Origin of the sequence: Achromobacter pulmonis, assembly GCF_021733725.1 — a bacterium.
GTDB classification, from domain to species: Bacteria; Pseudomonadota; Gammaproteobacteria; order Burkholderiales; family Burkholderiaceae_B; genus Achromobacter; species Achromobacter pulmonis.
Map to the genome: position 1 here is coordinate 4182931 of NZ_JAIFOT010000001.1, position 456272 is coordinate 4639202.

General features: G+C 67.2%; 391 protein-coding genes, 14 pseudogenes and 1 riboswitch (2 of these 406 only partly in view). Of the genes and pseudogenes, 193 read left to right on the plus strand and 212 right to left on the minus strand.

Features of this window, described 5'->3' with window-relative positions:
- Positions 1–813, plus strand: partial view of a penicillin-binding protein activator LpoB gene (locus tag K2W61_RS19270; RefSeq protein ID WP_175131540.1) — the 3' portion only. It extends 3 nt beyond the left edge of the window; only the last 813 of its 816 coding nucleotides appear in the window; the start codon falls outside the window, past its left edge; the stop codon is at positions 811–813.
- A 12-nt stretch (positions 814–825) separates the two neighbouring features.
- Here K2W61_RS19270 and K2W61_RS19275 read toward each other — a convergent pair whose 3' ends face one another.
- Both K2W61_RS19275 and K2W61_RS19280 read right to left on the minus strand, forming a co-directional pair.
- Positions 826–1650 carry a YggS family pyridoxal phosphate-dependent enzyme gene (locus tag K2W61_RS19275; RefSeq protein WP_419761651.1) on the minus strand — a complete coding sequence of 275 codons (825 nt, stop codon included), beginning with the start codon at positions 1648–1650 and terminating at the stop codon, positions 826–828.
- A complete protein-coding gene (locus tag K2W61_RS19280; protein WP_236756346.1) occupies positions 1650–2903 on the minus strand; it encodes a benzoate/H(+) symporter BenE family transporter in 1254 nt (417 codons plus the stop codon). The genes K2W61_RS19275 and K2W61_RS19280 overlap by 1 nt, the downstream gene beginning before the upstream one ends.
- A 181-nt stretch (positions 2904–3084) precedes the next feature.
- Between K2W61_RS19280 and pdxR the strand changes: the two genes are divergently transcribed.
- Entirely contained in the window at positions 3085–4599 is a 1515-nt protein-coding gene (gene pdxR, locus K2W61_RS19285; RefSeq protein ID WP_175131537.1) for a MocR-like pyridoxine biosynthesis transcription factor PdxR, read from the plus strand.
- Between the two features lie 49 nt (positions 4600–4648).
- Here pdxR and K2W61_RS19290 read toward each other — a convergent pair whose 3' ends face one another.
- The 4 genes from K2W61_RS19290 to prfB all read right to left on the minus strand — a co-directional run bounded on the left by K2W61_RS19290 (position 4649) and on the right by prfB (position 8419).
- Positions 4649–4966, minus strand: coding sequence for a preprotein translocase subunit TatB (locus K2W61_RS19290; RefSeq protein ID WP_236756347.1), 318 nt, complete (start codon positions 4964–4966; stop codon positions 4649–4651).
- Positions 4967–4981: 15 nt separating this feature from the next.
- Positions 4982–6505: a lysine--tRNA ligase gene (gene lysS, locus K2W61_RS19295; protein ID WP_236756348.1), complete on the minus strand. Its 1524-nt coding sequence runs from the start codon at positions 6503–6505 to the stop codon at positions 4982–4984.
- An 11-nt stretch (positions 6506–6516) separates the two neighbouring features.
- Entirely contained in the window at positions 6517–7272 is a 756-nt protein-coding gene (locus tag K2W61_RS19300) for an SDR family oxidoreductase (RefSeq protein WP_175131534.1), read from the minus strand.
- A gap of 42 nt (positions 7273–7314) precedes the next feature.
- Positions 7315–8419 (minus strand): peptide chain release factor 2 gene (gene prfB, locus K2W61_RS19305; protein ID WP_175131533.1). Its coding sequence is split into 2 segments (ribosomal slippage): positions 7315–8337 and positions 8339–8419, totalling 1104 coding nucleotides; the frame shifts between segments, so codons are not numbered across the junction.
- A 295-nt stretch (positions 8420–8714) separates the two neighbouring features.
- On the opposite strand from prfB, the gene K2W61_RS19310 reads away from it, so the two are divergent.
- On the plus strand, positions 8715–10025 hold the full coding sequence (locus K2W61_RS19310; protein WP_175131532.1) for an MFS transporter: 1311 nt from the start codon (positions 8715–8717) through the stop codon (positions 10023–10025).
- Between the two features lie 136 nt (positions 10026–10161).
- Positions 10162–15927: an autotransporter outer membrane beta-barrel domain-containing protein gene (locus tag K2W61_RS19315; protein WP_175131531.1), complete on the plus strand. Its 5766-nt coding sequence runs from the start codon at positions 10162–10164 to the stop codon at positions 15925–15927.
- Positions 15928–15943: 16 nt separating this feature from the next.
- Here the strand turns inward: K2W61_RS19315 and recJ are convergent, their stop codons facing one another.
- Together recJ and K2W61_RS19325 are read right to left on the minus strand one after the other, a co-directional pair.
- The gene (recJ, locus tag K2W61_RS19320) at positions 15944–17644 is read right to left on the minus strand and encodes a single-stranded-DNA-specific exonuclease RecJ (RefSeq protein ID WP_175131530.1); all 1701 of its coding nucleotides are present in this window, start codon (positions 17642–17644) and stop codon (positions 15944–15946) included.
- Entirely contained in the window at positions 17626–18564 is a 939-nt protein-coding gene (locus K2W61_RS19325; RefSeq protein ID WP_236756349.1) for a hypothetical protein, read from the minus strand. Before K2W61_RS19325 ends, recJ begins: the two co-directional genes overlap by 19 nt.
- A gap of 191 nt (positions 18565–18755) precedes the next feature.
- Here K2W61_RS19325 and K2W61_RS19330 point away from each other — a divergent pair, with 191 nt between their 5' ends.
- Genes K2W61_RS19330 through K2W61_RS19340 form a run of 3 tightly spaced genes read left to right on the plus strand, consistent with a single transcriptional unit; the run spans position 18756 to position 21534 of the window.
- Positions 18756–19988, plus strand: a complete 1233-nt coding sequence (locus tag K2W61_RS19330) for a lipoprotein-releasing ABC transporter permease subunit (protein WP_236757035.1) — start codon at positions 18756–18758, stop codon at positions 19986–19988.
- Positions 19981–20670 (plus strand): ABC transporter ATP-binding protein, encoded by a 690-nt coding sequence (locus K2W61_RS19335; protein ID WP_175140654.1) that lies wholly within the window; start codon positions 19981–19983, stop codon positions 20668–20670. The genes K2W61_RS19330 and K2W61_RS19335 overlap by 8 nt, the downstream gene beginning before the upstream one ends.
- 48 nt (positions 20671–20718) lie before the next feature.
- Positions 20719–21534 (plus strand): TatD family hydrolase, encoded by an 816-nt coding sequence (locus tag K2W61_RS19340; protein ID WP_175140655.1) that lies wholly within the window; start codon positions 20719–20721, stop codon positions 21532–21534.
- A 32-nt stretch (positions 21535–21566) separates the two neighbouring features.
- On the opposite strand, the gene K2W61_RS19345 is transcribed toward K2W61_RS19340, so the two are convergent.
- Both K2W61_RS19345 and K2W61_RS19350 read right to left on the minus strand, forming a co-directional pair.
- Positions 21567–22961, minus strand: a complete 1395-nt coding sequence (locus K2W61_RS19345) for a sensor histidine kinase (RefSeq protein ID WP_236756350.1) — start codon at positions 22959–22961, stop codon at positions 21567–21569.
- Positions 22961–23674, minus strand: coding sequence for a response regulator transcription factor (locus K2W61_RS19350; protein ID WP_175131524.1), 714 nt, complete (start codon positions 23672–23674; stop codon positions 22961–22963). Before K2W61_RS19350 ends, K2W61_RS19345 begins: the two co-directional genes overlap by 1 nt.
- A gap of 204 nt (positions 23675–23878) precedes the next feature.
- Here K2W61_RS19350 and K2W61_RS19355 point away from each other — a divergent pair, with 204 nt between their 5' ends.
- The 6 genes from K2W61_RS19355 to K2W61_RS19380 all read left to right on the plus strand — a co-directional run bounded on the left by K2W61_RS19355 (position 23879) and on the right by K2W61_RS19380 (position 32010).
- Positions 23879–25900 (plus strand): ligand-gated channel protein, encoded by a 2022-nt coding sequence (locus K2W61_RS19355; RefSeq protein WP_236756351.1) that lies wholly within the window; start codon positions 23879–23881, stop codon positions 25898–25900.
- Between the two features lie 65 nt (positions 25901–25965).
- On the plus strand, positions 25966–26916 hold the full coding sequence (locus K2W61_RS19360) for a siderophore ABC transporter substrate-binding protein (RefSeq protein ID WP_236756352.1): 951 nt from the start codon (positions 25966–25968) through the stop codon (positions 26914–26916).
- 36 nt (positions 26917–26952) lie between these two features.
- Entirely contained in the window at positions 26953–27942 is a 990-nt protein-coding gene (locus K2W61_RS19365; protein ID WP_175131521.1) for an ABC transporter permease, read from the plus strand.
- Positions 27935–28918, plus strand: coding sequence for an iron chelate uptake ABC transporter family permease subunit (locus tag K2W61_RS19370; protein WP_175131520.1), 984 nt, complete (start codon positions 27935–27937; stop codon positions 28916–28918). The genes K2W61_RS19365 and K2W61_RS19370 overlap by 8 nt, the downstream gene beginning before the upstream one ends.
- A complete protein-coding gene (locus K2W61_RS19375) occupies positions 28915–29673 on the plus strand; it encodes an iron ABC transporter ATP-binding protein (protein ID WP_175140658.1) in 759 nt (252 codons plus the stop codon). The genes K2W61_RS19370 and K2W61_RS19375 overlap by 4 nt, the downstream gene beginning before the upstream one ends.
- Positions 29674–29904: 231 nt before the next feature.
- Complete coding sequence (locus K2W61_RS19380; RefSeq protein WP_236756353.1) at positions 29905–32010, plus strand: TonB-dependent receptor; 2106 nt, start codon at positions 29905–29907, stop codon at positions 32008–32010.
- A gap of 46 nt (positions 32011–32056) precedes the next feature.
- Here K2W61_RS19380 and thiM read toward each other — a convergent pair whose 3' ends face one another.
- Positions 32057–32881: a hydroxyethylthiazole kinase gene (thiM, locus tag K2W61_RS19385; RefSeq protein WP_175140660.1), complete on the minus strand. Its 825-nt coding sequence runs from the start codon at positions 32879–32881 to the stop codon at positions 32057–32059.
- Positions 32882–32954: 73 nt separating this feature from the next.
- A riboswitch (TPP riboswitch) is annotated at positions 32955–33089 on the minus strand.
- A gap of 107 nt (positions 33090–33196) precedes the next feature.
- Here thiM and K2W61_RS19390 point away from each other — a divergent pair.
- The gene (locus K2W61_RS19390; RefSeq protein WP_175140661.1) at positions 33197–33811 is read left to right on the plus strand and encodes an ABC transporter ATP-binding protein; all 615 of its coding nucleotides are present in this window, start codon (positions 33197–33199) and stop codon (positions 33809–33811) included.
- 15 nt (positions 33812–33826) lie between these two features.
- Here K2W61_RS19390 and K2W61_RS19395 read toward each other — a convergent pair whose 3' ends face one another.
- The gene (locus K2W61_RS19395; RefSeq protein ID WP_175140662.1) at positions 33827–34588 is read right to left on the minus strand and encodes an SDR family oxidoreductase; all 762 of its coding nucleotides are present in this window, start codon (positions 34586–34588) and stop codon (positions 33827–33829) included.
- Between the two features lie 257 nt (positions 34589–34845).
- Between K2W61_RS19395 and K2W61_RS19400 the strand changes: the two genes are divergently transcribed.
- A complete protein-coding gene (locus K2W61_RS19400) occupies positions 34846–35577 on the plus strand; it encodes an SDR family NAD(P)-dependent oxidoreductase (RefSeq protein WP_175140663.1) in 732 nt (243 codons plus the stop codon).
- 49 nt (positions 35578–35626) lie between these two features.
- Here K2W61_RS19400 and K2W61_RS19405 read toward each other — a convergent pair whose 3' ends face one another.
- From K2W61_RS19405 to K2W61_RS19430, 6 genes are all read right to left on the minus strand, one after another.
- Positions 35627–37528 carry a tetratricopeptide repeat protein gene (locus K2W61_RS19405; RefSeq protein ID WP_236756354.1) on the minus strand — a complete coding sequence of 634 codons (1902 nt, stop codon included), beginning with the start codon at positions 37526–37528 and terminating at the stop codon, positions 35627–35629.
- A gap of 219 nt (positions 37529–37747) precedes the next feature.
- The gene (locus tag K2W61_RS19410) at positions 37748–38134 is read right to left on the minus strand and encodes an Hsp20/alpha crystallin family protein (protein ID WP_063584965.1); all 387 of its coding nucleotides are present in this window, start codon (positions 38132–38134) and stop codon (positions 37748–37750) included.
- Between the two features lie 34 nt (positions 38135–38168).
- Positions 38169–38612 carry an Hsp20/alpha crystallin family protein gene (locus tag K2W61_RS19415; protein ID WP_175131512.1) on the minus strand — a complete coding sequence of 148 codons (444 nt, stop codon included), beginning with the start codon at positions 38610–38612 and terminating at the stop codon, positions 38169–38171.
- 271 nt (positions 38613–38883) lie between these two features.
- A complete protein-coding gene (gene groL / locus K2W61_RS19420) occupies positions 38884–40506 on the minus strand; it encodes a chaperonin GroEL (RefSeq protein WP_049073230.1) in 1623 nt (540 codons plus the stop codon).
- Between the two features lie 31 nt (positions 40507–40537).
- Positions 40538–40855, minus strand: coding sequence for a co-chaperone GroES (locus tag K2W61_RS19425; protein ID WP_175131511.1), 318 nt, complete (start codon positions 40853–40855; stop codon positions 40538–40540).
- Positions 40856–41013: 158 nt separating this feature from the next.
- Entirely contained in the window at positions 41014–41634 is a 621-nt protein-coding gene (locus tag K2W61_RS19430) for a diguanylate cyclase (RefSeq protein ID WP_236756355.1), read from the minus strand.
- Between the two features lie 2 nt (positions 41635–41636).
- On the opposite strand from K2W61_RS19430, the gene K2W61_RS19435 reads away from it, so the two are divergent.
- Together K2W61_RS19435 and K2W61_RS19440 are read left to right on the plus strand one after the other, a co-directional pair.
- Positions 41637–41849: a hypothetical protein gene (locus tag K2W61_RS19435; RefSeq protein WP_236756356.1), complete on the plus strand. Its 213-nt coding sequence runs from the start codon at positions 41637–41639 to the stop codon at positions 41847–41849.
- 448 nt (positions 41850–42297) lie between these two features.
- On the plus strand, positions 42298–43482 hold the full coding sequence (locus K2W61_RS19440) for a hypothetical protein (RefSeq protein WP_236756357.1): 1185 nt from the start codon (positions 42298–42300) through the stop codon (positions 43480–43482).
- A 303-nt stretch (positions 43483–43785) separates the two neighbouring features.
- On the opposite strand, the gene K2W61_RS19445 is transcribed toward K2W61_RS19440, so the two are convergent.
- Positions 43786–45333, minus strand: a complete 1548-nt coding sequence (locus tag K2W61_RS19445; RefSeq protein WP_236756358.1) for a flagellin N-terminal helical domain-containing protein — start codon at positions 45331–45333, stop codon at positions 43786–43788.
- A gap of 169 nt (positions 45334–45502) precedes the next feature.
- Positions 45503–46378 (minus strand): LysR substrate-binding domain-containing protein, encoded by an 876-nt coding sequence (locus K2W61_RS19450; RefSeq protein ID WP_236756359.1) that lies wholly within the window; start codon positions 46376–46378, stop codon positions 45503–45505.
- 105 nt (positions 46379–46483) lie between these two features.
- Here K2W61_RS19450 and trpB point away from each other — a divergent pair, with 105 nt between their 5' ends.
- The 3 genes from trpB (at position 46484) to K2W61_RS19465 (ending at position 51089) form a co-directional block, all read left to right on the plus strand.
- Positions 46484–47692, plus strand: a complete 1209-nt coding sequence (gene trpB, locus K2W61_RS19455) for a tryptophan synthase subunit beta (protein ID WP_175131507.1) — start codon at positions 46484–46486, stop codon at positions 47690–47692.
- On the plus strand, positions 47689–48480 hold the full coding sequence (gene trpA, locus K2W61_RS19460; protein ID WP_175140666.1) for a tryptophan synthase subunit alpha: 792 nt from the start codon (positions 47689–47691) through the stop codon (positions 48478–48480). The genes trpB and trpA overlap by 4 nt, the downstream gene beginning before the upstream one ends.
- Before the next feature lie 191 nt (positions 48481–48671).
- Positions 48672–51089: a DNA internalization-related competence protein ComEC/Rec2 gene (locus K2W61_RS19465; protein ID WP_419761652.1), complete on the plus strand. Its 2418-nt coding sequence runs from the start codon at positions 48672–48674 to the stop codon at positions 51087–51089.
- Between the two features lie 100 nt (positions 51090–51189).
- Here K2W61_RS19465 and K2W61_RS19470 read toward each other — a convergent pair whose 3' ends face one another.
- Both K2W61_RS19470 and K2W61_RS19475 read right to left on the minus strand, forming a co-directional pair.
- Positions 51190–52503 carry an ArgE/DapE family deacylase gene (locus tag K2W61_RS19470; protein ID WP_175140668.1) on the minus strand — a complete coding sequence of 438 codons (1314 nt, stop codon included), beginning with the start codon at positions 52501–52503 and terminating at the stop codon, positions 51190–51192.
- Positions 52504–52532: 29 nt separating this feature from the next.
- Positions 52533–53858 (minus strand): MFS transporter, encoded by a 1326-nt coding sequence (locus K2W61_RS19475; RefSeq protein WP_059271325.1) that lies wholly within the window; start codon positions 53856–53858, stop codon positions 52533–52535.
- A gap of 134 nt (positions 53859–53992) precedes the next feature.
- Here K2W61_RS19475 and K2W61_RS19480 point away from each other — a divergent pair, with 134 nt between their 5' ends.
- Positions 53993–54970, plus strand: coding sequence for a LysR family transcriptional regulator (locus tag K2W61_RS19480; protein ID WP_175131502.1), 978 nt, complete (start codon positions 53993–53995; stop codon positions 54968–54970).
- A gap of 24 nt (positions 54971–54994) precedes the next feature.
- Here K2W61_RS19480 and K2W61_RS19485 read toward each other — a convergent pair whose 3' ends face one another.
- Entirely contained in the window at positions 54995–55906 is a 912-nt protein-coding gene (locus K2W61_RS19485) for an energy transducer TonB (RefSeq protein WP_236756361.1), read from the minus strand.
- Positions 55907–56027: 121 nt separating this feature from the next.
- Positions 56028–56915 (minus strand): LysR family transcriptional regulator, encoded by an 888-nt coding sequence (locus K2W61_RS19490; protein WP_175131500.1) that lies wholly within the window; start codon positions 56913–56915, stop codon positions 56028–56030.
- A 133-nt stretch (positions 56916–57048) separates the two neighbouring features.
- Between K2W61_RS19490 and K2W61_RS19495 the strand changes: the two genes are divergently transcribed.
- Entirely contained in the window at positions 57049–58692 is a 1644-nt protein-coding gene (locus K2W61_RS19495) for a GMC family oxidoreductase (protein ID WP_236756362.1), read from the plus strand.
- A 154-nt stretch (positions 58693–58846) separates the two neighbouring features.
- On the opposite strand, the gene cfa is transcribed toward K2W61_RS19495, so the two are convergent.
- Positions 58847–60025, minus strand: coding sequence for a cyclopropane fatty acyl phospholipid synthase (cfa, locus tag K2W61_RS19500; protein WP_175131498.1), 1179 nt, complete (start codon positions 60023–60025; stop codon positions 58847–58849).
- Between the two features lie 373 nt (positions 60026–60398).
- Here cfa and K2W61_RS19505 point away from each other — a divergent pair, with 373 nt between their 5' ends.
- The 3 genes from K2W61_RS19505 to greB all read left to right on the plus strand — a co-directional run bounded on the left by K2W61_RS19505 (position 60399) and on the right by greB (position 62968).
- Positions 60399–61334: an alpha/beta fold hydrolase gene (locus K2W61_RS19505; protein WP_175140669.1), complete on the plus strand. Its 936-nt coding sequence runs from the start codon at positions 60399–60401 to the stop codon at positions 61332–61334.
- Between the two features lie 147 nt (positions 61335–61481).
- Positions 61482–62327 carry a 3',5'-nucleoside bisphosphate phosphatase gene (locus K2W61_RS19510; RefSeq protein ID WP_175131496.1) on the plus strand — a complete coding sequence of 282 codons (846 nt, stop codon included), beginning with the start codon at positions 61482–61484 and terminating at the stop codon, positions 62325–62327.
- 89 nt (positions 62328–62416) lie between these two features.
- Positions 62417–62968, plus strand: a complete 552-nt coding sequence (greB, locus tag K2W61_RS19515; protein WP_175131495.1) for a transcription elongation factor GreB — start codon at positions 62417–62419, stop codon at positions 62966–62968.
- A 227-nt stretch (positions 62969–63195) separates the two neighbouring features.
- Here greB and K2W61_RS19520 read toward each other — a convergent pair whose 3' ends face one another.
- From K2W61_RS19520 to K2W61_RS19530, 3 genes are all read right to left on the minus strand, one after another.
- Positions 63196–64227, minus strand: coding sequence for a DctP family TRAP transporter solute-binding subunit (locus K2W61_RS19520; protein WP_236756363.1), 1032 nt, complete (start codon positions 64225–64227; stop codon positions 63196–63198).
- 74 nt (positions 64228–64301) lie between these two features.
- Positions 64302–65600 (minus strand): TRAP transporter large permease, encoded by a 1299-nt coding sequence (locus K2W61_RS19525; protein ID WP_175131493.1) that lies wholly within the window; start codon positions 65598–65600, stop codon positions 64302–64304.
- Positions 65597–66148: a TRAP transporter small permease gene (locus K2W61_RS19530; protein WP_175140670.1), complete on the minus strand. Its 552-nt coding sequence runs from the start codon at positions 66146–66148 to the stop codon at positions 65597–65599. Before K2W61_RS19530 ends, K2W61_RS19525 begins: the two co-directional genes overlap by 4 nt.
- 364 nt (positions 66149–66512) lie before the next feature.
- Here K2W61_RS19530 and purL point away from each other — a divergent pair, with 364 nt between their 5' ends.
- The 3 genes from purL to K2W61_RS19545 all read left to right on the plus strand — a co-directional run bounded on the left by purL (position 66513) and on the right by K2W61_RS19545 (position 73842).
- The gene (gene purL / locus K2W61_RS19535; RefSeq protein ID WP_236756364.1) at positions 66513–70562 is read left to right on the plus strand and encodes a phosphoribosylformylglycinamidine synthase; all 4050 of its coding nucleotides are present in this window, start codon (positions 66513–66515) and stop codon (positions 70560–70562) included.
- Positions 70563–70799: 237 nt separating this feature from the next.
- A complete protein-coding gene (locus tag K2W61_RS19540; protein WP_175140672.1) occupies positions 70800–72425 on the plus strand; it encodes a methyl-accepting chemotaxis protein in 1626 nt (541 codons plus the stop codon).
- 157 nt (positions 72426–72582) lie between these two features.
- Complete coding sequence (locus K2W61_RS19545; protein ID WP_236756365.1) at positions 72583–73842, plus strand: hypothetical protein; 1260 nt, start codon at positions 72583–72585, stop codon at positions 73840–73842.
- 71 nt (positions 73843–73913) lie between these two features.
- Here the strand turns inward: K2W61_RS19545 and K2W61_RS19550 are convergent, their stop codons facing one another.
- The gene (locus tag K2W61_RS19550) at positions 73914–74900 is read right to left on the minus strand and encodes a Bug family tripartite tricarboxylate transporter substrate binding protein (protein ID WP_175131488.1); all 987 of its coding nucleotides are present in this window, start codon (positions 74898–74900) and stop codon (positions 73914–73916) included.
- An 18-nt stretch (positions 74901–74918) separates the two neighbouring features.
- A complete protein-coding gene (locus K2W61_RS19555) occupies positions 74919–75860 on the minus strand; it encodes an alpha/beta hydrolase (RefSeq protein WP_175140674.1) in 942 nt (313 codons plus the stop codon).
- A gap of 111 nt (positions 75861–75971) precedes the next feature.
- On the opposite strand from K2W61_RS19555, the gene K2W61_RS19560 reads away from it, so the two are divergent.
- Both K2W61_RS19560 and K2W61_RS19565 read left to right on the plus strand, forming a co-directional pair.
- Positions 75972–76889 carry a LysR family transcriptional regulator gene (locus tag K2W61_RS19560; RefSeq protein ID WP_175140675.1) on the plus strand — a complete coding sequence of 306 codons (918 nt, stop codon included), beginning with the start codon at positions 75972–75974 and terminating at the stop codon, positions 76887–76889.
- A 144-nt stretch (positions 76890–77033) separates the two neighbouring features.
- Positions 77034–78506 carry a M20 family metallopeptidase gene (locus K2W61_RS19565; RefSeq protein WP_175131485.1) on the plus strand — a complete coding sequence of 491 codons (1473 nt, stop codon included), beginning with the start codon at positions 77034–77036 and terminating at the stop codon, positions 78504–78506.
- A 106-nt stretch (positions 78507–78612) separates the two neighbouring features.
- Here K2W61_RS19565 and K2W61_RS19570 read toward each other — a convergent pair whose 3' ends face one another.
- Positions 78613–78999 (minus strand): hypothetical protein, encoded by a 387-nt coding sequence (locus K2W61_RS19570; protein ID WP_236756366.1) that lies wholly within the window; start codon positions 78997–78999, stop codon positions 78613–78615.
- 181 nt (positions 79000–79180) lie between these two features.
- Between K2W61_RS19570 and K2W61_RS19575 the strand changes: the two genes are divergently transcribed.
- The 3 genes from K2W61_RS19575 (at position 79181) to K2W61_RS19585 (ending at position 82235) form a co-directional block, all read left to right on the plus strand.
- The gene (locus K2W61_RS19575) at positions 79181–79738 is read left to right on the plus strand and encodes a DUF1415 domain-containing protein (protein ID WP_175131483.1); all 558 of its coding nucleotides are present in this window, start codon (positions 79181–79183) and stop codon (positions 79736–79738) included.
- A 202-nt stretch (positions 79739–79940) separates the two neighbouring features.
- Positions 79941–80927 (plus strand): Bug family tripartite tricarboxylate transporter substrate binding protein, encoded by a 987-nt coding sequence (locus K2W61_RS19580; protein WP_236756367.1) that lies wholly within the window; start codon positions 79941–79943, stop codon positions 80925–80927.
- Positions 80928–80936: 9 nt separating this feature from the next.
- Positions 80937–82235, plus strand: a complete 1299-nt coding sequence (locus K2W61_RS19585) for an alpha/beta fold hydrolase (RefSeq protein ID WP_236756368.1) — start codon at positions 80937–80939, stop codon at positions 82233–82235.
- 63 nt (positions 82236–82298) lie between these two features.
- On the opposite strand, the gene K2W61_RS19590 is transcribed toward K2W61_RS19585, so the two are convergent.
- From K2W61_RS19590 to K2W61_RS19600, 3 genes are read right to left on the minus strand one after another with little or no spacing between them, the layout of a single operon-like run.
- Positions 82299–83054, minus strand: a complete 756-nt coding sequence (locus tag K2W61_RS19590) for a SapC family protein (protein ID WP_236756369.1) — start codon at positions 83052–83054, stop codon at positions 82299–82301.
- Positions 83055–83064: 10 nt separating this feature from the next.
- Positions 83065–97737, minus strand: coding sequence for a filamentous hemagglutinin N-terminal domain-containing protein (locus K2W61_RS19595; RefSeq protein WP_236756370.1), 14673 nt, complete (start codon positions 97735–97737; stop codon positions 83065–83067).
- Between the two features lie 24 nt (positions 97738–97761).
- Positions 97762–99495: a ShlB/FhaC/HecB family hemolysin secretion/activation protein gene (locus K2W61_RS19600; RefSeq protein ID WP_236756371.1), complete on the minus strand. Its 1734-nt coding sequence runs from the start codon at positions 99493–99495 to the stop codon at positions 97762–97764.
- Between the two features lie 373 nt (positions 99496–99868).
- Here K2W61_RS19600 and K2W61_RS19605 point away from each other — a divergent pair, with 373 nt between their 5' ends.
- The gene (locus K2W61_RS19605; RefSeq protein WP_175140682.1) at positions 99869–100687 is read left to right on the plus strand and encodes a response regulator transcription factor; all 819 of its coding nucleotides are present in this window, start codon (positions 99869–99871) and stop codon (positions 100685–100687) included.
- Complete coding sequence (locus K2W61_RS19610) at positions 100680–103364, plus strand: hybrid sensor histidine kinase/response regulator (protein WP_236756372.1); 2685 nt, start codon at positions 100680–100682, stop codon at positions 103362–103364. Before K2W61_RS19605 ends, K2W61_RS19610 begins: the two co-directional genes overlap by 8 nt.
- Before the next feature lie 7 nt (positions 103365–103371).
- Here K2W61_RS19610 and K2W61_RS19615 read toward each other — a convergent pair whose 3' ends face one another.
- The gene (locus K2W61_RS19615; RefSeq protein ID WP_175131476.1) at positions 103372–104271 is read right to left on the minus strand and encodes a LysR family transcriptional regulator; all 900 of its coding nucleotides are present in this window, start codon (positions 104269–104271) and stop codon (positions 103372–103374) included.
- Positions 104272–104383: 112 nt separating this feature from the next.
- On the opposite strand from K2W61_RS19615, the gene K2W61_RS19620 reads away from it, so the two are divergent.
- On the plus strand, positions 104384–105916 hold the full coding sequence (locus K2W61_RS19620) for an MFS transporter (protein WP_236756373.1): 1533 nt from the start codon (positions 104384–104386) through the stop codon (positions 105914–105916).
- Between the two features lie 17 nt (positions 105917–105933).
- Here K2W61_RS19620 and K2W61_RS19625 read toward each other — a convergent pair whose 3' ends face one another.
- Entirely contained in the window at positions 105934–106602 is a 669-nt protein-coding gene (locus K2W61_RS19625; RefSeq protein ID WP_175131474.1) for an O-methyltransferase, read from the minus strand.
- 173 nt (positions 106603–106775) lie between these two features.
- Between K2W61_RS19625 and K2W61_RS19630 the strand changes: the two genes are divergently transcribed.
- Entirely contained in the window at positions 106776–107438 is a 663-nt protein-coding gene (locus K2W61_RS19630; RefSeq protein ID WP_175131473.1) for a TetR/AcrR family transcriptional regulator, read from the plus strand.
- Positions 107439–107537: 99 nt separating this feature from the next.
- Complete coding sequence (locus K2W61_RS19635; protein WP_175131472.1) at positions 107538–108281, plus strand: SDR family NAD(P)-dependent oxidoreductase; 744 nt, start codon at positions 107538–107540, stop codon at positions 108279–108281.
- A gap of 19 nt (positions 108282–108300) precedes the next feature.
- Here the strand turns inward: K2W61_RS19635 and K2W61_RS19640 are convergent, their stop codons facing one another.
- From K2W61_RS19640 to K2W61_RS19660, 5 genes are all read right to left on the minus strand, one after another.
- Positions 108301–109296: an Lnb N-terminal periplasmic domain-containing protein gene (locus K2W61_RS19640; RefSeq protein WP_236756374.1), complete on the minus strand. Its 996-nt coding sequence runs from the start codon at positions 109294–109296 to the stop codon at positions 108301–108303.
- A complete protein-coding gene (locus tag K2W61_RS19645; protein WP_175131470.1) occupies positions 109293–110672 on the minus strand; it encodes an HdeD family acid-resistance protein in 1380 nt (459 codons plus the stop codon). Before K2W61_RS19645 ends, K2W61_RS19640 begins: the two co-directional genes overlap by 4 nt.
- A 134-nt stretch (positions 110673–110806) precedes the next feature.
- Positions 110807–112258, minus strand: coding sequence for an NCS1 family nucleobase:cation symporter-1 (locus tag K2W61_RS19650; RefSeq protein WP_175131647.1), 1452 nt, complete (start codon positions 112256–112258; stop codon positions 110807–110809).
- A gap of 240 nt (positions 112259–112498) precedes the next feature.
- Positions 112499–113293 carry an alpha/beta fold hydrolase gene (locus K2W61_RS19655; RefSeq protein ID WP_175131469.1) on the minus strand — a complete coding sequence of 265 codons (795 nt, stop codon included), beginning with the start codon at positions 113291–113293 and terminating at the stop codon, positions 112499–112501.
- An 81-nt stretch (positions 113294–113374) separates the two neighbouring features.
- Entirely contained in the window at positions 113375–114676 is a 1302-nt protein-coding gene (locus K2W61_RS19660; protein WP_175131468.1) for a UDP-N-acetylglucosamine 1-carboxyvinyltransferase, read from the minus strand.
- 217 nt (positions 114677–114893) lie between these two features.
- On the opposite strand from K2W61_RS19660, the gene K2W61_RS19665 reads away from it, so the two are divergent.
- A complete protein-coding gene (locus K2W61_RS19665) occupies positions 114894–115289 on the plus strand; it encodes a DUF1801 domain-containing protein (protein ID WP_236756375.1) in 396 nt (131 codons plus the stop codon).
- A 31-nt stretch (positions 115290–115320) separates the two neighbouring features.
- Here the strand turns inward: K2W61_RS19665 and K2W61_RS19670 are convergent, their stop codons facing one another.
- Positions 115321–115791: a hypothetical protein gene (locus K2W61_RS19670; protein ID WP_175131466.1), complete on the minus strand. Its 471-nt coding sequence runs from the start codon at positions 115789–115791 to the stop codon at positions 115321–115323.
- Positions 115792–115852: 61 nt separating this feature from the next.
- Here K2W61_RS19670 and K2W61_RS19675 point away from each other — a divergent pair, with 61 nt between their 5' ends.
- Positions 115853–116650 carry a hypothetical protein gene (locus tag K2W61_RS19675; protein WP_236756376.1) on the plus strand — a complete coding sequence of 266 codons (798 nt, stop codon included), beginning with the start codon at positions 115853–115855 and terminating at the stop codon, positions 116648–116650.
- Positions 116651–116713: 63 nt separating this feature from the next.
- Here the strand turns inward: K2W61_RS19675 and K2W61_RS19680 are convergent, their stop codons facing one another.
- From K2W61_RS19680 to K2W61_RS19690, 3 genes are all read right to left on the minus strand, one after another.
- Positions 116714–117334, minus strand: a complete 621-nt coding sequence (locus K2W61_RS19680; RefSeq protein ID WP_175131464.1) for a hypothetical protein — start codon at positions 117332–117334, stop codon at positions 116714–116716.
- 170 nt (positions 117335–117504) lie between these two features.
- The gene (locus tag K2W61_RS19685; RefSeq protein WP_236756377.1) at positions 117505–117888 is read right to left on the minus strand and encodes an EF-hand domain-containing protein; all 384 of its coding nucleotides are present in this window, start codon (positions 117886–117888) and stop codon (positions 117505–117507) included.
- 108 nt (positions 117889–117996) lie between these two features.
- The gene (locus K2W61_RS19690) at positions 117997–118911 is read right to left on the minus strand and encodes a DNA/RNA non-specific endonuclease (RefSeq protein ID WP_175131463.1); all 915 of its coding nucleotides are present in this window, start codon (positions 118909–118911) and stop codon (positions 117997–117999) included.
- 286 nt (positions 118912–119197) lie between these two features.
- Here K2W61_RS19690 and K2W61_RS19695 point away from each other — a divergent pair, with 286 nt between their 5' ends.
- A complete protein-coding gene (locus K2W61_RS19695) occupies positions 119198–121363 on the plus strand; it encodes a TonB-dependent siderophore receptor (protein ID WP_236756378.1) in 2166 nt (721 codons plus the stop codon).
- 142 nt (positions 121364–121505) lie between these two features.
- On the plus strand, positions 121506–122681 hold the full coding sequence (locus K2W61_RS19700) for a GGDEF domain-containing protein (protein ID WP_236756379.1): 1176 nt from the start codon (positions 121506–121508) through the stop codon (positions 122679–122681).
- 97 nt (positions 122682–122778) lie between these two features.
- Here K2W61_RS19700 and K2W61_RS19705 read toward each other — a convergent pair whose 3' ends face one another.
- Positions 122779–123201, minus strand: coding sequence for a hypothetical protein (locus K2W61_RS19705; RefSeq protein ID WP_175139684.1), 423 nt, complete (start codon positions 123199–123201; stop codon positions 122779–122781).
- 250 nt (positions 123202–123451) lie between these two features.
- On the opposite strand from K2W61_RS19705, the gene K2W61_RS19710 reads away from it, so the two are divergent.
- The 3 genes from K2W61_RS19710 (at position 123452) to K2W61_RS19720 (ending at position 125747) form a co-directional block, all read left to right on the plus strand.
- On the plus strand, positions 123452–124597 hold the full coding sequence (locus K2W61_RS19710) for an alpha-hydroxy acid oxidase (RefSeq protein WP_175139685.1): 1146 nt from the start codon (positions 123452–123454) through the stop codon (positions 124595–124597).
- Positions 124598–124703: 106 nt separating this feature from the next.
- The gene (locus K2W61_RS19715; RefSeq protein ID WP_175131459.1) at positions 124704–125372 is read left to right on the plus strand and encodes a hypothetical protein; all 669 of its coding nucleotides are present in this window, start codon (positions 124704–124706) and stop codon (positions 125370–125372) included.
- A 159-nt stretch (positions 125373–125531) separates the two neighbouring features.
- On the plus strand, positions 125532–125747 hold the full coding sequence (locus K2W61_RS19720; RefSeq protein ID WP_175131458.1) for a hypothetical protein: 216 nt from the start codon (positions 125532–125534) through the stop codon (positions 125745–125747).
- Between the two features lie 1548 nt (positions 125748–127295).
- On the opposite strand, the pseudogene K2W61_RS19725 reads toward K2W61_RS19720, so the two are convergent.
- The 4 genes and pseudogenes from K2W61_RS19725 to K2W61_RS19740 form a co-directional block, all read right to left on the minus strand.
- Positions 127296–127546, minus strand: a pseudogene (locus tag K2W61_RS19725) (IS256 family transposase); the annotation flags it as partial.
- Between the two features lie 12 nt (positions 127547–127558).
- Positions 127559–128002, minus strand: a complete 444-nt coding sequence (locus K2W61_RS19730; RefSeq protein ID WP_236755518.1) for an integrase core domain-containing protein — start codon at positions 128000–128002, stop codon at positions 127559–127561.
- Entirely contained in the window at positions 127981–128286 is a 306-nt protein-coding gene (locus K2W61_RS19735) for a hypothetical protein (RefSeq protein WP_236756380.1), read from the minus strand. The genes K2W61_RS19730 and K2W61_RS19735 overlap by 22 nt, the downstream gene beginning before the upstream one ends.
- Before the next feature lie 103 nt (positions 128287–128389).
- Complete coding sequence (locus K2W61_RS19740) at positions 128390–128704, minus strand: DUF1153 domain-containing protein (protein WP_033535077.1); 315 nt, start codon at positions 128702–128704, stop codon at positions 128390–128392.
- Between the two features lie 289 nt (positions 128705–128993).
- Here K2W61_RS19740 and K2W61_RS19745 point away from each other — a divergent pair, with 289 nt between their 5' ends.
- The 4 genes and pseudogenes from K2W61_RS19745 to K2W61_RS19760 all read left to right on the plus strand — a co-directional run bounded on the left by K2W61_RS19745 (position 128994) and on the right by K2W61_RS19760 (position 131470).
- The gene (locus tag K2W61_RS19745) at positions 128994–129242 is read left to right on the plus strand and encodes a hypothetical protein (protein ID WP_175131456.1); all 249 of its coding nucleotides are present in this window, start codon (positions 128994–128996) and stop codon (positions 129240–129242) included.
- 101 nt (positions 129243–129343) lie between these two features.
- Positions 129344–130455: pseudogene (locus K2W61_RS19750) on the plus strand (IS3 family transposase).
- A 23-nt stretch (positions 130456–130478) separates the two neighbouring features.
- Complete coding sequence (locus tag K2W61_RS19755; RefSeq protein WP_175131455.1) at positions 130479–131189, plus strand: hypothetical protein; 711 nt, start codon at positions 130479–130481, stop codon at positions 131187–131189.
- Positions 131189–131470 (plus strand): hypothetical protein, encoded by a 282-nt coding sequence (locus tag K2W61_RS19760; RefSeq protein ID WP_175131454.1) that lies wholly within the window; start codon positions 131189–131191, stop codon positions 131468–131470. The genes K2W61_RS19755 and K2W61_RS19760 overlap by 1 nt, the downstream gene beginning before the upstream one ends.
- A 252-nt stretch (positions 131471–131722) precedes the next feature.
- On the opposite strand, the pseudogene K2W61_RS19765 reads toward K2W61_RS19760, so the two are convergent.
- Positions 131723–132208: pseudogene (locus K2W61_RS19765) on the minus strand (transposase); the annotation flags it as partial.
- A gap of 37 nt (positions 132209–132245) precedes the next feature.
- Here K2W61_RS19765 and K2W61_RS19770 point away from each other — a divergent pair.
- The 7 genes and pseudogenes from K2W61_RS19770 (at position 132246) to K2W61_RS19800 (ending at position 138998) form a co-directional block, all read left to right on the plus strand.
- Positions 132246–133363, plus strand: a pseudogene (locus K2W61_RS19770) (IS3 family transposase).
- Between the two features lie 58 nt (positions 133364–133421).
- Entirely contained in the window at positions 133422–134261 is an 840-nt protein-coding gene (locus K2W61_RS19775; protein ID WP_175131453.1) for a hypothetical protein, read from the plus strand.
- On the plus strand, positions 134258–134692 hold the full coding sequence (locus K2W61_RS19780; RefSeq protein WP_236756381.1) for a hypothetical protein: 435 nt from the start codon (positions 134258–134260) through the stop codon (positions 134690–134692). Before K2W61_RS19775 ends, K2W61_RS19780 begins: the two co-directional genes overlap by 4 nt.
- Before the next feature lie 213 nt (positions 134693–134905).
- Positions 134906–135550, plus strand: coding sequence for a hypothetical protein (locus tag K2W61_RS19785; protein ID WP_236756382.1), 645 nt, complete (start codon positions 134906–134908; stop codon positions 135548–135550).
- The gene (locus tag K2W61_RS19790; RefSeq protein WP_236756383.1) at positions 135493–137496 is read left to right on the plus strand and encodes a hypothetical protein; all 2004 of its coding nucleotides are present in this window, start codon (positions 135493–135495) and stop codon (positions 137494–137496) included. The genes K2W61_RS19785 and K2W61_RS19790 overlap by 58 nt, the downstream gene beginning before the upstream one ends.
- Entirely contained in the window at positions 137493–137717 is a 225-nt protein-coding gene (locus tag K2W61_RS19795; protein ID WP_236756384.1) for a hypothetical protein, read from the plus strand. Before K2W61_RS19790 ends, K2W61_RS19795 begins: the two co-directional genes overlap by 4 nt.
- Positions 137718–137877: 160 nt before the next feature.
- Positions 137878–138998, plus strand: a protein-coding gene (locus tag K2W61_RS19800) for an IS3 family transposase (RefSeq protein WP_236756385.1) whose coding sequence is annotated in 2 segments (ribosomal slippage) — positions 137878–138127 and positions 138127–138998 — 1122 coding nt in all. Because the reading frame shifts where the segments join, the coding sequence is not laid out codon by codon here.
- A gap of 55 nt (positions 138999–139053) precedes the next feature.
- Here K2W61_RS19800 and K2W61_RS19805 read toward each other — a convergent pair.
- From K2W61_RS19805 to K2W61_RS19820, 4 genes are all read right to left on the minus strand, one after another.
- Positions 139054–140277, minus strand: a complete 1224-nt coding sequence (locus tag K2W61_RS19805) for a PepSY-associated TM helix domain-containing protein (RefSeq protein WP_236756386.1) — start codon at positions 140275–140277, stop codon at positions 139054–139056.
- A gap of 7 nt (positions 140278–140284) precedes the next feature.
- Positions 140285–142675: a TonB-dependent siderophore receptor gene (locus tag K2W61_RS19810; RefSeq protein ID WP_236756387.1), complete on the minus strand. Its 2391-nt coding sequence runs from the start codon at positions 142673–142675 to the stop codon at positions 140285–140287.
- A gap of 99 nt (positions 142676–142774) precedes the next feature.
- Positions 142775–143707, minus strand: coding sequence for a DUF4880 domain-containing protein (locus tag K2W61_RS19815; protein ID WP_175139688.1), 933 nt, complete (start codon positions 143705–143707; stop codon positions 142775–142777).
- Positions 143700–144212 (minus strand): sigma-70 family RNA polymerase sigma factor, encoded by a 513-nt coding sequence (locus K2W61_RS19820; protein ID WP_175131446.1) that lies wholly within the window; start codon positions 144210–144212, stop codon positions 143700–143702. Before K2W61_RS19820 ends, K2W61_RS19815 begins: the two co-directional genes overlap by 8 nt.
- A gap of 267 nt (positions 144213–144479) precedes the next feature.
- Between K2W61_RS19820 and fhuE the strand changes: the two genes are divergently transcribed.
- Positions 144480–146675, plus strand: a complete 2196-nt coding sequence (gene fhuE / locus K2W61_RS19825) for a ferric-rhodotorulic acid/ferric-coprogen receptor FhuE (RefSeq protein ID WP_175131445.1) — start codon at positions 144480–144482, stop codon at positions 146673–146675.
- A gap of 72 nt (positions 146676–146747) precedes the next feature.
- Here fhuE and K2W61_RS19830 read toward each other — a convergent pair whose 3' ends face one another.
- Together K2W61_RS19830 and K2W61_RS19835 are read right to left on the minus strand one after the other, a co-directional pair.
- Positions 146748–147611: a prephenate dehydratase gene (locus K2W61_RS19830; protein ID WP_419761610.1), complete on the minus strand. Its 864-nt coding sequence runs from the start codon at positions 147609–147611 to the stop codon at positions 146748–146750.
- A 21-nt stretch (positions 147612–147632) separates the two neighbouring features.
- Positions 147633–148514 (minus strand): LysR family transcriptional regulator, encoded by an 882-nt coding sequence (locus tag K2W61_RS19835; RefSeq protein ID WP_175131443.1) that lies wholly within the window; start codon positions 148512–148514, stop codon positions 147633–147635.
- An 85-nt stretch (positions 148515–148599) separates the two neighbouring features.
- Between K2W61_RS19835 and K2W61_RS19840 the strand changes: the two genes are divergently transcribed.
- The 5 genes from K2W61_RS19840 to K2W61_RS19860 all read left to right on the plus strand — a co-directional run bounded on the left by K2W61_RS19840 (position 148600) and on the right by K2W61_RS19860 (position 153312).
- Complete coding sequence (locus tag K2W61_RS19840; RefSeq protein WP_175131442.1) at positions 148600–149445, plus strand: HpcH/HpaI aldolase/citrate lyase family protein; 846 nt, start codon at positions 148600–148602, stop codon at positions 149443–149445.
- A gap of 36 nt (positions 149446–149481) precedes the next feature.
- Positions 149482–150690 carry a CaiB/BaiF CoA transferase family protein gene (locus tag K2W61_RS19845; protein WP_175131441.1) on the plus strand — a complete coding sequence of 403 codons (1209 nt, stop codon included), beginning with the start codon at positions 149482–149484 and terminating at the stop codon, positions 150688–150690.
- 50 nt (positions 150691–150740) lie between these two features.
- Positions 150741–151739: a cyclase family protein gene (locus tag K2W61_RS19850; protein ID WP_175131440.1), complete on the plus strand. Its 999-nt coding sequence runs from the start codon at positions 150741–150743 to the stop codon at positions 151737–151739.
- 69 nt (positions 151740–151808) lie between these two features.
- Positions 151809–152795, plus strand: coding sequence for a Bug family tripartite tricarboxylate transporter substrate binding protein (locus K2W61_RS19855; RefSeq protein WP_175131439.1), 987 nt, complete (start codon positions 151809–151811; stop codon positions 152793–152795).
- Between the two features lie 64 nt (positions 152796–152859).
- Positions 152860–153312 carry a carboxymuconolactone decarboxylase family protein gene (locus K2W61_RS19860; RefSeq protein WP_236756388.1) on the plus strand — a complete coding sequence of 151 codons (453 nt, stop codon included), beginning with the start codon at positions 152860–152862 and terminating at the stop codon, positions 153310–153312.
- A gap of 63 nt (positions 153313–153375) precedes the next feature.
- On the opposite strand, the gene K2W61_RS19865 is transcribed toward K2W61_RS19860, so the two are convergent.
- On the minus strand, positions 153376–153966 hold the full coding sequence (locus K2W61_RS19865) for a hypothetical protein (protein ID WP_236756389.1): 591 nt from the start codon (positions 153964–153966) through the stop codon (positions 153376–153378).
- A 103-nt stretch (positions 153967–154069) separates the two neighbouring features.
- Positions 154070–154498, minus strand: coding sequence for a VOC family protein (locus K2W61_RS19870; protein WP_175131436.1), 429 nt, complete (start codon positions 154496–154498; stop codon positions 154070–154072).
- A gap of 245 nt (positions 154499–154743) precedes the next feature.
- Here K2W61_RS19870 and K2W61_RS19875 point away from each other — a divergent pair, with 245 nt between their 5' ends.
- From K2W61_RS19875 to K2W61_RS19895, 5 genes are all read left to right on the plus strand, one after another.
- Positions 154744–155397 carry a hypothetical protein gene (locus tag K2W61_RS19875; RefSeq protein ID WP_175131435.1) on the plus strand — a complete coding sequence of 218 codons (654 nt, stop codon included), beginning with the start codon at positions 154744–154746 and terminating at the stop codon, positions 155395–155397.
- A gap of 108 nt (positions 155398–155505) precedes the next feature.
- A complete protein-coding gene (locus K2W61_RS19880; RefSeq protein ID WP_236756390.1) occupies positions 155506–156219 on the plus strand; it encodes a hypothetical protein in 714 nt (237 codons plus the stop codon).
- A gap of 115 nt (positions 156220–156334) precedes the next feature.
- Positions 156335–158242 carry a B12-binding domain-containing radical SAM protein gene (locus tag K2W61_RS19885; protein WP_236756391.1) on the plus strand — a complete coding sequence of 636 codons (1908 nt, stop codon included), beginning with the start codon at positions 156335–156337 and terminating at the stop codon, positions 158240–158242.
- Between the two features lie 181 nt (positions 158243–158423).
- Positions 158424–159776 carry an NAD(P)/FAD-dependent oxidoreductase gene (locus tag K2W61_RS19890; protein WP_236756392.1) on the plus strand — a complete coding sequence of 451 codons (1353 nt, stop codon included), beginning with the start codon at positions 158424–158426 and terminating at the stop codon, positions 159774–159776.
- A gap of 12 nt (positions 159777–159788) precedes the next feature.
- The gene (locus K2W61_RS19895; protein ID WP_236756393.1) at positions 159789–160142 is read left to right on the plus strand and encodes a DUF5368 family protein; all 354 of its coding nucleotides are present in this window, start codon (positions 159789–159791) and stop codon (positions 160140–160142) included.
- Positions 160143–160271: 129 nt separating this feature from the next.
- Here the strand turns inward: K2W61_RS19895 and K2W61_RS19900 are convergent, their stop codons facing one another.
- Positions 160272–161270 carry a helix-turn-helix transcriptional regulator gene (locus K2W61_RS19900; protein ID WP_236756394.1) on the minus strand — a complete coding sequence of 333 codons (999 nt, stop codon included), beginning with the start codon at positions 161268–161270 and terminating at the stop codon, positions 160272–160274.
- 224 nt (positions 161271–161494) lie between these two features.
- On the opposite strand from K2W61_RS19900, the gene K2W61_RS19905 reads away from it, so the two are divergent.
- Positions 161495–163612: a TonB-dependent siderophore receptor gene (locus K2W61_RS19905; RefSeq protein WP_236756395.1), complete on the plus strand. Its 2118-nt coding sequence runs from the start codon at positions 161495–161497 to the stop codon at positions 163610–163612.
- 250 nt (positions 163613–163862) lie between these two features.
- Here the strand turns inward: K2W61_RS19905 and K2W61_RS19915 are convergent, their stop codons facing one another.
- The 4 genes from K2W61_RS19915 to K2W61_RS19930 all read right to left on the minus strand — a co-directional run bounded on the left by K2W61_RS19915 (position 163863) and on the right by K2W61_RS19930 (position 168760).
- Positions 163863–165335 carry an NAD-dependent succinate-semialdehyde dehydrogenase gene (locus K2W61_RS19915; RefSeq protein ID WP_236756396.1) on the minus strand — a complete coding sequence of 491 codons (1473 nt, stop codon included), beginning with the start codon at positions 165333–165335 and terminating at the stop codon, positions 163863–163865.
- A 76-nt stretch (positions 165336–165411) separates the two neighbouring features.
- The gene (hpaI, locus tag K2W61_RS19920) at positions 165412–166176 is read right to left on the minus strand and encodes a 4-hydroxy-2-oxoheptanedioate aldolase (protein ID WP_175139699.1); all 765 of its coding nucleotides are present in this window, start codon (positions 166174–166176) and stop codon (positions 165412–165414) included.
- A 58-nt stretch (positions 166177–166234) separates the two neighbouring features.
- On the minus strand, positions 166235–167755 hold the full coding sequence (locus K2W61_RS19925; protein ID WP_175139700.1) for a UxaA family hydrolase: 1521 nt from the start codon (positions 167753–167755) through the stop codon (positions 166235–166237).
- Between the two features lie 3 nt (positions 167756–167758).
- Complete coding sequence (locus K2W61_RS19930) at positions 167759–168760, minus strand: tripartite tricarboxylate transporter substrate binding protein (RefSeq protein ID WP_236756397.1); 1002 nt, start codon at positions 168758–168760, stop codon at positions 167759–167761.
- Between the two features lie 129 nt (positions 168761–168889).
- Between K2W61_RS19930 and K2W61_RS19935 the strand changes: the two genes are divergently transcribed.
- Positions 168890–169867 carry a LysR substrate-binding domain-containing protein gene (locus tag K2W61_RS19935; protein WP_236756398.1) on the plus strand — a complete coding sequence of 326 codons (978 nt, stop codon included), beginning with the start codon at positions 168890–168892 and terminating at the stop codon, positions 169865–169867.
- 144 nt (positions 169868–170011) lie between these two features.
- Complete coding sequence (locus K2W61_RS19940; protein WP_175131423.1) at positions 170012–170227, plus strand: hypothetical protein; 216 nt, start codon at positions 170012–170014, stop codon at positions 170225–170227.
- Between the two features lie 26 nt (positions 170228–170253).
- On the opposite strand, the gene K2W61_RS19945 is transcribed toward K2W61_RS19940, so the two are convergent.
- The 14 genes and pseudogenes from K2W61_RS19945 to K2W61_RS20010 all read right to left on the minus strand — a co-directional run bounded on the left by K2W61_RS19945 (position 170254) and on the right by K2W61_RS20010 (position 186298).
- Positions 170254–171111: a class I SAM-dependent methyltransferase gene (locus tag K2W61_RS19945; RefSeq protein ID WP_175131422.1), complete on the minus strand. Its 858-nt coding sequence runs from the start codon at positions 171109–171111 to the stop codon at positions 170254–170256.
- Positions 171112–171189: 78 nt separating this feature from the next.
- The gene (locus K2W61_RS19950) at positions 171190–172359 is read right to left on the minus strand and encodes a CMD domain protein (protein WP_236756399.1); all 1170 of its coding nucleotides are present in this window, start codon (positions 172357–172359) and stop codon (positions 171190–171192) included.
- Positions 172360–172383: 24 nt separating this feature from the next.
- On the minus strand, positions 172384–173691 hold the full coding sequence (locus K2W61_RS19955) for an acyl-CoA thioesterase/bile acid-CoA:amino acid N-acyltransferase family protein (protein ID WP_175131420.1): 1308 nt from the start codon (positions 173689–173691) through the stop codon (positions 172384–172386).
- Between the two features lie 9 nt (positions 173692–173700).
- Positions 173701–175272: pseudogene (locus K2W61_RS19960) on the minus strand (ABC transporter substrate-binding protein).
- 30 nt (positions 175273–175302) lie between these two features.
- A complete protein-coding gene (locus K2W61_RS19965; RefSeq protein WP_236756400.1) occupies positions 175303–176373 on the minus strand; it encodes an ABC transporter ATP-binding protein in 1071 nt (356 codons plus the stop codon).
- Positions 176370–177383 (minus strand): ABC transporter ATP-binding protein, encoded by a 1014-nt coding sequence (locus tag K2W61_RS19970; protein WP_175139705.1) that lies wholly within the window; start codon positions 177381–177383, stop codon positions 176370–176372. Before K2W61_RS19970 ends, K2W61_RS19965 begins: the two co-directional genes overlap by 4 nt.
- Entirely contained in the window at positions 177380–178324 is a 945-nt protein-coding gene (locus tag K2W61_RS19975) for an ABC transporter permease (RefSeq protein ID WP_419761611.1), read from the minus strand. The genes K2W61_RS19970 and K2W61_RS19975 overlap by 4 nt, the downstream gene beginning before the upstream one ends.
- Positions 178321–179295: an ABC transporter permease gene (locus K2W61_RS19980; RefSeq protein WP_236756401.1), complete on the minus strand. Its 975-nt coding sequence runs from the start codon at positions 179293–179295 to the stop codon at positions 178321–178323. The genes K2W61_RS19975 and K2W61_RS19980 overlap by 4 nt, the downstream gene beginning before the upstream one ends.
- Entirely contained in the window at positions 179292–180767 is a 1476-nt protein-coding gene (locus K2W61_RS19985; RefSeq protein WP_236756402.1) for a flavin-containing monooxygenase, read from the minus strand. Before K2W61_RS19985 ends, K2W61_RS19980 begins: the two co-directional genes overlap by 4 nt.
- Positions 180764–181738, minus strand: a complete 975-nt coding sequence (locus K2W61_RS19990) for a LysR family transcriptional regulator (protein WP_175131415.1) — start codon at positions 181736–181738, stop codon at positions 180764–180766. The genes K2W61_RS19985 and K2W61_RS19990 overlap by 4 nt, the downstream gene beginning before the upstream one ends.
- A 202-nt stretch (positions 181739–181940) precedes the next feature.
- Positions 181941–182267, minus strand: a complete 327-nt coding sequence (locus K2W61_RS19995; RefSeq protein ID WP_175131414.1) for a 7(1) septoil knot domain-containing protein — start codon at positions 182265–182267, stop codon at positions 181941–181943.
- A gap of 121 nt (positions 182268–182388) precedes the next feature.
- Positions 182389–183912, minus strand: a complete 1524-nt coding sequence (locus K2W61_RS20000) for an amidase (protein ID WP_175131413.1) — start codon at positions 183910–183912, stop codon at positions 182389–182391.
- A gap of 11 nt (positions 183913–183923) precedes the next feature.
- Entirely contained in the window at positions 183924–184910 is a 987-nt protein-coding gene (locus K2W61_RS20005; RefSeq protein ID WP_236756403.1) for a Bug family tripartite tricarboxylate transporter substrate binding protein, read from the minus strand.
- The gene (locus K2W61_RS20010; protein WP_236756404.1) at positions 184907–186298 is read right to left on the minus strand and encodes a D-serine ammonia-lyase; all 1392 of its coding nucleotides are present in this window, start codon (positions 186296–186298) and stop codon (positions 184907–184909) included. The genes K2W61_RS20005 and K2W61_RS20010 overlap by 4 nt, the downstream gene beginning before the upstream one ends.
- A 119-nt stretch (positions 186299–186417) precedes the next feature.
- Here K2W61_RS20010 and K2W61_RS20015 point away from each other — a divergent pair, with 119 nt between their 5' ends.
- A complete protein-coding gene (locus K2W61_RS20015; protein WP_175131410.1) occupies positions 186418–187341 on the plus strand; it encodes a LysR family transcriptional regulator in 924 nt (307 codons plus the stop codon).
- Between the two features lie 88 nt (positions 187342–187429).
- Positions 187430–187669, plus strand: coding sequence for a hypothetical protein (locus K2W61_RS20020; protein ID WP_175131409.1), 240 nt, complete (start codon positions 187430–187432; stop codon positions 187667–187669).
- A gap of 264 nt (positions 187670–187933) precedes the next feature.
- Here the strand turns inward: K2W61_RS20020 and K2W61_RS20025 are convergent, their stop codons facing one another.
- The 3 genes from K2W61_RS20025 to K2W61_RS20035 form a co-directional block, all read right to left on the minus strand.
- Entirely contained in the window at positions 187934–188098 is a 165-nt protein-coding gene (locus tag K2W61_RS20025; RefSeq protein WP_236756405.1) for a hypothetical protein, read from the minus strand.
- Positions 188099–188217: 119 nt separating this feature from the next.
- Positions 188218–188607, minus strand: coding sequence for a DCC1-like thiol-disulfide oxidoreductase family protein (locus tag K2W61_RS20030; protein ID WP_175131407.1), 390 nt, complete (start codon positions 188605–188607; stop codon positions 188218–188220).
- A 35-nt stretch (positions 188608–188642) separates the two neighbouring features.
- Positions 188643–189260 carry a DUF2239 family protein gene (locus K2W61_RS20035; protein ID WP_236756406.1) on the minus strand — a complete coding sequence of 206 codons (618 nt, stop codon included), beginning with the start codon at positions 189258–189260 and terminating at the stop codon, positions 188643–188645.
- A 208-nt stretch (positions 189261–189468) separates the two neighbouring features.
- Here K2W61_RS20035 and guaB point away from each other — a divergent pair, with 208 nt between their 5' ends.
- The 5 genes from guaB (at position 189469) to K2W61_RS20060 (ending at position 195070) form a co-directional block, all read left to right on the plus strand.
- On the plus strand, positions 189469–190929 hold the full coding sequence (guaB, locus tag K2W61_RS20040; RefSeq protein ID WP_175135329.1) for an IMP dehydrogenase: 1461 nt from the start codon (positions 189469–189471) through the stop codon (positions 190927–190929).
- Positions 190930–191049: 120 nt separating this feature from the next.
- Complete coding sequence (gene guaA / locus K2W61_RS20045) at positions 191050–192642, plus strand: glutamine-hydrolyzing GMP synthase (RefSeq protein WP_175135328.1); 1593 nt, start codon at positions 191050–191052, stop codon at positions 192640–192642.
- A 301-nt stretch (positions 192643–192943) separates the two neighbouring features.
- Positions 192944–194203 (plus strand): tyrosine-type recombinase/integrase, encoded by a 1260-nt coding sequence (locus K2W61_RS20050; protein ID WP_016448863.1) that lies wholly within the window; start codon positions 192944–192946, stop codon positions 194201–194203.
- A gap of 62 nt (positions 194204–194265) precedes the next feature.
- Positions 194266–194541 carry a hypothetical protein gene (locus K2W61_RS20055; protein ID WP_016448862.1) on the plus strand — a complete coding sequence of 92 codons (276 nt, stop codon included), beginning with the start codon at positions 194266–194268 and terminating at the stop codon, positions 194539–194541.
- A gap of 4 nt (positions 194542–194545) precedes the next feature.
- On the plus strand, positions 194546–195070 hold the full coding sequence (locus K2W61_RS20060; protein ID WP_016448861.1) for a helix-turn-helix transcriptional regulator: 525 nt from the start codon (positions 194546–194548) through the stop codon (positions 195068–195070).
- A 16-nt stretch (positions 195071–195086) separates the two neighbouring features.
- On the opposite strand, the gene K2W61_RS20065 is transcribed toward K2W61_RS20060, so the two are convergent.
- The 9 genes from K2W61_RS20065 to K2W61_RS20105 form a co-directional block, all read right to left on the minus strand.
- Positions 195087–195446 carry a helix-turn-helix transcriptional regulator gene (locus K2W61_RS20065; protein ID WP_016448860.1) on the minus strand — a complete coding sequence of 120 codons (360 nt, stop codon included), beginning with the start codon at positions 195444–195446 and terminating at the stop codon, positions 195087–195089.
- Between the two features lie 101 nt (positions 195447–195547).
- A complete protein-coding gene (locus K2W61_RS20070) occupies positions 195548–196816 on the minus strand; it encodes a hypothetical protein (protein WP_016448859.1) in 1269 nt (422 codons plus the stop codon).
- Between the two features lie 71 nt (positions 196817–196887).
- Entirely contained in the window at positions 196888–197637 is a 750-nt protein-coding gene (gene qatD / locus K2W61_RS20075) for a Qat anti-phage system TatD family nuclease QatD (RefSeq protein ID WP_016448858.1), read from the minus strand.
- A 13-nt stretch (positions 197638–197650) separates the two neighbouring features.
- A complete protein-coding gene (gene qatC / locus K2W61_RS20080; RefSeq protein WP_016448857.1) occupies positions 197651–199018 on the minus strand; it encodes a Qat anti-phage system QueC-like protein QatC in 1368 nt (455 codons plus the stop codon).
- Complete coding sequence (qatB, locus tag K2W61_RS27825; protein ID WP_306424821.1) at positions 199015–200010, minus strand: Qat anti-phage system associated protein QatB; 996 nt, start codon at positions 200008–200010, stop codon at positions 199015–199017. Before qatB ends, qatC begins: the two co-directional genes overlap by 4 nt.
- Positions 199899–201833 carry a Qat anti-phage system ATPase QatA gene (gene qatA / locus K2W61_RS20090; RefSeq protein WP_016448855.1) on the minus strand — a complete coding sequence of 645 codons (1935 nt, stop codon included), beginning with the start codon at positions 201831–201833 and terminating at the stop codon, positions 199899–199901. The genes qatB and qatA overlap by 112 nt, the downstream gene beginning before the upstream one ends.
- The gene (locus K2W61_RS20095) at positions 201830–204868 is read right to left on the minus strand and encodes a DEAD/DEAH box helicase (protein ID WP_054657731.1); all 3039 of its coding nucleotides are present in this window, start codon (positions 204866–204868) and stop codon (positions 201830–201832) included. Before K2W61_RS20095 ends, qatA begins: the two co-directional genes overlap by 4 nt.
- Before the next feature lie 9 nt (positions 204869–204877).
- Positions 204878–205774, minus strand: a complete 897-nt coding sequence (locus tag K2W61_RS20100) for a hypothetical protein (RefSeq protein WP_016448853.1) — start codon at positions 205772–205774, stop codon at positions 204878–204880.
- A complete protein-coding gene (locus K2W61_RS20105; protein WP_016448852.1) occupies positions 205774–206868 on the minus strand; it encodes a hypothetical protein in 1095 nt (364 codons plus the stop codon). Before K2W61_RS20105 ends, K2W61_RS20100 begins: the two co-directional genes overlap by 1 nt.
- Positions 206869–207306: 438 nt before the next feature.
- Here K2W61_RS20105 and radC point away from each other — a divergent pair, with 438 nt between their 5' ends.
- Positions 207307–207816, plus strand: a complete 510-nt coding sequence (radC, locus tag K2W61_RS20110) for a RadC family protein (RefSeq protein ID WP_016448851.1) — start codon at positions 207307–207309, stop codon at positions 207814–207816.
- A gap of 280 nt (positions 207817–208096) precedes the next feature.
- A pseudogene (locus K2W61_RS20115) lies at positions 208097–208446 on the plus strand (DUF2958 domain-containing protein).
- 46 nt (positions 208447–208492) lie between these two features.
- Here the strand turns inward: K2W61_RS20115 and map (K2W61_RS20120) are convergent.
- Positions 208493–209260: a type I methionyl aminopeptidase gene (gene map / locus K2W61_RS20120; protein WP_236756407.1), complete on the minus strand. Its 768-nt coding sequence runs from the start codon at positions 209258–209260 to the stop codon at positions 208493–208495.
- Complete coding sequence (locus K2W61_RS20125) at positions 209257–209469, minus strand: ParD-like family protein (RefSeq protein WP_016448848.1); 213 nt, start codon at positions 209467–209469, stop codon at positions 209257–209259. Before K2W61_RS20125 ends, map (K2W61_RS20120) begins: the two co-directional genes overlap by 4 nt.
- Positions 209470–210075: 606 nt before the next feature.
- Between K2W61_RS20125 and K2W61_RS20130 the strand changes: the two genes are divergently transcribed.
- From K2W61_RS20130 to K2W61_RS20150, 5 genes are all read left to right on the plus strand, one after another.
- Complete coding sequence (locus K2W61_RS20130) at positions 210076–210900, plus strand: DUF932 domain-containing protein (RefSeq protein WP_016448847.1); 825 nt, start codon at positions 210076–210078, stop codon at positions 210898–210900.
- 78 nt (positions 210901–210978) lie between these two features.
- The gene (locus K2W61_RS20135; RefSeq protein ID WP_057505644.1) at positions 210979–213027 is read left to right on the plus strand and encodes a ParB/RepB/Spo0J family partition protein; all 2049 of its coding nucleotides are present in this window, start codon (positions 210979–210981) and stop codon (positions 213025–213027) included.
- 61 nt (positions 213028–213088) lie between these two features.
- Positions 213089–213298, plus strand: a complete 210-nt coding sequence (locus K2W61_RS20140) for a hypothetical protein (protein ID WP_016448845.1) — start codon at positions 213089–213091, stop codon at positions 213296–213298.
- 318 nt (positions 213299–213616) lie between these two features.
- A complete protein-coding gene (locus K2W61_RS20145; protein ID WP_054660124.1) occupies positions 213617–214366 on the plus strand; it encodes a hypothetical protein in 750 nt (249 codons plus the stop codon).
- Positions 214367–215167: 801 nt separating this feature from the next.
- Positions 215168–215482 (plus strand): DUF736 domain-containing protein, encoded by a 315-nt coding sequence (locus K2W61_RS20150; RefSeq protein ID WP_003107092.1) that lies wholly within the window; start codon positions 215168–215170, stop codon positions 215480–215482.
- A 106-nt stretch (positions 215483–215588) separates the two neighbouring features.
- Here K2W61_RS20150 and K2W61_RS20155 read toward each other — a convergent pair whose 3' ends face one another.
- Genes K2W61_RS20155 through K2W61_RS20165 form a run of 3 tightly spaced genes read right to left on the minus strand, consistent with a single transcriptional unit; the run spans position 215589 to position 217321 of the window.
- The gene (locus tag K2W61_RS20155) at positions 215589–216437 is read right to left on the minus strand and encodes a macro domain-containing protein (protein ID WP_003296361.1); all 849 of its coding nucleotides are present in this window, start codon (positions 216435–216437) and stop codon (positions 215589–215591) included.
- Between the two features lie 21 nt (positions 216438–216458).
- Positions 216459–217022: a TIR domain-containing protein gene (locus K2W61_RS20160; protein WP_016448843.1), complete on the minus strand. Its 564-nt coding sequence runs from the start codon at positions 217020–217022 to the stop codon at positions 216459–216461.
- An 8-nt stretch (positions 217023–217030) separates the two neighbouring features.
- Positions 217031–217321 carry a helix-turn-helix domain-containing protein gene (locus tag K2W61_RS20165; protein WP_034399567.1) on the minus strand — a complete coding sequence of 97 codons (291 nt, stop codon included), beginning with the start codon at positions 217319–217321 and terminating at the stop codon, positions 217031–217033.
- A 238-nt stretch (positions 217322–217559) separates the two neighbouring features.
- On the opposite strand from K2W61_RS20165, the gene K2W61_RS20170 reads away from it, so the two are divergent.
- The 9 genes from K2W61_RS20170 (at position 217560) to K2W61_RS20210 (ending at position 224927) form a co-directional block, all read left to right on the plus strand.
- Positions 217560–217910, plus strand: a complete 351-nt coding sequence (locus K2W61_RS20170; protein WP_016448841.1) for a DUF2958 domain-containing protein — start codon at positions 217560–217562, stop codon at positions 217908–217910.
- A gap of 309 nt (positions 217911–218219) precedes the next feature.
- Positions 218220–218981, plus strand: a complete 762-nt coding sequence (locus tag K2W61_RS20175; RefSeq protein ID WP_003294092.1) for a DUF2285 domain-containing protein — start codon at positions 218220–218222, stop codon at positions 218979–218981.
- An 83-nt stretch (positions 218982–219064) separates the two neighbouring features.
- Complete coding sequence (locus K2W61_RS20180) at positions 219065–219346, plus strand: helix-turn-helix transcriptional regulator (protein WP_003294091.1); 282 nt, start codon at positions 219065–219067, stop codon at positions 219344–219346.
- A gap of 26 nt (positions 219347–219372) precedes the next feature.
- A complete protein-coding gene (locus K2W61_RS20185) occupies positions 219373–220230 on the plus strand; it encodes a replication initiator protein A (RefSeq protein ID WP_016448840.1) in 858 nt (285 codons plus the stop codon).
- Between the two features lie 253 nt (positions 220231–220483).
- Complete coding sequence (gene parA / locus K2W61_RS20190; RefSeq protein ID WP_016448839.1) at positions 220484–221122, plus strand: ParA family partition ATPase; 639 nt, start codon at positions 220484–220486, stop codon at positions 221120–221122.
- On the plus strand, positions 221119–221403 hold the full coding sequence (locus tag K2W61_RS20195) for a hypothetical protein (protein WP_016448838.1): 285 nt from the start codon (positions 221119–221121) through the stop codon (positions 221401–221403). The genes parA and K2W61_RS20195 overlap by 4 nt, the downstream gene beginning before the upstream one ends.
- Positions 221400–221933 carry a DUF2840 domain-containing protein gene (locus tag K2W61_RS20200; protein WP_016448837.1) on the plus strand — a complete coding sequence of 178 codons (534 nt, stop codon included), beginning with the start codon at positions 221400–221402 and terminating at the stop codon, positions 221931–221933. Before K2W61_RS20195 ends, K2W61_RS20200 begins: the two co-directional genes overlap by 4 nt.
- Positions 221930–222517 (plus strand): S26 family signal peptidase, encoded by a 588-nt coding sequence (locus tag K2W61_RS20205; protein ID WP_016448836.1) that lies wholly within the window; start codon positions 221930–221932, stop codon positions 222515–222517. Before K2W61_RS20200 ends, K2W61_RS20205 begins: the two co-directional genes overlap by 4 nt.
- Positions 222518–222953: 436 nt before the next feature.
- On the plus strand, positions 222954–224927 hold the full coding sequence (locus K2W61_RS20210) for a relaxase/mobilization nuclease domain-containing protein (protein ID WP_016448835.1): 1974 nt from the start codon (positions 222954–222956) through the stop codon (positions 224925–224927).
- Between the two features lie 37 nt (positions 224928–224964).
- Here K2W61_RS20210 and K2W61_RS20215 read toward each other — a convergent pair whose 3' ends face one another.
- The 12 genes from K2W61_RS20215 to K2W61_RS20270 form a co-directional block, all read right to left on the minus strand.
- Complete coding sequence (locus tag K2W61_RS20215; protein WP_016448834.1) at positions 224965–225438, minus strand: cytochrome c; 474 nt, start codon at positions 225436–225438, stop codon at positions 224965–224967.
- A 48-nt stretch (positions 225439–225486) separates the two neighbouring features.
- Positions 225487–226686 carry a lipid A deacylase LpxR family protein gene (locus K2W61_RS20220; protein WP_236756408.1) on the minus strand — a complete coding sequence of 400 codons (1200 nt, stop codon included), beginning with the start codon at positions 226684–226686 and terminating at the stop codon, positions 225487–225489.
- Entirely contained in the window at positions 226683–227549 is an 867-nt protein-coding gene (locus K2W61_RS20225; RefSeq protein WP_054659139.1) for an LOG family protein, read from the minus strand. The genes K2W61_RS20220 and K2W61_RS20225 overlap by 4 nt, the downstream gene beginning before the upstream one ends.
- Positions 227549–228958: an MBL fold metallo-hydrolase RNA specificity domain-containing protein gene (locus K2W61_RS20230; RefSeq protein ID WP_054659141.1), complete on the minus strand. Its 1410-nt coding sequence runs from the start codon at positions 228956–228958 to the stop codon at positions 227549–227551. Before K2W61_RS20230 ends, K2W61_RS20225 begins: the two co-directional genes overlap by 1 nt.
- Before the next feature lie 7 nt (positions 228959–228965).
- Positions 228966–229175 (minus strand): YgaP family membrane protein, encoded by a 210-nt coding sequence (locus K2W61_RS20235; protein ID WP_054659143.1) that lies wholly within the window; start codon positions 229173–229175, stop codon positions 228966–228968.
- 20 nt (positions 229176–229195) lie between these two features.
- Positions 229196–230734, minus strand: a complete 1539-nt coding sequence (locus K2W61_RS20240; protein ID WP_057506648.1) for an efflux transporter outer membrane subunit — start codon at positions 230732–230734, stop codon at positions 229196–229198.
- Positions 230731–231849 (minus strand): ABC transporter permease, encoded by a 1119-nt coding sequence (locus tag K2W61_RS20245; protein ID WP_054659622.1) that lies wholly within the window; start codon positions 231847–231849, stop codon positions 230731–230733. The genes K2W61_RS20240 and K2W61_RS20245 overlap by 4 nt, the downstream gene beginning before the upstream one ends.
- 4 nt (positions 231850–231853) lie before the next feature.
- Positions 231854–233023, minus strand: coding sequence for an ABC transporter permease (locus tag K2W61_RS20250; RefSeq protein ID WP_010792191.1), 1170 nt, complete (start codon positions 233021–233023; stop codon positions 231854–231856).
- Positions 233020–234792: an ATP-binding cassette domain-containing protein gene (locus K2W61_RS20255; protein ID WP_057506647.1), complete on the minus strand. Its 1773-nt coding sequence runs from the start codon at positions 234790–234792 to the stop codon at positions 233020–233022. The genes K2W61_RS20250 and K2W61_RS20255 overlap by 4 nt, the downstream gene beginning before the upstream one ends.
- A gap of 1 nt (position 234793) precedes the next feature.
- Entirely contained in the window at positions 234794–235834 is a 1041-nt protein-coding gene (hlyD, locus tag K2W61_RS20260) for a secretion protein HlyD (RefSeq protein ID WP_010792193.1), read from the minus strand.
- Positions 235835–235861: 27 nt separating this feature from the next.
- On the minus strand, positions 235862–236281 hold the full coding sequence (locus K2W61_RS20265) for a hypothetical protein (RefSeq protein WP_016448825.1): 420 nt from the start codon (positions 236279–236281) through the stop codon (positions 235862–235864).
- A gap of 67 nt (positions 236282–236348) precedes the next feature.
- Positions 236349–236957, minus strand: coding sequence for a TetR/AcrR family transcriptional regulator (locus K2W61_RS20270; protein ID WP_054659618.1), 609 nt, complete (start codon positions 236955–236957; stop codon positions 236349–236351).
- A gap of 212 nt (positions 236958–237169) precedes the next feature.
- Here K2W61_RS20270 and K2W61_RS20275 point away from each other — a divergent pair, with 212 nt between their 5' ends.
- Positions 237170–238114, plus strand: coding sequence for a LysR family transcriptional regulator (locus K2W61_RS20275; RefSeq protein WP_016448823.1), 945 nt, complete (start codon positions 237170–237172; stop codon positions 238112–238114).
- Positions 238111–238389 (plus strand): EexN family lipoprotein, encoded by a 279-nt coding sequence (locus tag K2W61_RS20280; RefSeq protein WP_016448822.1) that lies wholly within the window; start codon positions 238111–238113, stop codon positions 238387–238389. The genes K2W61_RS20275 and K2W61_RS20280 overlap by 4 nt, the downstream gene beginning before the upstream one ends.
- On the opposite strand, the gene K2W61_RS20285 is transcribed toward K2W61_RS20280, so the two are convergent.
- Positions 238356–238631 carry a hypothetical protein gene (locus tag K2W61_RS20285; protein ID WP_139286363.1) on the minus strand — a complete coding sequence of 92 codons (276 nt, stop codon included), beginning with the start codon at positions 238629–238631 and terminating at the stop codon, positions 238356–238358. The genes K2W61_RS20280 and K2W61_RS20285 overlap by 34 nt on opposite strands.
- Here K2W61_RS20285 and K2W61_RS20290 point away from each other — a divergent pair.
- The 19 genes and pseudogenes from K2W61_RS20290 to K2W61_RS20380 all read left to right on the plus strand — a co-directional run.
- Complete coding sequence (locus K2W61_RS20290; RefSeq protein WP_057506646.1) at positions 238626–240635, plus strand: conjugal transfer protein TraG; 2010 nt, start codon at positions 238626–238628, stop codon at positions 240633–240635. The genes K2W61_RS20285 and K2W61_RS20290 overlap by 6 nt on opposite strands.
- Positions 240632–241096, plus strand: a complete 465-nt coding sequence (locus K2W61_RS20295) for a ribbon-helix-helix protein, CopG family (RefSeq protein WP_016448820.1) — start codon at positions 240632–240634, stop codon at positions 241094–241096. Before K2W61_RS20290 ends, K2W61_RS20295 begins: the two co-directional genes overlap by 4 nt.
- Positions 241093–242157, plus strand: a complete 1065-nt coding sequence (gene trbB / locus K2W61_RS20300; RefSeq protein ID WP_016448819.1) for a P-type conjugative transfer ATPase TrbB — start codon at positions 241093–241095, stop codon at positions 242155–242157. Before K2W61_RS20295 ends, trbB begins: the two co-directional genes overlap by 4 nt.
- Positions 242154–242537 (plus strand): TrbC/VirB2 family type IV secretion system protein, encoded by a 384-nt coding sequence (locus tag K2W61_RS20305; protein WP_003291753.1) that lies wholly within the window; start codon positions 242154–242156, stop codon positions 242535–242537. The genes trbB and K2W61_RS20305 overlap by 4 nt, the downstream gene beginning before the upstream one ends.
- On the plus strand, positions 242534–242806 hold the full coding sequence (locus tag K2W61_RS20310) for a VirB3 family type IV secretion system protein (RefSeq protein WP_003291752.1): 273 nt from the start codon (positions 242534–242536) through the stop codon (positions 242804–242806). Before K2W61_RS20305 ends, K2W61_RS20310 begins: the two co-directional genes overlap by 4 nt.
- A gap of 15 nt (positions 242807–242821) precedes the next feature.
- Positions 242822–245275 (plus strand): conjugal transfer protein TrbE, encoded by a 2454-nt coding sequence (gene trbE / locus K2W61_RS20315; RefSeq protein WP_016448818.1) that lies wholly within the window; start codon positions 242822–242824, stop codon positions 245273–245275.
- Positions 245272–245997 (plus strand): P-type conjugative transfer protein TrbJ, encoded by a 726-nt coding sequence (gene trbJ / locus K2W61_RS20320; RefSeq protein ID WP_016448817.1) that lies wholly within the window; start codon positions 245272–245274, stop codon positions 245995–245997. Before trbE ends, trbJ begins: the two co-directional genes overlap by 4 nt.
- 12 nt (positions 245998–246009) lie before the next feature.
- Entirely contained in the window at positions 246010–246342 is a 333-nt protein-coding gene (locus K2W61_RS20325; RefSeq protein ID WP_057506645.1) for a hypothetical protein, read from the plus strand.
- On the plus strand, positions 246339–247718 hold the full coding sequence (gene trbL / locus K2W61_RS20330) for a P-type conjugative transfer protein TrbL (protein WP_016448815.1): 1380 nt from the start codon (positions 246339–246341) through the stop codon (positions 247716–247718). Before K2W61_RS20325 ends, trbL begins: the two co-directional genes overlap by 4 nt.
- 24 nt (positions 247719–247742) lie before the next feature.
- The gene (gene trbF, locus K2W61_RS20335) at positions 247743–248447 is read left to right on the plus strand and encodes a conjugal transfer protein TrbF (RefSeq protein ID WP_016448814.1); all 705 of its coding nucleotides are present in this window, start codon (positions 247743–247745) and stop codon (positions 248445–248447) included.
- Positions 248444–249436, plus strand: a complete 993-nt coding sequence (trbG, locus tag K2W61_RS20340; protein ID WP_005304503.1) for a P-type conjugative transfer protein TrbG — start codon at positions 248444–248446, stop codon at positions 249434–249436. The genes trbF and trbG overlap by 4 nt, the downstream gene beginning before the upstream one ends.
- A 2-nt stretch (positions 249437–249438) precedes the next feature.
- A complete protein-coding gene (locus K2W61_RS20345; RefSeq protein WP_016448813.1) occupies positions 249439–250713 on the plus strand; it encodes a TraB/TrbI/VirB10 family type IV secretion system protein in 1275 nt (424 codons plus the stop codon).
- Positions 250710–250958, plus strand: coding sequence for a DUF2274 domain-containing protein (locus K2W61_RS20350; protein WP_016448812.1), 249 nt, complete (start codon positions 250710–250712; stop codon positions 250956–250958). Before K2W61_RS20345 ends, K2W61_RS20350 begins: the two co-directional genes overlap by 4 nt.
- Before the next feature lie 23 nt (positions 250959–250981).
- Positions 250982–251739, plus strand: a pseudogene (locus K2W61_RS20355) (IS5 family transposase).
- A gap of 9 nt (positions 251740–251748) precedes the next feature.
- Positions 251749–253168, plus strand: a pseudogene (locus K2W61_RS20360) (ISCR element clade Ia family transposase); the annotation flags it as partial.
- A 413-nt stretch (positions 253169–253581) separates the two neighbouring features.
- The gene (locus K2W61_RS20365; RefSeq protein WP_054661035.1) at positions 253582–254190 is read left to right on the plus strand and encodes an ECF-type sigma factor; all 609 of its coding nucleotides are present in this window, start codon (positions 253582–253584) and stop codon (positions 254188–254190) included.
- A gap of 4 nt (positions 254191–254194) precedes the next feature.
- Positions 254195–254665: pseudogene (locus K2W61_RS20370) on the plus strand (transposase); the annotation flags it as partial.
- Between the two features lie 303 nt (positions 254666–254968).
- Positions 254969–255898 (plus strand): SDR family NAD(P)-dependent oxidoreductase, encoded by a 930-nt coding sequence (locus tag K2W61_RS20375; RefSeq protein WP_016448223.1) that lies wholly within the window; start codon positions 254969–254971, stop codon positions 255896–255898.
- 73 nt (positions 255899–255971) lie between these two features.
- Positions 255972–256505, plus strand: a pseudogene (locus tag K2W61_RS20380) (transposase); the annotation flags it as partial.
- 106 nt (positions 256506–256611) lie between these two features.
- On the opposite strand, the gene K2W61_RS20385 reads toward K2W61_RS20380, so the two are convergent.
- The 5 genes and pseudogenes from K2W61_RS20385 to K2W61_RS20405 form a co-directional block, all read right to left on the minus strand.
- Positions 256612–257124 carry a TetR/AcrR family transcriptional regulator gene (locus K2W61_RS20385; protein WP_016448221.1) on the minus strand — a complete coding sequence of 171 codons (513 nt, stop codon included), beginning with the start codon at positions 257122–257124 and terminating at the stop codon, positions 256612–256614.
- Positions 257125–257232: 108 nt separating this feature from the next.
- The gene (locus tag K2W61_RS20390) at positions 257233–258120 is read right to left on the minus strand and encodes a 3-hydroxyacyl-CoA dehydrogenase (protein WP_016448220.1); all 888 of its coding nucleotides are present in this window, start codon (positions 258118–258120) and stop codon (positions 257233–257235) included.
- Complete coding sequence (locus tag K2W61_RS20395; protein ID WP_016448219.1) at positions 258117–259898, minus strand: oleate hydratase; 1782 nt, start codon at positions 259896–259898, stop codon at positions 258117–258119. Before K2W61_RS20395 ends, K2W61_RS20390 begins: the two co-directional genes overlap by 4 nt.
- A gap of 226 nt (positions 259899–260124) precedes the next feature.
- A complete protein-coding gene (locus K2W61_RS20400; RefSeq protein ID WP_003296358.1) occupies positions 260125–260334 on the minus strand; it encodes a DNA gyrase C-terminal beta-propeller domain-containing protein in 210 nt (69 codons plus the stop codon).
- A gap of 365 nt (positions 260335–260699) precedes the next feature.
- Positions 260700–261457 (minus strand): annotated as a pseudogene (locus tag K2W61_RS20405) (IS5 family transposase).
- Positions 261458–261974: 517 nt separating this feature from the next.
- Here K2W61_RS20405 and K2W61_RS20410 point away from each other — a divergent pair.
- The 3 genes and pseudogenes from K2W61_RS20410 to K2W61_RS20420 form a co-directional block, all read left to right on the plus strand.
- The gene (locus tag K2W61_RS20410; protein ID WP_236756410.1) at positions 261975–262289 is read left to right on the plus strand and encodes a DUF1153 domain-containing protein; all 315 of its coding nucleotides are present in this window, start codon (positions 261975–261977) and stop codon (positions 262287–262289) included.
- Positions 262290–262377: 88 nt separating this feature from the next.
- Positions 262378–263121, plus strand: coding sequence for an IS3 family transposase (locus K2W61_RS20415; RefSeq protein WP_236756411.1), 744 nt, complete (start codon positions 262378–262380; stop codon positions 263119–263121).
- Positions 263122–263150: 29 nt separating this feature from the next.
- Positions 263151–263390: pseudogene (locus K2W61_RS20420) on the plus strand (integrase core domain-containing protein); the annotation flags it as partial.
- Positions 263391–263430: 40 nt separating this feature from the next.
- Here K2W61_RS20420 and K2W61_RS20425 read toward each other — a convergent pair.
- The 10 genes from K2W61_RS20425 to K2W61_RS20470 all read right to left on the minus strand — a co-directional run bounded on the left by K2W61_RS20425 (position 263431) and on the right by K2W61_RS20470 (position 283425).
- Positions 263431–266592 (minus strand): helicase C-terminal domain-containing protein, encoded by a 3162-nt coding sequence (locus K2W61_RS20425; protein ID WP_236756412.1) that lies wholly within the window; start codon positions 266590–266592, stop codon positions 263431–263433.
- A complete protein-coding gene (locus K2W61_RS20430) occupies positions 266582–268435 on the minus strand; it encodes a phospholipase D family protein (RefSeq protein WP_236756413.1) in 1854 nt (617 codons plus the stop codon). The genes K2W61_RS20425 and K2W61_RS20430 overlap by 11 nt, the downstream gene beginning before the upstream one ends.
- Positions 268425–269603, minus strand: a complete 1179-nt coding sequence (locus K2W61_RS20435) for a DUF6361 family protein (RefSeq protein ID WP_236756414.1) — start codon at positions 269601–269603, stop codon at positions 268425–268427. Before K2W61_RS20435 ends, K2W61_RS20430 begins: the two co-directional genes overlap by 11 nt.
- Before the next feature lie 4 nt (positions 269604–269607).
- Complete coding sequence (locus tag K2W61_RS20440; RefSeq protein WP_236756415.1) at positions 269608–272988, minus strand: UvrD-helicase domain-containing protein; 3381 nt, start codon at positions 272986–272988, stop codon at positions 269608–269610.
- Between the two features lie 17 nt (positions 272989–273005).
- On the minus strand, positions 273006–275690 hold the full coding sequence (locus tag K2W61_RS20445) for a PD-(D/E)XK nuclease family protein (RefSeq protein ID WP_236756416.1): 2685 nt from the start codon (positions 275688–275690) through the stop codon (positions 273006–273008).
- A gap of 143 nt (positions 275691–275833) precedes the next feature.
- On the minus strand, positions 275834–277021 hold the full coding sequence (locus K2W61_RS20450; RefSeq protein WP_236756417.1) for a Wadjet anti-phage system protein JetD domain-containing protein: 1188 nt from the start codon (positions 277019–277021) through the stop codon (positions 275834–275836).
- Entirely contained in the window at positions 277018–280461 is a 3444-nt protein-coding gene (locus tag K2W61_RS20455) for an SbcC/MukB-like Walker B domain-containing protein (protein WP_236756418.1), read from the minus strand. Before K2W61_RS20455 ends, K2W61_RS20450 begins: the two co-directional genes overlap by 4 nt.
- Complete coding sequence (locus K2W61_RS20460) at positions 280458–281120, minus strand: DUF4194 domain-containing protein (protein ID WP_236756419.1); 663 nt, start codon at positions 281118–281120, stop codon at positions 280458–280460. Before K2W61_RS20460 ends, K2W61_RS20455 begins: the two co-directional genes overlap by 4 nt.
- Positions 281117–282610, minus strand: a complete 1494-nt coding sequence (locus K2W61_RS20465; RefSeq protein ID WP_236756420.1) for a Wadjet anti-phage system protein JetA family protein — start codon at positions 282608–282610, stop codon at positions 281117–281119. The genes K2W61_RS20460 and K2W61_RS20465 overlap by 4 nt, the downstream gene beginning before the upstream one ends.
- Complete coding sequence (locus K2W61_RS20470; protein WP_050449711.1) at positions 282592–283425, minus strand: WYL domain-containing protein; 834 nt, start codon at positions 283423–283425, stop codon at positions 282592–282594. The genes K2W61_RS20465 and K2W61_RS20470 overlap by 19 nt, the downstream gene beginning before the upstream one ends.
- A 232-nt stretch (positions 283426–283657) precedes the next feature.
- Here K2W61_RS20470 and K2W61_RS20475 point away from each other — a divergent pair, with 232 nt between their 5' ends.
- Genes K2W61_RS20475 through K2W61_RS20490 form a run of 4 tightly spaced genes read left to right on the plus strand, consistent with a single transcriptional unit; the run spans position 283658 to position 285859 of the window.
- Positions 283658–284269, plus strand: coding sequence for a hypothetical protein (locus tag K2W61_RS20475; RefSeq protein WP_236756421.1), 612 nt, complete (start codon positions 283658–283660; stop codon positions 284267–284269).
- The gene (locus K2W61_RS20480) at positions 284262–285206 is read left to right on the plus strand and encodes a nucleotidyl transferase AbiEii/AbiGii toxin family protein (RefSeq protein ID WP_236756422.1); all 945 of its coding nucleotides are present in this window, start codon (positions 284262–284264) and stop codon (positions 285204–285206) included. The genes K2W61_RS20475 and K2W61_RS20480 overlap by 8 nt, the downstream gene beginning before the upstream one ends.
- A gap of 12 nt (positions 285207–285218) precedes the next feature.
- Positions 285219–285503: a hypothetical protein gene (locus K2W61_RS20485; protein WP_236756423.1), complete on the plus strand. Its 285-nt coding sequence runs from the start codon at positions 285219–285221 to the stop codon at positions 285501–285503.
- Between the two features lie 56 nt (positions 285504–285559).
- Complete coding sequence (locus K2W61_RS20490; RefSeq protein ID WP_236756424.1) at positions 285560–285859, plus strand: DUF2442 domain-containing protein; 300 nt, start codon at positions 285560–285562, stop codon at positions 285857–285859.
- Positions 285860–286715: 856 nt separating this feature from the next.
- On the opposite strand, the gene K2W61_RS20495 is transcribed toward K2W61_RS20490, so the two are convergent.
- Positions 286716–287345, minus strand: coding sequence for a hypothetical protein (locus K2W61_RS20495; RefSeq protein ID WP_236756425.1), 630 nt, complete (start codon positions 287343–287345; stop codon positions 286716–286718).
- Positions 287346–287631: 286 nt separating this feature from the next.
- Between K2W61_RS20495 and K2W61_RS20500 the strand changes: the two genes are divergently transcribed.
- The 3 genes from K2W61_RS20500 to K2W61_RS20510 are packed head-to-tail and all read left to right on the plus strand — an operon-like array spanning position 287632 to position 288763.
- Positions 287632–287946 carry a DUF1153 domain-containing protein gene (locus K2W61_RS20500; RefSeq protein WP_175139716.1) on the plus strand — a complete coding sequence of 105 codons (315 nt, stop codon included), beginning with the start codon at positions 287632–287634 and terminating at the stop codon, positions 287944–287946.
- Positions 287943–288341, plus strand: a complete 399-nt coding sequence (locus K2W61_RS20505; protein ID WP_236756426.1) for a hypothetical protein — start codon at positions 287943–287945, stop codon at positions 288339–288341. The genes K2W61_RS20500 and K2W61_RS20505 overlap by 4 nt, the downstream gene beginning before the upstream one ends.
- Positions 288299–288763, plus strand: a complete 465-nt coding sequence (locus K2W61_RS20510) for an integrase core domain-containing protein (protein ID WP_236756427.1) — start codon at positions 288299–288301, stop codon at positions 288761–288763. The genes K2W61_RS20505 and K2W61_RS20510 overlap by 43 nt, the downstream gene beginning before the upstream one ends.
- 21 nt (positions 288764–288784) lie before the next feature.
- Here the strand turns inward: K2W61_RS20510 and K2W61_RS20515 are convergent.
- The 6 genes and pseudogenes from K2W61_RS20515 to msuE form a co-directional block, all read right to left on the minus strand.
- Positions 288785–288943: pseudogene (locus K2W61_RS20515) on the minus strand (IS256 family transposase); the annotation flags it as partial.
- A 135-nt stretch (positions 288944–289078) separates the two neighbouring features.
- Entirely contained in the window at positions 289079–291202 is a 2124-nt protein-coding gene (locus K2W61_RS20520; protein WP_236756428.1) for a TonB-dependent receptor, read from the minus strand.
- A complete protein-coding gene (locus tag K2W61_RS20525) occupies positions 291199–292281 on the minus strand; it encodes an MFS transporter (RefSeq protein ID WP_236756429.1) in 1083 nt (360 codons plus the stop codon). Before K2W61_RS20525 ends, K2W61_RS20520 begins: the two co-directional genes overlap by 4 nt.
- A gap of 478 nt (positions 292282–292759) precedes the next feature.
- Entirely contained in the window at positions 292760–293788 is a 1029-nt protein-coding gene (locus K2W61_RS20530) for a methionine synthase (RefSeq protein ID WP_175135326.1), read from the minus strand.
- Between the two features lie 25 nt (positions 293789–293813).
- Positions 293814–294791, minus strand: coding sequence for a DUF1852 domain-containing protein (locus K2W61_RS20535; protein ID WP_175135325.1), 978 nt, complete (start codon positions 294789–294791; stop codon positions 293814–293816).
- Between the two features lie 151 nt (positions 294792–294942).
- Positions 294943–295530, minus strand: coding sequence for an FMN reductase (msuE, locus tag K2W61_RS20540; protein WP_175135324.1), 588 nt, complete (start codon positions 295528–295530; stop codon positions 294943–294945).
- Positions 295531–295655: 125 nt separating this feature from the next.
- Here msuE and K2W61_RS20545 point away from each other — a divergent pair, with 125 nt between their 5' ends.
- The gene (locus tag K2W61_RS20545) at positions 295656–296561 is read left to right on the plus strand and encodes a LysR family transcriptional regulator (RefSeq protein ID WP_175135323.1); all 906 of its coding nucleotides are present in this window, start codon (positions 295656–295658) and stop codon (positions 296559–296561) included.
- Positions 296562–296777: 216 nt separating this feature from the next.
- Entirely contained in the window at positions 296778–297917 is a 1140-nt protein-coding gene (locus K2W61_RS20550) for a hypothetical protein (protein WP_236756430.1), read from the plus strand.
- Here K2W61_RS20550 and K2W61_RS20555 read toward each other — a convergent pair.
- The 9 genes from K2W61_RS20555 to atpD are packed head-to-tail and all read right to left on the minus strand — an operon-like array spanning position 297886 to position 304505.
- Complete coding sequence (locus K2W61_RS20555; protein ID WP_175139718.1) at positions 297886–298842, minus strand: F0F1 ATP synthase subunit gamma; 957 nt, start codon at positions 298840–298842, stop codon at positions 297886–297888. The two genes, K2W61_RS20550 and K2W61_RS20555, sit on opposite strands and share 32 nt — an antisense overlap.
- Positions 298839–300380, minus strand: coding sequence for a F0F1 ATP synthase subunit alpha (locus K2W61_RS20560; protein WP_236756431.1), 1542 nt, complete (start codon positions 300378–300380; stop codon positions 298839–298841). The genes K2W61_RS20555 and K2W61_RS20560 overlap by 4 nt, the downstream gene beginning before the upstream one ends.
- A complete protein-coding gene (locus K2W61_RS20565; RefSeq protein WP_236756432.1) occupies positions 300361–301122 on the minus strand; it encodes a F0F1 ATP synthase subunit B family protein in 762 nt (253 codons plus the stop codon). The genes K2W61_RS20560 and K2W61_RS20565 overlap by 20 nt, the downstream gene beginning before the upstream one ends.
- Positions 301123–301365 (minus strand): F0F1 ATP synthase subunit C, encoded by a 243-nt coding sequence (locus K2W61_RS20570; RefSeq protein ID WP_175135318.1) that lies wholly within the window; start codon positions 301363–301365, stop codon positions 301123–301125.
- 9 nt (positions 301366–301374) lie between these two features.
- Entirely contained in the window at positions 301375–302046 is a 672-nt protein-coding gene (locus K2W61_RS20575; protein WP_236756433.1) for a F0F1 ATP synthase subunit A, read from the minus strand.
- Positions 302046–302333, minus strand: a complete 288-nt coding sequence (locus K2W61_RS20580) for an N-ATPase subunit AtpR (RefSeq protein WP_175139721.1) — start codon at positions 302331–302333, stop codon at positions 302046–302048. The genes K2W61_RS20575 and K2W61_RS20580 overlap by 1 nt, the downstream gene beginning before the upstream one ends.
- The gene (locus tag K2W61_RS20585) at positions 302330–302611 is read right to left on the minus strand and encodes an AtpZ/AtpI family protein (RefSeq protein ID WP_175139722.1); all 282 of its coding nucleotides are present in this window, start codon (positions 302609–302611) and stop codon (positions 302330–302332) included. The genes K2W61_RS20580 and K2W61_RS20585 overlap by 4 nt, the downstream gene beginning before the upstream one ends.
- The gene (locus tag K2W61_RS20590; protein ID WP_236756434.1) at positions 302608–303078 is read right to left on the minus strand and encodes a F0F1 ATP synthase subunit epsilon; all 471 of its coding nucleotides are present in this window, start codon (positions 303076–303078) and stop codon (positions 302608–302610) included. Before K2W61_RS20590 ends, K2W61_RS20585 begins: the two co-directional genes overlap by 4 nt.
- Positions 303075–304505 (minus strand): F0F1 ATP synthase subunit beta, encoded by a 1431-nt coding sequence (gene atpD / locus K2W61_RS20595; protein WP_175135332.1) that lies wholly within the window; start codon positions 304503–304505, stop codon positions 303075–303077. The genes K2W61_RS20590 and atpD overlap by 4 nt, the downstream gene beginning before the upstream one ends.
- Before the next feature lie 362 nt (positions 304506–304867).
- On the opposite strand from atpD, the gene K2W61_RS20600 reads away from it, so the two are divergent.
- The 5 genes from K2W61_RS20600 (at position 304868) to K2W61_RS20620 (ending at position 311534) form a co-directional block, all read left to right on the plus strand.
- On the plus strand, positions 304868–305455 hold the full coding sequence (locus K2W61_RS20600; RefSeq protein ID WP_175135314.1) for a hypothetical protein: 588 nt from the start codon (positions 304868–304870) through the stop codon (positions 305453–305455).
- Positions 305456–305470: 15 nt separating this feature from the next.
- Positions 305471–308131 carry a cation-translocating P-type ATPase gene (locus K2W61_RS20605; RefSeq protein ID WP_236756435.1) on the plus strand — a complete coding sequence of 887 codons (2661 nt, stop codon included), beginning with the start codon at positions 305471–305473 and terminating at the stop codon, positions 308129–308131.
- A gap of 38 nt (positions 308132–308169) precedes the next feature.
- On the plus strand, positions 308170–309750 hold the full coding sequence (locus tag K2W61_RS20610) for a bifunctional aminoglycoside phosphotransferase/ATP-binding protein (RefSeq protein WP_236756436.1): 1581 nt from the start codon (positions 308170–308172) through the stop codon (positions 309748–309750).
- A gap of 465 nt (positions 309751–310215) precedes the next feature.
- A complete protein-coding gene (locus K2W61_RS20615) occupies positions 310216–310977 on the plus strand; it encodes a DUF4198 domain-containing protein (RefSeq protein WP_175135311.1) in 762 nt (253 codons plus the stop codon).
- A gap of 146 nt (positions 310978–311123) precedes the next feature.
- Complete coding sequence (locus K2W61_RS20620) at positions 311124–311534, plus strand: MerR family transcriptional regulator (protein ID WP_175135310.1); 411 nt, start codon at positions 311124–311126, stop codon at positions 311532–311534.
- Between the two features lie 47 nt (positions 311535–311581).
- On the opposite strand, the gene K2W61_RS20625 is transcribed toward K2W61_RS20620, so the two are convergent.
- Both K2W61_RS20625 and K2W61_RS20630 read right to left on the minus strand, forming a co-directional pair.
- Positions 311582–312073 carry a GNAT family N-acetyltransferase gene (locus tag K2W61_RS20625; protein ID WP_175135309.1) on the minus strand — a complete coding sequence of 164 codons (492 nt, stop codon included), beginning with the start codon at positions 312071–312073 and terminating at the stop codon, positions 311582–311584.
- Positions 312074–312102: 29 nt separating this feature from the next.
- A complete protein-coding gene (locus K2W61_RS20630) occupies positions 312103–313014 on the minus strand; it encodes a LysR family transcriptional regulator (protein WP_175135308.1) in 912 nt (303 codons plus the stop codon).
- A 188-nt stretch (positions 313015–313202) separates the two neighbouring features.
- Between K2W61_RS20630 and K2W61_RS20635 the strand changes: the two genes are divergently transcribed.
- Entirely contained in the window at positions 313203–314654 is a 1452-nt protein-coding gene (locus K2W61_RS20635) for an MFS transporter (RefSeq protein WP_236756437.1), read from the plus strand.
- Between the two features lie 39 nt (positions 314655–314693).
- On the opposite strand, the gene K2W61_RS20640 is transcribed toward K2W61_RS20635, so the two are convergent.
- Entirely contained in the window at positions 314694–315254 is a 561-nt protein-coding gene (locus K2W61_RS20640; RefSeq protein WP_236756438.1) for a hypothetical protein, read from the minus strand.
- Positions 315255–315614: 360 nt separating this feature from the next.
- On the opposite strand from K2W61_RS20640, the gene K2W61_RS20645 reads away from it, so the two are divergent.
- Genes K2W61_RS20645 through K2W61_RS20655 form a run of 3 tightly spaced genes read left to right on the plus strand, consistent with a single transcriptional unit; the run spans position 315615 to position 319434 of the window.
- A complete protein-coding gene (locus K2W61_RS20645; protein WP_175135305.1) occupies positions 315615–316328 on the plus strand; it encodes a gluconate 2-dehydrogenase subunit 3 family protein in 714 nt (237 codons plus the stop codon).
- A gap of 3 nt (positions 316329–316331) precedes the next feature.
- A complete protein-coding gene (locus K2W61_RS20650; RefSeq protein WP_175135304.1) occupies positions 316332–318107 on the plus strand; it encodes a GMC family oxidoreductase in 1776 nt (591 codons plus the stop codon).
- Between the two features lie 10 nt (positions 318108–318117).
- Positions 318118–319434: a c-type cytochrome gene (locus tag K2W61_RS20655; protein ID WP_236756439.1), complete on the plus strand. Its 1317-nt coding sequence runs from the start codon at positions 318118–318120 to the stop codon at positions 319432–319434.
- 52 nt (positions 319435–319486) lie between these two features.
- Here the strand turns inward: K2W61_RS20655 and K2W61_RS20660 are convergent, their stop codons facing one another.
- The gene (locus tag K2W61_RS20660; RefSeq protein ID WP_175135302.1) at positions 319487–319729 is read right to left on the minus strand and encodes a hypothetical protein; all 243 of its coding nucleotides are present in this window, start codon (positions 319727–319729) and stop codon (positions 319487–319489) included.
- 91 nt (positions 319730–319820) lie between these two features.
- Positions 319821–320336 carry a GNAT family N-acetyltransferase gene (locus K2W61_RS20665; protein WP_236757051.1) on the minus strand — a complete coding sequence of 172 codons (516 nt, stop codon included), beginning with the start codon at positions 320334–320336 and terminating at the stop codon, positions 319821–319823.
- A 233-nt stretch (positions 320337–320569) separates the two neighbouring features.
- Between K2W61_RS20665 and K2W61_RS20670 the strand changes: the two genes are divergently transcribed.
- The 3 genes from K2W61_RS20670 (at position 320570) to K2W61_RS20680 (ending at position 325071) form a co-directional block, all read left to right on the plus strand.
- A complete protein-coding gene (locus tag K2W61_RS20670; RefSeq protein ID WP_175139731.1) occupies positions 320570–321079 on the plus strand; it encodes a P-loop nucleotide/nucleoside kinase family protein in 510 nt (169 codons plus the stop codon).
- Between the two features lie 69 nt (positions 321080–321148).
- The gene (locus K2W61_RS20675; protein ID WP_236756440.1) at positions 321149–322804 is read left to right on the plus strand and encodes a VRR-NUC domain-containing protein; all 1656 of its coding nucleotides are present in this window, start codon (positions 321149–321151) and stop codon (positions 322802–322804) included.
- Entirely contained in the window at positions 322801–325071 is a 2271-nt protein-coding gene (locus K2W61_RS20680) for an ATP-dependent DNA helicase (protein ID WP_236756441.1), read from the plus strand. The genes K2W61_RS20675 and K2W61_RS20680 overlap by 4 nt, the downstream gene beginning before the upstream one ends.
- Before the next feature lie 36 nt (positions 325072–325107).
- On the opposite strand, the gene K2W61_RS20685 is transcribed toward K2W61_RS20680, so the two are convergent.
- Both K2W61_RS20685 and K2W61_RS20690 read right to left on the minus strand, forming a co-directional pair.
- Positions 325108–325518, minus strand: coding sequence for a group III truncated hemoglobin (locus K2W61_RS20685; protein WP_175135298.1), 411 nt, complete (start codon positions 325516–325518; stop codon positions 325108–325110).
- Between the two features lie 126 nt (positions 325519–325644).
- Positions 325645–327174: an MFS transporter gene (locus K2W61_RS20690; RefSeq protein ID WP_236756442.1), complete on the minus strand. Its 1530-nt coding sequence runs from the start codon at positions 327172–327174 to the stop codon at positions 325645–325647.
- Between the two features lie 192 nt (positions 327175–327366).
- Here K2W61_RS20690 and K2W61_RS20695 point away from each other — a divergent pair, with 192 nt between their 5' ends.
- From K2W61_RS20695 to K2W61_RS20745, 11 genes are all read left to right on the plus strand, one after another.
- Positions 327367–328251 carry a LysR family transcriptional regulator gene (locus tag K2W61_RS20695; protein ID WP_175135296.1) on the plus strand — a complete coding sequence of 295 codons (885 nt, stop codon included), beginning with the start codon at positions 327367–327369 and terminating at the stop codon, positions 328249–328251.
- Between the two features lie 170 nt (positions 328252–328421).
- The gene (locus K2W61_RS20700) at positions 328422–329999 is read left to right on the plus strand and encodes an enterochelin esterase domain-containing protein (protein ID WP_236756443.1); all 1578 of its coding nucleotides are present in this window, start codon (positions 328422–328424) and stop codon (positions 329997–329999) included.
- A 77-nt stretch (positions 330000–330076) separates the two neighbouring features.
- Positions 330077–330589, plus strand: coding sequence for a PaaI family thioesterase (locus tag K2W61_RS20705; protein ID WP_175135294.1), 513 nt, complete (start codon positions 330077–330079; stop codon positions 330587–330589).
- 132 nt (positions 330590–330721) lie between these two features.
- Positions 330722–332206 carry an amidase gene (locus K2W61_RS20710; protein WP_236756444.1) on the plus strand — a complete coding sequence of 495 codons (1485 nt, stop codon included), beginning with the start codon at positions 330722–330724 and terminating at the stop codon, positions 332204–332206.
- 363 nt (positions 332207–332569) lie between these two features.
- On the plus strand, positions 332570–334189 hold the full coding sequence (locus K2W61_RS20715) for a methyl-accepting chemotaxis protein (RefSeq protein WP_175135292.1): 1620 nt from the start codon (positions 332570–332572) through the stop codon (positions 334187–334189).
- A gap of 6 nt (positions 334190–334195) precedes the next feature.
- The gene (locus K2W61_RS20720) at positions 334196–334732 is read left to right on the plus strand and encodes a chemotaxis protein CheW (protein ID WP_175139738.1); all 537 of its coding nucleotides are present in this window, start codon (positions 334196–334198) and stop codon (positions 334730–334732) included.
- Positions 334729–336072 carry a CheR family methyltransferase gene (locus tag K2W61_RS20725; protein WP_236756445.1) on the plus strand — a complete coding sequence of 448 codons (1344 nt, stop codon included), beginning with the start codon at positions 334729–334731 and terminating at the stop codon, positions 336070–336072. The genes K2W61_RS20720 and K2W61_RS20725 overlap by 4 nt, the downstream gene beginning before the upstream one ends.
- On the plus strand, positions 336065–336745 hold the full coding sequence (locus K2W61_RS20730; RefSeq protein WP_236756446.1) for a chemotaxis protein CheW: 681 nt from the start codon (positions 336065–336067) through the stop codon (positions 336743–336745). The genes K2W61_RS20725 and K2W61_RS20730 overlap by 8 nt, the downstream gene beginning before the upstream one ends.
- Entirely contained in the window at positions 336742–339003 is a 2262-nt protein-coding gene (locus K2W61_RS20735; RefSeq protein ID WP_175135832.1) for a hybrid sensor histidine kinase/response regulator, read from the plus strand. Before K2W61_RS20730 ends, K2W61_RS20735 begins: the two co-directional genes overlap by 4 nt.
- Positions 339000–340034, plus strand: a complete 1035-nt coding sequence (gene cheB / locus K2W61_RS20740; protein ID WP_175135833.1) for a chemotaxis response regulator protein-glutamate methylesterase — start codon at positions 339000–339002, stop codon at positions 340032–340034. Before K2W61_RS20735 ends, cheB begins: the two co-directional genes overlap by 4 nt.
- Before the next feature lie 19 nt (positions 340035–340053).
- Complete coding sequence (locus tag K2W61_RS20745) at positions 340054–341097, plus strand: response regulator (protein ID WP_236756447.1); 1044 nt, start codon at positions 340054–340056, stop codon at positions 341095–341097.
- 20 nt (positions 341098–341117) lie between these two features.
- Here the strand turns inward: K2W61_RS20745 and K2W61_RS20750 are convergent, their stop codons facing one another.
- The 5 genes from K2W61_RS20750 to K2W61_RS20770 form a co-directional block, all read right to left on the minus strand.
- On the minus strand, positions 341118–342773 hold the full coding sequence (locus K2W61_RS20750) for an ABC transporter permease (RefSeq protein WP_175135835.1): 1656 nt from the start codon (positions 342771–342773) through the stop codon (positions 341118–341120).
- A 41-nt stretch (positions 342774–342814) separates the two neighbouring features.
- On the minus strand, positions 342815–343786 hold the full coding sequence (locus K2W61_RS20755; protein ID WP_175135836.1) for an ABC transporter substrate-binding protein: 972 nt from the start codon (positions 343784–343786) through the stop codon (positions 342815–342817).
- A 1-nt stretch (position 343787) separates the two neighbouring features.
- Positions 343788–344501: an ABC transporter ATP-binding protein gene (locus K2W61_RS20760; protein ID WP_236756448.1), complete on the minus strand. Its 714-nt coding sequence runs from the start codon at positions 344499–344501 to the stop codon at positions 343788–343790.
- Positions 344498–345616: a porin gene (locus K2W61_RS20765; protein ID WP_175135838.1), complete on the minus strand. Its 1119-nt coding sequence runs from the start codon at positions 345614–345616 to the stop codon at positions 344498–344500. The genes K2W61_RS20760 and K2W61_RS20765 overlap by 4 nt, the downstream gene beginning before the upstream one ends.
- Before the next feature lie 140 nt (positions 345617–345756).
- Entirely contained in the window at positions 345757–346236 is a 480-nt protein-coding gene (locus tag K2W61_RS20770) for an Lrp/AsnC family transcriptional regulator (RefSeq protein WP_272909321.1), read from the minus strand.
- A gap of 178 nt (positions 346237–346414) precedes the next feature.
- Between K2W61_RS20770 and K2W61_RS20775 the strand changes: the two genes are divergently transcribed.
- On the plus strand, positions 346415–347701 hold the full coding sequence (locus K2W61_RS20775; protein ID WP_175135840.1) for a cystathionine gamma-synthase family protein: 1287 nt from the start codon (positions 346415–346417) through the stop codon (positions 347699–347701).
- Positions 347702–347728: 27 nt separating this feature from the next.
- Here K2W61_RS20775 and K2W61_RS20780 read toward each other — a convergent pair whose 3' ends face one another.
- Genes K2W61_RS20780 through K2W61_RS20795 form a run of 4 tightly spaced genes read right to left on the minus strand, consistent with a single transcriptional unit; the run spans position 347729 to position 352620 of the window.
- The gene (locus tag K2W61_RS20780) at positions 347729–350014 is read right to left on the minus strand and encodes a xanthine dehydrogenase family protein molybdopterin-binding subunit (protein WP_236756449.1); all 2286 of its coding nucleotides are present in this window, start codon (positions 350012–350014) and stop codon (positions 347729–347731) included.
- A 28-nt stretch (positions 350015–350042) separates the two neighbouring features.
- Complete coding sequence (locus K2W61_RS20785; protein WP_175135931.1) at positions 350043–350687, minus strand: isochorismatase family protein; 645 nt, start codon at positions 350685–350687, stop codon at positions 350043–350045.
- A complete protein-coding gene (locus K2W61_RS20790; RefSeq protein ID WP_175135932.1) occupies positions 350684–351757 on the minus strand; it encodes a 2,5-dihydroxypyridine 5,6-dioxygenase NicX family protein in 1074 nt (357 codons plus the stop codon). The genes K2W61_RS20785 and K2W61_RS20790 overlap by 4 nt, the downstream gene beginning before the upstream one ends.
- A gap of 29 nt (positions 351758–351786) precedes the next feature.
- Positions 351787–352620, minus strand: coding sequence for an alpha/beta fold hydrolase (locus tag K2W61_RS20795; RefSeq protein ID WP_175135933.1), 834 nt, complete (start codon positions 352618–352620; stop codon positions 351787–351789).
- A 315-nt stretch (positions 352621–352935) separates the two neighbouring features.
- Between K2W61_RS20795 and K2W61_RS20800 the strand changes: the two genes are divergently transcribed.
- The 5 genes and pseudogenes from K2W61_RS20800 (at position 352936) to K2W61_RS20820 (ending at position 359219) form a co-directional block, all read left to right on the plus strand.
- A complete protein-coding gene (locus tag K2W61_RS20800; RefSeq protein ID WP_175139745.1) occupies positions 352936–354090 on the plus strand; it encodes an FAD-dependent monooxygenase in 1155 nt (384 codons plus the stop codon).
- A 42-nt stretch (positions 354091–354132) separates the two neighbouring features.
- On the plus strand, positions 354133–354669 hold the full coding sequence (locus K2W61_RS20805; protein ID WP_419761612.1) for a (2Fe-2S)-binding protein: 537 nt from the start codon (positions 354133–354135) through the stop codon (positions 354667–354669).
- The gene (locus K2W61_RS20810; protein ID WP_236756450.1) at positions 354666–356504 is read left to right on the plus strand and encodes a hypothetical protein; all 1839 of its coding nucleotides are present in this window, start codon (positions 354666–354668) and stop codon (positions 356502–356504) included. Before K2W61_RS20805 ends, K2W61_RS20810 begins: the two co-directional genes overlap by 4 nt.
- A pseudogene (locus K2W61_RS20815) lies at positions 356441–357790 on the plus strand (c-type cytochrome); the annotation flags it as partial. The gene K2W61_RS20810 and the pseudogene K2W61_RS20815, both read left to right, overlap by 64 nt.
- Positions 357791–357902: 112 nt before the next feature.
- Positions 357903–359219, plus strand: coding sequence for an MFS transporter (locus tag K2W61_RS20820; protein WP_175135481.1), 1317 nt, complete (start codon positions 357903–357905; stop codon positions 359217–359219).
- 52 nt (positions 359220–359271) lie between these two features.
- Here the strand turns inward: K2W61_RS20820 and K2W61_RS20825 are convergent, their stop codons facing one another.
- Complete coding sequence (locus tag K2W61_RS20825) at positions 359272–359739, minus strand: MarR family winged helix-turn-helix transcriptional regulator (protein ID WP_175135482.1); 468 nt, start codon at positions 359737–359739, stop codon at positions 359272–359274.
- Positions 359740–359869: 130 nt separating this feature from the next.
- Positions 359870–361396 (minus strand): MFS transporter, encoded by a 1527-nt coding sequence (locus K2W61_RS20830; protein ID WP_236756451.1) that lies wholly within the window; start codon positions 361394–361396, stop codon positions 359870–359872.
- Between the two features lie 105 nt (positions 361397–361501).
- Between K2W61_RS20830 and K2W61_RS20835 the strand changes: the two genes are divergently transcribed.
- A complete protein-coding gene (locus tag K2W61_RS20835) occupies positions 361502–362377 on the plus strand; it encodes a LysR family transcriptional regulator (RefSeq protein WP_175135484.1) in 876 nt (291 codons plus the stop codon).
- Positions 362378–362429: 52 nt separating this feature from the next.
- Here K2W61_RS20835 and K2W61_RS20840 read toward each other — a convergent pair whose 3' ends face one another.
- The 8 genes from K2W61_RS20840 to K2W61_RS20875 form a co-directional block, all read right to left on the minus strand.
- Positions 362430–362876 (minus strand): universal stress protein, encoded by a 447-nt coding sequence (locus K2W61_RS20840; RefSeq protein ID WP_175135485.1) that lies wholly within the window; start codon positions 362874–362876, stop codon positions 362430–362432.
- 133 nt (positions 362877–363009) lie between these two features.
- Positions 363010–363696 carry a GntR family transcriptional regulator gene (locus tag K2W61_RS20845; protein ID WP_236756452.1) on the minus strand — a complete coding sequence of 229 codons (687 nt, stop codon included), beginning with the start codon at positions 363694–363696 and terminating at the stop codon, positions 363010–363012.
- Positions 363697–363882: 186 nt separating this feature from the next.
- Complete coding sequence (locus K2W61_RS20850) at positions 363883–364869, minus strand: tripartite tricarboxylate transporter substrate binding protein (protein WP_175135487.1); 987 nt, start codon at positions 364867–364869, stop codon at positions 363883–363885.
- Positions 364870–364919: 50 nt separating this feature from the next.
- Positions 364920–366851 (minus strand): acyl-CoA synthetase, encoded by a 1932-nt coding sequence (locus K2W61_RS20855; RefSeq protein ID WP_236756453.1) that lies wholly within the window; start codon positions 366849–366851, stop codon positions 364920–364922.
- A gap of 17 nt (positions 366852–366868) precedes the next feature.
- Complete coding sequence (locus tag K2W61_RS20860; protein ID WP_236756454.1) at positions 366869–368002, minus strand: acyl-CoA dehydrogenase family protein; 1134 nt, start codon at positions 368000–368002, stop codon at positions 366869–366871.
- A gap of 9 nt (positions 368003–368011) precedes the next feature.
- Complete coding sequence (locus K2W61_RS20865) at positions 368012–369208, minus strand: acyl-CoA dehydrogenase family protein (protein WP_236756455.1); 1197 nt, start codon at positions 369206–369208, stop codon at positions 368012–368014.
- Between the two features lie 11 nt (positions 369209–369219).
- Complete coding sequence (locus tag K2W61_RS20870; protein ID WP_175135491.1) at positions 369220–370401, minus strand: acetyl-CoA C-acyltransferase; 1182 nt, start codon at positions 370399–370401, stop codon at positions 369220–369222.
- A gap of 35 nt (positions 370402–370436) precedes the next feature.
- Positions 370437–372557, minus strand: coding sequence for a 3-hydroxyacyl-CoA dehydrogenase NAD-binding domain-containing protein (locus K2W61_RS20875; protein ID WP_236756456.1), 2121 nt, complete (start codon positions 372555–372557; stop codon positions 370437–370439).
- Between the two features lie 281 nt (positions 372558–372838).
- On the opposite strand from K2W61_RS20875, the gene K2W61_RS20880 reads away from it, so the two are divergent.
- Positions 372839–373765 carry a LysR family transcriptional regulator gene (locus tag K2W61_RS20880; RefSeq protein WP_175135493.1) on the plus strand — a complete coding sequence of 309 codons (927 nt, stop codon included), beginning with the start codon at positions 372839–372841 and terminating at the stop codon, positions 373763–373765.
- Between the two features lie 67 nt (positions 373766–373832).
- Here K2W61_RS20880 and K2W61_RS20885 read toward each other — a convergent pair whose 3' ends face one another.
- Together K2W61_RS20885 and eno are read right to left on the minus strand one after the other, a co-directional pair.
- A complete protein-coding gene (locus tag K2W61_RS20885; protein WP_236756457.1) occupies positions 373833–374279 on the minus strand; it encodes a DUF2000 family protein in 447 nt (148 codons plus the stop codon).
- Between the two features lie 84 nt (positions 374280–374363).
- Positions 374364–375644 (minus strand): phosphopyruvate hydratase, encoded by a 1281-nt coding sequence (gene eno, locus K2W61_RS20890; RefSeq protein ID WP_175139751.1) that lies wholly within the window; start codon positions 375642–375644, stop codon positions 374364–374366.
- A gap of 182 nt (positions 375645–375826) precedes the next feature.
- Between eno and K2W61_RS20895 the strand changes: the two genes are divergently transcribed.
- The 3 genes from K2W61_RS20895 to sodC all read left to right on the plus strand — a co-directional run bounded on the left by K2W61_RS20895 (position 375827) and on the right by sodC (position 378862).
- Positions 375827–376696, plus strand: coding sequence for a LysR substrate-binding domain-containing protein (locus K2W61_RS20895; protein ID WP_175135496.1), 870 nt, complete (start codon positions 375827–375829; stop codon positions 376694–376696).
- A gap of 149 nt (positions 376697–376845) precedes the next feature.
- Positions 376846–378090 (plus strand): DUF445 domain-containing protein, encoded by a 1245-nt coding sequence (locus tag K2W61_RS20900; RefSeq protein WP_175140095.1) that lies wholly within the window; start codon positions 376846–376848, stop codon positions 378088–378090.
- A gap of 244 nt (positions 378091–378334) precedes the next feature.
- Positions 378335–378862 (plus strand): superoxide dismutase family protein, encoded by a 528-nt coding sequence (gene sodC / locus K2W61_RS20905; RefSeq protein WP_175135497.1) that lies wholly within the window; start codon positions 378335–378337, stop codon positions 378860–378862.
- A 60-nt stretch (positions 378863–378922) separates the two neighbouring features.
- Here the strand turns inward: sodC and K2W61_RS20910 are convergent, their stop codons facing one another.
- The 4 genes from K2W61_RS20910 to K2W61_RS20925 form a co-directional block, all read right to left on the minus strand.
- Positions 378923–379564: a glutathione S-transferase family protein gene (locus K2W61_RS20910; protein WP_175135498.1), complete on the minus strand. Its 642-nt coding sequence runs from the start codon at positions 379562–379564 to the stop codon at positions 378923–378925.
- Positions 379565–379744: 180 nt separating this feature from the next.
- Positions 379745–380965, minus strand: a complete 1221-nt coding sequence (locus K2W61_RS20915) for an MFS transporter (RefSeq protein WP_236756458.1) — start codon at positions 380963–380965, stop codon at positions 379745–379747.
- Positions 380966–381063: 98 nt separating this feature from the next.
- Positions 381064–381855, minus strand: a complete 792-nt coding sequence (map, locus tag K2W61_RS20920; RefSeq protein ID WP_175139754.1) for a type I methionyl aminopeptidase — start codon at positions 381853–381855, stop codon at positions 381064–381066.
- Positions 381856–382101, minus strand: coding sequence for a ParD-like family protein (locus tag K2W61_RS20925; protein WP_175135501.1), 246 nt, complete (start codon positions 382099–382101; stop codon positions 381856–381858). It abuts the gene before it with no gap.
- A 228-nt stretch (positions 382102–382329) separates the two neighbouring features.
- Between K2W61_RS20925 and K2W61_RS20930 the strand changes: the two genes are divergently transcribed.
- Positions 382330–383670, plus strand: a complete 1341-nt coding sequence (locus K2W61_RS20930; protein WP_236756459.1) for a carotenoid oxygenase family protein — start codon at positions 382330–382332, stop codon at positions 383668–383670.
- A gap of 50 nt (positions 383671–383720) precedes the next feature.
- Here K2W61_RS20930 and K2W61_RS20935 read toward each other — a convergent pair whose 3' ends face one another.
- The 6 genes from K2W61_RS20935 to K2W61_RS20960 all read right to left on the minus strand — a co-directional run bounded on the left by K2W61_RS20935 (position 383721) and on the right by K2W61_RS20960 (position 391328).
- A complete protein-coding gene (locus K2W61_RS20935; protein WP_236757053.1) occupies positions 383721–384428 on the minus strand; it encodes a DUF2894 domain-containing protein in 708 nt (235 codons plus the stop codon).
- A 22-nt stretch (positions 384429–384450) separates the two neighbouring features.
- Positions 384451–385107: an OmpA family protein gene (locus tag K2W61_RS20940; protein WP_175135503.1), complete on the minus strand. Its 657-nt coding sequence runs from the start codon at positions 385105–385107 to the stop codon at positions 384451–384453.
- A complete protein-coding gene (locus K2W61_RS20945; RefSeq protein WP_236756460.1) occupies positions 385104–388403 on the minus strand; it encodes a DUF802 domain-containing protein in 3300 nt (1099 codons plus the stop codon). The genes K2W61_RS20940 and K2W61_RS20945 overlap by 4 nt, the downstream gene beginning before the upstream one ends.
- 10 nt (positions 388404–388413) lie before the next feature.
- Positions 388414–389298, minus strand: a complete 885-nt coding sequence (locus K2W61_RS20950; RefSeq protein ID WP_236757054.1) for a DUF3348 domain-containing protein — start codon at positions 389296–389298, stop codon at positions 388414–388416.
- 134 nt (positions 389299–389432) lie between these two features.
- Positions 389433–390074 carry a Vgb family protein gene (locus K2W61_RS20955; RefSeq protein WP_175135505.1) on the minus strand — a complete coding sequence of 214 codons (642 nt, stop codon included), beginning with the start codon at positions 390072–390074 and terminating at the stop codon, positions 389433–389435.
- A 36-nt stretch (positions 390075–390110) separates the two neighbouring features.
- Positions 390111–391328: a helix-turn-helix domain-containing protein gene (locus K2W61_RS20960; RefSeq protein WP_236756461.1), complete on the minus strand. Its 1218-nt coding sequence runs from the start codon at positions 391326–391328 to the stop codon at positions 390111–390113.
- A gap of 180 nt (positions 391329–391508) precedes the next feature.
- Between K2W61_RS20960 and K2W61_RS20965 the strand changes: the two genes are divergently transcribed.
- Complete coding sequence (locus K2W61_RS20965) at positions 391509–392735, plus strand: SMI1/KNR4 family protein (protein WP_236756462.1); 1227 nt, start codon at positions 391509–391511, stop codon at positions 392733–392735.
- Positions 392736–392753: 18 nt separating this feature from the next.
- Here K2W61_RS20965 and K2W61_RS20970 read toward each other — a convergent pair whose 3' ends face one another.
- Positions 392754–394184, minus strand: a complete 1431-nt coding sequence (locus K2W61_RS20970) for a CoA transferase (RefSeq protein WP_236756463.1) — start codon at positions 394182–394184, stop codon at positions 392754–392756.
- 123 nt (positions 394185–394307) lie between these two features.
- On the opposite strand from K2W61_RS20970, the gene K2W61_RS20975 reads away from it, so the two are divergent.
- Positions 394308–395519, plus strand: coding sequence for a citrate synthase family protein (locus tag K2W61_RS20975; RefSeq protein ID WP_175139760.1), 1212 nt, complete (start codon positions 394308–394310; stop codon positions 395517–395519).
- 34 nt (positions 395520–395553) lie between these two features.
- Here K2W61_RS20975 and K2W61_RS20980 read toward each other — a convergent pair whose 3' ends face one another.
- From K2W61_RS20980 to K2W61_RS21010, 7 genes are all read right to left on the minus strand, one after another.
- A complete protein-coding gene (locus K2W61_RS20980; protein ID WP_175135765.1) occupies positions 395554–396033 on the minus strand; it encodes a DUF6882 domain-containing protein in 480 nt (159 codons plus the stop codon).
- Positions 396034–396096: 63 nt separating this feature from the next.
- The gene (locus K2W61_RS20985; protein WP_236756464.1) at positions 396097–396873 is read right to left on the minus strand and encodes an aldolase/citrate lyase family protein; all 777 of its coding nucleotides are present in this window, start codon (positions 396871–396873) and stop codon (positions 396097–396099) included.
- An 11-nt stretch (positions 396874–396884) separates the two neighbouring features.
- Positions 396885–397667, minus strand: coding sequence for a 2-oxo-hept-4-ene-1,7-dioate hydratase (gene hpaH, locus K2W61_RS20990; protein ID WP_236756465.1), 783 nt, complete (start codon positions 397665–397667; stop codon positions 396885–396887).
- Positions 397668–397676: 9 nt separating this feature from the next.
- Positions 397677–398540 (minus strand): fumarylacetoacetate hydrolase family protein, encoded by an 864-nt coding sequence (locus tag K2W61_RS20995; RefSeq protein WP_175135762.1) that lies wholly within the window; start codon positions 398538–398540, stop codon positions 397677–397679.
- Positions 398537–399409 (minus strand): amidohydrolase family protein, encoded by an 873-nt coding sequence (locus K2W61_RS21000; RefSeq protein ID WP_236756466.1) that lies wholly within the window; start codon positions 399407–399409, stop codon positions 398537–398539. The genes K2W61_RS20995 and K2W61_RS21000 overlap by 4 nt, the downstream gene beginning before the upstream one ends.
- A gap of 9 nt (positions 399410–399418) precedes the next feature.
- The gene (locus K2W61_RS21005) at positions 399419–399799 is read right to left on the minus strand and encodes a RidA family protein (RefSeq protein ID WP_175135760.1); all 381 of its coding nucleotides are present in this window, start codon (positions 399797–399799) and stop codon (positions 399419–399421) included.
- 8 nt (positions 399800–399807) lie between these two features.
- On the minus strand, positions 399808–400773 hold the full coding sequence (locus K2W61_RS21010) for a Bug family tripartite tricarboxylate transporter substrate binding protein (protein ID WP_175135759.1): 966 nt from the start codon (positions 400771–400773) through the stop codon (positions 399808–399810).
- A gap of 229 nt (positions 400774–401002) precedes the next feature.
- On the opposite strand from K2W61_RS21010, the gene K2W61_RS21015 reads away from it, so the two are divergent.
- Both K2W61_RS21015 and K2W61_RS21020 read left to right on the plus strand, forming a co-directional pair.
- A complete protein-coding gene (locus K2W61_RS21015) occupies positions 401003–401635 on the plus strand; it encodes a flavin reductase family protein (protein ID WP_175139764.1) in 633 nt (210 codons plus the stop codon).
- Positions 401632–402438 (plus strand): IclR family transcriptional regulator, encoded by an 807-nt coding sequence (locus K2W61_RS21020; protein WP_175135757.1) that lies wholly within the window; start codon positions 401632–401634, stop codon positions 402436–402438. Before K2W61_RS21015 ends, K2W61_RS21020 begins: the two co-directional genes overlap by 4 nt.
- A gap of 9 nt (positions 402439–402447) precedes the next feature.
- Here the strand turns inward: K2W61_RS21020 and K2W61_RS21025 are convergent, their stop codons facing one another.
- Positions 402448–402942 (minus strand): GNAT family N-acetyltransferase, encoded by a 495-nt coding sequence (locus K2W61_RS21025; RefSeq protein WP_175135756.1) that lies wholly within the window; start codon positions 402940–402942, stop codon positions 402448–402450.
- An 11-nt stretch (positions 402943–402953) separates the two neighbouring features.
- On the minus strand, positions 402954–403763 hold the full coding sequence (locus tag K2W61_RS21030; RefSeq protein ID WP_236756467.1) for a nucleotidyltransferase domain-containing protein: 810 nt from the start codon (positions 403761–403763) through the stop codon (positions 402954–402956).
- Between the two features lie 114 nt (positions 403764–403877).
- On the opposite strand from K2W61_RS21030, the gene K2W61_RS21035 reads away from it, so the two are divergent.
- Entirely contained in the window at positions 403878–404411 is a 534-nt protein-coding gene (locus K2W61_RS21035) for a MarR family winged helix-turn-helix transcriptional regulator (protein WP_175135754.1), read from the plus strand.
- Positions 404408–405169 (plus strand): DNA alkylation repair protein, encoded by a 762-nt coding sequence (locus tag K2W61_RS21040; RefSeq protein WP_175139766.1) that lies wholly within the window; start codon positions 404408–404410, stop codon positions 405167–405169. The genes K2W61_RS21035 and K2W61_RS21040 overlap by 4 nt, the downstream gene beginning before the upstream one ends.
- Before the next feature lie 60 nt (positions 405170–405229).
- Here the strand turns inward: K2W61_RS21040 and gstA are convergent, their stop codons facing one another.
- A complete protein-coding gene (gene gstA / locus K2W61_RS21045; protein WP_175135752.1) occupies positions 405230–405835 on the minus strand; it encodes a glutathione transferase GstA in 606 nt (201 codons plus the stop codon).
- A gap of 131 nt (positions 405836–405966) precedes the next feature.
- Complete coding sequence (locus K2W61_RS21050) at positions 405967–407094, minus strand: retroviral-like aspartic protease family protein (RefSeq protein WP_175135751.1); 1128 nt, start codon at positions 407092–407094, stop codon at positions 405967–405969.
- 178 nt (positions 407095–407272) lie between these two features.
- Here K2W61_RS21050 and K2W61_RS21055 point away from each other — a divergent pair, with 178 nt between their 5' ends.
- The 3 genes from K2W61_RS21055 to K2W61_RS21065 all read left to right on the plus strand — a co-directional run bounded on the left by K2W61_RS21055 (position 407273) and on the right by K2W61_RS21065 (position 409571).
- Positions 407273–408148: a LysR family transcriptional regulator gene (locus tag K2W61_RS21055; RefSeq protein ID WP_236756468.1), complete on the plus strand. Its 876-nt coding sequence runs from the start codon at positions 407273–407275 to the stop codon at positions 408146–408148.
- An 80-nt stretch (positions 408149–408228) separates the two neighbouring features.
- Positions 408229–408657 (plus strand): GNAT family N-acetyltransferase, encoded by a 429-nt coding sequence (locus K2W61_RS21060; RefSeq protein WP_175139767.1) that lies wholly within the window; start codon positions 408229–408231, stop codon positions 408655–408657.
- A 95-nt stretch (positions 408658–408752) separates the two neighbouring features.
- Positions 408753–409571, plus strand: coding sequence for a DUF169 domain-containing protein (locus K2W61_RS21065; RefSeq protein ID WP_175139768.1), 819 nt, complete (start codon positions 408753–408755; stop codon positions 409569–409571).
- Positions 409572–409642: 71 nt separating this feature from the next.
- Here K2W61_RS21065 and K2W61_RS21070 read toward each other — a convergent pair whose 3' ends face one another.
- On the minus strand, positions 409643–410545 hold the full coding sequence (locus K2W61_RS21070; RefSeq protein WP_236756469.1) for a LysR family transcriptional regulator: 903 nt from the start codon (positions 410543–410545) through the stop codon (positions 409643–409645).
- 107 nt (positions 410546–410652) lie between these two features.
- Here K2W61_RS21070 and K2W61_RS21075 point away from each other — a divergent pair, with 107 nt between their 5' ends.
- Both K2W61_RS21075 and K2W61_RS21080 read left to right on the plus strand, forming a co-directional pair.
- Positions 410653–411861 (plus strand): MFS transporter, encoded by a 1209-nt coding sequence (locus K2W61_RS21075; protein ID WP_236756470.1) that lies wholly within the window; start codon positions 410653–410655, stop codon positions 411859–411861.
- Between the two features lie 70 nt (positions 411862–411931).
- Positions 411932–412600: an HAD family hydrolase gene (locus K2W61_RS21080; protein ID WP_175135926.1), complete on the plus strand. Its 669-nt coding sequence runs from the start codon at positions 411932–411934 to the stop codon at positions 412598–412600.
- Between the two features lie 93 nt (positions 412601–412693).
- On the opposite strand, the gene K2W61_RS21085 is transcribed toward K2W61_RS21080, so the two are convergent.
- From K2W61_RS21085 to K2W61_RS21125, 9 genes are all read right to left on the minus strand, one after another.
- Positions 412694–413647: a DMT family transporter gene (locus K2W61_RS21085; RefSeq protein WP_175135925.1), complete on the minus strand. Its 954-nt coding sequence runs from the start codon at positions 413645–413647 to the stop codon at positions 412694–412696.
- A gap of 98 nt (positions 413648–413745) precedes the next feature.
- Complete coding sequence (locus K2W61_RS21090; RefSeq protein WP_272909325.1) at positions 413746–414636, minus strand: AraC family transcriptional regulator; 891 nt, start codon at positions 414634–414636, stop codon at positions 413746–413748.
- Positions 414637–414694: 58 nt separating this feature from the next.
- On the minus strand, positions 414695–415987 hold the full coding sequence (locus K2W61_RS21095) for an RNA polymerase sigma factor (protein ID WP_175135924.1): 1293 nt from the start codon (positions 415985–415987) through the stop codon (positions 414695–414697).
- The gene (locus K2W61_RS21100; protein WP_236756471.1) at positions 415984–416391 is read right to left on the minus strand and encodes a VOC family protein; all 408 of its coding nucleotides are present in this window, start codon (positions 416389–416391) and stop codon (positions 415984–415986) included. The genes K2W61_RS21095 and K2W61_RS21100 overlap by 4 nt, the downstream gene beginning before the upstream one ends.
- 39 nt (positions 416392–416430) lie before the next feature.
- Positions 416431–416844, minus strand: coding sequence for a YciI family protein (locus K2W61_RS21105; RefSeq protein WP_175135922.1), 414 nt, complete (start codon positions 416842–416844; stop codon positions 416431–416433).
- Positions 416845–417014: 170 nt separating this feature from the next.
- The gene (locus K2W61_RS21110; RefSeq protein WP_175135921.1) at positions 417015–417368 is read right to left on the minus strand and encodes a YciI family protein; all 354 of its coding nucleotides are present in this window, start codon (positions 417366–417368) and stop codon (positions 417015–417017) included.
- Positions 417369–417496: 128 nt separating this feature from the next.
- Positions 417497–418522, minus strand: coding sequence for an OmpA family protein (locus tag K2W61_RS21115; RefSeq protein ID WP_236756472.1), 1026 nt, complete (start codon positions 418520–418522; stop codon positions 417497–417499).
- Positions 418519–419382, minus strand: a complete 864-nt coding sequence (locus K2W61_RS21120) for a motility protein A (protein WP_175135959.1) — start codon at positions 419380–419382, stop codon at positions 418519–418521. Before K2W61_RS21120 ends, K2W61_RS21115 begins: the two co-directional genes overlap by 4 nt.
- Before the next feature lie 171 nt (positions 419383–419553).
- Positions 419554–420126, minus strand: coding sequence for a GNAT family N-acetyltransferase (locus K2W61_RS21125; RefSeq protein WP_217483952.1), 573 nt, complete (start codon positions 420124–420126; stop codon positions 419554–419556).
- Positions 420127–420232: 106 nt separating this feature from the next.
- Here K2W61_RS21125 and K2W61_RS21130 point away from each other — a divergent pair, with 106 nt between their 5' ends.
- Complete coding sequence (locus K2W61_RS21130) at positions 420233–421777, plus strand: NYN domain-containing protein (protein WP_236756473.1); 1545 nt, start codon at positions 420233–420235, stop codon at positions 421775–421777.
- Between the two features lie 28 nt (positions 421778–421805).
- On the opposite strand, the gene K2W61_RS21135 is transcribed toward K2W61_RS21130, so the two are convergent.
- Positions 421806–422612, minus strand: a complete 807-nt coding sequence (locus K2W61_RS21135; RefSeq protein WP_175135878.1) for an AraC family transcriptional regulator — start codon at positions 422610–422612, stop codon at positions 421806–421808.
- Positions 422613–422719: 107 nt separating this feature from the next.
- On the opposite strand from K2W61_RS21135, the gene K2W61_RS21140 reads away from it, so the two are divergent.
- The 3 genes from K2W61_RS21140 to K2W61_RS21150 all read left to right on the plus strand — a co-directional run bounded on the left by K2W61_RS21140 (position 422720) and on the right by K2W61_RS21150 (position 423934).
- Complete coding sequence (locus K2W61_RS21140) at positions 422720–422971, plus strand: hypothetical protein (RefSeq protein WP_175135877.1); 252 nt, start codon at positions 422720–422722, stop codon at positions 422969–422971.
- 140 nt (positions 422972–423111) lie between these two features.
- Entirely contained in the window at positions 423112–423618 is a 507-nt protein-coding gene (locus K2W61_RS21145; RefSeq protein ID WP_236756474.1) for a 2-thiouracil desulfurase family protein, read from the plus strand.
- Positions 423608–423934, plus strand: a complete 327-nt coding sequence (locus K2W61_RS21150) for a hypothetical protein (RefSeq protein WP_236756475.1) — start codon at positions 423608–423610, stop codon at positions 423932–423934. Before K2W61_RS21145 ends, K2W61_RS21150 begins: the two co-directional genes overlap by 11 nt.
- 21 nt (positions 423935–423955) lie before the next feature.
- Here K2W61_RS21150 and K2W61_RS21155 read toward each other — a convergent pair whose 3' ends face one another.
- Positions 423956–424480: a hypothetical protein gene (locus tag K2W61_RS21155; protein WP_236756476.1), complete on the minus strand. Its 525-nt coding sequence runs from the start codon at positions 424478–424480 to the stop codon at positions 423956–423958.
- A 346-nt stretch (positions 424481–424826) separates the two neighbouring features.
- Between K2W61_RS21155 and K2W61_RS21160 the strand changes: the two genes are divergently transcribed.
- The 3 genes from K2W61_RS21160 (at position 424827) to K2W61_RS21170 (ending at position 427765) form a co-directional block, all read left to right on the plus strand.
- Positions 424827–425390: a TetR/AcrR family transcriptional regulator gene (locus K2W61_RS21160; RefSeq protein ID WP_236756477.1), complete on the plus strand. Its 564-nt coding sequence runs from the start codon at positions 424827–424829 to the stop codon at positions 425388–425390.
- Positions 425391–425508: 118 nt separating this feature from the next.
- Positions 425509–426567 carry a serine hydrolase domain-containing protein gene (locus tag K2W61_RS21165; RefSeq protein WP_175135872.1) on the plus strand — a complete coding sequence of 353 codons (1059 nt, stop codon included), beginning with the start codon at positions 425509–425511 and terminating at the stop codon, positions 426565–426567.
- Positions 426568–426754: 187 nt separating this feature from the next.
- Entirely contained in the window at positions 426755–427765 is a 1011-nt protein-coding gene (locus tag K2W61_RS21170; RefSeq protein ID WP_236756478.1) for an aldo/keto reductase, read from the plus strand.
- A gap of 49 nt (positions 427766–427814) precedes the next feature.
- Here the strand turns inward: K2W61_RS21170 and K2W61_RS21175 are convergent, their stop codons facing one another.
- Positions 427815–429149: an MFS transporter gene (locus K2W61_RS21175; RefSeq protein WP_236756479.1), complete on the minus strand. Its 1335-nt coding sequence runs from the start codon at positions 429147–429149 to the stop codon at positions 427815–427817.
- A 67-nt stretch (positions 429150–429216) separates the two neighbouring features.
- Positions 429217–430869 (minus strand): GMC family oxidoreductase, encoded by a 1653-nt coding sequence (locus K2W61_RS21180; RefSeq protein WP_236756480.1) that lies wholly within the window; start codon positions 430867–430869, stop codon positions 429217–429219.
- Positions 430870–431075: 206 nt separating this feature from the next.
- Here K2W61_RS21180 and K2W61_RS21185 point away from each other — a divergent pair, with 206 nt between their 5' ends.
- Complete coding sequence (locus K2W61_RS21185; RefSeq protein ID WP_175135868.1) at positions 431076–431918, plus strand: IclR family transcriptional regulator; 843 nt, start codon at positions 431076–431078, stop codon at positions 431916–431918.
- A 31-nt stretch (positions 431919–431949) separates the two neighbouring features.
- On the opposite strand, the gene K2W61_RS21190 is transcribed toward K2W61_RS21185, so the two are convergent.
- Genes K2W61_RS21190 through K2W61_RS21200 form a run of 3 tightly spaced genes read right to left on the minus strand, consistent with a single transcriptional unit; the run spans position 431950 to position 436322 of the window.
- Positions 431950–433242 (minus strand): MFS transporter, encoded by a 1293-nt coding sequence (locus K2W61_RS21190; RefSeq protein WP_236756481.1) that lies wholly within the window; start codon positions 433240–433242, stop codon positions 431950–431952.
- Positions 433239–434273: a class I SAM-dependent methyltransferase gene (locus tag K2W61_RS21195; protein ID WP_175139779.1), complete on the minus strand. Its 1035-nt coding sequence runs from the start codon at positions 434271–434273 to the stop codon at positions 433239–433241. Before K2W61_RS21195 ends, K2W61_RS21190 begins: the two co-directional genes overlap by 4 nt.
- 21 nt (positions 434274–434294) lie before the next feature.
- Entirely contained in the window at positions 434295–436322 is a 2028-nt protein-coding gene (locus K2W61_RS21200) for a TonB-dependent receptor (protein ID WP_236756482.1), read from the minus strand.
- 177 nt (positions 436323–436499) lie between these two features.
- On the opposite strand from K2W61_RS21200, the gene K2W61_RS21205 reads away from it, so the two are divergent.
- Positions 436500–437420 (plus strand): helix-turn-helix domain-containing protein, encoded by a 921-nt coding sequence (locus tag K2W61_RS21205; RefSeq protein ID WP_175135949.1) that lies wholly within the window; start codon positions 436500–436502, stop codon positions 437418–437420.
- A 108-nt stretch (positions 437421–437528) separates the two neighbouring features.
- Here K2W61_RS21205 and K2W61_RS21210 read toward each other — a convergent pair whose 3' ends face one another.
- The 3 genes from K2W61_RS21210 to K2W61_RS21220 form a co-directional block, all read right to left on the minus strand.
- The gene (locus K2W61_RS21210) at positions 437529–438719 is read right to left on the minus strand and encodes a low temperature requirement protein A (RefSeq protein WP_236756484.1); all 1191 of its coding nucleotides are present in this window, start codon (positions 438717–438719) and stop codon (positions 437529–437531) included.
- Between the two features lie 121 nt (positions 438720–438840).
- The gene (locus K2W61_RS21215; protein ID WP_175139781.1) at positions 438841–440286 is read right to left on the minus strand and encodes an MFS transporter; all 1446 of its coding nucleotides are present in this window, start codon (positions 440284–440286) and stop codon (positions 438841–438843) included.
- A gap of 39 nt (positions 440287–440325) precedes the next feature.
- Positions 440326–440754, minus strand: coding sequence for a VOC family protein (locus tag K2W61_RS21220; RefSeq protein ID WP_175135954.1), 429 nt, complete (start codon positions 440752–440754; stop codon positions 440326–440328).
- 261 nt (positions 440755–441015) lie between these two features.
- Between K2W61_RS21220 and K2W61_RS21225 the strand changes: the two genes are divergently transcribed.
- The 12 genes from K2W61_RS21225 (at position 441016) to K2W61_RS21280 (ending at position 453614) form a co-directional block, all read left to right on the plus strand.
- Positions 441016–441906 (plus strand): nitrilase family protein, encoded by an 891-nt coding sequence (locus K2W61_RS21225; protein ID WP_175135953.1) that lies wholly within the window; start codon positions 441016–441018, stop codon positions 441904–441906.
- Positions 441907–441945: 39 nt separating this feature from the next.
- Positions 441946–443112, plus strand: coding sequence for a substrate-binding protein (locus tag K2W61_RS21230; RefSeq protein WP_175135952.1), 1167 nt, complete (start codon positions 441946–441948; stop codon positions 443110–443112).
- A 55-nt stretch (positions 443113–443167) separates the two neighbouring features.
- Positions 443168–444001 carry a branched-chain amino acid ABC transporter permease gene (locus tag K2W61_RS21235; protein ID WP_175135951.1) on the plus strand — a complete coding sequence of 278 codons (834 nt, stop codon included), beginning with the start codon at positions 443168–443170 and terminating at the stop codon, positions 443999–444001.
- A complete protein-coding gene (locus K2W61_RS21240; RefSeq protein ID WP_236756485.1) occupies positions 443994–445871 on the plus strand; it encodes a branched-chain amino acid ABC transporter ATP-binding protein/permease in 1878 nt (625 codons plus the stop codon). The genes K2W61_RS21235 and K2W61_RS21240 overlap by 8 nt, the downstream gene beginning before the upstream one ends.
- On the plus strand, positions 445868–446581 hold the full coding sequence (locus K2W61_RS21245) for an ABC transporter ATP-binding protein (RefSeq protein ID WP_236756486.1): 714 nt from the start codon (positions 445868–445870) through the stop codon (positions 446579–446581). The genes K2W61_RS21240 and K2W61_RS21245 overlap by 4 nt, the downstream gene beginning before the upstream one ends.
- A gap of 45 nt (positions 446582–446626) precedes the next feature.
- On the plus strand, positions 446627–447787 hold the full coding sequence (locus tag K2W61_RS21250; protein WP_175135368.1) for a transporter substrate-binding domain-containing protein: 1161 nt from the start codon (positions 446627–446629) through the stop codon (positions 447785–447787).
- A gap of 269 nt (positions 447788–448056) precedes the next feature.
- Positions 448057–448710 carry an ANTAR domain-containing response regulator gene (locus tag K2W61_RS21255; protein ID WP_175135367.1) on the plus strand — a complete coding sequence of 218 codons (654 nt, stop codon included), beginning with the start codon at positions 448057–448059 and terminating at the stop codon, positions 448708–448710.
- Positions 448707–450200 carry a M81 family metallopeptidase gene (locus tag K2W61_RS21260; RefSeq protein WP_236756487.1) on the plus strand — a complete coding sequence of 498 codons (1494 nt, stop codon included), beginning with the start codon at positions 448707–448709 and terminating at the stop codon, positions 450198–450200. The genes K2W61_RS21255 and K2W61_RS21260 overlap by 4 nt, the downstream gene beginning before the upstream one ends.
- Before the next feature lie 245 nt (positions 450201–450445).
- On the plus strand, positions 450446–451624 hold the full coding sequence (locus tag K2W61_RS21265) for a hypothetical protein (protein WP_236756488.1): 1179 nt from the start codon (positions 450446–450448) through the stop codon (positions 451622–451624).
- Positions 451625–451693: 69 nt separating this feature from the next.
- Positions 451694–452101, plus strand: coding sequence for a carboxymuconolactone decarboxylase family protein (locus K2W61_RS21270; RefSeq protein ID WP_236756489.1), 408 nt, complete (start codon positions 451694–451696; stop codon positions 452099–452101).
- A gap of 9 nt (positions 452102–452110) precedes the next feature.
- A complete protein-coding gene (locus K2W61_RS21275; RefSeq protein ID WP_236756490.1) occupies positions 452111–452719 on the plus strand; it encodes an LON peptidase substrate-binding domain-containing protein in 609 nt (202 codons plus the stop codon).
- Between the two features lie 70 nt (positions 452720–452789).
- Positions 452790–453614 carry a ParB N-terminal domain-containing protein gene (locus K2W61_RS21280; RefSeq protein WP_006386271.1) on the plus strand — a complete coding sequence of 275 codons (825 nt, stop codon included), beginning with the start codon at positions 452790–452792 and terminating at the stop codon, positions 453612–453614.
- 243 nt (positions 453615–453857) lie between these two features.
- Here the strand turns inward: K2W61_RS21280 and K2W61_RS21285 are convergent, their stop codons facing one another.
- The 3 genes from K2W61_RS21285 to K2W61_RS21295 form a co-directional block, all read right to left on the minus strand.
- The gene (locus K2W61_RS21285) at positions 453858–454580 is read right to left on the minus strand and encodes a PA1136 family autoinducer-binding transcriptional regulator (protein WP_236756491.1); all 723 of its coding nucleotides are present in this window, start codon (positions 454578–454580) and stop codon (positions 453858–453860) included.
- Positions 454580–455431, minus strand: a complete 852-nt coding sequence (gene hchA / locus K2W61_RS21290; RefSeq protein ID WP_175139788.1) for a glyoxalase III HchA — start codon at positions 455429–455431, stop codon at positions 454580–454582. Before hchA ends, K2W61_RS21285 begins: the two co-directional genes overlap by 1 nt.
- Positions 455432–455658: 227 nt before the next feature.
- A protein-coding gene (locus K2W61_RS21295) for an imm11 family protein (protein ID WP_236756492.1) crosses the window boundary here: on the minus strand, positions 455659–456272 show its 3' portion. Its footprint extends 37 nt past the window's final position; the window shows 614 of its 651 coding nt (coding positions 38–651); its start codon lies beyond the right edge, outside the window — the gene reads right to left on this strand; its stop codon occupies positions 455659–455661.

Consider the following 456272-nt stretch of genomic DNA (forward strand, 5'->3'; position numbering starts at 1 on the left):
TTGAAAACCTACCGTTTGATTGCCGCGCTGTCCCTGTGCGCCGCGGCGCTTCCCGTGGCGCGCGCTGCCGAGCCCAAGATCGCGGTCACCGACCTTGCCTATGAAGAGCGCGTCAGCGAGTACTTTCGCGTCGTGTCCGCGTCGAGCAAACGCAGCGTCAACGCCAGCGGCAGCGTGCATGACGGCCCGCGTTCGTACTCCGAGCGCGGGCGCCTGAGCGCCCGCTCGGAGAGCCACTACTACGAGGAGGAGGGCACCTATTCGTATATCGAGTACGGCGAGTTGCGCAAGTACACCGCCGATCTCAAGGGTGCCATGCTCAAGGGGGGAGGCGTGCGGCTGGTGCAGGGCAAGGCCTATCAGGGCAAGCCGACCGAAAAGGTGTTCGACATCCTGGCGCGGATCAGGCAGGGGCAGTTCGCCGGCGCCGACTATGTGCTGTTCGGAACCGTCAGCGACATCCAGTTCAACCAGAACGCAATGTCGTTCGGCGGCTCGGCCACGTCGGCCACGCTGGGGCTGGATATCACCGTCGATTTCAGTCTTATCAACACCCGGACTCACGAAATCAAGGCGGCCTTTACGGCGCTGGGATCGGGGCAGGACGTGAAGGTGGTGTCGCGGCCCGGTGACCGGGCCACGTTCAGCCGGCCCAAGGTGATCGCCGAGGCGTCCAAGAGCCTGGCGGAAGCGGCCTATGGCGAGCTGATGAGCCAGTTCGGGCTGCCCGGCCGGCATTTGCAGGGTTCGGGCGCGGCGGGTGAATCCGCCGCGCCGCCGGTCTCGCGCAACGAGCCTGTCGTGACCTACTGAACGCCGGGCGGGCTACGCGGCGCCGGGCCAGTAATGACTGGCCGGCAGCGCCCGCGCGCCGAAGATGGCCTGGCCCACGCGCACGACGGTGGCGCCTTCCTCGATGGCGATCTCGAAGTCGCCGGACATACCCATCGACAGTTCGTCCAGGACGATGCCCGCCGGCGCCCGCTGGCGCAGGCAGTCGCGCAGGCCGCGCAGCAGCACGAAGCACTGGCGCACCCGCTCGGCCTCGCTGGAGAACAGCGCCAGCGTCATCAAGCCGCGCACCCGCAATGAGGAAAACGCCGGCAGCGCCTGGAGGAAAGCGGCTACGTCGTCCGGGGCCAGGCCATATTTGCTGGGTTCGCCGGAGGTGTTGACTTGCACATACACGTCCAGCGCCCGGCCTTCGGCCTGCAGGCGGCGGTCCAGCGCTTCGGCCAGGCGCAGGCTGTCGAGCGCCTGGAACTCGCTGGCGAATTGCACCATCAGCTTGGCCTTGTTGGTCTGCAGGTGGCCGATGACCGACCAGCGCAGATCGGCCAGGTCGGGGGTGCTCGCCCACTTGCGGTGCGCCTCCTGGATCTTGTTCTCGCCCAGCAGGCGGCAACCGGCGGCATGGGCCAGCCGGATACGCGATTCGTCCATGGTCTTGCTGACCGGCAGCAGCCGCACGCCGGCCGGATCGCGGCCGACGCGCCGGCAGGCGGCATCCATGCGCGCGTGGATGGCGGCCAGGTTGCGGCGAAAGTCCGCGACGCTCAGGGCCTGGGGGTAGCGGCCGTGCCGGTCGTGACGGGTCGGTGTATCGGGCGCGCAGGCCACCAAGGGGCCGGGATCGGGCTGGGATGCCATCATTTCACCATTTCCTTGCCGGCGGCGGGGCGCGGCAGGTCGGCGTAGCGCGACGGGCGCGGGCGTTGCGGCAGGCGGCCATTGAGCAGGGCGTGCGCGGCCAGGCCGATCACCAGGCCCCAGAAGGCGCCGCCGATGCCGAACAGCTTGATGTTGGCGGCCGCCGCCAGGAAGGTGATGAGCGCGGCTTCGCGCGTTTTGGGCTCGGCCAGGGCGCTGGCCAGACTGCCGCCGATGGTGCCCAGCAGGGCCAGGCCCGCCAGGGTGGTGATGAAGCTGGCGGGCAGGGCCATGAACACGGCGGCCAGGGTTACGCCGAACACGCCCACCAGGATGTAGAAAATGCCGGCGGCGATGCCCGCGACCCAGCGCTTGGCCGGATCGTCGTGCGCCTCCTTGCCGGTGCAGATAGCGGCCGTGATCGCCGCCACGTTGAACGCGTGCGAGCCGAACGGCGCCATCAGCAGCGAACCCAGGCCGGTGACCGTCACGATCGGATTGGCGCTGGTCCTGAAGCCGTCGTTGCGCAGCACCAGCATGCCGGGCATGTACTGGCCGGTGAGTGTGATCAGGAACAGGGGCAGGGCCACGCTGAGCAAGCTGTTGAGCGAGAAGGCCGGGGCGGTATAGACGGGGGCGGCAAAGGCCAGCGTCAGGCCCGACAGATCGATCCGGTCCTGCAACAGCAGCAAGGCCAGCCCCGACACCAGGATGCCGACCACGGCGTAGCGCGCGGTAAAACGCTTGAGCGTTACGTAGGCCAGGATCAGCCAGCCCGTCAGCAGCGGGTCCAGCGTCATGCCGCCGAAGGCGCCGATGCCGAACGGCAGCAGGATGCCGGCCAGCAGGCCGGCGGCCACGCCAGGTGGAATCAGGCGGATCGCCTTGTCGAAGCAGCCGGACAGGCCGAGCAGGACGAAGGCCGCCGCCGACAGCAGGTAGGCGCCAACAGCTTCAGGGTAGGGCGTGGTGGCGAGCGCCGTGACCAGAAAGGCCGCGGCGGGGGTGGACCAGGCGGTGATGATGGGCTCGCGGGCGGCCCAACTGAGCAGGATGCCGGTCACGCCCACGCCGATGGACACGGACCAGACCCATGAGGCGGTCAGCGCCGGGCTCAGGCCGGCGATCTTGGCGGCCTGGAATACCAGGACGAAGGTGCCGCCATAGTTGACGATGACCGAGATCAGGCCGGCGACGACGGGGTGCAGGAGATCGCGCGCTTGCAGTGTGTTGGGGGAGTGCGGAGAAGCCATGGGCGGAACGGATGGAGTCGGCGAAGGTTGGGGGAAGCGGTCTTTGTAGCGCCATATTGGACTGGCTAGACCGTATACTTTTCCTTCATGGACCAGACCACTTTTTTCGAGCTGTCCGCCAGGGCGCGGCTAGAATGGCGGAGTTCTAACCTATATAGCCTGCGCCATCGGGGCCGACCGCATGAGCAAGACATTCGCGCTGGAGACCTTGAAGATCCGCATGGCCGACGCCGACTTGCGCGCGCTCGACCTGCATCTGCGCATCCAGCGCGCGCTGGGCGCGCTGATCCTGGATGGCGGCCTGGCGGCGGGGGTGAAGCTGCCGGCGACCCGCGCGCTGGCGCAATCGCTGGGTGTGGCGCGCGACACGGTCGAGAACGCCTACGTGCAATTGCAGCGCGACGGTTTCATCGCGCGGCGCAAAGGCTCGGGTAGCTATGTGTCCGAGAGCATTGGCGCCGAGCTGCGTGGCGCGGCTCGGCGCCGGGGCCGCACGCCGGCGCGGCACGCGGCCGGCGTGCGGCCCGCGGCGGTGGCAGGCGGCCCCGGCCTGAGCCGGCGCGGACAGGCGATCCATGATAGCGGCGGCGTGGCCGACCAGCAGTCGATCCAGGCCTTTGCCACCGGCCTGCCCGAGACCCGTACCTTTCCGGTCGCGGTGTGGGAGCGGCTGCAGCGCCAGGTGCTCAAGGATCATCGCGGCCATGTCTTGCTGCACGGCGATCCGCAAGGCGCCGAGCCCTTGCGCAAGGCCATCGCCACCTACCTGAACCTGGAGCGCGGCGCCAAGGTGCGGGCCGACCAGATCGTGGTGCTGAGCAGCACGCGGCAGGCCCTGTTCCTGTGCGCGCAACTGCTGGGGGATGCCGGCAGGCCGATCCTGCTGGAGAACCCGGGCTATTTCGGCGCGCGCAAGGCATTCGAGTTCGCCGAAGCCCGCGTGGTGCCGATCGATGTCGATGCGCAGGGCATTCGCACCGATCTGCTGCGGGCCGATCGCAGCGGCGCCGCGTGCGTCTATGTGACGCCGTCGCATCAGTATCCGACCGGCGCCACGTTGTCGCTGGAGCGCCGGCTCGAACTGACGCGCTGGGCGGGCGAGGCGGGCAAGTGGATCATCGAGGACGACTACGACAGCGAGTTCCATTATGACGGCCTGCCGACCGCCTGCGTGCAGGGGCTGGACAAGCACGGCCGGACCCTCTATCTGGGCACTTTCAGCAAGACGCTCTATCCCGGTCTGCGCGTGGGCTACATGGCGTTGCCGGACGCGCTGGTGGCCGCCTTCAGCCGCGCGCGCAGCATCATCGACGGGCATACGCCGCAGATCCTGCAATTGACCCTGGCGCGGTTCATGGATGATGGCCACTACAACGCTCATGTGCGCGCCATGCGCAAATTGTATGGCGCGCGGCGCGAGGCGATGCTGGAGGCGGTGGGCCGGCACCTGGCCGGCGTGGCGCGCGCGCTGCGGCCGCAAGGCGGGTTGCAGGTGCCTTGCCTGCTGGAGCCGGGCTGGACAGAAGCGGACACCATCCGGCGGGCGGCGGCGGCCGGACTGGTGCTGCCGGGGCTGCAGCGCCTGTATGCCGGCACACCCGCATTGCAGGGCTGGCTGCTGGGCTACGCTTCGCTCAGCGCACACGAAATCGACCTGGCCGTGCGGCGCCTGGCGGCGGTCTTGCGCAGAAAGTAGGCGGCAGGGCGCGCGTGGCCGCGCGCAGCCATGGAGAGGGCGAAGCTCCCTAGCCCTTGCGCTTGAGGAAGGCGCCGACGCCGCAGGCGACGGCGAACGCCAGCAGGGCGCCGGCGATGGTCAGCAGGAAATCGGCTTCGCCGTGATAGCCGCCGCCGGTCACGCCGCCGGCGACGCTGCCCATCCACAGCACCGCCGTGACCAGCGCGCCGGTCACGGACAGGGCGGTGGCCAGGCACAGGGCGATGAACAGCGGCGCGCGGCGCGCGGGGGGCGCGCCGTAGCCGCCGCGGCCGCGGCGCGGTTGCATCACCATGTAGAACAGCGCGGCCACCACCGCGGCCAGCATCAGGATCTTGACGATCATGATGCCGCCTGCGGCTTAGTCTTCACGGCGCAGATGCGGGAAGAGGATGACGTCGCGGATGCTGGGGCTGTCGGTCAGCAGCATGACCAGGCGGTCGATGCCGATGCCGCAGCCGCCCGTCGGGGGCATGCCGTATTCCAGCGCGCGGATGTAGTCGGCGTCGTAATACATGGCTTCCTCGTCGCCGGCGTCCTTGGCCTCGACCTGCGAGCGGAAACGCTCGGCCTGGTCTTCAGGGTCGTTCAGCTCGGAGAAGCCGTTGGCGATCTCGCGGCCGGTCATGAACAGCTCGAAGCGCTCGGTGATGCCCGCGCGGGTATCGGAGGCGCGCGCCAGCGGCGACACTTCGACCGGGTAGTCGATGATGTAGGTGGGGTTCCACAGCTTGGCTTCGGCCGTTTCCTCGAACAGCGCCAGTTGCAGCGCGCCCAGGCCGGCGCGCGCCAGCACCGGGCCGTCGGCGTCGGCGCCCAGCTTCTTGAGCTCGGCGCGCACGAAGGCGGCATCGTCCAGTTGCGCCTGGGTGTAGCCGGGGGCGTACTTGAGGATGGCTTCGCAGATGGTCAGGCGGTCGAACGGCTTCCCCAGGTCCAGCTCGCGTTCCTGGTAGGTCAGCACGGCGCTGCCGGTGGCCGAGATGGCGGCCTGGCGGATCAGTTCCTCGGTGAAGTCCATCAGCCAGCGGTAGTCCGCATAGGCCGCGTAGAACTCCATCATGGTGAATTCCGGATTGTGGCGCGGGCTCACGCCTTCATTGCGGAAGTTGCGGTTGACTTCGAATACGCGTTCGAAGCCGCCGACGATGAGGCGCTTGAGGTAGAGCTCGGGCGCGATGCGCAGGAACATCTCCATGTCCAGCGCGTTGTGGTGCGTGACGAAGGGCTTGGCCGCCGCGCCGCCCGGGATCGGGTGCAGCATGGGGGTCTCGACTTCAAGGAAGCCGGCGTTCAGCATGAATTGGCGGATGCTGCCGACGGCCTTGCTGCGCGCCTCGAAAGTGCGGCGCGTGGCGTCGGTCATGATGAGATCGACGTAGCGCTGGCGGTAGCGCAGTTCCTGGTCGGCTACGCCGTGGAACTTGTCGGGCAGCGGACGCAGCGACTTGGACAGCAGGCGCGCGGTGGCGGCGTGCACCGACAGCTCGCCCTTGTTGGTCTTGAAGACCGACCCCTCGACCGCGATGATGTCGCCGATGTCCCATTGCTTGAACGCGGCGTAGCTGTCTTCGCCCAGCGTGCCGCGGTCCAGGTAGATCTGGATGCGGCCGGTGCTGTCCTGCAGGGTGGCGAAGCTGGCCTTGCCCATGACGCGCTTGAGCATCATGCGGCCGGCGACCTTGACGGTGACGGGCGCGGCGGCCAGGGCTTCCTGCGTCTGGTCGTCGTACTTGTCGTGCAGGGCCGCGGCGCGGGCGTCGGGGACGAAATCGTTGGGATACGCGACCCCGGTTTCGCGCAGTTTGGCCAGCTTGGCGCGCCGTTCGGCGATCAAGCGGTTTTCATCCTGGGCGGGTGCCGGAGCGGTCGTGTGGTCGGTCATGGTCGGGAGGATCAGTCGTAATTGCGGATGTCGTCGATTTCGGTGGTGCCGAAATCGTCGCGATCCAGGTAGGCGAGGATGCGGGCGGCCACATCGGCGGGGGCGGACAGCTTGCCACTGGCGTGGAAGTCCTGGAACTTGGCCAGCGCGGGGAAGCTCTTGGGGTCGCTGGCGCGGATGGCCACCTGCATGTCGGTGTCGACGATGCCGGGGGCCAGCGAGACGACGCGCGCGCCGCCTTCGCCCTGTTCCTGCTTGACCACGCGCGTATACATGTCGAGCGCGGCCTTGGTGGCGCAGTACACGCCCCAGCCCGCGTTGGGATTGCGGCCGGCGCCGGACGAGATGTTGAGCACGCGGCGATCGGCCTTGAGGTCTTCGACGGCGGCCAGGAAGCGCGCGGTCAGCAACATCACGGCCGAGACGTTCAGGTTGAAGGCGGCGGCGATGGCCGGGCCGTCGATCAGCGCGTCGGTGCCGGCCACGGGGTGCACGGTGCCGGCGTTGTTGATCAGCAGGTAGCGGCCGGCATCGCGCGGCAAGGTGTCGCAGATGCGGCGCGCGGCCGCTTCGGCCGCGGCCAGGTCAGAGAGGTCCACGGACAGCTGTTCCAACTGCACGTCCCGCGAGCGGGCGTAGGCCGCCAGTTCGGGGTCTTCGCGGCGCGCCAGGGTGATCAGGCGGGTGCCCGGCTTGGCCAGGCCGCGCGCCATGGCGGCGCCGATGCCGCGCGAAGCGCCGGTGAGAATTGCGATGGTGTCGGACATGCGTGAATCCTCTGGGGACGGTGGACGGAAGTATCGCGGAACTTAGACGCCTTGCTTGAGGCTGGCCTGGATGAAGGGATCCAGGTCGCCGTCCAGCACCTTCTGCGTGTTGGAGATTTCGACGTTGGTGCGCAGGTCCTTGATGCGGCTCTGGTCCAGCACGTACGAGCGGATCTGGTGGCCCCAGCCCACGTCGGTCTTGGAGTCTTCCAGCTTCTGCTGCTGGGCCATGCGGTTGCGCATTTCCAGTTCGTACAGCTTGGACTTGAGCATCTGCATCGCTTCGGCGCGGTTGCGGTGCTGTGAGCGGTCGTTCTGGCACTGCACCACGATGCCGGTCGGGATGTGCGTCAGGCGCACGGCCGAATCGGTCTTGTTGATGTGCTGGCCGCCCGCGCCGGAAGCGCGGTAGGTGTCCACGCGCAGATCGGCCGGGTTCACTTCGACTTCGAAGGAGTCGTCGACCTCGGGGTAGACGAACACGCTGGCGAACGAGGTGTGGCGGCCGCCGGACGAGTCGAACGGGCTCTTGCGCACCAGGCGGTGCACGCCGGTTTCGGTGCGCAGGTAGCCGAAGGCGTATTCGCCCTCGAGTTTGATGGTGGCGGACTTGATGCCGGCCACTTCGCCCTCGGATTCTTCCAGCACTTCGGCCTTGAAGCCCTTGCGCTCGGCGTACTTGAGGTACTGGCGCAGCAGCATCGAGGCCCAGTCCTGCGCTTCCGTGCCGCCCGCGCCCGCCTGGATGTCCAGGAAGCAGTTCAGCGGATCGGCCGGGTTGGAGAACATGCGGCGGAATTCCAGGCCTTCGAGTTTTTCCTGGAAGCCGTCGGCATCCTGTTCGATGGATTCGAGCGTGGCGTCATCGTCGTCGGCGGCGGCCAGTTCGAACAATTCGTTCGAGTCGGCCAGGCCCGTGCCGAGGGCGGTGAGCGTCTCGACCACGTCTTCGAGGGATTTCTTTTCACGGCCCAGGTCCTGGGCGTGCTTGGGGTCGTTCCAGACCGCCGGGTCTTCGAGCTCGGCGTTTACGACTTGCAGGCGTTCGGCTTTGGCATCGTAGTCAAAGATACCTCCGTAGAGCCTGTTCGCGCTCCGCGTAGTCGGCGAGGCGGGCTGCGAGCTGGTTCTGACGTTCGGCTTCCATGATGATTCCTGGTGACTTTTGTGCGAAACCGGGCATTTTACCGTGTAAGACGCCAGCCCGTGGGCCGCGCCCGTATACAGGGGGACGGATGAGGAAGAAAAGCCGTCCGGGCGTGCCTTTGCCCGATTCCGCCGCGCGGCGCTAAGGGTTTGCGCGCACAGCGCATAGTTGTTCAGTTTTTTGTCATCTCGGGGGTTCTAGCCTTGGTCAGCCGGCCCATATGCCCCCAGGGGGCGCGGGACCGGACCAGTTGCCGGCAAACAGCCGGCCTGTCCCGTTAGAGGAGGAGACGTTGATGGAACATACTATGGCCCCCGGGGTCTCGCCGGCGATCCCGGCGGCTGAGGAGGACCGGATCTACCGCAAAGTCGGATGGCGGTTGCTGCCGCTATTGGTGGTCTGCTATGTCGTGGCCTATCTGGACCGCGTCAACGTCGGCTTCGCCAAGCTGCAGATGCTGCAGGAACTCCAGTTCAGCGAGACGGTGTACGGGCTGGGCGCGGGCATCTTCTTCATCGGCTATTTCCTGTTCGAGATCCCCAGCAACATCATCCTGCACAAAGTCGGCGCGCGCATCTGGATCGCGCGCATCATGATCACCTGGGGCATCATCTCGTCATGCATGCTGTTCGTGTCCAGCGTGCACATGTTCTATTTCCTGCGCTTCCTGCTGGGCGCGGCCGAGGCCGGATTCTTCCCCGGCATCATCCTGTACCTGACCTACTGGTACCCGGCCGCCCGCCGTGGCCGCATCACCACGTTCTTCATGACCGCGGTGCCGATGTCGGGCCTGATCGGGGGTCCGATCTCCGGCTGGATCATGGGCACGTTCCATGGCGACCACGGCCTGTCGGGCTGGCAATGGCTGTTCCTGCTGGAGGGCATTCCGTCGGTGATCATCGGCGTGCTGGTGCTGCTGTATCTGGATGACCGCATCAACAAGGCCAAGTGGCTGAGCCCCAGCGAGAAGGCGCTGCTGATCCGCAACATCGCCGCCGAGGAACAGCACAAGGAAGACCCGCCGATCCGTGCCGCCCTGACGCGTCCGCGGGTGTGGGCGATGGCGCTGATCTATTTCTCGTTCGTGATGGGACTGTACGGCGTGGGGTTCTGGATGCCGACGCTGATCAAGAGCACCGGCGTGCAGAGTCCGCTGGCGATCGGCCTGCTGACGGCGGTGCCCAACCTGTTTGCGGTGATCGGCATGATCCTGATCGCGCGCAACTCCGACCGCAACCGCGAGCGCCGCTGGCACGTCGCGATTCCGGCGCTGTGCGGGGCGGTGGGGCTAATGTTCTCGGCCATCTGGAGCGGCAACACGGTCCTGGCGATCCTGGCGCTGACGGTGGCCAACATCGGCATCTGCACGGTGCTGCCGCTGTTCTGGAGCCTGCCGACCGCGCTGCTGGGCGGCACGGCCGCCGCCGCCGGCATCGCGCTGATCAACTCGGTGGGCAACCTGGCGGGCTTCGTCAGTCCTTATCTGGTGGGCTGGCTCAAGGACATGACCGGCACCACCAACGCCGGCCTGTACCTGCTGTCGGCGTGCCTGGTGGTCGGCGCGCTGGTGGCGCTGGCGCAACCGGCCAGGCTGGTCAACAAGTAGGCGCGACGGCCCCGCCCGGCGGGGGCCTCACGCGACACGGGCGCATCCTCGCGGATGCGCCCATTTTTTTGCGCCGAGCGTCATTTGGTCTTGCTTCGCGGCGACAACGAAACTTTCCGCCTGTTTTGTGCCGAAAATGCTGGGGCGTATTGCGATAGCGAATCATTCTCGTTATCGCATATTTCCCTGGCAGTTTTGCGGCTCGGGCTTGGTCATTCTGACCGCAGCGGCCGCGGAGTTCAAAACCATCATGACCCTTGCTTCCTCGCGCGCTGCTTTCCGCCGACCGAACCGGCCAACCCGGATGTCGGCCCGCCACACGCACTCCAAGCGTTTCATTCCCAGCAAAACCACCACGGCCTTCTACGTCGCCCTGGCGCTCTCCGGCCAGGCGGCGGGTGTGTATGCCGCAGAGGGGGGAGGGGAAACGCCCGTGAACCCCGCCGGCACCCAAAATATCACACTGACCAAGGACAACACGCCGTTTGTGGCGACGCAGCCCCCTGGGCTGAATGGCAAAAACGGCAGCGGCGCCGGGCTGCCCTATGCGTCCGCGACCGATGGCGAGACGGCGTATGTCTTCACCACGCAAGCAGGCTCATTGCGCGACAGCAACGTGGTGCAGGTGAATACTCCCCTGATCGGTGGCGCGGCGGGGACCACGGCCGTCAAGATTGGCGAAAATGGCGCCCGCGGCGCGGATGCCATTCATGGCGGCAATCTCCGAATTGTTATCGACGGCGGTTCGATCAGGGGCGGCGCCGGCAGCCATGGCATGAATGGGCGCGGCGCTGTCGAAGGAGGAGATTCGCCGATGAAGGGCGGCAATGGCGGCAATGGCGGTGCCGCTATTGTGGGCAGCGACCTGGACATTGTGTTTACCGATAAGCCCGCAGGATCGATTAGCGCTGGAACCCCCGGTTTTGGACGGCAAGGCCTTGGCGCGGCAGGAGGCGAGGCCCAAGAAAGCGGGGTCCATGGCCGTTATGGGGAGGCTCTTCACTTCACCGGTGGCAACAACCTGATCACGCTTGAGCGGGGATCGGTCATCAACGGCAGCGTGCTGCTGGATGCGCCTGCCGGCTCGGCCGGCAGCATGCTGCATATCTTGAATAATGCAGCAGATTGGGTTGATTTGAATGGAACGTACCAAACAGGTTACGCCAGCATCAACCAAGGGCCGCTGATCAGGAAGCTACCGGCCAGCTCGCTTCCCGCCGATGATTCGGCTGAAGTGATCAATCGCATGCGCATGTCACAACTCATCGTTGGCGAAGGCGCTACGCTGATGGTTTCGGGAAAGGGCTCAACCCGGATCGGCGACTTGGTCCTGAAGGATGGCAGCACCCTCTCCGTCATTGCCCGCAGTGCGCTTAGAGGCGACGGCACGATATCCAGCACTCCGGAAAGCTTCCGGCTTACCCTCAATAACAGCAAAGCCACTATCAGTAAAACCGGCACCACGTTCAACTTGGCCGGGATCACCGATGGCAGCGCGACCGATCAGTTCCTCTTTGTTACCCAGAATCAACTCAACCCGGAAGTCTTCATCGATGGCGATTTCGCCAAGACTGCCGTCGGCGGCATTGTCGTCACCGAGCAGGCGCCGGTGGACTACTTGACGTTCGCATCCGGCATTGCAATGGGCGGGGAACGGACCCAAGCGGAGGTCGATGCTGATAAATTCGGCCTCAACTTGTCTGTGATACCGGCCCACCCCATCGGTTACCAGGCGACCTACAAACTCAGTTGGCTCGAAGACCCCGCCAAGGCGCACGGCACCTTCACCATTGCGGATGGCGGCGACTTTACCTTGGGCGCGGTGCTGGCCGACGTGAGCGCGAACACCAACACCACCAGGCCTTGGGATGGCAAGAGCCTGACCAAGGCGGGTTCCGGCGTGTTGCAATTGACGGCGGCAAACCTGTATACCGGCCCCACCACGATCAACGCGGGGGTGCTGAAGGCCGGGGTGGCGGACGCGTTTGCACAAAGCAGCGCGCTGACGATTGCCGCGGATGCCGCATTGAACCTTGGCGGATTCTCCCAGGCCGTGCGCGAAGGCGGGGCCATCACCAACAACGGCGCCATCTTGTTCAACAGCATGAACGCCGGCAAGACGGGCACGAACTCGGCGAGCTTGACCGGCAACCTGACCAACGCCGGCACGCTCGATCTCGACAACGGCGACAATGCCGTGGGCAAAACACTGAAGATCATTGGCGATTGGGCCGGCAGCACCGGCAGCCTGATTAAATTGGCCGCCGTCCTAGGCAATGGCGACGACAGTGTCGCCGACAAAGTCGAAATCACGGGCGCTGCCACCGGTGCCACCAAAATCCAGGTGCGCAATATCAACGGCGGGGGGGCGACCGGCACCACAAGCGGTATCACCCTGATCACCGCTGGCGACGCTAGCGTAAATGGCGCCTTCGCCCTGAGCGCCGACACCCTCACCGCCAATGGCCTGGTCTATTCGCTCCTGAACAAGGCCGATTCGGCCCACCATAAAATCTGGTACTTGAGCAGCGCGAAGAATAATGATGAGGGCGCGACGGCGATCATTCCTCCTGCCGGTGGGCAGCAGGACAGTGACAAGGTCACCCCTCCCACAATCGCGGCAGGCACCACGCTGCCTTTCGATTTTTCAAGGGCGCTGACCGCCGACGAGAAGGCGAAATACGTCGTCAACGCCGAGGGCGACCTGATCTTTGCGCCGGACGTCACGCTTGACATGACGATGGCCGGCATCACCGAGGCGGAGAAAAGCGGCGTCGAGATCACAAGCGTCACCGGCGCCATCGAGGGCGATCTGCCCAACGTCACCGTCAACGGCGCGGCGCCGCCCGATTATCTGACGGCCAACGTTTCCAGATCGCAGGATGGCAAGACACTGCAAGCCGGGTACAAACTCAGCTGGAATGAAACGGCCGATAAATCGCATGGCACCTTCACCATTGCCAGCGGCGGCTTCGCGCTTGGCGCGGCGCTGGCCGACATGGGCGCGAACACCAGCGCCACCATGCCGTGGGATGGCAAGACCCTGACCAAGGACGGCGCGGGCACGCTGGTACTGACAGCCAGCAACACCTACACCGGCGACACGATCATCAAGCAGGGGGTGCTGAAAGCGGGGGCCGAAAATACGTTCGCCGCCAGCGCCAATCTGTCGATTGCCCAGGGCGCCATGCTCAACATGGGCGGTTATGCCCAAGCCGTGGGCGGCAACACTCACGGCGCCATCACCAACCGCGGCACCATCGTGTTCAACGACGTGGGCGAAGGCAAGAAAGGCGCCAGCCCGATGAGCTTGACCGGCAACGTCAGCAACGCCGGCACGCTCGAACTCGACACCGGCGACGCCACCGTTGGCAAAACCTTCCAAGTCCAAGGCGACTGGTTCGGCGATGTCGGCAGTTTGATTTCGCTGACCGCCGCACTGGCGGGCGACGACAGCAACACCGACAAGGTCGAGATCACGGGCGCGGCCACCGGCACCACCCGAGTCAAGGTCCGCAATGTCGGCGGCGCGGGGGGAGAAACCACCGCCGATGGCGGCATTACCCTCATCACCACGGGTAGCAGCCTGGCCAATGCCTTCGTGCTGGACAGCCCCGTCACCGCGGGCGGTTACGTCTACAAGCTCAGGCAAGGCAGAAAAGACGCAACCGGCAAGATCAACGAGGGGATTTGGGTTCTGAGCAGCCTGGCGGACACCCTCGTCTCGACGATTCCGCCCCAAAAACCGCTTTCCATCACGACAGGCGAGCCGTTTGGCGCCGATACCTTGAAGGACTACATCAATCAAGATGGCAACCTGAATATCGCCGCCGACGACCCCATCACGCTGACCGACGCCCATCCGCCAGCCACCAGCGAAGCGCTGGGCACGCCCAAGGTCATCCTGACCTTGCCAGCCACCGGGCCAGCCGGTAACGACACCAACAGCATCCATATCAACGGCAGGCCCAGAGTCACGGTCTTCGATGCGGGCGCGAGCGAGATCGATTACCTGACGCCCCGCCTCAGGGTTGCGGCGAGCGACGCCAAGAAACTGGAGCTCAGCTACCAGCTCCGTTGGAATGAGGACGATAAAACCCAGTCGGGTGGCAACTTCACCATCGCTGAAAACGGCACCTTCAAACTGGCGACAGCGCTGGCCGATGTGACGGGGGTTGATGCCGCTACCAATGCATTCAAGTGGGACGGCAAAACTCTGACCAAGAAAGGCGCGGGCACGCTGGAGTTGGCGGCCGCCAGCACCTATACCGGCGCCACCACCGTCGAGGCGGGCACGCTCAAAACCGCGATCGGCAACGCAATCGCCAATACCAGCAATGTGACCATCCGGCCGGGCGCCAGGCTCAATCTGGGGGCGACGAACCAGAACTTCGCCGGGATCGAGAACCAGGGCACCCTGATATTCAACGATGTTCAAGCCAACGGGACGCCGGTGTCCGCCCCGGTCACCCTCAAACTCGGCGCCGACGGCACCAGGGGCAAGTTCCTCAACAGCGGCACGCTCAGCCTCAAGAACTGCGACACTTGCGCCATCCAGACCTTTACCATCGACGGCGATTGGGAAGGCAAGGATGGCAGCGCGTTGACTCTGGGCGCGGTGCTGGGCGACGACAGCAGTCCTGCCGACCAGCTCATCATCCAAGGCATGGCCAGCGGCAAGACCTTGGTGACCGTCGAAAACGAAGGCGGCGCGGGCGGTCAAACCGTGGACGGCATCACCCTTATCACCGTCGCCGGTGGCGCCAGCGGCACCGATACCTTCGTGCTTGCCAACGACGTCACCGCAGGGGGGTATGTCTATTCGCTCAACAGCAAGGAAAACAGCGAGAAAAAGGCCAACGGTATTTGGTATCTGACCAGCGCCAAGCAAGCCTCACCGGGCTCCGACGACATCCGGAATCACAACGTCAGTCCCTTGTTCGGCGCCTATGCCAGCAACCTGCTTGCGGCGAACACGCTGTTCAACACCAGCTTGAGCGACCGCGAAAGCGGCGAGTCCGTGGACCCGGTCACCGGCGCGCGCGGCCGGGTCTGGGCCCGGGTCGCGGGGGGAACCACGCGCGGCATGATGTTCGACGGCGAAAACCGCTTCAGTGCCGACCGCAGCCTGCTGCAATTGGGCAGCTCGATCATCGCAGGCAGTGTGAACGGCCACGATGCGTGGCGCTTCGGTGTCATGGCGGGCCATGGTCAACAGCGCAGCAAAACCCGCAACGCCGCAACCGGCGACGCCCGTGGTCAAGTCGACGGCTATAGCGCCGGCGTGTATGGCACCTGGTACCAAGACGGCCAAAGCCATCGAGGCGCCTACGTCGATGGTTGGCTGCTTTACAACGACTTCGACAACAGCGCTCAGGGCACCGGCCTCAAGGAGAAGTACAAGGCCACCGGCGTGACCGCCTCGATCGAAGCCGGTTATGCCATTGACGTGGCGTCCTTCACCAATGGCGGCGGCCGCGAACACCGCTTGAGCGTGCGGCCGCAAGCGCAAATCGTGTATGGCGGCGTCAAAGCCAAGACCTTCGTGCAACAGGATGCGGGCCCGACCAGGGTCAAAGGCGAAGGCGATGGCAACATCCAAACCCGCCTTGGGGCGCGCCTGGCCATGGTCAGTAAACCGGCCGCCGCCGGCGCCAGCCTTGCCGGACAGATCGAGACCGCGCTCGAGCTGAACTGGCTGCACAACACCAACAAGTACGGGGTCACGATGGGCGCTAACCGCAACTGGATTCTCGGCGCGGATAACGTCGGTGAAGCCAAGGTCGCCGTCTCGGGCAACCTGAGCGACAACCTCGCGCTGTCAGCCAATGTCACCCATCAACAGGGCGACCACGGCTACCACGACACCCAAGGCGGCTTGAGCTTGAAGTATCGGTTTTAAGCCGGCGTGGGCCGCATCACCCGGCGTGTTCGATGACCAACTGGACCGACACCATGCCGTTCCACACATTCTGCTCCAGCCGGTAGGCTGCCTGGATGTGTTCGGGTAGCGACTGGTCATGGCCGAACCAGATGGCGTCGAACCGCTGGTGGCCGCGTTCCAGGGACAGCTTCAGGTGCTTTTCGCCGACCAGGCGCTGGTTGCGCACCACGAATTCGTCCAGGAACAGCGGCGCGGCAAAGCCCGCGCCCCATACCTGTTGCTGCAGCAGGCCGGCGACCTCGGCGTTGGCGTAGCCGGATTCGAGCGAACCGTCGGTTTCGATGACGGGTTCGAAGCTGTCGCGGCCCGTCAGTTCGCGCACGGCGGCATCGAAGGCGGGGGCGAAGGCCGGGAAATCGTCGCGGCCCAGCGTCAGCCCGGCCGCCATGGCGTGGCCGCCGAATTTGCGGATCAGGTTGGGATGGCGTTTGGACACCAGGTCCAGCACGTCGCGCAGGTGCACGTCGGGAATCGAGCGGCCCGAGCCGCGGATTTCGTCATCGCCGGCAGGCGCGAAGGCCAGGGTGGGACGCCAGAACTTTTCCTTCAGGCGCGAGGCCACCAGGCCGACCACGCCCTGGTGCCAGCCCGGGTCGAACACGCAGACCGTGGCGCCGGGCGCGGCATCCGGCGCTTCCATGGCGGCCATGGCCTGTTCCCGCATCTCGGCCTCGATGGTGCGGCGCTCGCGGTTGATGTTGTCCAGTTCGCGCGCCATTTCCAGCGCCTGGGCCTCATCGTCGGTAGTCAGGCAGGCGATGCCCAGGCTCATGTCGGCCAGGCGGCCGGCAGCATTGATGCGCGGGCCCAGCGCGAAGCCCAGGTCGAAGCCGTTGGCGGCGCGCGGCTCGCGGCCGGCCACGGCGAACAGGGCGCGCAGGCCGGGTTGCAGGCGGCCGCTACGCATGCGTTGCAGGCCTTGCGTGACCAGCAGGCGATTGTTGGCGTCCAGCTTGACCACGTCGGCCACGGTGCCCAGCGCCACCAGATCGGACAGCGCGTCCAGGCGCGGCCCGCCGTCCGGCGCATAGACGCCGCGGCGGCGCAGTTCGGCGCGCAGCGCCAGCATCATGTAGAAGATGACGCCGACGCCCGCCAGGTTCTTGGACGGGAAACCGCAGCCCGGCTGGTTCGGGTTGACGATGGCCAGGGCATCGGGCAGCGTGTCGCCCGGCAGGTGGTGGTCGGTGATGACCACGCCGATGCCGGCGGCGTTGGCCGCGGCCACGCCGTCGACGCTGGCGATGCCGTTGTCCACGGTGATGATGATGTCGGGCTTGCCGGCGCGATGGCGGCAGGCCAGTTCGACCACCGCCGGCGACAGGCCGTAGCCGGTTTCGAAGCGGTTCGGCACCAGGAAGTCGACGTTGGCGCCCATGGCCGACAGGGCGCGCAGGCCGACCGCGCAGGCGGTGGCGCCGTCGCAGTCGTAGTCGGCCACGATCAGCAGCTTCTTGCCGGCCTGGATGGCATCGGCCAGCACGCCGGCGGCGTGGGCGGAATGCGTCAGGCCGGCTGGCGGCAGCATCGCGGGCCAGGCCAGCTTGGTCTGGTCGGGATGGGTGACGCCGCGCGCGGCCCACAGGCGCGCCAGCAGCGGGTGGATGCCCGAGGCTTCCAGGGCATGGCAGGCGGCGAGGTCGGCGCGGCGGATGGTTAAGCGGGGTGAGACCACCAGGCGCTCCAGTTTTTCTTGGGCGCGGGCAGCAAGCCGAGCAGGCCCCCGCGCGGTTTCAGGGTGAGGGTGGCGCTGCGATCGTCGCCCAGCAGCAGCAGGTCGGCAGGCGCTTGCGGCAGGCCCTTGGGGCCGGCCAGCGGCTGCAGCCGCGCCTCGAGCCCGGGCAGGGCGTCGAGCCAGGCGGCCCAGTCGCCGGCGCGGTGCGGGGCATCCAGATCGGTGATGATCTGCGCCGGGCTGGCCGGCGCCACGGTCCAAGGGGTGCCGCCGCCATACAGCCACAGGGCATTGACGGGCGGCAGGCCGCGCGCGGCGCGGGCCTCGTTGACCGGATGCTCATGCCACGCCATCTGGATTTCGTTGAGCAGCCGGCGCCACGGGCGGGTTGCGGTGTCCTGGCGCCACCACTCGTTCAGGCGTTTGCCGGCCACCGCCAGGGGGCTGGCGGTCTGGGGCCGCATGTCGTCCGGCAGGCGCAGGCGCCAGCGGGTGGCCGACAGCGGCTCGACGGCGAAGCCGCTGTCGTCGAACAGCGGACGGGCAGTGTCCAGCAGCGCGGCCGTTTCGGCCTCGCGCAGGTCCATTTGGGCGGGATCGATCAGGGTGGCCTGATCGGTGCCCAGAGCCAGATGCACCAGTTCGGCCAGCCAGACGGGCGCGCCGTTGTGCTGGCCGCCGGCCAGCAAGGGGCCCAATCCGGCGCCGGGGAGCAGGCCGGGCTCCGGGGTGTAGCCGGCGCGGCGCAATTGCCAGGCTTCGAACGCGGTACAGCCCTGGGCGCGGATATCGTGGGCCTGGACCCGGGCGGCGCCGGCTTGCAGCCAGCGGTGCAGGGTAGGGGCGTGCCGGGGCAGCAGTTTGGCCAGTTCCGCGGCGACGGGAAGGGCGGGCAAGGCGCCCGGGATGACGATCAGCATGGCCGGGATTGTAGTCGCTGGCGGGGGGAGCCAACCAATGCGGGAACTAAGCCCGGCCCGGATTGCCATAGCTTGTCACGGCTTGTCTTTCCTTCCTGCATTCCGGGGACGGTGATGCGGCCGGTTAATGCCATAATGCGCTCGTGCTGAAAATACCCTACGAACTCTGGATCGGCGCCCGCTATGCCGGGTTGGCCCGGATCCGCCAGCGACGCGGCCGCCGCGATCGCTTCATCTCTTTCATCGCCGCCAGTTCCATGGCCGGCATCGCGCTGGGCGTTGCCGCCCTGATCGTGGTGCTGTCGGTCATGAACGGCTTCCAGAAAGAGGTCCGCGACCGGATGCTGTCGGTGCTGCCGCACATCGAGCTCTACATTCCCGGCGCCGCGCCCGAGCGCGTGCTGGCGCAGTGGCAGCAGTTCGCCGACGCCGCCAAGCGCAACCCCGAGGTCAAGGCCGGCGCGCCGTTCGTGGCGGCGCAGGGCATGCTGGTGCGCGGCCAGGCCTTGCGCGGGGTGCAGGTGCGCGGCATCGACCCGGTCACCGAGGGCAATGTCTCGGACCTGCCGCGGCAGATGGTGTCGGGCAAGCTGACCGACCTGAAGCCGGGCGGCTTTGGCGTGGTGCTGGGCAACGAGCTGGCCGACGGCATGGGCGTCAAGGTGGGCGACACGCTGCTGATGCTGGCGCCGCAGGGCTCCATCAGCCCGGCCGGTTTCGCGCCGCGCATGCGCCAGTTCACCGTGGTCGGCGTGTTCTCGTCGGGCCATTACGAATACGATTCCTCGCTGGCCTTCGTCGATAACGAAGATGCCGCCAAGGTGTTCCGCGACAGTGGCACCGCCGGCGTGCGTCTGCGCATCGCCGACATGCAGAAGGCGCCCGAGGTGGCGGCCGAGCTGCGCAAGGTGCTGCCGCCGTATGTCATGGCCAGCGACTGGTCGCGCAACAACCGCACCTGGTTCGCCGCCGTGCAGACCGAAAAGCGCATGATGTTCCTGATCCTGGCGCTGATCGTCGCCGTGGCCGCCTTCAACCTGCTGTCCTCGCTGGTGATGGCGGTCAAGGACAAGCAATCGGACATCGCCATCCTGCGCACGCTGGGCGCCGGGCCGGGCGAAGTGGCGCGCATCTTCCTGGTGCAGGGCGCGCTGATCGGCGTCATCGGCACGCTGCTGGGCGTGGCCGGCGGCATCCTCATCGCCTACAACGTCGATGTCATCGTGCCGTTCATCGAGCGCCTGCTGGGCGTGCATTTCCTGCCGCGCGAGATCTACTTCATCAGCGCGTTGCCGTCCGACCCGCAGGTGGGCGACATCGTGACCATCGGCGTGACTTCCCTGGTGCTGTCGCTGCTGGCGACCTTGTATCCCAGCTGGCGTGCTTCGCGCCTGCAACCCGCACAGGTGCTGCGCCATGACTGATACCCTGACGCCCGCACTGCAGGCCGACAACCTGGTCAAGATCTACGACGAGGGACCGACCCGCATCGAGGTGCTGAACAATGTCAGCCTGACGGTGGCGCGCGGCGAGATGGTCGCCATCGTCGGCGCGTCCGGCTCCGGCAAGAGCACGCTGCTGCACATCCTGGGCCTGCTGGACGTGCCCACCAGCGGTTCGGTCTCGGTCGACGGCCAATTGGCCGTGGGACTGTCCGAGGCGAAGAAAAGCCAGGTGCGCAACCGCAGCCTGGGCTTCGTCTACCAGTTCCACCACCTGTTGCCGGAATTCTCGGCGCTGGACAACGTGGCCATGCCGCTGATCGTGCGCCGCGAAAACCGCGACCAGGCTCGCGCGGCGGCGCGCGAGGTGCTGGGCCTGGTGGGCCTGGCGGCGCGCGAGGATCATTTCCCGGGCCAGTTGTCGGGCGGCGAACGCCAGCGCGTGGCGCTGGCGCGTGCGCTCGTGACGCGGCCGGTGTGCGTGCTGGCCGATGAACCCACCGGCAACCTCGACCGCCACACCGCCCACAACATGTTCGAGCTGCTGACCCGGGTCAACCGCGAGTCGGGCACGGCATTCGCCATCGTCACCCACGACCCGGAGCTGGCGGCACGCGCCGACCGCCAGTTGCTGATGGAAAGCGGCCGGCTGGTCTCGGGCTGAGGCCTGCCCCGCTGGCGGGCGCGATAATCGGGCAAGGAGGCCGCGCCCATGCTGATCGACACCCATTGCCACCTCGATGCCGCCGAGTTCGACGCCGACCGCGTCCAGGTGGCGGAACATGCGCTCGAGGCCGGCGTGCAGGCCATTGTCATTCCCGCGGTGGAACGCGCCAACTTCGCCGCGGTGCGCGACCTGGCCGCGCGGGTGGCCGGCGGCGCCTATGCCCTGGGCATCCACCCGCTCTATGTGTCGCGCGCCGACGATGCCGATCTGGACGCGCTGCGCGTGGCCGTGCGCGAGTCGCTGGGCGACCCGCGTTTCGTGGCCATCGGCGAGATCGGCCTGGATTTCTTCGTGCCCGAGATCGCCGCGGGCGAGCCGCGCGCGCGGCAAGAACGTTTCTATGCCGCGCAATTGGCGCTGGCCGCCGAGTTCGGCCTGCCGGTGTTGCTGCATGTGCGCAAATCGCAGGACATCCTGTTGAAGTACCTGCGGCGCCATGGCCGCATCGGCGGCATCGCGCATGCATTCAATGGCAGCGCGCAGCAGGCGCAGGCCTTTGTCGAGCAGGGTTTCGCGCTGGGTCTGGGCGGGGCCATGACCTACGAGCGGGCCTTGCAGATCCGCCGCCATGCCACCGACATCGACCTGCGCCATCTGGTGCTGGAGACCGACGCGCCGGACATTCCGCCGGCCTGGCTGCATCCGCCGCAGCGGCGCAACCGGCCGGGTGAACTGGCGCGTATCGCCCAGGCGCTGGCGGCGTTGCGCGGTATTTCCCCGGCGCAGGTGGCGCAGGCCACCACGGCCAATGCCTTGCGCGTATTGCCGCGGCTGGCGGCCGCCATCCTGGCTGACGAGTGAGGCGCGTGCCGGCTGTGGTGGACGGCGGGGCCTCAATCGGCCGCGCGCGGCAGTTCGATGCGTACGCTCAGGCCGTGGGGGGTGCCGTTACGCGCCGAGATTCGGCCGCGGTGCGCCGCCACCGCGGCGCGGGCGATACTCAGGCCCAGGCCGGCGCCGCCCGCGCGGGCACCGCTGGCCGAGGAGCCCTGGTAGAACGGTTCGAACAGGTACGCCAGCTCTTTTTCCGCCACGCCGGGCCCGTTGTCTTCGATCTCCAGGCAGGCCTCGTCGGCATCCGCCAGCAGACGTACCTGGATGGTGCCGCCCGCGGGCGCGAAGCGCAGGGCATTGCGCAGCACGTTTTCAATGGCACTGGCCAGGCCATCGCGGTCGGCGGCGACGCGTAGCGGCGCCGGGCGGTTCCAGTGGATCGCGATATGGCGTTCGCCTGCCTCGAAGCGCGCATCCTGCACCACGTCCTCAACCACGTCCGTCAGATCCAGCGCTTCGGTGGGATGGGGCAGCGCGCCCATGCGCGCCAGCCGCAGGGTGCTGCCGACCAGCGTGTCCAGCCGCTCGCATTCGCGTTCCATGCGGTCCAACTGCACATCCTGGCGTTCGTCCTTGCGGCGCGCCAGTTCGACGCCCAGGCGCAACCGCGCGAGCGGCGAACGCAGTTCGTGGGCAATGTTGCGCAGCAGTTGTTCGCGGGTGTCGACCAATGCCTGCAGGCGGCTGGCCATGGCGTCGAAATCGCGCGCCAGCAGGCCGAGCTCATCCTTGCGCAGTGATAGCGCGTCGGGCGTGCGGGTATCGAGCCGGCCGGCGGCCAGGGCGCGCGCGGCGCGGCGTAGCTGGTCCAGCGGCGCAGCCACCTGGCGCGTCAGGGCCCAGCAAAATGGCGCCGTGATCGCCAGGGCGAACAGCAGCAAGCCCAGCGCGACCGGCGTCAGGCCCAGGACCTCCCAGTGCGATGAGTCGAACGGCAGGAACAGCATCAGCAATTCGCTGTGATCCGGCAGTACCAGCCACTGCGGATCCCACCAGGACACGCGCAGCGCGGCCGGATCGGCGGGTAAGTCGATGGCGGCGACCTGGCCGGGGTCCGGCGCGGCGCGGAATGCGGCCAGCCAGTCGTTAAGCCGGGTTGGCAACTGGCGGCCGAGGATGTCGTGGTCGCGCGCGTCGACGATGTAGATCTTGAGCGCGGAATAGCGGGCGTCCATGGCTTGCAACCAGCGGCGCAGCCCGTTGGTGCCTTCGCTGCGCGCGATCTGGGCGGCATCGCGTGTCAGGTTGCCGGGGTTCAGGCCGTCGAGTGAATCGACGCGGTACCAGGCCACGGTCGCGGTCAGCATCATGCCGCAGACCAGGATGACGGCCATCGCGCCCCAGAAAGTCAGGAAGGCGCGCCAGAAGAGAGAGCGGATCGGCAGCCAGTGCATCAGGCCGTGCCGGCCAGGACATAGCCCAGACCGCGCAGGTTGCGGATGGCGGGGGCGTCGGCGGCGTGGTCGAGCCGCAGCTTCTTGCGCAGGCTGCTGATGTGGGTGTCGATACTGCGGTCGTAGCGGTCGGCGGCGCGGCCCAGCGCGTACAGGCTTATCTGTTCGCGCGCCACCACTTGGCCCGGGGCGCGCATCAGGATTTCGAGGACGCGTTGCTCGGCGCCAGTCAGCAGCACCTCTTGTGCGCCCAGCCGGGCGCGGCCGCTGGCGGCGTCCAGAGATAGCGCGCCCACGCTCAGCTCCTGCTGCGCCGGTTCGGGCTTTTCCTCGAAGCGGCGCAGTACTGCGCCGATGCGGGCCTTGAGTTCTCGCGGGCTGAAGGGTTTGGCCAGGTAGTCATCCGCGCCCAGTTCGAGCCCCAGCACCCGGTCGGTTTCGCCGCCATGGGCGGTGAACATGATGACGGGACGGCGCGAATGGCGGCGCAGGTGGCGCAGCAGGTCGAGGCCGTTGCCGTCGGGCAGCATCAGGTCGAGCAGGATCAGGTCGAAGCAACCCTGCATTGCCAACGGCAGACCCTGCGCGCTGTCGTGCGCCAGCGTCAACACAATGCGGCCGGGTTCGAGATACTCGCGCAGCATCTGTGCCAGATCGACGTCATCATCGATCAGCAGGATACGGCGCGTGGGCAAGGAGGGGGGAATCGACATGCGCTTGGGTGCTGTTGCCCCGGCAGCATAGCGGCTCGCCGGCGGCTGGAGTGTCAAGAAGTGCGAAGAAAGTAAAAGTTGCGGAAAGCGTGTTGCAGTCCTCGGAAGGCCTCAATTCTAATATGAGAATAGTTTTCATTAAAAATTGAAGCGGAAGCGGTTGTGCGTGGGGCGCGGTCGCTTCCGGGACGGGAGAGTCTGAACATGAGCAACAACGATCTGGCCGCGCGCCGCGCCTTCGGACCGCAGACCCGCCTGGCTGTCGCCCTGTGCGCCGCCGGCTTAGGCATGAGCCCGGCGGCCTGGGCGCAGGCGGCCGCGCCGGCCGATGCCAGGACGCTCGATACCGTGGTGGTGACGGCCAGCGGCTACGAGCAGCAGATCCAGGACGCGCCGGCCTCGATCAGCGTGATTACGCGCCAGGATCTCGAAAAGAAGTTCTACCGCGATGTCACCGACGCCCTGGTCGAAGTGCCGGGCGTGGTCGTCACCGGCGGTGGCGACCGCCAGGACATCAGCCTGCGCGGCATGGGGCCGAAGTACACGCTGATCCTGATCGATGGCAAGCGCCAGAATTCGCGCGAAACCCGCACCAACTCCGATTCCGGCGGCGTCGAAGGCGGCTGGACGCCGCCGATCTCGGCGATCGAGCGCATCGAGGTGGTGCGCGGGCCGATGTCGTCGTTGTATGGTTCCGACGCCATGGGCGGGGTGATCAACATCATCACCCGCAAGGTGCCCAACGAGTGGGGCGGCGAAATCCGCATGGACACTACCATCCAGGAAAGCAGCAAGTCCGGTGACATCTACCAGGGCAACTTCTACCTGGCGGGTCCGATCAAGAACGACCTGCTGGGTCTGCAGATATACGGCCAGGCGACCCAGCGCGACGAAGACGACATCATCGACGGCTACCGCAAGCGCAACGCCACCAACATCACTGCCAAGCTGGCGCTCACGCCCAACCGCGATCACGACATCGTGCTGGAAGCCACCTCCAGCCGCCAGAAGTATGAGAACACGCTGGGCAAGACCGTGGCGCCGCTGGCTCCTGGCGTGGCGTGCCCGCGCACCGGCTGCCCGGCCTCGTCGGAAACCGACTACCGCAGCAACAAGTGGGCCTTGTCCCATACGGGCCGCTGGGGCTGGGCGGTGTCCGATAGCTACGTGCAGCAGGAAGAGTTCGACAATCGCTCGCGCCAGATGAAGATCAAGAACCTGGACCTGCAGACCAGTTGGACGCTGCCGCTGGGGGCACACATGCTGACGCTGGGCGGCACCTACCTGACGCAGCGCCTGACTGACCAGACCGGCAACCAACTGGCCGGCGGGCCCAGCAAGGTGGATCGCTACCAGTGGGCGCTGTTCGCCGAGGACGAATGGCGCTTGGCCGAGAGCTTCGCCCTGACCGGCGGCCTGCGCATGGACCAGGACGAGAACTTCGGCAGCCATTTCAGCCCCCGCCTGTATGGTGTGTGGCACGTGGCCGAGCGCTGGACCCTGAAGGGTGGCGTGTCCACCGGGTTCCGCGCCCCCGACCTGCGCCAGACCGTCGCGGGCTGGGGCCAGGTCAGCCGGGGGGGCAACATGTATGGCAACCCCGACCTGACGCCCGAGAAGTCGGTAACCCAGGAACTCGGCCTGCTGTATGACGACGGCGAAGGCTTCAATGCCGGCTTGACCCTATTCAATAACAACTTCAAGGACAAGATCACCCGCGTTGCGTGCCCGCTGTCGCAGTGCACCGACGGCCCCAACCAGTTCGGCGCCAACCCCACCACCTACATGAACGTGGACAAGGCGGTGTCGCGCGGCGTCGAGGCCAACCTGAAGCTGCCACTGGGCCGTGACTGGTCGCTGACCAGCAGCTACACCTTCACCAAGTCGGAACAGAAGTCCGGCCAGTACCAGGGCCAGCCGTTGAACCAGCTGCCCAAGCACCTGTTCACCACCACGGTCAACTGGCAGGCCTCCGATGCACTCGAAGCCTGGGCCCGCGTCAACTACCGCGGCAAGGAAAGCCAGCCGATCACCGGCCCATCCTCGACGTCGCTGGTAGCGCCGTCGTACACCTTCGTCGACCTGGGCGGCTCCTACGCCGTCAACAAGAAGGTGTCGGTGTACGCCGGCATCTACAACCTGTTCGACAAGCGGGTCGGCTACGACGACTACGGCTACGTCGAAGACGGACGCCGCTATTGGCTGGGCGTGGGCGTGAAGTTCTGAACCCGCGTGCAACACCGGGGATGCGCCGCCGTCAGGCGGCGTTCCCGCAACCTGGAGAGACAAGCATGACGATGAAGCAAACCTTGACGGGCCGTGCCGGCCGTTGGCTGGCTTATACCGCCACCGCCCTGGTTCTGAGCGCCGCCTGCTCGCTGAGCGTGGCCCAGACCGTGCCCGTCAAGCACGCGCGCGGCGAGACCGCCGTGCCGCAGAATCCGGCCAAGACCGTGGTGCTGGACCTGGCCGTGCTCGACACGCTGCACGCGCTGGGTGTCGATGTGACCGGCGTGCCCAGCGCCGCCAAGCTGCCGCCGCAGCTTGCCCAGTACGCCGACAAGCGCTACCTCAAGGTCGGCAGCATGTTCGAGCCCAACTACGAGGTGATCCATGCGGCCCAGCCGCAGGTCATCTTCGTGGCCGGCCGCTCGGCGCCCAAGTACGAAGAGCTGGCCAAGCTGGCACCTACGGTCGACCTGACGGTCGATGCCAAGGATCTGGTCGGCAGCGTCACCCGCAACACGGAAACGCTGGCCGCCCTCTACGGCAAGCAGGCCCAGGCCAAGCAAAAGCTGGACGCGCTGCGCGCCTCGATCGCGGCGTTGCACGGTCAGGCCGGCAAGGCCGGCACCGCGCTGATCGTGCTGACCACCGGCGGCAAGATGAGCGCCTACGGCCCCGGCTCGCGCTTCGGCGTGATCCACGACGCCTTCGGCTTCGCGCCGGCGGCCAAGGATCTGAACGTGTCGAACCATGGCCAGGCGATCTCGTTCGAGTTCATCGCCCAGACCGATCCGGACTGGCTGTTCGTGATCGACCGCGATGCCGCCATCGGCCGCGAGGGCTCCTCGGCCCAGCGCATGCTGGACAACGACCTGATCCGCCCGACCAAGGCCTGGAAGCAGCAGCGCGTGGTCTACCTGAACGGCTACAACTGGTACCTGCTGGGCAGTGCCGGCCTGACCGCCATGCAGCAGAACGTGGACGATATCGCGCGCGCGCTGGCCGCGGCCAAGTGAGCGCAAGGTTGACATGAAGGCGTTGGAGTCGGGCTGGTGAGGGCACGCGCGGCAATCACGGGTTGGGCAGGGCTGGCGGTGCTGCTGTTGTTGCTGCTGCTGTTGTGCGCGGCCAGCATCGGCCTGGGCGCGGGGTCGTTTTCGTTCGCCGCGCTGGCCGGCGGGCCGGACGCCGAACGCGCCTGGCGCCTGCTGCTGGTCAGCCGCGTGCCGCGCACGCTGGCGCTGCTGTTGGCCGGCATGGCGCTGGCGGTGGCCGGGCTGATCATGCAGATGCTGGTGCGCAACCGCTATGTCGAGCCGACCACGGCCGGCACCATCGAGTCGGCCACGCTCGGCATTCTGGTGGTGACGCTGCTGGCGCCCGATACACCGGTGATCGGCAAGATGCTGACCGCCACCGGCTTCGCGCTGGCCGGCACGCTGCTGTTCCTGGCGCTGTTGCGGCGCGTGCCGCTACGCACGCCATTCATCGTGCCGCTGATCGGCCTGATCCTGGGCGGCGTGATCCATGCCGTCACCACCTTCGTCGCCTACCGCTACGACCTGCTGCAATCGCTGCACGCGTGGACCACCGGCGACTTTTCCGGCGTGCTGCGCGGCCGCTATGAGCTGTTGTGGATCGGCTTCGGCCTGGCGGCGGCCGCTTATTTCGCGGCCGACCGCTACACCGTGGCCGGCATGGGCCGCGAGTTCGCGGCCAATCTCGGTTTGAACCACGCGCGCCTGACACTTGCGGGCCTGCTGATCGTCTCGGCGATTTCGGCTGTGGTGGTGGTCACGGCCGGTGGCATCCCGTTCCTGGGCCTGATCGTGCCCAATGCCGTCAGCCTGATGCTGGGGGACAACATGCGCCGCGCGATCCCCTGGGTGGCCGTGCTGGGCGGCGTGTTCGTACTGGTTTGCGACATCATCGGCCGGCTGGTGATTCACCCCTACGAAGTGCCGCTGGGCACGGTGGTGGGCGTGGTCGGCAGCCTCCTGTTCCTGTGCCTGCTGCGCAGCCGGGGAGCGCGCCGTGGCTGAGTCCCTCGTGCGTGCCGGTCGCCTGCACACGCCCCAGGCGCGTCGCCTGGCGCTGCTGGCCGTGGCGGCGCTGTTGTGCGTGGTCGGCTTCATGGCGCTGGGCGCCAATGGCCAATGGGCTTTCGTGTTGCCGTTTCGTGGCGGCAAGCTGGCCGCGATGCTGCTGGTGGCATACGCGGTGGCGCTGTCGTCGGTGCTGTTCCAAACCGTTACGCACAATCGTATCCTGACGCCCTCCGTGATGGGGTTCGATGCGCTATACCTGCTGATCCAGTCGGTGGTGGTGTTCGGCTTTGGCCAATCGGCGGGTGTGGTGAACCACCCGGTGGTTGCGTTCGCGCTGGAGGTGCTCGCCATGACGGCGTTCGCCTGCCTGCTGTTCCGCTGGCTGTTCACCGATGCCGTGCGCAGCCTGCACCTGATGATGCTGGTGGGGATTGTTTTCGGCTTGCTGTTTCGTAGCCTGTCCAGTTTCGTGGTGCGCCTGATCGACCCGAATGAGTTCCTGGTCCTGCAGGACCGTCTGTTCGCCAATTTCAATTCGGTGCGCACCGACCTGCTGCCGATCGCCGTGGCGGCGGTGGCCGCGGCCACGCTGCTGGTGTGTCGCATGCGACGCTGCTACGACGTGCTGGCGCTGGGCCGCGAGATCGCGCTGAACCTGGGGGTGAACTACCGCCGCACTTTGTTGCTGACGCTGGCCGCCATTGCCGTGCTGGTGTCGGTATCCACCGCGCTGGTCGGACCGGTGACCTTTTTCGGCCTGCTGGTCAGCAATCTTGCCTACCAGTTGATGGGCGCCGACCGGCATCGCCATACCGTGCCGGCCGCGGTACTGCTCGCGGTGATCTTCCTGGTAGGCGGGCAGACCCTGCTGGAGCGGGTGCTGCAACTGGGCACCACGGTCAGCGTGGTCATCGAATTCGTGGGCGGAGCGATGTTCCTGGCCCTGATCATGCGCAGGGGACGCCAATGATCGATATCCAGCAAGTGAGCAAGCAATACGGCGACAGTCTGGTCGTCGAGCAAGTGACGCTGGCGTTGCCGGCGGGCGGCGTGACCGCCATCATCGGCCCCAACGGCGCCGGCAAGTCGACCCTGTTGTCGATGGTCAGCCGCCTGCTGCCTCCTTCGGCGGGCCACATCCAGGTCGATGGCCTGGATGTGGCCCGCTGTGACAGCCGTGAACTGGCGCGGCGCCTGGCTATCCTGCGGCAAGACAACCACCTGCCGCTGCGGCTGACCGTGCGCGACCTGGTGGCGTTCGGGCGGTTTCCACACAGCGACGGGCGCTTGACGCTGGCGGACAAGGCGCATATCGACCGCGCCATTGCCTACCTGGACCTGACTTCCCTGGCCGACCGCTATCTGGATGAAATGTCCGGTGGCCAGCGCCAGCGCGCGTTCGTCGCCATGGTGCTGTGCCAGGACACGCGCTATGTATTGCTGGACGAACCGCTCAACAGCCTCGACATGAAGCATGCCGTGGCCATGATGGGCACGCTGCGGCGCGCCGCCGACGAATTGGGCAAGACGGTGGTGCTGGTGTTGCACGACATCAACTTCGCTTCCTGCTATGCCGATCACATCGTGGCGATGAAGGCGGGCAGGGTGGCGCATTGCGGCACGCCAGCGACGCTGATCCGCCCTGAGGTGTTGGGACCCTTGTACGAATTGCCGATTGATGTGCATGAAATCAACGGCAGACGCATCTGCGTGTACTACCGTTGATGTGCGCGAGCCGCCGCCAGGGCGGCGTTGGACGTCCACCCGCCGGGTGGGCCAGGGCGGTTCCGCCTCGCGCGGCTTGCACAGACAGGCTTAAAAACATCTGAATTGGACGGGTGTCTCATTTATCGTGGCCGTCAGGCAACGTAACGAGAAAAGCATTGCGACTGATTCTCGTTGTCAAGAGAATGGCGACTCCTTCCATTTCAAACGACTTCGAAAGATCTGTCGGCCATGCACGTCCTCCGCCCCCTTTCCGCCGCCTTGCTCATCCTCGGTCCGCTCACGCCCGTGGCCGTCCACGGTCAGAGCGCCGCGCCCACCGCCACCTTGCCCGCCATCAGCGTGGTCGGCGGCGATGACCCGGCGCAAAGCTACAACCCGCCCGCGTCCACCAGCGCCACCAAGATCGACGCGCCGCTGCGTGACATCCCGCAAACCGTGAATGTGGTGCCGGCGCAGGTGCTGCGCGACCAGCATGCCCTGTCGGTGCAGGACGCCCTCAAGAACGTGCCCGGCGTCAGCTTTTCCACCGGCGATGGCCAGCGCGACCAGGTGTCGATTCGCGGCTTCACGGCTATCGCCGACCAGTTCGTCGATGGCTTCCGCGACGATGCGCTGTACTTCCGCGACCTGTCCAACGTCGAGCGCATCGATGTCATCAAGGGCCCGGCGGCGGTGCTGTATGGCCGCGGCTCGTCGGGCGGCCTGATCAACCGCGTCACCAAGAAGCCGGGCGAGGACATTTCGCAGATCGGCCTGAGCTACGGTTCGTGGAACGATCGGCGGCTCGACCTGGATGTCGGCCGCGCCAATGAAAGCGGCAGCATGGCCTGGCGCCTGACCGGCGCCGTCGAAAAGGGCGACAGCTATCGCGACAAGCAGTTCATCGACCGCAAGGCGTTCGCGCCGTCGGCCCAGTTCAAGCTGGGCGACAACACCACCTTCCTGCTGCAGACCGAATTCCTGGAAGACCGCCGCCTGACCGATTTCGGCATTCCGGCCTACCACGGCCGTCCGGTCGATGTGGACCCGTCCACCTACTACGGCGCCGAGAACGCGCGTGACACCGACTACACCCAGACCCGGGTCCAGTCCTACGCCGGCACGTTGACGCATCGCTTCAACGACAACTGGTCGCTGCGCAATGCCACCCGCTACTATCACTACACCCTCAACCGCAACAACACTCTGCCGGGCTCGGTCAACGAAGCCGCGCAGACCGTGTCGCTGACGCATGGCAACGTGCTGCGCGACGAACACGGCTGGACCAACCAGACCGAGCTGATGCAGCGCGCGCAGTGGGGCGCGGTGCGCCATGACATCCTGTATGGCGTCGAAGTGGGGCAGCAGAACAAGGACCTGGTGAACCGGTCGGCCGCGAACGTCGCGGTGGTCAATCTGTTCGATCCGCAATTGCCGACGCTGCAGCGCCAGATCACGGCGGCGCCGGGTTCCGACAACCTGGGCCGTTTCAATACGCTCGGCCTGTATGTGCAGGACCTGGTGTCGCTGGGCGAGCACTGGAAGGTGCTGGGCGGGGTGCGCCACGATCGTTTCGAACAGCGGACCGAGGACCGGCGCACCGGGCGGAACCTGTCGCGCACCGATTCCAACTTCAGCCCGCGCCTGGGCCTGGTGTTCCAGCCCGACAGCGTGCAGTCGTACTACGTGTCGTGGAGCCGTTCTTACCAGCCTTCGGGGGAAGCGTTCTCGGTGGCCGCCAACAACGTCGATCTGGCGCCGGAAAAGACCACCAACTACGAAGTCGGCGCCAAGTACGATTTCCTCGATGGCAAACTCTCGACCACGGTGTCGGTGTTCCGCCTGGAGCGCACCGATATCAAGGTCAACAACCCGGTCACCAACACCCTGGTGCCGGTGGGCACTCAGCGCACCGATGGCGCCGAGTGGACCTTGTCGGGCGACCTGTCCAACGGCTGGCGCGCGATGCTGGGATATGCGTACCTGGACGCGCGCGTGACCCAGTCGGTGGCCCGCGATGCCGGCCAGGATGTGCAGGGCAAGCGCGCCACGCTGACGCCGCGCCATGCCGGCAATGTCTGGATCACCAAGGACCTGGGCGAGGGTTTCGGCGTTGGCGCCGGCCTGAACCTGGTGGGCGCGCGCTTCGCCAACCCGGGCAATACCGTCAAGCTGCCAGGCTACGTCACGGCCGACGCCGCCGCCTGGTGGCGGCAGGGACCGTACTCGGTGCAGTTGAACGTCTACAACCTGTTCGACGCCGGCTACATCGTGTCGGCCCATGGCAGCAACGCCAACCTGAACATGCCGGGGGCGCCGCGCAATGCGATGCTGAGCCTGCAGTACCGCATGTAGCAGGGGCGCTGGCGTCCACGGCGGGCGCCAGCGGCCGCCGCGGCTTTCAGCGCAGCGGCGAGGCGTGGATCAGGCTGTCGCTTTCGAGCGCCGCCAGCGCGTCCAGGAATCGCCAGGCGAAAGAGCCGGGCCCGTCGGCCAGCGCGCCGGCGCGCTGGCCGGCGATGCCGAAGCACGACAGTGCCGCCACCGCGGCCGCGTAGGCGTCATCGCCGGCCACCGCGGCGAAAGCGCCTACCGTCGCCGTCAGCGCGCATCCCGTGGCGGTGACCCGCGGCATCAATGGCGAACCGCCGGTCACGCGCACCTCGCGCTGGCCGTCCGTCACGAAATCCACTTCTCCCGTGACCGCCACCACCGTGCCGCGGGTCCGCGCCAATTCGCGCGCCGCCTGTTCGGCCTGTTGCACCGGATCGCGCGCATCCACGCCCCGGCTGGCGCTGCGGCCGCCGGCCAGGGCAATGATCTCGGAGGCGTTGCCGCGGATCACGGCGGGCCGCAAGTCCAGCAGGCGCCGCACCGCGTCGCGCCGGAAGGCGGTGGCATGATGGGCCACGGGGTCCAACACCCAGGGTCTGCCGGCGCGGGCCGCGGCCGCCGCGGTCAGCAGCATGCTGTCCAGCCATGGCGTCGAGAGGGTGCCGATATTGATCACCACGGCGCCGCTGATGGCGGCGAATTCCGGCGCTTCCTCGGCCGCGTGCACCATCGCCGGCGAGGCGCCGATCGCGAGCAGTGTGTTGGCCGCGGTATTCATCGACACGAAGTTGGTCAGGCACTGCACCAGCGGCGCGTCGCGGCGCACCGCCGCATACAGGTCGCGCGAGGCGAGCGCCAGGGCGGAAAGGGAGGAATCGGAGATGGAGGCCATGCCAGCGGGTCCTTGGGCGAAGGCAACGGGCCGGGCGGGGCAGGGCGCCTTGCCGGCGCGCAATCGCGCATCCGCCGGCGGCCCCGCACCTTCCCTACGCCAGCATTGCCTGGATCAGGTTCGACGGGTCTCGCGCGCCGCGGACCGCGCAGGGGCGCGGCCGCCATCGGAATCTCAGCTTCTTGCCAAAGCTCCCCGGGTGGATGGAGCTATGTTCGGAGGGGCGCGAACGCTTGTCAAGCGGCGGCGCGGATGATCGTCGCTGCGGCCCGCCGGACCCTGGCCGGGCAGGGTTTTCCTGCGTAAACTGGCGCCATGCTACGCATCGACCATCTCACCAAACGCTACGGCGACCATCTCGTATTCCAGGGGCTGACGCACACCTTCGGGCCCGGCTGCGTGGCGCTGTGCGAAGAAGAAAGCACCGGCAAGTCCAGCCTGCTCGGCATCATTGCGGGCGTGATCGCGCCGGATGGCGGCGAGGTTTCGATCGACGGCCACTCCGTGGCCCGGGCGCCGGTTCAGGCCAAGGCCCGCCTGGCCTATGTGCCCGACAACTGCCTGGCGTCGCCGGAACAGACCGGGCGCGCGCTGCTCGAACGGGTCGCGGCGGAAAAGCGGGTGGCGGTCGATGACGCGGTGCTAGAGCTGGCCGCCCGGCTGGGGCTGGAACCGCACCTGGACAAGCGTTTCGAGCAGATGTCCACCGGCACGCGCCGCAAGGTCTACCTGACCGCGGCCGCCCTGGGCGATCCGGCCGTGATCGTGGCCGACGGCCCCAGCAACGGGCTCGATACGCCGGCACGGCGCGCGCTGGCCGAGTTGTTCATGGCCTGGGGCCGCGACCGGGTGGTGCTGTTCGCCAGCCACGATCCCGAACTGGTGCAGGCTTGCGGGGCGACGGCCATGGAGATCGCCGCGCTGCGCTAGCGCGCCGTCGCGGGGCTACTTGCCGCCCGTGACGTCGATGAACGTCCCGGTGACATACGAGGCCTCGGCGCCCGCCAGCCACAGGATGGCCCGTGCCACCTCATCGGGTTGGCCGCCCCGGCCCATGGGCACGGTGTCCTTGATGCGGTCCACCCGGCCCGGCTCGCCGCCGCTGGCGTGCATCTCGGTGTAGATATGGCCGGGACGCACGCAGTTCACGCGGATGCCCTCGCGCGCCACTTCCTTGGAAAAACCGATGGTGAAACTCTCCAGCGCACCCTTCGAGGCGGCATAGTCCACGTATTCGTTGGGGCTGCCCAGCCGCGCCGCGCCCGATGATATGTTGACGATGGCGCCGCCGCGGCCGCCGTGGCGCTGCGACATGCGCCGGGCCGCCTGCTGCGCGCATAGCATCGGCCCGATGGAATTGACCGCGAAAATGCGCTGCATGCGTTCGTGGCTCAGGTCTTCCAGGCGTGACTGGCGCGCAATGATCGCGGCGTTGTTGACCAGCACGTCCAGGCGGCCGAATTCGCGGTCGATGGCGGCGAACAGGCCGGCGACGTGTTCCGGGTCGGCGCTGTCGGCAAGCACCGCCAGGGCGCGCCGCCCCTGCGCCTGCACGTCGGCCACCACCGCCTGGGCCGCTGCCTCGTTCGAGACATAGCTGATGGCCACGTCATAGCCGTGCGCGGCGGCCAGCCGCGCGGTCGCGGCGCCGACGCCGCGGCTGCCGCCGGTGATCAGGATAACGGGGGCGGGGGAATCGGTGGCCATTGCGGAAGTCTCCTGCTGTGAGGTTTGGGATGATGCGGCGAGGGGCATGAGCCGTGGCCGTCACTATACTTCCCGCCGGGCCTTGCCTGCCCGGACACCCACTGGCGCGCTGCCGCAATTCCCCGGCGCGCAGGCGGGTCTAGGCGGCGCGCGGCGCGGGATGCCGATACACTTGCGCACGCCTCTGCACAGCGCCGCGCCGCTGGCGCTCAGGCAAGATAGGGCTGGCCCGCGCCCGGTTTTCTAGGAGTGGATTCATGGCACGCATTTTCATTACCGGCTCGGTTGACGGCCTTGGCCTGGCCGCCGCGCGCGCGCTGCTGGCGGACGGACACATGGTGGTGGTCCACGGCCGCAACCGCGCGCGTCTTGGCGCCGCGCGCGAGCTGCTGTCGCAGGGGGCGCTGGCCGTGGTGGGCGACCTTGCCGACCTGGCCCAGGCGCGGGATCTGGCGGACCAAGTGAATGCGCTGGGCCGGATGGACGCGGTCATCCATAATGCCGGCGTGTTCACCGGCGCGGCCATTCTGCCGGTCAATGTCATCGCGCCGTATGTGTTGACGGCATTGATGGAGCGGCCGCGCCGGCTGGTCTATCTGAGCAGCGAAATGCACTACGACGGCCGGCCGGACCTGGGCGGCATGGCCTGGGACGGCAGCCGCGAGAGCGGCTCGTATTCCGATAGCAAGCTGTTCGTGACGGCGCTGTCGGCTGCGGTGGCGCACCGGTGGCCGGACGTGATCAGCCACGCGGTCGATCCAGGCTGGGTGCCCACCCGGATGGGCGGGCCGGACGCGCCGGACGACCTGAGCCTGGGGCATGTCACCCAGGCCTGGCTGGCGGCGACCGATGATCCCGCGGCCCTGCGCAGCGGCGGTTATTGGCATCATCAACAACGGCGCGAACCGCATCCGGCGGCGCATGACGAGGCCTTCCAGGCGCGGCTGCTGGACGCCTTGCACGGCGCCACAGGGGTGGCGCTGCGCTGAGGCGGCAGCGTCGCCGCTGGCCCGGGGCAGGCCTGGCGGCGGTGTGTGGTCAGCGCATGTCGGCGCGCAAGGCCCGCAACGCGCCGGCCACCTCGTCCAACACCGGGCGCCATGTCTGCGCCGCGGGTTGGCGGAACAGGCGCAGCGACGGATACCACGGTGTGTCCGCGCGTTCCAGCAGCCAGCGCCAATCCGGCACGAAAGGCAGCAGGACCCAGGCGGGGCGGCCCAGCGCGCCGGCCAGGTGTGCCGGCGCCGAATCCACCGAGATCAGCACGTCAAGCAGCGTCAGGATCGCCGCGGTGTCGTCGAAGTCGCGGATCTCGCGGCTCAGGGACACCATGGCCAGGCCCGGCACGGGCGTATCGGCCTGGGCCGCCGCGTCTCCCTGCTGCAGGCCGACGAACGTGACGCCGGGTTGGGCCAGCGGCGCCAGGTCGGCCAGCGCCAGCGAGCGCTGCGCATCGCGCGGATGGCTTGGGCTGCCCGCCCACACCAGCCCCACCAGCGGGCGCGGCAACGCCGCCAACCGGCTGCGCCAGTGCGCCACGCGGCCCGGATCGGCCTGCAGATAGGCCGTGCGCACGGGCAGGTCCGCCAGCCGCAGTCCCAGCGCCTGCGGCAGGCTCAGCAGTTCGCAATGGCAGTCGAATGCGGGCGGCGCCGAGCCGGCCACGACGATCTCGTCGAAGCCGCCGGCGCGGTGCGCCAGGGCGTGGCAGGCTTGCTTGACTTCCAGAATGACGCGCGCGCCGCTGCGCACGCGGGCCAGCGCCAGCAGGTGCAGGAACTGGAAGGTGTCGCCGTAGCCCTGTTCATCGTGGATCAGCAGCGTCTGGCCGGGAATGGGACGGCCGTCCCAGCGCGGCCGCTGCACGTGACGCGCCCGCAGCGCCGTGTGCGCCAGGCGATAGCGGTAGCGGTATTCGCGCCAGCCAGCCGCGAAATCGCCTTGCGCCAGCAGGATCTCGGCCAGGTCGAAGCGCGAGGCGGCGTCGCCGGGATGGGCGCGCAGCGCCTGTTCCAGCAGGGCGCGCGCTTCGCCCAGTTTCCCCTGTCGCTGCAAGGCGAATGCGAGCAGCCGCGACAGCGCCACGTGCCGCGCGCCGCGCGCCAGCGCCTGGCGCAACAGCGTTTCGGCGGCGACGTATTGGCCGGCGCGCAGCAATGCCTCGGTCTCGGTCTGCGTGCGCTCGTCGTCGGCGGCCGGGGCTGGCCCCGGGTGTGCGGCGCCGTCGTGGGCTGGGGCGTGGCGCGCCCTGGCGCGCTCCAGCGCGGCGAGGATCCGAACGGCCTGCGGCACCAGCGGGTCGATCTCGATGGCGCGCCGGATCGCGGCCAGGGCAGCCTCATGCTGGCCGTCTTCGCCCAGCGCCACGGCCAGGTTGCTCAGCGCCGGCGCATAGTCCGGGTCGAGTTCCAGCGCGCGACGGTAATGGGCCAGCGCCTGCGGGTTGTCGCCGAGGCGCGTGCAGGTATTGCCAAGGTTGTTGTGGGTCTGCGGGTTGTCGGGACGCAGCGCGGCGACGCGCCGCAGGCATTCGAGACTGGCGCTGAGCTGGCCCGCTTCCTGCAGGATGATGCCCAGGTTGTTCCAGCCGTCGGCCAGCGCCGGGTCCGCCGCGACCGCGCGTCGCGCCGCGGCTTCGGCTTCTTCGAGCCGGCCCTGCTGGCGGCAGATTTCGGCCAGATTGCTGCAATAGGCGGCCGGCGCGGTGGCGGGCAGGCAGGCCGCGCGCAGATGCGCCAGCGCCAGATCGGGGTGGCCGTATGCGTGGGCGATCAGGCCCAGCAGATGTCGCGCGTCGGGTTGGTCCGGCGCCGCGTCCAGCACCCGCAGGCAGACGTGCTCGGCCTGCGCCGCCTGGCCGGCGTTCCAGTGCGCATGGGCCAGATTGATGGCTTCGCCGACGGTGAGCGGGCGGGCGGCGGGATCGGGGGTGGGGCCCAAGAAGTGCGCTCCCTGCAAAGGGCAATGGCGTTGGCGGAAACGGTCATTATCCCCGCGTCGCCGGAGGATTGGCCAGCCATCGGGCGGCAATTGGCCAGTCATTGCGCATTTCGGCCGCGCCCGAGACCAGGCGCGCGGTCGCGGACGGCCGCTGGCGGCGGTCCGCGGCGGCCATGCCGCGCCGCGATGGCCTTGCGGCCCCGCGGCGCGGCATGGCGCTTATGCCACCGTCACCGGAATCTGGCGCGGCTGGGCCTCGCGGACGCGCGGCACGCGCAGCGTCAGGACACCTTGCTTGAGGTTGGCGCTGATCGCCTCCTTGTCGAATTCCGGTCCCAACCGGAACGAACGGCGAAACAGCGGCTCGCGCAGTTCGCTGTGGATCAGGCGCAGTTCGCGCGGCACCGGCACGGCGGCTTCGCCTTCGATGACCAGCACGTCGGATTCGACCTTGATGTTCAGGCGCTCCTTGGTGACGCCGGGCAGGTCGGCCAGCACCGTGACGCCGGCGGTGTCCTCGAAAATGTCCACGGCGGGCAGGGTGGCGGGGCGCCGCTGCGCGGCGCGGCCTTCTTGTTCGACAACGAGTTCGTTACGCGTATTCATGATGGTATCTCCTGAACAATGCGACGGGCGGGCGTTACTGCACCGGGATGAGGCGCGGCTTGGAGGACTCCTTCTTCTTGATGGAGACCAGCAGACAGCCATCGACATAGCGCGCCTGCACGTTGTCGGCGTCGACGTCGGCCGGCAGTTCGATGGCGCGCGTGAATGAACCGTCGGCGCGTTCACGCGCGTAATAGCGCGCATTCTCGGGCAGTGCTTGCGCTTCGCGCGTGCCGCTGATCGTCAGCAGGCCCTTCTCGATGGACACTTTCAGGGTGTCCGGGTCGATGCCGGGAATGAATGCCACCACGACCGCGGCGTCATCCGACACGCCGATATTGACCGGCGGAAAATGTCCGCGCGGCAGGGCGCGCAGGTTGGCGGGCAGGCCCGCGCCGCGCAGGATGCGGTCCATCTGTTCCTGGACCGCGTCGAAGAAGGACTCGACACCGGTATCGGTGAATGGGTAGTTCGCCATGATTACCTCCCAAGATGGTTGGACAGGATCGGGGCCGCTTCATGCGTCGCAATCGCCAGCCGCTCGACCGCTTCAACGGAGATATAAGTGCGGTCCGCGCGGATTCAAGACCCCGCGTTTTTGATTCGTGAAATCGGTTGGCGCGAATGCATAGATGGCGTCGAAGATCGGCCCGCTAGGACGCGGCGGCGGCGGTCGTTCGCGCCGCGACGCAAAAAAAAGGCACCGCGCCCGTGGCGCGATGCCTTCACGCTGCCCGGTCCGAGCCGGATCAGAAGTCCATGGCTTCGGCCGGCGCCGCTTGCGGTTTGGTCTCTTCGGCAGCCTGGGCGACGGTGGCGTCCGTCGTCAGGATCAAGCCGGCGATCGACGCCGCATTTTGCAGCGCGGTGCGGGTGACCTTGGTCGGGTCGACCACGCCGATCTCCACCAGATCGCCGTACTCGCCGGTGGCCGCGTTATAGCCAAAATTGCCCTTGGCGTCCGCCACCTTGGCCACCACCACCGACGGTTCTTCGCCGGCATTGGCCACGATGGCGCGCAGCGGCGCCTCCAGCGCGCGCCGCACGATGCGGATGCCGGCATCCTGGTCGGCGTTGGCGCCCTTGAGGTCCTGTATGGACGCGCGGGCGCGCAGCAGCGCCACGCCGCCGCCGGGCACGATGCCTTCTTCGACCGCCGCGCGGGTCGCGTGCAGCGCATCGTCGACGCGGTCCTTCTTTTCCTTCATCTCGACTTCGGTGGCGGCGCCCACCTTGATGACGGCCACGCCGCCCGCCAGCTTGGCCACGCGTTCCTGCAGCTTCTCGCGGTCGTAGTCGCTGGTGGCGTCCTCGATCTGCTTGCGCAGCGTCTTGACGCGCGCGTCGATGGCTTCCTGCTTGCCGGCGCCGTCGATGATGATGGTGTCTTCCTTGCGCACCTCGATGCGCTTGGCGCTGCCCAGGTCTTGCAGCGTGGCCTTGTCGAGCTGCTTGCCGGTCTCTTCGGAGATGACGGTGGCGCCCGTGAGGATGGCGATGTCCTCCAGCATGGCCTTGCGGCGGTCGCCGAAGCCCGGCGCCTTGACCGCGGTGACCTTGAGCACGCCGCGCATGGCGTTGACCACCAGCGTGGCGAGCGCCTCGCCTTCGACATCCTCGGCCACGATCAGCAGCGGCTTGCCGGCCTTGGCGGCGCTTTCCAGCACCGGCAGCAGCTCACGCACGTTGGATATCTTCTTGTCGTACAGCAGCACCAGCGGGTCGTCGAGCTGCGCCACCTGCTTCTCGGGATCGGTGATGAAGTAGGGGCTCAGGTAGCCGCGATCGAACTGCATGCCCTCGACGATATCCAGCTCGTTGTCCAGCGACTTGCCGTCCTCGACGGTGATCACGCCTTCGCGCCCGACCTTGTCCATCGCGTCGGCGATGATCTTGCCGATCGCCTCGTCCGCGTTGGCCGACAGCGCCGCCACCTGCGCCGTTTCCTTGCTGGTGGAGATCGGCTTGGACAGCTTGCGCAGCGCCTCGACCACGCCGGACACGGCCTGGTCGATGCCGCGCTTCAGGTCCATCGGATTCATGCCGGAAGCCACGTACTTCATGCCTTCCTGCACGATGGCCTGCGCCAGCACGGTGGCGGTGGTGGTGCCGTCGCCGGCCACGTCGGCCGTCTTCGAGGCCACCTGCTTGACGATCTGCGCGCCCATGTTCTCGAACTTGTCCTTCAGTTCGATTTCCTTGGCGACCGAGACGCCGTCCTTGGTGATGACGGGTGCGCCGAAGCTGCGTTCGAGCAGCACGTTGCGGCCCTTGGGGCCGAGCGTCACCTTGACGGCGTCGGCCAGGATGTTGACGCCCTTGACCACGCGGGTGCGGGCGTTATCGTGGAATTTGACGTCTTTGGCACTCATGTCTTGCTCCTCAGTTCGCGATGGCCGGGCCTCAGGCGGCCTTCTTCAGTTGCTTGTCCTGCGGCGCGAGCACGGCGAAGACATCGTCTTCGCGCATGACCAGCAGTTCTTCGCCGTCGACCTTCACGGTCTGGCCGGCGTACTTGCCGAAAAGGATGCGGTCGCCCACCTTGAGTTCGGGCTCGCGCAGGGAGCCGTCGGCGTTGCGCTTGCCTTGCCCGACGGCTAGGACTTCGCCTTGCTCGGGCTTTTCGGCGGCCGAATCGGGAATGACGATCCCGGACGCCGTCTGGCGTTGTTGTTCGATTCGCTTGACGACAATCCGGTCGTAGAGGGGACGGATCTTCATGACTCTATCTCCTGAAGTCTTGATCATCAAAAAGTGAACGCCGGCGCATCGCCACGGCATCGCGCCGTCATGCGCCGGGCATCCGCGATCGGGATGCGCAAAAAATCTATGGGCGCGCCAAAAGCGCTTCAAGAGTCAAAAATGATTCAAAATGCAACTTAAAGAATCAAAAATCCATCCCCACGCCCGAGCCGGTAAAGCACCTTGCGGCGCAGTTCGCGGCCGTCCGGTTGCAGCGGTACCGGGCAGGGCAGGGTGCGTCCGCCGTCGGCGTCCAGCGTGCTGTCGTCGCCGTCCAGCTGGCGCCACAGTCCCCCCTTGCGCGGCCTGAACAGCCAACGCACGTAGCCCTTGCGCGCGGCCAGTGCGATCAGGTCCCGTTGGTCCGGGGCTTCCACCACGACCGGGTCGTCCGCAGGCGGCAGGTCGGAATAATCGGCGAAGGCGCGGTGGCCGGCCACGGCTTCCGCGACCGGCGCGTTCAGGCGCCACCAGGGGGGGCGCGCCACGCGCTCGACGTCCCAGGCCCCGAGCGCCCATCCGGCGTCGATGATCGCGCGGTCGAGCACGGCAAACTCGTGCCAGCGCAGGTTGAGCTGCACCGCCGAACCGGCGACGGCGCGCAGTCCGCCTTCGGCCATGCCATCACGGTGAAAGCCATGCCAGTGAAGCGTGAGAATCAGCGGCGTGTCGGCCTTGCGGATGGCGCTGGCCGTCACGGCGTATAGCGGCATTCGCAGGGCCGCGGTGTGCGAAGCGATCGTTTCGATGATATCCATGCGTGCGACTCCAACGACGGGCCTGCCCGGCAGGCCACGGTAACGATTTCGCTGAAGCAAATTTATCGCTTCGCGTGGCGATGCTCAAGATCGCGGCCGCGCCGCGTCGATACGGCGGCGGCGACAGTACCGGCACGGTCAGCGACAAGGGCGCGGCGGCCCGCATGGCTCTGTCCAGGCACCTAAGGGCGCTGGATGTCGTGTCGATGAAATGAGGCGCGCCATGCGGATTCGACAAACCGAAAGAAAGGTCCCATGGACGTAACTTTGAGCGGCAGGATGGGCGGTCCCGAGACCGGCGTGCCTTTCATGGCCGCTGTCGTCATGGATCGCCGGCGCCTGAAGGCCGCGCTGGCGCCGCTGCAATTGGCTGGCCTGGCCGCGCTGGACATCACGCTGCATGTGGGCGGCAGCATCAGCGACCACATCGCGCAGGCCCCGCGGGCGCGGCATCGCTGGACCTGGCCGCGCTGCGCCAGGCCATCAGTGCCACGGTGTGGCGCCAGGGCGGTGGCGCGGACGGGAGCGCTCAGAGGCTCGCCGGCGCTCCGGTATAGTGCGCAGATTCGACTCTTGCGGCTGATAATCCCGATGCGCTTGCCTGCCCCTTGTCTTCGTCGTTTCCGCCCTGCCGTACTGGCCCTGGCCGTCCTTTCAATTGCCATGCTGGACGTCCATGCCGCCCAGCGCACCGTCTACAAGGGCACGTTGCAAGGCGCCGGCGAAGTGGTGCTGGAACTGGACGACGCGGCTGGCGCCGACGGGGTCGTGAGCGGTCGCTACTTCTATCCCCGGAGCGGCGTCGACATTCCCTTGCGCGGCACGGGCGATCTTCTGTACGAGCCCAAGCCCCGTCCGGCGCGGCCGCCCGCCTCGGACCAGGCCACGATCGACGCGGCCGACCGCGCGGCAAGCTGGCAGGGCGCGCGCGATGCCAAGGGCTATCGCGGTCAGTGGACCGACACGCGCACCGGCAAGCAACGCCGCTTCGACCTGCAACGAGTGGCCGCTTACGACACCGATCAACTCGAACGCGACCGCGCCCAGGCGCGCGCCGCGCAGACCGATCTGGGCGACATCGACCTCAAGGCCGGCATCGACGCCACCCGCGCGCCCTATGAAACGCTGAAGCTGGCCGGTCACGCCAAGCCCGTGGGCAAGGATGTCGGCGCGGGCGCGGTGGCCTACCGCATGTGGGTGGATCCGCGCACCCGGTTCGGCTACCCGCGGCTCAGCCGTCATCCCGATGCACAGGTCATGCGGCGCGTCAATGACCTGCTGGAACAGCGCCACTGGCGCAAGAGCCTGGGCGCGCTGGAATGCATGGCGTCCGCCTATACCAGCACGAATCCCGGCGCGGGCACCCTGGGGGGCTTCGACGAGGAAGACGTCAACGTCACGTGGCTGTCGCGCGCGCTGATGACCGTGACCGAAGCAGGCAGCCTGGATTGCGGCGGGGCACATCCGTTCAATCATTTCGAACCGTATACCTTCGACCTGCTGCGTGGCGAATACCTGGACTGGAACCGCGTGTTCGACGCCTACGCACCGGGCAAACACACCTTCGGCCGTGAACCCAGCGCCGCGCTGTCGAGGTTGGTGGAGCAGGTGGTCAAGGCCGGTCCATCAGGGAGCCAGGCCGAGCAGCATCCCAGCCTCGAAGATTGCGCCGACCTCTGGCCGCAATACCTGGCCCTGGGCGCCACCTCGCCGGGCGCGTTGAGCCTGGCGGTGTCCGGCGTGGGCCACGCCTCGGGCGCCTGCCTGGGCACGCACGGCCGCGTGCCGTTCCAGGCGTTGCGGCCGTACCTCAAGCCGGGTGGCCAGGCGTATCTGGCGATTGACTGAGCGGGCGCGGCGTCGCTGCGGTGGCGCGGCTTGCACGCACGGGGGCTCAAACGGATTAACGGCGTGTCATCGTTGACGGTGCGATGCCCGGCGCACAGGATGAGTCCTTGCCGTTCTGGATATGGCGAGCAGACCGCAGGATATGAGCATGCCCTGCTATAAGCGGCATGCGGTGAAAGGGGAATCCTCGGCCTGCATTGCCTGCATCAGCCATTTGCAAAGCGGCGCCGATGTGCCGGTGCGGCAATGGGGTGAGGCGCCGGCTTTTCTTCGCTGCGCGTTCGGGTCCGCGCCAATGACGCCTCAATCCTCCTGCAGCAGCGCCAACACGTTCTGCGCCAGCTGGTTGGCCTGCGTCAGCGCCACCTTGCTGGCCTGTTGCAGGATTTGCTGCCGCGTCAGGTTGGACGTTTCGACGGCGAAGTCCGCGTCTTCGATGCGGCCACGCGCCTGGATGAGGATATCGGCGGTGTGGGTCAGGTTGGTGATGACCGAGCCCAGGCGGTTCTGCACCGCGCCCAGCTCGCCACGCAGGCTGTCCACCTGTGCCAGCGCGTGGGCCACGCGCTTCATGGGGGCGACCTTGACGTTGACGGTCGGGGGCGCGTCCTTGGGCTTGAAGGACACCTCGCCGCTGGGCGCAATGCTGATGTCGTAGAAGTTGCCGTCGCTGCCGCTGATGACATATTCGCCATTCGCCTGGCCGCTGGCGTTCATCAGGTAGTGGACCTTGGTGTCGGCGTCGAACAGGGGGCGGCCGTCTTCGGCGGTGGGGACGGGCGCGAGGCTGCGCCGGAAATCCAACAGCCGGATGGGCGTGTCTTTCTGGACGACATCGGCCGTGGGCGCAAGGGCGGGAGGCGGCGCCGCCGGCGGCGGCGCGGGCGGTGCCGCCGGCGCGGCCGGAACCGTGATGGCCGTGCCGGCAAAATGGGCCGTTGCGGTGGCCAGCGCCGCCTGTTCGGCCGGACTCAGTTTCGCGAGATCGATGGCGGGCAGCGCGGCGAGGTCGATATCGAGCACGCCGCCGGTGGGCAAGGGCAGCGGGTCCAGACGGTAGTTGGTGACGCTGAGGGGCGCGATGGCGCCATGCTCTTGCACGATATAACGCGGCGCGCCATTGAAATCGTAGCGGAACACGTGCGCGTTGAGCCCGGTCAAGACGGTGGCGCCGATCCGGATGTGCAGCGTGGCGGTGGTGGTCGCCGGGGGCGCCGCCACGGGCGGCAAGGCGCCCACGGGCGGTGGCGCGGCGACCGGCGGCGCGGGCTCGGCGTGGGCGCTGATGACCGTCTTGTCGGTGCTGGCGCCCAGGCGGGGATCGTGCACCACGTCGAGCCGGTCCAGGTTCAGGGTCTGGGTGTCGATGCGCCGGGTCTTGATGTCGATGGTGTCGCCGTCATGCGCACCCGTCTGGATCGTCAGGTCGGCGTCCTGGGACAGGGCCTCCAGCTGGTTGAACCGGGTCTGGTGGGAAATGCGTTCGATCTCGCCCAGTTGCTGGTCGATCTCGGCCTGGATGGCCTGCAGATCGCCGGGGGAATTGCTGCCATTCTGCGCCTGTACGGCGAGTTCGCGGATGCGTTGCGGGCTATGGCCCATTTCGCCCAGCGCGCCTTCGATGGTTTGCGCCAGCGAGATGCCGTCATTGGCGTTGCGCGCCGCCTGGTGCTGTCCGCGAATGTGGGCGGTGAAGTGGCTGGCGACGGCGTTGCCGGCGGCATCGTCGGCTGCGTGATTGATGCGCAGCCCGGAGGACAGGCGTTCCAGCGCCACGCCCTGCGCCGATTCCGATTTGGCCAGTTGGCTTCGTGCCCGCAATGACAGGGTCTGGGTTCTGATCGAGGGCATGCGCGACTCCAATGCAAGACGGAAATGCTAGTCATGGACTGGCCGGCCGTCTCGGTTAACGCCTGAATCCCGGATTGATCCGAGGGCGCCTCGCATGGCCCTGGGAAGCGGGCCGGCGTTGCGGCGCCGCGTCCCGCGCCGTTTCGGTCAGACGGGTCCGCGCCGCGCGTCAGGCCGCGCCGGACACCGCTTGCGCTTTGAACCAGCGCCGCAGGTCGTTCACGCGATCGGGGGCGTCGGCCCGGGCATAGAGGCTGAACCGGCCGCCCGTTTCCCGGAATCCCAGCGGCGCGGCCAGCCGGCCCGCGCGGATGTCCGCCTGTACGAGCTCGCGGGGCGCGATGCCGATGCCCAGGCCCGCCGCCGCGGCTTCGAGCATGTGGCCCAGCTGATCGAACCGGCGCCCCGGCTGGAGCGGGTCCAGCGTTACGCCGCAGGCCTGCGCCCAGTGGTCCCAGGCAGCGGGACGCGAGGCGGTATGCAGCAGCGGCGCCTCCAGCACATTGGCCGGTTCGCGGATGCGCCGCGCAAGGTCCGGCGTGCAGACCGGCCCGATGGCTTCCAGGAACAGCGGCAGCGCCTCGATGGCGGGCGACTGGTGGGTGTCGGCCACGATCAGCACATCGACGACGCGCCGCTCCAGCAGGGCAATATCGGTGGCGGTCTGCAGCCGCACCTGGATGCCAGGATGGTCGCGCTCGAAATGCTCCAGCCTGGGGATGATCCAGTTCGACAGCAGGCTGGCCGGCGCGCCCACCACCACATGGGGCAATGCCGGGCGGCCACGCAGTTCGGCCAGCCGCTGTTCGAGCATGTCGAACGCCGGCAGGCACGCGCGTTGCAGGTCCTGCCCGGCGGTGGTGAGCCGCACGCCTTCCGAATGACGCTCGAACAGTTTGCTGCCCAGCCAGCGCTCGAGCTGGCGGATCTGTTGGCTGACCGCGCTGTGCGACACGCCAAGCGCTTGCGCGGCGAGCGAAAGATTGAGGTGGCGGGAGGCGCTGTCGAAAAAGCGCAGGGCGTTCATCGAGGGCAGGTTTCGCATGCGATTGATATTAGAAAATCTAACATTAATGCGCAAGAAATCTATGATTTATTTCGCAGTTTTCCCTGGATAACATGGTTGCCACGTTCTCGAAGGGCTGAAACCATGTCTTTTACTTCACATCCAGAATTTCCCGATGCGTCGGGGCAGTTCGGCGGCTACGGCGGCCGTTACATGCCCGAGACCCTGGCCCCGGCGCTGGACGCGCTGGAACGCACTTATCGCGCCGCCCGGGAAGACCCCGGATTCTGGGCCGAGTACCGCGCCATGCTGGCCGACTACGTGGGGCGCCCCAGCCCGCTGCTGTATGCCGGGGCGATCAGCGATGAGTTGGGCGGCGCGCGCCTGTTTCTCAAGCGCGAAGACCTGAACCACACCGGCGCCCACAAGATCAACAATTGCCTGGGCCAGGCACTGCTGGCCCGGCGCATGGGCAAGCGCCGCATCATCGCCGAGACCGGCGCGGGCCAGCACGGGGTCGCCACGGCCACGGTGTGCGCGCTGTATGGCCTGGAATGCGTGGTCTACATGGGCGCCGTCGACGTGGCGCGCCAGGCTTCCAATGTGGCGCGCATCAAGACGCTGGGCGCCGAAGTGCGGCCGGTGCGCGATGGCAGCGCCACCTTGAAGGACGCGATGAATGCCGCCATCCGCGACTGGATCGCGCATCCGGACGATACCTATTACCTGCTGGGCACCGGCGCCGGTCCGCACCCCTATCCCTGGCTGGTGCGTGAATTGCAGAAAGTGATCGGCGAGGAGACCCGGGCGCAGATCGTCCAGAAGACAGGGCGGCTGCCGGACGCGATGGTGGCCTGCGTGGGCGGCGGCTCGAACGCCATCGGCTTCTTCCATCCCTTTCTGAACGACGCCGGCGTGCGGTTGTTCGGCGTCGAGGCGGGCGGACGCGGCACCCATACCGCCGAGCACGCAGCCAGCATTGGCGAGGGATCTCCGGGCGTCCTGCATGGCTGCCGCAGCTATTTCCTGCAGGATGCGGATGGCCAGATCCAGAACGCGCATTCGATCTCGGCGGGCCTGGATTACCCGGGCGTCGGGCCCGAGCACGCCTTGCTGCACGACACGGGCAGGGTGGTTTACGAGTCGGTCACCGACGCCGAGGCGGTCGATGCATTTCTTTGGTTGACGCGGCGCCAGGGCATCATTCCCGCGCTGGAAAGCGCGCATGCCCTGGCCTACGCCCGCAAACTCGCGCCACATATGGCGCGCGACCAGTCGCTGGTGGTCTGCCTGAGCGGACGCGGCGACAAGGACATGGACTCGGTGCTGCAATTCACAGGGGAAGCGCGATGAACCGTCTTGAACGAACCTTGGCCAGCCTGCGCAGCGCCGGCCGGGCGGGCCTGGCCGCCTATTTCACGGCGGGCGATCCTTGCTATGACGACTGCCTGGCCTTGTTGAAAGGACTGCCCGCGGCGGGCGCGGACGTGATCGAGCTGGGCATGCCGTTCAGCGATCCGATCGCCGACGGGCCGGTGCTGCAGCGGGCCAACGCGCGTGCGCTGAAGGCGGGGCAGACGTTGCGGCGCACGCTCGAACTGGTCGCCGCCTTCCGCGAGGACGACGCGCACACGCCGGTCGTGCTGATGGGCTACATGAATCCATTGATGCGCTACGAAGCGGCCAGCTTCATGGCCGACGCCGCCTGGGCCGGCGTCGATGGCCTGATCCTGGTGGACCTGTCGCCCGAGCACGCCGCCGGCATCGAACGGCTGGCGCGGCGGCACGGCATCGCCGTCATCAGGATGACCGCGCCGACCACGCCGGACGAACGCCTGGAGCGCGTGCTGGCCGGCGCCAGCGGGTTCATTTACCACGTCATGCTGGCGGGGACGACGGGCGCCGCGCTGCCGGCCGATGCCACCATTGCGGACGCGTTGGCGCGCGTCAGGGCCCGCACGCCATTGCCCATCGCGGCCGGTTTCGGCGTGCGTACCGCGGAGCAGGCGCGGGCGGTGGGCCGCCATGCGGACCTGGTCGCCGTGGGCACGCGGCTGGTCGAAACCCTGGCGGCCGGCGGGGTGGGCGCAGCGCTGGCGGAAGTGCGGACCTTGGCTGGCGCGGCGCGGACAGCGCGTTGAAGCGTGGCGATGACGTCCCGCGCGGCGGCGGCGCGGCGCGCGCTTGCGGCCGGCCGGGGTGGATAAAGCCGTTCACTGACTGATCCGTCGCGTGCGCCGCGACCCTATGCTGGTCCGTATTGCAGGAGGCGGACATCAAAGGGCGCATATTCTGCCTGGCCGTGGTGGCGGGCGCGGGGGCGGTGCAGGGCTTGGCGGCCCTGCCGGGCGTGGGGTTCTACATTGCGGCGGGCGTGGCCGGCACGCTGTTGCCGCTGGCCGCGCGCCGCTGGCCAGGGCGGGTGTCAGGGGTGGCGGCGGCGCTGGGGCTGGGCCTGCTGCTCGGCGCGTTCGATGCCGCGTGGCAGGCGCAGCGGCGGCTGGATGACGCGCTGGCCGACGTGCACCAGAATGCCGTGGCGCGGCTGGCGCTGCGCGTCGTAGAACTGCCCGACGACGACGAGCGCGGCGTGCGCTTCACCGCCGAGCAGGTGGGGCCGGCGCAGCCGGGAATTCCCCGACGCATTCTGGTCTCGTGGCTGGCGCCGCAAGGCGCGCCGGTGGGCGGGCGGCCGGGCGGACCGCAAAGCCTGCCCGCGCGGGTAACGCCGGGCGCGCCGCGCGTGATTCCCGGGCAGATATGGCGCATGGCGCTGGTGCTGCGCCGGCCGCACGCGCCGCTCAACCCGGACGCCCCGGATGGCGAGGCGCGCCTGTTCGCGCGCGGCCTGCGGGCCACCGGCACGGTGCGCGGGCAACCCCGTCTGCTGGACGACCGGCCATGGGCGTCGGCCGGCATTGCCATCGAACGGGCTCGCCACCGGGTGCGCGAGGGCATGCGGCGCGCGCTGGATGGCCACCGTTACGCGCCGGTGCTGATCGCCCTGGCGATCGGCGACCAGGCGGGCGTGGCGCGCGAAGACTGGGTCGTTTTCAATCGCGCCGGCATCACCCATCTGGTGTCGATCAGCGGCATGCACGTGACCTCGATCGCCGGCCTGGCGGCCTGGCTGCTGGCGGCCTGGTGGCGGCGCGCGCGCTGGCGCGGCATGGGCTTGGCCGAGTTCGTGCCGGCCCGCGTCGCGGGCGGCGCCGCGGCGGCCGTGGTCGGGTTGGCGTATTGCCTGCTGGCAGGTTGGGGCGTGCCGTCGCGGCGCACCTTCTTCATGTTGCTGCTGGTGCTGGCGGCCCTGGGGTCGCGCTTGCGAGTCTCGGCGGGACGGGTGCTGGCGTTCGCGGCCGCGGCAGTGGTGCTGCTGGATCCCTGGGCGCCGCTGGCGGCGGGTTTCTGGCTGTCGTTCGGCGCCGTGGCGATCCTGTTGCGCGTGGCGCAGGCGCCGCGCGACGCGCAGGCCGGCTGGCGCCAGCGCTGGGCCGCGGCGTTGGCGCAGGCCGCGCGCCTGCAGCTGACCGTCACGCTGGGGCTGACGCCGCTGCTGGCGTTCCTGGTGCACCAGGTGTCGCTGGGGTCGCCATTGGCCAACGCCGTGGCGATTCCCGCGGTGACCTTCCTGGTCACGCCCTTGGCGCTGTTGTGCGCGCTGTTGTCAGCGACGCCGGGCATGGCGGCGGTGGCCGCGCTGGCTGGCCAGGCGGGGGCGGGCGTGTTCGGCGCGGCCATGGTGGTGGTGGCGCGCGTGGCCCACGCCGATTGGGCGAGTTTCACGGTGGCGGCGGCGCCGTGGCCGTGGTTGGCGTGGGCGGTCGCGGGCATGACTTGGGCCTTGCAAGCGCCGGGTTGGCCGCTGCGCCGGTTGGGGTGGCTGTGCATGTTGCCACTGCTGTGCTGGCGGCCGGAGCGGCCCGAGCCGGGCTACTGGCGCATGAGCGCGATGGATATCGGCCAGGGCAGCGCGATCCTGGTGGAAACCGCCAGCCAGTCGCTGTTGTTCGATGCGGGGCCGCGTCATTTCGGCGGGGGCGACGCGGGCGAACGCGTGATCGGGCCGCAGTTGCTGGCGCGCGGCATCGGACGGCTCGACGTGCTGGTGCTGTCGCACGCGGACTTGGATCATGTGGGCGGTACCCGCTCGGTGCTGGCGGCGCTGCCGGTGGCGCGCAGCTATGCGTCGTTCGACCTGGCGGCATGGCTGCGCCGCGATGCCCGGCTGTGGCCCTCCGCCGTGCGCGATGTGCCGCCTGCGCAGATGCTGCGCTGCGAACGTGGCGATGGCTGGCGCATCGATGGCGTGACCTTCACGTTCCTGCATCCAGCGGCGGGTGCCGCCGATCCGGGCGGCGATCGTAACGCCAGCAGTTGCGTGCTGCGGGTGGAAGGAGCCGGCCATTCGCTGTTGCTGACCGGCGACATCGGCGTGGCGCAGGAGCGCGAGCTGGCGGCGCTGGGACTGCCCCCGACCGACATCGTGCTGGCGCCGCACCACGGATCGGGCGGGTCCTCAGGCCGCGAGCTGGTGATGGCATCGCGGGCCGGTCACGCGATCGCGCAATGCGGCTACCTCAACCGCTTCGGCCATCCGGCGCCGGCGGTGCAGCGGCGCTGGCTGCGTGCCGGCGCCGCGTTCTGGCGCAGTGACCGCGACGGCGCGGTGATGGCCGAGTCGCGCGCGGACGGGCTGCGGGTGTGGGCCCAGCGCGAGCGCGAGCGGCGTTATTGGCACGGGCGCTGAATGGGCCGGGGGGAGGCGGGCTGGCGCCCGGGCAGGGCGCGGCGCATCGTCGGTGTCACCGCGCTCGACGCCCCCACGCGTTCGACGCCCCGCAAGCGCCTCAGACAGCCGCTTCGCTCACGCCGCACCACTGCGCAATGAATAGCGCGATGGTCTTGGTGATCAGGCGCAGCGACTCCAGGTGCACGCGTTCGTCGAATCCATGGATATCGAGTGACTTCGGGCCGTACACCAGCGTCGGCATGTCGCCGTAGATCACGAACACGCGGGCATCCAGATAGCCAGGCGTGGTGAAGCTCTGCAGGTCGCTTTTGAAAGCCTGTTGGTGGCAGGCGCGCAGGGTGTTCTCGGCGGCGCTGCCTTCTTCCAGCACGTAGCCTTCGGCGTAGAAGCCGGTGTACGTGACTTGCGGCGGCGTGCCGCCCAGGCGCGGATCGGCGACCGCGTCGCGCAGGCAGGCGTCGATCTGCGCGCGGGCCTCGTCTGCGGTGGTGCCGGGATAGATCGCGGCGCGCACATCGAACTCGCACCAGGGCGGCACCGTCGACGGCCAGTCGCCGCCCTCGATCTTGCCGATGTTGAAGTTGATCGGATGATCCAGGTGCTCGAAATGGCGGTGGCAGTGATGTTCGGCGTTCCACTTGGCCTCGATGCGGCGCAGCGCTTCGATGGCCGCGTAGGCGGCATCGATGGCATTGAAGCCGTTGGCCATTTCGCGGGTGTGGGTAGGATGGCCCTGCACGCGGACCTTGAACCACAGCACGCCCACGTTGGCGCGCACCAGCATGTTCTCCTCGGGTTCCGGAATGATCACGGCATCGGCGCGGTAGCCGCGCAGCAGCGCCGCCAGGGCGCCGTTGCCGGTGCATTCCTCTTCGACCACCGACTGGAAATAGATCGGGGCGCCGGGCGCATAGCCGGCCGCGCGCACGGCATCGTAGGCATACAGGTTGGCGACCAGCCCGGCCTTCATGTCGGCCGCGCCGCGGCCGTACATCCAGCCGTCGATGATGGCCGGGTCCCAGGGCGAGCGGCTCCACATGTCGGCCGGTCCGGTCGGCACCACGTCGATGTGTCCGTTCAGGATGAGCGAGCGACCGGTCTGCTGCTCGGGACGATATGTGCCCACGACGTTGAAGGCGTTTTCGTACGACACGGTCACCGGACCGAAGCCGGGATGCGATTCGATGTCGCGGACGTCGATTTTCCAGCGGTCCATGGCAAAGCCGCGCCCGCGCATCGCCTCGAACAGAAAGTCCTGCGCGGTATGCTCCTGTTCGCGCAGCGATGGAAACCGCACCAGTTCCTGGGTGAAGGCCAGTTGCGCATCGAATTGCGCGTCGACCGCCTGCAGGATGCGGCAGGTCTGCTCCTCGGAAAGCGCCGGCGGGGTGGTGGAGGTGGCTTGCGTCATCGTGTTTCCTTGAGTGGTCGAATGCGGAATCAAGCGGCCGGCGCGTGCGCGGCGCGCGGCGTGTCCAGTGCCAGGCGGCGCTTGTGGCCCGCCAGTGCCCAGATGGAGACCAGCGTGATGGCCGACAGCGTCGAATAGAAGATCGCCAGCGGCAGCCACTGGCCGGGATAGTGATAGGTGAGCCAGGTGCCGATCAGCGGCGTCATGCCGCCGGCGACCGCGCCGCACAGCTGGTACGACAGCGAAATGCCGGAATAGCGCACGTGCACTGGGAACGCCGCGCTGATGTAGCCGGCCATGGCCGAGTAGATCGCGGCCATGAAGACCAGCACGATGGCGATGCCGGCAACGATGCTGTAGGACGTGCCTTGCGTGACCAGCATGAACATGGGGTAGGGCGCCAGCACCGAGCAGACCGCCGCGGTGATGAGCACGCGGGTTGGGCCCAGGATGTCGGCCAGCCAGGCCGCCAGCGGTTGCACGAAGAACTGGATGATGGCGACCACGAACAGGCAGTCCAGGATCAGCTTGCGGTCCAGGCCCATCGTCTGGGTGGTGTACGACAGCATGAAGGTGTTGGTGAAGTAGATGCCGCCGATCGCCACGGTGCACACGCCCATACACAGCAACACGGTGCGCCAGGCCGTGCGCAGCACTTCTTTGGCCGGGATCTCCGCGCGTTCCTGGCGTTCCAGCACTTGGGCGAAGTCGGGCGATTCGTTGACGCCGATGCGGATGAAGTAGCCGACCAGCAGCAGGAGCGCGCTGATCAGGAACGGCACGCGCCAGCCCCAGCTGACGAAGTCGGCCTCGTCCAGCGCGGTCAGCAGGCGGAAGGCCAGCAGCGACAGGATCAGGCCGGCCGGGCTGCCCAGTTGCGCGAACGAGGCCGCGAAGGTGCGGCGGCGTTGCGAGGCGTGTTCGCCCGCCATCAGCACCGCGCCGCCCCATTCGCCGCCGACCGCCAGGCCTTGCGCCAGGCGTAGCAACAGCAACAGGGCGGGCGCCCACAAGCCGGCACTGGCGTAACTGGGCAGCAGGCCGATGCCGACCGTGGCCAGGCCCATGATGACCAGGGTGGCCATCAGCGCCTTCTTGCGGCCGACCCGGTCGCCCAGGTGGCCGAAGACGACACCGCCAAGCGGACGCGCCAGGAAGCCGGCCGCGAAGGTGCCGAAAGAAGCCATGGTGCTGACGAACGGGTCGGCGGTGGGGAAGAACACCTTGCCGAACACCAGCGCGGCGGCGGTGGCGTAAATGTAGAAGTCATACCACTCGATGGTGGTGCCGACGAAGGCGGCTGTCGCGGCGCGCACGGGCTGGCGCGCCGCCGATGCAGGGGCGGAAGCGGTCATGGTTTTCCTCTTGGGGTGTTTTCGTTGTTCGAAGGCGTGTTTATCGCTCCCGCCTAGATATAACGTCAATTTATGATTTTTAATTTTTCACTTAAGTAGAATTGATGTTTTGGCAATTTCAGCGCAAGTCTCCGATGAAGAACACCCACCCCGACGTCCGCGGCGGCGACCGCCTGGACTGGAATCTGTTGCGCACCTTCCTGGTGATCGTGCAGGAGCGCAGCATCAGCGGCGCGGCCGCCAAGCTGCACCTGACGCAGTCGGCCGTCAGCCAGGCGCTCAAGCGGCTGGAGGAACAACTGGGCCGGCGCCTGGTGGAACGGCACAACCAGGCCTTCACCGTCACCAACGCTGGCGAGGAAGTGTGCCGCGCGGCCGAGGCCATCTACGGCAACGTGGCGCAGTTGCTGACCGATGTGTCGCAGACGGAGGTCGAGGCGACCGGCCGTATCCACCTGCTGGTGGCCAGCCGCATTCATTCGCAGGTCTATGACAACTTCTGGGCGCGGTTCCACCAGGCCTATCCGCGCATCGAGGTGCAGATGGACGTGCTGCCCAGCAGCGAGATCGTCACGCTGATGCAGCAGCGGGCGGCCACGGCGGGCATCGCGCTGTGCCGGCAGATGCCCAAGCGCCTGGAAAACAAGGTATTTCTGCAGCAGCGCTATGCGCTGTTCTGCGGCCGCAACCATGCGCTGTTCGGACGGCAGGACCTGCGCATCGAAGACCTGATGGGCGAGAACTTCGTGTCCTTTGCCAGCGATGCGCTGGGCGACAGCCTGTCGCCGTTGACGATCTTTCGTGACCAGCGCGGCTTTTCAGGGCGGGTGGTGGCGACGTCGACGCAGCATGACGAAGTCAAGCGCCTGCTCATCGCGGGCTTCGGCATCGGTTGCCTGCCCGAGCACAGCGTGCGGCGCGATCTGGCCGAGGGCCGGCTGTGGCGCCTGCCGCCCGGCGAAGGCGTTTGCTCGGTCGACCTGCACCTGCTGTGGCATCGCGATGCGCCACGTAGTCCCGCCGAAACCGCCTTCCTGACGCACTTTCGCGACTACATCGATGGGTTCACCATGGCCGAGCGGCTGGCGTCCGACAACGTGCCGCCACGTTGAAGCGCGCGGCCGACGGGCGGCGTGTCAGCGCGGCGCCAGCGCAATGCCGTCGCGTACCTGCCTGAACATCGCCAGGGCGGCCGGCATGGCGTCGCGCTGGGTGGCGCAGGCCATGCGGATGCGGCCCTGCGGCAACGGCAGCTCGGCGTAGTACTCCAGTGTGTCGGCGTGGCCGGGGCCGGCGCCGGGCGCGACCACGTAGTCGATGCCCTGGCGGCCGGCCAGCATGTAGTGGTCGTACAGCTCGATGCTCGCGCGGCGCTGGCGCTGCCGGCGCTCGGCGGCCTTGACCTGTGCCTGCCAGGTTGGCGCGGCGGGCGCCTTGGCGCTCCGTGCCAAGGGGGGCGCGGCCAGGAAGCCGACGCGGCACAGGTATTTGGCGTCTTGCGCCCGCGGTGGGAAGCCGTTGGGGCCGGAGATTTCGATCAAGGCGTCGAAGCGCCCGCGTTCCGGCGCGGGGCCGGCCCGCAAGGGCGACGGCACGGTGACGGCCAGGCCGCTGGCGGCGTCGGCGTAGCGGCGCCGCACGATGTCGACGGGCGGGCCCCGATCCTCCGCGCGGCCGCCCGCTGGTTCGGCTTGCTCCTGCTGGAATCGCAGCGGCAGGCTCAGCGTGGTCTTTTCGCCGGTCATGTCGGCGGGAAAGGCGGGCAGCGGCCCGGCGCGCTTGACCATCCGGGTGGCGGCAAGGTCGACCGCGTCGTCGCCGGACGAGCGATCGACGCTGATATGGGCAATGCTGCCGTCGCGCAGCACGATGATCTTCAGCGACAGGCTGATCGGGCCATCCAGCCGCCGGGCTTCGGGCGGGAACATGAAGCTGCTGATCATGTGCCGCTGCACGGCCCGGCTCCACTCGGCCTGGTTGGCGGGCGCGGCCGCGAACACGGGAGGCGCGGCGCAAGCCAAGGTGAGGGTCAGGCTACAGGCAAGCATGCGCCAACGCATACGCAGGTCTCCGGTCAGGGGCGGCGCCGGCGTGGCCGGCTGGATGTGAAAGCGAGCATACCCGCGTGGCGCGCTCGGCGGGGGCGAGGCCGGCGCGCATCCGCCCAGCCTAGCCAAACGCGGCCCGCACCGCATCGAATGCCGCCATCACCAACGGCTCCTCGCGCCGCGCCGCCAGCGTGATGAAGGCCAGCTCGGCCTGGATCGACAGGTCCGGCGCCAGCGCCAGGCCGTGGGCCTGCGATTCGCGCAGCGCGATCGAGTCGCGCGCCAGGGTCAGGCCGACGCCGGAGCGCACCAGGTCCAGCATCGAGGCCTCCTGGTCGACTTCGGCCACGGTGTTGGGCGTGACGCCCAGTTCGGCGAATTTCGCGGCGAGCAGGCGATGGTGGACCGAGTCGGGCGGCGTCCAGATCCAGGGCAGCGCGGCGATGTCGCGCCAGTCGCGCCCCGCCAACTGTGGCCCCCAGCCCTTGGGCGCCACCACGTAATAGGAAAAGCCCGCCAGCGGCAGTGCGTGCAGCGCCGGCTGGCCGCGGGCCATGTCGCGCGGGCCGAGGAAGAAGCCGACGTCCAGCTCGCCTGCGCGCACCTGGCGGCCGACCGAGCCGGACATGCCATGGCGCAGGGTGGGGCGGATCTTGGGATAGTGCTGCACCAGGTATTGCAGCGTGGCGCCCAGCCGCAGGAATTCAGGGTCGAGGATGGTGCCCAGGCGCAGTTCGCCCTGCACCGTGGTGCGCAGCGCGCCGATGGCGCGCTCGAAATCCTCCAGCGCGTCCAGCACGCGCTGGGCCGAGGGCAGCAGGGCGCGGCCATCGGCATTGGGCGCCAGGCCCTGGGCGGTGCGGGTGAACAGGGGCAGATCCAGGGCTTCCTGGAAGCTCTTGAGTTGCAGGCTGAGCGCGGGCTGGGTCAGGTGCAGGTGTTCGGCCGCGCGCGTCAGGTTGCCGACGCGCGCCACGGCGGCGAAGGTGCGGATGTGCTTGAGGTCCATGGCTCCGGTCCTGTCAGGGCGATACCCATTATTAAAGAGTCTTATAAAGCGCTTTTCAACAATTCATTGGACAGGGACGGCCGGCTGCGCGACAGTGGCGCAGCCCCTTGAGACTCGAAAAGAAGAAGCGCGAATGGAGACATACGACTACATCATCGTGGGCGCGGGGTCGGCTGGCTGCGTGCTGGCCAACCGCCTGAGCCGCGATCCGGCCACGCGCGTGCTGCTGCTGGAGGCGGGCGGCCGCGACAACTACCACTGGATCCACATCCCGGTGGGCTACCTGTACTGCATTGGCAATCCGCGCACCGACTGGATGTACTGCACGGGTCCGGAGCCGGGGTTGGGCGGGCGCTCGCTGATCTATCCGCGCGGCCGGGTGCTGGGCGGCTGCTCGTCGATCAACGGCATGATCTACATGCGGGGCCAGCGCCAGGATTATGACGAATGGGCCGAGATCGCCGGCGATCCGTCGTGGCGCTGGGACCAGGTGCTGCCGGTGTTCAAGCGCAGCGAAGACCACTATCGCGGGGGCGACGAATTTCACGGCGCGGGCGGCGAATGGCGGGTCGAGGCGCAGCGGCTGCGCTGGGACATCCTGGATGCTTTCGCCGAGGCAGCGGGGCAGGAGGGCATTCCGCGGGTACAGGACTTCAACCGGGGTGACAATTTCGGCGTCGGCTATTTCGACGTGAACCAGCGCCGCGGCTGGCGCTGGAACACCGCCAAGGCGTTCCTGCGGCCGGTGCGCCAACGGGCCAATCTGCAGGTGATGACGGGCGCGCACGCACAGCGCCTGCTGTTTGAGGGCACCCGCTGCGTTGGCGTGCAGGTGTTGCGGGCGGGGCAGTCCGTCAGCGTCCGCGCGGCGCGTGAGGTCGTGCTGGCAGCGGGCGCCGTCAACACGCCGCAGTTACTGGAGCTGTCGGGGGTCGGCGAGCCGGCGCGCCTGCGCGAAAGCGGCATTGCGCTGCATCATGCCTTGCCGGGCGTGGGCGAGAACCTGCAGGATCACCTGCAACTGCGCGTCATCCTGAAGGTGCGCGGCGTCAAGACGCTGAACCGTGTTGCCTCGACCTGGTGGGGCAAGGCCGGCATCGGGCTGGAGTACCTGCTGAACCGCAGCGGGCCGATGAGCATGGCGCCGTCGCAATTGGGGGCGTTCGCCAAGTCCGATCCGGGCCAGGCGCGCGCCAACCTGGAGTTCCATGTGCAACCTTTGTCGCTGGGCGCGTTCGGCGAGCCGCTGCACGGTTTCGATGCCTTCACCGCCAGCGTCTGCAACCTGCGGCCGGTGTCGCGCGGCAGCGTGCACGCGCAAGGCGCGGACGGCGCGCTGCCGCCGGTGATCACGCCGAACTACCTGAAGGAAGCGCAGGACCTGAAGGTGGCGGCTGACGCCATCCGCCTGGTGCGGCGCATCAGCGCGGCGCCGGCCTTGCAGCGTTACCAGCCCGAGGAGTGGCTGCCGGGCCCGGCCTACCAGAGCGAGGCCGAGCTGCGCGAGGCGGCCGGCAAGATCGGCACCACCATCTTCCATCCGGTCGGCACCTGCGCCATGGGCCGGCGTGCCGATGACGGCGCGGTGGTGGATGCGCGGCTGCGCGTGCACGGCCTGCAAGGCCTGCGCGTGGCCGATGCGTCGATCATGCCGACGATCACGTCGGGCAACACGAATTCGCCGACCATCATGATCGCGGAGCGGGCGGCGCAGATGATCCTGGAGGACGCGGTGGGCGTCGGCGTCGAGCTGCGGGCCGCCGAATGGGTGACGTGACCGGGAGGGGACGCGTCCATGGTGATCCGGGTGGGGCGCGTTGGATGAGGAGGGACGCAGGCTCGGCATTTCAGGCGCGGCGCCCGCGCGACGATATCCAGCCGGCGCCGTCCGGCAGGCGGCCCTCCGGACGGCGCAGCTCCCGGAATCCGTCTCAGCGCAGCGAGCGGTACATCTCCTGGCGCTGCGGATGCGTCAGGATCACCTGCCACAGTTGCCCTTCGCGCGAGCGGAAGAAGCCCGCGCAACACATCAGGTAGTACTGCCACATGCGGTAAAAGCGCGTGCCGTAGCGTTCCTGCAACTGCGGCCAGGCGCGCTGGAAGTTGTCCCACCAGGCCATCAGGGTGCGGTCGTAGTCGGCGCCGAAGTTGTGCCAGTCCTCGATGATGAAGCGGCCTTCGACCGCGGCGCTGATCTCGCGGGCCGAGGGCAGCTTGCCGTTGGGGAAGACGTAGCGGTCGATCCAGGGGTCGGTGCTCTGGCTGGTCGAGGCGATGCCGATGGTGTGCAGCAGGAAGATGCCGCCGGGCGCCATCAGCCGTTGCACGTTGGTGAAGTAGGTGTCGTAGTTCTTGGGGCCGACGTGCTCGAACATGCCGACCGACACCACCTTGTCGAAGCTGCCTTGCAGGTCGCGGTAGTCCTGCAGCAGCAGCTCCACCGGCAGGCCGCGCACGCGTTCCTGCGCCAGCGCCAGCTGCTCCTTGGAGACGGTGACGCCGGTGACCTTGACGCCGTAGCGCTCGGCCGCGAACTTGGCCAGCCCGCCCCAGCCGCAGCCGATGTCCAGCAGCGTCTCGCCGGGCTTGAGCTGCAGCTTGCGGCAGATCATGTCGAGCTTGGCTTGCTGCGCAGCTTCGAGCGTGTCGGCCTGTTCCCAGAAGGCGCAGGAATAGATCATGCGGCTGTCGAGCATGGCTTCGAACACGTCGTTGCCGGCATCGTAGTGCTGTTCGCCGACCTCGAACGCGCGGCTCTTGGACTGCAGGTTGAACAGCTTGTGGCGCAGGTGTTCGGCGATCAGCTTGACGCGCGCCAGGCCCAGCGCGGCCGAGCCCATGTCGGCGCGCAGCAGGCGGGTGAACAGTTCGTCGAGCTGTTCGCAATCCCATTCGCCGTCCATGTAGGATTCGCCCAGCCCCAGCGACCAGCTGGCGAAGACGCGCTCGTACATGTGCTTGTCATGGACCTGGATGTCCCAGGGGCGCGAACCGTTGATCCGGACGTCGGCGCGGCTCAATACGTCCTGCAGGACCTTGGGCGGTTCGGGAGGCGGGGCGGCCTCCGGACGCGAGGGACTCAGCTGAGTAGTCGGACTGCTTTGGTGCATAGTGGCTCCATATCAATTCTGGACTGACTGATCTGGCAATGCTCGAAGCGCATAACTCTCGCCCGGACCGGCGGATGGAATCCAATTTAATGATTGAATCGACTCGATAGGCAATCGTAATTTCAGCGGGGTGTCAGCGCCGTGACACCGCGGCCGCCGAACCGGGACCCGCCAATCTTAACCAACGTATGCGGCTGCGCAAGGCCCAGGCGCATCCTGCCACCAACCGGGCCACGGCGTGGCCAAAGACCCTGGCGGGAATGGTGTCGTTGATATCGGACAGCCGGACATGGGGCGGGCGGCGCATCCGATAAGATAGCGCCCATGCGCGGCGTCGCGATCGCGGCGCTCCCCGGTCTTTTGGAGCATAACGATGCTGGATGCGAGCCTGGAACCCCGTTTGGAATTCGTCACCTGTGCCAGCCCGGCGGGCCTGCACCGCATGGCTTATTGGGAATGGGGCGATCCGGCCAACGATCGGGTGCTGGTCTGTGTCCACGGCCTGACCCGCAGCGGGCGCGACTTCGACACCCTGGCGCGGCGCCTGGCCGGCCAGTACCGCGTGGTCTGTCCGGATGTGGTCGGCCGCGGCCGCTCCGACTGGTTGGCCAATCCGGCTTTTTATACCGTGCCCCAGTATGTGTCCGACATGGTGACGCTGATCGCGCGGCTGCGGCCGGCCTCGCTGGCCTGGATCGGCACCTCGATGGGGGGGCTGATCGGCCTGGGGCTGGCCGGCGCCGCCGCGTTCGCGCGCGCCATGCTGCCATTGCGCCCGCATGCCGGGATGCTGCCGCCGCAAGACGGCATCCGCCTGTCGCGATTGGTGCTCAATGATGTCGGCCCGAGGCTGGAGACCGGCGCCCTGGCGCGCATCGGGCAGTATGTGGGCGAGCCGGGCGTCTTCGCCTCGTTCCCCGAGGCGGTGGCCGCCATGCGCGCCAATTCCGAGACCTTCGGCCCGCATAGCGACGCGCAATGGCAAGCGCTGGCGCGCTTCGTCTATCCCGAGCAGGGCGGGCAATGGGTCAAGCACTACGACCTGGCGCTGGCCCAACCGATGACCCAGCAGACCGGCGACGAACTGGCGGCCGGCGAGCAGATCCTGTGGCGCTCCTATGACGCGGTCGATTGCCCGATCCTGATCGTGCGGGGCGAGCAGTCCGATCTGCTGACCCGCGCCACCGTCGAGGAAATGTGCCAGCGCAATCCGCGCGCCCAGGTCTACGAGGTGCGTGGCGTCGGCCATGCGCCGACGTTGATGGCGGATGATCAGGTCACGGCGGTGGCCGACTTTCTGCTGGCCTGACGGCCGCCCGCGGCGTTCGCGGCGCCGCTCGCGTCCCCCTTCGATGCCGGCTCGCGGTGGCTGGCGGGCCACCGCCTCCGCCATATTGGGGACGCCGCCGGCCGGCGCCGCTACCCAGGGGCGCGGTGCTTCTCTACAATAGGTTGCATGACTACGCCCGCGCTCAATATCGATCTGCATTGCCATTCCACCGTGTCCGATGGCGCCCTGGCGCCGCGCGACGTGGCGCAGCGCGCGCACGCCAACGGCGTCGATGTCTGGGCGTTGACGGACCATGACGAGGTCAGCGGCCTGGCCGAGGCCGCGGCCATGGCGGGGGAACTCGGCATGCGCTTTGCCACGGGCGTCGAGATCTCGGTGACCTGGGCCGGCCTGACGGTGCACATCGTCGGCCTGCGGTTCGATCCGTCCAACACCGCGCTGGTCGAAGGCCTGCGCAAGACGCGCTCGGGCCGCGCCGAGCGCGCCCGCCGCATCGGCGAGCGCCTGGCCGAGATGGGCATGCCGGGCGCCTATGAAGGGGCGCTGCCGTTCGCCGGCAATCCCGAGCTGATCAGCCGCACGCACTTCGCGCGCTATCTGGTCGAGGCCGGCTACTGTCCCGACGTGCAGACTGTCTTCACCAAGCACCTGGGCGACGACCGCCCGGGCCACGTGCCCATGCAATGGGCCACGCTGGCCGAGGCGGTGGGCTGGATCCGCGGCGCCGGCGGCATCGCCGTCATCGCGCATCCGGGGCGCTACAAATACACGCCGCTGCAGTTCGCCGCGCTGTTCGACGAATTCCTGCAACTGGGCGGCGAGGGCATCGAGGTCACCACGGGCAGCCACACCGTCGAAGAGGCGCGCCAGTATGCCGAAGTGGCGCGCCGCTATGGTTTCCTGGCCTCGCGCGGCTCCGACTTCCACAGCCCCAAGGAAAGCCGCATGGACCTTGGCCGGCTGCCGCCGCTGCCGGCCGACCTGAAGCCGGTCTGGCACGACTGGTTCTAGCGCGGCGGCGCGAGGCCGCCCGGCTCCCGGCATGGCGTGTCCGTGCCATCCTTTGAACTGACTGATCGCGCGCCAAGGGCGCTGCCGCCATGAACAAAGCCTTTGTCAAAGAATCCGATAACGAGGACGACGACGATCTGCCGCTGGCCCAGGCCCTGCCGGCCGGCACCAAGAACTACATGACGCCGGAAGGCTACGAACGCCTGCGCGGCGAGCTGACGCACTTGATGAACGTGGAGCGGCCATCGGTGGTGCAGGTGGTGTCGTGGGCGGCGTCCAACGGCGACCGTTCCGAGAACGGCGATTATCTCTACGGCAAGAAGCGCCTGCGCGAGATCGATCGCCGCATGCGTTTCCTGACCAAACGGCTGGATATCGCCGAGGTGGTCGACCCCGCCGCCCAGCCCAACCGCGACCAGGTTTTCTTCGGCGCCACGGTGCTGTATTCCGACAAGGCCGGCCAGGAGCACACCGTCACCATCGTCGGGGTCGACGAGGCCGAGCCGCTGGCCGGCAAGATCAGCTGGATCTCGCCGGTGGCGCGGGCGCTGATCAAGGCGCGGGAAGGGGACACGGTGGTGCTGCGCACCCCGGGCGGGATCGAGGAACTGGACATCCTGGAAGTGCGGTATCCAGACTAGGGGCCGCCAGGCGGCGGCTTGCGGGCCTGCTGCCGGGCGATGGCCTGGCTTGCGTGCCAGCGCGCGATTCCCGGACCCCGACAGGCGGACCAAAAGGCGACGGGCGCCGGCTTGTGGCCGGCGCCCGTCTTTTGGTGGGCGGGATCTGACGTCCCTGCCTCGGTTGGCGGCTTGCGCCGCCGTTCCCCTGGGGCTTGCTGCTTGTTCGGTGCGTGGTCGCGGTGGGGTTACTTCTTGCGCGCAGCGATGGACTTCTCGGCCAGGTTGACCAGGTCCACGCCGATCTGCTTTTTCCACTTGTCGTAGACCGGCTGCGTGATCTTGGCGAAGGCGTCATGTTCGGCCGGGCTCAGCGTGGTCACGGTGACGCCGTGGCCCTCGATTTCCTTGAGCAGCGACGGGTCTTCGGGCGTGACGCCCTTGCGCGCGATCACGATCTGCTGCTTGCCGGCGTCCAGCGCGGCCTGGCGCACGATCTCGCGGTCCTTTTCCGACCACGAATTCCAGACCTCGCGGTTGACCACGAAGATCAGCGGGTCGGCCACGTAGTTCCACAGCGTCAGGTATTTCTGGCCCACGGTGTAGAGCTTGGAGCCGGTATAGATCGACAGCGGGTTCTCCTGGCCGTCGACCGCGCCGCTGGCCAGCGCCGGCTGGGCATCGGCCCAGCTCATCTGGGTCGGGTTGGCGCCCAGCGCGGTGAACGTGTCGATGTACAGCGGCGAGCCGACCACCCGCAGCTTCATGCCCTTCATGTCCTCGGGCCGCTTGATCTCGTGCTTGGAGTTGCTGAGCTGGCGGTAGCCGTTCTCGCCCCAGGCCAGCGGCACCACGCCGGCCTTCTCGATCAGCTTGAACATTTCCTTGCCCACGTCGCCCTGCACCAGGGCGTCGATGGCGGCGTAGTCGGGCATCAGGAAGGGCAGCGAGAACAGGTTGAGCTGCTTGACCTGCGGCGACCAGTTGATGGTCGAGCCCACCGCCATGTCGATCACGCCCTGGCGGATGGCGGTGAATTCGCGGGTCTGGTCGCCCTGCACCAGCGACGTGCCCGGATAGACCTTGATGTTGATGCGGCCCTGGGTGCGCTCGCGCACCAGGTTGGACCAGATCTCGGCGCCCTGGCCCCATGGGAAGGTGGTGCCGACGACGATGGAGAGCTTGTATTCGGACTTGTAGTTCTGCGCCTGCGCGGCCAGGGGAGTGGCGGCGACGGCGGCGGCGCACAGGGTGGCGCCGATCAGTTTGCGGAAATTCATGTTGCGTCTCCTCTCTTTGCGGGTCTGTCTGTTGTTGTCGTGAATGTCACGCCGGGCGGGGTCGTCCGGCTCCCTCAATAACCGAGCTTGTGCGGCAGCCACAGCGCCAGTTGCGGGAACGCCAGCACCGCCACCAGCACCAGGAACATCGCGCCCAGCAGCCACACGACCCAGCGCACGGTCGACTCCATCGGCACGCGCGCGATGCGGCACGACACCATCAGGTTGACCGCCAGCGGCGGGGTGAATTGGCCCAGCGCCACCTTGAGCGTCAGGATCACGCCGAACCACACCGGGTCCCAGCCGTAGGCTTTGGCGATGGGGGTCAGCAGCGGCACGAAGATCAGGAAGATCGAGATGCCGTCCAGGAACATGCCCACCGTCATCAGCAACAGCACCAGCAACGCCAGCACGCCCCATTCGCCCAGCCCGGAATTGACGATGGCGTGGGTGATCGGGTCGATCACGCTGAGGGTGGACAAGGCCCAGGCGAAGATGCCGGCCAGCGTCACCACCAGCATGATGACGGCCGACAGTTCGGCGGCTTCGCGCAGGATCACGTACAGGTCGCGCAGCTTGATGGTGCGGTGGATGCACATGCCCACGAACAGGCCGTAGAACACGGCCACCACGGCCGCTTCGGTGGGCGTGAACCAGCCCAGCCGCATGCCGCCCAGGATCAGCACCGGCGCGGCCAGGCCCCAGGCGGCCTCGCGCAGGCTTTGCCAGAAGGGCGGGCGCGGCAGGTGCGATTCCAGCATGCCCATCTTGTGCCGGCGCGCCAGCCACACCGCCGGCACGATCAGCGCCAGGCCGGCCAGGATGCCGGGCACCATGCCGGCGGCGAACAGGGCCGGCACCGAGGCCTCGGGCACCAGCACCGAATAGATGATGAAGGCCACCGAGGGCGGGATCAGGATGTCGGTGGCCGCGCCGGCGGCCACCACCGAGGCCGAGAAGGCGCCGGGGTAGCCGGCGCGCGACATCGCCGTGATCATTACCGCGCCGACCGCCGCCGCGCAGGCCGGTCCCGAGCCCGAGATACCGCCCAGGAACATGGCCACCGCGATCGACACCAGCGGCAGCATGCCCGGGCCGCGGCCGACGATGGCGATGGCGAAGTCCACCAGCCGCTTGGCCACGCCGGAGCGGTCGAAAATGGAACCCACCAGCACGAACATGGGAATCGCCAGCAGCGGGTATTTGGCCAGGCCGGCGTAGAAGTTCTGCGGCACGGCCAGCAGCCCATACCAGGGCGTGTCCAGGTTGGACAGCACGATGGCCACGGTGCCGCCGATGCCCAGCGCCACGCCGACCGGCACGCCGATCAGCATCAGCGCGACGAACACGGCGAACAGGATACCGGCGATCATGCCCGGCCCCGGTCGGTCCGGGCCTGTGGCGCCCGCCACAGGCGCCGCAGCGTTCCCAGCGTGCGCAGCGAGATGGCGGCGGCCATGACCGGCAGCCAGATCGAATACCACCAGGTCGGCACGCCGATGGCGGGAGAGGTCTCTTCGTAGATGAATTCGTCGCAAACCAGCTTGACCGACAGCACCGTCAGCAGCACGAAGAACGCCAGCACGAAGACGTTGGCGATCAGCGCCAGGATGCGCTGGCGCCGCGGCGAGCCATTGTCGGCCAGGATCTCGATGCGGATGTGATGGTTGCGCACAAACGCCACGCTGCCGCCGGCCATGGTCAGCACGATCAGCAGGAACACCGAAATTTCCTCGGTCCAGGCGAACGACTGATCGGTGAAGTAGCGCACCAGCACGTTCAGGAAGGTGATGATGGCCAGCGTCGCCAACAGGATTACGGCCAGCCAGTCTTCGATGGCCAGCGGCACTTTCACGGCGGGGTCTGTTTCGGCGGGGATGATCGGTTCGACGGGCTCGGCGGGGGCTTCGGGGCGTGACATGTGAGGCAACGGCCAGCGCGGCGGGGGCGCTTTTCAGGTATGGGGTCGCTGCATCCTACCGTCGGGGCGAGGGCAGGGGTGTTCGTGTTTTCCCGCGCTGCGGTATGGCCGCAACATGGTGCATCGCAATAGCGGGCGTGCGCGAACAGCCGGCCGACGCGTGATAAACCGAGAGGCTGGCTGGGGTTGGACGTCATATTGCTTCGCAGCAGGCGGGGCCTTGCGTCGCGGAATTCTTTTGTAACAACAGCCGAAGCCGGACGAAATCGTGCCGCAGCGGGGCCACGGCACGCCACGCTCCGGGAAAACCCCTTAAACAGGTAAAATCCCGCTTTTGCTCCCCTCCTTATACGGCGCCCGCATCGTGTCCCTTGTTCAGCATCTGCCTGGTTCCTCCGTCCTGTCCTCCTTTCGTCGTGACCGCCTGTTGGCGCAACTGAAGGAAGCCGGCCTGCCGGTGGCCGACATTTCCGCCCGCTACGAGCACTTCGTCAGCACCGACGCCGCCCTGACGGCCGAACAGCAGCAGCAACTGAGCCAACTGCTGGACTACGGCACCCCCGCCAGCGGCGAGGCGCCGGCCAAGAGCCTGGCGCTGCTGGTGATCCCGCGCCTGGGCACGATCTCGCCGTGGGCCAGCAAGGCCACCGACATCGCCCACAACTGTGGCCTGTCGGCCGTGCACCGCATCGAACGCGGCGTGCGCTACGTCATCACCCCCGAACGCGGCCTGCTCGGCGCCAAGTCGTTCGACGCCGACATGCTGGCGCGCGCGGCCGACTGCCTGCACGACCGCATGACCGAAACCGTGGTCGACGCCAGTTTCGACGGCCAGGCGCTGTTCCAGCCGCTGGCCGGCAAGCCGATGCGCACCGTCGACGTGCAGGCGCGCGGCGCCGCCGCGCTGGTCGAGGCCAACGCCAGCCTGGGCCTGGCCCTGTCCGATGACGAGATCGAATACCTGGCCCAGTCGTTCAGCGACCTGGGCCGCGATCCCACCGACGTCGAACTGATGATGTTCGCGCAGGCCAACAGCGAACACTGCCGCCACAAGATCTTCAACGCCCAGTGGGTGATCGACGGCCAGGAGCAGCCCAACACGCTGTTCGGCATGATCCGCGCCACCCACAAGGCCCAGCCCGAAGGCACCGTGGTCGCCTACTCGGACAACGCCGCCATCATGGCCGGCGGCCCGGCGCAGCGCTTCCAGGCCGGCGTGCCGGGCGTCACGGGCGAAGGGGTCGAGGGCGCCAAGTACATTCGCCGCGACACCACCGTGCACACCCTGATGAAGGTCGAGACGCACAACCACCCGACCGCGATCGCGCCGTTCCCCGGCGCCTCGACCGGCGCCGGCGGCGAAATCCGCGACGAAGGCGCCACCGGCCGCGGCTCCAAGCCCAAGGCCGGCCTGACCGGCTTCACCGTCTCGCACCTGCGCTTTGACGACGCCACGCAGCCCTGGGAAGCCGACCACCACGGCCTGCCCGACCGCATCGCCTCACCGCTGTCCATCATGATCGACGGTCCCATCGGCGGCGCCGCCTTCAACAACGAATTCGGCCGTCCCAACCTGCTGGGCTATTTCCGCTCGTTCGAGCAGACCGCCGGCGGCACGCGCTGGGGCTACCACAAGCCCATCATGATCGCGGGCGGCCTGGGCAGCATTGACGCCGGCCTGACCCACAAGGACGTGATTCCCCCCGGCGCGCTGCTGATCCAGCTGGGCGGCCCGGGCTTCCGCATCGGCATGGGCGGTGGCGCGGCCTCCAGCATCAGCATGGGCAGCAACTCGGCTGAATTGGATTTCGATTCGGTCCAGCGTGGCAACCCCGAACTGGAGCGCCGCGCCCAGGAAGTGATCGACCGCTGCTGGCAGCAGGCCGAGAACAACCCCATCATCGCCATCCACGACGTCGGCGCGGGCGGCCTGTCCAATGCTTTCCCGGAACTGGTCAACGACGCCGGCCGCGGCGCTATCTTCGATCTGAAGCGCGTGCCGCTGGAAGAATCCGGCCTGTCGCCCGCCGAGATCTGGAGCAATGAATCGCAGGAACGTTACGTCCTGTCGATCCTGCCCAAGGACCTGGAACGCTTCGACGCCATCGCCCGCCGCGAACGCTGCCCCTACGCGGTGGTGGGCGTGGCCACCGAAGAACGCCAACTGCGCGTGGTCGACGGCGAGGGGCTGCCCGGCCTGGACACGATCCGTCCGCAAGGCGAGGCCGAAGTGCGTCCGGTCGACGTGCCGATCGACGTCATCCTGGGCAAGCCGCCGCGCATGACGCGCGACGTCCGCCGCCTGCCCGGCGTGTCCGAGCCGCTCGACCTGGCCGGCATCGACCTGACGGAAGCCGCCTACCGCGTGCTGCGCCACCCCACCGTGGCCAACAAGTCGTTCCTCATCACCATCGGCGACCGCACCGTCGGCGGCCTCTCCAGCCGCGACCAGATGGTCGGCCCGTGGCAGGTGCCGGTGGCCGACTGCGCCGTCACCCTGGCCGACTACCAGGGCTTCCGCGGCGAAGCCATGGCCATGGGCGAGCGCACCCCCATCGCCATGCTGAACGCGCCGGCCTCCGGCCGCATGGCCGTGGCCGAGGCCCTGACCAACCTGGCCGCCGCCGACGTGGCGCGCCTGGAAGACATCAAGCTGTCGGCCAACTGGATGGCCGCCTGCGGCGTGGACGGCCAGGACGCGGCGCTGTACGACACCGTGTCGGCCGTCAGCGAGCTGTGCCAGGCCGCCGGCCTGTCGATCCCGGTGGGCAAGGATTCGCTGTCCATGAAGACCTCCTGGGAACAGGACGGCGAGCAGCGCCAGGTGGTGGCGCCGGTGTCGCTGATCGTCACGGCCTTCGCGCCGGTCGGCGACGTGCGCGCCAGCCTCACGCCGCAGTTGCGCACCGACGCCGGCGACAGCGTGCTGATCCTGATCGACCTGGGCCGTGGTCTGCACCGCATGGGCGGCTCGATCCTGGCGCAGACCTACAACCAGGTCGGCGAGACCGTGCCGGACATCGATTCGCCGGAAGCGCTGCGCGCGTTCTTCGTCACCATCCGCACCCTGGCCGAGGCCGGCACCATTCTGGCCTACCATGACCGCTCCGACGGCGGCCTGTTCGCCACCCTGGTCGAAATGGCCTTCGCCGGCCGCACTGGCATTTCGGTCAACCTCGACATGCTGACCTTCGACCCGCAATCGGCCGATTGGGGCGACTACAAGATCCGCCCCGAACAGGTGGCGGTGCAGCGCGACGAACTGACGCTCAAGGCGCTGTTCGCCGAGGAAGCCGGCGCCGTCATCCAGGTGCCGGCCGCCCAGCGCGACGCCGTCATGCAGGTGCTGCGCGGCGCCGGGCTGTCGGCCCACTCGCACGTCATCGGCGGCCTGAACGGCGCCGACGAGGTCGAGTTCTACCGCGACGGCAAGAAGGTCTGGGGCCAGCCGCGCGCCGAGCTTGGCCGCGCCTGGAGCGAGGTGTCCTACCGCATCATGGCGCGCCGCGACAACCCCGCCTGCGCCCAGGCCGAGCTGGACGTCTGGAACGACACGCAGGACCCGGGCATGAGCCCGAACGTGGCCTTCGATCCGCAGGAAGACGTGGCCGCGCCGTTCATCAATAGCGGCAAGCGCCCGCGCGTGGCGATCCTGCGCGAGCAGGGCTGCAACAGCCAGGTGGAAATGGGCTGGGCCTTCGACACCGCCGGCTTCGACGCGGTCGACGTGCACATGACCGACCTGCTGTCGGGCCGTGTGGACCTGGCGCAGGTGCAGGGCCTGGTGGCCGTGGGCGGCTTCAGCTACGGCGACGTGCTGGGCGCCGGCGAGGGCTGGGCCCGCACCATCCGCTTCAACAGCAAGCTGTCGGATCAGTTCGCGGCGTACTTCGCCCGTCCCGACACCTTCGCGCTGGGCGTGTGCAACGGCTGCCAGATGATGGCCGCGCTGGCCCCGATGATCCCGGGCGCCGAGCACTGGCCGCGCTTCACCCGCAACCTGTCGGAGAAGTACGAGGCGCGCCTGTCGATGGTCGAGCTGGCCAAGTCGCCGTCGATCTTCTTTGCCGGCATGGAAGGCGCGCGCATTCCGGTCGCGGTGGCGCACGGCGAAGGCTATGCCGACTTCTCGCAGCAGGGCGATGCCGGCCGCGTGCTGGCGGCGGCGCGCTATATCGACAACCGTGGCAACGCCACCGAGGCCTATCCGTTCAACCCGAACGGCAGCCCGGGCGGCCTGACCTCCGTCACCACGGCCGACGGCCGCTTCACCGTGATGATGCCGCACCCGGAACGGGTGACCCGCAACGTCATGATGTCGTGGGCGCCCGGGAAGTGGGGCAACGCCGACAGCGGCGGCCAGTTCAGCCCGTGGATGCGCATCTTCCGCAATGCGCGTGTCTGGCTGAAATAAAGACGATGCGCAGGCCATGCGGCGGCGCGCCTGGCGCCTGCTGCAAGATGCGAAAAACCCCGTTGGGCACCAACGGGGTTTTTTTTCGTCCCCTGGGTTCGCAAGCGTGTGCGTATCGCGCGCGGGAAGCGGGGTGTAACCCAATGACATATTTAACTTTTCATTGCAAGAAGCCGTAAACACCTCGACAGCCGCCCATGGCTGCCCTCCGCAAACCCCGAGTCGCTCCCCCTCCCCATGTTCAAGAATCTGAGTATCCGCGCCGTCCTGACGACCGCGCTCTGTATTTTCTTCGTCCTTTTCCTGGTCACTGGTATTGCCGTGTACCAACAATTGACTTCCAACCGCAGTTCCATCGAGGTGATGCTGGACACCAACCTGGTGCGCGCCAACGCCGTGGACGCGGCCGGCGCCGAATTGCTGCGCGCGCGTCTGGTGCTGCTGGCCGCCCAGACCACCTTGCTGGAAGGCAAGAGCATCGCCAACCTGGCCAGCATGCAGCGGCTGGACGGTTACACCAAGAAGGCCGCCGACCTGATCCAGACCGCGCGCCAGAATCCCGAGCAGTCGGCGGTCGGCAAGCCTTTGTTCGATGAGGCGTTGGCGGCCTATGAGGTCTACCAGCGCGATGCCATCGTGCCGATGATCGCCGCGATCCGGGCCGGCAAGGCCCAGGATGCCAGCCGCCTGAACCTGGAGAAGGTCACGCCGCTGGGGATTGCCTTCACCCAGGCGATCCAGAAGTACGTCGATTACGCCGATCAGGTCGGCCAGCGCGTCGCGCACGACGCCAATACCCGAATCAACGGCGCCATTGCCTTCCTGGTCGGCCTGATGGGCGTGGTCGCGGCGCTGGTGGTGGGCCTGTACGTGGTGTTTGCCCGCTCGGTGTTCCGGCCGTTGCACGAGGCCGGCCGCCTGTTCGACCGCATCGCCGGCGGCGACCTGACCAACCGCATCGAGCAGCGCGGCAACAATGAGATCGGCGTACTGTACGCGGCGGTCAAGCGCATGCAGGACAGCCTGGCGCGCACCGTGGCCGCCGTGCGCCAGGGTGTCGAAGAGATCCACACCGGCTCGCGCGAGATCGCGGCCGGCAACATCGATCTGTCTTCGCGCACGGAGCAGCAGGCCGCTTCGCTGGAGGAAACCGCCGCCAGCATGGACGAGCTGTCGTCCACCGTGAAAAACAATGCCGACAGTTCGCGCAGCGCCTCGCAATTGGCGACGGCGGCCTCCGATGTGGCCACCCGTGGCGGCCAGGCGGTGGGCGATGTGGTCGGCACCATGCGCGCCATCGCCGACAGCTCCAACCGCATCGCCGACATCGTCGGCGTGATCGACGGCATTGCCTTCCAGACCAATATCCTGGCGCTCAATGCCGCCGTGGAAGCGGCCCGCGCCGGCGAGCAGGGCAAAGGCTTCGCGGTGGTGGCCAGCGAAGTGCGCGCGCTGGCGCAGCGCAGCGGCCAGGCCGCCAAGGAGATCAAGGGCCTGATCGACGACTCGGTGCAGAAGGTTTCGATCGGTTCCGACCAGGTCGAAGCGGCTGGCGCCACCATGCAGGAAATCGTGGCGTCGGTGCGCCGCGTCACCGACATCATCAACGAAATCTCCAGCGCCTCCGAAGAACAGTCGCAGGGCATCCAGCAGGTCAACCAGGCGGTATCGCAGATGGACAGCGTGACGCAGCAGAATGCCGCGCTGGTCGAACAGGCGGCGGCATCGGCGGCTTCGCTGGAAGCCCAGGCGCAGCGCCTGCGCGAAGCGGTGGCGATCTTCAAGCTGCAGAGCGGCCGCGTGATCGAGGCGCAAGCCCCGGCGCTGGGGCATGCGGGCGAGCCGGCGCTGCTGGGCGGCTGAAATAGGGACGCCTGACACGCGTGGGCGCCGGCATCCGCGTCCATGCGCCGGGCGCCGCGCGCAATGCGCCAGGCGAGGGAACCGCGCCGGCTGCGTCGTTACTTACTGGGGTGCGGGCAGCTTCCTGCCCGTGGTCAACGATGCGCGGAGGGGTTCCATGAACGACATTGCAGCCTTGCGGTCAGGCGCGAATTACTTGCAGCACGAAGTGACTGATTTGCAGGAAGACCATGCCAAGACCGCCACCAATTACGTTCGGCTGGCGCAGCTGCTGGATGGCATCGCGGCCTCCAAGCAGGCACACCGGACCAACCTGGAGGCGCAGTACCCTACGGCGTTCCAGTCCGGTGCCAGGAATGGCGAGGCAGTCGCCAAGGGAGCCGACGAGATCCTGCGGCAGCAGCGCTTGGTCTATGAATGCCTGTCCCTGGTGGGCGCGTTGAGCGAAGACGAACAAGCCCACGGCGAACGGCTCGATCGCGTCAACGATCGCCTGCGCGACGCCTTGGCGCTGGTCCGGCATGGTCATACGCCATCCGTCGAGGATGCGACCCGGCTGCGCAGCCATCTGCAGGAAGTGAGCGACGACGTTTCCGCCATGGCCGACCGCCACCAGATAGTGCTCCAGGCCAACGCCGCGTTGATGGACATGATCGGCCAGTTGAAGGCCGAGGCGCCGAACGTGCCGCCGCCAGTGCGGGATCCCCGGCAGGCCCTGGATAACATGCGGGCGGAAGGGGATATCCAGGTTCCCCGGAGTGATGGCGTGGCGGCGTCGACGTCGACGTTCACCGTGCCCACGGCATCGGCGTTGAGCAGCCGCATCGCGGAGGGATTGCTGCCAGGCAGCGCGTTGGGCCCGCGCGCCATCGTCAGTGCCGACGAGTCGAGCAGCCACGTCGTCTGCAATAACCTGGTGCGTGTTTCGGCGCAGGATCTTGAGGATCCCGTCCGCCTTGAGCGGATTGTTCTCTTGCTCACCCACAATCCCGCCCGGGGCTGTTTTTCCGTCGCCGCGGAACGGCAGGGGGAGTTGACCGCGCCCTCAGCCCAGGTATTGTCGGGTCGCATGTTCAACACCGCGATCCTCGTCATCGATCCGAAGAAGCTCAGCCAACAGGATCAGGAGGGCTTCGGCGGTCTGCTGTTCGAGCCGACGGTGAACACGGAATGCTCGGTGGCCTCGGTCGGCCAGGGCGCTATCATTGCCGCGATCGTGCCGCAACGCATGGGCGGCCATGTGGGCATTCCGACCTTGCAGGTGGGCGACACGACAGCCAATTTCGAAATGCGCGTCGGCGGCGGCAGAACGGTATTCCAGAACCTGATCATGCCTGACTATGGCCAGGGCCTGACCGACTTGCTGCGCGCCAATCCGGATCGCACGATGCTGATTCACCTGACACGGTTCAATTAAGCGCAGCGACCACGCCCTTCCGGCCGCGCGTGATGCGGCGGGGAGGGCGCGAGCCAAAGGACGGACAGCGTTTACTGGTCCAGCTGGATCTTGGCGTCGGCCGCCACGTTCTTCCACTTCTTGACGTCGCTGGCGATCACGTTCTGGAACGCCTCCGAGGTGCCCGCCACCACCGTGCCGCCGAGGCTGGCAAGCTTGGCCTTGACCTCGGGGTTGTTGAGCGCCTTGACCGAGGCATCATGCAGCTTCTGCGTGACGTCGGCCGGCAGGCCCTTGGGCGCCAACAGGCCGTTCCAGGCGTTGGCTTCGTAGCGCGGCAGGCCGGCTTCCTTGAAGGTCGGCGTGTCCGGCAGTTCCGGTGAACGGCTGTCGGCGGCAATGGCGAGGGGGCGGATCTGGCCGCTTTTGATATACGGCAGCGAGGCCGGCACCGGTTCCCAGATCATCGACACCTGGCCGCTGATGACGTCGGTGAAGGCCGGCCCCGCGCCGCGATAGGCGATGTGCATGAGTTTGGCGCCGGTCATCGACTTCATCAGTTCCATTGCCAGGTTGCCCAGGCCGCCCGCGCCCGACGAGGCGTAGGTGTATTTGTCCGGATCGGCCTTGGCGGCGGCGATCAGGCCGTTCAGATCGGTGGCGGGGAAGTCCTTGGTGACGCTGAGCACGCCCGGCACCGTCACCAACTGCGTGATGGCGGTGAAGTCGCGCACCGCGTCGTAGGTCAGGGTCTTGTAGACCGCCGGGTTGGTGCCGTGGGTGCTGGACGAGGCCAGCAGCAGCACGTAGCCGTCCGGCGCCGAATCGGCCACGAAGCGCGTGCCGATCGAGCCGCCCGCGCCGGCCTTGTTCTCGACCACCACGGTGGCGCCCAGTTCGGTGCCCAGTTGCGCGGCGAACACGCGGCCGATGATGTCGGCGGTGCCGCCGGGCGCGAACGGCACGATCAGGCGCACGGGCTTGTTGGGGTAGTCGGCCTGCTGCGCCGAGGCGGCGCCCGCGATCAGCGAGGCGCCGCTCAGCAACGCCACGGCAATTGCGGTTTTGGTCAGTTTCATGATGTCTCCAGGCGAAGGTTAGTCGAGGCTGTTGAGCCAGTCGACGATCAGTTCGGCGATGCGGTCGCTGTTGCGATCCAGCATGCAGAAATGGGAATTGCCGGCGATGCCGGTGGCGGGCAGGTCCAGCACGTCGGCGCGCCGGCCGGCCCGTTGCAGCGCCTGCCAGTACGCGTCGGTCTGGGCGCGATAGCGCCGCCAGGTGTCGTGCTGGTCGACGTGGTCGCCCCACACCAGCAATTGCGGCGGCAGGGGGCCGTCGACGCGCCCGGGCGTGCCGGTGGGCTCGACCGCCACCAGCGCGCGGATCGGGCCGGGACACTCGCGCGCCAGTTGGGTGGCGTAGCCGCCGCCCTGGCTGTGGCCGATGACGATGCAGGGACCGGCCAGGTCGAGCAGCGCGCGGTAGGCGGCCAGCGCCATGGCCTCATGCGCCAGCCAGCGCGGCACGAACTGCTTGGCGAAGGTATCGAAGGCTTCGGCCGGGAATTGCTGCGCCGGGTGGGGGCGGCGCGCGGCATAGCCGTCCGCGGGGCCGATGCGGAACAGGTGCCAGGCCTCTTCCTTGGAGCGGAAGATCGGCGCCGAATCGTAGACCTGCGGGTACATCGCCCAGGAGGCGCGGCCGCGCTCGGGCGCGTCGGCCACGAACACGTCATAACCGGATTGCAGCAGCCGCCACAGCCAGCCCTGGCGGCCGTCGGGCGTGCTTTCCCATTGCGCGCCGGTCATGCCGCCGCCATGCCAAAGCAGCACCGGATGCGGATGGCGCGGCTCGGCCAGCCGGTACTCCTGCACATAGAGTTGGCCGGCGCAGTAGCTGCCGTTCATGTCGATGGCGCGCGCCGCGCCGTTGCCCACGACCTGTTTGCGCAGCACCGGCAAGCCGTTGGCGGCGACCTCGTGTCCGCCCAGAAAGTGGCTGCGCAGGGACTTCAGCAGGATCGGGGACTCGGGCATCGGCATCTCCAGGGGAACATCGCCATACTAGTTGTAACAATCGTTTAGTTTGTGCAAAATGTGCGGGGGCTGTGCCGATACGGCACAGCAAGACCGGAAGGGGCGGACGGGATGGACATCAAATGGCTGGAGGACTTCGTCGCGTTGTCGAAGGCGCGCAATCTGTTCCAGGCGGCCGAGGCGCGCAATGTCACGCATCCGGCTTTCGGACGCCGCATCAAGGCGCTGGAGGACTGGGCCGGTGTGCCGCTGGTCGAGCGCGGTCATCAGGTGACCAGCCTGAATGCGGCCGGGCGCAGCATGCTGGCCGCGGCCATCGATGTGCTCGACATTCTGCGCGAGACGCGCCAGGGCTTGCAGAAGCCGGAACTCGAACGCAGCCGCCGCATCGTCATCGCGTCGGGCAAGACGCTGGCGCATTCGATGCTGCCGGGGCTGATGGCCAGCGTGCAGCGGGGCGTGCCGCCGTTCCAACTGAAGGTCATCACCACTACGCTCAATTACGGCATCGACATGCTGGCCGACGGCGAGGTCGATTTCCTGCTGTGCCACGCGCACGAGCCGCTGTACGCGCAGATCGACAATCCCAATTACCGCTGCCGCCGGGTCGGCGCCGACAAGCTGGTGGCGGTCAGCGCGCCGCTCGCGCCGGGCGGCCGGCATCCGCGCCATGCGGTGCCGAAACTGGCCTCGGACCCGGCCGTGCCGTTCCTGGCGTACGCCGACAGCATGTCGCTGGGCCGCATCCTGCGCGACCGGCTGCGCGGCCTGTGCGTGACGGCGCAGTTGCAGACCCTGTACGAATCGGATCTGGCCGACGCCCTGCACGCCATGGCCCGCCAGGGGTTCGGGCTGGCCTGGTTGCCGCATACCCTGGTCGAGTCGGACTTGCGCGCCGGTACCCTGGTACGGGCCGACAGCGCGCGCAATGACATCCACATGGAGATCCGGCTGTACCAGTCGGTGGACCACGCCAAGCCGCTGGCGCGCCAGGTCTGGAGCCGGATCGAGGCCTACGCGGCGCGCTAGGGCGGGGCGGCGCGGGCAGCGGGAGCCACCTGCCGGCACCGTTTTCCCGCGGCCGCGGGACAAACAGGGACGAAAGATGCCGAGCGCGTCCGGCAGGCATAGAATGGTGGATTATTTCGCTTCCCGACCACAGGATCCCGCGCCATGAACGCACGCATCCCCGACGACGCCCTTCCTCCCACCCTCGATCCGAAGGCCCTGCAGGCTTTTGTGGACGACAAGTGGGACAACGAGATCATCCCCGCGTTGACCGACTACATCGCCATCCCGGCCAAGAGCCCGGCGTTCGACGCCGACTGGGAAAAGAACGCGTTCATCGAGCGCGTGGTGCGTGACGCGGCGCAGTGGGTCGAAGCGCAGAAGGTCTCGGGCCTGAAGCTGGAAGTGGTGCGCCTGCCGGGCCGCACCCCGGTGATCTTCTTCGACGCGCCCGCCACCCGCAGCGACAACGGCGACACCGTGCTGCTGTACGGCCACCTGGACAAGCAGCCGGAATTCTCGGGCTGGCGCGCCGGCCTGGGCCCCTGGACCCCCAAGTACGAAGACGGCAAGCTCTACGGCCGCGGCGGCGCCGACGATGGCTATGCCGTGTATGCGTCGCTGACCGCCATCATGGCGCTGGACAAGCAGGGTGTGCCGCGCCCGCGCTGCGTCGGCATCGTCGAGACCTGTGAAGAGTCCGGCAGCTACGACCTGCTGCCCTATGTCGACGCGCTGCGCGACCGCCTCGGCAACGTGGCCCTGGTGGTGTGCCTGGATTCGGGCGCCGGCAACTACGACCAACTGTGGATGACCACCTCGTTGCGCGGCATGGTCTCGGGCACGCTGGAAGTGCAGGTGCTGGACGAAGGCGTGCACTCGGGCGACTCCAGCGGCGTGGTGCCGTCGTCGTTCCGCATCCTGCGCCACCTGCTGGACCGCCTGGAAGACAGCGCCACCGGCCGCCTGCTGCCGCAGAGCCTGCACTGCGAAATCCCTGCCGACCGCATCGAACAGGTGCACGCCACCGCCCGCATCCTGGGCGACGAAGTCTGGCGCCGGTTCCCCTGGAGCTGCGGCGCCGAGGGCGGCTTCGTGCTGCCCATGACCACCGAGCCGGAACAGGCCCTGCTGAACCGCACCTGGCGCCCGACCCTGTCGGTGACCGGCGCCGAAGGCCTGCCGCCGCTGTCCAGCGCCGGCAACGTGCTGCGGCCGCGCACGGCGTTCAAGCTGTCGCTGCGACTGCCGCCGCTGGTGGACGCCGTTGCCGCCTCCGAGGAAATCAAGGCCCTGCTGGAAGCCGACGCGCCCTACAACGCCAAGGTCATCTTCAAGGCCAATGAAGGCGCCGCCACCGGCTGGAACGCGCCGGCCTCCGTGCCGTGGCTGACCCAGGCGCTGGATGCCGCCTCGCAGCAATACTATGGCGCGCCCTGCGGCTACATTGGCCAGGGCGGCACCATTCCGCTGATGAGCATCCTGCAGAAGGGCTTCCCCCAGGCGCAGTTCATGGTCTGCGGCGTGTTGGGTCCCAAGTCCAACGCCCACGGCCCCAACGAATTCCTGCACGTGCCTTACGGCAAGAAGCTGACGGCCGCGGTGGCGCAGACCATGGCGGCGATGCCGGCGGCCTGATCGGCGAACTCCCCGATTGATGCGCCTTCGGGCGCATGACCGGACGATTGCATGTTGCAACGCCCTCCTGGCGAACCGGGAGGGCGTTCGGCTTTCGCCGCGCCGATCATGATGCCTTCATGCCTCGGTGTTCGGGGGCTTGGGGGCGGAATATGACGTGCATTGCCGCATCCGACGTGATGCGCAGGATCACGTCGCGGCGGCGGCGGGCGGGGCGCCGGGCAAGCAGGCGCAGCAGCATCCACAGCAGGTGGAGCAGGGCGATGATGCCCGTGGTCACGTTGGGAAGCAGGTCATCGCCGAGAGTGCCTCCCCGGGGCGGTTCCTGCACCACGCTGCTCAAGCCGTCCGCCGCCAGCAGGGCCTGCAGGCGGGTCGTGAGGATGTCCATGGCGGTAATGTTCTCCAGGTAGAAATCCTTGCGCCGGCGCAGCAGGGCCGCCAGGTCGTCGTCGGACAGACGGTTCAAGAAGTAGGTGAGCGCGATGTCCATCCGTTCCTCCCGTGGCAGTCGCGATGCCACTCTACCGTGGCCCGCGGGCATGCCGCGGGGGCGGCGGTGAATTCGGAATGATCCGATGTTATCGAGGCGGCGGCGGCTGCCGCGCCACCCGGCGCCGGCAGGGCGCGCGAAACGGTCGCCTATACTCGCTTTTTTCCAGGATTGCCCCACCATGATTTCCACTTCCGATGCCTATGCCAACGTGGTTGCCGAAACCCGCCACTGGCTCGATCGGGCCGTGATCGGCCTGAACCTCTGTCCGTTCGCCAAAGCGGTCCAGGTCAAGGACCAGATCCGCTTTGCCGTCAGCGATGCGACCGACGCCGAAGGCGTGTTGACCGACCTGCAGGACGAGCTGGCGTTGCTGGCCGAGGCCGATCCGGACAAGATCGACACCACCCTGCTGATCGTTCCCGACGCGCTCGACGACTTCCTGGAGTTCAACGACTTCGAGGACCTGTCGGACCGCTTGCTCAAGCGCATGCGCCTGGTGGGCGAACTGCAGGTGGCCACGTTCCATCCGCAGTTCCAGTTCGCCGATACCCAGCCGGACGACATCGAGAACTACACCAACCGGTCGCCGTACCCCATCCTGCACCTGCTGCGCGAGGCCAGCATCGACCGCGCGGTCGAGTCGTTTCCGGACGCCGCCGAGATCTACGAGAAGAATATCGGGACGATGCAGCGGCTGGGACTGGCAGGCTGGCGGCGGTTGATGACCCAGCCCTGAGCGGCAGGGGCCTGGCCGGCATCGCGTGGCCGCGGGCGCGGGATATCCCTAGATAGCCCACATCGCATATTGAATACAGAATACTGTCAATGAGACCCCCGCCGTCGGGCGGGCGGCCTGTGCCTGCTTCCCCATCATCCATTGCATGGCCCGCGTGGCTCTCAGCCATGCGGATGCCGCGCGCCTGTCTGGAGAGAGCCTTATGCCGTTCACTCGCCGCCACGCCCTGGGCACGCTTGCCGCGTTGCCGCTGATGCCCCGTCTTGCACGGGCGCAGGCCGATTTTCCGACCCGTCCCGTGCGCCTGCTGGTCGGCTTCGCGCCCGGTGGCCTGACCGACATCGCCGCGCGCGCGCTGGCCGAGCGCATGGGCAAGATCCTCAAGGGCAGCGTGGTGGTCGAGAACCGGCCGGGCGGCCAGACCATCATCGCCACCGCGGCGGTGGCGCGGGCCGAGCCCGACGGCTACGTGCTGGCTTTCGTCGGCACCAACGGCATGATCCTCAATCCCCTGCTGTACAACGACCTGCCGTACCGGCGGTCCGACTTCAAGCAGTTGGGCTCGATGGGCAAGTCGCCGATGCTGCTGATCGTGCATCCCGCGCTGGGGGTGAAGAACGTGCAGGAATTCATCGCCTTGGCCAAGAAGAAGCCCGGTGACATCACCTGCGCGCATGCCGGGCGCGGCGTCATCAACCATCTGGCCTTGCTGCACTTCCAGTCCAAGACCGGCACGCAGTTCCAGGATGTGCCGTACAAGGGCAGCGGCCCGGCGCTGCTGGACCTGATGGCCGGCACGGTGCAGAGCACCTTCGATTTCCCGACTTCGGCCTTGCCCAACATCCGTTCGGGCAAGTTGCAGGTGCTGGCGGTGACGGCGGACCAGCGCCTGTCCAGTCTGCCCGACGTGCCGACCATGAAGGAGGCCGGCGTCGAGGGTTTCGAGCTGTACACCCGCATGATGATCTCGGGCCCGGCGGCGATGCCGGCGGCGGTCGCCGCCACGCTGGAGAACGCGGTGCGCGAAGGCGCCCGCGATCCTGCCCTGGTGCGCCAGTTCGCCGAGCAGGGCGTGACCGTGGCGTTCACCTCGTCGACGGATCTGGACCGCGTCATCGCCGAGGAATCGGCACTGTGGGCCGGGGTGATCCGTGCCAACAACGTGCCCAAGACCGACCTGAAAGGCTGAGGACGCGCCATGACCGAGCAAGCCCGCATCACCGTTCATCCCGAAACGGCGCTGATCGACGTGCCGCGCGCGATCCGCATCGACGGTTTTCCCGCCTATGCCTTCGTCACCGTCACGGCGCGCATGCGCATGTGCGGCGTGCCGTGGCGTTCGCAGGCGGTGTTCCTGGCCGGCCACGACGGCAGCCTGGATCTGGCGCGCGATTGCCCCGTGTCCGGCAGCTATGCCGAGCCGTCCGCCATGGGGCTGGTGTGGTCGATGACATGCGAAGCGATGGACCGCGTGGTGTTTCCGCCCGACCGCGTCGAGCCGCTGGCGATCGACCTGCACGCCAGCGACGGCCGCCACGAGGCGACGGCGCGGCTGGTGCAGACCTTCGTGGCCGAGGGCGTCACGCACCGCGCCGTGCGCGAGCAGGTCGGCGGCATGACGCTGTCGGGCGAATGCTATACGCCCGCCGGGCCCGGCCCACATCCGCTGGTGATCTACATGAACGGCTCGTCCGGCGGCGTCAATGCGCCGCGCGCCGCCCTGTTCGCGGCCCACGGCTACCAGTGCCTGGCGCTGGCCATCTTCAACTACGACGGCCGTCCCAAGTACCTGAATGACATGCCGCTGGAGTATTTCGAGCAGGCGCTGCGCTGGGCCCGCGCCGAACTGAAGCCGCGCGACGGCTTCGTGGCGCTGTCCGGCATCAGCCGGGGCGGCGAGACGTCGTTGCTGGTGGCGTCGCACTATCCGGATCTGGTCAGCGCGGTGGTGGCCTATGTGCCGTCGCCGGTGATGCATGGGGTGGTCAGCGCGGGCGAGCCAGGCACCGGGCGCAACGCCCAGGTCTGGCGCAAGGCTGGCGAGCCCTTGCCGCACCTGTGGCAGGACAACGCCAGCGCCGATTGGGAGGCGGCCTATGCCTCGGACCCGCCGTACCGGCAGACCCATGCCTTTCTCAGCGCCAGCCGCGACGCCGCCGCTTTCGAGCGCGCGCGCATTCCGGTGGAACGCTATCGCGGGCCGGTCCTGCTGGTGAGCGCGTCGGACGATGGCTTCTGGCCCAGCACCGCGTATTGCGAGATCGTCATGCGCCAGCGCCAGGCGCATGGCCTGCCAACCTCGCACTACGTGTGCTCGGGCGCCGGCCACCACGTGCAATATCCCTGCCTGCCAGCCACGCTGATCAGCAAACCGCATCCCATGTCCGGCCTGTTGCTGGACGCGGGCGGCACGCCGTCGGCCAACGCCGCCGGCAACGAGGGCGCCTATCGCGCGGTGCTGGAATTCCTGGCGCGCGCGGCCGGGCCTGGGCAATAAGGCACACGGCCTCGACCGGCGGGGCCGTGATGGCGCCGGCAGGCCGGCGGGCCAGCCGGCAAATCAAGCCTCGGCGGTTTCCTCGGCTGCAATCGCCGGTTGCACGTGATCGATCAGGGCGGGCCAGGTGTTGATCGACAGCAGGTGGCAATAGACCAGCGGCAGCCAGCCGTTGGCACGCCAGCGCAGGAATTCCGCTTCCGGCAGCTTGTTGAACTTGGCTTCGTCGATCACCTTGAAGCCGGACATGGCCAGGCGCTGGCCGTCGGCCAGGGTGATGTCGGCGCGGTTCTCGATCAGCAGGTCGGCCTCGGCCAGGGCGCGGGCGAATTCCAGCGTGTAGGCGTGCTGGTTCTGGTAGTCGCGGCAGAATTCCAGGGCGCTGCGGGCCAGCGCGGTCGGCTCGCCGGCCTCGTCGAAGAACGGGTTGTCACGGCCCTCGACCACCGCGGCGGCCTTCTCGTCGACGCACAGCGTGTACTGGCTGCGGTCTTCGTTCTCCATGAAGATGAAGGGATAGCGGCGCACGTAGGCCGGGATGTAGGTGCCGGGGCGCCATTGGCCCTGCGCGTCGACGAACAGGTTTTCCTGGCCGCGCACGCCCAGCACCGCGACCGGCGTGGGCTGCTCGCCATCGGTGAACACGATGGGGAAGTGGCGGCACGCCGTCGGCAGTTCGGTGGCCACCAGCGGCACCGCGTTGGTCTTGGCCGCGTAGCCGAAGCCGGTATTGCCGGCCAGCGACAGGTTGGCGTGTACGCCGGCGGCGAGCGGACGGGGTTGTTCGTAGAACAGGGGAAGCGAGGTCTGCGTCGTCATGGTGTCTGGATCAGAGAGTAAGGGATTGGTTATCGGTGTCGCGGCGCGCGTCATCGGATGACGGACGGCCTTCGACGGCCGGGCGCTGCGGATGGGCGCCGGTCGTTTGCAGCACCGGGTTGTTGCCATTGGGCACCGTCAACACCGCATTGTCGCCCGCCGGCAGTTGCCAGGAAAAGGCGGAGGCCACCGTCAGCACCTGCGGATCGGCGTATGCGCCGAGCGCGTTGGGGCCGAAGCCCTGGGGCGGCACCGTGCCCTGGAACAGCGGGTTGGCGCTGGGCGTGGTCGGAATCACGGTGCGCGGCGCGGTCACCGAGGCCAGGCGGTCGATCACGTCCGTCTGGCCCCAGGCGGCGCCGTTCATATAGTACGGCGCGCCAGCCAGCGAGCTGCGGATCGTGGTGGCGGCCATGGAGCCGGTCTTGCCGCCGATCGCGCCCCACAGGTCGGCCGAGCCGGCGTTGGGGACGATCAGCGCGGCCACATTCAGCTTGTGGTCCGGATTGGCGTCATTCTGGCCGATGCGCAGGGCGCCCACGCCGGAAGCCAGCGTCAGCGAGGTCTGCGGGCCGTTCAGGCCGACAGCGGTGATGTCGCCGTTGGTGCGGATGGTCGCATTCGAGCCCTGCAGCCTGGCCGGCGCGCCCAGGTTGATGGGGCCCTGCGTCACCAGCAATTGCGCCGGCAGCGTCAGACCGGCGCCGCCGGTCTGGGTGAAGCCCGTGGCCGCCTTGACCGTGCTGCCGCCGCCAAACGTCGTGGTGCCGGTCGCGCTGGTGTTAGCGATGCGGATGGCGCCGGTGTCGGCGGTGACGTCCTTGCCGAACGACAGCGTGCCGCCGGACAGATCGATGCCGTCCGGGCCGGAGGCGCGCAGCGCGCCGTTGTAGCTGGCGGTCCTGGCTTCCAGTTGCTGCACGCGGTAGGCGCTGACGTCGCCGTTGAACACGATGGTATCGACGGCGCGCAGGGTCAGCGAACCCAGGCCGGTGGCGTCGCCCGCCACCTGGATGTTCCTGGCCGCGTTGACGTTCAGATTGTTGCCATTGCCGCCGTCCAGCTTGCTGCCCAGGATCACCGAGCCGGTGTCGCTGGCCAGGTCGCGGTCGCCCTTGAGGGTCACGGCGCCGTTGTAGACCTGGTCGCCGGTGGTGCGGGTCTTGCCGCCGCTCAGGGTGGTGGCGCCCGTGACGGCCACGGTGCGCAGCGGCGTGGTGGCGCCGACGTCGCCCTGGATGTCGGCGTTGCCGGCGATGATCAGGCCTTGCTCGCCCGATTCGGTGCCGTCGACGCCGGCCTTGAGCTGCACGGTGCTGCCGGTCAGCGTGGTGTCCACGCCGCTCAGGATGACGTGCTGGCCATATTGCTGCGTGCCGGTGGTGTCGACCGAGCCGCCATTGATCAGCACGTCGCCGTTGCCGCCGGTCTGCACCGAGGCGGCGCGCACCGGGCCGTCCAGCACGATGTCGCCGGCCGCGCTGACCTTCAGGTCGCCCAGGCGCGAGCCCTGGCCGACCGGGCCGGAGAAGGTCACTTCGCCTTGATTGGCGACGACCGTCAGGCCGTGGCCGCCATCGACCGCCTGGTCGAAGCCGATGTCGCCCTGGCGGCTGGTTACCGAGACGTCGCCGCCGACGGTCACATTGCCCTGGTACGACTGCTCGCCGTTGGTGACGATGCTGCCGGCGCCCAGCGTGGCGTTGCCCTTGACGGTCAGGCTGGCCAGCGGGTCGTTGGCGCCCAGCGGTCCCTTGAGCACGGCGTTGCCGTCGATGGTCAGGTCGTGCTCGCCGTCGCCGCCGCCCAGCAGGCTGACGGTGCTGCCCTTGAGCACGGTGTCGGTGCTGAACACGGCCCGCTCCCCGTACGACTGGGTGCCGGTGGTGTCGACCAGGCCGCCGTTGATGGCCACGGTGCCGCCGACGTCGGTGTTGACCGACGCGGCGTACACGGCCTTCTCGAAGGTGGTGGCGCCCTGGCTGTCGACGGCCAGGTTGCCCAGGCGGCCGGTGGTGGCATCGCCGACCTGTTCGGCAAAGCGCACGTCGCCGCTGCCGCTGCTGACCGTCAGGTCGCTGCCGTTGCTGCTGGTGACCGTGTCGTTGAACGTCACCTTGCCGCCGCCGGTGCCGATCTGTGTGGCGCCGGTCAGCAGCACCGTGCCCTGGTAGGACTGATCGCCCACGGTCTGGATCGGACCGCCGGACAGTTGCGCGTCACCCTCGAGGGTCAGGTAAGCGAGGCGGCCATTGGCGCCGTTGCCGATCGGACCGCCGATTACGGCCGGGCTCTCGATGGTCAGGCCCTGCTGTTCGTCGGCCGAGTTCGCGCCGCCGGCCAGCGTCACCGTGGCGCCCTTGAGCGCGACGTTGGCGCCCAGCGTGACCCGTTCGCCGAACCGCAGGGTGCCGGTGGTGTCGATGCGGTCGCCGTTGATGGTCACGGCGCCCGGGTCGTCGGTCTGCAGCGAGGCGGCGTAGACGGTGCCGTTGAAGGTGGTCGTGCCGGCGGTGTCGACCGTCAGGTTGCCGACGCGCTGGCCGCTGTCGCCCACGCCGGCAAAACTGACGTCGCCGCTGGCGGTCGAGGCCACGTGCAGGTCGTGCGTGCCGTCCAGCGCGCCGTCGAACGCGACGTCGCCGGTGGTGGTGGACAGCGTGTGATCGCGGCCCAGGGTCGTGGCCCCTTTGTACTGCTGGTTGCCGGTGGTGGCGATGCTGCCCGCGTTGAGCGTGGCGCTGCCGTCCAGGGTCAGGCTGGCCAGCTTAGTGGTGGCGCCGATGGCGCCGGTCAGCAAGGCCGTGCCGTCGATCTCCAGCGCATGGGCGCCGTCTGCGCCGTTGGCCAGGGTGATGGTGGTGCCGGTCAGCACTGCATCGTCGCCCAGGTCCACATGGCCGCTGTAGATCTGCGTGCCGCTGGTGGTGACGCTGCCGCCGTTGATGGCCGTGCCGCCGCTGCCCGCCTGGTTGAGCGAGGCGATGTCGACCGCGCCGCCGTAGGTGGTGGCGCCGCTGCTGGTGACGGTCAGCGCGTTGGCGCCCGACACGCCGCCGGTGAAGGCGACCGCGCCGCTGCCGGTGGCCACACTGACGGCGCTGGCCAGCGTCGTCGCGCCATCGACGCCGAAGGCGCCGTCGGTGGTGGTGTAGGCGCCGCGCAGCGTGGTGGCGCCGTTGTACTGCTGGGCGCCGGTGCTGGCGACCTGGCGCAGGTCGATGCTGTCGCCGCTGATGGTCAGGCTGGCCAGGTTGGAGGCATTGCCGCCCAGCGTGACGTCGCCGTGTTCGGCCACGATTACCGCCTGCTGGGCGCCGCCGTTGAGCGTGCCCGAGAGGGTGACGCCGCCATTGGCGCCGTTGGCCGTCAGGGTGCGCTTGCCGCCGGCCAGCGTGGTGTCGCCAGTGATGCCGATGGCGCTGCCGGTCAGGTCGCCGTTGAGGGTGATGTTGCCGGTATAGGTCTGGCTGCCGCTGGTGTTGGCGGCTGCCATGGCGATGGCCGTGCCGCTCACGGACAGGTCATGCACATCGGTGCTGGCGATGTCGTGGCTGACGGTGACGTTGCCGGCGCCGGAGGCCAGCGTGACATCGCCGCTGTTGCCGGCCGCCAGGCCGACTGCGCTGGTCAGGTTGCCGCTGGACGTGATGCCGATGTTGCCGTCGGCCGTGGCGACGCGGCCCAACGTCAACGCACCGCTGCCGTCCACGTAGATGTCGCCGCTGCCCAGGACGTTGGCCTTGAGATTGCGGGCTGCCGTGGTGACGTGGCTGGTCGAGGTGCCGATGCCGGTTTTGCTGGTCAGGTCCAGGCTGTTGGCCGTGAGGCTGTTGCCCAGGCCCAGCAGCGAGCCTTCGGCGGCGCTCAGGACCACGGTGCCGCTGGCGGCGCCGGCGTTGACAGTGTCGATCTCGACGTCGCCGTGCTGCGAGGTCAGCGTGATGCTGCGGTTGCTGCCGGCGGCGGTGGCCGAGGCCGTCAGCGAACCGCTGGCCGTGGCATTGATATCGCCATTGGCGGTGCTCAGCGAAGCGTCGAGCGCGCCGGTGTTGGTCAGCGTCAGGTCGGCCGCCGTGGTGGTGCCGGTCAGGCTGGCCGCGACCGTGCTGGCTTCGGTCACCAGGCTGGTGTCGCCGCCCGCGGCGCCGCTGCTGAAGCTGACCGTGGTGCCCTTGGCGGCGATTGTGCGCGGCGTGGCGCCGCCCGCCACCACGTCCTGCGTGCCCCGCAGCGTGAGGGTGCCGTTGGCCTGCACGCCGGTGCTGGCCAGCGTCAGCGTGCCGCCGGAGGACAGCAGCAGATTGTCGGCGCTGTTGGACATGCCGCCGCTGGCGTCCAGATCGCCGGCGGTGGTCAGGTAGACCGAGCTGTGGGCGCCGGCCTGCTGGATGTTGCCGCTGTTGGAGGAGAGCGCGCGCGTGCCGACGTTGTTGATCACGATGACGGCGCCGTCGGCGGCGGTCGACAGGTTGCCCAGCGCGCCGAGGTTGGTGCGCAGCGCGATGCCGCCGGTGCCGTTGCCCGGGTAGGCGGCCGAGCCGATGCTGCCGCCGGCGATGGCGGTCAGGCTGTTGCCGGTGATCAGGTTGCCCGCCAGCGCGCCCTTGATCGAGCCGGCGGCCTGCAGCGTGACGTTGCCGGCGAGCTTGGCGTCGATCGTGTTGATCGACAAGTCACCGCTGGTGGTGGCGATCGAGATGCCGTTGTTGGCCGAGCTGGTCTTGCTGACCGCGCTGGTGACCAGGGTCGGGCCGGCGCTGGTGATGCCGATGGCGCCGTCCTGGGTGATGATCGAGGCCAGCGTGGTGCCGGCCGCGCGGTTGTCGTTCAGGTAGAGCGAGCCGCTGCCGGTGACTTCCGCGATGATGTTGGCGGCGGTCGTCTGCAGGTTGTCGGGCGAGCCGGCCGCGCCGCCGATGCCCGAGCCGGCCTTGAGCGTGACGCTGTTGCCGATGATGCGGGTCGATTCCTCGCGGTCGTCGACGATGGTGCTGCCGGTCTTGCTGAAGTCGATGTTGACGCTGCCGGCGCCGGCGTCGATGTTGCCCGCGACCAACTGGCTGTTGGTGCCGTTGCCGACAATCTTGATGAGGCCATTGCTGGCGACGGCGTTGGCGATCTGCAGATTGCCGGCGGCCGCGATGTCGATCGTGTTGCCCGACAGGTACGAGTAGACGGAATTGTTGTCTGCCGCCAGGTACATGCCGCCATTGGTGGTGACTTCGACGCGCTGGCCGGTGGCGTTGATGCGGCCGCTGGCGGCGCCGACGGCGTTGGCGCCGTTCAGCGCAACGCCGTAGGCCTTGACGGTGGCGCCGGCGGCGTCGGCCAGGATCGAGCCGTTTTCGGCGTTGAGCGTGACCTGGCCATGATTGGCGCCGGCCTGCACGTTCTTGACCGTGATGTTGCCCGCAGTGGTCTTGACCGAGATGTCGTTGCCGGTGGCGTCGGTGCCGGAGGTGACGCTGGTGAGCACCAGGCTGCCGTTGCCGTTGATCCGCGTTTCGCCATTGGCGACCGAGGTCGTCAGGCCGCCCAGCAGGTTGCCGCTGCTGTCCAGGTAGAGCGAGCCGTCGCCGGTGACGGTGGCCGACACCGGGCTGTTCGGCGCGGCGATCCTGATTGCCGCGTCGCGCGTGCCGATGCCATTCTGCGCCGTCAGCGTGATGGCGCCGGCGCCGGCGCCCGAGAGCGTGCCCCCGCCGTACAGGATGCTGCCGGTCTGGGCGTTCAGGGTCAGGGCGTTGCCGGTGCCGTAGCTGACCGTGCCGACCAGGATGTCGCCGGTGGTGGTGGTGACCGACAGGTCGCCGCCCGCGCGCAGGTTGCCCAGGTTGATCGAGCCGGTCTGCTTGAGCCAGATGCCGCCCGAGGCGGTGGCGGCGATGTTCTTGACCTGGGTGCTCAGGGCCAGGCTGGCCGACCCGATCGTGTTGGGCGTGTCGCCCGACCCGGTGGACAGCGTCAGGTCGCCAGCGACGATCTTCGAGGACGCGTTCATGCCCTGGATCGAGCCGCCCGTGTAGTAGTACGGGTTGGTCGACAGGTTGACCGAGCCGTTCTGGGTGACGTCGATGTCGTGCACGTTGATCGCGCCGATGGCCTGGTAGGTGAAGTTCAGGCCGGTCGTGTCGCGCACGATGGTCAGCGCGGTGGCGTTGTTGCTGTCGGCGCCGCTGAACGTCAGGTTCTGGGCGTCGATGGCCAGGGAGCCGGCGCTGCCCAGGTTCGAGCCCTGCGCGTTGTTGCGGATGATGGTCAGGTCGGACAGGTCGGCCAGGTTGTCGACGTAGATGCTGCCGGGCGTGGCCATCGTCAGCTTCTCGGTGTTCAGATGCAGGCGCGCCGAGGTGGAGGCGCCGATCTTCGAGGCCGTGCCGTAGTTGGCCGTCAGGCTGACGCTCTTGCCGCTGACCAGGTTGCTATCGTCAATGCCGGTGATGCTGCCGCGCGCGGTCGACAGCGTGACCGCGCCGTCGGTGGACGCGACGGTGCCCACGGTCAGGTTGCGGCCGCTGTTGCCGGTGTCGGCCATCAGGGTGATGTCGCCCGGCGCGGTGACCGAGGTCGCCTGCAGGCCGTAGGTCTCGGTCAGCGCGATGCTGCCGTCGGCGCGGTCGGTCTTGGTGGCGTTGAGCGTGACGGTGGTGGTGCCGCCGTTCAGCGCATAGGTGCGGATGGCGCTCTGGTTGCCGATCGAGCCGTTGGCCGTCAGGCTGACGTTGGTGGCGTTGTTGATCGTGCCGCTCAGGATCGAGCCGCCGGTATTGTTGACGGTGAAGGCGTTGCCATTGGTGTTGACCGTGCCCAGTTCGATGTCGCCGGCGGTGTTGCTGACCGCGCTGGCCCCGGTCGAGGTCAGGCTCGGCAGGTTGGTGTTGCCTTCCACCGTGATGAACGCGCCGCCGTTGTCGGCGCGGCCGCTCAGCGTGCTGACGCGGGTGTCGATGGCATTGCCGGCGCCTGCGGCGCCGATCGCGTTGGCCGCCGTCAGGGTCAGGCTGGCCGCGTCGATCTTGGTGTTGGCATCGCCGTCGCCCAGCAGCGAGCCGCCGCGCGAATTCAGCACCACGTTGTCGTAGCCGACGTTGACGGCGCCCACGGTGATGCTGCGGTCGCTGGTGACGCTCAGGTTCAGGCCGCCGCTGTCCTCGACCTTGGTCAGGACCAGGCCGGCGCTGCTGCCGCTGCCGCCGTCCGCGGCCTGGAACACGATGTTGCCGCCGTCGCGGGTGGGCGAGGTGATGCCATAGCTGCGGGCGCTGTTGCCGGTGGAATACAGCGTCAGCGCGTCGATGTGACGGTCGGAGTCGATGTACACGTCGCCGGCATTCTGGATGTTCACCAGCGGCGCCGACAGGTTGATCTCGCGGCCCACGGCGCCGATGGCGCCCGAACCCTGGGTGGTGAGCCACACCTGCGCGGCAGTGACGCGCTGGCTGTCGTCGGCGCTACCCAGGATGCTGTTGTTGCTCGACAGGCGCACCGTGCCGCTCTGGGTGGTGTCGATGACGCCGATGTCCTGGCCGACGTTGCTCGACAGCATCAGGTTCAGCCCGGTGTTGTCGCGCACCTCGTTGACCTGCAGGCGGCTGCCGTTATGGGCCACATCGAACAGCAGTTCGTTCGACAGGATCTGGTAGGTGGCCGCCGACGAGCCGGTGGCGTACAGCGACAGGCTGGCCAGGTCGCGGTCGTTGTCCAGGTAGACGTGGCTGCCGGCCGTCAGGTACAGCTCGCCGGTGGTGGTGTGGATCGAGCCCGAGTTGTCGCCCGACGCCACGCCGATCTGGCCGCTGGTGCCCAGCGTGACCACATCGCCCGTGACGTGCGAGGTCGGCGTCAGGTTCAGGATGTTGGCGCCCGAACCATAGGCATTCAGGCTCACGGTGTTGGCCGGGCCGACGTCGACGTTGCCGATGTACAGCGTGCGGTCGCCATTGAAGGAGAAGTTCAGGCCGGTCAGGTCGCTGACCGCCGTCATCGTATAGACGCCGGCGTCGGTGACGTCGAACGTCAGGCCCTTGGCCGCCACCTGCAGCACGTTGTCCACGGCGCTGTTGGCGTGGTTGGCGGTGATGTTCAGCGAGAACAGGTCGCTGGCGTTGTTGATGTACAGGTCGCCGCCCGACTGCGTGGTGAGCTGGCGGGTGTCGGTCTGCATCGCGTTGCCGGCGGCGCCGATCGACTGCGTGGCCGTGAGCGTCAGCACCGGCGTGACGAAGCGGCCGGCGCCCTGCGTGATCGAGCCGTTGGTCACGTTGACCTGGGCCGAGCCGGCGGCGCTGTTGTCCAGCAGCGTCAGGCTCTTGTTGTTCGACACCCACATGCTGCCGCGCACATCGGAGGACAGCGAATCGACGCTGACGAACAGCGGCTGGTAGGTGGTGTAGGTGCCGGTGACCGAACCGGCGTTGAGCGTCAGCGCGCCGGTGGCGATGTTGGGCGCGCTGGCGCTGGCGCTATTGCCGTAGATGGTGCCGTTGCTGGCCAGCTTCACAGAGCCGCCGGCGGCGGTGCTGACGTTGTTGACGGTCAGCGAGCGGTCCGACGAGATCGACAGCGCCAGGTTGCCGGTGTTGGTGATGTTGCTGAGCGTCAGGCCGGCAACGCCGGTCGAATCGCTCAGCGAGAACGCCGTCATGCCGCTGGCGCTGATGCTGTACGTATTGTTGACCGAGCCGCTGCTGCTGCTGTGGTTGGCCGTCAGCGCCAGCGAATCGAGCTGCTTGTTGTTGGCGACGGACACATTGCCGGCCGAGGCGACCGCCAGGTTGGCGGTGCTGGTCTGGGCCGACACGCTGCCGTTGGTGCCCAGCGCGCTCAGGCTGACGGTGTTGCCGGTGATCAGGCCCGAGCCGCCGATGGTGGGGGCCAGGCCGGTGTTGGCGTAGCGCGACGTCAGCGATACCGAGCCGTTGCCGGTGTTGATGGTGTTCGACGTGATGGCGGTGTCGGTATTGACCGTCAGCGCGGCGCCGCTCATGCTGGCGCCGATCGACAGGTTCGTGCCGCCGGAGATGGTCAGCGTCTGGCTGCCCAGGCCGCCGAAAGCGTAGCTGTTGGTGTCGAAGTTAGTGCTGCTGCCGGCGTCGCGGCGCGACAGGTACAGGTTCAGGCTGTTCAGCGCCAACCCGCCGTTGTTCAGGTTGATGTCGCCGTTGTTGGCGATGGCGAGATTGCTGGCGCTCAGGCGCAGGGCGCGGCTGCTGGCGCCAATGGCGCCGGTGTTGGCGTCGCGCGCGGTATAGCTGTCCGAGCCGGTGGCGGAAAGCGTGACGCTGCTGGCCGTAATGCGGCCGTTGCCGCCGTCGCTGGTGATGCTGGAATTGACGCCGCCGCCCGCGGTGGTCAGGCTGATCGAGTTGCTGGCGGTAAGGGTGCCGACCTGGATATTCTTGCGGCCGCTGAAGCTGAAGTCGGTCAGGCCGCCCGTGACCTGCTCCAGATACTGGGTGGCCCCATCGTCGCTGAGGGTGATGACCTGGCCGGCGCCGCCGCCGATGCCGAAGCTGGCGGCGCTGCCCGCGGATTTCAGGCTGTTGATGGCCAGGCTGCGCAGCACGGTGTCGCTGCCGACGTACATGTTGTTGCCGGCGGTCAGGCTGAGCGCCGAGGTGCCGTTCAGGACCAGCGCGCCGCCGCTGACGGCCGAGCCGATGGACCCGCCCGAACCCGCCGTCAGCGCCACGCTCGCGGCGCGGATGGCGCCGGGGTTGGCCGGATCGTCGTTGGCGATGTTCAGTCCGGACTCGAGGCTGACTTTGCCATTGGCGCCGGCGTCGATGTTGCCGACCAGCAGGTTCTTGTCGCTGGCGGTGAAGCCGAAGTCCAGGTTGCCCGAGCTGGCGATGTTCGCCAGGTGGATGCCCAGGCCGTCATCCGTTACGGTGAAGGCCGTGAGGTTGGGCGCGGTGATGCGGTATGCGCCATTGGCGGTGCCGTTGCGCGTGACGTCCAGCCGCGTCAGGCCGGTGAGACTGTCGACGGCGATGTCGCCGCCGCTGGTCAGGCTGACGTCGGGCGCCTGCAGCGTCAGCGCCGCGCCGGCCGCGCCGATCGCGCCGCCCGCCGTCAGGGCGATGCGGCTGGCACGGATCAGGGTGGCGGCGTCGCCGTCGTCCTGCAGCGTGCCGCCGCTATTGGTCAGCGTGGCCGCGCCGCCGGCGCTCAGGCTGCCGATGGTGGTGAGGCCGTACGACTGGGTGTAGCCGATCTGTCCGGTGCCGGCCTCCAGGCGCGTCAGATTGATGTTGCCGCTGGTGCCGTTCAGGTAGAGGTCGGTGCCGGCGGTTGCCTGCACATTGACCTGGCCGGCGCCGCCCACGCCGACATAGCGCAGGGCGCCGCCATATACGCCGCCGATCGCGCCCGCGGCATTGAGCGAGATGTCGTTGCCGCCGGCGTAGACGTTGCCGCTGCCATTGCCGAACAGCGAGCCGTTCGCCACGTTCAGCGCCACCGTGCCATTCCAGCTGCGCACCGTGCCCGCCAGCAGCGCGTCACCCTGGCGCGTGTCGATCTGCACATCGCCCGTGGCGGTGATGTTGTTCAGCGTAACGATGCCGGTGTAATTGCCAGAGCCGGTCGGATTGGGCAGTTGCACATAGAAGCCGCCATTGTTCGCCGCGCCGCTCAGGTAGCCGGTCAGCACGTCCATGTAATCCGGCCCGGTCGCGCCGACAGCCTTGCCGGCGTTCAGGTTGACCGAATTGGCCAGCAGGCGGGTCTGCTTGTTGCCGTCGTCGCGCAGGTCGCCGGCGGCGTTCAGCGTGATGCTGCCGCTGTAGCCGGCATCGATGCTGCCGACGGTGATGTCGCGGTCGCCGGTGAAGCTGAAGTTGACCCAGTTGCTGTCGCGGACTTCATGGATCGTGTGGCCGCCGACGTCGTCGGTGATGTTGAACAGCAGCGACGGCGCGCGCACGTCCAGCGTATAGCGGTCGTCCGTGTCCTTGTGGCGCGCGTACACCGTCAACGAATTGAGGTCGGCGATGTCGGTGGCGTATAGGTTGCCGCGCGTGTCCAGCGTCAAGCCGGGCGCATTGACGGCGACGGCATTGGCGCTGGTGCCGATGTCCTGGGCGGCCCTGAGGCTGACGTTATTGGCGGTGACGCGTGTCTCGGCGATGCCGTCGTCCAGGATGCTGCCCTGGCTGGAGACCAGCGTGACGTTGCTGCCGGCGCGGATGTTGCCCAGCTTCAGGCTCTGGTCGCCGGTGAACGAGAACTGGCTCAGCAGCGAGCTGTAGACCTGCTTGAGTTCGTAGGCATTGCCCAGGTCGTCGTTGATGTCGAAGTTCAGGAACGGCGCGGCCACCTGCAGCGTATTGCGGCGGGCCGGGTCGGCGTGCGAATTGGTGATGGCCAGATAGGTCAGCGTCTTGGCGGGATTGTCGACATAGATGTCGCCGCCGCTGCCCAGCGTCAGGCTGGTGGTGGCCGTCTTAATGTGGTCGCTGGCCGTGCCGATGTGTTGCTGGGCCTGCAGGATGATGCTGCTGCCGGCCAGCGCGCTGTCGGCGTTGGCGCGCACGATGCTGCCGCCTTGCGCATTGAGCCAGAGCGTGCCGTTGCCGGCATCCAGCATGTTGCCGCTCAGGTTCGCCACGCCGGTGACGTAGATGCCGTTGCTGGCCTTCAAGTCGTCCAGCAGCACCGAGCCCTGTGCCTGGTTGAGGTAGATGCTGCCACCGGTGGCGTTGAGCACGCCGGCGGCGGTACGCAGGTAGGTGCCCGAGGTGCCCACCGTGTAGCTGGTGTTGGAGGCCGGGGCCAGCAGCGTGACGACGTTGCCGGTGATGAGCGAGGCCGAGGTGCCGGTGATGCTGCCGGCGCGCGCGGTGAGCGTGACATTGCCCGTGCCCGCATTGACCTGGCCGGCCGCGATGCTGTTGCCGGTCAGGGAGATCGCGCCGCCGCCGGAACTGACGTTGTTGGCCGAAACGCTGCCCGCGCCGGTGATCGCGATCGGGCCGCCATTGGCCTGCGCCTGCGTGATGTTCAGGTTGGCGCTGGTGCTGTCCAGGTACACGCCGCCCGCGCCCGCGCTGGCCGAGAGCGTGCTGGCATTGGTCTTGAGGGCACGCGTGGCGCCGCCGATGATGCCCTGTTCGGCCGACAGCGTCAGCGACGAGGAGGCAATGCTGGTGGCGTCGTTGCCGTCGTCCACGATGTTGCCGGACACCGAGGTCAGCACGGCGCTGCCGCCCGTCTTGATGTTGCCCAGGGTCAGGTGGCCGGTGGTCTGGGTGGCCAGATTGCCGGTGGTGTCGATCGCCTGCAGGTTCAGCGAACCCTCGCCGTTCACGTAGATGCCGCCGGTGCCACTGGTGGCGGTCAGGGCCGCCGTCTGCATGCGCAGGGCCTGCGCCGACGACCCGATCGCGCCGCTGCGGCCGTCGCTGCCGGCGGCGCTCAGCGTGATCTGGCCGGCATTGAGCAGCCCGCCAGCGGTGCCCAGGATGTTGCCGGCCGTCGAGGCCAGGGCCAGCGTGCCGGTGCCCAGGTTCACGTCGCCGACGGTCATGGTGCGGTCGCCGGTGAACGAGAAGTTCAGGCCCGACTGGTTGACCGTGTTCAACTGGTAGCCGTTGTTGTCCTGCAGCGCGAAGGCCAGGCCCGGCGAGGTCAGTTGGAAGCTGTTGTTGACGCCCGGCTGCGCATGGCGGCTGGTAATGTCCAGCGATGCCAGGGTCTGGCGGTTGGCGACTGCCAGGTTGCCGCCGGTCGCCAGCGACAGCAGCGCCGTCTGGGTGTTGACCGGCGCGGCCAGGTCGCCGATGCTGCCGCCGCTGGCATCCAGCTTGACGGTGTTGCCGGCCACCCCCTGGCTGGCGCCGCCGGTGTTGCGGATCGACCCCGCGCTGGTGCGGATCAGCGCCGTGCCGCTGCCGGCGTCGATGAGGTTGGCCAGGTTGATGTCGCCGGTGGCGTTCAGCGTGATCGCGCCGCCGCGGCTGGTGAGCTTGCCGATGTTGTCCAGCGTGCTGCCCACGCCCAGCGCTTCGAGCGTGATGGCGCCGCCCTGGGTGCTGATCTCGGTGTTCGAATTCTCGAAGCGGATGCCGCCCGTCTGGGTCGAGCGCATCGTGAAGCTGTGGCCGGCGGTGGTCTGCAGATTGATCGCCGCCATGTCGGCCACCGTGATCTGGCCGGTGGCTTCCAGCTTGATATTGGTGGTGCCGGCCAGACTTTCCAGCAGGCCGCGCGAGACGGTGTTGTCGGCGGTGTTGGCATCGCCGCCGTTGATGACGCCATCGCCGGCCGCGCCGTCCTGCGAGCCGCCGCCGCTACCGGAATCGACGATGCGCAGGTCGGTCGGGTCGATCAGCAGCAGGCCGGTCTTGCCCTTGGGTGCGCGCAGGTCGGCCGAGCCGGTCAGGCCAATGTTCTTGTTGCTGGAGACTTCGGCGAAGCCGCCGTCGCCACCCTGCGCGCCGCCGCGCGCCGACAGGCTGCCGGCGAAGGCGGTGGCGTCGTTGGACCACATGGTGATGCTGCCGCCGTTGCCGTTGACCAGCGCGTCGGCCTTGAGCGTGGCGCCCGCCGCCACCTTGACGCTGGACGACTTGCCGCTGAACGCCGCCGAGCCGTCGTCGGGCGAGACGCCCTGGCTGCCCAGCGCGATCTCGCCGCCGCCGGCCGCGCCGGACACGTCGATGGCGGCCCCGCGCGCCACATTGACGTGCTCGCCCGTCACCACCACCTTGCCGCCGCGCTCGCCGGCGTTGGCGCCGGTGGCGTCGACCGTGCCGGCCACATTGACCGTGCCGGCGTCGCCGCCGGACAGGACGATCTTGCCGTTCTGCGTGCCCACCGCCTTGGCGCTGATGATGCCATCGGTGTTGACCACATTATCGATTACGCCCTTGACCGCGCGCGCCGTCATGTACACCGTGCCGCCGTCGGCGCGGATCACGCCGTTGTTGGCCACCAGGGCCGATACCGGCTTGCCGTCGGTGTCCTTGGGCAGGCCGCTGACGGCCGAGGTGGCGTCGAAACTCAACAGGCCATCGCCCTGGAAGTCGACCGTGACGGTCTTGGCGCCGGCCAGCGCCACGCGGCCCAGCTTGGCCTCGATCACGCCCGAGTTGCGCACCGCCGGGGCCACCAGCACAGCCAGGCCGCTGTCCTTGATGCTGATGGTGCCTTCGTTGACGATCATGGCGCCGGCCTTGGACGACGCCTGGTTGAACTTGTACTTGCCCGCCAGGAAGTCCTTGTCGCTGATGTTGGCGGTGGTGGCGATCAGCCCGCCCACGTCGATGCGCGCGCCCTTGCCGAACAGCACGCCGTTCGGGTTGACCAGCATCACCGTGCCGTTGGCGTTGAGGCGGCCGAAGATGGCCGAAGGGTCATTGCCGACCACCCGGTTCAGCGTGATGCTGTTGCTGCCCGGCTGACGGAAATTGACCGTCTCGTTGGCGCCGATGCTGAAGTCTTTCCAATTGATGATGGCCTTGCCGGTGGACTGGTTGATGTCCAGCGTGCCGTTGCCGCGGTTGTTGATGGTGGCCGAGCCGGCCACCACGTTGCCGCCGGTGGGATTGGCATGGACACTGCCCGAGGCCAGCGAGCCGATCACCACGGCCAGCGTGGTGAGCGCGGGCAGCGGCGGGGCATTCTTCAGGGGCTGGCGGCGGGCGGAGGGGGCGAGGCTGCGGGAATGACGGGTCATGGTCGGTCGCTTTTCTGTCGCGGATTAGTACTGGGCCGAAAGGCTGAAGAACACGCGGGGATCTTTGTTGCCCTGGGTCAGGACATCGGAACTCATGGGCTTGGCCACTTCGAGCGTGGCGTACAGGTTCTTGGTCAGGTTGGCGCGCATGCCGGCGCCATACGAGGACAGCTTGGCGCGCGTGAGCGGCGCGCTTTCGCTGCGCGACCAGATGCGGCCGCCGTCCACGAACGTGTAGACGTGCGCGCCCTGCGGCAGGAAGCGGTCGGACGACACCGCGTAGCGCAGTTCCAGCGAGGCGGCCACGCCGGAGTCGGCGGACATTTCGCCGTCGTCATAGCCGCGGCCGAAGTTGGGGCCGCCCAGCGCGAATTCCTCGCTGGCCAGCAGCGGGCTGGCGCTGTACTGGCCGGCAAAGGTGGCCACCAGGCTGAAGCGCTCGGACAACTGCTGCAGGCGCGTCAGTTCGGCCGTCAGCTTGAGGAAGTCGGGGCGGCCCTTGGCGCGCGAAGCCAGTTCGTTGCCTTCCTTGGAGGCGCCCATGGCGTCCAGGCCCTGGTGCACCGTGCCGCGCACAGCCGTGATGCCGTTCCAGCTGTCGGTGCGGTCGTAGCTCAGGCCGGCGCGCAGCACGCGCAGGCGGTCGCGCGTGAACGGGATGCCGGTGATGTCGGTGGTGACGTTGCGCACGTCCAGCATGCCGAAAGCCCGCAGGTTCTGCAGGCGGGAACGGATCAGCGGATAGGTGGCGGTGGCGGAATAGGCCTGCACGTCGCTGGCCACGTTCAAGGGCGCCAACTCGCGGCCCGGTTCGCTCTTGGCGTAGCTGGCGGCGATGTCCACCGTCATGCCGCTGTCGGTGACCAGCATGTCGTAGTTGGCGCCCACCGCCTTGCTGCGATAGGCCGGGAAGCCCACGCGGCCGGTCAGGGTGAGGCTGTCGGCGCGCGCGCCAAACGCGTTCAGCGTGACCTGGCCGGTCATTTCGCTCCAGCCCAGGTAGGGCGAGGCGCGGTTGTCCATGCCCAGGCGCGCGTCGACCGGCTTGCGCTCGCTGCGCACCACCAGCACCGAGCCGCCCACTTCGGTGGGAGAGGCTTCCAGCGAGGCGCGCACGGTCAGGCCATTCAGGTCGTTGGCCAGCAGCAGCTGGCGTTCCACTTCGGCCACGTTGATGGGGCGCACGCCGCGCAGGCGCTGCACCAGTTTCTCGATTGCCGCCTGCGCCGGACCGATGTCGCCGTCGTACTTCACGTCGGCGATATAGCCCTCGACCACCCTGATGCGGAACTGGCCGCCTTCGATGGTCTGCGCCGGCACGATCACGCGCGTGGTGACGTAGCCGTCATTGCGGTAACGCAGCTCGATGTCGTTGGCGACCTTGAAGGCGTCCGCCACCGTAATGGTCTTGCCGAGCAGGTCCTGGTAGAGCGGACGCAGCGTGTCGGCGGGATAGCGGGTCACGCCTTCCACGCGCAGGTCGGTCAGCGTGAAACGCAGCTTGTCGGCCCCGGCCGGCGCTTCGGTCGCGCTGCCCTGTTCCACGGTCACTGGCGCGGCGCCGGGCGTGCTTTGCGGCATGGCCGGTTGCGGCAACTGGCGGCCGGGTTCGGCGCCCGAGGGCAATTGGACGGGCGCGTTCTGCGCCGCCACCGGTCCGGCGGCTAACGCCAGCAGCACGGCGACGAAGCCGGCGCGCAGGGAGGAGGGAAGCTGGCAGGAAACGGCGGGACGGCGGGAATGGGGTAGGCGGCGCATGGGTGCTCGGGTAGCGAGTCGTTACAATCAGATTTAAATGAGATTTTTTGATATATTTTTTAGACTTCTATAAACAATCTTTCTAAAGTTCTTTACAGATTCGGCGGGCTGCGGGATGCTTGCCCGCGCTTTGGCTGGTGGAAATGCCGGTTTCCTGCGGGTGGCGAGGCGGCTTGGGCCGCGCCCAGCCGGGGGATGCCAGGACCCTGACGGGCCCGTAGCTTCATGTAACAAACACTATCATGTGTGAATAATGATTGCGCCTATGAGGTTTGCCGGAATGCACGGCACGTTTGCCGCAAGGAAAAATATTCACAAAACCGGCACGGTTTTGTCGCCTGTTACCAACGCGCGGACCGGCCGGCATGAAAGAATGCGCGGCATGAATGACGCCTCTTATCCGCCCGTTCCCGGCCAGCTTGCCGGCTTGCGCGTGCTGGTCGTCGAGGACCGTCCCGAGGACCGCATGCTGCTGGTGGATTTCCTGACCAGCCAGGACTGCCGCGTATATGTGGCCGAGGACGGCAACGACGGCTATCGCAAGGCGCAGCTGGTGCAGCCGGACATCATCCTGATGGACGTGAACATGCCGGGCTGCGATGGCCTCGCGGCCTGTCGCCTGCTCAAGGCCGACCAGGCCACGCGCGCCATTCCCATCCTCTTTCTGACTGCGGCGTCCTTGCCCGGCGAGCGGGTCGCCGGCTTGTCGGCGGGCGCGGTCGACTACGTCGCCAAGCCGTTCGACTTCGAGGAAGTGCGCCTGCGCCTGTTGATCCACCTGCGGGTGACGCCCACGCCCGCGCCTGCGCCGGCCGCCGCCGTCAACGACGGCACCTCGGCCGTCGCTGCCGGCAGCTCGCTCGACGGGGTGCTGTTCCGCGCCGCCCGCAAGCTGCTGCGCGAACGCCTCGACCACACGCCCGAACTGGTGGCCCTGGCCCAGGCGCTGGGCACCAACGCGCGGCGGCTGAACCAGGCATTCCGGCGTTGCGCCGGCACGACCGTGTTCGAATTCCTGCGCGAAGAACGCATGCGCGAGGCGCGCCGCCTGTTGTGCGAGACCGGCCTGGACATCCAGGCGATTTCGCAGGCGGTGGGTTTCGGCAACCGCGGCAATTTCTCCACCGCGTTCCGCGAACGCTTCGGCATGGCGCCCACGGCCTTGCGCCAGGAGCAGGATCCGCATGGCTAGCGGCCGCGCGGGCTGGCTGGCGTGGCTGTTGTGGCTCGCCATGTGCTGCGTGGCGCTGCCGGCGCGCGGGCAGGACGTCCAACCCGTTGTCGACCTGGGCGCGGTGCGCGTCAACCTGCCGTTGGCCAGCCAGTTGCGCGGCATCGAGGACCCGACCGGCGCGCGCCTGGCCGGCCAGATCCTGGATGACGAATGGCAGCCCGTGTCGCCCCGCTGGCTGAACCGGGGATACTCCACGTCGGCGTTCTGGCTGCGGCTGGAGATCGGCAACGCCAGCGACAGCCCGCAGGAGCGCTGGCTGTCATTCGGCGTGCCGCGGCTGGAGGACGTGCGCTTCTATTTGTTCCCCCAGGGCAGCCGCGAGCCGGCCAAGGTCCTGCTGGCGGGCAACCGCGAGCCGCTGGCCACCCGCGAGGTGCCGTCCACCGTGTCGGTGGCGCCGCTGCGGCTGGAGCCTGGCGAGCGGATGACGGTGCTGGTGCGGGTCCAGAGCCGCTCGGCGATCAACATGGAACCCGCCTTGCGCACGCCGGCGGCCTTCGTCGGCGTGACCCAGCGCAACACCATGCTGGTGGCGCTGCTGGTCGGCGCGCTGGTGATGGTGGGCATTTATGCCGGCCTGCTTGGCGTGGTCCACCGCGATCCGGTGTATCTGCTGCTGTCCGCGGCCATTTTCGTCGAGATCCTGTACAGCCTCTCATTCCAGGGATTGCTGTATCGCTACGTCCTGACGGGCGGCGGCGACATGGTGCTGCGCGCGCCCAGCGTGCTGGCGACGGTGGCGGCGTCGCTGTTCGGCGGCATGGCGATGCTGTTCGCCGGCCTGCACCGGATCCGCATGTGGCGCGGCGTCTACCTGGGGCTGATCGCCGCCGGATTCGCCGGCGCGGTGTGGGCGGCGCTGGGCGATTACCGCGAGGCCGCGCAGGCGCTGATCGGCCTGATCTTCCTGTGGGCCGTGGTCTGGCTCGTCTCCATGGCCGATGGCTGGCGCCGCGGCCATGCCAATGCGCGCATTTTCCTGCTGTCCTTTGCTGTCTACTGCGGCTGTCTGCTGCTGCGGGTGGCCTACATTCAGGGCTTGCTGCCCGGCCGCTGGCAGGGCGGTCCGGAAGTCGCCTGGGATCTGCTGTCGATCTCGCTGATGCTGGCCGTGCTGCTGTACGGGCGCTCGCGCCAACATCGCCAGGAACGGCTGGCGGCCCAGCGCGAGCTGGCGCTGGCGCGCGAGCGCGAGCACCAGCGCCTGGACCAGGCCGTCACCGAGCGCACGCGCGCGCTGCAGGCCGCGCTGATCCGGGCCGACGAGGCCGGCCGCGTGCGCCAGGATTTCCTGGCGCGTATCAGTCATGACTTGCGCACCCCGCTGACCTCGATCATCGGCTTTGCCGACCTGATCCAGGCGGGCGGGCGCGACGATGCGCCGCGTGGCGCCATCATCCGCCGCAGCGCCGATCACATGCTGAGCATGGTCAACGACCTGATCGACTACGCCGCCGGCGCTGGCGGCCAGGCGCTGAGGCTGGCGCCTGAATATGTGCATGCCCTGCTCGACGCGACGGCCAAGGAAGCCGCGCCGATCGCCGCCCGGCAGGACAACCGCTTCGAGCTGCGGGTGTCGGAAACGGTGCCGGCCGTTCTGGACATGGACGGCAAGCGCGTGCGGCAGGTGCTGTTCAACCTGATCGACAATGCCGCCAAGTTCACGCGCGGCGGGGTGCTCACGCTGACGGCCGACTACACCGCGGCCGGCGCCGGCCAGACCGCCGGCTGGCTGGCGCTGGCGGTGCGCGACACCGGCTGCGGCATTGCGCCGCAAGACCGGCAGCACATCTTCGAGCCGTTCCAGCGCTTGTCGTCGGCCGATAGCCAGCCTGGCGTCGGGCTGGGCCTGGCGATCGTCCAGCAGTGGGTGCAGCGCATGAATGGCCGTATCCACGTCGACAGCGAAGTGGACCAGGGCACCACCATCAGCGTGGCGCTGCCGCTCAGGCAGGTCGACGAGTCGCGCGTGTCGCACCACTACATCGCCGCCGCCGCGCACGTGCTGCCCGCGCTGGACGGCGCCGGCAAGCGCATCTGGCTGGCCGAGGATACGCCGGAAATCCGCGAATTCCTGGTCGAGGAATTGGCCAGCCTGGGCTTTGCCGTCGAAAGCGAGGCGGATGGCCGTGGCATGGTGGCGCGCATCCGGGCCGATGACGCGCGCCGGCCCGATCTGATCCTGACCGACCATCGCATGGAAGGCGCCGACGGCGCGGCCGTGCTCGCGGCCGCGCACGCGCGCTGGCCGGACCTGCCCGTGGTCGCGGTATCGGCGACCCCGCAGGAGGCGCCCACGCTGGATGGCGCCGGCTATGACGCCAGCTTGCTCAAGCCGATCGACCTGGTTGAATTGCGGCACGTGCTGGCCCGGTTGCTGCATCTGTCGACGCAGCAGGCCGCCAGCGAGGCGGCGACCGGCTCGGCGCCGCTGCCGCGCCTGTCGCGCGCCGAACTGGAACAAGTGCGGCGCCTGCTGGACATCGGCGGTATCTCGGACCTGATGGATTGGGCGCGCGCGATCCAGGCGCGCGACCCGGCCTTCAAGGACTTCAGCCTGCAAGTGCAGCGCCTGGCGCGGCTGGGCGACCTGGCGGCGATCGGCACGCTGTGCGAGCGCATGCCCGTGGCGTGAGCCGGTTCTAGGGCGGGCTGTCGCGAAACAGCCGTTCGCCCAGAAAGTCGACGAACACCCTGACCTTGGGCGACAGGTTGCGATTGGACGGCCACAGCGCCTGGAAGCGGCCAGCGCCGTTCACCTGTGTGTCCAGCACCGTGTTCAGCCTGCCGGCCGCCAGCGCCTGGCGCGCCAGGAAATCCGGCATGCAAGCGATGCCGAACCCCTGGATGGTCGCGCCTAGCAGCGCCTCCATGTTGTTGCAGGTGAACGCGGCCGCCAGTCGTGGCGCGGCCTCGCCCGCGGCCAGCGCCAGCGGCCATTCCTGCAGCGTGCCGGCGTTCGGGTAGCGGAACCGCACCGCCTGGTGCCGTTCCAGGTCGCGCGGCCGCTGCGGCGTACCGTGGCGCGCCAAGTAGTCGGGGGCGGCGTACAGGCGCAGCCGGAATCTGCCCAGCGGCCGCGCCGTCAGGCGCGAATCGGGCAGGTCGCCGCTGCGGATCGCCACGTCGACGCGCTCGCCGATCAGGTCGACGATACGGTCGTTGAAATCCATGTCCAGTTCGACGCCCGGATAGCGCGCCGCGAAAGCCGGCAGCACCGGCAGCAGGAAGTGGTAGCTCACCAGCGGCGCGCTGACGCGCAGGCGCCCGCGCGGTTCGCGCAGCGTCTGCGACAGTGTGGCGTGCGCGTCGTCCAGGTCTTCCAGGATGCGTTTGCAGCGCTCGTAGAACAGCCGGCCTTCCTCGGTCAGCTGCATGCGGCGCGTGCTGCGCTGGAACAGGCGCACATGCAGGTCCTGTTCCAGCCGCGCCACGGCCTTGCCGACCGCCGAGGGCGACAGGTCCAGGTCGCGGCCGGCCGCGGCAAAGCTACCCAGCTCGGCACTGCGGACAAACGGTAACAAGCCGCTCAAGCGGTCCATGGCGATTCCATTGAAGAATTTAATTCCTTGGTATGTGGATTTTTAGCCTATTTATCAAAATATCGCGCGTAAGTATCTTCAATGCTGTTTCCATTTCGCATTGATGCCCGCCATGTCGTCTTCCGCTTCCCCGCCGCTGCCAACCGCCCGCAGGGTCCTGATTCTGGTGGCCGTGTGCCTGGCATGCGCGGCCATGCCGTTCACGTTCACCGGTCCGGCCATCGCGCTGCCTTCGATCGCGCGCGAACTGGGCGGCAGCCCGGTCGCGCTGAACTGGATCACCAATGCCTTCATGCTGGTGTTTGGCAGCACGCTGCTGGTGGCCGGCGCACTGGCCGACCGTTACGGGCGCCGCCGCGTGTTCCTGGCGGGCGCGGCGATCTTCATCGCGGCTTCCGTCGGTCTGGTCCAGGCGCCGGGCATCGTCGCCTTCGATTTGCTGCGCGCCGCGCAGGGCCTGGGCGGCGCGGCTATCTTCTCGGGCGGCGCCGCGGCGCTGGCGCAGGCGTTCGACGGGCCGGGACGCATGCGCGCCTTCAGCCTGCTGGGCGCCAGTTTTGGCGCGGGGCTGGCGTTCGGGCCGATCGCCTCGGCGCTGCTGATCGAGCATTACGGCTGGCGCAGCATCTTCCTGCTGGTGATCGCCCTGGCCGCCATCGCGCTGGCGCTGGGCACGCGTTGCCTGCGGGAATCGCGCGATCCGGCGGCGGGGCGCCTGGACTTACCCGGCGCGGCCACCTTCAGCGCGGCGCTGGCGCTGCTGACCTGGGGCATCATGCGCGCGCCGCAGAGCGGCTGGGGCGAGCCTGCCACGTTGGCGCTGCTGACGGCGTCGTTGGCGCTGTTCGCCTTATTCGGCATGATCGAGTTGCGCGCGGCCCGGCCGATGCTCGACCTGACGCTGTTCCGCTATCCGCGCTTTCTGGGCGTGCAGTTGCTGGCGGCCGCGCCGGCCTATGCCTTCGTGGTGTTGCTGATCCTGTTGCCACTGCACTTTATCGCTGTCGACGGTCTCGGCGAGATCGCGGCCGGCCGCATGATGATCGCGCTGTCCGCGCCGTTGTTGCTGCTGCCCGTGGTGGCGGGTCAGCTGACGCGCTGGCTGGCGCCGGCGCCGATCTGCGGGGTGGGGCTGCTGCTGGCCGCCGCCGGCCTGGCCTGGCTCAGCCTGGCCATGACGACGGGGCCGGTGACGGCCCGGGTCGGCCCGATGCTGCTGATCGGCATCGGCATCAGCCTGCCGTGGGGCTTGATGGATGGGCTGGCCGTCAGTGTGGTGCCGACCGAGCGCGCCGGCATGGCCGCCGGCATCTTCAGCACGACGCGGGTGGCGGGCGAGGGCGTGGCGCTGGCCGTGGTCGGCGCGCTGTTGACGGCGTTGACCGCGCGCCATCTCGCCACGGCGTTACCGGGCGCCGCATCGCGGGCAACGCCGGCGGCCCAGCGACTGGTCGCCGGGGACTTCGACGCGCTGGCCGCGATACTGCCCGGCGTCGGCCGCGCGGTGCTGGCGCAGGCGTGCGCCGAGGCATTCGCCACATTGCTCTGGATCCTCGCGGCGATCACGGTGCTGACCGCGCTGGTGGTGTTCCTGTTCCTCGGCAAGTCCGAGGCGCGAACGGTTGCGGCGGCGGCGCGGGCCTGACGCCCGCGCGCGGCGGCCTACCCCAGCCGCATCGACAGTTCCACGTCGTCGCCGAACGGCGTCGACAGATAGCCCGATGCCGGCGAGCGTACGCGCGCCAGGTACTCGGGGCTGTGATCGGCATTGTCCGCCACGATCAGCGCGCCGGGCCGCAGGCGGCTTTCCAGCAAGGTCAGGATGTCCGGATAGAGCGCCTTGGCGCCATCGAGCAGGACCAGGTCGATGCGCTCCGGCAGTTCGGTAGCGAGCGTTTGCAGCGCGTCGCCCTGGCGCAGCTCCACCAGGTCGGCCAGGCCGGCCTCGGCCAGGTTCTCGTTGGCTCTCGCCACTTTGGCCGGTTCGAATTCGGTGGTGATCAGCCGGCCGCCGCCGTTGTCGCGCAGCGCCGCCGCCAGGTGCAGCGTTGAAATGCCGAACGAGGCGCCGAACTCGATGATGGCGCGTGCCCGCGTGCTGCGCGCCAGCATGTAGAGCAGCTTGCCGGTCGCGGGCGACACGGCCAGCGGCAGATCTTTCATGCGGCCGTAGAACTCGCGGTAATCGGTCTTGCTGCGCATCAGCCGCGCCTGTTCGGCGGCGGACATGTTGGCCAGGGCGGGGTCGGCGTTCGACCACGAGGCGTCGGCCTGCTTGAACAGCCGGTCCAGCAGCGGGGCCAGGGGCGAGGAGGTCAGGGTGTCGGTCATGGAGATGGGTTTCCAGTCGGGATAGGGGGCGCAAGGCGGCCGCTGACGAGGCCGCGACAGGCCGGATTGCCCGCCATCCAGGGGCGCGAAAACGTTGCGTGGGCGCGGCGAGGGCACGGGTTTAGAATACGACGAATCCATCGCATTTCTCTATTCGCATTTCGCGCGCCGCCATGACCACACGCCGCAGCACCCGCCTGTCCGAGAGAAAACAGCCCCAGCAGGCCCGCTCGGCCGAGCTGGTCGCGGCCATTCTGCAAGCGGGGGCTCAGGTTCTGGCGCGCGAAGGCGCGACGCGCTTCACCACCGCGCGGGTTGCCGAGAAAGCCGGCGTCAGCATCGGCTCGCTCTATCAGTACTTTCCCAACAAGGCGGCCATCCTGTACCGCCTGCAGACGCAGGAATGGCAGCAGACCTCGGACCTGCTGCGCCGCCTGCTCGAAGACGCCCGCCACCCGCCGCCGCAGCGCTTGCGCAACCTGGTGCATGCCTTCGTGCGCTCGGAATGCGAAGAGGCGGTGATGCGCATCGCCCTCAACGACGCCGCGCCGCTCTACCGCGATGCGCCCGAGGCGCGCGCCACCAAGGAAGAGGGCGGCCGCATCGTGCTCGCCTTTCTCGGCGAAGCCCTGCCGGCGGCTTCCGACGCCACGCGCGCCCTGGCTGGCGAACTCATCACCCATACGCTCAGCGCGGTCGGCAAGCAGTTCTCGGAAAGCCCGCGTACCGAGGCCGAGATAGCGACCTACGCGGACGCGCTGGCCGACATGCTGTGCGCGTATCTCGACCGCCTGGGGCGAAGCGCCGAACCGGCGCGCCGGCAGGCCCGCGCGTAGCCTCCGGTGCTCCGCGCCGCAGCGCGCGCGGGCTCCAGCGCGGGAGTAAGATGACCGGTCTTTGGGCGGCTGCCCGCTCCTATCCTGACGGCTGACAACATGACCGCTTCCCTTCCTGTCGCCCTGGTGACCGGCTCCACTTCCGGCATTGGCGCCGCCATTGCCCGGCGCCTGTCGCGCGATGGCTATGCTGTGGTGCTGCATTCGCGCCAGTCGGCCGCGGCGGGCAAGGCGCTGGCCGCCGAGCTGGGCTCGGCCGTATACGTGCAGGCCGATCTCGCCGAGGATGGCGACCGCGTGCGCCTGGTCAGCGAGGCGGTGGCGGCGTGGGGCCGGCTGGACGTGCTGGTCAACAACGCCGGCATCAGCCGCGTGATTCCCCATGGCGACCTGGCCGCGGCCACGCCCGAGGTCTGGCACGAGATGCACGAGGTCAACGTGGTCGCGCCGTTCCGCCTGGTGGCCCAGGCGCAGTCGGCGTTGTCGGCCGCGGCGGCGCGTGGCCGGCCGGGGTGCGTGGTGAATGTCAGCTCGCATGCCGGCGTGCGGCCCAAGGGCGCGTCGATTCCCTATGCGGCGGCCAAGGCGGCGCTGAACCATGTGACGCGTCTGCTGGCGGTCTCGCTGGCGCCGGACATCCGCGTCAACGCGGTGGCGCCCGGCTTGGTGGATACGCCGTTGACGCGGGATTGGACCCAGGCGCAGCAACTGTGGCGCGAACGGGCGCCGATGCGTCGCGCTGCGCAGCCGCACGACATCGCCCAGGCGGTGGCGTGGCTGGTGCAGTCCGACTATCTGACGGGCGAGATCCTGTTGTCGGACGGCGGTTTGAACCTGACCTGAGGCGCGGCCGGCGCCCCGGTCATGCGTCCGCTTCGGACCGCGGCACGCCCGGCACGCCTTGCCGGATATTGCGCGAATACTGCGCCGCATCCTGCGTGGCGCGCGCCCGCTCGGTATAGCGGCCCGCGTCGCGATAGGCCTGCACGCTGTCCGCGCCTTGCAGAGCGCCGAGCCGGTACAGGTATTCCGGCAGATAGCCCGACAGCAACAAACGGTAGTCCAGCGGCAGGCCGGGCACGATCCTGCCGGCCAGCCGGTACACGATGGTGATGCAGTTGGCGGTCAGCGTGTTGTAGAAGCGCGGCTGGCGCCGCAGGCGCGTGGCCGTGTCGACGTACGACAGCAGCAGCTGGCGCGGCGCGCCCGGCGGCATGCGAACGCGATACAGGTAGCCGTCCTCGCCGCGCACATTGGTGCGCACGCGCAGGCTGTCTTCCTCGGCCGAGGCCAAGACCGACAGTTCGTACTGGCGGAAGAAGCCGCCGATCTCCGAGAACGTGTCATCGCGCTTGCGGCGGATTTCCACCGAGAACACCACATACTGGCCGTCGCCGAAGCCGAACGACACCAGCGCATGCGCGATCGCCGGCCGGCCCCAGTACGACAGCGCCAGGTCCACCGATGCCAGCTTCGACAGGTCGTAGCGGCGGGTTTCCCAGCGCGCGTCGAAGTCGGTGCGCGAGCGCCAGTCGAAGTTGCGTACGTTGTGCAGCGTCAGGCGGTCGCCGTCCACCTCGCCGTAGGTGCTGCGGGCGACCTCGGGCATCCAGTCGCGCTCGTTGGACGGCCGCATGCACCACACCCACCAGGCCAGCATGACCAGCAACATCGCCGCGTACACCGCGGCCGGCAGCCGGTAACCCCAGGCCAGCCCGGCCAGCGCGGCGGCGGCCAATACCAGCCAGGCCAGCGGCGCCAGCAGGCGTGCGCGGCCCCGGCCGGGCGCCTGGAACCACAGCGCCAGCGCGCCCCACAGGGCGCCGGCCACGACCACGGCCGCCAGCAGCGCCGTCATGGTTGGGTCTGGGCGTTGCGGGCGACCGCCTCGCGGTCCTGCCGGCGCCAAGCGGCGCGCAGCGTTGCGATCTGGCGCAGCGCCGCCTGCGACATCTTCCACCAGCCGAACGGGCGCGGATCGGCCAGCATGCTGAGCGCGCGCGCATAGTCCAGCGTCAGGCCCGGGGTCCAGGCCATGGTCAGGGCGCGCTTGCGGATCTGCGCCGCCACCCACAATTCGGGCGTGAGCAACAGACGCCACAGCACCGCCCAGCCGGCCTGCGGGCCGTGCAGGCGGCCGACCACGCCGTCCAGCGCCGCTTCCAGCGCCGCCGATACCGAGCTGGAACAGTTGCGGTGGGTCAGATTGTAGATCTCGGTCTTGCGGTACTCATCCCAGAAGGCCCGCAACTTGGCCGCGTCGTAATTGCGGATGCGCACCTGCATGGTCGAGGGGCACCAGGCCTTGGACTCGGTGGCGTAGTCGGGCTGGTACACGCCCGGCACGTTGTTCTCGGCGGTGGCGCGCAGCAGCGTGCCGAATTGCTCGGGCGAGTGGTCGATTTCCACGGCCGGATAGAGACTGATGTAGATGCCCTCGGGTGATTCCAGCGCGGCATGGCCGGTGGACACCACGCCGTTGATGTCCACCGCCGCGATGTAGCGATCGATCAATGGGTAGTTGCGCGTCTCGGTCCTGGCCGAGCCCGACGGCGTCCAGACATGCACGGTCAACGCGCGCTCGCTGGCTTGCGGCGGGCCATCGAACACCTTCTGCGCCGGCCCGTCGGCGCGCGTCGGCATGAAGGCGGGATCGGGGTTGGCGGCCAGTGCCGGGTTGGCGTGCAGATTGCGCACGCGGCGCGCCAGCCACAGCAGCTTCACGCCGGAGATCGCCAGGAACAGCCCGATACAGTACGGCACCGTGCCGACGTAGTGGGTGGGATAGGGCTGAAAGAAGAAGATCGCCAGCAGCACCTCGGCCACGCCCGAGGCGAACACCACGCGCCAGCGCTGGTAGCGCACCACGTAGGCGGCGATGCACTGGATCAGTCCGTCCACCAGGAACAGCAGTCCGAAGATCATCGACAGCGCGAAATGCCCGTGATGATGACCGGCCAGCACCAGGGTGCCCGCCAGCAGCACGAATACGCCCTTGGTGTAGCGCAGCACCCGCTGGCCGCCGACGCCGGACTTGGCGATGGCCAGCGTGGCGATGCCTTCGGCCACCAGCAGCGCGGCAAAAAAATTCAGGGGGAAATAGAGTGCGTTGTCCAGCGCGTCGATGAAGACGAAGGCGCCGGCCGCCAGCATCAGCCAACCCCCGATAATGAGCGCGCGGGCGCGTTTGTGCAGATAGTCGATACCGAGCAGAAGCAGGACCAGGTGGCTCATGGGGGCGGGTCTCCATGCATGGGCGCGATGTCGCGGAGGGCAAGCATCGCATGCAGGGTAGCGCGAGCCCGGTCCGGGCGTCGAGTTGCGCACGCCCGTGCCGGCATCTGGCGGCCGGCACGGGCGCGGCCGTGTCAGGCCATGGCCGCGACGGCGCGCGGGCGCAGCGTGGCCAGCACCCAGTAGACGGCGCCGCCGATGCCGACGCCGAAGAACCAGCCATAGGTGCCCCACCAGGCCGGCAGCAGGTCGGTGAAGTTCGGCAGGATGGTCGAGAACACGCTGCCGATGCCCGTGGCGATCAGCGCGTTGATGTTCCAACCGCCCTGGTAGCGGTATTCGCCATGCTCGTCATACAGCGCCGCAACATTGATGCGGCCCTTGGCCACCAGGTAGTAGTCGACCAGGATGATGCCGAGCAGCGGCCCCATGGTGGCGCCGATGGCGTTGACGAAATGCGCCGCGCCGCCTTCCCAGGGCGCAAAGGGATACAGCACCAGCGCAATCAACGCGGCGATGTAGCCGCCGCGCTTGAAGCTGATGCGCCTGGGGAACACGTTCGAGATATCGAACGCGGCCGACACGAAGTTCGCCACCACGTTGATGCCCAGCGTGGCCACCGCGAAGGTCAGCGCGGCCAGCAGCGCCAGCACCCAGCTGTCGAACTTGGTGGAGATCTGCTCGGGGTGCAGCAGCACCTCGCCATAGACCTTGTAGGCGGCGATGGTGGTGATGCCGGCCACCAGCGAGAACGCCACCAGGTTCACTGGCAGTCCCCACAGGTTGCCGCGCTTGACGGCCTGCTTGTCGCGGGCATAGCGCGAGAAATCGCAGAAGTTCAGGTACAGCGCCGCGAAGTAGGTGATCCAGGTGGCGCCGACCGCCATCAAGGCCCAGAAGCTGCCCGGCGCGCCGGTCACGCCTGCGTCGCGGGTCTTGTCCAGCAGCACGTCCATCGGGATGCCGTGATCGATGCTGAAACCGCCGGCCTTCACGCACAACCCCACCGCCAGCACCAGCATGGCGATCCACACGGCCGGGCCGGCCCAGTCCTGGAACCGGCGCACGGTCTCCATGCCTTTCTGGATGATGAGCAATTGCAGCGCCCAGATCCCGACATAGCAGATCACCTCCAGCCCCGAATGGCCCAGCCATTGCGTGTTCTGGTGAAAGGCTAGCAGGCTGTCGTTGCGCACCAGCAGCGCCACGATGGCGCCCGAGGCCGCCGCCGTCTGCGCGCCGTACCAGAAACAGGCCACCACCGCGCGTACCAGCGCCGCCAGGTTGGCGCCCCAGATGCCGAACGAGGCGCGCGCCAGCACCGGGTAGGGCACGCCGGTCTTTTCGCCGGCATAACCCATCAGGTTCATGAGGAAGAAGATCACCAGCGAACTCAGGCCGATGGCGATCAGGAAGTTGACGAAGCTACCGCACAAGAGGAACAGGCTGGCGGCCAGGTAGTAGCCCCACAGGCTGTGCACGTCCGAAGTCCAGACGTTGAAGATGCTGAAGGCGCCCCAGCGGCGCTCCTTGGTGGGGGCCAGGTCCTCGTTGTAGAGACCAGGCGAAGGATTTCGGATATCGATGGCTAGCTCCCTGACCCAGGGGTGGGCATGGTCTTGAAGGAAGCCGGGCGGACCAATACAGCAGCAACACTTGGACGTAGCCTGGCGCGTATTCTGGTGTGCAAAGAGTGTATACAACCTTTGCGCCAATACGCCCCTGGGGTTTTCCCTTCCGGGCTGAAGAAGGCATGACGCGCGCGCCGGCAAACGGGCGCGGCGGCAGGGCGCCGTGCCCGATGGGGCCAGTGCGGGCCGGGGGGATCAGGCCGGCAACGCGCCTCGCAGCCACTGGCTGGCCAGGTCCAGCACGATGTGCGGCTGTTCGCGGTGCGGCACGTGGCCGCAGTTTTCCAGCAGCGCCTGCCGGCCGCCCGCCAGGCGCGCGATGATGCCCGGATGGGCGGTCGAACCGTATTCGTCCTCTTCGCCGTGCAACGCCAGCACCGGGCATTGCACCCGGCGCAGCGCGTCGTCCAGGTTCCAGTCGGCGAAGGCGGGCGACAGCCAGGTGTCGACCCAGGCGCTCAGTACCCAGGCGGCCTTGTCGCCGTGGTATTTCTTCAGGCGGTCCAACTGGCCGGGCTCGGCGAAGTTGCGCCGCGCCGCGCGGATGCCGTCCAACGTGCGGTCCTCGGCGAAGGTCTGGGCGGACTCGGTGATCAGCGCCTGGCAATCCTCGCGGTGGACCGCGGCACAGCAGATGCCCATGCCGCCGCCGACGCTGTGGCCGAAGGCGATGAAAGGGCCGATGTCGAGCGCCCGCCGCAAGTCCTGGAAGCCGTCGCTGGCCTCCGCCTCGACGAAGCCGGTGGCCAACGTGGCGGGGTTGGGATCGGAGCGGCCAAAGCCAAGCCGGTCATAGGCAATGACGGCGCGGCCGGTGGCCTCGGCCAGGCGTTCGGGGAAGTCGCGCCACAGCTCGACGCAGCCCAGCGAATCGTGCAGCAGCACGATCGGCGCCGCGTCCGCATCCCGCCCGGCGGGATCCCAGCGCCGAGCGAACAGGCGGCCTTGCTGGGTGGGCACATGGACATCGTGGCTGGCAATCGACGGCATTCAACGATCCTGGCAGGCAAAAGGAAACGGGCGCGGCGGCGCCGTTCGAGGCAATCCCGGAATTATAGGAAACCGCCGGCGCTATTCCTCGGCGGTCCATTCGACCTGCACGCCCAGGCTGCGCAGGTTCTCGACGAAACGCGGGTGGGCGCGGCGAATCGGCGTGGCGTTGCGGATCTCGGAACGGCCTTTGATGCTGCTGGCGACCATGAACAGCGCGATCGCCACGCGGATGATGTAGGGGCTTTCCACCACCGCCGGCGTCAGCGGGTTGCCGCCGAAGGTGATGACGCGGTGCGGGTCCGACGAGAACACGTGCGCGCCGAACTTGGACAGCTCGCCGGTCCAGCCCAGCGCGCCGTCGTAGACCTTGTTCCAGAACATCGCGTTGCCTTCGGCGCACACGCCCAGGGCGATGAAGATGGGCAGCAGGTCCACCGGGAAATACGGCCAGGGCGCGGCTTCGACCTTGGTCAGCACGTTGCTGGTGAAGGGCGTTTGCACCTTCAGCGGGCCATCGCGCAGCGCGCGCGACCAGCCGTTCTCGTGCACGATCCGGACGCCGAACTTGGCGAAGGTGCGGTCGATCAGCGGGAAGTTGGACGGCGTGCTGTTGCGCACCACCACGTCGCCGCCGGTGATCGCGCCCAGCGCCAGGAAGGTGGTGATCTCGTGGAAGTCTTCCTCGAAGGTGAACTCGCCGCCGCGCAGCGTGGCGCCGCCGCGCACCGCCAGGCGCGAGGTGCCGATGCCGTCGATGTGGGCGCCCATCATCGTCATGAAGCGGCAGAATTCCTGCACGTGCGGCTCGGAGGCGGCGTTGGTCAGCGTCGATTCGCCGGCGGCGGCCGCCGCGCACAGCACGAAGTTCTCGGTGGTGGTGACCGAGGCGTAGTCGAGCCAGTGATGGGTTGGCTTGAGCGGGCCGGCGCTGCGCACCAGCAGCGAGCCGCTGGTCCGTTCGACCTCGCCGCCGAACGAGCGGAAGATGTCGACGTGCGGATCGATCTCGCGCACGCCCAGCGTGCAGCCCTTGACGTTGTCTTCCAGCCGCGCCACGCCGAAGCGCGCCAGCAGCGGCGAGACCAGCATGATGGACGAGCGCATCTCTTCCGGCAGGCGGTGGCGGGTGGCGTCGAATGTGGTGTCGCGATGGTGCAGGTCCAGCGTGCGGGTGGTTTCGTCCAGCCGTACCTCGCTGCCCAGGGTGCGGAAGATGTCGAGGATCTTGCGCACGTCGGTGATGTCGGGCACGCCATGCAGCCGCAGCGGCTGGTCGGTCAGCAGCGTGGCGCACAGGATGGGCAGCACCGCGTTCTTGTTGGCCGACGGGGTGACGCGGCCGCGTAGCGGCGTGCCGCCGTGGACGATGAGATTGGACATGGACGAGACGCTTGGACGACAGGTGGAACGGCAGGGGAAAACGCGGGGAAATTGTACCGGCATGGCCCGGTGGGCGTCGCGCATCGGCGCCTTGGAAATGGTGTCAGACTGCAAGGAACTCGAGCCGGCGTGGCCGGGCGGCGCATGGACGTCCCGACTCGGCTTGGGTATAAAGACCGCCAGCCGCCTTTTCCGGTGTTCCGCATCAGGAGCCTTCATGACGACCCTCAAATCCGCCAGCCCGTCGCCGTCGCAATTGATCGATGCCCGCATCGGCGAACTGGACGACTGGCGCGGCGCGGTGCTGGCGCGGGTGCGCCAGTTGATCCTGGCGGCCGACCCCGAGGTGGTCGAGGAATGGAAATGGCGCGTGCCGGTATGGTCGCGCGACGGCATCCTCTGTACCGGCGAAGCCTACCGGCGCGCGGTAAAGCTGACCTTTCCCAAGGGCGCCGCGCTGGCCGATCCGGCCGGGCTGTTCAACGCCAGCCTCGAAGGCAAGGTCCGCCGTGCCATCGATATCCATGAAGGCGATGTCCTTGACGAATCGGCATTCAGCGCGCTGATCCGCGCCGCGGTGGCGTTGAACGCGGCCCCGGCGCCGCGGGCGTGAGGCCCTTGCGCTGGTACGCGCGGGCCGGCGATCACGCCGCTTTGCGGAACTTGCGCAGCATGACCGCGCCGCCGATCGTCAGCGCCAGGCCGGCCGCCAGATAGGGCAGGCCGAAGATCATCCACCAGAAGAACATGGCCGTCTTGACGTCGCGGGCGCCGGCCGGGTCCTGTGGCGTGGGTTCCATGCTCACCAGCGCCATGGGCAGCGTCAGCAGCAGCACCACGCCCAATATCGCGCAGCCCCAGGCCGCCAGGCGGCGGTTGTCGCCGACGCGCAGCAGCGCTGCGGCCACCGCGATGGCGATCATCAGGCAGAGGCCGCCGGTTGCCATCAGCATGCGGTCCACCACGGCCTGATCGACTGGCACGTAAGGCTGCGTGGCCGGCGCATCCAGGCCGAACACCGCTTGCATCAACGGGTTCACGATGCTGAAGGCGGCGCGTCCGATGACCAGCCCGAAACCGATGCTGGCCACCCACTTGATCACTGTCGAACTCATTCGGGATATCCTGTCGATTGCCTCAGCACCAGAGAATACGCCAATACACGGCGCCTATCCGATGTCCCAACACCATCAGTTCATCTTTCCCCGCTATCCCCATTTGCCGCCGCCCGACTGGCCGGCACTGCAGGCGCGCCTGTTGGCCGAAGGCTACCTGCTGGAGCCGCGCGGCGACCGCGTGCCGCGCGAGGCCCTGGACACGCTGAGCCTCGGGCTGGCCCGGTTGCGCGAAGGCTCGTTCCAGTACCGCGACGGCCTGCGCACCACCGGCGATGTGGTCGCGCTGTACCAGTCCGCCGGCGACGTGCCGGCTGCCGTGCCGGTGCGTCATCACGACACCATGCAGGAGACACTGACGTTGCTGGCGGCGCACGGCATCGTGCCCGACTTTACGCTGGACGATGAGCACAGCAGCTGGTGCAGCCCGCACTATTGCCTTGGCCCGGCGGCCCGCGCATTGCTGAACCCCGGCCAGCGCGCGTATTACGACGCCGACCCGGCCGGGTTCAGCGTGATCATGCCGGCCTTCGACGGCCCCGAGCCCTATGTCGGCGTGGGCGAGAACCTGCAAGCCCCCAGCCTGCCGGGTTCGGACGAGCCCCTGGAGGCCATGCCGCCTTTCGGTTCGCACGTCGACTTCATCGGCGCGGCGTATGAAGACCCGGCCGTGCGCTGGCGCCATCCGGCGAACGGGCGCGATTACCATCTGTTCGACCTGGACTGGCACTACAGCCTGGCGCTGGGGTTCCGCATGATCCGCGCCAATTGTCTGGAGCAGGGCAGCGCCGAGGCGCTGGCGCGGGCGATCGGCCAGATGGTCGACCAGCCGATGGCGTGCAGCCACCGGCATCTGTGAAACGTGGGCGTTGATACCGATGCGGCGGCCTCGGGGGGCGCCGCATCGAGGCCTGCGCATTGATCAATAGTAGATGTCGACGTAATCGGTCAGGCCGCCGCACGCTTCCATCTGCTGCAGGCGCCAGTACTTGCGCTTGCCGGTGGCGCGGAATTCATAGTCGCCGGTGCGTTCGCAGCGGCGGCCCTTGTCCGGCGCGTCCACGATCAGGATGGTGCCGCGGAAGGTGAAGCGGTCGGCCGAGATCGACAGCACCCGGCCCTTGATCGTCACCGAGCCGTTGGCGTTGCTGTGGCCGCCTTCCAGGCGCACCACGTCGTTGTCGTCGACCGCGTTCAACTTGCCGCGCTCATCGGTCCACAGCCATTGCACGCTGATGCCGCTGTTGTGCAGCAGGCGTTCGTAGGCGGCCTGGCTCTTGATCTCGGTCTTTTGTTCGGTGCCGGCGGCCGCTGCCTGGGTGGGGGCCTGCGCGCTGGCCGGCGCCTGCTGGGCCGCGCCGCCGCGTGGCGGCAGGCGGCCTTCGTCCCGCGGCTGCGCCTGCGTCTGCGCCGCCGCGCCGCCACGAGGCGGCAGGTCGCCCGCCAGCGAGGCGCCGGTGGCCAAAGCCAGGGCCACTGCAATCAGGCCGGCTATCCGTTTCTTTCCAGCCTGGGCCGGAACGCGATCTTGTTTCTTGTGCATGATGGTCGTGAAGAAAGGAAGGGGAAGCGCAGGGGATCGGCGCCCGCGGGACGAGGGCGCTGACGGGCTCGTAACTTAGCACGCGCGCGCGGCCGCTTGATTGCCGATTCCGTCTTGTGTATCAATAGTTAACCGCCGGCGGGGCCGGGTGCGGGGACCGTGGCGGCGGTTTATCGCTTGATGTTCTGCTCGAACTTGGGCCGGCTCTTGAAATTCTTCAGCGCGAAAGCCAGGAATTCGGCCTTGCTGATACGGCCGTCGCCATCGGTGTCCATCGCGGTGATCTGTTCGGCCGTGGCTTCCTGCAGCAGTGGCCCGCGGCTGAGGTAGCCGTCGGCGTTGATGTCCTGCTTGTTGAACGCGGCTTCCATGCGGGTCATGTATTCCGGCTCGCCCATCGGGCCGAGGTTGCCGGCGCCGGTGAGATTGGAGGACGCCCCGGGGCGGGCGGCGGCTGGCGTGGCAGCGGGCGAGGATGCCGCCATCGCGTTGCCGGCGAGGCTGGCCAACAATATCACCGCGCTCAGGCGGCCCATCCGGATGACGTGCTTCATGGTTCTCCCAGTATGCATGGATGCGGCGCGCATCATACCGTCGGGCGCGCCGCAAGCGCATGTCACGATGTATCGCGGTGCATGGCGCGGCGCGGTTCCGGCCTGGCGTCAGGGCGGCAGCAGCCGCAAGCCGGTCCGCTTCACGAATTCGTCATAGCCGATCGGCGGCCCGGCCTTGGTGTCGGCGCGGTTGGCCTGCCAGTGCACCCACGCGCGGTGCGTGGTGGCGTCGTAGACGACCTTGTACAGATAGGTGGGCACGGCCACGCCGGCGCCGATGGTCTTGGGACGCTCGGCGTAGACCGGCCCGGTAAAGACATACACGTCGCCGGCCGCGCGCATCACGTACTGACGCGTGTCCTGCTCGATGCGGCTCCAGGGGCCGGCATTGTGGCGCTGGTCCTGCGGCACCATGTTGGCCAGCGAAAAACTCTGTGCCATGGCCTCGGGCGTGGCCATGTCGCCGGCCGGCGCCATATGACCGCGCGAATAGCCCGAGCCGCGGTAGTCGTCCAACTCCGCGCGCTCGGCGCGCGGCACCCGCGCCTCGGCATAGAACCTGTCGGTCCGGTGCTGCCCCTTGGCCTGCATCAGATTCTGGCGGTTCAGGCGCTCGGCCACGAACACCGGCGTCTTGGTCTGGCCGTTGTGCAGAATGGCGAATGAGGAAAAACAGACCTCGCGCAAACGTTGCGCGGCAGGTACCGCCGGCGCCCGCGCGTTCGGGAAGAACTGCGGACAAGCGTCGAACGTGGTCTGCACCAGCGCCGCGTTGGGCGCCGGCAGCGCCATCGGCGCGCTGCGCTGCAGCGATGGCCATTGCAGCCGCGACAGCATGTCGCCGACTGCGGCCGGCATCTGCCATTGGGGATGCAACACATAGGTGGCGGCGCCGAAACTGGCCAGCGAACTGATCACCAGCGCCCGCAGAAAACGCGGCACGCGGCCGGCGGAACGGGAGCGGGAAGGGGAGCGGGAGGGAGAGCTTCTCTTTCTGGGAACGGGTTTCTTCGCGCGCGTCATGCTACCTGGGGGCTGCGAGCCGGCCGCCATGCGGGCCGGTCAAGGGGATCCCGGATTGTAGATGAGTGACGGATTTGTCACGCCATGCGGGTTCCTGGCGAGCCAAGGCTTGGCTTATCCATCGCGCGATGCGCGGCCAGCCCCCCTGGTTGGGGAATACGCGGGCAATACCGTCTTCCCGATGGCCGCATTTCCTGGCATTCCCCTGAACAGTCGTGGCTATAATTCCTTTCTTTCAAAGAATAAGACTAATTCTTACTTCGAATATGATTGGAATGGAGTGTTGATGGTTGCCCGCCCGTTGTCTCGCTTGCGCCTGGTGTTTCCCCGTGCCCGGCATGTTCCCTTGATCGTCTTCGGACTGTGCGTCGCCACGAACGGCGCCGCCCAGTCCGCCGCCGCCGACATCCAGTTGCCCGCGGTGACCGTCACCGGCGCGGATGTCGAGCAGACCGCCACCGGCCCGGTGCAGGGTTTCGTCGCCAACCGCGCCGTCACCGCCACCAAGACCGACACGCCGGTGATGGAAACGCCGCAGTCGATCAGCATCATCACGCAGGATCGCATGACCTTGCAGGGCGCCCAGTCGGTGCAGCAGGCGGCGGCCTATACCGCGGGCGTCACCGCCGGCGCGTTCGGCCCGGACAACCGCGGCGATTCGATCAAGATCCGCGGCACCGACTCCACCCAATACCTGGACGGCCTGCTCAACGCGGTCGGCTCCTACAACAACACCCGGCCCGACCCGTACGCGCTGGAACGCATCGAGATCCTGCGCGGGCCATCGGCCATGCTGTACGGGCAGGGCGCCATCGGCGGCATCGTCAACCAGGTCAGCAAGCGGCCGCAGCCCGAGGCCATGCGCGAGATCGGCGTCAGCTACGGCAACCACAACCGCAAGCAGATCCAGGCCGACCTGACCGGCCCGATCGATGCCGACGGCAAATGGCTGTACCGCGTGGTGGCGCTGGGGCGCGACAGCGACAGCTCGGTCAAGCACGTCGACGACGACCGCTATTTCATCGCGCCGTCGCTGACCTACCGGCCCAGCGCCGCCACCTCGTTGACGCTGCTGGCCAATTTCCAGAAGGACAACACGGGTTCGATGGTCGGGTTCTTTCCCTGGCGCGGCACGCTCACCAGCACGCCCGCCGGCCGCATCCCGCAGGACTTCTTCGTCAGCGAACCGGATTTCGACAAATACACCGCGCGCCAGAGCGCCATCGGCTATCAGTTCGAGCATGCCTTCAACGACGCGGTCACGGTGCGCCAGAACCTGCGCTACACCCACAGCGAAGTGGACTACCGCAGCATCTACACCGCCGGCTTCAACGGCGCCGGCCACGGCTGGGTGCCGGGCAGCGATACGCTGCTGCGCCGCGTGATGTACCAGAACCAGCCGACCCTCAAGCAGTTCGCGGTCGATACCCAGGGCCAGTTCAAGTTCCAGACCGGCCCGATCCGCCATACCCTGCTGACCGGCATCGATTACCAGCGCTCCGTGCTGGATGCGCGCCAGGGCGTGGGCGGCACGGTCGCGCCGATCGACGTGCACAACCCCGTGTACGGCAACTTCACGCCGCCCACCGGGACAGTCAACGCGCCGACCTCGCGCGGCAACCAACTGGGCCTGTACATGCAGGACCAGCTTGAATGGGAAAAATGGCTGCTGATGCTGGGGCTGCGCCATGACCGTTCGCGCGCGTCGGTCGACGACACGCCTTCGGGGTCGCGCGATGACAGCGAAGTGAGCAAGCGTTTCGGCCTGATGTACCGCTCCGAGGCCGGCCTCAATCCGTATCTGAGCTACTCGGAATCGTTCCAGGGCCAGGCCGGCTTCAACCGCTCCAACCAGGCGTACAAGCCGCTGCGGGGCAAGCAGTGGGAGGTTGGCCTGAAGTACCAGCCGCCGGGCGAAAACCTGACGGTCACCGCCAGCGTGTTCGACATGACCGAGAAAAACCGCAAGGTCGCGGGCGTGGTCAACGGCCTGGCCGACACGGTGCAGGTGGGCGAGGTGCGCACCAAGGGGGCCGAACTGGAAGCCCTGGCATCGCTGGGCAATGTCGACCTGGTCGCGACCTACACCTTCCTGGACGCCAAGGTCGCCAAGGGCACGCCGGCCGAACAGGGGCGCCAGCTGGCCAGCATTCCCCGGCACATGGCGTCGTTCTGGGCCAACTACCGCTTCAGCGTGATGGGAACCCCGGGTTTCCTGGCGGGGGCGGGCGTGCGCTACAACGGCAGCAGCGATGACGGCACTGGCCACAACGGCGTGCCCGCGGTCACGCTGTACGACGCCGTGCTGGCCTACGACGCGGGCCCCATGCGCTTTGCGCTGAACGTCACCAACCTCTTCGACAAGCAGTATGTGGGCACTTGCCTGGCCCGCGGCGATTGCTTCTTCGGCACCCGCCGCACGGTGGTCGGCAGCGTGACATATCGATTCTGATCCTGATGGGCGGACGCGCGGCCTAATTGGGGACTTATTGCTTCCCGGCGGCCGCGCCTCCGTCACATTTTCGCGGCGGATTTGCCCCTAAAATTGCGAACGCCGCCGCGATCGCCTGGCGTGCCCCCTCTTTCCGGCCGAGATGCACGTCGATCTCCTCACCCTTTACTTCATCACCATCGGAACGCTGCTGGCCAGTGCCGGCCTGACGTTCTGGGAGCATCGGACCCACCCCAACCGCAGCCGTTCGCTGGGCATCCTGGCGGCCGGCTTCGCCACGCTGGCGGTGGGCTGTATCTGCGCCTTGTTCCGCGCCGACATGCCGGCCGCGATCGGCGCGCCGCTGAGCAACCTGGTCATTCTCGGCGGCTATCTGCTGGTGCTGAACGGTGTCGCCTCGCTGAACGGGCGCCATTACCGCAAGCGTTCGGCGGGCTTGCTGGTTGTCATGGCGCTGATCTGGCTGGCGGCCGGCGTGCCAGGGCAGGAGCGGGTCTGGAAATACGTCAGCGCCTTGCCCATTGCCATCGTCAGCGCATTGACCGCGTGGGAACTGCTGCGCTGCGATTCCATGCGCATGCTGAAAACCCGCAACTTCGCCGTGGCGGTGGCCGGCGTGCACGCGCTGATCTATTTTGGCCGGGCCTTCCTGCTGCCCTGGTGGGTCGCCGTCGACGGCCCCTCGGTGCACCTGCTGGCCAGCAACATCACCATGTACGAAGGGGTGTTGTATTCGGTGCTGCTGCCGATGACGCTGATCAAGCTGATCCGCGAGGAAACCCATGTGCAGCTGGTGCACGAGTCGCAGACCGACTACCTGACGCGGCTCGGCAACCGCCGCTGGTTCTTCGAGCAGGGCGCGCGCCTCATCGCGAGCAACGCCGGGCGCGCGCCTATCGCCGTGCTGGCCTTCGACCTGGACCATTTCAAGGCCATCAATGACCGCTTCGGCCACCACACCGGTGACCTGGTGCTGGCGGCGTTCGCCACCGCGGCGCGCGACGTGCTTGGACCGCAGGTCATCCTGGCGCGCCTGGGCGGCGAGGAATTCGCCGCGCTGCTGGCGGGCGATGACGCCCGCCGCGCCCACCCGTTGGGGGCGGCGGCGGCGCGGCGCTTCGCCACCGGCGTCGCCAATCCGGCCGACGGCCTGGGCATCGCCGCCACGGTCAGCATCGGCCTGGCCTATTTCGACGAGGACGTGCCGCCGCTGGCCGATGCGCTGGCGCGCGCCGATCTGGCGCTGTACCGCGCCAAGTCGCTGGGCGGCAACCGGCTGGAGGCGGCCCTGGAAGTCGAACGCGCCGCCGCGGATTGAATCGAATGCAAGCTGGCGAGGCGGCCTTGCCGTTCGCCATCATGGCGCACAGGGGCCGCGCCGTTCGCCACGGGACGGCGCCTTGCGGGCCACTGCGCTATTGCCCGGGCCGCCAGGACTTGCGCCGGCGGCTGCGTGGCTTGGGCGCCACCCCCAGCCGGGGATCGCGCGCCAGGGCCAGCGTCACCAACTGCGCGGCCAGGGTCTCGAAGGCGGCGTCGGTCTGCGGCAGGTAGAGCCACTTGCCCAGTTCCGGATGCGGCTGCAGGCCCGGCAGTTCGGCCCGCAGCGCCGCTTGGCGCTCGTGCGAGGTACACACCATCACGCCATTCCAGGGTTCCTCGCGGTCGGCCACCACCAAATACAGCACGTCGTCCAGATATGCGGCATCGCAACCGAACATCTTGCGGCGCAGATAGCCGGGGTCGCGTTCCAGCGGGTCCAGGATCCACAGCAGCGAATTGGCGCGGGCGGCGGGTCGCTTGGCGGGCGGCGCGAACAGGTCGGAACGGGGAGACATGAAGGCAGGGCGTGATCGGCAACAGGTCCAACGGTATCAGACTCCGCGGCGTGCCGGTTGGGAGCACAATCGGCCTGTCCAGGATACGCACAACCTGGCCGGACTTCGGCCCCCCCGGACTACAATCCCGCTCCAAGCCCTGGCGCCCGGACGATCCGGCATCCGCCATCGGGCCAGCAGTGGTTTGCGCCGCCGGCCAGGCGGCGCCTGGTATGTCGTCTGTACGTGCAGCGTAGACAAAGGTCCCCCGATGCGTCTGAACCAGTGCCTGAATTTCCACGACTTCCGCCGCATGGCGCGCCAGCGGCTGCCCGGCCCGATCTTCAACTACATCGACGGCGCCGCCGACGATGAAACCACCTACCGCCGCAACACCGGGGCCTTCGAGGCTTGCGACCTGGTGCCCGACGTGCTGCGCGGCGTGGCCGACGTCGACATGTCCGTCAGCGTCATGGGCCAGAAGCTCGCCATGCCGGTCTACTGCTCGCCCACCGCGCTGCAGCGCCTGTTCCACCACGACGGCGAACGCGCCGTGGCCGCCGCCGCCGGCAAGTTCGGCACCCTGTTCGGCGTCTCGTCGCTGGGCACCGTCAGCCTGGAAGAGGCGCGCCGCATCAGCGGCGGCCCCCAGGTCTACCAGTTCTATTTCCACAAGGACCGCGGCCTGAACCGCGACATGATGGCGCGCGCCAAGAGCGCGGGCGTGCAGGTCATGATGCTGACCGTGGACAGCATCACCGGCGGCAACCGCGAACGCGACAAACGCACCGGCTTCGCCATCCCGTTCCGCCTGAACCTGGCCGGCATCGCCCAGTTCGCCCTCAAGCCCGCCTGGGCCATCAACTACCTCACCCATGAGCGCTTCCGCCTGCCGCAGCTGGACGGCCACGTCGACATGGGCGGCGGCGCCATGTCCATCAGCCGCTACTTCACCGAAATGCTCGATCCTGCCATGACCTGGGACGACGTCGCGGCCATGGTGCGCGAGTGGGACGGCCAGTTCTGCCTGAAGGGCATCATGTCGGTCGAGGACGCCAGGCGCGCCGTCGACATCGGCTGCACCGGCATCGTGCTGTCCAACCACGGCGGCCGCCAGCTCGACGGCTCGCGCAGCGCCTTCGACCAGTTGGCCGAAATCGTCGACGCCGTCGGCGATCGCATCGACGTGATGATGGACGGCGGCGTGCAGCGCGGCACGCACGTGCTCAAGGCCCTGGCGCTGGGGGCCAAGGCGGTGGGGCTGGGCCGCTACTACCTGTTCCCGCTGGCCGCCGCCGGCCGGCCCGGCGTGGAACGGGCGCTGGAGCAGATGCGCGTGGAGATCGAGCGCGCGATGAAGCTGATGGGCTGCCGGACGGTGGGCGAACTGCAGCGGCGGCACCTGCGGTTCCGGTAGGGCGGCGGGCCGGGCGTATTTGCTACAGTCGCGGCATTGCCCGATCAATGAAAACGCCTGCCGGCAAGACCGGCAGGGTTCAGATAGTCAGCGCTCCGGAGTCTTCATGCCTGTTCGTGCCCGCCTGGCCGCTTCGCTCGCCACCCTTGCGCTGCTTGCCGCGCCATCGGCCCGCGCCGCCGCGCCGCAGGCCGAACTTGCGGCCGGCGCAACCGCCTGCGCCTTCGGCGCCTGGGCCAACTATGACAAACCGTCGATCACCGTGCATGCGGCGCCCGCCGCCACCGCCAAGGTGCTGGGCCGGATTCCCACCCGACCGGCGGCCGGCGAGCCCGAATACGCCTACAGCGTCATCTTCGACGTGCGTCAGGCGCAGGACGGCTGGCTCAGGATCGCCAACGCCAGCGACGCCTATAACGAGGAAGAATATCCCGACCTGCCGCCGCGCAAGGTCTACAAGGGTGAAGGCTGGATCCGCGCCGATGACGCGCGCGTCGGCATCCAGTCGGCGCGCGGCTATCTGCGGCCGGACGCCGCCAGCCAGCGCGTGCTGGACCTGGGCAGCGACTGGCTGACCGAAGTAGGCAAGGTCCAAGGCATCCGCGCCTGCCATGAAAACTGGGTGCTGCTCGATTACCTGGTGGACCGCAAGCGCTCGCCGCAGGACGAGATCGTCGCGCGCGCCCAGGGCGAACAACTGGCCGGGCGCGCGTGGTTCCGGGGGCTTTGCGATGTGCAGGAGACGACCTGCGATATGAAGTCGGTGGATCGGTAGGTTTTCTCCCGCTCTGGGAGTCCGCAAGCGCTCGCGACGCCTTTTCCCGTGGTCGGAGAAATATTTGATTTCCACCCCTAAACTGATTTCGAGCCGGGGGGATAACTTAGGAATGTAGCGGCGCGAAAGGCGCGCCGCGTGTGCTTGCCTGGTTTATCCATGTCCCGCGAAATCCAATGGTTGTGGCCCACTCCGATCATGCATTACAACCTGCGCGAAAGCGGCCAGGTGGAAGCCGGCCTGCATGACGCGCTACAGGCGTTCTCGGAGCGCAACCAGAGCCGCCTATTGAACGACGAGAGGCGCTCGGCCACGCTGGAAACGCTTCGGTGTATTTCGATCTCTTCACGGCACGGCTCCTATTCCATATGGTGAAATCATGCCGGATTTCTCTAATTTAGATCGGTACTAAAAACTGGGTTAGGGTCAGTTGCACTGACCGTCTGAATCCACAATCGCTAAAAATGGGGGGATTACCGCTGGCGCAGTTGGTTTAAGTTCAACGGGGCTCGGCGCGGTAGTGGCCGCGCCTTTGGCGCTTCACGGTGGCGATAACATCGGTGCGGGATTGAACCGCATCTTCAGCAATGGAGATGGCACCACATTGACCTATCAAACAGCATAGGAACTTACGGGTTCTCCTTTGATTGCTCGGGGCGTAGATCAAGCCATTCCCTTTGTCGGCGGTGTGGCATCCTTGGGCCAAGGGCTCCGCTTGGCGGAAAACCGTGTCTTAAATAACACATCCTATCGCGCATTGAATAGCGCCGACGCGAAATCACAGGAAAGCGGAGTGGGTATCCAGGGAAAGGCGCTTAACAGCGATTGGACTGCTGAACAACATGTGTTGAACTTTGGTCCGGGCCGGGGTGGTGCTCTATTTTGAACAGCCCTTGGACCTCGACTACTCGAGATTTCGACGTTACAGTGGGGTACGGCAGTGGAAACGGCATTGTTGCAGTGAATCTCAGCCGTATACCCGCAGCAAACCAGGTCGAGGTCTGGAGGGGCGCGGTTCGGTCGAATATATAGGGTGAATCGATGGCCTATCATCGTTCCATCTGGGCCGAGGAGGTAACCGTATTTCGGTCAATTTCCTCGCAGGCCGTCTACACTCCGATGGCCCCATTGAACCAAGAGCAGTTAGCCCCAATCATGCGTAGAAGCTTGCTCACCGGCGGGATTGGTACATTTAGATCTGGAGAAAATTGATGAGTGGTATTGAAGGTGTGGCCGCAGAGTTGCGGAGTAGTGGGGCAGAACTGGTGATGGCGTTGCAGTCCACCAAAGAGATTAAGCAGCAGGCATTCGAGCGTCTGGATAGGGCTTCCAGGGAGTTAGCAATATTGTTAAGGGGGGGCTGAGCAATTGCCACGCCAGATAGTAAATGATCTCTATATCACTGCAAAAATTCTTGAGAACGAAGCGCCTTATTCGAAAGATAACGAACTCGTGCGTCAGATGGCATACACGCTTTATAAGACCTTCGATATAATTCTTCTTGGAGAGTCCCATGATGATTATCGTCCGGGCATACCAAGGGTTCGGTAGTGCTGTATATGGGGGGTTGGCGTGGCAGACTACGTTTAACAGGATAGGATTCGGTGCGGCTTAGTTTGTGTGTTGTGATATTTGCATTCTTTTGGTGCAATAAATAAAACCCCGACTGGGTGTTGCGTCGAGGCTTTCGGGCCTGTCCGTGATTTTTTTTGCGAGGCATATCATGAGGACTGAAGATCATGGGTATGCTGTACTGAGACAGTATTCACCTGACAGTTGACCACGTTGGGGCGTGGTCATACGACCCCAAGCCGGGTTATGAAACGGGTACCCCTACTTGTTGCATGATCCGGAGAGTACGTATGACCACGGAAGAAAAGTGAGCCTGTCCGTATTTTTGTGGGCGAGGCGTTTTAAAAGTTGTTATCCCAGCCCCGCCGCAAACCGTTCGTCGAACAGGATAGCAAACTTGTTCATTGCGACTTTCCAGTCGAAGGTCGCCCTCACGGACTTGGCCAGCACATTGCGTAGCGCCAGCCATAGGAGAGCGTGATGTGCTCCCAAGCCCGCTGCCAGGCAGCGACGATCATAGGCTACTTGGTTCCCCAGGGCCCATCGGCGAACGTTTGCAGCGCCTGCCCGGCCGCTTGTGCGTTGGTGTATTGACCCAGCGGAACCTGCTCAGGTTAAGCGGCTAAAGCAAATGCCTCAGCCGGTGTCTTCATGCCGAGCGCTTGGTGTGGTCGTCGGTCGTTGTAGAGGCGTATCCAGTCGCCGATCACGCGGCTGGCATGTTGGATCGTCTCGAAGCGATGCCGATGCACGCACTGCTCTTTGAGCGTGCGGATCACACGCTCGACCATACCGTTCTGCTGAGGGCAATGCGGCGTGATGAACTCCTGGCGCAACCCATAGCCGCGTACCAGTGCGGTGTAGCTGCGCGACGTGAACACCAGCCCATTATCCGAGCGCAACAGAAACGGCATCGGCACGCGGCCCAACGTCCCGAAGCGCGCAATCAAGGCATGTTCCAGGGCGCTACCCGCGGTGCCGGCCTTGCCGCTGCGAGACAGGTGCCAGCCTAAGAGTTCGCGCGTGTGGCAGTCGATCACCAGCGCCAGCGTTGCCAACCGTCCCGGCCAGCCCACATCCGGCACATATCCGTGGACCAGCGCTCGTTAGGCATCGTTGCCACCGATGGCAGCGCCTGTATCCGCGGCCTGAAGCCGATCGGCCGCTTACGAACCTGCCAGCCCATCAGCTGGAACACGCGCTGCACGGTGTTCTTGTTGAACCCCAGCAGGTGCGCGACGGTCCGGTATCCAAACGACGGCGACTCCTTGATCATCGCCTTGATCGGCGAGGCGAACTTCGGATCAACCTTCGGCGCGGACTTCACTGGCTTGTAGTACACCGTGCGGCGCGGCACACCGAACCAGCGACACAGCTTGGCGATCGAGACGGTGATGCCCTCGGCTTGCAGTCCCTGGCGGATCGTCGGGGACGCCGAGTCTCGATCACTTCTCGTCCTCGCCCAGCAGGGACTGCAATTTTTTTCTCGCGCGAAGCTCCAGCATCGCCTCGCCGTAGGCCTCTTGAAGGTCCTTGAGCTGGCGCTCGTACTGCTCGCGCACGTCCTGTGGATTGGCCCGCAAGGCATTCTCCATGCCCCGCTTGCCATCGTCGACCCACTGTTCGACCTCTGAGGGCGACAGGTCGTATTGGCGGCTGGCTTCTGCGACGGTGGTCTTGCCTTGAATGATGTCCAGCACTAGCGCGCTCTTGCGCTTGGCTGTCCAGCGTTTGATGTCGTCTTCCATCTTCATGCTCATCGTCAATTCCCTCGATTATGACGTGAGCAGGTTTTCACTGGGTCATTACACGCCATTTCTCCGCTAGAGAAGCTGCGTCTACAATCGTGCACGAGGCTACTCATCAGAATGGTTTCTACAAAGGTAGGCCACAGAATACGCAATTCTCGGAATATCAAGCTTTCAGAAATGAAATGTTATTTCAAAATGGGGTGAGGCCTTCGCTTGCGGAACGATTGGAGATATGGAATGACGTTCAATCTCTCTATCCACATTTGCCGCAAGGAAAATATCCATTCGGAGTTAAACCATGAATCTCATAAGTGCAAAGAACATGTCTGGTGATGAAGCGATACAGCTCATAAGGCAGGGGCAGCAATTGCAGTGTCCTGTATGTGGGGAGATTTTAAAAACCGTTCCCGAAGAGTGGAAGCCAGGGATGCCCTTGCATGGTCTTCAGTGTCCGGCTAATTTCGAGCACTATATGCTTGTTATCGAAGATGAAAATGCTATGAGAGAAATGCGCAGGCGGATGGCTGCGCGCGCCAAAAAATCTTAGGGACTATATTTGCGCGGATTGACGTTCTCCCAAAAAACGTGGGTATCTCAAAACTAGAGTAAGGTCGCTTCAGGCTCTTTTTGAAGAAGGAGCAGGACGCGATGAAGAAGTCACGCTACACCGAGGCGCAAGTGACATACGCACTGCGCCAAGCAGAAGCCGGTACGCCTGTATCGGATGTTTGCCGCGGATTGGGGATATCAGAGGCGACGTTCTACAACTGGAGGAAGAAGTACGGCGATCTTGCGGCTAGCGAGATTCGTCGGCTGCGCCAGCTTGAAGAGGAAAACGCGAGGCTCAAGCGGGTTGTGGCCGACCTGACTTTGGACAAGCATATTCTGCAGGACGTGATCCGAAAAAAGGTCTGACGCCGATACGCCGCCGGGAGGTGGTTCAATGGATCCTGGACGTGCATCAGGTAAGTGTCCAGAGGGCGTGTCGGCTGGGTCAATTTTCCAGCGGCAGTTGGTATCGCAAAAGCAGCGCGCGAGATCGGTCGGCATTGCGGATGCGCATTCGAGACATCGCGATGAGCAGACCGAGATTTGGTTATGAGCGGATTCATATCCTTTTGCGCCGAGAAGGTTGGTAGGTCAATCTCAAGCGAGTCCATCGCCTGTACCGCCTGGAAGGGCTGCAGGTTCGGATGCGCGTCCGCCGCAATAAGCGGTTGAGTCTGCATCGGGGGCCCGCACCGCAAGCAACAGGTGCTGGGCAGCGCTGGAGCATGGATTTCGTGCATGATCAATTAGCTGACGGGCGAGCGTTTCGGGTGCTGACCGTCGTGGATAACTGGAGCCGTGAGAGTCCCGTGTTGGAGGTGGGTTTTCGGCTAACCGGTGACAGCGTGGTTCAGGCGCTCGATCGAGTCGCCAAGAGGGTTGCTTTGCCGGCCAGTATCACCGTCGACCATGGAACAGAATTCACGTCCAAAGCACTGGATTTATGGGCTTGGGAGAACAAAGTGTTGCTGGACTTCACTCGGCCGGGCAAACCCACAGATAACGGCCTTTACGAGTCGTTTAACGGCCGGCTACGGGATGAGTGCCTGAACGCGCATGAATTCCTATCGCTTGAGCATGCGAAGACGGTCATTGAAGCATGGCGTGCTGATTACAATGACCACCGACCCCATGGCTCGCTCGGCATGCTGACCCCGAGTGAATACGCCAAAACACAGCAGGTCAGCCTGCCTGAGCCGACCGAATTCTAGTTTTCAACTGCTGCGAAACGGGGGTGACGTCAGGCCTGACCACTGCAAAGTACGGTCTCGAGATGGTGGACGGTATGGTTGCACGTCCGCTGCGGGCCGTTGTGAATAGAAACCCAGAGCAGATGGGCGAAATCGCTGCGGAATTGGCTTTGGGCGGCGTAGCAGGAAAGCTTGTGAAGGGCGGCGCTAGTATAGCCGGGGATGCGATTGTGGGAGGCGGGCACTGGGTGGGCGACGCGTTGGCGAATCGCGTCGAGGGCACTCTTAGTCGGCAGGGGTTGGCACCGAATTTGTTGCCTAGTGATTCGAAGTTTTGGATTGGTGCTGACGCTGTTTCGCCGAATGCTCTTGATATGTTCAGAAGAACTGCCAATCAAGGTGCGTTCGCAGATTTGCCGGTCACCATGGATTTGAGGACGGTACATCGATATGCAGAAGATGCTGGTGTTGGTCTGACCGGAATCAAGGTTAAGATCCTACGCGATGAAGGCTTGGTGGGCAGAGGAGTTACTGGTTTTGCTCATCCCAATGGCAAGACGCTAGAGTTGTATCCCGATGCGTTTAGTAGCCCAGAAGAATTGGTCCGCACCCTTGGTCACGAAAGAACTCATTTATATCAGGCTAGAATTTTTGGCCGTCCTAATGGCTCGGTCGAGTTGAATTTAAATGAGAGAGCGGCTTATGGGATTGAAGACTCTTTCGTTAAATACTGGCGTTTGAATGGAGGGAGATAATGCTTAAAGACTGGTTGGATTTGTATAAGAAGATATATGAAAATGCGAGTGATGCCGGACCTTTAATCTGCCCGGAGTGTGGGTCCACTTCTGTGGATTTTCAGTATGTGGGTGATGGGGGGAGTCGTATAGGATATGTGGCGATGTGGTGTGTGAATTGCAATAAAGGCGCAAACTTATCTCGGGTGGCGATACCGCCCGGTGCCCCTTTTCTTTCTTTCGATGCCCCAATTCAAGACGTGGCTGCTCGTATTCCTGATTTCACGCAGATTTTGGTTTGAAAATGTCTTTGATTGGTTTTTTGTTGGGAAATTTTAATAAAGAATTTCTGCCTAAATTTTTATTATCGGTGCCAGTGCTGGCAAATGAGAGATCCTCATGTAGAAGGGGGGCGGTGCTCGGTGGGAGTGCCTGAGCTGTAGTGAGACAGTATTGAACTGACATCGGCCCCCAAGCCGGCGTTTTCTCAAGCAGCCTCGGCGAACACGTCCTGCGGAGCGGGATGCTGCGTCTTGCCGGCATCGAACATCTTCGCCGGAGTTATGCCTGATCTTGCTTAGTTGCATGTTCAAGTTGTCGATGGCGTTGGTCGTGTAGATCACGCGCCTTGTGTTCGGAGGTAAGACGAAGAACGGCGTGACGCTCTCCCAGGCTCGCTGTCAGGCCGCGAGGATCGTTGGGTATTTGATTCCCCAGGGCCCATCGGCGAACGCCTGCGGCGCGTGCTCGGCCGCTTGTGCGCTGGCGGCAGCGTAAACCGGGTGCAGGGCGGCGGCCACGCCCTTCAGGCCGTCGACCACGGCGATCAGGATGTCCTAGCACCCTTGGGTCTTGAGTTCGTTGAAGATCTTGAGCCAGAACTTGGCCCCCTCGGTCTGCTCGACCCACAGGCCCAGTACGTCGCGCTTACCATCGGCCTGCACGCCCAGCGGCAAGTACACCGCCCGATTGCTGACCCCGCCGTCGTCGCGGATCTTTACCCGCAGTGACCTGCTCTGAGAATTTCGTACCACTGGGTATTTGAGAAAATAGCTTCTGACGCGAGAAGGAAGCGAGATGAAGAAGGCAAGGTACAGCGAAGAGCAGATAGTTCGGATACTGCGGGAGGCCGACCGAGACCCGGTGGCCGACGTGGCCAAGCGGCACGGAGTGAGCGAGCAGAGCATCTATGGCTGGCGCAAGCATTTCGGGGAGTTTGGGGTGGACGAGGTGCGCCGGCTCAAGGAAATAGAGACCGAGAACGCTCGGCTGCGCAAGCTGCTGGTCGAGCGGGATCTGGAGATCGAGGCGATGAAGGAGGTCAATCGCCGAAAGTGGTGAGCGTACTAGGTTCGGCAGGAGCAAGCCCGTCTGGTTTGCTCGCTTGGGGTTTCCCAGCGCCGGGCCTGTACGCTGTATGAAGTGTCTCGTTCGGGTTTGCGTTATGAGCCGAGCAAGGCGAGCGCGGACGCGCCGGTCGTGGCGAGGATGAAGGCGCTCTCGGCCCAGTATCCCCGGTATGGTTATCGGCGGATCAGCATATTTCTGGCCCGGGAGGGGCACACGATGAGTATGTCCCGCGCGTGGCGATTGTGGAACGTGGCGGGGCTGCAAGTGCCCCATAAACGGCCTCGGCGCCGCGTGGCAGCTTCTCGCCCGCGACCGCTGACGCCGGCGCGAGCCAACCAGGTCTGGTCCTATGATTTCGTCTTTGACGCGTGCGCCAACGGTCAGCAGATCAAATGCCTGACGCTGGTCGATGAGTACACGAGGGAATGCCTGGCTATTGATGTGGCCGGGTCAATCCGCTCACGCAGAGTGATCGAGATATTGACCCGCGTCATCAGTGACCGCGGAGCTCCCCGATATCTGCGTTCGGACAATGGCCCGGAGTTCGTCTCGCGCGCCTTGCTGCAATGGATTGCGGATCAAGGCATTGAGACGGCGCTGATCGACCCGGGCAAGCCCTGGCAGAACGGCACGACCGAGAGTTTTAACGGTAAGCTGCGCGACGAGTGCTTGAATATGGAATGGTTCCGGAACCGAACCGAGGCACGCATCGTGATCGAAGACTGGCGCGAGCATTAACTGTCAGGCCGCATTCCAGTCTGGGCTATTTGACACCGCAGCAGGCCGCCCAGGTCGCTGCATCAGGATTACTAACCGAAGCTAAATTCCAAATCCCGGTGGTGTGAAAAATCCGAGCAGGTCAGCGTTGCTGCATCGGTGCTGTCAGGCGGCAAGGCGAACTACTTGCAGATTGCCACTGACGCGTTTGGGAATGCGTTGGGGAATTCGATTGTTTCGGAGGCGACGGATCGAGCTGCGCGTCATTTGACGGAAGAGCAGGATCGAAAGCTGAAGCAAGCACATGCCGAATGGCAAAGGGAAGAGAGAGAGGGCTTCGGTCGACAGAAAGTGCTACTCGCGGCAAACGACGATGCTGGTGGCGATGAGTCGGATACCAGATCAATCACGCTGGAGGCCTTCAACAAAGCCAAGGAGACAAATGCCAGCGGCGTCTTTGCCTTCGGCATCGATCGATATTCGCCTCGCTTTGGTACAACCTTCCTGGCAGATGGTACCGAAATTAATCCGTATGCCCAGCAAGCAGCCGTAGCATTAGGCGGCGGGTTTGCTGTTTTGGATAGTAGTTTGCCGGCAATTACCGCTTCAGGCTTTGATGGTCCCGCCGGGGAGGTAGTGAGAAATCCTCTTGGCTTTGCCGCAGGCAATCTAAAAAGCTTGCGGAATAATAAAGCCGGTTTTGCGGGTGCGCTTTTAATTCAAAGCGCAGTGGGGCAAGCTCAGGCCGAATTGGAAATGAGCGGAGCTTTGCTTCGTATGGATGTTTCGGATGTACAGAATAGGATAAGCGGTGGCGGCGACTACTTGTCCGAACTTATTACCGCCCGGCCGAGAAGCGGTGCGGAAGGCGTTGGTATGATGACAGGTGACGTAACCTCGTTGATGTCTGGTGTTAATGGCTTCCGGAAATCGAGAAGTTGGGAAGATGTTATTTCCAGCTCGATGCGGAAAGATCCGGCATTGAATAAACTTCTTGGGATTGACGATGTTCATAGGGGCTGGTGATGATATTTAAAAGGTTCAATAAAGAATCATTTATCGAAGTTAACGGGATGGGAGGTGCGGCCAAGGAGATTTTTTCTTTGGGTGATGGCCAGATTTTATCTGGAGAGGGAGATTTTTTTGGTGAGGATCTGGTTGCGCTGTATGTGAAGAATGCGAAGATTTTTATTATGGCAAAGAATACAATAGTGGATGCATTGGATTCTTCTTTGGTTGTTAAGTATGAGCATATCGATGGGGGGGGTACTCAATTCTATATCTCTGGTGTCGGTGGCTCTGAAAAAATTATTTACGAATCTTGGTGGAAAAAATTTCCTCTTGCTTCCCCTGCTTATGGATATCCCGAGGATAAAGAGCGAGACTTTTGCGCCTTTGTTGTTTATATGATTAGTAATGATGAGGCAAAAGAAAACTACATTAAGGAATTTTCTTAACAAGTTGGCATGTCTGGCTGCGTTTAATTGTAAAAAATAAGGTAATTTAACGTGCTAGGCTACGTTTAATTCGACAGTATTTAGGAATGCCTGGCCGAAAAATTGTAGTCGGGGTTTTTGTTATGTGCTGAGGTCCGGTTGGGTCAAGCCAGTTATTTACTCTGGTTATGATTTTTTCCTTGCAAGGTCACTGCACGATTCCGCCTGCGTGAAGTGTCCGACAGCTACCTGCGCCATAGCATCGACTACGACGCCAACGGCAACCGCCTGTCCGACACGTATTGGGACAAGGTCATCTACGCCGATGGAGGCACGGCCGCCGGCTTCACCACGGAACGGTACACCTACGACGCCATCAACCGCCTGACCACGCTGCGGCGCGACGGACTGCTGCTGGACGCGCGCTACTACGACGGCGCCGACCGCGTGGTGCTCAGCGGCATCGACGGGTCGCTGGGCAAGGCGTTCTTCGACCGGTCCGGCCTGGCGGGCGAACAGCGCCGCAACGTCTACGACGGCGCCGGGCGGCTGTATTCGGCGCGGGTGGTCAACGCGAGCTGCTGGGGACGACCGGGCCAGCGGCGGGCGCGGACGATTTCACGCCAGCGTTCCGGCCGATCGACGGGGGCAACCCGTCGGCCAGCCCGGGTTCGTATCGGATCCAGGCGGGCGACACGCTGCAGAGCATCGCGCAGCAGGCGTATGGCGATAGCCGATTGTGGTACCTGGTGGCCGAGGCCAATGGCCTGGCCAGCGACCGGGATCTGCGGGTTGGGGCGACGGTCACGATCCCGAACCGGGTGTCGGGCAACCACAACGACTACAAGACGTTCAAGCCGTATGACCCGGGCAAGTTGATCGGGGATACGCAGCCGACGATGCCTGTGCCGAAGCCGGATAGCGGGGGCGGTGGTGGGTGCGGCGGGATCGGGATGATCATCGTTGCCGTGGTGGCGGTGGTGGCGACGGTGTTGACGGCGGGGGCGTTGGCGCCTGCGGCCGCGGCAGCAGCCGGCGCTGCGGGCACCGCGGGCGGATTGGCCGGGACGATGATGACGGGGGCGGCGATTCTCACAGGAACCGCGACCGGCATATCGGGCATGGCAGCGATTGGCCTTAGCGTGGCCGCTGGCGCCATAGGTAGTGTTGTCAGCCAAAGCGTTGGCATGGCCATTGGTGCACAGTCCAAGTTCAATTGGAAGGGCGTGGCCGTCAGTGCGGCGGCGGCTGGCGTGACGTCGGGTGTGGGAACTGGCATGGGCGGTGGCAGCTTCTTCACTGTAAATAACGCGGCGAGTACAGCGGCCGTTGGCGCGTGGGGAATGGCAGGCCGTGCAGTGATGAGTTCTGTCATCAGCCAAGGTATTGGGGTGGCGACGGGGTTGCAGTCGCAGTTCAACTGGACCAACGTAGCGGCCGCCGGCATCGGCGCTGGTGTCGGTTCGGCTGTTGGAGCGCAGGTGTTCCCGAACGCGTCGGATTTCAGTGAAAGACTGGCGCGTGGTTTTGTGGCGGGAGCAGTTGGCGGCGTTGCTGCATCGGTGTTGTCGGGCGGCAAGGCGAATTACTTGCAGATTGCCACTGACGCGTTTGGGAATGCGTTGGGGAATTCGGTGGTGGAGGAGCTCGCCGCGCAGACTTTGGGGGCCGGACGGGACAGCGTGCAGCTACGCGGTATTCGTGTGGACGAAAAAGATCTGCCTGCTTGGGCACGTGAGACAGGTGTACAGGAAATTCCCAAGGTTGCACCGCAGCAGTTAAATGATGCGATGTATGACGCGCTGGTTGCAGAGTTCGCAAGAGCCCGAGATGGGGAGGGAAGACCGTCTGGCGATGGGACGCTAGTTGCGGGGCCAGCAATGATGGCAAGGCAAGCCCCTAAGGAGGGAGATGAAAATATTGTGACCATGCCGGGAACGACGGCATACTCGGATGACACGTGGGAATTTGAAGGAATCCCGCGAGGCTTGCTACTTAGTCCAGGCACGCAGTTCGGCGTAAAGGGTGCTCCATGGGAGCAGCAGAAGTTCTCTGGCGCCGCGGGTTCGACCAGTTTCTTGGATGACTTCAACCGAGGATTCAATGGCGGGCATTTGGGCGTAATGGAGGGTCCCAATCCGAGCTTTGGGGTGACAGCGGGGGATGCCGCACGGGAGTTCTGGGGAGGCACCAAGGCGCTTTGGTCGTCCATGAGCGGAGCGGGCAGCGTTGATCGCATGTCCAGCAATTGGCAGAACGGAAACTACGGCCAGGCGGTGCTCTATGGACTAAAATCCTTGGGTGAAGCGGGTTCTACCGTGTTTGGGCTTGGGTTGACGAGAGCCTCAATGGTAGGCGAGCAGATCATTTTCAATAAGTTTTCTGCTGCTAGCACGCAAAACACATTTGCCGTCCGTGCTGATACAACAGCGGCTGCTTTTGAAGGGATACTCTACCCGAAAGATAAGCTGAATCAGCTTGTGAATTATTTAGAACGTCGTGGCGTCAGCGTATATGGTACATCGGGTAATCCCAGATTTGATGGAAATTGGAACGGAACAGGGACTATGTATCTTCCTGCCAATCCCACCGCTCTGCAAGTTAAACACGAACTTTCTCATTATTTGGATTTCAAGGCAAAAATAGGCGCTGCGGAAGATGTGAGGAGTGGGGTTCAGGCTTATGTAAACATGGGTAGATTGGGGCGGGAGGAATCTGTGCTTAATCGGCTGCAAGGAAATAGAATTTGGCAGCAATTAAATAGTGCGGAAAAAGAGTTTTCTATTGGTTATGTTGATAGGCTTAAGATGGGTGAGGGTAAATGACGGAATCTCAATGTCTAGAGCTGGCTGAGAAATATTTAATGTTAAATAAAATTGGCCATTTGAAACCGGGCTGGGTTGAACGAAGGGAGCGGGATCGATGGGAAGCAGTATTTTCTGTTCCTGAAACGGTTGATCCCAGCATAGCTGTTGTGGATCCTCCGGATGTTAGATTGTGGGTTGGTATTCATGATGGCTTTGTTGAGTTTATTCCGCAAATGTAAAGCCGCGTGGTCAATTGTGACGCTATTCTTACAGCTCCTGCCATGTTTGCCGGGGCTCGAGAGTTGCTCATTTACATGAGTTGGCGTGACTGACCTGCTCTGAGAAATTCGTACCACTGGGTATTTGAGAAAATAGCTTCTGACGCGAGAAGGAAGCGAGATGAAGAAGGCAAGGTACAGCGAAGAGCAGATAGTTCGGATACTGCGGGAGGCTGACCGAGACCCGATGGCAGACGTGGCCAAGCGGCACGGAGTGAGCGAGCAGAGCATCTATGGCTGGCGCAAGCGTTTCGGGGAGTTTGGGGTGGACGAGGTGCGCCGGCTCAAGGAAATAGAGACCGAGAACGCTCGGCTGCGCAAGCTGCTGGTCGAGCGGGATCTGGAGATCGAGGCGATGAAGGAGGTCAACCGCCGAAAGTGGTGAGGGTACAGGTTCGGCAGGAGCAAGCCCGTCTGGTTTGCTCGCTTGGGGTTTCCCAGCGCCGGGCCTGTACGCTGTATGAAGTGTCTCGTTCGGGTTTGCGTTATGAGCCGAGCAAGGCGATCGCGGACGCGCCGGTCGTGGCGAGGATGAAGGCGCTCTCGGCCCAGTATCCCTGGTATGGTTATCGGCGGATCAGCATATTTCTGGCCCGGGAGGGGCACACGATGAGTATGTCCCGCGCGTGGCGATTGTGGAACGTGGCGGGGCTGCAAGTGCCCCATAAACGGCCTCGGCGCCGCGTGGCAGCTTCTCGCCCGCGACCGCTGACGCCGGCGCGAGCCAACCAGGTCTGGTCCTATGATTTTGTCTTTGACGCGAGCGCCAACGGTCAGCAGATCGAATGCCTGACGCTGGTCGATGAGTACACGCGGGAATGCCTGGCTATTGATGTGGCCGGGTCAATTCGCTCACGCAGAGTGATCGAGATATTGACCCGCGTCATCAGTGACCGCGGAGCTCCCCGATATCTGCGTTCGGACAATGGCCCGGAGTTCGTCTCGCGCGCCTTGCTGCAATGGATTGCGGATCAAGGCATTGAGACGGCGCTGATCGACCCGGGCAAGCCCTGGCAGAACGGCACGACCGAGAGTTTTAACGGTAAGCTGCGCGACGAGTGCTTGAATATGGAATGGTTCCGGAGCCGGACCGAGGCACGCATCATGATCGAAGACTGGCGCGAGCATTACAACACTGTCAGGCCGCATTCCAGTCTGGGCTATTTGACACCGCAGCAGGCCGCCCAGGTCGCTGCATCAGGATTACTAACCGAAGCTAAATTCCAAATCCCGGTGGTGTGAAAAATCCGAGCAGGTCACTCAGCCAGGCGCCACGTCCCGGCACCGGCGAAGTCGCTCAGGGGGGCCGCCGCGATTTCGCCAGTGTCCGCCCCAGTTGCTTGCGGCGCCACACCAGAACACCCGTCACCGATAGCATCACCACCACCCACCCCAGCAGGCACGCGAAGATCCGGTAAGGCAGCCCGAACACATGGGCCATGTGCAGCGCCCCCAGCCAGTTGCTGAAAGTGTCGCCCCACGCGCCCCGCGTCGGCAGGTAGACGCCACGGGGTTCGCCGCTGTCGGCGTCGATCAGGGTGGCCGTGTTGCCAACGTGGCGGCGCAGGTCGGCATCGCTGTGCACCAGATAGCCGTAGAGGCCGCGGCGGCGGTCCAGCATCAGCATTTCCTCGCCGTCCACGGTGAAGCCGCGTTCGCGCGCCAGGTCGGCCATGGCGCGGCGCGCCGCGGCCAGCGCCGCCGGCCCCTGCAACGCCGGCGTCACCAGCGGCGCCGGCCGCGCGGGTGCGCCGCGCCAGGACGTGTCGAAGGGCATGATGGTCGACATCACCGGCTGGTAGACCTGGTCGCGCAGGTTGAACATGACGCTGGACCAGGCATACACCAGCAGCAGCGCCCATAGCCACAGGCCGAAGGCGCGGTGCAGGTCCAGGGTGCGGCGCGTCGTCGAGGCGCCGCGCTTGATCAGCCAGGCGGGCCGCCAGCCGCGCCAGAAGCCCTGGCGCCTCGCGCCCGGCGCGGGCAGCGTCAGGTAGAAGCCCACGACGCAATCCAGGGTCCAGACCAGCGCCACCACGCCATACAGCAGCCGGCCCCAGATGCCTGGCAGCGTCAGGTCCAGATGCAGGCGGTAGATGAAGGGCAGCAGGTTCTCGCGTGCCAGCGATGCCACCCCCTCGTTGCGCCAGCCCAGTACTTTGCCGCTGTAGGGGTCGGCGAAGGCATGGGTGGCGGCCAGCGGCAGCGCGCGGCCGCTGGCCGCATCCCGTTGTGGCGACAGCCGGAAAACCACCGCGCGGTCGGCCTCGCGCCGCAACGGCACCTGGTCGACGACGGCCCAGGGCAGTTGCTGGCGCACCGATTCGCGCAGCGCGAACGGGTCCAGCATGGTTCGTCCGTCGCCGGGCGCCAGGAACCACTGCGGATTGAGCCACGCATCCAGCTCTTCCTTGAAGGCCAGGATGCTGCCGGTCAGGCCGGCCACGCACAGGAACAGGGCGGTTGCCAGCCCCGCCCAGCGGTGCACGCGGACCCAGAACGGGCGTGCCGCGCCTGCCATCGCGTCCTCAGTACTTCGCGTTCAAGGTCAGCAGGAAGGCCTGCGGTTCACCGAAGACGTTTTGCGAGCGGGGCGAGCTGATGGTGGCGTAGTACTTGCGGTCGAACAGGTTGGTAATGTTGAGCGCCACGTTCAGGTTGCGGCTGATCTCGTAGCCGAACTTCAGGTCCACGGTGGCGAAGCCGCCTTGTTCGAGCCGCGCGCCGTTGTACTGGGGCAGCGCTACATACGTGCCGCTTTGCACGTTGACGCCGCCGCCGACGGTGTAGCGATGCCAGTCGCCCGGCAGGCGATAGTCGGTCCAGAGGCGCAGCAGGTGGCGCGGCGCGATGGCGGTCACGTTCGAATCGTACGAAGCGCCCTGGTCCACCCGCGCCTGCAGCCAGGTATAGCCGGCATAGACATTCCAGCCCGGACGCAGTTGGCCATTGACCTGGAGTTCGAAGCCGCGGTTGCGCGTCTTGCCGTTGGCCGTGTACTGGGTCGTGGAGTCGGCGGCCAGCGTGGCGCGATTCTGGTCGCGGATCTCGAATACCGCGAACGAGGCGTTCAGCGCGCCATCCAGGTATTCGCCCTTGATGCCGGCCTCGACCTGCTTGCCTTCCAGCGGCTTGAGCATGTTGCCGTCCGCCGTCGAGTAGCCGTTCTGCGGCGAGAAGATCTCGGAATAGCTGGTGTAGACCGAATAGGTGTCGTTCAGGTCGTAGATCAGGCCCAGGTTCGGCGTGAACTTGCCATTGAACCTCGCATCCTGCGTTTTCTCGGTGGACACGGTGCGCTGGGTGGAGGTCAGATCCCACCAACTGTAGCGGCCGCCAGCCACCAGTGTCAGCGTATCGGCCAGCCGCAGGCGCAGGCTGGAATACAGGCCCCATTGCTGGGTGCGCGCGTGCGTGCTGTTGTTGAAGGCATAGTCGAGGCGGTCGAAGTCGGAGCGCGGCTGGGTGATGTCGATGCGCGGCGCCCAGGCGGGCGTGGGGTAGCTCCACTCGCTGTCGAAGCGGGAATCGGTGTAGTTGGCGCCTAGCGTCAGGTTGTGCGTGCGGCCAAAAAGCTGGAACGGGCCGTCGGCATAGGCGTCGTAGGAGGATTGCGTCTGCCGCGTCGGGCCCTTGGCCGACATCAGCTGGATCAGGTCATTCGCGGTATTGGCCGGCCCCCAGCCATAGGCCTGTTCACGGTCGAGTTTGTTCTCGGCATAGCGCCCCGACAGCTTGGCGGTCCAGCCGCTGGCCATGTGGTGTTCCAGGTCGGCGAAGGCCTCGGTGGTGGTGAACTGGTCGCGGTTCCAGTCGGCGCCGATGAAGGTCGAGCGCTTGATGTCGGCCAGCGCGAAACTGGGCTGGCCGTTGGCGCCCACCGTCATGGTGGCCGGCAGCGACCACATCGATGCATGGATGTCGCGCTTCTGGTTGCTGGCGCCCACCGTTAGGGTGGTGGCGGGCGTGAAGTCGTAGGCCAGCGCGCCGTACAGCACCGAGTGTTTCTCGTTGGTCTTGTCATAGAAAAAGCGGCGGTCCTGGTAGACCCCGACCAGCCGGCCGCGCAGCGAGCCATCGGCGTTCAGCCCGCCGGTCAGGTCCACCTGCGAGCGGTAGTTGTCCCACGAGCCCGCCGACACGCTGCCCTCGAATCCAAAGGCTTTCTCCGGCCGCTTGTGCACCAGGTTGATGGCCCCGCCCAGTCCGCCCGCGCCGTTGTACAGGCCGGCCGGGCCCTTGAGCACTTCGACGCGGTCGTATACCGCCAGGTCGCTCGAGGACAGCATGCGCCAGTCGTATTGCGTGGGGATGCCGTCGACCTGGTAGGAGGTCATGTCGAAGCCGCGCGAATGGAAGATCGAACGGCTGTTGTCGCGGCGTTCGACCGTGACGCCGGCGGTATTGCGCATGGCGTCGTCCAGCGTCTGCATCGCCTGTTGGCGTATGCGTTCCTGTGTCACCACGCTGACGGATTGGGGAATCTGCCGTTGCGTCAGGGCCGATTTCGAGCCCACGGTGGTGGGCGGGTTGTAGCGGTCCGCGGTCGCATCGGCCGTCACGGTGACGGCCGACAGGGTGCTGACCGACGGGGCGGCCGGGCGGATGATGAAGTGGCGTTCTCCGGTCTGTTGCGCGATCAGGCCGCTGCCGGCCAGCAAGGCCGCGAACCCGTCGGCGACCGCATACGTGCCACGCAGCGCCGGGGCCTGGCGCCCGGCCGTGAGCGACGCGTCGAACGAGAGCGTTACCCGGGCGGTGGCGGCGTATTGGTTCAGGGCGGCATCGAGCGGCGCGGCCGCCTGCTCGAACGCCATGGAGGCGGACTGGGCGTGCAGGGTGGGGGCGAACGCCAGTGCGGCGCACAGCGGCAGAAGGCGGAACAGGCGATAAGGTATGACGCGGGCAGGGCGGGACATGGCGGGTGCGATCCTGGTTCAAACTGGGGTTGTCATTCCCTATGTCGAGCGAGGTCGCCGAAACCCGTAACGCGCAGTGCGGGAAATTTGTAACGCCGGTCAGGCGGGCAGCACGCGGGTCCACAGTCCGGTGTAGCGCTGGACCCGCATGGGCAGCACGCGCGCCAGGGTGTCCAGGGCGCCGGGCAGGTCATCCAAGAGAAAGGCACCGGAAACGCGCAGGTCGGCCACCGCCGGATCACAACTGATCCAGCCGTGTTGGTACCGGGATAGTTCTTGCAGGAAGTCCGCCAGCCGCATGCCGCGCACCGTCAGCACGCCCTTGGCCCAGCCGTCGGCGTCGAATGGCGCGGCCGGCTGCCGCCCCACAGCGTGGTCGCTCACACGATAGCGGCCGCCGGGTTCGGCCAGTGTTTCGATGCCGCGCACGGGCGCGATGCGTAGTTCGCCGCCCAGCAATTCCAGCAAAGTGGCGTTGTCCAACTGGCGCAGCAGGAACCGAGCGCGCGTGCCGCTGAAGCAGGCTTGCCGCGTGCGCACTTCCCAGGTCGCATTCGCGCCGGTGTCCATGCGCATTTCGCCCGCCAGCAGGGTCAGCCGCAAGCCGCCCGGGTCGGCCCGCACCGCGGAATCGGTGTTTAGCCACAGCTCGGCGCCATCGGCCAGCGCGTAGCGGCGGCGCTCGCCCACCCCGCTGCGGTAATCGGCGGCATAGCGTTCCCATGCGCCGTCGCGCCATGCCAGCGTCAGCCCCGCGCCCGCCGCGCCCAGGCCCAGCATGGCCAGCAGCTGGCGTCGCCGCTGACTGGGCGCGGCGCGCAGGGCCGATGCGGCGGCCGGTCCCGCGGGCGATTCCGATACTGTCCGCAGATCCGTCTCGATGGCTTGCAATTGCCGCCAGACGCGCTCGTGCTCGGCGTCGGCCTCGCGCCAGCGCCGGCAGGCGTCGTGGTCGGCCGCGCCGGCGTTGCCTGAATTGAGCCGTACGGCGAAGGAAATGGCGCGTTCCAGCACGACGGCCCGATCAGCCATAGCGCAGCTCGTAGCAATGGCGGATGGCGGTGGCCATGTATTTTTCCACTGAACTGAGCGACACGCGCAGCGCCGCGGCAATGTCGGGATAGGTCATGCCGTCCAGCCGCGACATCAGGAAAGCCTTTTTCGCCTTCGCGCTCAGCCCATCCAGCATGCGGTCGATGCGCACGAGCGCTTCGAACAGCAGCGCGCGCGTCTCGGGAGACGGCGCATGTTCCTCTGGCAGCAGGGCGATTTCGTCGAGGTAGGCGCGTTCCAGCCGGCGGCGGCGGATGTGGTCCACCGCCAGCCCGTGCGCCAGTGTTGTCAGGTAGGCGCGTGGCTCATGCAGGGCGCGGGCGCGCTCTGGCTGGACCAGCAGGCGGTGGAAGGTGTCGTGCGCGATGTCGGCGGCATCGAAGCCGCAGCCCAGCTTTCGTCGCAACCAGGTCACCAGCCAGTGGTGATGGTCCGCATAGAGTGCGCACACGTGATCGTGATCCGGTGCCAGGCGGGCAGTCATGGAGAAAAGGGGGAAAGGAAGACTGAATTTCGATATTGAGAATCGTTTTTATTGTATCGGAAAACTTCCGCGGTGCACGCGGACGCCAGGCCAGGGCGGGCGGCAGCACCCGTCGCGGGCGCGTGACACGGTCCGACACGCGCTGCAAGGTTCGCCGCTATAAGGGAAATACCTATGTGCGTATTCGCAACACAAACGCGCATGAGAAAAGTTCGCATTACACTTCTTCGCTAATTATTTCTAACCCTTTTAGCAAGGAAGTCCGTTATGCAAGACCCGCGGCCCACCGGTATCCGCCCCGCCATTCGTCCACGCCTCGCCCTGCGGCGCACCACCGGCCTGGTGCTGATGGCGCTTGCCAGCGGTACGGCCGTGGCGCAGGAGGCGGGCGTCGCCACCTTGCCCGCCGTGCAGGTCCAGGCCGACGGCGACCCGACCACCACCGAAGGCACCGGCGCCTACACCCCGCGCGCCACGTCCGCCAGCACCGGTCTGCCGCTGTCGCTGCGCGAAACCCCGCAATCGGTCACGGTCGTCACGCGCCAGCGCATCGAAGATCAGGACATGCGTTCGCTGACCGACGTCCTGGGCAACACCCCCGGCATCTCGGTGCAGAACTACGACAGCGAGCGCTACAGCTTCAGCTCGCGCGGCTTCGCCATCAGCAACTACCTGTACGACGGTGTTCCCACCAGCTTCGACACTGGCTATGCCGCGGGCGAGTCCTCCATCGACCCCATCATCTACGACCGCGTCGAAGTGGTGCGCGGCGCCACCGGCCTGTTGACCGGCACCGGCAACCCCTCGGCCTCGGTCAATCTGGTGCGCAAGCACGCCACCAGCCGCGAATTCACCGCCGACCTGAGCGTCAGCGCCGGCACGTGGGACACCTACCGCGCCACCGCCGACCTGTCCTCGCCGCTGAACGCCAGCGGCAGTGTGCGCGGCCGCATCGTCTCGGCCTACCAGGACAATCATTCATACCTGGACGGCTACCAGAACCGCAAGAAGGTCTTCTACGGCGTGGTCGACGCCGACCTGACCGCGCGCACTACCTTGAGCGTCGGCTTCAACTACCAGGACAATGCGCCGCAGCGCAGTAGCTGGGGCGGCTTCCCGCTGTGGTACGCCGACGGCGGCCGCACCGATTGGAAGCGCTCGCTCAACACCGGCGCCGACTGGACCCAATGGGCCAGCACCACCGAAGGCGCCTTCGCCAGTCTGGAGCATCGCTTCGACAATGGCTGGCGCGTGCAGGCCGTGGGCTCGCATTCCAAGCACGAAATGGACGGCAAGCTGCTCTACCTGACCGGCTGGCCCGATCGCACCACGGGCTTGGGCATGGGGGCATCGGCCCAGCGCTATTACGGCGACCGCAAGCAGAACAGCCTCGATCTCAAGGCCTCCGGCCCCTTCACCCTGTTCGGCCGCCAGCACGAAGCCGTGGTCGGCGCCAGCTTCACGCGCCAGTACGCCGATTTCCGCAACCGTGGCGCTGTGTCGCCGGCCGCCGTTGGCAACTTCCTGGACTGGGACGGCTCGTACCCCGAGCCGCAGTGGAGCGACACCTCCACCCTGGCCAGCCGCTACACCACCAAGCAGGCCGGCTGGTACGGCGCGCTGCGCTTCAGCCTGGCCGATCCGCTCAAGCTGATCGTCGGCGGCCGCTACAGTACCTGGAAGACGGACGCGGTGGGGTGGGGCGGCAGCAGCAGGCAGGCCTTCGACAAGGACGCGTTCGTGCCGTACGCCGGCTTGCTGTACGACATCAACGAGAACTACACGGCGTATGTCAGCTACACCGAGATCTTCAACCCGCAGGACAAGCAGGACCGCAACGGCAACTGGCTCGATCCGCTGGAGGGCAAGGCGTACGAGGCCGGCATCAAGGGTGAATTCCTCGACGGCCGCTTGAACGCGTCGGCCGCGGTGTTCCAGATCAACCAGGACAATCTGGCGCAGGACGACGTCGGTTACCTGGTGCCGGGCACGCTCAACCAGGCCTCGCGCGCCGCCAATGGCACGCGCAGCCGCGGGTTCGACCTGGAAGTGTCGGGAGAAGTCACGCCGGGCTGGAACGTGGCGGCGGGGTGGTCGCATTGGACCGCGCGCGATGGCGACGGCAGCCCGATCCAGACCGACCAGCCGCGCAGCCTGGTGCGGTTGTTCACCACCTATCGGCTGCCGGGCGATTGGAACCGGCTGACGGTGGGCGGCGGCGTCAATTGGCAGAGCCATGTCTATACGATTGCCAACGGTCCCAATGGCAGCGAGCGCGTGGGGCAGGGCAGCTACGCCCTGGTCAACCTGATGGCGCGCTACAAGTTCGACAAGGGCCTGTCGGCGCAGTTGAACATCAACAACCTGATGGACCGCAAGTACTACTCGCAGATCGGCTTCTACAGCCAGGGCGCGTGGGCGGCGGGGCGCAGCGCCACGTTGACGATGCGGTATCAGTATTGAGGGCAAGCCCGGCCGGTTCGGCCGGGCTGACCGATCAGCCGGGGAGCGGCGCCCGCCATGCGTATCGCGGGATCACTGGCGGGGATACGAGCCCAGCAGCCGCATCTGCGGATGGGCTGCCAGGACGGATGCCAGCGGCTCCTGCAGGGCGTGGCCGGCCACCTCGATCAGGTAGCGGTGCGTGTCCAGCGTCTTCCCGCTGGGCCGCTCGTAAATGGTCAGCACCGGCACCTTGGCGTTCACCAAGGCCGCCAGTGTGCCGTTGAACGTGTCGTCGGATGCATCGACCCGCAGCGAGGTCTTGTCGCGCCCCGTTGGCGCGGGCAGGTCACGGCCCAGCACCCACCAGCGGGTCACGTTGTGCGGCCCGAACTCAATGCCGTCCACCAGCGGCTCCAGCGCGTGGATCGCCGCGCCGATGCGCGGCCCGAACGATGCCCTGTGGTGGCCTGGGCTGTCGGCCACCGCCTTGGCGGCGGCGCCGCCGCCCGTGGTTTCGGTACGCCTGACCCGCGGCATTTCGCGCTCGATCCATGGCTTGACCTCCTCGAACGCCACCGGGTGGGCCAGCACTTCCGTGATGTCGGCCAGCCGCGCGCCCGGTTTGGCCAGCAGGCTGTAGCTCAGCATCTTGGGATACTCGGCCACCACCGTCACCTCGGGCAAGTCCAGCACCGCGTCCAGGTACGGCGTGACGCCCACCACCGACGTGGTCACGGGCACGCATGCACGCTCGATCCGGCCGCGCTGGTAATCCTTGAACAGCTCGTCGCGCGACAGCGCCACCAGGCCATCGGGCCCGAACAGGTCCAGGCAGGCCTGGTGCGTCCACGAGCCCGCCGGGCCGAGATAGCCGGTGCGCACGACGCGGCCGGCCGCCGCTGGCAGCGCCGTCAAGGGGTGGCCGGACAACATCGATAGCAGGGTCTTGTGCATGATTGCTCCTTGGGGCGCGGGTCAGGCGCCGGCGTTGCCGTACGCGACCACGGCGATCTCGCGGAACGCATGGATCAGCGCCAGCCGCGGCGAGCCGCGCGACCAGATCAGGCCGAAGCGGCGCGGCTCGCAGGGTTCGGGCAGCGGCAGGGCCAGCAGACCGAGCCGTTCGATCGCGCCGTTGGTGGAGCGCGGCAGGATCGCCACCCCCAGGTCGCGGCTGACCATCACGGCGATGGACTCGATGGCATTCAACTCGAAACGCTCGCGCGGCGCGATGCCGACGCGCCGCAGGTAGTCGTCAACATAGCGTCCGCCCCAGTCGCTGCGCTGGTAGCGGATGAAGGGTTCCGTCGCCAGCAGGCTGTGCGGATGCCGCCCGGCATGGCGCGGCGCTGCCGCCAGCACATACGGTTCCTCGCGCAGCAATTGCCAGCCCAGGCTCTTGGACAGCGGGTAGGGCGCCTCCAGCGCGATGGCGGCGTCGAGTTCGCCGCTCTCGATGGCGGGATAGAAGCGCGCCGAATGGCCCGGCTGGATCTCGACGTTGATCAGCGGATGGCGCCGCACCAAGTGTTCCAGGATGGCCGGCACCATGGAATTGAGCGCCGTATTGCCAGCGCCCAGCCGCAACTCGCCCATCATCTCGTCGGAACGCGCCAGATAGCGGATCTTCTCGATGCGCTCCAGCACCTCGCGCATCGGCCCGATCAGTTCGGTGGCCTTGGCCGTCAGGTGCACGGTGCGGCCGGCCCGCGCCACCAGCGCCACGCCCAGGTCCTGCTCCAGCTTGCGGATCTGTTGCGCCACCGCGCCGTGGGTCAGCCCCAGGCGGCGCGCGGCCTCGGCCATGGAGCCGTGGCGTGCCACGGCGGCCAGCGTGTGCAGGAAGTCAGTGTTCATGATGATAGATATTCTATCGTTTTATCGTAATTTGGCTGTCCCCAGTCGGCCGTCTCCAACGCCACAATGCGGCCAGGAGACATCAATGCGAAGCAAGCTTTTCGTCCCGGCCTCGCGCCCGGAACTGTTCGACAAGGCCATGGCCAGTCAGGCCGATGCGCTGTCCTTTGACCTGGAAGATGCGGTCGCGCCGGCCCGCAAGCCGCAGGCGCGCGCCAGCCTGGCCGCCTGGCTGGGGGGCGCGGCGTTCGCCAGCGCCCGTGCACAATATGCCAAGAAAATTATCGTCCGCATCAATGGCGCCGACACCCCCGACTACGCCGCCGACCTGGCCGCGCTGCCGGGCCTGCCGATCGACCTGCTGAACCTGCCCAAGGTCGAAAGCGCCGCCGCGCTGCGCGCCGCCATCGACGACGCCAGCGATGCCGGCTTTGCCGGCGAATTCCTGGTGACGGTGGAGACCCCGCGCGCGCTGGCCGGCGCGGCGGAACTGGCGTCCGCCCATCCCCGTGTCGCCGGCCTGCAGTTGGGGCTGGCCGATCTGTTCGAGCCGCTTGGCATCGAGCGCTACCAGCCCGACACGCTGCGCGCGGTGATGCTGGCCCTGCGCCTGGCCGCCGGCTGCGCCGGCAAGTACGCCATGGACGCGGCCTATGCCCGCGTGCGCGATGGCGACGGCTTCCGGGCCGAGGCGCAACTGGCGCGCTCGCTCGGTTTCCTGGGCAAGTCCTGCGTGCATCCCAGCCAGATCGCCATCGCCAACGAGGTGTTCGGCTTCAGCGCCGAAGAGGTGGCCCAGGCCGAGCGCATCGTCTCGGCCAGCCGCGAGCACGAAGGCGTCGGCGCGTTCCTGCTCGACGGCAAGATGATCGATGCCCCGTTCGTGCGCCGCGCCCAGGACGTTTTGCTGGCCGCCGGCCGCCCCGCCTGAAACCGGCCACGAGACCGATAACGAGTGAATCAAGACATGCAGCAAGAATCCCCCGCCGACCTGCCGCTGGCCGGCATCAAAGTCCTGGACCTGAGCGCGTATATCGCCGGTCCCTACGGCTGCGCCCTGCTGGGCGACCTGGGCGCCGACGTGATCAAGGTGGAGCCGCCCGAAGGCGACAACCTGCGCAAATACCCCTCCACGCTGGAGACCGAGAGCCGCGCCTTTCTCGGCATCAACCGCAACAAGCGCGGCCTGTGCCTGAACCTGAAGGAAGCCGCCGGCCACGAGGTCCTGCTGCGGCTGGTGCGCGAGGCCGACGTGCTGGTCCACAACTTCCGCCCCGGCGTGCCGGAACGGCTGCGCATCGACTTCGCCACGCTGTCGGCGGTCAACCCGCGCCTGGTCTATTGCGCCATGACCGGCTATGGCGCGGTCGGCCCGATGGCGCGCCACGCCGGCTACGACCAGGTGCTGCAGTCCATGACCGGCATGTGCGCGGCCCAGGCCAAGGCCGACGGCCCGCCCGAAGTGCTGTATGGCTCGGTGGTCGATTACTACGGCGCCGCGCTGATCTCCAACAGCGTGGCGGCGGCCCTCTACCGCCGCGAGAAAACCGGGCGCGGCCAGGCGATCGACGTCTCACTGCTGGGCAGCGCCCTGGCGATGCAATCGGCCCGCCTGGTCTGGGCCGATGGCGAGCCGCGCCACGTCGAACGCGACATGCGCTCGGGCGGCATCACCGGCATCCATCCCACCCGCGAAGGCTATCTGTATCTGTCGGCCAACACGCCGCATTTCTGGCGCGCGCTGTGCGGCCACCTGAACCTGCCCGAACTGGCCGACCACCCCGATTACGACTCGGTGAGAAAGCGCGCGGCGCAGGCCGCCGTGCTGGTGCCCCTGGTGCGCCAGGCGCTGTCGCGCGCTTCGGCCCGCGAGTGGGCCGAGCGCTTCGGCCAGAGCGTGCCTTGCGCCGAGGTGCGCCCGGTCGAAGACATGTTCGACCACCCGCAGGTCGAGGCCATGGGACTGATGCGCCCTTACCGCAACCCGCAGGCCGGCGGCTACCTGGGCCTGGGGCAGTGGGCGCACTTCGGGGCCGCCGCCGAAAAACCGGCGGCCAGCCAGGCGGCGGGGCGGGGTGCGCCGGGCCTGGGCGAACACAGCGAAGGAATTCTGTCCACCCTGGGATACAGCGAACCGGAAATCCGCCAATTGTTGCAGTCGTCGGTGGTGCAATAGCCGCCACGACAAAATAAGACTCATCCGCCAACGAACGGGGAGACAACCGAATGCCCGCACGCTATCTGCACCGCCCCGAGGGCTCCAACTGGGGCGATTTCGGGGAAGACGACCAGCTCGGCACCCTGAATCACCTGGACCGCCAGGCGCGCCTGGCGGCTATCGCGGAAATTCGCGAGGGCTTGTCGTTTTCGCTGAGCCTGCCGCTGACGGTGCCGCGCGCGCCGGTGCTCAACCCGCGGCGCAAGGGGCCGCTGATCCAGCCCGCCGAAAAGAACGGCGTGCCGGTCTACCGCTATCCGCTGGCGCGGGACGTGCCCGGCGCCACCGACGTGGTCAGCGATGACCGTGTCACCTTGTCGCCGCAATACTCCACCCAGTGGGACGCCCTGGGCCACGTGGGGTCGATGTACGACGCCCACGGCACCGGCCAGGCCCAGCCCACCGGCTACAACGGCTTTGCCGTCAGCGAAGCGCGCGCCGAAGGCTTTACCGGCACGCAGGACCTGTCCATCGCGCCAATGGCGCGGCACGGCATCCAGGGGCGCGGCGTGATGGTCGACCTGCGCGCGCACTTCGGCGACGCGCACCGCAAGGTCTCGTACCAGGACCTGATGGACGTGATGCGCGCCGACGGCGTGCAGGCGCGGCCCGGTGACATCCTGTGCCTGCATACGGGTCTGGCCGACCTGGCGCTGTCCCTGGGCGACGATGAACAGGAACGCCTCAAGACCAGCTGCTGCGTGTTGGACGGCGCCGATGCGCAATTGCTGGCCTGGATCAAGGACAGCCGCATCGCCGCCATCGCCGCCGACAACCACGCGGTCGAATTGCGCAACCATCACCTGGATGCGGGCAGCGGGCCGTTGCTGCCGCTGCACGAACAATGCCTTTTTAAGCTGGGGCTGCCGCTGGGCGAACTCTGGCACCTGACCCCGCTGGCGCAATGGTTGCGCCAGCATGGCCGCCACGCTTTCTTCCTGACCGCCGCGCCAATGTACGTGCCCGGTCTGGTGGGCGCGCCGGTCAACCCCATCGCGACCGTCTGACCTCGGGCGGATCGCGCCGCGATCCTTGATCGATTCAACATCCCCGCAGGGGAGAAGTGAGGAGCACACATGAAGAAAACCCGTCACGCGGCCCTGGCCGCACTGCGTCCCGTCGCTGCCGCCCTGGGCCTGGCCTGCACCCTGGGCGCGGCCCAGGCCGCCGGTTATCCGGACCAGCCCATCACCGTGGTGGTGCCGTATTCCGCCGGCGGCGGCGCCGACAATGCGGCCCGCATCATCGCCCAGGGCATGGGCGAAGTCGCCGGCCAGAGCGTCGTCATCGAGAACAAGGGCGGCGCCAGCGGCTCCATCGGCGCCGCCTATGTGGCGCGCGCCAAGCCGGACGGCTACACCGTGCTCTATGACGCGTCCGCCTTCGCGATCAATCCCGTGCTGCGCAAGCTGCCCTATGACGCCAAGAAGGACTTCATTCCGGTTTCGCAAGCGGTCAGCGTGCCCAACATCTTGGTGGCCGCGCCCGGTTCGGCCTTCAACAATCTGCCCGACTTCATCAAGGCGGCGCGCGCGCACCCCGGCCGCTACACCTTTGCCTCCTATGGCCCGGGCAGCCTGGCGCAGATGGCCGCCGAACTGCTCAAGAAAGACGCCAAGATCGATGTGGTGCACGTGCCGTACAAGGGCGGCGCGCCCGCCATCGTCGACGTCATGGGCGGGCAGGTCGACGTCTATTTCGCCAACGCCGCCTCCAGCCTGAACTACGTCAGCGGCGGCAAGCTCAAGGCCCTGGCGGTGTCGTCGGCCAAGCGCATGCCGGAACTGCCCAACGTGGCCACGGTCAGCGAAAGCGGCATCAAGGACTTCAACGTGGTCGAATGGAATGGTTTCTTCCTGCCCGCGGGCACCGACCCGCAAGTCGTCGCTAAATTGCAGGACCTGGTGCAAAAGGCCCTGGCCCGCCCGGAGACCCGCGAAAAGCTCTCCAAGCTCGGCCTGACGCCGGTCGGCAGCAGCGCGGCCGACTTCGCCAAGTTCGTCGACGCCGAGCAGGTTCGCTGGGCCGAGGTGGTGAAAACCAATAACATCACGGTGAACTGATCGCCCCAAGGCGGGCGGCATCGCCGCCCGCCGGGTCGACGCAAGCACTCTGGGAGATGCCGCAATGAGCCGGGAAGACGATTTCGAGCGCGGCCTGGCCAACCGCCGCGCCGTACTGGGAGAAGAGTGGGTGCAGCGATCGCTGGACCGCGCCACCACCTTCACCGCCGACTACCAGAACCTGATCACCCGCTACGCCTGGCACGACATCTGGAGCCGCCCTGGTCTGCCGCACAAGGCGCGGCGCATGATGGTGCTGGCGGTGACCCTGTCGCTGGGTCGCTGGGAAGAATTCGAACTGCACGTGCGCGCCGCCCTGACCGCCAAGGACGATTCGCGGCTGAGCCCGGATGAATTGAAGGAAGTGCTGCTGCAGAACGCGATCTACGCGGGCGTGCCGGCGGCCAATACCGCATTCAATCTGGCGCAGGGGATTCTGCGCGAGGTGGCGGGGGAGATCGGGTATGTGGTCAAGCCGGCGGATGCGCGGGGGGCGGATTTGTTTGGAGGGGGCTAGGTCCGTGGGGTGCAATCTTCACAAGCTATTTCAATCGGAATCCTTGTCGCTGATTTTCTTGGATCACCTGTCGCCCCTGCGCCCAAGGAGTGGCCTAAGATGGTCCCATACACCTGTTTCCAGAACGCTCATCGCTCGTTCGACTTCAACCTCGTCGTTGTATTGGGGGACGTCATAAATGGTTAAGTTGATGTTCAATGCGAGCGGTTTCGCCCATTCCTCCAAATGCATCGCGTAGGTGCCACTTTTTGACGAAACCAGGTGTTGGCTTATTCTCGATCGAGGAGTAAAGCTGCGACCCACGTAGAGAGTTTCAGAGCCATCGAACTGACGATTAAATGTGCAGAGATTTTTCTTTCCGTCGTCTGTGCCTTGTCCGCCTTTGGCTCGTTCGATTTCGCTGAGAACGATCTTGCTTTGTTGAGGATTGTCCAGTTTGAATATATACAGGACACACTTTCGCTTGTCGGGCCGCGCGTAGCCCGTTCTCAGATCTTGAAGTTTGGACTCTGTCCATTCGCTCGAAACGGCAGAGGTGTTGAAACTCAGTTCGAAAAATGGTTCCAGCGTGAGAGTGCGGGCGATGGTGATCGCTTCGCTCAGTGTTTCCTGATAGCTGCTGATTGCATCTGAGACGATCTTCTTGTGTGGCATCTAAGGTATTTTTTAGAGTCTTTTGAAATTGCAGGCGGATGGCCGATGTTTGAGGAATTTATTGGACGTGTCAAGGCATGCCTAGGCACGGCTTTAGCCTAGCTCAATACCTAACTACAACAGAATCCGCACTCCGTACCGCCGAATCCCGGCAAACCGCCTCGATATTGTTCCCATCCGGATCCAGCACGAACGCCGCGTAATACCCCTTGTGGTACGCCCGTTCCCCCAGCGCGCCATTATCCTGCCCGCCATTGGTTATCGCCGCCTGGTAGAACGCATCCACCATGTCCCGGTCCCGCGCCTGGAACGCCAGATGCAGGCGCCCGGTCAACTGCCCCTGCACCTCATCGCTATCCGGCGTGGAAATGAACAACTCATCCGCCCAGAAATTCCTGTCGTCCGACCCGCCGATCGGAATTCCCAGCGCTTCAAATACCGCGGTATAGAACTTCTTGCTCGCCGGCAGATCTCGCACGACGAGTCCGATGTGGTCAATCAGGCGGCCCTTATGTCGGTCTCGATTCAGCACGGAATGCTCCTGCAACGTCAGGTTGGAAAAGTGCGCAGGTGGTGCATTGAAATTATTTTGTCTTGTTTCTTAACTGATAGTAATATCCGCGGGCTTTGGCGTAGCTTGCGGGGTTCTCCTGGACATTTCGGGAGCAAGCGAGGCCAGAACCCCTGTGTTCCGTATTGATGCCGAGGGGGAGACATGTGCATGCAAGCTTGCTCGCGGCAGCAAATTTTCCTTTATCACGTTCAAAGAGAGTCTCGATGTTCCGGTTCGGTACTGCAATTGCGCTTGCGTTGACCCTGGGGGCCTGCACCACCGTCAAGCACTCACCCATTTCCCAGGATTCGCTGGACAAGTTGGAAGGTCGATCAGTGGCCACTGTGAGTTATGAACGCCCCGATTTTGCAGCATTCACCGCTGGAAAGGCCGCTTTCGCGATGATCGGTGCCGCCGCGATGATCTCGGAGGGCAACACCATTGTGAAAGAGAACGCCATCGAGGACCCGGCAATCGCCATTTCAACGGCCTTGCAGGGCAAGCTTGCCGCCGCCAAGCGCACAACGCCGATGGCTTCCACTACGGTGCTCAAGAAAGACGACATTGCCACAGTCGTGGCCGCCAATCCAGGTAGTGATTTTCTTTTGGACGTGAAGACGCTGAGCTGGATGTTCAACTACTACCCGACCGACTGGGCACATTACCGCGTGACTTACAACGCGCGGTTGCGACTGATCGACACAGTGACCAAGACGGTCGTGGCCCAGTCCGCTTGCGCCTCGGTGCAAGGTGACGACAAGAATCCACCGACCAAGGATCAGTTGCTGGAGAACAATGCGGAGCTGCTCAAGAGCTATCTCGACAAAGCCTCCGTGGCATGCGCGGAAGTGCTGGCGCGAGACGTGTTGAAGCTCTGATGCCGGCGCCTCATCAAGGGAGACAGGTCGGGCAGCGCGACATCCACCGCTCGGCAATTTCCGCGCGATCTCCGAACCTGCATTCGTCAACCAAGCGGAGCCCTTCCAATGAGTGCGTCTGATCTGCCGGAGGTCTTCCAGGCAGCGGCCGCGAGAACGTCAGCGACGTTCCCGTCGTTGTCCAGCCTGTCCCGGCGGTTGGTCGTGACCGCGATCGTCGCGAGCTTGGCCGGCTGTGCGGCCAACAACACCTATATCCAGCCCGATGAGTCATCCTCCGCCAAGTTACGGGTGGTGCAAGGCAACCCGGATGACTATGGCTTGCTGCTGGGGGAATTGGACCCTCGCACCTGCCAGCTGCGTTCACAGGTCGGCTTTCTCAGCCAAGGCGCCCAGAAGGATGCTGTCAGGGTGGGTATGCTTGATGGCGCCCCGCCCGTCAAGGACGGCATACTGGAGCGGCGCATTCCGGTGGGTGAGCCGTTCGCGATCGTGCCCAAATGGTTCGTCACGATGCTCTCCCTCGGCTCTACGCTGTTTGTGCTGAATCCGGTGGGGGCAGGCAGGGTCAACGAAGAGATCAATGCAAAGCGACCGAGCGAATGCCGGTTTCCTGTTTTCGTGCCCAGGCAGGGGGAGCAATACGAGTTGCGCATCGATATCGCGCCCGGCAATTGCGATATCCGCCTTCAACAGCTCGTTCTTTCTCCGTCCAGCACGGTGGTGCGCGAGCCGGTAGAGCCGGTAGGCACGGTCAGTTATCAGCTCAGCGGCGCTGGATATCCTACGGGGAAGTGCGATATCCCCAACCCCGCGGATTAGTCGTATGGCACGTGTCGCCGATACCCGGATTTGCCTCCGGGTATCGGCGCTTGTCATCGCGCTGCCTATAATCCCCCCTCGATCCCCGCTTTGACGGCATTTCCCGCCGTGTCCCATGTCCGCCACCCCCCTACGCGTGCTGTCCGTCATCCCGCCGATGACGCAGCTCAATACGCCATACCCGTCCACCGCCTACCTGACCGGCTTCCTGCGCTCACGCGGCGTCACGGCCTCCCAGGAAGACCTGGCGTTGGCGCTGGTCCTGCGCCTGCTGTCGCCCGACGGCCTGCGCGCCGTGGCGGCCAAGGTGGAGGCGTTGCCGCTGGACCAGCACACCCCGGCGATCCAGGCCTTCATCGCCATGCAGCCGCGCTACCTGGCCACCATCGCCCCGGTCATCGCCTTTCTGCAAGGCCGTGACTCGACGCTGGCGCACCGCATCGTCGGCCGCCACTTCCTGCCCGAAGGCCCGCGCTTCGCCTCGCTGGACGTGTATGTCGACGACGAAGGCGGCGACCCGCTGGGCTGGGCCTTCGGCGCCCTGGGCCTGCAGGATCGCGCCAAGCATTTGGCCACCCTGTATCTGAACGACCTGGCCGACGTGCTGCGCGACGCCATCGATCCGCGTTTCGAATTCGTGCGCTATGCCGAATCGCTGGCCGGCAGCCAGCCGACCTTCGACCCGCTGGCCGAAGCGCTGGCCGCGCCGCTGAACCTGGTGGATGACACCCTGCGCGCCCTGACCCTGGAAGCCCTGGCGCGCCACCAGCCCACCATGGTGCTGCTGTCGGTGCCGTTTCCCGGCGCCGTCTACGCCGCCTTCCGCATCGCCCAGGCCATCAAGGCGCAGGATCCCAAGATCATCACCGTGCTGGGCGGCGGCTTCGTCAACACCGAGCTGCGCGAACTGAAAGACCCGCGCGTCTTCGACTATTTCGATTTCGTCTGCCTCGACGCCGGCGAACGCCCCTTGCTGGCGCTGCTGGAACACGTCCAAGGCAAGCGCTCGCGCCAGCGCCTGGTGCGCACCTTCCTGCGCGACGCCGACAGCGGCGCGGTGCGCTACGTCAACCTGGTCGAGCCCGACGTCGCCTTCGCCGAAGTCGGCACGCCCACCTGGGACGGCCTGCCGCTGGACCGCTACCTGTCGCTGCTGGACATGCTCAACCCCATGCACCGCCTGTGGAGCGACGGCCGCTGGAACAAGCTGACCGTGGCGCACGGCTGTTACTGGAAGAAGTGCAGCTTCTGCGACGTCAGCCTGGATTACATCGGCCGCTACGAAGGCGCGTCGGCCACCGTGCTGGCCGACCGCATCGAGGCCATCGTGCAGGAAACCGGGCAGACCGGTTTTCACTTCGTCGACGAGGCCGCCCCGCCCAAGTCCCTCAAGGCCCTGGCCACCGAACTGATCGACCGCAACGCCGGCATCTCGTGGTGGGGCAATATCCGCTTCGAAAAGACCTTCACCCCCGAGCTGTGCGAACTGCTGGCCGACAGCGGCTGCATCGCCGTCTCAGGCGGCCTGGAGGTCGCTTCGGACCGCCTGCTGAACCTGATGAAAAAGGGCGTGTCCGTCGACCAGGTGGCGCGCGTCACCCGCGCCTTCAGCGACGCCGGCATCCTGGTGCACGCCTACCTGATGTACGGTTTTCCCACGCAGACCGTGCAGGACACGGTCGACGCGCTGGAATACGTGCGCCAGTTGTTCGAGAACGGCTGCATCCAGAGCGGGTTCTTCCACCGCTTCGCCTGTACGGTGCATTCGCCGGTGGGGCTGAACCCGGAGGAATACGGCGTGACGCTGCGGCCGCTGCCGGAGGTGACGTTCGCCAAGAACGACATCGGCTTCGACGACCCGACCGGGGTGGATCACGACGCGCTGGGGCGGGCGTTGAAGAAAGCGATCTACAACTACATGCACGGGATCGGGCTGGACGAGGACGTGCGCAGTTGGTTTTCGTTCAAGGTGCCGAAGACGACGGTGGGACGGCATCGGATCAGTCGGGCGCTGGGCCAGTGAGATGGCGTTGGGGGCCGTCGGTCGGGGGGGGGGGCCGAGCCGCTGTGGGATAGCGCTCGTGGCCAAGGCGCCCGCCCGGTAGAAGACAAGCGGGGCCGATATTGACCAAACGCATGGGCGGGTGAGGTCTTTTGACGCAAGATCAACTTATCCTGCGCGTCGATATAAGAAGGGGCACACCATGAGCATCCGCCAGGCCGGCACGTTGCCGCGTACCGGCGCCGAGGCCAGGTCAATCGATCGCCGCCAGGCGCTGCTGGCCTTGGCCGCGCTCGGCGCAGCAGCCTTGCCGCGCCTGGCTGTGGCCGAGCAGCCCTCGACGGTGAAAACCCGTGCCCGCATCGTTATCGTGGGGGCCGGCGCCGCCGGCCTGGCCACCGCGTCCCGGCTCGCGGCCAGTCTCGACGGCGCGCGCATCATCCTGATCGATCCGCGACGCGAGCATTTCTATCAACCGGGTTTCACGCTCATCGCGGCGGGTCTGAAACCGGCGGACTACGTTATTTCCCGCACTGCCGAATACCTGCCGCCCGGCGTCGAATTGATACCGGAGCACGTGACACAGTTCGACCCGGATAGCCAGCGCGTCCATACCGGGTCGCAGGCCATTGCCTATGACTATCTGGTCATCGCCACTGGCCTGGCGCTCGAGTATGGGCTGATAGAGGGGATGGATGCGGGCCTGATCGGCAGCCATGGTGTGGGCAGCGTGTATCACGGCCCACAGGCGGCGCAAGCCACCTGGCGGATGATGTCCGCTTTTGTCGGGCAGGGCGGGCGCGGCATTTTTACGCGCCCGGCGACCGAGATAAAGTGCGCCGGCGCGCCGCTCAAGATGGCTTTCATTACGGAAGACTACCTGAGACGCCGTGGCACGCGGGACAAGGCCGAAATCACCTACAACGCGCATAACGATGCGCTTTTCGGCGTTCCGATCGTGTCGGAAAAGGTGCGGATGCTGTTTGAGTCGCGGGCCATCCGCGTCAATTACCGGCGCACGCTCAGGGCCATCGACCCCGCCAGGCGCATCGCCACCTTCGACACGCCCGAGGGCTTGCAGGATCAGGGTTATGACTTCATCCATGTGGTGCCGCCGATGCGCGCGCCGCAGGCAATCCGCAACAGCCCCTTGCCCTGGCAAAGCGGCCCTTGGCAAGCCGAGGGATGGGTCGAGGTGGACCCCCGCACGCTGCGTCATGCGCGCTACCCGAATGTATTCGCGGTGGGTGACGTGGCCGGGGTGCCTAAGGGCAAGACCGCGGCCAGCGTGAAATGGCAGGTTCCCGTCGCCGTCAATCATCTCGTTTCGCAGATCGCCGGAGCGCTTCCCGATGCGTTCTATACGGGCTATACCTCGTGCCCGCTCATCACCGGCCTGGGCCGGGCGATGTTGGTAGAGTTCGACTATCGCAATAACCTGACGCCATCTTTTCCGGGCGTGATCGCGCCGTTGGAGGAACTGTGGATTAGCTGGGTAATGGAGACGGTCGCGTTGAAGCCGACTTACCTCAGCATGTTGCGCGGCCGCGCATAGCCGCCCACCGCCATGAAGAACTTCGATGCCTGGACAATGTTCTACGTGCTGCACGAAATGCTTGGATTCGTGCTGTGGGTGCTGCTGGCTCTTGTCATGCTATGCGCCGTGCTGTTCGCGGCGCTGCTGTTCCGGGAAAATGGCATCATGGCCCGCAGGTGGAAGCAATCGCAAGCCTTTGGGCTGCTTGGCGGCGCGGGCGCGCTGGCGCTCGTGACATATGTGTCTGCTTCCGGATTGCCGAGGGTTGGCGGTCCCATCGACTGGTTCCTGATCTTGGCGGCGTTTGGCGTCGGCTTCATTGGATCGGCCATTTTTTTCTATAGCATCGCCGGCTGGCTCGCCTGGCTGCGGCGCCGCGCATGAGTCGTCGCCAAGCGGCCCGTGCGCGTGCCGGCGCAATTCGGCGGCGTCTGGCTGGCGTGGGGGGCGCCGCCGGGCCTGGGCGTAGTGGTAATCGGGATGGGGCCGGCACTGCGTGGCGATGCCGGCGCGTCATGCGCCGGCCGCACGGCGCTTGAATTCGCCCGGCCCCAGCCCGAATTCCTTGCGGAACGCCGCCGCGAAATGACTGGGGTTCGAATACCCCAGGTCGAACGCCACCTCCATCACCGTCACCCCGCCCGCGCGCAGCCGCCGCTGCGCGTCGCGCATCCGCTCCTGCTGGAACAAGCCATAGACGCTGTGGCCGAACAGCTCGCGAAAGCCGCGCTTGATGCGCATGGCGCTCAAGCCGGTTTCGGCCGCGATGCGCGCCAGCGTGGGGGGATGGGCCAGATCGGCCAATAGATAGTCCCGCGCCGCCAGCAGGCGCTGGCGGTGCGGGGCGGCGGCGTAGGCCCTGCCAATATCCGCATGGCCGGTTTCAAGAAACAGCCCCGTCAGCATCATGGCCTGCGCCTCGCGGATCAGCCGGGCAGCGGGCGTGTCGCATGCGGGCGCTCGCAGGTGCTTCAACTCACGGCTGACGGCGAGCACCAACTGATGCAGCTTTTCGCCGCGATACCCGGTCCGAAAGCACCCCCCTGAATCCAGCGACCGGCGCAACGGCGCGTCCATGTCTTCCATCCACGCGCGCAACACGTCCGGCCGCAGCGCGACGGTCAGGCTCTCGCACACGCCCTGCTGGACGAAGCGCCCGCGCCGATCCGGCGTGTAGTACACGCAGCCGGACGTTTCCCGCACCGCCTCGGCCCGCCCGGCGACGCCGCCTTCCAGCCAGCAATCGGTATTGCCGCGCAGTTGATACGACAGCAACACACGGCCGCCGTCGTCACGCGTGCGCACGGTAAACGGTTGCTCGAACGCGCTTTGCCAATGGCACAACTCGATGCCATCCGCCACGCGCAGGTACACCAACCGATGCCGCCGTCCCGGCAGGAAATGCGCCAGGAAGTCCGTGTCGAACAGCGAAGACGTGGACGTTTCGGGCGGGGGCAGGGGGGCGTCGTGGCGCGGCATGTCGTCGTGGGTCTTCACGTCGTGGGTCTTCATACAGGGAGCCGGTAAACCGATCCGGGGGTCGTGACCCGATCCGGGTAGTTGTGAGAATAAGACGCAATATTAAATGGAGCGGCTTCAACGCAATGTCTATACATCGCGCCGGCGACACGCACCGGGCCTCGCGATGTATGCCATCAAACAACCGGACCACGCTCATGATCTTCCAATCCCGCGCCAGATGCGCATCGCCCCGGGTTCTTACCGTCGGATTTCATTTGCTGCTGCTGACTTGGACCCACCCCGGCGGGGCGCTGGCGGCCGAGGCGGCCATGGCGGGCGACGCGCCCACCTTGCCGTCGGTCGAGGTCGTCGGCATCCCCCTGGACGACGGCGTCGTGCCGCGCCGCTCCAGCTCGGCCACGCGCACCGACACGCCTCTGATCGAGACGCCGCAGTCCCTCTCGGTGGTCACCCGCGAGCAGATGGATGCGCGCGACGTGCGCTCGGTCAATGAGGCCTTCCGCTACGCGCCCGGCATCGCCACCGAATCCTGGGGCGCCGTCACGGCCTATGACGACATGAGCATCCGCGGCTTCACCACAGGCAACGGCCCCGTCGACACTTTCCTGGACGGCATGCGCCTGAGCCGCGGCGTCTTATTCGGCGGCCAACAGGTCGATCCCTTCCTGCTGGAGCGCATGGAAGTGCTGCGCGGCCCCGCCTCGGTGCTGTACGGCACGTCCACGCCCGGCGGCGTCATTGCGCTGACCAGCAAGCTGCCGCGCGAGGATGCCGTGCGCCTGATCGAACTGGAAGGCGGCACCAGCCGCTACCGCCGCAGCTCGTTCGACCTGGGCGGTAAGGCCGACGAGCGCGGCACGCTGCTGTTCCGCGTCGTCGGCACCGCCATGAACAGCGACGGCCAGTTGGACGGCACCTGGTTGCGCCGCCGCGCGATCGCGCCCTCGCTCACCTGGCAACCCAGCGCCGCCACCCGCTTCACGCTGTACGCGCGCTACCAGGACGATCCCGGCCTGGGCATGATCTCGTCGGTGCCCGGCATCGGCAGCGTATTGCCCAATCCCTACGGCCAATTGCCGCCGCGCTTCAACGTGGGCGAGCCGGGCTACGACACGTTCGCGCGCACCATTCGCGCCGTCGGCTACCAGTTCGACCAGAAGCTGGCGGGCGACTGGTCCGTGAGCCTGAACGGCCGCTACACCCGCGTCGACAGCGACTATGACGCCGTGGTCCTGGCCGCCTTGCAACCGGACCTGCGCACCATCGACCGCCAGGTGCTCGGTTCCACTGAGCGCTACGACAGCTTCACCCTGGACAACCAGTTGAAGGGGCGCTTCGCCACCGGCGTCGCGCGCCACGAACTGCTGGCCGGCCTGGTGTGGGAGCAGATGCGCGGCGATGGCGACTACCGCACAACCTACAACGGCACCAAGCTGGACATCTACAACCCCGTCTACGGCGCATCGCAGCCCGTCCCGCCCACGGTCATGGACAAGGGCACGCGCTCGACGCTGACCGGCCTGTACGTGCAGGACCAGATCGCGCTGGGCAACTGGCACACCACCGTTGGCGTGCGCCAGGATTGGTCGACCATAGATTCCACCGACAAGCTTTGGCACAGCGGCTTTATCCAGAAGGACCAGGCCACCACCGTGCGCGCCGGCACGCTGTATCGCTTCGACAATGGCCTGGCGCCGTATGCGACCTACGCGCAGTCCTTCGAGCCCGTGAACAGCCTGTCCGCCAGCGGCGAGCCGTTCAAGCCGACCCGGGGCGAGCTGTTCGAGACCGGCCTCAAGTACCAGCCGGAGAACTGGGATGCGCTGTTCTCGGCGGCCATCTACCACCTGACCCAGACCAACGTGCTGAGCGCCGACCCGGCCAACCCGCGCCTGTCCGTCCAGTCGGGCGAAGTCCGATCACGCGGCCTGGAACTGGAAGCGCATGCGCGGTTGTCGCCGCAGTGGAGCGTGATCGCGGCGTATACGTGGCAGAACGTCGCATACACCAAGGGCAATGCCAATGAAGTGGGCCGGACGCCATCGCGCGTGCCGACGCGCTTTGGCGGCGTCTGGCTGGCGTGGGATGCGCCGTCCGGGTGGGGCGCGGCGCTCGGGGTGCGGCATAACGGGGGGAGCTGGGGCGGATACAAGACGCTGCAGGATTTCCGCGTGCCGGGATACACCTTGGTGGATGCGCAACTGCATTACGACCTGGGGCGGCAGGTGCCGAGCTTGAAGGGGACGAAGGTGCAGTTGAATGTGTCCAACCTGACGGACAAGCGGTATAGCGGGGGATGCTATGACCTGGACAACGGGTGCTTTGCGGGAGCGGGGAGGGTGGTTAGTTTGAAGGTAGGGTATCAGTGGTGAGGCGGGTAGATTGATGTCGAGATGAAGAAGGCAAGGTGACAGCGAAGAGTAGATCGTTCGGATACTACGCGAAGCCGACCGAGATCCTGTGGCCGAAGTGGCCAGGCGGCGTGAGCGAGCAGAGCATCTCGAGCGTGTCGCCGTTTTTCAGATACCGGGTGATGCCGATCGCACGGAACGTGTGATTGCCGATCTTTGTGGCGATGCCTCGCGGGCGCCACACGGGGCGCCGCCTTCCCGCCTCAGCGGCTTACCCCAGCCCGCCCTGGCACACATACTTGATCGACAAGTAATCGTCCAAGCCATATTTCGAGCCCTCGCGGCCGTAGCCGGATTCCTTGACGCCGCCAAACGGCGCGGCCTCCGAGGCCAAGGCGCCTTCGTTGACGCCGACGATGCCCGATTCCAGGGCGCGCGACACGCGCTCGATACGGCGCACGTCCTGCGTGTAGAAGTACGAGGCCAGGCCGAATGGCGTGTCGTTGGCGGCGGCGATGGCCTGGGCTTCGTCGTCGAAGCGGAACAGCGGCACCACCGGCCCGAAGGTTTCCTCGCCGCACAGCGCCATGCCGGCGTGGGCCCCGCCCAACACGGTCGGCGCAAAGTAATGCGGCCCCAGGTGCGTGAGGCGCTCGCCGCCGGTCAGCACGCGGGCGCCCTGGGCGCGGGCGTCGTCGACGTGGCGGGCGATCTTGTCGACCGCGCGGGCGTTGATCATGGGGCCGATCTGGCTGGCCGGGTCGGTGCCCGGCCCCACGCGCAGCGCCGCGACCTGGTCGCGCAGCAGGGTGGCGAAACGATCATACACACCCGCCTGCACATAGACGCGGTTGGGGCAGACGCAGGTCTGGCCGCCGTTGCGGAACTTGGCCGCCATGACGCCATCGACCGCCGCCTCCAGGTCGGCGTCGTCGAACACGATGAAGGGCGCGTTGCCGCCCAGTTCCAGCGACAGCTTCTTCAGGGTGGCGGCGGATTCGCGGGCCAGGTGCTTGCCCACCGGCGTCGAGCCGGTGAAGGTGATCTTGCGGATGCGGCTGTCCGCCAGCCATGTATCCACCGCCGTCGCGGCCTGCGCGCGCGATGCGGTGATCAGGTTCAGCACGCCAGGCGGAAAGCCCGCCTCCTGGCCCAGCCGCGCCAGCGCCAGCGCGGTCAGCGGCGTGTCCTCGGCCGGCTTGCCGACCACCGTGCAGCCGGCGGCCAGCGCCGGTGCGATCTTGCGCGCGATCATGGCCAGCGGAAAATTCCAGGGCGTGATCGCGGCCACCACGCCGATCGGCTCCTTGATGGCGGTCATGCGCTTGCCGCGCTGTTGGTCGGGGATGATGTCGCCATAGATGCGGGTGGCTTCCTCGGCGAACCAGGCGACGTACGACGCGCCATAGGCCACCTCGCCGTGGGCCTCGGCCAGCGGCTTGCCCTGTTCACGGCAGATCAGGGCGGCCAGTTCCTCCTGGCGCGCCAGGATCAGCGCATGCCAGCGCCGCAGCAGTTCCGCGCGTTCGCGTGGCAGGCGCGCACGCCAGGTGGGCAGGGCGGCCGCGGCCGCGTCGGCGGCGGCGCGGGCATCCTGCGGGCCGCTGTCGGGGACGTGGGCGATGACCGCGCCGGTGGCCGGGTCGGTCACCTCGAAACGATGCCCGGTTTGGCTCGGCGCCCAGGCGCCGTCGATGAAATTGTCGGGTTGGAACAGCGCCGATGCGTCGGCATGGGTGGTCATGTCGTTCAGGCTCCGTGGCCGTTGGCGGGCCGGGGGAATTGGCAGAAGGTAGGCCGCGCCGCCGCGGCCGGTCGGATCAGCAATCGAAATCGCGCGCCAGCTTGCGCGCGGCGCCGGCGAACAGCAGGATGTCCACGCCGGTCGCCACGAAGGTGCAGCCCAGTTCCAGGTAGCGCCGCGCCAGGGCCGGGTCGGACGTCAGCGTGCCGGCCGCCTTGCCCGAGGCCACGATGGTGCGCATGGCCGCCTCGATCGCGGCCTGCACCTCGGGATGGCCGGGGTTGCCGCGGTGGCCCATCGAGGCCGCCAGGTCCGCCGGGCCGATGAAGATGCCGTCCACGCCATCGGTGTCGCACAGCGCGGGCAGGTTGCGCAGGGCGGCGGTGGTCTCGGCCTGCACCAGCAGGCAGATCTCGTCGTCGGCCACGTCCAGGTAGTCGCCGCGCTGGTTCCATTGCGAGGCGCGGCCCACCGCGCTGCCCACGCCGCGCACGCCGTGGGGCGGGTAGCGCGTGGCCGCGACCAGGGCGCGGGCCTGTTCGGCGGTGTCCACCATGGGAACCAGCAGGGTGCGCGCGCCGATGTCCAGCAGCCGCTTGATGCGCGACGGATCGCCATCGACCACGCGCACCACCGGCTGCGACGGGTACGCGGCCACCGCCTGCAGCGCCTGCAAGGTGCTGCGCAGGTCGTTGGGCGCGTGCTCGCCGTCGATCAACAGCCAGTGAAAGCCGGCGGTTGCGGCCACTTCGGCCAGGTAAGGGTCGGCCATCGACAGCCACAGGCCGATGCGCGGCGTGCCGGACGCCAGCGCGGATTTGAAGGGATTCAGGGCGGGCATGAGTAGCGCCTATGACAAATGACGTGAAGGAAGCGCGCCGCGGACGCGGCGCCATGGATCAACTGACGATGCCCAGGTGCCACGGCACGAATTCGTGATCGCCCAGGCCCAGCAATTCGCTCTTGGTGCGCTGGCCCGAGGCGGCCAGCAGGATCTGCTCGAAAATGCGCTGGCCCATCTGCGCCACGCTCAGTTCGCCGTCGAGCACCGGGCCGCAATCGATGTCCATGTCTTCCTCCAGGCGGCGGAACATGGGCGTGTTGCTGGCCAGCTTCAGGGTCGGCGCAGGTTTGGAGCCGAACATCGAGCCGCGCCCGGTGGTAAAGCAGATCAGGTTCGCGCCGCTGGCGATCTGACCGGTTACCGCCACCGGGTCGTAGCCGGGCGAGTCCATGAACACCAGGCCGGGCTGGTCGATCGGCTCAGCGTATTCGTAGACCGCCTGCAACGGCGTGCTGCCGCCTTTCATGGCCGATCCCAGCGACTTCTCGAAGATGTTCGCCAGCCCGCCTTGCTGGTTGCCGTGGCCGACTTTGCCATTGAACTGAGCGTTCTGGCCGGCGGCATAGCGTTCCCACCAGGCCAGCCGCGCCAGCAGCTTCTCGCCCACTTCGCGGCTGGCGGCGCGCCGGGTCAGCAGGTATTCGACGCCATGGATCTCCGGCGTCTCCGACAGGATCGCGGTGCCGCCATGCCGCACCAGGATGTCCATGGCCGCGCCCAGCGCCGGATTGGCCGTGATGCCGGAAAACCCGTCCGAACCGCCGCACTCCAGGCCGATCTTCAAGTGCCGCGCCGATACTTCGCTGCGCGCGCAGTCGTTCGCCGCCGGCAGCATGGCTTCGATCGCGGCGATCCCGGCGGCGATGGTGGCTCGGGTGCCGCCGCTGTCCTGCATCACCAGCGTGCGCACCCGCGGATCGCGCGCCAGCCCCTGGGTATCGACCAGCGCATCGACCTGGTTGCGTTCGCAGCCCAGCCCGACGATCAGCACGCCGGCCAGGTTGGGATGCCGCGCATAGCCGGCCAGCGTGCGGCGCAGCACGTCGAAATGCTCGCTGGGCGAGGACATGCCGCAACCGCTGGTATGCGCGAACGCCGCCACGCCATCCACGTTCGGATAGGCCGCCAGCCGCTGCGCGTCGAAGTGCGCCGCGATGGCCTTGATGACGGTGGCCGAACAGTTCACCGATGCCAGGATGCCGATGAAGTTGCGTGTGCCGACCCGTCCATCGGGCCGCACGTAGCCGAGAAAGCGCGCCTGCTCGTCGGGCGCCACCGGCGCCACCGGCACCGCGTCCAGACAGAAACCCGGATCGCGCTGAAAATCCGCCAGCTCGACGTTGTGCGTATGCACGTGGTCGCCAGCTTCGATATCGCGGCCCGCCACGCCGATGACGACGTTGTACTTGCGAATGGTCTCGCCCTGCGCGATGCGGCGCGCGGCGATCTTGTGGCCGGCGGGCACCTGGGCCCGCACGCGCAGGTCCAGGTCCGGCAGGGACTGCCCCAGGCCCAGGCCGTCGCGGGCGATCAGCACATTGTCGTCGGGATGCAGGCGGATAAGCGGCGATGGCATGGTTCAGCTCTGTTGCAGCATGGCCTTCAGGTGCAGGCGCTCGATCAGTTCGGTTTCCTGGCCATAGACCTGGGCGACATAGCGCTGGTAGTCGGGGCCGTCCAGGTACATGACCGGCGCGTCCAGGCTGTCGGCGACCTGCTTGAATTCAGGGCTGGCCACGGCCTGGCGGAAGGCGTCGCGCAGGACTTTCTCGGCGGCCGGGTCCAGGCCTTTGGGCGCGCCGACGCCGTTGGGCGCGTCCACCACCACGTCATAGCCCAGGTCCCTGAGCGTCGGGCTGTTGCTGAAGCGCGGCGTGCGCTGCGCACCCCAGGTGGCCAACAGCCGCAGATTGCCGGCCTGAACTTGTGTGGCCCACGAACTGGAATCGGCCAGCAGGTCAATCTGCCCGCCCATCAGGTCCTGCAGCGCCGGCGCGCCGCCCTTGTAGGCGATGGCGTTGAACTGGATGCCGGCCGCCAGGGCGAACTGCTCCATGCCGACATGCGTCGCGCCGCCCACGCCCGCGTGGCCATAGGTCACGATGCCGGGATGCGCCTTGGCGTACTGCACCATGTCGGCCAGCGACTTGAAGCGCGAATCGGCCCTGACCACGATGCCGAAGGTCTGGCCCGAGGTGCGCGCGATATAGGTGAAGTCCTGGCGCGGGTCGGCCGACAGCATGCCCAACTGCGCAAAGCGCGTCACCGAAATCGGAATCTGGCCGATGGTGTAGCCGTCCGGCTTGGCGTTGGCCAGCGCCTTGGCGCCGATCATGCCGGATGCGCCGGCACGGTTTTCCACCACGATGGTCTGTCCCAGCACTTTGCTGGCCGCCTGGCATAACACCCGCATCGACTGGTCGGCCGTGCCGCCCACTGCCCACGGACAGATGAAGGTGATGGGGCGGCTGGGGAAGCCGGCCGCGCGCGCGGCCCGGGGCAGCATCGCGGCGCCGGCCATGGCCGCGCCGCCCAGCAGCAATGTCCGCCGCAGCGGCTGCATCGCAAAACGTTCTTTCATTGTCTCCTCGCTTTCGGTTCGGCCCGACTCTGGCGTTCGGACTTGCTTTGCATTGTGGCGGCGGTTTATATAACCTTCCAATCAAAAAATGGCATTGCTACATAACATGGATATTAAGTAGAGATCCCCATGGCCCAGATCGACCGCGTCCTGCGCAGCAACATCAAGCTGCGCCACCTGCAATTGCTGGTGGCGCTGGACCAGTTCCGCCACCTGGGCCGCACCGCCGAATTCCTGTCCGTCAGCCAGCCGGCCGTGTCGCGCATGCTGACCGAAATCGAATCGATGTTGGGACAGACCCTGTTCCTGCGGTCCACGCGCGGCACCGAGCCCACCACCGCCGGCGCCGCCATGGTGCGCTTTGCCCGCTCGGTGCTGGCTCAGTACGAGCGCACCCGCGACGAGATCGGCGCGCTCGAAAGCGGCGCCGCCGGCCGGGTGCGCGTGGGCGCCATGGATGTCGCCTTGTCGCCGTTGTTGGCCGACGCCGTGGACCTGCTCAAGCAGCGCAGCGGACGCGCCACCGTATTAATCGAAACCGGTGACCTGACCGGGCTGTTGCCCAAGCTGCGGCTGGGCGAGATCGACTGCTTCGTCGGCCGCCTGGAACCAGGCTACGCCTCGCCCGACCTGACCACCGAGGCCCTCTACGCCGAGCCCATGGTCGCCGTGGCGCCGCCCGGCCATCCGCTGGCGCGCCGTCGCAAGCCGACCTGGGCGCAGATCGCCGCCATGCCCTGCGTGATGCCGCCACCGTGGGCCTCGCTGCGGGTCAAGCTGGAACAGCAGTTCTACCGCCACGGCGTCCAGCCGCCCGAGGACATCATCGAGTCCTGGTCGTACCAGACGGTCGGGATATTCGTGCGCCGGCGCGGCGCGGTGGGCTTCATGGCGCAAAGCGCCGCGCGCGAACTCGAACGCGCCGGCACGTTGGCCGTGTTGCGGCTGGCGGTGGTAGTGGAGTTGCCCAGCGTGGGGATCATCACGCTGCGCGAGAGCACGCCGACGGCGGTGGCGGCGCAACTGATGCAGAGTCTGCGGCAGGCGGCGGGGGGGCGCAGGGCGTCGGGGGGCTTAGGTCGTGGCGGCGGTGGTCGGACGCGGTAGCCTGGCGCGCAGCCTTGCCGGCAGTTCACGCAACCCGGGGCCACCGGAGCGCGCACGCCGTCGTTTGACACCATTTTTTACCCCAGCCCTGGGCTGGGGCTGTCATCCTCGCCGGTACACTACGGCGATTCCTCAAGGAGCCATATGTCGATTCACACGTTGGGCCGTTACGGTGTCGTGCTATTTCTCGCCGCGTTGAGCTCGGGCTGTTCTTCAATCATCGGCGAGTGCGGCTTGGTTCGCAGCAGCTGCATGTATGAAGGAAAATACGAACAGGGCGAGGAAGACTACGCAGAGGCCGAAGCGAAGCGGCTGAACAAGCAGTCGACGGATCGCTTGCGCCGCAGCTCGGGGGATTGATCCCGGGCGTGGCCTTGTCGCCGCATTCAGGACGTCGCCACGGGCTCCGGCAGGAAAAACCGATCCTTCAACTCCTGCAACCCAATCCGATCCAGCATCTCCGTCAGCCGCTGTGCCGGCTTCCTACGCGGCAGATCCTTGTACTGCGCGATGATCAGCTCATTCTTCATCGAATGCTCCCACCCCACCAGCTCCGTCACGCTGACCTGGTACCCATGCGCTTCCAGCTGTAAGCACCGCAGCACGTTGGTGATCTGACTCCCAAATTCCCGCGTGTGCAGCGGATGCCGCCAGATCTCGGCCAGCGGATCGGCCAGCGCCTTGGCCTTGTTCTTCCTTAGCACCGACGCCACTTCCGCCTGGCAGCAGGGCACCACCACGATGTACTTGGCCTTTTTCTCCAGCGCGAAATGGATCGCGTCGTCGGTGGCGGTGTTGCAGGCGTGCAGGGCGGTGACCACGTCGATGGTCGCGGGCAGTTTGTCGGAGGTGATGGATTCGGCCACCGACAGGTTCAGGAACGACATGCCGCCAAAGCCCAGGCGCTTGGCCAGTTCTTCCGATGACTTGACCAGTTCCTCGCGGGTCTCGATGCCGTAGATGTGCGAGCCGGCCTTTTGCGCCTCGGGCTGTTCCTTGAAGAACAGGTCATACAGGATGAAGCCCAGGTACGACTTGCCCGCGCCGTGGTCGGCCAGGGTGACGGCGCCGCGTTGTTGCTGGACGTCCTTGAGCAGCGGTTCGATGAACTGGAACAGGTGGTAGACCTGCTTGAGCTTGCGGCGGCTGTCCTGGTTCATCTTGCCGTCGCGGGTCAGGATGTGCAGGGCCTTGAGCAGTTCGATCGACTGGCCGGGGCGGATGTCGTGGGTTTTCTCGGACATGGGGGTAAGGCAATGCGCCCCGCGTGGGGCGGGGCGCATGAATAGGCGGAAAGCGCCAGTTTAACGAAAACGCCGGCGTCAGACCTGCACGAGCACCGGCTCGCCCAGGTTCAGCATCAAGCGGTTGGCCCAGGCGAAGATCGCGTCCGAGTGCAGCAGGTCCAGCACCTCGCCGTCGCTCAGGCCCACATCCTTCAACGCCTGGATGCTGGCCGCATCCACCGACGCCGGCGCGTCCGTGATCTGGATCGAGAACTGGCTGATCGCGCGTTCCCGCGCGGTGGTGCCGGCGGTGGCCGGGTCCTCGAACACTTGCGCGATCACGTCATTGCGCTTGGCCAGCTGTTCGAAGCGCTGCGCGTGCACCGACGCGCAGTAGACGCAGCCGTTCACGCGCGACACCACGGTCGCGCCCAGCTCACGCTCGGCGCGCGACAGGCCGCCGGGCGCGTACATGATGGCGTTGAAGGCCGTGGAGCGCTGGCGCAGGATTTCCGGCTGGTGCACCAGGAACAGATAGTAATCCGAGACCTTGGCCTTGGGGTGGCTTTCTTCCAGCACCGCGATCTGCTCGGGCGTGGCGCTGTCGACCTGGACCACGTCCAGCCACGCCTTCCATTCCAGCACTTCGTTGGTGAAGCCGTGGGCCTTGATGACGGCGCCGGGCTCGGTGGCGGCGGTGTTGGGCGGGAAGGGGGCGGGCGGGACGCCGGCCGCCAGGGGCGTGGCCGCCAGCGCCTGCATGGCGTGCAGGCCGGCGATCAGGCGCACCTGGTACGACAGGAACGCCACCAGTTGCGACAGCGTGACCACGGCCGGCGTGGAGACGCCGGCGGCCGGCAGGGTCTTGAGCGCGGCCTCGTCGCCTTCGACCGGTTTTTCGATCAGTTTGCGCGTGAATTCCAGGATGGCGGCCAGGCGCGGATCGGCGGCGTCCGCCGGCGTGCCGGACTCGGCCACCTGGATGTCGGCGGCGCTGGCGCCGGCTTCGGCCAGGCGCTGGCGGTAGTGCGCGGCCAGCGCCGGCGACGGCGTCAGGCGCGCGGCGTACAGCGCGACCAGCAGGCGCTCGGCCAGCGTCAGGCCGGGCAGCGCCGGGTCGAACAGGGCGTCGTAGCTGCCCTGGGTGGCGGCGGCCACCTTGTCGCGCTGGTGGCGCACGGCGTAGGTGGCGCTGTCGGCCTGCAGGCCGACGAGCTGGTCCACCAGGTCGCGGGCGGCGTCGTAGACGATGGGGGGGTGTGCCATTGAATCAATCTCCTTGGATGTCGTTCAGCGGGCGGCTTGTCCGCGCGCCTTGACCGCGGCGTCCAGGAACTTCAGCACGCCTTCCCACGATTGCTCGTCGGCGCGCGCGTTGTCCTTGGGGTTGCCGCCGCTGGTGCTGATCTTGCCGGACACGGGGTGGGCGTAGACCAGTTGGGTGGTGGGCACGTAGGGGAACAGGATCGAGTGGCCGCCGTTCTCGTAGTCCAGCCATTGAACCGGGTACGGGTGCTGCACTTCCGCCAGTTTGTCCCGCACCATCTTCGAGTACAGGCTGGACGGCCACGAGCCGTCGTCGGTGGCCGACAGCAGCATCACCGGGCCCTGGATGTCCTCGACCTTGATGCGAGCGCGGGCCACGGCGTCGGGGTCCTGCAGCGCGGTGAGGATGGCCTTTTCGTGGCGGTGCGGCGACGGGCCTTCGTCGAACGGCGCCCAGGTGGCGGTACGGTTGTTCTCCCAGACGTGCGGCAGCGGCTTGCCGCCCAGCAGCCAGGTCGGGCCTTCGCGGCCGATTTTGGGGTCGCAGGCGTTCTGGCCGCTGTGGACCACGGCGCCGGGCACGTAGGCGACGACGGCCGAGACTTCCGTGGGGAAGGTGGCGCCCAGCAGCAGCACCAGTTCGCCGCCGCGCGACTGGCCGCTGATGGCGACGAAGTCGTGCTTGGGCTGGACCTTCTTGCGCAGCCAGCGCAGGCCAGTCTGGAAGTATTCCAGCGGCGTGTTGGAGATGTAATCCGACAGGCCGGGCGCCTTGAAGTAAGCGAGCGCGAAGGCGGCGTAGCCGCGCGATGCGTACAGCGCGGCGCGCGGTTCGTTGATGCCGCCGCCCGAGCCGTTCAGGATCAGCACGGCCGGATGCGAGCCGGGTGTGGCGCCGGGCGGCAGGTACAGCGTGCCGACCAGGCCGTCCTCGCGCACGTCCTGGCGCGTCACGCCATCAGCCGCCAGGCGCTGGGTGAAGCGCGCCACGCTCTGGGCGCCGGCCACGCGCGCCACCACCTCGGTGACCAGCGGCTCGGTCACCGGGTGGTTGAAGGGCTCGCGGCTGGGCGAGTCCACGGGCGACTGCGACCACACCAGGCCCATGGGCGCGAGGCCGCTATAGTCGCCGGAGACGGGCGCATCGCGCGTCAGGTCGACCACGCCGTCCTCGCCCGCGATGAAGGCGGCCTGGCTTTGCCAGAGCACGCCGTTGCGGCGGGTGAGGGCGGTGATCTCCACCGTCTGGCCGGGCGCGGCGTGCTCCACCCGGATCTGGCGGGGCACGTCGATGAGCGCGTCGGCAGGTTGGATGCTCAGGCTGGGTACCATGTGCGCGCCTTACTTGGCCGAGTCCTTGGTGACCATCATGGCGGCGGTGCGGTCGCTAGTCATGGGGGTGACCTTCAGGCCTTTCTTGGCGGCTCAGATGTTCTTGTAGTGGAACAGCGGGATGATGCCGACGTCGTCGGACACCATCTTGACGGCGTCGCGCAGGATGGCTTCACGCTTGGCCACGTCGAATTCCGAGGTGGACTGGTCCAGCGCGGCATCGACCTTGGCGTTGCTGTAGTGGCCCCAGTTGGAGGCGCCCAGGCCCTTCTTGGCGTCCACGGTCGCCAGGATGTTGACCAGCGCGTAGCTGGCTTCGCCCGTGCCGTTGCCCCAGGCCAGCATGCTGACCGCGAATTCATTCTTGTTGGCGCGGCCCGAGTAGACGGCCCACGGCACCACTTCCACTTGCGTCTTGACGCCGATGCGGGTCCAGAACTGCGCCACCGCCTGGGCCGTTTCCGGGCCTTGCGGGTAGCGGTCGTTGGGCACGTGCATGGTCAGCTTGAAGCCCTCGGGATAGCCGGCTTCGGCCAGCAGCTTCTTGGCCTGGGCGACATCGTTGGGGATGTCCTTGACCTCGGGGTTGTAGCCGAAGGTGCCCTTGGGCATCCATTGGTTGGCCTCGGTGGCGGCGCCTTGCAGGATGCGGTCGGCGATGGCCTTGCGGTTGATGGCCAGGTTCAGCGCCTGGCGCACGCGCACGTCCAGCAGCGGGTTCTTGTCCAGCGGCTTGCCGTTGTTGTCGGTGATGTACGGGTTGGGCGCGGGGTTGAAGCTGGGCTGCAGCAGCATGACGCGCAGGCCGTCATAGGGGAACACGGAGATGCCGGGCGACTTCTGCAGCTTGGCCAGGTCCGACACCGAGACCTTGTCGATCACGTCGACGTCGCCGGCCAGCAGCGCGGCGGTGCGGGCGGCGGCGTTGTTGATGTAGCGGTAGTTGACCTTGTCCCAGGTGGCCTTCTCGCCCCAGTAGCCGTCATTGCGTTCCATGATGACGCGATCGCCGGGGGTGTACGACACGAACTTGTAGGGGCCGGTGCCGACCATGGCCTTGCCCGAGTTGTAGTCTTCGGTGGTGGACTTTTCGCCGACGTGCTTGCTGACGATGTGCACCGACGCCAGATTCAACGGCAGGTCGGGGTTCGGGGCGCGGGTCTTGACGATCAGCGTCAGCGGGTCCTTGGCGCTCATCGACTCGATGGTGCGCAGGTAGCCGGCGAAGGTGGCGACGCTGCCGGGCACGGCGCGGGCGCGGGTGTACGAATAGATCAGGTCATCGGCCGTGAAAGGCACGCCGTCCTGCCACTTGACGCCCTCGCGCAGCTTGAATTCCCAGGTGGTGCTGTCCAGCGGCTTCCAGCTGACGGCCAGGCCGGGCTGCAGCTTGTTCCACTTGTTTTCGACCAGCAGGTCCCAGAAGTGCAGATCGACCGAGCGGTCGCCGGCGTGGTTGTTCAGTTGCGGATCGAGCGACGACAGCGGGTCGGCAAAGCCGATCGCCAGGTTGTCGGCCGCGGCCGCGGCGGATGCGCCGAGGATGGCGGCGGTCAGGGTCGAGAGAATCAGGCGTTTCATGTTCGGGGTCCTTGGTGAGGGGGAACTGCGTCAGGCCATGTCGTTCAGGTGACAGGCGCTCAGGTGGTTGATGGCGATTCCCTTCAAGGTGGGAACCTCGGTTTTGCAGCGCGCCATCGCATGCGGACAGCGCGGGTGGAAGTGGCAGCCGCCGGGTGGGTTGAGCGGGCTGGGGATCTCGCCCTTGATGGCGGTGAAGGTCTTGTGGCGCGATTTCAGATTGGGGATCTCGGCCAGCAGCGCCTGGGTGTAGGGGTGGTTGGGGCGGCGGAACACGTCCTCGACCGGCGCGGTCTCGACCACGCGGCCCAGGTACATGATGACGACGCGGTCCGACAGGTGTTCGACCACGCCCAGGTCGTGGCTGATGAACAGGTACGTCAGGTTGAGCTGTTCGCGCAGGTCCATGAACAGATTCAGGATCTGCGCCTGGATCGACACATCCAGCGCTGCCACGGCCTCGTCGCACACCAGCATCGACGGCTGCACCGCCAGGGCGCGGGCAATGCCGATGCGCTGGCGCTGGCCCCCGCTGAACTGATGCGGATAGCGCTGGCGCAGCGCCGGATCGAGGCCGGCACGCTGTAGCTGGGCGCTGACGTAGTCATCGAAGTCGCCATTGCCGATCAGGCCGTGGATGCGCGCGGCTTCGCCCACGATCTCATCCACGCGCAGGCGCGGGTTGAGACTGGCGTACGGATCCTGGAAGATCATCTGCACCTTCAGGCGCGCGGCATGGGCCTGGGCCGGCGTCATGTCGGCGGGGCGCTGGCCGTTGATCAGCACCTCGCCGCCGGACGGCGTCAACAGGCCGGCCGCGATGCGGCCCAGGGTCGACTTGCCGCAGCCGGACTCGCCGACCAGGCCGACCACTTCGCCGGGCCGCACCAGCAGGTCGACATGATCGACCGCGCGGGTGATGGCCGGCGGCTTGGACAGGCCCAGGCGCTGCATGGCGCGGCCGGCGGCGCCGACGGGGCGCTCGCCGAAGCGCTTGCTGACCTGGCGCAGGTCGATGAGCGGCGTGGCGGCGCTGGCCGGCGCGGCATGGGCGCCGGCGCCCACCTGGTCGCGGATATCCGGAATCGTCGTCTGGCTCATGCCGCCACCTCGCGCAGTTGCCGCGACGGATGAAAGCAGCGCACCTGATGGCCGGGCAGCACGTCGGTGATGGCGGGTTGCTGGCCGCATTGCGCCGTGGCGCGCGAACAGCGCGCCGCGAAGGCACAGCCGGCGGGCAGGGTGAGCAGGTTGGGTGTCATGCCGGGAATCTGGCGCAGGCGCTGGCCGCGCTGGTTGTTGCTGGGCAGGCTGTCGATCAGGCCCACCGTATAAGGATGCTGCGGGCGGTCGAGCACGTCGTCGACCTTGCCGTGCTCGACGATGCGGCCGGCGTACATCACCGCCACGTCGTCGGCCAGGCCCGCCACCACCGACAGGTCATGCGTGATCCAGATGAGGCTGGTGCCGTGCTGCTGCGCCAGCTTCTGCACTTCGGACAGGATCTGCGCCTGGATGGTGACATCCAGCGCCGTGGTCGGCTCGTCGGCGATGATCAGGTCGGGCCGGTGCAGCATGGCGATGGCGATGGCGACGCGCTGGCGCATGCCGCCGGACAACTGGTGCGGATAGGCCAGCAGCCGCTCTTCGGGGCTGGGAATGCCCATCATGCCGAGCGTGTCGCGCGCCAGTTCGCGCGCCTGCGCCTTGCTCATGCGGTTGTGGGCGCGCACCGTTTCGATCATTTGCACGTCGATCCGCAGCACCGGGTTCAACGTCATCATCGGATCCTGGAAGATCATGGCGATGCGGTTGCCCTGCAACTGGCGCAGTTCACGCGCGGGCAGCCTGGTCAGGTCGCGGCCCTGGAACAGCACCTGGCCGCTGACTACGCGGCCGGGGGCGTCCACCAGGCCCATGATGGAAAAGCCGGTGACCGACTTGCCCGAGCCGGACTCGCCGACCAGGCCCAGGATCTTGCCGCGTTCGAGCGTGAAGGACACGTCGTCCACGGCGGGCAGGGTGCCGGCGCGGGTGAAGAAGTGGGTGCGCAGGTTGCGCACCTCCAACGTGGGGGCGGCCGGGGCCGCGACGGGGCGGACGGCGCTCATTTGTGGGTCCTCGGGTTCAGCACGTCGCGCAGGCGGTCGCCCACCAGGTTGATGGCGACGATGGTGATCAGCAGCGCGATGCCGGGGTAGAAACTGATCCAGTATTCGCCGGACAGCATGTATTGGAAGCCGTTGGAGATCAGCAGCCCCAACGAGGGCTCGGTCACCGGTACGCCCAGGCCCAGGAAGCTCAGCGTGGCTTCCAGCGTGATGGCGCGCGCGATCTGCAAAGTGCCGATGACGATCAGCGGCGGCAGGCAGTTGGGCAGGATGTGCTTGAGCATGATGCGCCAGTTGGGAATGTCCAGGCAGCGCGCCGCCTCGACATATTCGCGGCGGCGCTCGACCAGGGCCTGGCCGCGCGCGGTGCGGGCGTAGTAGGCCCACTCCAGGATCACCAGCGTCAGCACCACGTTGCCCACGCCCTTGCCCAGGTAGGCCAGGATCATCATGGCCACCAGGATCGACGGAAACGACAGGATCAGGTCCACCAGCCGCATGATCAGCGCGTCGACCTTGCCGCCGGCGTAGGCCGCCAAGAGTCCCAGCAGCGTGCCGATGACGCCGGCGATCAGCGCCGAGCCCACGCCCACCATCAGGCTGATGCGCAGGCCGTACAGGATGCCCGACAGCAGGTCGCGGCCCTGGCCGTCGGTGCCGAGCCAGTAGTGGAAGGTGTCCAGACCGTTCATCGTGCCTGGCGCCAGGCGCGCGTCCAGCACGTCGATCTGCAGCAGGTCGTAGGGGTCTTGCGGGGAGATCCACGGCGCCAGGATGGCGGCCAGGATCAGCAGGGTGGCGATCACCAGCCCAAACACCGCCGTCTTGGACGACAGGAATTCCAGCAGGTTGCGGCGCCAGGGCGATTCGCGCTTCAGGACGGGCGCGGTGGGCGTTGCGGGTTGCATGGCCTCTGCCTGGGGAATGTTCGGCGCGCTCATGCCGCGGCCTCCAGCCGTACCCGAGGGTCCAGCACTTTGTACAGGATGTCGACGATCAGGTTGAGCGTCACGAACAGGCACACCACCACGATCAGGTAGGCCACGATCACCGGGCGGTCCAGCGCGTTCAGGCTGTCCAGGATCAGCTTGCCGGCGCCGGGCCAGGCGAAGATGCTCTCCGTGATGACGGCAAAGGCGATGGTCGAGCCCAACTCCAGGCCCAGCACCGTCACCAGCGGGATCATGGTGTTGCGCAGCACGTGCACACAGACCACGCGCAAGGGCGACAGGCCTTTGGCGCGGGCGAACTTGACGAAGTCCAGCGGTACGACGTCACGCACGCCGGCACGGGTCAGGCGGATCACCAGCGAGATCTTGAACAGCGACAGGTTCAGCGCCGGCAGGATCAGGTGGCGCCAGCCGTCGGTCGTCAGCCAGGACCACTGGAAGCCCAGGAACTCCACTGTCTGGCCGCGGCCGCTGGCCGGCAGCCAGCCCAGCGACACGCTGAAGGTCATGATCAGCATCAGCGCGACCCAGAAGGTCGGCAGCGAGAAACCGACGATGCTGCCCGCCATCACCAGCTTGGAGAAGCGGCTGTCCGGATACAGTCCGGCCAGCAGGCCCAGCGGCAAACCGACGATCACCGCCAGCAGCAGCGCGGCGATGGCCAGTTCGAGCGTGGCCGGCAGGCGCTGGATCACCAGCTCGACGGCGGGGATGTTGTAGACGAAGCTGTTGCCCAGGTTGCCATGCAGCGCCCCGTTCAGAAAGCCCAGGTACTGTTGCCACAAGGGCTTGTCCAGCCCCAGTTCGGCGATGATGCGGGCGCGGTCGACCTGATCGACGTCCTGACCGATCAGGATGTCTACCGGGTTGCCGATGGCGTGCAGCCCGACGAACACGATCAGCGTCATCAGGAACACGACCACCGCGGCCTGCGCCACGCGGCGGAGCAGCCAAGCGGTCATTGCGCGGTCTCCGCCTGCCGGGTCACGCCAGGCGCCGGGGCCGGCGTCCATTCGTCGCCGAACACCTCGGGTTCCGAGAAGGCTTCCATATTGGCGTAGTGCGTCGTCACATCCTCGCGGTAGAGCAGGCCGGCGATGCCTTGCGCGAGGCGCCTGGCGCCTTCGCTGATGGCGGGGATGTCGCCGGACACGGTGCCGTGGGTCAGCGCGGCCGGGTACGAGAAGCAATGCACGCGGTCCAGGCCGGGACAGGCGCCCGGGGTTTTTTCCTGTAGTTCGAAGGCCGCGCCCAGGTCGGGCGAGTCATGCAGTTCCTGGTCCTCCTCGCCGGGGGCGGGGACGTAGCGGTCGCCCCAGGCGCGCACGTGCGGCGCCAGCGCGGCGAATTCCGGACGCACGGTCCAGTCGATGCGGAATCCCGTCGAGAAAATCAGGAAATCCAGCGTGAAGACGCCCTTGGGCGTGGTGACGCGGATCGCGTCATCGACCAGCGCCAGGTCCTGCACGCCGCAGCCCAGGTTGAAGCGGGCATTCGGGTGGCGCGACACGCGCAGCGTGCTGCCGCGCGGCGGCGGCACCTGGGCGGCGTTGATGTAATGGCGGATCTTCCACTTCCATTCATCGGGCAGGTTCAGATGGCCATGGGTCAGGCCGGGGTTGCCGGCGCCCTTGCCCTTGTTGATGCGCGGGATGTCGTTGCGGCGGATCAGCAGGTCGACGCTGGCCGCGCCCGCTTCCAGGGCGGTGGCGGCGCTGTCCATGGCGGACGCGCCCGCGCCCACCACGCCGACGCGCTTGCCGGCCAGGGTCGCGTAGTCCAGCACGTCCGACGAATGGGCCCAGCGGTCGCGCGGCAGCTTGCGCGCGAAGTCCGGCACGTAGGCGCCGCCCAGGCCGTCGCGGCCGGTGGCCAGCACCACGCGGCGCGCCAGCACGGTGTGGCGGCCGGCGGGCGCTTCGATGTCCAGTTGCACCAGTTGATCGGCGCGCGGCAGCACCGCCAGCACGCGGTGCTGGTTGCGCACGTCCAGGTTCAGCACGCGGCGGTACCAGCGCAGGTAGTCCATCCATTGCAGGCGCGGGATCTTGTCCAGCGCATCCCAGGCTGGGCCGCCGAACTGCGCCTCGAACCAGGCGCGGAAGGTCAGCGCCGGCAGGCCCAGCGCCGGGCCGGTCAACTGCTTGGGCGAGCGCAGGGTTTCCATGCGCGCGGTGGTGGCCCACGGGCCTTCATAGCCCTCGGGCGACTGGTCGAAGATCGGCGCGGCGATGCCCAGATGCGTCAGCGAGGCCGCCGCGGCCAGGCCGGCCATGCCGCCGCCGATGATGGCCACGTCCAGCACCGGCTGGCCGTCCGCCAGGCGCGGCGGCACCCAGGGCTTGGCGGGGAGTTCCAGCCAGGACAGGTCCTGGCGCAGGCGCGCTTCCAGCGCGGCCAGGCCCTGCGGGGCCGGGGCAAGGGATTGATTCATGCGGAGGGGTCCGTAAGTGGGGTGTCATCGCCGTAGATCGACTGCAGCAGCGCGCCGTGCTGGCCGGCGTCGTGCAGCACGAAGCCGGGCAGCAGGCGCGCGGCGGCCTGCGCCAGCGCGTCGGCCATGGCCTGGCAGGCGGGTGTCAGGGCTTGCGACTGCGAGGTAATGACCCCGAAGAAAAAAGGAATGTCCAGGTCGATCGGGCGGATCGCTACGCCCGCCATCGGCGCGCCGTAGGCGGTGATGGGTTCCAGCACCGACACGCCCAGCCCGGCGCGCACGGCGGCCAGGGCATTGACGGACGAATTGGTTTCGATTGGGCCGAGCGTGTGGCCGTTGGGCGGCAGGGCCGCATCCAGGCGGCGGCGCAGGCGGTAAGGGTTGGCCATGGTGACGACGCGGCGCCCGGCCAGTTCGGCCACCGGCACCACCGCATGGCGCGCGGCCGGATCGTCCTCCGGCAACGCCACCACGCAGGGCGCCTGGCCGATCCAGTGCACCGTCAGGCCGCGGTGCTCCAGCGGCAGGCTGGTCGCGCCCAATTGCGCCGCGCCGCTCAGCACGGCGTGCACCACCCGCTCGGGCGAGGCACTGCGCAGCTCGACGCGCGGGCAGGAGGTTTGCGTTTCCACCTGCTTGAGGGCGGCCGGCACCAAGCCGGCAGCCAGGGCCGAGGTTGCCGCCAGCAGCAGCGGCTGCGCCTGGCCCCGGGCGATTTCCTCGGCGCGTTCGCGAATCTGGCGCAGGCTGGACAAGGCGCGTTCGACATCGTCGTACAGCAGGAAACCCTGATCGGTCGGCGTCACGCGCGGGCCGCTGCGGGCGAACAGCGCATAGCCGATCTCGGCCTCCAGCTCTTGCAGCAGGCGGCTGATGGCCGGTTGCGAGCGGCCAAGCAAGCGCCCTGCAGCGGTGACGCTGCCCGTGGACATGACGGCCGCGAAGGCCTCGAGTTGACGAAGTTCCATCTTTCTTGCTTTATGCCAAGGACGAATTCTTGCGTATCAAGTATGCGCCGTACAAATAATTAAAGGGCATAAGCAAATTCCCTAATCGGGATTTCCTTATGCCCTTTCATTACTTCGCGTTATTTCAATGGCTTACGGGATTTCCCTTAGGCCACTTCAATGAGGAAAGCATGGCAAGGGGACGACCGGTATCGGGCACGCGTCAGTCCGTGCCCGGAAACGCGTCGACCCACGTCACGGTCACGTCGGGGAAAGAGTCCACCAGCTGGATCGTGAAGTCCGGGAAGGTGTCGACGATCTTCCACTCGCCGCAACGCTCGGCGAAAGCGTCCACGCGCTGCACGCGGATGTCGGCGAAGGCGTTGACGACCTCTACCCTGATGTCGGGAAAGGCGGTGACGATCTCGACCGCGCCGTGCAGCGGGATGCCGTTGTAGGTGCAGTTTTCTTTATCGACCTCGCCGGCCTGGGCGGCGAAGGCCGGGCCCAGGAGGGCGCCGGCGAGGAGAATGCGAGGCAATGCGCGCATGGGTGTCCTTGAAGACCGGCATCGCCGGCGGGGCCAGGGAAGTGGTTCGGTCGGGATTATGCCTGCGTCCCGGCGAGCCCGCTCGCCGGTCAGGCCTGCGGCGTCCGCAGCCGCGCCATGCTTACACCGCTGACACGGCCGCCGCTGCATCGCCTTGGGCCCGCCCCGGCGGCGCCGTCACGATCGACGTCAGCGCCGGCTCCGCTGCCTTCAACCCCGCCAGATCCGGCCTTGGCCGCCGCAGTTCCTCATTCCCCGCAAACGCCGACTCCATTCCCTGCGCCGCCGCCAGCACCTCGCGATCCCCGCGAAACCGTCCCACGATTTGCAAGCCGAACGGCATCCCCTTGTGATCGCGCCCACAAGGCAGCGTCAGCGCCGGATGCGTGGTCAGCGTGATCACATACGTCAGCGCCAGCCAGCGGTAATAGTTCTCCTGGCGCTTGCCATTGATGGCCTCGGCATACAACTGCGTCCACGGGAATGGCGACACTGGCGTGGTCGGCGACAGGATCAGGTCGTAGTCGTCGAAGGCGCGCTGGAAGCGCTTGATCAGCCGGGTCTGTTCGGCCTGCGCCCAGGCGCAGTCCTTCAGGCTCATGGCCGCGCCCATCTCGAAATTGGCGCGGGGGTTGGGGCCGAGGCTGGCTGGGTCTTTCTCGTAGGCGTCGCGCATGCCGGCCACGAAAGCCTCGGCGCGCAGCACGTCGAAGCAGCGGTGGGCCTCACCGAAGTCGATCTCGATGGGGTCGCAGGCGGCGAACAGATGGCGCATGGCGGCGATCTTGGCGCGGAAGGTGGCGCGGATGCCGTCGTCCACGTCGCACAGCCCGAAGTCTTCGGTATAGGCCACGCGCAGGCGGCCCAGGTCGGCCACGCCGGGGGCCAGGAATTGCAACGGATCGAGCGGATAGCTGAGCGGGTCGCCAGCGTCGGGGCCGGCGCTGGCGGCCATCTGCAGGCAGGCGTCGGCCACGGTGCGGCCCATCGGGCCGACCACCGAGATGGGCGTCCAGCCCAACGGCTTGCGCACGCTCGGCACCACGCCCGGCGAGGGCCGGAAGCCGACCACGCCGCACTTGGCGGCCGGGATGCGCAGCGAGCCGCCGGTGTCCGAGCCGGTGCACAGCGGGAACAGGTCGCTGGCCAGCGCGGCGGCCGAGCCGCCCGAGGAACCGCCGGCATTCAAATTCGGGTTGAAGGGATTGCCGGTCGCGCCCCACACGGTGTTGCGCGAGTTGGCGCCCGCGCCCATTTCCGGCACGTTGGTCTTGGCGGCGACGATGGCGCCGGCGCGGCGCAGGCGCGCCACCAGCGTCACGTCCTCGGCCGGCACGTGGTCGCGGTAGATCGGCGAGCCAAAGGTGGTGAGCAGTCCGGCGGTGGGCTCCAGGTCCTTGACGCCCAGCGGCAGGCCGTGCAGCAGGCCGAGCGCATCGCCGGCCATCACCGCCTGTTCGGCGGCGCGCGCCTCGATGCGGGCGCGCTCGAAGGCGGTGGCGGTGACGGCGTTGATGTAGGGGTTGACCGCCTCGATGCGCGCGATGCACGCCTCCAGCAGTTCCACCGGCGACAACTGGCGCGCGCCGATCATGCGGCGCAGTTCCACCGCCGATAGGCAGACGAGGGAATCGTCCAGGGTCATGAGGGTTTCCTTCAATCGATCTTGATGTTGGCGCGCTGCGCGACTTCGCGCATCTGCGGCAATTCCTTCTGGATCAGCGCTTCGCCCTCGGCCGCGCTGGAGTAGGCCGCCTCGAAGCCTTGCGCCTCCAGGCTCTTGCGCACGTCGGGCGATTCAACCGTGGCGCGCAAGGCGGCTTCGAGCTTGGTCTTCACGTCCGCCGGCAGGCCGCGCGGCGCGGCGAACATGAGCCAGGTGTCCATGGCCACCGATGGGTAGCCCTGTTCCGCGAACGTCGGCACGTCGGGCAGGAAGGCCGAGCGGGCCGGGGCCGACACGGCCAACACCCGCACCTTGCCCTGCTTGCTCTGCGGCAGCGCGGCGGCCACCGTGTCGACCGAGAACGGAATCTGGCCACCGATCAGGTCGGTCATGGCCGGGGCGCTGCCCTTGTAGGGCACGTGGATCATCTTGATCCCGGCGGCGGCCAGGAAGGCCTCGCCCACGAAATGCGCGGTGGTGCCGGCGCCGAACGAACCATAGGCCGGCGGCTCCTTGTCGCGCGCCTTGGCGTAGGCCACCAGCTCTTTCAGGTTCTTGACCGGCACCTGCGGGTTGGCCAGCAGCGCCAGGCCGGTACGGCCGGCGATGCCGATCGGCTCGAAGCTCTTGACCGGATCGTAGGGCAGCTTGTTCTGGATCGCCGGATTGACGGTGAAGGTGGTGCCGGAGCTGACCAGCAGGGTGTAGCCGTCGGGCGCGGCCTTGGCGACATAGCCGGCGCCGATCGCGGTGCCGGCGCCAGCGCGGTTTTCCACCACGACGGTCTGGCCCAACTCCTGGCCGAGCTTTTGCGCGATGACGCGGCCGAGCACATCGGTGGCGCCGCCGGGCGGGTACGGTACCACCAGGGTAACGGGACGGGTCGGGTAGCCGGACTGGGCGCTGGCCGGCGCGGCGGCGGCGAGGGCGCCCGCCAGGGTGACACCAAGGGCGATCAAGGCAGTCTTCATGGTCATGCTCGATAAGAGGGATGGTGGAGGAAAGGCGCATTGGTCTGCGCCTGATGGGCGGCCGCGAGTCGTTGCCCGCGGCTCAGGAATCGGTCGTACGCTTCGGCCGGCACATACAGTCCGCCGGTGGTCCAGGCCAGGTGCGTGGCCCGTGGCAGATGCGGCAGCAGGCCGCGCGCGCGCAGCCACTGCTGGCCGGCGACGCTGCCTAGCAGATGGCGCGGCCCAGAGAATCCGGCCGCCGCCGATGGCTCGATGCGCAGGCCTTCGCTGTCGTGCAGGCGGGCCAGATCGCCATAAAGCGTGTCGTCGGCCACCGTGTAGACCCCGGCCAGCAGGTGACCGACGGCGCCATAGGCCAGGTCGGATGCGCGCGGCACGGCCAGGCCGTCGGCTTCGGTCTGGTTGGTCAGGCCGATGTCGTAGACCGATGGCGGCACCGGCACGCCCGGCAGTTGGCCATGGCCGGCCAGCATGCGCAGCAGGAAGCAGGGCGACTGCACCGGTTCGGCGAAGAAGCAGTGCACATGCGCGCCAAACAGCAGCGACAGGCCGAAGGCGATGCCGCCCGGCGCGCCGCCCACGCCGCAAGGCAGATACACGAACAAGGGATGCTCGGCGTCCACCACAAGACCGGCCTGCGCGATCTGGTCGCGCAGGGTCAGGGCCGCCGCCGCGTAGCCCAGGAACAGCGAGGCCGAGCGTTCGTCGTCGACGAAATAGCCGCGTGGATCGGCCTGCACCTGGCGGCGCCCGGCAGCCACGGCTTTTTCGTAATCCCCCGGATGCTCCACCACCTCGACGCCTCGGGCGCGCAGGCGCGCCTTCTTCCATTCCTTGGCGTCGGCCGACATGTGCACGGCGGCGCGGAACCCCAGCGCCGAGGCGATCACGCCGATCGACAGGCCCAGGTTGCCGGTCGAACCCACCGCCACCTGGTATTGCGCGAAGCAGGCGCGCGCGGCGGGCGTGCCGAGCTGGCGATAGTCGTCGCCCGGGGCGATCAGGCCCTGCGCCAGCGCCAGGTTTTCGGTGAACTCCAGGACTTCATGGATGCCGCCGCGCGCCTTGATCGAGCCGGCCACCGGCAGCGCGTGATCGGCCTTGAGCCACAGGCGTCCGGCCGTGTCCGGCAGGCCCAATGCCGCCTGCATCGCGGGCGCCGCGAGCAGGGGCGATTCGATCACGCCGCCCGCGGCCTCCAGTTCCGGGAACAACTGCGCCAACAAGGGCGCGAACCGCACAAAGCGATCATGGGCGGCGCGCACGTCGGCCATGCCATAGGGCGCGGCGGCGGCAGGCGCGGCCTGATCGGGGCGGGTCCACAACACGGGACGCGCCGCGCGCAGCGCCGCCAAGGACAAGGACGAAACGGAGGCGTGGGACGGGATCATGCCGTGCTGCAAAGGAAAGCGTCGTCGGATGGTCACATCCTAGGCGGGGCCTTAGTATTGCTGCAATATGAATTGTTAGAATCATTCGTTGCGTTTTACGCAAACCAAGGGGAAACCCGATGAACCCGCAAATCCTGCAGGAAGTGGCGGTGCGCTACTTCCTGGAAGTGGCGCGCTGCGGCTCGGTCAGCGTGGCGGCGGACAAGCTGGAGGTGGCGCCGTCGGCGGTCAGCCGCCAGATCGCCCGCCTCGAACGCGAACTGGGCACCTTGCTGTTCGAGCGCCGTTCACGCGGCATGGCGCTGAACGCGGCCGGCGAGCTGCTGGCCGCTTACGCCCGGCGCGCGCAACAGGACGTGGACCGCGTCGCCGGCGACATCCTGGGGCTGCGCGGCCTGCGCCAAGGCTTGGTGCGGGTCGTCTGCACCGAAGGCTTCGTGCATGACGTGGTGCCCGCCGCGATCGCGCGATTCCGCGAGCAATACGCGGGCATTCGCTTCACGCTGGACATATGTTCGCAGCGCGAGGTGCCGGCCCGGGTGCGCGATGGCGCGGCCGATGTCGGCATCACCCTCAGCCTGACCTCGCATCGCGACGTGCGCGTGGAATTGCGCATGCCGGCGCCGGTGCGCGCGGTGGTGGCCGCCGGCCATCCGCTGGCGCGCCAGACCGAGGTAACGCTGGCGCAATTGATGGCCTATCCCCTGGCGCTGCCGGATGCCGATTCCACCTTGCGGCAATTGATCGACATCAGTTGCAGCCGCCAGCAACTGCAATGCGAACCGGTGTTTTCCAGCCGCAGCGTCGATGCGCTGGTGGCGTTTGCCGGGGCCGGCGGCGGCGTGGCGTTCTGTGGTGAACTGGCGATCCGCTATCGGCTGCAGGGCAAGCAGGTGGTGGCGGTGCCGCTGCGCGATCGGGAAATGAACGAACGCCACTTCGAGGTCCAGACCCTGGCCGGCCGCGTACTGCCCCAAGCCGCCGAGGCCTTCATCGCCAGCCTGCGCACGCAATTGCAGGCCGGGGACGCGGGGCCGTGTTGAGGGGCCGGGCGGCCGTGCGGCGCGAGTGGCGCCGGCCGGGCGGCCGCCATCGCGCTACGATGAGTGCCTTCACAGCCTTGGACGTCACATGGAAAACATCAACGGCTTTCAGATCACGCGCGGCGCGGTGCGGATACAGGACGGCTATTTGCCGGTGATCGAAGCGCATGGGCCAGGGGCCGATGGCCGCGCGTTGCGCGGCGCGGTCACCGTGACCGAATACGGCGTGTTCGACGACCAGGAAGTAGCGATCAATGCCGGCTGGAACGTGCAGGTGCGATCAATCGTGGTCGATGGCGACGGCCTGTCGATCCGGATCGACGAATAAGGCGCGGTTTGGTGGGCTATGCCGGCCGATAAAGGCGGATGTGGCCGCGGCGGCCTTCCCGCGCCAGCAGCGTTGTCGCGCAAGCAAAAAAAATCCGGCCCGAAGGCCGGATAAAACATACAACAACAAGCACAACAGCTCGCCGGCACGAGCCAGTGCGATGAGAAATTTATCAGATATGCGATATTCTGCCAGGCGTGGTGTCCATGCTGTGGACATGAATTGGCCACTTTTGGGGTTTTCCTGACCCCGGCACCTTGCGGATCAGCGGGCGCCGGCCGCCAGCAGCGCCTGGACCCGCGCGGGGTCGTCCTGGCTCGAGGCGCGCAGCAGCTCGGCGCCCGCATCGCCTCGCGCGGCGGCGCCGCCTTCGGCCATGGCCAGCAGCGCGGTGGCGAGGAACCTGCGCCAGAGTCGAACGATGGACATGAGGAGCGCCGCCCGCGCACGAAGGGCAGGCTTGCGATCATGCCGCCGCCTGTTCGGCGAACGGCAGGCCTGCGATCGCGGCCGCCGCGTCAGCGCGGGGAAATGATCCGGGGGCGACGTCAGGCCGGCATCTTCTTCTTGCCCAGCAGCGCCAGCGTCAGCGCGCGGCCGCGCCGCATGAAGGGATACAGCGCCGCCGATAGGCAGGGGCGGCGGAAGATCGCGGCATTGACCTGGTTGAAAAGGTCGCTGTCCGAGCTGATCAGCGCCAGCCGGTTGATGCAATCGGCACCCCAGTAGACGTGCCCGTCCAGCCGTAGCAGCATGCCTTCGTTCAGGTCGTAGCCGCGGTCGCGGTAGTGCGCCACCAGCTCGGGATGCTCGCGCATGTCGAGCAATGCGACGGGGCCGACGGCCTTGCGCAACTGCACCATCCGCACGTAGTTCGTGCAGAAGGGGCAATCGCCGTCGTACAGCAGGAAGTTGCGGGGGGCGCTATCCGTATCCATGACGTACAGCTTACCAGCGACTGGCGCTGCAATGCTCAGGCGGCGTCATCCGCCCAGGCCAGCGCCAGGGCGTATTCACGGACATCGGCCGGCCACGCAGCGACCTGGCGCGTGAAAGCCGCGCGATCGCCGGCGTACAACGCCCGCGTCGCTTCCTCGAAACCCGCCAGATCGCCTGCCATGCTCGACATGAAGTGGTATGCCGCTTCCTGCCGCTGGCGCTGCCGGTCGCGCGCCTCGTTGTCGCGTCGCGCCTGTTCGACCAGCTTGCGCAGCGCCACCGAGGCGCCGCCCGGCTGTGCCGCCAGCCAGTCCCAGTGGCGCGGCAGCAGCGTCACCTCGCGCGGCACCACGCCCAGCTTGGGCCGGCCGCGGCCGCGCGGCGCGGCGCCGGCGGTGTCCGCGGTGTCGGCCGCGTCCGCGGGCGCCGGGGTGGCGTCGGGGGGCGCCTGATAGCGCTTGCGGATGTCGGCGTCGCCACCGCGCAGATCCAGGTCCACCTGTCTGCCGGTCAGGTCATCGAACACCAGAATCGCGCCGCGGTCCGGCGCGGCCTGCGCCTGCTTGACGGCCAGGGCGACCTCGGCGAGCGCGCCGCGCGCCAGCAGGCGGTGGCCTTCAAAAGCGGTATGGGGAAGGGCGGGCAGTGTCATGAGGGATATGGGGTTATTTACCCGGATAAATTTGATATCTGGCATTGTGCGGGGCGCCAAAGGACTTGTCAATATAATCCGGGTAAAAATAGTGCAAGCATGCGACGCCGATTGAAAAAAGTCGCAAAAATTCCGCCGCGACCTAGGGTCAACACCTAGTCAAAACACGTCAGCGGCGTATAATCTTGCTTTGCGCCCGGAGTTACCCATGCGTCTCGTTCACAAAGCGCTCACCTTCGACGATGTGTTGTTGGTGCCTGCGTATTCCGAGGTGTTGCCGCGCGACACCTCCCTGGCCACGCGCCTGACCCGCAACATCTCCCTGAACATCCCGCTCGTGTCCGCCGCCATGGACACGGTCACCGAATCCCGCCTGGCGATCGCCATGGCCCAGGAAGGTGGCATCGGGATCATCCACAAGAATCTGTCCGCCGACGCCCAGGCCCGTGAAGTCGCCCGCGTCAAGCGCCACGAATTCGGCATCGTGATCGATCCGGTCACCGTCACCCCCCAGATGAAAGTGCGCGACGCCATCGCGTTGCAGCGCCAGCATGGCATCTCGGGCCTGCCGGTGGTGGAAGGGCGCAAGCTGGTCGGCATCGTCACCAACCGCGACCTGCGCTTCGAAGAGAACCTGGACCAGCCCCTGCGCAACATCATGACGCCGCAGGAACGCCTGGTCACCATGAAGGAAGGCGCCACGCTGGATGAAGCGCAGGCCCTGATGCACAAGCATCGCCTGGAACGTGTGCTCATCGTCAACGACGGTTTCGAGCTGCGCGGCCTGGCCACCGTCAAGGACATCGTCAAGAACACCGAGCACCCGCTGGCCAGCAAGGATGCCCAGGGCCAGTTGCGTGTCGGCGCCGCGGTCGGCGTCGGTGGCAACACCGAAGAGCGCGTCGAAAAGCTGGTCGCCGCCGGCGTCGACGTGCTGATCGTCGACACCGCCCACGGCCACTCCAAGGGCGTGCTGGAAGGTGTGCGCTGGGTCAAGCAGAACTACCCCAAGGTCGAAGTCATCGGCGGCAACATCGCCACCGCCGCCGCCGCGCGCGCGCTGGTCGAGCATGGCGCCGACGGCGTCAAGGTCGGTATCGGCCCCGGCTCGATCTGCACCACCCGCATCGTGGCCGGTGTCGGCGTGCCGCAGATCCACGCGATCTCCGAAGTCGCCAAGGCGCTGGAAGGCACGGGCGTGCCGCTGATCGCCGACGGCGGCATCCGCTACTCGGGCGACGTCGCCAAGGCCCTGGCCGCCGGCGCGTTCTCCTGCATGATGGGCGGCATGTTCGCCGGCACCGAAGAAGCGCCGGGCGAAGTGGTGCTGTTCCAGGGCCGCTCGTACAAGTCGTACCGCGGCATGGGCAGCCTGGGCGCCATGACCGAAGGTTCGGCCGACCGCTACTTCCAGGACCCGGCCAACAACGCCGACAAGCTGGTCCCCGAAGGCATCGAAGGCCGCGTTCCCTACAAGGGCAGCGTGCTCGCCATCATCTACCAACTGGTCGGCGGCATCCGCGCCTCCATGGGCTACTGCGGCGCCGCCACCATCGACGACATGCGCACCAAGGCCGAATTCGTGGAAATCACCTCCGCCGGTGTCCGCGAATCCCACGTGCACGACGTACAGATCACCAAGGAAGCGCCCAACTACCGCGCCGACTGATCCCCGTACAGTCAACTACAATGTCAGGCATCACGCACCGGCAGAACCGCAGAATCAGTCAGCGGGTCTGCCGGTGCGGTTTTATTTACTGCGGTTTCATTCATTACCGGTAGAGTCTCCATGCACCAGCGCATCCTCATTCTCGACTACGGTTCGCAAGTCACCCAACTGATCGCCCGCCGCGTGCGCGAAGCCGGCGTCTACTCCGAAGTGCATCCCGGCGACGTCGACGACGCCTTCATCCGCGACCAGATGGCGCAGGGCCTGAAGGGCATCATCCTGTCGGGCAGCCACGCATCGGCCTACGAAGAAGGCTCCATGCGCGTGCCGCACGCCGTGTTCGAGCTGGGCGTGCCCGTGCTGGGCATCTGTTATGGCATGCAGTCCATGGCGCAACAGCTGGGCGGCGTGGTCAGCTTCTCCGACCACCGCGAATTCGGCTACGCCGAAGTCCGCGCCCACGGCCACACCAAGCTGCTGGAAGGCCTGGCAGACTTCACCACGGACGACGGCCACGGCATGCTCAAGGTCTGGATGAGCCACGGTGACAAGGTCACCGAGCTGCCGCCGGGCTTCAAGCTGATGGCCTCCACGCCGTCCTGCCCCATCGCCGGCATGGCCGACGAAGATCGCCGCTTCTACGCCGTGCAGTTCCACCCCGAAGTCACCCACACCGTGCAGGGCAAGGCCATGCTGGCCCGCTTCGTCAACGAGATCTGCGAATGCCAGGGCGACTGGAACATGCCCGACTACGTCGCCGAAGCCGTCGCCCGCATCCGCGAGCAGGTCGGTGAAGACGAAGTCATCCTCGGCCTGTCCGGCGGCGTCGACTCGTCGGTGGCCGCGGCCCTGATCCACAAGGCCATCGGCGATCAATTGACGTGCGTGTTCGTCGACCACGGCCTGTTGCGCCTGGACGAAGGCAAGCAGGTCATGCAGACCTTCGCCGAGAACATGGGCGTCAAGATCATCCACGTCGACGCCACCGCCCAATTCATGGGCAAGCTGTCCGGCGTGGCCGACCCCGAAGCCAAGCGCAAGATCATCGGCCGCGAATTCGTGGAAGTGTTCCAGGAACAAGCCGGCAAGCAGAAAAGCGCCAAGTGGCTGGCCCAGGGCACCATCTACCCCGACGTCATCGAATCGGCCGGCGCCAAGACCGGTAAGGCCACCTCGATCAAGTCGCACCACAACGTCGGCGGCCTGCCCGACACGCTGAACCTGAAGCTGCTGGAACCCCTGCGCGAACTGTTCAAGGACGAAGTCCGCGAACTGGGCGTGGCCCTGGGCCTGCCGCCGCAGATGGTCTACCGCCATCCGTTCCCGGGCCCGGGCCTGGGCGTGCGCATCCTGGGCGAGGTCAAGCACGAGTACGCCGAGCTGCTGCGCCGCGCCGATGCGATCTTCATCGAGGAACTGCGCAACACCAAGGACGAGGCCAGCGGCCTGACCTGGTACGAGCTGACCTCGCAGGCGTTCGCCGTGTTCCTGCCGGTGAAGTCGGTGGGGGTGATGGGCGATGGGCGGACGTATGAGTACGTGGTCGCGCTGCGGGCGGTGCAGACGTTTGACTTCATGACGGCCGATTGGGCGCCGCTGCCGCATCCGTTGCTGGCTCGGATTTCCTCGCGGATTATTAATGAGGTGCGGGGGATTAACCGGGTGGTGTATGACGTGTCGAGCAAGCCGCCTGCGACGATTGAGTGGGAGTGAAATCAGGTCCTTCGGAGACTATCGCCAGCTATCGAAATTCTGTCATAACGTGTTGATTTAGAAGGAAATGCGTCACGACAGCTATCGGTGACTATCGCCGGCCAGCAAAACAGGTTGGCGGTAGAACTGACGGTACGAACCGGGGGCTGGATTAAGACCCTCCCGTTTACTATCCAGACTAAACCGGTCTTTGACGGTAAAAGTCTCCTCGGGAAAGCTTGTTTCATGCGGCTTTCCGAGCATCAGCAGGTCTCCTGGCCCCTGACGGTAAAAGCCGTCACGAACAGGAGGAAAAACCTCGATGCTTACCGACACCGCACTGCGCAACCTCAAGCCTAAGCCCAAGACTTATAAGGCTTTTGACCGCGATGGCATGTACGTGACGGTATCGCCCGTCGGTACCGTCACCTTCCGCTACGATTACCGTCTCAACGGTCGCCGTGAGACGCTGACCATCGGCCGCTACGGGCCGGCAGGCATCTCGCTGGCCCTGGCCCGCGAAAAGCTGATCGACGCCAAGAAGGCCGTCGCCCAGGGTAAATCCCCCGCGCTGGAGAAGCAGCGCGAGAAGCGCCGACTGACCGCCGCCAAGACCTTTGGCGACATGACCGAAAAGTGGCTGGCGGGCGCCCGGATGGCCGACAGCACGAAGGCGATGCGCAAGAGCATCATCGATCGGGACATCCTGCCGGCGTTCCAGAACCGGCAGCTCAACGAAATCGCGGCCGATGACCTGCGCGCCCTCTGCAACAAGGTGAAGGCGCGCGGCGCGCCTGCCACCGCGGTCCACATCCGCGACATCGTGAAGCAGGTCTACGCCTTCGCCATCCTGCACGGCGAGAAGGTGGACAACCCGGCCGACGACGTGGGCGCGGCGTCGATCGCGACCTTCGTGCCGAAGGATCGTGCCTTGTCACCGCTGGAAATCCGGTTGATGTCGCGGCAGATGGAGTCGGTGGCCACCTATCCGACCATCCGGCTGGCGTTGCGGATGATCGTCCTGACGCTGGTGCGCAAAAGCGAGCTGATCGAGGCCACGTGGGACGAGGTCGATTTTGAGAGCGCCACCTGGACGATCCCGAAACAGCGCATGAAAGGGCGCAATCCGCACGTGGTCTATCTGTCGCGCCAGGCGCTCGACATCTTCGTGGCGCTGCATACCTGCGCAGCCGGCTCGAAATTCGTGCTGCCGTCGCGCTACGACTCCGACCGCTGCATGTCCCATGCGACCTTGAACCGGGTCACGCAGATCGTGGCAGAGCGGGCCAAGGCCGCCGGCCTGCCGCTGGAACCGTTCACCGTGCACGATCTGCGTCGCACCGGCTCGACGCTGCTGAACGAGGTGGGCTTCAACCGCGACTGGATCGAGAAGTGCCTAGCGCATGAGGAAAGCGGGCGCTCCTCGCGCTCGGTCTACAACAAGGCCGAGTACGCCGAGCAGCGGCGTCACATGCTGCAGGAGTGGGCCAACATGGTTGATGCCTGGATCGACGGGCAGACCTACGTGCCGAGGCTGATGCCGGAGCATGTGGTCGTGCCGGTGTTGAGCGCGACGGTCTGAAATGGCGGCCTAGGTTGTCACTTGACAACCTAGGCCGGTCACCCCGATACTGGAGATCACTGATGGCCCGTCCCTCTCATCCGAAGAAGGAGGTCGAGGAAGCTCTCAGGCACGCCGAAGGGCAGGGTTGGCGCGTCGAAGTCGGTGGCAGCCACGCCTGGGGGCGGATTTATTGCCCATACAACGATGAGGAGTGTCGCTGCGGCGAGTTCTGCATCACCAGCGTATGGAGCACGCCGAAGAACCCTGGCAACCACGCACGCGCTCTGCGGCGTGTCGTGGACAACTGCACCACGCATCGCAAGCAGCGCGAGGCTGAAGGCGGTGCCGAGGAGTAGCACGATGGAATACACCTTCACCCTGAAGTACCAGCTCACCGAAGACGACAGCGACCCGGATGGCCTGGTCGAGCGTCTGGGCGAGGCCGGCTGCGACGATGCCCTGGTCGGTATCGGCCAGCCGGGGCGGCTGGCGTTGGAGTTCACCCGAGAGGCGGACAGCGCGGACGCGGCCGTGCGCAGCGCGTTGGCCGACGTGCGCAGCGCCGTACCGTCGGCCAGGTTGATCGAGGTGGCGCCGGATCTCGTCGGGTTGACCGATGTGGCCGAGATCGTCGGCGTGTCGCGGCAGAACATGCGCAAGCTGATGCTGGCCCATCCGGGCAGCTTCCCGGCGCCGGTGCATGAAGGCAGTGCGTCGATCTGGCACCTGGCGGACGTGCTGGCCTGGTTGCAGGCCAAGGGCAGCTATTCGCTGACCAGGGACGTTCAGGAGGTGGCGCGGGTGGCCTTGCAGGTCAATGTGGCGAAAGAAGGCCGCCGGGTGTCACACTCGGCGTCCAAGGAGCTGGAAGCCTTGGTGGGATAACCGCCGTAGCTCCGCTTCATTCCTCTCTCGAACCCGCCCGAACAGGGCGGATTTTCCGTAGATGGACATCGGGCTTCGAGACGCCGCTGCGAGGAGCTTGCTTGCGCTGCTCGACCCACGCTTCCACTTCGGCCAAGTCCCACACGACGCAGCGCGGTGTCAGGTTGAAGCGGCGCGGGAACTCACCGCGGCGCTCCATTTCGTAGATCGTCGTTTCGGCCAGAGGGACGATCTGCCGCAGTTCTTGGCGGCGAATGGTGCGCCGGAAGGGAAGGGGGCTTTGCTTCGGGAACTGCGGCAGCGCCTCGTAGGCTTCCGTTCCCGGCAAGGGGAGCGCGTTGGATGTTTGCGATAGCTGTTCCACCTCGGACTCCATGAGTGCGCTGCATGGAGACATGGTGAAGTTCAGTGCCTATCGGGACAACTTGCTGCGGCGTAGAACAGCGAACTCAAGCGCTCTTGCGGTGTCTTTCGATTTCACTCGACGGCTACTGCAGCTCTTGTTCGAGCCAATGGCTCTTCTTCGGCGACGAGCTGCTTCATTGCGTTCAATTCAACGGTCTGCGCCGCCCTGCGGCGAGCCTCGACCCTTTCAGGTGCCATCTCCAACTGAAATGCGGTCTGCATGCACTCTCCCAGCACGCGCTGGAACTCTAGTTCATCGGTCCGTGCGAAAAGCACGCGTCGATGCGCGTCGTCGATCAGCATCAACCTCACAGGATTTAAGCTAAGGAGATGGCGCCAGCGGCGATCCATTGACACGAAATAGGGGATGAAGAAGGAGCCGGCCTGGCTAGCTGTGGCGATTTGCTCCATAACGCGGAGCAATGTCATGTCCCAGGCCATGCCGCGAATCTTCTGCAACATCTCAGGGGAACTGCCCATGATGGGGCCGAAGAATGGCGATCCCTGGCTAGAGGTCATGCTACTCCAGATCAGCCGCAATTCGGTAAGCGGGATCGACCCTAGTTTATGGATGCTGAAACGGAGCAATTCACGCAGGATGCGATTCTTGTCCCGTTTGCGTTCCTCATGCCAAAGTCGAGCGAACCGCAGTAGCAGCGCCTGCGCTCCAGCGCTCTTTGCTTCGTGATGATCGATATGCTCACTGGCTTGAAACTCCGCCAGGAAGGCTTCGGCATCGGGCCGGAGCAGGGCTTTCAGGTCCTCGTATGAAGCATCGAAAGCGAAGCGGCTGGGATCATCCTGAAAGGCATGCCAATTCAGGTGGTCGAGCATGCGGAAAGCGATCAGCGTATTCAGGGGGCGCTCGTTTGAGGGCTCGTTACGGGCCATGCGCGTGTTCTCGATGAGAAACGGCATCACATCGAACTGCACATGGCGGTTTCGAGCCTTCAGCATGAGAATTTCGATGACCCTATCGCGATCAGCCCGCTGAATGTTCTCGCCGGCGATGACTGCACGCAGCTTCTCTGCGAAATTCGAGTCGAAGCTGAGAGAGAAGTCGATCAGCACGTTCGACCTACCACCTGTGAGACGGGCATGGACGCTGGTTCCGGCCGACATGAAGAACGCACGCGGCCCTTCAAAAAACGAGGTCACGTAGTCGCTGGAGGACACGCTGAGCCCGAGGTCTAAGTCAACGGCACCCGAAGCATCGGTGCAGATGACAGTGCGAATGAATGCGCATTCGGCGGCGTGATTTGCCTCGATCGCATCGAGTGCATCCGCGTCACGACTGAGGAGAGCGGAGAACAGAGCGTCGGCAATGGGAATGTCGGGCATGGACCACTCTTCGGGTTGGAAATATATGCCGATAGCTTTGGGTTTTTCTCCTCGGAGTGTTCCACCTCCAGCTATACGAGAATCGCTCGTAGGTTGTCACGAATGAGACTGGCCACGTCGCTCGCAGGTAGCCTATGCAACCGCCCCAGTTCCTCGACGACGCTCGCTACATCGCTTGGCTGCGAAGGTCTATCGCCAGTGCGAGTGAAGGGGCCATCGGTTTCCGTCAGCATCCGATCTAGAGGGATAGCCTGCACCATCGGTGCGTGCCTCTCGTTGCCCAGCATTCCCGCATTGATCGAGAAGTAGCAGCCCAACTCCAACGCGCGATTCGCCTCGCTCTTTGTTCCCGTGAACCAGTGGAGAACGATTTTTCCGCGCTCGGGCGGTAGATGTGCCTCGACAAGATCGAGTACCGCCTTGGCCGATCTAATGCTGTGGACTGTGATAATTTTGTCACCGGCCTGCGCGCAGCGCTGCAACACGTGCTGGAACACTCGCTTCTGCGCATCGAGCGACTTGAAGTACCGGGGGCCGGCGTCCAACCCGACTTCGCCGATATAGCGTGTCTCCCCAAGGTATTGATCCCATAGCTCGATCTCGCTTTCACGTTCCGCGACCAATTGCGGATGCAGCCCTAGTGCCGCGCGAACATGCTTCGTGCGCTGCGCTAGTTCGTGATTGCGAGGCCAGGCGCGAGGTGTCGTCGTCACCGTCAGAGTGAACACGCCGGATGCCTCCGCGTCTTGGACCGCCGCGGCATGGTTCGGATAGAGGTCAAGATGGCAGTGGAAGTCCACGAGCCCCGCAGTGGCGATCACGCGCGCATCCTCGTCAACTCGGTCTCGCCTCGGCACCGTCGATGAGCCGTGCGACTTCGCCGAGGCCACGCCGGTAAACATCGGCAAGCTGATCTAGGTGCGCGGCTTCATCCGCAAGCGAGCCAGGCTTGTGGATTAAGAGGTTCGCGAGCTGCGGCTTGCCTCTCAAGCGCTCGATCGCGTACTGAAACGACCTGACCTGTACTCCGGTCGCTTGGCGCGTGTCCAAGGGCTGCGCATGAAGATCGGGAACGGTGTACGTTGTCGGGTCGTATCCAGTACCCCATGCCGCCATCAACGCCGCGCGGCGGATCAGACATGGCAAGCAATAGCCACAGTGCTCAATGCCATGTCCGAGCCATCGTGCTTTGGCGGGGGATGAGCACGACAACGAATCCGTCACCAACTCTTTCAAGAGGGTTGAGTTGCGGCAAGCTGCGGCCATCTCGCCCTTCGTCTTGTCCCAGTACGGGTTTCGAACCTCTCCATCTATGTTGAGTGCGACAAGCAGGTCGTTCCACCTTGCCATGTAGTACGGGTGCGTGGTGCGGGTACTGTTTGACCCCAACCGCAGGGGGTCCAAAGGCACATTCAGCGCGATCAGCCCATTCTCGGGGACGCGCAGGACGAAACGGTGCCCAAGTCCAGTGCCCGCAAACACGCCGAGTGCGAAGAACAGGAACGACCTGCCACGCGTGCTGTCCTCGGAACCAACATCCGCCACCAGGCCCTTCTTGAAGGTCATGCCTACACGCAGCCGCTCAAAAGAGGACTTTGCGTAGTGCTTTCTCAAATCAGTGAACAGCTTGCCCTGCGCGTCGCTGATTGCACCTTCACCGAAGTGACTGACCAGGAGGGGAGTGGCGTCGTCTTCCAACAGGTCGATGGCTCCGATCAAGCTATCCAGTCCACCCGAGAACAGACTGACGGAATCGAAGGGAGGAGCGATCAAACTCGGGGGCGCCGCTTGGGCGATTGCCGCGAATCGATCTGGACGTGCCCTGAAGCCGATCGTCCAGCGATCGCCCGTCAAGAAGTCCAGAGACTTCTTGAGGATAGGCGCTGCTGCGCTCCAGCGAGCCGGGTCGCTGACCGGCACGACCAACCGTATCTCGCGCGTCCACGAATCTTGGGACTGTTCAGTGCGAGAGATGCGAGTATCGGCCGCATGGACATGGGCGGCCAGTACCATCAGGTCGATGCCGATTTCCGAAGGAAACACGCCGATCTTCTTCAGACTCGTGAGCGCGCCTCCGATACCGTGGTCTAAGGATTTCTCGCCAGCGACGAGTTGCAGGTAAGTCGTCTGTTCATCGACGCCCGCCGTCACATCAAAGCGGTCGTCTGGGCCAAAGCGGCCCGCCAGGAGTTGTCGCTTCATTGATTGGCCTCTGCGTCGCCGAGGGTCTGCAAGATTGCAAATGCGGACTCGTACACAGCGTCCACGAAGCCTTGAATCCGTTCTGGAGTGAGATTGGGTGTCTCCGCCCGTGCTCGCGTCAGTGCATCGCTCACTCCGCCTCGGATGAAGTCGCGCAACTGTTGCTCGACGCGATGCGCAGCCTGCGCATCGGTTGGCATGGTTACGGCTTTGGTTCCGATGTCGTTGCAGATGCGCGCCTCGATCGCATGGGTGGCATACAGCTCGAATACCGTCTGCATTTGATCGGGGGTAAACGTGGTCAGATCGGTGAGTCCTTCGCTCGCCAGTTCAACGATGGTTTCGATGTAAGCCTCGCGGGCAATGCCTTCATCAACCGTGCCCGCACCTGGGCAGACGTAGTCGGCCAGGCCCACGAAAATCTCAGTGATCGGGCGGCCTGCCAATGATTCCAGATCCAGGGCGCGCAAGGCCTCACGCACCCCCCGCGCTTGCGCATCGGCCAAGAAGCCAAGGAGCCGCGCGCCCGCTCCCCGAGATGCACCCATGCGTTGGGCAGCTTGGCGCGAGCCCCCGGCGGACGTTGAGACGTATCTGGAGACGGCTCGGCCCAGACTGGCTCGATCGCTGCCGCCGGAGCCGGCAAATCGAGTGAAGCTGTTGCGCGCGCCAGAGAAGCGTTGCGGGTCCGCTGTCTTGGGAATAGGCGGGCGATTCGGCGGCGCCGGTGGCGCGGTGCCGTCCGCAGGCGGCTGGCCGTCAGGGCCTGCACTATCGCCCGGAGGGGCGGCAGGGGCACCACCGCCACCTGCGTCGCCCAGCCATGACGGGACGAGTGGTGTCCCGCCGCCTGGGCCACCGTAAGCTGTCGAGGTTCCCATCAGCGCCCTCCCTTCATATCCTTGAGTGCCGCTTCGGCGCTGGCTTTGAGGCCGGGATTGCCGGTGACTTTGCTCCAGTCTCCGAGCAGCTTCGTCAGGCGAGTCGCGCATTCGGTGTCTTTGATGACGCCTTGCCAGCCGCTGACGACCCAAGGCCCGCACTTGCCACTTGGCAGTGCCTCCAGGAAGTCCATCAACCGGCTCTGGAGGCCGGGCTGCGCCCTCACAAGGACGGCGAGACCATCGACACCTGCCGGTCTGGTGTCGAAAGCGCCCGTGCCCATGATCTTGCTGCGCACAGCCTCGAACACCTTCTCGGCTTCGGGTTGCACGAGTTGCTTCAATTCGGCTTCGTAGCCTTGGACGGTCATCTTGCCGCCGAACAGCTTCTCGACCACGCCAGCCAAGTGACCCAACACCGACACCGGGCCGAAGTAATCCTTCTTGTCTTTTGTCACGAACAGGTAGGGGCGCAGATCGAGTCCAGACAGCTTCGGCGAGAGGCGCGACCAGTCGCGTACCGTCTCCGACGCCTTCCACTCAGTCAACACGGCGTTGTCGGATGCAGGGGCGGGCTCGGCGGCTTTCTGCCCCTTGGGCTCACCATCTTTATCGTTAGCTATCGCAAGGCTTTTCTCCAGTGCTTCAAGGTCTTCGCACAGGCCTTGCGGATGGATTGCCGCAACGAACGCAATTTGCTCGAACAACCTTGGGATGAAGCGTTCCGCGAGCATCAACTTCGCGAGCACGGGTAGTTTGATGTCGTCGCCAAAACCGCGCGCGTTCGCGGTGCGCTCGCGCAACAACAGCGTGTTGAGGAAGCGCTTGATCTGGCGCGGGTTGCCCTTGGTTCCGCTCGCCAGGATGGGGCCGATCTGGTCGCTGAGTGCAAGTGCATTGTTCGCCTTCTCGGCCTGCTTGCCGAGCGCTGTCTTGACCGTCGCGGCATCCAGACCACCGCTGGTCCAAGGCCGTTTCAGATTCTCCCGTGCCACGGCGATCAGCTTTTCATAGTCCGCGTTGTTCTCGCCGACCTCGGCGCCAGCCAGCAACAACGTCACGTAGATTCGCGTCTCGGTCTCTCCCAAGGCCGGAATGCGGAACGGAACCTGGATGAGCTTTTCGAGGTAGTTGCGGGCGTAGTCTCTCGGTCCGGTGCTGTCGGGTAGATCGGGAAAGTGCTTGCGCACCGCGTATTCGATCATCGCCTCGTCGGCTGCGACGACGAATGCCGTCTGTGCAGTGAACACGAACAGCCGGATCGCTTCGAGGGTTTCAATGGCTGTGTCGGGCAGGCAGCGATCGAGGTCGTCAATCAGGACAACGAGCTGTTTGATACCTGCATCTTTCAAAAGCTGGTCGAACGCCTTTCGGAAAGCCTCCACTTCCTCCGGCACATTCTTGGACTCACCCGGCTTCAACACGGCCTTCACCTCGTCGATGGCTGTCGAGAGGTTTTCTTTAGTGACGAGCTTGGAAGGGTCTGCCATCAACGCTTCGAGCGAGCCGACGATGGCTCCGATTTGTTCGGGCGTCGGAATGCCTGTAAATGCGGTTAGCGCCAAGCCACCGGCCCGCTTGGCGACCTTCAGCCAATCGATGCGACGGAAGACATCCTTGACGGCTACTGCCGCCTTCTTTAGGGCTGGACGTTTCTCGACCAAGCCCGTAACGATCCCCTCGATCAAGGCGATCTTCGCATCCTCGAAGCCCTGGAAGCGCCATCCATTGAACTTGAGGCACAGGACATCGTCCTGGTCAGCGAAGCCGGCCTCGATCATCTCGAGCACGCTGGACTTACCCGCACCCCAGTCGCCGTGCACGCCGATCGTCACTGGATGGTCGGGCTTAGCACGAAGCAGCTCGATGATCGTGCTGGCAATCGCCTCGTTGTTCAGCAGATCGACTTTGGTTTCGTTATCGGTCAGAATCACTCGTCTCCTCCCTGTTCATCCAGCATCGCCAGCACGTTACTCTGAGAGCGCAATAGTGCGGCCGTGCCTGCTCCGACGCAGCGGCGCAGCCGATCATCGTCCAGGTTCTCCAGGCCGTCCGCGTTGTGGACACCGATGGACAACAGTGCCAGGCATTGGCCCCGCGTCAGCCGCACCGAGACTCTCGTGAGGAGCAGGGCGGTGGAGGGCAACCCGAATTCGAGCCGCTGAAGAATCTCGTCCAAGCTCTTGAGGAAATCGGGCTGATCGGGGAAGAGTGCCGCGAGAATCTGATGCGCGGAGCGCAAGTGAAAGCGCGTCGCATCGGCGATGCCGATGATGTTGCCGTATCCGATGGCACCGCCAAATGGGGTCGTGGAGTAGTGCTTCTCCAGTACGTCAACGGGCGTTCCCTCAATCCAGTCATACAGCAGCGCAGCTCGCTTGCAGCGAGCCCAGAACTCGATCTGGTCGCGGCAATACCGTTGCAGCATTTGAGGCATTTGATGCCCGAAGCGCTGCGCTACCTCGCCAGCGCGCACACTCTCTGACTGGCCTTTCTTCATGACCGGCGTGTAGATGGCGTCCAGTTCATCCAACACCTGCACCATTGCCAAGATGTGACTGGGCGGCGTCTGCGCCACATTCAGGCGTCCCATCAACTCGACTAGGCGCAAGCTCGACTCGAATGACAAGGACGAAGAACCGCAGGCACGGCCAAGCAGCGTCAAGTGAATGAGATTGCCTTCGCGCTCGGCTAGTCCCGCCTGCAGGAGGCGATCGACCAGCGTGGTCACGTCTCGCTCCACCATCGCGACCCATTGCGGATTCGCACGCGACGCCGAATATCCTCCGAACGTATTGACCAGCAACCCCGGGATCTCATCGGCGCGAACGCCGCGCACTTGACTAAGCAGGCGCAATGCCCATGTCGGCAGGTCGCGCTGCTGGAAGGAGGACTTCACGTCCTCGGGTACGCCGAGCACGTAGCGCTGAAAAAGCTGCGCACGTTCCATCGGCGTATTCGCCAAGATGATTGCCTTGCCAGTCTCGTTGAAGCCCAGCCGGCCGGCACGACCCGCCATGTTCTTGTACTCGGCCACGGTGAACTGTCGGCCATCTTCACCGACGAATTCGTTCTCGGCGAGCACGACCGTCGATGCCGGGGTGTTGATGCCGGCCGCCAAGGTCGTCGTGGCGACAAGTGCGTGAATACCACCCGTGGCGCTGCGATACCCCTTCTCGACCGCCTCGCGCTCTGCGCGCAGCAAGTTGGTGTTGTGAAAAGCGGTGCCGCCGGCTAGGCATTCCCGCAAGTCCTGTGAGGCGCCGGTCAGGTCCTGGGTCGGCAGAACGTCGAGGATGGCGGTAGCCGGTGGCAGACCCAGTTCCTTGGCAAGGTACTTCGCGCAACCTTGGGCCGGACCGCGCATGTTACGGAAGATCAACAGCTTCTCGCCCTGTCCCACCAGTTGTTGTGCCAGAGGCACGATCACGTCCTGGGAACTGGGCTTGTCCCGGCGTTGCACGATGCGGTGTGAAGGCAGCAAGGCCTCGGTCTTCGTGCTCCCATCGGTATCGATGTGCTGGAATGTACCGCGCCGGTCGAGCACGCCTTCGACCAGCGGCACAGGCCGCTCGCGCGACAGTAGGAGAGGAACGCCGAGCCAGCGGTCAAAGCTGTTCAGATTGCCGATGACCGCCGAGAGGATTACGAGCTGTGGCTCGATGCCTCGTTGGCGCGCCCGCAAGAGCAGCGAGAAGATCAGTTCAACCGTGATGCCGCGCTGCGGGTCGGTGATGAACTGCCCTTCGTCCAGCACGACGAGACCGAGTTGATTCAGAAGGCGAGGGGAGCCGAGTGCGAGGTTGAGGAAGGTTTCGTAGGTGAAGAATCCCAAGTCGTAGCGTCCGGCCAGGACGGGTCCGATGCCATCGGTAGCGTCTCCGCTGCAACGGGCCACACGCAAACCGGCGGCCGCATAACGCTCGGTGAACTCCTCGAACTTTTCGTTGACCAGTGCGCGGTAGGGTAATAGGAACGCCGCCTTCTTGCCGGAGGTGACGGCTTGAATCGCCGCCACTTCGCCGATCAATGTCTTGCCGGAGCTTGTGGGCGCGACGACCAAGAGAGAGTTGCCACCGAGCACGCCGAACTCGTTGACCGCCCTGAGTTGCAACGCGTTGAGGCCTTGCGGGAAATCCGCTGCCCACTTCTCGACAATCTCTGGAGGGAAGCCGTGGGCAGAAAACTCCGCGAACGGTCCCGACATCTGCTGCACGGCTCTTGCGGGGAAGGCCGCGGCGTAGTTGTCGCCGCGCTTGAGCGTCGGGAACGTCAGTCCACCCCGCACGCTGCCCAGGAACACGGGCGTTTGCGTGACGCTGATGCGCTCCGCTTCGACGCGCGCGAGCCGGATGATCTCTCCTGCGATCTCAGGAAAGCTGACTGATTCGCCTGCTGCGCCAGTCAAGGCCTCGATCACGGCGTGGGTGAGCAGCCCGTGCCCGGTGCCCGGTTGTTCCCATGCTGATTCGTTGGTTGCGCAGGCGGCTAGGAGGATGCGCCCCTCTCCGTAGATGCCGGTGAGCGCGAATGCATTGCGTGGACGCGCTGCTGTCTCCAGCACGCGCGCGGGCGCCTGGCCGCTGAAACAGCAATCGAGAATGCACAGGACCGCGCGGGCCTTCGTCGTCTTGAAGGTATCCGCCAAGCCAGCCATCGACAAGGCTGTTCCTGCGAGGTCGCTGGCGTCCGTGTCGAACAACACCAGATTGCCGTCTGGAGAACCATGCCCAGCGAACGCGATGACCACCACGTCATCCGCGCTCGCGGCGGCCAAGGTGCCGAGCATGGAATCCGAAACTTCCGCGTGTGTCGCGGCTTCGTCCACCAGTAGACGGGCACTCAGACCTTCGACCGTGTCGGTGAACAATGCCCACAACGCAGTGGCGTCACGGCGCGCTCCGCTCAATTCGGGTATGGAGCTATCGAGGTGCTTGTTGATGCCTACGAAGATTGCTTTGATCGCCATGTGCACCCCTTATTCGATCCGCGCAAGGAGTTGTTCGATTACGTCGCTGGCCTGCCGCTGCCGCAACGCCCGCGCTTCGCGCTGCTCAGATTCATCGCCTTCGCCCAGCTCGAATTTGGCAACCGACACCGGGCCATCCTTGCGATAGCCCTCGGTCTTATCGTCGCTCGTGAAACGGCTGCGCAGGATCGTCAGCGCAGCCTCGATGACGGCGCCATGTTTGCCACTTCGCTCGTTATGGAAGGCTTCGGCTACAGCGTCCATGCCTTCGGGTGCGTGCTCGATGCAATAAATCAGATCGTGCGCATCCTTGCGCTCGAAACGCTGGTCGAACGCGAAGGACTTCAAGCAGGTGAAGCTGACAAGGCTGGCATGCTTGATCTTCTCGGTAGCGACGCCGTTGCCACCCAGCAACTCGGCCTGGATTTCGGTGATCTGGTGCAGGTCGAAGACGATGGACGAATGCGGTATGTTCAAGGCTGAGATCGTGCCTTCGGTCGGCAGCGGTTGCACCTTGCCGCCGGCGATGTCCGGCGCGTCCGCGAGCAGTTCCAGCACCATCAGCGCGCCATGTTCGGTGCGGGTCTGCCAACGCCACGAGAGCTTCTTCCCCACGTCGTTTTCGGCGCGTTCGAAGCCCATCTTTTTGAGGTTGTCCTCCAGCGTGTGATACGCCTCGGTGTCGGCCAGGATCTGCAGGTCGATTACGATGTCAACGTCCAGCGTGCCTGCGTGCGCCGGCACCACAGGCGGTCGCGCGGCGACGAGATACCGCGGCGTGAGCCCGCCGACCAGGTAGACCGAATCCTTCCACGGCCCGAGACCGCGCAGCAGCGTTACAAGGACACGCTCGCAGTCCGCCGTGTATTGGTCGCTGTAGCCGTCGAACGTTGCAGGCTTGGCCATCAGAAGCCGATCCTTTCCTTGCGGAAGTGTCCGGCCATTTCCTTGGAGCGGCCTTCGCCGCGCAACAGGTCGAGATAGATTTGAATGGGGCTCGCCAGCCACAGGCCATCGACCTTCTCGCGAAACAGCAGTTCTCCCGGCGACTTGGCCTCGATGACGGCCAAGTTGGCGCCTTCGTTGACGACGCGCGCATCGAGGTCGCCGATCGAGGCATCGGCGCTCGCACCGATTAGCACCCGCATACGAACCTGGGAGACGCTGGAAAGGAATGGTGCATAGCGCTGCGCGGCGGCCTCGTGGCTGACTGCGTACTGGACGTCGTGCGCGTCGAAGACTTGGCCGATTTGCGCCATCAGCGTATCGGCCTTCGCGCCTGGCACGTAGTACCGGCGCAGGGTCGGCTGACGGATAGTTGCAAGTTCCTTGGCCCATGCGTCCAGCAAGGCTGCCGGCTCCCGTAGGTAGCGCTCCTTGCTCGGACCCTGCCCACGCGCTTCCAGCCAGTCAAAGCGTTCCAACTCGGTCAGCACTTGCGAGGCGGTGGCGGGCGACACCATGGCTTGCTGTGCCAACTCGGTGACGCCGAACCAGCTTTGATGCTGGACCAACAGGGCGTGAAGCACTTGGGCGCGCCGTCCGGTAAACAGCGTGCGCACCGACTTCGCCAGGGCCTTGGGTGGCGGTTTGTCGATATAGAGGTATGCACCTGGCGCAGGCAAGTACAGGCTACCGCCGCTGTCGTAGTAGCCGACGCGCTCACTTCGGAGTAGTTCCTTCGCGCCTGGGGAGATGGATTCGGCGACGAGGAACGACAAAGGCTTTTCCCCGTGCCCAGCAGGCCTCTCGTGGCTCGCCGCCCGAAGCTGCCAGATCACCTGGCGCACATCTCGGGGAAAGACGGCCTTCTTGGCTTCAAGCAGTAGGACGAAGGACTTGCCGGCGACGTGCAGATCGACCTGAGCATCGTACCCACGGTCATCGTGCGTGCCGACGGGTTCCCAATGGTCGAAGTCGGCCTCCACCTCCGGAAGCTCCCGCAGGGCGTCAAGGAAGCGCGCAATCAACTGTTGTTCGGTCAGGCTGGACTCAAACATGCGGGCAGTGGTGGCTCGTTTGCTGTTCAGTAAATATGGGTACCTTACCGAATATTCGGCCAAATGGCAATTTTTACTGCGCAGTGAAGAATGGCCTCCTGCCGGGGCTCGACTAAGCCCCTGTCGCGCGTTCTGGCGTTTCGCCGTCGGGTTCGCGGGCTGTCCCCACGCCTCGTGCCGAGTCGCGGCCATCCGGCTTTGATCCTTGGCGCCTCCGCCCTGGCGGGCCTGCGCGCTCCGCTTGCCAAGGGCCGGGGTGCGAGGGAGTGGGGCGGTCTTGCTGTTCCCTTCACCGTATCACGGCGTTCTCGCCGTCAAGGGCGGCGCGCGCTTGTGCGCGCTTGCGTCCTGGCGGCCGTCTGCGACCCCTGACTGCTTGCGCTGCGCCGTGCTGGCCACGGTTCCGGGCAATTCCGCCCGAGCAACCGGAGCGCGATCATGTCGCAACTGTCCTTTTCCTCGTTCGATGCCTCGCTGATGGTGCGCGATGCACAAGGCCGCTACCTGCTGGCGACGGCAGACCAGATTCTGGAGGCCGCGCGCCAGGCCATCGAGCACAAGATGCAGCGCGGTACCTCGTTCAGTTCGCCGGCGGCAGTCAAGGAGTACCTGCGCGCCAAGCTGGCTGGCTTCGAGCACGAAGTGTTCGCGGTGCTGTTCCTCGATACGCAGCATCGCCTGATCGAGTACGCGGAGATGTTCCGCGGCACCATCGACAGCGCATCGGTGTATCCGCGCGAGTTGGTCAAGGAGGCGCTGCGGCTCAATGCGGCGGCGGTCATCGTTTCGCACAACCACCCGAGCGGAAATCCCGAGCCGAGCGGCGCCGACAAGGTGTTGACCCAGCGACTCAAGGAGGCGCTGGCGTTGGTGGATGTCCGCACGCTGGATCACATCGTCGTGGCGGGCGGCAGCACCATGTCCTTCGCCGAACGCGGCCTGATCTGACCGAGGGGGCTTCGGCCCCCTTTTTGCTGCGCCTGGTGGCGCGACTCCGGCCCTCGCGGGCCTGCGCGTGCTGCGCACTTGTCAAAAACTGGGGTGCGCGGAGGTGTGAGGGAGGCGGTCTTGCTGTTCCCTTCATCGTGCCACGGCGTGCTCGCCGTCAAGGGCTGCGCGCCGATGGCGCTTGCGGCCTGGCGGCCGTCGTTGACCCCTGACTGCTTGCGCTGCGCCGTGCCCCGGAAGGGTCGGGCAATTCCGCCCGGCATCCTTTCAGGAGTTCACCATGAACAACGCACTCATCACTGACGAGCAGCGCATCGTGCTGCTGGCCAACGGCCGCGCATCCTTGGAGAACGCGGACTTCGATCCGGCGCCCGTGGTCAAGCTGTTCACGCCGGACGCCGGCGCGACCTGGCTGCTGACCGAGATTGATCCCGACGACCACGACCGCGCCTTCGGTCTTTGCGACCCGGGCCTGGGAGAGCCGGAAATCGGCTGGGTCAGCCTGGGCGAGCTGGCGACGGTGCGCGGCTGGCTGGGCCTGCGATCGAGCGTGACCTGTCGTTCCGCGCCGAGAAGCGGTTGAGCGCCTATGCGCGCGATGCGCGGCTGGCCGGGCGGATCGCTGTCTGACCTGGCCCTTGGAGCGCCGCAAGGCGCTCCTATCCACTAGCTTAGCTCAATGCGGCTTCTTCTCGCCAGAGCGCAAGGTCAAGACTCGCATACCGCTCGCGGTGACGGCCACAGTGTGCTCAAACTGAGCGGACAGTTGCCCGTCGCACGTGACGACCGTCCAGCCATCGTCTTCCGTCCGAACGGCCCGCCGGCCTTGATTCACCATAGGCTCTATGGTGAACACCATGCCTTCGCGCAATACCAAGCCGGTTCGTGGCTTGCCCCAGTGCAGCACCTGGGGCTCCTCGTGCATTTCACGGCCGATGCCGTGGCCGCAATACTCTCTGACCACCGAATATCCATTCCTGCGGGCGTGCCGCTCGATGGCATGCCCCACGTCACCGAGCGTGGCACCTGGGCGGACGGCTTGAATGCCTTTCCACATCGCCTCATAGGCCGTCTGCACGAGCCGCCTGGCCGGTAGCGCCACCTCGCCCACCAGATAGGTCTTGCTGGAATCGGCGATGTAGCCATTCTTCTCCAGCGTGATGTCGAAGTTCACGATGTCCCCATCTTGCAGGATGTCCGCAGCGGAAGGCACACCGTGGCAGACCACGTTGTTGCGGGAGGCGTTGAGCGCATAGGCGTAGCCGTACTGGCCTTTGCTGGCTGGACGTGCATTGAGTTCATGGACGATGAGGCCATCTACCAGATCGTTGATCTGCATGGTGGACATGCCGATCAGATCCAACCGATCGAGATGGCCGAACACCTGCGCCAACAACTGGCCCGTATCTGCCAGAAGCGCGATTTCTTCCGGTCGCTTGGTCATGCCGATCCCATCTTGACAGGTTGTGCCACAACGCCTGCGGCCCGCAGTTCACGAGCAACGATCTCGTTGAAGCTCTGCGTCGGATTCATTTCGCACAGTATGCCGATCTTGATCCAGAAGGCCGCCTGCGCGTTGATCGACCGACACGACACGGCGCTTGCTTTGCGCAGTTGATCGTGCAGATCGTCGTCGATGTTCACTATGCCCATGAGCTTTGGTTTATATGAAACATATATGAATCATATGTTCACCCTGCTGGTGGCGCAAGTGACCTTCTGACGCGATCTGAGGCCGATGGCCTAGAAGTCCGGGCGTCCCCGGCCAAGAAACATGGCCGGTCGCGCTGTCGTGCGCGTGGCGCATCGAGCCGCCTGCGGCGTCTCGCCCCTGACGGGCTTCCATCGTCCCCTCGCTCCGCTCGGCTGACGCCTCCGGCCCGGCTTCCAGCTTCGGGCCTGCGCGCTTCGCTTGCCGTGCGGTCGGCGTGTGGGATGGCCGTTGCCTTGTCCAGCCGTCTCCCCTGACCTCATCACCTTCACCGCGACTGTAGCCCGCGCCCGTGTGCCGTCAAGGCGCGCAGGGCCGTGTCCTCGCTGCGCTGCGGGCCGCACCAACCCTGCGCTTGCCTCCTTGACGGCACCCGTTCGCGCGCTCCTGACCGTCGCGGGCGATGAACTCAGGAAAGACGGTGGCAACAGGGCCAACCGGGTTCCTCGTGCCGACCGCACCGAACAGCCGAAAGGCTGGGCTTCCGAATCTAGGAATCCGGTGTGCGGTGAACAGCAACCCCTTTTTTCTTTGTCAGGAGAAATGCCATGCAACTCGCATCCCGCTTCGCTTCCCGTTCACCGGTGCTGCGTTCGGAACGTCCCTTGTCCGACGACCAAATCCGGGCCGTGGCCCCGTCCATCTTTGCGGAGGCACCGCACGAAAGCCGCTCCGAGCGGTACAGCTACATCCCCACCGCGACCGTACTGCAAGAACTGCGCGGGGAAGGCTTCGAGCCTTTCATGGTGACGCAAACCCGCGTGCGCCACGACGACCGTCGCGACTACACCAAGCACATGATCCGGCTGCGCCACGCCAGCCAGATCAACGGCCGCGAGGCCAACGAAATCATCCTGCTGAACTCCCATGACGGCACCAGCAGCTATCAGATGCTGGCCGGAATGTTTCGTTTCGTCTGCAGCAATGGCCTTGTCTGCGGCGACACCGTGGCGGACGTGCGCGTGCCCCACAAGGGCGACGTAGCCGGGCACGTCATCGAAGGCGCTTACGAAGTCCTGCACGGTTTCGACCGGGCGCAGGAATCCCGCGATGCCATGCGCGCCATCACGCTCGACGCCGGGGAATCGGAAGTGTTCGCCCGCGCTGCGCTGGCGTTGAAGTACGACGAGGACAGGCCCGCGCCCATCACGGAATCGCAAATCCTGATGCCGCGCCGCCATGACGACGACCGCCGCGACCTGTGGAGCGTGTTCAACCGCACGCAGGAGAACTTGACCAAAGGCGGCCTGTCCGCCCGCGCCGCGAATGGCCGCCGCCAGACCACCCGGCCCGTGCAGGGCATTGACCAAAGCGTGCGCCTGAACCGCGCCCTGTGGCTGCTGGCCGATGGCCTGCGCCAGTTGAAAGCCTGAATCCCCACGCGGCAGGGGCAGGCAGCAGCCCTTGCCGCTTTTCTCGCTGCTGCATCCCAACCGCTAGGAGAAATCACCATGAACGCCATACTCAAAACCGAAGCCGTCGCCATCGAAGCCGCCGCACCGCTGGAAGTGGCCGACCCGACCAAGAACCTGATCTTGGTTCCCCTCTCGCAGTTGCTGCCGCGCCGCTCCAAGCGCAACGTCCGCACGACCCCGCGCCAGTCCATCCCCGAACTGGCCGCGAGCATTGCCCGCATCGGCTTGCTGCAAAACCTGATCGTCATCCTCGCCGCCGATGGCGAGCAATACGAAGTCGTCGCAGGCGACCGCCGCCTGACCGCCTTGAAGCTGCTGGCAAAGAAGAAGCGCATCCCCGCCGACTACGAAGTGCCGTGCCTGCTGGTGCCCGATGCTTCGGCCCGTACCGTCAGCCTCGCGGAGAACGTGCAGCGCGAGAACATGCACCCCGCCGACCAGTTCGCGGCCTTCGCCGCGCTGGTCAAGGAAGGCCGACCCATCGAGGACATTGCCGCCGACTTCGGCGTGTCCCCGCTGGTGGTGCAGCGCCGCTTGAAGCTGGCGAACGTCTCGCCGCGCCTGATGGCCGACTACCGGGCCGGTGGCGTGACGCTGGAACAGTTGATGGCCTTGACCATCACCGACGACCACGCCGCGCAGGAAGCCGCGTTCTATGGTGCGCCGGAATGGCAGCGCAGCCCGTCCAAGCTGCGCGAGCGCCTGACCGAGCGCGAAATCGACGCCGCGCATGCGCTGGTGCGCTTCGTCGGGCTGGACACCTACCGGCAGGCAGGCGGCGGCATCCGCCGCGACCTGTTCGCCGAAGGCGATGCCGGAACCTACCTCACCGATACCGGAGTGCTGGAAGCGCTGGTGCGCGACAAGCTGGAAACGCTGGCAGAAGACGTGCGCGCCGAGGGCTGGGCATGGGTGGAGGCCGTGCCGCATCTTGCCTACGAGGAACGGCAGGCGTTCCAGAACGCCCCGCGCCATCGCCGCGAGCCGACGACCCGCGAGGCCCGCCGCATCGCGTCGCTGGAAACCCGCCTCGAAAAGATCGACGCCGAACTGGAAGATGCCTGCGACGCCGAGGACGAGGCCAAGGCCGAGAAGCTGGAACAGCGGCGCGATCAGGTGATCGGGGAACTGCAAGACGCGGAGGACGCCTTGCAAGGCTATGCGCCCGAGGTGCGCGACGTGGCCGGTGCCATCGTCACCATCGACCGCAACGGCGAGGCCGCCATTCATCGCGGCCTGCTGCGCGAGGCCGAGGCCAAGGCGCTGCGCACGCTCGACAAGCTGCGGCGCGGTTTCGGCGGCACCGAAGGCGAAGCCGCCAACGACGAGCGCGAGGACGACGACGCGCCCAAGGCCGCGAGCCTGTCCGACCGGCTGGCGCAGCGGTTGAGCGCCCACCGCACCGCCGCGCTGCAAATCGAAGTCGCACGGCATCCGCACGTCGCGCTGGCCGCGCTGGTGCATGGCATGGTGCAGACCGTCTTGCAGCCCGACGCCTACGGCGATGGCCTGCCGCTGGGCGTGCGCCTTACGGCGCAAGACCGGCTGGAAGGCATGACCCCGGACTGGCCGGAATCGCCCGCCGCCGTGGCGCTGCGCGAACTGCAACAGGTGGCCGGTGAAGCCTTGCCGGAGGACAGCGCCGAACTGTTCGCCGCGCTGCTGGTGAATTCGCAAGACGAACTGGTGCGCCTGCTGGCGGTTTGCGTGGCCGCGACGGTAGACGTGGTGACGCCTCGCGCCACGACGCACCAGCGCGGCGAGGAACTAGCGCAGGCCGTGGGCCTCGACATGGCCGCATGGTGGAAGCCGACCGCAGAAGGCTACTTCAAGCACGTTTCCAAGGCCGCGATTCTGGATGCCGTGGGCGAGTACGCGCCCGAGCAGGTCAACCGGCTGGCGAAGCTCAAGAAGGCCGACATTGCCAGCGAAGCGGAACGGCTGGCCGATGGCACGGGCTGGATGCCCGCCATCTTCAAGGCCGCAGACCCGCAGGAGGCCGCGCAGGAAGAAGGCCCGGAGCAGGACGCGCCGGAGGATGCCGAAGCAATGGCGGATGAACCCGCCGAGGCGCTGGCCGCTTGACCCGCACCGAAGGCAAGCGCCCCGGCCTCGACCGGGGCGCTTCGCTGGAAGGAGAAGCCACATGACCCGCACCACAAACAGCCGCCCGCGCATGGCGGCGACCTATGCCCCCGGCACGGTACGCGCTCGCCGCTGGCATGGTGAAGGCGACGTGCGCGGCTATCGCCCGCCCTCGGGCTGGATGGCCTGCGCCGACCTCACCGACATTCATCCCATCACGGGCCGCGCCTTGCCGCGTGCCGTGTGGTGGCTCATCGAGACGAAGGAATAGCAGCGGCAGCCCCCGGCACATTGAGCCGGGGGCTGTTCCAAAATCCGGGCGCGGCGGTGGCCGCGCCCGGTTCCAACGTCCAAAACAAAATCGCCCCGTCGCCGCCTTCAGCCAGGCGGGGACAGGGCGGCGCGGGATTCCTCCCGCGCACTTGCTTCACGGCAGTCGGTCGCTATGATGAGCGTACAGCCGCGTCTAGCTGAACCTGCTGCCGGGTTAAACGACGTTCTATACCGCTTCATTCGTTACGTTGACCGTGCCCATTCCTTCGGTCGATGCGTAATCGGCAGACATCGGCCATGTACAGAGGAATTTGGCATGTCTGCATCTACCTATTTTGTTTCCGAGGCCGCCGTCCGCAATCTCAAACAGCGGGCGGAGCGCCGCGTGAGCGGCGTCCGTTCCGCGCATATGAGCGAGGTCGTAGCCGCCGCGCTCGGGTTCAGAACCCATGCGGCGCTGCGCGCCGCACTCGGCGGTCGCGCCACTGCCGAGGCTAGCAAACCGAGCAATGCACGCGCGATCCAGCGGTTGCGGCAGTTGGGCTACAACGCACCAGATGACCTGCATTTGCTACCAGAGCTGGACCGTTCCTACTCGCCGTTCAAGACCTATCCGCTGCGCAAGCAGCGCGGCGTGCGCTGGAACGCATGGCGCAACCTGATGGTCGCGGCGATCAACGCCGGCTTGGAACAGCGCCTGTTCGGGTTGTCCCCGGGCGAGGACTGGTGGGCCGGCGCCGACCCGACGAACGGAGGCGGCGTGCGCGGGTTGTACCGCTTCACCTTCGACGGCCTGCCGGCAACTGCGGCTGTCGCCGCGATTAGCGGCGACGAGTTGGCGATCCACGTACTGCTTGACCCGCGCAATGAGCAGGTCGAAGCCGACTTCAACGACGGCCTGGATGACGGCGCGGCGTGCGCGCACGGCTGGCTGGAACGTCGGCTCGGCGCTTGGATACAGGATGGCGGAGAGGAATTCTCGTGCAAGCGTGCTGTGCAGGCGCGAGTGGCCGCGGTGGTGATTGAGCCGCACGGTTACGCCGACCAAGGCAGCTTCATCCTGTAGAGCGTTCGAGCCAGTTCGTGAGGCGAGAACAGGGCGTGGCGGCACTTATGCGCCGCCGGGCTTTCGGGCTGCGTCCCGTGCCGTCTTTGCCGTCACGGCCATTCGGCTTCAATCCCTCACGCCTGCGCGCCTGCGGCGCTGCGCTTGCCTCCAGGGGAAAGCCTTGCAGGCTATCCCCGCCGCGCGATGCTTGGTGCATCTTCGATGCGGCCGAACCGGCTGCGCTGGATCGGCCTGGCCAGCGCCCCGCCGCGATGGTCGCAACGCTGGCAAACACGCTGGCGCTTGCTGCGGCAGGTTGTGCGGATGCGTGCCGTCCTCAACGCTGGCGGTTCCTGCCCATCACGTCACGAAGGACGGTTCACGGACAACCCGCCCGGCATCGCTATGGAGCTTCCACGCCACGCCTCAAGACCTGCGCCGCAAGGTGCGGCAAGGGCGTTCTCGCTTGTCGTTGGGTGGTTGACCTGGCCCGCGTCAGGGGGCGTGCCGGAGATGCCTTCGGGCGGGGGGGGCGAGCCGGCCCTATCTCCTTTCGGAGCGGTTCGGCCCAAGGCGTCCTTGTCTCGTTGTGAATCCTGGCGGGGGCGCGGCTGCGCCTCGGGCTTCATGGCTGCAACCGTCCGGCGAAAACAATTTCCCCGCCGCTGCGCGGCTTCCTCGCGCAGCAAATTCTTTTCACCTTCCGGTTCTCCACTGCGTTTCGACCGCAAGCGGTGCAGCCAGCCCGTCCCCCGCCGGCCGGATCACAACAAGGACGCGATGGGCGCGAACCTTGTTCAACCGAAAGGAGAAATCATCATGGCCAACATCGGCACCTTCACCACCGACAAAGACGGCTTCACCGGCACGCTGCGCACCCTGACGCTCAACGTCAAGGTCAAGCTGGTTCCCAACGACAAGGGCAGCAGCGAGAACGCCCCCGACTTCCGCCTCCAGGCCGCAGGCCACGACATCGGCGCGGCATGGAACAAGACCAGCGAGGCCGGGCGGGAATACAAGTCCGTGACCCTCGACGATCCTTCGTTCCCGGCTCCGGTCTATGCCCGCCTGATCGAAGGCGAGGACGGCACGCACGACCTGATCTGGTCGCGCAGCAAGCCCCAGGCGGCGTGACCGCCGCAGCGCCCCGCCCATCGCGGCGGGGCGCTGTGCTGTTGGTACAGCACCTATCCAGTCAGCACCTATGAGAAGCAGGCTCGTTCCGAACCGCTATTGGAAATTACACGCCGTTCCTAGCGGATTTAATGTCAAGAAGATTGATCTGGTCAATCTTATCTTTGTGGATCACGATGGTCAGCTTCGCGGGATACTTGAATCGCATTTCGCTGATCCTGAACGTCCACAGCATTATCTTCAGGAGATCCTCGTCGGAAATGTTCTTGTGTCCTTTGATTCGCGTGATTCCCGAACCGAAGATTGTGGTCGATACGCTTTGCTGGGCGTAGACGTTGTTTACCTTGTCCCAGAAATTGATGAGAAACTCAAGGTACTCCGGCATCGTTAGCAGCGCCTTGTTGTTCTCGTCGAACTTGGAGAACGCGGTCAGGAGGTAGTCCTTGTACAGGCAGATCGTGCCTATCTGATATCTTTTCTTCTTCCCCTGTTTCCTGGCCTCGTTCTCATCCAGCACTTCGCTGATATCAAAAGCGTATTCCTCGATGTGGCGGTCCAGTTCGGAGAGTGGGACGCCGAGATGCTTCTGGATGAAAACGCCGTTGAGGGAAGTCTCGCCAATTATCTTGTTATCAACCTGCGTGTCGAAATACTCATTGAAGGCGATTGCCTTCAATCCAGGCTGCTGGAAAATGTCTCCAGTCTTGATCGCGACATCGCTGCCCTCGACATTGATGTCGATACTATTCAGGTTGTTCGACCAGAGCCATATCACCAAGTAGGTGAGCGCCAGTATTACTAAGAAGGCCAAGCCAGCCTTCAGCTTCCACTCGGTAGGGACGTCAACAAAAATAACTACGAATGACAGCGTACCGCTGATGACAGCGGTGATCTCAAGGAATTTCTTGATGACCCGCCTGTCAAAAAAGTTGACCTTCGCCATGACGTGGATCATTCGCTCCGATATGTCGATTGATTATGGGTTGTACCTGTAGATGCCTGGGGCCTTCATGCTCCCAACCATGAACTCGCCGTCCTGCAAGGATTTTTTTATGAGTTCCTTGTTCATTGGGACATGAAGCGTAGGGATTTTGCTCATCGAATCCCGGAATACGGGAAGATTTCCCCACAGGTTCTTGACCGCCTGCTTCAATGATCCACCGACCAGCAGGCTTTCCTTGGTGGCATATTCAGGGTAGACGACGATGACGGGTAGCCCCTGGTCGTTGATCCCGTAGTCGATTTCTTCTCGAAGGGCACGGGAATTCGTCGTGATCGAACTCAAGATGAGGATGATGTTCTTCGAGTTCCGAAGGCGCTCCCTGAGTCTCGGCTTCAGGGTGTATTCCCAATCGCTGCCGTCGCGGACGCTGTAAGTTTTGTCGTGCGAATCGACAAAGGGGAACGTCGCATCAGCGCCTTTCCACATCCGCAGGGTGTTGTAGTATTGAAAATCTTTTGTCGCATTGGCACCCAGCGAGCTGGGATGGAATGGCTCCGCAACGTAGAAGGCGGTGTAGTTTCCATTTCGATATGCCATGGCGCTTCTCAATCTCCGTCTGAATTCAATACCGCCTCAAGTTCCTGGCGAACCTGCGCCAGCAACTCGTCGGCCTTGCGCGTGCTGTCGCCTGCGTAAGCCAGCGTCAGCAGCGTGAGCGGGTGGATCTCCATCACCTCGCACAGCTCGGCCAGTTTGTTCAAGGTCGGGCTTTTAAGGTCGCGCTCCAGGGTACTCATATAGGTGCGGCTCGACACGTCCGAAAACGCTTCTTGGCTCAAGCCACGCGCTTTCCTGACTGTCTTCAAAGCCTTCGCCAATGAGTACCGAGCCGCCACCTATGGTTCCCCTGAAAAACCAAGATGACAACTCATTGCGCTCTATAGGGCTACAATCTATAGTGTTCATTGTTGTTCTCCGCTTTCGTGCCTTTACGGAAATCCGTATCGACGGGTTCCAGCAAAGCCACAGAACCGCATCCGTGCTTGCGCACGAAGGCGTACATCCGTTTTCGCGGTTCTGCGCTTCGACGTGGAACAGCATTTGTGCATCATTGGATTTGTGGGATTGCCGACCATGCCCCAGTCACTCACCACCGCCCCGGAGCGCGCGCAACTGCTCGCCAACGGCGCGGCCCGTGCCGCTGGCCGGGCCATCGACCCGGTGCCCGTGGTGCGCCTGTTCACGCCGGACGCGCACGTGACCTGGCTGCTGGCCGCGCTCGACCCCGTCGATGGCGATACCGCCTGGGGCCTCATCGACCTGGGGATCGGGATGCCGGCGCAAGGCACCTTCAAGCTGTCCGAGCTGGCCGGCATCGTCGGGCCACGCAAGCAGCCCGTGATGCGCGATCTCTATTTCCAGCCCACGCGCACACTGTCGGAATACACCTGCTTGGCCGAGCAAGACGGGGCTATCCCGGACTGAGCACAGCCCACTGTGACTTTTTCAGTCTGGTGTCATACCGGGCAGGTCTCAATCAGCATTCTTGCGGCGCAGCCGCACCAGTCTGATCCAAATAGACATGATGCCCGACGCGGGCTACGGCAGGCTGGTCTGTACGGCGCCCCACCTCGGGGCGTTGCCGCCGCAGCATTGAGACAACTACCGCAACGCATCGGAGCCAATCGGTCTTGACAGTCCCAACTATCTTTTTTCCCCATGACGTTCTGATGATGGCGATGTAGCGCGTAGCCCTGCCGTGGCGGCCTGTCCTGTTCGCAGGGAGGTTGCGCCATGGTCGATCCCCATCACGTCGCGCATTGGTATCCGACTGCCGCTTACCTGTACGTCCTTTGGCTGGATACGCTCGCGCTCGCCTGGGAGTACCTGCGCAGGCATCCCGACTACCGGCTTGACTGGCTGCGCCGTCATCGCCGGCCTGAAGCAGCGCATCGCTGGGGCTTGCGCCTGCTGGAAGACCCTGCCTTGGATGCGCGTGACGCGCATCCCGCTTGGCTGCCTGGTCATGCGGCCGTGGTGCAGCTCTATCCCGATGCCGACCCGCCGCAGGATGCCGCCACCTTCGCGTTCTGGTGCATCCCCGGCCACAAGCAACTTCTCCACGACGGCAAGGGGCTGGCGCTGATCGCGCGCAGCCCAGGCCATTGCCTGCGCTTCGCGTTGGCGTCCGCCCTGGAAGACGGCATGGCCGTGGCCTATGCCCATCGCGGCGGCGCTGCCGCGAATGCGCGTCGCCATACGCACGGCCCAGCCTTGGCCGACGCCAAGCCCAGGCCAACACCTGCCGCGCTGCTGGAGCTGCACACCTTGCAGGCGCTCGACGCGACCCTGGCGGGCGCATCCTTGCGCGATGTCGGCGAAGGGCTGTTCGGTGCCGAGGCCGTGGCCGATTGGTACAGCGATGGCGGCCTGCGCTCCAAGGTGCGCCGCCTGGTGCGGCGCGGCGATGCGCTGATGCGCGGCGGCTATCGCCGATTAGCACAGCTTCCGCCGCTTGAGAAGGGTCGTTTTGATGCGGACGCAAAACGGCCCTGATCGGAAACCTCTCGCTTCTTGAGACTGCCTCCATCCGGTCGCGCTGTGTGGCCGGGCGTTTTCAAACGATGGAGGTTCACACCATGCGTCCCGCTCCTTTGCGGCCTGCCGCCACTGTCTCGACCGCTGCCGCGCAACCTCAACGCTATCTCACCAACGACGAAGCCGCCGAGTACCTACGCCTATCGCCGCGCACGCTGGAAAAGCAGCGCGTGATTGGCGGTGGCCCGCGCTTTCGCAAGTTCGGCCGCCGTGTCATGTACGCCGTGGCCGACCTCGATGCCTGGGCTGCCGACCGCAGCTTCGAGACGACCTCCGATCCCGAATACGCCGAGCACCACTTGGCCGACAGCCGTGCGCGCTGATCGGCGGCGCGCGGCAGGCCATCGCCATGTCCAGCACCGCGCTGCCGTCTCGGCAGCGGCCGTTGCAGGAGCGCGAACAGCTCGACCTGTTCCGCGCCTTGCCCGGCGACATGGCGCCGCGCGACAGCCAGGACTTGATGGCCTATCCGTTCTTCTCGCTCGGCAAGTCCAAGCGGGTCAAGCCCATCGACTTCCGTGCGGGCAACGTGACGATCCGCGTGGAGGGCACGGCCGAACACGGCATCGCCACGATCTGGGATGCGGACGTGCTGATCTGGGCTGCCTCGCAGATCGTGGAGGCGAAGGACGCGGGCCTGCGGCCCTCGCGGCTGATGCGCGCCACGCCCTACGAGATCCTGCGCTTCATCGGGCGCGGCAAGTCGCTGCGCGACTACCAGCGCCTCAAAGCGGCCTTGGATCGGCTGCAATCGACCACGGTGGCCACGTCCATCCGCGAGACGACCGGGCGGCGCCTGCATCGCTTCTCGTGGATCAACGAATGGAAGGAACTGGCCGATGCCAACGGCACGCCGCTGGGCATCGAGCTGATCCTGCCGGACTGGTTCTACGCCGGCGTGCTCGACGCCGCCCTGGTGCTGACCATCGACCCGGCGTATTTCCGGCTGACCGGCGGCATCGAGCGGTGGCTGTACCGCCTGGTGCGCAAGCACGGCGGCAAGCAGGAATACGGCTGGCAATTCGACTTCCGCTACCTGCACCAGAAGTCCGGCAGCACTGCGAAGCCCTACGACTTCGCCTGCGACCTGCGCGCGCTGGTCGCGCGGCAGTCGCTGCCCGGCTACGTCCTGGGCATCGAGAGGATGCCGGACAACGGCATGGAACTGCTGACGTTCCGGCCCGTGCCGCATACGGCACGGGGATAACTCCGGGAGAGCCTGTGAATGGTGTCGTGCTATCAGGCGTGCGGGGTATCGTGCTATCGGGCGTGGGACTATCGTGCTATCAGGCGTGCCGATCGGCCGCAAACCCGCACCAGCACTGGGTTTCCCCGCCCTCTAACTTCCCTAACTTAATTTCTCTAACTTTTAGTAGAGAAACGCCGCTGCGGTGGACAACCACCACGCGGCCGCAAACGCCGCGACAACAGCCGGGCTTTCCAGCAGGGAGGGCCAGGTCATGATCGTCGCGCTGCTCAACCAGAAAGGCGGCGTGGGCAAGACCACGCTTGCTACGCACATCGCCGGCGAGCTGGCGATGCGCGGCCAGCATGTCGTGCTGCTGGACGCCGACCCGCAGGGTTCATCGCTGGACTGGACGCAGCGCAGAAGCCAGCAAGGCTTGCCACGGCTGTTCAGCGCCGTCGGCCTCGCACGCGAAACGCTGCATCAGGAAGCGCCAGAACTCGCCAGGCGGGCAGATCACGTCGTCATCGATGGGCCGCCGCGCATCGCCGCCTTGGCGCGCTCCGCGCTGCTGGCGGCTGAGCGCGTGCTGATCCCGGTGCAGCCCAGTCCCTACGACCTCTGGGCTTCAGCTGAAATGGTGGCGCTGATCCGCGAGGCGCAGGTGTTCCGGCCGGCGCTGCGCGCGGCCTTCGTCATCAACCGGCGCGTCAGTACCACCGTGATCGGGCGCGAAGCGCGCCAGGCGCTCGCAGACCAGCCGCTTCCTGCGCTGCGCGCGGAAGTGCATCAACGCATCGTGTTCGCCGACAGCGTGGCCGCTGGCCGGCTTGCACGCGAGACGGCGCCGAACAGCGCCGCCGCCCGCGAGATCACGGCGCTGGTGGACGAATTGCTGCGGTGGCCGTCATGACAGAGAAGCCGCCACCGAACAGCAAGCGCAATGCCAAGCGCGTCGGCATCGGCGCGCGTCCGCCCGCGAATCCACACGCCGAGGCGTGGATTCGTCAGGGCGACGCCGATGCGCTCAACAAGGGCGACCTGTACACCGCACGTCTGACCCTCGACATCACGCCCGCCATGCGGGCGCGCATCAAGGTGTCGGCCTTCACGCAGGGCGTGACCGTTGCCGATCTGTTGCGCGGGCTGCTGGAGCGAGAGTTTCCAGAACACCGCAGGGAGAGCACACCATGAACGCATCCGCTTCGCCTGCCGCTGGCGCGGCCACGGCTGCGCTCGCAGCACCTTCCGGCCAGCCTGCCAACGCGCCGCTGACGCGCGTGGCGCTGGCCTACATCGAACCACGCTTCAAGCTCTATCTGCGCTTCGGTGAACCCGCGCGCACGCTCCAGCTCGACCGCTGGCGGCGTTGCGCGGTGTTCCTGCCGGGCGCCGTGTTTTGCCGCATCCGCTGGCAGGCCAACGACTACGGCACCGTGCGCTGGCAGCTCATGGTCATGCAGGCTTGCACGCCGCTGGACGCGGCGCAGCGCATCCCCGGCGTGCAGCCGGGCGCGCGCCTGCTGCTGCACGCCGAGGGAGAAAATCAGGTGCGCGCCATGCTGGAACGCATCGACGCCATCGAGGCGCTGGGCATCGCACCTGTCGGTGCCTCGCCCGCGTACTGGCGCACGCTCGCCAACCGGCTTGCTGCGCGCCTGCCGCTGCCGGAGTACACCGCCGAGCGGCACGCCGCCTGGCTCGCAGGGAGGGCGCTGCCATGACCGCCGCTTGTGCTGCCGACACCGCGCCGCATCCTCGCTCGCGCCTGCGCACTCGTATCGTGCTGGCGGGCCTGTCCGCCTGCGGCCTCGCTGCGCTGGCCTGGGCATCCTTCGTGCATCCGCTGCCGCGCCTGATCTACAACCCGTCCGACAGTGTGGCGATCGGCTGGTATCGCGTCGATCCGCTGGGCCACGGTGCCGGCTCGCTGCCACGTCCGTTGTCCGTAGGCAGCATCGTCCTGACCACGATGCCGGCAGATGCCGCCGCGCTGGCTGCGCAGCGCGGCTACCTGCCGGCTCACGTACCGCTGCTCAAGCGCGTGGGCGCCATCGCGCCGCAGGAGGTGTGCATCACCGGCCGCATCGTCCGCATCGACGGCGTGCCTTCGGCCGCCGTGCTGCCCGCTGACCGTTGGGGCCGGCCGCTGCCATCCTGGCAGCAATGCCGTCGCCTTCAACCCGGCGAACTGTTCCTGTTCAGTGTGACCAACCCGGCGTCGTTCGACAGCAGGTACTTCGGGCCGGTCAGCGCGTCCGCCGTGATCGGCATCGCGCATCCAATCTGGCTGGAGGCCCGTCCATGATGGCGGCCGATTCGCTGCACGTTGCCGTGCATCTCATCGTGCCATCGGGCGTGCCGATCCGTTGGCTTTCCGCATGTCGTCGCGCGTGCAGTGCGGGCGCATCCGCGCTGCACTTCGCGCTGCCTTCCCATGTGCAGGCGTCTTGCCTCGAACGCGCCTGGCCTGTGGCCGTCGCCGCGTTCGCAGGCGCGCTGGCTGCCCACGCAGCAGCACCGCCGGGCCGCCGCTGCCCGGAGCGCCAGCGAGGGGCAAAGGCGGAAGGCAAGACAAAAGGACGCGGCACCGGGCCGCGTCGAAAGCCAGTCTGCACGTGGGGTTGGCGCAGCACGGCGCGGCTTCGCTGCCGTGCTGCTTGTGGCGCGAAGCTCGCGCCAATGCAGGCATGTCTGCGTGCTTCGCACGACAGGACACGCCGTAACTTGCAGGGAGCACAGCCATGACCGACCGCCGCGACGACGATTTCCGCATCCGCCCCAGCGCCCCGAAGAATCGGGGCCAGGGCTTCGTCTCCAAGGTGCTCAAGCAGGCAGACAAGGCCAGCGCCGGCAAGTCCTCGGTGCGCCGTTCGGCGTCGGCGCATGGCACCGGCCAGCGGCCCGGCTCGCGCCTGGGGCGCGGCCACACGGCGGCGCGCTTCGCGGGGGCGAAGCTGATGCCCATGTCGCGGCGCGTGACCATCAAAACGCTGCTGGTCAACCAGCGCCAGGCCAGCCCGCAGTCGCTCGCCAAGCACCTGCGCTACATCGAACGCGACGGTGTGGGCCGCGATGGCGAGCCGGGCCAAGCCTACGGGCCGCAAACCGATGCCGCCGACCTCGACGCCTTCAAGGAACGCTGCGCCGACGACCGGCACCATTTCCGCTTCATCCTCTCGCCCGAGGATGGCGCGGAGCTGGAAGACCTGCGCACCTACACGCGGCACCTCATGGGCCGCATGGAGGCCGACCTGGGCACGGGCCTCGATTGGGTGGCGGTCAACCACTGGAACACCGACAACCCGCACACGCACATCGTCGTGCGCGGGCGCGACGACACCGGCAAAGACCTCATCATCGCGGGCGATTACATCGCCGATGGCTTCCGCCATCGCGCCGCCGAGCTGGCCACCGAATGGCTGGGGCCGCGCACCGAGCTGGAGATCCAGCAGACCTTGCAGCGCGAGGTGGAGCAAGAGCGGTGGACGAGCCTGGATCGCACCCTGCAACGCGAGGCAGGCGAGGGCGGCCGAGTGCAGATCGAACGCTTCAACGAACCGCGGCTGCAATGCCAGCGCCTGCTGCTGATCGGCCGGCTGCAACGCTTGCAGCGCCTGGGCCTGGCCGACGAAATGCAGCCCGGCACCTGGGCCGTCCATGCCGACGCCGAAAAGACCCTGCGCGTCCTGGGCGAGCGTGGCGACATCATCCGCACCATGCAGCGGGCCATGCGCGGCGAGCCGCGCGAGCTGGCGGTGTTCGAGCCGGGAGACGACGGCCGAACCATCCTCGGCCGCGTGGCCGCGAAGGGGCTGGCCGACGAGCTGCGAGACCGGGGCTATCTGGTCATCGACGGGGTGGATGGCAAGGCCCACTACGTCGCGCTCAACGCCCGCGACGAGCTGGCGAACTACCCAGCCGGTGCCGTGGTGGAGGTGAAGGGATCGGCCGACCTGCGCGCCGCCGACAAGAACATCGCCGCACTGGCGAGCGGTGGCCTGTACCGCACCGATCATCACCTCGCCATCGCGCAGGGTCAGGCCGTACCGGGCCGCGATCCGCAGGAAGTCGTCGCGGTCCACGTCCGCCGGCTCGAAGCCCTGCGCCGGGCCGGCATCGTGGAGCGCGTGGCCGAAGGGCTATGGAAGGTGCCGGACGACCTGGCCGAGCAGGGCCGCCGCTACGACGCGCAGCGCCTGGGCGGCGTGGCCGTTGAACTGAAATCGCACCTGCCCATAGAGCGGCAGGCCCGCGTGATCGGGGCCACCTGGCTTGACCAGCAGTTGATCGGCGGCGGCTCGGGCTTGGGCGACCTGGGCTTTGGCGGCGAGGCCAAACAGGCGATGCAGCAGCGCGCCGACTTCCTGGCCGAACAGGGGCTGGCCGAGCGGCGCGGGCAGCGCGTAATCCTAGCCCGGAATCTGTTGGGCACGCTGCGCAATCGGGAATTGGCGCAGGCCGCCAAGGACATTGCGGCCGAAACCGGCTTGGAGCACCGGCCCGTGTCCGACGGCCAACGCGTGGCTGGCATCTACAGGCGTTCCGTCATGCTCGCTAGCGGGCGCTACGCGATGCTTGATGACGGCATGGGATTCAGCCTGGTGCCGTGGAAGCCGGTGATCGAGCAGCGGTTGGGACAACAACTCGCTGCGACCATTCATAAAGGATCGGCTTCCTGGGAACTCGGAATTCGTCGAGGTATATCTATTGGATAGAAGCTAGTCTTCCGTCAACAGGTGTAGCCATCTCTTGCTAGCGGCTTCCATAGAACTTTTCCACGAACGAGCGACGGTAACTCTGGTGGCAGGCTAGGCAGCTTTGCTGGGTTTTGGAGAAAGCCGCGATGACTGCTTGGCCGTCATTCCGCTGGGCAGCCTCGCCCATGGCGGTCGCGGCGTCATGGACCTGTCCATCAAGACCCCGAAACTTTCCAGCGTCTGCCCCAAGCCAGGCAAGGATGCGCATCTTTTCCGACATGGACGGCTCGGCATGCTTGGCGATTCGTGGTGCTAGCTCGGTGACCAGTGGCCAGTCTTCTTTGGAGATCGCGCCCGTGACGGCTTGCATGTCGCGCCCGAGTCTTTCCATTATGGTACGAAGCGCCATTGGCTTTGCCGCCTCTACGGACTGCGCACCGAGTGCCGCGGCGAAGGTTGCCAAGAGCACGGACAGCGAAAATGTGAAGAACGATCTGGGTTTCAAGGGCTGGTTCACGAATTTCTCCATTGATGTTTTGACGAATGCTTTGGGTCTAACGAATGGTTGCAGGTGCCCTCAAAATTCCAAACTCAGCGCGATCGATCCGAATGCGTGATAGCCCGCCTGCTGGTCGAACTCGCGGGTTCTCCAAACGCGCATCACGGCAAGCCGCACGCCACGTCCAGCAACGATCCATTGGCTGCTGATGCCGAGAGCTGCTTGCGCGACCCAAGGCCGCCGGCTGACATGGTGGCTATTCCGGAACATGTTTCCGTCGAGTGAGAAGTCCCAGGCGACGGCTTTACCCTCCAGGTTCAGGAAGACATGTGCCCCAGGTTTGGGCGCCAGGACCGATTGCGGCGTTGTCGTGCGCAGATCGGCAACACCAGAGGGCGGGCGGTTCTCCGCGCCAGGGCGGATCGGATAGCTGCCGAAGTCGTTCGGTATGTTCCAGCCCGCGCGAAACTCCACGCCGGTACTGGCGGCGGTTTCGATGTTTCCAACCCGCAGGGCATAGCCGCCGATCACGTCGCTGCCCCATCCAGGGCGGACCGCGCCCTCCGTGTACGGCTTGAACTTGCGTTCCATGGCCATCTGAAATTCCGGCTCGTTGCGCAACTGGTTGTCCCAGCCGCGAAAGCGCTCAATGCCGCGTGCCCGATGCACCAGATCCTGGGATTGCTCGGCCAGCGACCAGGGGCCGATCACGCCCAGGGTCAGCTCACGCACGTCAAGGATTTCGTAGCTTGCGGCTTGTGGATGGATGCGGCGATTCCACGCCAAACCCAGGTAGAGCAAACCAGCGTACGGTCGATCATCTGGAATCACATCGGTGCGCGTCTTGTTCTCGGGCGTGTACATGACTTGGCCAAAGCGCACAACGAGGTTTTGCGACGACGAGTGGGCGCCGGCGTCGTGCCAGAAGCCTGGATCAGCCCAGCCGATGAAGCGGGCGTACAAGCCAATCGGCTGGGGCAGGCATTCCGGACGGAGCCCGCCTTGCAGATCGCGTGAGACTGCTGTTAGCGCGACACCGTTGGTGTAGTTGCGATCGGAGCCGGTGAACAAATCGTTCTCCAGACGCAGAGTGCCGCCCCGCCAGCGCAGGGATTGCTCTGGTGAGCAGGAGGGAGGATTTGCAGAGAGCGAGACTTCGGAACCGAAAGCAGCAATCGGGCTGAACAATGCACCCGTAATCAACAAGGCGGCGCACTGCATCGGCTGCCGCACCTTGGTGCCGCGCAGGCTCCAGAGATACCCGTCGATGCCAATCATGTTGCCCCATCGCCTGCCGCCCTGTTGACGTAAAAGCGTTCGAGGGCACTGACGATTTCCTCCGCTTCGTCTACGCAGGTGAACAAGTCGAGATCGGATGGAGAGACATAGCCTTCGTCGAGCAGAAGATCGAAATCAACTACGCGACGCCAGAATGCACGGCCGACCAGCACCACCGGAATACGCTGCATCTTTCCGGTCTGGATCAAGGTGAGCACCTCGAACAGCTCATCGAGCGTTCCATAGCCACCGGGGAATGCCACCAAGCCCTTGGCGTGCAACAAGAAGTGCATCTTGCGCAGCGCGAAATAGTGGAACCTGAACGCCAGGTCCGGGCACATGTAGGGGTTGGGTGCCTGTTCGTGCGGCAGCGTGATGTTGAGGCCAATCGAGCGTGCGCCAACCTCGAAAGCACCGCGGTTGGCGGCCTCCATGATGCCGGGACCACCCCCGGTGACGACGACGAAATCACGTCGGTTCTGCTGCTGAAAACGCGCCGAAATCAGACCCGAGAAACGCCTCGCTTGCTCGTAATGACGTGCCTGTTCGACCCGGCGGTGGGCTCGCGCGAGCTCTTGCCGCAGCCCGGCATTCTCCGCAGTGACGAGCGCCTGACGCTCCAGCGCGCCAAGGCGGGCTTCTGCCGTCTCGGTATCGCTCACGCGTGCGCTGCCGAAGACCACTACCGTCGAGCGGATGCCTTTCTCGTGCAGGATGCGCTCAGGTTTGAGTAGTTCGAGCTGCAGTCGCAGCGGCCGCAGTTCGTCCTGGCCAAGCAGTTCGATGTCTTCGTACGCAAGACGGTACGTTGGCGACTCGCGGATGGCGCGCAGGCGTTCAGCGAGATCTTCGGCGGGCTTCATCACTCGTGCGCCAGAAAGTCCGGCCAGCGCAGCGCATGACCATGCTCGGGCACCGTGACCTGCCAGCCGAGTTGCTGTTGCAGGAGTTCGGCGAAGGCCTGCGCGGCAGACAGTTCCCCATGCACCACGAAGGTTTGCGCCGGTGGGTGAACAAAACCCCGAGCCCAATTCAGCAACGCCTTCTGGTCGGCATGCGCCGAGAGGCCGCCCATGCTGTGGATCGCCGCACGTACCGGGATGTCCTCACCGAAGATGCGTACACGTTCGGCCCCCTCGATCAGGCGCCGGCCAAGCGTCCCCTGCGCCTGGAAGCCGGGAAACAAGATACTGCATTCCCGGCGTGGCAAGTTGTGGCGCAGGTGGTGCCGGATACGTCCCGCATCGCACATGCCACTGGCAGAGATGATGATGGCCCCGGAGCGGATCCGGTTCAGCGCCATGGACTCTTCAGCGCTCGCTGTGAAACTCAGGTATGGGAGGTTCTCGCCGCGCGCGTGCCATCCTGCCAACCGCTTCGCCTGTTCGTCGAACAATTCGAGATGTTCACGCGTGATGCGTGTGGCCTCGGTGGCCATCGGCGAATCGACGAATACCATCGGTTGTCGCAACCGCCCCTCGCAGGTGAGTCGATGCAGGTGGTAAAGGACTTCCTGGGTTCGGCCAACCGCGAAGGCCGGCACGATGACGTTGCCGCCGCTCTCGAAGAGGGTTTTCTCGACGATGCTGATCATCTCCTCTTCGGTTGCCGAGAAATCCTTGTGTTGGCGGTTGCCGTAGGTGGACTCGATGATGAGGATGTCGGCGTCCTCGATGGGTGTCGGGTCGCGAAGGATCGGGCGCCCCGGCTGGCCGAGGTCACCACTGAAAACGAGCTTTGTCGGATAGCCATACTCGGTCACCCAGACTTCGATGATGGCCGACCCAAGAATGTGCCCGGCATCGCGGAAACGGGTGCGCACCCCCACGCGGGGCGCGAACTCCCGGTCGTATTCGATGCCTCGCACCTGCTGCAAGCAGTCGCTGGCATCCTGCAGGGTATACAGGGGTGACAGCGCGGTCTTCTCTTTGAACCGCTTGGCATCCCGCTTCGCATCGCTTTCCTGGATGTGAGCGCTATCGGGCAGCATCACCCCGAGCAGATCAACCGTGGCTGGCGTGGCGTAAATAGGCCCCGTGAATCCTGCGCGCGTGAGTTTTGGCAATAGCCCGCTGTGGTCGATGTGGGCATGGGTCAGGAGCACGAAATCAATCGATGCCGGGTCGAACGGGAATGGCTCATGGTTACGTGCCGCCGCCGTGCGTCCGCCCTGAACCATGCCGCAATCCACCAGGAAGCGTACGTTGAGCGCTTCCACCAAGAAACACGACCCGGTAACTTCGCGCGCAGCGCCCAGAAAATGCAGTTTCATGGGACCTTCACTCCGGATTTTTCTTTTGTATCGGGCAAGTGCCCAGGCCAAGCAGACGGTAGCCCGGACAGCGACCGGCCAGGCCGGTGACGAGGGGCATGATTCCGATGAGCCCCAGCCAGCGCCAGGGTGAGTCCAGCCACAACGGCAGGCTGAGCAGAATCAGCCCGAGGACGATGCGGACAATGCGGTCGACACTTCCAACGTTGATTTGCATGATGGTCTCCTTGTGTTTCGTCAGCGGCTTGAAAACGCGACGGGGGCGGCAGCGCCCCGCGGCGGATGGATTGCGGTTGATGGCGCGGTGGATGTGTCCCAGCCACCGCCAAGGGCCTTGTAGAGCGCCACCAATTGCACGGCCGCGTTGGCATGGGCCCGCGCGGCTGCGGTTTCGGCCTCGTGCAGGCTGCGCTGGGCGGCCAGCAGCTCGACCAGGGCGATGTCGCCCGCGGCGTAGCGAGCTTTGGCGTGGCCGTAGCTGGTGCGTGCGGCATCCAGTGACATGCCACGGCGCTCAAGCGTGTCCAGTCCGCCGTGGTAGTCGCCCAGGGCGCGCTCGGCGTCGCCCAGCGCCGTCAGCACGGCCTGCTCATAGGCCAGCGCGGCCTGTCGCTCGGCCGCCTCGCGTGCCCGAATTTCGGCTCGCACACGGCCACCGTCGAACAGGCGCCAGGAAATCAGCGGCAGGATGGAAAAACGCGAGCTGGATGCATCGAACCAATCGCCCGTACTGAGCGCTTGGAACCCGCCGCCGACACCGATGGAGAGTTTGGGGAACAACTCGGCCGTGGCCACGCCGATGTCGGCGGAACTCGCTGCCAGGCGACGTTCCGCAGCCAGCACGTCCGGGCGCCGGCGCAGCATCTCTGCGCGCTCGCCCACCGGCAGCGCCCGCAGCGTGCTCGGCGTCAAGGGGCCATCCAGCAGTGCCAGCTCCCGCTCCGGCGGCGCGCCCAGCAGCACGCCCAGGCTGAGTATCGCGGCGCGCTGACGCGCCTGGATATCCGGGATGAGCGCGTTGACTGCTGTCCATTGGGCGTACGCCGCCTCCACGTCGGCGGCCGACGCGTCGCCCAGCGCATGCCGCAGGCGCACCAATTCCAAGGTCTGCTGCAGCGTATCCAGTGTGGCCTGTTGTGCGTGCAACTCGTAGCGGGCGCCGACGGCGGTGAACCAAGTGCGTGCGACCTCGGCCACGATGCGCATGCGTATGCCCTGCGCCTCGGCTTCGGTCGCCTGCAGGCGGGCGCTGGCGCCTTCCAGCGCCCGCCGCTTGGCCCCGAACAAGTCGGCCTCCCAGGCCGCGTCGAAGCCCGCGTCGTAGATGGTCTGCGTGGCGTCAAGGCCGGGGATCGAACCTACGGGCAGGGGTCCGTTCTCGCTTTGACGGCGCCGGTTGACGCTCGCGCCAGCGGCGGCGGTGGGCAATGCCTCGCCGGCCACACGATCGCGCAGGGCGCGTGCCTCATCGATGCGTGCCGCAGCGTGGCGCAGATCCAGGTTCTGTGCCAGCGCCGTGGCCATCAGGCGATCGAGGATGGGATCGTCCAGTGCAGACCACCATTGGCTCAAGTCTGCGGACTGGGATTCGCTTGCCAACGGCAAGCTCCAGCCGCTGCCGACGTCGACCGGCGGCGGCTCGCGGTAGTCGGGGCCCACGCTTGCGCAGGCAGTCAGCAGCACGCAGGACAGGGCCAGCACGAGCGGACGCGCGCGCCCAGGGGTCAGGCCGGTGACGGTTGCGCGAAGAAAGGGAGTGCGGGGCTTGGATTTCATTGCAGGCGTCCTCGGACGAATACGGTGGCCATGGTCAGCGTGGCGAGGGCGATGACCGCCAGCGGCCACAGGCTGGCGAGAATGTCACCGGGCGGCATGGCCTTGAGAAAGCTGCCTTCGACGATGATGAGGAAATGGGTCAGTGGGATGGCCTGAGCCAGCCATTGCAGGACGACAGGCATGTTTTCCACAGGCGTCGCAAAGCCGGACATCAGCACCGCCGGCACGCCGATGGCGAACGCTCCCAGGATGGCCTGCTGCTGCGTCATGCTGACCGCGGAAATCATCAGACCGATGCCGACCACCGAGGCGATGAACAGCACCAGGCTGGCAAGCAGAAGTGCGAACGAGCCGGTAAATGGAATGCCGAACAGGAACACGCCTGCGCTGATCATGAACAAACCCAGCAGCGTGCCGATCGCCAGCGCCGGCAGCGACTTGGAGATGATGATCTCGGGCGTCGAGGTGGGCGACACCAGCAACTGGTCGAAGGTGCCAAGCTCGCGTTCGCGTGCAATCGACAGCGAGGTGATGAGCAGCGCGCTGAACAGCGCCAGGATGCCCGTCAGGCCGGGCACGATGAACCAGCGGTAGACCAGATTCGGGTTGAACCAGTGGCGCACGACCACGGGCGTTGGTGCCTGGGCGTCGGGCACGACCTCGGCGCCGACATCGGCGGCGATTGTGGACAGATAGGCCACGGTGATCTGCCCGGAGTTGCTGCGCCGGCCATCGACCAGTACCTGCGCGCGGCCACTTTCGCCGGCGGCGATGGAGCGCGAGAAATCCACCGGGATGGCGAGCGCGGCGATCACCTCGCCACGGTCGATCAGCTCGTGGAGTTGCTGTTGGCTGTCGACATGCCGGACGTGGGTGATGAAGCGGGCGCTGTCCAGGCGCTGTACCAACTCGTGCGACCAGCGCCCCGCATCCTGATCGTAGACGGCGATATCGACGTTGCGCACTTCCAGCGTCGCGGCAAAGGCGAACACCAGCAACTGCAGGATCGGCGGCACGAACACCACCATGCGGCTGCGCGGGTCGCGCAGGACGCTGAGCACTTCCTTGATGAACTGGGCGCGCAGGCGGGTGAACGAGAATGCGGAAGTCAACATCGCGTCACTCCAGGTTCTTGCGCGTGGCGCGCTTGGCGATCACGAAGAACAGCCCCCCGATCGCCGCCATGGCCGCCAGGTTGGGCAGGAACACGGCCCAGATGTCGCCGGCCAGGAACACCGTCTTCAGCGAATCGACGAAGTAGCGCGCCGGCACCACCAAGGTGATGGCGCGGATCGGTGCCGGCATGGCGTCGATCTCGTACAGAAAGCCCGACAACATGAAGGCCGGCAGGAAGCCCGTGAACAGCGCGATCTGCGCTGCCAGGAACTGGTTGCGTGCCAAGGAGGAAATCAGCAGACCCTGACCCAGCGCCGGCACCATGAACACCGCCGACAGCAGCAGCAGCGCCGCCAGCGAGCCCCGCATCGGGACCCCGAACACGAACACCGCCAGCGCCGCCGCACCCAGCGTGGACAGCATGCCGAGCACGAAGTACGGCAGCAGCTTGCCGATCAGGATTTCGGCCACCGAGGCCGGCGTGGACAGCACCGCCTCCATGGTGCCGCGCTCCCATTCACGCGCCACCACCAGTGCAGTCAGCATGGTGCCGATGATGGTCATGACGATGGCGATGGCACCGGGAATCAGTGCGCGGCGGCTTTCCAGCTCGGGGTTGAACCAGTAGCGCGGTTCCAGCATGACGGCCTGCGCTGGTGCTCCGACGTCCAGTCCGGCACGCCAGGACTGGACCACGCCGCGGGCGTAGTTCTCGACGTAGTTGGCGGTATTGGGGTAGGAGCCGTCGGTGACGATCTGCACCAGCGGCTCGCTGCCACGCTGGGCCAGCCGCTGCTCGAAATCCTGCGGGATCACCACGTAGCCGCGCAGGTCGCCTGAGACCAGCTGGTCGGCCACTTCGCGCCGGTCATGGGCGAAGTGGGCATCCAGGAACTTTGTGCCGGCAAAGGCCGCCGCAAGCTCCTGCGCTGCAGCGCCGGGCGACTCCAGCACCACGCCGACGCGGACATCCTTCGCATCCAGCGACACCGCATAGGCGAACAGCAGCAGCAACACCACCGGCAGCACGAACGCGATCAGCAGCGTCGAGGGGTCGCGCAGCGCCTGGTAGCTTTCCTTGGTGACCAGGGCGATCAAGCGCCGCAGATCAAAATGGCGCAGGTCGGTCTGCTGTGGTCCATTCCCGTCCTTGTGCTTTGTGGTGCCGTTCATGTGGCGGCCTCCAGCTCGCGGTCCGCCGACTCCACCAGGTGAATGAAGGCGTCCTCCATCGTCGGGTCGGGTCGTTCGGGGCTGACCGCCGAACGTTTGAGCGCGTCGGGCGTATCCAGCGCAATCAGTTGCGCACGCGAGAGCATGGCCACGCGGTCGCAGTATTCGGCCTCGTCCATGAAGTGGGTGGTGACCATGATGGTCACGCCCTTGCGGGCCAGTCCGTTGATGTGGGTCCAGAATTCGCGCCGGGTGATCGGGTCCACGCCCGAAGTGGGTTCATCTAGGAACAGCACGGGCGGCCGGTGCATCAGCGAACAAGCCAATGCCAGGCGCTGCTTGTGGCCCAGCGGCAGGGAATCGGGCGTGGCGGACAGCCAGTCGCCCAGATCGAAGGTTTCGATCATCTCGGCAATGCGCTCGCGCCGGGTGTTGCCTTCCAGTCCGTAGACGCCGGCCGAGAATTCCAGGTTCTGCTGCACCGAGAGCAGGCCGTAGAGCGAAAACTTCTGCGCCATGTAGCCGAGCCGGCTCTTGGCTGCGCCGGTGGCGCGGCGCAGATCATGGCCCACCACATGCGCTTCGCCAGCAGTTGGTTTCATCAGGCCGCACAACATCTTGAAGGTGGTGGACTTGCCGGCGCCGTTAGGGCCGAGCAGGCCGAAGATTTCGCCCTTTTGCACCTCGAAGCTGACCTTGTCGGTGGCGGTGAACTCGCCGAAGCGCTTGGTGAGGTTTCGGCACGACACGGCAATGTCGGAACCCAGCTCAACCGGCGGCAGACGCTCGGCCAGCGTCGAAGTGCCGCCGGGGCCGCCACCGAGCAGATCGATGAAGGCGTCTTCGAAGCGCGCGGGCACCTGCGCCAGCTCCACTCGCGCCTGATCGGACAGGGCCTGGAGCTGCTCCGCTTGAGCGCCCTCGCGCAACACCACGCGCACGCCGGCGCCCTGGATCACGCCATCGCTCACGCTGGGCAGGTCGAGTGCCTGGGTCAGGACCGCTCGGCGCTCGGCACCGACGTCTTCCAGACGGAAACTGCGGCCTTCGAGCTGCGCGGTCAGCTCCTGCGGCGGGCCATCGAACAGGAGCTTCCCTTGGTTCAGCAGCAGCACGCTCTCGCAGCGCTCGGCTTCGTCGAGATAGGCGGTGGACCAGACCACGGCCATGCCTTCATCGGTCAGCGCCTGCACCATGCGCCACAAGTCCTGGCGGCTGACCGGGTCGACACCCACGCCCGGCTCGTCCAGCAGCAGCACCTTCGGCCGCGCCATGAGCGCACAGGCAAGGCCCAGCTTCTGCTTCATGCCGCCGGAGAGCTTGCCGGCCAGGCGTTTGGTGAAGGGTCCGAGCCGCGTGAAGTCCAGCAGCTCGGCAAACAGATCGGCGTTGCGGTCCGCATCCATGCCGCGCAACTGCGCATACAGGCGCATGTTCTCCATCACCGACAGGTCTTCGTACAGGCCAAAGCGTTGCGGCATGTAGCCACTGGCGACATGAATGGCGTCGTTGTCCTTGACCACGTCATAGCCTGCCAAGGTGACGTGGCCGGCGTTCGGCACCAGGAGGCCGGTCAGAATCCGCATCAGCGTCGTCTTGCCGGCGCCGTCGGGGCCGACCAGACCCGTCAGCCGTCCATAGTGGATGCGCGCGCTCAAGCCCCGCAGCGCCTTTACGTCGCCGAAATGCTTGTCCACGTCTTCGATGACGATGGCAGCGTCTTCGCCCGCACCCGCAGGCACGGCGGCGATAGCAGGGCTTGCCTGCATTTCAACGCTCCCCCGCCGGGATACGGGTGCCGGCTTTCGCATCGACCTCGATCGTCACCGGCATGCCCTGGCGCAAGGCACTGTCGCTGTCGGCTTCGTCGATGACGATGCGCAGGCGGTAGACCAGATCCGTGCGCAAATCCGTCGTCTCCACCGTCTTGGGGGTGAACTCGGCGCGCGGCGAGATGAAGCCGATCTGGCCGCGATAGACCTTCTCTGATGAATCGCTTTTGACGCGCACCACAGTACCGGGCGCGATGCGCCCCAAGTCCGACTCGCCCACGTAGGCGCGCACGTAAACCGGCTTGTCCAGGCTCAGGCTGTAGACCGCGCTCTGGCTTGCGACCATGCTGCCGGGCTCCCGCACTCGTGCGATGACGGTGCCGCTACTGGGCGCCATCAACTCGGTGTCCGCCAAGGCTGTCGTGGCTTGCGCTGCGGCAGCCTGTGCGGCCGCAAGGCGAGCTTCTGCCGCGGCGATGTCTTCCTTGCGAAAACCTTCGGATGCTTGCGACAGGGCCGCCTTGGCCGCTTCGACGCCAGCGGCTGCCTGGTCGCGCGCCGTGCGGGCTGCATCGACCGTGCGCTGGCTGCTGGCGCCCGATGCCAGCAGGCCACTCTGGCGCTGGAAATTGCGCTCGGTCTCGGTGGCGAGCGCCTGGGCCTGCCTGAGGGCTTCGCGCGCCTGGGTGATTTCCTGCGGTCGCAGGCCGCGGCGCAGCTTGGCCAGTTCCGCCTGCGCCACCTGCACCTGGGCCTGTGCTGCCGCAAGTGCTTCCCGATAGGGTTGCGCGTCAAGCGCCGCCAGGCGCGCGCCCGCGCTGACGGCATCGCCCTCATCGAAAGCCATTTGCATCACGCGCCCGGGCTGACGGAAGGCCAGTTGCACCTCGCGGATGTCGACGTTGCCGTAGAGGCGCAATGCATCTTGTTGTCCATGGTCGCGCGACAACCAGAACGCCAGTGCGCCGCCAAGAGCGAGCACGACGACGGCGATCACGACCCAACGGGTTTTCTTGAAGAGGAGGTTTGGAGTTTTCATCGATGGGTTTCCGCTGGATAAAGGTGCTCAGTGCTCGCGTGCGACCGGCGCATTCGCCGCTGACCGGCGCCAGGCGATGGCCGCTATGCCAGCCCACACCAACGTGCGCAGCGTCATGGCGACCACCGTGCGTCGCTCCCAGGCGCCACCCAGAGCCACATGCACTCCGAAAGCCAGGAACACGAGTGCGGTCGCCACCGTGATGACAATCGCTAACCACGCGGCCCAGCGCCGGCGCATCCACAAGCCGACGCCGGCGACGATGTAGGCGAACCCGGCCAGAAAGTTGAACCAGAGCACGAAAGGCACATAGTGGCCGGCAGCCTGGCGCGCCGCGCCGTCGACAAACAGGACTGCGCCGCCTTCCCAGATAGTCATCAGGCCAAAACCGATCGCAATCAAGGAGACCACGCGCATCCAGATCGCGCATCCGCTGTGTGCCGTCATGTTCGTTGCTCCCGATTTGTGGAAGGGTTTGGAGGTCGCAGTCGCGCTTGCGGAGAAGACAGGTGTTTCATGTGTTGCTTTCGATGCCACGGCGATAGATGGCAAACACGGCTGGTGCGTCACGGCGGATGCGACTGACCTTGCCCGCCAACAGCGACTGCATGACCAGTCCCTGGATCGTGCCGATGAACAACACGGCGGCGGCATCCACATCCAGTCCCGCATCCAGTTCGCCCTGCGCCTTGCCGGCTTCGAGCAGGCGATGCAACCGCTCGCCGTAGTGATGAATCAAGGTCTGCACCATTCGCTTAGGCAGGGTCTCTCCAGGTCGCTGCAATTCGCCGAAGAGCATCCTCGGCACACCCGGGTGCTCGGACACGAAGTCGATATGCGTCATGAAGACCGCCTCAAGGGCTGCGACCGGGGACGTAGTGCCTTCTGCTGCCTTGTCCACCCGAGCTAGCAGGCGTTCCGTGACCCAGGACATCACCGCCTGCAGGATGGCGTCCTTGGTCGGGAAGTGACGAAACAGCGCCCCCTGGGTCAGCCCCATGCGCTGTGCGATGGCTGTGGTCGTGATGTCGCTGGGGTTCTGCTCGGCGGCCAAGTCGACCACCGCCTCGACTGTGGCCGCGCGCCGCTCATCGGCCGGTAGATGCTTGGGGTGTCCACTCATTGCTTGCGCATCCGAAAGTAAGTAATCTATTACTATCTTATCACCATGCAAGCTTGCCGCAAGAGGGGAAGCGCGAAAAGGAGACCGCAATGGACAGCAGAACCGTGATCTCAGACGACCGGCAACGGTCGATTTCGGGCAGGCGCAAATGTCGCCCTCCGCGCCTTGTTGGCGGAGGGGAACAGGCACATCACAAGCCCGGCGGGATGTAAGTGGAACTGCGCCATCTTCGGTGCTTCGTCGCCGTCGCTGAAGAACTCCACTTCGCTCGCGCCGCCGAGCGGCTGCACATCGAGCAGTCGCCGCTGTCGCGGGCCATCAAGGAACTGGAAGAAGAACTCGGCGTGATGCTGTTTGCCCGCACCACGCGCAGTACGCGGCTGACCCATGCCGGAACATTGTTCTTGGAGCATGTGCGTCGTGTGTTTGCTGCCTTGGAGCAAGCGCGAGAGAGCGTGAAAGCAGCGGCAAACGGTTTTCACGGGCAGTTGCGCGTGGCCTTGTCGGATGGCATCACGCCGTCGCGCCTGCCCGCCTTACTGGCGTTGTGTCGCCAGGAAGAACCCGAGGTCGAGATCCGCTTTTTCGAAGTGTCACTATCGCAGCAGATCAAAGGGCTGCATGATGATCTGTACGACGTGGGGTTTGCCCAATCCGACGAAGTGGGCGACGGCATCGTCACTTTGCCCGCTTGGAGCGATGCACTCATGGTGGCAGTGCCGGCCCGGCATCCGCTGCTGGCCTACAAGCGTATTCCCTTGGACGAGTTGCTGCGCTACCCGCTGGTCTTGTGCGATCCGCAAGTGTGTGAGGGCCACGCCAAGCACGTTGAACGAGTGCTGCGTCGTGCTGACATGGAACCACTGATCGCAGAACGGGTTGCCACCTGCGATCTGATGATGGCACTGGTATCGGCCGGCTTCGCGCTTGGACTAGCGGGCGCTGCACACATCGCCGCCAGCCGTGAGCCGGGTGTCGTAGCTCGACCGCTGGCGTCGCGAGTGCCACCACTTACGACCTACTTGCTCCGTCTCGACGGCAATCCGTCTGATGAACTGGCACGTTTCGTTGAGCGCGTGCAGACCATCGAGTTGCCGGAAACTCCTAGGGCCATACGAGGCCGAAACCCTGATCCCCCGGAGGAATTGATGCCATGAAGAAGGCCATCCCATTCTTGTTGGCGGCCATCCTGACCGCCTGCGGTCAGGCCGAGACGCCTCAGAAGGCCATCAGTTCAGAACCGGACATCCCGACAGTGGAAGAACTGGCGGCCAACCCCGAACGGCTCAAAGAACTGCGCCAGCAATGCAAAACCGACCGCCCGAAGCTCGGCGACGTGCTGTGCAACCGGGTGGCCGAGGCCACGCGCAAGCGGTTCTACGGCGATGGCGAAACCCCTTACACGCCGCCGAAGGAATCGCCCAAGTTCTGATTGTTGGCGGATAGCCGTTTCGCCTTCATTTTTTTGTTCGACACGCCGCAATGCGCCTTCGCTTGCGGCGTTTTTCTTTGGTTCGACACCGCGCGAACTCCGTCTTTTTGCTCGACCTTTCTGCTGAAAATGGTCTTTGACCGGCACTGACCCGGCACCGAACCTGACGCCTGCGGCACGTCCTTGTGCCGCTCTTTCCATGAGGAAAAAGCGCAGGAGAAATCGGAGGCCAGGTCATGCAAGGGACGAACGTGCTGTTCGGTCAGATTGCCGTGGTATTCGGCATCGTGATCGCCGGAGTGTGGGGCGCCACACAATGGACAGCAGCAGCCCTTGGCTACCAAGTACGCCTTGGCTCGCCCTGGTTCGGCCTACTTGGCACGTCGATCTACCACCCCTGGAAGCTGTTTGAGTGGTGGTTCTTCTTCGGCGCTTATGAGCCGGAGGTCTTCGACACCGGCGGCGCCATTGCCGGCGCCAGCGGCATGGTCGCCGTGGGCGTTGCCATCGCCATGTCGGTCTGGCGCTCGCGCCAAGCGCGTCTGGTCACGACCTACGGCTCTGCGCGCTGGGCGAACGCGCAGGACATTCGCAAAGCCGGCCTCACACAGCCGGCCGGCGTGTTCCTCGGCCAGCATGATCGTCAATACCTACGGCATGAAGGGCCGGAACACGTCCTGACCTTCGCGCCCACGCGCTCGGGCAAAGGCGTCGGCCTGGTGGTGCCGACGCTGCTGTCCTGGCCCGCGTCGGCCGTCATCCACGACATCAAGGGCGAGAACTGGCAGATCACCGCAGGCTGGCGCTCGCGTTTCTCGCATTGCCTGCTGTTCAACCCGACCGATGCGAAATCGGCGGCCTATAACCCACTGCTGGAAGTGCGGCGCGGCGCGCACGAAGTGCGCGACGTGCAGAACATCGCGGACATTCTGGTCGATCCCGAAGGCGCACTGGAGAAGCGCAACCATTGGGAGAAGACCAGTCACGCGCTGCTGGTCGGGGCCATTCTGCATGTGCTCTACGCGGGTGCAGACAAGACGCTGCGCGGCGTCGCCAACTTCCTATCTGACCCGGCCAGCCCCTTCGCGCTGACCTTGCACCGGATGATGACCACGCCCCACCTGGGCGATGGGCCGCATCCTGTCGTCGCTTCGGCGGCGCGCGAAGTGCTCAACAAGTCGGACAACGAGCGTTCCGGCGTGTTGAGCACCGCCATGTCGTTCCTCGGTCTGTACCGCGATCCCACGGTGGCCGAAGTCACGTCGCGCTGCGACTGGCGCATCGCCGACCTGATCGCCGCCGAGCATCCGGTGTCGCTGTATCTGGTGGTTCCGCCCTCGGACATTTCGCGGACGAAGCCGCTCATTCGCCTGATCCTCAACCAGATCGGCCGGCGCCTCACCGAATCGCTCGACGGCTCCGACGGCATCGAGCGCCGCCACAAGCTGCTGCTGATGCTCGATGAATTTCCGGCGCTGGGGCGCCTGGACTTCTTCGAGACGGCGCTGGCCTTCATGGCGGGCTACGGCATCCGCAGCTTCCTCATTGCGCAGTCGCTCAACCAGATCGACAAGGCGTATGGGCAAAACCACTCCATCCTCGACAACTGCCATGTGCGCGTGACGTTCGCCACGAACGACGAGCGCACCGCCAAACGGATTTCCGAGACGCTGGGCACGGCCACCGAGCTGCGCGCCCAGCGCAACTACGCGGGCCACCGGCTCGCGCCGTGGCTGGGCCACCTGATGGTGTCGCGCCAGGAAACCGCGCGCCCGCTGCTGACGCCGGGCGAAGTCATGCAGCTTCCGCCTGACGAGGCCGTGGTGATGGTGTCCAGCGTAGCGCCGATCAAGGCGAAGAAGCTGCGCTACTACGCGGACGCCAATTTCAAGCGTCGCGTGCTGCCACCGCCCACGCTAGCGGACGGGCAGTACGCAGACGCGCCGCCGTCGCGGCCCGACGACTGGAGCGGGCTGGCGATTCCGTCCGTGCCCGCTGCGCCTGCCACGGCATCCGCCGATGGCCTGGAGAACTTGGCTTCGGCCGACGACGGCGGCCCGCGCCGTCAGCCCGAACTCTCCGAAACCGTCGCCTACGACCCCGAGCTGGCCGCGCCTGCGGCCGACCTGGCGCTGCTCGATGACGACGACGACCTGCCGCTTCCTCTCCCTCGCCAGCTTGAGCCGGCCATGCAGCGCACGGCCCGGCTGGCTTCCCTCGACCCCAACGACGGAATCGAGCTATGAGCCATTACCGCCTGAATCTCTTTATCCAGCCCGAACACGCCAAGCGCCTGGACGAGCTGGCCGCCAAGAAGGGCGTTTCCAAGTCGTCCATCGTCGCGGCGGCGCTCGCATCGTGGCTGTCGCCCGATGCCGCCGACCAGCGCGAGGCGGCCATCGCCAAGCGCCTGGATCGGCTGTCGCGCCAATCCGAACGGCTGGAGCGCGACCAGAACATCCAGATCGAGACGCTGGCGCTGTTCATTCGCTACTACCTCACGGTCAGCACGCCCGTTCCCGAGGCGCACCAAGAGGCCGCCCGCGCTCAGGGCAAAGCGCGCTTCGAGCAGTTCGTTGAACAGTTGGGCCGCCACCTGCTGCGCGGGCGCAGCCTGGTGCGCGACGTGGTGGAGGAACTGCATCCCGATCCTATGCGAATGGAGGACGCGGCGGCGGCTGCGCAAGCGCGGGAGCGTGCGTCATGAGCGCCGTTCCGCAGTCCATGAGCGCCACGTCGCTCGACCGCCGAATCCAGATGCTGCGCACAGCGATGGGGCCGCTGATCGCCGCCGCGCTCGAAGACCCGGACGTGGTGGAGGTGATGCTGAATCCTGATCGCACCCTTTGGGTGGATCGGCTTTCCAGTGGGCGCGCGCCGATGGGCGTGGAACTGCCCGAGGCGGACGGCGAGCGAATCATCCGCCTGGTCGCGGCCCATGTCGGTGCGGAAATCCATCGCGGCCAGCCGCTGCTATCCGCCGAACTGCCCGAAACCGGCGAACGCTTCGAGGGCATCTTGCCGCCGGCAGCGCCGGGGCCGGCCTTTGCGCTGCGCAAGCGTGCTATCGGCGTGATCCCGTTGGAGCGGTACGTCATTGACGGGATGATGACCAGCGTGCAGGCGGGCTTTCTCGTTCGCGCCGTGCGCGAGCGGCAGAACGTGCTGATCGCCGGCGCCACCAGCAGCGGCAAGACCACGCTCGCCAATGCTTTGCTCGCCGAAATCGCCGCCACCGGCGACCGCGTGCTGGTGCTCGAAGACACGGTGGAACTGCAATGCGCGGCCCGCGACCACGTTCCGCTGCGCACGCGCGCAGGCGTGGTATCCATGACCGAGCTGGTGCGCTCGTCCATGCGCCTGCGGCCTGATCGCGTAGTCGTCGGCGAGGTGCGCGGCGCCGAGGCGCTGGATCTCATCAAGGTGTGGGGCACGGGACACCCCGGCGGCATCGCCACGATCCACGCAGGTTCCGCGCTGGGCGCGCTGCTGCGCCTGGAGCAACTGATTCTCGAAGTGGCCGTGAACCCGCCGCGTGCGCTGATCGCCGAGGCGGTCAACGTGGTGATCCACATCGCCGGGCGTGGGCGCAAACGCCGCATCGAGAGCATTGCCCGCGTCGTCGGCTTCGACGGCGTGGGCTACCGATTGGCGAATTGGGAGGCGGACGCGCTGGACACGCCGTTTCCCGAGTTGTCGCCAAACCCCGATGCCGCATCCGCTGCGGCGACTTCCCCATCCCCTGACTTACTTGGAGAACTGCCATGACGCAGATGACTTTTCCTGCTTTCCGTTTTTCTGCAAATCCGGCATTGCGTCTTGCGCGGCTGCGCTGCCTGGCCCGCCCTGCGGGGCAAGGGCTGCTGCTGGCCGCGCTGCTGTTGTTCCTGACCGGAACCGCGCAGGCCGCCGGTTCCTCGATGCCGTGGGAAGGCCCGCTGCAATCCATCCTCGAATCCATCCAGGGGCCGGTGGCGCGCATCGTCGCGGTCATCATCATCATCGCCACGGGCCTCGCGCTCGCCTTCGGCGACACTTCGGGCGGATTCCGCAAGCTGATCCAGATCGTGTTCGGTCTGTCCATCGCGTTTGCGGCTTCGAGCTTCTTCCTGTCGTTTTTCAGCTTCTCCGGCGGGGCCGTCGTATGAGTGCCCCGGACACCTTCGCCGCCGGATTCGAGGTGCCGCTGCATCGCTCGCTGACCGAGCCGATTCTGCTGGGCGGTGCGCCGCGCACCGTGGCAATTGCCAACGGCACGCTGGCCGCCGCCGTCGGGCTGGGCCTTCAACTGTGGATTCCCGGTGTCGTGCTCTGGATCGTCGGCCATTCGCTGGCGGTGTGGGGAGCGCGCGTCGATCCGCAGTTCATGCAGGTCTTTGCTCGGCACATCAAGCATCGCCCGCTGCTGGACGTGTAAGGGGAGGACGCCGCGATGCTGAACCTAGCCGAATACCGCCAGCGCCCGGCCTTGCTCGCCGACTGGCTGCCCTGGGCCGGGCTGGTCGCGCCGGGTGTCATCTTGAACAAGGACGGCAGTTTCCAGCGCACGGCCCGGTTTCGTGGGCCTGACCTCGACAGCGCGACGCAAGGCGAACTGATTGCCACGTCGGCGCGCTTGAACAACGCGCTACGCCGCATGGGTTCGGGCTGGGCGCTGTTCATCGAGGCCGAGCGCCGACCCGCTGCCGACTATCCGCAATCGGAGTTTCCCGAGCCGCTGTCGTGGCTGGTGGACGAGGAGCGCCGGGCCACCTTCGAGGAATCGGGCAACGACTTCGAGAGCGGCTATCACCTGACGCTGGTGTACCTGCCGCCCGAGGAATCGCGCGCCCGCGCGGCGGGGATGCTGTACGAGAACCGGCCCACCGATGGCGTGGACTGGCGCGAGCGGCTGCAAGCCTTCGTCGCGGAGACGGATCGCGTCTTTGACCTGCTCGATGGCGTGATGCCGGAAATCGCTTGGCTCGATGACGGCCAGACACTGACCTACCTGCACGCCACCATCTCGACGCGGCGCTATCGCGTCGGCGTGCCCGAAGTGGCGTTCCATATCGACGCGCTGCTGACCGATTCCGCACTGGTCGGTGGCCTGGCGCCCATGCTGGGCGACCAGCACCTGCGCATGGTGTCGGTGCGGGGCTTCCCGACCTCGACTTGGCCGGGGATTCTGGACGACCTCAACCGCCTTGGCTTTGCCTACCGCTGGAGCACGCGCTTCCTGTGCCTCGACAAAGCCGAGGCGGAACGGGAGTTGGGACGCCTGCGCCGCCAGTGGTTCGCCAAACGCAAGAACGTCATCGCGCTGCTTCGCGAAACGATCTTCCAGCAGGAAAGTCCGCTGGTCGATACCGACGCCAGCAACAAGGCCGCCGATGCCGATGCCGCCTTGCAGGAGCTGGGCAGCGATCAAGTCGCCTTCGGCTACCTCACCGCCACGGTGATGGTGCTCGATGCCGACGCGGCTGTGGCCGACGAGAAGCTGCGCATGGTGGAGCGTGTCATCCAGGGCCGGGGCTTCATCACCATCCCGGAAACGCTCAACGCCGTGGATGCCTGGCTGTCGTCCATTCCGGGCAACGCTTACGCCAACGTGCGCCAGCCCATCGTCTCGACGTTGAACCTGGCTCACATGATGCCGGTTTCGGCGGTATGGGCCGGGCCGGAAAGGAACGAGCACCTGGATGGCCCACCCTTGATCGTCACACGCACCGATGGCGCCACGCCGTTCCGGCTGGTGACGCACATCGGCGACGTGGGCCACATGCTAGTCGCGGGGCCGACCGGCATGGGCAAGTCGGTTTTGCTCGCCACGCTGGCAATGCAGTTCCGCCGCTATCGCGGTTCGCGCATCTTCGCGTTCGACATGGGCCGCTCAATGCGCGCCACGGTTCTCGGCCTGGGCGGCGAGCACTACGACCTCGGGACAGATGGCGAAACCGCCTTCCAGCCGTTGGCACGCATCGACCGCGAGGGCTACCGCACCTGGGCGGCCGAATGGGTGGAAGGCCGCTTGCTGCATGAGGGCGTGGCGGTCGGCCCCGACGAGAAGGCGGCTATCTGGTCGGCGTTGGGAAGCCTTGCCGGTGCGCCGTTGGAGCAGCGCACGATGACGGGGCTTTCCGTGCTGCTGCAATCGAACGCGCTGCGGCAGGCGCTGTCGCCCTATGTGCTCGGCGGTGCCCACGGCAAGCTGCTGGACGCCGACCATGACCGGCTCGGCATGGCCGGCGTGCAGTGCTTCGAGATGGAGGAGCTGATGCACAGCAAGGCCGCCGTCATGGCCGTGCTGCACTACCTCTTTGCGCGCTTCGACGAACGCTTCGACGGTGCGCCCACGCTGCTGATCCTCGATGAAGCGTGGCTGTTCCTAGATGACCCGGTGTTTGCCGCGCGTATCCGGCAATGGCTCAAGACGCTCAGGAAAAAGAACGTCAGCGTCATCTTCTCCACGCAGAGCCTCGCCGACATCAAGGAATCGAGCATCGCGCCCGCGATCATCGAGAGCTGCGCGAGCCGCATTTTCCTCGCCAACCCGCAGGCGACCGAGCCGCAGATTCGCACGATCTATGAGGGCTTCGGCCTCAACAGGCGGCAGATCGAAATCGTCGCCACCGCGCAGCCCAAGCGCGACTACTACTACCAATCCCGCCTCGGCAACCGCCTGTTCGACCTCGATCTGGGGCCGGCGGCGCTGGCGTTTGCGGGCGCATCCACGCCGCAAGACCAGCGCGACATAGACCGCGTGCTGCTGGACGCCGGCGTGCCCGGCTTCGCGGGCGCCTGGCTGCGCCATCGCGGCCTCGATTGGGCGGCCGACCTGCTGCCCTCGTTCCCCGGCCTTGCGCCGGGTTCCCTCGCTGACCAACCCCTGGAGAACCTGCCATGAAGAAGCGTCTTATCGCCGCTGCCATCGCGGCCATGCTTTGCACCGCCACTGCCCATGCGCAATGGGTCGTGGTCGATCCCACCAACCTCGTGCAGAACACGCTGACCGCCATCCGCACGCTGGAGCAGATCAACAACCAGATCCAGCAGCTCCAGAACGAAGCGAAGATGCTGATGAACCAGGCGCGCAACCTCGCCAGCCTGCCGTCTAGCGTGGTGAACCAGTTGCGCGCCAACCTGGCGACGACCGAGCGACTGATCGCCCAGGCCCGCGGCTTGGCCTTCGACGTGACGAACCTCGATCGGGAGTTCGCGCGCCTGTATCCCGAGCAGTACGCCGCCACCGTCAGCGGCGACCAGATGTACCGCGATGCGCAGGAGCGTTGGAAGAACACGCTCAACGGCTTGCAGACCACGATGCAGATGCAGGCGCAGGTGTCGCAGAACCTGGGCGAAGACGAAAGCGTGCTGGCCGATCTCGTGGGCAAGAGCCAGTCGGCCGAAGGTGCCTTGCAGGCGATGCAGGCCATGAACCAGTTGCTGGCTTTGCAGGCCAAACAGTCGATCCAGTCGCAGCGGCTCCAGATCACGCAAGACCGGGCGGCGTCGCTGGATCTGGCGCGGCAGGCGGCGGCCACGGAGCGCGCCCGCGAAGTGCGGCGGCGCTTCCTGGGCGAAGGCACGCCGTACACGCCGCAGTCCGTGAACTTCTACGGCAACTGACGGGAGGCCGCCATGCGATGCGTCCTCGCCCCGTCTGTTGTGGTGCTTGTCGTGCTGCTGGCCGCTTGCAACAAGCAGCCGGCCGACAACCTTGCCGATGCTCTGGCCGCCGATCCTGCGCGGCTCAAGGCATTGCGCGCGCAATGCGCGGCCGACCGGCAGGCCAAGGGCGAGGACGCTTGCCGCGCCGCCGCCGAAGCCTTCCGGCGGCGCTTCTTCTCCGGCGAGGCCGGGCCGGACGAATACCAGACGCTGGCCGACCTGCCGCCGATTCCGCCGAGCTTCGAGGAACCGGCCGATGGCATGGCGCCGGCCTTTCCCGCCGAACCGGAGGACACGCCATGAATGATGTGACCATCATCGACCAATTCCTCAACACCTTTGCCGCTTATATCGACTCGGGTTTCGGGCTGCTGCGTGGCGAGGTGGCGTTCCTCACGGCCACGCTGATCGTCATCGACATGACGATCGCCGGACTGTATTGGGCCATGAGCCATGCCACCGGCCAGGGCGAGGACGTGATCGCCAAGCTGCTGCGCAAGGTGCTCTACGTCGGTGCCTTCGCCTACATCATCAATAACTTCAACTGGCTGGCCAGCATCGTGTTCCGCTCGTTTGCGGGATTGGGCATTACCGCCACCGGCTCGGCCATCACGATGGAGAACTTCCTGCAGCCGGGCCGGCTGGCGAAAACCGGGATCGACGCCGGGGCGCCGATTTTGGAGCAGATCGGCGAGATGGCGGGCTTCCCCGAAGTGTTCGTGAACCTTGATCCCATCGTGGTGATGTTCCTCGCGTGGCTGGTTGTGATCTTGTGCTTCTTCGTGCTGGCGATCCAACTGTTCATCACGCTGATCGAGTTCAAGCTGACCACGCTTGCGGGCTTTGTGCTTGTGCCGTTCGCACTCTGGAACAAGACCGCGTTCCTCGCCGAAAAGGTCTTGGGCAACGTGGTGGCCTCCGGCGTCAAGGTTCTGGTGCTGGCCGTGATCGTCGGGATCGGCTCGGGCTTGTTCGCTCAGTTCCAAGTCCATCCCGCCGAGCCGTCCATCGACCACGCGCTGGTCATCATGCTGGCCTCGCTCACCTTGCTGGCGCTCGGGATCTTCGGCCCCGGCATTGCGACAGGCCTTGTGTCCGGTGCGCCGCAGCTCGGCGCGGGCGCGATGGCCGGTGCTGCTGTCGGCGCTGCCGGCACGGCCGTCGCTATCGGCGCCGCCGCGACGGGCGTGGGTGGCGCCGTGGCTGCTGGCGCGCGTATGGCTCCGGCCGCCGCAAAGCTGGCCGGTAGCGGTGCGCGCGCCGCCACGTCGGCGGCCAGCAATGCGAAGTCGGCGTTTCAGGCCGGTTCCGCCGCCGCTGGCGGCGGCGCAAAGGGCGCGATGGCGGGCCTGGGCAACGTCGCCAAGACCGGCGCGCAGTCCGCCGGACGCGCCGCAGCATCCCGTGCTTCCGCTGCCGGGCAGCGGATGGCCGCTCCGTTCCGTGCTGGCTGGAATGGCTCGACGGCCGACGCTGGCGCGTCAACCGGCCAAGCCTCCGCAGGAGAGGCCTCCGCAGGCGGCGCCGCTGCACAGAAGCCGGAACAACCCGCCTGGGCCAAGCGGCTGCATCGCCGCCAGCAACTCACCCACGCCGCGACCACCGCCGCGCACACGCTGCGCGGTGGCGACGGTGGCGGCTCGGGGCAAGGCCCGAGCCTGCGCGGCTCCGACGACTAATGCGATTCACAAGGAGAACTGACCATGCGATTCAGAAAACCGCAGGTGCGCTATGCCGACACGCCGCAGCCTGCCACGCCGTACCAAGCTGCCGGCCAGGTGTGGGACGACCGTATCGGCTCGCCGCGCGTGCAGGCGAAGAACTGGCGCCTGATGGCCTTCGGCTGCCTCACGCTCGCGCTGTTGATGTCCGGCGGCCTAGTGTGGCGCTCGGCGCAGTCATTCGTGACGCCCTACGTCGTGGAAGTGGACAACGCGGGCCAGGTGCGCGCCGTGGGCGAAGCCGCCACGCCCTACCGGCCCAACGATGCACAGACGGCGCACCACATCGCGCGCTTCGTGACGCTGGTGCGCTCGCTGTCCATCGACCCCATCGTCGTCCGCCAGAACTGGCTGGACGCCTACGACTACACGACCGACAAGGGCGCGGCCGTGCTCAACGACTACGCGCGGGTCAACGACCCGTTCGCACGCATCGGTAAAGAGTCGGTGACTGTGCAGATCACCAGCGTCGTGCGCGCCAGCGACACGTCTTTCAACGTGCGCTGGACGGAACGCCGCTACGTCAACGGCGCCGCGGCGGGCTTGGAGCGGTGGACGGCCGTGGTGTCCATCGTGCTCCAGCCGCCGCGCACCGAAGAACGCCTGCGCCAGAACCCCCTGGGCATCTACGTCAACGGCCTGTCATGGAGCCGCGAACTGGATTCTTCCGAAGGAGCCAAGCCATGAATGATCTTTTCCGTAAATCCGCCTTGCCGGTGATCTTGCTTGCCCTGGCGGGCTGCGCCACGCAGGGCAAGCCACCGCCGACCATCTCGCTCGATGAGCCGGTACAGGCCCAGCCGCTACCCGAGCCACCCGCGCCGGTGGAGGTGGTGGCGGTGCCCGAGGTACTGCCGATGCCGGCGCAGTTGAAGCCATTGCCCGAAGCCGAGGACGCCAAGCCCACGCCGGAGCCAGCCGACGAGAAGGTGCGCGTCTCACGGGCCAATGCCGAGGCGCGCGTCGCACCCACGCGCGAGGGATACGTCAACGCGATTCAGGTGTGGCCGTTCACCGATGGCGCGCTCTACCAAGTCTATGCAGCCGTGGGCCGCGTGACTGTGATTTCGCTCCAGCCGGGCGAGGAGCTGGTGACGGTGGCCGCTGGTGATACCGTGCGCTGGATCGTTGGCGATACGTCGAGCGGCAGCGGTGCTGACCTGCGCGTCAATGTGCTGGTCAAGCCGATCCGCTCGGGCCTCAAGACCAATCTCGTCATCACCACCAACCGCAGGACGTACCTGCTGGAGTTGGCTTCGACGGAAAAGACGTGGATGGCGTCGGCTTCTTGGGAGTATCCGCGTGACCGGATGCTGGCCTTGCAGCGCCAGGCGCAGGCGGCCAGCGCCGCCGCGCCGGTGGACTCCGGCTTGTCGTTGGAAAACCTGCGCTTCCGCTACGCGGTCAGCGGTAGCAACCCGCCGTGGAAGCCGCTGCGCGCCTTCGACGACGGGCAGAAGGTCTATATCCAGTTCCCCGCCGGCATCGCGCAAGGCGAGCTGCCGCCGCTGTTCGTAATCGGGCCGGAAGGCGACGGGCAACTGGTCAACTACCGCTTCCGCTCGCCGTACTACATCGTGGATCGGCTGTTCGGTGCCGCCGAACTGCGCCTGGGCGGCGACAAGGGCGACGTGGTGCGAATTGAGCGCACGGACGGCGTTGCGCGGAGGAACTGACCATGAGCCAGGACGACACCCCCGACCTCGCCACGCCGCAGGCAGGCAAGGTCGCGCCGGAAGCGGTGGTGCTGCGCGCCCAGCCGCGCCCGGTCACGCGCCTGAACCGACGCACGCTGGCCATCCTCGTCGGCAGTCTGTCGGTTGCCGTGCTCGGCGCTACGATCTGGTCGTTGCAACCGCAGCGGCGCAGCGCCGACGAGCAAACCGAGCTTTACAACGTCGATCGCGTCTCGAAATCAGAGGGGCTGGATGGCCTGCCGACCGACTACTCGAAGCTGCCGCCGCAAGTGCCCGAGCTGGGGCCGCCGCTGCCGGGCGACCTCGGCCCTGCCATCGTGAATTCGCAGCAGCCGGCCGTGGCCGCCTACGCGGCCCCCGGCCACGATCCCAACGATGCCGTGCGCAAGGAGGCGGAAGCCGCTGCGGCTTCGTCGGTGTTCTTCCGTTCAGGGGGCCAAGGCCAAGCCGCCGCCACGGTGGCACAGGCGACGCCGGGTGTGCCTGGTGGTGCAAGCGCGCTCGCGGCCTTCGACCCGCTCACGGCTGGGCCGGCATCGGTGGCGGCGCAGCCTGCCGACCCGACCGCCGTGCAGAACCGACAAGACCAAAAGGAAGCGTTCCTGAAAGCCGGCTCTACGGAAACACGCAATTCCGGCAATCTGGCGCTGCCGGCGTCGCCGTATCAGGTGATGGCCGGAACCGTGATCGCGGGCGCGCTGGTGACGGGCATCAAGTCGGACTTGCCGGGCGACGTGATCGCCACGGTGACGGAGCCGGTCTTTGACACGGCCACGGGCAAGTTCCTGCTGATCCCGCAGGGATCGCGCATCCTGGGGCGCTACAACAGCCAGGTCAGCTACGGACAGAGCCGCGTGCAGGTGGTGTGGAACCGGATCATCCTGCCCGACACGTCCTCGCTGACGCTCGACAACCTCGTGGGCACCGACCCGGCCGGCTACGCCGGCCTGGAAGACGACGTGGACTGGCACTGGAAGCGCATCGTTGCGGGCGCGGTGCTGACGACGCTGCTGGGCGTGGGTGCCGAGCTGGCCGCGCCGGAAAACCGCCAGGACGGCAACCGCATCGTCATCGCCGGGCGCGACAGCGCCCAGGACAGCATCAATCAGGTCGGCCAGGAGATCACCCGGCGCAACATGAACATCCAGCCGACGCTGACCGAGCGGCCGGGCCTGCCGGTGCGGATCATCGTCAACCGGGATCTGGTGCTGCGGCCCTACCAGCCGCTGTTCTTCAATCGGGGAGCTTCGCAATGAGCGCGACCAAGAAGCTGCGGCTCGGGCCGCTGCCCAAGACCGAGAACGTCAAGATGACTTTCGCCTGCCCAGCCAGCCTGAAAGCCGACCTCGACCGCTACGCCGCGCTGCACGCGCAAGCGTATGGCGAGGCAGTCGATGCAGAGAAGTTGATCCCGCACATGCTGGAGGCGTTCATGGCGAGGGATCGCGGGTTCAAGAGGGGAGGGCAGCCAACGCCGCAGCCATCGACTAGGGCCTGTTAACACTACGTGCTAACATACTGCGCATGGAACTTACGCCTGCGCAATTCGCGCGTATCGAGGATTGCCTGCCGCGGCAGCGGGGCAATGTGTCGCTGGACAACCTTCAAGTGCTCAACGCGATCCTGTTCGTGGCCGAAAATGGCTGCAAGTGGCGGGCCCTGCCCAAGCGGTTCGGCAACTAGCACACGATCTACACGCGGATGAACCGGTGGGCCAAGGCCGGGGTCCTGGATCGGGTCTTCGAGCGCATGCAGGCCGAACAGCTGGTCCGGGTGCGGCTGGAGGCGGTCAGCCTGGACAGTACGATCGTCAAGGTCCACCCGGACGGCACCGGCGCACGAAAAAAAACGGCCCGCAGGCCATCGGCCGCTCCCGCGGAGGCTGGACCACCAAAATTCATATGGCTGCCGCGGATTCCCGCTGCGCGTTAGCCTTCTCGCTTTCGCCGGGCCAGGCGGGCGATGCCCCAGCCGGTCGCGCCCTGCTGCATGCCCTGCCACCCCTGCCCGCGCGCTGCCATCTGGTCATGGATCGCGCCTACGAGGGCAATGAAACCCGGCAGCTCGCGCTGGATCTGGGCCTGGATCCGGTCGTGCCCCCGCATCCGCTGCGGGCCCAGCCATGGGCGTACAACACCGAGATCTACAAGCGCCGCAACGAAATCGAGCGCCTGTTCCGCCGTCTGAAAGGGTTCCGCCGCATCTTCAGCCGCTTCGACAAGCTCGACGTCATGTTCGCGGCCTTCATCCACTTCGCACTGATCGTCGAATCGTTGCGATAGTGTTAACAGGCCCTAGTGCAGGCGCACTACCCGGACTTCATCGCGCGTCTTGAGGCCGAAGACCGCCCGCTGCCCGAGTATGTGCGCGAGGAGTTCGAGACCTACCTGCGCTGCGGCGTGCTCGAGCACGGCTTCCTGCGCGTGGTCTGCGAGCACTGTCGTGCCGAGAGGCTGGTGGCGTATTCCTGCAAGAAGCGCGGGCTGTGCCCGAGCTGCGGCGCACGGCGCATGGCCGAGTCGGCGCGGCATCTGGTGGACGAGGTGTTCGGCCCGCGGCCGGTGCGGCAATGGGTGCTGAGTTTCCCGTACCCGTTGCGCTTCCTGTTCGCCAGCAAGCCTGAGGCGATCGGCCCGGTGCTGGGCATCGTGCATCGTGTGATCGCCGGTTGGCTTGCCGATCAGGCCGGCGTGCCGCGGGATACGGCGCAATGCGGCGTGGTGACCCTGATCCAGCGCTTCGGCAGCGCGCTGAATCTCAACATCCACTTCCACATGCTGTGGCTCGACGGCGTGTACGAGGACACCACCGAGCGTCCGCAGCGCAAGCCGCGCCTGCACCGCACCCGTGCGCCCACATCGGCGCAACTGACGGAACTGGCCAACACCATCGCGCATCGCGTGTGCCGGCACCTGACGCGCAAAGGCTGGCTGGAAGGCGAGGACGAATCCGTGTTTCTGTCCGACAGCGCGGCGGGCGACGACGGCATGGACGCGCTGCGGATGAGTTCGATCACCTACCGCATCGCCACCGGTCGCGACGCTGGCCGCAAGGTCGTCACCCTGAAAACGCTACCCGGTGATGCGGGTTCTCTGGACGGCGACGCCGGCAAGGTCGGCGGCTTCTCGCTGCATGCCGGCGTGGCCGCGGAAGCACACGAAAGCCACAAGCTCGAAAAGCTGTGCCGCTACATCACGCGCCCGGCGATCAGCGAGCAGCGGCTGTCGATCTCACCGCAGGGTAGGGTGCGGTATCAGCTCAAGACGCCGTGGCGAAATGGGACCACGCATGTCGAATGGGATGCGGTGGACTTCATCGCCAAGCTGGCGGCACTGGTCCCGCCACCTCGCGCGCATCTCACCCGCTTCCACGGCGTATTCGCCCCGAATGCAAACCTGCCGTGCGCAGCTGACGCCCTCGGGGCGCGGCAAGCGGCCTGCGGGCGATGCGGTGCCAGTGGACGTCAGCGCCCACGACGAGCCGCGCAGCCCCGAGCAGAAGCGCCGTGCGATGAGCTGGGCGCAACGGCTCAAGCGGGTCTTTTCCATCGACATCACCACCTGCGCCCACTGCGGCGGCGCGGTACGGATCGTCGCCAGCATCGAGGAACCCACCGCCATCCGCGCCATCCTCGCCCACTTCGAGAAGCACGGCGCGCTGGAGCAAGCGCACTACCGGCCCGCAGCGCGCGCGCCGCCGCCGGCCGCGTGACGAGGTGCCGGCCACACAGCCGGCAGCCAAGCCAGAGTCCGATCCGATGCGGCCACGACCCCGCAGGGCTGCGCTCGGCCCTGTGCCGGGATTCGGTGAGAAATGGCTACGCACTGAGCCGCTGCGTGGCCCCGCGATGTCGAAAACCCACGCATGAACCCCCGATCTGTGCCCGATCTGTGCCCAAAGCGGCGCTTGCGCGGCCGCTTCCTACCCGCCAGACTCGCCAAAAAGGGCGGTTGAACTTCCTATACCCCGAGCCACCGAGATTTGCCGCAGTCTGCGGGGGCCGGCGCCTGGGCCGGTACTCCCAGCTGCCGCTCTCCCAGACCATTGGCTACCGGCGGTGAGTCCACCTGATCACGGTATCGTAGCGGTCGGTGCTGCGACGAACGATCTCGAGCCGAACTTCTATGAATCAGAAAGCAGATTGCTCAGGTGCCGCGGATGTCCACGACCCCGAGGCGGGGCAGATCGCGCACCTGCTCGAACGCCTCCAGGCTGGTGAGGCCGAGGCCCTGTCCGACCTACTTCCCCTGGTCTACTCGCAGCTGCGGGCGATCGCCCGCCGCCTGCGCCGCCGAGACGAGCTCGGCAGCCCCACCTTGAACACCACGGCGGTGGTGCACGAGGCGTATCTCAAGCTCGCCCGCAACGATCAGCGATTCGCCGACCGCGTCCACTTCTTCGCCGTGGCCTCGACGGCGATGCGCCAGCTCCTCGTCGACGCCGCCCGCAAGCGGGGCCGCCACAAACGAGGAGCCGGAGTCGTGCCGGAGCCCCTCGACCAGCGGCAGATCTCGATCGACGACCAGAGCGCCTTCGTGCTCGAGCTGAACGAGGCGCTCGAGGTCCTCGGGAAAGAGAGCCCACGCCTGCTCCGGGTCGTCGAATGTCGTTACTTCGGCGGCCTGAGCGAGGAGGAGACCGCCGAGGCCCTCCAGGTGAGTGTCCGGACCGTGCGGCGCGATTGGACCCGAGCGCGGGCCCACTTGGCCGTGGCCTTTGCTCCGCAGCGATGACGCCGGGCGCCTGCGGTATCAGCTCAAGACGCCGTGGCGAAATGGGACCACGCATGTCGAATGGGATGCGGTGGACTTCATCGCCAAGCTGGCGGCACTGGTCCCGCCACCTCGCGCGCATCTCACCCGCTTCCACGGCGTATTCGCCCCGAATGCAAACCTGCGTGCGCAGCTGACGCCCTCGGGGCGCGGCAAGCGGCCTGCGGGCGATGCGGCGCCAGTGGACGTCAGCGCCCACGACGAGCCGCGCAGCCCCGAGCAGAAGCGCCGTGCGATGAGCTGGGCGCAACGGCTCAAGCGGGTCTTTTCCATCGACATCACCACCTGCGCCCACTGCGCCGGCGCGGTACGGATCGTCGCCAGCATCGAGGAACCCACCGCCATCCGCGCCATCCTCGCCCACTTCGAGAAGCACGGCGCGCTGGAGCAAGCGCACTACCGGCCCGCAGCGCGCGCGCCGCCGCCGGCCGCGTGACGAGGTGCCGGCCACACAGCCGGCAGCCAAGCCAGAGTCCGATCCGATGCGGCCACGACCCCGCAGGGCTGCGCTCGGCCCTGTGCCGGGATTCGGTGAGAAATGGCTACGCACTGAGCCGCTGCGTGGCCCCGCGATGTCGAAAACCCACGCATGAACCCCCGATCTGTGCCCAAAGCGGCGCTTGCGCGACCGCCGCCTACCCGCCAGACTCGCCAAAAAGGGCGGTTGAACTTCCTATACCCCAAGGTGGCCCTACCGCAGCATGTATTCACTAATATCTCAACCAAAGGAGTATTCGAGATGGGTAAGCTAGCTGGCAAGATTGTCGTAGTGACGGGGTCGGTTTCGGTCATCCCCGGGTTCGATTCCATTGGCTCGGCAACGGTTCGCGAAGCCTTGGCCGAAGGGGCCGATGGGGTTGTCATTTCCGACATCAACGATGAGCAGGGCGAGGCATTCGCCAAGAGCCTGAACGAGGAATATGGTGAGGGGCATGCGCTCTATGTGCATACCGACGTGACTGATCCGAAGGATGTTGAGAAACTTTTCGAGATCACTGAGAAGACCTATGGTCGGGTGGATGCCATCATGGCCAATGCCGGCGTGGCGACGGCTGAGGATTTCGATAAGGATCCCGAGGAGGTTCTGAAGTCGAAAAAATTCATCCAGAGCGTCAACGAGGACGGAGTGTTCAATACCGCGCTCTACGGCTCGCGGCTGATGATGAAGCACGGGACCAAGGGCTCGATCGTGCTGGTATCGAGCATCCACGGCGTCGCCGGTCGCCCGAAGGTGGTGAACACGGAGACGGGCGAGGTGCTGATTGAACGCTTCAATCTGGTCCAGTATACGATGGGGAAACACGGCGTTGTCGGCCTGTCGAAGGCCCTCGCGCTGCAGTTCGCGGAATACGGAATCCGAGTGAACACCGTGAATCCGGGATATATTATGACGCCGCTATTCCAGGCCGCTGTCACGACTGACAAAGAGAAGTTGTCGCATGAGAAATCCTTGGAAACGGATGCCTTTGACTTCACCCAGCTGGCGGCGCTGCACCCATTGTGCAACGATCCGGTGAAGGATGCAGATATTGTCCCGCGTGGGAAATTTGGTGGCCGTATGGGTGTTCCGGCCGAAATCGCCAAGCCGGCGGTGTTCCTGATGTCCGACGAGTCTTCCTTTATGACCGGTCAGAAACTGGTTGTCGACGGCGGGTATACCGCATGCTGAGCATCGGCGGATAGTTAGTGAGCTTCTCCCATTGTGTGGAGGGGCAAATGTGAAACGGGGCGCTTTGGCGCCCCGTTGCTGCCGCTACATCACGCGCCCGGCGATCAGCGAGCAGCGGCTGTCGATCTCACCGCAGGGTAGGGTGCGGTATCAGCTCAAGACGCCGTGGCGAAATGGGACCACGCATGTCGAATGGGATGCGGTGGACTTCATCGCCAAGCTGGCGGCACTGGTCCCGCCACCTCGCGCGCATCTCACCCGCTTCCACGGCGTATTCGCCCCGAATGCAAACCTGCGTGCGCAGCTGACGCCCTCGGGGCGCGGCAAGCGGCCTGCGGGCGATGCGGCGCCAGTGGACGTCAGCGCCCACGACGAGCCGCGCAGCCCCGAGCAGAAGCGCCGTGCGATGAGCTGGGCGCAACGGCTCAAGCGGGTCTTTTCCATCGACATCACCACCTGCGCCCACTGCGGCGGCGCGGTACGGATCGTCGCCAGCATCGAGGAACCCACCGCCATCCGCGCCATCCTCGCCCACTTCGAGAAGCACGGCGCGCTGGAGCAAGCGCACTACCGGCCCGCAGCGCGCGCGCCGCCGCCGGCCGCGTGACGAGGTGCCGGCCACACAGCCGGCAGCCAAGCCAGAGTCCGATCCGATGCGGCCACGACCCCGCAGGGCTGCGCTCGGCCCTGTGCCGGGATTCGGTGAGAAATGGCTACGCACTGAGCCGCTGCGTGGCCCCGCGATGTCGAAAACCCACGCATGAACCCCCGATCTGTGCCCGATCTGTGCCCAAAGCGGCGCTTGCGCGGCCGCTTCCTACCCGCCAGACTCGCCAAAAAGGGCGGTTGAACTTCCTATACCCCAGCTCCATGGCGATGCGCGCCCATTCGCCCCGATGGTGGATGGTGTCCAGCCAATCCAGGATGCACGCCAGGGTGCCGTCGAGACCTGCGTCGCCGCAGGTCGCCAGCATCTGCTCCAGGCTGGCGGCCTTCTGTTCGAGGTTGCGCTCCATCACCTCCAGCAGCAGCTCCTCGCGATCGGCGAAGTTGGAGTAGAAGGCCCCCTGCGTATAGCCGGCACGCGTGCAGACGGCGCGCAGCGACAGCGCCGGGATCGAGTGCTCCACGATCAGCGCCTCGGCGGCATCCAGCAGCGCCGCGCGCGTGCGGACCTGCGATTCACTGCGGTTGAGCGGACGTGCGTGGCGTTGGGCTTGGCTCACGGCCGGCTCCGGCGCGACGGGGCGGCAGTATGCCACCGCCTTGCACAGGACGCCGTCAGCGTGCGGTGACCGTTCCCGACGGAGCACGCACGGGCGGCGGACATGGCGTCAATCATCGTAGAAGCCACCCCCCGCACCGGCGCCCAGGCGACCCTTGTCGATGTAGTTCACCTTGAGATATTCGGCCCAGCCCTGCGTTGCGGGATTTGCGCTTGCGATGTTGTACGCCGTGCGCAGGCCGACAATGTCGTAGATCTGGAACGGCCCCAGCTTGGCGCCGGTCCCGATTCGCCAGGTCTTGTCGATGTCCTCCGGACTCGCCACACCTTTCAACAACAAGGCGGCGGCCGCGTTGAGCAACGGCACCAGCAGCGAATTCAGCACGTAACCCGGCTGCTCCTTGTGCAGTCGGATCGGTTCCATGCCGATTTCCGCAGCGAAGCGCGCCACCTGCTCGAACACCTCAGGATCGGTCTGCGGCGTACCCATCACTTCCGCTGTGTTCTGGCGCCAGATGTGATTGGCGAAATGCAACGCCAGGAACTTCTCCGGCCGGCCCGTCGCATCCGCGAATGCACTGGGCAGCAGCGTGGAGGAGTTGGTGGCGAAGATGGTGCCTTCGCGCGCCAGCCTGGCGAGTTCGGCATAGACTGAGCGCTTGAGTTCCAGCTTCTCCGGCACCGCTTCAATTACCAGGTCCGCGTCGCGCACGGCCTGCGCAAGGTCGCTGCTCAGTGCGATGGCCGCCGCGACCCTGGTGGTCGCCTCGGGCGTCGTCCCCGGCAGGTCGGCGGCATATGTCTGAGCCAATCGCGTCAGGGCGTCGCGGGCACGCTCCAGCGCTGCTGCGTCAATGTCGTACGCCGTGACGCTCTTGCCGTGAAAGGCGCACTGGAAGGCGATCTGCGCGCCGAGCACGCCAGTGCCCAGCACGGTCACTCGCTGCAGGCCGGAGGGCGAGGCGACGGTCTTTGTGGTGTCCTGTGTCATGTTCATGCGTCCTCCCCGGCCAGCAGGCCGGCGTCGTGGAGCAATGCACCGATCTCGGTGCGGTCGAGCCTGGCCAACACGCGGTCGCGCAGGAACGACGGGCCCGGCAACGCCAATTCTTCGCCATCGCGCAGCTGGTGCAGTGCATCCAGCAGGGTGCGGATGTCGTAGGTGGAATTGAACACTTCCGGCACGCCGCGTTCAATGCCCAACAGCGTGTAGACCGCTTCCATCGGCGTGCGCACCGAGTACTCGGTGGTGAAGATACAGTCGCGTTGCTTCGACTCCGCGAACTGGCCGATGAATGCGAAGTTCACAGCGCCCGCTGGCACCACGTCAGGGCGATCACCGGCTTGACGCGGCATGAAGAAGGCGGTGATGTACGGCATCATCACCGGCACGGTGTTGGCTCCCGTGGCTGCAAGCTCCGCGATGTCCTCAACCGGCACACCCATGTGATACAGCCATTCCTGGGTGATTTCCTCGCCGGTGCAGTCCTGCATCGGCTTCTTGACGTAATCCCCCGGCACGTCCGCGAACAGGCCATAGAACCAGATCACGACCTGGTCCTTGGGCTGCTTCTTGAAGTGCGGCTGGCGGTTCACCGTCCAGCTCAGCAGCCAGCTGGAATCCTTGGCGGTGACAATCCCGCCGGTCACCACCTTGCCGCTGAACGGGTCGCGCTTGGCGATCTTCTCGATGTACTTCGGGATGCGCGCGTCCAGCGTGGTGATGGTGGCGGATTCCCATTTGGTCTCCGGAATGTGCGTGCCGAACACGTCGGGCCGCCCGAACGACGGATCCTTGGCCGCGATGCGCCGCCACAGATCCCAAGCCGGTGCCGGGCCTTCGTCCAGCAGCGCCGCGGTCTTATGGTCGCCCTCGTTGCTGTTTTCCACCAGCGAGCCGATGGTCATGAACAACAGGTCATCGGGGCCGAGTGCCATGCCACCGGGCTGGCCGTCGCGGTTCCAGTGGATGCGCGTGGCCTGCTTGCGTCCGTTGGTGGCATCGATGTCGAAATCGACATCTGTCACCTCGGTGCAGTACTGGAACACCACGCCCTGGTCCTTCAACCACTTCACCAATGGCAGCACCAGCGATTCGTACTGGTTGAAGCGGGTGAACTTCAACGCGGAAAGATCCGCCAGACCGCCGATGTGGTGGATGAAGCGGTGCAGATAGAGCTTCATTTCCAGCGCCGAATGCCACTCTTCGAACGCGAACATGGTGCGCCAGTACATCCAGAAGTTGCTGGCGAGGAAGTCCTCACCGAACACCTCGTTGATGCGCTTGTTCTCCATCTCCTCGCGCGTGGCCATGAAGACCTTGAGCATGTCCTTCTGCGCGGCCTTGCTGAGCGTGAACTTGCCCATGTCGGGCGCAGGCTTGCCCTGTTCGATGGTGGCGCGCTGCAGGGAGAAATTGGGGTCGTCCTTGTTCAGCCAGTAGAACTCGTCGAGCACGCTGGCCCCCTCGACTTCCAGCGACGGAATGCTGCGGAACAGATCCCACAGGCATTCGAAATGGTTCTCCATCTCGCGGCCGCCGCGGATCACGAAGCCCTTGTCCGGCTTCTCAAGTCCATCCAGTGCGCCGCCCGGCACGTCGATGCGCTCCAGGATGGTGATGCGCTCGCCCGGCATCTGGCCATCGCGGATCAGGAAGGCGGCGCCGGCCAGCGAGGCCAGGCCGGAGCCGACGAACCATGCGGATTTGCCGTCGACCCCGTCTGGCTTGCGCGGGCGGGCGAAGGCTTCGTAATTGCCACTGCTGTAATACATGTACGGACTCCAGTCGGGGAAGTTCAAGGTCATCGATCTAGCGAAAGGTCACTCCCACGGTAATGTATATCACCTGATATTTGAATTCGATTTGAGATCTATATGGCTGTCCGGACGGCTTTTCGCGGCCCGCAAATGATCTGGGCACCCGAAGGTGCCCAGAGGTAAGCGCGTTTGATGGCGGGGACGATGCCGGTATTGTTACTGCCGACCCCGCCCGCGCAGGCTACGACTGTTCGCCCCTGCTGTCCGCGTCGACGCTCGTAATTGATTCGGCATCGGCGTCGTCCAGCGAGACATCCAGCCGCTCGATCGCCTGCAGCTTCTCGCCGGCCTGCACGCGCATCAGGGTCACGCCCTGCGTGTTGCGGCCGACCTGGGCGATGTGCGCCGCCGGCGTGCGTACCAGCGTGCCGCCATCGGAGATCAGCAGCACATCGTGGTGGTCGGAGAGCGCAGCACTGGCGGGGTGCTGGCGCTGAGGAACAGGTAGCTGCCGGACGCCGGGTGGGCGGCGAACCGCAGCCGCTGGTCCCGGCAAGGTTGATCGCGGCGCGGCCGGCGGCATCGAAGTGGGAGGAGCTGGCGCAGCCGCTCGAAAATTGCGGGACGACGGCAACACCGGCGGCGCTGGCGGGACTGGCGTAGCGCGCCGTCAGGCCGGCGATTTCGGGCGCCAGATTGCGGCTCACCCGGGTGTTGTGCGCGAACCAGCCGCCCAGGAAATGGGCGAAATTGCTGCTGTTGCTGCCGAGGTACGCGCCGCTGGCGCCGCTGCCACCGGACTAGGGCCTGTTAACACTATCGCAACGATTCGACGATCAGTGCGAAGTGGATGAAGGCCGCGAACATGACGTCGAGCTTGTCGAAGCGGCTGAAGATGCGGCGGAACCCTTTCAGACGGCGGAACAGGCGCTCGATTTCGTTGCGGCGCTTGTAGATCTCGGTGTTGTACGCCCATGGCTGGGCCCGCAGCGGATGCGGGGGCACGACCGGATCCAGGCCCAGATCCAGCGCGAGCTGCCGGGTTTCATTGCCCTCGTAGGCGCGATCCATGACCAGATGGCAGCGCGCGGGCAGGGGTGGCAGGGCATGCAGCAGGGCGCGACCGGCTGGGGCATCGCCCGCCTGGCCCGGCGAAAGCGAGAAGGCTAACGCGCAGCGGGAATCCGCGGCAGCCATATGAATTTTGGTGGTCCAGCCTCCGCGGGAGCGGCCGATGGCCTGCGGGCCGTTTTTTTTCGTGCGCCGGTGCCGTCCGGGTGGACCTTGACGATCGTACTGTCCAGGCTGACCGCCTCCAGCCGCACCCGGACCAGCTGTTCGGCCTGCATGCGCTCGAAGACCCGATCCAGGACCCCGGCCTTGGCCCACCGGTTCATCCGCGTGTAGATCGTGTGCCAGTTGCCGAACCGCTTGGGCAGGGCCCGCCACTTGCAGCCATTTTCGGCCACGAACAGGATCGCGTTGAGCACTTGAAGGTTGTCCAGCGACACATTGCCCCGCTGCCGCGGCAGGCAATCCTCGATACGCGCGAATTGCGCAGGCGTAAGTTCCATGCGCAGTATGTTAGCAAGTAGTGTTAACAGGCCCTAAGTGAGGCTTGGAGGAAGACCGCTGTGCATGTCTGCGCTATCCTAGAGGGCGATTGACGATGGAGTTGCCAGAGTCGTCGCCCCTCAAACCCCTTCATCTTCCGCGCTAAACAAAGCTCTTGTCGGATGACGGTAAAAGCGACGGTAATGGCCCATGTTGATCATCGCAAATCCTTTTAACCACGCGGGCTTGCGTGACCTGTTGATGATCGAGTGGGAGTGATCCTGCTTGGTATAGCAGAGCAAACAAAAGGCGCTTCGGCGCCTTTTGTTTTGGCAGTTTGGCGGCGCATGTTTGGGTCCGCGGAGCGGCATGACTGCGGTGCTCATATCCGCTCAAGCGGCGGGGGAGGACTCCGGCACGTAGCGCTGACGATCTATAGGTTGCGTGCCACCAGGGCTGCTGGTCACCATGACCATCATGGTCTCTTTGTAATGACCCAGTAAAAACCTGCTCACGTCATAATCGAGGGAATTGACGATGAGCATGAAGATGGAAGACGACATCAAACGCTGGACGGCCAAGCGCAAGAGCGCGCTAGTGCTGGACATCATTCAAGGCAAGACCACCGTCGCAGAAGCCAGCCGCCAATACGACCTGTCGCCCTCAGAGGTCGAACAGTGGGTCGACGATGGCAAGCGGGGCATGGAGAATGCCTTGCGGGCCAATCCACAGGACGTGCGCGAGCAGTACGACCGCCAGCTCAAGGACCTTCAAGAGGCCTACGGCGAGGCGATGCTGGAGCTTCGCGCGAGAAAAAAATTGCAGTCCCTGCTGGGCGAGGACGAGAAGTGATCGAGACTCGGCGTCCCCGACGATCCACCAGGGACTGCAAGCCGACGGCATCACCGTCTCGATCGCCAAGCTGTGCCGCTGGTTCAACGTGCCTCGCCGCACCGTCTACTACAAGGCGGTGAAGGCATCGCCAAAGCTCGATCCGCAGTTTGTCGCGCCCATCAAGGCGCTGATCGAAGAATCGCCGTCGTTTGGCTATCGAACGGTGGCGCATCTGTTGGGGTTCAACAAGAACACCGTGCAGCGCGTGTTCCAGTTGATGGGCTGGCAGGTCCGTAAGCGGCCCATCGGCTTCAGGCCCCGGATCCAGGCATTGCCGTCGGTGGCCACGAGGCCTAACGAGCGCTGGTCGACGGATCTGTGCCGCGTCTGGGCGGGTCGGGATGGCTGGGCGACGCTGGCGCTGGTGATTGACTGCCATACCCGGGAGTTGCTGGGCTGGCATCTGTCGCGCAGCGGCAAGGCCTGCACCGCAGGAAGCGCACTGGAACATGCCCTGATCGCCCGCTTCGGAACGCTGGGCCGCGTGCCTGTGCCGTTCCTGCTGCGATCCGACAACGGGTTGGTCTTCACCTCTCGTAGCTATACAGCGTTGGTGCGAGGCTACGGGCTGCGCCAAGAGTTCATCACGCCGCACTGCCCGCAACAGAACGGGATGGTCGAACGCGTGATCCGCACGTTGAAAGAGCAATGCGCGCATCGGCATCGCTTCGAGACCATCCAGCACGCCAGCCGCGTTGTAGGGGACTGGATACGCTTTTATAACCACCGGCGCCCACACCAGGCGCTCGGCATGAAGACCCCGGCTGAGGCATTTGCATTAGCCGCTTAACCTGAGCAGGTTCTGCTGGGTCATTACAGGACTTCACTCGGCCGGTCAAACCCACAGATAACGGCCTTTGCGAGTCGTTTAACGGCCGGCTACGGGATGAGTGCCTGAACGCGAATGAATTCCTATCGCTTGAGCATGCGAAGACGGTCATTGAAGCATGGCGTGCTGATTACAATGACCACCGACCCCATGGCTCCCTCGGCATGCTGACCCCGAGTGAATACGCCAAAACACAGCAGGTCAGCCAGCCTGAGCCGACCGAATTCTAGTTTTCAACTGCTGCGAAACGGGGGTGACGTCAGTGGCGCTTCAAATTGCAGCCGAACTCGGGCAGGAAGTGGGCGGAGGATCCAGCCGGATCTGCAGGCTCTCAAGTGCTGCTACCTCCAAGCCCGCTTCCATAAGCGTATGGAAGTAGTCCAATAGCTCGTCTTGTCTTGGTTGCCCGAATGCAAGGCGATATATGGTGAGGCTGCGTTTAAGCCAAGCGAGCCGCGTGACTTCCCGACTGAACGGCAACATTGGCACGCGCCGTTCGACCCGAACGGAGCCTTCGTAAATCCAATAGGGGATGAGATCGGTGTCCACTGCCGCCTCAGACCGCGCGTGCTCGAACATCAGCTTCCACGGATCGTTAGGAGCCTGCCCACGGCCCCTGACGACCGCGGCCTGACGCTCGGCTAGGTTGTGGCGCACGGCATGGCCCTTGAAGCGGTGGACGCGGCCTTCGCGCTGCTCGAGGTCCACCGGGTTGTTCGGCAAGTTCCAGTGATAGACGCGATAGCAATAGGGATGAAAGTCCAGCCCTTCCTGACCGACTGACGTGGTGGCGAGAACGAACGGCCGGAACGGTGAGTTGAAGGCGTCGCGCACGCCTCCGAGCCGCGCGACAGTGCCGTCTTCGTCCTTGTAGTCGGCGAGCCGCATGGCGAAGCGTCCGCGCATTTGGAACTTGCTGATGGCGAGGGACTCTCCATCGACCTGTACGTCATCGACGTCGATCTGCGACGGGCGGATGGCCAGGGCCTGAGCCATGGTGTGGGCAACACCGATTGCGCGATCCTCGGCTGGGCGGGCCCCGAGACCTTCGGCATCGACGAGGTAATGTGCGTATTCGTCCAGGACGGCCTGTAGGTTGTGCTGGGCGCAATAGGCCAGCACGCGGCGCCAGTAGTGAGCGTCGGTATCCCGTCGCAGCAAGGCGACCGCGTCATGCTGATTGAACAGCGCCCTGAACGACCAGGCGACTTCAGCCGCTGCGCTTAGCAAGCGCGGGTCATCCCACGCCAGCTCGGGCGCGATCCGCTTGAGGGCGCGAAGCGCGCAGACGGCCGGACTGCCGAGCGCGACGTCAACCAGCAGGTCCGAAAGATCGTCGGGCAAAGCGCCGATGTCGTGCGTCTTCACCGCTGCCGCCAGTTCGGCGACATGGTCGTGGAAGGCGTCTTCGCTCGCCAGGGCGCGCATGCCGTGGGGCGCTTCCAGCCAGGCGCGGGATCGCGCGCCCAGTAGGTCATCGATCACGGCTGGGGCGGCCCACTCGGCGCTGTGCGCGTCCTGATGCGACACCGCGCCTTCCTTCAAAGCACCAAGGGCGGGCTTGAGGCGGTCGCACACAGCGGAGCGCATTCCCTCAAGCGACAAGGTGGCCTCCGTTTCGCTGAACACCACCAGCGGATCGGCCAGCTCGGCGAGCGCCGGCGAGGGATAGATCAGCAGCAGCGCGCGCAGACCCGCGAGCCGGCCGTGATCCTGTCGAAACTGCAAGGGACGCAGGCGATGCTGCTCGAAATAGCGCCGGCCGGATTCGCCGACGCCCATGCGCCGTTCGGCTTCGTGGGATAGCAGGGCTGCGATCGCATCGGGCACTATGGACCAGGATGAAAATATCAGCGCCTTGGTCAGCGGCGCCCCGGCTCGCGCCTCGCCGTAATAGGGCATGGCGGCGGGTATCCAGAGGTTCTGTTCCAGATGCTGGCCGAAGATGTCGTCCATGATCGCGCGCATGCGACCGTTGGCCGGGTCCAGCGGCGCATAGGCGTCGATGGCGTCGTGATCGAGCATGGCCGGTCGAGCCGCCTGGATTGCGGTGCGGAGCACGGCCGAAGGCGCGGCGATCTGGTTTTCCAGTAACCGCTTCAGGCTGTAGTGGCGCATGAAGTTGAGCAGATAGGGCGAGGACTTCCAGTATTCGATGATCTCCGGCGCATCGAGCGTGCGCGCCACCTGAGAAACGGCGGATGCCTGCGCGAGGTCGGCGGGCGCGATTGAGACCGCAATCGGAGGCTCGCTCATCATAGAGTCGCGCTCGACCGTGGATGCGACCCGCTCGGTTCGGGCGATCACACGGCGCAGGCGCCGTTCGATGGTCTGGCGGGTCTCGACCGCTGAGGCATGTGACTGTGGCAGGGCATGCAAGAGGCCGCGGAAGGCGCGCATTTCACGCGCCAGCGTGGCTGCCACCTCCGGCCCCTTTTCCCGGCCGTAGAGGAAACTCAGGCTCTCAAGGAAGTCCTGATAGTGGTCGCCTTCGTCGGGCTCGTCGCCGGCGAGCGTGAGCATCCGGTAGGGTGTGGCGGAGAGCAGCAAGGTGCGGGCGGCGTGCCCGTCGCCTCCCGAATAGTCGAACAGTTCGCGCGCGAGGATCGCCGCGTCGCTGTCGCCATGCAGCAGATCCCGAAACCGCTGGAACTCGTCCATGATGATGAGGTCGGGTTGCAGCGCATCCACGCAGGCGTGGGATAGCTTGGCGCGGAGCCGGGCGACCAGGCTGTTGCGGGGCTGTGTCATTTCTGCGGGATAGGTGTCCCGGCGGCGCGGGAAGAGTTCGCAAATCCGTTCGAGTTCCTCGAAGAGGTCGCGATCCGCCTGCACGTCGCGGCGGAAACGCTCGATGATGCGCTTGTCGACGCCTTCGAGGGTGAGGTGGTCCACAGCGCGGTTCCAACCCTCGACGCCGGCCGTGACCTGCAACAGATTGTGCAGGCCGCGCGGGCGCGTAACGAGGTCGCGCAGGAGATGGAACAGCAAGGCGCGTTCCTGCGTCACGCCCGTCGCGGAGCGCAGATCGAAGGTTGTGCCCGGCGTCAGGCTGATGAAGTTCACTCTGTTGGCGTCGAGGCCCGCCTGGTCGCGCAGTTGCAGGGGAACGAGCGTCATGCGGGTCGGCAGGGCCAGCTCGCGCCGCCCGAGGACGTTCAGCCGGTTGAGGTTCTGGGCGGCGATCGCCTGGTTCGAGCAGATGTAGAGGATGTCGATCCGCTTGGTGTTGTCCCACAGGTGTTCGATCATGCGGGCGATGACCCCCCGCGCCACCATCGTCTTGCCGAGGCCGACTTCGTCGGCGACCAGGAACTGGCGGACAGGATCGTCCTGGCCGTAGAGCCGATCGAAGACGTAGTCGACGGTGCGCCGCTGAAAGACTTTGAGGGGAGCGAGCGCCACGTCGGCGCGAAACCGTTCATTCGGCATGCGCGGCATCCTGCGTGGCGAGCGCAATTCGGAATGTGTTCCAGAGTGCGCGGAACTCGGCCGGAATCGGATCGGTATCGTCACCGTCGCTGGTTTCCATGCGTGCGATCAGCCGTTCGATGGCGCGAAGCTGATCCCCGCCCCGGCAGAAGGCCCGAACCATCTCCTCGAGGATGGGCGCGTCGTCGCTTGCCGCGCGCCAGGCGCCCTGACCTGACCCGTCCTGCGCCGCGAGGGCGGCGGCGAATGGATCGCCCAATTCGGAGAGGAGCAGCCGGAGATAGCGGAAGAAGGCATCCTTGCTGTCGATCACCCAGCGCAGGATGGCGGCGTGGCGCTCTGCGGGCAGCCCCTCCATCTTGAGCCCGGTGCTGAACAGGATCGAGACGTCTTCCGTCTCCGTCAGGTGACAGGCGAGGAACCGGGTAAGGTCGACCAAGGGCATTGCGCCAAGGTCGGCGGGCTGTCCCTGTCGGAGCGGCTCCAGCACATCGCGCGCATGTGCTTCGCCCCGCGTGATCGGCCAAACTCGCAGCGCACCGAGCCCGGTAAGGGGCAGCGGTTCGGACGGGATCAGCCAGACCCGCCAGACCGGCGCGCCATCGGCGGCGTGCTCGCCGCGCTCGCAATGGAGCGTGAGGCCGCTGCGGCAAATCTCGCGCCGGGCTTGATCCAAACGAGCCTCGGCGGCTCGTTGCGTGGCATCGGCGGCTCCCGTCTCGCCGCGGACGAACGGCCGCGTCAGCCGGCCAAACCCCTTGTCGCCGAGGATCTCCTCGACGCTGCCGACCCGCGATCGCTTCCCGGTCAGGGTGGTGAAGATCTCGACATTGCTGCCGGTCAGCAGCGCCGGCCGCGTGGCGTTTCCCGAGCCGACCGTGATCGCGGTGTCCCAGCCGCGTTCGGCGATGAACGCCTTGGCATGGAGCCCTTGCAGGGCCGCTGCGTCCTCCTCCTCGCCATCTTCCGTGGCCGCCATTTCGTCGAGCACGGCCACGCGGGCAAAGCCATCGAGCGTGGCGCCAGGCACCTGGGCGAGTTCGTCGGATCGCCCGATGAAGATGGGCTTTTCGGCGCTGGCCAGACCGGCCAGTATCGACAATGTTTGATCGTCGCAGAAGGGCGAGACTACGCCCAGCCGAACGCAGGGTTCCGGGCGCCATGGCTTTCCGCCGAGGCCATTGACGGCGAAGGAGACGCTCTGGAACGGTTCGGGCAGGCTCCATTCGGCGCGGCGCATGTCTTCGGCCAGGTCATCGACAAGCGTCTTCGTGCCGTCGGGAACGCCGACGGTCGCGAGGTCGGGGAGCTGGCGAAGGAAGTCGGCGACCGGGCGGTTGACGGCTTTGGGCTGCCTGGTGATCACGCCATCGAGGGTGGCGGCGATGTCCCATGAGCGATCGCGCGTCAGGTTTCTGGAGAGAATGAGCAGACGCATGCGGGCGGGGTCTTCGGGCTGCAACGGCGTGAAGCGCAGCGCCCACATCTTGGGGTGGAAGGCCCCGCCTTGAGGGGCGGCGACCTCAACGATGATGCGTTCGAGCAGCGAGCAAAGGCGGGAATGTGGCCGGGCGCTCGCCTGGATATGACCGGTGTCGGTGAAGACGACGAGGCGGCCGGCGATGCGCTCGGCGCCTTCCAGCAGCGCCAGAGGATGAGAGAGAATGTCGTCGCGGTTCTCGGCGGCGAAGAGCGCCAGACTGACTGGCACCGCGAGCGCGGTCTCGAAGTCGAGCGAGAAGGTCGTGGCGACCGCCGCGTCGAAGACATAGCCCGCCGGCGGCTGAAGATTGGCGCCGTAGAGCGTTCGCTGTTCGGGATCGAGGCTGCGCCTATTCAGCATGGGCGAGATCCCGCAGGTGGGATTTGGCCTGCGCCCAGCGGAAGGTGAGGCGGTCTGCGCCCGATGCGCCGGTCCAGCGGTCACGGACTGCGTGATTGGCGTAGCGGGACTGGCTGGTCTTGAGCCGGCGTTCGCGCTCCTCGACGAGCTGCCGCGCCGCGGGCGCCGAGATTACCTGCTCCGTCCCGGCCAGAACCAGATCACGCCACTCATTTACGAACCGCTTGGCGGCCGGTCGGACGGCGTGCGCCGGGTGCTCCACGACATTCCAGAAATCATCGAGCGACCACGCGCGGACGGCGCCGGTATCGAGTTCGTCGCTCCAGGCTTCAAGCCGAGCGCGATAGCCCTTGATCCAGTCGTCACGCTGGCGCAGCTCACTGAGCGCAAGGTTATAGAGCAGCGCGGCGCCGTGCATCACATGGGAGAAGATTTCCCCATGCTGGACGAGGCGGCGCGCTGCGGATGGAAACGCCGACAGATGGGGGTGCGTCCAGATGTAGTCGCAGTCCGCGTCGATGCCTTCGCGCGCCAGCATCGTGAGCAGTGCGGTGGGCTGGCTGGCGATCAGGCGGTCGATGAGGAACTGCGCCTCGTCGGTGGTCAGGCGGAAGACGGCGTGCTGAAGTAGGTCGCCAGGCATCTGGGGCAAGGCTGGATTCCAGACGGCGGGCGTCTGGGCGCCGGCCAGAGCGTCTTCGCCGCTGGATGCGCCGCGCGACTGGCCACGCCCCCGCAAGGCGACGAACAGACTGTCGAGCGAGCCCGGAAAGACCCGGATGCCCCATGCGCCCAGGCCAGCCCAATAGACGGAACTCGGCAACCGCTGGAGCCGTGGTCCTGCATCCCGGCCGATGATGCCGTTGGACTCACCGCCGGCTTTCAGGGCGTCGGCAAGCCGGATTTCGGTGTCGCGCGCCTCGGTGCGGAGCTGCGCCTCAGGGACTTCGCGTTTTTCCAGCGCCCGATAGAGCCAGGGAATGAACAGCATGTATCGCAGGCGCGTCTGGATCGTGCTCGTGCCCGGAAAGAGGTGATCGGCGATGGAATCCCGGATCGCCCCCAGCCCCAGCTCGTCGCGGGTCTCGCGCTCCTGAAAGAGCGCCATGATGCGCTGCGCGCGCTGCCGCTCGGCTTCATCGAAATCGATCCAGGCAAGAGACGACATGGGCTCAGGCTGCCTCGCTCTCGGTCGGCTTCGTCGGCAGGACGGGAATGACGGTGCCGGAGGTCATCAGTACGATCAGGCCGCGCTCGGCGCCGGTCATGTCGAGATAGGCCCGCACCTGCGCGCGATAATGATCGAGCGTTCCCGGCGCCGGCGTCACATCGCTTTTCCAGTCCACGACGACCTCAGGGAGGCCCTCGACTGTCAGAGTCAGGGCGTCTGCGATCCCGGCAGTTGCGGTTTCCACACGGTCGGTTGCCTGGACTGCATAGACGGGAAATTCGGCCAGAAGACTCGGTCGCAGGGCCGCGATGTCAGGTAGAGCCAGGGTCCGGGCCACACATGCGGCTAGTTCCTGAGCCGACAGCCCCGTCGCCGGGTCCACGACCGGAGATTTGCCGAGGGCGCGGATGAGGACCTCAGCGCGTTCGATCAGGGCGGCTTCCGCCTCTGGAGTTTCGCCGGTCAGCACCTCTTCCATGAGCTTGTGGAGGATTAGCCCGCGCTCCCGGCCGCCCTGCACGAGTGCGGAGGCTTCCCGCTCGAGGGGCTGGTCGTCAGTCGATCCCGTCCAGAGCGCGGATTCTTCTTCCCGCAGCACGATCCCGGCGGCGTTTTCGTCACGGCTGGGCGCGAGCCAGGTCAACCGCGTCTGCGCGGCCGCGATGGCTTCGGCTTCGGCGGCGAAGCTCGCGCGCGTCTGGGTGTTGCCCGCTCCCGCACCTGCGGCCGTGAGATCGGCAGGTAAGTGAGAGACGTCCAGGCCGGGAAGGTCGGCGAGCGACAGATCGACGAGACCGATCCAGGCCGATTTCGACGGCGTGGCGTCGAGCCGGGGCAAGACGAGGAGTTCGCGGGCACGGGTGGCCGCGACATACCAGAGCCGGATGCGTTCGCGGTCCAGCTCCTCCTTTTCCGCCTGCCGCGCGGTTTCGTAGCCCTCGGGCACGACGCCCAGGACCGGGCAATAGAAGGTCTCGGTCTGGCGGTCGATCACGGCGCTGTCGGGCGCCATGACGCCGGTCATGGTGTTGACCGGAATGACGATCGGCCATTCCAGCCCCTTGGCCGCGTGCATGGTGAAGAGCGCGACCGCTTCCTGCTGGGCGTCGGGCCGTCCCTCGACCGCGCGGTCCTCGTCGGACCATGCCGCTGTCATCGCCTCGGCGAAGGCGCGCAAACCGCGCACGGCGTAGCCGGTCGACAGGCTGAGATAGAGATCGACATTGGCGAGCGCGCGCTCGGCCTGGCCGCGATGGCGCTCGAGGAGGAGCGGACGGACGCGCAACACGTCCACGGCCTGCGAGAGCAGCTCGTGCGGGGTCGTGCTGTTGCCGCGCCGGGAGAGCGATTGCAGCCGCTCGATGACTTCGCGAGCGAGCGGGTGCACGATGACGGCAGAATCGATGCTGAGATCCAGGCGCGGAATCCGATCCGGCTGTTCCACCGAGCGCGGAAGTCCCCAGATGATGTCCAGCAGGTCTTCTTCGGTAAGGCCGACCAGAGGCCCGCGCAGCAGCGCGCCGAGCGCCAACGTGTCGCGGCGATCGGCCAAAACGCGGGTCAGCGCGATCAGATCCTGGATTTCCTGGCGGCGGAACAGCCCCTTGCCGGCTTGGGTCGCCACGGGGATGCCGCGGCGTTCCAGGGCTTCTTCATAGCGCCACAACTCTGCGCCAGTTGGTGCCAGCAAGGCGATGTCGCCCGGCAGACAGGGACGCTCCGTGGCGCTGCGACGGTCGATGATGGGGTGACTTTCAATTAGCCTGGCGCACAACTCGGCGATGGCGTCGGCTTCAGCGTCGCGCTGCTGTTCGGCACTGGCCTTGCCGTTTTCGTCTGCCACGGCGATGTCGAGGGCAGCCACGCACAGTCCGCCCCGGTCGTCATGGAAGGGGTCGAGAGCGGTGAAGCCCGGCTGGCCATCGGCCGAGAGCACGGCCTCGAAGCGCTCGTTGACGAAGGTGAGGATCGAGGCGCACGAGCGGAAGTTAGTGGAGATCGACAGGAGGCTGCCGGGGTCCTGGGCACGGAAGGCGTCGCGGGCCTGCACATAGGCGCCGACATCGGCACCCCGGAAGCGATAGATCGCTTGCTTGGGGTCACCGACCAAGAAGAGCGCGCCTGGCCGGATTTGGAATCGGGTCCAGTCGTCATCCCCCTCGACTGGCTCGCCGCAAAGCCGCCAGAAGATTTCGGTTTGCAGCGGATCGGTGTCCTGGAACTCATCAACGAGAATATGGGCGAAACGCTGCCCCAGCGCTCGGCGCACGGCATCGTGGTCGCGCAGCAAGTCGCGCGCGGCAAAAATCAGATCGTCGAAATCGAGCTGGGCGCTGGCGCGCTTGTGGTCGCGATAGCGTTGGAGGATCGGCCGGGCTTCGGCGATCAGTGCCGCGAGGGCATGTCCGGCCGTGACCTGCATCAGCGCGACCCAGGCGTTGCAGCAGGCGGCGTAGTGGGTCTCGGCGGTGTCGTTCATCCGGTCGCCGTCGGCCTTGGAGAGACCGGCTTGTTTGGCCGCGGCGGTCCATTTTCCCTTCTTGCGGTAGGAGGCGAAGGTGCCGGCCTTGGTGCAAAGGTCTGGGTGGGGCCGCGAGGTCAAGAGCTGGACGAGGCCCGTGGGCGTTGCGGGATCGGGACCGTTCGCCACGGCGGTCGCCATTTCGGTCAGCCGCTCGACGATCGTCACCGTTTCGGGCTCGGCTGCCGCCGTGTCATCCATGAAGCTCGCGAAATCCGCTGTGGCCTGCCGGAACGCTATCAAGTGGCCGTTAAGCGGAGAGACGGGCGGAGCTGTGAGCGTGGGGCGGCCGCGCAGATTCTCGGCGATCTTATGGATCAGCGCCACGGTTTCGCCAGGGCTGTGCAGCACCATCTCGGCCAGGATACCGCCCTGACCGCCGGAAAGACGTTCGCGTAGCCAGCCATCGATAATTTCGAGGAATGTGAGGTCGGCCTGGTTGCGATCCATCACGCCGGCGCCGGGATCGATGTCGGCCTCCGCCGGATAGGGTTTGATCAGGCGCTGGCAGAAGCCGTGGATGGTCGAGCAGGTAATTTCATCGATCGTGGCGCTGGCGGCGGCAAGATTATCGCGATGGGCCTGGGATAGCCCATTGGGCAGCGCTACGCGCAGCTCGGTTGCGATTGTGCCGATCGAGAGATCGGCGACGAACTCGCGGACACGCGACAACAGCTCGCTCGCGGCGAGTTCGGTGAAGGTGACGGCGGCGATGGAGCGCGGCGCGACGCCTCCGGCCAGCATGGCGGCGATGCGGCCGGCCATGGTGGCGGTCTTTCCCGAACCCGCGCCAGCTTCGACTAAAATCGAGCGATCATGGAGACTGATTGCATCGCGGCGTGCGCCGTCGTCCTTCAGCATCTTGGATGCGCTGCTCATCATTCCGCCTCCCAGACCTGAGCGACTTCGCCAAGCCGCTCTGTCGCGGCCGGCATTTTGTGTTTGCAATAGGTGGCGCCGGCGTTGGCAGGCAGGGCGAAGGCGAGATCGTCATAGTCGCCGCCGGTATCCGGGCCAGGCAGGGCCGCGCCTCCGGAGAGACTCGTTCGTGCCGCGCGTAGATAGCCTGTGATCTCTGCGAGCACTGCCTCGGGATCGTCGAGCTGAAGATCGATTGGCTCGCGCGGATAGAGGAGTGAGGCGCTGATGGAGACGTCGTCGCCAAGAAGCGCTTTCACCGCGAAGGCATAGAGGCAGCGCTGAAGCTCGCGTCCTCCGTTCAGTCGGATGTTGTTGCGCGGCGGCTGGCCGGTCTTATAGTCGCGCACGAGGGCGCGTTTGCCGTCGCCCGCGATGTCGAGCCGGTCGATATAGCCGGCGATGTTGAAGCCCGTGTCGGGAATCGTGACTGGTGTGCTCGTATCCCAAGGCGTCTCCGCGTCGGATTTCGGCTCCGAGCCGCCGAAGGGCACCTCTCCGTAAGAGTGTGCGCCCGGCAGAAGGGTATCGCCATAGGACAGGGCGCGGCCTGCCATCATGCGGGCGTCATCGAGCGTGCGCTCCCAGATGACGGCCGGTGGAACTGGACGCTCGCTTTCCCAAGTTGCGGCAACGGCTTGCGCAGCTTGCGCCACCGCTGCTTCGATGGTTTCCGTATCGGCGGATGCAAGGCCGCCGCTGGTTTCGAGATCGCGCAAGGCGCGGTCGAGAACCATGTGAACGAGATCGCCGATCCCGAGCGCGTCGAGTACGAGCGGTTCGGCGCTGCTCTGCGGTTCACGCCATCCGAACGCATAGACCCATACGAAGCTAAGCGGGTTGCGCAGTAGGCGGCGTAACGAGCTGGCCGACTGGGTACGGTCGAGGATGGCGAGTACGAGCGGATGATCCGCCCGAACGAGCCCATCGTGGGGGGTGATTTCCGTCCGTCGCCAGTTGCGCCAGCAGCCGTGTGCACTCACCGCTTGAGGATCGGCGCCGAACTCCTGGGGGCGGGCCATGAGGCGGTCGGTCTCACTGAAGGCATGCACCGGCGTCGCGTTGCGGCGGAGGAAGGTCTCGTCTCCATGTGCTGCGAGCAGGGCGCTGCGACCCAGCAGCCGTCCATCGCTGTCGCGCCGGGCGCGTGACAGAATGACGCTATCGGTTGTTGTGGTGAGGATCGTCTCGAAGTCGCGGCGGTCGACAAGATTGATCGGCAGTGGATCGAGCACCGGGGTCGGGATGATATGGTCTGGGATCAGCCGATCTTCGGCGATCCCGCGCGGCCAGCGCGAGGAATTGAGCCCCAGGAGCCGCACGAAGCGGCGAGGCGATGCTGCGAGCGCGCTGGCTGGCATCCAGGTGACGCAGACGCACGCTTCCAGGCCGTCATCCTGCTTCAGAGTCTCCAGCGTTGCGTCGATAGAGGCGGCGGGGCCAGCGAGCAGGGCCTTGCGCCAGATTAGGAGCGCTCGGCCCTTGAGGAGGGTCTCACCGATCTCAGCTGCAGCCTCGGGTCCTTTCGCTAGTAACTCGACACACGCGCGCAGCGTCGGGGCATGATTGGTGCCATCGGGCCAGTCTTCAGACGTTAGACGGGCAAGCAGGCGGTTCCATGCACCAAGGTTCGAGAGCGGAGCATCGGTCGGAAGGACGCGCAGCCAGCCTTCAGGGAGGGTATCGAACGGTCCGCTGTCTTGGCAGAGTGCCACTAGGCGGCGTAGCCGCGACTGTGACAGCCCACGCACGACGATGTCAGCTAGTGCCGCGGCCGTCTGGCCTTCGCGGGTCGTAACGGTCCGGATGCCATGGACGAAGTGAAGATCGAAATTGGCGTCGGAACGCAGAGCTAAGAAATGGTCGTCATATTCCGCGGGCGATGGGGTCGCGATGGCGATCTCCGGAGGCGATACGCCCGAGGCGAGTAGGCCGCGTGCCCAGCGCATGGCTTCAATGGCCTCGTGATACGCCGTAGCCGCGCTCAAACTTCTGATTTGAGGCGTTTTCGCTGAGGCGCGCGAGATGGTGACGTCCGAATCTTCCAGCCATGCAGGAACACTTCTCGGTCCGGCCGTCCACTGCACGGGGGTATGGGCAGTGAGGGCGAGAAGCAATGGTCTCCAGCAAGGCGCGAGTTCGGTAAGGCCGACGATCTCAATCTGACCGAAGATGGCCGGCGCATGGGCGAGGCGATCAGTCGCGGCAGCGACAATGTCGACGGGGCGCATCATGCCAGGCGGCAATTCAGCAAGAACAGCTGCTTCCAGGCGCGCAATGGCTTCGAGACGAGGATGGCGGACTGTTTGTGCTGTAAGGTCGATGCCCGCGCGCCAAACCTTGTAGAGCGTGTCGGTCGTCGCTTCAACCATGCCTGGTAGTGTTTTGATCTTCTCCAATTCGCCCATTTGCGTTGCGGGGAGGACCGCTTGAATGGCAGCACGTAAACTCTCGTTATCGATGGGCCGTGTAAAACCGCCTGCCAGTCGGGCTGCCGCCTGTTCGAATGAAATGACTTGAATCCCAAGATGCTTGCTACGTGCCGCCATCAATCGAAGGTTCCGAGCAGCGAGACGATCACTAACGATTTTGGTGACTCGCTCATTGATTGCGGCGGCCGAACTGGATGATCTCGTTTCGTCCATGGACTTCCGTTCCTCCTGGCTTTTCTTATCGCAACAATAGTTGCGTTATGTTACGCATTTGGGTGATGTTAGCGCCGATTTGTAGACTTGGGTGAGAACCACGTTAATCACTGCACGCCATATACTGGTTTTGTCACGCCTGCTTATCCCTCTTGCTCGGCGACAAACTTGGTTTCCGCTAACTCTTGCGCAAGGTCGGTCCACCCGGCTTCGTGGGCGTACTTGACCATCCGCTCCACAGTGCGCGTTGGCGCCGCTCGGCGTAGCGATTCAGGGACGTCCGAGGGCCGCATCCTCCAAGGCCGCAGAGCGTGGCCGCTCTCGGCTACACACCGGCTTAGGACGCTAGCGATCCGGAACCCGCCTTCGTCGACATCACCCCAGTGCAGCACTGGAGTTGAAACGGGGAGCTCGGAAAGCAGCCGGAGATACATCGCCCGCCAAGCAGGGGAAGGCATCCCGGCGGTGTAGATGCACAACGCGTCGGAGTCACAGTGTTGGCGCGCCCATACATGGAACGTAGTCTGGTTCTCGATAGTTAGCACCCGGCTGGGCATGGACCCGAGGCCCAGCACTGTGGACGGGGGTAGGGCGCCGTAGGGGCGGTCCAGGGGGAACGTGCCACGTTCCCGGCGAACTACGATGTTGCCGGCGAGCCGCGCTGGCTGCGGCTCTCGGTAGAGGCCAAGTTCCTGCAACACTTCTGCTTCTGGGCGTGCATCATCGTCGATGTTTCCTACCAGTAGCACATCGAGGCAAGGCACCAGGGCCTCGATGCGCTTGCTGTCCTTGAACAGCCGTGCGCTGGCGTCTCGCACTGGCGTCTCCGTGGCGCCGAGTGCTACCTGGCTCTGGCAGTAGGTGATGACGTCACAGGCCATGTCCCAGTTGGCGGCGGCGTCAGGCCCGGTGCCGCGGATCTTTTTGAGCCTCTCCCAACTGGATAGGACGTCGTTCAAGATCGGATGTTCACCAAGGCGCGAGGCGAGGGTTTGTCTCGCCGATTGGACTCGTACCGCATGGGGCACCTTGCCCAAGATCGAGGCTAGTTTGACGACGTCGATCAGTTCGATGCGCTCGATGAGGCCTTGGGGATCACGCCGAGGACGCAGAGCCATGATTGCGCCCTCGGCCTGAGCGTAGGCCATCACCGCCTCGAAGTCCTCTTTGGCCTTCAGACCGCGCAACTCGCGGTACTCGGACAGCGCGGAGTCCGTCAGGGCAGGCCGCCGCACGGCGGCGCCAGCCTCGTGCTTGTCGGCAGACTTCAGTAGTCGCTCCAACGACTTTCTGGCCAGCGGATCCATCTCGGACTGGTCTTGGAGGCTCATGCTGCGGCACCTTCTGTCGAGGAGGCCTGCGGTAGGTATTGCCTTCTGATCTCCGCTTCGACCAGTTCCGGGTTGAATTCAGGCAGATCGGCGCGGAACATCTCGCGCGTCTCGGGAGGAACGTCGTGGCCCTCGAGTACTACTACATTGCTCTCGGCATCGCGCATGATGTCGTAGTAGCGATCAAGGAAAGCGGTCAGGCTACCCAAGGCGTCACCCGTGCTGGCCATGAAGACCTGCAGGCCAAGCTCCTCGAAGTAGCGCATGGTGGCCACGATATTCCTCGGGTCCATCTTGATGAAGGCCTCGTCGATTACAAGCAGCCGGATACCGGTATCGTCGCCGCGCTCCAGCCGATAGGCTGACGAGAGTGCGGCACCTGCGATCACATACAGCGGAGCGCGATGCTCGCCACCAGAGCCGGACCCGACACGTTTGCTAAGCCAGCCTATGTGCTTGGTCGTACCGGTGGAGGCCTCTTCGCGGAGAACCTCGACATCGAAGTCGAAGAACTCGCGATAGTCGTCCAGCGGGGACTTCACCGCTGCCGCGCCGGTGACCGTCTTTTCGCGCATGAGCTCCTCGAACTCCTTGGGCAGCTCTCCAGCACCGCCAAGCAAATCCTCGGTCGGGCCGTATTGGGCGACGTCCTTGATGAACTTCAGCAGCACGGCGAAGGCAGGTCGCACATGCGTGCGGAACTGGTAGCGTTCGTTGTTGGTGAACATCGGCGCCAAGCGCAAGGCCTCGTTCATCCGATTGATGGTGTCACTCAACCACTCAAGGTGCTCGTGCAGCGCCACCGCAACGTCGTTGCGGAAGGTGCTCTTGGCGGCGCTCAGGGCATCTTCCATCCGGGCCTTGTTCTCGCGCAGACCGGTCTCAGTGAGCACTACGACCCGTGCGTCCAGCCAAGCGCGGGCGCTGCGCCAGTCGTCCTGGGTTCCAGCTGGCATGAACTCGTTGTGCCTGACAAGGAACGCCGACAGCTTCTGCATGGCGCTGGACCATTTCTGACGGGAGTCTGTCTCAGCACGGTTGCTGCGGTGTTTGCAGTCGGCGACGATCTCACTGAAAGACAGACCCTGGCGTGTCAATAGCCTTTCCCATTGGTCCGATGCGTAATCGGCGTCGTAACCGTCAACCGCACGTGCTGCTTCAGCGATTCCCTTTTGGGTAACGGCCCGAGCCTGCTTCTTCTTGGTGTCTTCGCTCTTTTGCTGACATGCCGTCTCTGCTGCACCGACCGCCTGGGCCGCAGCAAGCAGTTGTTTGCGCACGTCGCCCAAGTTCGCTTCTGCTGCTTTGGCTACCTGCACCAACTGTCGATACTCTTCAGTATTGAGGGCTTGTAGGCGCCGCGTCAGATCCTCCTCATCGGCCGCCTCTTTGGTTATCCGATCGAAGATTTCGAGGACTTCGTGAACCTTGTCCTGCTCTCCACCCACGAATGGTCCAAGGTTGTTCAAGAGCTCCTTGAGCTTGGCGTACCTCTCCTTGAATTCATCAATCTTCTCTTGGAGCTGAAGGGCTTGTTCGGCGATGGAAGTGCGAGTCGCCGTAGAGGTCGGGCCGATCTTGAAGAGGGCGGGATTCGCCGGCTTCTTGCGTACCATCTCGCCATCAGCCAGCAACATGCCGTCCTTGGTCATTGCGAAGCGATGAGCGAAGCATTCGTCCTCAGTCTCTGCCCGTTGCGTGTCGCCGAACTTGGATCGCAGGTAGTTGACCGCTGCAGCGCTGTTGCCACTGATTAGCTCTGCCACGGCACCGCGCCTGGGGCTGCTGCGATTGGAGAACTTGCTGGGCATCACGACTTTCGCATCGTAGATCGCAGCCTGACGAGACACCCGGAATGCCTTGCGTTCGTCTGCCTCGTCGACCAGCAGAGCTTGCATGTTCGACGTACCCAGATAGGACTCGATGGCAGGTTGCCAGTCTGGGTCGTCGACACGCACCAGGTCGCACACCGGAGTAGCATCCACGCCAGCGTTGGCTAGCGCGCGCTTGAGCGCCGCAGCCGGCCCCTCCAGAGGTGGCTTGCCCTTGGCGATGCGCTCCTGATTCTCTTGCACGCCAGCGAGCTCGGCCTCGGCTGCCGTCTGCGCGCGACCAACGGCCTGCATCTCCTCGAACAGCTCGTTGCTTAATAGCTTGGCTGCGCGTAGCGCCTTGCGGACTGTCGACTCTACTGCATCGCGTCTGGTGGCTTTATCCCCCTCTAGCAGGGCGTGAACGTCCTTGAACGCCTGTGCTGTTGCCTCGTCGCTGTCGGCGACGAGCTTGCCAGGGATCTGTGCGTCGATAGCCCTTCCGATGGCTTGGATGCTGCGATGCAGTCTCGTTCTTTGTTCAGTGAGCCGGTTTTGTATTTTGGCGAGGCTTTCGCGCAGCAACGCAGCGTCCGCGTGGGACGCGTGCTTGTCCCGGGCAGAGGCGCTATCGCGTGCGTGTTGCTCCGCCGCTTCGACTTGACGGTTGACTTCGTCACGCCGGGTATTGGCGGCTTCCAGTGCTGCTGCCGCTTGGCTCTCGGCTTCCTCTGCGGCGGTCACTGCCTCGTTGGCGACCTCGAGTTCGGCAGCTTGGGCCAAAGCAGCGAGAGAGACCGAATGGGTGTTGCGTCGGTGTGCATCAGCAAAATCCGTCTCGATCAATTCGGCCTCGTCAAGCTTGGCCTGCACGTTGCGCACCAGGGTCGCCATCTCCTGGAACGTGTGCAGCACTTCCTTGAATCGCTTGATGTTGGTCGGCCGGGTCTCCAGCACTTGCTGGCGGACAATGTCATCGACGCTCTTGTCGAACTTCATGCGTAGCCCGAAACGGAACGCTTGGCGGTAGGCATCCAAGCGCGGCGCACCCCGCGTGCCTCTTAGTCGGAACAGCATAGCGTTGACGAAGCGCTCAGAGTCGTGGAAGAGCACTTCTTCACCGTAAGCTCGCTGCGAGAGCATCTGCCTGAAGCTAGCCCAGGGCCGCGGTCGATATTCACCGTCAACCAGCTCGAGATGGTCGCTGAGCGCGATATCCGCGGGGAGAATATAGCGACCCTGCACGTCAGATTTTTCGCGGTCGGCGCTCACGTAGATGCTCACACCGGTGGAGACAATTTCCTGGGTCGTGGTGTCCTCCCAGACCAGGGTGATGTAGGTGTTGGCACTGTCGCGAACGCGTGCTTCCGGCGAGTCACCATACTGGCCCAAGCAGTAGCTGCGAATATTGCGGCTGTTGTGGTTGGACTCGTCGGCCTGCGCGTTGAAGGCGACGCCTGCGCTACCGCGGCTCTCGTTGGCCCCTAGCATTACGATTTGCACGGCGTCCAGGAGCGAGGATTTGCCGCTGCCGTTGGCGCCGAAGATGCCGCAGTTCATGCCGACTTCGACATCACGCATTTCGTACAAGAAGAACTGGACTACCCGGATGCGTATCAGCTTTTTCATGCGGCACCGCCTTCTTCCACGGTGGAGGCGACCGCAGGGTCCACGCCGTCAATCTCGTCGTCCGGGCTGGTGAAGAGGGCGATGCGTGCCAGCGCCGCCTCTCCTAGGACCTCGGCGATGCCGGGGCGGATGATGACCACGTAGGGCTGATCCGCATCGTGCCCGAACTGATTGCCGTCCTCGTCCGACACTCGGGCGAGGCCCCAGCGCCGCATCCACTGGATCAGCGCCGCGAGCTTACCTCCGGTGGCCAATTCGCGGCCCCCCGTCATTTGCTTGTACTTGACCTCCAGCGTGACCAGATCGCAGGCCACCTCGCCGTTTTCGTCATGGTGCCCGGATCGAGTTTCCTCGTCGAAGATCTTGCGTAGCACCAGTGCGAGCAGCGTCTGGTCAACGGTGACTGGTGACGTCCTGGCGTGCTTGGGGATGGCGCAGGCATAGCGCAGTTGGCTGTTAACCCTCACGACGTAACCCAGGGGTTCCAAGGCCCGCTTGAACTCACGCTCAAAGTCTCGGATCAGCCCGTAGGCCACCTTGCTGCCGCGATCCGCGGCGTACAAAACCTGCTCGGTTATTAGCCGATTCGCCGCTGCCTCGAAATCATCCTCCGTGGCCACGTTCTTGGTGACCGTAGCCGCATCCGTCCAGAAACTCATTGGCTTCCTCCCTTGGCTGGCTTGGTTGTTCTTGCGATAGTGAAGGGTTGGTGAGAGATGCCCTGGCTCCGAACCTCTTCGCCTTCCATTCGGATCGTGGTGAATCCGCTGCTCATTGCTCGTGCGTTGGCGCGGAGTAGCTTGCTGGATGTCGCGTTCGCTGTGGCAATGGTGCACAAGACCTGCAGCGCTCGGGTCGACTCAATGCTATTTACTTGGAGGGCGGTGCTAGGCAACGCATCCGCCTCGCCTAGTTGTTGGCGCACGAAGGCCGCGAGCTTTGGTAGCGACATGGTGCGCCGGTCCCGAGCCATCAGGGCCAGGCGGGCCCTGGCCTCCTGCTCGGGGGACATCACTTGCTTGCGTAGTCCGCTGGGCGGCGGACGCTTGGTCTCGATGCGAGGCGAAGCCAACCGTTCGCCGCCGACGCAGTCTCCGGGAGCAAACGGTGCCAGCGCGGCCGCCTTGCTGCCGTGCTTGACAACGGCGTCGATGGCTTGATTGATCAATTCGTCGAGAGGGCGGGCGGCCCGCAGCCGGTAGTCTAGATAGGCCAACGCCAGCTTGTTGGCGCGCCGGATTTCGTCGTCCAGCCGGTCCAGGTATTCGTCGATACGGCGCAGATCCTCTACCTTCTGGACGTCACGCTCGAACATGGCTTCAGCGCGGGTAGGGTCGCGGCCAGCTTGCTTCTCGAGGTACCACTGGATTAACCGAGCGCGCAGGTCTTGCGTCTGCTGGATATGGGTCACCAGGCGCAGGATCTCCTGACGCCGGGCCAGGGGATGCTCGCGCGTGCGCAATTCCTTGTAGTCACCGATGAACATGCGCTCGACGTAGTCATCGAAGAAGCGTCTCACGAACTCGCCGGTGGCGTCGACGCGACCGATCTCCAGCATTAGATCGCGCACATTCGTGCCGGCGATGCGGACGTGTTCAAGTAGGGCGCGCGACTGGCGGGCTGCTTCCTGCAGGGAGGCACCATCTGTGCTCTCGTCCAGAAGCAGCTTCAGGTTGGCTTCGATGCTGCGGATCTTGCCGGAGACGAACTCCGGGCCGGTGTGAGCGAACTCCACGAGGCGGTTCATGAAATGGGCGACGGCGGGAGCCATCGTCACCATCTCGCGCACGCCCACTCGGTCCACGCGGATCCATCCCGCGTCGCGCAAGCGATTGAAGACCATGATGGCTCGGATTGCCAGCGGTGTGGCTGGCGTCACGTCATCGCCTTCCGGAGTCCAGTCCTGGTACTGGAGTTCTTCGGCTATGTCGGCCGTGATTTCGCGCATCAAGAAGCCGGTACTCGGCGGCAACGGGGCCTCTGGGCCGAAGCGTTTGGCGTGCAGAACACACAGCAGTGACCAATATTGGAAGCGATTGGCCGAAGCCAGCGGCGCGAACAGGCGGTCGGGCAGGCGTTTGAAGAGCGGCGGATAGCGTTCAGCCACCTTCTCTTGGCGAATTTGGTCTGTTAAGTCATGAACAGCCATTGCCGGCACTCCTCTGTGTTTTCAATCGCCAGTTGATAGTCGGGAGGAGCCTGTCGACTCACGTCCGTGGCTGCCATGATCTCCTGCACCATGTAGTTCAGGAGGGCAGCCCTACAGCTTTCTACGCGCGCTGATGCCCCGTTGAAGTACTCGTTTCTGACGATCAGTTGCTGCGCAGGGCTGAGGCCAGGGTGAGCGGTAATCCTGACTTGGAGGACTGTGGACCAGGCAGCATCGGCGGCGATGTCTGCCAAGCTGGGCTCCGTGAGCAGTGTGACCTTGCTCATTCGCCCTAATACGAAGTCACGGAAGGCTCGCCTCTGCAGACAGTAGCCGCGGACGTGCCACCGTCGTCCTGCCCGTAACAGGCTGTGCGGCTCGACGGTTCGCTCGTGCGGTTCCGGGTTGTTCATGGAGCAGTAGACGAACCTCACCCTGAGACGATCTGCGATGGCCAAGTTCAGTCGGGAGAAGGTGCGAGGCGAGATGTGGGCGAAGTCCCATGAGATGGAGAGCGGCTTGCCTGGGACGTTCAGCGCATACGGGACCAGCATGGCGCTGATAGCGCCCGGCCACGAGGTATTCGCCGCCTGTTCGGCGTCCGCATACGCGATGGAGGTGGCCACATCTGCTTTGAGCTTGCTGTCCCATGCTACCCACTCCGGGTATGACTCCCGGAAATCGCGCAGCCACTCGCTGGCCCGTATAGGGCTCAACCCATACTCGGAGATAAGTCGAGCGCGGCTAACCCGCCCCTCCCAGAGAAGGATTCGGCCAACTTTGGTATCTCTTTCCTGCCGGCCCGCGTTAGGCATGGGTGTCGCCTTGTGATGAATGTCTATATGGTATGAAAAAACATATGATATGTAAATCCATATGATTTGGCGTAGCCAGCGATGATTATTGTCATGCGCTAGAGACCTCTTCCAGCGGGTACGTCCACAGGACGCATCGAGAGATTGGCGGTGACCCTTTGGACACTTTTTTGGGACTGACGTAGTCGGCAGAATGCGATAAAATGCATGAAATTTCAATGAGAAATTAGACGTGTCTGCAGCTACTCTATCTGCCGTTGACTCCCTTCGAGGGGCCGCAGCTCATCTTGCGGATGAGTTGCAAGCCGGTCGTGTCTATCGGCGCGAGGACCTGGCACGTCTGTCCACCGCAGTGGATAGGCATCTCCGTGAGCTGGTCGCCACAGGAAAGCTGAAAAAACTTGCTCAGGGCCTCTACCACGCGCCGAAGCAGTCCAGCTTTGGCCCGCTGCCACCAACGGATGACCAAGTGGTGGGGGGCTTTCTTCGTGACAAGGACTTTTTGGTGTTTTCACCCTCGGCCTACAACGCCGTGGGTCTTGGTACCACTCAGCTTTATAACCGCACGCTGGTCTACAACCACAAGCGCCATGGTGTTTTCCAACTTGGCAACCGGCAGTTCGATTTCCGAATGAAGCCGCGCTTCCCGAAGAAGTTGACCCCCGAGTTTCTGTATGTCGATCTGCTAAACAACCTTGAAGAGTTGGCCGAGGATCGTGATGCCGTTTTGCGCCAAGCGCGTGGCAAGCTGTTCTCGTTCGACTCAGTCCGGCTGCAGCGGGCTGCCGACAGTTTTGGCAATGTGGCGACGCGCAAGCGCCTGCGGGAGTGGATGAGTGCCTGATTTCCTGCACGCGCGGAAGGACTTTGATCAGTTGCTTGCGCTTGTCGCTGACGAACGAGGGCTTGATCCTATGTTGGTCGAGAAGGACTACTGGATCATGCATTGCCTGTGGGGTTTGCAGGCACAGGGCTTCCAGTTCGAACTAAAGGGAGGGACGTCGCTCTCGAAGGGCTTTGGTGTCATCCACCGTTTTTCCGAAGACATCGACATTCGCATAGAGCCGCCCGCCGACATGGATGTGAAGACGGGGCGCAATCAAGACAAGCCAGCGCACGTACTTTCGCGCCGTACGTATTACGACGAACTGGCGGCGCGTATCCGTATCCCAGGCATCGGCAACGTTGAGCGCGACACGCAATTTGACGACGACAAGATGCGCAGCGCCGGCATCCGCTTGATATACACGCCGCGCGTATCGGCATTGGCAGGCGTCAAAGATGGAATTTTGTTGGAGCTTGGGTTTGACGATACGGCACCCAATCGAGCTGTCACGATCTCGTCATGGGCTTTCGATGTTGCCAGAGATCGCGGCGTAGACGTGTTCGACAACCGTGCAGTCGCGGTACCTTGCTATGCGCCGACGCACACTTTCGTCGAGAAGCTTCAGACAATTTCCACCAAGTACCGTCGCTTGGGTGAGTCGGAGGCGTTTCCGGGCAATTTCCTTCGGCACTACTATGACGTGTACTGCCTTCTGGGTTTGGAGGAGGTGCAGGCATTCATGCGGGAACCGGCCTACCAAGAGCGCAAGGCGCAGCGCTTTCGGAGCGGTGATGAGCAGGTGATTGCACGAAACCAGGCCTTTGTCCTTGCTGACGCTGCACAACGCGAGCGCTTTGCGTTGGAGTACCGCAAGACGCAAGCGCTGTATTACCAGGGTCAGCCAGATTTTGATGCGCTGGTGGCTCGGATTCATCAATACATCGACGTAATGTGAGACGCGCCGTGTATGACTAAATTCAGTGAAGTCTCGCCAGCTCATCTCGTTTCGGCTATCCCGACCACGGACGTAGCGTATTTCATTGAAGATCTTGCGCGACGCTGCAATGTGACTTATGCCTCCACCGCGATGGATAGTTGGGCAAATACAGTGACCTGCCTTTCGGGAGACGAGGTGCAGTCAGGCCATGTGCAGGATTTGCTGATTGCGCTGAGGCGGGCGGGCAAGCTTTCTACCAACGAGATGATGTCGCTGCTAGTCAACTATCTGCGTGAATGTCAGCAACACAGATGATCTGGCAATGTCGTTTCGAGTCGGTAGGCAAAAATTGCTGATGAGGTGTCGAGCACATGGCAACCAGAATCACTCGTCGGAGTTACGAACAGGCGCTGGCGCGTGGCTATCAGGCGTCAGAGGCGCCTCATGCTGTGTCGGCGCGGTATTTGGCAACGGCTCATGTGCTGGAGCTCGTGTACAGCAACGGGCGGGTGCTGCGCATTGACCCGCAAGATGTCGCGACGCTGAGGGAACTGCCTCACAACTTGCTTTCGCGAGCTTACGTGACACCGGGTGGCGCTGGTTTGTTGTTTGGCGAGAGCGGGGAGGTCGCGGTTAGCATTCCTGGTTTGGTGGAAAGCCTGAGAGGCTAGGTTTGCCGAGCTGCTAGTGCTGGTTATCCCCAAGCGCGGTGAGGAAGGCAATTGAAGTTTCGCGTCTGCCGCAATGGGTTCGCCATTCCAAGGAACAATTCGATGGCGAGCCTTGGTCAACGAGCGAGTTCTTCGCGGATCAGAGGAGCGTGTCGGTGGGCTTTGGTGGCACGCTATGGGACGGACTTGGCACTGACTCACCGGTATCGGGGTGGGGGACTCAGGTTGCTGCAGAAGCTAATCCGCCAAAGCATGGACACTTTCTTCGTGCCGATACCGTAAGCCCCTCTGAAGAAGCCATTTCTGATACCGTCAGAACATCGGTGAAAGTCGCCGCTGATACCGCTGGACTCTGATCTTCGGAGTGGATTTTCCTGTTGGAAGACCCCTGTCACGTCCTCCGTGGGACGGTTAAGGGGCGGCCGGGGGACTCGATTGGTTTGATGGGTCGATATGGGCCTACATGAAACCACTCAGGTAGCCTCATCTAAGCAAGACTCACCCGTTGGTATTTCTGACGGTACCAAGCTCTCAGCGTCAACCCGAAACCCTTGCAGCACAACGCTCTTCGCGGTGCCATTGACAATCGAGTGGGAATAACGCCGCTTCGCTTGGCGAACGGTAAATGAAAAAAGGCGCTTCGGCGCCTTTTTTCATTTACCGCGCCTGGCGACGGAGGACGACCCGGCCTGACCTTGAACCTGACTGCGAATTAGCCTGGATCAGGAGAGCAGATTGCCGACAATAGCCGTATTCGCCGTATCAACGCAGCGTGGAGCATTCGTTGCTGCGGACGCGCATCGCTAGCAGGAGGATTCCCCTGCCTTCAGGCAGGGGGCATCAACGACACTTCCCACTATTTAAACTGGATTCCTTTGATAGCCAGCATGGGCGAAAGCAAGCAAGTGAACGTGACTGCGGCAAGGTCTGGGCCTGAAGACTTGTAGAAAGAAGTTCCCTCTACCGCAATGTCGTATCGCTCAGCTTTCGTTCCTGCGATTGAGGCGCCTGGACGATAGCGGGGGCCGCCAATACTAATCTCCACAACATTGGAGTAAACGCTATGGTCGAAATTTGGACGGTTGATCTTCGCGGGTGCAGCATCAACGCAAACCTTGGCCGCCATTGCCTTGCCTTTATCAGTATTTATTCCCGGCTTGAACTGTTTGGGACGAATTAAACGCCAATAGTTGGCCTCAGGACTATATGAGGCGGGCTCGTACTTCCCGGTGCCTTCGCGAAGATGACACTGCACCAGTTGCGGACTGATTCCATCTATTGCGATGAAAGTTGCATCTGGATTGAATGAGCGCGCGCTCTTGAGGTAGCGGGAGTCAATTTCAAATGGCACCGCCTGGCCTTTGGTGCGGGATGCGCAGAGTTTCTCTTTTTGTGGGTCATTGCCAATGGCATCGTTCCGTATCATTTCAGCTTGGGCAACACATGAAAAAAGCAGCAAACCAAGACCCAGTGACAAGCAGCGCATTCAATTTCTCCATGTTGATCCGCACGAAGTGGGATTAGCCAGAAAATACCACAGCGATTTCAAGCTTCGTTCAATTCGTGAGGTATTGCAATGCCTACGGCGCCATGGGACAGCAGGACGGCACGGAGCAGTGACTTTTCCCGCACGAAGCGGACATACATTACGCAAGATCTGGTGGGCGCGCGCGTCCGGGGCCGCCTACCGCCTGGCGTTGCGCGACGACACGCAAGCCACGTGTGCATTGACCCAGTGAAAACCTGCTCACGTCATATTTGAGGAAACGACGTTGAGCACGAAGATGGAAGAAGACATCAAGCGGTGGACGGCCAAGCGCAAGAGCGCGCAGGTGCTGGACATTATTCAGGGCAAGACTACGGTGGCCGAAGCGAGCCGCCAGTACGACCTGTCGCCCTCGGAAGTTGAGCAGTGGGTTGATGACGGCAAGCGGGGCATGGAGAACGCCCTGAGAGCCAATCCGCAGGACGTACGGGAACAGTACGAACGCCAGCTCAAGGAGCTGGGAGAGGCCTACGGCGAAGCGATGCTGGAGCTACGTGCCAGAAAAAAATTGCAGCCCCTGCTGGGCGAGGACGAGAAGTGATCGAGACGATCCGCCAGGGACTGCAAGCTGACGGCATTACCGCCTCGATCGCAAAGCTGTGTCGCTGGTTTGGTGTGCCGCGACGCACGGTGAATGACAAGCCGATGAAGTCAGCGCCGAAGGTCGACCCGCGGTTTGCCGAGCCAATCAAGGCGATGATCGAGGAGTCGCCGTCGTTTGGGTACCCGACGATCGCCCACCTGCTCGGGTTCAACAAGAATACCGTGCAGCGCGTGTTCCAGTTGATGGGCTGGCAGGTTCGCAAACGGCCGATCGGCTTCAGGCCTCGTATCCAGGCCCTGCCATCGGTGGCGATGACGCCCAACGAACGTTGGTCACGGATTTTTGCCGGGTGTGGGCCGGACGCGACGGCTGGGCAACGCTGGCGCTGGTGATCGACTGCCATACGCGCGAACTCTTGGGCTGGCACCTGTCGCGAAGCGGTAAAGCCTGCACCGCCGGCAGCGCGCTGGAGCATGCTTTGATCGCCCGTTTCGGGACGCTGGGCCGGGTGCCAGCGCCATTTCAGCTGCACTCGGACAATGGCTTGGTTTTTACCCCGCGCAGTTACACCGCGCTCGTGCGCAGCTACGGCTTGCGCCAGGAGTTCATCACGCCGCATTGCCCGCAGCAGAACGGCATGGTTGAACGCGCAATCCGCACGCTCAAGGAACAGTGCGTGCACTGGCATCGCTTCGAAACCATCCAACACGCCAGCCGCGTGATCGGCGACTGGATACGCTTTTATAACAACCGACGTCCGCACCAGGCGCTCGGCATGAAGACGCCGGCTGAGGCATTTGCTTTAGCCGCTTAACCTGAGCAGGTTCCGCTGGGTCAATACACCGCCGAGCGCACGCTCGATCAGGGCCTTCTTGAAGGCCAGGGAGGCGGCGTTGATCGCTTCGGCCGTCATCGGGCCGTCACCGAACGACGCCAACAGCTCAGGGGGAATAGCCGGCAGATCCGCCAGCTTGGACTTGGGGTTGCGTGGCATAAGTGCTCCTTGGACGCATGTTATGCCTTGAACACGAAATCACTGACAGGCCCTCGCTTCGCGAACGGTAAATGAAAAAGGCGCTCCGGCGCCTTTTTCATTTACCGCGTCTGCCGACGGATGACTACCCGGCCGTCAGTAGTCCAAGCTGTAACTCACCGCCACCGTCCTCCCCTGCGCCCGCGGCCAAGGCGCCCGCGCGTTCGCCTGCATGAACACTGAGTAATAATCCCGATTGGTCAGGTTATAAACCCCCACATCCACCCGCCCCTTGGGCAACTCCACCGAAGCCAACAGATCCAGCAACGTATACCCCACGGTCTCGCGCCCATTCTTATCCCGAGCTGCCGCGTCATACCCCCCCACGCGCACTCCCTGCAATCGCACGCTATACGTCCCAGGCGCATAACTGACATAAGCCGTGAACTTCGGCGGCGAGATCCGGGTTGCCGGCAGCGCGATCCAGCTTCCATTCTGCTTGGTCGCACCCTTCGTATACGCATAGCTGCCACCGACCGTCCAAGCGCGAGCGACATTGACGTCCAGACTCGCCTCGACCCCGCTTACACGCTCCTTCTGGTTGATCAGCCGCAGCACCCGATCCTTCGCGTCGTAGAACTGCGTCACGTCCGAATTGTTCTGATAGGCCGTGAGGCTGGCCTGCACCGCATCCCACGCGCCGCGCCAACCGATTTCGTAGCTGTCAACCTTCAACGCCTGCGAGTTCAACTGCTGGATGTCGTAGTCGCTGCGTACGTCGCGCAGGAATCGCTGGATATCGGGCAGGGTGAAGCCCTGGCTGAAGTTGACGAACACGTCCTGGGCATCGCTCAGATGGCGGACCACTCCCAGGTTGTAGAGGGTGGCGTTGTACTTGAGCTTGCCGCCCGGCAGGATGTTACCTACGCCGGTGGCCTGGATGTCGCCGTAGGCGACGCTGTCTTTGACGTTGCTGTCGATCCACTGGCGACGAACGCCCGCGCGCAGGGTCCAGTGTTCCATTTCCCAGGCGGATTGCAGGAAGAGCGCGCGGGTCTGGGTGGTCATGTCGGGGCCCAGTTCGAGCGTGCGGCCGGTGGGGGTGTAAGCCAGCCCCTGCACGGTGTATTGCCTGCCATCCTGGGTCAACTGCTCGCGTTCGTAGTCGCCGCCATAGGTCAGCGTTCCCTGGATGCCGCTGAAGGCGGGCAACGGCTTCTCCATGGCGAGACGCAGCCCGTAGACGGTCGCACGGCTGTCGGTGGCGGTGATGCCGGCTCGCCTTCTGGGGCGGTCGGGATAGAACAACGCCTCGTTGTGGCGCCAGTAGCTTTCGGCTTGCAGCCGTTGGCCGAAGAAGGCGCGGTCGGTGTAGTTGAGGTTGATGGCGCGATTGAGCGTCTTGGGTTGATCGTCCAGATCCAGGCCGGATACGGCGCGGGCTTCACCGTCGACAGCCTGGAAGCCGTAATCGGAACGCTGCTTGTCCTGGAACTCCTGCAGGCCCAGCGTCAGGCGGCGTTCCGGGGTGAAGTCGAAGCCGAAGCGCGCCGTCAGGTCATGGTTGCGGGTGTCCATTTCACTGCCCTGCGAGGTGTCCTGCGGGATGCGCTGGCCCAGGGCATCGAATTGCCCGCCGCGTTTGACGAAGTCGCCGGACAGGTACCAGTCGAATGCGCCCTGGCGTCCGGTGGCGCTCTGGAACAGTTCGTAGGCCATGCCGTCGCCGTGGAAGTCCTTGTCGGCAGTGATGCCGACCCGGCTGCTGAAGGCCAGGTCTTGCCCCTTGTTGCGCTTGGTGATGATGTTGATCATGCCGCCGGTGGCGCCGGCGCCATAGAGGCTGCTGGCGCCGGAGACCACTTCGACGCGCTCGATGCTCTCGGGCGCGATGCTGTTGAGCTGGCGATAGTTGTCGCGGCTGGCGTTTTGCGGCACGCCGTCGATCAGGACCAGGACGTTGCGTCCGCGCAGGCTTTGGCCGTAGTTGGTCATGGTGCCGCTGCTGGGGGCCATGCCGGGCACCAGGGTCGCCAGGACGTCGGCGACCTTGCGGCCGGCGCCCGATTGGCGTTTTATTTCTTCGGCCTCGATGACCTGTACCGAGCCGGGGATGCTGGCGATGCTGGCTTCGCCGCGTGTGGCGGTGACCGTGACGGTGGGGAGGGTGGTGGCTTCCTCGGCATGGGACGGGCTGATGCCCAGGGTCCACAGCGAGGCGGAGACGAGCAGGAGCCGATTGACACGGACAGGCGCAATGCTGGCGATAAGGGATTTCATGGTGAGTCCTTGATTTGCGAAGGGGATGGCGTGGCGAGAGGGTCAGGGGGAGTAGGGAGTGGCTGCCGGCAGCCGGGCAGTTGGCGCAGGAAGCGCACGCTCAGCGCGGCGACGACATAGACCGGTGCGACCAGCCAGAAGCCCCAATGCAGGCTGGCCCATGGCATGGCGCCGGCGCCCAATGCGAGTCCGGCCAGCGCGCCCACTTTGGCGGCGCTGTTGCCCAGGCCCTGGCCGATCGCGCGGTAGGCGTTGGGGGCGGTATGTCCAATCAGGACGTAGGCCAGCGGCAGGAGCGCGCCTTGCCATAGGCCCCACAGCAGGCGTGTGGCGATGAATGTGATGGTGTCGTGAGCCAGCGCCATCAGGCAGAGCGTGAGCGCGCTGGCCCAGGAGGCGACTTCCAGGAATTGCCAGCCGCGTTGGACGGGCTGGGGGGCGCACAGGCGTGCCCACCAGGGTGCGGACAGGGCCAGGGTCAAGGCGCTTGCGGCGTAGCTTGCGCCGCTGAGCCAGGAGGGCGCGTGCAGCACTTCGTTCAGATACAACGCGAAGAACGGTTGCGGCATCATCTTTGCTGCCTGGACGAGAGTGATAACCACCAGCGGGGCCAGCAACCAGTGGTACGAGGTGATGCGTCTGGTGGTCCCGGTGCCCACTGGCGCGGCGGGTTCTGGCGTGTCCTTGGGCAGACTCAGGACGGGAACGACGCAGGCCAGGCAGATCAGGCCAGCGATGAGGCAGATCCACGCGAATCCATAGAGATCCATCAACAAGCCACCAGAGACCGGACCCAGCATGGAGCCAATGGCGGTGGCCGATTGCAGGCGGGCGAGTACCTGCCCGCGGTTCGCGCCAGACGACCCGGCGGTGGCATAGGCCTGCGCCGCGGCGATGAAGCCGGCCAAGGCGCCCTGCAGCACCCGGATGCCGATCAACAGCCAGACGTTCGTGGTGAGGGCCGCAAGCCACTGGCACACGCCAAGCGCCGGCAGTGCGCGGATCAGCATAGGGCGGTGTCCGCGACGCGCGCCCAGCGCGCTCCAGAAGGGCGTGGCGACAATGCTGGAAAGCTCCATACACGGTTTCGTTGAAGTGTCACGTTGCCGCAGAAGGGAGAGCTATGTGATCGGCTCGACAACGTCAGGGGTCCCGTCGCGCGCCGCGTCGGCGCGACACCCGGGTGGAGCCTTATATTTATTGAGAATGGGATTCAAGTTTGATGGGAGTCGTCTGACTCTGGTGTCCGGTTCAAACAAATCGGACGAAATCAACCTGCGGCGGGCAGGTATGGCGGCAGCGGAGGGACACGCCTTTTTGTTGCTTTAATTTCGCGCGGAAGATGGAGCGACGAGCAGGTATTCCTACTCGCTAGAGGCAGGCTTGCCTCGGTACGCTTCCAGGCGGTCAGCGTTTTCTGTTGAACATCGCGAGGGAATAACGCCGCGGAGGTTCCGCGGTAAATGAAAAAAGGCGCCGAAGCGCCTTTTCTATGGAGTTGGAGGGGCAATCTAGCTACCGATTCAATCGTGTCTCCGCATACCTACAGCCTCGCCATCACCCCGCCAATTCCTTCCGGACGATTTCCGCGCCTTCGCTCAGCGCCAGCAGCTTGCCGTGCGCAATGGCGCGCGACAGCGGCGCCATGCCGCAGTTGGTGCAGGGATAGAGCTTGTCGGCATCGACGAACTTGAGCGCCTTGCGCAGCGTATTGGCCACTTCTTCCGGCGTTTCAACGGTATTGCTGGCCACGTCAATGGCGCCGACCATCACCTTCTTGCCGCGAATCAGTTCGATCAGGTCGATCGGCACATGCGAGTTGTGGCATTCCAGTGAGATGATGTCGATGTTGGACTGCTGCAGCTTGGGGAAGGACTCTTCGTACTGGCGCCACTCGGATCCCAGCGTCTTTTTCCAGTCGGTGTTGGCCTTGATGCCGTAGCCATAGCAAATATGCACGGCGGTTTCGCACTTCAGCCCTTCGATGGCCCGTTCCAGGGTGGCGATGCCCCAGTCGTTCACTTCGTCGAAGAAGACGTTGAAGGCCGGCTCGTCGAACTGGATGATGTCGACGCCGGCGGCTTCCAGTTCACGGGCTTCCTGGTTGAGGATCTTGGCGAATTCCCAGGCCAGCTTTTCGCGGCTCTTGTAGTGGGCGTCGTAGAGCGTGTCGATCATCGTCATGGGGCCGGGCAGGGCCCACTTGATCGGCTGCTGGGTCTGCTGGCGCAGGAACTTGGCGTCTTCGACGAAGACCGGTTTCTGGCGGCTCACGGCGCCCACCACGGTCGGCACGCTCGCGTCATAGCGGTCGCGGATGCGGACGGTTTCGCGTTTCTCGAAGTCGACGCCATCCAAGTGCTCGATGAAGGTAGTGACGAAGTGCTGGCGGGTCTGTTCGCCATCGCTGACGATGTCGATGCCGGCGTGCTGCTGTTCCTGCAGCGCCAGGCGCAGCGCGTCCTGTTTGCCTTCGATCAGTTCCTGGTCTTGCAGTTTCCAGGGCGACCAGAGCTTTTCGGGCTGGGCCAGCCAGGACGGTTTGGGCAGGCTGCCGGCGGTGGAGGTGGGCAGGAGTTTTTTCATGGTCTGTCGTCTCGTGTGTGTTGGGTTAGTGCGCGTAGCTGGCGGCCCAGCTGTCGAGCACGTGCTTGTATGGCTTGATGAAGTGTTCTTCGGTGAACTTGCCTTGCTTGACGGCCAGTTGGCTGCGCTCTTCGCGGTCATAGACAATCTGCGTCAAGGAATAGTCCTGGTTCTTCAGGCTCGGCTGATAGAACGGGCCCGCCGCGGAGTTGGCGTTGTAGATCTCGGGGCGGTAGATCTTCTGGAAGGTTTCCATCGTGCTGATGATGCTGATCAGCTCCAGATTGGTGTAGTGACCCAGCAGGTCGCCCTGGAAATAGAAGGCCAGCGGCGCGGCGCTGCCGGCGGGCATGAAGTAGCGCACCCGCAGCCCCATTTTTTCGAAGTACTGGTCGGTCGAAGAAAATTCGCTCTGCCGATATTCGACGCCCAGGATGGGGTGGTGGTTTTCGGTGCGCTCGTAGGTTTTGCTGCTGGAGGCGCTGATGCAGATGACCGGCGGCTTGCTGAAGCGTTCCTGGTAGGCGCTTGATTTCACGAAGTGCTTGAACAGCTTGCCGTGCAGTTCGCCGAAATTGTCGGGCGTGCTGAACGTGGGGCGGTTGTTGTTGTGTTCCGGCAGGAGCACGCTGAAGTCGTAGTCGCGCACGTAGGACGAGAAATTGTTGCCGACAATGCCCTCGATGCGTTCGTTGTTGGCCTTGTCGACGATGTTGGTCTTCAGGATCTCGATCAGCGGAAAGACATCGCCGGCCGCGCCGATATGCATTTCAACGGTGATGATCTCGAGTTCGACGGCGTAGCGGTCGCCCTTGGGGTTGTCCCAGTGCGCCAGATTGTTGAAGCGCTTGTCGATCATCCGCAGGGTGTTGCGCAGATTCTCCTGGCGGCTCTCGCCCCGGGCCAGGTTGGCGAAATTGGTGGTGATGCGCGTGTTGTCCGAAGGACGATAGTTCTCATCAAAAGGGATGCTTTTGACGGTGAAGGTGAACGCTTTGCTCATGGTGATTGGATACGCTGATAGTGCGAAAAAGTCCGCGGAAAATGAAAGCCGGCCCGGTTCGGGCGCATGGCGCGAAAAGTGAAGCCGTTGAGGCGCCCACAGGGCGCATGCCGGACGTGAAGGGCCGCCGGGTCCGCGTTCCGGACTGGCGTCAGGCGCAGGCCGCGACCGCTTCCTCCACGGCGGCGGGGCGCGGACGGCGGGTCAGTTCGACCAGCGGCAGCGCCCGTTGCACCGCGAGGCAAGCCCGTTCGATCAGGGCCTTGTCCTGCAGCCGGTAGTCGGCGAAATCCTTGTCGGTGGCGTAGACGCCCAGCGGCAAGGTGCGCGCCTGGAAGAAGCTGAACAGCGGCCGCAATTGATGGTCGATCATCAGGGCGTGGCGCTCGCTGCCGCCGGTGGCCGCCAGCAGTACGGGCTTGTCGATCAGGGCGTCCTGGTGGATGAAGTCGAAGAAGTGCTTGAACAGGCCCGTGTAGGTGCCGCGAAAGACCGGGGTGGCCACCACCAGCACGTCGGCCTGTTCGACCGCGCCCAGTTCCCGCTCCACCGCGTCCGGCAGATGCGAGCGCCAGGTCGCGCCCGCCAATTGCGGGGCGAGTTGACCCAGTTCGACCAGGCGTTGTTCGCACGGGACTTCGTCGGCGATCAGGTCCAGCAGGTGCTGTGCCAGGGCCGCGGATTTGGAGGGGCGTTGCAGTCCGCCGGAAACGGCTACTAGACGGAGTGGGCGTGTCATTTTTGCTTCATGGAGAGGGATTTGCGCGGCGCCGCGTGCGCAGACGACGGCAGCGCATACTAGTGGCGGGTACTGATGAAGTAAAATGGTTTTATTTCACAAATCCATGAGCGGAAATCATCTGAATGCTTGAGCGCATCCACCTCAGCATCGTCCAGCAGGTCGAAAAGCAGGGGTCGTTGACGGCCGCCGCGGTCGTGCTGAACCTGACCCAGTCGGCCCTGAGCCACAGCATGAAGAAGCTGGAACAGCAACTGGGCACCGCTGTCTGGCTGCGCGAAGGCCGCAGCCTGCGCCTGACGCAGGCCGGTCAATACCTGCTGGCGGTGGCGAATCGCGTGCTGCCGCAACTGGATCTGGCCGAAGAACGGCTGGGCCAGTTCGCGCAGGGCGAGCGCGGCGCGTTGCGCATCGGCATGGAATGCCACCCCTGTTATCAGTGGCTGCTCAAGGTGGTGTCGCCTTATCTCGCGGCCTGGCCCGACGTCGATGTGGACGTCAAGCAGAAGTTCCAGTTTGGCGGGATCGGCGCGCTCTTCGGCTACGAGATCGACCTGCTGGTCACGCCCGACCCGCTGTTCAAGCCGGGGCTGAAGTTCGAGCCGGTGTTCGATTACGAGCAGGTGCTGGTGGTGGCCAAGGGCCATCCCCTGGCGTCGGCCGGCTATGTGAAACCGCAGCAACTGACTCAGGAAGTGCTGATCAGCTACCCCGTGGACATCGAGCGCCTGGACATCTACAACCAGTTCCTGTTGCCGGCCGGGGTCACGCCCAGGCGGCACAAGGCCATCGAGACCACTGACATCATGGTCCAGATGGTGGCCAGCGGCCGGGGCGTGGCCGCCTTGCCGCGCTGGCTGGTCCAGGAGTACGCGGCCAGGATGGACGTGGTGCCGGTGCGGCTGGGCGCGCGCGGCATCGCCAAGCAGATCTTCCTGGGCGCGCGCGAGGCCGACACCGCCATCGACTACGTGCGGGCCTTCATCGAACTGGCCCGCCAGCCCGCCGCCGCGGCCGCGATCGCGCAATAAACCCTTCCCGCGTCGCAGGCAGGCCGATGGCACTTACATCGGCTCATGACTCGGTACAGAACGCAAGGGTTGCCCGCCGGCACACGCCAGACATTGCGATACCATCTCCGGGCCTGCCGCGTCCCCCCATTCATGCCGAAGCGGCGCGAATGCTGGCTAAAAGCGCAAGGCAGGCATCCCCCACGCTGAAATAAACCAAGAAGACGGAGAAACCGAATGCGCGTAAAGGCTCTTGCCCTGTGTTTGATGGCTGGATTTGCCGCCACGGCCGCCGCCCAGGACAGCACCGAAACCCTGCAACAAGCCTTCAAGCAGATTCCTCAGCAGGCGCTCACCGTCCCGGACGCGATGCAGGTCTTTTTCATCGACGTGCAGGCCTGGCGTGGGCTGGAGCCATCCGGCCCGTCGGCCGACGGGATGCGCCGGCTGAGCATGGCGCAGTGGATCAGCCCGCTCGAAGCCATCGGTCATGGCCTGGAGCAGTGGTCGACGAATGCCAAGGTGCCGTTCGACACGCTGTCGTATTTCGCCGCGTTCGGCCGGCCGCCCGCCAGCATCACGTATTGGGGGCTGAAGGACCCGCAAGCCGTGGGCCAGTTCGTCGACCGTCTCAAACAGGGCGATTTCGCCGCGGTCGATGCCGGGGGTGTCGCCGGGGTGCTGGCCAACGGTGAGGCCCACAAGATGGACCTGAAAAAGGCCAATCCGCGCGATCCGTGGCGCGGCATGATGGGGAAAGCCAGCTTTGTCATGCCGCTGGGCGCGGCATTGGTTCAGGCGCCGGCCCCCGACGGCATGAAGTTCTTGTCGCAGCCGACGCCGTCGGTCGCCGATAGCGAGGTGGTCGCCGCGTCACTGGCGGGCTTGAAGCAGGCGGTGCCCGCCGACCGCGGCCGGATCATGCAGGCGGTGGTGATCTCGCCGGTATTGGGGTTGTCGGCAGTCGATCCGGCGAAGGTCTTGTTGTCGCCGCGCGCGGATGCCGACACGGCGAAGGAGAACTTCCAGGCGGCGGCCGCTGCGAATGCGCGCGGTATCCCGCCTTATTTCGGCGGCCTGCTTGCGGATGTGCAGATCGACAAGACGCCGGCGGTGGTGATGTCCCTGTCGTATGCGGATTGCGCCACCGCCCGGCAGGCCGTGGATGGCATCGACGCGGCCTGGAAAGAGAGCATGGCCGGCGCGGTGCAGGCCAAGTTCTCCGGGCGCACGGTCGAAGCCGGCAAGCTGTGCGCGGCGGTGGTCAGCCTGGTATCGCCGACGGCTGGAAACGCCGGGAATCCGATCCTGGCGCAGGTGATGAATCGGTATATGCGGCGCGAATTCACGGTGCTGCAGATTGGCGCGGGGCGCTGATCGGCGTTGCGCCAGGCGGCTGCGTCTGGCGCGCATGCGATTCGCCTTGACAAGAGAGGCCGGATTCGGCTGCGCCGTGTTTTTTTGTCAGCGCTTCGGCGCCCGTGATCAGATCCAGCAATTCGGACGTGATTTCGGTTTGGCGCGCTTGCCGCGCGTCTTTCTGCAATCCGGCGAGCTTTTTCTCGACATTGTCGTGCGCGGATTCCATGGCGGCGAAGCGGGCGGCGTTTTCGCTGACGATGGACTCCACCGCGGCCTCCATGAGCCGCGCGAAGACGTACTCGGCGATCAGCTTTTCCAGCAGCGGGCGCGGCGCCAGATTATGCAGAGGCGCCTGGGGCGCCGGGGCGGCCGCGCGCCGGGGGGCGTCCAGCGGTAGCAGCGGATGGCGCTCGATGGCGGTTGCGGCGCCCTGGCGATAGCGGCCGAACATGACTTCGACGCGCGCGACCTCGCCGCGGGCGATGCGGGCGTAGAGCTCGTTGGTCAGGCGGTTGATGGCATCGGGGGCGCCGCTCAGGCGGGTCGCCATCGGCATGCTCCAGGCGATGGCGCGGCCACGCTCGAAGGCAAGCGCGGCGCCACGGCTGCCCAGCATGAACAGCAGGTCGGTGGGTTCGAGCGCGGCTATGCCGGCCTCCAGGAGGTGTTCGTTAAAGCCGCCGACGAAACCATGTTCGGACGTGCACAGAACCAGCACGCGGCAACCGGGCCCGTGGCGCGGCGCTGCGACGTCGACCGGCATGAGCAGCAGCACGCCATCGATGGCGTCGGCCATGGACTGGGCGTAGCGGCGAATGCCGGGAAGCGCATGCTGGGATTCCTGCACGCGCACGCCGGCAAGTGAACGCATCGCGCCCATGATGTCGCGCAGTTCTCCCATGCCGGCCAAGTGGCTCTGGATTTGCGCGAGGCGTGTCACGCCGACTCCTCTGCCGCGCTGGCCGCGCCCAGGGTTTGCGCCAGTCCGGCCAGGCTCGCGGTCAGGCGCGCGCGCAGGGCGTCGGGCAACGGCTTGGCGTCGTCGCCGAGTGCCAGCACCTCGGGGCACTGATTCTTGAGCCATCCCGCAAGACCAGCGCGAAAAGCGCCGATGCGATCCAGGGGCACGGGATCGAGAACCCCGTCGGCCACGGCGCATAGCAGCGCGACCTGCTCACCCAGCGACAGCGGCGCGAACTGCTGCTGCGCCAGCACGGCGCGGATGCGCCGCCCATGTTCGATCAGCTTGCGGGTGCGCGCGTCCACCATGGACCCGAAGCGCGTGAACACCTCCAATTCCAGGAACTGCGCATACTCCAGCCGCAGGCTTTCCGAGAGGGCTTTGAGGACCGGCGCCTGGGCCTTGCCGCCGACGCGCGATACGCTCTTGCCGACATCGACCGCCGGTTTCTGGTTTTCGTAGAAGAGGCGCGGGTCGAGATAGACTTGGCCGTCCGTGATCGAGATCAGGTTGGTGGGAATGTAGGCGCTGAGGTTGCCGGCCTGCGTCTCGGCGATGGGCAAGGCCGTCAGCGAGCCGCCGCCACGCTCGGGCGCCAGCTTCGCCGCCCGCTCCAGCAATCGCGAGTGAATGTAGAAGATGTCTCCGGGATAGGCTTCCCGTCCGGGCGGACGCCGCAGCAGCAGCGAGACTTGGCGGTAACAGGCGGCGTGTTTGGTCAGGTCGTCGAGCACGAGCAGCACGTCGCGCCCGCGCATCATGAAATACTCCGCCATGGCGCAGGCCGAGTAGGGCGTCAGCCACTGCAAGCCCGGCGCGGCATCGGCTTGGCCGATCACAAAGATGCAGCGTTGCGGCGCGCCATGCACGCGGACCGCGTCGATGGCGCGCGCCACCGACGAGGCTTTCTGGCCGATCGCGGCGTAGACGCAGATGGTGTCGCTGGATTTCTGGTTGATGATGGCGTCGATCGCGATTGCGGTCTTGCCGGTTTCGCGGTCGCCGATAATGAGTTCGCGCTGGCCTCGGCCAAGCGGGATCATCGCATCGATGACCAGCAGGCCGGTCGCCAGCGGCTTGGTCACCAGCGCCCGGTCGATAATGATCGGAGCGGCTTGCTCCACCGGCGCGAGCTGGGTGGCCTCCGGTGCGTCCTTGCCGTCGAGCGGCACGCCGAGCGCGTCGACCACGCGTCCCAGCAAACGTTCGCCGACTGGAACGCGCGCCACTTCGCCGGTGCCGAAGACAATGCTGCCGGCGTGAATGCCGTCGGTGCTGCCGAGCAGGACGCAGCCGATGGCCTCTTCGCCGAGATCGACGGCGAGCCCGCGCACGCCGCCCTGGAAAATCAGCAACTCATCGAGTCGGGCCTGCGGCAACCCGGCGACCATCGCCACGCCGTCGCCAACCTGCAGGACGCGGCCGACATGCTCGAGCTGCGGCGTGAGCCGCAGCGCCGCCAGGGTTTGTCGGCGCTGTTGGGCCCAGTCTCTGAGTTCATCCACGAGGCGGGTCATCGGCGCCAGCCTCGGTTCGTGCGGCCAGGAGCACGCTTTGCCAGGAAAAGCGCAGGATCGCGGTTGGAAAGTGCAATTCGGCCCCCGCGATCAAGGCCGGGTCGACCTCGAATGTCATGTCGCCCGACAGGTTCAGCGCCAGGCGCAGGCGCGCCTTCCATTGCTCGGCGGCCGCGGCGGGCAATGCGCAGGCGGTGACGACCTTGAGCACGGTGTCACCGGCGATCTGGCAGGCCAGGGCATCGCGTTCGGCGCTGGGCAGGGTGTTCAGGTGCGTCTCGATGTGTTCGATCCAGGCTTGCGCGCGATACTGCGCCGGCATTTCGGCGAGCAATTTCTGGGCAAAATCGGCGCCCAGATCGAGCGCGAGCCGGCGCGCCTCGTTCAGCGCCTCGGCGCGCTCGGCCGTCAAGGTCTGGCGCGTGGCGTCGATCAGCGCCTGCGCCTCGCGCTCGGCCTGCGCCCGGCGTGTCTCGGCCAATTCCTGGGCCTGTGTCGCGGCGGCCTTGAGCGCCGCTTCGCGTTCGGCGTTGATGCCGGCGCGCTCGGCTTCGATGGCGCCCAGTTGCGCTTGCGCTTTCGCTTCGATCTCGCGCGCGGCATCGAGTTGCTGGCTCGCCTGTGCCTTGCGCGCGTCGATCAGCGAGAGCACCGGCTTGTAGAGAAACCGGTGCAGCAACCAGACCAGGATGCCGAAGTTGATGGTCTGCAGAACGATGGTCCACCAGTCGAGTTGCATCATTCAATGGGTGTATGGATTGGCAAAGAGCAGCAACAGCGCCACCACCAGGCAATAGATGGCCATGGTTTCGATCATGGCCAGGCCGACGAACAGCGTGCGCGAGATCGTTCCGGCCGCCTCGGGCTGGCGCGCGATGGCGTCCATGGCGGCCGCCACCGAGCGGCCCTCGGCCAACGCCGGCCCGATCGATCCGATCGAGACCGCGATGACCGCGCCGATGATGGATATAAGCTTGGGGTCCATTGAATCTCCTTATGCTTTCGTGGCGTCGCCGACGGCGGCGCCGATGAAAACGGTTGCGAGCACGGTGAAGATGTATGCCTGGACCAGGCTGACCAGGATCTCCAGCGCCATCAGCGGAATCGGCACGAACAGGCCCGCCAGCGCCACGACCAGACCAATCACGAACTCGCCGCTCATGACGTTGCCGAACAGCCGCACCATCAGTGAAAAGGTGCGCGTTATCTCGGAAAGCACATTCAGCGGCAGCATGATCAGCCTGGGCTGGGCAAAGCTGGCGAGGTAGCCGCGCAGGCCGCGCGCCCGTATCCCGAAATAGTGAACCGAGAAGAACACGATGAGCGCAAGCGCCGCGGGCGTCTCGATTTTGCTGGTGGGGGCTTGCACGCCAGGCAGCACGCCCGAGAGGTTGGCGGCCACCAGGAAGATGAACAGCGTGCCCACCAGGGGCAGGAATGGCCGGGCGTCCTTGCGCGTGACGTCCTCGATCTGCCCGGCGATGCCCATGACAATGCTCTCCAGAACCGCCTGCCGGCCGTTGGGTTGCAGGGCCAGGCGGCGGGTGGTGAAGCGGCAGGCGAGCGCCAGTACCGCCATGATGACCCATGTCGTTACCACCGGGCGGGTGATGGCCACGGGGCCGATATGAAAAAGCGGTGTGCTTGTCAGCGGTGAGGCCTGCATCAGTCGGCCCTCCTGTGCGGACGCAGTATCAGCGCGCGCGCCGCCAGAAACCCGGCCAGGGCGGCCAATAACGGCACGGCGCCCTGTTGTGCCGCGAAGAACAGGAAGCCGGCGGCCGCGCCGAGGCGCGCCAACGTCAGCGCGAGCGGAGCCAGCCAGCCTTTGCCGCCCACCATGAGCGCCACGCCGCGCCTGAGCGCCGTGAAGTACGCCAGCCCGACTGCCAGGCCCGCCAAGGCCATCGCGACGGCAACTGCCGGATGGGAAATCAGGTTCGCCAGGGTCATTCGCTGTGCATCCTTTTCCAGGCAAGGGCGCAGCCCGCGGCCAGGCCCGCCACGAGCAGGCCCAATGTCCAGAACACGCCACTGTTGCAGATCCGGTCGAGCCAACGGCCGGCAAGAATGCCGAGCAGCGTTGGCGCGACAATAGTCCAGCCGAGCGCGCCGATCATGGCGATGTTCTGCCCCAGCGAGCGTTCGCCCTCGCGCTGCCAGCGGTCGCGGCGTTCGCGGCGCGTGCGCACCGCCTGCCTGAGCCGCTCCTGGTTGTCGGGCGTCGTCATGATTCGAGTCCGGCGGGCGCCGCCGCGCGGCCCAGGCGCGGCAAGCGGTCGGGGGGGGGATCGCCCGAAAGACGGTAGATCTGCCGGATGGCCGCGAGATAGAGGCGCTGCGCGTCGGTGCGCGCGGTGATCTCCGCTTCGTTGCGGCGGTGGAAGCTCGCCAGCACTTCGGTTTCGAGTTGCCGCAGATCGTCGCGCGCGACAGCTTCGCGGGTGGCGACGGTGATCGTATTTCCGCCGCTCACCGACAACATGCCGCCGCGAACCGCAATGTGATGCTCGGTTCCGTCCAGCTCGCGCCAGCTCAGCACGGAGACCGCCAGCGCCGTGATGAAGTCGGCGTGGCCGCGCAGAATGCCGAACGCGCCTGTGTCGTCCTCCGCCCGCAGGTGCGCGACAGTGTCGACGTTGGCGACAATCGCCAGCGGCGTGGCGACGGTCAGGTGCATGCCGTCGGCGGACTTCATGCGCCCACCTTGGCGGCGGCACGTTCGCGTGCCCGGGCTTCCTCGATGCCGCCGATCATATAGAGCGAGCTTTCGGCCCAGGCGTCCGCTTCGCCGTCCAGGATGGCGCAGCATCCTTCCAGGGTATCGGCAACCTCGACAGTTCGGCCTTCCTTGCCGGTAAAGGCGACGGTCACCATGAAGGGCTGCGTCAAGAACCGCATGAGCCGCCGGGCGCGCTGGACGGCCTGGCGATCCACGGCGCTGAGTTCTTCGACGCCGAGCAGCGCAATGATCTCCTGCAGCTCGCGGTAGTGCGCGATGGTTTTCCGCACCGCTTGGGCCACGTGGTAATGCCGCTCGCCGACCAGGCGCGGATCGAGCAGGGTCGATGTCGACGCCAGGGGATCGACCGCTGGATACATGGCCTCGCTGGCCATGTCGCGCGACAGGACAATCGACGCGTCCAGGTGGCTGAAGATCTCGGCGACCGCGGGGTCGGTGAAGTCGTCGGCCGGTACATAGACGGCCTGGATCGACGTAATCGCCGCGCCGGCGACCGATGTGATGCGTTCTTCCAGTTCGGCGATTTCGCTGGCGAGCGTGGGTTGGTAGCCGACGCGCGACGGCAGGCGCCCGAGCAGTCCGGAAACCTCGCCGCCGGCCTGTACCAGGCGGTAGACGTTGTCGATCAGCAGCAACACGTTTTCGTGCTTTTCGTCTCGAAAATGCTCGGCAATGGTCAGCGCCGTCAGCCCGGCGCGCCAACGCGGCCCCGGCGGTTCGTTCATCTGCCCGAACACGAGGGCGGTGCGCGCCAGGACGCCCGAGGCTTTCAGTTCCAGCAGCAGTTCATGCCCTTCGCGGGAGCGTTCGCCGATACCGGCGAACACCGAGATGCCGGCGTGACGCTGGACCGTGGTGCGGATCAATTCCATGATGAGCACCGTCTTGCCGACCCCGGCGCCGCCGAACATGGCGGCTTTCCCGCCCTTGGTGAGCGGGGCGAGCAGGTCGATGACCTTGATGCCGGTATGGAAGATCTCCTGGGCCGGACCGACCCGATCCAGTGCCGGCGCCGACGCATGTATGGGGCGGTAGGGGGTATCGTCGGGTAGCGGCTGGGCGCGATCGGCGGGCTCGCCGACGGCGTTCAGCAAACGCCCGAGCACGGCATCGCCGACCGGTACCCGGATCGGGGAGCCCAGCGCCCGCGCGGTGGCGCCGCGGCGCAGGCCGGTGCTGTTACCCAACACGACCGCGCGCACGGTCGCGCCGTCCAGGTGCTGATGCACTTCCGCAAGTAGCGGCTGCCCGTCATCGTGTTCAATGACGATGCCTTCGTTGATGGCCGGCAGCGCCTGCGGGGCGAACCGGATGTCGATGATCGAGCCGTGGACCGCTGTCAACTGTCCCGCGAGCGGGGTATCGCGAGAGACCTGCCCCATGCTTGGCGGAAGAGGTTCGATCGGTTTCAACATGCCTGCTTTCCTGTATCCGTTACGATTGGGATGTAACGTGCGGCTCGGCGCTTAATGCAATTGATTCGAACATGGGCAGGGTCGCCCGCAGTTGATCTGAGTCAAGGCTGTGCGTTGTCGTCGGGGCCGCCCGCGGATGCGGCAGCGGCGTTGGGGGGGCTACTGGGCGTGTCGCCTCGACATTGCGTTTAGTCAATAAGCGCATTGACCCGGGGGGTAGAGTGAATACGGTGCCGCGCCGCTCGCGTGGCCGATGCTGAACCGACGATTCACCTTCGGCCGCGTGGCGTTGCGGGTTGTTCCCCGTCATGCTCCCTGGAAGAATCACCATGAAAAAAATCACGATCGCAGCGGCGCTGGCCGCCCTGGCGTTGAACGCCGGTCCGCTGTGGGCCCAGCCGGCCAAGCCAGGTCCGGATTCGCCGCCGGCGCGCGCAAGTCAGAATAAGGATAACGTCGCTGAGTTCGACAAGCAGATGAGCGCGGCCGAAGCCAATATGCGGAAAATGCAGGATCAGATGGACGCGCTGCGCAAGACCCAGGACCCCGAAGCGCGCCAGCGCTTGCTGCAGGAGCACTGGGAAACCATGCAAGGCACGATGCAGCTGATGCAGTCGATCCGCGGCGCGGAAGAGGGCGGCTGTTGCCTGTACGGACCGCGCCGTGGCGGCCCGATGATGGGCAATGGCCCGGGTAGTGGCCCGGGCAATGGTCCCGGTAGTGGCATGCGCAATGGCGGACCGGAGAACCGGGGAAACATGCGGCGTTTTTATTCTGGCATGACCGACCGCCAGTTGAAGGAACACCAATACATGATGGACCAGTACATGGGCATGCAGCAGTCGCTGATGCAGCAGTTCATGTGGCATCAGATGATGCAGGGCGGCCGCGCGGGCGCCCCGGCCGCCGGCAATTGAAGCGGCTTGCGGACGATGCGGGTTTCGACCGCCCGGGACGACGCATCGCCCCAGGACGGTGTCCGGCCTGATGGTCCCGGCGTGGCGGGCCTGACGACCGCCGAGGCCCGCAGGCGCCTGGACCACTACGGACCCAATGCGCTGCCCGGCATGCCGGTGCCGGGCGTGATGATGGTGTTCCTGCGGCAATTCCGCAGCCCGCTCATCTACATGCTGCTGGCCGCGGCGTTGACGGCGGTCGCGCTGGGCGATCTCAGCGACGCCGGTTTCATCGGCCTCGTGCTGTTGGCCAATGGCATCATCGGCACGTTGCAGGAACATTCCGCCAACCAGGCTTCGGCGGCGCTGCGCAGGCTGGAGGAGCCCAAGGCCGTCGTGATCCGCGATGACCGGCAGCAGGAAATCCCGGCGGTGGAGCTGGTGCCGGGGGATGTCGTGCTGCTGGAAGCCGGCGCGCGGGTGCCGGCCGACCTGGCGCTGGCCGGCTCGGCCGATCTGCAATGCGATGAGTCCCTGTTGACGGGCGAGTCGCTGCCTGTCGGCAAGCATGTCGTCGCGGGAGCGCAGGCAGGCGCGAGCGAGGCCGCTTCGCGCTTGTTCGCCGGCACGCTGGTGGTGCGCGGACGCGGGCGCGGGGTGGTCACCGCGACCGGCGTTGCCACCGAATTGGGCGCGATCGCCGACCAATTGCGCGGCAAGTCGGTGACGCAGCCGCCCTTGGTCATCCGCATGGAGCAATTCTCGGGCCGTATCGCCATTGCGATCGTCGGCGCGGTGGCGCTGCTGGCGGTGGTGGGCGCCGTGCGCGGCATGCCCGCCGAGGCGCTGTTCATGATGGCCGTCGGCCTGGCCGTCAGCGCGATTCCGGAGGGACTGCCGGTGGCGATCTCCGTGACGCTGGCGATTGGCATGCGCCGTATGGCCCGATCCCACGTCATCGTGCGGCGCATGCCGGCGGTAGAAGCGTTGGGGTCGTGCACCGTGATCGCGACGGACAAGACCGGTACCTTGACACGCAACGAACTGGTGGTCACGACGCTCGCGCTTGCCGAGGGTTCGACTCTGACCAGCGATTGCGGTCGGTGGGACGCCGCCGCGCAGCCTGGCGACGGATGGCTCCAGGCCCTGCTCGCGGCCGCCGTCCTGCCCAATGAGGCGCGCTTGACAGTGGTGCGGGGCCAATGGGAGGGTAGTGGCGATAGCGTGGATCTCGCGCTGTTGCGCATGGCGCGCGAACTGGGCGTGACGGGCGACGGTCTGTCGCAGGCCTATCCCCTGATGGCGCGGGTTCCGTACGAGCCGGACCGCGCGTATGCGGCGTCCTTTCATGAGCACGAGGGTGCCATCCATGTATTCGTGAAGGGCGCCGCGGATGCGCTGCTCGCAATGTGTTCGCGCAGCCAGGACGCGCTGGCGGCGGGGGCGCTGGACCGCGCTGCCCTGTTGCGCATGAAGGACGCGCTGGCCGCGCAGGGCCTGCGCGTCCTGGCGTTCGCGAGCGGCACCGTCGCCCGGCGAAGCGATGGGAAGTACGACCACGCATCGCTGTCGGCGTTGACGTTCCTGGGCTTCGCGGGCATGAAGGACCCCCTGCGGGCCGAGGTGCCCGCGGCCATCCAACAGTGTTACCAGGCCGGCATCGAGGTCTGCGTGGTGACCGGCGACGATCCGGTCACCGCGACGGCGATCGGCCGGCAGGCGGGGATGCTATTCGCCCCGGAACAGGTGGTGACCGGCGATCAGGTGCGCCGCGCCGAGGCCGCCGGCGTGGGTGAATTGGACCGCCTGGTCCGTCTTGCCCGTATCTATGCCCGGGTGAAGCCCGTGCAGAAGCTGGCGATCGTTCTGGCGTTGGCGCGGCTGGGCCACTTTGTGGCCGTCACCGGAGACGGCGTCAACGATGCGCCGGCGCTCAAGCACGCTCACGTGGGTGTGGCCATGGGTGGCAAAGGCACTGAACTGGCCAAGGAAAGCGCCGACATCGTCATTACCGATGATAATTTCGCGTCGATCGTCCGTGGCATCAAGGAAGGCAGGATCGCCTACGGCAACATCCGCAAGGTGGTCATCATGCTGGTCTCGACCGGCGCGGCCGAGGTTGCGCTGTTCCTGCTGGCCATTCCGCTCGGCCTGCCCATGCCGCTGCTGCCGACCCAGTTGTTGTGGCTGAACCTGGTGACAAATGGCATCCAGGACGTGGCGCTGGCGGCCGAGCGCGGTGATGGCGACGAATTGGCGCGACCGCCGAGAAAGCCGGCCGAGCCGATCTTCGACCGGGCCGTGATGCGCAAGGTCTGGTTCGCCGTCGTGGTCATGGGCGGCGGCGGCTTCTTGACGTTCTATTGGCTGCTCGCCCAGGGCTACACCGAGCAACACGCCCGTAATCTCCTGCTGTTGCTGTTTGTGCTGTTCGAGAACTTTCAGGTGCTGAACTGCCGCTCCGAGCGCCGCTCGCTGTTTCGTGCGGGATTCTGGTCCAATCCGCTGCTGCTGGTCGGCATCGCCGCGGCCCAGGGCCTGCATATCGCGGCGATGTACATGCCCGGACTCGGCGGCCTCCTGCAATTGGGCCCCGTGTCATTGGCCGAGTGGACGACGCTGCTGGCGCTGGCGTCGGTCGTGGTGTGGGCGGCGGAGCTGGAGAAATGGTGGGCCCGCCGGCCATCCGCGGGATAATCACGGGGCCAAGGTTTTTCTCACTGCCGGGAGAACGCATGACCGCCGACAACCAGTCCGCCACACTGGCTTTCCTGACCTGCCCGCGAGTCCAGGGCGTGCCGGCGGCCGACATCGCCACGGTGCGCACGCATCTGTCGACCATCGTGCTGGCCGGATCGCGCGCCTGCAAGCTCAAGCGCGCGATCCGGTTGCCCTATATCGATCTGTCCACCCCGGCGCTCCGCCTGCAGGCCTGCGAACGCGAGCTGGCCTTGAACCGCCGCACCGCGCCCGCGCTGTACCTGGCGGTGCGGCGCATCACCCGCCAGGAAGATGGTGAATTGTCGTTCGATGGACCGGGCGAGCTGGTTGACGCGGTGGTGGAAATGCGGCGCTTCGCCGACGATGCGCTATTGGACACAGTGGTGACCCGCGACGGCCTGTCACCGCAACTGGCCGAGCGCCTGGCGTGCGTGATCGCCGATTTCCATGACCGCGCGCAGGTGGCGCGGGCGGTGGATAGCGGGGCGCGGCTGGCGGGCGTGATCGCCACCAATGCGCAGGTGTTCGCCGGGCTGCCAGCGCTGCCCCCCGCCAAGACCGCCGCGCTGGAGGCGGCGCTGCGGCGCGAACTGGCGCGTCACGCGCCGTTGTTGCAGGCACGGGCACAGGCCGGCAAAGTGCGCCATTGCCACGGTGACCTGCACCTGGCCAATATCTGCCTGATTGACGGCGAACCCACCTTGTTCGACTGCCTGGAGTTCGACACGGCGCTGGCCACTATCGATGTGCTGTACGACCTGGCTTTCCTGCTGATGGACCTGTGGTGCCGCGGGCTGGCGCCGCAGGCCAACCGGGTGCTCCACCATTACCTGGACCGGCGCGACGACGAAGACGGCCTGCCGCTGATGCCGGCCTTCATGGCGCTGCGCGCGGCAATCCGCGCCCACGTCATCGCCACTCAGGCCACCGCCGCCACGACGGCGCCGGCGCGCGCGCGGCTGCAAGCGCAGGCCCTGCGCTACCTGGACACCGGGCTGGCGTGCCTGGCGCCGCGCGCGGCGCGGCTGGTCGCGGTGGGCGGCCTGAGCGGTTCGGGCAAGTCGGTGCTGGCCGCGGCGATCGCGTCGGCGGTCGGCGCGCCGCCGGGCGCCCGGGTATTGTCCAGCGACCGCATCCGCAAGGCGCTGCATGGTGTCGAGGCGCAGGCGCGGCTGCCGGCCCGGGCCTACGGCCTGGAGGTGTCCGAACAGGTCTATGCGGCGCAGGCCGGACGCGCCCGCGAATTGCTGGCCGCGGGTTGTTGTGTGATTGCCGACGCGGTGTTTGACCGCCCGGCCGACCGCGAGCGCATCGCGCAGGCCGCCACGCAGGCGCGGGCGGGCTTTGCCGGCTTCTGGCTGCAAGCGCCAGCCGCGACCTTGATGGCGCGCGTCAAGGCCCGCGTGAATGACCCCTCCGATGCCGATGAAGACGTTGTGCAGCGGCAGTTGGCGCGCTCGCCGGTGGCGTCGTCCTGGCAGTCGGTGGACGCGGGCGGAACGGCACAGGCGACGGCGCAACACGTGTTGCGGCAACTGGAAGAGGAGGAGGCCGCCCGTGGCGCGGCAACGCCGACAGCCGGCGCGCCGCCCTGATCGCCGGGCCCGCTAGCGTGAGGAAGCCGGCGTTGCGCAAATGGTTTTCCCGAAACCTTGCATTTTCGTCCCCGCATGGGTTGCAAGCGCGAACGGCGGCATTGAGAACCGGCCGCTGAGGCGCAGTCCGATTTTGCGGCGGCATTCCAGGCCGGCGCGCGCGCGTTTGGAGTGCCCCGTCAGACGCTGTCGGCACAGTGAAAACGGCATGCCGCGCGGCGCCCCGCAAGCGGGCCAGACGCGCCGGACGTGACCGGCCGCATTCTTGACATCGGCGGGGCCATCCACATAATCCAGAGCGATTCTCGTTGTTATTTTGGGTTGTCTTCGAATGCCAGGATTTTTGGCCGTACATGCGCAAGCGTCTTTGATCATCAGGGCGCGCCGCCGGTTTTCCAGCCAGGGAGGGCTCGCGCCTTCCGGCGGGGCCTGTTCTTCCCCGTCTTTCACCCTCTGGAGCATTCAATGAAGAAGACCCTGTCCATCGCGATCGCCGCGCTGTGCCTTTCCGCCACCGCGCAGGCGCACCAGGTCTGGATCGAGCAGCCGGCCGGCAAGTCCGCCATCATCCGGTTCGGCGAATTCGCCGAGAATCTGCGCGAAGCGTCGCCGGGCTATCTCGACACGTTCACCAAGCTGTCGGCCCGACTGGTTTCCCCCAAGGGGGAATCGCCGCTGACGGTGGCCAAGGTGGCCGATGGCTTCACGTTGTCGGCCAAGGCGGCGCACAACGAAAGCCTGCTGGCGGAAGAAAAGGCGCTGCCGCTGCGCAAGTTCAAGCATGGCGGCGGCGAGCCCATCAACGCCTGGTTCCAGATGAGCGCGCGCTATGTCGCCGACGCAAGCGTCGCGGCGCAACCCAAGCTCACCATGGACATCGTGCCCACCGGCAAGTCCGCCGAATTCCAGGTGGTGCTCAAGGGGCAGCCGCTGGCCAAGGCCAAGCTGGTCGCCATGGTGCAGTCGGGTTGGGAAAAAGTGGCCTACACGGATGCGCAGGGCAAGGCCTCGTTCGACCTGCCCTGGAAGGGTCAATACGTGCTGCGCGCCATGCACATCGACCGCACGCCGGGCGAGCGCCAGGGCGCCAACGGCCCCGAGTCGTACGACGGCATCGGCTACGTGTCGACGCTGACATTCGTGAAGCCGGACGGCGCGGCGCCGCTGCCTGCCGGCCCGGCGCTGCCGCCCAACAAGCTGCCGCCGGCCGCCACGCCCGCCAAGTAAGCCCGCGGCGGTAACGGCAGCGGACCGGGCCGGCGAGACCTGCAAGGCCCTGTCCGGCGGCCCGGCCGCTCGCGGGCGCGGGTGTCCGGTCCGCTCGGGCCTGGGGCCGCGGCTCCTGCCGGTGATGTGATGAAGAGGACAAGAATGTGAATATCGGCGAATTGGCCAAACGCACCGGGCTGACCGCGTCGCGTATCCGCTTCTACGAGAGCGCCGGATTGTTGAGGGCCGTGGCACGGCGGCCCAACGGCTACCGCACCTATCCGCCCGAGACCATCTCGGCACTGGAACTGATCACGACCGCGCAGCAGGTCGGCTTCAGTCTGGATGAAATCCGGGTGCTGCTGCCCGACGATGGCAAGATATGGGACCGCGATGCGCTGCTGCGGGCGCTGCGGCGCAAGGTGAGCGAGATCGAATCGCTGGAGAGCCGGCTGTTGCACGGCAAGAAGCAACTGCTGGCGTTGATGCGCGACGTGCAGACGCAGCCCGATGGCCCGGATGGCGTTCCCGATGCGCAGCGCGTGCTGGCGCGCGTGTTCGGCAAGATCGACTAGGCGCGGCGCGAAGCCGGATGCGGCCTGGCCCGGCCGCTCTTCCTGCTCTACAGATCCATCACCATCTCATGCCAGGCCATGCCGCCATGGTCGGACGGCGACGGCCGCACGTAGCGATAGCCGAGCTTGCCGTACAGCGCGACGTGGCGTTCCTTGCACATCAGGTGGATGGTCTGCTTGCCCTGGCGGCGGCAGTCGTCGACAAAGCGGCGCATCAGCCGCGCGGCATGGCCCTTGCCCTGGTGGGCCGGATCGACCACCACCGACATGATCACCACGTTGGGCGCGGCCGGGTCATGGCCCACCAGTTCCTTGAAGGCTTCGTCCGCCATGACCACTTCGTGGGCGCAGCCGCTGTTGATGAAGCCGACGATGGCGCCGTCTTCTTCCAGCAACAGGAAACCTTGCGGATAGTCGGCGATGCGGGTGGCGATCTTGGCGTGGGTGGCGGCTTCGTCGCCCTCGTAGGCGGTGCTTTCGATGTCGAAGCAGCGGTCGGTGTCGGCGGGGGTGGGGGAACGGAATTTCAAGGCAGGCATGGTGAAACGGCAGCGTGCGGTGATGACAGTTAAACCCCTATGGTAGCGGTTCCTGGCGCGCATATCCGCCATACGCAATCGCGCAGCCAGCGGTGCGCCGGGTCGGCATCCATGCGCGGATGCCACAGCATCGAGACAGTGACGAGGGGCACCGGCACCGGCAGTGTGAAGCTGTGCATGCCGGCACGCAGGTTGGCGGTATGGCGCTCGGGCACGCTGGCGATCAGGTCGGAACCGCGCGCCAGGGCGATCGCGTCGGAAAAGCCGGCGACGATGACGGCGATCTGGCGTGTCAGGCCCAGCGCTTGCAGCGCATCGTCAATGGGGCCCTTGTCCAGGCCACGGCGCGAGACCAGCGCGTGCTGGCCGGCGGCGTAGCGGGCCGCGCTCATCCGGCCCTTGGCCAGGGGATGGCCGGCGCGCACGACGCCGATGAAGCGGTCGCGAAACAGGGCGCGGGTGCGGATCTCCGGGCTGCTGGCGGCGCCGACCACGCCGATTTCCAGGTCAACGCTGCCCTCGCGCAGCGGCTTGCTGTCTTTATCGGGCTTTTGCATAAAGCGCAGCCGCACGCCCGGCGCCTCATCGCGGACGAGGGCGATCAGCGCGGGGCCGAAGTATTCAACGAAGCCATCGCTGGCGCGCAGCGTGAAGCCGCGCGTCAGGCGCGAGGGGTCGAGCAGTTCGGCCGGGCGCAGCACGTCCTGGGCTTCCTGCACCAGGCGGCTGACCTGTTCGCGCAGTTCCAGGGCGCGCGGCGTGGGCACCAGGCCACGGCCGGCTCGCACCAGCAGGGGGTCGCCAGTGGTTTCACGCAGGCGCGCCAGCGCCCGGCTCATGGCCGACGGGCTCAAGTGCAGCCGGCGCGCGGCGCGGGCGACGTTGCCTTCGGTCAGCAGGACGTCGAGCGTGAGCAGCAGGTTCAGATCGGGGCGGGACATCGGCCGACCTTATCACGGCGGCCGCCTGAGATGGCGTCATATGCACGAATAAAGTGCAAACCGTGCGTCTTCCGCCATGGCCGGGACGGACGTACGCTGGCATTGCTGCGGGCTTGAACGGCCCGGTGTCCGGGTCCGGCGCGTATCGCCGGCCGGCTGTCTCCTGTTTCCCTTCATCACGGATCATCATGTCTCAATCCTCGCCGAATGCCGCGCCGGCTTCTCAAGCGCCACGCAATCCCGCGCCTGCCGCCTTGGCCGGCCGCCATACTGCCTGGGCGCTGGCCGGCCTGGCCTTGTCCATGCTGCTGTCTTCGCTGGGCACCAGCAGCGCCAATGTCGGCCTGCCGACCCTGGCGCAAGCGCTGCATGCGCCGTTTTCGCAGGTGCAATGGATCGTGCTGGCGTATCTGCTGGCGATCACTTCCTGCGTGGTCGGGGCGGGGCGCCTGGGCGATATGGCGGGTCGGCGGCGCCTGCTGCTGGCCGGGATCGCCGTGTTCACGCTGGCGTCGGTCGCCTGCGGCATGGCCGCCACGCTGACGCAACTGGTGGCGGCGCGGGTCGCGCAGGGGATGGGCGCGGCGGTGATGATGGCCTTGACGATGGCTTTCGTTGGCGATCTGCTGCCCAAGGACAGGGCCGGCAGCGCCATGGGATTGCTGGGCACGATGTCGGCGGTGGGGACGGCGCTCGGGCCGACGCTGGGCGGAGCCTTGATCGCCGGGCCGGGCTGGCGCGCCATTTTTCTGTTGAACCTGCCGCTGGGTCTGGTGGCGATGGGCTTGGCGTACCGATACCTGCCGGCCGATCGGCCGCGGGCGGCGCGGCCGGCCCCATTCGATGTCGTTGGCACGGTGATGCTGGCGGCGGCGCTGGTGGCGTATGCGCTGGCCATGACGCTGGGTCGTGGAAGCTTCGGCGCGCTCAATGCCGGCCTGCTGCTGGCCGCGGTCGCCGGGGGCTGGCTGTTCCTGCGGGTCGAGGCGCGGGCTACGGCGCCGCTGCTGCGTCCGGCCTTGCTGCGGCGCCCGGACCTGCGCACCGGATTGGCCACCAATGCGCTGGTGTCGACGGTCATCATGGCCACTTTCGTGGTCGGCCCGTTCTATCTGACACAGGCGTTGGGGCTGGGGGCGGCGGCGGTCGGGCTGGTGATGTCGGTGGGACCGGTGGTCAGCGCGCTGTGCGGCGTGCCGGCGGGGCGGTTGGTGGACCGCCTCGGCGCGGGCCGCGTCAGCCGCGCCGGATTGGCCGCCGTAGCGGCGGGCGCGGGGCTGTTGGCGGCCGCGCCCGCCACGCTGGGCGTAGCCGGTTATGTGGGGCCGATCGCGCTGCTGACGGTCGGCTATGCCTCGTTCCAGGCCGCCAACAACACCGGCGTCATGGCCAGTATCGGCGCCGAGCAGCGTGGCCTGGTGGCGGGCATGCTCAACCTGTCGCGCAATCTCGGGCTGGTGACCGGGGCCTCGGTCCTGAGCGCGCTGTTCGCCCACGGGGCGGGGGCGACGGATCTGGCGATGGCCGCGCCCGCTGCGGTGGCGCGAGGCATGACGCTGACGTTCGCCGTGGCCGCGGTGTTGGGCGCGGGCGGATTCGTCATCGCGCGGCGAAACCGCGGCGCCGGCCGCGCGGCATGACGCAACAGGCGCGGGGTGCCCGCGCACGGCGGTGACGGCTCAGACCATGCCGGTCAGCCGCAAGGCCGCCCAGGCCAGGCCCAGCGCCACGGCGATCAGCACGATGCGGCGCAGGCCGCCGCTTTGCGGCACGGCGCCCGGCGCGGCGCTGCCGGCATCCATCGGCGTGGGCGGCGGCGCCAACTGGCCGGGCGTGGCCGCTGCGCGTACGTCGGGGATATCTGTCTCGATGACGAAGTCGGGCTTGGCCGGGTTGTCGCGGACGGCCGCTGCGCCCAGGACGCGGGTGTCCACGCCGGCCTGCCGCAACAGGCTCAGCAGGCCGTCGCCGGACAGGCTGTCGCGCAACGCCTCGATGCGCTCGCGCTCGGCGCGCGGCACTGCGTCCAGGCTGCCGTAGTGGCGGCCGTTCACCGTGACCGCGCCGTTATTGATCTCGACCGAGAAAGGGCCATCGCCGTCATCGTCGCTGCTTTCGTAGCGCCACTGCTCGCTGACGCCGATCAACTGACCGGTGCCGGCGTCGCGCGCTTCGGGCGTGTCACTCGATACCGACCAAGTGCGGGTGGTGGCGCGCCAGGTCTTGCTTTGTTCCGTCATTGAATGGTTTCCATGAGTAACGTTTGTTATCGAGGGCGGCGAGGGCCGGCGGCGGGCGCAAGCGCGCCTGCGCACTATACCGGCCCGACCCGGGCATGGCTCCTTCTGACAATGTCCTTAATGCAAAAGTAAATCCCAAGTCAAGAAAATCGATCTGATCCGGTCGGTAGAGCAGATCAGTTGGTCTGAAAAGCGCATAATGGGGGCCACCTTTCCTTGTGTCCCTTTTCAAGGATCGGTCCGTTTTTCTGTAACGAAGAAGAGCGCGTTGTCACCAGGGCGCGGCCCGGCAGTTCGTGTTTCCAGGGGTGCATGTTCGGCTGTGCGCTAGGACGACTTGGAACTTTCACGGAGATGTCTATGACAGAAGATGCAAAGCCGCGCAGGCGGTTTCTGCAGGCGTTGGCCATCGTGCCCGCGTCGACGCTGGCGGTGGGCGTAGCGGCCACCGGCTGTACCAACGCCGCCGACACCGGTTCGGCGCGCGGCGCCAAGCCCTACGAACCCACTTACTTCACCCCGCCCGAATGGAACTTCATCGTGGCCGCGGTCGATCACCTGATCCCCGCTGACCAGTACGGCCCCGGCGCCATCGAGGCCGGCGTGCCCGAGTTCATCGACCGCCAGATGGAAACGCCGTATGGCCACGGCAAGCTCTGGTACATGCAGGGGCCGTTCCATCCCGACGTGGCGCCCGAGCTGGGCTACCAGATCAACCAGAACCCGCGTGAGGTTTACCGCCACGGCATCCAGGCCTGTGATGCCTGGTGCAAGAAAACCCATGGCAAGCTCTACGCTGAGTTGGATAAGCCCTTGCAGGAACAGATCCTGAAGGATCTGCAGGCCGGCAAGATCGAATTCGACACCGTGCCCGCCAAGACCTTCTTCAGTTTCCTGCTCAGCAATACCAAGGAAGGCTTCTTCGCCGATCCCATGTACGGCGGCAACAAGAACATGGTGGGCTGGAAGATGGTGGGATTCCCGGGCGCGCGCGGCGACTTCATGGACTGGGCCGACCAGCCCAACGTCAAGTATCCCTATGGACCTGTGTCGATTTCCGGGGAAAGGGGATAAGCCATGGCGATCAAGAAAGACAAAGTCGACGCGGTGCTGGTGGGCTTCGGCTGGACCGGGGCGATCCTGGGCCAGGAGTTGACCGAGGCCGGGCTGCAGGTGCTGGCGCTGGAGCGCGGCGCCATGCAGGACACCCCCAAGGAAGCGGAATACCCCAAGGTGCTGGATGAGCTGGCGTACTCGGTGCGCGGCAAGCTGTTCCAGGATCTGTCCAAGGAGACCGTGACAATACGGCACGGCGTGGACGACGTGGCCGTGCCGTATCGCCAGAATGGCTCGTTCCTGCTGGGGACGGGCGTCGGGGGCGCGGGCTTTCACTGGAACGGCATGCACTACCGCGTGCTGCCCGAGGAACTGGAACTGCGCACCCGCTACGAAACGCGCTACGGCAAGAGTTTCATCCCCGAAGGCATGACGATCCAGGACTTCGGCGTCACCTACGATGAACTGGAGCCCTTTTTCACCAAGTTCGAATACGTATGCGGCACTTCGGGCAAGGCCGGCAACCTCAACGGCCAGATCGTCGAGGGCGGCAACCCGCTGGAAGGCAAGCGCAGCAAGGAATATCCGCTGGCGCCGCTGACCACCACCTACGGCGCGCAATTGTTCGAGAAGGCTGCGCGCGAAGTGGGCTTCCATCCGTATCCGGCGCCCGCGGCCAATGCCTCCGGCCCGTACACCAACCCGTACGGCGTGCGCCTGGGCCCCTGTAATTTCTGTGGCTTCTGCGAGAACTACGGCTGCTACATGTATTCGAAGGCTTCGCCGCAGACCACCATCCTGCCGGTGCTGCTGAAAAAGCCCAACTTCGAGCTGCGCACCCATTCGCACGTGATCAAGGTCAACCTCGATTCGACCGGCAAGAAGGCCGTCGGCGTGACGTATATCGACGCCCAGGGCCGCGAGATCGAGCAGCCCGCCGACCTGGTGATCCTGTCGGCCTATCAGATGCACAATGTGCGCCTGCTGCTGCTGTCGGGCATCGGCAAGCCGTACGATCCCAAGACCAATGAAGGCGTGGTCGGCAAGAACTACGCCTATCAGATGAACGGCGCCATCAATGTGCTGCTGCCCAAGGGCACGCAGCTCAATCCGTTCGTGGGAACGGGAGCCGGCGGCGTGAGCATGGACGACCTGAACGGCGACCAGTTCGATCATGGCCCGCTGGGGTTCATCGGCGGCGCCAGCATCCGCCACGTGCGCTACGGCGGCCGTCCCATCAAGCAGACGCCCACCACGCCGGGCACGCCCAGCTGGGGGACGGCCTGGAAGGCCGGCGTGCAGGACGCCTATCAGCGCTACATGACGATCGGCATGTCCGGTTCGGTCATGTCGTACCGCGATGCCTACCTGTCGCTCGATCCGACCTACAAGGACAGCTTCGGCCAGCCGCTGTTGCGCATGACCTTCGATTGGCACGACAACGAATTCGATATGCTCGGCTACATGGGCAAGCGCATGGAGGATGTGGCCAAGGCCATGAAGCCCGAGAAGCACTTCGTGGCCGTGCGCAAGAAGGGCTCGCACTACGACACGCGGGTCTACCAGAGCACGCACAACACCGGCGGCGCCATCATGGGCGCCAACCCCAGGGAAAGCGTGGTCAACAAGTATCTGCAGAGCTGGGACGTGCCCAACGTGTTCGTGATGGGCGCCTGCGTGTTCCCCCAGAACATGGGCTACAACCCGACCGGCCTGGTGGGAGCCCTGGCGTACTGGGCCGCGCAAGCGATCCGCGAGCAATACCTGAAGAACCCCGGCCCGCTGGTGCAGGCATAAGGAGCCGACAATGATGATGAAGAGCATTGTTGCCGCGCTTTCCGTCCTGGCCGCTGGCGCCGCCTGGGCCGCCGACGGCACGCCCGCCAGCGCCGATGCGCAGCTGATCAAGCAGGGCGAATATCTGTCGCGCGCCGGCGACTGCATCGCCTGCCATACGGCCAAGGACGGCAAGCCCTTTGCCGGCGGCCTGGGCATCGATTCGCCGCTGGGCACCATCTATTCCACCAACATCACGCCCGACAAGGACACGGGCATCGGCAACTACACGTTGGAGGATTTCGACCGCGCTGTGCGCCATGGCGTGGCCAAGGACGGTCATTCGCTCTATCCGGCGATGCCGTACACGTCCTACGCCAAGGTCTCGCCGGAGGACATCAAGGCCCTGTATGCCTACTTCATGCACGGCGTCGCGCCGGTCAAGCAGGCCAACAAGGACACCGACATCACCTGGCCGCTGTCGATGCGCTGGCCGCTGGGCGTGTGGCGCTGGATTTTCGCGCCCGACGTCGCTACCGCGCCGGTCACCGCCACTGCCGCCAACGACGCCGACAAGCAGGCGCTGCTGCGCGGCCAGTACCTGGTCGAGGGCCTGGGCCATTGCAGCACCTGCCACACCCCGCGCGGCTTCGCCCTGCAGGAAAAGGCGTTGACCGCCGCCGACGGTTCGGCCTTCCTGTCCGGTGGCGTGGTCGATGGCTGGGTCGCCAAGAACCTGCGCGGCGACATGGTGGACGGCCTGGGCGCCTGGAGCAAGGAGGACATTGCAGCCTTCCTGAAGTCCGGGCGCAACGGCCACTCGGCCGCGTTCGGCGGCATGGCGCAGGTGGTGCAGGACAGCACCCAGCATTTGACCGACGCCGACGTCAACGCCATCGCGGTATACCTGAAGAGCCTGCCGCCGGTGAACAAGGACGCCACCAAGGCGCTCGCCTACAACGACACCGTGGCGCAGGCCCTGCGCACCGGCAAGGATACGAGCGATGGCGCGATGACGTTCCTGAACAACTGCGCGGCCTGCCACCGCAGCACCGGCAAGGGCTATGCGGAGACCTTCCCGCAGTTGGCGCTGAGTTCGACTGTCAACTCGGCCGATCCCGCGTCGTTGATCCACATCGTGCTCAAGGGCGCGCAGATGCCGGGGACCTCGGCGGCGCCCACGGCGTATGCGATGCCGGGCTTCGACTGGCGCTTGACGGACAAAGAGGTCGCCGACGTGGTGAGTTTCGTGCGCGCCAGCTGGGGTAACCAGGGCGCGGCGGTCAGCGCCTCGGACGTGGCCAAGGTGCGCAAGGAAGTGGGCGCGGCCAAGGCGCCGGCGCGGTAATCGCCCGCCGCGGGCCGCCCGGCCCGCGGCGCGCTGATGCGCCCCGCCAGGCTCACTGGCGATTGATCAGGTTCTGCGTGTCCTGGATGAACCAGGGCAGATTCAGGCGTTCACCCTCGCCGGTCTGGATGTTCAGGCGTTGGCCCGGGGCGCTGGTCGCGCCCTGCGTGGCCGAGGGCGGGCGGCTGCGATAGTCCAGATCCGTGCCGCGGGCCGGCGGGTTGGCGCAGCTGGCGAGCGATGCACAGGCAATCGCGGCCAGGAGGGGGCGCAGTGCCGGGTGAAGGGTAGTCATGATGCGCGGTTCCTGCAGGTGGCACGGGCCGGCGTGCCGGACGATGAAGGCCTCTCAGGCATACCTTACTCGCAATCCGGGGCGCGTGTCGCTACACCGGCCGCTCGTAGCGACGCGCCTGCACGGCGATGCCGCCGATCTGGTCACTTTCGGTGCCGGTGTGCCGCCAGCCCTGGCGTTCGTAGAACGCGATGGCGCGGTTGTTGCCTTCCAGGGCGTACAGGTACAGCCGCGATGCGCCGCGGGCGCGGGCCCAGTCGGTGGCGCGCGCCACCATCAGCTTGCCGGCGCCAGTGCCCTGGTGCGGCGCCAGTACGTGCAGGTTGTCCAGCAGGACGTCGTCAGGATGGTCGCGTTCCTGCTTGACGCAGACGAAACCGATCGGCTGTCCGGCCTGTTCGGCGATGAATACCGCCTGCGCGTCGGCATCGCTCCCGCGCAGTTGCTCCTGCCAGTGCACCCGGCGATTGTCGGCCAGGCCGGCGTCAAGGAAGCCATCGGGCAGCAGGCCGCGATAAGTGGCGGCCCAACTGGCGGCGTGCATGGCGGCGATGGTGTCGGCGTCGCGGGCGGTCGCCTGGCGCAGGGTGACGGGAGCGGCGGGCATGGGTTCCTGGGTGGGGTGGCACGGGAAATCGGCAACGCGGAAGGCGGCCGGTTTGACGGCGGCGCGGGCGGCGGGCATTATCATCGCATGAAGCTCCTGCCGCGTCCGTCCGCCGCGATTATTCCCCCCATTGGCAACAGGGTGGGTTAGCGCGCGTCGGATCATCGCGACATCAACCCGCCAGCGGCGGGTTTTTTGTTGGCTCGCCGATTGGTTTTTTTCCGAGGCATGCCATGCAATCACATTCCGAATCGTCCCCAGCCGCCGTGCTGCACTTGCTGTGCGGCAAGATCGGCGCTGGCAAATCGACCCTGGCGGTGCGGCTGGCATCGCTACCGCGCACGGTGCTGATCAGCGAGGACGCCTGGCTGGCGGCTCTGTACCCCGGCGAGATCCGCGAGGTGGCGGATTATGCGCGCTGTGCCGGCCGCCTGCGCCAGGCGATGGGCGGCCATGTCGCCGCGCTGGTCCGGGCGGGGTTGTCGGTGGTGCTGGATTTTCCCGCCAACACGCGTGCCAGCCGGGCGTGGCTGCGCCAGGTGGTCGACGCGGCGGGGTGCCGCCACCAACTGCATTTCCTGGATCTGCCCGACGCGGTCTGCAAGGCGCGGTTGCGGGCCCGCAATCAATCCGGCACGCATCCGTTCACCACCAGCGAGGCGCAGTACGACGCCATCACGGCGTATTTCGTGACGCCGCAGGACGACGAGGGGTTCGAGATCGTGCGCCACGGGCAGGGGTAAGCCGAGGGTTCGGGATGGTGCGGCGGCCTGCTATGATTGCTGGATAAACATCCAGTCATTTTCCGGTCGATGTTGCCCGCGCACCGCTACTACTACCTGCACAATTTCCAGCGCGCCCTGGCGTGGGTCGGCGACCGCTATGCCGATCTGCTGGACGATCGTGAACGCCGCTTCATGGCGGATTTCACCGGCCTGCCGCAGGCATCGCGGGCGTTGCTGGTGCGCATGCTGATGCGGCGCGGGCCCTGGTTCCGCGCCAGCCGTCTGGTGTACGAGGAAATCCCCGGCACGGCCGAGGCCGCCGCGCCATTGCTGGCGCTGGGTTGGCTGGACGCCGATGCCCCAATGACGCTGGACGAGCTGTTCGCCTTGCATACGCGGCCCGAACTGGACCGGCTGTTCGCCATCCCCGCGGCCAAGAGGGCGGGACGCAAGGCGGATCTGCTCGAAGCGCTGCGCGCCCGCCATCCCGAGGCCCGGCCTCATGCCTGCTGGGTATCGGGCGCGGCGGCCGGCGTACCCGCCGACCCGGCATGGCGGGTGGCGATCGCCGATCTATGCGAACGGTTCCGGCTGATGTTCTTCGGAAACCTGCACCAGGACTGGTCAGCGTTCGTGCTGGCCGATCTGGGAGTCTTCCAGTATGAAGCCGTGCCGTTCGAGCCATCGTCGCGGGCTTTCCAGGCGCGCGGCGATGTCGACCGTTATCTGGCCCTGCACGCCTGCCGGCAGGCGCTGGACCAGGGCCTGGATGTGGAGGCCCAGCTGCGCGCGGTGGCCGAATGCGCCAGCGACAACGCCTGGCTGGAGAAACGTCGCGCCAAGGTATTGCTGCGCCTGGGTCAGGCCTGCGAACGCGCGCAGGATTGGCAGGCGGCCGAACAGGTGTACGGCCTGTGCGCGTATCCCGGGGCGCGTCATCGGCGTATCCGGGTGTATGAGCGCATGGCGCGCTTCGATCAGGCGCTGGCGCTGGCCTTGCAGGCCGAAGCCGAGCCGGAAAGCGAGGAAGAATCCCAACGGCTGGCGCGCATGCTGCCGCGCCTGCGCCGCAAGGCGGGTCAGGCGGCGCCGCGTCCGGCGCCGCCGCGGGTGCTGCGGTTCGACCTGGAACTGGATCGCCCCGAGCCGCCCAGGCCGGTGGAATTGGCCGCCCGCGACCATCTCCATTGCGACGATGCGCCCGTGCATTACGTCGAGAACGCGCTGATCAATTCCCTGTTCGGCCTGTTGTGCTGGCCGGCGGTGTTCGCGCCCTTGCCAGGCGCGTTTTTTCACCCGTTCCAGCGCGGCCCGGCCGACCTGGACGCGCCCGACTTCCATGCCCGCCGCGAGGCGCTGTTCGCCGCCTGCCTGGCGCAACTCGACACGGGCGAGTACCGCGACACCATCCGCCGCCGCTATGCCGACAAGCAGGGCGTGCAATCGCCTTTCGTTTTCTGGGGGGCGCTGGACGAAGCGCTGCTGGAACAGGCGCTCGCTCATCTGCCGCCGCAGCACCTGAAGCGGTTCTTCTTGCGGCTGCTGCGCGACGTCAAGGCCAACCGCTCGGGTCTGCCCGATCTGATCCGCTTCCAGGCGCAGGCGCCCGGCTATGAACTCATCGAGATCAAGGGGCCGGGCGACAAGCTGCAGGACAACCAGATCCGCTGGCTGGACTATTGCGCCGAGCATGGCATGCCGGTGCGGGTCTGCCATGTCAGGTGGCGGGAGCCAGGAGCATGACGTACACGGTGGCGGTACGGGCGCTGTGCGAGTTCACGGCCCGCGAAGGCGACCTGGACCTGCGCTTCACGCCCGCCCCCAGCGGCCTGGAGGGCATGGCCGGCCACGCCGCCGTGACGGGCCGGCGTGGCCCGGCCTATGAAACCGAGGTGGCGCTGACCGGCCAGCACGACAACCTGCTGGTGCGGGGACGCGCCGACGGCTATGACCCGGTGGCCAACCAGCTCGAGGAAATCAAGACCTATCGCGGCCGCTTCGACAGCGTGCGTGACAATCACCGCGCCGCGCACTGGGCCCAGGCGCGGGTCTATGCGCACCTGCTGTGCCTGGCGCGCGGGCTGTCGCAGATTCGTGTGGCGCTGGTGTACTTCAACGTGGCCACCGAAGAAGAAACCGTGCTGGCCGAAACGCGCGACGCCGCCTGGCTGGCGGCCTTTTTCCGGGAACAATGCGCGCGTTTTCTGGACTGGTCCCGCACGGAGCTGGCGCATCGCCAGGCGCGCGACGCGGCACTGGAACGGCTGGCGTTCCCGCATGGGGAATTCCGCAGCGGGCAGCGCGAGTTGGCGGTGTCGGTGTACCGCGCGGCGCGCGATGGCCGCTGCCTGATGGCGCAGGCGCCCACCGGCATCGGCAAGACGCTGGGCACGTTGTTCCCGCTGCTCAAGGCGGCGCCGGGCACCGGGCTGGACAAGGTCTTCTTCCTGGCCGCCAAGGGCTCGGGCCGGGGCCTGGCGCTGGCGGCGCTGGACAGCCTGAACGCCCAGCCCGCGCAGCCTCGCCTGCGGGTGCTCGACCTGCTGGCGCGCGACAAGACCTGCGAGCATCCGGACAAAGCCTGCCACGGCGACTCCTGCCCGTTGGCGCAGGGCTTCTACGACCGCTTGCCGGCAGCGCGCGAAGCGGCGCTGGCGCAGGCGCGGCTGGACGCGCCGGCGGTGCGCGCCACGGCCCGGGCCCACCAGGTATGCCCGTATTACCTCTCGCAGGAGCTGATCCGCTGGAGCGATGTGGTGGTAGGCGACTACAACTACTACTACGACGCCACCGCCATGTTGCACGCGCTGGCGCAGGCCCACCAGTGGAAGGTGGCGGTGCTGGTGGACGAGGCGCACAACCTGGTCGATCGCGCCCGTCGCATGTATACGGGCGAATTGAACCCGCTGGGCCTGGCGGCGGCGCGGCAGGCCGCGCCCAAGCCGCTGAAAAAGCCGCTGGACGGCCTGCAGCGTTCCTGGACGGCGCTCAACAAGAAGCAGGCCGAGGCCTACCAGGCCTACGACGAGGCGCCGGCCGGCGTGCTGGCGGCGGTGCAGAAGGCGGTGGCCGCCATCACCGACTACCTGGGCGAGTCGCCGCTGGCCCAGGACGATCCGGTGCTGGCGTTCTACTTCGAAGCGCTGCATTTCCTGCGGCTGGCCGAGCAGTTCGGCCCGCATGCGCTGTTCGACGTGACCCGGGCCGCGGGCGCGGGGCATGGGGCCAAGACGCCGCCTTCCACGCTCTGCGTGCGCAATGTGGTGCCGGCCCCGTACCTGGCGGCGCGCCATGCGGCGGCCCATGCCACGGTGCTGTTTTCCGGCACGCTGAGCCCGCAGCAGTTCTACCGCGACACCCTGGGCCTGCCGCAGGACACGGCCTGGATCGACGTGGCCGCGCCGTTCCAGGCCGAGCAACTGGCAGTGAGGGTGGTGGGCCACGTGTCCACCCGCTATCGCGACCGTGAGCGTTCGCTGGCGCCCATCACCGACCTGATCGCGGCCGAGTACGCGCGCCGGCCGGGCAATTACCTGGGCTTCCTGAGCAGCTTCGACTACCTGCGGCAGGTCGCCGAGCTGATGCGGCTGCGCCATCCGCAAGTGCCGATCTGGCAGCAGACGCCGGGCATGGACGAGCCCGGCCGCGCCGCGTTCCTGGCGCGGTTCACCGAAAGCGGCCAGGGGGTCGGCTTCGCGGTGCTGGGCGGTGCGTTTTCTGAGGGGGTGGACCTGCCTGGCAAGCGCCTGATCGGCGCCTTCATCGCCACCCTGGGATTGCCGCAGGTCAATGCCATCAACGAGAACATCAAGCGCGCCATGGCGCGGCGCTATGGCGAGGCGCAGGGCTACGACTACACCTATCTCTATCCCGGCATGCAGAAGGTGGTGCAGGCCGCCGGCCGCGTGATCCGCACCGAGCAGGACGTGGGCACGGTGCATCTCATCGATGACCGCTACCGCCGCGCCAAGGTGCGCAACCTGCTGCCCAGTTGGTGGCGGGTGGATTAGGGCCGCCGCCGGGCGCCCGCGGGGCAGGCCCTGGCCCTAGAAGGTCGTGGGGCGCAATTCGGTCGGCTGTTGCGCCGGGTCGCGGCTGAGCTGGTAGCCATACCACAGGCTGCGCGCCATGCGCTTGGCCATTTCGCCGGCGGCATCGGCCAAGGCGCGATTGGGTAGCGCCGCCAGGGTCTCGCCCCAAAGCGCCAGCCAGCGTTCGAACAGCGCGGCGCTCAAGTGCGGCATGGCCACGTGCTTGGGCATCGGCATGCCGGTGAAACGGCGGGTGCCTAGCAGCACCGCGGACCAGAAGTCCGACAGGGTCGCCAGGTGTTGGTCCCAATCGTGTACCTGGGACGCGAACACCGGCCCCAGCGCATTGTCGGCGCGCGCCTTGGCGTAGAACGCATGCACCAGGTCGCGGATCTCGGTTTCGGTGCAGATGTCGGGTTCGGACAAAAAAATCTCCTGGCGGCATGTCACGGCAGCGCGAATAGTAGGGCGCGACGGCGGCAGGACGGATTGATCTGGCGCAAACTGCCGCCGCTCCATGCGCGCGGGCGCCGGCTCCCGCTTGGCGGCCATTCAATGCGGCTGGGGCCGCGCTCGCGCCATCGGGGCCATCTCGGGCCTGGCCAGCAAGGCATGGACCAGCACGGCCAGCAACAACGCGAATCCGGCCAGGGCGTACAGCACCTGCCCGAAGGCCGCATCGTAGGCCTGGTGCAGCAGGCCGTTGGCGCCGGGCAGCAGCGCGCCGGCCTCGTCCAACTGGCCCAGCGCCGCACGGTTGGCGGCCTGCAACAGGGCCTGGACGCCGGCGTCCGGCAGGGCGAGCGCGACCTGGGCGTGGATCAGCGTGGCCAGCAGGGCGCTGATGGTCGCGATGGCGACGCCATCGGCCGACACGCGCACGGTGTTGAAGATGCCGGTGGCCATGCCGACGCGCTCGGGCGGCGCCACGCTGACCGCCATCGCGTCCATCAGACCCCAGGGCAAGCCGATGCCGATACCGATGAGGCTCATCGGCAGCCACAGCCCGTCGGCGTCGCTGCCCAGGTCGTGCGCCAGCCAGGCCAGGCCGGCGGCGGCCAGTACCAGTCCGGTGCTGGACAGCGTGGCGGGGCTGAAGCGGCGCGTCAGCAGCGCCGCCAGGAACGGCACCCCCAGCAGCGGCGTGGCCAGGCCCATCATCAGCTGGCCGGCGCGCAGCGCGCTGTGGCCGTCGATGCCGATGAAGCGACCGGGCAGGATGGCGATCAGCGCGATGAAGAGAAAGGCCGGCGAGGCGGCGAGGGCCTGCACGCCGACAAAGCGCGGGCTGCGAAACAGCGACAGGTCCAGCATCGGATGCGAGGCGCGCGTCTCGGTGATGATGAAGGCACCGCCCAGCAGCACGGACGCCAGTAGCGAGCCGGCCACGGCGGCGTCGCGCCAGCCGTTCTCGGGCGCCAGCAACATGCCGTAGGTGAACAGCCCCAGCGCGCCGGTGAAGCTGAGCGCGCCGCGCCAGTCGAAACGGCCGCCGGCCGCGCCCGTCGAGGCGCGAACGCTGGCGGCCACCAGTGCCAGGCCGAGCAGGCCGACCAGGCCGGTGCCGTGGAAGACCCAGCGCCAGCCGGCCGTCTGCACCAGCCAGCCGGAAATCAGCGGCCCGAACGACAGGCCGATGCCGAAGGTGGTGCCCAGCAGACTGAAGGCGCGGGCCCGGGCCGCGCCATGGAACAGCGGCGCCAGCGACGACATGGCCGCGGCAAAGGCCGCCGCGCCGCCCACGCCCTGCATCAGCCGCAGGAAGTCGATCCAGCCGGCCGACGGCGCCCAGGCGATGGGAAAGGTGAAGACGCAGAACCAGGCCAGTCCGCCCAGCCAGACGCGGCGCGGGCCGTACAGATCGGTGAGGCTGCCCGACACCATGATGACGCTGCCGTAGGCCAGGATGTAGCCATTGAGGATCCAGTTCAGTTGCACCGGCGTGCCGCCCAGCGCTTGGCTGATCGCAGGCAGCACCACGGCGGGGCCCGTGAAGCACAGGGGAATGAGCACGGCGGTGAGACAGGCGGCCAGCAGTTGCAGCCAGCGGTTGGGGGCGGGGGAAGCAGGCAGGGAGGTCATGTCGATAGCGATGTCGATAACGTGAAACGAGGCTGTGGCCGGCTCGGCCCGGCAAACAAGGCAATGGCGTCGGCGCGCGTCGAGCGTCCGGGAACGCAGTGCCGGCAGAATAGGCAGCCATCAATAAAAGAAAAATAGGCTAGGATTCCGAATATTCCGGACATGAAAGTCCGCATTGAAGGAAGCTTGGCGATGGACAGCCTCAGCGGTATCGGTGTTTTCGTGCTGGTGGCGGACACCCGCAGCTTCGCGGAAGCGGGGCGGATGCTGGGTGTGTCGCCGTCGGCGGTCGGCAAGAGCGTGGCGCGGATGGAAGCGCACCTGAAAGTGCGGTTGTTTCACCGCAGCACGCGCCACATCACCTTGACGCCGGAAGGCGAGAAATTCCTGGAACGGTGTCGCCGCATCCTGTGCGAAGTGGAAGCCGCCGAGCTGGAACTGTCCGAGGCAGCCGGCACGCCCAGCGGCCGGCTGCGCGTCAGCCTGCCGCGCTACAGCCGCCTGTTCGAACCGGCCATCGCCACGTTCATGCAGCAGTATCCGCAGGTGCGGCTGGACCTGGATTTCACCGACCGGATGGTCGACGTGATCGGCGAGGGGTACGACGCGGTGGTGCGTTCAGGCGAGATGCAGGACTCCGGACTGAAGCGCCGGCGCCTGGGACAGTTCCGCCGCATCCTGGCGGCCACGCCCGACTACTTGGCGCGGCATGGCACGCCGCGCCGCGCCAGCGACCTGTTGCGCCATTGCTGCCTGCATTACCGCTATCCCAGCACCGGCAAGCTGGAGCAGTGGCCTTTGAAGACCGCCGCTGGCGCACCGGCGCCCGAACTGCCGCTGACGCTGGTCTGCAACAGCGTCGAGACCCGCATCTTCCTGGCGCTGGGCGGGCTGGGCATCGTCTGCCTGCCGGACTTCACCATCAAGGAAGAGCTGGCCGCGGGTCGGCTGGTGACGGTGATGGACGAACGCACGCGCGGCAACGCCACCATGTGGGCGCTGTGGCCGGCCAGCCGCCACCCGTCGCCCAAGCTGCGGGTGTTCGTGGACCACCTGGCGCGGCACACGTTGGGGTGACGCGTGGGCGGCGCGGCCATTCCCGCGTCCTTGGCGGGGGGGCTCGGCCGGATTGGTCTGTTTTTAGGCAATAATGATACTTATTTCGTTTTCGGCAACCCTCATACCGATTCGTGTCCGCGCGCCGGCGCTCGCGCGTCGCAGGGCGGCCGCGGGTGGGGAACAACAAGATGCATTCCAAGAGAAACAATCTGTGGCGCGCCCGCTGGCTCGCCCTGGCGCTGGCCGCGGGGCCGGGCGCCGTGCTGGCTCAAAGCGCGCAAGGCCGGGTAGCGCCCGGTGTGCCGGTGGACACGGCGCTGGCCCTGTCCAGGGGCGAGTTCGTGGCCGGCCAGTGGGAAGCCGCGCCGGGCGTGGCGATAGACCTGCTGGACGCCGACGGACGCCACCTGCGGCGCCTGAGCGATGCCGAACGGCCCGCCGGCGGGCTGATGCTGGTGGCGCCCGCCGACGGCCGCTATACCGTGCGCGCGAGCGGACAGGGCGCCTACCGCTGGACGCTTAGCCAACGCGTGCCGCTGGAGGCGCAGCACGCGCCGGCGCCCGCCATCGACAGTCCGCGCCTGGCGGCGCTGGCGCATGAACTGACACAGGGTGGCAATACCGAGGCATTCTGGCGCGACATGGCGGCACGGGGCACGCCGCTGGTCGAACCTGTTGACGCCACGCACGACCGGGTCACCTTCCTCTGGCGCGGGGCCGAGCGCAACGTGCGGCTGTTCGGCGGGCCCGGGCATGACCATACGATGCTGATGCGGCTGGGCGCGTCCGATGTCTGGTACGCGAGCTTCGTGCTGCCGCGCTCGACACGCCTGTCGTACAAGCTGGCGCCCGACGTGCCCGAGTTGCCCGGCCCGGACGTGGCGCGGCGGCGCGCCATTTTGGCGACGGCGCAGGCCGATCCGCTCAATCCCAAGCCCTATCCGGCACGCGGGGTGGACGCCTTCCAGTACGCCTCTGTGCTGGAACTGGCCGATGCGCCGCCCGAGCCGTGGGTGGCGCCGCGCGCGGGCGTGACGCCGGGCACGGTCGAGACGCGCCCGATCACCAGCGCCATTCTCGGTAATATCCGTGACATCCAACTGTATCGCCCGGCCGGTTGGCGGCCGGGTGGGGCCGACAATCATGTGCTGGTGTTGTTCGATGCCGGCCCGTACCTTAACCGGGTGCCGACGCCCATCATCCTGGACAACATGATCGCGGCCGGCGTGATTCCCCCCACGGCGGCGCTGCTGATCTCCAATCCCACCGCCGAATCGCGTGGCCTCGAGCTGCCGCCGAATCCGGACTTCGCCGACTTCCTGGCGCGCGAATTGATGCCCTGGGCCGCGCGTCAGGGCATCGCGGCGCCCGCCGCGCGCACCGTGATCGGTGGTTCCAGCTATGGCGGGCTGGCGTCGTCGTATGCGGCGCTGCGCCACCCGGAAGTGTTCGGCAATGTGCTGAGCCAGTCGGGCTCGTATTGGTGGGGCCAGCCAGGCGGCGAAGACCAGTGGCTGACGCGCCAATACGCGGCAGTGCGCAGGCTGCCGATCCGCTTTTATCTGGTGGCGGGCCAGTTCGAGACGGGGCGCGCCGGCCAGCCGGGCATCTTCGAGACCAACCGCCATCTGCGCGATGTCTTGCAGGCCAAAGGCTATGTCGTCACCCATCGGGAGGTGGCAGGGGGGCACGACTACCTGAGCTGGCGCGGCACGCTGTCCGATGGCCTGATCGACTTGATCGGCGCGGGCGCGCCGGCGCGTTGAAACCGTGGGGGGAGGGATTGATATATGATAATCGTCATATTCAAGCATCGTCATTCCCCCATCCCGGAGCTTCCCGCATGACTTCCGATTCGACCCTGGCGGGTGGCGCCGCCGCTGCCCCGCAACGCGAACCCAGCCTGGTCGACCAGACCGGCGCCGGTCTCGATGGCCTGGCGCAATTGCGCGCGCTGCTGGCCTCGGGGCGCAAGCCGGGCATCCTGGTGTCGCTGGATTTCGATTTCGTCGAGGCCGAGGAGGGCCTGGCGGTGTTCGCGGGCACGCCGGGCCCGCATGCCTACAACCCCATCGGCACCGTGCACGGTGGCTACGCCGCGACGTTGCTCGATTCAGCCTGCGGCTGCGCGGTGCATTCACGGCTGTCGGCCGAGCAGGCCTACACCACGCTGGAATTGAAGGTGGCCTATCACAAGGCCATCACGCGCCACAGCGGCCGGTTGCGCGCCGAGGGCCGGGTGTTGTCGTTCGGGCAGCGGGTGGCGTATGCCGAGGCCAAGCTGACCGATGCCCAGGGCCGCCTGCTGGCGTCGGCCACATCGACCCTGTTGGTGTTCGCGCGTCCGCCGGCCTGAAAGCGGGCGGGGCGCAGGGGGCGGGGCGGCCCGATGGCTTGCCCGGCCCGACCGCTTCGGGCCGGACCGCGCGGCGGGTGCGGCATTGGCGTAGTATCGTCGGCCTGCCAGGAAAAAAGCGGAGACAACACCATGAATGCAGCCACGCCGGCGGCCACCGGCCGCCTGAACGATATCGTCGCCATGCCCGCGCATGCGCTGTCGGACGCGATCCGCCAGCGGCGGCTGTCATGCCGCGAGGTCATGACGGCCTACCTGGACCAGATCGACGCGGTCAACCCGGCGCTCAATGCGCTGGTGGCGCGGCGTGAGCGGGATGAACTGCTGCGCGAGGCCGATGAGCGCGATGCGCAGTTGGCGGCCGGGCAATGGCTGGGCTGGCTGCACGGCATGCCGCAGGCGCCCAAGGATCTGACTGCCGTGCGCGGCATGGTCACGTCGATGGGATCGCTGGTGTACAAGGACTACGTGAGTCCGCAGGATTCCATCCTGGTCGAGCGGATGCGGGCGGCCGGCGCGATTTTTGTCGGGCGCAGCAACGTGCCCGAGTTCGGTCTCGGATCGCATACCTACAACCCGGTCTACGGCACCACCGTCAATCCCTACGATGCGTCCAAGAGCGCGGGCGGCAGCAGCGGCGGCGCGGCCGCGGCCCTGGCGGCGCGCATGCTGCCGGTGGCCGACGGCAGCGACTTCGGCGGTTCGCTGCGCAATCCGGCGGCGTTCTGCAACGTCTATGGCATGCGGCCGTCGGCCGGACTGGTGCCCAGTGGGCCGTCCAACGAGGTGTTCCTCAAGCAACTGTCGTACGAAGGCCCGATGGGCCGTTCGCCGCGCGACATGGCGTGCATGCTGTCGGTCATCGCCGGGCACGATGCGCGCGCGCCGCTGTCGCTGGGCGATGATCCGGCCGTTTTCGCGCAGCCGTTGGATGCGGACCTGCGCGGCAAGCGCATTGGCTGGCTGGGCGACTGGAATGGCTATCTGCCGATGGAGCCGGGCATCCTGGAGCTGTGTGCGCAGGCGCTGGCGGACCTGCAGGCGGCGGGTTGCCGGGTCGACGATTACCGCGTGCCGTTCGCGGGCGAGCGGCTGTGGCGCATCTGGCTGGCCCACCGCCACTTGATGGTGGGCGGCCAATATCACGATCTGGTGCGCGATCCCGAGACCCGAAAATTGGTCAAGCCGGCACTGATCTGGGAGGTCGAGGGGCTGGACGGCATGACGGCGCGCCAGGTCTATCAGGCCACCGAGGAGCGCAGCGCCTGGTACCAGACCGTGTTGCGCATGTTCGAGGAGGTCGATTACCTGGCGGTGCCGTCGGCGCAGGTGTTTCCGTTCGATGCCCGGCTGGACTGGCCCAAGGAGATCGCCGGACGGCCCATGGACACTTACCACCGCTGGATGGAAACCGTGACGCCCTGGACCCTGGCCGGCTGCCCGGTGGTCAGCGTGCCGGTGGGGTTTGGCGCGGCCGGCCTGCCGATGGGCATGCAGTTGATCGGCCCGCCGCGGGGCGATCTGGCGGTGCTGCAATTGGCGCACGCGCACGAGCGGATACGCGACTGGGTGCAAGCCCGGCCGCCGCAAGGGTTGTGGCGCCAGCAAGGGGGGTGACCGGCTCCTGCCTGCGTCGACAGGCCTCCAGGCGCAGCGGTTTTCGTGTCCGGCTTGCCGGCGCCGGCGTGGCGCCGTCCGCCGCCGCCAGGAAATGCCCGCAGGCTTGCGGGCTTTCGTACGCGTTGTCACACCAAAAGACAAGTTTCTTGTAAGTAGGCTTTGCGTTTTTCCGACGGAAGCGGCCGGAAAGGGGAGGGTTTCCCTGATTTTCCGTAGCTGAGCGGGCGCGCCTTTGCAATAATCGCTGACTATTCCCACATTCTGTCAACGATGGGCGACGGGCGGCCCGGGACGGCCGCCGAAAACGTCAACGGCGCTGGCAAGGGCGTTGGCGAGCCGATACTGCACAAGGGCCCCGGTATGAAGAATCTGACACTACGTGAGCGCATCATCGCCAGTTTTCTGGTGATCCTGGCCATCATGGCCCTGATGGTGGTGGTCGATTACCAGCGGCTGCTGCAGGTCGAGGCCGAAGCCAAGGCAATCAATACCGACGCGGTGCCAGGTATCTACTACAGCACGGCGATCCGCGGTTCCTGGTTTGCCGGCTTCGTCGTGGTGCAGGACGCGTTCCACAGTGACTCCGAGCAGGAGCGCCAGGCCGGCCTGGCGGCGCTGCCCAAGAACGATCAGCGCCTGATGGACGACATCGAGCAATATCGCCGCACCATCGTGCGCCCCGAAGACCAGCGCATGTTCGCGGAATTCGAGAAGACGCTGCAGGCGTACATGCATATCCGTGCCGAGATCCTGGATCCGGCGATGCTGTCCGATCCGCTGCGGGTCCAGGCCAAGATCAAGTCCGAGCTGCGGCCGGCTTTCTATGCCGGGCGCGACGTGCTGGCCGACATGGTGGCAGCCAACAAACAGTTGGCCGACGAGTCGGCCATCGATATCCAGAAGGCGGTCGACAAGGCCGAAGTCGCCATGCTGGTGTCGCTGGGGCTGGCGATCGTGGCGGCGATCATCTGCGGCGTGCTGCTGATGCGCGCCATCGTCAATCCCATGAGCAGCATTGTGAAGACGCTGGAAGCCACTGGCGGCGGCGACCTGTCGCGCCGCCTGACGCTGGCGCGCAAGGACGAGTTCAATGCCATCGAGACCGGCTTCAACGGCATGGTCGACGAGCTGACCGGCCTGGTCGCCAAGACCCAGCGCTCGGCGGTGCAGGTGGCGACCTCGGTGACCGAAATCGCGGCCACTTCCAAGCAGCAGCAGGCCACCGCGTCGGAAGTGGCGGCCACCACCACCGAGATCGGCGCGACCTCGCGCGAGATCTCGGCGACCTCGCGCGAACTGGTGCGCACCATGACGGAAGTGTCGGGCGCGGCCGAGCAGACCGCATCGCTGGCCGGCAACGGCCAGGTCGGCCTGGCGCGCATGGAAGACACGATGCGCAATGTGGTGGGCGCGGCCGGCTCGGTCAACGCCAAGCTCGCCATCCTGAACGAGAAGGCCGGCAACATCACGCAAGTGGTCACCACCATTACCAAGGTGGCCGACCAGACCAACCTGCTGTCGCTGAACGCGGCCATCGAAGCCGAGAAGGCCGGCGAGTATGGCCGCGGCTTCGTGGTGGTGGCGACCGAAATCCGCCGCCTGGCCGACCAGACCGCCGTCGCCACCTACGACATCGAGCAGATGGTGCGCGAGATCCAGTCGTCGGTGTCGGCCGGCGTCATGGGCATGGACAAGTTCTCGGAAGAGGTGCGGCGCGGCATGGCCGACATGCAGCAGGTGGGCGACCAGCTGTCGCAGATCATCCAGCAGGTGCAGACGTTGGCGCCGCGCGTGCAGATGGTCAACGAAGGCATGCAGGCGCAGGCCACCGGCGCCGAGCAGATCAACCAGGCGCTGCAGCAGCTCAGCGACGCGGCCCAGCAGACGGTGGAATCGTTGCGTCAGTCGAGCGCGGCGATAGAGGATCTGACGCTGGTGGCCAACGACCTGCGCAGCGGTGTGTCGCGCTTCAAGGTCTGACCCGCCATGACCGATCTTGCCCCGCTTGCGCTGGCGGCGTCCGGCGGCACCGGCCGGCGCCGGTTGTATCTGCTGTTCCGCATCGGCGCGGACCGCTATGCGCTGGATGCCGGTGACGTGATCGAAGTGCTGGGCATGCGCGCGTTCAAGCAGGTGCCGGGCACGCCGCCCTGGGTGGCGGGCATGTTCGATTGCCGGGGCGCGGCCGTGCCGGTCATAGACCTGAGCGCGCTGGCTGGCGCCGGCGCGGCGGCCCGGGTGACCAGCACGCGCCTGGCGCTGGTGCGTTACCGACCGGCGCAGGAGCACCGCGAGCGCCAGCTGGGCCTGGTGCTGGAGCAGGCCACCGAGACCGCGCACTATGATCCGGCGGCTTTCCAACCGGCGGGACTGGATACGCCGCAGGCCCGCTATCTCGGGCCGGTGCTGAGCGATGCGCGCGGCATGGTGCAGGCGGTGAGGGTGGCCGACCTGTTGCCCGAGCCGGTGCGCGCGCTGCTGTTCGCGGCCGAGCCGGCCGCCGCGGGAGGCGCCCGGCCATGATGATGGTGGACGACTTCAGCGCGGTGCTCAAGCGCAAGATGGGCCTGGACAGCGGTTCCATCGGCGCGGCCGCGGTCGAGCGGGCGGTGCGCCATCGCATGCAGGCGGTGGGCGTCGACGACGAGCAGGATTACCTGATGCGGGTGCAGACCTCGCCGGCCGAGATGCAGCAGTTGATCGAGGCGGTGATCGTGCCGGAAACCTGGTTCTTCCGTTATCCGGAATCTCTGGCCGCGATGGCGAGGCTGGCGCGCGAACGCCTGTTCGCGCCGGGCGCCGATGCCCACGTGCTGCGCGTGCTGAGCGTGCCCTGTTCGAGCGGCGAGGAGCCGTACTCCATCGCCATGGCGTTGCTGGATGCCGGTGTGCCGGCGGCGCGCTTCCAGGTCGATGCGGTCGACATCAGCGAGCGCATGGTCGAATTCGCGCGGCGTGCCCGCTACGGCCGCAATTCGTTCCGGGGCGAGAACCTGGCGTACCGCGACCGCTATTTCACCGAGACTGCCGAGGGCCATCAACTGGCCGATGGGGTCAAGGCGCGGGTGCGGTTTCTGGCCGGCAATCTGTTCGATGCCCAGTTGCTGCCCAACGTCCAGCCCTACGATTTCGTGTTCTGCCGCAATTTGCTGATCTATTTCGACAGCGCCACGCAGGAACGCGCGGTCACGATCCTCAGGCGTTTCGCGCGCCGCGACGGCGTGCTTTTCATGGGGCCGGCCGAAACCAGCTTGATGACGGCGCGGCGCCTGCCGGCAGTGCCGCTGGCGCACGCCTTCGCCTTCCGCGCGGAGCCGACGGCGCCGGTCGAGGCCGCCGCCTGGGCGCCCGGGGTGCCAGTGGACCGCGCGCGGGTCGATGCGCTGGCGTCACGCGCCACGCCGCCGCGGCCTGTCATGGCTGCGGCGCCCGTCTGGCGGCCACGGTCGCCGGCCGCCGCGCCGGCGATTGCCGCGTCGGCCGCGACCTTGGCGCCTGCCGCCAGCCTGACGCCGGCCAAGGCCGCGCCTGCCGTCGCGCCCGCCGCCGGGATCGAAGCGGACCTGCGCGCCATCGCCAGGCTGGCGGACCAGGGATCGGTGGGCGAGGCGATGGCGCGCTGTCGCGCTCACCTCGGCGCGCACGGCGCCAGCGCCCAGGCGCTGTACCTGCTGGGCTTGTTGCAGGACGCCGAGGGCGATACGCGCCAGGCCGAGGCCGCCTATCGCAAGGCCCTGTACCTGGATCCGACCCATCACGAGGCGCTGCTGCACCTGGCCGCGCTGATCGCGGCCGGCGGCGACCACGAAGGCGCCCGCCGCCTGCAGGCGCGCGCCGCGCGCCAGGAGGGCCGCCGTGGTTGACACACTCGACGCCCTGGCCCGCCTGGCGGAGGTGGACGACTGCTGGAACCGCATCGGTATTCGCGGTGACAAAAGCTGCGAGCGCCTGTCCGAGCATGTGCATTGCCGCAATTGCCCAGTCTATGCCGGGGCGGCCAAGCGCATCCTGGACCGCCTGCCGCCGCAGAGCGGCGCCGAGGCGGTCGCGGCCGGCCGGGACGACGCGGCGCAGGCGCGGCTGTCGTCGCTGCTGGTGTTCCGCCTGGGCGGGGAATGGCTCGGCTTGCCGACCCGGGCGCTGGATGAAGTGACGCCGACCCGCGCGATCCTGCCCTTGCCGCACCGGCGCGATCCGGCGGTGCTGGGCGTGACCAATATGCGCGGCACGCTGACCGTCTGTGTGTCGCTGGGGCGTTTGCTGGGCCTGGATGGCGCCACCGTCGATAGCGGCCGCGAGCGCCCGGCCGCCGCGCGCATGTTGTTGTTCGGCGGCGCCGGGCGGGCGGTGGTGTTGCCGGTGGACGAGGTCGAAGGCATCCATGGCGCCGACCTGCAGGCGCTGTTGCCGCTGCCGGCCACGGTCGAGGGCGCCAGCCTGAAATACTCGCGGGGCATGGTGCGCTGCGGTCAGCGCAGCGTCGGCGTGCTGGACGAGACCCTGTTGATGCAAGCCTTGGAACGGAGCCTGGCGTGAACCCGGACCAGATGCGCGATGCCTCGCTGCTGGAGCTGTTCCAGCTGGAAACCCGCAATCAGGTGCAGGTGCTGAACAACGGCCTGCTGGCGCTGGAGCACGACCCGACTTCGGCGCCGCAGTTGGAGGCCTGCATGCGCGCGGCGCATTCGCTCAAGGGCGCCGCGCGCATCGTCGACCTGCACCCCGCGGTGCGCATCGCGCACGCCATGGAGGATTGCCTGGTGGCGGCGCAGGAAGGGCGCCTGCGCCTGCAGGCCGCCGATATCGACGCGCTGCTGCTGGGCACGGACCTGCTGCAACGCGTGGCCACGCCGGGCGTGGAGCTGGGCCAAGAGATCGACGAGCTGGTCGCCAGGCTGTCGAATGCGCCCGATGCGCCGCCGGCCGCGCCGGCGCCGGAAAGGCCGCCCAAGGCCGCGGACTTCCTGCCGCCCATCCCGCAGCCGGACGATGCGTCCGCCGCGCCGCCGGCCGCGCGCCGCAGTTCGGACCAAGTGTTGGGCGAGGGTGAGCGGGTGCTGCGAGTGACCGCCGACACGCTCAACAAGCTGCTCGGCCTGTCCAGCGAAACCCTGGTGGAATCGCACTGGATCGCGCCCTTCAGTGCTTCCATGCTGCGGCTGCGGCGGCTGCAATCGGGCGCCGGCCAGGCGCTGGACAGCCTGCGCGCCTCGCTGGCCGGCGAGCCTATCGACGCCCGCAGCCAGGCGGCGCTGGACGATGCCCAGCGCATCGTCCAGGCCTGCCAGCAGGAATTGGCGCAGCGCGCCAGCGAGGTCGATGAATTCGGCTGGCGCATGGGCCACCTGGCGCAGCGCCTGTATGACACCGCGCTGGCCTGCCGCATGCGGCCGTTCGGCGATGGCCTGGGCGGCATGGCGCGGATGGTGCGCGACCTGGGACGGTCACTGGGCAAACAGGTGCGGCTGGAAATCGAAGGCGATTCGACCCAGGTCGACCGCGACATCCTGGACAAGCTGGATGCGCCGCTGATGCACCTGTTGCGCAACGCGGTCGACCACGGCATCGAGATGCCGATGGACCGGCTGGCGGCGGGCAAGCCGGCCGAGGGCCTGATCCGCCTGTCGGCGCGCCACGCGGCCGGTATGCTGCTGATCGAACTGAGCGACGATGGCGGCGGCATTTCGCTGGACCGCCTGCGGTTCGAGGTGGTGCAGCGCAAGCTGACCAACGCCGAGACGGCCGCGCGCCTGAGCGAGGCCGAATTGCTGGAGTTCCTGTTCCTGTCCGGCTTCAGCACGCGTGGCGAAGTCACCGAGATCTCGGGCCGCGGCGTCGGCCTGGACGTGGTGCAGACCATGGTGCGCCAACTGCGCGGCGCCGTGCGCATCCACCAGCAGACCGGCCAGGGCACGCGGTTCGTGCTGGAGATGCCGCTGTCGCTGTCGGTAGTGCGCAGCCTGCTGGTCGAGGTGCAGGGCGAGATCTACGCCTTTCCGCTGGCCTATGTCAGCCATGCGTTGCAGGTACGCGCGCAGGACATCGAGCAGCTCGAAGGACACCAGCATTTCCGCTTCATGGATCGCCAGATCGGCCTGGTGTCGGCGCGCCAGATCCTGCGCGCCGGCGAACCGGCGCCGGCCGCCGAGACGCTGCCGGTGGTGGTGGTGGGCGACCATGACAAGCACTACGGCATCGCCGTGGACCGCTATGTGGGCGAGCGCACGCTGGTGGTGCAGCCGCTGGACCCGCGCCTGGGCAAGGTGCAGGACGTGATGGCCGGTTCGCTGATGGACGATGGCACGCCGCTGCTGATCCTGGACGTCGAGGACATGCTGCTGTCGGTGCAGAAACTGGTGGAAGGCGGGCGCCTGGCGCGGGTCGATGGCGGCGGTCCGGTGGCGCAGGCGCGCCGCCGCAAGCGCGTGCTGGTGGTGGATGATTCGCTGACGGTGCGCGAGCTGGAACGCAAACTGCTGCTGAACCGCGGTTTCGAGGTGGCGGTGGCGGTGGATGGCATGGACGGCTGGAACATGCTGCGCAACGAGGCCTTCGACCTGGTGGTGACCGACGTCGACATGCCGCGCATGGATGGAATCGAATTGGTGTCGCGCATCAAGGCCGATCCCAAGTTGCAAAGCCTGCCGGTGATGGTAGTGTCTTACAAGGATCGCGAAGAGGATCGCCGGCGCGGACTGGATGCCGGCGCCGACTATTATCTGGCCAAGGGCAGTTTCCACGACGATGCCTTGCTGGACGCCGTGGAAGACCTCATCGGAAAGGCGCTGACGTGAGAATCGGTATCGTCAACGATCTGCAAATGGCGGTGGAAACCCTCCGGCGCGCCATCGCGCTGGAGCCGGGTCTGGAGGTCGCCTGGGTCGCGGCCAATGGCCAGCAGGCGGTCGAGTTGTGCGTGCGCGACCGGCCCGACGTGGTGCTGATGGATCTCATCATGCCGGTCATGGACGGGGTCGAGGCCACCCGCCGCATCATGGCCGAAACCCCTTGCGCCATCGTGGTGGTCACGGTGGACGTGGCGCGCCACACCGCGCGCGTATTCGATGCCATGGGCTATGGCGCGCTGGACGCGGTCGATACGCCGGTGGTCGGCGGCGCCGACCTGCGCAGCGCCGCGGCGCCATTGCTGCGCAAGATCCGCAATATCGGCTGGCTGATCGGCCGCTACGGCAGCACCCGCACGACCCTTGCGCCGGTGGCCCGCGGCGCCGCCCAGTCCGGCCCGTCGCAGGGCCTGCTGGTGATTGGCGCGTCCGCCGGCGGGCCGGCCACCCTGGCGCAGTTGTTACGCGATATTCCGGTGACGTTTCCCGCCGGCATTGTGCTGGTGCAGCATGTCGACGCCGTGTTCGCCGCCGGCATGGCCGACTGGCTCAACGATCAGGTCGACTTGCCGGTGCGCCTGGTGCGCGAGGGCGAACGGCCGGTGGCGGGACAGGTGCTGCTGGCCGGCACCGACGACCATCTGCACCTGCTGGCCGATGGTACGCTGCGTTACACCGAGAATCCGAAGGAAAGCCTGTACCGTCCCTCTATCGATGTATTTTTCCATAGCGTTGCGCAGCACTGGCAGGGCCAGGCCGTTGGCGTGCTGCTGACCGGCATGGGGCAGGATGGCGCGCGCGGCCTGAAGGCGCTGCGTGATCGCGGCTGCCTGACCATTGCCCAGGACCAGGCCACCAGCGCGGTCTACGGCATGCCCAAGGCGGCCGCCGCGATGCAGGCCGCCGCTGAAATCCACCCATTGGACAAGATCGCAGCCCGCCTGGTCCAGGCGTTTGCCACACCCGCCGGGCATAGCTAGAAAATCAAGGAAAGACACTATGCATCCTCCCATCGACAGCCAGGCCTCGGCCGACCTGAATTCGCTCGCGGCCATGGTGCTGCTGGTCGATGACCAGGTCATGGTCGGCGAGGCCATCCGCAGGGCCCTGGCCACGGAGGGCAACATCGACTTCCACTATTGTTCGGACCCCTACAAAGCGCTGACCGTCGCGGTGCAGACACGGCCCACGGTGATCCTGCAGGACCTGGTGCTGCCGGGCGTAGACGGCCTGAGCCTGGTGCAGGAATACCGCAACCACCCGGTCACGCGGGACATTCCCATCATCGTGCTGTCGACCAAGGAGGATCCGGCCATCAAGAGCGCCGCGTTCGCGGCCGGCGCCAACGACTACCTGGTGAAGTTGCCGGATTCCATCGAATTGGTCGCGCGCATCCGCTACCACTCGCGCTCGTACCTGGCGCTGGTGCAGCGCGACGAGGCCTACCAGGCGCTGCGCCAGAGCCAGCAGCAATTGCTGGAAAGCAATATGGAGCTGCGCCGCCTGACCAATTCCGATGGCCTGACCGGGCTAGGCAACCGCCGCTATTTCGACGAATACCTCAATGCCGAGTGGCTGCGCGCGCGCCGCGATGGCCGCGAGATCAGCATGCTGATGATCGACGTGGACCACTTCAAGGCCTATAACGATACCTACGGCCATATCGCCGGCGACGAGGCGCTCAAGCGCGTCGCCAACACCATTTTCGCCAGTTGCGACCGCTCCACCGACCTGGCCGCGCGCTTCGGCGGCGAGGAATTCGCGCTGGTGCTGCCGGGCACGCCGGCCGGCAGCGCCCGCCTGGCCGCCGAGAAGCTGCGGCGCGCGGTCGAGGCCATGCAGATTCCGCGCAAGGATATGGGCGGCGGTCCGTGGCTGACCGTCAGTATCGGCACCGCGACCGCCGTGCCGGTGGCCGACCGGCCCTGCACCGACCTGATCCAGGTCGCCGATCGCGGCCTCTACCAGGCCAAGCACCAGGGGCGCAACCGCGTGGTGCAGGGCGAGATGTCGGCGGCCGGCGAGGCGGCGGGGCCGGCCTGAGGCGGCGGCCCCGCCGCCTATCAGGCGCGCGCGCCGCGCCGCATCGAGGTGGCCGCCAGCATCAGCGTCAGGCTGATGCCGACCGCCACCGCCGCCATGGCCATGCCTTCGCCGACCGAACCCTGTTCGAACTGCCGCCACACGAACACCGATACCGTTTGCACACCGGCCGGCGCCAGCAACAGCGAGGTGACCAGTTCGCGCGAGGCCACCGCGAACACCATCAGCATGGACGCCGCCAGGCCCGGCAGCACCAGCGGCAGCACCACGCGGCGCAGCGCCGCGGCGGCGCTGGCGCCGTGCACGCGCGCGGCCGCTTCGAGGTTGGCGCCGAGCTGCGCCAGCGCCGCGCCGACGTAGCGCACCGGATACGGCAGCAGCAGGCAGGTGTACGACAGCAGCAGGATGCCCCAGGTGCCGTAGGGCGAGGCCGGCCAGAACGGCTGGTTCCAGGCCAGGATCAGGCCGACTCCAACCACCACGCCGGGCAGCGCCGCGGGCAGCAGCGCCAGCGCGTCAATGACGGCCGCGCCCGGCACATGGCGGCCGGCCACGCACCAGGCCGCCAGCAGGCCCACCGCGCCCGCCGCCAGGGCGGTGCCGCAGGCCAGCAGCAGGCTGGTCGACAGTGCCTGCCAGGCTTCGCCGCCGGCCTGGAACAGCGCCGCGAAATTGGCCAGTGTCAGGTTGTCCGGCGACAGGCCGCCGGAAACATGGCGCGTCAGGGCCGCGGCCAGCATCGATGCCAGCGGCGTCGCCACCGCCACCAGCGCCACCGCTGCGAACAGGGCCAGTACCGGCCAGCGCCAGGCTCCCAGCCGACCGCGCGCCAGCGGTGCGGGCTTGCCGGTGGTGGTCTCGAAGCCGCGCCCGGCCACCAGCGCGCGCTGGATCGCGTAGGCCGTCAGCGCCAGCGCCACCAGCACCAGCGATAACAGCGCCGCGCCGGGCAGATCAATGGGCCAGTCGGCCAGGCGCCGTTCGATGGCGGTGGTCATGACGGCGACGCCGGCCTGAGCGCCGAGGGCCGCGGGCACGCCGTATTCCTCGATCGCCAGGGTGAAGGCCAGCAGCAGGCTGGCGCCGATGGCCGGCAAGGCCAGTGGCAGGGTCACGCGCAGGAAAGCGCGCCAGGGGCCGGCGCCGAACACGCGCGCCACCTCGGCCAGCCGGGCGCCGGTGGCGGCCATGCTGCGCGAGACGGCGAAGTACACCACCGGGAAGATCGCCAGGCCCATCGCCAGCGTCACGCCGGCCGGCGAGAACAGCAGCGGCCCGAGGTTGAAGCCGGCCAGTTGTTCCAGGTAGCCGCGCGGTTGCAGCGCCATGGTCCACGATAGCGCCGCGATGTAGGGCGGCAGCAGGAACGGCACCAGGAACAGCAGGTCCCACAACCGCGCCAGCGGCACCTGGAACAGCCCGCGCAGGGCGCCCAGCGGAATGCCGATCGCGGCGCTGACGGCGGCCACGCCCAGGCCCAGCTTGAGCGTGCCGCCCAGCAGGGTCAGCGCGGCCGGCGTGGCCAGGGTGGCGGCCCAGGCGCCGAAGGGGTCGCGCAACGAGCCTTCGGCCAGGTGGGGAAAGACGGCCTGCAGCGCGACGAAGGCCATCGGCAGGGCGACGAGCACGCCCAGGGCGGCCACGGTAATGGCCGCCAGGAGGAAAACGCTTTTCATGGTGGGAGAAGGGATGCCGGGCGCGCCGGCATCCCGGCCTGTCAGTGTTGGCCGAACAGGCGCGCGAAACGCGCCAGCACGTCGGCGCGCGAGGCGCCGGGCGCGGTTTCGGGCAGCAGGGTCAGGTCCTTGAACAGCGGCCGCTTGCCGGCCACGTCCTGGCGCGCCGGCATCAGCCAGGCATCGGCGACGGCGCGCTGGCCGTCCTCGGACAGCACGTAGTCGATGAACTGGCGGGCCTGGTCGGGCACCTTGGTGGTCTTGAGGATCATCATCGGGCGCGGCGCGATGGCGGTGCCGCTGGACGGGAAGATCACCTTGATCGATTCGCCTTTCTCGACGCTGGCGTACGAGACGTAGTCGACCGCGCCGAACACCGCGGCCTTGGCGCCTTGCAGCACGGGCGTCAGCGCCTGGGCGTTGGGGCCAGAGATGGTCATGCCGTTGTCGCGCAGCGTCTCGAACAGCTTCCAGGCCGCTTCGCCCTGGGCGCTTTGCAGGCCCAGCAGCAGGTCGAGCGAGGCGCCGGACAGGGCGGGATCGGGCGTGGTGACCTTCTGCTTGAACTGCGGGCCGGTCAGGTCGGCCCAGTCGCGCGGTTCGGGGGTGCCGCTGCGCGTGTTCCAGACGATGCCCAGCGCCGAGATGCCCTGCGCCACATAGGTCGGGGTCTTGAAGCGGGCCGGCACCTGGGCGGCATTGGGGCTGTCGTGGGCCAGCAGCCAGCCGCGCTGGTCCAGGTCCTGGGCGGTGTCCCAGGACGCCGAGATCAGCACGTCGGCACGCGGGTTGGCGGACTCGGCTTCGAGCCGCGCCATGACCTTGCCGGTGGTGGCCTGGAACACATCGACCCTGATGCCGGTCTTGTCGTGAAAGCCAGCGGCCAATTGCTTGATCAGGGCGCCGGGCCCCGCGGTGTAAACGGTCAGCGCCTTGGCCTGGCCGGCGGCCAATCCGAACGAAAGCGTCATAAAGAACGTGGCAAGTAGTTTGGAAAGGGGAGTGTGGAGCATTTTAGGCAGAGTCCTGGGGGTTGGACAGCACGAGGTCGGCGATGCGGCCGTGCGCCATGCGGGCAATGGTGTGCGCCAGGGCATGGGCTTCCTCATGGTCGTGGGTGACATAGACGGCGGTGGTGCCAAGGCGGCGCAGCAACGCGCCGATTTCGACGCAGAGCGATTCGCGCAAGGCGCGGTCCAGGTTGGACAACGGCTCGTCGAACAGCAGCACGCGCGGCCGCGCCACGATGGCGCGGGCCAGCGCGACGCGCTGCTGCTGGCCGCCGGACAGCTCCGACGGCCGGCGCGCGGCGTGCTCGCCCAGGCCGACCAGGGCCAGGGCTTCATGCACCCGGCCCGGCCGCTCGCGCCGGGGGACACCGCGCATTTCCAGCGGGAAGGCGACGTTGCCGGCCACGCTCAGGTGCGGCCATAGCGCGTAGTCCTGGAACACCATACCGAGGTCGCGGCGCTCCGGCGGCGCATGGCGCCGCGTATCGCAGACGATGGCATCGCCGAAGGCGATGCTGCCGGCCTGTGGCCGTAGCAGCCCGGCCAGCGACTTGAGCAGGGTGCTCTTGCCGCAGCCCGACGGGCCCAGCAGCGCCAGGACGGTGCCCGCGGGCACGTCCAGGTCGACGCCGTCCAGCACGGTGTGGCCGTTGAAGGCGTGGCGCAGGCCGCGCACGGCGATCGCCGTGCCGCGCGCGGTCGATGCCGGCGCGTTCAAAACCGGTGCCGCAGGCCGAGGTTCAGGCCGAACTGGTTCTTGCCCGGTTCGACGTTGGCGCCGTATTTGCCGCCGACCACGCTCTGCGCCGATTTATCGTCGTTGACCGCATAGGCGGCCACGGCGTAGACCGTGGTGCGCTTGGACAGATCGTATTCGTTGCCCAGCACGAACATGGTGGACTTCTGGCCGGTGCCGGCGGCCTGCGCGGCCGGGCACACGGCATTGTTCATGTCGTCGCAAACCGAGTCATTCAGGTGATACACGGCGAACGACAGGCGGTTGTTCTGCACCGGCCGGTAGGCCACGCCCAGCCAGGTCAGGTTGTTCTTGTAGGTGCGCTGCGTCAGCTTCTGCTCCAGCCAGCGGTAGCCGGCGTAGACCTTGACGTCCTCGAAGTCGTACGACAGGCCGGCCACGATGCGGTCTTCGCGGTTGTCGCTGTTGGCGCCCTTGGCGGGCTTGTCGGCATGCTTGGAGTGATACAGCAGTCCGGCGCTCAGGCCGCCGGACTGGTACCGCACGCCGCCGCCGAACATGCGGCCCCGCGTCTTGTCGTCGAACGACTGTTCGTTGTTCCAACCGAAGCTGTAGTAGCCGCCGACGGACACGGGTCCGAACTTGCCGACGTACATCACCGCGTTGTCGGTGCGGTCGGAGAAGGCCGGGTCGGGGCGCTTGATGGAGAAGTTGGCGTTGTCGAACGGGTTGTATTTGCTCATCCAGTCGATCATGAGCGTGTTGTGGCGGCCCAGCGTCAGGCGGCCCAGGCGCTTGCTCGACAGGCCGACGTAGGCCTGGCGGCCGAACAGGCGGCCGCCTTGCAGGGCGCTGCCGTTGCCGGAGTTGAAGCCGTTTTCCAGCACGAATACCGTTGCCAGGCCGTCGCCCAGGTCTTCGGTGCCGCGCAGCCCCCAGCGCGAACCGTTCAGGTTGCCGGCGCTCATGCCCGTCTTGCTGTTGCCGCTGGGACCGTTGCTGAGGTATTGCAGGCCGGTATCGATCAGGCCATAGAGCCGGACCGTACTGGAGGGGGCCGTCGCCGCGAGGGCGGGAGAGAGTGCCGAGACGGACAGGCAGGCGCCAGCCGCCGCGATGCGGAGAGTCGATTTCATGAAAGGAAGTCCTCTTTGGGATTCAATCGGAATCGACACTCTAGGGGCGGGTCGCTACAGCTTCGTGACACGCCCCGATATCCGGCGACCACTCGGCAAGGCGTTGGCGGCGAGCGGCGCGGCCCGCGGCCGACGGACTTTCAGAGATGCAGCTTGGTCGATGACTTCACTTCGTGCATCGACAGGGTGCTGAGCAGTTCCTTCACGCCGGGCAGGGTGCGCAGCCGGTTGCGCACGAACTCGGAATAGGCATCGAAGTCGCGCGCCACGATGTGCAGCAGATAGTCGTGCTGGCCGGTCGTGTTGTGGCAGGCCAGCACTTCGGGCATGGCGGCCACCGCCGCTTCGAAGGCGTGGCAGGTTTTCTCGGTGTGGTTGTCCAGCGAGATGCTGACGAACGCCACCACGCCCATGCCGAGCGCGCGGCGGTCGAGGATGGCCTGGTAGCCGCGGATGACGCCGGAGGTTTCCAGGCGCTTGAGGCGCTTCCAGCAGGGCGAGGCCGACAGCGACACGCGCTCGGCCAGTTCGGCGTTGGAGAGCCGGCCATCTTCTTGAAGGATTTTCATGATTTTCCAATCAATCGCGTCAAGTTGATGTAACAAGGCAGTCCCTTTCATGATTATCTTGATATGAGAAACGATATTTCCCATTATCCATTTTCAAGAGCATAAATGGAAAGAACATTGCGGCCCGGCAGGCCCATACTCGCTGCATCGCCCGGCCGGCGGCGCTATCGTGTCCATACCCGTGATGCCGCCGCCAGCCAGGCCGCCATTCCCCCTTGAGAGGCACGCCATGAGTTATTCCAGCTATCACAAGAAAGACATCTCCGGCCGTCCGCTGCATGCCGAAACGCAGATGATGTCGTACGGCTTCGACCCGTTCCTGTCCGAAGGCGCGGTCAAGCCGCCGGTGTTTCTCACGTCCACCTTCGCCTTCCGTTCGGCCGAGGACGGCGCCGAGTTCTTCGATCTGGTGGCCGGCCGCAAGCCTCTGCCGCAGGGCGAATCGGCCGGGCTGGTGTACAGCCGCTTCAACCATCCCAACCTGGAAATCGTCGAGGACCGGCTGTCGCTGCTGGACGGCTCGGAGGACGCCGCGGTGACCTCCAGCGGCATGTCGGCGATCAGTGCGGTGTTCCTGGCGTTCCTGCGTCCGGGCGACCAGTTGGTGCAGTCGGTGCCCCTGTACGGCGGCACCGAGACCCTGATCGCCAAGATCTTCCCGGAATGGGGCATCGGCTCGCATCCGATCCAGGACGGCCTGTCGGCGCGCAGCATGCGCGATGCGCTCGAAGCGGCCGCGGCCCAGGGGCCGGTGCGGCTGTTCTATGTGGAAACGCCGGCCAATCCGACCAACGCGCTGATCGATTTCCAGGCGGTGCAGGCCGAGCTGGACGCATTCGCCAGCCGCCACGGCTATCGCCCGATCTCGGTGTGCGACAACACGCTGCTGGGGCCCATCTTTCAGAAGCCGGCCGCGCACGGCGTGGACCTGTGCGTGTATTCGCTGACCAAGTACGTGGGCGGACACAGCGACCTGGTGGCCGGCGCGGTCACCGGCTCCAAGGACCTGATCAAGAAGGTGCGCGCCATCCGCAGCGCCTTCGGCTCGCAGTTGGACCCGCATTCGTGCTGGATGATCACGCGCTCGATGGAAACCGTGGTGTTGCGCATGAAGCAGGCCGCGCGCAGCGCCACCCGGGTGGCGCAATGGCTGGCGGGCAACCCGCACGAGAAAGTGCGCATCTATCATCCGGAAATCATCGCCGACGAGGCGTACCAGGCGGTCTACAAACGTCAGTGCACCGGACCGGGCTCGACCTTCGCTTTCGTGCTGGATGGCGGTCGCGCCAAGGCGTTCCGTTGCATCAATGCCCTGCGGCTGTTCAAGTCGGCGGTCAGCCTGGGCGGCACCGAGTCGCTGGTGTGCCACCCGGCCTCGACCACGCATTCCGGCGTGCCGGCGGCCGAGCGCGATGCGGCCGGCGTGTCCGAGGGGCTGATCCGCATTTCCATCGGCCTGGAGCATGAGGAAGACCTGATCGCCGACATGGACCAGGCGTTCCGCAGCCTGGCGTGAGCCCCGCGCGGGTCGATCCGCGCCGGGTCATCCCGCGGGGGCGCGCAGCGCCGCGCGCACCCCGTCGGGCGTGAACGGCGCCTGGTAAAAACGCCGGCCGGTGGCGTCGAACAGGGCGTTGGCGAGGGCCGCCGGCCCCGGGATCGCGGCAGACTCGCCCGCGCCCATGGGCGCCTGGTCCTGGCGGGGCATCAGCAGTACGTCGATGGGCGGCAGGTCCTTGAAGCCCATGATGGGGTAGCCGCCCCATTCGCGGCTGGCCACGCCGGCCGCGTCGAACCGCACGCGTTCGATCAGGCAGCGGCTGAGGGTCTGGTTGACGTTGCCATGGATCTGGTGGCGCACGCCGTCCGGGTTGACGATCATGCCGGTATCCTGGCCCACCACCACACGGGCGACGGCGATACGGCCGCTGGCGGGGTCCACGCTCAGGTCGACGACCCAGGCCGCCCAGGCGGCGCCGAAGCCGGGGAACTTGCTGTGCACATAGCGCGCGTAGGCCACCCCGCGTCCGTGCAGGCGGCCGTCGGCGCCGGGCGCGCCGCGGCTGCCGGGCGGCCGCCCGTGCCAGCCGGCGCGCGCCGCCGTGGCTTCCAGCAGCGCGACGGCGCGCGCATCGTCCAGGTGCGCCAGCCGGAACGCGACCGGGTCGGCGCCAGCCGCCTCGGCCAGCTCGTCGATCATGCAGTCATGGGCGTAGGAACTGGGCAGCGCCGAGACGCCGCGCAGCCACGAGGCGCGCACCAGCGGCGCGGTGTCGTGGCAGACGATGCGCCGGCTCGGATAACGGTAGGGCGGCACCGAGGTGCGGTCGCCCATCTCCAGCACGCGCGGCTCGCCGGACACGCCGCCGGTCAGCAGCAGCGCCAGCAGCGGCGCATCGTTGGACGGATAGCGCACTTCGAAATCGTAGGCCAGCAGCTTGCCGTCGGCGTCCAATGCCGCGGCCACGTCCATCAATTGGCCTGTGCCCTTGGGTTCCCATTGGTGTTCCTGGTCGCGCATCAGCTGCACCCGCACCGGCGCGCCCACGGCGGCCGACAGCAGCGCGGCGTCGGCGCAGACGTCGTCGGCGCAGTTGCGGCCGTAGCAGCCGGCGGCTTCCATGCGGATGATGTCGATGCGGTCTTCGCCCAGCTTGAGCAGGCGGTCGAGGTCGGCGCGCAGCATGTGCGGATTCTGGGTGCCGGCCCAGACCGTGAGGCGGCCGTCGCGGTGGTCGGCCACCGCGCACGACGGTCCGATCGACGCGTGCATCTGGTAGGGCCAGACATAAGTGCGGCGCAGGTGTACCGGGGCGGCGGCACAGGCGGCCTCGACGTCGCCTTCCTCCAGCAGCAGGCGGCGGCGCGCGGGGTGGGCGCGCAGGGCGGCGGCCAGATCGTCGAGCACCGGCGCCGGCGGCACCGGCTTCCAGCGCACCTTGAGCGCGCGCATGGCGGCTTCGGCCTGTTCCTCGCGGTCGGCCACCACGCCGATGAAATCGCCTTGCACCACGACCTGCACCCGGCCCGGCAGATGCGCGACGGAGTCGGCGTCGACGTCGATCAGGCAGCGGCCGATGAAGTCGCCAGCGTCGCGGCCGGGGTGCGGCGGGCGCACCACGCGGCCATGGCGCATGCCGGGCACGCGCACGTCATGCACGAAGCTCAGTTCGCCGGTGGCCTTGGCGGGAATGTCCACGCGCGCCACGGCGCGGCCCACCACGGTGTAGTCGCCCGAAGGCTTGAGCCGGACCTGGCCGTCGTCGGCGGCCAGGTCCAGCCGGGTGTGCTGACCGCCGATCAATTGGCCGTAGTGCAAGGCGCGCGTGTCCGACTCGTCGGCGGGGTGGACGACGCCGTCGCGCAAGCGCAGCGCATCCGCCGCCAGGCCCCATCGCCGGGCCGCACACGCCAGCAGGTGTTCGCGCGCCTGGGCCGCGGCGCGGCGCAGCGGCGCGGCCGAGATCTGGATGCTGGCGCTGGCGATGGTGGGGCCCTGGTTGGGCGTGGCGTTGGTGTGGCCCAGCACCATTTCCAGCCGCGCCATCGGCACGTGCAGTTCCTCGGCCACGATCTGCGCCAGCGCGGTGCGGATGCCGGTGCCCAGGTCGACGTGGCCGTTGAAGGCCAGCGCGCGCCAGCCGTCCGGGGCGGCGTCGTCGGCCAACACCGCCACGAAGATCTCCGGCGTGTCCTGGACGTAATCCGAGACCACGCCCGGCTGCCCGGGCGCCGGGCGCGGCGGCGCGGTCGGCGCGCGCACGACCAGCAACGCGCCAGGGTGGGTCAGCAGCGCGTCGTGCTGCGCGCGGGGATGGGGCAGGTTCATGGGCGAAGGCGATCGGGCCGATCAGGGATTATGCCGCCAGCGCGCCGATGTCGGCCAGGGCTTGCTCCAGCGGCATGACGGCGGCGTACTTCTGCGCCATGTCGAACAGGTTGGCCTCGTGCGGCCCGAGCGCGCGGTCGCCGCAGCAGTCGGACACCACCAGCGGCCGCAGGCCGGCCTGCATGGCGTCGACCACGCTGGCGCGCACGCAGCCGCTGGTGACGCACCCGGCCACCACCAGCGTCTGCACGCCGCGCTGCGCCAGCCATGGCGCCAGCATGGTGCCGTAGAACGCAGAGGGCGTGCTTTTGCGCACCACGTATTCCCCGGGCGCGGGCGCCAGCTGCGGCACGATGGCGCTGTTGTGGCTGTCTTCCTTGAGCGTCAGCATGCCGGGCACCTTCAGGCAGAAGATATTGCTGTCGGCGTCGTCGTCCGAAAACACGATGCGGCTGTGCGCCACCGGCCAGCCCTGTTCGCGCGCATGCGCCAGCAGCGCGCGGGTGCGTTCGATGGCCTGTGGGATGTTGCCGCCGCCGAACACGGCCGGGTCGGCGAAGCCGTTGACGAAGTCGATGATCAGCAGGCCGAACGGCGCCTTCAGCGGCAGCGGCGTGCCGAAGCCCTGGCGGGCGTAGGCCGAGATATCCCCGGCGGGAACGGTGGTGGTCATGCCAGCTCCTTGCGGCGGGCGGCATAGGCCAGCCCGGGTTCGTCCTGCACCACGCCGTCGATGACGGCGGCCTGGTCATCGAGCATCACCGTGCAATGGCGCATCGGGATGTCGATATGGCAGGCGGTGGTGCGCTGGCCGCCGGCCTCGTTGTTCGGCCCCATGGACCAGAGGAAATTGCCTTCGAAGGCGCGCGCGTCCATGCCGATGTGGGTTTCCTTGCCGTAGTGGCCCAGCATCGACCAATGGGCGCGCGGTTGCAGGCCCCAGCCGATGTGCGAGACGGCGTAGGCCTCGGGGTCTTCATACGAGGCCATGTAGTCGCGCAGCACGTCGGCCTGCAGGCCGCCCTGGATGCGGGTGACGTAGCCGCGCTCGACGGTCAGGGTGATCGGGTCGGTCACGTAGTCCTTCATCGGCAGCAGGATGTCGCCGCGGTCCAGCACCACCTGGCCGTTGCTGTGGCCCTCGTCGGGCCAGGTCAGCACGAAGCCGCTGGGCCAGTGGTCCCAGCGGCCGGGCTCGTCGACGAAGCCGTACTCCGAAATCGCGGGGAAGCTGCCTAGCCGGCATTGCAGGTCGGTGCCGGCCCGCGACGTGATGCGCATCTGGCGCGACTCGCCGATCCGCGCCGCGGCTGCGCGCACGCGCTCGCGGTCGGCTTCGGTCGGCACCAGCCGGCACAGGATCTCGGGTGGCTCGACCGCCAGCAGGATCTTGGTGCCGCCCTGCAGGATTTCGTGCTGCTCGGGCGAGAACAGCAGCGTCATCAGGTCCAGCACCAGGTCGCTGGCCTTGAGGGCGGCGATGGCGGCCGGGTTGCCCGTCAGCGGCGTGGTGCCCAGGTAGGCCAGCGAATCGCGGCTGAGGGATTTTTCGCCATTGACCGGCGGCAGGTCGAGGCGGTTGACGCGCGCGCCCATGTCGCCGGCGGCGGCGATGGCGCAGCGCAGGGTCTGCGGATGGGTGTCGGCGCCGGTAAGCACGGTCACGGTCTGGCCGGCTTCGAGGCGGGAAAGCGTGAGCACCTGTTTCCAGGCGCGGATCAGGTCGATGTCGCTGACGGGCATGGCGGACTCCTGGTGAAGAAAGGGGGGATTCAGCCGCGCGGTTCGAGGAAGTCGCCCAGCGCCTGGTGGAAGCCGGCCTCGTTGTCCCACGGAATCATGTGGCCGGCGGCCGGCACGCGTCGGTGCAGCGTGTCGGGCGCCAGGCCTTGCCACTCGGCCACGTCCTCGTCGCCGACCACGCCGCCGTTCTCGGCGGTCATCAGCAGTTGCGGCACGCGCACGCGCGGCAGGTCGGCGTGGATGTCGTCGCGGCCGAAGTCCTCGAAGCTGCGCACGATGGCCGGCTCGTGGCAGGTGTGCAGCCATTGCGCGCGCAGGCGGCGCTGTTCCTCGGTCCAGGTCGGGCAGAACGCGCGCATGGCTTCGGCGTCCATGCCATGCGTGGCCTGGCGGATCGAATCCACATACCAGGCCAGCTTGGCGGGGTAGGGGCGGCGGCCCGGGCCGGAGACGGGCGGATCGACGATGACCAGCCGCGTCAGGCCGGCCGGCTGGCTGCGCGCCGCGCGCACCGCGATGCGCCCGCCCATGGAATGGCCCATCAGCGCATAGCGTTGCAGGCCGAGCGCCTGCGCCAGGGCCAGCACGTCGGCGGCCTGCGCATCCAGGCCGTAGTCCAGCCCGGGATCGGCGCTGGACAGGCCGCGGCCGCGCACGTCCAGCACATAGGTGTCGTAGCGCTGGCCCAGGCGTTCGGCCACGAAGCCCCAGGTCACGGCCGGGCTGGTGATGCCGGGAATCAGGATGAGCGCATCGCGTTCGGCGCGCGCGCCATCCGCGCCGCCATAGCGCAGATAGTGCTGGCGGATGCCGTTGGCGTGGACGTTGGCGCCGTACAGGAAGGTGCTGGAAGGAATGCTCATGCCGTGCTCCGGGTGGGTAGATGCCAGGACGGGATCCGGTGGCCTTCGCCGCCGCCACGCAAGCGGCGGATCGAGCGTGATGACGCGAAGCGCGGATCCATCTTAGGGTTTCCGATAAATTAAAAAAACAGTGTAGACGCTCTATTCTTGCAAACAGCGAGGTGAATCGCAAAGCCGATGTTCATAGTGGTTTTTACCTATATGTGTTTAAAAATGCACTGTTTTGGACATCTTCGTGCTGTTTTGGATCCACGGTGGTGCCGATTGCCCATCGGGAAAAAATAGAGTGTATGCATAGAAAAGTAGGAGAGCCTCTTGTCTAAATCCCCCCGCATCGCCGTGATCGGCGCCGGCCTCGGTGGCGCCGCCACCGCCTCGCTGCTGTTGCAGGAAGGCTTCGACGTGCGCGTCTACGAGCAGGCGCCGAGTTTCTCGCGCCTGGGCGCCGGCATCCACGTCGGCCCCAACGTCATGAAGATCCTGCGCCGCATCGGCATCGAGGACGCGCTCAACGCCCAGGGGTCGCACCCCGACTTCTGGTACAGCCGCCATGGCCTGACCGGCGACGTGCTGGCGCAGATTCCCCTGGGCGACTACGCCGTCAAGACCTATGGCGCGTCGTACCTGACGGTGCACCGCGGCGACTTCCACGCGCTGCTGATCGAGGCGCTGCCCGAGCGCGTGATGGCCTACTCCAAGCATCTGGTCGGCGTGACCGACCGCGGCCATGACGTCGAGATGCGCTTTGCCGACGGCAGCGTCGAACATGCCGATATCGTGATCGGCGCCGATGGCGTGAATTCCTGCATCCGCGAGGAACTGCTGGGACCGGAGCCCCCCAAGTACGCCGGCTACCTGGCCCACCGCGCGGTGTTCCCGACCCCCGAGGTCAAGGCCGGCATGCTGCCGTTCGACGCCTGCGTGAAGTGGTGGACCGATGACCGCCACATGATGACGTACTTCGTCACCAGCAAGGCCGACGAGCTTTACTACGTGACCGGTGTGCCGGTCGAGCAGTGGGACCTGAACGACCGCTGGCTGCCCAGCAGCAAGGACGAGATGCGCGAGGCCTTCCAGGGCTGGCATCCGACGGTGCAGGCACTGATCGACGCCACCGTCGAGGTCACCAAGTGGTCCCTGCTGGAGCGCGATCCGCTGCCGCTGTGGAGCCGTGGCCGCCTGGTGCTGTTGGGCGACGCCTGCCACCCGATGAAGCCGCACATGGCGCAAGGCGCGGCCATGGCCATCGAGGACGGCGCGATGCTGGTGCGTTGCTTCAAGGAAGTCGGGGCGCATAATCACGCACTGGCTTTCGCGCTGTACGAGGCCAATCGCGCCGAGCGCGCCAGCAAGGTGCAGCGCATTTCGCACGACAACACCTGGTTGCGGACCAACGAAGACCCCGCCTGGTGTTTCGGCTACGACGTGTTCAGCGAGCCGCTGGTCGAACCGAAAGCCAAGGCGGCCTGACGCGTTCGCGCCTTCATCCCCGGACCTTTCGCCACCCACACCATGGAACACGCCGCCACGCCCACGCCCGCCACCGATGCGATCGACTTGATGGTCAATGGACGCGCCGCGCGGGTGGCGGCGCCGCCGGCCACGTCGTTGTTGCTGGTGTTGCGCAACGACCTGGAACTCAACGGCCCCAAGTACGGTTGCGGCCTGGGCGAATGCGGCGCCTGCACGGTGCTGATCGACGGCGTGGCGGCGCGTTCCTGTGTGATTCCGGTGCGGGCGGCGCAGGGACGCGAGGTCACCACCCTCGAAGGACTGGGCACGCGTGAGCGGCCCGGGCCGACCCAGCGCGCCTTCATCGAGTGCCAGGCGGCCCAGTGCGGCTATTGCCTGAACGGCATGATCATGACGGTCGAGGCCCTGCTGCGCCGCGATCCCGCGCCCACAGAGCAGGCCGTGCGCAGCGAGTTGCATCACAACCTGTGCCGCTGTGGCACGCACGTGGAAATCATGCAGGCGGCGCTGCGCGCGGCGCAGCTGCGCCAGGATGCGGCGACGCGTCCGCGCCAGCCGCAAGGAGCCGGCGCATGAGCGCGTGCTTGCCCGAGACCGCGACGCACGCCGTCGAACCGCCGTCCGAGCTGTTGCATGGGCTGGCGCTGCGCCCGCCCGACGCCGCCTGGGACGGCAGCCGCTACCGCGGCAGCCGGCTCGACAGCGTGCGCCTGGACGACGCGCGCGCGCAGGCCGGCGTGGTGGCGGTCGTGCGGCGCGAGCATTTTGCCGGCGTGGTGGCGGTGACGCCGCTGCACGCGCGGCAGGCCCTGGCCAGCCTGGCGCCGGCGTGGCGCGGCGCTGGACGGCCGGCGTATGCGGGGCCGCCGGCCGCCGCCACGGCACCGGTGGCGGAACGTGAATATCTCTGGCAGCCAGCCGAAGCCGGCGCCAGCGCGCGGGTCGCGGCCTGGTGCCTGGACGGCCGCCTGACGCTGTGGCTGCCGCCGGACGCCAGCGCGCTGCGCGCCCTGATACGGCGCGAGCTGGCGGCCTTGTTCGACTGGCCCGAGCAGGCGGTGGACGTGGTGGCGTGGCCGTCCGGCGCGGCCGCGCGAGCGGCGCATGCGCTTGATCTGCTGGATGCCGCGGCCGACGCGGCGCTGCTGTCCGAAGCGGTGGCGCGGCCGGTGTGCGTGGCCAGCCGCGTGGGGGAGCCGGCCACGCTGGTACTGCGCGAAGCGGATCCCGCGGCGGGGCCGGCGCTGTGTTCGCCGCAGCCCTGGGCCATGCGGCCCAGCCTGGCGCGCCTGTTGGCGCGCTCCGGGCCGGCGCCGGCCAGCGGCCAGGCCACGGTGCTGGGCGAGACCCCGGCGCCGGCGCAAGCGCCATCGCATGCGTTGCTGCACGCCAGCGTCGACGAACTCAATGCGGCCCAGGTCTTCGCGGGCGAGAGCCTGTGGCACGAACGCGCGCTGGCGGCTGGCGAGGATCCGGTCGGCTGGCGCCTGCGCCACCTGGACGACGCGCGCGGCCGCGAGCTGGCGCGCCAGGTGGTCGAGCAGGCCGCCATGGACGCCTCCGTGGCGCCGCGCGACGGTCTGCTGCGCGGCAGCGGTTTTGCCACCGCGCAAGTCCGTTGCCAGGCCGAGGACGGCGCGGAGCACATGGTGTGGAGCGCCTGGGTGGCCGAAGTGGCGATCCAACCCGCCACTGGCAGGATCGAGGTGACGCGGGTGGTCGCAGGCCATGACAGCCAGGACCTGCGGCCGGCGCAGGGCGCCAGCACGCGCCTGGCCATCACCCGCCAGCAGCCCGAGCGCTTGGCCGACGCCCGGCGCCTGATCGCCGGGCCGGCGGCGTTCGACGATTGGCGCGCGGCCGCGCCGCTGGCGCCGGCCGCGACAAGCGATGCGCTGGCCACGCCGGCGCCGACACCGCCCGAGGCGGTGCGCGCCGGCCGCCTGGACCTGGACGGCGTGGCGACATTGCCGGCCGCTGCCGCCATCGCCAATGCCATCGAGGACGCCACCGGGGTGCGGCTGCGCCAGGCGCCGTTCGATGCCGGGCAACTGCGCCTGGCCTTGGCGGACCGGCGCGCGGCGCAACGCGGCGTGCTGCGGCGCGGCTGGGGGTGGCTGGCGGCGGGCGCGGCCGGCCTGGCCGCGCTGGCCACCACGATGTGGCCGCTGAAGCCGGCGCTGCCGCTGACCGCCGGCCCCGATCCGACCTTGTACTCGGCGCAGGCGATCGAGCGCGGCCGCCTGGTGGCCGCGGCGGGCGACTGCGTTGCCTGCCACACGGCGCCGGGCGGCGCCCGCAATGCCGGCGGCCTGGCCTTGGACACGCCGTTCGGCGTCATTTCGGCTGGGGGTGGCTGGCGGCGGGCGCGGCCGGCCTGGCCGCGCTGGCCACCACGATGTGGCCGCTGAAGCCGGCGCTGCCGCTGACCGCCGGCCCCGATCCGACCTTGTACTCGGCGCAGGCGATCGAGCGCGGCCGCCTGGTGGCCGCGGCGGGCGACTGCGTTGCCTGCCACACGGCGCCGGGCGGCGCCCGCAATGCCGGCGGCCTGGCCTTGGACACGCCGTTCGGCGTCATTTACACCACCAACATCACGCCCGATCCGCAGACCGGCATCGGCCGCTGGTCATTCGCGGCATTCGAGCGCGCCATGCGCCACGGCGTGCACCAGGATGGCCGCCAGCTGTATCCGGCGTTCCCGTACACCGCCTACGCCAAGCTCAGCGACGCGGACATGCAGGCCTTGTATGGCTACCTCATGTCGCAGCCGGCGGTGGCGGCCACGCCGCCGCGCACCGAGCTGGGTTTCCCGTTCAACCTGCGGCCGCTGCTGGCTGGCTGGAACCTGTTGTTCCATGATCCCAAGCCGTTCACCCCGGATCCGTCGCGGGATGCCGCCTGGAACCGCGGCGCGTACCTGGTGGAAGGCGTGGGGCATTGCGCCGCCTGCCATTCGCCGCGCAACGCGCTGGGCGCGGAGAAGGGCGGCCTTGCCTACCTGGCCGGCGGCCAGGCCGAAGGCTGGAACGCGCCGGCCCTGAACCGGCTGGCCAGCGGCGAGCGCGCGTGGTCGGGCGAGGAACTCTACCACTATCTGCGCACCGGCTATTCGCCGCGCCACGGCGTGGCCGCCGGCCCCATGGCGCCGGTGATCCACGGCCTGGCCGAACTGCCGGACAGCGACCTGCGCGCCATCGTCACCTACTTGACGGCACTGCCGGGGCAGGTCCGGCCGGCGACGCCGCCAGCGCCCGCGACCGGCGCGGCCATCGCGGCGGCGTCGTCCCGCGCGGCCGCCAGCGCCGACGCGGACAGCGCGTCCATCGCCGTCGATGCCGAGACGACGCGCACGCTGCGCCGCGCCAGCGGCGAGCGCATCTACCAGAACGCCTGTGCCGTCTGCCATGAACCGGGCAGCGGTCCCACCCTGTTCGGCGCCAAGCCGTTGCTGGCCCAGAACACCAATCTGCATGCCGCATCGCCCGACAACCTGGTCCAGGTGATCCTGCATGGCATCCAGGCGCCGGCCGACGACGCCCTGGGCCACATGCCGGGGTTCGGCGACAGCCTGGATGACAGGCAGATCGGCGATTTGATCGACTATTTGCGCGCGCGCTTCGCGCCGGAGGAAAAGGCTTGGCCAGTTGATACGACGACCATAGGCAGGCTGCGCCAGCACGCGCCGCCACAGTAAGGGGAAAACGAGGCAGCGGACCGGCCCATGACGGGACCGACCGCGTCTCGCAATACAACATCGCGCGCATCGGTTTGCCCTCGGCGCGCGGCACACAAAGGGAATCACGCATATGTCAGCTTCATTCATCACGGTGGAACAGGGCATCAAGACCGCCGGCGTCGGCAAGTTCCAGTACCGGCTGTTCATGATCTTCGGGCTGGTCTGGCTGGCCGACGCCATGCAGGTACTGTCGATCGGCTTCAGCGCGCCCTCCATCGCTCGCACCTTCGGCATTCCGGTGCCCGAGGCCTTGCAGACCGGCACCGCGTTCTTCGTCGGCATGCTGATCGGCGCTTTTTTCTTCGGCCGGCTGGCCGACCGCATCGGCCGCCGGCCGGTGCTGATGATGGCGGTGGTCATCGACGCCTGCGCCGGCGTGGCCTCGGCCTTCGCGCCCGACTTCGCCTGGCTGCTGCTGCTGCGCTTTGTCACCGGCATCGGTGTCGGCGGCACGCTGCCGGTGGACTACACCATGATGGCCGAGTTCCTGCCGAGCGAACGCCGCGGCCGCTGGCTGGTGCTGCTGGAATCGTTCTGGGCCCTGGGCACGATCTGCCTGGCGCTGCTGGCCCTGGCGGCGCTGTCGTGGGGCGATGACGCCTGGCGCGTGATCTTCTTCGTCACGGGCCTGCCGGCGCTGATCGGCGTGGTGCTGCGCTTCTACATTCCCGAGTCGCCGATGTACCTGAACCGCAACGGCAAGTCAGGCCAGGCGCGCAAGGTGCTCGAACGCGTGGCCCGCGTCAATGGCCGGCCCGCCGATATCCCCGAGCTCAAGCCCGAGCTGCACGAGCGCAAGCCGTTGTCGGCGCTGTTCTCGGCCAGCCTGCGCCGCCGCAGCGTGGCGCTGTGCCTGGCCTGGGCGTTGATCTCGATCGCCTATTACGGGGTCTTTGTCTACCTGCCGATCAAGCTCAGCAGCCAGGGCTTTGCCTTCATGCGCGGCCAGGAATTCCTGGTGCTGCTGGCGCTGGTGCAGTTGCCGGGCTTCGCGCTGTCCGCCTATGGCGTGGAACGCTGGGGCCGCAAGCCGACGCTGGTGGGTTTCCTGATCCTGAGCGCGGTGGGTTGCATGCTGTACAGCTTCGGCACCTCCAGCTTCCTGGTGGTGGGTTCCACGCTGCTGATGAGCTTCGCGCTGCTGGGCACCTGGGGCGCGCTGTACGCCTTCACGCCCGAGGTCTATCCGACCGACCTGCGCGCCAGCGGCATGGGCCTGGCCGGCGCCGTGGCGCGCTTTGGCGGGCTGTTCGCGCCGGCCATCATCGCGCCCATCATGGCCACGCATTTCACGCTGGCGCTGGCGGTGCTGGCGAGCATGCTGGTGGCGGCGGCCTTCGCCATCCGCGCGGTCGACGTCGAATCGCGCAATCGCGCGCTGGATTGATCCGCCCGAGCGGGCGGCACGAGGCCGGGCGGACGCGCGCCGCCCGGGCGCCTCATGCGGCGTCGTCGCCCTCGATCATCTTGCGCAGCAGGAAGTCCAGCGCCAGGCGCTCGGCGGGATTGAGCCGGCCGTAGGTGCTTTCGGTGATCTGTTGGGCGAAGGGTTCCATCTTGCGCACCAGTTCCTGGCCCACCGGGGTGAGGCTGATCACGACCTTGCGGCGATCGTGCGGGTCGTGATCGACCCGCACCAGCTCGCGCTGCCTGAGCCGGTCGACCACGCCACGCACCGTGGCCTGGTCGATGACGGTGGCCTTGACGATGTCCGCCAGCGAACTGCCCTGGTTGTCACGCACCGAGCACAGCACGACGAACTGCGCGGCGGTCAGCTGCGAGTCGGGGATGTATTGCTGGAACAGGGCGGTATGCCGTTGGTACACCCGCCGCAGCAGGTGCCCAATCTGGTCGGAGAACAAGTAGCTGTCCTTGTCGGGGGCGGACGTGTTTTTCACATTTCGCATAAGCCTATCCGAAGCGGTGCCCAGGGCATGATGATCTATCTCAATGGCAATGTCCGGAAGTTTACGGGGCTTGCCGCCTTTGTGCCGGGCGCGACCGGCTTTTTCGCGGCGCGGCAGGCGCGCGGCGCCATCAGCGCGCCGCGGCCACGCGGCCATTGCCGCGCAGGCGGTTCAGCAGCACCAGCGCGGCGGTGCCCAGCAGCAGGAGAGCGGCTGTCGCGATGACCACGGCATAACCCGCGTCGAAGGCATCGCGCGCCAATTGCGCCAGCGACGCGCCGCGCTCGCCGGACAGGCGCTCGGCCAGCAACAGCGCCTGGTCCAGGCTGTCGCGCGCCGCCGCCGGCACCCCGGCGGGCGCGTCCAGCGTATGCGCATAGACGCCCGACAGGATCGACCCCATCAGCGTCACGCCCAGCGCGCCGCCCAGTTCGTACGACACTTCCTCGATCGACGCCGCCATGCCGGCGCGTTCCGGCGTGGCGCTTTGCATGATGGTGCTGGAGGCAGCCGTCATGGTGGCCCCAATGCCCAGCCCCAGCACGCACAGGCTGGCCATCTGCGCCGCCAGCGCGCCGCCGTAGCTGAACAGGTAGCCGCCCATGCCCAGGCCGGACACCAGCAGCGAGACAAACAGCAGGCGCGCGCTGCCCGCCTTCGGCAGCAACCAGCCGGCCAGCGGGCCGGCGATGAACGCGGCCAGCGGCAGCGGCAGGATATACAGCGCGGCTTGGAGCGGCGACATGCCCAGCACCAGTTGCAGACGCTGGCTCAATACCAGTTCCAGGCCCAGCAGGGCGGCCGCCGCGAACAGGGCCGAGGCCACCGCCGAACTGAAGCCGCGATTGCGGAAAATGGCGAAGTCGATCAAGGGATAGGGGCGCGCGCGCTGGCGCCGGGCGAAGATGGCCAGCATCGCGGCGCCGCCGGCGCAGGCCAGCGTGGCGTCCAGCCAGGACGGCTGGGCGCGGCCCAGTTCCTTGAGCGCATAGGCGGTCAGGATCAGGCCGGCCATCACCTGCAGCGAGCCGACCAGGTCCCAGGGACGCTGGTGCTCGGGCTTGCTGGCGGGGATGTAGCGGCGTGCCAGCGGCAGCGCGACGAGCACGATGGGCAGGTTGATCAGGAACACCGAGCCCCACCAGAAGTGTTCCAGCAGGATGCCGCCGATGACCGGTCCCAGCGCCGCGCCGCCCGAGGCCACCGAGGCCCACACGCCGATGGCGATGGCGCGCTCGCGCTCGTCGGCGAAGGTCAGGCGCAGGATCGACAGCGTGGCCGGCATCATCATGGCCGCGCCCACCGCCAGCACCGCGCGCGCCGCGATCAGCGCCGCCGGATTGGGCGCATAGGCGGCCGCCAGCGAGGCCGCGCCGAACACGGCCAGGCCCATCATGAACAGGCGCTTGTGGCCCAGGCGGTCGCCCAGCGTGCCCATGCCCAGCAGCAGGCCGGACACCACCAGGGCGTAGATGTTGACGATCCAGAGCTTGGACGAGGCGGTCACGCCCAGATCGTGCGTGAGGCGGGGCAAGGCGGTGTAAAGCACTGTCATGTCCACCACGATCAACAACAGGGCGCTGGAAACAATAGCCAGCACCAGCCAGCGGCCGGGGACAGCCGGGGCGAGGGCGTATGCAGGATTGGGCTGCGTCATAGGTCTGCTCCGATGGGGGAGCCATTTTCTATCTGCCAATCGAAATCAAAAAGTTGGAATGAATCTATAAAATAGATACATTGAACACCCCCATCGGGAGCATCGATGAACTGGACCCTGGATCAACTCAGGCACTTCGTGGCCGCGGCCGACGCCGGCTCGTTTTCGGCGGCGGCGCGCCACTTGGGCCGGGTGCAGTCGGCCGTCAGTACCTCGCTGGGCCTGCTGGAAGCTGACCTGGGCGTGGAGCTGTTCGACCGTTCGCGCCGCAACGCCACGCTGACGCGCGCCGGCGCAGTGCTGCTGCAAGAGGCGCGCGAGTTGCTGCGGCAGGCGGCGGCGCTGGAACAGCGCGCCCGGTCGTTCGCGGCCGGCCAGGATGCGCACCTGAGCGTGGCCCTGGATGAGGCCTTGCCCGACCGGGTGCTGGGCGTGCTGGTCAAGGAGGTCTCGGCGCGCTTTCCGGCGCTGGAACTGACCCAGCTGAACGGCACGGCCACCGAAGTCGCGGAGTATGTCTCGCAAGGCCGCGCCAGCGTGGCCTTCCACTTCGACCGCGGCGATCCGGGTGCGGCGTTCGCCCATCGCTACCTTGGCGACGTGGGCCAGGGCATTTTCGTGGCGCGCGACCACCCGCTGGCCGCCTTGCCCGAGGTCACGCGCAATGACCTGGCGCGCCATCGCCAGCTGGTGATGCGGATGGAGGGGGTGGAAGATGTGGTGATGAGTCCGTCGGCCTGGCGTTCAGACAGCTTCTACAGCATCGCGGCGATGGTGGCCGACGGGCTGGGGTGGGCGATCCTGCCGCTGAACATCGCCGAGTACGAGGGCTACCGCAAGGATCTGGCCAACGTGCCCTGCGCCGGCCTGTCGCTGCCGCCGCTGCCGGTGCGCACGCTATGGCTGCAGGGCCGCACGCCGACGGCCACCGAGCGCTGGATCCAGGAGCGTATGGAGCAATTGCTGCATCCGGGGGCGTGAGCCGGCGGCCGGTCCGCGCGCCCGCCGGACGGGCCGCGCGGACGGGGCGGCATCAGGCTTTCTTGCGGTACACCAGCACCGGAATGGTGGAGTGCGCCAGCACCTTCTGCGTCTGGCTGCCCAGCACCACGGCGGCCATGCCGCGGCGCCCGTGCGAGGCCATGGCGATCAAGTCGCAGTGGCGTTCGCGGGCGGTGTCGATGATGGCCTGGTACGGGTCTTCATGGGTGGCGCGCAGGGTTTCGCAGGGTACCCCAGCCTCGCGCGCCTGGGTGGCGGCCGCGCTCAGCAGGCGCTCGGCCTGGGCGCGGATCTGGTCCTGGTATTCGCTCAGGCTGTTGGCCACCTGCGCCGCGCCCATGGCGAAGACGTGGAAGGGTTCCTCGACCGTGACGATGGTGGCCTTGGCGCCCAGCGACTTGGCCAGGTCCAGGCTTGCGACCAGGGCTTCCGAGGACAAGGGCGAGCCGTCCGTGGGAATGAGAATGTGCTTGTACATGGTGTCTCCCGTGTTTTTGCCGCGGCCGCCACGACGCGCGGCGGTTACATCACACTGTATCGGGGGACGGCAGGGGCGCAGTTGCGCGGAATCAAACTTTGCGCGCGGTCAAGCCGGCGCCGCCGGGGCGGTGTCAGCGCAACAGGGCGGCCACCAGGTCGCCGCCGGCGCGGTCGGCCTCGCTGAAGTCCAGCGCGGTCTGCACGTGTTCCAGGTGTTCGTCCATCAGCGCGCAGGCGCGCTCGATGTCGCCGTCACGGGCCGCCTCGATGAAGGCGTGATGCTCGCGCGAGGAGCAGCTGGCGTCATGCGAGCTCTGGTACAGCACGGTGATCACGGCGCTGCGCGCCGACAGCTCGCGCAGCATGCCGGTCAACACCGAATTGCCGACGGCCTCGGCCAGCAGGATGTGGAAGTCGCCCAGCAGCCGGTTACGGGTCTGCACGTCGCCGCTTGCCACCGCCGCGCGCTCCTCGGCCAGGTGGGCGTCGATGCGGCGGTAGTCGGCCGCCGTGGCGCGCGTGACGAATTCGCGTGCCAGCGCGGCTTCCAGGATGCGCCGCACCGCGTAGACCTCGCGCGCTTCGTTGGCGTCGGGCTTGCTGACGAAGGCGCCCTTGTCGGGCACGATGTTGATCAGCTTGTCCTTGGACAGCATCAGCAGGGCGGCGCGGATCTTGGTGCGGCTGACCTTGTAGACGCGCGCCAGGGCCTCTTCGCGCAGCCGCGTGCCGGGCGGCAGCCGATGCGCCACGATGGCGGCGGCGATTTCGCGGGCGATGTCGTCGGCGCTGGGGTCGGGGAGGGCTTCCTGGGTCATGAAACGCGGCAGCGGAGAGACGGGATGGGAAGCCAGTCTATCAAAATCCCGCCCCGGCAACATTTATTGCATACGAAAATTGTCGGCGATCCGGCCGGGGGCGCCGGCCGCCTCGCGCAGGGATTGGCCGGCGCCGGCACGGGGGGGCGCCAGCGGCCCGCCGCGCCGCCGCCGCCGCCGCCGCGATCAGTTCTTGGCCATCAGGCCCAGATACTCGATCAGCCCTTTTTCCTTCACATAGGTGGTCTGCGCCCAGGCCTTGTAGTCGGCGCTGTTGCGGTAGGCCGGCTCCTGGTTCAGCTGCTTCATGACTTCCATGCTGGCCGGGTCGAACAGGGCCTTCTTGAAGGCGTCGTGCAGGGTCTTGACCACCGCGGGGTCCATGCCCTTGGGGCCGGCCAGGCCATAGGGCGAGGTCGACACGACCTTGTAGCCCAGTTCCTGCGCGGTGGGCACGTCAGGCCAGCGCGTGGTGCGTTTTTCGCCGAACGTCACCAGCAGCCGCATCTTGCCCGAGTCCACGAACTGGTCCCAGCCGGTGGCGTCGCTCTGTGCCATGACATGACCGCCCAGCAGCGCCTGCTGCATGTCGGCGTTGCCCTTGTAGGGCACGTGGTTGAGCTTGACCTTGGCGTTGATGGCGATTTCCTCGATCAACAGGTGCGGCGACGAACCGACCCCGGTCGAGCCATAGTCGATGGTGCCCGGGTTCTTGCGCGCGGCCTCGATGTACTCGTTGAACGTCTTGTAAGGCGAATCGGCGCGCACCGTGAAACCGAAGGTGTAGCCCGACAAGCCGATGATGAACGTGAAGTCGTTGATCGGGTCCCATGAGGTCTTCTGCATGTACGGCATGCGCAGCATCGCCAGCGTGTACAGGGCGATGGTGTAGCCGTCGGGCTTGGCGGTGCGTGACATGGTGGCCGTGCCCAGCGTGCCGCCGGCGCCGGGACGGTTTTCCACGATGACGGGCTGGCCCAGGTACTTGGATGCGTCCTGCGCCACGATGCGCAGGTGGCGGTCGGTGGAGCCGCCGGCCGGGAACGGCACGATCAGCGTGATGGGCTTGCTGGGAAAGGCGGTTTGCGCCAGGGCCGCGGGCGCCAGCGCGCCGCCGGCCAGCGTCAGCAGCAGGGCGCCCAGGCAGGCGCGGCGCAGGGGTTGGTGGGTCATGGGCTTGTCTCCGATGGTGTTGTTATGAAATACCGGTGATGGGCTGCCGGTCAGTCGCGCAAGGCGACCTTGACCGGCAGGCGGTGCAATGCCGCGCGCAACTGCTCCTTCAGTGGCGCGGGCAGGGTGGCGTCGAGTTCTACGGCGACGTCCGGCTGCGCGTCGGCCTGCACGCGCAGCAAAGGGCTGTCCGGCGGCAGGCCGGCCTGTTCGAGCAACGGCGCCGCCAGGGTCCGCACCGCCACGGCGGTGGCCAGGCGGCGCAGGTCGGGTTTGTAGATCTTGCCGACGTTGGTCATCGGCATGGTCTCGAGCACCACCACGCGCTTGGGCCGGGCGGGGGTCTCGTCGACATGGGCGGCGGCGTAGGCGATCAGCTCGGCCTCGGTCACCTCGGCATCCTCGGCCAGGGTGACGAAGGCGATCGGCAGTTCGCCCGCGTAGGGGTCGGGCGCGCCCACGGCGGCGCAGATGCGCACCGCCGGGTGCGAGGCCAGCGCGTCCTCGATGGTCTTGGGATCGATGTTGTGGCCGCCGCGGATGATCAGGTCCTTGGCGCGGCCCTGCAGGTGCAGGCGGCCGTCGGCATCGAGGAAACCGACGTCGCCGCTGATCAGCCAGCCGTCCTCGGTGAAGGCGCGGGCGGTGTCCTCGGGGTCGAGGAATCCGGGAATCACGTTGGGCGACTTGAACAGCAGCATGCCGGCCTGCCCCGGCGGCAGGTCGCGCGCCGGCTGGCCGGCGGGGGTGTCCAGGCCGACCACGCGCACTTGCACGTAGGGCAGCGGAAAGCCCACGCAGTTGACCGGGAAGCGTGAGCCGGGCGGGGTGATGGAGGTGATGCCGGCCATCTCCGTCATGCCCAGGCTTTCGTTCACATGCAGCCCGAACAGGCGTTCGAAGCGCGCCGCCAGTTCCGCCGGCAGCGGCGCAGCGCCGGTGCGACAGTAGCGCAGCGAGGAGATGTCGGCGCCATCCAGCGGGATCTCGGCCAGCGCCGCCAGGATGGTCGGCACGCCCTGCAGCGAGGTGGCGCGGTGGCGTTCGACCAGGCGCCAGTAGTTGCGCAGCACCTCGCGGTTGCGCAGCAGCAGCGTGGTCGGGATCACGGTCTGGACGCCGGCCGACAGCGCCGCCAGCGAGGCCGGCAGCACCCCGGCCACGTGGAACAGCGGATAGCCATTGATGACCACGTCGCCCGGCCCCGCGCCCTGTAGTTGCACGGCCGCCCAGGCCGTGAAGACCTGGTTGGCGTGGGTGTGGATGGCCAGCTTGGGCGCGCCGGTGGTGCCGCCGGTATGGAAATACGCGGCCACGTCCCCGGCGCGGATCACGCGTTCGCTCAACAGCCGGTCCGCCGGCTGGGCGGCGCGGGCGCTGTTGAAGTCGAGCGCGTGGTCCGGCAGGGCGGGGCGCCGCGACAGGGGCTCATCGTGCGGCGCCACGCGCAGCAGCGTGCGCAGGGTGGGCACGCGCTCGCGCAGCCGCAGCGCCTTGGACCAGGATTCGCATTCGGTGTCCGAACCATAGGCGATCAATACCTTGGCCTTGGCGGTGGTCAGCAGCGAGGCCAGCTTGTCTTCGGTCAGCAGCGGATTGAGCGGCTGCACGATGCCGGCGGCTTCGCCGCCCCACAGCGCCAGGTGGTATTCGAGGCAGCCGGGCAGCAGCACCCCGACCGCGTCCGCCGGGCCCAGCCCCAGGCTGTGCAGCAGGTTGGCGGTCTGGTGGATGCCGGCCAGCAGCTCGTCGTAGCTCCAGCTGATGGCCGCTTCGTCCGGATCGGCGCTGCGCAGGAAGGTCAGCGCGGTGCGCGCGCCGAAGGCGGCGGCCGAGTTGCGGAAGATCTCGTAGGTGCTTTGCACCGTCAGCGTCTCGGCCAGCGGCCGCGCCGCCAAGCGCCGCACGTCGTCGATGGAACGCACCGGAAACGGCGCGGCAAAGGGCGGGGCCGGGGGCGGGGCGGTGTAGGCCTGCGTCATGATGCCGTCCTCGCCGTTCACGCCCGCCCCAGCGCGATATAGCGCCGCAGGTGGTGGTCTTCATCGCCCAACTGGTGGTCGATCATCACCAGCCGCTTGGCGTAGTGCGCCAGCGGCAGTTCCCAGGTCATGCCGATGCCGCCGTGCAATTGGATGCTCTCTTCGGCCACCAGCGTGCCGATGCGGCCGATGGTGTACTTGGCGGCCGACAGCGCGCGTTCGCGCGTGACGCGGTCGGGGTGGTCGAGGGCGGCGGCGGCGTTGATGACCGCCGAGCGCGCCTGTTCGATTTCCAGCAGCACGTCGGCCATGCGGTGCTGCAGCGCCTGGAAGCTGCCGATCGGCACGCCGAACTGGCGCCGGGTGCGCAGGTATTCCAGGGTGGCGTCGCGGGCGCAGTCCATCGCGCCCACGGCCTCGGCGCACAGCGCCAGAATGCCGCGGCCGGTGGCATGCTCCAGCAGCGCGAAGCCGGCGCCGGCGTCGCCCAGCAGGCTGTCGGCGCCCAGCGCCACGTGCGCGAACGTCAGTTCCGCCGCGCGGCCGCCGTCGATCAAGTCGTAGCCGCGCGCGGCCAGGCCCGGCGTGCCGGCGCTGACCAGGAACAGGCTGATGCCGGCCTCGTCGTCCTCGGCGCCGGCGGTGCGCGCCGACACCAGGAACAGGTCGGCATGCTCGCCGCCCGTCACCACGGCCTTGGCGCCGTTCAGCACCCAGCCGTCGCCGCTGCGCTCGGCGCGCGCGCGCACTTCGTTCAGCGCGTAACCGGATTCGGGTTCGGCCGCGGCCAGCGCGGCGGTGATGTCGCCCGCGATCAGGCCGTCCAGCGCCTCGCGCTGCGCCGGCTTGCCGGCGCGGGCGATGGCGCTGCCGACCATCAGCGCGTCCAGGAACGGTTCCAGCACGAGGCCGCGGCCCAGCGCCTCGAACACCACGCTGATGTCGAAGCCCGCGCCGCCCAGGCCGCCGTGTTCCTCGGCGAACAGCGCGCCGATGGCGCCCAGTTCGGCATAGCGCCGCCAGAATTCGGGGTTGTAGCCTTGCGGCATCGTGGCGTGGCGTTCGCGCGTGGCGAAGTCGTATTGTTCGGCGACAAAGCGGCGCAGCATGTCCGAGAGCATGCGCCGGTCTTCGGTGTGTTCAAAGTTCATGGCCGGCCTTTACAGTCCCAGAATCATCTTGGAGATGATGTTCTTCTGGATTTCGTTGGAGCCGCCGAAGATCGACAGCTTGCGGTTGTTGAAGTACTGCGCCGCGGCGCTGTCGGCGCCCTCGGGGCCGATCGGCGCGGCGTCGTAGCCGTCGTGCAGGGCCGCGGCCACGAAGGGGCGGGCGTAGGGCCCCATGGCGCGGCGGTTCAGCGCCGTGATCTCCTGGCGTATCTGGGTACCGCGGATCTTCAGCATCGAGCTCTCGGCGCCGGGCGCGCCGCCGCCGGCCACCGCCGCCACTACGCGCAGGTTGGTGGTGCGCATGTTGGCCAGTTCGATCTCCACCCGCGCCAGGCGCGCGGCGAAGTCGGGGTCCTCGGCCAGCGGCCGGCCATGCTTCTTCTGGCTGGCGGCCACCGCCTTCAGACGCTCCAGCGCCGCGGTCGACTGGCCGACGCCGGCGATGTTGGTGCGCTCGTAGGTCAGCAGGTACTTGGCGCAGGTCCAGCCCCGGTTTTCCTCGCCCACCAGGTTCTCGACCGGCACCCGCACATCCGAGAAGAACACCTCGTTGACCTCGTGCTCGCCGTCCAGCGTGATGATGGGGCGCACCTGCACGCCCGGGCTGGCCATGTCGATCAGCAGGAAGCTGATGCCTTCCTGGCGCCGGCCCTCGCTGGAGGTGCGCACCAGGCAGAAGATCATGTTGGCGTACTGGCCCAGCGTGGTCCAGGTCTTCTGGCCGTTGACGATGTAGTGGTCGCCGTCGCGCACCGCGGTGGTCTTGACCGAGGCCAGGTCGGAGCCCGCGCCGGGCTCGGAGTAGCCCTGGCACCACCAGTCCGTGCCATCCAGGATGCGCGGCAGCCAATGGCGCTTCTGCGCCTCGTTGCCGTACTTGATCAGCACCGGGCCCAGCATGCTCAGGCCGAACGGCACGATGCGCGGCGCGCCGGCCAGCGCGCACTCGTTGTCGAAGATGTATTTCTGTGTGGCGCTCCAGCCGGTGCCGCCGTACTCCACCGGCCAGTGGCTGGCGAGCCAGCCCTGGCGGTTGAGGATGGCGTGCCATTCGACCATGTCGGCGCGCGTGAGCAGCTTGCCGTGCGTGACCTTGGCCGACAGGCGCGCCGGCAGGTGGGCGGCCAGGAAGGCGCGCACCTCGTCGCGGAAGGCGTTTTCTGCGGGGGTGAATTCCAGATCCATCGGGCGATTCCTCAGTAGATTTCGAACAGGCCGGCCGCGCCCATGCCGCCGCCCACGCACATGGTGACGACGGCGTAGCGCGCGCCGCGGCGGCGGCCTTCCAGCAGCACATGGCCGGCCAGGCGGGCGCCGGTGACGCCGAACGGGTGGCCCAGCGCGATCGAGCCGCCGTTCACGTTCAGCCGCTCCATCGGGATGCCCAGCCGTTCCTGGCAGTACAGGGCCTGCGAGGCGAAGGCCTCGTTCAGTTCCCACAAGTCGATGTCGTCGACCTTCAGGCCGTGGCGCGCCAGCAGCTTGGGCACGGCGTAGACCGGGCCGATGCCCATTTCGTCGGGTTCGCAGCCGGCGATCGCCAGGCCGCGGAAGGCGCCCAGCGGACGGATGCCGGCGCGCTGCGCCTCGGCCGCTTCCATCAGCACGCAGGCGGCCGCGCCGTCCGACAACTGCGAGGCGTTGCCTGCCGTCACGAACTGGTCCGGGCCGCGCACCGGCGCCAGCTTGGCCAGCGCCTCGACGGTGGTGCCGGGCCGGTTGCAGGTGTCCTGGTCCACGGTGACCTCGCGTTCCGACACGGCGCCGGTGGCGCGGTCGGTGACGGTCATGGTGGTGGTGACGGCGATGATCTCCTCGCGGTAGCGGCCGGCGGCCTGGGCGGCCTCCGTGCGCGCCTGGCTTTGCGCGGCGAAGCGGTCCTGCGCCTCGCGGCTGATGCCGTAGCGCGCGGCGACGATATCGGCGGTCTCGATCATGGGCAGGTAGAGTTCGGGCTTGTTGGCCACGATCCACGGGTCCATGCCGCTGACGCCGTCGTCGCGCGTGCGGATCTGCGAGACCAGCTCGACGCCGCCGGCGATCATGGCGGGCGCGCCGTCCATGACAATGCGCGCCGCGGCCGAGGCGATGGCCTGCAAGCCCGAAGCGCAGTAGCGGTTGACGGTGGCGCCGCCGATGCTGACCGGCAGGCCGGCGCGGATCACGGCCTGGCGGCCGATGTTGCGGCCGGTGGCGCCCTCGGGGTAGCCGCAGCCGATGAAGGCGTCCTCGATTTGAGCGGGGTCGATGCCGCTGCGTTCGACCGCGGCGCGCACCGCGTGGGCGGCCAGGGTCGGTCCGGCGATGAGGTTGAATTCGCCACGCTGCGCCTTGGTGATGGGCGTGCGGGCGGTGGAGACGATGACGGCTTCGCGCATGTCGGTTTCCGGTGAGTGTCCGTTGATGAATGGGGTCAGGCGGCCTGGTTCAGGCTGGAGAAGTCGCGGCCGGATTCGGCCAGTTCCACCAGCAGCGGCGACGGCTTCCAGAACGCCGGGTCTTCCTGGGCAAAGCTGCGGATGTCCGCCAGCACCTGGGCCAGTCCGACGCGGTCGGCATAGTGCATCGGGCCGCCGCGATGACGCGGAAAGCCGTAGCCGGACAGGAACACCATGTCGATGTCCGACGGCCGCAGCGCGATGCCCTGGTGCAGCACGTTGGCCGCCTCGTTGATCATGGCGGCCAGGTAGCGGCGCTGGATGTCCTCGATGCCGAAGGCGCGCGCGGTGACGCCGGCACGTTGGCGCTCGGCGTCGATGATGGCCAGCACTTCCGGGTCGGGCGTGCCTTGGCGCGCGCCATCGGGATACAGGTAGAAGCCGCGGCCGGTCTTCTGGCCGAACCAGCCGCGCTCGCACAGGCGGTCGGGGATCTGCACGTAGCGCAGCGCCGGATCGCGCGTGGCGGCGCGGCGCTTGCGGGTGGCCCAGCCGATGTCGCCGCCGGCCAGGTCGGCCATCTGGTACGGACCCATGGGGTAGCCGAAGTCGCGCACCGCCGCGTCGATCTCATAGGGCGAGGCGCCGTCCTCCATCATCATGTCGGCCGCCTGGCGGTGCACCGCCAGGATGCGATTGCCGATGAAGCCGTCGCAGACGCCGGCGCGCACCGGGATCTTGCGCAGGCGGCGCGCCAGTTCGAAGCCGGTGGCCACGGTGTCGGCGGCGGTCTGGCGGCCCACCACCACTTCCAGCAGCTTCATGATGTTGGCCGGCGAGAAGAAGTGCAGGCCCAGCACGTCCGCCGGGCTGCGCGTGGCCTGGGCGATGCGGTCCACGTCCAGGTATGAGGTATTGGTGGCCAGCACCGCGCCCGGCTTGGCCACGCGGTCCAGTTGCGCGAACACCGCCAGCTTGACGTCCATGTCCTCGAACACGGCTTCGATGATCAGGTCGGCCGCGCCCAGGGCGGCATAGTCGGTGGCGCCGGTCAGGCGCGCCAGGCGGGTGGCGCGTTCATCGGCCGTCATGCGGCCCTTGCCGACCAGCAGGTCGTAGACGTGCTCGACGCGCTGGCGACCGCGTGCCAGCGCGGCGGCGTCCTGTTCCACCATGATCACCGGCAGGCCCGCGTCCAGCACCGCCACGGCGATGCCCGCGCCCATGGTGCCGCCGCCGATCACGCCGACACTGTCGAGCCGGCGCGGCGCGGCTTGCTTCAATTCGGGGATCTTGGCGGTTTCGCGCTCGGCGAAAAAGGCGTGGACCAGGCCGGCGCGCTGCGGGCTGTCCAGGCATTGCAGGAACAGCGTGCGCTCGGCGCGCAGGCCCTCGTCGAACGGCAGTTCGACGGCGGCGCGCACGGCGTCCAGGATCTTGGCGGGCGAAAACAGGCCGCGCGTGCTGGCGGCGATGCGCTGGCCGGCGGCGTCCACCGCGGCCAGGGCGGCGGCCTTGTCGGCCAGCGCCTGGCCGTCGCGGCTGCGGCGCGGCGTGGCGCCTTCGGCCAGCAGCCGGCGGGTGTAGTCCAGACCGGCGACCAGCGGATCGGTGCCGGCCGCCAGTTCGTCGGCCAGCCCGGCCGCGACGGCGGCCTGCGCCGTCATCGGCTTGCCCGACAGCATCAGGTCCAGCGCCGCCGCGGCGCCGATCAGGCGCGGCGTACGCTGGGTGCCGCCGGCGCCGGGCAGCAGGCCCAGCGTCACTTCCGGCAGGCCCAGCTTGGCGCCGGGCAGCGCCACGCGGTAATGCGCCGCCAGCGCCACTTCCAGGCCACCGCCGAGCGCGGCGCCGTGCAGCGCGGCCACCACCGGCTTGGCGCAGGCTTCGATCTGGTTGCAGACATCGGGCAGGGCGGGCGGACGCGGCGGCTTGCCGAATTCGCGGATATCGGCGCCGGCGATGAAGTTGTTGCCGGCGCCGGTCAACAGCACGGCCCGCACCTGCGGCTCGCCCTGGGCCTGCTCGATGGCGCGCGCCAGACCGGCGCGCACGTCGGCGCTGAGGGCATTGACGGGGGGATGATCGATGGTGACGACAAGAATGTCGCCGTCGCGGCGCGTATGCACCGCGCCGGCGGGTGCGCTGGCTGTCATGGGACAGTGTCTCCGTTAAGGTCGCCGCCCGCGCCGGCCGGGCCGGGGCGGATCGACCGGGCCGAGCGGACTCGGCGGATCGGCGCGCCCCGGAGCGGACGCGGCGCCGTCGCGGCGCCTGGCGGGCCAGGAACGGCCCGTCTTGTATCTGCGTATTCTTTCCCAGCAAAGAAGTCTTGACAATGCCATCAATAATTGACATTGACGATAAAAAAAATTGACAATCGCCGTCGGGGTGACGGGTTCCAGGGGGAAATGCCGGCCGCCCCGGGAGATTCGATATGGACACGAAAGCGCTGACCCTGCTGGTGGAGATCCTGGACGCCGGCAACCTGAGCGAAGCCGCGCGCCGCCTGAAGATGACGCGGGCCAACGTCAGCTATCACCTGACCCAGTTGGAACGCGCGGTCGGCATGCAACTGCTGCGGCGCACGACGCGCCACGTCGAGCCCACCGAGATCGGCCTGAAGCTGTACCAGCACGGCCGCAGCATCCAGGACGAACTGGCGGCCGCGCGCGAAGCGGTCGAGTCCCTGGGCAAGACGCCGCAGGGCAAGGTGCGGCTGAGCGTGCCCAGCGGTTACGGCCAGTTCGTGATGACCCCGTGGCTGCTGGAATTCAAGCGCGCCTACCCGGACATCGTGCTGGACGTGCTGTTCGAGAACAGCGTCGACGACCTGCTGCGCGACGAGGTCGACATCGCCGTGCGCATCATGTCCGAGCCGCCGCACAACCTGGTGGCGCGCGAACTGGGCCAGGTGCGCTACGTGGCCTGCGCCTCGCCCGCTTTCGTGCGCGAGCGCGGTCTGCCGGACAAGCCGGCCGAGCTGGCGCGCCTGCCGGTCATCAGCGCCGCCGTCATCGGCCGGCCGCTGCGGCTGTCGGCCTATTACGGCGGCCAGCCGCGCCAGCACGTGGTGCTGGAGCCCACCATCATCTCGCGCAACTACGCTTTCCTGCGCGACGCCATGCTGGCCGGGCTGGGCATCGGCGTGGTGCCGGACTACGTGGTGCATGACGACATCGCGCGCGGCGACCTGATCGCCGCTTTGCCGCAATGGCGCCTCAGCATCTTCGGCCGCGGCATGTACATGCTGTACATGCCCAACCGCCACCATCCGCGCGCCATCGCGATGATGATCGAATTCATCCAGCAGCGCGCCCGGGCCGCGCACGAAGGGCGGCCCGGGCTGTTGGGCGCGGCATAGGGCAGGCCGGCCCGGGCGCTGCGCGGCCGGGTCTGGCCGCTCGCCGCGACCGATCAATCAACGCCTGTCAACGCAGCATTGGCAGGCTGCCGCTCAGGGCATTGACCCAGCGCCGGGGCCCGGCCAGGCCCACGCCAAGCAGCGGCTGGTCGCGATGCGAGGTCTGCCGATGCCGGGTCCAGTATTCGGCGGCCTCGTGGATCTGGCGCGCATACGCCGGAAACAGCGTCATGCAGGCGCCATCCGGCAGCGGCTGCGCCAGCCGCTCGCGCAACTGCGCCATGCGGGGTTTGTCGGCCGTCAGCACGATGATGGGCAGGTGCGAGATCGCCGCCGACGCCATGCCATCGGCATCGCGCAAGGGCTCACCTGCCCAGGCGGCCTGCCGCGCCGCCAGGCCGGCGGCCAGGCAGGCCGAGGCGTTGGCGGCCTGGCCCTGGTCCAGCCCCGCCGCCAGCACGATCACGACTTTGTCTGGCTGGGCGGGGGCGAGGGGGGCGGGTTGGACAGTCATGCGGGGCTCCTGGGCAAAAAGCGCCATGGTCCGCCGCTGCGCCGCCGCTGTCTTGAACGCCTGTGAACGCGCCCCGGCACATCGCTACCCGCGCCGCGCCAGGGCGCGGGCGCCGGCATACACCGCCGCCGCGCCCAGCTCGCGCTCGATGCGCAGCAGGCGGTTGTACTTGGCGGTGCGGTCGGCGCGCGACAGCGAGCCGGTCTTGATCATGCCGCAATTGGCCGCCACCGCCAGGTCGGCGATGCTGGTGTCTTCGGTTTCGCCGGAACGGTGCGACATGACCACGCCATAGCCGGCCTGGCGCGCCAGCGCCAGCACGCGCCAGGTTTCGCTGAGCGTGCCGACCTGGTTGATCTTGACCAGGATCGCGTTGCCGATGCCCTGTTCGATGCCGGTCTGGAACAGCCACGGTTGGGTGCAGAACACGTCATCGCCCACCAACTGGCAGGCGCTGCCCAGCGTCGCGCCCAGCACCTTCCAGCCGACCGTGTCGTCCTCGGCCATGCCGTCCTCGATCGACACGATGGGGTAGTCGCGCACCAGGCCGGCCAGGTACTGCACCTGCTGCTCGGCGCTGCGCAGCAGGTTTTCGCCTCGATAGCGGTAGCCGTCGGCGCCGTGCAATTCGCTGGCGGCCGGGTCCAGCGCCAGCGCGACGTCGGTGCCAGGACGCAGGCCGGCGCGTTCGATCGCCGCCATGATGAAGTCCAGCGCTTCGGGCGCGTTGCGCAGCATCGGCGCGAAGCCGCCTTCATCGCCCACGTTGACGCTGTGGCCGGCGGCCTTGAGCGCCAGACGCAGCGTGTGGAAGACCTCCGCGCCCATGCGCAGGGCTTCGCGCAAGCTGTCCGCGCCCACCGGCAAAATCATGAATTCCTGGAAATCGAGCGGATTGTCGGCGTGCGCGCCGCCGTTGATGATGTTGATCATCGGCACGGGCAGGGTTTGCGCCTGCATGCCGCCCACGTGACGCCACAGCGGCAGCCTCTGGCTGGCGGCCGCCGCGCGCGCCACCGCCAGCGACACGCCCAGCAGGGCGTTGGCGCCCAGCCGGCTTTTGTCGGGCGTGCCGTCCAGCGCGATCATGCGCTGGTCGATATGGGCCTGCTGATCGGCCGGCAGGCCGAGCAGCGCCGGGCGCAGCGTCGTGTTGACCGCCTCGACCGCGCCGAGCACGCCCCTGCCCAGGTAGCGGGCGCGGTCGCCGTCGCGCCGTTCCCGCGCCTCGCGCTTGCCGGTGGAGGCGCCCGATGGCACCAGCGCCAGGCCATGGGCGCCGTCGTCCAGGCGCACCTCGACTTCGACGGTGGGGTTGCCGCGGCTGTCCAGGGCTTCGTGGGCGGCCAGGTGAGTGATCTGCATGGGGGGCTCCGAGGGGGTGGAAGATCGTCAGGTAAATCAAATAAATGAAATCGTTGCCGGCCCGGCGCCGCCATGTCGATGGGGGTTCCAGGCCCGGATTCAATGCCGCCATGCTAAAAACAGGCCTGCCCGCCGACAATGCAGTTTTTCTGCTACTTCGTCAGTTTTCCTGACCAATAACCATGCGCCAGCTTCCACCCCTGTCCGCCGTCCGCGCCTTCGAGGCCATCGCCCGCAGCGGTTCGGTCACGCGCGCCGCCGAGGAACTGTGCCGCAGCCATGGCGCGATCAGCCGCCATCTGCGCCTGCTGCAGGAACACGCCGGCGTGGCGCTGTTCGAAAAGGACGGCACCGGCCTGCGCCTGACGCAGGCTGGCGCCACCTTCTACGCCGCGGTGCGGGCGGCCTTCGACCAGTTGGAAAACGCCTACGAACGCCTGGCGCGCGAGTCGCAGGCGCCCGGGCTGCACGTGGCCTGCAGCGCCACCTTCGCCATGCGCTGGCTGGTGCCGCAACTGGCCGTGTTCTACCGCAAGCATCCCGAGATCCGCATCCGCCTGTCGATGACCTCGGCGCGCGAGATGCGCAACGAAGGCGCCGACCTGATCCTGGCCTGGGACCTGTCCGGCTACGCCGAGGCCGACCGGCGCCGGGCGTTGGCGCTGGCGCCGGTGCGCTTCGGCGCGGTCTGCACGCCGGCCTATGCGCGCAGGAAGCCGGCCGCGCGCGCCCGCATTGCGCATGAATACACCTCCAGCGCCTGGGACCAATGGGAGGCCATCACCGGCCAGCCGGCAGCGCTGGGCGACACATTGGCGTTCCCGCATACCCACTTGTGCATCGAAGCGGCGCTCTCGGGCCTGGGAGTGGCCCTGGTCGAGCGGCGCCTGATCGCGCGCGAATTGCAGGACGGCCTGCTGGTGGCGCCCCATGGCTTCGTGCCCTTCGAGGGCGGCCTGTGCGCGGTGCCGGCCGCCGGCCGCGCGCGCACCGCCCATGCCGACGCCTTCATCGCCTGGCTGCGCGGCGCGCTGGCCGGCGACGGCGACTGACGCCGCGGCCGGCCCGCTTGGTATGCTGGGCGGGCATTTGCGCTGGAGATTCCATGACCGAGACGCCGCCTTCCGCCAGTCCCTCCGCCAACGCGTTCGCCCCCCGTTCGGCGCTGGCATCGCAGGCGCGCCGCGCGCAGCTGCGGCGCATGAAGATCCTGGCGCTGGCGCTGCTGGCGGCCATGATCAGCGGTTTCATCACCAGCCACCTGATGGGCGGGCAGGGCGCCTGGGCCTGGGTGCGGGCCTTCTGCGAAGCGGCCACGGTGGGCGCGCTGGCCGACTGGTTCGCGGTGGTGGCGCTGTTTCGCCGGCCCATGGGCCTGCCGATTCCGCACACCGCCATCATTCCCAGCAACAAGGATCGCATCGGCGACAACCTGGCGGTGTTCGTGCGCGACCACTTCCTCGATCCGGACGCGCTGATGGAAAAGCTGCGCGGCTTCGACCCGGCCGCGCGCCTGTCGCGCTGGCTGGCGCGGCCCAGGCAGGCGCGCGCGCTCAGCGACGGCGCGCGCCGGGTGGCCTTGCAGACGCTGGACCTGCTGGATGACCAGGCGGTGCGTGGCGTCATCCAGGAATTCGTGGTGAAGAACCTGCGGCGCTGGGACGCGGCCGGCACCGCCGGCGAGGTGTTGGGCCTGCTGACGCGCGATGGCCGCCACCAGCAATTGCTGGACGCGGCGATGGAGCGCCTGGGCGGCTACCTGGGCGACGAGGACGTCAAGGAGCGCGCCTCGGCGCTGCTGGTGAAGTTCGCGCGCAAGGAGTGGCCGCGCATCATCAAGGCGGTGGATGTGATCGGCTCGGTCGAGGGCATCGCCGACAACCTGGCCGACCGCCTGGCGCGGGCGCTGGTGCAGGAACTGCGCGACGTGCTGTCGGAGCCGGACCACCCGGTGCGGCGCGACTATGAGGCCTGGGTGCTGGACTACATCGCGCGCCTGCGGACCGACCCGGCACTGGCCGCGCAGGTCGAAGCCATGAAGCAGCGCGCCATCGACCACCCCCAGGTGCAGGAGTATGTGCAGGGGCTGTGGGACGACATCCATGCGGCGCTGCGGCGCGACCTGAGCGACGAACAGTCGGCCTTGGCGGCGCACCTGGAAAGCGCCTTGCTGGCGCTGGCGCGCAAACTGGGCGAAGACCCGGCGCTGCGCGAGGCCATCAACGGCCATGTGCTGGGCGCGGCGCGCCGGCTGACCGGACGGCTGCGCATCGGCGTGACCGAACACATCGCGCGCACCGTCAAATTGTGGGACGAACGCCACCTGGTCGACGAGCTGGAACTGAGCGTAGGGCGCGACCTGCAATACATCCGCTTCAACGGCACGCTGGTCGGCGGCCTGATCGGCGTGTTGCTGCACGCGGCGGTGTTGCTGGCGGCGGGCTAGGGGGCTGTTTCCCCACCCTGACATACACCTCGCGCGGGCCGGTCATCGAGCGCCAGGCAGGGCGCGGTCGCCGTCGCGCATTTACGGACGTATCCGATGTATCAGGAACGAAGATTGCTGGCGAAGCGCCTTGGCGCGGTGCTATTGTCGTTGGCAGTCCCCGGGCCTGCCCGGCGGGTTCCGGGACGACCGCCGCCCGGCCGGGCGGCCCGTATCACGCGCATCACTCCCAGGAGGCAAGTCCATGAAGAAATTCTCGATCCTCATTGCAACATTGGCGCTGGCCGGCGGTTCGGCCGTCGCCCAGGCCGAGAGCGTCACGATGTCATTCCTGAACGACGACGGCTCCGTGGGCAAGAGCGCCGGCACCATCACGCTGGAACAGACCAAGCAAGGCCTGAAGTTCACCCCCAAGCTGATGGGCCTGCCGCCCGGCGAGCACGGTTTCCATGTGCATGAAAAGGGATCCTGCGCGTCGACCACGGTCGATGGCAAGGTGGTGCCGGGCGGCGCCGCGGGCGGCCACCTGGACCCCCACAACACCAAGGCGCACAAGGGGCCCCTGGCCACCGATGGCCACCTGGGCGACCTGCCCTTCATCACGGTGGCGGCCGACGGTTCGGCCAAGACCGCCGTGGTGGCGCCGCGCCTGAAGCTGGCCGATGTGAAGCAGCGCGCGCTGATGATCCACGTGGGCGCCGACAACTACAGCGATACTCCCAAGCCGTTGGGCGGCGGGGGCGGGCGCATGATCTGCGGCGTGATCAAGTAAACGGCGCGCGCCACGCAAAACGCATGACGGGCGCGGCGGGGCCGGGCAGGCCGGATCGCGCTACGCCGTGCCGTTGCGGCCATGCTCGCGGTAGCCCGGCCGCTCGGCCAAGCGGTCGTAATACGCGGCGACCGCCGGCAGGTCGGGCCGCAAGGCGCTATCCAGCGGCGTCTGGAACCACCGGTTCACCGACAGGCCGATTGCAATATCGGCCAGCGTGAAGGCCTCGCCGGCGACATAGGCGCCGGTCTCTTGCAGGCGCCGTTCCAGGATTCCCATGAAATGCCCCCAGTCGCGGCTGGAGGCCGCGATGGCGGCCGCGTCCTGGTGCGCGGGCGATTGCCGCGCCAGCGCCATGAAGGCATAGCTCCAGGCACGGTTCAGGTCGGCCGCCTGCCAGTCCAGCCATTGGTCGACCCGGGCGCGGCGGCGCGGCTCGGCCGGGTACCAGGCCGGGTTGCGCGTGCCGCCGTACTGGTTGGCCAGGTAACGGATGATGCTGTTCGATTCCCACAGCACGAAGTCGCCATCGCGCAGCACCGGCACCATCGCGTTCGGATTGAGCGCCAGGAAGGCGGGCTCGCTGGTCGCGCGGAAACCCGCGCCCCAGTCTTCGCGCGTGAATGGCAGCGCCAGTTCGACGCAGGTCCAGAGCACTTTGCGGACGTTGATGGAAGCGGCTTTTCCCAGGATATTCAGCATGGCGCAAGCGGGGCAGGGACACGGGGGACGCCGCGCGGGGCCAACCGGGCCCGTTGACGGCGATAATTCAGTCTAGTGGCCGTTGCCGGCTGGCGCCAGATACAGATCGGCCCTTGCGCGGCCGCAACAGATCTATTCAGTCCCAGGCGCGCCGCGGCCGTCCGCGCGCAGCCCGTTGCTTCAGCCCGCCACGGGCTCCGGCTGGTGCCGCAGCCGCGGCACCGGCGATACCGCCAGCACCACGAACTGCGCCACGAACCCGGCGCTGGAGACCCACAGGCAGGCTTCCAGCCCCAGCCGTGAAGCCAGCGCCGCGCCGATCAGCGCGCCCACCGGCCGGGCGCCGAAGGTGGCCGTGACGATCACGGCCGACACCCGCCCGAGCAGCACGTTCGGCGTGACGGCCTGGCGCAGCGTGGTGGTGGCGATGGTCCACAGGATCGGCCCGGCGCCGAACAGGAAGAAGCCCAGCCCGGCCCAGATCGCGGACGGCAGCGCCAGCGTCGACAGCAGCATCAGGCTGGCCGCCAGCGCGCACAGCGGCCCCGCGGCGATCAAGGCGCCGAACGGCAGCCGGCTGGCCAGCCAGGGCGCCGCCAGTGCGCCGGCCAGCATGCCGGCGCCGTAGATGCCGAGCGTGATGCCGACGCCCGCCGCGTCCAGCCCCAGCCGCGCCACCGCATACACCACATAGACCGCCTGCAGCACGAACCAGGCGAGGTTGAAGAACACTGCCGTTACCAGCACCGGCCGCAGCAGCGGGTGGCCCGCCACGAAGGCGGCGCCATCGCGCAGCTCGTGCCACAGGTGGCGCCGCGTGGCAGCGCGCGGCGCCTCCTGCGGCAGGCCCGCGAGCAGGCCGGCGGCCAGCAGCGACAGCAGCGTCGCCAGGCCGTAGGCGACCGCCGCGCCGACGCCGCCGACCAAGGCGCCGCCCAACGCCGGCCCGGCCGAGAAGGCCGCGCTGCGCGCCAGTTCCAGCCAGCGATTGGCCTGGCCCAGGAAGGGCGCGGGCACCAGGGTCGGCAGCAGCGCCGGCGCGGCGACGTTGTAGGCCACGGTGCCGACCGCGCCCAGGAACCCCAGCGCCGCCAGCCAGCCCAGGCTCAAACCGTCCAGCGCCAGCAGGGCCAGCAGCGCCAGCAGACTGGCGGCGCGCACGCATTCGGCGCAGGTCATCAGGGTACGGCGCGGCAGGCGGTCGGCCAGCACGCCGGCGGGCAGCGACAGCAGCAGGAACGGCAGAGTCTGGGCGGTCTGCAGGTAGCCGGTCTGGGTGGCCGTGGCGCCCAGCGCCAGCACCGCCACCAGCGGCGCCGCCGCCAGGGCGATCTGTTCGGAGAACTGGGCCGCCAGGTTGGAACGGGCGAGCCGGCCAAAGGCCGGGGGCAGGGTGGACATGGGCAGCGCGCGGTGGGCCGCGAAAACGACAAGGGCCCGATCATGGCCGGGCCCCGTGCGCGCCGCACTCCGTTAATTGCCGTCGCCGGCGGGGGGCGTCAGGGAATCGGCGGGTAGTCGCCGAAGCCGTCCGGCCAGGACGTCAGGACGTCATAGCCGGTGTCGGTGACGACCACCATGTGCTCCCACTGCGCCGACAGCGAGCGGTCCTTGGTGACCACGGTCCAGCCGTCGGGCAACTGCTTGGTTTGCGGCTTGCCGGCGTTGATCATGGGCTCGATGGTGAACATCATGCCCGGCTGCAGCACCAGACCCTCGCCCGGGCGGCCATAGTGCAGCACCTGCGGCTCGTCGTGGTAGATCTGGCCGATGCCATGGCCACAGTACTCGCGCACGATGCTGAAGTGCTCGCGGTGCGCGACCGTCTGGATGGCGTGGCCGATATCGCCCAGCGTGGCGCCGGGCCTGACCGCCATGATGCCGGCGCGCATGGCTTCGTAAGTGGTGTTGACCAGGCGCCGCGCCAACGGGCTGGGCTGGCCGACGAAATACATGCGGCTGGTATCGCCGAACCAGCCGTCCTTGATGACGGCCACATCGATGTTGAGGATGTCGCCGTTCTTGAGCACCTTGGCCGACGGGATGCCGTGACAGATCACGTGGTTGGCCGAGGCGCAGATGGTCTTGGGAAAGCCGTGGTAGCCGACGTTGGCGGGAATCGCCTTCTGCACGTTGACGATGTAGTCATGGCAGATGCGGTCGAGTTCGTCCGTGGTGACGCCGGGGCGCACGTGCTCGGCGATCATGTGCAGCACGTCCGCGGCCAGGGCGCCGGCCTTGCGGGCCATGGCAATGTCGGCGGCGGACTTGATGGAAACCTTGCGCGCCATTTACGCGGCCTCCCGCTGGCTGGTGGCCGCCTGTCCCTGGGACAGGGCGGCGATGCTGAAACCTTCCGCCTGCTCGATGCGGATCAGCAACTGGCAGATGTCGGCGTGGCGCAGTTCGGGATAAAGCTCGGACAGCATGCCGATGCGCATCCAATGTTCGGCCTGCGCATTGATCGAGCGGCTGAGCGCGCCGCTGGCCACGCGCAGGTTTTCGTGCATCTGCTCGGAAATCTTGACGATGCCCATAGGGGTTGTTCCATATACGATTTATATATGGAACGTATGTTATCGCAATCGCGGGGCCGGATGCAAATCCCGCGCGGCCGTGGCGCGGCGTGCCGGCGCAGGGCAGGGGCGCCTCCGGAGGCTCAGGCGGGCGGCAGACGCCGCGCATAAATTTAATCCGGGTAATATTGACGTGACTATTTAATCCGGGTAAAAATAGCGGCTTCTCCCCTCCCCAAGGAAACAAGTATGACGACGTTCGACTTGAACGCCGGCGCCACGGCGCCGTTGGCAGACGAAGCCGACCTGACCGACCTGGCCGTGGACGGCACACTGCCGCCCGGGCTGGACGGGGTGCTGGTTCGCAACGGGCCCAATCCCTTGCGCGGCCGTTTCGAGGGCAACGACGTGCTGTCGTGGTGGCCGCAGCCGGCGATGCTGCATGCCATTGATTTTCGCGACGGACGCGCCAGCGGCTACCGCAACCGCTGGGCGCGCACCCGGATCTGGGCGCGCGAATATGCCCCGCAGGCCGTGGCCGCGCTGCCCGACACCAATCCCAACGTCAATGTGCTGCGCCATGCCGGCGAAATCCTGGCGCTGGCCGAGGGCGGGGCGCCGCTGGCGATGACGCCGGCGCTGGAATTCCTGGGCGCCAGCCGCCGCCATCCCGGCCTGGCGGGCGGGATGACAGCGCATCCCAAGGTGGACCCGGAGACTGGCGAATTGATGAGTTTCCGCGCCCATTGGGAGCCGCCCTGGCTGCGCTACGGCGTGACGGACGCCGACGGCCGCCAGCGGGTGGATCAGCGGATCGAGGTGCCGGGGCCGTCGATGATGCATGACATGGCGATCACGGCGCGCTACAGCATCCTGCTGGACTTGAACGTCGCCTACGACTTTTCGATGTTGTCGCGCGGCTACCGCATGCCGCTGCGCTGGCTTGACGAACGCCCGTCGCGGCTGGGCGTGATTGCGCGCCATGGCGGTCCGGTGCGCTGGTTCGAGGTGGCGCCATGTTTCATCCTGCATGTGGTGAATGCGTACGAGGCCGACGCGTCGACGCTGGTGCTGGACGTGGTGCGCTATCCGGAATACCTGCGGCTGGCGCGCCATGGCACGGGTTTCGAGGACAATCCGCTGGGCGTGTTGTGGCGCTACGAGATCGACCTGGACGCCGGCCGTGTCGCCGGACGCGCGCTGGACGATGCCGGCATCGAATTGCCGCGCATCAACGAAGGCAGGACCGGCCGCGCCTACCGCTACGGTTATGCGGTGGAGCAACCCAACAACCGCGAGATGCGAGGCGTGGTGCGCTACGACCTGGAGAGCGGCGCGCGGCAGCACTACAGGGTGCCGCCGGGCGACCAGAACAGCGAGCCCGTGTTCGTGCCGCGTCCTGGGGGGCGCGCCGAGGACGACGGCTGGGTGCTGGCGTGCGTGTATCGCCAGGCCAGCGATACCAGCGATGTGGTGGTGCTGGACGCGCGTGACCTGGCGGCCGGGCCGCTGGCGACGGTGCGTCTGCCCCGGCGGATTCCGGCGGGTTTCCATGGCGCCTGGCTGCCGCGCGAGGCGGGCGGCGGCTGAGCGGGGCCGGGCATCGCCACCGTGCGCGGCGCCCGTGGTGGCCTTGTCCCTCAGCGGCTCTTGGCGCGCGCGCTTTTCCGCGCGCCCGCGCGCGGTGCTTCCTTGGCGGGCGGCGCTGCCGCCGCCGTCAACTGCTCCATCCAGGCCAGCGCCTCGGTGTAGCCCACGAACTGCTGCAGGTAGCCCGGCGACAGTTCGCGCATCAACGACAGCGCGCGGTGCACCAGTTGGTTGGAGTTGAGCGGGCCGGCGTTCTTGTGCACCTGTTCCTGCGACTGGCGCACTTGACGGTCGGCGCTCAGGCCCGACCAGATCTCGCGCAGTCCGTCCAGCACTGGCAGGTCGGGGTAGGCATCGCGGCGCGCCTGCGCCGCGATGGCGTCGGGGTCGTCGCCGGGGGCGCCGGGGTAGGCGAGGTATGCCGCCAGTTCTGCCAGCGGGCCGCGCGTGGCGGCCGCGGGCGCCATGGCGGGCGTGGGCGGGTCGGCTTCGTCCGCCCCGGTGGCGGAGACCGTGGCGCGGGCCGCGGCGGCCTCGGCGATGCGCGCCGCATACGCGTCCAGCAACGCCGCCAGGCGCGCGTCCAGCCTGACGCGGGCCGCGCCAGCGTGGGCGGCGGCGCGCCGGGCCAGCGCTTCGATGAATTGGAAGCCGACCGGATCGAGGCGGTCGTCGCCGCGCTCGCGCCAGGCCTGCAAGGCGGCGAGCGTGGCGTCGCCGGGCGGTTCGGCCGGCGCTGCCGGTTGCGCGCCGTCCATCAGCGCCGGGCCAAGACCGCCATCACTGGCCACGCGGGGTCTCCGTGCCGTTGGACGGCTTGGGAATCGGCGTGATTTCGACCCGGCGGTTCTGCGCGCGGCCGTCCTCGTCGGCGTTCGAGGCCACCGGCTGCTCGGCGCCGAAAGCGGCGGCGAACACCAGCGACGACGGCACGCCTTCGTCGATCAGGGCGCGGGTGACGGTCAGCGCGCGTTGCGCCGACAGGTCCCAGTTGTCGGCAAAGCGCCGGTTGCCTTCGCGCACCAGTTGGTCGTCGGTAAAACCGCTGACCATCAGGATCTCGTCGTTGTTCTTCAAATAGGCCGACAGCGGCGCGATCAGGCTTTGCAGCACCTCGCGGCCTTGCGGCTGCAACTGGTCGGAATTGAGCGCGAACAGCACGCTGCCGCTGATGCCGATGCGGCCGTTGATCAGCGTCACGCGGCCGGCCGCCAGCGGCGCGGCCAGGGCCTGTTCCAGTGTCTGGCGGCGCTGGGTCTCCTCCTGGCGCTGTTTGACCTCGCGTTCGAGCTGGGTCGACAGCTCCAGCTGCACGGCCACCACGCTCACCAGGATCAGCACGAAGGCGCCCAGCAGTACTGACATCAGGTCGCCGAACACGGCCCAGGTCGGCACCGCCGGTTCGACGCCGCCGTCGATGTCCTCGCCCGCGCTCATGCCGCTTGCGCTCCGGCGCTGGCAGCGCGCTGGCTGGCCAGCTCGCGCAGGTTCTCGACGATCTGCTTCTGCGACATGGTGCTCAGGTCGACCACCTCACGCGCCTGCGCCACGTAGTAGGCCAGTTGCTCGTCGCCACGCGCGATCGACTTGTCCAGCGCCGCCTCGATGCGCTCCAGATGCGCCACCAGCTTGTCGTTGGATTCGCCGAACAGGCGCACCGCGGCGCCGAAGGCTTCGCCCAGGCTGGCCACCTCGGCCGCGCCGCTGGTCACCTGCGCGGCCACGTCGTCCAGGCGCTCGGTTTCGGCTTCAACCTGCTGGGTGAATTGCGCGCCGACCCGGTCCAGCAAATCCGAGGACGACGACACCAGCGCGTCCACCGCGCTGCGCTGCTCGCTGGAGGCGTGGTTGACCGCGTCCAGCAGCGTCGCCAGCGTGTCCAGCAGGCGGTTGCGCTCTTCCAGCATGGCGTTGTCGTAGGCCAGGCTGTCGGACAGTTTCTGCCGCAGTTCGCCGATGACCTCGGCGGCCGCGCGTGGCGCCTCGGAGGCGGCCTGCACCAGCTGGCCGATTTCGGCGATGGTGCCGCTGGCGTGGGCTTCGGTCTGGACGGCGATGTCCTGGGCGGTCTGCGCCAGGGTGGCGCAGATCTCCTGCTGCAGGGCGGCGCTGCGTGCGCCGGCCTGTTCCCATTCGTGGCGCAGCGCCTCGGCCATGCGGCCCAGCTCGCCGGTCCAGGCGGCCAGGCGTTCCTGGTCGCGCGCGGCCAGTTCGGCCTGCAGGCCGGCCTGCGACTGGCCCAGGGTCTGCAGCAGCGATGCCGAATGCTGCTCGAAGGCGGCCGCGGCGGTGGTCAGGGCCTGCTGATTGTCGCTGGCCAGTTTCTCGTTGGCCAGTTCCTGGCGCACCTGGGCATCGCTCCAGGCCTGCGTGACGCCGCCGGCCGCCGTTTCCAGGCGAGCCGAGAGGTTTTCCAGCAGCGCGGCCTGCGCCTGGGTCTGGGTGGTGAGGTCTTGCCCGGTGCGCGCCAGCAACTGTTCCAGTTCCTGGTGGCGGGCGGCGGTGAGTTCGCCGGCCTGGCGCCATTCGCGGCCCAGATCGGTGGCGATGGCGCCGAGCGAGGCGTGCCAGGCCGCCAGGCGCTCCTCGTCCCGCGAGGCCAGGGCGGCCTGCAGGTCGGCATGCGATTGGTCCAGCGTGCGCAGCAGCGAGGCGGAATGTTGTTCGAAAGCGGCGGCCGCGGCGGCCAGGGCCTGCTGCGTGTCGCCGGCCAGCTTTTCGCTGGTCAGTTCCTGGCGCACCTGCGCCTCGGTCCAGGCCTGGGTCACGCCGCTGGCGGCCGATTCGATGCGGGTGGCGACCGTGTCCAGCAGCGCGGCCTGTGCTTCGGCACGGGTCGTCAGGTCCTGCGCGGTCTGCGCCAGCGTCTGGCTGACTTCCTGCTGGCGGGCGGCGGCTTGCGCGCCGGCCTGCTCCCATTCGCGGCCGAGCTTGTCGGTGAGGGCGCCGAGCGTGCCGGCCCAAGCGGCCAGGCGCTGCTCGTCGCGGGACGCCAGGGCGGCCTGCAGGTCGGCGTGCGACTGGTCCAGGGTGCGCAGCAGCGTCGAGGCGTGTTGCTCGAAGGTGGCGGCGGCGGCGGCCAGGGCCTCGCGGTTGTCGCCGGCCAGCTTTTCGCCGACCTGCGCCTGGCGTTCCAGCGCCTCGTGCCATTGCGCCGAGACGTTGCCGGCGGCGCTTTCCAGGCGGGCCGAGACGTTCTCCAGCAGGCCGGCCTGGGTCTGCGCGCGCTCGGTCAGTTCCTGCGCGGTGTGGGCCAGCGCCTGGTTGATTTCCCGCTGGCGTTCGGCGGCCTGCGCGCCGGCCTGCTGCCATTCCTGGCGCAGGGTGGCGGACAGGGCGCCCAGGGTTTCGGTCCACGCGGCCAGGCGTTGCTGGTCGCGCGAGGCCAGCTCGGATTGCAGGGCGGTGTGCGATTGGTTCAGCGTGCGCAGCAACGACGCCGAATGCTGCTCGAAGCTGGCGGCGGCGGCCGTCAGCGCCTGCAGGTTGTCGCCGGCCAGTTTCTCACTGGCGCGTTCCTGGCGGCTCAGCGCCACGTTCCAGGCCTCGGACATGCTGCCCGAGGACGCTTGCAGGCGCTCGGACACGCTGTCCAGCAGGGCGGCCGAGCGTTGTTCGAAGGTCTGGGCGAAGCGTTCCAGCGAATCGCGCAGGTCCTGCGCCAGCGTTTCGCTGGCGCGCTGCTGGCCGGCCAGTGCCTGGTTCCAGATGCCCGCCACGTCGCGGGTGGCGGCTTGCAGGCCGGCGGTCATGCCGTCCAGTTGGCGCTGCACCGCCTGGGTCACGTTGTCATGCAGCGAGGCGGTCTCGCGCGACAGACCAGCCATGGTGGCTTCGACCGCCGGTTGCAAGGCCGCGCCGGCCGAACGGGCGCTTTCGGCCACGCTCTCCTTCATCGATTGTTCCAGCACGGCGGCCAAGCGCGCGTAGGCGGCCTCGGCCTTGCCCTGGAACGCGTCCTGGCTGGCGAGCTGGCGCTCGTTCAGGGTGTGGTTCTGCTGTTCCAGGTTGCGCATCATGGCGTCCAGGCGGTCGACCAGCGCGGGCATGGTCTCGGCCTGCTGTTGCAGCACTTCGGCCTGGCGTTGCAGCAGCTTGAAGCTCTCTTCGCGCTGGTGCGCCTGGCTGTACAGGCGCAGCGTGGTGGCGGCCTTGGCGTCGAGCAGTTGCGCGGCCAGGATGCGGTCGCGCCGGCACAGGGCGGCCAGCAGGCCGAGCATGGCCGAGGTGGCCACGCCTGCGATCGATGTGCCGAAAGCGAAGCCCAGGCCCTTGACCGGGGCGGCCAGCGAGGCGCGGATGGCGGCCAGGTCGGTGGCGCTTTCCAGGGCGGTGCCGGTGCCGCGCAGCGTCACCACCATGCCCAGGAAGGTGCCCAGCATGCCCAGCAGCACCAGCAGGCCGACCAGGTAGGGCGTGAGCGCCGGGCCGGGCAGGCCCACGCGTTCGCCTTCAATGCGCAGCCGCACCGGATTGCGCAGCGCGGCGGGCAACTGGTCGAGCCAGCCCACCAGGCTGGCGGGCGCTTCCGACAGCTTGCCGACCGCGCCCCGCAGGGACGAGGTGGCCTGCTGGTAGCGCAGCAATTCGAGCGCGCCGGCCAGGTAGCAGGCGCAGATCAGCAGCGTGACGGCCAGGGCCAGGGGATTGGTGCCCGCGTAGCCCGCGCCGATCCAGCCGGCCACAGCCAGGCCACCGAGGAAAACAACAATATTGATCAGGTATTTGGACATAGTGTCCCGGTTAGCTGGCGCGAAGGGCGGCAAGCAGCCCTTCGACCGGTTGTAAACGAATATCCAGTTCGGCCAGCAGCACGCTGCGCATATCCTTGCGGAACGTCTCCAGCCACGCGCCCGGCGTGGGCGCGGGTCGTACGGGCGACGGCGCGCCGACTGGCGCCGCCACGCCCGGGCCCGCGCCATTCTGCGGGCTGCCGTCGGGCGCATCCAACGCCGCGGCGTCGGTCGGCGCGTCTGCCCCGGCTGCGGCAGGCGTTTCGGCCGCGGCTTGCGCGTCAGTCTGTGCCGCCGCTTCCAGCGCGGCCTGTTCGGCCTGCCGCAGCCGGTCGAAATGCCCTTGCAGCAGCTTCGGAATCGCGCCCAGCAGGGTCCGCTCGCGCGGCAGCAGGGCGCGGTCCATGATGGCGTCAACCACCGCCAGCCGCGTCATTTCCGGCGTCTTGGCCGCGACCATGCCGCGCAGGCGGCTGCGCAGATTGCCGATACTGGTTTCCATCGTGTGCTGCAACGACAGATAGCGCTGACGGAAATTCGAATAATCGGCATCGTCGGACTGCAGCGCCGCCACCTTGGCGGCCACCTGGCCCGGCATCATTCGTTTGGCGGCCGTGGCCGCGGTGTCGCTGGCGATGGCATCGGCCAGCGTGACGCGCACGCGTTCGCACTCGCGCTCTTCGGCGCTGCTGAACCTGCGCGCGCCGGGCGCGATCGCCGGCGGGCGGTTGTTCAGGGCCGCGGACAGGGCAATCGCGTCGGTCCAGCCGAGCCATTGGCTCAGATGATCGGACAACGGTTGCCGGGATTGCGGCGCGTCGACATCCGTCAGGCGAGTCAGCAAGCGAATGAGCGTCGGGCCGCTTAAACCTGTGCGCTGTGGGGCTTGCAACATACCACCAGAGTCAAAAAGGGGGGAGTTTACACGCTGGCGGCGGCTCGCTGGGGCGGGAAAAGGCCGCCGCGCCTGGACCTGCAACAATTTGTCAGGGCGGCGCGGCGGCGCGGGTCTGAAAAAAGCAGACCGGATCAGGATGCCGTACTCGGACGGCGCACCGCGCGCAGCCGGCCGCTGTTGCCGCCGCCGCAATAGAACACGCCATCGCCATCCGATTCGAGGCCGGAAATGCCTACGCCGGCGGGCATCTGCAGGCGCTCCAGCACCTCGCCGTTGGCCGGATCGACCCGCCGTAATTCGCTGGCGTCGTTTTCCCAGGTGGCGTGCCACAGGCCGCCATCGACCCAGCTGACCCCGGTTACGTAGCGGTCGGATTCGAGGGTGCGCACGATGGCGCCGGTGGCCGGGTCGACCTGGTGGATCTTGCGGTCGGGATAGCGGCCGATCCACAGCATGCCTTCGGCCCAGGCCATGCCGGAATTGCCTTCGCCAGGGGGCGCGGGCACCGTCGACAGCACCTGGCCCGAGGCCGGGTCGATCTTCTGGATGACGTCGCCGGCGATCTGGTAGAGGTGCGTGCCGTCAAAGGCGGTGCCGGCGCGCGCGGCCACGTCGATGGTCTGTATCACCGCGCCGCTGGCCGGGTCCAGGGCGTGCAGCTTTTCGCCGACGGCGATCCAGACGCGGCCGCCATCGTAAGACACCCCGTGCACGTCGCTGACGCCGGGGAAGGGACCGTATTCGCGGAGGATTTCTGCGGGCTTGGCTTTCATGTCGATGTCCTGTTCAAGAAAGAAGACGTCTCCATCCTAGGCATCCGGCGGCGGCAGCGGGAGTAACAATGTCGTCGCGAAACCCGGCAGCGGCGGAGTGATCCAGCGCCGGGCGCGGCCGTGGCCGAACGGCTGCGCCCGGCCGCCAGCGGCCAATGCCTCCAGGGCGCGCTGCATCTGACGCTGGCTCGTGCCCGTGGCCAGGGCCAGGGCCGAACTGGACCACGCCTGGCCATCGGCCAGTAGCGCCAGCACCGCGGCATGCCGCTCCCGCACCGGCGGCGCCAGTACCGCGACGGCGCCATCCGGCGGCGTCAGCACAAACCCCTGCCGGGTAGCGCGGATCTGCGCCAGCGGCCCCAGCGTCGCACGCAGCCGGCCGATCTCCACGCGCAGACGGGCGCGGTGGGTTTCGTCCGGATGGCGGCTGCGGAACGCCTGTGATATCAGCGCCTCGCGCGGCGCATCGCCGGGCCAGGCCTGCCCCAGGGCCTGCGCCAGGGTGAACAGCACCGGCCGGCTGGCCAGCGACACGGTCACGCCCGCGCCGTGCACGGCGTAGCGGCAGGCGTCGATCACCAGCAGGTCCGACGCCAGCAGCGCCTCGACCTGCGCCAGGCGCAATTCCCGGGTCTGGCCGGCCATGTCCAGGCGCGCGGCCGGCGCCTCCAGTTGTGCGTGGGCCTGCCGCACTTCGGCTTGCAGGGCGGGAATGCCGGCTTGCGCGGCGGCCTGCCCGGCACGCGCCAGCGCGGCGCGCGCGGCGCCGGCCTGCACCCGGCGCAGGGCAATGCCGGCCAGGGTCAACTCATGCACCGCGCGCAGCGCGGGGGGAAAGGATGCGGGGTCCAGTTCCGCCAGCAGCTTTTCCGCCGGCCCCAGGTGCCCGATCAGCACCAGGCGGCGGCCCGTCAGATAGGCCGCATACGCCGCGTTGCGCGCATCGCCATGCCTTGCCAGCGTGTCGCGCGCCGCGTCCAGCGCGGCGCTGGGCCAGCCCAGGTCGCGCGCGGCCAGCGCGATCTCGGCCTCGGCCACGACGCAGCGGGCCCGCGCCACCGGCTCGGTGGCGCCAAAGGCGCGGGCGGCGCGCCGCACCAGCACCCGGGCGCGCGCGACGTCGCCCAATTGCGCCAGCGCGATGCCGCGCAGCGCCAGGGCCGGCGCATCGTCGCGCAACGCCACCCGGCCCAGCGCGCCCAGCGGGTCGCCACTGGCCAGCGCGCGCGCCGCGGCCATGATCAGCCCGTCCATGACGATCCCGCCATCGTTGCCGCTCCCCGTCCGCGTCCGTTGCTGGATGCCGCCAATCTACCACCGCGATGCCGGCTCAGGGAGTTCGTCCGCTCGTGCGCGCAGCGCCGATCCGCTGCGGCAGCGCTCTTCATACCCTCCGGGTAGAATCCGAACCGCCCAATCCAGGAAGCATTGACGATGAGCGAGCCTTTTACCGCCGACGAAATCCAGTCGCTTCGACAGCACGGCATTGCCCTGTTCGCCGAGCGCGTCCTGATCGAGGTCCAACCGCCCATGAGCGAGGCGCGCATCGCCGAGATCGAAGCGGCCTGCGCCGGCCCCTTGCCGGATGCGCTGCGCGACCTGTGGCGCCTGACCGCTGGCGGTGAGTTGGCCTATGACCTGCATGCGCGGATGGACGGCAACGAAGAAGCGCTCAGTTGGTCCGAGCTGTTCTATGACGGCAGCGACCATTACCGTGACCTGGCCGGCTGGATCGAGCACGAGCAGGAATGCGCCGACGAGGCCGCCGCCGAACGCGGCGAGGCCTGGGATGGCAAGCTGCGTTATCTGCCGATCGGCGGCTTCGAGTACTGCGACCGTATTTATGTGCGCGTGGAACCGGGCCCGCATGTCGGTAGCGTCGTGGCCTGGAAGCAGGGGCTGCCGGGCTGGACGCATGCGTTGCAGCAGGATGCCATCGCGACGGTCGCGGCCGACCTGCACGAGGCCTTTGCCGCGCTCTACCTGGAGGAAGATCCCGAGGAACCCGACAGCACGGGTATACGGGTGCTGGAATACCTGGACGAGCGCGTGGCCGATCACGGCATGGCGCAAGCCTTGGCGGACAAGCTGGTGGCGTTCTACCGGCGCGCGTTGCTGGACTGGCGCGCGCCGTTGGCGGCCGGCACGCTGGGACAGGCGCCCGGGCTGGCCAGATTGGCCTTGCGGCATGCGTTGTCCCGTGACGATGGCGCGCTGGTGGCCCAATTGGCGGCGCAGGGCGTGGGCTTTGGCCAGCCGTTGCGTGGCAGCGCGATGGCCCTGGAGGTGGCGCTGACGCAGCATGCCTACGCGGCGGCGCGGGCGCTGCTGCAGGCCGGCACGCCGGTCAGCGCGGAGGCGATCCATCGATTCGATCGCAAGCCGCCCGCGGACCTGGTGGCGCAGTTGCTGGCGCGCGGCGCGCGGGCCGACGGCCTGGGCGTGGCGCGCTGCGTGGCCTGCGGGTCGCCCGAGGCCGCGCGCGTGATCGCCGCCGCCGCGGGCGAGGGGATCGCGGCCGCATATGCCGAGGCGCGCGATGCGATGGCGGCCCGCTACGAGGAAGACCTGCGCCGCGTGCGGGCCGGCAAGTTGGGGCATTACCTGGGCGCGGACGGCCTGGCCGAACGGGTCGCCAATTTGCGCGCGTTTGTGCTGTGAGGCGGCCGCCGGCGTGCGTTAGCGCGCGCCGTCCCGCCAGGTGGCGTCGGAGGTTCCCAAGGCGCTAGCCGGGTAATCCCACGATTGCGGCGTGTCTGCGATCCGCAGCGGCGGCTTGATGCGCCGCGCCGGACCCCACGAGGTTGCCTCGACCTGCGCGGACCAGTCCGCGTCGCTTTCCGGCGCCAATGCCGGGCCGCCTTCGAGCAAGCCGCCATGCGTGACCAGCAACTGCGCGCTGCGGGCCAGCGATGCGCGCGTCGTGCTGCCCGCGCCGGTGGTCAACCGTTCGGTCAGGCCCCGGAGCGCCGCGGCCGCCATCAGGTAGCCGGTGGCGTGGTCCAGCGCCTGGCACGGCAACGGCACCGGGCGGTCGCTGCCCTTGGCGCGCATGCCGGCGTCGGCGATGCCAGTGCTCATCTGCACCAGGCTGTCGAAGCCGCGCCGTTCCCGCCAGGGGCCGCTCCAGCCATAGGCATCGAGCGATACGTCGACCAGCGTCGGGTTGAGCTGGCGGCGGCGGTCGGCGTCCAGCCCCAGGCGGGCGAGGGCGTCGGCGCGATAGCCGTGAATCAGCACGTCGGCCTGGGACAGCAGGCTTTGCAGCGTGGCCCGGCCGTCGGCGGACTTGAGGTCCAGGCGCGCGCAGCGCTTGCCCAGCACCACCTCGGGTACGGTGCCGGGTTCGTCCCAGCCGGGCGGGTCGATGCGCAATACGTCCGCGCCAAAGCCCGCCAGGAAGCGCGTGGCCACGGGGCCGGCCAGGATGCGGGTCAGGTCCAGCACGCGCAGGCCTTGCAATGGACGTTGGCGCGCGATGCGCCAGCCGGGGCGGGCGCCGCCGGCGCTGGCGGCGCGGTGCAGCAGGGGTTCGGCGGCGACGCTTTGGCCTTGCGGGTGTTGGCGCCAGGCGTCCAGGCCGCGCATGGCGGCGGCGCAGCCGTTGCGTGCGACCACCGCCGCTTCCAGGTCGTCGGCGCGCCAGCGCGCTACGACGCGGGCGACGGCATCGCGGTCGGCGGCCACGCCCAGGACGGCCAGGGCGGCATCGCGGTGATGGGTCGCGTTGGTGTGCAGCCGGATCCAGCCGTCCGCGGCGAGGTAGTCGCCGGCCACGGGGTCCCACAGCGGCGGTGAGGTCCAGCCGACGGGGCGCAAAGTGGTGCCGAACCAGAAGGAGGCCAGGCGTTGGTCGACCTCGACGGCCGGCACGGCGGCTTCACCGGCAAGGCCTGCGCCGGCTGCCACGAATTCCGCCATGGCCAGTCCGGCGGCGCCGATGGCGGCGGTGGCGAATTCCGTGACGGCGAAGACGGAGGGCAGCGCGCCGTGGCCGGTAACGGCCACGCGGCCCAACAGCGCCGGATGGCCGCCCGCCGCCAGCCAGAACTGGCGCAGATAGTCGGCGGTGGCGGGCGAGGGCGGGACGGGGCGATCGGTGGTGGACATGAGGCTTCCTGGTCGTCGGGCATGGCGCCAGGATTATTCTTCTCGTATTAATTGTCAATATTGATTAATGTAATCAACTTATTGTCGTTCTGCTTCTGCTCGCCTCCCGACTCCTGGACCGTCATGCCCGATTACCTGACTTCCGCCGCCGCCGCCGCCCGCCTGGGCGTGTCGCGCCAGACCCTGTACGCCTACGTCAGCCGCGGGCTGCTGCACGCCGAGGCCGGCGCCACGCCGCGCGAAAGCCGCTACCTGGCCGAGGATGTCGAACGCCTGGCGGCGCAGCGCACCCGGGGACGTAAGCCGAAAGAGGTGGCCAAGGCGACGTTGAACTGGGGGCTGCCGGTGCTGGAGTCGGCCATCACCTTGATTGAGGATGGCCAGTTGTTCTATCGCGGCGAAAGCGCCGTGGCGCTGGCCGCGTCGCGCCCGGTCGAGGCGGTGGCGGCGCACCTGTGGCAATGCGGCGAGGCGCTGGCGTTCGATGCGCCCGCGCCCGTGTTGCCGCAGGATCTGGCGGCGCTGTTCGCGCGCCATCGCGGCCAGCGCGCCGAGGCGGCGCTGCTGCCGCTGTTCACGGCGGCCAGCGATGACGATGCGACCGCGTTGTGGCAGCGCTCGCCCGAGCGCCAGGCGCAGGGCTGCGGCGCGCTGGTGCGCACCCTGGCGGCCTGCCTGTTGCAGGCCGCGCCGGACGACGCGCCGATCCACGCGCAGTGCGCCCGCGCCTGGGGCGTGGACGCGGCTGGCGCGGATCTGATCCGGATGGCGCTGGTGCTGTGCGCCGACCACGAACTGAACGCCTCCAGTTTCACCGCGCGCTGCATCGCGTCCACCGGCGCCAGCCTGCGCGCCGGCATCGTCGGCGGGCTGGCGGCGTTGACGGGCGGCCGCCATGGCGGGACCACGGCGCGCGTCGAGGCGATGTGGGATGAGCTGGAACGCGGCGAGGGCGGGGCGGACGCCGGCCAGCGGCTGGCGCGCGGCTTGCGCGAGCGGCTGGCGCGGGGCGAGGACCTGCCGGGTTTTGGCCATCATCTTTATCCCGCCGGCGATCCGCGCGCCAGCGCTTTGCTGGCGCGGATACTGCCGCGGCGCCCCGAGTGGGCGGCATTGATCGAACAGGCGTTCGAACTGGCGGGGCAGCGGCCCTCGGTGGACTTCGCGCTGGTGGCGGTGCGGCGTCATCTGGGGCTGCCACCGGGCGCGGCCTTCGGCCTGTTCGCGTTGGGACGCTCGATCGGCTGGCTGGCGCATGGGCGGGAGCAGCGCGCCAGCCCCGATGTGATCCGGCCGCGCGCGGCCTATACCGGCATTCATCCGGACGCGGTATAACGGCGGCGCCGTGGCGCGGGCCGCCGCCGGCCCGTCAGGCCTTGGACAAGGTCACCTTGCCGAAGGTCATCCAGACGTGCGCGGTATCCGAGGCCTGCGCGCGGTACGAGCCGCTGGCTTCGCCCAGCCGCATGGCGACGGCGGTGAATTCCCAGGCCAGGGCGTCGTCGCACGGCACCTTGCGTTGGGTGTATGCCTCCAGGCCATGGGCCTTGCCGAAGGCCAGCGCAAGCTGGGCGTGTTCGGCCAGTTCGGCGGGCACCGAGGGATGATCCCAGCCCCACAGGAAGCTGCCGTCCTCGCTGTTGGAGGTGCCGACGATCTGCACCGGCGCCTGGGCGGTGATGCCATCGGGCAGCAGGAACACGATCAGGCCGCTGTCCATGTCCACGGACCATTGCCCGGCCTCGTCCAGGTGCCAGGTGGCGCAGTGCGCCGAGGTGGCGGCGCGCATGCCCTCCAGGCTCTGGGCGATGTAGGCGGAAACGTCGAAGGGCTGCGAGGTGTCGGACATGCGGGGCTTTGCGGGTGATGGAAAACCGATAGGGTACCCGCAAAGACCTGCCGCTGTTCGCCGCTAGCGGGCGCTGGACGGCGCGAAGCGCTGCGCCAGTTGGTCGCAATGCCGCGCCAGTAGGGCGGCATCCACGCCCACCGCCGTGAACAGGCTGCCGGCTGCCATGTAGCGCCGCGCCAGCGTCTCGTCCACGGTCAGCACGCCGGGCGCCTTGCCGGCCTGGTGGATGCGGGCGATGGCGGTTTCGACGGCGGCGACCACGCGCGGGTGGCCCGGCTCGCCGGGATAGCCGAGACTGGCGGCCAGATCGGCCGGGCCGATGAAGATGCCGTCCACGCCGTCGACCGCCGCCATGGCTTCCAACTGCTCCAGCGCTTCGCCGGTCTCGGCCTGGATCAGCAGGCACAGTTCGTTTTCGCAGTGCCGCATGTAGTCGGCGACGCGGCCATAGCGAGTGGCGCGCACCGTGCCGCCGACGCCACGCACGCCGCGCGGCGCGTAGCGCATGCCGGACACGGCCTGGCGGGCTTCGTCGGCGTTCTGCACGTACGGCAGCAGCAGCGTCTGCGCGCCGATGTCGAGGTAGCGTTTGATCTGCAGGTTGTCGTTCCAGGTGGGGCGCACCACCGCGTGGGTGGGATAGGGCGCGACCGCCTGCAGTTGCGCCATGACGGTGGGCAGTAGCGCGGGCGTGTGCTCGGTGTCCAGCAGCAGCCAGTCGAAGCCCGAGCCGGCCACCAGCTCGGCGCTGTTGGCGGTGGCCAGCGTGACCCACAGGCCGGTCTGGTGGCATTGTGCGCGCAGCGCGCGCTTGAACGGATTGGCGGGAAGTTGCATCGCTGGCCTCGTCAGGAAAAATGCGCCGAGATACTGCCCAGCGGGCCGTAGTCGGCATGGATGGTGTCGCCCTTGGCCACCGCCACGGTGCGGGTGAAGGAGCCGGCCAGCACGATGTGGCCAGCCTCCAGACCGGTGTCGTGCGCCGCCAGCTTGTTGGCCAGCCAGGCGATGCCCAGGGCCGGATGGCCCAGCACCGCGGCCGACACGCCCGACTCCTCGATCACGCCGTTCTTGAGCAGCAGCGCCGCGACCCAGCGCAGGTCGACCTCCAGCGGCTTGACCGGGCGGCCACCCAGGATGATGCCGGCGCAGGCGGCGTTGTCGGCGATGTTGTCGACGATGCGGCGCGGATACTTGCTGCGCCCGTCGATCAATTCCAGCGCCGGCACCACGTAGTCGGTGGCGTCGAGCACGTCGAACAGCGTCACGTCCGGGCCGCGCAGCGGCTTGCCCAGCACGAAGGCCAGCTCGACCTCGACGCGCGGCACGATCAGCGTTTCAGTGGCGATGGTGTCGCCGTCCTGGAAGAACATGGTGTCGAGCAGGTGGCCGTAGTCGGGCTCGTTGATGCCGACGGTGCTCTGCATGGCCTTGGAGGTCAGGCCGATCTTGTGGCCGCGCAGGCGCGCGCCGGCGGCCAGCTTGCGGGCGATGATGCGCTGCTGGATGGCATAGGCGTCGGCGATCTCGATGCCCGGAAAGGCCTGGTCCAGCTGCGTGGTGGGCACGCCGGTGCGTTCGGCCTCGATGAGCTGCGCGGCGGCCTGCTCGCGTTGTGCGTCGTTCAACATGGCGTGTCCTCAGGAGCGCGCGGCCGCTTCGTCGGCCACGGGGTTGGAGAGCGTGCCGATGCCGGACACTTCCACCTCGACCACGTCGCCCGGCTTGAGAAAGCGCGGCGGATCGAAGCGCACGCCGGCGCCGATGGGCGTGCCGGTCGAGATGACGTCGCCCGGCTTGAGCGTGGTCCAGATCGAGATGTAGCGGATCAGTTCGGCGAACGGGAACATCAGGTTGGCGGTGCTGTCGTGCTGGCGCACCTGGCCGTTCACGCGGGTGGTGACCGTCAGCGGCGCCTGCGGGTCGAAGGCGTCGGCGCTGACCAGCCACGGGCCCATGGCGCCGCTGGCGTCCCAGTTCTTGCCCTGCGTCACGTTGAACTTGCCATGGCGCAGCCAGTCGCGCACCGTGCCTTCGTTCAGGCAGGTCAGGCCGGCGATGTGCGACCAGGCGTCCTCGGCGGCGATGCGGCGGCCGGCCTTGCCGATGACGATGGCGATCTCGCCTTCGTAGTCGAGCTGCTCGGATTCGGGCGGGCGCAGCAGCGGCTGGCCGTGGCCGACGAACGATTGCGGAAAGCGCGGGAACACGCTGGGGTATTGCGGCGGCGCGCTGCCGTCCTGGTATTCCTCGTTGCGGTGGCCGTAGTTGACGCCCACGCAGATGATCTTGCCGGGGTTGGCGATGGGCGGCAGCAAAGTCAGCGTGGATAGCGGCAGCGTGGCTTGCAGGCGTTCGGCGGCCGCCGCCAGGCGCGGCAGGGCGCCCGCGGCCACCGCCGCCTGCAGGTCGGCGTGGCCCTGGCCGCCCAGGTCGACCACGGCGTCGCCGCGCAGCAGGCCGAAGCCGGCGCGGCCTTGATGTTCAAAGGACAGGAATTTCATGCGTCGAATCCAAAGAGGCGGGCCGGGTTGTCGACCAGGATTTTCTTGAGGGTGGCGCCGTCGCCGGCGTAGCGCGCCAGTTGGTCCACCAGCCGGCCTTCGTCGGGCGGCTGCTTGACCGACACCGGGTGCGGCCAGTCGCTGCCCCAGACCACGCGGTCGGGGTTGGCGGCGATCAGCGCCTGCGCCAGCGGCACCACGTCGTCCCAGGGCGGGCCGCTGCGCGACAGCTTTTCCGTCAGCGACAGCATCACCCAGAAATTGCCGCGCGCCAGCAGTTCCACCAGCTTGCGGCGGGTGGGATCGGCCGCGCCGGCGCCGGGGTCGGCGCGGCCCATGTGGTCGATCAGCACCGGGATGTCCAGGCGCTCGAACTGCGCCACCTGGGCCATCATGCCGTCGGGTTCGGGTTGGAACTTGGCGTACCAGCCCAGCTCGCGGATGCGGGCGATGGCGCGCTCGAACACCGCGGGTTCCATGCTGATGCCCAGGCCTTGCCGCGTGAAGCGAGCGCCGCGCACGCCAGCGTCGTGCAGCCGGGCAATGTAGGCGTCATCGCGCTCGGCCAGCACCAGCGCGTTGGCGCAGCCGCGATAGCCGGGGCCGGCGGCCGCCAGGCCGTCCAGCACCACCTGGTGGTCGGCGCCATAGGTGGTGGCCTGGACAATGACGCCGCGCTCGATGCCCAGCAGGCGGTGCAGGCCCAGCGCGGTCTCGATGGTGGCGCTGGGCATTTCGTAGGCGGCGCCGGGGCGCACCGGGTAGCGGTCGGCCGGGCCGAAGACGTGGAACTGGCTGTCGCAGGCGCCCGGCGGCAGGCGCCGCGCTGGCGCGGTGGGATGCGGGTTGAAGGGTAGGTATTGCGGCATGTGGTTCCCTCAGTCCAGCACGGCGACGAAGTCGCATTCGATCAGCTTGTCGCCGTCCAGGTCGGCCTGCATGGTGTGGCGCGCGGGCCGGTCGGCGGGATCGGGAAAGGCGCGCAGCCAGACAGCGTTGAGCGCCGCGCGCTGCGAGCGGTCGCGCATCCACACGGTCATCTTGGCGATGTTGGCCAGCGAGCCGCCGCCGGCCTGGACGATGCGGCGCACGTGATCGAACATCAGTTCGCATTGCCGTTCCAGCGTGTCGCCATAGGCGCCGGTGGCGGGGTCGGTGCCCTGGATGCTGCCCGAATACAACTGCCTGCCGACGCGGCAGGCGGCGGGGATGGGGTTCTTGTGGCTGAAGCCGTCGGCGTAGATGCTCTGTCGTGTCATGGTGAGCCTTAATTGGCGGTAATGCCCGCGCGCTTGATGATGGGCGTCCAGCGCGCGTCCTCGGCGGCCAGATAGCGGGTGAAGTCGGCGGGGGTGCTGGCCTGCGCGTCGGCGCCCAGCTCCTTGAAACGCTGGATGATCTCGGGCTGGCTCAGGATCTTGTCGAGCGCCTGACTCAGGCGCGCCAGCACCTCGGGCGGCGTGCCCTTGGGCGCCAACAGGCCGGTGAAGGTGGCCGCCTCCATGCCCGCCACGCCAGCCTCGGCGAAGGTCGGGACGTCCGGCAGCGACGGCACGCGCTTGGCGGTGGTCACCGCCAGGGCGCGGGTGCGGCCTTCCTTGATGTAGGGCAGCGATACCGAGATTTGGTCGAAGTTGAAGTCCACCTGGCCGCCCAGCAGGTCGGTGGTGGCGGGGGCGTTGCCCTTGTATTGCGCGGTGGTCCAGCGCGCGCCGGTCAACGATTGCAGCAGTTCGCTCACCAGATGGTTGGTGGTGCCGGCGCCGGGCGAGGCCATGTTGAGCTTGCCGGGTTCCTTCTTGGCCAGCGCCAGCAGTTCGCCCAGGGTCTTGGCCGGCAGGCCGGGCCGCACCTGCAGCACCAGCGGCGTGTAGGACACCGAGCTGATGGGTTCGAAATCCTTGTCCCACTTGTACGCCTGGCGCTTGAAGATCAGCGGACTGAACAGCAGCGGGCCGTTGGCGGCCATGAACAGCGTGTAGCCGTCTGGCGCCGAGCGCGCCACCTGTTCGCCGGCGATCATGCCGCCCGCGCCGGGCTTGTTCTCGACAATGAACGGCTGGCCGAAAGCGGCCTGCAGCCCCGGGCTGATCAGGCGCGCGGCCACATCGACGTTGCCGCCGGGCGGGTAGGGCACCACGATTTTCACGGGTTTGTCGGGCCAGGCGGCCTGGGCCAGCGTGGTCGCGGCCATCAGCGCCAGGGCGGCGCCAGCCTTTGCAAGCGGGGTCATGGTTTTGTCTCCAGTGTGTGGGGGTGTTGTTGTTTTGGGAAACTCTAGAAACTTGGCCGCGCGGCGACAACGCCAAAAATTCCGAAAAGTCCGTATGTTGGACTTATTGCGGCAATCGCGGTTTGCCCCGATTCACCACTTGGCCAAAAACCCGGGAAAATGCCCTGAAAGCGTGGGGCGGCGGCGATGCCGTGCCGTCCCGACAGGTTCAACATATGGACGTCTTGTGATGCGTATCGCCGCCCCGGAACTCAGCCCCGAACAAACCTACAAACTCATGAGCGGCATCGTGGTGCCGCGCCCGATCGCCTGGATCACCACGCTGGGGCCGGGCGGCAAGGTCAACCTGGCGCCGTTCAGCTGCTTTACGTTCGTGTCGAACACGCCGCCGATGCTGGGCATCAACATCGGCCGCAAGGCCGGCCGGCGCAAGGACACCGCCAACAACATCCTGGAGCACGGCCATTTCGTGGTGAATATCGGCAACGCCGGCCTGCTCGACGCCATCCACGACAGCGCCGAGGAGCATCCGCCGCAGGTCAGCGAGGCCGAGCTGCTGAACCTGGACGTGCTGGCGGGCGAGCACATCGCCACGCCGCGGCTGGCGGCGGCGCCGGTCAGCCTGGAGTGCACGCTGCACAGCGTGATCCCGTTCGGCGACACCGGCGCCGAGTTCTTCGTGGGCGAGGTCAAGCTGTTCCACATCCGCGACGGGCTGGCGCGCGACGGCAAGATCGATACCACCCTGCTCGATCCGGTGTGCCGCATCGGTGGCCCGAACTATGCGCTGCTGGGGCCGCTGGTGACCAAGCGGGCGCTGCGCCAGACGCCCAAATCCGTCATGGGCAAGGACGCGGCATGAACCCGCAGGACGAGGGCGCGGCCGACGAGGCGCTGCCCGGCGCGCAGACGGTGCGCCGCGCCATGGCCATTCTGCGGCTGGTGGCGTGCGGCCAGGAGCGCGGCGTGCGCCTGATCGACCTGGTGCGCATGTCGGGGCTGAACCGGCCGACCGTGCACCGGCTGCTCAAGACGCTGATCCAGGAAGGCGCGGTGGAGCAGGACGCGGCCACGCGGCGCTACTTGATCGGCCCCGAAATCAGCCTGCTGGGCCTGGCGCGCACGCGCCGCTTTCCCTTGCTGACGCTGGCCGATCCCTATCTGGCGGAGCTGGCCGACCAGGTGGGCGACACGGTGTTTCTAAGCGTGCGCCATGGCCACGATTCGATCTGCATTGGCCGCAAGACCGGCCATCATCCGATCCAGGTGTTGTCGATCGAGGTTGGCGTGCGCCGGCCGCTGGGGCTGGGGGTGTCGGGCGTGGCGCTGCTGTCGTGCCTGCCGGATGCCGAGAGTGCCGCCATCGTGCAGGCCAATACCGCGCGCCTGGCGGTGGCAGGGGAACGGGCCGGGGACATCCTGGCGCGGGTCGAGCAGGCGCGCGCCAGCGGCATCGCCCATGCGCCCGCGGGGCTCATGCCGGGCACCAGCGCGGTGGCGCTGCCGATCCGCGCCGACAGCGGCGAGCCGTTGGGCGCGGTGACCGTCACGGCGATGGCCGAGCGCCTGGCGGGCGGGCGGCTGGCGCAGGTGGTCGAGCGCATGCGCGACCGCGCCCAGGCGATTGCGCGGCGCCATGCCGAAGTGCATGAACGGCGGCGTTGAACGCAGAGGTCAGTTGCCGGGACGCGCCAGCACGTAGACGCGGGTGTCGCGGCCATAGTGCGTCTCGATGGCGCGGAAGGTGAAGCCCAGTTTCTCCAGCACGCGCTGCGAACCCAGGTTGTCGGGCCAGGTGACGGCCACCAGCGCCGCCGCGTCGAGCGTGCGCCAGGCGTACTCACAAAGCTGGCGCGCCGCCTGCGTGGCATGGCCTTGGCCCCAGGCCGCCCGTTGCAGGCGGTAGGCCAGCTGCAACGCGCCCGTGTCTTCCAGCCAGGTCAGGCTGATCCAGCCAACCGCGATGCCGCGCGGATCGACCACCGCCCAGTGGCCGATGTCGTCGGGGGGTGTCTGCAACCAGTCCAGCAGTTCCTGGCGGCGCGCCTGCGTGGCCGGCTTGACGCCGGTGCTGTGGCGCATGACCTCGGGATCGGATTCCAGGGCCAGGATCATGGGCACGTCGTCCGCGCGCAGGCGGCGCAGGGTGACGGTTGGGGGGGACGGCATCACGGCGGCGTTCAGTACGTCAGCGGCGCGCCGGTCACGACTTCGTACAGGAACCGGTCGAGCCGTTCGGTCTGGCCGTCGGGGCGGTCGAAGAAGGGCGCGTTTTCCAGGGCCGCCAGCGTCGTCTCCAGGTAGGCGTGGATCAACGGGAAGCGCGGGCCGTGCTCGGCCTCGCCGGCTTGCATCTTGATGGCCAGCAGCGCGTTGATCTCATCGCGCAGCGCGGGGTCGGTGACCATGGTATCGGCCAGGTCGGCAAAGCGCATCGGCGGGATGCCGCGGCCGCTGTCGATCCATTGCGCGGCCAGCACCGGACGCAGCACGTACAGGTACTTCTTGAGCCGCACGGTGTCGCCCTGCAGCGATTCGCGGAAGTTGCGGCCGGCCATGGATACGTAATGCCAACGGCCTTTCATGTGCGAGAAATACTCGCTGCGGAAGTGCCGCAGCCAGGCGCTGGTGGCGTCGTCCTGCCGGTACAGCACGGGCGAATCGAGCCATTCGAACAGGGTGGGATTGGAGCCGCGCAGCAGTTGCAGCGCCTTGCGCAATTCCCATCCGGACACGTCCAGTTCGTCGTCGATGGGCAGCTCGATCACGTCGCGTTGAGGCGCCACGCGCAGGTACCAGTCCAGCTTGTGCACATACAGGAAGCGCACGTCGTAGTCGCTGTCGGGCGAGGCGAAGCCCCAGCCGCGGCTGCCGGACTCGCAGGCCAGCAGGACGCGCACGTCGTGGCGCTGCTCGATGTGTTCCAGGGTGTCCATGACGCGTTCGCGGACGGCCGGATCGATGGGGTGGGCGCGCAGGATCGAGGTCATGCGCGAAATGCTAGCACTTCGCCGCCGCGTTGCCGTCGTCGCGGCCGGGCCCGCGTTTGCATCTTATGATTAGGCGCCTTATCATTTGCTGCCATATCGATCACCGGACACGCCATGCCACCCCCCATTCCCGCCATGCTGGAAACCAAGCACCATGCCCTGCTGGACGAGGCCGCGCGCCGCGGCCTGGCGTCCTCCGGCGGCATCCAGTTGTGCTTCCAGGTGCTGGCGCTGGCCGGTGCCATCGACCGCGATTGCGCCGCGCGCCTGGCGCCGCGGCAGTTGTCGGAAGGCAAGTTCGTGCTGCTGTTCCTGCTGCACGGGCAGGCCGGCGGCCTGTCGCCGCACGAATTGGCCGCGCGCGCCGGCGTGACCCGCGCCACCGTCACCGGCCTGCTCGACGGGCTGGAGCGCGATGGGTTCGCGCTGCGACAGCCGGGCCAGGACGACCGGCGCCGCATCACGGTGACGCTCACGCCCAAGGGCAGGACGGCGGCGGCGCGGCTGTTCAAGGAACACGCGCAGTGGATCGGCTCGCTGTTCGACGGCTTGTCGCCGGCCGAGCAGCGTCAGCTCGGCGATCTGCTGGCAAAGGTGTGGCGCGGCACCGACAGCGGGCGCGCGGCGTTGGCTGGGGGCACGCCATGAGCGCCGCCGGCCGGGGCGTCAAGGACATTGGCGCCGAGCGCCTGGCGCAGTTGAACGCGGGCGCGCCCGCCACCCACCTGACCGAGTGCCTGGCGGTGGACTTCGCCCTTCTGATGCAGGCCTTGGCGCCCGAGGTCGGCGCCGACGGCATCGCCGCCATGCAGGCCGCGTCGGCGTTGGGCATCTCCAAGCGCATGGCGGTGGCGGCCCGCATCCTGCATGACGGCCTGGGCGCGGCCGGGTTCGCGCGGATGGCATCGCAGGCGTCGGACACCGCGCGCGGCTGGGCCTGCTTCATGATCGGCGCGGCGCCGGACCTGTCGCTGGCGCAACGCCTGGCAAGGATCCGGCCGTTGGCCGACGACGCGCATTTCGGCGTGCGCGAATGGGCCTGGCTGGCGGTGCGGCCGGCGCTGGCGGCCGATCTGGACGCGGCCATCACGCAGTTGCAACCGTGGACGGCGATGCCGTCCGAGCGCTTGCGCCGCTTTGCCAGCGAGGCGCTGCGGCCGCGCGGGGTCTGGTGCGCGCACGTGGCCGCGCTCAAGGCCGACCCGGGGCGGGCCTTGCCGCTGCTGGAGCCGTTGCGCGCCGATCCGGCGGTCTATGTGCAGGATTCGGTGGCCAACTGGCTGAACGACGCCAGCAAGGACCAGCCGGACTGGGTCAGGGGGGTGTGCGCGCGTTGGCTGACGCACAGTCCGGTCGCGGCGACGCAGCGCATCTGCCAGCGGGCGCTGCGGACCATCGGGGCGTAGCGCCGCGGGCTGCGTGGGCCGCGCGGCCAGCGATGGCGATCGCGTGCCGGGGCATGCCGCTCAACCCTGCGCTTCGGCCGCCAGCGCGGCCTGCACGGCAGGGCGGGATTCGATGCGGTGCTGGAATGCCACCAGGGCAGGCCAGCGCGCCAGGTCCACGCCAAGTTGCGGCGCCCAGCGCAGCACCACGTACAGGTAGATGTCGGCCACGCCGTAGCGGTCCTGCACCAGGGCCTGGCGCTCGCGCAGCGCGGCGGCAGCATATTCCAGGCGCTTTTGCAGCCGCGCCTGCCACCACGCGCGCGCCGCCTCGGGCAGGTCGCGGTTGAACAGCGGACCGAAGCCGCCGTGGATTTCCGCCGAGATGAAGTTCAGCCATTCGTGCAGTTGGCTGCGGGCCCAACTGGCGGCGGGCGGGACCAGGCCGGCTTTGGGCCGCAGGTCGGCCAGGTATTGGCTGATGGCGGGGCCTTCGGTCAGCACCTTGCCGCCGTCGATTTCCAGCGCGGCCACGTAGCCCTTAGGATTAATGGCCAGGAAGTCGCCGCCGTCGGCGGTGCGCTTGCTGCGGTTGTCGACCCGCACCAGGTCGAACGGCAGGTCAAGTTCGCGCAGCACGATATGAGGTGACAGCGAGCAGGTGCCGGGGGCGTAATAGAGCTTCATGTGAAACGTCCGGGAGTATCCAGATTGAGGAGGGGACGCCCAGGATCGCCCGATGCCGTGCATTCGTAAAATTACTTCTTCAGGAACATGAAATAAGTATTTCTGATGTCTAAGATCGGCCCACGACGGCGCTAGCCGCCCGTCGCGGGGACGGCGATGGACCATTGGCTGGGCCCGAAGTGGGTATCGAAACGGGATAGGAACGATTGCCCCAGCAGGCCGTCGATGCCCGGACCGAACACGGATTCCGCGTTGGCCTGGACCACGACCGGGACCTGGGTGGCCGCGACCTGGCGGATCTGGATGCGCTTGGCCACGCCCGTGTGCACATCGGCGCTGCCATTGGCCGTCTGGACCGCGACCTTGCGTCCGCCAAGATAGTCGATGCCCGCGCGCTCGGCGAAGGCGCGGGTGATGGCGACCACGCTGGCGCCGGTATCGATGATGAAGGTGCCTTTTCTGCCATTGACCTCGACCGAGGCCAGGATGACCTGGTCGGGCTTGCGGGGGAACGTATCCTTGCCCGAGGCATAGGAGGGGGGGCAATCCCGTTGGCGTTCGTACTCGGCGACAAGCCGTTTGCCGTGCGGATTCTGCGTGCGCGAGGGATCCAGCGACATCCACATGCGCACGGTGCTGGCCGCTTCGCAATGACGCCCGAGCTTCGCCTGCGCCTGGGCGGTGTCGGTGTACACGCCGGAAGCCAGCCGCCGCGGATTGGATGAAAGAGCGATGACTTCAAGGTAATCGGCGAGCGCCAGTTCGTATTGCTGTGTCTGGCTGTAGGCCTGCGCTCGTGTATACCGTATGCGCATGTCGGTGGGGTGTTCGGCGACCAGGCGGTTGGAAATGGCGATGGCCTCCGGATAATTCCGGATCATGAGCAGATCGTCCACGGCCGACAGCAGGAAGCCGTCGGCATTGCCGCATTCGTTGGCGAACGTGATCAATGCCTGGGCAGCCTCTTTGCGATACCCCATGGCTTTGAGCCGCGGCGCCAGGGCGCCCATGGCCTGGCTGTTGCAGGGGGTGGTGGCCAATTGCCGCAGGGCCCGCTGGACCTCGGTATTTGCCAGGTCGCCGCGCGCGATGCCTTGCATGCCCAGTCGTTCGAGCGGCGCGCGCAGCGGGTCCAGCGCACTCGTGGCTTGCGCCGCCGGGGCGGCGGGCGTGGAGGAATCACAACCCGTTGCGATCCCGGCCATGGCAATCAGGGCGAAACGCACCACCTTGCGCAAGGCAGACTGGTCGAGCGGCATTTCCAGTGTCCGTTGAGGGTTGAGCGAGAGCGGAGTTTAGGGAAACGTTATAGCGTTTTGATGACTTCATGCGGACGTGGGCCAAAAGACAGACCACTGCCGCAGCGGCCCATCCAGGGGCGGGGCGGGTGTCGGTAGAATTCCCGGTTTCGAGACGAGCCATTATCTTTTCCATGCCATGATGAACCTGATCCATTGGCGCTTGCTGCTGGCGGTGGTGGACGCCGGCAACATCACCCACGCCGCGAAGCAGGTGGGCATGACGCAGTCGGGCGCCAGCCAGGCCATCGCGCAGTTGGAACATCATCTGGGCGCGCCGTTGTTCACTCGTGAACGGCGCCAGAGCGTGCCCACCGCGCTGGGGTTGCGGGTGGCGCACGAGGCGCGCGCCATGCTGGCCGCGCACGGCCGCATCCAGGCGCTGGGGCGCGAGGCGTCCGGCGCGCCGTCCGGAATGTTGCGGCTGGCCAGTTTCCCGATGGTGTTCTCGACCATCCTGCCGCCGGTGTTGCGGCGCTTTCGCCAATTGCACCCGGCCATCGAGGTGGTGCCGCTGGAAGCCAGCGACAGCGAGATCGAAGACCTGCTGGCGGCCGGCACCGTGGACGTGGGTGTGGTGCTGAATCCGCCCGCGCGGCGCGGCGCCTGTCCGCTGGGCGAGGACGACTGGGTGGCGGTGCTGCCCGCGGCGCATCCGCTGGCGCGCGGCGCGTCGGTGGCACTGGCGCAACTGGTGGCGCAGCCTTTCGTGCTGGCCACCGGCGGCTGCAGTGTGCATGCCGGCAGCTTGGCGGCGGATGCCGGCCTGGCGCTGGCGGACGTGCGCGCCACGGTGATGGAATGGTCCAGCGCTTATGCGCTGGTGCGCGACAACGTCGGCGTGGCGCTGGTGCCCGAGCTGACCTTGCCGGAGAACCGGCGCGGCCTGCGGGTGTTGCCGCTGGCGTCGCCGGTGCGGCGCCGCTTCGCGCTGGCGGCCTCGCCGGCAGCACCCGGGGCGGCCGCCGTGCAGGCCCTGTTCGAGATGTTGCGGCAGGATGACAACCGCGCCTGAGGCGCTGGCGGGTCCGGCGGCGCGCGGTCATCGCGGCGACATGACGCCCGCCTACCATCGTTTCTTTTCCGCGAGGCGCCATGATCATCCGCGATGCGCAGGCCGGCGACAGCGCCGATATCGTTGAACTGCTGGCCCAACTGGGCTATCCCGGCACCGCGGGCTTCGTGCCGGCGAAGATCGAACGCCTGCTGGCGCACCGCGATGCCGAGCTGCTGGTAGCCGAGGACGGCGGCCGGCTGCTGGGCTTCATCGGCCTGCATTTCATGGTGCAGTTGGCGCTGCCGGGGGATTTCTGCCGCATCACCTATTTCTGCGTCGGCGACGCGGCCCGTGGCGGCGGCGTCGGCCGGGCGCTGGAAGAGGCCGCCGAGGCGCTGGCGCGGGCGCGCGGCTGCGACCGCATCGAGGTGCACTGCCACCAGCGGCGCGTGGACGCGCACCGCTTCTATGACCGCCAGGGCTTCCAGGAATCGCCGAAATACCTGATGAAGTCCTGCCGGCCCTGAGGTCGGGCGCCGCCGCGGCGCCCACGGCGGGTTGGCGCGCCCGCGCCGCTCTCGTGTAGTCTTGCCTGTTCCAACGACAAGTCCAAAGGACGGGCATGGAAGAGACAACTGAAGGGGCAACCCGAGCGACCACGCAAGACCCGCCGCGCGACTGGGCGGCGCTGGTCGACGAACTGAACCGCCTGCTGCGGCTCAAGACCACCGTCATCGGCATGAAGCTCTATGAGGACGAGGCGGCGCTGGCCGGCGTGAAGGGGCTGCGGCGCCCCAAGGCCACCCATACCACCGACCAGATCGTCGGCATGGCGGCACGGCTGGGCTGGACGGTGGGCATTACCGGCGACGACCTGGTCGGCGCGCAGTGCCGCGCGGTGATCGGCCTGGGGCCGCAGGACGAGGCCTGGCGCAGCGGCAAGGAATATGTCGGCGTGTGGCACGCCACCGGGGCCGATGCGCGCGCGCGTCAGGAAGCCTTGTCCTGTGTGCCGGCGGGCAAGTACCGCGCCATGGTGGTGTCGCCGCTGGCCTCGGGCCGGCTCGACCCGCCCGACATCTGCCTGGTGTACGCGACGCCCGGGCAGATGATCATCCTGATCAACGGGCTGCAATGGAAGAACTACCGGCGCTTCGACTGGAGCGTGGTGGGCGAGACCGCCTGTGCCGACTCCTGGGGGCGCGCGCTGGCCACCGGGGAGCCCAGCCTGTCCTTGCCCTGTTATGCCGAACGCCGCTACGGCGGCGTGCCGGACGAGGAAATGTTGATGGCGCTGCCGCCGCGCGACCTGCCCATCGCGATCGAAGGCATGAAGGCGCTGGCGGCCAACGGCCTGCGCTATCCGATCCCGCCATATGGCATCCAGAACGATGTGCGCGCCGGCATGGGCGTGAGCTACGCGCAGCCGCCGCGCGGCTGAGGCGGGCCGCCGGGCGGACAGCGGGAGGTCAGGCCCGGCGCATCGCCGCTGCGCCGGGCAGGCGCGGCCGCTCAGGCGCCGGCCAGCGCCGCCGCCAGCGTGCGCGCCGCCGGCCCCAGCGGCTGGTCGATGCGGTGCGCCAGGTAGACCTCGGTGGTCACCTGGCTGCCGCGTCCCAGGCTGCCGGTGGGCAGGCGCAGCAGCCGGCCCTCGGCCAGGTCGCGCTCGACCAGCCACAGCGGCAGCCGGCCCCAGCCAAGGCCGGCCAGGATCAGCGCATGCTTGGTGTCCTGGCCGCTGACGCGGCAGGTCTGCGGCGACAGCACCGCGAAGTCGCGGCCGGCGCTGAGCGTGGACGGGTCGATCTGCACCACTTGCAGGTGATCGGCCAGATCGGGCGCCGTCAGCGGCGCGCCGTCGGCCACGCGCGCGGCCAGGGGATGGGCGGCGCCGACCACGGCCACCATCTGCACCGCCGCCAGCGCCTGCATGGCGATGCGCGGATGGCGGAAATGCTCGCCGGCAATAATGCCCAGTTGGTGGCTGCCATCGAGCAGCGCGGCGATCGGCCCGCCCAGCGGCAGCACTGCCAGGCGCGTGGTGACCGAGGGATAGGCCGCCCGCAGGCGGTTCAGCGCCGCGCCGACCTGCGCGATCGGATACAGCGTGTCCACCACCAGCGACAGTTCCAGCTCCACGCCTTCGCCCAATCCCTGGGCGCGGGCCCGCATGGCGTCGACCCGCAGCAGGATGTCGCGGGCATTGGCCAGCAGCGCCTGGCCCTGCGGCGTCATGACGGGGCGGTGGCCGCCGCGGTCGAACAGCTTCACGCCCAACTGCGTTTCCATGTTGGCAATCGCGTGGCTGACAGCCGACTGCACCCGCGCCAGCTGCTTGGCGGCGGCGCGGAAACTGCCGGTGTCGGCCACGGCGGCGAACACGCGCAGTTGATCCAGGGTGAGGGCATCTATCATCGTGCGTCCTGATCTATTTTCAAGATCGGTTTCATCAAAAGATTATCACTTATCAGAATCGGTTCCGGCCGGCATGCTGGCGGCATTGCAAGCGAGGAGAGGCAAGGATGGACAAGGTGGAAGGCGCGGCGGGTGCCGGTCAGCCGGCGGCGACGCGTTGGGCGGCGGTGCTGGCGATCGTGGGCGCCGGGGTGGTGGCGTCGTTGCAGGTGGGCAAGGTGATCATCGCGGCGCCCTTGCTGCGGCGCGACCTGGGGCTGGACCTGGCCTCGATCGGCACGTTGACGGCGGTGTTCTCGATCCTGGGCGTGCTGGGCGGCATCGCGGCGGGCGGCGTGATCGCGCGCTTCGGGGCGCGCCGCATGCTGCTGTGGGGGCTGGCGACGGTGGCCGCGGGCACGGCGGCGGGCGCGCTGGCGCCGGGCTATGGGGTGTTGCTGGCCTCGCGTGTGGTCGAGGGGCTGGGGTTCCTGCTGATCACGGTGGCGGGGCCGGCGGCCTTGCAGCGCCTGGTGCTGCCGTCCAGCCGCGACCTGGCGTTCGCGCTGTGGAGCTGCTACATGCCGGCGGGCATGGCGATCGCCATGTTGGCCTCGCAGGCCTTCGGTGACTGGCACGCCTACTGGTGGTGCGCCGGCGCGGCCGCCGCGGTCGCGCTGGGCGGCATCGCCGCGCTGGCGCCGCCCACGCCCGCCGGCGCCGGCCTGTCCTGGCGCGGGCTGCGGCAGGACACCTCCGATACGCTGGGCGCGGCCGGGCCGATGCTGCTGGCGGCCTCGTTCACGCTCTACAGCCTGATGTTCTTCGCGCTATTCACCTTCCTGCCGGTGCTGCTGATGGATAAGCTCGGCCTGCCGCTGGCCACGGCCGGGCTGTACAGCGCGGCGGCCAGCGCCGCCAACATCATCGGCAACCTGGGCGCCGGCGTGCTGCTGTCGCGCGGCTGGCGCCGGTCGACCCTGATCGCCTGCGCCAGCGTGGCCATGGGCGTGGTGGCGCTGCTGATCTTCCGCTCGGTGTTTCCGGCGATGCCGACCTTCCTGCTGTGCGTGCTGTTTTCGGCGGTGGGCGGTCTGATCCCGGCGACGCTGCTGGGCAGCGCGCCGCTTGTGGCGCCGCGGCCGGCGCTGACGGCGGCCACGGTGGGGCTGGTGATGATGGGCAGCAACCTGGGGCAGGTGATCGGCCCGGTGACCGTGGGCGGCGTGATCGACCGCTACGGCTGGGCGCAGGCCGCGCTGGTGGTGGCGGCCGCGGCGCTGGGCGGCGTGGCGATTGCGTGGCGGCTGCGGCGCTTGAACGGCGCCCGGTTGTAGCCGCCCGGGGCGGCGCTGCGATTGTCATGCGGACGGCCTATCATGGGGCATCGTCCCCGCTGGAGTCCTCATGTCTACGCCTGCCCCGCGCCTGGTCATCTTCGATTGCGATGGTGTCCTGATCGACAGCGAAATCATTGCCGCCCGCGCCCAGTCGTGCGCGCTGGCCGAACACGGCATCGCCATCACGCCGCAGGAAGCGGCGCGGCGCTTCGCCGGCATTCCGGATGCCGACATGTGGCAGACCTTGCAGGACGAGAATGCCCGCGCCTTGCCGGCGGACTTCCCGCGCCGCTATGCCGACCGCCTGCAGGACACCTTCCGCCAGGAACTGCGCGCCTTGCCCGGGGTGCGCGAGACCTTGGCGGCCTTGCGCCAGCGCGGCATGGACTATTGCGTGGCGTCCAGCAGCACGCCGCCCAAGCTGGAGGCGGCGCTCAAGCTGGTGGGGTTGTGGGAGGCGTTCGCGCCCAATGTATTCAGCACTGCCCAGGTGGCGCACGGCAAGCCGGCGCCGGACGTGTTCCTGTTCGCCGCGCGCCAGATGCGCACCGCGATCCTGGAATGCGTGGTGGTCGAGGACAGCGTGCCCGGCGTGCGCGCCGCCCGCGCCGCGCGGATGCGGGCGGTGGGCTACGTCGGCGCCTCGCACGCCGGGCCGGAGCAGCGCAAGCGCCTGTTGGACGAAGGCGCGTTCGAGGTCATCGACGATCTACGGCGCCTGCCCGAGATCATCTAGGCGGGCGGCAAGGCCGCCGATGTCTCGATCAGGGCCGGCGCGCCGGCGCCCGTCTGGCGGCCGGCGCCAGGCGGCTTTCGGTTTGCACGGACCCTAGGCCGGCACCGGTTCGGGCTTGACCCGCACCGCGCGCAGCACACCGATCATCAGCAGGGCGATGCCGGCCAGGGTCAGCGGCTGCGGCAGGCTGCCGCGCAGCATGAAGGCGTAGGCCAGCGCCGCCAGCGTTTCGAACACGATCAACTGTCCGGCCAGCGCGGTCGGCAGGCGCTGGCTGGCTTCGTTCCAGCACAGCGTGCCGAGCCACGAGGCGAACAGGCCGATGCTGATCATCAGCCCCAGGAACGCCTCGGGGCGCGGCCCCAGCGGCATGGCGAAATCGCTGCCGCTCAGGGCCATGCCGCCCCACAAGAGACCATAGCCGGCCAGCGCCAGCGGCAGCGTGGCCACGCCCTGGGCCGTGGCCCAGGTGCGCGGACTGCGGCCCGGATGGTTGCGCAGCCAGTCGGCGTTGCGCAGCGGATACCAGGTCCAGCAGACCACCGCGCCCAGCGCCAGCACGGCGCCGATCGCATAGCGCGACAGATCGGCGTCGGCCTCCTGGCGCAGCGCCTGCAACTCGACCTGGTTGACGCAGGCGATGCCCAGCGCGATCAGCGCCAGCGACGGCGCCAGCCGCTTCCACGGCAGGCGGCCGTCGCGGCGCGCGTTGCGCAAATTGGCGCTGACGGCGATCACCACCGGGAGCGTGCCGATGATCATGGTCGGCACCGGGCCGCCGGCGCGCTGGATGGCGCTGGCCAGGCACAGGTAGTACAGCAGGTTGCCAATGGCGGCCAGCTTCAGGGCCTCGATCCAGTCGGCGCGGCTGAGCTGGCGCAGGGCCTTGCGGTCGAGCCAGGCCAGGGGGATGGCGATCAGGCCGAAGGCCAGGTAGCGTCCCACCGATTGCAGGGCCGCGGGGTATTCCGGCAGCAGCAGCGGGCCGACGAACACCAGGCCCCACATCAGTCCGGCCGCCAGGGCGTACAGGGTTCCTGCCCACATAGAGATTCCGACTCGTATTCAACGGACGGCCAGTCTAGCCAGCGGGACGGCGGCCGGTCTTGTACCAGATTGCTGCGGCCCGGGGGCGGGCGCGCGGCTCAGGCCCGCACCTGCTTCTGGTAGCGCGCGGGCGTGACGCCGTAGCGGCGGCTGAAGGCGCGGGTCAGGTGGGCCTGGTCGGTCAGGCCGGCGGCCAGCGCGACCTGGGCTGGCGCCTGGCCAGCGGCCAGCAGCCGCTTGGCTTCGAACAGGCGCAGCGCCATCAGTGTCTGCTGCGGCGTGGCATGGGTGTGCGCCTGGAAGCTGCGCAGGAAATGGAACGGGCTGAGGCCGGCGACGGCGGCCAGTTCCTCCAGCGTCAGGCGCCGCGCCAGGTTGGCGCGCAGGTAGTCGATCACCGGCGCGAAGCGCGGCGCGCCTTCGGGCCGGGGCGGCCGCGGCACGCGGGCATGGCGGCGGAACTCGGTCAGCAGCGCGTGCAGGGCGCTGTCGAACGCCAGCGGCTCGCGCGCCTGCCACAGGGCGTCCAGCAGGGCGGTGACGCGCTGCGCGCCGGCGGCATCGTGGCCCACGGCGCAATCGAACCACCAACCGGCTTCGCCGGCCACCTGGGCGACAACATCCGCGTCGATATAGGCCATGCGGTAGCGCCAGCCGCCTTCTGTCTCGGCGCGGCCGGTGTGCAGTTCGTCGGGGTTCATCAGCACCACCGAGCCGGGCGGCGCCAGGTGGTCGGCGCCACGGTAGCGGAAGCGTTCCACCCCGGATTCGATGGCGCCCAGGCCGAAGGCCTCGTGGGTGTGCGGTTCGAAGGCGTGGCGGACGATGTGGGCGCGGTACAGCTCGATGCCGGGCCGGTGCGCCGGACGGCGGAATTCGGCGCGGTCGTTGGGATGGTCGAAGGCCTGCGGCACGCCCGCGAGCGGCGGCTCGGGGCGCGCCTCGGGGGCGGCAGGGACGCCGACGGCACGGGGCGGGGGGCAGACCATGGCGGAATTTAAGCACGTTCGGCGTCCGCCGGGGTCAGCGCACGCGCGGCAGTGGCGCTCAGTCCGTTGCCGGCAACCCCTGCGCCCGCGCCAGCAGCATCTCGCGCTCCCGGGCGTTGCGCGTCATGCCGGCGGCGCGTTCGAACTCCGCCCGCGCCTCGGCGTGACGGCCCAGTTTGGCCAGCAGGTCGCCGCGCACGCTCGGCAGCCAGTGGTAGTTGGCCAGCGCCGGATCGCGCGCCAGGTCGTCGGCCAGATCCAGTCCCGCCTGCGGGCCGAAAGCCATGCCCACGGCGACGGCGCGGTTCAGCGCCACCACCGGGGAGGGCATGGCCTGCGCCAGCGCGTCGTACAGCGCCACGATACGCGCCCAATCCGTGTCCTGCGGCCGCCGCGCGCGGGCGTGGCAGGCCGCCAGCCCCGCCTGCAGCGCATAGGGGCCGCTGGCCCCGCCCAGGCTTTCGGCGCGTTCCAGCGCGGCCAGGCCGCGGCGGATCAGCAGGGCGTCCCAGCGGCCGCGGTCCTGCTCCAGCAGCAGCACCGGCCGGCCCTGGGCATCGCTGCGGGCGTGCAGGCGCGAGGCCTGCAATTCCATCAGCGCCACCAGTCCATGCACCTCGCTGTCGGCGGGCGTCAGTTCGGCCAGGATGCGGCCCAGCCGCAGCGCTTCATCGCACAGCGCCGGCCGCATCCAGTCCTGGCCCGCGGTGGCGGAATAGCCCTCGTTGAAGATCAGGTAGATCACTTCCAGCACCGAGTCCAGCCGTTGGGCGCGTTCCTGCGGCCCGGGCACTTCGAACGGCACGCGCGCCGCCGACAGGCTGCGCTTGGCCCGCACGATGCGCTGGGCGATGGTGGACTCGGAAGCCAGAAAGGCGCGCGCGATTTCAGCGGTGGACAGCCCGCCCAGCAGGCGCAGCGTCAACGCCACGCGCGCCTCGGTCGAGAGCAGCGGATGGCAGGCGGTGAACACCAGCCGCAGCAGGTCGTCGCCGATGTCGTCCTGGCGCGCGGCGTCCAGGGCCTCGACGAAATCGGGCTCGATGTCGGCCTGCAGCGCTTCCAGCTCATGGCCGATCTGCTCATGTTTGCGGCGATGGATGGCGTCCAGCCGCAGGCGGTCGCGGGCACGGTTTTTCGCGGTGGTCATGAGCCAGGCTCCCGGGTTGTCCGGCACGCCGCTGGCCGGCCAGCGCTCCAGCGCGGCCACCAGCGCATCCTGGGCCAGTTCCTCGGCCAGGCCGACATCGCGCACCAGGCGCGCAACGCCGGCGATGACGCTGGCGGCCTCGATGCGCCAGACGGCTTCGATGGCGCGGTGGGTGGCCGCCGATCCGGCTGGGGCGGTCATGCCTGCGGCGTCTGGCCGGGTTCCATGTAGAACACTTCCCAGATGTGGCCGTCCAGGTCATCGAAGCCGTGTCCGTACATGAATCCATGGTCCTGCGGCGGGCGTGGCGCCGTGCCGCCCGCGGCCTGGGCGCGGGCCACCAGGTCGTCGACTTCGGCGCGGCTCTCGCAGGACAGCGCGATCAGGGCTTCGGTGGCGCCCTTGGCATCGGCGATGGGCTTGTTCGTGAAGCCCTGGAAGAATTCCTTCACCAGCAGCATGACGTAGATGTTGTCGCCGACCACCATACAGGCGCCCTGCTCATTGGTGAATTGCGGATTGAAGCGGAAACCCAGGCTCTTGAAGAAGGCCTGCGATTTCTGCATGTCGGCGATGGGGAGGTTGACGAAGATCTGTTTGTGCATGACGGGCCTCGCGGGGGGATTGTGGCGGGAAGGGGCGGTTCACTGGCCGGTGCCGGACAGTTCGCGGAAGCGGTCGATTTCCTGGCCGGGGCCGAAATCCTCCAGCTCGTACACCTGGCGCGCCTCGATGGCGCAGGGCCGGCCGGGGAAGGGGTCGGGAAAACGCAGCGTCCATTGCAGGGCTTCTTCGCGTGAGCGGACCTGGATCATGGTGTAGCCGGCGATCAGTTCCTTGGTGTCGGCAAAGGGGCCGTCGATCACCTGGCGCCGGCCCTGGTCGTCGTAATGCACCCGCCAGCCCTTGGACGACGGCTGCAGGCCGTTGGCGTCCAGCAGCACGCCGGCCTTGGCCAGGGCTTCGTGGTAGGTCGCCATGGCGTCCAGCAGGCTGGCCTCGGGCAGCATGCCGGCTTCGCTGTCGGCGTTGGCGCGGACGATGATCATGAATCGCATCGGGAATCTCCTGGTATCGATGGGCCCGGCCGCAAGGGGCGGCGGGGTCGGCACTGGCACGACGCATGTGGCATGCGCGAATCGACAGGAAAGCGGGTGGATCAGGGTAAGTACCTAGTGCGGTCCAGGCCGCGCGCCGCCCCGCCACCGCCCGTGGCGGTGATCCGGCGCTACATGAAACAGGGCCCCAGCTCGCGCACCTCGACCGTGGCCCAGCGCGCCGCCGGGCATTCGGCGGCCAGCGCCAGCGCCTGGTCGCGATCCTCGCAGTTGAGCAGGAAGAATCCGCCGATCATTTCCTTGGCCTCGGCGAAGGGGCCATCGACCAGCGTGCGCTGGCCGTCGCGCACGCGCAGCCGCACGCCGTCGGCATCTGACTTGAGGGATTCGGCGCGCGCCAGCAGGCCGCGCGCCTGCAGTCCTTCGGCGTAGCGCACCATCTGGGCGTAGACCTCGCGGCCTTCCTCGGGCGTGCGCTCGGCGCGCTGGCCGGGGGGCTCGACGATGAGAAGCATGTACGGCATGGGCGGTTCCTGGTGGCAAGGTCGGCGACAGCGCCGGCGCGCGCGTCACGCGCGGCCGGCAGCCGCCAGATTACGCTGTTTGCGGCGCGCCGGACAGGTTCGAGTCCGCCGCTAGGGAGGCGGGCGCTTCAGGACTTGCCGGCGGCGCCGGCCTTGGCCGTCGCGGCCTTGCCGGCGGCGGCGCTGGCCGGCGTGGCCGCCTCGCCCTTGGCCTCGCCCTTGGCCTCGGCCTGGGCCGGCTTGGCGGGCGCGGTGATGTCCATGATCAGTTCCACGCGCCGGTTGGCCGCGCGGCCCGCCGCGGTGTCGTTGGACTCGATCGGGCGCGTCTCGGCGTAGCCCACCGCGCGCAGGCGCTCGCCCGCCACCCCGTCGCGCACCAGTTCGCGCAGCACGCTGGTGGCGCGGCTGGTGGACAGCTCCCAGTTGGAGGCAAATTGCCGGGTCTGGATCGGCACCGGGTCGCTGTGGCCCTCGACCGAAACCTGGTAGTCGTTCTTGTTGAGGATCGTGGCCAGGCGTTTGATCACGTCCAGGCCCGAGGGGCTGAGCGTGGCCTGGCCCGACGGAAACAGCAGCTCGTTGCTGATGCGAAAGCTCACCGACTGCTCGTTGATGATGACGTCGACCGAGTTGCCCAGGTCGGCCAGTCCCAGGGATTCCTTGGAAGGCGCCTTCAGCGGCGGGGCGGCTGGTGCCACCACCTCGCCTTCGCCGGCCGGCGCGGCCGCGGCCGCGGGCGTGCCGGCGCTGGCCGCGGCGACCGGCGGCGCGAGTTCGGCCCAACTGGCGGGGATGTCCGGGGTGTCGAATTCGGCGTATTCGCCGTCGTAGGCCGGCAGTCCCTTGGATGCCAGGCTGCCGACGATGTCGACCTGCTGCACGGCGGGCTCATAGAAGCCGCCGTTCAGGCGCGACACGGCCAGCATCACCACCAGCAAGGCCAGCAGCAGGGTGATCAGGTCCAGGTAGCTCAACAGCCAGTTTTCGGCATCGCTTTCAACGACTTCGTCGACGTGCCAGCGCGCGTAGCGGTCCTTGCGGTCGCTCTTGCTGGGGCGCCAGCCGCTGTTGGCCGCGGCCTTCTGCGCGCGCAACTGGGCCTGGCGGGCCTGCTCGATCCGCTGCGCCAGGGAAGGGGAAATCAGGCTCATTGGCGCGCGGCGGCGGGGCGGGTGATGGAGACGGGCTTGGTGGCGGAGGACGCCGGGGCGGCGGGGCGGGCGGGCGCGGTGGCGGCGCCGCCGTCGTAGATTTCGTCCTCGACGTGCATGACGAACGAGTTCAGGGTCTCGCGCACCACGGCCGGGCCACGCTTCTCGCACATCATGGAGATGCCCTGCAGCACCATGTTCATGGATTCGACGCGGCGCGCGGTGCGGCGTTCGAGCTTGACGGCGATCGGCTTGCACACCAGATTGGCCAGCAGGATGCCGTAGAACGTGGTCATCAGGCCGATGGCCAGTTGCTGGCCGATGGTGGTCATGCTGCCGTCGCCCAGCACCGACATCAGGTTGATCAGGCCGACCAGCGTGCCCAGCATGCCGAAGGCCGGCGCGAACGTGGCCATGACGCGGAACATCTGCGCCTCGGCCATCTCGCGGGCGCGCAACCGCGCCACGCGCCATTGCAGCAGCTCGATGATCTGGTCTTCGGGGGTGTTGTCGATGATCAGTTGCACCCCGGTGCGCAGGAACGGGTTGCTGACCTTCTTGAGTTCCTGCTCGACCTTGTGGACGTCGGTGTTCATCCACAACTGCGCCATGTTGACCAGTTCCTCGATGTCGCGCTGCTGGTCGTGCTGGTCGCTGCGGAACACCGTGACGACCAGCTTGAACACCCGCATCACTTCGGACAGCGGGTAGGCGATGAACAGCGCGGCGCAGGTGCCGCCCAGCACGATGGCCAGGCCGGGCATGTTGAAGTACAGGCCAGGGTCGGTGGCGGCCAGCGCGACGACGATGACCAGGGTGAGCAGGCCGACGATGGCGCCGATGACGGTAGACGGATTCATGGATGTTGCCCGATAGCTAGCGCATCCGGTTCACGGAGTGCGGGATGGTGGCAAATTCTAGCCACGGCGCGGCCGCGGCAATCCGTCGGAAAACGGGGCGAAAGGGGCGGTAAGCGCCGGCTTGGACCGGCGTCCGGGGCGCGCCCATCGGTCAAATAAACGGGGCCGGATTCAGCCCCGGGGAGGCGTGCGCCGCGCTCGCCATTGCTCGCGCGTGATCTCCCAGATCTCGGCCATTTGCCGCCCTGACACGAAACCGCGCTCCTCGGTGGCCACCCGCCGCATGCCGGTGCGCTCGGACAGGCGGCGCGAGCCCTCGTTGGCCACCGCCTTGGGCGCGCGCAGCACTGGCTGGTCCAGCACCTCGAACCAGAAGGCCGTGACGGCCTCGCTGGCCTCGGTCATGTAACCCCGTCCCTGGTAGTCGGGGTCGAGCCAGAAGCCGCGGTGGTTGCCGGGGTCGTCGCGCATCAGGCTGATCACGCCGATCAGGCGCTGGGGTTCGGCGCGCGGACGCAGCGACCAATGCCATTGCACGCCGCGCCGCATCGCCGGCAACGCCACTTGCTCAATATAGGTGCGGGCGCCGTCCTCCGGGTATGGCCAGGGCACCTGCTCGGCCAGATAGCGCACCACCTCCCATTGCGCAAAGATGCGCTGGATGGCTGGCGCATCGTCCCGGCAGAGCGGTCGCAGTAGCAGGCGTTCGGTGTCGAGCGGGGGCGGGGCGGGCATGTCGGGCATGGCGGTTCGAGGGGGGGAGCGAGCGGAAATGTATATCATGGGCGACGAAACGCGGCCAATCGCCCCGGCCCGACGGACCTGGGCGGCCGCGCCAACGGAGAAATACATGAATGCAGCCAACGAAAACGTCAGCATGGCGCTTTTTTGCGACTTCGAGAACGTGGCGCTTGGCGTGCGCGACACCAAATACCAGAAGTTCGATATCCGCCCGGTGCTGGAGCGCCTGCTGCTCAAGGGCAGCATCGTGGTCAAGAAGGCGTACTGCGACTGGGAGCGGTACAAGGAATTCAAGGCGCCGATGCACGAGGCCAATTTCGAGCTGATCGAGATTCCGCATGTGCGCCAGTCGGGCAAGAACTCGGCCGATATCCGGCTGGTGGTGGACGCGCTGGACTTCTGCTACACCAAGTCGCACGTCAATACCTTCGTCATCATCAGCGGCGATTCCGACTTTTCGCCGCTGGTGTCCAAGCTGCGCGAGAACAACAAGAAGGTGATCGGGGTGGGCGTCAAGCAATCCACTTCGGACCTGTTGATCGCCAACTGCGACGAATTCATCTTTTATGACGACCTGGCCCGCGAAGGCCAGCGCGCCGCCGACGCCCGCCGCGACAACCGCGGCGCCGGCAATGCCGGCCAGCGCCGCTCGCCCGACGAGGAGCGCCGCCGCAAAGAGGAACTGGAAGCCCGCAAGACCCAGGCGGTCGACATGGTGGTCGAGACGTTCGAGGCGTTGATGGCCGAGCGCGGCGACAGCGGCAAGATCTGGGCCTCGGCCCTGAAGGACGCGCTCAAGCGCCGCCGGCCGGACTTCAACGAGTCGTACTACGGCTTCCGCGCCTTCGGCAACCTGCTGGACGAGGCGCAGTCGCGCGGCTTCCTGGAGGTCGGGCGCGAGGAAAAATCCGGCACCTACGTCTATCGTGACAACGCCGGCGGCGCGCCGGGCCACTCGGTGCCGCGCGCGGCCGAGGCCGCCGAAGGCGCGGCAGACAGCCCCAGCGCGGAGCACGAGTCCCGTTCCGGGCGCGGCGCGCGTGGCGGCCGCAAGAGCCAGGGCAGCGGGCGCGGCGGCCGTCAGGGCGCGAGCCAGGCGGACGGCCGGACGCTGACGGACGCGGATCGCGAGGAGGGCGAGGATTCGCCCGCGCCGCGCGCCGCGCAACCGGCGCCGCAGGCGCGGCCGCAGCGGCAGGAATACCAGGACCGCCAGGCGCATCAGGAACGTCCGGCGCATCAGGAACGTCCGGCGCATCAGGATCAGGCCGGAGCCGGCTTGCCGCCTCAAGCGTTTGACGCCCCGGCGCCCGCCGGCGTGTCGCACGCGGGGGCGAGCCCCGTTGACGCGCAGCCAGCCCAGGAGGCGCGCGACGCCGCCGAACCGGCCACCGCCAAGGGCCGGCGCGCAACGCGCGGCGGCCGTGGCGCGGCCAAGACGGGGCGCGCTGCCAAGGCCTCGCCCGCGCCGGCGCAGGACACGGCCAGCGAGGCGCCGCCGACCCAGCCGCCGGCAGTGGTCGCCGCATCCGAACCCGCCGCCGCGCCGGCGGACAGCGAGCCGGCCAAGCCGGCCCGCAAGACCGCGCGCAAGACGGCGGCCAAGACCGCGCCGCGCACGCGCCGTCCGCGCAAGGCCGCCGACGCCGAGTGAAAGCGGCCGCGAACGCGCGGCGCAATCCTCAGGCGTTCAACGGGCCCCGGCCGTCATAGCGGCCGGGTGTCACGCCGTATTCGCGCTTGAAGGCGGCGATGAAGGCGCTGATGTTGTCGTAGCCCGTTTCCAATGCGGCGGCGGTGACGCCATGGCCGGCCGCCAGCATCTGTTGCGCCCGCATCAGCCGGGCGCGCTGGCGCCAGGCCCCCAGTGTCAGGCCGGTTTCGGCCAGGAAGCGCCGCGCCAGCGTGCGCGGCGCCATGCCGATCGTGTCGGCCCATGCCGCCAGTGGGCGGCTGTCGGCGGGCGTATCCGACCAGGCCAGCGCCAGTCGCTGCAGCCGGGCATCGCGCGGCAGCGTCAGGCCGTCGCCGGCGCGCGGCAGGGTGCGGATCTCGTCGCGCACCAGCTCGACGATGCGCAGGCGCGCGGCGTCCCAGGCATCGCCGCGCCAGCTGGCGGCGCGGTCGATTGCCGCCAGCAGCAGCGCCGACGCCTGCAGGGCGCAGGGCGCATCCGGCAGGCCGGCGCACGCCGCCGGGCTCAGGTAGACGCTGTAGCCAGCGTAGGGGCCATGCGAGCGCAACCCATGCGGACAATCGGGCGGAATCCACACGGCGTGCACGGCGGGCACGACCCACTGGCGGTCGCCGGCCCGCACCGTCAGCAAGCCTTGGTAAGCGCCGAACAGTTGCCCGCGCGCATGGCGGTGCGTGGCGGTATGGCGCACCGCCTGGTCTTGCCGGCGCACGGCCAGCAGACGCGGCCCGCCGCGCGCGGCGGCCAGGGCGGGAGCGATCAGAGGCGAAGCGGGATCGGCGGGATGCGGCATGCGATAGGTGGGTTGGCAAAATCGCGGTATGGAATGTCCAAAATACCGCAGATTTGCCGGTGACGGGCGGCTAAGCTGGTTCCCGTACTCACCCATTGGAGAAAACCATGAAAGCTCAGGATGTCTTGCCCGATGACCGCGACAGCGCGGATTTCCAAGGCGTGACCGTGCGCAAGGGCACGGTCGGCGCATTCCTGGCGAACGCGCGCCTGTGGTGCGACGCCAACGCCGCGCCACAGGCGCGTGAATGCGCCGGCGCCGATCTGCGCGAGGCGCTGCCGGCCCTGCGCGCGTTGGGGCTGTTCGAAGTGCTGGAAGTGCGCGACCCGGCGCTGCGGCGGTGGCTGGAGGCGGCATAGTCCAGCGGCCGGGCAGTCGCGCGACGCGAGGCTCCAGCCCGCCCGGCGTGGCGCGCCCGGCAGGGTCCGGGCCTGTTCTATGATGAGGCCTTCCCCGCGCGCATGTGTCCATGCGTGCGCCCCGCCAGCCCGGAATTTCCATGCAATACGTTCTTGTCAGTGCCTGTCTGCTCGGCCATCCCGTCCGTTACGACGGGCGCTCGGTGCCGGGCGATCACGCCGTGCTGGCCCGCTGGCTTGATGCCGGCCGGGTGGTGCCGGTCTGTCCCGAGGTGGCCGGCGGCCTGCCGATTCCGCGCCCGCCGGCCGAGATCGAGTCGGGCGCCGATGCCACCGCGGTACTGGCCGGCCGCGCCCGCGTGATGACGGTGTCGGGCCAGGACGCCACTCAGCCATTCGTTGACGGCGCGCAACAGGCGCTGGACCTGGCGCGGCGGCGCGGCATCCGCATCGCGGTGCTCAAGGAAGGCAGCCCGTCCTGCGGTAGCGGTTATGTCTACGACGGCAGCTTTTCCGGCCAGCGGCAGCCCGGCGCCGGCGTCACCGCGCGCCTGCTGGCCGGCGCTGGCGTGCGCGTTTTCAGCGAACACCAATGGGCCGAGGCCGCCGCCTGTCTGGCACGCCTGGAGGCCGGCGATGGGATTTAACGTCGGCGACGGGCTGGTACTGGTGGCCGTGGCGGCCGGGGCGGTGACCGCCTGGCGGTTGGCGGCCGGCATCGGTCGCACACGCCTGCGGGCACGAATCGGCGCGGCGCTGTCGTTGCTGTTTGCAGCCTGCTTCGGTTGGCTCTGGTACGAGCGATACCTGAAATGGGACTTCAACGAACTGGGCCGCTATTACGATCCGGTCGGGCAGGGGGTCTATACCGACAGCGGTTTCGTCTGGGTCCTGCCGGCGGCGCTTGCGTTGGCCGCCGGGGTGTTCTTCGCCTGGCGCGGCTGGGGCCGCCCGCGCGCCTGACGGGGCCAGGCGGCCGGGGCCTCAGTTGGCCCGGTAGCCGCGGCTGTTCATGCAGGAATCCATGGCGCGGTTATAGCTGTCCACCATGACCTGGGTGGTCCATTGCGAGATGGTGGCCGGGTCGTAGCCGCTCTGGTTCATGGCCCAGCGCTGGCAATCGGTCGAGGCGCGGGCCTGCGCCGCGTTGACCGGCGGCGCCGGTTCGTACTGCACCGGCGCGTATTGCGTCGGCGCCTGGTAGACCGGGGGCGCGCTGTACACCGGCGGCGCTTCATATACGGGCGCCGCGTACACCGGCGGACTGTAGTAGGCCACGCCTGGCGCGTAGACGCCCGTCTGCACGTACGAGGGGCCGGAGTTGGCCGCCAGGATCAGGCCGGTGGCCGCCAGGGCCAGCGCGCCGCCCACCCACCAGCCGCTGCCGCCGCCACCACCGCCGTGATGATGGTGATAGCCGCCACCGTGGTATCCGCCCGCCAGCGCGGGGGAACTTGCCAAGGCCAGGGCCAGCGCGACGCCGACCATACGACCTGTTAACCGCTTCATGATCTTGCTCCTGAGCCGCCGGATGCCCGCCTGCTGCGGGCACTGGCGATACCGTAATGTAACGCCGCGACCGCGCAATAGTTGTGTCAAGAATTACGAAGATTTCAAGTGATTTCAGAGGCTTGGCGGCGCCTTCGCCCCGGCGCCGCATCGGCCAGGCGCCGCTCTGCCGTCGGCGATTGGGCGTGCTCGCCGCCGGCAGGGGGCGCCGCGCGGCCGCCGGAACGCGCCCAACCCCGCATCAGGATTTCTATGTATGTGGGAATGTATGGCAAAAAGGCCGGAAGGATAGTATTTTCACGCGATGACGACGGCAACACTCCCCTCTGTATCGCAAGAAAAGCGTTTGACGAAAGGTGAGCGCACCCGGTTGCACCTTCTGGAAGTGGCGGCGGCGGAGTTCGCCGAGCGCGGGTTCCAGCACACCCGCATCAGCGACATTGTTGCGCGGGCGGGCGTGACGCAACCCGTGTTCTATCAGTACTTTGCCGGCAAGCAGGCGGCCTACGACGAACTCGTGGGCATGTTCGCCCAGCGCCTGCGGCAGGAAGTCTGCCGAGCGCGTCTTTATGAAGACCAGCAGAACCTGCCGGTCCACGAGCGCGTGCGGCGGGGCGTGAGCAACTGGCTGGGCATTCTGCAGGAAGACCCCAACCTGACCCGCATCGGCTTTTTCCAGGTCGACGCGGCCGAGGCGCTCAAGGACGAGCTGGTCGAGATGATCTCCGAGAACATCCGCATCGACCAGCATGCCGGCGTGTTCCGCAAGGATATGCCGCCGGACTGGCTGTCGCATGCCTTCATGGGCGTGATCGAGCGCTTCACCCGGCGCGCGCCCAACGCCCAGGAACGCGAGGCGCTGGCCGAATTCATCACCACCATGTTCCTGCAAGGCGTGCTCCAGCGCTGACGCCGTCGCGCCGACGATGGATTCCCGCCTGGCGGACTGGCCCCTGGGCGACAGCGCCCCGCGCGCGCCTGGATATACTCGCAGGCGCCACTGGCCGACAACAACACAAGGGAAATCAATGAACGCGCTCATGCAGCAGGCGATCCAGTTCGCCCACGACCACGAAACCGCCTGGGACCGCAGCGTCGATGGGGTGTTCGGCGTGCACCAGAACGATCCACCGCCCTGGAACCGCCTGCTGGGCCCGCTGCATGACCGCGGCCCGGTGTCGGGCGTGGTGCTGCGCGAGGGCCGCGAGATCGCCGCCTGGGGCGAGCCCGACCGCGCCGACCTGACCTTCAGCGTGGCCAAGCTGTACCTGGCGATCCTGGCCGGACTGGCGCACGACCGCGGCCTGTTGCCGGACGTCGACGAGCCGGTCGGCAAGCGCGTGCCCGGCATCGGTTTCGACCAGGGCCGCAACGCCGGCATCACCTGGCGCCACCTGCTGCAGCAGACCAGCGAATGGGAAGGCGAGCGCTTCGGCGTGTCGGATCAGGCCGACCGCTACCGCGCCGTCACCTTCGGCGTGCCGCCCGACGGCAGGAAGGGCGAGGCCCGCCCGTTGCAAGCGCCCGGCACATACTGGGAATACAACGACGTGCGCATCAACCAGCTGTCGTACGCGCTGCTGCACCTGTTCCGCCAGCCCTTGCCCGAGGTGTTCCGCGAAGCCGTCACGCGGCCGCTGGGCGCCAGCGAGGACTGGCAGTGGGTCGGCTACGACAACGCCTGGATCGAGATCGACGGCCGCCGCATGCCGTCGGTGCCGGGCGGCTCGCACTGGGGCGGCGGCATGTCGATCAGCGCCCGCGACCAGGCCCGGATCGGGCAGATGCTGCTGGACCAGGGCCGCGCCGCCGATGGCCGCCAGGTGCTGTCGCGCGACTGGATCGCGCAGATGCGCCAGCCGTGCGCCATCGCGCCGTACTACGGCTACCTGATCTGGCTCAACCACGAAGGCCGCGTGTTTCCCAGCGTGCCGGCCTCCAGCTTCTTCGGCGTGGGCGCGGGCAGTTCGTTCACCTGGGTCGAGCCCGAGCGCAAGCTGGTGGTGATCGTGCGCTGGCTCGATTCGGCGCACGCCGACGCGTTGTTCGGCCGTATCCTGGCGGCGGTGGACGCGCAGGCCGCCTGAGCCCGCGCCGCGTATCGCCGCCCGGCCCCGGAATCCCTGCCCGCCGCAGGGATTTTCAGCGGCCCGCCGGTATTCTTCTGGCAACATGCCCCTATGCGCGCCGCGCCGCCGGCGGGGCCGTGACCGCCCCGCGTTGCGCGCGCGCCTTTTCCGCCGACCATTTCCCCGCCGACCAAGGATTCCCGCCATGAACTACCGCCGTCTCGGATCCAGCAACCTTCGCGTCTCGCCCCTGTGCCTGGGCACCATGATGTTCGGCGAGCAGACGCCCGATGACGAGGCCGCGCGCATCGTCGCCTCGGCCCGCGACCACGGCCTGAATTTCATCGACACCGCCGACGTCTACAACGATGGCCGCTCCGAGGAAGTGGTGGGCAAGCTGCTGCAAGGGCAGCGCCACGACTGGGTGCTGGCCAGCAAGATCGGCAACGTGGTGGGCCAGGGCCCGAACCAGTCGCACTATTCGCGCCAGTGGCTGATCCGCGGCGTCGAGCAGAGCCTGGCGCGCCTGGGCACGGATTTCCTGGACATCCTCTACCTGCACCGCGACTACCACGAGGAAAACCTGGAAGAAGCCCTGTGGGCGCTGGGCGACCTGATCCGCGCCGGCAAGCTGCGCAGCTTCGGGCTGTCGAACTTCCGCGGCTGGCGCATCGCCGAAGCCCTGCGCCTGTGCGAAAAGCTGGGCGTGCCGCAGCCGGTGGTGTGCCAGCCGTACTACAACATGCTCAACCGCGGCCCCGAGGTCGAGATCCTGCCGGCCTGCCAGCACTACGGCCTGGGCGTGGTGCCGTACAGCCCGATCGCGCGCGGCGTGCTCACCGGCAAGTACCAGCCCGGTCAAGCGCCGGCGGCCGACACCCGCGCCGGGCGCGGCGACCGCCGCATCCTGGCCACCGAGTTCCGCGAGGAATCGCTGCGGATCGCGCAGCGGCTGGTCGAACACAGCGCCGCCCGCGGCGTGCAGCCGGGCCACTTCGCCACCGCCTGGGTGCTGGCCAATCCGATCGTCACCGGCGTCATCGCCGGCCCGCGCACGCTGGCGCAGATGGACGACTACTACGCCGCGCTGGAGGTGAAGATCACGCCCGAGGACGAAGCCCTGGTGGATAGCTGGGTCACGCCCGGCCACGCCTCGACCCACGGCTACAACGATCCCAATTATCCGTTTTTCGGCCGTCCGGTGACGGTGGCCTGAGGCGCGGGCCAGGGCCGCGCCCCGGCCCGCGTCCTGCCGCGGCGCGCGGCTAGGCCTTGCGCAAGGTAGCGCTGGCGGGCGCGATCGGCGTGCGCTGCGCCTCGTTGCGGCCGCCGCGTCCGATCAGCCACACGCACAGCGCCGACACCACGCCCGAGAACAGCACGTACAGGCAGATCAGCCAGGGCTGGCCGTTGCCGGTCTTGAGCAGCGCGGTGGCGATGATCGGCGTGATGCCCGAGGCGAAGATGCCCGAGAACTGGTAGACGAACGAGATGCCGGTGTAGCGCACCTTGGCGTCGAACAGCTCGCAGAACAGCGCGGCCTCCGGCCCATAGACGGCGGCGTAGAAGATGCCGAACGGAATGATGATGGCCAGCCACACCAGCATCACGCTGCCCTGGTTGTTGAGCATCAGCCAGAAGCCCGGAAACGCCGCCACCGCCGTGATCAGCGAGCCCCAGAAATACACCCGCGTGCGCCCGATGCGGTCGGACAGCCGGCCGAAGTAGGGAATGGTGAAGCACATCACCAGCGCTGCCGCCATCACGCCGGTCAGCGCCTCGGTGCGGGTGATCTGCAGCGTCTGGGTCAGGTACGAAATCGAGAACACGCCGAACACGTTGAAGAACACGCCGTCGATGTAGCGCGCGCCCATGCCCTTGGCGACGTTGCCGGGGTAGCGGCGGATCATGTCCATGAAGGGGATGCGGCTTTCGGCGTTATCGCGCTTGACGGCGGCGAACTCGGGCGTTTCCTTGATGTTCAGGCGGATGTACATGCCCACCGCCACCATGGCGGCCGACGCCATGAACGCCAGGCGCCAGCCCCAGGCCATGAACTGGGCGTCGGTCAGCAGCGTCGACAGCAGCGCCACCGTGCCGGATGCCAGGCACAGGCCGATGGCCAGCCCGATCTGCGGCAGCGAAGCGTAGTAGCCCTTTTTGCCGGGCGGCGCGTATTCATAGGCCATCAGCACCGCGCCGCCCCATTCGCCGCCCAGGCCGATGCCCAGGAACACCCGCAGCAGCAACAGCAGGATGGGCGCCCACAGGCCGATGCTGTCGTAAGTGGGCACCAGCCCGATCAGGAAGGTGGACACGCCCATGATCATCAGCGTCATCACCAGCATGCTCTTTCTGCCGATGCGGTCGCCGAAGTGGCCGAACACCAGCCCGCCCAGCGGCCGCGTGATGAAGCCCACCGCGAAGGTGGTGTAGGCCAGCATGGTGGAAACGAGCGGGTCGCCGGTGGGAAAGTACAGCTTGTTGAACACGATGCCGGCGACCACGCCGTACAGGAAGAAGTCGTACCACTCGATGGTGGCGCCGATCAGCGAGGCGGCGACGACTCTGCGCACCGCGGTTTCGTTCTGCTTGGCCATGCCTGTCTCCTTTGGTGAGGCGGGCGGCACTCTGCGGTGCCGCGCCGCGGGTTGCGGTCAACGCATGTCATGCCGCCTGTTGCAATACCGGCTGCGCCTGGGCGCGCGGCCGCGCCGCGTGCAGGTCCTGCAGGATGAAATCGGCCGCGCGCTCGGCCAGCATCACCACCGGCACATTGGTGTTGCCCGACACCAGCGTCGGCATGATGGAACAATCCACCACCCGCAGCCCGCTCACGCCATGCACCCGCAGGCGTTCGTCGACCACCGCCATGGGGTCCTGGCGCGGGCCCATCTTGGCCGTGCCCGAAGGGTGGAAGATGGTGGCGCCATACTCGCGGCAGAAATGCAGGATCTCGTCGTCGCTCCGGACTTCGGGCCCGGGCCGCACCTCGCGCTTCATCAGTCCGGCCAACGGCTCGGTGGCGGCCAGCCGGCGCGCGTACTTGACCGCCGCCACCGTCATGCGGCGGTCCAATTCGGTGGACAGGTAATTGGGCTGCATCGCCGGCGCCTCGAACGGATCGGTGCTGCGCAACTGCACCGTGCCGCGCGAGGACGGCCGCAACTGGCATACCGAATAGGTGCAGCCCGAGAACGGATGCACCTTGCCGCCGGCCATGTCGGCCGACAGCGTGGCGAAGTGGAACTGCGTGTCGGGCGTGGCGCTGGCCGGATCGACGCGGCAGAACAGGCCGCCCTGGTTGATGCCCACCGCCAGCGGCCCGCCGCGAAACAGCAGCCATTGCAAACCCATCGCGGCGCGGCCATGCAGCGTGCGCAATTGGTCGTTGGTGGTGATGGGGCGGCGCGTCTCGTAGATCAGGCGGATCTGCAAGTGGTCCTGCAGGTTCTCGCCCACGCCGGGCAGGTCGCGCACCACGCCGATGCCGAAGCGGCGCAGCAGCGGGGCCGGGCCGACGCCGGACAATTGCAGCAATTGCGGCGATTGCAGCGCGCCGGCGCACAGGATCACCTCGCGGCGGGCGCGCAGCGTGCGCACCTGGCCGTCCTGGCGGTAGCGCACGCCGCAGGCGCGGCTGCCTTCGAACAGCACCGCCATGGCGTGCGCGCCGGTTTCCACCCGCAGATTGGCGCGGCCGCGCGCCGGGCGCAGGTAGGCCACGGCGGTGGAACAGCGGCGGCCATTGCGGGTGGTGAGCTGGTAGTAGCCCACGCCTTCCTGGTCGCCGCTGTTGAAGTCGCGCACTTGCGGCAGGCCGAGAGCGCCGGCCGCCCCGATCAGGCCCTCGACCAGCGGATGCGGCGTCTTGATCGACGTGGCGTTCAGCGGCCCTTCGGTGCCGCGCGTGGGGCCGGCGCCAAGGTCGTTGTTCTCCAGCTTGCGGAAGTAGGGCAGGCAGTCGTCCCAGCCCCAGCCCGGGTTGCCGGCGGCGGCCCAGGCGTCGTAGTCGCGCCGCTGGCCGCGGATGTAGATCAGGCCGTTGATGGCGCTGGAACCGCCCAGCGTGCGGCCGCGCGGCCAGTAGATGCGGCGGTTCAGCATGTTGGGATCGGGCTCGGTGTAGTAGCCCCAGTTCAACACCTTGTGGAACATGGTCTTGCCGTAGCCGATGGGAATATGGATCCACGGCGAGCGGTCCGGCGGCCCCGCCTCCAGCAGGCAGACGCTGTGCTGGCCATTGGCGCTCAAGCGGTTCGCCAGCACGCAGCCGGCCGACCCGGCTCCCACCACGATGTAGTCCACGGCTTCGGACATGTCTGCTTTCCTCCTTGGTCTGGCCGTGCCGGCGCGCGGGAACTCCCGCGTTCGGACGGCGCGTTTACCCTGCTTGCCGCAACGCCGGGCGCTTATATACTGGCCCGAAGCGAGGGGGGCGCGGCGACGCGCAAAGGTTCCGTATCTGTGGCGATTCTAGGAAGCGCTCACGGGAAAGAAAGCGCGGCAAGCGCGGGAACGGGGAAATGGAACAGAACATGGATCTTCGGTTTCAAAATCGCAGTGCAGCATCGGCGCGCACGCCCGACGCCGACGGCGAGCCGCAGGACGCGGCCCGATCCCTGCGCGCGCTGCTGGTGCTGGACCACCTGGCCCGCGCCCAGCATCCACCCACGCTGGCGCAACTGGCGCAGCGGCTCGATATGCCCAAGAGCACCCTGATGCGCCTGCTGGCGTCGATGCAGCGCGCCGGCTTCGTCGCCGCCACGCCCACCGAGAACGGCTTCGTGCCGGGGCCGCAGGCCACCGCGCTGGCGCTGGCCACGTTGCGCGCCTCGGCCTTCACCCGCGCCTGCCGCGCGGTGCTGGCGCAACTGGTTGGCAAGCTGGGCGAAACCTGCAACCTGACCGCGCCCGACGGCGATCAGGTCCTCTACATGGAGCGGGTCGAAACCGCCGAACCGCTGCGGCTGTTCTTCGCGGTCGGCAGCCACGTGCCGATGCACTGCACCGCCAGCGGCAAGCTGTTCCTGGCCTCGATGAACCGGCTCGAACGCGGCCGGGTGCTGGCGCGCCTGCCGCTCACGCGCAACACGCCGCGCACGCTGACCGATCCGGCGCGACTGGAAGACGAGCTGCAGCGGCTGTCCACGCGCGGCATCGGCATCGACAACGAGGAGTTCGTGCGCGGCATGAGCGCGGTGGCGGTGCCGGTGCGCGACGCGCAGGACCGCGTGGTGGCGGCAGTGGCTTGCCATGCGCCCACCGCGCGGCTGATGCTCGATGACCTGCTGCGCGCGGTGCCGGTACTGCAGGGCGCGGCGCAGTCCATGACGGCGGTGCTGGCCGAGCACCGGCCGGGCGGTTGAGACCCGCAGACCGTCCGCGGCTGGCCGGCGCTTACCCGCGCAGCGCGTGGCCCTGGCGCCAGGCCAGCGCCAGCACGCCGCTGGCGCCGAGCGCCAGCGCCGCCAGCATGACGCCCGCGCCCGCGCTGTCGAGCAGCACCCCCGCCGCCAGCGGCGCGGCGATGCGCGTGAGCGCGAAGACGCTGGATTGGATGCCGTAGTCCAGCGCCTGCAGGCCAGGCCGCGCGTGCGACATCATCAACCCGAACACCAGCGCCGCCGTGGCGCCCATGGCCGCCGCCACCGCCATGGCGCAGGCCACCAGCACGGCGGGCGCCGCGTCCAGGGCGACCGCCCCGGCCAACGCCGCCAGCGCGGCGGCCCCCGCGCCCGCGTGCAGCGGCACCGCGCGGCCCGGTCCCAGGCGCTTGAGCAGGCGCGCGCCGGCCACGCTGCCGACGGCGCCCACCGCGCCGCCCGCCACCCCCACCAGCCACGCCACGCGCTCGGGCGCCAGGCCGCGGTCCAGCAGCAGCGGTTTCAGGTAGAACCAGCCGGCGCCGATGAAAGGAAACAGCAGGGCCAGCAACGGCAGCCAGCGGCGGCTGGCAGGCAGGCACAGATAGGCCATCGCCTGGCGCGCGGTCGAGGCGGCGGTTGGCGCGGGCTGCGGCCTGCTTGAGCCGTCCGGCGCCAACGCGGCGGCCATGTCGATGGGCGGATCGCCAGCAAGGCCGTCGCTCGCGTCCCCCCTCTGCGCGGCATCGACGGTTTCCCGCAGCAGCAGCGTCAGCGCCGCGCCCAACGCCAGCGCGGCGGCCATGATGAGGAAAGGCGCCTGCCAGCCCCAGCGCGCCTGCGCCAGCAGCATCAGGCCGCCGCCGGCGATCGCGCCCAGGCACAGCGCCATCGAGCGGATGCCGCCGGCCCAGGCACGGCTGGCGGCGGGCAGCACGCGGATCGCCAGCGCGTTGACGGGTATGTCGACCCAGGTGCCGGCCAGGGCGGCGGCCGCCGCCAGCGCGAACAGCATGGCGCCATCATTCAACAGGTCGCGCCAGCCCAGCGCGAGCAGCACGGCGGCGTAGGCCAGCAGCAGCGCCACCGTCCAGCGCCGGTAGCCGCCCCGGCCCGCGCCGCGGCGGTCCAGCGGCATCGCCAGCAGGAACTTGAATACGGTCGGCAGGCTGGCCAATTGGAACAGGCCGATGGCGGTGCCGGACCAGCCGTGCTGGCGCAGCACCAGCGGCAGGCCCAGCCAGAGATAGACGCCGGGCGCGGTCAGCGCCAGGTTGAGCCAGCCGAACAGCGCCTGGGCCAGAAAGTGACGCAGCGCCGGCGTCATGGCGCGGTCCGCCGCGCCGACAGCACATGCAGCGGCGCCAGCGGAAAGCGGTCGGAATCGAAGCCGCGCACCTCGGTGAAGCCGGTGTCGCGCAGCGCCTGCGCCAACTGGCCCTGGCGCGTCACGCGCCGCCCCAGCAGCAGCATCGGCAGGTAATAGCGCAGCACGCGCGCGGCGGCATCGGCGTCCTCCGGAATCTCGGCGTGCGCCATCACCAGCAGCCCGCCCGGCGCCAGCGCATCGTGCATCTTGCGCAGCGCGGCGGCGGCGTCGGGCACGAAATGCAGCACCGACGAGCACCACACCAGGTCGTAGCCGGCGCCGATGTCGGCCGTGGCCAGGTCGCCGCCGACGGCCACCATGCGCTCGGCCAGCCCGGCGGCGGCGATGTTCTCGCGCGCCACCGCGGCGGTCTCGGGCCAGTCGAACACCACACCGCTGGCGTTCGGTCGGTCCTGCACCAGCGCGATACCGATCAGGCCCGGGCCGCCGCCCAGGTCCAGGATGCGCCGCGCCGCGTCGGCGCCGGGCACGCAGGCGACCGCCTCGCGCGCGGCGGCCACGGCCAGCACGCGCTGTTCCTGGCCGATCTGCACCCGCGCCGCCTGAGCCCAGCCGCTGGCCTCGGACGCGGCGCCCGGCGGCGTGGCGAGCGCGGTGGCCGGGTCCTGGCGCAGCCGCTGCATCAACTGTTCGCCGGATTGCGCCAGCACGCGGCGCCGGTAGCGCCAGGCGTCGCCGCAGTAGCCGGGCCGGCCCGCCAGGAAATGGGCGCGGGCCGTGGCGCCGCAGCGGTACAGCGTGGGTTCGCCAGCGATGCGATGCAGCAGGCGCAGGCCCCACAGCAGGTCCAGCAAGTGCTCGGCGGCGGCCGGGCGCAGCGCCAGCGCCTGGGCGACCTGCGCCGCGCTGGCTGGCGTCACCAGGTGCGCGAACAGATCCAGTTCCAGCGCGGCGTCGAGCGCGGCGGTTTCGACCGGCGCGGCGGCCAGGTCCCAATAACGTTGCAGGGGCAGGGGAGAAGTCGGCATGGGGGTTCCTTGGTAAGCGGTTCACAGGCGCCAGGTCAGGCGCAGGCCCAGTTCGCGCGGCGGGCTGTAGACGGTGACGATGCCGTTCTGGTAGCCCACGGCGTCGTAGCGGCGGTTGACCAGGTTGTTGACGTAGGCCGAGATCTCCACCTGCCGCACCGTGACGCCGGCGGCCAGGTTGACCCGCGCGAAGCCGTTGCGCCGGTAGCGGTTGGCCGCGTCCAGGTACACCGGGCCGGTGCCGCTGAGCGAGGCCTGCGCGTACCAGCCGGCCGGCGCGTCATAGCGCGCCGTCAAGTGGCCGTTGACGCGCGGCGCGAACGGGTTCTGGTTGCCGCTGTAGTCGTTGGCGCCATCGCGGAAGTGGCTGAAGCGGGTGCGGTTCAGCCCCAGCCCGGCCTGCAGCGACCAGCCCTGGCCCAGCAGGTATTCGAGTTCGAACTCGGCGCCGATCGAGCGCGCCGTCGCGGCGTTGGTGACGTACACCAGCCCGGGCAGCGGCATCTGCTGCACCTGCATGTTGTCGACCGTCATCAGGTACAGCGCGGCGCCGTAGCGCAGACGGTTGCCCGGCAGCCAGCCCTTGGCGCCGATCTCGTACGCGCGCAGCGTCTCCGGCTGGTAGGCGGCGTAGTCGGCCGCTGGCGAAAACACATTGAAGCCGCCGGCGCGGAAACCATCGGCCACCGAGGCATAGACCTGCTGGCGCGGCGCGAAGGCGTATTGCAGCGCCAGCTTGGGCGTGACGCGGGTCCAGTCGGCGCGGCGCGCGCTGTCGCCGCGCGGAGTGAAGCGCAGCGTGTCGCGCTCGACCCGGGCGCCGGCCTCCAGCGTCCAGCGTGCGGCCAGCGGCACGGTCCAATGGGTGAAGGCGGCGCGGGATTGGCCGCGCAGCCGCACCACGCTTTCAGTCAGGCCGCGCGGCATCTTCTGGGTGTTGCGCAGGTCATGGTCGTCGCCATCGGCATACAGGCCGGCCAGCCATTGCGCGCGACCCAGCGTGCCCGCCAGGCGCAACTCCTGCGACAGGGTGCGGAAATGGTGGTCGCGGGCGATGTGCAGCAGGTCGGCGGGCTGGAAGTCGGTGTCCTGCTGCACGCGGTCGCGCAGGTCGTTCCAGGCTGTGACCGAGGTCAGGCGCAGGCCGCTGTCCAGTTCGTGGCGCAGCGCCAGCGAGGCGCTGCGGCCGATGGATCGGTTCCAACCGGGCGTGCCGGAGGCCACGGTGGCGCGGTCGGCGGTGGGCGAGCCCCACAGCGCGGCGCCGTCCCGGTAGTTGATCTGCGCATAGCGCAACGTGGCGTCGGTGCGCGCCGATGGCGTCCAGCGCAGGGCCAGCTTGCCGTTGCGCAGCGCGCGGTCGTCCTCGCGCCGGCCGGTGTAGGTGTTGTCGATGAAGCCGTCTTGGCTGCGCCAGGCGCCGGCCACGCTGGCGTAGAGGGTGTCATCGACGATCGGCCCGCTCAGGTCGAAGCGCAGCATGCGCAGGTCGCGGCTGCCGACGGTGGTGGAGACGCTGCCGCGCACGATATCGCCGGGCGGGCGGGTATGGACGTTGATGACGCCGGCCTCGGCGTTGCGGCCATACAGGGTCGATTGCGGGCCGCGCAGGACCTCGACGCGGTCGATATCCAGCAACGGGTCGTCGAAACCCTGCGCCATCAGCGTGGGCACGCCATCGACCACCAGCAGGGTCGAGGTCGAGAACGAAAAGAAGTTGGCCGACAGGCCGCGCATCACCGCCGCGTTGACGCCGGCCTGGCCGAACGGCTGGAACGTCAGGCCCGGCGTGACGCGCTGTAGTCCGTCGATATCGAGGACGCCCTGGCTTTCCAGGCTGTCGCCGTCGAACACCGACAGGCTGCCGGGCAGGGATTCGAGCGCGCGCGCCTGCTTGTCGGCGGTGACCGTGATGGCGGGCAGTTGCGCGGCGGGAGCGAGGGGCGGCGCGGAAGATGGCGGCGCGGCCGGTTGCGCTTGCGCGGCGGCGCTGGCGCAAAGCCACAGCAGGACCCAGGCGGCGCGAGGGTGAGGAAGAGGGCGGATCATCGGGATTCCTGTACGGACAGTCACGGCGGCCCAACGTGCGGCGCCGTCCCGAAGATGGTATTTCCTTTTGCGAACGCCTATCATTAGCATTCATATGCGAGCCGGATCGATTCGTATGCAATCCGGCGCATGCCTTCTTTCACCTCGGCGCCCCCCGCGCCGCCGACCGTCGACATCATGTCCCTGCGCATTTCCGCCACGCTTGCCCGGCCCCGCCCCGGTTCCCGTCCCGGTTGGACGCGGCTGGCCCTGCCCGCCGACCTGGGCGATTGCCATGCCGACCGCCTGGAACTGGGCGATGGCCTGGCGCTGGTGCATTCGCAGTACACGCCCGCCCGCGATCTGATCGAAGAGAACGCCGCCGGGCAGGGTGGACGCACGCTGGTCATCACGCTGGCGCTGGGCGGGGTTTCGGCCTATCGCGGCGCGGATGGCGCCCAGTTGGATTTCCGCGGCGGCCAGACCACGGTGACGGCGTTTCGCCGCCACCTGGGCGAGCGCCGCTACCTGGGCGGCAGCACTGTGTCGCAATTGCGCCTGTTGGTGGGCGAGCCGGCGCTGCGCCGCTACGCCGGCCAGGCCCAGGCCGAGGCGTTGTTCGGCGCCGGCGGCCTGCGGCGCCTGGCGCAGGGCCGCACCAGCGCCGACCTGGCCGCCGTCGCGGCCGAGCTGGCGCGGACCAGCGACCCGCTGGACACCCACATCAAGGCGCTGACGCTGCTGTCGCGCCAGTTGCGCGCGCTGGCGCCGCCTCCGGCGCCGGGCCGGCTCAGCCAGGCCGACATTGCGCGGCTGGAGCGCGCCCATGCGCTGATGCAAGCGCAGATGGACCGCGAGCTCACGGTGCAATACCTGTGCCTGGCGACCGGGCTGAACGAATTCAAGCTCAAGCAGGGCTTTCGCGCGCTATATGGCGACAGTCCCATGCGGCTGCTGGCCGCGATGCGCATGCGGCGCGCCTGGGAATTGCTGGAAGGCGGCTGCCAGGTGGCGCAGGCGGCCTATCAGGTGGGTTACCGCCATCCCGCCAACTTCAGCGCAGCCTTCACCCGCTTCCACGGCCGCGCGCCCAAGTCGGTATTCGGCAAGCGGCGCTGACGCGGCGGGCAGCAAGGTCGTTGCCCTCTGTGCATGCGCTGTCGCATGCGCCTGCAACGCGTGCCACCAAGATACGTGTCCCACGACGTTTGCCCCATGAAGCCTGCCCTATGACGCGCGCCCTTGGCGCGCGGCCTGCGCCCGTCGCCGCGACACGCTTTCCCATCCGGCCACCAGCATCATGATCAGCGTCGTCAGACCGCCCACCATCAGGTTGTCGGTGACGAACGCGGCCGGCGCCAGCACCGCCAGCAGCACCAGCCCGGCCCCATGCGACAGCGGAAAGCGCCCGTACACCACGGTCTTGTAGATGCCGTTGCCCAGCAGGTACAGCGCCGGACCGCCGAGCAGCGCGGCGGCGGCCGCCGTGACGATGCGGCCGTCCGGGTGCAGGATGACCAATTCGTTGGCCACCGCCGAGACGATCACGCCGGCGATCAGGATCACGTGCACGTAATGGAAGTAGGCGCCGACCCGTCCCGGATCGGCGTGGTGCGCAATGGCATGGCTGCCGTCCTTGCTGCTGGTGTCGAAGTACACCCACCACATCGCCGCCGTGCCCAGGAACGCGGCCAGCAGCGCGATCAGGGTGGGGACGTTCCAGTGCGGATGTTCGCCGAGCGTGGCGCCGGTGATCAGCAGCGTCTCGCCCAGCGCCACGATCACGAACAGCTGGCAGCGTTCGGCCAGATGGCCGCCCTCGATGGTCCAGTCGCGGGTCGTGGAGCGCCCCAGGCCCGGCAGCCAGAACCCCGCCATGGGCGAAAAATACTCGCAGGCCACCGCCAGGATCCACAGCATCAGCCGCGTATCGCTCGAGGACAGGCCGCCGGCGATCCATAGCGCCGCCGATAGGCACAGCCAGCCCAGCATGCGGCGAAAGTTCGGCGCCAGCGGATGCGACGGCCCCAGGTGCAGCACCACGAACAGCGTGCGCCCCACCTGGATCGCCGCATAGCAGAGCGCGAAGAGCCAGCCGTTCTCGCCAAAGGCGCCCGGCAGCACGGTGGCCGCCACCAGCCCCACCAGCATCACGCCGAACAGCATCAGCCGCATCGGCAGCGCGTCGGGATCGAACCAGTTGGTGACCCAGCTGGTGTATTGCCAGCCCAGCCACACCGCGAACCACAGCACCAGGGCGTGCAGCGCGCCCATCGGCGTCAGGTCATGCAGCAGGCTGTGCGACAGCTGCGTCACGGCAAAGACGTAGACCAGGTCGAAGAACAGCTCGACAAACGTGACGCGGGCCTCGTGGCCGTCGCGGCGGCGCAGCATATTGGCGCTGGCAAGGAATGTCATGGCGGGCGCTTCCTGTCCGGTGGAGGGGCGCCGCCAGATTACTCCTGGCCGGGCAGGGCAACCGTAAAGAATTCAAAAGACGTGGCGCCGCCACGACGCGCCCGGGCTTGAGCGCCCGGCTTCAGTGGCCCGCCGGCGCCTCACCGTGGCCGCCCAGCTCGCGGTTGCGCGAACGCACCAGCGCCGCGCTCAGCGCCGCCGCCACGGCCGCGATCACGGCGCCGGCCAGGAAGGTCAGCCGGTAGCCGCCGGCCAGCGCCGCCACTGGCGCCGCGCCCGCCGTGGCCAGGGCCGCGGTGCGCGCGGCGGCCAGGCTGGCCAGCACCGCCAGGCCCAGCGCGCCGCCCATCATGAAGGCCGTATTGACCACGCCCGAGGCCAGCCCGGACTGGCTCGGCTCGACGTCGCTCATGGCGGCCAGCAGCATCGGATTGAAGGCGATGCCCGCGCCCAGACCCAGCAGCAGCATGCCCGGCAGCACGTCCGCCGCGAACCCGCCATCGACCGGCGCGCGGGCGAACAGCGCCAGCCCCAGCGCGGCCAGCAGCAGGCCGATGGCCAGCGGTCCACGGATGCCGAAGCGCATCACCAGCTTGGCCGACAGCCCCAGCGAGAACGCCGCCATGATCAGGTTGGCCGGCAGGAACGCCAGCCCCACCTTCATGGCGTCGTAGCCCAGCACCAACTGCATGTACAAGGCCGACACGAAGAACCACGCGAACATGGCCGCGGCCCACAGCACGCCGACCACGTTGGCGGTGGCGACATTGCGCAGGCGGAACAGCGCCAGCGGCATCAACGGTTCGGCCACGCGCGCCTCGATCCGCAGGAACAGTGCCATCAGCAGCGCGGCCGCGCCCAGCAGGCCGAGCGACTGCGCCGAGGTCCAGCCGGCCTCGTTGCCGTTGACCACGGCATACACCGCCAGCATCAGCGACGCAGTGACCGTCAGCGCGCCGGCCACGTCGAGCCTGCCGCCGCCCTCCGCGCCGCGCGCCGCCGGCAACAGCCGCAGGCACAGCGCGTAGACCACCGCGCCGATCGGAATGTTGACCAGGAAGATCCAGTGCCATGACAGGGTGCTGGTCAGCAGTCCGCCCAGCAGCACGCCCAGGCTGCCGCCGCCGGCACAGACGAAGCCGTACACGCCCATGGCGCGGGCGCGTTCGCCGGCCTCGGTGAACAGGTTCATGATGAGCGACAGCGCCACCGCCGACACCACCGCGCCGCCCAGGCCCTGCGCCGCCCGCGCGGCGATCAGCAGTTCCTGGCCGCGCGCCAGGCCACAGGCCAGCGAGGCCAGGGTGAACAGGCTCAACCCGGCCAGGAACATGCGGCGGTGGCCGAGCAGGTCGCCCAGCCGCCCGCCCAGCAGCAAAAAGCCGCCGAAGGTCAGCATGTAGGCATTCACCACCCACACCAGCGAGGTCTCGGTGAAGCGCAGGTCTTCGCGGATGGAAGGCAGGGCGACGTTGACGATGGTGGTGTCCAGCACGATCATCAATACGCCCAGGCACAGCACCATCAGTGCCCACCAGCGTTGTCTGCCTTGTATGCCATGCGTCATGAATCGTTGCTCCCTCCGCGCGCGGCGGATCGTCGGGGGTCAGTGGCTGAGCCGCCCGCCGCTGATCATCCACCGCGTGTCGTAGCGGTCGATCAGCGCGCCGTAGGCTTCGGCCCAGAAGGTCTTTTGCAGCGGCATGGTCACGCTGCCGCCGTCGGCCAGCATATCGAACACGCGTTGCGCATCCGAGACCGTGGGGTAGGCCAGCGACAGCGCCATGCCCTGCTTGCCGGGATAGGGATGGCCGGCGGTGGCATCGCTGGCCATCAGCACCTGTTCGTCCAATGCCAGCCGGGCGTACATGATGCGTTCGGCTTCGGCATCGGACAGCGCCGGCATGGCGGCGTCGGCGGGCGCGTCCGCGTATCGCACCATGGCCTCGACGCGGCCGCCGAGCACGCGTTCGTAGAAACGCATGGCCTCGGCGCAATTGCCGTCGAAACTGAGGTAGGCGGAAAGTTTAGGCATTGCGGGGTCCTCCAAGTGGCCGACACCGATTCTCGCATCCGCGGCGCCGTCCGGGAAACCTCTTATTGCCGGCCGCACCCGCGCATCCCTATGATTCAACCCAGGATCAGGATTGATCCCCCGCACCGACGCGCTTGGTGCCGCAGTGCCCCGCAGCAATAATTGCTGCCTAGAACTTCGTCTGGCTATAGAAGCCCCCGACTCACACGCGATGCGTGGTCGGGGGCTTTTTTGTTTTCTGAAACGTCGCAGGGAGATCGCATGCAAGTTTCACCCCCGCCGGACGCCGCCGCGTCCGCGACCCTCGTGGCCAGCGTGCAGATGGCCCCCATCATGGGGGACGTCGCCGCCAACGTGGCCCGATCCACCGAGCTGGTCGAGCAGGCCGCCGCGCAAGGCGCGCGGCTGGTGGTGCTGCCCGAACTGGCCAACACCGGCTACATGTTCGCCAGCCGCGCCGAAGCCCACGCGCTGGCCGAAACCGTGCCGGACGGCCCCAGTTCGCGGGCCTGGATCGCGCTGGCGCAACGCCTGGGCATCTACCTGGTGGCCGGCATCGCCGAGCGCAGCGGCGGCAAGCTGTACAACGCCGCCATCATCGCCGGCCCCGACGGCTACCTGGGCACCTACCGCAAGCTGCACCTGTGGGGCGACGAGAACCTGTTCTTCGAACCGGGCGACCTGGGCCTGCCGGTGTTCCACACCGAACTGGGCACGCTGGGCGTGGCGATCTGCTACGACGGCTGGTTCCCCGAGGTCTACCGCCTGCTGGCGCTGCGCGGCGCCGACATCGTGGCGGTGCCGACCAACTGGGTGCCGATGCCCGGGCAAACGCCCGACGGCCCGGCCATGGCGCACGCGCTGACGATTGCCGGCGCCCACAGCAACGGCCTGACGCTGGTGTGCGCCGACCGCGTCGGCGTCGAACGCGGCCAGCCCTTCGTCGGCCGCAGCCTGATCGTCGGCTCGCAGGGCTGGACCGTCGCCGGCCCCGCCAGCCACGACCGCGAAGAAGTGCTGCTGGCGCCGGTGGACGTGATGGCCTCGCGCCGCGCCCGCCAACTGAACGACTTCAACCACGTGCTGCGCGATCGGCGCCGCGACCTTTACGACGAACTGCTGGGCGCGACCGACGCGCCGCGCCAGCGTTGACGACAACGGCGGACAGCCGGCCCCCAAGGAGAAATCCCCATGCAAAAACCCCATCGCAGCTTCCTTATCCAACTTTCCCTGCTTGCCGCGCTGACCGGCGCGGCCGGCGCCCAGGCCGCCGAGCCCTTGCGCATCGGCGTGCCGGTGGGCCTGTCCGGCGCCAATAGTGTGGTCGCGCCCGGCGTGGTGCAGGCCTCGCAACTGGCCGCCGACGAGATCAACGCCGCTGGCGGCATCCTCGGCCGCCAGGTGGTGCTGGAGATCGCCGACGACGCCTCGGGCGCGGTCGGCGCGCAGAAGGCCTACGACACGCTGGTGTTCCAGAAGAAGGTCAACGCCATCATCGCCATGGAAACCAGCGCAGCCCGCAACGCCGCGCTGCCCATCGTCTCGCGCGGCAAGGTGCCGTACATCTACACCTCGTTCTACGAGGGCCGCTCGTGCAACCGCTGGATGCACGTCAACGGCTGGGTGCCCGAGCAGCAGGTGGCGCCGGTGGTGGACCACTTCATGAAGGAACGCGGCGCCAAGACCTTCTTCCTGGTCGGCAGCGACTACGCCTTCGGCCGCGGCATGCTCAAGTTCACCCGCGAATACATCGAGAAGCAGGGCGGCCGCGTGGTCGGCGAGGAATACCTGCCCATCGACGGCTCGGACTGGACGCCCGTGGTGTCCAAGATCCGCTCGGCCAACCCGGACGCGCTGATCAGCTCCACCGCCGGCGGCGGCCCCAACGTCAGCCTGGCCAAGCAGGTCAAGGCGGCCGGCCTGACCATGCCGTACGGCAACCTGGCCATCGACGAGGCCACTGCCAAGACCATGGGCGACACGGCGGTGGGCATGTACCTGTCGGCCTCGTACCTGACCAGCATCGATACGCCGCAGAACCACAAGTTCCTCGACGGCCTGAAGGCCAAGTTCGGCGCCGACGCCAAGACCGCCAATGAATTCTCCGGCCCGCAGTACGAAGCCTTCTTCCTCTACAAGGCCGCGGTCGAGAAGGCCGGCAGCCTCGATCCGCAGAAGGTGGTGCAAGCCCTGAGCGAAGTGTCGTTCGATGGCCCGCGCGGCCCGGTCAAGATGGACCGCCAGCGCCACGCCGCCCTGACCATGCGGCTGGGCCAGGTGCAGCCGGACGGCTCCATCAAGATCCTGCAGACCTTCAACCAGGTGGACCCGGGCGCGCAGTGCCCCAACCTGAAGTAACGCGGCAAGCGACACCAAGCGCGCCGCCGGTTCGCCGGCGGCGCTGGAGAACACAATGGGTTTGATGCTGGACATTCTGACGACGGCGGCCATGCTGTTCATCGTGACGGCCGGGCTGATGATCATTTTTGGCGTGATGAAGATCGTCAATTTCGCCCACGGCGCCATCATCACGCTGGGTAGCTACGCCGCCCTGGTGGTGACGCGGCTGGGGCTGGACCCGTGGCTGGCGCTGCCATGCGCGCTGCTGGCCGGCGTGCTGGTCGGCATGCTGGTCGAACGCCTGATCGTGCAGCCGCTGTACAAGCGGCCGCTGGACGCCATCCTGGCCACCTGGGGGCTGGGCATCGTCATCGGCCAGCTCATCACCATGGCCTTCGGCCGCGAGGTGCAGTTTGCCGACGCGCCGATCCAGGGCGCGGTGCCGTTCCTGGGCACCGAGTATTCGGCCTACCGGCTGTTCCTGGTACCGGGCGCGCTGCTGCTGTACGCGGCGCTGACGCTGCTGCTCAACGGCACCCGCTTCGGCGTGCGCACCCGCGCCGTCATCATGAACGAAGACCTGGCGCGCGGCCTGGGCATCAACGCTGAACGTATCCGCTTCACCACCTTCGCGCTGGGCGCGGGGCTGGGCGCGCTGGCCGGCGCGCTGATCACGCCGCTGTCCAGCGTCGACCCCAACATGGGGCTGCCGTGGCTGGTCAGCGCCTTCATGCTGGTGATGGTGTCGGGCAACTCGATCAGCGCGCTGCTGCTGACCTGCCTGGTCTATGGCGCCTGCCAGGTGCTGGTGGGCGTGTACATCAGCCCGATCCTGGGCGGCGTCACCATCGCGGTGCTGGCGGCCCTGACCCTGCGCCTGCGTCCCAAAGGATTCGCCCATGACTGATACCTCCCTTACACAACCGGCGCAGGCGACGCGCGCCGACGCCCGCCGCGCCGCCCGGGGCCGCGACCTGCTGTGGCTGGCCATCGCCTGCCTGGCGCTGACCGTGGCCGGCCCCTGGCTGTTCGACACCTACCTGCTGAACGTGCTGATAAAGGCGCTGTTCTTTGCGGTGGCGGCGGTCACGGTCGATATCCTGTGGGGCTACACCGGCTACCTGACCTTCGGCCAATCGGCCTTCTTTGGCGTCGGCGCTTATGCCGCCGGGCTGGCCTTCACCCATTACGGCTTTTCGCCCGGCATCGCGCTGCTGGCCGCGCTGGTCGCGGTGGGCGCGGCGATGCTGCTGGCGCTGCTGACCGGCTGGCTGTCGTTCTACCGCGGCGCCTCGCCGTTCTTCGCCACCGTCATCTCGCTGGTGCTGCCCATCGTGCTGACCCAGGTGGCGCTATCGGGCGGCACCTACACCGGTTCATCTTCCGGGCTGACCGGCTACGACACCTTCGACCTGTCGCTGGAAGCCTGGTACGTGATCGCCGCCGGCGGCCTGTCGATCGTGGCGTTGCTGGCCTGGGTCGCGGTGCGCAGCGACGGCGGCCGCATCCTGACCGCGCTGCGCGACAACGAAGGCCGCTGCAGCTACCTGGGGCTGAACACCGCGCACTGGCGCATCGCGCTGCTGGTGGTGTGCGGCGCGGTCGCCAGCCTGGCGGGCTTCGGCTACGGCGCCTTCAGCGGCGTAGTGGCGCCGGAGCTCACCGGCTTCGTCTTCGGCACCGAACTCATCATCTGGGTGGCGCTGGGCGGACGCGGCACGGTGTGGGGCCCGGTGCTGGGCGCCGTGCTGATCAACGTGGCCGGCTCGTACCTCAGCGGCAACATGCCGTTCGTCTACCAGCTGGTGCTGGGCGTGACCTTCATCCTGGTGATCCTGCTGCTGCCGCGCGGGCTGCTGCCGCTGCTGCTGGCGCCGTGGCGCCGGCGGCGCGCGGAGCCGGCGCCGGCACTGGTGGCGCGCGCCGCCAGCGCCGCGCCCGGGCAGGGCGCTGGCCAGGACGCCCTGGCGCTGGCCGGCGTGGCCAAGCGCTTCGGCAGCCTCAAGGTGCTGGAAGGCATCGACTTGCGCGCGCGCGGCGGCGAGCTGCTGGGCCTGATCGGCCCCAACGGCGCCGGCAAGACCACGCTGATGCGCTGCATCGCCGACGGCGCCGAGCGCAGCGACGGCACGGTGGAACTGTGCGGCCAGCCCATCAAGCGCGAAGGGCCCGAGCACTGCGTGCGCCACGGCCTGGGCCGCAAGTTCCAGAACGCCAACATCTTCGACACCCTGACCGTGGCCGAAAGCCTGCGCCTGGCCACCACGCTGCGCGAGCGCCCGTCGTGGCGCCGCCGCTCGCCGCGCCTGGCGCTGCCGGGCTACGCGCTGGAGGTGCTGCGCATGACCGGCCTGGACCAGCAGCTGGACCGCGTCGCGCGCGACCTGTCGCACGGCCAGCAACAGGCGCTGGAGCTGGCCATGGTGCTGGCGCTGGAGCCGCGCGTGGTGCTGCTGGACGAACCCACCGCCGGCCTGAGCAAGGACGAGCGCGCCCGCATCGGCCAGGTGCTGTCGGCGCTGGCCCACACCCATGGCCTGTGCTGCCTGCTGGTCGAGCACGATCTGGACTTCGTGGCCGAGGTGGCCACCCGCATCATCGTGCTGCACCAGGGCCGCATCGTCATGGACGGCAGTTTCCGCGAGGTGACCGAATCGGAACTGGTGCGCACCATCTACGCCGGCAGCGCGCCGGCCGGGCAGGGCGCCCAGGCCGACCCCCCTGGCGACAATCCGCCCGACCCCCAACCCGCCCCGCCACAAGGAGCCCCAGCATGAGCCAAGCCGCCCCGGCCTTGCGCCTGGACCGCGTCGCCAGCGGCTACAAAGGCGCCGTGGTGCTGAACGATATCTCGCTGTCGGTGGCCGGCGGCGCCTGCGTGGCGCTGCTGGGCAAGAACGGCATGGGCAAGAGCACGCTGCTCAATACGGTCATGGGCTACTTGCCCAAGCTGCGCGGCACGGTCAGCCTGGGCGGCGTCGACGCCACCCGGCTGCGCCCGCACGAGGTCGCGCGCCATGGCGTGGCCTACGCCGCGCAGGAACAGCCGCTGTTTCCCGACCTGAACATCCGCGACAACCTGCGTCTGGGCCTGGCCAACGACCGCCTGTTCGACGAGCGCTTCGGCGAAATCGCCGACCTGTTCCCCGTGTTCGCCAGCCGTCTGCGGCAGCACGCCGGCACCTTGTCCGGCGGCGAGCAGAAAATGCTGCTGGTGGCGCGCGGCCTGATGCAGCGGCCGGCCTTGCTGCTGCTGGACGAAATCACCGAAGGCCTGCAACCCTCGGTCATCGAGCGGCTCGGCCGCGCCCTGAACTGGGAACGCGAGCGGCGCGGCACGTCCATGTTCATCGTCGAGCAGAACGTGGCCTTCGCCCTGGATGTGGCCGACCGCTACCTGGTGCTCAAGCAGGGCGCCATCGTCGATCAGGGCGAGGCTGGCGCGCCCGGGGCCGCCGGCCATATCATGGACCACCTGAAAGTATGAACCCCGTATGAGCCCCGTTTCGGGTTCGAGCAGAAGGATGCTTCTATGACCCTCCGCACTGACACGGACGCCGCCGCGCCGGGATGGCGCATCGGCGTGTTGTACTCGCGTAGCGGCGTGACCGGCACCACCGAATCGCAGCATTTCTTCGGCACCGTGCTGGCGGTCGAGGAAATCAACGCCCTCGGCGGGGTGCTGGGCCGGCCGCTGGAGCCGGTGTTGTACGACCCGCGCAGCGACGCCGAGGAATACCGCCGCCTGGCCGCGCGGCTATTGCTGGACGACGAGGTCAACGTGATCTTCGGCGGTTGCACCTCGCACTGCCGCAAGGCCATGCTGCCGGTGATCGAACGCAACAACGCACTGTTGTGGTACGCCTCGGTCTACGAAGGCTTCGAATACTCGCCCAACATCATCTACACCGGCGCCGCGCCCAACCAGGGCAGCATGCAACTGGCCGCCTACCTGATCCAGCACTGCGGCAAGCGCATCTTCCTGGTCGGCGCCGACTACATCTACCCGCGCGAAACCAACCGCATCATGCGCGACACCGTCGAGGAACACGGTGGCGAAATTCTCGACGAAACCTACCTGCCGCTGGGCTGCGATGACAGCGACATCGTCGAGGTGGTGCGCGACATCCGCCGCATCAAGCCCGACGTCGTGTTCTCGACCATGATCGGCGACGACGCGCAGCGCTTCTACCGCCGCTACCACGCCGCCTGCGAAGCCGATCCCAGCGCGCCGCACATCCCCATCGCCAGCCTCACCATGGCCGAATCCGAAGTGGCCGAGATCGACCCCGCGCTATGTGCCGGCCACATTACCGCCGCCACCTACTTCAACACCGTCGACACGCCCGCCAACGCCCACTTCCTGGCCCTGTGGCGCGCCCGCTTCGGCGACCGGCCGGCCAGCGTCTACGCCGAAGCCTGCTACAGCCAGATGCACCTGTTTGCGCGGGCGCTGCAACGCGCCGGCAGCCTGGACACCCGCAAGCTGGCGCAGGCGGTGCACCAGGTGGGCTTCGACGCGCCCGGCGGCCGCCTGACCATCCTGGCCGAAAACAACCACAGCGTGCTGACCCCGCGCATTGGCGTGTGCCGCGCCGACGGCCGCTTCGACATCGTCTGGTCCAGCGGCGAACCGGTCAAGCCGGACCCCTACCTGACGGCCTTCGGCCTGGACGAGTTCTGGCTGGGGTAGGGCCTGTTCACACTGAAAGGAGCCTCGCATGAGTACCCAAATGAGTGACTGTCAAGGCGCGAAGCGCAGTCGTGGCAGTCCCCCGACGAGCATTCGTAACGCTGAGAGGCGCTCATTTGGGTACTCACCCTTCGGGCAGGCCGGTAATCGGCCGCCAGGCGTCGTTGCGCTCACCTTGCGTGGCAAAGCCACGCGGCGGCGACCGCGCCTAGCCTGGCGGCCGATTACCGGCCTGTGCGAGGCTCCTTTCAGTGTGAACAGGCCCTAACATGGACCATAGCCTCCGCCGCCTCTACGAAGACCTGCGCAGCGTGGCCGTCGCCGTGGCCTATCCGCCCGGCGAAGACCGCGACCTGCTGGTCGAACAGCTCCAGCGCATCGGCTGCCGCATCCACCTGGTCTGGCCGTTCCCCGACAAGCCGCCGGCCGGCGCCGACGTGGTGTTCTTCCAGGTGTCGCAATGCGGCCAGAACTCGTTCGCCTGGTCCGCCAGCGAGGTCGACGCCACCTTGATCGCGCTGTCCGAATACGAAACTCCCACCACCTTGAAGCAACTGCTCAAGACCAACGCCCACGGCGTGCTGACGCGGCCATTCCGTTCGGCCGGCATCCTCAGCACCCTGGTGCTGGCGCGCTCGGCCAAGCAGTTCCAGAACCGCCAGCAGAACAAGATCGACAAACTCGAAAGCACCATCAAGGCGCGCCGCGTGATCGAAAAGGCGATCCGCGTGCTGATGGACCACCAGCGCCTGGACGAACGCGCCGCCTACGAACACATGCGCACCCGCGCCACCGGCCTGCGGGTCAGCGTGGCCGAGGTCGCCGCCATGATCGTCGAGGCCAGCGAAGCCATGGAAAAACTGGGCCTGGGCGGCGCGCGCCCCGACCCGCAGAACCACAGCAATCACGGAGGCAAGGCATGAAAGTCATGATCGCCCGCATGAACCACGAGACCAACACTTTTTCGCCGGTGCCCACGCCGCTGTCCGCCTTCGGCAACGACGGCCCCACCTATGACGCCGCCGCCTACGAAGAGAACCACGGCAAGCGCACCGCCATGTCGGCATTCATCGACCTGGCCCAGGCGCAGGGCGCTACGCTGGTCACGCCGGTGTCCGCCACCGCCTACCCCAGCGGCCGCGTCGACGGCCAGGCCTATCGTGAACTATGCGACCGCATCGTCGCCGCCGCCGCCGGCTGCGACGCGCTGCTGCTGGACCTGCACGGCGCCATGGCCGTCGAGACCACCGACGACGGCGAAGGCGACCTGCTCGAACGCCTGCGCCAGCAAGCCCCCAGCGTCCCCATCGCCGTGGCCCTGGACCTGCACGGCAACGTCACCCAGAAGATGATCGACAACGCCGACGTCATCATCAGCTTCAAGACCTACCCGCACGTCGACATGTACGAAACCGGCGAGCACGCCGGCCGCATTCTGTTCGACTGGCTGGACGGCGGCCCGCGCCCGCGCATGGCCTGGCGCCGCCTGCCGCTCATGACCCACACCCTGCGCAGCAACACCGCCGAAGGCGCCATGCGCCGCGCCGTGCAGGCCGCCCGCGGCGCCGAGGCCGGCGGCATGCTGGGCGTCTCGGTGTTGGCCGGCTTCGCCCTGGCCGACATTCCCGACCCCTGCCTGAGCGTCATCGTGGTCGCCGCCGGCGATGCCGACGCCGCCGACCGCGTCGCGGCCGGCCTGGCCGCCGCCATCTGGGACGACCGCGACGGCTTCGTCTACGAGGCCGAGCCGTTGACCGCCTCACTGGACCGCGCCATTGCCCTGGCGCGCGGGGCCGACCGCCCCGTGCTGCTGCTGGACCACGGCGACAACTGCATGTCCGGCGGCACCTGCGACACCATGGACGTGCTGATGGCTGCCGTCGAGGCGGGCCTGACCGGCATCGTCGCCGGCCTGTACTGCGACCCCGAGGCCGTCGCCGCCATGATCGAAGCCGGGCAGGGCGCCCAGGTGCAACTGCCCGTGGGCAACAAACGCCCCATCCCCGCCATCGGCCGCCCCGCCGCGCCGGTCACGTTGACCGGCACCGTGCGCGCCATCACCGACGGCAGCTACGTCATCACCGGCCCCACCTACACCGGCCAGACCGCCTGCATGGGCCGCAGCGCCGTGCTCGACATCGGCGCCGCGCAACTGGTCATCACCGAACGCACCCACGAACCCTGGGACCTGGGTGTCTTCCAAAGCCTGGGCGTCGACCCGCGCGCAGCCCGCTACATCCTGGTCAAATCGCGCATGTACTGCCGCCCGGTGTTCGTGCCGATCTCATGCGCGCTGGTCGAATGCGACAGCCCGGGCGTCACCAGCTCGGATTTCTCATTGTTCCCGTACCAACGCCGCAACCGGCCGCGCTATCCGCTGGAGCCGTTCAAGCCGGCGCACGTATCGCCATGAGGGCGGCGCGGAGGGCCGCGCTGGCGCCCGCCGGGGCGCCGGCGCATCCGCTCAAACACGGGCCATGCCCAAGAGGGCGCCGACGTAACGTTAACGTTCGGATAATCCTCTTCATGCAGAATCGAAACGCATAAAGACACCGCCCGGTTCCATAGGCGCGCCGCCATGGCGCCGCCGACAGAACGGCCGTCACTGTCACGTGAAGCAGGCCGTCGGCCGCTCACCCCGGGCCATGGAATGCGTCAATGAACAACACGATAATCACGGCGGCAACCCGTCGCAATGGCGGCAGCCCCTGGGCCGGCGTTCGCATGGGGATGGCAGGCGCGCTGATCCTGCTCTGCGCGGCCATGATGGCATTTCCCGGTGTGGCAAAAGCACAGACTGCAAGAAGAGGCTGCACGTCCTCCGGCGGCTTCCAGATTGACTTGATCCCGTCCGTGAATTTCGACCTGGGCGCGATACCGCCGCCGGGCACCGAAATCTATCGAACCCAGACCTACGTCATCAACTATGAATGCGTCAACTATGACAGGATGGGCAACCCCGTTGCCTCCATCCCCCAACTCCAGGCGCTGGCCGACTACACCGCCCTGAACCGTTCCCTGAATAACGCGGGATTGGCACTGGAAATCATCGTCAACGGCGATGAGATCAACCCGTGGCGGCCGAACCTGCAACCGGGCCTGCCGATCTCGGAAACCCATGAGGCCGGCCTTCCGTACACCGGGGAATCGGGGCCGAGAGTCGTGACCCTGATCGCGAGATTGAAGGTGGTGAACGATCACCCCCCGGTGGCACGCTACCCGGTTCCCTCGGGAACCATATTCAAGCTGGTCGCCGCCTTGGGAGCCGGGTCTTCGCCGGGGCCCTTCATCACCCATAGCCCCACGCGCATGCAATTCGTCCCGCGGTGTATCGGTGACGTCAGCGTGGACAGCCTGGTGCAATTTGGCAGAATCATGGCCATGAAAGACTACATGGGTACCTTGCCGCAGCAATACCCTTTCAACGTCTCCGCCCGCATCAACCCGTCCTGCAGTGTAGGTTCCCTCACGGCCCCCGCGACCCCGGATAACGAACAGACGCAATTCCTGATGCTGCTATCGGCCCAATTCATCCTGCAAGGCCCCGGGCGCATCGACGGCGATGGCACTTCCATCATCCTGCGCAATGAGGATGGCGTGGAGAACGGCCTGAGAATGCAGATCCTGGATACCGAAAACGCCAACCAACCGGTGCCGATCCTGCCTGCCCCCGTCCCGCCATTGCGTGACGACGTCGGCAGTTTCGGCCAATTGGCGGGCAGTAATCCCGCCGCCGCCGTCCACACCTACACGGCATCGCTGACGCCGGACGCCGGCAAGGAATTGAAGCTTGGCAAGTACTCGACGCAGGTGCTGGTCAAAGTGACTTATTACTAGCTTTCCTGTTCAATGGGATGTCGCGCGGGCGGCATTTCGCCGCCCGGCCCTTACCTGTTGGAGTGGCGTATGGCTACGGTGCATCTGCTGTCGGACGAAGAAGCGCGCAAGATCCCCGAGGCGTGGGCGGTATTCGAAGACATCCGCGCCACCCGCAAGTCGGACTTCGTCAACAACTTCTGGCGCGCCCTGGCCAACGACCCGCCCCAGCTCAAGCGCGTCTGGGAACAGCTGAAACAGGTCATGATGGCCGACGGCGAAATCCCGCCCCTGATGCGCGAGATGATCTACATCGCCGTCTCCACCGCCAACGGCTGTACCTACTGCATCCATTCCCACACCGCCGCCGCCCGCGCCAAGGGCATGACCAACGGCCAGCACGCCGAACTGCTCGCCGTCATCGGCATGGCCGCCCAGACCAACGCCCTGGTCACCGCCATGCAGGTGCCGGTCGACGACGCCTTCACGGTGAAGTAGGGCGGCGCCATGGCGACGATTCCGCTGTTCCCGCTGTCCAACGCGCTGTTCCCCGCCGGCGTGCTGCACCTGCGCATCTTCGAAGTGCGCTACCTGGACATGATCCGCCGCTGCATCGCCGACGGCAGCGAGTTCGGCGTGGTCGCGCTGCTGGCTGGCAACGAAGTCCGCTCGCCCGAAGGCCAGGAAACCCTGGCCGGCGTCGGCACCCTGGCCCGCATCGAGGCCTGGGACGCGCCCATGCCCGCCTTGCTGCAAGTGCGCTGCATCGGCACCGGTCGTTTCCGGCTGGTCTCCAGCCAACTGGCAAAATACGGTCTTTGGATGGGCGAAACCGAACCCATCGCCGATGACCCGCCGCTACCCGTGCCGGCGCCGCTGCAACCCTGCGCGGATGCGCTGGGGCGGCTGGTGGCGCAATGGCAGCAGGAAGGCGTGCCGGCTGAACGCATGCCGGTGGCGCCGCCGTACCGCCTGGATGAATGCGCCTGGGTAGCTGACCGCTGGTGCGAGCTGTTGCCGCTGCCGGCCGCTGACAAAGCGCGCCTGCTGGGCCTGACGGACCCGCGCGCTCGTCTCGAAGCCGTGCGCATCGCGCTGGAAGGGCCGCGAGCCTAGCCAGCGACAGGCGGCGCTGCGTTGGCGGCGCGGGGCGGGGCGATGCGGACTTGAACTGTTTTTGGACACCATGGATATCAGGATAGACGAAGGCCTGCGCGCCTATATTGACCCCTTGACCGACGACGAACGCGAAGCGCTCGAACGCAGCCTGCTGGCCGAGGGCTGCCGCGACGCGCTGGTGCTGTGGGGCGACCTGCTGATCGACGGCCACAACCGCTACGCGCTGTGCATGAAGCACGGCATTCCCTTCGAAACGCGCCAGAACACCTCGTTCAAATCGATGGACGACGTGCATTTGTGGATGATCGAGAACCACCTGGGCCGGCGCAGCGTGTCGGATTTCCAGCGCGGCGTGCTGGCGCTGCGCAAGAAAGAGATATTGCAATCGCGCAGCGTGCCGCCATGGGAAGACGACGGCAGCACGCCGCCGCCCGAGCCGCCGCCCATCCCGCCCGCGGCTGCGTTGAGCCGTCAGGCGCTGGCGCGCGAGGCGCGCATCAGCAGCAATACGCTGGGGCAGATCGAGAAGATCCAGAAAGCCGCCGCGCCGGAACTGGTGCGGGCGGTGAAGGATGGGGCGATCTCCATCAACGCCGCGGCGGCGGTGGCGACCTTGCCGCCCGAGCGGCAGGCCGCGGCGGTGGCGGGGGGCAGGAAGGAATTGCAGCAGGCGGCGCGGGAAGTGCGCCAGGCCAAGGCGCCGCCGCCGAAAGAGGCGGTGCCGGATATTCCGATCGAGAATATCGCGGATTTGCCGGCGGAGGTGGCGCGGCTACGGGAGTTGCTGGCGCGGCTGACGGATGAAAGGGATCAGTTGAAGAAGAAGGTGATGCACTTGACGGTGGCGCTGGCCGAGGCCAGGAATGCGTCGGCGGGGGCAGGGGATGATTGATGGGGTTGCTGCCTTCCTCCAACTCGTATCGCTGGTTGTAAAGGCCAGCGGTTCTACAGGGTGACATCAAGCGTGCCCAGACAGACGGCCACGAAAGTCTGCATTTCAATCAGGGCACCAGATCGTAGCCTGAACACGATTGCCGGCGAGTTCGCGCCAGAAATTCCGCCTCGTCGGTCTGTGACCACCGCAAGGCAATCAATCCGTCCATCCGGCGCCATGCCTTGCGGCGAGCGACTGGACTTACGCGGCGATCTCGCCATTTCGGATTGCCACTCGGATAGCCTGTGCCGTCGTCGCGACACCCAGGCGCTTGCGAATGCGGCGCAGATGGTTCTCCACTGTGCGCTCGGACAAACCGAGCGTCGCAGCGATATCGACCTGCCGTCGGCCCGCGGCAGTCCAGGCCAGTACCTCGCGTTCGCGGGCGGACAGGGCTCCGATGGCATCATGCGGGGGGAGCTCTAGGAGTCTGCGTGCCGCGAGAAACGCTGTTTCAGCAATCAGTTTTAAAGCCAGCCGAGCATGTGAAGAAGCATTAATCTGCTCCCCGCCCAAGCTCATTGCTCCTTCCAGCCCCAGCGGGCCGAACACAGGCACTTGTAGACCGTGAATGCCTGAGCCTTGCGGGGTGCGAACGACCCGGTAGCGTTCGCCTTCCTGGCCGATCGTCTTGGTCCAGAAAAACGGTTCGTGCGCATCCAGAACGTGACGGGTCACCGGACAGTGCCGCACGTAGGTCACGGCGTCGACGGGCTCGCCAGTTCCGAACCAGTTTCCTTCAACCCAATAAATGCGCTCAACAGCCTCATCCCGCGTGGCAGATGTCGAGTACAACAAGAAACGATCGTAGCCGAGTGGAGCACTGAATGCGCGAACTTCGCTTTCGATCGCAGACAGGGTTCTGGCTCCCTCGATGGAGAGGGCACTCCGGAACACCGCTTCCGACGTGACGGCATCCTTCATCAGGTGGTGACTTCCTTGAGCAACGTCTGTGCTGCAAGCTTGCCGAGGGCATTGCCGGCCAGCGGACTGTCGCCGGTGATCAGCTTGCGATCCCTGTGCACCGCGCCTGAGATATTGTCTTCGTTGACAATTTCAAAGCCTAGGGCTTTGAGTTTTTCACCGAATTTCCAGGTCAGGTGTCCCGGCATATAGCCGATGTCCGGGGTTTTAGCGTCAAGCGAGTCGGGGAAAGCGCAAATCTTGTAACCACGATATATATCGCTGTCACCGACGGCGAGGAAAGCCGCAGGGCCATGGCACAGCGAGATGACGAACCTGTCATTTGCCGCCGCCCATTCAAGGGCCTGGCCAACATCCTTGCTCTGCGGAATGTTGATCAGCGCTCCGTGACCACCGGGGACGAATATCGCGGCGTAGTTGTCCAGACCTTGCGCTGTAACGGTTGACAAGGTCAGCGGCTGCTTGAATTGCGGATGGTATTTGGCGAAGAAACGCTGTACTTCCTGGTCTTCGGAAGGCATTGCCCAGTACTCGAATTTGACGGGATTTCCCGATAGGGTCGCCACGTCAAAGGCAAAGCCGGCCTGGTCGAGGTGATACATGGGCAGCAGCGTCTCCACTGGGTGATTACCTGTCGAGAAAAACGTGCCATTGTCGGTCAGGAGATAGCGCTCGTCGGCACCGATCATCAGGATTCTCTTCCTGCCCTTGTAAGGAGCCGGGTAATCAGCACCGCCCAGATCGGATCTTGGCGAGGTGAACTGACTCAACGAGTAGCTTGAGGGGAAAAACGCATCCTTCTCCGCGGGATCAGGTTGCGGCCTCTTATCGGAGACGTTTTGATCAGACATGTGAGGCTCCATTTGTCGTTCGTGCGAGGTTCTAATATGTAGCGCAGAAAAGCTGGGCGCAATGGGGGATTTCCGTCAACGTCATGCCGTAAGAGGACGGCTTGGTGACGCTATCGCAAGGAACTGATAGCGAGCCCGACGTTCCACGCGTTCCTAACGGCCCCGCCAACGCCAAGGCACGGTCCACGCTAAAGATGAGGATATCGCCACGCTTAACATCTCGTTCTCTACGTATCGGCGACATCGCGCAGCCGTACGCCAGAGAAGTTGGCCGCACTCAATGCCTCAAACATCGCGCGGTCGCAGATGGGAGGTGCTCCCATGCGATCCTGGCGGAAGATATGGGCACCTCGCACAACATCCTGTTTGAACACCAAGCTGGCTCCGCCTACGAGGCTATAAAATTTCTCGTACTCGCCGGTCTGACCATTGTGGTCGAGCCTGGTCCTCACGCGAGAAGAGGCTTCATCCAGGGCATCAAGTCTGCGCAGCACATTGCCCAGGTAGTACGGAGGGGCAGGGCTGCCGTCAGCAAGGCTGAAGTCGCATGCCACAAACGCAAACGCCTCGGCGTCGATCTGCTCAAACAGTTGCTTCAACGGCTCCGACACAATCCATATGCCCGCGAGCTCTTCCAGATCGCGTGGCATTGCGCCCTTCTCCGGTACATGAACCAGGTGGGGACGCTCCGGATACTGATTTGGCATTCCATTAGGACGCGAGACGACATTCATCCCCGGATCGATCAGCTTCTCTTCGTTGGCGATTGCTATGCCGGGAACCCTGCCGTCTGCCCAGAAGCTGGCGTCGATCAGGAAAAATTCGCCCTTATGCGACGCGG

Bases quoted from the DNA above. Each gene is read 5' to 3' on its own strand.
- K2W61_RS19275 (WP_419761651.1), bottom strand. From the start codon at position 1,650: ATGGCATCCCAGCCCGATCCCGGCCCCTTGGTGGCCTGCGCGCCCGAT.
- K2W61_RS19280 (WP_236756346.1), bottom strand. From the start codon at position 2,903: ATGGCTTCTCCGCACTCCCCCAACACACTGCAAGCGCGCGATCTCCTG.
- pdxR (WP_175131537.1), top strand. From the start codon at position 3,085: ATGAGCAAGACATTCGCGCTGGAGACCTTGAAGATCCGCATGGCCGAC.
- K2W61_RS19290 (WP_236756347.1), bottom strand. From the start codon at position 4,966: ATGATCGTCAAGATCCTGATGCTGGCCGCGGTGGTGGCCGCGCTGTTC.
- lysS (WP_236756348.1), bottom strand. From the start codon at position 6,505: ATGACCGACCACACGACCGCTCCGGCACCCGCCCAGGATGAAAACCGC.
- K2W61_RS19300 (WP_175131534.1), bottom strand. From the start codon at position 7,272: ATGTCCGACACCATCGCAATTCTCACCGGCGCTTCGCGCGGCATCGGC.
- K2W61_RS19310 (WP_175131532.1), top strand. From the start codon at position 8,715: ATGGAACATACTATGGCCCCCGGGGTCTCGCCGGCGATCCCGGCGGCT.
- K2W61_RS19315 (WP_175131531.1), top strand. From the start codon at position 10,162: ATGCTGGGGCGTATTGCGATAGCGAATCATTCTCGTTATCGCATATTT.
- K2W61_RS19325 (WP_236756349.1), bottom strand. From the start codon at position 18,564: ATGCTGATCGTCATCCCGGGCGCCTTGCCCGCCCTTCCCGTCGCCGCG.
- K2W61_RS19335 (WP_175140654.1), top strand. From the start codon at position 19,981: ATGACTGATACCCTGACGCCCGCACTGCAGGCCGACAACCTGGTCAAG.
- K2W61_RS19340 (WP_175140655.1), top strand. From the start codon at position 20,719: ATGCTGATCGACACCCATTGCCACCTCGATGCCGCCGAGTTCGACGCC.
- K2W61_RS19345 (WP_236756350.1), bottom strand. From the start codon at position 22,961: ATGCACTGGCTGCCGATCCGCTCTCTCTTCTGGCGCGCCTTCCTGACT.
- K2W61_RS19350 (WP_175131524.1), bottom strand. From the start codon at position 23,674: ATGTCGATTCCCCCCTCCTTGCCCACGCGCCGTATCCTGCTGATCGAT.
- K2W61_RS19355 (WP_236756351.1), top strand. From the start codon at position 23,879: ATGAGCAACAACGATCTGGCCGCGCGCCGCGCCTTCGGACCGCAGACC.
- K2W61_RS19360 (WP_236756352.1), top strand. From the start codon at position 25,966: ATGACGATGAAGCAAACCTTGACGGGCCGTGCCGGCCGTTGGCTGGCT.
- K2W61_RS19375 (WP_175140658.1), top strand. From the start codon at position 28,915: ATGATCGATATCCAGCAAGTGAGCAAGCAATACGGCGACAGTCTGGTC.
- K2W61_RS19380 (WP_236756353.1), top strand. From the start codon at position 29,905: ATGCACGTCCTCCGCCCCCTTTCCGCCGCCTTGCTCATCCTCGGTCCG.
- thiM (WP_175140660.1), bottom strand. From the start codon at position 32,881: ATGGCCTCCATCTCCGATTCCTCCCTTTCCGCCCTGGCGCTCGCCTCG.
- K2W61_RS19390 (WP_175140661.1), top strand. From the start codon at position 33,197: ATGCTACGCATCGACCATCTCACCAAACGCTACGGCGACCATCTCGTA.
- K2W61_RS19395 (WP_175140662.1), bottom strand. From the start codon at position 34,588: ATGGCCACCGATTCCCCCGCCCCCGTTATCCTGATCACCGGCGGCAGC.
- K2W61_RS19400 (WP_175140663.1), top strand. From the start codon at position 34,846: ATGGCACGCATTTTCATTACCGGCTCGGTTGACGGCCTTGGCCTGGCC.
- K2W61_RS19410 (WP_063584965.1), bottom strand. From the start codon at position 38,134: ATGAATACGCGTAACGAACTCGTTGTCGAACAAGAAGGCCGCGCCGCG.
- K2W61_RS19415 (WP_175131512.1), bottom strand. From the start codon at position 38,612: ATGGCGAACTACCCATTCACCGATACCGGTGTCGAGTCCTTCTTCGAC.
- groL (WP_049073230.1), bottom strand. From the start codon at position 40,506: ATGAGTGCCAAAGACGTCAAATTCCACGATAACGCCCGCACCCGCGTG.
- K2W61_RS19425 (WP_175131511.1), bottom strand. From the start codon at position 40,855: ATGAAGATCCGTCCCCTCTACGACCGGATTGTCGTCAAGCGAATCGAA.
- K2W61_RS19430 (WP_236756355.1), bottom strand. From the start codon at position 41,634: ATGGATATCATCGAAACGATCGCTTCGCACACCGCGGCCCTGCGAATG.
- K2W61_RS19440 (WP_236756357.1), top strand. From the start codon at position 42,298: ATGCTGGACGTCCATGCCGCCCAGCGCACCGTCTACAAGGGCACGTTG.
- K2W61_RS19445 (WP_236756358.1), bottom strand. From the start codon at position 45,333: ATGCCCTCGATCAGAACCCAGACCCTGTCATTGCGGGCACGAAGCCAA.
- K2W61_RS19450 (WP_236756359.1), bottom strand. From the start codon at position 46,378: ATGCGAAACCTGCCCTCGATGAACGCCCTGCGCTTTTTCGACAGCGCC.
- trpB (WP_175131507.1), top strand. From the start codon at position 46,484: ATGTCTTTTACTTCACATCCAGAATTTCCCGATGCGTCGGGGCAGTTC.
- trpA (WP_175140666.1), top strand. From the start codon at position 47,689: ATGAACCGTCTTGAACGAACCTTGGCCAGCCTGCGCAGCGCCGGCCGG.
- K2W61_RS19470 (WP_175140668.1), bottom strand. From the start codon at position 52,503: ATGACGCAAGCCACCTCCACCACCCCGCCGGCGCTTTCCGAGGAGCAG.
- K2W61_RS19475 (WP_059271325.1), bottom strand. From the start codon at position 53,858: ATGACCGCTTCCGCCCCTGCATCGGCGGCGCGCCAGCCCGTGCGCGCC.
- K2W61_RS19480 (WP_175131502.1), top strand. From the start codon at position 53,993: ATGAAGAACACCCACCCCGACGTCCGCGGCGGCGACCGCCTGGACTGG.
- K2W61_RS19485 (WP_236756361.1), bottom strand. From the start codon at position 55,906: ATGCTTGCCTGTAGCCTGACCCTCACCTTGGCTTGCGCCGCGCCTCCC.
- K2W61_RS19490 (WP_175131500.1), bottom strand. From the start codon at position 56,915: ATGGACCTCAAGCACATCCGCACCTTCGCCGCCGTGGCGCGCGTCGGC.
- K2W61_RS19495 (WP_236756362.1), top strand. From the start codon at position 57,049: ATGGAGACATACGACTACATCATCGTGGGCGCGGGGTCGGCTGGCTGC.
- cfa (WP_175131498.1), bottom strand. From the start codon at position 60,025: ATGCACCAAAGCAGTCCGACTACTCAGCTGAGTCCCTCGCGTCCGGAG.
- K2W61_RS19505 (WP_175140669.1), top strand. From the start codon at position 60,399: ATGCTGGATGCGAGCCTGGAACCCCGTTTGGAATTCGTCACCTGTGCC.
- K2W61_RS19510 (WP_175131496.1), top strand. From the start codon at position 61,482: ATGACTACGCCCGCGCTCAATATCGATCTGCATTGCCATTCCACCGTG.
- greB (WP_175131495.1), top strand. From the start codon at position 62,417: ATGAACAAAGCCTTTGTCAAAGAATCCGATAACGAGGACGACGACGAT.
- K2W61_RS19520 (WP_236756363.1), bottom strand. From the start codon at position 64,227: ATGAATTTCCGCAAACTGATCGGCGCCACCCTGTGCGCCGCCGCCGTC.
- K2W61_RS19525 (WP_175131493.1), bottom strand. From the start codon at position 65,600: ATGATCGCCGGTATCCTGTTCGCCGTGTTCGTCGCGCTGATGCTGATC.
- K2W61_RS19530 (WP_175140670.1), bottom strand. From the start codon at position 66,148: ATGTCACGCCCCGAAGCCCCCGCCGAGCCCGTCGAACCGATCATCCCC.
- K2W61_RS19540 (WP_175140672.1), top strand. From the start codon at position 70,800: ATGTTCAAGAATCTGAGTATCCGCGCCGTCCTGACGACCGCGCTCTGT.
- K2W61_RS19545 (WP_236756365.1), top strand. From the start codon at position 72,583: ATGAACGACATTGCAGCCTTGCGGTCAGGCGCGAATTACTTGCAGCAC.
- K2W61_RS19550 (WP_175131488.1), bottom strand. From the start codon at position 74,900: ATGAAACTGACCAAAACCGCAATTGCCGTGGCGTTGCTGAGCGGCGCC.
- K2W61_RS19555 (WP_175140674.1), bottom strand. From the start codon at position 75,860: ATGCCCGAGTCCCCGATCCTGCTGAAGTCCCTGCGCAGCCACTTTCTG.
- K2W61_RS19560 (WP_175140675.1), top strand. From the start codon at position 75,972: ATGGACATCAAATGGCTGGAGGACTTCGTCGCGTTGTCGAAGGCGCGC.
- K2W61_RS19565 (WP_175131485.1), top strand. From the start codon at position 77,034: ATGAACGCACGCATCCCCGACGACGCCCTTCCTCCCACCCTCGATCCG.
- K2W61_RS19570 (WP_236756366.1), bottom strand. From the start codon at position 78,999: ATGGACATCGCGCTCACCTACTTCTTGAACCGTCTGTCCGACGACGAC.
- K2W61_RS19575 (WP_175131483.1), top strand. From the start codon at position 79,181: ATGATTTCCACTTCCGATGCCTATGCCAACGTGGTTGCCGAAACCCGC.
- K2W61_RS19580 (WP_236756367.1), top strand. From the start codon at position 79,941: ATGCCGTTCACTCGCCGCCACGCCCTGGGCACGCTTGCCGCGTTGCCG.
- K2W61_RS19585 (WP_236756368.1), top strand. From the start codon at position 80,937: ATGACCGAGCAAGCCCGCATCACCGTTCATCCCGAAACGGCGCTGATC.
- K2W61_RS19590 (WP_236756369.1), bottom strand. From the start codon at position 83,054: ATGACGACGCAGACCTCGCTTCCCCTGTTCTACGAACAACCCCGTCCG.
- K2W61_RS19595 (WP_236756370.1), bottom strand. From the start codon at position 97,737: ATGACCCGTCATTCCCGCAGCCTCGCCCCCTCCGCCCGCCGCCAGCCC.
- K2W61_RS19600 (WP_236756371.1), bottom strand. From the start codon at position 99,495: ATGCGCCGCCTACCCCATTCCCGCCGTCCCGCCGTTTCCTGCCAGCTT.
- K2W61_RS19605 (WP_175140682.1), top strand. From the start codon at position 99,869: ATGCGCGGCATGAATGACGCCTCTTATCCGCCCGTTCCCGGCCAGCTT.
- K2W61_RS19610 (WP_236756372.1), top strand. From the start codon at position 100,680: ATGGCTAGCGGCCGCGCGGGCTGGCTGGCGTGGCTGTTGTGGCTCGCC.
- K2W61_RS19615 (WP_175131476.1), bottom strand. From the start codon at position 104,271: ATGGACCGCTTGAGCGGCTTGTTACCGTTTGTCCGCAGTGCCGAGCTG.
- K2W61_RS19620 (WP_236756373.1), top strand. From the start codon at position 104,384: ATGTCGTCTTCCGCTTCCCCGCCGCTGCCAACCGCCCGCAGGGTCCTG.
- K2W61_RS19625 (WP_175131474.1), bottom strand. From the start codon at position 106,602: ATGACCGACACCCTGACCTCCTCGCCCCTGGCCCCGCTGCTGGACCGG.
- K2W61_RS19630 (WP_175131473.1), top strand. From the start codon at position 106,776: ATGACCACACGCCGCAGCACCCGCCTGTCCGAGAGAAAACAGCCCCAG.
- K2W61_RS19635 (WP_175131472.1), top strand. From the start codon at position 107,538: ATGACCGCTTCCCTTCCTGTCGCCCTGGTGACCGGCTCCACTTCCGGC.
- K2W61_RS19640 (WP_236756374.1), bottom strand. From the start codon at position 109,296: ATGACGGCGCTGCTGGCGGCCGTGGTCGTGGCCGGCGCCCTGTGGGGC.
- K2W61_RS19645 (WP_175131470.1), bottom strand. From the start codon at position 110,672: ATGAGCCACCTGGTCCTGCTTCTGCTCGGTATCGACTATCTGCACAAA.
- K2W61_RS19655 (WP_175131469.1), bottom strand. From the start codon at position 113,293: ATGCCGTCGATTGCCAGCCACGATGTCCATGTGCCCACCCAGCAAGGC.
- K2W61_RS19660 (WP_175131468.1), bottom strand. From the start codon at position 114,676: ATGTCCAATCTCATCGTCCACGGCGGCACGCCGCTACGCGGCCGCGTC.
- K2W61_RS19665 (WP_236756375.1), top strand. From the start codon at position 114,894: ATGACGACCCTCAAATCCGCCAGCCCGTCGCCGTCGCAATTGATCGAT.
- K2W61_RS19670 (WP_175131466.1), bottom strand. From the start codon at position 115,791: ATGAGTTCGACAGTGATCAAGTGGGTGGCCAGCATCGGTTTCGGGCTG.
- K2W61_RS19675 (WP_236756376.1), top strand. From the start codon at position 115,853: ATGTCCCAACACCATCAGTTCATCTTTCCCCGCTATCCCCATTTGCCG.
- K2W61_RS19680 (WP_175131464.1), bottom strand. From the start codon at position 117,334: ATGCACAAGAAACAAGATCGCGTTCCGGCCCAGGCTGGAAAGAAACGG.
- K2W61_RS19685 (WP_236756377.1), bottom strand. From the start codon at position 117,888: ATGAAGCACGTCATCCGGATGGGCCGCCTGAGCGCGGTGATATTGTTG.
- K2W61_RS19690 (WP_175131463.1), bottom strand. From the start codon at position 118,911: ATGACGCGCGCGAAGAAACCCGTTCCCAGAAAGAGAAGCTCTCCCTCC.
- K2W61_RS19695 (WP_236756378.1), top strand. From the start codon at position 119,198: ATGGTTGCCCGCCCGTTGTCTCGCTTGCGCCTGGTGTTTCCCCGTGCC.
- K2W61_RS19700 (WP_236756379.1), top strand. From the start codon at position 121,506: ATGCACGTCGATCTCCTCACCCTTTACTTCATCACCATCGGAACGCTG.
- K2W61_RS19705 (WP_175139684.1), bottom strand. From the start codon at position 123,201: ATGTCTCCCCGTTCCGACCTGTTCGCGCCGCCCGCCAAGCGACCCGCC.
- K2W61_RS19710 (WP_175139685.1), top strand. From the start codon at position 123,452: ATGCGTCTGAACCAGTGCCTGAATTTCCACGACTTCCGCCGCATGGCG.
- K2W61_RS19715 (WP_175131459.1), top strand. From the start codon at position 124,704: ATGCCTGTTCGTGCCCGCCTGGCCGCTTCGCTCGCCACCCTTGCGCTG.
- K2W61_RS19720 (WP_175131458.1), top strand. From the start codon at position 125,532: ATGTCCCGCGAAATCCAATGGTTGTGGCCCACTCCGATCATGCATTAC.
- K2W61_RS19740 (WP_033535077.1), bottom strand. From the start codon at position 128,704: ATGAGCATGAAGATGGAAGACGACATCAAACGCTGGACAGCCAAGCGC.
- K2W61_RS19745 (WP_175131456.1), top strand. From the start codon at position 128,994: ATGAATCTCATAAGTGCAAAGAACATGTCTGGTGATGAAGCGATACAG.
- K2W61_RS19760 (WP_175131454.1), top strand. From the start codon at position 131,189: ATGCTTAAAGACTGGTTGGATTTGTATAAGAAGATATATGAAAATGCG.
- K2W61_RS19795 (WP_236756384.1), top strand. From the start codon at position 137,493: ATGACGGAATCTCAATGTCTAGAGCTGGCTGAGAAATATTTAATGTTA.
- K2W61_RS19805 (WP_236756386.1), bottom strand. From the start codon at position 140,277: ATGGCAGGCGCGGCACGCCCGTTCTGGGTCCGCGTGCACCGCTGGGCG.
- K2W61_RS19810 (WP_236756387.1), bottom strand. From the start codon at position 142,675: ATGTCCCGCCCTGCCCGCGTCATACCTTATCGCCTGTTCCGCCTTCTG.
- K2W61_RS19815 (WP_175139688.1), bottom strand. From the start codon at position 143,707: ATGGCTGATCGGGCCGTCGTGCTGGAACGCGCCATTTCCTTCGCCGTA.
- K2W61_RS19820 (WP_175131446.1), bottom strand. From the start codon at position 144,212: ATGACTGCCCGCCTGGCACCGGATCACGATCACGTGTGCGCACTCTAT.
- fhuE (WP_175131445.1), top strand. From the start codon at position 144,480: ATGCAAGACCCGCGGCCCACCGGTATCCGCCCCGCCATTCGTCCACGC.
- K2W61_RS19830 (WP_419761610.1), bottom strand. From the start codon at position 147,611: ATGCACAAGACCCTGCTATCGATGTTGTCCGGCCACCCCTTGACGGCG.
- K2W61_RS19835 (WP_175131443.1), bottom strand. From the start codon at position 148,514: ATGAACACTGACTTCCTGCACACGCTGGCCGCCGTGGCACGCCACGGC.
- K2W61_RS19840 (WP_175131442.1), top strand. From the start codon at position 148,600: ATGCGAAGCAAGCTTTTCGTCCCGGCCTCGCGCCCGGAACTGTTCGAC.
- K2W61_RS19845 (WP_175131441.1), top strand. From the start codon at position 149,482: ATGCAGCAAGAATCCCCCGCCGACCTGCCGCTGGCCGGCATCAAAGTC.
- K2W61_RS19850 (WP_175131440.1), top strand. From the start codon at position 150,741: ATGCCCGCACGCTATCTGCACCGCCCCGAGGGCTCCAACTGGGGCGAT.
- K2W61_RS19855 (WP_175131439.1), top strand. From the start codon at position 151,809: ATGAAGAAAACCCGTCACGCGGCCCTGGCCGCACTGCGTCCCGTCGCT.
- K2W61_RS19860 (WP_236756388.1), top strand. From the start codon at position 152,860: ATGAGCCGGGAAGACGATTTCGAGCGCGGCCTGGCCAACCGCCGCGCC.
- K2W61_RS19865 (WP_236756389.1), bottom strand. From the start codon at position 153,966: ATGCCACACAAGAAGATCGTCTCAGATGCAATCAGCAGCTATCAGGAA.
- K2W61_RS19875 (WP_175131435.1), top strand. From the start codon at position 154,744: ATGTTCCGGTTCGGTACTGCAATTGCGCTTGCGTTGACCCTGGGGGCC.
- K2W61_RS19880 (WP_236756390.1), top strand. From the start codon at position 155,506: ATGAGTGCGTCTGATCTGCCGGAGGTCTTCCAGGCAGCGGCCGCGAGA.
- K2W61_RS19885 (WP_236756391.1), top strand. From the start codon at position 156,335: ATGTCCGCCACCCCCCTACGCGTGCTGTCCGTCATCCCGCCGATGACG.
- K2W61_RS19890 (WP_236756392.1), top strand. From the start codon at position 158,424: ATGAGCATCCGCCAGGCCGGCACGTTGCCGCGTACCGGCGCCGAGGCC.
- K2W61_RS19895 (WP_236756393.1), top strand. From the start codon at position 159,789: ATGAAGAACTTCGATGCCTGGACAATGTTCTACGTGCTGCACGAAATG.
- K2W61_RS19900 (WP_236756394.1), bottom strand. From the start codon at position 161,270: ATGAAGACCCACGACGTGAAGACCCACGACGACATGCCGCGCCACGAC.
- K2W61_RS19915 (WP_236756396.1), bottom strand. From the start codon at position 165,335: ATGACCACCCATGCCGACGCATCGGCGCTGTTCCAACCCGACAATTTC.
- hpaI (WP_175139699.1), bottom strand. From the start codon at position 166,176: ATGCCCGCCCTGAATCCCTTCAAATCCGCGCTGGCGTCCGGCACGCCG.
- K2W61_RS19925 (WP_175139700.1), bottom strand. From the start codon at position 167,755: ATGCCATCGCCGCTTATCCGCCTGCATCCCGACGACAATGTGCTGATC.
- K2W61_RS19930 (WP_236756397.1), bottom strand. From the start codon at position 168,760: ATGAAAGAACGTTTTGCGATGCAGCCGCTGCGGCGGACATTGCTGCTG.
- K2W61_RS19935 (WP_236756398.1), top strand. From the start codon at position 168,890: ATGGCCCAGATCGACCGCGTCCTGCGCAGCAACATCAAGCTGCGCCAC.
- K2W61_RS19940 (WP_175131423.1), top strand. From the start codon at position 170,012: ATGTCGATTCACACGTTGGGCCGTTACGGTGTCGTGCTATTTCTCGCC.
- K2W61_RS19945 (WP_175131422.1), bottom strand. From the start codon at position 171,111: ATGTCCGAGAAAACCCACGACATCCGCCCCGGCCAGTCGATCGAACTG.
- K2W61_RS19950 (WP_236756399.1), bottom strand. From the start codon at position 172,359: ATGGCACACCCCCCCATCGTCTACGACGCCGCCCGCGACCTGGTGGAC.
- K2W61_RS19955 (WP_175131420.1), bottom strand. From the start codon at position 173,691: ATGGTACCCAGCCTGAGCATCCAACCTGCCGACGCGCTCATCGACGTG.
- K2W61_RS19965 (WP_236756400.1), bottom strand. From the start codon at position 176,373: ATGAGCCAGACGACGATTCCGGATATCCGCGACCAGGTGGGCGCCGGC.
- K2W61_RS19970 (WP_175139705.1), bottom strand. From the start codon at position 177,383: ATGAGCGCCGTCCGCCCCGTCGCGGCCCCGGCCGCCCCCACGTTGGAG.
- K2W61_RS19975 (WP_419761611.1), bottom strand. From the start codon at position 178,324: ATGAGCGCGCCGAACATTCCCCAGGCAGAGGCCATGCAACCCGCAACG.
- K2W61_RS19980 (WP_236756401.1), bottom strand. From the start codon at position 179,295: ATGACCGCTTGGCTGCTCCGCCGCGTGGCGCAGGCCGCGGTGGTCGTG.
- K2W61_RS19985 (WP_236756402.1), bottom strand. From the start codon at position 180,767: ATGAATCAATCCCTTGCCCCGGCCCCGCAGGGCCTGGCCGCGCTGGAA.
- K2W61_RS19990 (WP_175131415.1), bottom strand. From the start codon at position 181,738: ATGGAACTTCGTCAACTCGAGGCCTTCGCGGCCGTCATGTCCACGGGC.
- K2W61_RS19995 (WP_175131414.1), bottom strand. From the start codon at position 182,267: ATGCGCGCATTGCCTCGCATTCTCCTCGCCGGCGCCCTCCTGGGCCCG.
- K2W61_RS20000 (WP_175131413.1), bottom strand. From the start codon at position 183,912: ATGACCCTGGACGATTCCCTCGTCTGCCTATCGGCGGTGGAACTGCGC.
- K2W61_RS20005 (WP_236756403.1), bottom strand. From the start codon at position 184,910: ATGACCATGAAGACTGCCTTGATCGCCCTTGGTGTCACCCTGGCGGGC.
- K2W61_RS20010 (WP_236756404.1), bottom strand. From the start codon at position 186,298: ATGATCCCGTCCCACGCCTCCGTTTCGTCCTTGTCCTTGGCGGCGCTG.
- K2W61_RS20015 (WP_175131410.1), top strand. From the start codon at position 186,418: ATGAACCCGCAAATCCTGCAGGAAGTGGCGGTGCGCTACTTCCTGGAA.
- K2W61_RS20020 (WP_175131409.1), top strand. From the start codon at position 187,430: ATGGAAAACATCAACGGCTTTCAGATCACGCGCGGCGCGGTGCGGATA.
- K2W61_RS20025 (WP_236756405.1), bottom strand. From the start codon at position 188,098: ATGTCCATCGTTCGACTCTGGCGCAGGTTCCTCGCCACCGCGCTGCTG.
- K2W61_RS20030 (WP_175131407.1), bottom strand. From the start codon at position 188,607: ATGGATACGGATAGCGCCCCCCGCAACTTCCTGCTGTACGACGGCGAT.
- K2W61_RS20035 (WP_236756406.1), bottom strand. From the start codon at position 189,260: ATGACACTGCCCGCCCTTCCCCATACCGCTTTTGAAGGCCACCGCCTG.
- guaB (WP_175135329.1), top strand. From the start codon at position 189,469: ATGCGTCTCGTTCACAAAGCGCTCACCTTCGACGATGTGTTGTTGGTG.
- guaA (WP_175135328.1), top strand. From the start codon at position 191,050: ATGCACCAGCGCATCCTCATTCTCGACTACGGTTCGCAAGTCACCCAA.
- K2W61_RS20050 (WP_016448863.1), top strand. From the start codon at position 192,944: ATGCTTACCGACACCGCACTGCGCAACCTCAAGCCTAAGCCCAAGACT.
- K2W61_RS20055 (WP_016448862.1), top strand. From the start codon at position 194,266: ATGGCCCGTCCCTCTCATCCGAAGAAGGAGGTCGAGGAAGCTCTCAGG.
- K2W61_RS20060 (WP_016448861.1), top strand. From the start codon at position 194,546: ATGGAATACACCTTCACCCTGAAGTACCAGCTCACCGAAGACGACAGC.
- K2W61_RS20065 (WP_016448860.1), bottom strand. From the start codon at position 195,446: ATGGAGTCCGAGGTGGAACAGCTATCGCAAACATCCAACGCGCTCCCC.
- K2W61_RS20070 (WP_016448859.1), bottom strand. From the start codon at position 196,816: ATGCCCGACATTCCCATTGCCGACGCTCTGTTCTCCGCTCTCCTCAGT.
- qatC (WP_016448857.1), bottom strand. From the start codon at position 199,018: ATGAAGCGACAACTCCTGGCGGGCCGCTTTGGCCCAGACGACCGCTTT.
- qatB (WP_306424821.1), bottom strand. From the start codon at position 200,010: ATGCGCGACTCGCCTGACGAAGCTGCTCGGAGACTGGAGCAAAGTCAC.
- K2W61_RS20095 (WP_054657731.1), bottom strand. From the start codon at position 204,868: ATGGCGATCAAAGCAATCTTCGTAGGCATCAACAAGCACCTCGATAGC.
- K2W61_RS20100 (WP_016448853.1), bottom strand. From the start codon at position 205,774: ATGGCCAAGCCTGCAACGTTCGACGGCTACAGCGACCAATACACGGCG.
- K2W61_RS20105 (WP_016448852.1), bottom strand. From the start codon at position 206,868: ATGTTTGAGTCCAGCCTGACCGAACAACAGTTGATTGCGCGCTTCCTT.
- radC (WP_016448851.1), top strand. From the start codon at position 207,307: ATGTCGCAACTGTCCTTTTCCTCGTTCGATGCCTCGCTGATGGTGCGC.
- map (WP_236756407.1), bottom strand. From the start codon at position 209,260: ATGACCAAGCGACCGGAAGAAATCGCGCTTCTGGCAGATACGGGCCAG.
- K2W61_RS20125 (WP_016448848.1), bottom strand. From the start codon at position 209,469: ATGGGCATAGTGAACATCGACGACGATCTGCACGATCAACTGCGCAAA.
- K2W61_RS20130 (WP_016448847.1), top strand. From the start codon at position 210,076: ATGCAACTCGCATCCCGCTTCGCTTCCCGTTCACCGGTGCTGCGTTCG.
- K2W61_RS20135 (WP_057505644.1), top strand. From the start codon at position 210,979: ATGAACGCCATACTCAAAACCGAAGCCGTCGCCATCGAAGCCGCCGCA.
- K2W61_RS20140 (WP_016448845.1), top strand. From the start codon at position 213,089: ATGACCCGCACCACAAACAGCCGCCCGCGCATGGCGGCGACCTATGCC.
- K2W61_RS20145 (WP_054660124.1), top strand. From the start codon at position 213,617: ATGTCTGCATCTACCTATTTTGTTTCCGAGGCCGCCGTCCGCAATCTC.
- K2W61_RS20150 (WP_003107092.1), top strand. From the start codon at position 215,168: ATGGCCAACATCGGCACCTTCACCACCGACAAAGACGGCTTCACCGGC.
- K2W61_RS20155 (WP_003296361.1), bottom strand. From the start codon at position 216,437: ATGATCCACGTCATGGCGAAGGTCAACTTTTTTGACAGGCGGGTCATC.
- K2W61_RS20160 (WP_016448843.1), bottom strand. From the start codon at position 217,022: ATGGCATATCGAAATGGAAACTACACCGCCTTCTACGTTGCGGAGCCA.
- K2W61_RS20170 (WP_016448841.1), top strand. From the start codon at position 217,560: ATGCCCCAGTCACTCACCACCGCCCCGGAGCGCGCGCAACTGCTCGCC.
- K2W61_RS20175 (WP_003294092.1), top strand. From the start codon at position 218,220: ATGGTCGATCCCCATCACGTCGCGCATTGGTATCCGACTGCCGCTTAC.
- K2W61_RS20180 (WP_003294091.1), top strand. From the start codon at position 219,065: ATGCGTCCCGCTCCTTTGCGGCCTGCCGCCACTGTCTCGACCGCTGCC.
- K2W61_RS20185 (WP_016448840.1), top strand. From the start codon at position 219,373: ATGTCCAGCACCGCGCTGCCGTCTCGGCAGCGGCCGTTGCAGGAGCGC.
- parA (WP_016448839.1), top strand. From the start codon at position 220,484: ATGATCGTCGCGCTGCTCAACCAGAAAGGCGGCGTGGGCAAGACCACG.
- K2W61_RS20195 (WP_016448838.1), top strand. From the start codon at position 221,119: ATGACAGAGAAGCCGCCACCGAACAGCAAGCGCAATGCCAAGCGCGTC.
- K2W61_RS20200 (WP_016448837.1), top strand. From the start codon at position 221,400: ATGAACGCATCCGCTTCGCCTGCCGCTGGCGCGGCCACGGCTGCGCTC.
- K2W61_RS20205 (WP_016448836.1), top strand. From the start codon at position 221,930: ATGACCGCCGCTTGTGCTGCCGACACCGCGCCGCATCCTCGCTCGCGC.
- K2W61_RS20210 (WP_016448835.1), top strand. From the start codon at position 222,954: ATGACCGACCGCCGCGACGACGATTTCCGCATCCGCCCCAGCGCCCCG.
- K2W61_RS20215 (WP_016448834.1), bottom strand. From the start codon at position 225,438: ATGGAGAAATTCGTGAACCAGCCCTTGAAACCCAGATCGTTCTTCACA.
- K2W61_RS20220 (WP_236756408.1), bottom strand. From the start codon at position 226,686: ATGATTGGCATCGACGGGTATCTCTGGAGCCTGCGCGGCACCAAGGTG.
- K2W61_RS20225 (WP_054659139.1), bottom strand. From the start codon at position 227,549: ATGAAGCCCGCCGAAGATCTCGCTGAACGCCTGCGCGCCATCCGCGAG.
- K2W61_RS20230 (WP_054659141.1), bottom strand. From the start codon at position 228,958: ATGAAACTGCATTTTCTGGGCGCTGCGCGCGAAGTTACCGGGTCGTGT.
- K2W61_RS20235 (WP_054659143.1), bottom strand. From the start codon at position 229,175: ATGCAAATCAACGTTGGAAGTGTCGACCGCATTGTCCGCATCGTCCTC.
- K2W61_RS20240 (WP_057506648.1), bottom strand. From the start codon at position 230,734: ATGAAATCCAAGCCCCGCACTCCCTTTCTTCGCGCAACCGTCACCGGC.
- K2W61_RS20245 (WP_054659622.1), bottom strand. From the start codon at position 231,849: ATGTTGACTTCCGCATTCTCGTTCACCCGCCTGCGCGCCCAGTTCATC.
- K2W61_RS20250 (WP_010792191.1), bottom strand. From the start codon at position 233,023: ATGAACGGCACCACAAAGCACAAGGACGGGAATGGACCACAGCAGACC.
- K2W61_RS20255 (WP_057506647.1), bottom strand. From the start codon at position 234,792: ATGCAGGCAAGCCCTGCTATCGCCGCCGTGCCTGCGGGTGCGGGCGAA.
- hlyD (WP_010792193.1), bottom strand. From the start codon at position 235,834: ATGAAAACTCCAAACCTCCTCTTCAAGAAAACCCGTTGGGTCGTGATC.
- K2W61_RS20265 (WP_016448825.1), bottom strand. From the start codon at position 236,281: ATGACGGCACACAGCGGATGCGCGATCTGGATGCGCGTGGTCTCCTTG.
- K2W61_RS20270 (WP_054659618.1), bottom strand. From the start codon at position 236,957: ATGAGTGGACACCCCAAGCATCTACCGGCCGATGAGCGGCGCGCGGCC.
- K2W61_RS20280 (WP_016448822.1), top strand. From the start codon at position 238,111: ATGAAGAAGGCCATCCCATTCTTGTTGGCGGCCATCCTGACCGCCTGC.
- K2W61_RS20290 (WP_057506646.1), top strand. From the start codon at position 238,626: ATGCAAGGGACGAACGTGCTGTTCGGTCAGATTGCCGTGGTATTCGGC.
- K2W61_RS20295 (WP_016448820.1), top strand. From the start codon at position 240,632: ATGAGCCATTACCGCCTGAATCTCTTTATCCAGCCCGAACACGCCAAG.
- trbB (WP_016448819.1), top strand. From the start codon at position 241,093: ATGAGCGCCGTTCCGCAGTCCATGAGCGCCACGTCGCTCGACCGCCGA.
- K2W61_RS20305 (WP_003291753.1), top strand. From the start codon at position 242,154: ATGACGCAGATGACTTTTCCTGCTTTCCGTTTTTCTGCAAATCCGGCA.
- K2W61_RS20310 (WP_003291752.1), top strand. From the start codon at position 242,534: ATGAGTGCCCCGGACACCTTCGCCGCCGGATTCGAGGTGCCGCTGCAT.
- trbE (WP_016448818.1), top strand. From the start codon at position 242,822: ATGCTGAACCTAGCCGAATACCGCCAGCGCCCGGCCTTGCTCGCCGAC.
- trbJ (WP_016448817.1), top strand. From the start codon at position 245,272: ATGAAGAAGCGTCTTATCGCCGCTGCCATCGCGGCCATGCTTTGCACC.
- K2W61_RS20325 (WP_057506645.1), top strand. From the start codon at position 246,010: ATGCGATGCGTCCTCGCCCCGTCTGTTGTGGTGCTTGTCGTGCTGCTG.
- trbL (WP_016448815.1), top strand. From the start codon at position 246,339: ATGAATGATGTGACCATCATCGACCAATTCCTCAACACCTTTGCCGCT.
- trbF (WP_016448814.1), top strand. From the start codon at position 247,743: ATGCGATTCAGAAAACCGCAGGTGCGCTATGCCGACACGCCGCAGCCT.
- trbG (WP_005304503.1), top strand. From the start codon at position 248,444: ATGAATGATCTTTTCCGTAAATCCGCCTTGCCGGTGATCTTGCTTGCC.
- K2W61_RS20345 (WP_016448813.1), top strand. From the start codon at position 249,439: ATGAGCCAGGACGACACCCCCGACCTCGCCACGCCGCAGGCAGGCAAG.
- K2W61_RS20350 (WP_016448812.1), top strand. From the start codon at position 250,710: ATGAGCGCGACCAAGAAGCTGCGGCTCGGGCCGCTGCCCAAGACCGAG.
- K2W61_RS20365 (WP_054661035.1), top strand. From the start codon at position 253,582: ATGAATCAGAAAGCAGATTGCTCAGGTGCCGCGGATGTCCACGACCCC.
- K2W61_RS20375 (WP_016448223.1), top strand. From the start codon at position 254,969: ATGGGTAAGCTAGCTGGCAAGATTGTCGTAGTGACGGGGTCGGTTTCG.
- K2W61_RS20390 (WP_016448220.1), bottom strand. From the start codon at position 258,120: ATGAACATGACACAGGACACCACAAAGACCGTCGCCTCGCCCTCCGGC.
- K2W61_RS20395 (WP_016448219.1), bottom strand. From the start codon at position 259,898: ATGTATTACAGCAGTGGCAATTACGAAGCCTTCGCCCGCCCGCGCAAG.
- K2W61_RS20410 (WP_236756410.1), top strand. From the start codon at position 261,975: ATGAGCATGAAGATGGAAGACGACATCAAACGCTGGACGGCCAAGCGC.
- K2W61_RS20425 (WP_236756412.1), bottom strand. From the start codon at position 266,592: ATGCCGAATGAACGGTTTCGCGCCGACGTGGCGCTCGCTCCCCTCAAA.
- K2W61_RS20430 (WP_236756413.1), bottom strand. From the start codon at position 268,435: ATGCTGAATAGGCGCAGCCTCGATCCCGAACAGCGAACGCTCTACGGC.
- K2W61_RS20435 (WP_236756414.1), bottom strand. From the start codon at position 269,603: ATGTCGTCTCTTGCCTGGATCGATTTCGATGAAGCCGAGCGGCAGCGC.
- K2W61_RS20440 (WP_236756415.1), bottom strand. From the start codon at position 272,988: ATGCTGAAGGACGACGGCGCACGCCGCGATGCAATCAGTCTCCATGAT.
- K2W61_RS20445 (WP_236756416.1), bottom strand. From the start codon at position 275,690: ATGGACGAAACGAGATCATCCAGTTCGGCCGCCGCAATCAATGAGCGA.
- K2W61_RS20450 (WP_236756417.1), bottom strand. From the start codon at position 277,021: ATGAGCCTCCAAGACCAGTCCGAGATGGATCCGCTGGCCAGAAAGTCG.
- K2W61_RS20455 (WP_236756418.1), bottom strand. From the start codon at position 280,461: ATGAAAAAGCTGATACGCATCCGGGTAGTCCAGTTCTTCTTGTACGAA.
- K2W61_RS20460 (WP_236756419.1), bottom strand. From the start codon at position 281,120: ATGAGTTTCTGGACGGATGCGGCTACGGTCACCAAGAACGTGGCCACG.
- K2W61_RS20465 (WP_236756420.1), bottom strand. From the start codon at position 282,610: ATGGCTGTTCATGACTTAACAGACCAAATTCGCCAAGAGAAGGTGGCT.
- K2W61_RS20470 (WP_050449711.1), bottom strand. From the start codon at position 283,425: ATGCCTAACGCGGGCCGGCAGGAAAGAGATACCAAAGTTGGCCGAATC.
- K2W61_RS20485 (WP_236756423.1), top strand. From the start codon at position 285,219: ATGACTAAATTCAGTGAAGTCTCGCCAGCTCATCTCGTTTCGGCTATC.
- K2W61_RS20490 (WP_236756424.1), top strand. From the start codon at position 285,560: ATGGCAACCAGAATCACTCGTCGGAGTTACGAACAGGCGCTGGCGCGT.
- K2W61_RS20495 (WP_236756425.1), bottom strand. From the start codon at position 287,345: ATGCGCTGCTTGTCACTGGGTCTTGGTTTGCTGCTTTTTTCATGTGTT.
- K2W61_RS20520 (WP_236756428.1), bottom strand. From the start codon at position 291,202: ATGAAATCCCTTATCGCCAGCATTGCGCCTGTCCGTGTCAATCGGCTC.
- K2W61_RS20525 (WP_236756429.1), bottom strand. From the start codon at position 292,281: ATGGAGCTTTCCAGCATTGTCGCCACGCCCTTCTGGAGCGCGCTGGGC.
- K2W61_RS20530 (WP_175135326.1), bottom strand. From the start codon at position 293,788: ATGAAAAAACTCCTGCCCACCTCCACCGCCGGCAGCCTGCCCAAACCG.
- K2W61_RS20535 (WP_175135325.1), bottom strand. From the start codon at position 294,791: ATGAGCAAAGCGTTCACCTTCACCGTCAAAAGCATCCCTTTTGATGAG.
- msuE (WP_175135324.1), bottom strand. From the start codon at position 295,530: ATGACACGCCCACTCCGTCTAGTAGCCGTTTCCGGCGGACTGCAACGC.
- K2W61_RS20545 (WP_175135323.1), top strand. From the start codon at position 295,656: ATGCTTGAGCGCATCCACCTCAGCATCGTCCAGCAGGTCGAAAAGCAG.
- K2W61_RS20550 (WP_236756430.1), top strand. From the start codon at position 296,778: ATGCGCGTAAAGGCTCTTGCCCTGTGTTTGATGGCTGGATTTGCCGCC.
- K2W61_RS20560 (WP_236756431.1), bottom strand. From the start codon at position 300,380: ATGACCCGCCTCGTGGATGAACTCAGAGACTGGGCCCAACAGCGCCGA.
- K2W61_RS20565 (WP_236756432.1), bottom strand. From the start codon at position 301,122: ATGATGCAACTCGACTGGTGGACCATCGTTCTGCAGACCATCAACTTC.
- K2W61_RS20570 (WP_175135318.1), bottom strand. From the start codon at position 301,365: ATGGACCCCAAGCTTATATCCATCATCGGCGCGGTCATCGCGGTCTCG.
- K2W61_RS20575 (WP_236756433.1), bottom strand. From the start codon at position 302,046: ATGCAGGCCTCACCGCTGACAAGCACACCGCTTTTTCATATCGGCCCC.
- K2W61_RS20580 (WP_175139721.1), bottom strand. From the start codon at position 302,333: ATGACCCTGGCGAACCTGATTTCCCATCCGGCAGTTGCCGTCGCGATG.
- K2W61_RS20585 (WP_175139722.1), bottom strand. From the start codon at position 302,611: ATGACGACGCCCGACAACCAGGAGCGGCTCAGGCAGGCGGTGCGCACG.
- K2W61_RS20590 (WP_236756434.1), bottom strand. From the start codon at position 303,078: ATGAAGTCCGCCGACGGCATGCACCTGACCGTCGCCACGCCGCTGGCG.
- atpD (WP_175135332.1), bottom strand. From the start codon at position 304,505: ATGGGGCAGGTCTCTCGCGATACCCCGCTCGCGGGACAGTTGACAGCG.
- K2W61_RS20600 (WP_175135314.1), top strand. From the start codon at position 304,868: ATGAAAAAAATCACGATCGCAGCGGCGCTGGCCGCCCTGGCGTTGAAC.
- K2W61_RS20605 (WP_236756435.1), top strand. From the start codon at position 305,471: ATGCGGGTTTCGACCGCCCGGGACGACGCATCGCCCCAGGACGGTGTC.
- K2W61_RS20610 (WP_236756436.1), top strand. From the start codon at position 308,170: ATGACCGCCGACAACCAGTCCGCCACACTGGCTTTCCTGACCTGCCCG.
- K2W61_RS20615 (WP_175135311.1), top strand. From the start codon at position 310,216: ATGAAGAAGACCCTGTCCATCGCGATCGCCGCGCTGTGCCTTTCCGCC.
- K2W61_RS20625 (WP_175135309.1), bottom strand. From the start codon at position 312,073: ATGCCTGCCTTGAAATTCCGTTCCCCCACCCCCGCCGACACCGACCGC.
- K2W61_RS20630 (WP_175135308.1), bottom strand. From the start codon at position 313,014: ATGTCCCGCCCCGATCTGAACCTGCTGCTCACGCTCGACGTCCTGCTG.
- K2W61_RS20635 (WP_236756437.1), top strand. From the start codon at position 313,203: ATGTCTCAATCCTCGCCGAATGCCGCGCCGGCTTCTCAAGCGCCACGC.
- K2W61_RS20640 (WP_236756438.1), bottom strand. From the start codon at position 315,254: ATGACGGAACAAAGCAAGACCTGGCGCGCCACCACCCGCACTTGGTCG.
- K2W61_RS20645 (WP_175135305.1), top strand. From the start codon at position 315,615: ATGACAGAAGATGCAAAGCCGCGCAGGCGGTTTCTGCAGGCGTTGGCC.
- K2W61_RS20650 (WP_175135304.1), top strand. From the start codon at position 316,332: ATGGCGATCAAGAAAGACAAAGTCGACGCGGTGCTGGTGGGCTTCGGC.
- K2W61_RS20655 (WP_236756439.1), top strand. From the start codon at position 318,118: ATGATGATGAAGAGCATTGTTGCCGCGCTTTCCGTCCTGGCCGCTGGC.
- K2W61_RS20660 (WP_175135302.1), bottom strand. From the start codon at position 319,729: ATGACTACCCTTCACCCGGCACTGCGCCCCCTCCTGGCCGCGATTGCC.
- K2W61_RS20665 (WP_236757051.1), bottom strand. From the start codon at position 320,336: ATGCCCGCCGCTCCCGTCACCCTGCGCCAGGCGACCGCCCGCGACGCC.
- K2W61_RS20670 (WP_175139731.1), top strand. From the start codon at position 320,570: ATGCAATCACATTCCGAATCGTCCCCAGCCGCCGTGCTGCACTTGCTG.
- K2W61_RS20675 (WP_236756440.1), top strand. From the start codon at position 321,149: ATGTTGCCCGCGCACCGCTACTACTACCTGCACAATTTCCAGCGCGCC.
- K2W61_RS20680 (WP_236756441.1), top strand. From the start codon at position 322,801: ATGACGTACACGGTGGCGGTACGGGCGCTGTGCGAGTTCACGGCCCGC.
- K2W61_RS20690 (WP_236756442.1), bottom strand. From the start codon at position 327,174: ATGACCTCCCTGCCTGCTTCCCCCGCCCCCAACCGCTGGCTGCAACTG.
- K2W61_RS20695 (WP_175135296.1), top strand. From the start codon at position 327,367: ATGGACAGCCTCAGCGGTATCGGTGTTTTCGTGCTGGTGGCGGACACC.
- K2W61_RS20700 (WP_236756443.1), top strand. From the start codon at position 328,422: ATGCATTCCAAGAGAAACAATCTGTGGCGCGCCCGCTGGCTCGCCCTG.
- K2W61_RS20705 (WP_175135294.1), top strand. From the start codon at position 330,077: ATGACTTCCGATTCGACCCTGGCGGGTGGCGCCGCCGCTGCCCCGCAA.
- K2W61_RS20710 (WP_236756444.1), top strand. From the start codon at position 330,722: ATGAATGCAGCCACGCCGGCGGCCACCGGCCGCCTGAACGATATCGTC.
- K2W61_RS20715 (WP_175135292.1), top strand. From the start codon at position 332,570: ATGAAGAATCTGACACTACGTGAGCGCATCATCGCCAGTTTTCTGGTG.
- K2W61_RS20720 (WP_175139738.1), top strand. From the start codon at position 334,196: ATGACCGATCTTGCCCCGCTTGCGCTGGCGGCGTCCGGCGGCACCGGC.
- K2W61_RS20725 (WP_236756445.1), top strand. From the start codon at position 334,729: ATGATGATGGTGGACGACTTCAGCGCGGTGCTCAAGCGCAAGATGGGC.
- K2W61_RS20745 (WP_236756447.1), top strand. From the start codon at position 340,054: ATGCATCCTCCCATCGACAGCCAGGCCTCGGCCGACCTGAATTCGCTC.
- K2W61_RS20750 (WP_175135835.1), bottom strand. From the start codon at position 342,773: ATGAAAAGCGTTTTCCTCCTGGCGGCCATTACCGTGGCCGCCCTGGGC.
- K2W61_RS20755 (WP_175135836.1), bottom strand. From the start codon at position 343,786: ATGCTCCACACTCCCCTTTCCAAACTACTTGCCACGTTCTTTATGACG.
- K2W61_RS20765 (WP_175135838.1), bottom strand. From the start codon at position 345,616: ATGAAATCGACTCTCCGCATCGCGGCGGCTGGCGCCTGCCTGTCCGTC.
- K2W61_RS20770 (WP_272909321.1), bottom strand. From the start codon at position 346,236: ATGAAAGGGACTGCCTTGTTACATCAACTTGACGCGATTGATTGGAAA.
- K2W61_RS20775 (WP_175135840.1), top strand. From the start codon at position 346,415: ATGAGTTATTCCAGCTATCACAAGAAAGACATCTCCGGCCGTCCGCTG.
- K2W61_RS20780 (WP_236756449.1), bottom strand. From the start codon at position 350,014: ATGAACCTGCCCCATCCCCGCGCGCAGCACGACGCGCTGCTGACCCAC.
- K2W61_RS20785 (WP_175135931.1), bottom strand. From the start codon at position 350,687: ATGACCACCACCGTTCCCGCCGGGGATATCTCGGCCTACGCCCGCCAG.
- K2W61_RS20790 (WP_175135932.1), bottom strand. From the start codon at position 351,757: ATGCCCGTCAGCGACATCGACCTGATCCGCGCCTGGAAACAGGTGCTC.
- K2W61_RS20795 (WP_175135933.1), bottom strand. From the start codon at position 352,620: ATGAGCATTCCTTCCAGCACCTTCCTGTACGGCGCCAACGTCCACGCC.
- K2W61_RS20805 (WP_419761612.1), top strand. From the start codon at position 354,133: ATGGAACACGCCGCCACGCCCACGCCCGCCACCGATGCGATCGACTTG.
- K2W61_RS20810 (WP_236756450.1), top strand. From the start codon at position 354,666: ATGAGCGCGTGCTTGCCCGAGACCGCGACGCACGCCGTCGAACCGCCG.
- K2W61_RS20820 (WP_175135481.1), top strand. From the start codon at position 357,903: ATGTCAGCTTCATTCATCACGGTGGAACAGGGCATCAAGACCGCCGGC.
- K2W61_RS20825 (WP_175135482.1), bottom strand. From the start codon at position 359,739: ATGCGAAATGTGAAAAACACGTCCGCCCCCGACAAGGACAGCTACTTG.
- K2W61_RS20830 (WP_236756451.1), bottom strand. From the start codon at position 361,396: ATGACGCAGCCCAATCCTGCATACGCCCTCGCCCCGGCTGTCCCCGGC.
- K2W61_RS20835 (WP_175135484.1), top strand. From the start codon at position 361,502: ATGAACTGGACCCTGGATCAACTCAGGCACTTCGTGGCCGCGGCCGAC.
- K2W61_RS20840 (WP_175135485.1), bottom strand. From the start codon at position 362,876: ATGTACAAGCACATTCTCATTCCCACGGACGGCTCGCCCTTGTCCTCG.
- K2W61_RS20845 (WP_236756452.1), bottom strand. From the start codon at position 363,696: ATGACCCAGGAAGCCCTCCCCGACCCCAGCGCCGACGACATCGCCCGC.
- K2W61_RS20850 (WP_175135487.1), bottom strand. From the start codon at position 364,869: ATGACCCACCAACCCCTGCGCCGCGCCTGCCTGGGCGCCCTGCTGCTG.
- K2W61_RS20855 (WP_236756453.1), bottom strand. From the start codon at position 366,851: ATGACGCAGGCCTACACCGCCCCGCCCCCGGCCCCGCCCTTTGCCGCG.
- K2W61_RS20860 (WP_236756454.1), bottom strand. From the start codon at position 368,002: ATGAACTTTGAACACACCGAAGACCGGCGCATGCTCTCGGACATGCTG.
- K2W61_RS20865 (WP_236756455.1), bottom strand. From the start codon at position 369,208: ATGGATCTGGAATTCACCCCCGCAGAAAACGCCTTCCGCGACGAGGTG.
- K2W61_RS20870 (WP_175135491.1), bottom strand. From the start codon at position 370,401: ATGCGCGAAGCCGTCATCGTCTCCACCGCCCGCACGCCCATCACCAAG.
- K2W61_RS20875 (WP_236756456.1), bottom strand. From the start codon at position 372,557: ATGACAGCCAGCGCACCCGCCGGCGCGGTGCATACGCGCCGCGACGGC.
- K2W61_RS20880 (WP_175135493.1), top strand. From the start codon at position 372,839: ATGGACACGAAAGCGCTGACCCTGCTGGTGGAGATCCTGGACGCCGGC.
- K2W61_RS20885 (WP_236756457.1), bottom strand. From the start codon at position 374,279: ATGACTGTCCAACCCGCCCCCCTCGCCCCCGCCCAGCCAGACAAAGTC.
- eno (WP_175139751.1), bottom strand. From the start codon at position 375,644: ATGCAGATCACTCACCTGGCCGCCCACGAAGCCCTGGACAGCCGCGGC.
- K2W61_RS20895 (WP_175135496.1), top strand. From the start codon at position 375,827: ATGCGCCAGCTTCCACCCCTGTCCGCCGTCCGCGCCTTCGAGGCCATC.
- K2W61_RS20900 (WP_175140095.1), top strand. From the start codon at position 376,846: ATGAAGATCCTGGCGCTGGCGCTGCTGGCGGCCATGATCAGCGGTTTC.
- sodC (WP_175135497.1), top strand. From the start codon at position 378,335: ATGAAGAAATTCTCGATCCTCATTGCAACATTGGCGCTGGCCGGCGGT.
- K2W61_RS20910 (WP_175135498.1), bottom strand. From the start codon at position 379,564: ATGCTGAATATCCTGGGAAAAGCCGCTTCCATCAACGTCCGCAAAGTG.
- K2W61_RS20915 (WP_236756458.1), bottom strand. From the start codon at position 380,965: ATGTCCACCCTGCCCCCGGCCTTTGGCCGGCTCGCCCGTTCCAACCTG.
- map (WP_175139754.1), bottom strand. From the start codon at position 381,855: ATGGCGCGCAAGGTTTCCATCAAGTCCGCCGCCGACATTGCCATGGCC.
- K2W61_RS20925 (WP_175135501.1), bottom strand. From the start codon at position 382,101: ATGGGCATCGTCAAGATTTCCGAGCAGATGCACGAAAACCTGCGCGTG.
- K2W61_RS20930 (WP_236756459.1), top strand. From the start codon at position 382,330: ATGACGACGTTCGACTTGAACGCCGGCGCCACGGCGCCGTTGGCAGAC.
- K2W61_RS20935 (WP_236757053.1), bottom strand. From the start codon at position 384,428: ATGGACGGCGCGCAACCGGCAGCGCCGGCCGAACCGCCCGGCGACGCC.
- K2W61_RS20940 (WP_175135503.1), bottom strand. From the start codon at position 385,107: ATGAGCGCGGGCGAGGACATCGACGGCGGCGTCGAACCGGCGGTGCCG.
- K2W61_RS20945 (WP_236756460.1), bottom strand. From the start codon at position 388,403: ATGTCCAAATACCTGATCAATATTGTTGTTTTCCTCGGTGGCCTGGCT.
- K2W61_RS20950 (WP_236757054.1), bottom strand. From the start codon at position 389,298: ATGTTGCAAGCCCCACAGCGCACAGGTTTAAGCGGCCCGACGCTCATT.
- K2W61_RS20955 (WP_175135505.1), bottom strand. From the start codon at position 390,074: ATGAAAGCCAAGCCCGCAGAAATCCTCCGCGAATACGGTCCCTTCCCC.
- K2W61_RS20960 (WP_236756461.1), bottom strand. From the start codon at position 391,328: ATGGACGGGCTGATCATGGCCGCGGCGCGCGCGCTGGCCAGTGGCGAC.
- K2W61_RS20965 (WP_236756462.1), top strand. From the start codon at position 391,509: ATGAGCGAGCCTTTTACCGCCGACGAAATCCAGTCGCTTCGACAGCAC.
- K2W61_RS20970 (WP_236756463.1), bottom strand. From the start codon at position 394,184: ATGTCCACCACCGATCGCCCCGTCCCGCCCTCGCCCGCCACCGCCGAC.
- K2W61_RS20975 (WP_175139760.1), top strand. From the start codon at position 394,308: ATGCCCGATTACCTGACTTCCGCCGCCGCCGCCGCCCGCCTGGGCGTG.
- K2W61_RS20980 (WP_175135765.1), bottom strand. From the start codon at position 396,033: ATGTCCGACACCTCGCAGCCCTTCGACGTTTCCGCCTACATCGCCCAG.
- K2W61_RS20985 (WP_236756464.1), bottom strand. From the start codon at position 396,873: ATGCAACTTCCCGCCAATCCGTTCAAGCGCGCGCTGCGCGCACAATGC.
- hpaH (WP_236756465.1), bottom strand. From the start codon at position 397,667: ATGTTGAACGACGCACAACGCGAGCAGGCCGCCGCGCAGCTCATCGAG.
- K2W61_RS20995 (WP_175135762.1), bottom strand. From the start codon at position 398,540: ATGAAATTCCTGTCCTTTGAACATCAAGGCCGCGCCGGCTTCGGCCTG.
- K2W61_RS21000 (WP_236756466.1), bottom strand. From the start codon at position 399,409: ATGCCGCAATACCTACCCTTCAACCCGCATCCCACCGCGCCAGCGCGG.
- K2W61_RS21005 (WP_175135760.1), bottom strand. From the start codon at position 399,799: ATGACACGACAGAGCATCTACGCCGACGGCTTCAGCCACAAGAACCCC.
- K2W61_RS21010 (WP_175135759.1), bottom strand. From the start codon at position 400,773: ATGACCCCGCTTGCAAAGGCTGGCGCCGCCCTGGCGCTGATGGCCGCG.
- K2W61_RS21015 (WP_175139764.1), top strand. From the start codon at position 401,003: ATGCGTATCGCCGCCCCGGAACTCAGCCCCGAACAAACCTACAAACTC.
- K2W61_RS21020 (WP_175135757.1), top strand. From the start codon at position 401,632: ATGAACCCGCAGGACGAGGGCGCGGCCGACGAGGCGCTGCCCGGCGCG.
- K2W61_RS21025 (WP_175135756.1), bottom strand. From the start codon at position 402,942: ATGCCGTCCCCCCCAACCGTCACCCTGCGCCGCCTGCGCGCGGACGAC.
- K2W61_RS21030 (WP_236756467.1), bottom strand. From the start codon at position 403,763: ATGACCTCGATCCTGCGCGCCCACCCCATCGATCCGGCCGTCCGCGAA.
- K2W61_RS21035 (WP_175135754.1), top strand. From the start codon at position 403,878: ATGCCACCCCCCATTCCCGCCATGCTGGAAACCAAGCACCATGCCCTG.
- K2W61_RS21040 (WP_175139766.1), top strand. From the start codon at position 404,408: ATGAGCGCCGCCGGCCGGGGCGTCAAGGACATTGGCGCCGAGCGCCTG.
- gstA (WP_175135752.1), bottom strand. From the start codon at position 405,835: ATGAAGCTCTATTACGCCCCCGGCACCTGCTCGCTGTCACCTCATATC.
- K2W61_RS21050 (WP_175135751.1), bottom strand. From the start codon at position 407,094: ATGCCGCTCGACCAGTCTGCCTTGCGCAAGGTGGTGCGTTTCGCCCTG.
- K2W61_RS21055 (WP_236756468.1), top strand. From the start codon at position 407,273: ATGATGAACCTGATCCATTGGCGCTTGCTGCTGGCGGTGGTGGACGCC.
- K2W61_RS21060 (WP_175139767.1), top strand. From the start codon at position 408,229: ATGATCATCCGCGATGCGCAGGCCGGCGACAGCGCCGATATCGTTGAA.
- K2W61_RS21065 (WP_175139768.1), top strand. From the start codon at position 408,753: ATGGAAGAGACAACTGAAGGGGCAACCCGAGCGACCACGCAAGACCCG.
- K2W61_RS21070 (WP_236756469.1), bottom strand. From the start codon at position 410,545: ATGATAGATGCCCTCACCCTGGATCAACTGCGCGTGTTCGCCGCCGTG.
- K2W61_RS21075 (WP_236756470.1), top strand. From the start codon at position 410,653: ATGGACAAGGTGGAAGGCGCGGCGGGTGCCGGTCAGCCGGCGGCGACG.
- K2W61_RS21080 (WP_175135926.1), top strand. From the start codon at position 411,932: ATGTCTACGCCTGCCCCGCGCCTGGTCATCTTCGATTGCGATGGTGTC.
- K2W61_RS21085 (WP_175135925.1), bottom strand. From the start codon at position 413,647: ATGTGGGCAGGAACCCTGTACGCCCTGGCGGCCGGACTGATGTGGGGC.
- K2W61_RS21090 (WP_272909325.1), bottom strand. From the start codon at position 414,636: ATGGTCTGCCCCCCGCCCCGTGCCGTCGGCGTCCCTGCCGCCCCCGAG.
- K2W61_RS21095 (WP_175135924.1), bottom strand. From the start codon at position 415,987: ATGACCGCCCCAGCCGGATCGGCGGCCACCCACCGCGCCATCGAAGCC.
- K2W61_RS21100 (WP_236756471.1), bottom strand. From the start codon at position 416,391: ATGCACAAACAGATCTTCGTCAACCTCCCCATCGCCGACATGCAGAAA.
- K2W61_RS21105 (WP_175135922.1), bottom strand. From the start codon at position 416,844: ATGCGATTCATGATCATCGTCCGCGCCAACGCCGACAGCGAAGCCGGC.
- K2W61_RS21110 (WP_175135921.1), bottom strand. From the start codon at position 417,368: ATGCCGTACATGCTTCTCATCGTCGAGCCCCCCGGCCAGCGCGCCGAG.
- K2W61_RS21115 (WP_236756472.1), bottom strand. From the start codon at position 418,522: ATGAGCCTGATTTCCCCTTCCCTGGCGCAGCGGATCGAGCAGGCCCGC.
- K2W61_RS21120 (WP_175135959.1), bottom strand. From the start codon at position 419,382: ATGAATCCGTCTACCGTCATCGGCGCCATCGTCGGCCTGCTCACCCTG.
- K2W61_RS21125 (WP_217483952.1), bottom strand. From the start codon at position 420,126: ATGCCCGACATGCCCGCCCCGCCCCCGCTCGACACCGAACGCCTGCTA.
- K2W61_RS21130 (WP_236756473.1), top strand. From the start codon at position 420,233: ATGAATGCAGCCAACGAAAACGTCAGCATGGCGCTTTTTTGCGACTTC.
- K2W61_RS21135 (WP_175135878.1), bottom strand. From the start codon at position 422,612: ATGCCGCATCCCGCCGATCCCGCTTCGCCTCTGATCGCTCCCGCCCTG.
- K2W61_RS21140 (WP_175135877.1), top strand. From the start codon at position 422,720: ATGAAAGCTCAGGATGTCTTGCCCGATGACCGCGACAGCGCGGATTTC.
- K2W61_RS21145 (WP_236756474.1), top strand. From the start codon at position 423,112: ATGCAATACGTTCTTGTCAGTGCCTGTCTGCTCGGCCATCCCGTCCGT.
- K2W61_RS21150 (WP_236756475.1), top strand. From the start codon at position 423,608: ATGGGATTTAACGTCGGCGACGGGCTGGTACTGGTGGCCGTGGCGGCC.
- K2W61_RS21155 (WP_236756476.1), bottom strand. From the start codon at position 424,480: ATGAAGCGGTTAACAGGTCGTATGGTCGGCGTCGCGCTGGCCCTGGCC.
- K2W61_RS21165 (WP_175135872.1), top strand. From the start codon at position 425,509: ATGAACGCGCTCATGCAGCAGGCGATCCAGTTCGCCCACGACCACGAA.
- K2W61_RS21170 (WP_236756478.1), top strand. From the start codon at position 426,755: ATGAACTACCGCCGTCTCGGATCCAGCAACCTTCGCGTCTCGCCCCTG.
- K2W61_RS21175 (WP_236756479.1), bottom strand. From the start codon at position 429,149: ATGGCCAAGCAGAACGAAACCGCGGTGCGCAGAGTCGTCGCCGCCTCG.
- K2W61_RS21180 (WP_236756480.1), bottom strand. From the start codon at position 430,869: ATGTCCGAAGCCGTGGACTACATCGTGGTGGGAGCCGGGTCGGCCGGC.
- K2W61_RS21185 (WP_175135868.1), top strand. From the start codon at position 431,076: ATGGAACAGAACATGGATCTTCGGTTTCAAAATCGCAGTGCAGCATCG.
- K2W61_RS21190 (WP_236756481.1), bottom strand. From the start codon at position 433,242: ATGACGCCGGCGCTGCGTCACTTTCTGGCCCAGGCGCTGTTCGGCTGG.
- K2W61_RS21195 (WP_175139779.1), bottom strand. From the start codon at position 434,273: ATGCCGACTTCTCCCCTGCCCCTGCAACGTTATTGGGACCTGGCCGCC.
- K2W61_RS21200 (WP_236756482.1), bottom strand. From the start codon at position 436,322: ATGATCCGCCCTCTTCCTCACCCTCGCGCCGCCTGGGTCCTGCTGTGG.
- K2W61_RS21205 (WP_175135949.1), top strand. From the start codon at position 436,500: ATGTCCCTGCGCATTTCCGCCACGCTTGCCCGGCCCCGCCCCGGTTCC.
- K2W61_RS21210 (WP_236756484.1), bottom strand. From the start codon at position 438,719: ATGACATTCCTTGCCAGCGCCAATATGCTGCGCCGCCGCGACGGCCAC.
- K2W61_RS21215 (WP_175139781.1), bottom strand. From the start codon at position 440,286: ATGACGCATGGCATACAAGGCAGACAACGCTGGTGGGCACTGATGGTG.
- K2W61_RS21220 (WP_175135954.1), bottom strand. From the start codon at position 440,754: ATGCCTAAACTTTCCGCCTACCTCAGTTTCGACGGCAATTGCGCCGAG.
- K2W61_RS21225 (WP_175135953.1), top strand. From the start codon at position 441,016: ATGCAAGTTTCACCCCCGCCGGACGCCGCCGCGTCCGCGACCCTCGTG.
- K2W61_RS21230 (WP_175135952.1), top strand. From the start codon at position 441,946: ATGCAAAAACCCCATCGCAGCTTCCTTATCCAACTTTCCCTGCTTGCC.
- K2W61_RS21235 (WP_175135951.1), top strand. From the start codon at position 443,168: ATGGGTTTGATGCTGGACATTCTGACGACGGCGGCCATGCTGTTCATC.
- K2W61_RS21240 (WP_236756485.1), top strand. From the start codon at position 443,994: ATGACTGATACCTCCCTTACACAACCGGCGCAGGCGACGCGCGCCGAC.
- K2W61_RS21245 (WP_236756486.1), top strand. From the start codon at position 445,868: ATGAGCCAAGCCGCCCCGGCCTTGCGCCTGGACCGCGTCGCCAGCGGC.
- K2W61_RS21250 (WP_175135368.1), top strand. From the start codon at position 446,627: ATGACCCTCCGCACTGACACGGACGCCGCCGCGCCGGGATGGCGCATC.
- K2W61_RS21255 (WP_175135367.1), top strand. From the start codon at position 448,057: ATGGACCATAGCCTCCGCCGCCTCTACGAAGACCTGCGCAGCGTGGCC.
- K2W61_RS21260 (WP_236756487.1), top strand. From the start codon at position 448,707: ATGAAAGTCATGATCGCCCGCATGAACCACGAGACCAACACTTTTTCG.
- K2W61_RS21265 (WP_236756488.1), top strand. From the start codon at position 450,446: ATGAACAACACGATAATCACGGCGGCAACCCGTCGCAATGGCGGCAGC.
- K2W61_RS21270 (WP_236756489.1), top strand. From the start codon at position 451,694: ATGGCTACGGTGCATCTGCTGTCGGACGAAGAAGCGCGCAAGATCCCC.
- K2W61_RS21275 (WP_236756490.1), top strand. From the start codon at position 452,111: ATGGCGACGATTCCGCTGTTCCCGCTGTCCAACGCGCTGTTCCCCGCC.
- K2W61_RS21280 (WP_006386271.1), top strand. From the start codon at position 452,790: ATGGATATCAGGATAGACGAAGGCCTGCGCGCCTATATTGACCCCTTG.
- K2W61_RS21285 (WP_236756491.1), bottom strand. From the start codon at position 454,580: ATGAAGGATGCCGTCACGTCGGAAGCGGTGTTCCGGAGTGCCCTCTCC.
- hchA (WP_175139788.1), bottom strand. From the start codon at position 455,431: ATGTCTGATCAAAACGTCTCCGATAAGAGGCCGCAACCTGATCCCGCG.